Source organism: Candidatus Planktophila lacus (genome assembly GCF_002288325.1).
In the GTDB taxonomy this organism is placed as follows: Bacteria; Actinomycetota; Actinomycetes; order Nanopelagicales; family Nanopelagicaceae; genus Planktophila; species Planktophila lacus.
Map to the genome: position 1 here is coordinate 398170 of NZ_CP016780.1, position 461373 is coordinate 859542.

Genomic DNA, 461373 nt, shown 5'->3' on the forward strand with positions numbered 1-461373 from the left:
TGGTCGCGGTACAAATGGAGATTTCGCAGCGGTTGAAAAATTCGCTGACGAACTCGGCGCCGCAGTTGGTGCATCGCGTGCGGCAACTGATGCCGGTTGGTATCCACATTCACACCAAGTCGGACAGACCGGCAAGAGCGTTAGCCCACAGTTATATGTGGCTTGCGGAATTTCAGGTGCGATCCAACACCGCGCAGGTATGCAGACATCTAAGACGATCGTCGTCGTAAATAAAGATCCTGAAGCACCGCTCTTTGATATCGCAGATTTCGGCGTTATCGGCGATCTCTTCAACGTATTGCCGCAGGCTACGCAGGGCATCTCAGCGAAAAAGGGTTAATTACCGTCGTCAACTAGACTGCTCCAATGAGCGTCTACCTAGATCATGCGGCAACTACGCCGATGGCTGATGCTGCGATTGCAGCGATGACTAGCTCACTCTCCAAGATTGGCAACCCTTCGTCACTTCACACACAGGGGCGCGCGACTCGAAAAGATGTAGAAGATGCGCGCGAAGTGATAGCCAAGGCCGTTGGCGCGTTGCCTTCCGAAATTATCTTTACCGGTTCTGGAACCGAAGCAGATAACGCGGCAATAAAAGGTTTGTTCTGGAAATCTGGCAAGAAAGTAATTGTGATCAGCGCCGTTGAACACCACGCGGTTCTAGATCCGGCGCGCTGGTTGGTCGAACATGAGGGCGCAGAGCTAATTGAAATTCCCGTCACCAAGACAGGTCTCATTGATTTAGATTTCCTAAAAAAGTTAATCACAAAGCGCGGCAACGAGATCGCTTTGATTTCAGTTATGCACTCCAATAACGAGACTGGTGTAATTCAACCGGTTGGCGAAGTTGTAAAGATCGCCGGAGATATTCCAGTTCACACTGATGCGGTTCAATCATTTACCAAGACGCCACTTTCTTATAAAGATCTCGGCGTTATGTCGATGGCGCTGAGCGCACATAAAGTTGGTGGACCACTTGGCATCGGAGTCCTAGTGCTTCGGCGCGCCTTTGAAATTCCTGCGCTCTTGCATGGCGGGGGACAAGAGCGCGAAATTCGCAGCGGAACTTTAAATGCGCCATCGATCGTCGCCTTTGCCGCAGCTGTAGAAAGTTCAAATTACGATTCTGCGCGAGTAAGTGCCCTACGCGATCGATTTGAAAGTGGGCTACGCACGTCAGTGCCTGATGCTTATATAAATGGTGTGGATGCACCGCGCCTGCCTGGAATCACCAACGTCACCTTCCCCGGAACACAGAGCGATTCTCTTCTCTTGTTAATGGACTCTGAAAAAGTTTCTTGCTCAACAGGTGCTGCTTGCAGCGCAGGCGTGCACCGCCCCAGCCATGTATTACTTGCAATGGGCCACACCGAAATAACTGCACAATCATCACTACGTTTTTCTTGCGGCGCAACCTCAACCGAATCCGATATCGATTTCGCCTTATCCGTACTTCCCACCGTTATAAATCGCGGCAGAGCGGCGGCCTCCAAATGAAGATAATCGCAGCCATGAGCGGCGGCGTTGATTCTGCAGTTGCCGCAGCGCGCGCAGTTGAAGCCGGCCACGAAGTAATTGGTGTGCATTTAGCTTTAGCTTCAAATCCACAAAAATATCGTTCTGGTGCGCGCGGTTGTTGCACCATTGAAGATTCACACGATGCCCGTCGCGCTGCCGACAAGATCGGTATTCCTTTCTATATCTGGGATATGGCCGAAGAATTTCATCAAGGCGTTGTTGAAAACTTCCTCGCTGAATATGCGGCAGGTCGCACACCTAACCCATGTCTGCGTTGCAACGAGAAGATTAAATTTGCCGCAGTGCTTGATCGCGCAAAGGCGATGGGATTTGATGGCGTTGTTACTGGACACTATGCGCGCACCCAAGAAGGTCCGATGGGCCGAACCTTGCACCGCGCAATTGATCCGCTAAAAGATCAATCGTATGTTTTAGCAGTTTTAAACACCGAACAAATTAGCGGTGCGATCTTTCCATTAGGCGATACCGAAAAAGTTGATATACGTATTGAAGCCGAAGCCCGTGGGTTAGCAGTTGCCCAAAAACCTGATAGCCACGATATTTGTTTTGTTCCATCCGGTGATAACGCTGGTTGGCTGCGCGATCGTTTAGGAAGTGAAACAGGTCCGATCGTTGATCAATCGGGCACAAAGATCGGCGAACATAAAGGCGCTTACACATACACAATCGGCCAACGCAAAGGCTTGGGACTTAACGTTCCTACCGCCGATGGTTCACCGCGCTTTGTATTAAAGATCGAACCAGTTACAAATACTGTGGTTGTTGGATCTCGTGAAGAGCTAGCAGTTAGCCAGTTGCAAGGTGAGAAAACCATTTGGTGCGGTCCAGCCATTGATGAGAAACCACTTCGCGGTTTTGTTCAGGTTCGCGCCCATGGTGCACCACTTGATTGCACTTATTACTACGCAGATGACCGTTTGGTTGCAGATCTAGATAAGCCGCTACTTGGTATCGCCAATGGCCAAGCGATGGTTATTTACGATGGTGATCGTGTGGTGGGTTCAGCAACAATTTGCGAGAGCGCATGAGCAACCAAGCACGCCACCGCATTACCGAGTTAACAAATGAAATCCGCGATCACCAATTTAAATATTATGTTTTAGATGCTCCAGCAATTACCGATGCGCAATTTGATGCGCTGCTAAAAGAGTTAGGGGCGCTAGAAGCCAAACATCCTGAGCTCCTTGCGCCTGATTCACCATCACTAGGCGTTGGTGGGGGATTTGCAACGACTTTTGATCAACACGATCACATCGAAAAGATGATGAGCCTTGATAACGTCTTTGATACCCAAGAGCTCGCCGCATGGTTTGATCGCGTTGAAAAAGAGATCGGCGAAACTTCTTATCTCTGCGAGTTAAAGGTAGATGGCCTTGCGATCAACTTACTCTTTGAAGATGGCCAGCTAACCCGCGCACTAACTCGCGGCAATGGTGTTACTGGTGAAGATGTGACGCTTAACGTTAAAACTATTAAGGGTTTGCCACACGCGCTAAGCGGCAAGAAAGTGCCAACCCGTATTGAAGTCCGTGGCGAAGTCTTCTTCCCGCTGGCAGCCTTTCAAGAGTTAAATGATGGTTTAGAAGAATCCGGTAAGTCACTCTTTGCCAATCCTCGAAATGCGGCCGCTGGTTCACTTCGCCAGAAAGATCCACGCGTTAGCGCATCTCGCCCACTTAGCGTTGTTGTGCACGGAATCGGTGCACGTGAAGGACTTACCTTTACCGAACAATCTGCAGCCTATGAAACTTTAAAAGGCTTAGGGCTACCTACAAGTGAGCGCTTTAAAGTCTGTGGTTCGCGCACAGAAGTTGAGAAATTCATTGAGTATTACAACGAACATCGCCACGATGTTGAACACGAGATCGATGGAGTGGTTATCAAAGTAGATTCAATTGCAGAACAAGAAAAACTCGGCTTTACATCTCGCGCACCGAAATGGGCGATCGCCTATAAATATCCTCCTGAAGAAGTCACCACAAAGTTATTAGATATTAAGGTCAGCGTTGGTCGCACTGGCCGTGTAACACCTTTTGCATATATGGAACCTGTCAAAGTTGCTGGATCAACGGTTACCAATGCGACCTTGCATAACGCGCAAGAAATCGAACGCAAAGGTGTTTTGATTGGCGATGTTGTGATTATTCGTAAAGCCGGCGATGTCATTCCTGAAGTCCTCGGCCCAGTTCTTGATAAGCGCACCGGTAAAGAGCGCGCCTTCGTTATGCCAACGCAATGCCCTGATTGCGGTTCTGCGTTGCGTGCGATCACTGAAGGCGATGTTGATATTCGCTGCCCAAATACCCAGAGCTGCCCAGCGCAGTTACGTGAGCGCATTTACTACATCGGCTTACGTGCCGCGCTAGATATTGATGTGATGGGTTATGAAGCAGCAAACGCTTTGCTAACCGATGCGATCATCGTTGACGAATCAGATTTATTTGGCTTAACCACAGATAAGTTAATGCGCTCTGAATTCTTTACCAAGAAAGATGGCAGCGCGGGAAAGAATATTGAAAAGTTACTGGCCGCTCTGGAAGAGGCGAAGTCACGTCCACTTTGGAGGGTAATAGTTGCGCTCTCTATTCGCCACGTAGGACCAACGGCTGCGCAAGCGTTAGCAAATACCTTTGGCGATATGCACGCGATCGCTAAAGCAAATGCTCAAGAACTCGCCGATATTGATGGTGTTGGCGAAACAATTGCCCAGTCAATCATTGAATGGTTTGCTATTGATTGGCACCGCGAAATTATTAAGAAATGGGAGAAGGCCGGAGTATTCATGCAGGCGCAAGCAACCGCTGATCTTCCGCAAACTTTGGCAGGACTTACCTTTGTCGTAACTGGCGGGCTAGAGAAATTCACACGCGATTCGATCGCCGAAACAATTACCGCCCACGGCGGAAAACCTGCTAGTTCGGTCTCTAAGAAAACAGATTATGTCTTGGTCGGCACAGATCCTGGTTCCAAGTTGGCCAAGGCCCAAGAACTCGGCGTCACCATCATCGATGAGGCGCGCTTTTTAGAGTTACTAGACGGGCGGGGGTAGTCTGTACCCATGATCAACCAATCGGCTTTGACCAACCTAGCTTCTGAAACCGTACGCGAACTTCCTGCATCTCCAGTTGCTTTCGGCGTCGGCACATTTATCGTCTTTGTAGTCTTTCTCTATCTAGTACTTCGTCTAGATCAATAATTTTTCTCACTAGGGAAATTTCATTTGGCAAAGATCGCTATCTACGGCGGAACATTTGATCCTATTCATTTAGGTCACCTTCACGTAATTACCGAATTATTAACTCGCGAGATAGCAGATCGAATTCTTTTAGTTCCAGCAGGGCAGCCCCGCTTGCGAGATCAAAAACCCGTTGCTGCAGGTTCAGATCGTCGCGCAATGTGCCAGGCAGCGTTAAAGGATTTAGCTCCTGAAATTGCTAGCCGCGTAGAAGTAAATCCAATTGAAATTCTGCGCTCCGGCCCGAGTTACAGCATCGATACCGTCTTCGCTGTTGCCCAGACTTATCCGGGAGATCAAATACTTTTGATTTTAGGCACAGATGCCTTTAGCAAGATCGCAGATTGGCATCGCAGCAAAGAATTACAGGATATGGTCGACTTCATTGTTATCGATCGCCCAGACTTTCCAGGTTCGCCGAATCTGGATATCAATGCGCTCAACGTATCTGCAACTGCGGTACGCGCTGGTGAGATAGAAAGTGTTTCACCGCAGGTAGCCGCTTATATAAAGGAGCACAACCTCTATGCCAGCAAGTAAGAGCGTTACAGAGTTAACTCAAGTTGCAGCCCGCGCTGCCGCTGAAAAATTTGGCACGGAGATGATCGCTATCGATCTTTCAGATCAGATGGTTCTCTCAGAAGTATTTCTCATTATTACCGGTGCAAATATCCGCCAAGTCGATGCCATTGCAGATGAGGTTGAAGAAAAACTCCGTTTGATTGGTGAGAAGCCGGCCCGCCGTGAAGGCACCGACGAATGGGTGTTGCTTGATTATTCAGATCTAGTTGTGCATATCCAAAGTAGCGAACTACGCCGTTATTACATGCTCGATCGCCTCTGGAATGATTGCCCAACAATTGAACTCGATGTCGTAAAGGAAACTGTGGCAGATGGCAGGTAAGAACAATCGCATTCTTCTCTGGCGCCATGGCCAGACTGATTGGAACGTTGTAAACCGTTTTCAGGGACACTCTGATATCGAGTTAAATAGCGTTGGAATTTATCAAGCACAGCTTGCCGCACCGATTATCGCTGGCATGGAACCAACTGCAATTTTAAGTAGTGATCTATCACGTGCTCGCGTTACCGCATCAAAACTTGGCGAGATCGTAAATATGGAAGTACTAGTTGACGAACGTTTACGTGAAACCAACGGCGGACACTGGGAAGGTAAGACCGGTGCGGAAAACCGCGCTGCAGATCTGGAAAATTTTGTTCGTTGGATCGATGGCAACGATAACCCTGCTGGAACTATTGGTGAGAGTCGGAGCCAAGTTGCAGCTCGCGCAAGTGCAGCAATCGATGAGTTCTTAGGCGATAAAGAGAATCAATTAATTGTTGTTGCAACTCACGGTGGTACTGCGCGTTGCTTAATTGGCCATTATCTACATCTACCGATGGCGCATTGGGGAAAGATCGGCGGGCTTTCAAATGCGCGCTGGTCTATTTTGCAGACTAGCCCTAAGGGTTGGCACTTAGCCGAACATAACGCCGGCTCTATCTTGGAGCCAGTATTCGGTGAAGAATCTGGCGCTGATGTGCCAGATCACGTGCGCTAGAGTTACCCTCTCGTACAGCACGGGGATATGGCGCAGTTGGTAGCGCGCTTCCATGGCATGGAAGAGGTCAGGGGTTCGAATCCCCTTATCTCCACTCAAGTTATTTAAAATATTTAATTTAAATGAAAAGAATGGAAAGTAAATGTCTATCGTCACCACAATTCCACGTGGCTGGAGCGCTTCCGACATTGGTGATCTCACCGGGAAATCATTCTTAATCACAGGTGGCACCAGCGGTATCGGTAAAGAGACTGCGCTAGAACTTGCTCGCGCAGGTGCTCACGTAACAATCACTGCACGTGATGCCGCCAAAGGCGCTGCAGTTGTCGCTGAGATCGCTAAAGAACGCGTTGATTTCAAGCTACTTGATTTGGCCGATCTAGCATCGGTTAAGAAATTTGCTAAGGAATTTACTAAGCCAGTTGATGTGCTGATTCTTAACGCAGGCGTTATGGCTACGCCATTTTCGCTAACTAAAGATGGTTTTGAAATGCAGATGGGTACCAATCACTTAGGCCATTTCGCACTTACTGGTTTACTGCGTGAGAAAGTTAGCGAAAGAATCGTTGCCGTTTCTTCACAGATGCATCGCGCCGCCCGCATCTCCGGAATTACCTCAGATGAGCTACGCAATCGCTCTCGCGGAATCGGCGCCTATAACCCTTGGTCGGCATATGCCTTAAGCAAACTTGCTAACTTACTTTTCATCCATGAATTCGAACGTCGCAGCAATCGCAATGGCTGGAATATCGAAGCAGTGGCTGCTCACCCGGGTTATGCCGCAACCAATTTAATAAGCGGAGCATCTGTGCAAGATCGCGCTGGTGCACTTGCAAATGCGATATTTGCACAGAGCGCCGGACGTGGTGCGCTACCAACGCTCTGCGCCGCAACTTATCCGGGGCTATATGGCGCCTCATATATCGGGCCTGATGGATTTATGGAGATGCGTGGTAATCCAAAACTCACCCGCGCCGCGGCAATTGCATATGATCAACAAATAGCTGCGCAATTATGGAGCGTTAGCGAAGAACTGACTGGCGTTACTTGGGGCTAAAGCCCGATAAACTAAGTTAATGACCACTCCACGCGATGAACAAACGCATGCTGCGTATGACTTCGCCTATGTGCAAGAAAAGTGGCTTCCAGTTTGGGACAAGTTAGAACCATTTAAATCAGGTCGCGCAGGCGATCTGCGCCCTAAGAAATATGTCTTGGATATGTTTCCTTATCCCTCTGGTGATCTACATATGGGCCACGCTGAGGCATATGCACTTGGCGATGTAATCGCGCGTTACTGGATCCAAAAAGGTTTTAACGTCATGCACCCAATCGGTTGGGATGCCTTCGGTCTACCTGCTGAAAACGCTGCCATTAAGCGCAATGAAGATCCGCGCATCTGGACCTACGAAAACATTGCGACGCAGAAAGCATCGATGCGTCGCTATGCCTGTTCTTTCGACTGGGATCGCGTCTTTAACACTTGCGATCCTGAGTACTACAAATGGAACCAATGGTTATTTATCGAACTTCACAAGCGCGGTCTTGCTTACCGTAAAGATAGCGCCGTTAACTGGTGTCCAGGCTGTCAGACAGTTCTTGCCAACGAGCAAGTTGTTGCTGGCCTTTGCGAACGTTGCGATACTGCAGTAACTAAGAAGAAGTTGAACCAGTGGTACTTCAAGATCACCGATTACGCCGATCGTTTGCTCGATGATATGAAAAAACTCGAAGGTAAGTGGCCAGATAAAGTCCTTACGATGCAGCGCAACTGGATCGGTCGCTCACAAGGTGCCAACGTTAACTTCGTTATCGAAGGCCGCACAGAACCTGTAACGATTTACACAACCCGCCCAGATACTTTGTACGGCGCTACCTTTATGGTCGTTGCTGTTGACTCTGAGCTCGCGGCAGAACTTGCTAGCGGCACACCTGCCGAAAGTGAATTTAAAACGTATCTTGAATCCGTAAAGGCTGCCTCTGATATTGATCGCCTGGCAACAGATCGCCCAAAGAGCGGTGTCTTCTTGCAGCGTTATGCGATCAACCCAGTAAATGGTGAGAAGTTACCGATCTGGGTATCTGATTATGTTTTAGCTGATTACGGAACCGGTGCGATCATGGCCGTTCCAGCGCACGATCAACGCGACTTAGATTTTGCCCGTGCAATGAAACTTCCAGTGCGCGTTGTTGTACAAAGCGATGAAGAAGATCCAAGCGTTTCAGGCGTTGCCACAACTGGCGATGGCAAGATGATTAATTCAGGCTCTCTAAATGGACTTAACAAAACAGATGCAATATCTGCAATCAATAAGCAGTTAGAGGCAGATGGACTCGGAAAATCAGCGCGCAATTACCGTCTGCGCGATTGGCTGGTTTCGCGCCAGCGTTACTGGGGCACACCAATTCCAATCGTTCACTGCGAAAAGTGCGGCGAAGTTCCAGTTCCCGCAGATCAATTACCTTTAACGCTTCCTGATGCTAAAGGTCTTGATCTAAAGCCAAAGGGTCAATCACCACTTGCTGCGGCAACTGATTGGGTAAATACCTCTTGTCCAAAGTGTGGCGCAGCAGCGCTTCGCGATACCGACACCATGGATACCTTCGTTGATTCTTCTTGGTACTTCCTGCGTTATCCATCTTCAACTAACCATAACGAACCATTCTCACGCGCCGATATCGATACCTGGTTGCCAGTTGATCAATATGTTGGTGGCGTAACCCATGCAATCTTGCACCTGCTTTATTCACGTTTCTTCACAAAAGTTTTGCATGACATCGGAATGCTTGGCTTTACCGAACCATTTACCCGCCTGCTAAATCAAGGCATGGTTGTTATGGATGGTTCTGCGATGTCGAAATCACGTGGCAACTTGGTTCGTCTCTCTGATGAACTCGAAAACCATGGCGTCGATGCGATCCGTTTATCAATGGTCTTCTCAGGTCCGCCTGAAGATGATGTTGATTGGGCCGATGTTTCACCATCTGGTTCGGTTAAATTCTTAAGTCGCGCTTGGCGTTTATCGGGCGATGTCACATCAAAGCCGGGCGTTGACTTCGCATCTGGCGATATCGCACTTCGTAAAGCAACGCATAAAGCTTTGCACGATGCCGCATTCGCCGTTGAATCCTTCCGCTTTAACGTTGCCATCGCGCGCGTTATGGAGTTAGTAAATGCAACGCGTAAGGCGATTGATTCAGGTCCAGGAGCTGCAGATCCTGCAGTTCGTGAAGCAGTTGAAGCAATTGCGATCATGCTCTCACTTGTTGCTCCATTTACCGCTGAAGAAATGTGGGATCGCCTAGGCCATAAGCCAGCGATTGCAACTGCCGGATGGCCAGTTGTGGATGAAAAACTATTGGTTGCAGATGCTGTGGAAGCTGTTATTCAGATCAACGGCAAGATCAAAGAGCGCATCGAAGTTCCACCAACAATTACCGATGCCGAGATCGAAGCGTTAGCGCTAGCCCACCCAACAATTGCCGCTGAGTTAAATGGTGCAACGCCGAAGAAAGTTATCGCGCGCGCTCCAAAGATCGTAAATATCGTTCTTTAGATCGTTATTTAGCCACAACCTACTTATCTTCTTTTATCAACAAAGTTAAAGCCCTGCACAATCTGGGCCATGAATTCCATACTTGAAAACTTTCGCTCCTGGTGGAGCCATATCTCCTTCACCTCGCCCCAGAAACGCTCACTGCTCGCGCTTTCTGCAATTGTTGTTGCAACATCTGCCTTCTTTGTAGTCCGCGGCACTTCGCAAGAAATCGAAGTCGTTGCACCTGAATTAACTATGGTCGAAAGCGTTGCGCAGGTAACCGTTGATGTCGCAGGCGCTGTTACAAAACCCGGCGTTTACTCACTGCCAATTAATTCGCGAGTAATCGATGCGATAAAGGCGGCCGGAGATACCGTAAAGGGCGCTGATGTTTCAGATATAAATCTGGCACGGATTATTAAAGATGGCGAACAGGTTTACATATATCCACCGCAGAAAGGTGGCAGCGCTGCGCGCGTATCGCCACAGCGCGCCAAGGCGAAGGTAACCGGCCCAATCTCGCTAAATCGCGCCAGTGCAAAAGAGCTCGAGACACTTGATGGAATCGGCCCCGTACTTGCCGCGCGCATCGTTGCCTATCGAAAAATAAATGGCCCGTTCTTAACAGTTGAAGATCTGCTTAAGGTCTCTGGTATAGGGACTGCTAAATACGGACAATTTAAAGAGAAGTTACGCGTCTAATTGATTACCGCGCCCTAGCTTTGGGAGGCGCGGTTTGGGTTGGTGCACTTACGCAAAGTTGGATGGCGCCGTGGCGAATTTCTCTCGGCGCCATCTGCTTTGTTTTGCTGGCGCTTTCGCAGAAGAAGCGCCGGGTAATCGTTCTGGTAATTGCGCTGACTTTGGGTTCAGTGGTTATGTCGATGCGCCAGCAGAGTCTGGAATCGAGCGCGGTTGCCAATTACTTTCAAAGTACCGTTGAAGTAAAGGCGCTAATAACTACCGATCCGCAGCGCACCGCCAAGCGCGTCAGCGGACAGATCTTCCTGCCACCGAGCTTTAGCTTTCTAGCATCGCTACGGCAGATTGATAGTGGCAGCGAAAAATTCAATCTGCGAACTCCAGTGCGGATTATTACCTCCGATAAGAGCGTGGTTGGCTTGCTTCCAGGTCAGTGGATTTCTTTAAGCGCCAGTGTCTTAGAGAGTAAAGAGGCGCGCACTGGTGCGCTCTTGATTGCACGCGGTTCGGTTACAGCAACTACCGAAGCAAGTTCATGGGCAAAATCTTTAGCGGCGATCCGTTTAGGACTTCGCAACGCAAGTGGTTCAGGAGATGGCGCATCGCTTATCCCCGGAATGGTTCTGGGGGATACCTCACTGCAGAGCGATCAATTCAAGAGCGATATGCGTAGATCTGGGTTAACGCATCTAGTAGCAGTAAGTGGTGCCAACTTTGCGATCGTTTCGGCATTTGTCTTATGGTGCATGCAATTTCTCTTTCGCAGTATGCGCTTTCGCATTATTGCCACTGCGATCGCGCTTATTTGTTTTATCGCACTGGTTCGTCCTTCACCATCCGTTCTGCGTGCTGCAGCAATGGCTGCGGTATTACTTATCTCTTATGGAACCAGGCGCGGTGCTGATTCATTGCCGGCGTTGGGATTTGCGATCGCACTTGTTGTAGTTGGCGATCCCTGGCAGGCGCGCGAACCAGGTTTTGCACTCTCAGTTCTAGCAACTGCAGGGCTGCTGCTCTATGCCCCGCGGGTTACCAATTTCTTTGCACGAGGTGTTCCGAAGTTATTGGCGCAAGCTGCTGCACCACCGATTGCAGCGATGGTCTTCTGCGCACCTGTCATCGTTGCTTTGTCGGGCTTTCTATCTCCCGCATCCTTGTTTGCAAATCTCTTTGCCGCACCTGCCGTTGCACCGATAACTATCACCGGCTTTATCGCAGCGCTGATTTCACCACTCTTTCCGCAACTTTCTACCTTGCTAATTACCTGCGTTAAACCTTTAGCGATCTGGATCGCCTGGGTTGCTGATTGGGCCGCTGGTTATCGCGTCTTAACTCTGCAGAAAGGTTTGATTGGTTTTCTAGTTATTGCAGTAGTTATTGCCCTCTTTTTGCTAGCGCCAAAGCGGTTGGTAGTAACTGTTGTTGTATTAGTGCTGAGCCTTTCTTACATGCAACGTTTTCCAGCAGGGCAGTGGCAGGTTGCTAATTGCGATATCGGACAAGGCGATGGCGCCGCGATTAACTTAGGCAACCACCGCGCAATAGTGATTGATACCGGTCCCGACCCAGAGTTGATTGATCGTTGTTTAAAACAACTCGGTGTTCGCGAGATTCCGCTTTTGATAATTACCCATGGCCATGCAGATCACATCGCGGGTTGGCCAGGTGTAACCAAGGGGCGCAAGATTGGCCTGACTTGGTATCAAAATGTAAAGCGTGGTGCACGTGCGCAATTGCAAAGCACGCAAGGCCCAGTTGATATTGAAGTCTTATGGCCAGATTCTGGAAGTTACGATCCCAATAACTCAAGTATCGCGGTGCGAATTACAACTAAGGATTACACCTTATTTGCAGGTGGCGATATGGAGCCGTTATCGCAAAGCATGATCGCATCGACTACACGCGAAGTAGATATCTATAAAGTCTGCCATCACGGTTCGGCTTATCAAGATGAGATCTTTACCAAGGCGCTTTCGCCACAAGTTGCGATGATTAGCGTTGGCGCGGGAAATAGTTATGGCCATCCAGCGCCTGCCACCCTTGAACTATTGGAGGCGACAGGCGCTAAAGTACTGCGTACCGACAGAGATGGCGCGATCGCAATTAGCGCCCGTAACCATCGCCTTAAGGTGCGAACCAGCAGATCGAAGTTAACCTTTCTCCGTTGGGAATGATTTTCTAAAATAATTTAAGTAGATGAGGAGCTGCGATGAACGATTTCTATCTCATCCTTGGCTCTGAAGCGGCGCTGGCAGATCGCGCGCTCTCTAAAATTTCTGCACAGTTAAAAGAGGAAAAAGCGGAAGTAACCACTATCTCGGCCGCAGATGCGATTGTCGGAGATATCTCTGATGCACTTGCCCCATCACTATTTTCTGAACGTCGCGCGCTGATCATTAAAGATCTGCAAGATCTACCTGAAGAATCTCGTGATGAAATAACTCGCTATCTGCCAGAGCCAGATGCCACAACCACGGTGATCTTTATCCATAAAGGCGGCGTAAAAGGCAAGGCGCTACTTGATGCGATTAAGAAAGTTAAGCCCGAAATAATTGCCTGCGAGCCGCTAAAGAAAGATGCTGAAAAAGAGCAATTTGTTAAAGAGCTATTTCTAGATTCTGGCCGCAAGGCATCACCTGGCGCAGTTGCAGCCCTTGTCGGTGCACTCGGCGGAGATATGCGCGAACTACAACAAGCAGTTTCCCAGATCGCACTCGATGCACCTGCGGGAGTAATTGATGAAAAATACATCGATGAATTCCACCAAGGCCGCGTTGAGACAACTGGCTTTGATGTTGCTGATGCAACTATTGATGGCAACTTACCAACTGCGTTGATTTCATTGCGCAGCGCAATTGAAACTGGCACAGATCCAGTAATGGTGACATCGGCAATCGCATCCGCACTTCGCAGCCTGGCAAAAGTTTCTGGTTCTGCCACCGGTGCTAAATCTTTCGAACTTGCCGGACAACTCGGTATGGCGCCTTGGCAGATTGATAAAGCCCGTCGCCAATTGCAAGGTTGGACACCGCGCGCACTTTCCAAGGCGGTTCAAGCGATCGCTCTGGCAGATGCACAGGTAAAGGGAGCAGCGACAGATCCGATCTATGCCCTCGAAAAAGCCTTGGCCACGATTACCGCCGCCCGCGCTGCTAGATAACTCCCAGATAAGTCCTAAGTCAGGCGGGGATTTCAACTCAATTTGAGCCTGCGCCCCCTGCGCTGATAACCTACGCCTCTGCTGAGATTACCAAAAGGGTCATCCAAGCTTTAAACGTTCGGAGTAATACACGTGGCAAATATCAAGTCGCAGATCAAGCGCGTTAAGACCAATAACAAGGCGCAAGCTCGCAACAAGTCTGTCTCTTCATCTGTAAAGACCGCTGTTCGCAAATTCCGCGAAGCAGTCGTAAAGGGCGATGCAGCAACAACCACGACTGAACTCCGCGCCGCTTCAAAGGCTCTAGATGTTGCAGTAGCAAAGGGTGTTGTTCACCGTAACACTGCAGCAAATAAGAAGTCTTCAATGGCTAAGGCAGCTGCCAAAGCCGGCGCTCGTTAATTTTCTTTCCACCAGAATTAAAGCCCAAGTTAAGTTAGAGGTCGCATAAGTGCCTGCAATTCCAATTGCCAAGGCTCCGCAACCGGCAGCGACAAACCCCGCGCAGATACGTAACTTCTGCATCATCGCCCATATCGATCACGGCAAATCAACGCTGGCAGATCGCATGCTCGGCATCACCGAAGTTGTAGAAGCTCGCAATATGCGCGCGCAATATCTAGATCGCATGGATATCGAACGCGAACGCGGCATCACCATTAAATCGCAAGCGGTCCGTCTGCCATGGCGCAGCGGTATCGATGGCCAGGAATACATCCTCAATATGATCGATACTCCTGGGCACGTTGACTTTACCTACGAAGTTTCGCGCTCGCTCGCAGCATGCGAAGGCGCAGTGTTGCTCGTGGATTGCGCCCAAGGAATCGAAGCGCAGACTCTTGCCAACCTTTACTTGGCGATGGAGAACAACCTAACGATTATTCCTGTTCTAAATAAGATCGATCTCCCAAATGCGCAGCCCGAAAAGTTTGCGGCAGAACTTGCCCGCTTAATCGGTTGTCAACCAGAAGATTGCTTACGTGTATCTGGAAAAACTGGCGATGGCGTTGCCGACCTTCTAGATCAAATCGTTGCACAGATTCCCGCACCAGTTGGCGATGCCAACGCACCTGCGCGCGCACTTATCTTCGACTCTGTATATGACTCATATCGCGGTGTGGTTACCTATGTTCGCGTTATCGATGGACGCCTTAATCCACGCGAACAGATTCAAATGTTCTCAACTGGCGTTCGACATGAAGCACTTGAAGTCGGCGTTATCTCACCAGAGCCACTACCAAGTAAAGGTTTAGGCGTTGGCGAAGTAGGTTATTTAATTACCGGTGTAAAAGATGTTCGACAGTCACGTGTTGGTGACACTGTCACTAACTATCAAAACCCAACAAAGACCGCACTTGCTGGTTATAAAGATCCCAAGCCAATGGTCTTCTCTGGTCTCTTCCCACTAGATGGCGCAGATTTTCCTTTACTTCGCGATGCGCTAGATAAGTTGCAGTTAAACGACGCAGCCCTTGTTTATGAACCAGAGAGCTCTGCAGCACTTGGCTTTGGTTTCCGCTGCGGTTTCCTCGGTCTTTTGCATATGGAGATCGTGCGCGAGCGTCTAGAGCGCGAATCCGGAATCAGTTTGATTTCAACCGCCCCAAACGTGGTCTATCGCGTGATGCTAGAAGATGGCAAAGAATTTATCGTTACCAACCCGTCAGAATTTCCTGATGGCAAGATCAATTACGTCAAAGAACCGATCGTAAAGTGCACCATCCTTGCGCCATCTGAATACATCGGCACAATCATGGAGCTCTGCCAAGAACGTCGCGGCACGATGCAGGGGATGGATTACATCTCGGAAGATCGCGTGGAAATTCGCTACACCTTGCCACTTGCTGAAATTGTCTTCGATTTCTTCGATCAGCTAAAGAGCCGCACCAAGGGTTATGCCTCACTTGATTACGAAGAACTCGGTGACGAAGAAGGCAATCTCGTTAAGGTCGATATCTTGCTCCAGGGCGAGGCAGTAGATGCCTTTAGCGCAATCGTTCACCGCGATAAGGCTTACTCATATGGCGTAATGATGACCGGCAAACTTCGCGAACTTATTCCGCGCCAACAGTTCGAAGTTCCTATTCAAGCCGCTATTGGTTCACGCATCATCGCGCGCGAGAGCATCCGCGCGATCCGTAAAGATGTTCTTGCTAAGTGTTACGGTGGAGATATTTCTCGTAAGCGCAAACTTCTGGAAAAGCAGAAGGAAGGTAAGAAGCGCATGAAGATGGTGGGACGCGTTGAAGTTCCGCAAGAAGCCTTCGTTGCAGCCCTTGCCACAGATGCTGATATCGAAAAGATTAAAGCCGCGCGTAAGCAAGACTGATCGTGCTCTCATTCTACGTACATATCCCGTACTGCATTAAGCGCTGCGGATATTGCGACTTCAATACCTACACACCTTCTGAACTCCAAGATGGCGCAACCCTTGAGATCGTCTCTAACGATTACATCGACGCAGTTTTGCGTGAGCTAGAGAGCGCTCCTAAAGATCAAGTTCCGACAATCTTCTTTGGGGGAGGTACGCCTTCGCTATTGCCGGCCCATGATCTCGGTCGAGTAATCACCGCGATCAAGGCGCGCAATGGTTTAACTGCTGATTGCGAGATAACACTTGAGGCAAATCCAGATTCAGTAACGCAAGAGAAGTTATCTGCCTATCTCGCCGCAGGTTTTAATCGCATCTCATTCGGTATGCAATCTGCGCAACCTCATGTTCTAGCGGTGCTTGATCGCACCCACAATCCGGCAAATGTAAAGCGCGCAGTTGATATGGCACGAGCTGCTGGATTTGAAAGCATAAGCGTTGATCTAATTTACGGAACACCTGGTGAATCACTGGAAGATTGGCGCAGCACCGTAACGGAGGCGCTATCGCTGGATATCGATCACATCAGCGCTTACGCGCTAATCGTTGAGACCGGCACCAAACTTGCGGCGCAGATCAAACGCGGTGAGTTAACTATGCCAAATGATGATCTGATGGCTGATATGTATTTGCTAGTTGATCAGATGTGTAACGCTGCAGGTTTGAATTGGTATGAACTATCTAACTGGGCAAAGCCTGGCAAAGAGTGCCTGCACAATATTGCGTATTGGAAGAGCGCTAATTGGTGGGGTCTTGGGCCGGGAGCGCATTCACATGTTGATCGCAAACGATTCTGGAATGTAAAGCATCCAACTGCTTACAAACAGAAGTTATTTGCTGGCGAATCACCAATTGCAGATTCAGAGGATTTAACAGTTGAACAATTACGTGATGAATCAATTATGTTGGCGATTCGGATGCGTACTGGTTTGGCGCTCTCGCTATTGACAGATAGTGCAAAAGAAAATTTAGAAGCATATAAATCATCGGGCCATCTAGAGTTAATTGAAGGTGCCTTCCAATTAACAGCACAAGGGCGGTTAATCGCCGATCGTTTAGTCCGAGAGGCGCTGGGCTAAGCGCCTGTAGTACCTTTAGCCCATGACTACTAGCGCAACGATCATCCTGGCATTTCTCGCCGTCGTATTTGTTATCTCTGGCCTTTCTAAAGCTAGCGGCAACGATAAGGGCCTATCTGGCACCCGCGATGTAAATGTTAAAGATGGAATCGCGCGCGTTATTGGCTTCTTCGAAGCGCTATTGGCACTTGGCTTAATTCTTGGCCTCAAGTGGAATTGGATGGCTTACTTCCCACTCGTTGGACTTTGGTTTACCATGGCCGGTGCAATATTTGTTCACTTCAAGGCAAATAAGGCAAAGACTGCATTCCCTGCCTTCTTCCTCTTAACTTTAATTTCTATCGCGCTAGTTTTGATCTAGAGACTAATAAGAGAAAAGAACTATAGAAAAAGCTATGCAATCACAACGCCGACTCGAGATTTTGCGCGCCATCGTTGATGAGTACGTAGCTACCCAAGAACCGGTTGGCTCTAAGGCGATTGCCGATAAGACATCGCTCGGGCTCTCGCCAGCAACAATCCGCAACGAGATGGCAGTTCTGGAAGATGAAGGGCTAATCACTCATCCGCATACATCTGCCGGACGTATTCCAACTGATCTCGGTTATCGCGTCTTCGTAGATAAGTTAGCAACGGTGAAGCCGATGTCATCTGCCGAACGCCGTGCGATTGAAACTTTTTTAGATGAAGCAAATAACTTGGATCAATTGATGAAGAGATCAGCCAAGTTGTTGGCAGATCTAACCAAGCAGGTTGCAGTAATTACCTATCCCATAACTGGCGAAGGCTCTGGTAGCGAAAAGATGACAATTTCTGGAACCGCGAACTTGGCCCGTTCTGGAGAAGATTTAGGAACATCTTTATCACCAATCCTTGAAGCATTAGAAGAACAAGTTGTTCTACTGCGCTTACTTGGCGATGCCAATGACACCGTTAAGGTGCGCATCGGCGGCGAACAGAGTGAAAGTAATTTACGTCAAACATCCCTTGTCACAGTTGGTTATGGCGCAGCGGAGTCTCCAGTTGGAGCGCTCGGCATTCTTGGGCCAACGCGTATGGATTACGCAGGCTCGATGGCAGCAGTCTCTGCAGTGGCTCGTTATGTTGGGCGCTACATTACGGAAGGCCCACAATAAATGGCTGATCATTACCAAACACTTGGCGTTGATCGTGGGGCAAGTTCAGACGAAATTAAAAAGGCTTATCGCAAAATTGCGCGCGAACTGCATCCCGATGTAAATCCTGATCCTGCAGTACAAGATAAATTTAAAGAAGTAACTGCCGCCTATGAAGTTTTAAGTGATCCGCAGAAACGTCAGTCATATGACATGGGCGGTTCTGGTTTCGGTGGTGGATTTGGTGGCGGTGGATTTAGCGACATCATGGATGCCTTCTTCGGTGGCGGTGGAAACCGCGGACCACGTCCACGTATGCGCCAAGGACAAGATGCCTTAATCCGCGTTGAAGTTGATTTAAATGAAGCCTGCTTCGGAACTGAACGCGACATCTCGGTAGAAAGCGCAGTCGCCTGTACCAAGTGCAACGGACAGGGTTCTGCCGATGCTTCAGCACCTGCAATGTGTCAGGTCTGTAAAGGTCGCGGTGAAACTCAACAAGTTCAGCGTTCTTTCTTAGGACAAGTTATGACTTCGCGTCCATGTTCTGCGTGTCAGGGCTTTGGCAGCGTAATTCAAAATCCATGCCGTGAATGTGCTGGCGATGGCCGCGTACGCGCTCGTCAAAATATAAACGTCAAAATTCCCGCAGGTGTTGAAACCGGCAACCGTATTCAACTAGCCGGTCGTGGTGAAGTCGGAGCCGGTGGCGGACCTGCAGGAGATCTCTACGTTGAAATCGTTGAAGCAGAACACCCATTCTTAATTCGCGATGGCCACAACCTGCATTTAGCAATCGAAGTTTCATTTGCTGCAGCTTCTCTTGGTACCAAAGTTAAAGTTGAATGTTTAGATGGCGAGATCGAAGTAGAAGTTCGCGCCGGAACACAGAGCGGGGCAACGATCCCAGTTCGCGGCAAGGGTATGACCCGCCTGCGCGCTGCAACCCGTGGAGATTTAATTGTTCACGTTGAGGTGCAAACTCCACATAAGTTAAATCGCGAACAAGAAGAACTGCTCCGTAAATTTGCAGCAGCCCGTGGTGAAAAGCCTGGCGATGTAAAGATCAAGGGGCTTGAGCAAGGATTCTTTAGCAAATTTAGAGATGCCTTCGGTCGCTAATGCTTAGCCTCTTCTTCGTCGCCGATCTTCCTACGAAAGTGGGAAGTACTTACCAATTCGGGGGAGATGAAGCAGCGCACGCAATTCGCGTTCTTCGCACCCAAGTTGGAGATTCACTTGCTTTGTCCAGCGGACAAGGTGGTTGGTCGGTTGTAAAAGTTTTAACCGTTGGCAAGAAAGATATGACGGTGAAAGTCTTATCGACTGGTTATGAAGATAAGTTGTCTGTTGAACTACATGTCGCACAGGCGCTTACCAAGGGCGATCGCATCAAAGAATCTATCGAGTTAAATACTGCAGGCGGCGCCGATGTAATTCTGCTCTGGGCTGCGGCGCGTTCGATCGGTAAAGGCTCTCCCGATCTAATGCAGAAGTTAGCCACCACTGCGCGCGAAGCCAGTAAACAAACGCGTCGTAATCGAATTCCCTTTGTCATGGGCGTATTGGATGCCGCAAAGATTGCCGCCGAAATTCCAAATTATGATCTGGTAATTGTTTTGCACGAAGGCGCACAACGTAAATTTACTGAAGTGATTAAACCGGGTTCGAAGAAAGTTCTAGTCATCATTGGTCCAGAAGGTGGGCTAACCGATGAGGAAGTCGCGCTCTTTAGCAAAGCTGGTGCGCAAGTTGCACTACTAGGGCGCCCAATATTTCGTTCGGCTCATGCCGGAATGGCGGCGCTTTCTGGCTTAAACGCAGCTTTGAGAATTTGGTAAAGGTATAGTCGCGCTCATGGCACTTGATCCAAATTGCATCTTCTGCAAAATTATTGAGGGACAGATTCCAGCCGAGATTGTTTATCGCAGTGAGAACGTTGTTGCATTTAACGATTTGAATCCGCAGGCACCAACTCATGTGCTTTTGATTCCGACGGTGCATACTGAAAATGCGGCAGGTCTTGCCAAGATGTCACCAACGATTACCGCAGATCTTTTCACCGCAGCCGCCCATATCGCCGCCGAGCGCGAGCTAGATGGCTACCGCACCGTCTTTAATACCGGCGCAGATGCTGGGCAGACCGTCTTTCACGCTCATTTACATCTGCTGGGCGGGCGTGGGCTCGCTTGGCCACCCGGTTAAAAGTAGTATCAGCGATATATGGAACGCACTTTAATAACCGTCCCACCAGCGATTCCGATGGTCTCACTCATCGGAGCAAACGATGCCAACTTACGAGCGATCGAAGCGGCTTTCCCAAGCGTTAACATCACAGTTCGCAGTAACGAGATAACTCTGCGCGGACCACATATTGATTGCTTAGCAATTGAAAAGTTATTTGCTGAGATGTCCTTGGTTATTCGCTCTGGACAATCTCTAACAGTTGATGCAGTTGCACGCAGTATCGCAATGCTCGGCCAAGAACCTGCGGAAAGCCCTGCCGAAGTCTTATCTTTAAATATCGTCTCTAACCGCGGTCGCACCATCAGACCAAAGACGGCAAATCAGAAACACTATGTTGATGCGATCGAAGATAACACCATTACCTTTGGAATCGGCCCTGCCGGTACCGGTAAGACTTATCTAGCAATGGCGAAAGCGGTTGCCGCTTTGCAAGCGAAGAAGGTAAATCGAATAGTTCTAACGCGCCCAGCGGTTGAAGCCGGTGAGAGTTTAGGTTTTCTACCTGGCACTTTAAGCGAGAAGATCGATCCGTATCTGCGCCCGCTCTTTGATGCGCTGCACGACATGATCGATGTTGATTCGATTCCGCGCTTGATTCAGACCGGGGTTATCGAAGTAGCACCGCTGGCTTATATGCGTGGCCGTACCTTAAATGATTCATTTATTATCTTGGATGAAGCACAGAACACCACACCTGAGCAGATGAAGATGTTCTTAACGCGTTTAGGTTTTGGTTCCAAGATGGTCGTGACGGGCGATGTGACACAGATCGATCTTCCAAATGGAGCAAAGTCAGGGCTTCGCGTCATCACCGATATCTTGCAAGATATTGATGACATCGCATTTATGGAGTTAACTGCAGAAGATGTGGTTCGCCACCGCTTGATCGGCGATATCGTCAAGGCTTACGAGAAATTTGATGCGGCAAAGGCCGCACCTCGTAATATCCGAAACTCCTAATTTAAATCCACTAATGACTATAGAAATCACCAATAAATCTGGCGAACTCGTGCCCGCAGATCAAGTGCGTACCTTGCTTGGCCACAGTCTGGCGCAGTTAAAGCTAAACCCAGAATGCGAAGTTAACTTAGTTTTTGTAGATGAAAACGAGATGACCGAACTACACATTAAATGGATGGATGAACCAGGTCCTACCGATGTTCTCTCATTTCCCATGGATATGCCGGCAGCGGCAGGCGATGCGGTGACGCTCGGAGATATTGTGATTGCGCCAACTGTGGCAGCGCGCCAAGCAGCAACTGCCGGACACTCTGCCGAACACGAAATCTTTATCTTGGCCGCACACGGCTTGCTACATATCTTGGGATATGACCACGCCAACAAGGAAGATGAAAAAGTTATGTTCGCCCTACAAGAAGATCTAGTTAAGAACTGGCAGGCAAGTGCATGAATGCGGTAAATATCAGCGCCATCGTTGCTCTAATTGCATTTGCCGGCTTTCTTGCCGCATCTGAATCAGCGCTGACTTCAATCTCACGCGTCTTAATTGAAGAACTCGAAAGCAAGCGCGGGGGACACCTTCTAAAGAAGTACTCACAACATCCTTCGCGCTATCTCAATGTGTTGCTGCTTGTCCGCAAGATCTGCGAATTTTCTGCAGGCGCGCTTCTAGCAGTTGCGCTCTTGCGCGAATATTCATCTGCACAAGCGATGATCGCAACTGTTGTCATCATGGTTGTTCTCTCATATGTGGTCGTCGGCGTTGGTCCACGCACCTTGGGTCGCCAGCAACCACATAAATGGGCGCGCGCCGGAATATCTGTCGCTTACTTCTTGGCCTTTATCTTGGGTCCAGTGACAAACCTGCTTATTGCAATCGGTAACGCGATAACACCAGGTAAGGGTTTTCGTGGTGGTCCATTTACCAATGAAGCAGAACTTCGCGATCTAGTAGATCAAGCGCACGAGCGCGGTTTAGTGGAATCAGATGAACACGAGATGATCCACTCGGTATTTGAACTCGGCGACACCTTGGTACGCGAACTCATGGTTCACCGCACAGATATGGTCTGGATCGAAGGCGATAAGACTCTGCGCCAAGCGTTATCACTGGCACTCCGCAGCGGTTATTCACGCGTTCCTGTCGTCGGTGAAAACCTCGACAAGATTATCGGTATTGCCTACGTTAAAGATTTAGCAAAGCGCGCACTTGATCATCATGAAGCAGAGACAACTGAAAAAGTTGAGCAACATATGCGCCCTGCTGTATTCGTTCCTGAGATCAAGATCGCGGCTGAACTGCTAAAAGAGATGCAGCGCGATCAGATCCACTTAGCGATAGTTGTGGATGAGTACGGTGGAACTGCCGGAATCATCACGATTGAAGACATCATTGAAGAGATCGTCGGTGAGATTACTGACGAATTCGATGATGGCGAAGAAGCATTTACCTGGATTAATGAAAACAAGGCTCGCGCAAAAGCGACGCTGCATATTGAAGATCTTGCCGATGAGTTAAAGATCGAGATCGAGAAGGAAGATTTCGAAGATGTCGACACCATTGGTGGCTTGATGGCGCAGAAGCTCGGGCGCGTTCCAATCGCAGGAAGCACAATTTCTATGCTGGGTTGGTCGATTACATCAGAGCGTCCTGTTGGCCGCCGTCGTAAAATAAGTTCGGTAATCATTGAACGCATTAAAGATGGCGAGGTTGATGAACATGAGTAATGCTGATTCAGCTAACCTCTTTGAAAACCCAGAGGATCAAAAGTTAGCAACTCTTGCTACATCAACTTTGGCACGCTCTGGCGCAAAGCAAGCAGCCGCTCTGCGCGATTCAACAGGTCGCACCTATGTTGCAATAAATGTGGCATCACCTGAATTAACTCTCGATGCAGTTGAAGCGGTATTTGTTGTCGCCTTGGCATCACAGATTTCTGGAATTGAAGGCGTTGTCTATGCAGGTTTGCCCGATGCCAAAGTTGCGGTAATCAAGGAACACTCAGCGCAAGCAACGCTCTTTCATATCGATGCAAGTGGAAGTGTGACAAGGGCGTAAGATAGCCCAATGCGTATTGTTCGCTTCTCACCAGGTCCTGAATCAGGTTTAGGTACCGACCCGTTATTCGGCATCCTCGAAGATGACAATCAGATCAGCGTTATCTCAGGCGATCCGATCTATCACGGCGTTACCAAGACAGCGGCAAAGGTCGAGCTAACTAAGGTTCGCCTGCTTGCCCCAGTTATTCCGCGCAGCAAGATCGTTGCCGTCGGAAAGAACTACGCCGATCATGCAAAAGAGATGGGCTCAGAAGTTCCGAAAGAACCAATCATCTTCTTGAAACCAAATACTTCTGTCATCGGCCCCGGCGACACCATTGTCTGGCCCGCTATGGCGCCAACTATTGATTACGAAGCAGAGCTAGCAGTTGTTATCGGTCGCGTCTGTAAAGATGTGCCAAAAGAGCGCGTACATGAAGTTATTTATGGTTACACCTTGGCTAATGACATCACTTGTCGCGAGCTACAGAAGAGCGATGGCCAATGGGCGCGCGCTAAAGGCTTTGATACCTTCTGCCCAATCGGTCCTTGGATTGAAACTGATTTCGTACCGGGCACACAACGAATATTTTCGGAAGTAAATGGCGAGATTCGCCAAGATGCAACCCTAGATCAGATGATCTTTAGCGTCAGCGATATCGTGGTCTTTGTTTCACAGATCATGACTTTATTACCGGGCGATGTAATCATCACCGGAACCCCAGCAGGAATTGGACCGCTCATCGAACGTGGCAACGTCGTTGTCGGAATCGATGGACTTGGCCAACTAACAAATAAGGTGAGTGCAAAACCGTGAGTACTAATACAACTGCTAAAAAGGTAAAAGTACGTTTCGCACCTTCACCAACTGGCGACCTACACGTCGGAAATATCCGTACCGCCCTTTTTGATTGGGCTTACGCACGCCACACAGGTGGCACATTCTTATTCCGTATTGAAGATACCGATACAACTCGCGTTACCGATGAATACATCCAAGCAGCGATCGATACTCTGAAATGGCTCGGCTTGAATTGGGATGAGGGTCCAGAAGTAGGTGGCGAAAATGGTCCTTACTTACAATCGCAGCGTTTAGATATCTACGCACACTGGGCGCAGAAGTTTCTTGATCAGAAAGATGCTTACCACTGCTACTGCTCACCAGATGAGTTAGAGGCGGTACGCGAAGCACAACGCGCTGCAAATGTGGCACCTGGTTACAACGGCCACTGCCGCGAGCTAACTGCTGATCAAATCGCAGCGTATAAAGCGCAGGGACGTGAAGCAGTTGTCCGCATGCGCATGCCTGATGGAACAACGACATTTACCGACGAGATCCGTGGCGACGTTACCTTCGATCATAAATTCGTACCTGACTTCGTTCTAGTTCGCGCCGATGGTTCACCGCTCTACACGCTGGCTGTTGCCGTCGATGATGTTTTGATGAAGGTCACCCACGTACTGCGCGGAGAAGATCTACTTTCCTCAACGCCACGACAGATCCGCGTTTATCAGGCGATGGGCGTTGCTATTGAAGATTATCCAATCTTTGCTCACCTGCCATTCGTTATGGGCCAGGACAATGCCAAGCTGTCTAAGCGCAACGGTGAAGTTTCGATTGCTTGGTATCGCGAACAAGGTTATTTGCCAGAGGCGATCTGTAATTACTTAGCGCTACTTGGTTGGTCACCTGGAGATGATCGCGAAAATGTCACAATGGCCGAACTCTGCGAACTCTTTACCGTAGATAAGGTGCACTCTTCACCTGCCCGATTTGATATGAAGAAGTTGGAAGCGATCAACGGCGACAAGATCCGTGCCCTAACCCTTGATGAATTCCTTAAGTGGTCGCTGCCATTCTTAACTAAGGCAAATGTGATCACCGGAAGCGATTCTGAGATCGCACTTGTTAAGCAGGCGCTGCCGCTTATTCAAGAGCGCATCGTTAAGTTGGATGAAGTTCCTGCGATGTTGCGCTTCTTATTTGTTAAGGATTTCAAAGTTGAGGAAGCATCGCTTTCAAAGGTTACCGATAGCGCATCAAAGGACGTGTTAAAGCGTTCACTTGCTGAGCTAACACCGCTTACAACTTGGAACCACGAGAGCATCGAAGCCGCACTTCGCACATCACTTATTGAAGAGATGGGGCTTAAGCCACGCATTGCATTCGGTGCAGTTCGTATCGCAACAACCGGCAGCACCATTTCACCACCGCTCTTTGAGTCGATGGAGTTGCTCGGAAAAGATGCGTCGCTGGCTCGAATTTCAGCGGCGATAGCGCTTTAATTTTTGGGGTATTCTTACCCCTGTTGTAATGGGGTATGGGGTAATTGGCAGCCCTGCTGATTCTGGTTCAGTAAGTCTAGGTTCGAGTCCTGGTACCCCAGCGCAGTACCCAAGCACCACCGCAATAAAGAGCAGTAAAAATGTACTAGGGCCCCGTCGTCTAGCGGCCTAGGACTCTGGCTTCTCAAGTCAGCTACGAGGGTTCGAATCCCTTCGGGGCTACAAAAGCAACAGAGCGCCAACTGGAGTTAACCTTCAGGAGGCGCTTTGTTCATTTTTTGAAGTCTGTAATTCTTCTGCAAGCCTTTCACTCTACACGGGCCGTTCACAGGTTCTTCAATTCAGTTAACCTGTTTGTTAATAATCAAAAGATTAGATCTCCTCGTTGTAACCCACAACTAACTAAATTCTAACGAGGAGAATTAAAGTGAATATTTCAAAAGCTAAGCGTGGAATTGCTGTAATTTCAGCTACTGCGTTTCTAGCAATTTCAGCGGCGCCCGCCAATGCGGCTGCGCCGGTTTACATGGAGGCCGTTGCCACATCAGCAACACTCACTCCAATCACCTCAGCCGGCGACATGATCGGCACCTACCTAGTTCCAGGAATTCCTGACGGATTAGGTGTAATCAAGAACGGAAACTCACTTCGCATCATCACAAACCACGAATGGAGCGCAACTAACGCTGTTGCTGCAGGTCGCACAACTGCTGGTGGCCTCGTCTCAGGTTCATTCTTGAGCGATATGACCTATGACATCGCATCAAGTAAGGTGACCAAGGCTGTTGATCTATTTAAAGATGTCGTTTGGTATGACTACGCATCTGGCAAGTACGGACAGAACCCAGGCGCTCCTGCAAGTGCTGCGGTTAAAGATTCATATGGAACCCTAAATCACTCTTATCTACTTAATCGTTTCTGCTCAGGTTCTCTAGCTCCAGCAGGATCATTCTTTGACAAGACATCTGGCTTCGGCGTTAACGATGCAGTGTTTCTTGCCGGAGAAGAAGGCGGAGATGAATCTCGCGCATTCGCTACAAACTTAACAACTGGTCAACTAGTTCAGCTTCCAGCTCTTGGGTTGGCTGCTTGGGAAAACGTCATCCCTGCGCCAACTAAGGGTAAGACAACTGTGCTCATGACCAACGAAGATGGCGCTGCGACAGATAGCCAGCAATGGATGTACGTCGGAACAAAGACCAAGACTGGTGCCTGGTATGAAAAAGCGGGCTTTACAAATGGAAAGTCATACGTTCTAGCAGCGACTGCAGATGCAGTTGTAGCAAACGACAATGAAATCCGCACAAAGTACGGAAAGAACAAACCTTTCCCAATCACATTCGCTGAAGTGAACACGAAGGCAAATGGTAAGGATCAGAATATCGAAGCCAACGCTAAGGGTATTGAACTCTCACGCGTTGAAGATGGTCACTTTGATCCAAATAAGCCAAATGATTACTACTTCGTAACAACTGAATCAAATAAGGATCCAAAGGCAACTGCTGCTAACCCAGCAACTCCAACAGTTTCACGTGATGGTGGAGCCCTATGGCGCATACGCTTCAAGGATGTTTCAAAGCCACTAAGCGGCGCAACTCTAGAGATGTTGCTTGATGGTTCAGAAGATATCTACATGTCAAAGCCAGATAACATTGCAGTAGATTCACTTGGAAACGTCCTAATCCAAGAAGATCCAGGCAACAATGCACACGTTGCACGTATCGTTTCTTACCGCATTAGCGATGGCAAGCTAGCAACAATTGCTCAATTCGACTCAAAGTACTTCGATTCAACTCGCCCTAACTACATCACTCAAGATGAAGAATCATCGGGAATTATCGAGGTCAGCAATGAATTGCGTACTTCAAAGAACGATAAGGCTAGTTACTACATGTATGTAGCTCAGATCCACGCAACACCTGCAAAGGCTCGTCCAGATATGGCTGCAGATGATGCAACCCTGGCCAAGGCTGTTGAAGGTGGACAGTGGTACATCTTGAAGATTACGAACTGGACTGACGTCTATAAGTAATACTTTCTTGCGAGGGATAAGGAAAGAGGCCAGACGATCCTGGCCTCTTTTCTTTTGCTTACCAAGAGTTAGCGCCTAAGCCACCATCGAAGTCGTAAGTACTTCCGGTGGCCCAGGCATTTGCATCAGATAATAAAAATTCAGTAACTCCGACAACTTCACTAGCTGATGCATAACGTCCTAGCGGTGTTGCAGCCTTCCAAGCAGCAACGCCTTCTGGCCAGGCCTGATCAATTCCATCGCGACCGATTAAACCTAAACGCAGTCCAAGTACGCGCATCGGTGCATGTGCGCGAGATGCCGAACGCGTTAATACATCTAATGCCGCCTTACTTGCGCCATAAATTTCATGGCCCGCGCGGGGATTTAAGGCTTCAACTGATGAAATATTTAGAACTACCTTTACTCCAGATTTCGCTGCTTCATCGATAATCTCTTTTGGCGCATCAACGTTGATTCGCATCATAAGTTCTATTTCAGAGCGCGATGCGGCAGCCGGATCGAGGATCGCTTGGTTAGCCGCATTATTGATTACATAATCTAACTTTCCTGCACGCGCCAGCGCTTCTTGCACTAGTGAGATTCCAGATTTGGTAACAGAGAGATCCTCGGCAATGACATGTAAATTTGGACGGGCATGGATCTCGCCAGTATTTACTTGGGCGCAGACGGTGAAGCCAAGTTCTAGAAAGCGATCAACGTAGGAGCTCCCAATGAAGCCAGAGGCACCGGTTATTAGGATGCTGTTGCCAGCAAAGTTCATCGAAGTGGGTCCAGCGCTTTTACTCGATGATTTACCCGCTTAATCAAATCTGTTAGATCGATCTTGGTGCTGGTTCGGTTAGCAACTACTTGATCACCTGCAACCCAGACATCTGTAACATCGCCGCGGCCTGCTGCAAAGACCAAGAGCGCGTTGACATCATGCACTGGCGTTAAATGTGCGGCATGAAGATCAATGGCAATGAGATCTGCCTCTTTACCGATCTCGATACTTCCCACGCGGTCGGCTAGTCCTACCGCGTGCGCTGCTTCGATAGTTGCAGCGCGCACAATAGAAGTTAGATCAACATCGGCAGGGGATTGGCGCAGTGCAACCACGTGGGCTGCCATACGCATAACTGAGAACATATCTAAATCATTAGATGAAGAACAAGAATCAGTGCCAAGACCAACTTTGATGCCAGCTTTACGTAGGTCATTAAAGCGCGCAAGGCCTGAGCCAAGTTTTAAATTACTGCCCGGGCAATGGCCAACTGATGCGCCTTTACTTGCGGCAATCACCATATCGGAATCCGATAGATGCACGCCATGGCCGAAGATTGTTGGGACATCCAAGATGCCAGTATCGCGACAAACTTCGGTAGGAGTCTTGCCGTAACGCGTTGCCACATCGTCATTCTCGGCTTGAGTTTCCGAGACATGTAAGTGAATACGTGCGCCGAGCTCTTTAGCGATCGCAGCTACTTGCGTTAAGTTTTCAGGTGAATCTGTATAAGTTGAATGCGGCATTAAATATGTTGGAATATATGGTCCGCCGATTTCAGCAAGGACTGCCTTCCATTGATGCGCCCGTTCGATACGTTGCTCCCATTGCAGACCATCTAAGCCAGGGAAATCAAAGAAGATCGGTCCTGCGATATGGCGCAGGCCAACTCGCACCGCAGCGCGATGTGTGGAGGCAGGATTTAAATACATATCCATCGTGGTTGTTGTGCCTGATAACAAAGCTTCTAGCGCGCCGAGTTCGGTACCGAGTTCGCAGGTTGCCTCATCCATGATCGCACCTTCAGCGGCCCAGACGCGTTCTAGAAAACCTTGCAGGTTTACGCCCTCTGCCCAACCGCGCAATAGCGACATTCCTAAGTGGGTGTGGCTATTGATTAAACCTGGTGCGATCAACTTGCCCGACGCATCATAACTTTTAGTTGCAGCAGGTTTATCTGTACCGATATATGCAATCTTGCCGTCTTTGATACCGATCGAGATATTTTCTAAGATCTCATCGCTCCCGTTGGAAGTTACCGCATAGCGCGCATTGGTGATTAATAGATCCATATTATATTTTCAACTACGAAGCCAGGATTTTTATCGCACCATCAATGATCGTGATTACATTTCCGGCACAACCCTTGATGACTTCACCGACGCCTTCATGGCTAATCTCTTCCTTAGAAAGGCCTGCTGCCGGGTTGGCAACAGCTGCGATTGCGGCGTAACGAAGCCCTGCTTCACGTGCCAACGTAGCTTCAGGTACACCAGTCATTCCAACCACGGTTACACCCAACATGGCGCACATGCGGATTTCGGCCGGTGATTCAAAACGGGGACCGTTATAGACGGCGTAGATTCCACCTTCGTGCAATTTGATATCTGCTTTCTTCGCAGATTTTGCAAGCGCCTTTTGAATCTTCTTGTCATAGATATAGGTCATATCAATATGTTGAACGCCGCCTTCTTGGACACCATCAAAGAAGGTATCTGCGCGACCATGAGTGAAGTCGATGAAATCATCAACTAACTGCAATGCACCCGGCTTTAACTTCTTATCGACGCCGCCAACAACGTTTACGCCGATAACGAGCTCTGCGCCCCAGTTCTTTAGCGCTTGAATATTTGCGCGATAGTTAACTTGGCTAGGTGGCACGGTGTGGTTAACGCCATGGCGAGTTAAGAAAGCAACTTCTGCGCCATGCCATTTTCCAGTCGTGATAACTGCCTGGCCGTAAGTGGTATCGACAGTTGTAGGGGATTGGCCTTCGAGCGCTGGAAGGTTGTAGAAACCTGTGCCAGCGATGATTGCGATCTTCAATTTATTACTCCTTTAGACCGGCCATGAGACGGCCGATGTAGTTGCGATCTGCATCTTTGGAGTCAACGATCGCAACGATCTTTCCACCCGACATAACCGCGATGCGGTCTGAGAGGGAGAGAATTTCATCGAGTTCGGCAGATACCAAAAGTACGCCAGCGCCGTTATCGCGCGCTGAAATTAACTGGTTATGGATAAATTCGATTGAACCAACATCCACACCGCGAGTTGGTTGAGCGGCAACCAACACTGGAAGTTCTTGGCTTAGTTCGCGAGCAACAACAACTTTCTGCTTATTTCCACCAGAGAGTGAACTCGCTTGATTAAAGGCTGAAGGTGTGCGGATATCGAACTTCTCAACAAGTTGTTCGGCATTCTTAGCAACTTCGCCAAGGTTTCGAATCCAACCTTTAGCAAAAGGCGCTTGATCGAATTGGTTTAACACCAAGTTATCGGCGATCGAGTAATTAGCGACTAGACCATGCTTTTCACGATCTTCAGGTACATGTGAAATACCGGCTTCGTGTACTGAATGTGGGGCCATATCTCTAGAAGCAACGCCGCTGATTAGAACTTCGCCTGCCTCGCGATGGCGCATACCGCAAATTGCTTCGACTAATTCGCGCTGACCATTTCCTTCCACGCCTGCAACACCAAGAATCTCGCCTTTATGAAGTACGAGATCTACTCCCTTAACTGACAAGATCTTGCGATCATCGCGAACTTGTAGCCCTTTAACTTCTAGAACAACTGCGCCGCGCTTAGCCTCAGTGCGATTGACCTGCAGAACAACAGAGCGCCCCACCATCATCTGCGCCAAGCCTGCTTCGTCGGTCTCCTTAGGAGTTGTTGTTCCGACTAGCTTTCCACCGCGTAAGACGACTACGCGATCGGCTACAGCCATAACTTCGTGGAGTTTGTGGGTAATCAAGACCACGCCAACAGCTGATTTAGCGAGGTTACGAATAACACCTAATAGTTCATCAATCTCTTGTGGAGTTAGAACAGCAGTTGGCTCGTCGAGAATCAAAAGCTTTACATCTTTACGCAGCGCCTTAAGAATTTCCACGCGCTGCTGCATACCAACTGGCAGATCTTCGATTACGGCATCAGGATCTACTTCAAGGCCATAACGCTTTGATAGCGCGATGATTTCTGCGCGTGCTGCCTTCTGATTGATAAATAATCCGCGCTTTGGTTCATCTCCCAAGATCAAGTTTTCAGCAACGGTCATAACCGGTACCAACTGGAAGTGCTGGTGAACCATACCGACGCCACGTGAGATAACTCCTGCGGTATCGCCGAAGACGATTGGAGTGCCACCGATCTTGATCTCGCCAGAATCTGGCTTAATCAAACCGAATACTGCTTTTAGCAACGTTGATTTACCAGCACCATTTTCGCCAAGCAGTGCAACAACTTCGCCAGCGTTAACAGTTAGCGAAACATTGTCATTTGCAACAACTCCGGGATAGCGCTTGGTTACGCCAGTTACTTCAAGAAGAGCGCTCATGGTTACTGTCCCTTCTCATATGGTTGACCTTCTGCGGCAGGTGGTCGCACCTTGCCGGCAGAAATTGTTAAGACAACGATCGTTAAAACATATGGAAGTGCCGCGGTAAATTGTGAAGGAATATTTACAACCTGATCGATCATCAACTGGCTGGCGTAAGCCTGAGTCAGCCCGAAGAAGAGCGCTGCCGCAAGTGCACCGAGTGGATTCCAGCGACCGAAGATCATCAAAGCGAGTGCGGTAAAGCCCTTACCTGCGATAAAGCCGCGTTCAAATGAACCAACTAGTTCGAGTGCCAGGTATGCGCCAGCAAGTGCACCGATCGCACCTGCGATCGTGACATTTATATAGCGCAGGCGAGCTACTGAAACACCTGCAGTGTCAGCGCTAGATGGGTGTTCGCCAACTGCACGAGAGCGCAAGCCCCAAGGCGTGTGATAAATCCCGACATAGAGAATCAGAATTACCGCAAGACCTATGAAGGTAAGTGCGCCGTGGATAAAGAGAACTTGTCCAAAGAATGGAATCTTGGAGAGAAGTGGAATTTCAAATGATTGGAAGACCGAAGGAATTGTCTTTCCCTGAACGTAGAGAAATGAAGTCAGTCCAGTCGCCAAAATATTGATAATAGTTCCGGCGATAATCTGATCCATGCGCCAAGAAACTGCCATCAACGCCAAGATAAAGCCCATCAGCGCACCAACCATGAGAGCGGCGATGAGTCCGATCACGATGTTCTGGGTTAGATAAGAAACAAAGAAGGCGACGAATGCTGAGATAAGCATCGTTCCCTCAATACCAATATTTACGATACCGGTACGTTCGCACATGATTCCGACCATCGCTGCGAGTGCAAGGGGGAGTGCGAAAGCAGTACCTGTTGCGTAAACGGAAGTTGTTATATCTGCGTCACGAGAGTAGAAGAAAGCTGTTGCTGCAACTGCGAGCAAGATATAAATATTGCGCTTGGTGAGGTGTTTCATAATTAGTTACCCCATCCGCTAGTCATAGATTTATTTGAGCTGTTTTTAAAGAAACGGGTAATTAAAGGCGCTGTGACAAAGAGCAGAATCAGCGCCATCAAGAGATCAACAATTTCTGGGGCAACACCGGCATCAAATTGCATATTGGCAGCACCTGCCCGCATGCCACCAATCAAGATTGCGCCCGGAATAATTCCAATCGGATGAACGCGGCCCAGCAGTGCAATTGTGATTCCATCAAATCCCAAACCTAAGTTAAATGCTGGTGCGTAGCGGTAGGTGATACCCAAAGTTTCGATCGCTCCACCTAATCCAGCTATTGCACCAGATACGACCATCGCTGATACAACTGTGCGCTTTACCGAGATACCTGAATACCAAGCGGCATGGCGGTTGCGACCAACGGTTTCGATTCGGAAACCGCTGGTTGTGCGACCTAGAACCCACCAGATAAAGACGCCAAGGATTACTGCGATAAAGAATCCTGAAGGCAAGTTTCCAATGATCGGAAGCCTTGCACTTTCGGCGATCTCTGAAGTTCGCGTTAAGAATTGACCTGGTTCGCGCAATTTTCCTGATGCCAAATAATCGGCAATTGCCATCACAATACTGTTAAGCATGATCGTTGTGATAACTTCATGGACACCGCGGTAGGCCTTTAACAGCCCTGAAATTGCAGCAACAATTGATCCGAAGAATGCGCCGATTATCAACGCAACTGGAATGTGAATGTAGCCAGGAAGACCATCAAAGGTAACGCCGGCCCAAGCCGCAGCAAGTGAACCAGAGAGAAGTTGTCCTTGAGCGCCGATATTAAATAAGCCAGCGCGTAAACCAACTGCAACTGCGAGTCCGCTTAAGACAAGAGGAGTTGATTTGCCGAGAGTTGCTCCAATTCCTTCAATGGAGCCAAAGGCGGTTTTAAAGAGTGACTTGTAAGCAACAACTGGATCGAGTCCTTGCAACTTTATTAATATTCCGCCAATAAAGAGCGCAATAAAAACTGCAATTATTGGAATTAACCAAGAGCCAACATCAAACTTTTTATCTGTCTTTTCCAGATCGGTTTTTATGGATTTCGTCTCGCTCATAATTGGCTATCTTATTGGTTTTTTGTAATAAAGAAAGAGGAAGGAAACTTCTAAAGATGGCTGGAGAAATGAAAGAGCGGGTGTGCAAATGCACACCCGCTCTTTCAACTAACTCTCAGATTATTAATTAACCCTTGAAGCCAGTTGGGATTGAACCAGCAAGAACGCCAGTTGTTGTCTTCTTCAAACGTACCTTGACTGCTGCAGGAACTTTTGAATCCAAGTCGTGGTGTGGTGCGAGACCAACTTGACCTGTGTAGTTTCCGCCCTTGATTGTTCCGGCCTTAGCCTGACCAACAAGTGTTGCAACTCCAAGTACTAGCTTCTTCTCTGCAGAAGTTACGAGACATGACTTTGCTTCAGGAACTGTGTAGTACTGATCGATGTCAACACCGATGCAGAGCGCGCCAGCCTTTTGGGCTACCTTGCCGATAGCACCGTTACCAGTTGATCCACCTGCACCGAAGATAACGTCGTATCCCTGTGTAAGTAGCTGGTTAGCAGTTGTTGCGCCCCATGCTGGATCTGAGAAAGCGTTATCGCCAGCTGCGTGGTAAACAACAGTTGACTTGATCTTCTTGCTGCGCTGCTTTGCTGCGTATGCAATTCCGCCTTCGTATCCTTCACCGAACTTGCGAACAGGAAGTACTTCCTTCATACCGAATACTGCGCCGACCTTATTGGTCTTTGTTAGGTATCCAGCGAGGTAACCGGCCAAGAAGCCAGCCTTATCTTCGTCGAAGATCAAACCTGTGTAGTTAGTTTCTGTTGATGCGTTGAACTGATCAACACCGATGAACTTGATCTTTGGATAAAGCTTTGCAGCAGCTGCTGAAGCATCACCCATCAAGAAGCCGACAGTTACGATTGCGTTGTAACCCTTGTCAGCGAAAAGTTTGATGTTCTTTGCATAATCTTTTGAATCTGTAGTTTCGATGTACTTAGCGAAACCGCCGGCTTTCTTAGCGCCTGCTACAGCGCCTTCCCATGCTGCTTGGTTGAATGACTTGTCGTCAATCTTTCCAAGGTCAGTTACGAGACCAACGCAAAATTCGCCAGCCTTACCGCAATCTGCTTCTGTTGTTGCAGCATTTGCTGGAACAATGAAGCCAACTGTTGCAAGAGCGAGTGCAGCTGTAATGGCTGAAATTCTCTTAATCAAGTGGAGCTCCTTATATAGACGCGGTCGATTAGGGCAATCGACCTACAAAACGTTTGTGAGGTAAGAGTAACCGAGCCCAAGAAATGTGCTATTCACTCGCCGTTTTCTGCACGTTAATCTTTATTACGTTTTGATTAACTTAAACCTTCAACTTGAGGTTTAGGTCCTATGATTTACGCATGAGATCAAAGAGATTGGCAGCATTCGCAGTGCTAGCGCTCTTATTCTCGGGTTCGCCCACCGCTGAGGCTTTATCTAAAGGCTCTTTCTACCTAGAGCTAAAGACTGGTTGCTATAGCGCCAATAAAGCGCCAACTAAATCAAGCCGCTGGACCGATACAAATTACAAAACTCTTTATCCAACCGGTTGCACGGCACCACATCATTACGAAGTCTTTTACATCGGCAAGATAAAGGCGAAAGATTTAAATTCTGATGCGGCAAAGAAAGAGGCAGGAATCGCTTGCGACAATGCCGCGATTGCAACGCTTACTGGACAGAAAGAGTTGCCACCGACTTTAACTTACGGATATTTCTTTCCAGATCCAGGTGCCGAAGAGAAGAAGTACGGCAAGAAGATTTTGTGCTTCTTTAGAGTTGCCGACCCGAAGAACGACAAGTTAACGCTTTCGATCAAACGCACTTTTCGCGAAGTCAGTTACGTTTAACCAGACCAAAAATCCAAATAAAAGAAAACCTAGTCGCGTTCGCTCGCGCCCTTACCGAAGTATCTCTTCTGCGCCTTGCGCGCCTCTGAATAATGCGCGTATGCCTTCTGCGTACTTTCCAAAGTAGATACCGCAGGAATAGGAACTTCCCACCACGCTTCTCCACCCGGTGCATAAAGCAGTGGATCGCTATTGATATGGATCAGCGTTGCAGTTGGGTGCGCTTTAGCCAGCTTCATCGCTGCAGATAGATCTGCAATGGCGTTAGGAGTTTCAGCGATGCGAATTACATTCATTCCGAGGCTCTCGGCATTGGTTGCAAGATCAACTGGCAAGACGTCGCCGGTCTCATGGTTGTTGGCTTTCTTATCGCGGAAGCGGTACTTGGTACCAAAGCGCTGCGAACCAATATCTTCAGAGAGATGGCCGATAGATGCAAAGCCATGGTTCTGCACTAGAACAACAATAAATTTCAGGCCTTCTGCAACCGCGGTAACGAGTTCGGTATGCATCATTAAGTAAGAGCCATCGCCCATCATCACAACTGGTGTACGTGATGAATCAGCGCGAGCAACACCTAAACCTGCTGCGATTTCATATCCCATACATGAGAAGGCATATTCCATGTGATAACCAAGTGGATCACGTACCCGCCATAACTTATGGAGATCACCAGGAAGTGAACCTGCTGCGCCAACCAGAACATCGCGGGGATCTGTTGCTGCCTGCACCGCACCAATGATCTCGCTCTGGCTTGGCTTTGCTAACTTTTGATCAACGAAAGATGCATCAACAATGGCATTCCAGGTTGTCTTCTCTTCAGCAATCTTCTTGGCATATGCCGCATCTACCGCATATCCATTTAGCTCTTGTAAAAGTTCAGTTAACGCCTCGCGCGCATCGGCAACAACCGGAATTGCGCTGCCATGCTTAAAGGCATCGAAGGCGGTTACGTTGATATTGATAAATTTAACATCTGGGTTTTGGAAGACGGTGCGAGATGCGGTTGTGAAATCGCTATATCGAGTGCCGATACCAATTACTAGATCAGCATCCTTTGCTAAACGGTTTGAAGTAGTTGTACCTGTTGCACCAACAGAGCCGCACATCTGTGGGTGATCCCAGTTAAGCGAACCCATTCCGGCTTGTGATACACCAACTGGAATGCCAGTTGATTCAACAAACTTGGTTAGCGCTGCATGTGCATCAGAGTAGATAACTCCGCCACCGGCAACGATAAATGGACGCTTTGCGCTGCGGATCGCCTTTGCAGCAACTGCACTGACACCAGCATCTGGGCGTGGACGGCGGATATGCCATTCGCGATCTGCTAAGAATTCTTCGGGAACTTCAATCGTTTCGGCCTGCACATCTTCAGGAAGACAGATAGTTACTGCACCTGTTTCAGCAGGATCGGTCAACACACGCATTGCGCCAAGCAGCGAACTAAAGATTTGTTCTGGGCGATTGATGCGATCGAAGAATTTAGATAGCGGTTTAAATGCATCATTGACCGACATCGTTAAGTCATATGGTTGTTCTAACTGCTGCAGAACTGGATCAGAGACCCGGTTTGCAAAGGTATCTGCAGGAAAGAGCAACACTGGTAAACGATTTGTTGTTGCAACTGCGGCACCTGTGAGCATATTTGTTGCTCCTGGCCCAACTGATGATGCACAAGCAAAGGTAGAACGACGACGAGTCATACGTGCATATGCCGATGATTCGTGAACCATTGCTTGTTCATTACGCGCTTGGTGGTACGGCATTAAATCTGGATCAGTCGTTGATAACTGCTTTAGCGCTTGTCCGATACCTGCCACGTTGCCGTGTCCAAAGATTCCAAAGACGCCCTGAATAGTTCGCTCGCGATGTGTGCCATCAACTGTGTATTGATGTGCCAAGAATTCGACGATTGCTTGACCGACGCTCATCTTGCGAGTTGCCATTTGTAGCTCCCTTGACGTGTTTACTAATTAATTCTGGGGAAAGCCGAGGTTGATTCCACCATGGCTTGGATCTAACCAGCGGCTAGTGATCGCTTTGCCGCGAGTAAAGAAGTGCACGCCTTCTTCACCGTGCGCTTTGGTGTCACCAAATAACGATTGCTTCCAACCACCGAATGAGTAGTAAGCAACTGGTACAGGGATTGGAACGTTAATTCCGACCATGCCAACTTGAATCTCGTTCTGGAAGCGACGCGCTGCGCCACCATCATTTGTAAAGATCGCAGTTCCGTTGCCGAATGCACCGCTATTAATTAGCGCAACGCCTTCGTCGTATGTCTTTACGCGAACAACAGAAAGGACTGGTCCGAAGATTTCATCCTTATAAACACTTGAAGTAGTTGGTACCTGGTCGATCAGGGTTGGCCCAAGCCAGAAACCAGCAGCCTCGCCATCGGCCTTTACGCCGCGACCATCAACAACAACCTTTGCACCATCTTTAATTGCAATATCAATGTAGCCAGCAACCTTGTCACGGTGTTCTTTAGTAACAAGTGGACCCATATCGCATCCGCGGCGACCATCACCGGTGCGCAACTTGTCCATACGAGAAACGATCTTCTCGATCAAGGCATCTGCAACTGGCTCAACTGCAACGACAACTGAGATCGCCATGCAACGTTCTCCAGCTGAACCGAAGCCTGCGTTGATCGCTGAATCTGCAACTAGTTCGAGGTCAGCATCTGGCAAGACCAACATATGGTTCTTGGCGCCACCAAGTGATTGCACGCGCTTTCCAGCCTTGGCACATTCTTCGTAGATATAACGCGCAATTGGAGTTGAACCAACGAATGAAATTGATTCAACATCAGGGGAGTGCAACAAACCATCTACAGATTCTTTATCGCCATTCAAAACGTTAAATACGCCATCAGGCAGACCCGCCTCTTTCCAAAGCTTGGCGATCCAGATTGATGCAGTTGGATCTTTCTCAGATGGCTTCAATACAACTGTGTTTCCGGCAGCGATTGCGATTGGGTAGAACCACATCGGAACCATCGCTGGGAAGTTAAATGGAGAGATAATTCCAACAACGCCAAGTGCCTGACGAGTTGAGTAAACATCCACACCGGTTGAAACGTTTTCGGAGTAGTAACCCTTAATAAGTTGTGGCATTCCAACTGCAAACTCGACTACTTCTTGGCCACGGGTAATTTCACCGAGAGCATCAGATAAAACTTTTCCGTGCTCGCTCGTGATGATCTCGGCGAGCTCGCCCTTTTTAGCATTTAGAAGTTCGCGGAATTTAAAGACGATCTGTTGACGCGCTGCTAGTGAAGTCTTCGACCAACCAGGAAATGCTTTCTTCGCAGATGCGATAGCAGCGTTGATCTCTGCCGCATTTGCCAGCGCAACGCGCTTTGTCTCAACACCTAAAGCAGGGTCATAGACAGGAGCGGTGCGTCCTGATGTGCTTGGTACCTCTTTATTATCAATCCAGTGTCCAACAGTTGTAGTCATAGCCTCATCCTATGACGGCAACCCCAGATTTATAAACGGTCCGAATCTTGATACTGGCCACATCATGCGGTGCAATCGCCAGCGGGTTCTGCTCCAGAATCATCAAATCTGCCTGCATTCCGACGGCGATCTCGCCAAAGCGCTTTTCATTAAAGCCTTGGTAGGCAACGCCTGCGGTGTAGAAAGACAAACTCTCTTCAACCGTTATCGCCTCGTGCGCACTCCAACCTTCAGCCGGCCATTTATCTGGTGATTGGCGATGCGTTGGAACCGCTAGCGCCAATAAAGGAATGTAAGAGGTAACTGGCCAATCGCTGCCGTAACTCATTCGCGCACCGCTTTTAACCATCGACTTCAATTGATATTGACGATTGTTTCGTTCATCACCAATACGCGGTGCAATAAGTTCTTTATTCATCGGATCTAAGTAAGTCCACAACGGTTGGAAGTTTGCAATCACCCCAAGGGATGCAAAACGTGGCAGATCTGCTTCATCAATTAACTGCGCATGTGTAATGACGGGACGGCGATCCCACTTGGGATTTACCGCCACCATCTTTTCAATCGTATCGAGCGCCTGTCGAGCTGCCGCATCTCCAATGGCATGGATATGTAGTTGATAACCCTGCGAATCAAATAACACAGCGGCATCCAAGATTTCGTCATCGCTCCAGATCAATAAACCCTTCGATGTTGGATTATCTAGATATGGCTCAAGCAGCGCCGCGGTTCCGGCAGATAAAGCACCATCGCCAATAATCTTTATCGTCTTACATGCCAACTTCGACTTAGGTCCAAGTGCATTTACTTGTTCGCGAATCTGCCCAAAGTATTCGACGTTATCTCGCCATGAATCTGGCTGCGCCAACATGTATAAATCCATATTGATCTGTAACGCACCTGATTTATCGGCCGCTATATAAGCCTCTGCCATACCCGGTGTAACCCACGCATCAACTGATGCGGTGACACCACTTTCTAAGTAACGCTGCGAAGACCAAGCTATTGCTGCTACATCATCTTCTAGTGTGCGCTCTGGCGCGTGTTTCATAATCAAATCCATCGCAGATGGCTCGCGCAGTGTGCCGCGCGCTGATCCATCGGGGTTACGCGCAATGGTGCCACCATCAGGATCAACAGTTGCAGCGGTTATTCCGGCAATCTCAATCGCTTTGCTATTTACCCAAATCGTATGGTGATCAACAGCCTGCAAAACAACGGGGCGATCACTAACAACTTCATCTAACCAACTTGCTAAGAAATCTCCACCGCTAACTGAAGCAGCTTCATAAGCACCGCCCACAATCCACGGGGTATTCGGATTAGCCTCTGCAAATCTTTTAACTTCGGCAACGATTTCAGCAACAGTCTGTAGACCATTTACTAGCGGCCCTTGCGCTTCGCGTCCACCAAATAACGGATGTGCATGGCCATCCATAAATGCCGGTGCCATAAACTCACCTTTTAGATCAACAACGTTATCTCCGGGTTGAGCAGCGCCATTTATCTCAACGATCTTCTCGCCATCGATGCGCACAGAGTCGGCAACACATCCGATGCCACACCAGATAGTGCCGCCGCTAAAGAAAGTTGCCACTTGCGCTCCCTAGAAAGAATTGGCGCAAGTCTAGGGGTTACTTCTTTTTATATCCCGCCGGGCACTTAGGACTAACTGCCGTTACCTTCTTAGTGGTCTTTCCCTTTACGCAAGAGATTGTGATCTTCTTAGAGGCGACCGGCGCCACAACCTTCTCCTGAGAAAGCTTTACGTTGATAGTTGGCGCAGAGAATGTAAATCCCTTAGCAGAGAGATAGAGCCATCCGTTCTTCTCGTTAACGATAGTGGTGGCAACTTTCTTCTCACCTTCATCGGAGGTAATTGAAATCTCTGCCTTGATCGGAGCGCTTGAGAAACCATAGAGACAGCGCGCAATATCGCTACGCATCGACAAGTCGTAACTTCCGGAGGCGAGAGAGCCATTTGCTTCATAATGCGGTGAAGCAACTTTATAGGTGAGCGATTGCGATTCTTTATCAAATGTCGGAGGACCAGGTAGATAAGTAAGGGCATTGGTTGTTACAAGACCTGCAACGTTTCCTGTGTTATCTGAACATTTCTGAACATCACTGGAATTCTGGCCGTAATTCATTGCTTTAAAGGCCCAAGTTGTGTTTGTCGATGTTGCCTTATCTTTATATGCGGGGGCAAAGGCCGCAGCTAAATCAACCATTACAGCTGAAGAGGAACCGTCGTTGATGCGTGCTTCTCTTATTCCATCCCCGCTCTTTCCGAAGTATCTATCAGTAAAAACAATGTCTCGAACTTTCTGTGGAATCTCTGCATTAGGAACAGAGAAGTTCAACGTTGGAACACGTACTGGTTCGGCTTCGACTGAAATTTCCTGTCCAGTTTTCCAATTCTTAATCGTTACATCAGGCAGTGCCAAACGTCCGTGGTACCAACCAGATAACTTTGTTCCCATGCGCAGCGAAACACCAAAGCGATAGCCCGCTGGAAATTCACGAACGGCTTCACAGACATTTACATCAGTTCCGACACAACGCGAACCGTCTGGCAAATACCAATTTCCAGTATCGCCCCAGTTAACCCAAGAAGCACGAGCGGTGCCGTTATCACGCGGCTGAATCAATCTATATTGCCCAGGAATTTCTTCGACAGGCGATATTCCAGTCTTTAGCTCGCTAAGGAAAATCTTTCGTGCACTAATTGGCTCACCAGCTTTCTTCTCTGGTTGAGCAAGCATAAATTGAGATGATACAAAGTATGTATCTTTACCTGCGCTATTGATGACGCCAGGTATTTGCCACAGCGCACCTTGCCCTGTTCCATCCGGCAAATTGATCGCAACATTTTCTTTAAATGTAAATTTCCCGTAATCCAGTGGAACAGATTTAACTAATTTTCCAGGAATCTTTTTTCCGGCCGAGTCAACCGCCCAAACATCAGCGATACATGCAACGCTTGATGCATCGGTACAAACAGTGAGATTTACATATCCGATAATTCCAGCCGCATCAGTGCAAATCTTGTCCTCGAGATCATCGCAACGAAGCCAAGTTTCCTGCGAATCCAAGTTGCCTTTACCGAAGACAACATTTGGTGAGCGACCAAACTCCAACCCATCTTCGATTAGCAGTCCGAGTAGAGGAATATCTGGAGCGAACTTCATTCCGGCGTTAGCCGTATTGGCCTGAACCAACGAACCCAACAAAAGCGCAGCAACTAGAGCTGCTCCATATTTACGGACTGACTTCACGTAAAACCCCATTCGCAACTGACCGATACAGCCTACTTAGGCCTATATATCTGCCGTCAATTACCCCCGCGATTTATGCAGGGCTATTCCAGTTCCTTCGGCGCCTGCATCGTAAGCGGCGGGATCGCCGGCTTATCTTCCTCAAGCTCCTTCATATTCTTATCTATCTCTTTGATGACCCGATCGATGCCGTACTCGGCGGCGATCAGGGCGCAGGATAAGAAACGGTTAAATTCTCGGCCATCACGGGCGCCGAATAAAACCCCCGAAGTCTTCTGACGATTGCTGACATGAAAGATGTAATCAGTCTCATCGGCGGATGCGGCAGCACCGTTCCACTTTGAAAAAGCCCACTCTTTGGTATTAAACATTCCGTTAAACAAAACGCGCTGGGTTGTTAAAAGCACATCGCCGACTTCAGCATATTTCTGAATTGGATCACCGGAAACATATGTACCGCGCGTTGCACCAACGCGATAACGAATACCGGCAACCACCGGAATGCTTAGCCCTTGGCTAGAGCCTTGAAAACTTCCGGCGCCTCGACCTGCTTCGTGGAATTGACCTTGCGCAGTCCAGAGAACTATTTCGCCAGCCTTTTGAATCGTCTGATTAACAACAACATCTTCACCTTTAGCCGCCAATAGAAATGCATCGCGCGCCTTCTGAAAGATTTCAATATCGCTCTGCCAATCAGTTAACTCGGCATCGTAAACTTCCATCGCGCTTTTATATGCGCGCTTAGCTTTCCAATTAGCGATAAATCCCATGGCCTAATTCTGCCCAACTAGCGCCGGTTTGTCCGAACTTTCGTCAACTAACTTCCATTTAATTGCTAGACGGATAGCAAAGCCTTTCAACCACCGCGGAACCCAGATCTTGCGTGGCTTTGAAAAGTAGAGAATCAAGAGAGCGGGAAAGAGAGCCATTAAGAAATCTGAAAATGGCGATGTCAGCCCTTCCCAGAATGGATACGAAGTCGGCGGGTTATCAGCCAACTTTGGGGGAGTCTTATCAAAGACAACGCTCCAATCCATGAGCGCATGCACCAAGACCGCCACCCAAATACTGCGCGTTGCAATCATGATCGCGCACATCAAGAAACCAAAACAGAAGGCGCTCATCACATGCCAATAGGCCAACCATGGATCCCAATCGCTGCCCGTGTAGAGATTTAAATGCATCAACCCGAAGAAGAGCGATGAAACAAATATCGCCGCCTTATGGCTTCGCCTCTTTAACACGCCATATATAAAGCCACGAGCAACGATTTCTTCACCGAAACCTATAGAGAGCAAGAAGATAATCCCGGGCACCGCAACTTTCCACGGTTTCATCACGTTATCTTCATTAGAGATAACTGAAATCAAAATCGCAGCAGAGAGAGCCATGGCAAAGATTGAACCAGGTGAAATACGAGGCAATCCAAAGTATTCAAGCGTTGGCAAATTAAATCGCTTAATGAAAAAGAGAAATACCAAACCCATCACAACGAAAGCCGCGATATTGCTGGCGCTTCCAGACGGATCCATAAATGGAACGCGCACATATCGCAGCAACAAAATTGCAAAGAACGAGAACCCCGCTAAGGAGATCCCGATCTGTAATCGCTTCATACCCTCAAAGCTAGCGAGCCCCACTGACAAACGTGGTTCATATTTATCCACAACAAAGTAAAAAACCTAAGTCAGCAAACTTCTACTGACTTAGGTTCCGTCCTGCGTACCGCTGTAGCTCAATGGATAGAGCACCTATCTTACTAATGGGAGTGTAGGGGTTCGATTCCCCTCAGCGGTACGCACACCTAATGGCCACGCCGTAGTAAAGCGTGGCCATTAGTATTTTCTTACGCAGAGTAACTATTTACTTAGTATCCAAAGACCCAATACTTTTGGCTATGAAATTTCGCGCAGCCGCCTTGGCCTTAGCCCTTTGCGCATCAACCTTTGTCCAGCCCGCAAACGCTTCATATAACGGCGTTATCGACTATTCAAATCCGCGAATCGTTCCGATCTTCAGAAATGTAAATCAGGATTTCCCATCCTGGTCCGGTTACGCGTATTCATCAAGAATCATTTTCACAGCTGGACACAGCGAGGTAACAGTTAAAGAGAATGGCGAACGAATTGACCATTCTGCGATGCCTGCCTTTGTGGGATTACCAAACTCGAAAACTAGTAAAGATCTGAAGAAAGTGCCGGTGATTAAAAGATATCTCTCTACCACCATGCGTTTTGAAGGTGGAGCTATGGGCGATTTTGCAATCTATGTACTTGGCGAAGATATCGGTGACTTCAAGCCGGCAAAGCTAGGCACTTTAGAGATTCAAAAAGAATTGGAAGCGCAGAAAGCAGTGGTTGAAATAACTGGCTATGGAGAATATAGAGATCGCTGCAATGAGGGTGAAAAACTTCCATGTACCGATAAATTCCAACCTCCACAATCTCAAGAACCTCGTAAGTTAAAAGTTCAAGTGCGCCCATATGATGACTTTCTAACTCTCGTCGGTTATGAACGTCCGCAAGTAAAGGGAAGCCTGCTTACTTGGGGTGGCGGGAAAATCAGCCCTTGTGGTGGCGATTCAGGTGGATCTGTTACAACAACTTACAAGGGCGAAGAAATCTACCTATCTGTCACACCAAATGGTATGAACGGTTATGCATGTGGTGCAGCCGGTTATTACGATGGAAAAGGCGGAATTGGTTATGCATCACCGATTCAAGACCATCTTGATATTTTGAAGCAGGCAGAGGATTTTGTCGCTGCAGCACTTGCACAAGAAGCAATAGAAAGAGCGAAAGCAAAGCCCGCTCCAACACCTTCGCCATCGGCATCTCCGACTCCTGTAGCTAAACCAATCGCAGCGCCTAAGAAATCAACGATTACCTGCGTTAAAGGAAAGACTTCAAAGAAGGTCACTGCCGTTTCACCGAAGTGCCCATCTGGCTATAAGAAGAAGTAGAGTCCACACATGACAATTTCACTTCAGCGCGCACTCGAACATATGGCTTGGGCCAACCAAGAGATCTACAAGTTAATCGCCGAGCTACCCGATGAAGCACTCGATGCCTATGCCACAGACCCAGAATTTCCGATCCGCGAAATCCTGCGCCACATCGCATCATCATCCGGCAGTTACGCATCGCGCCTCGAAGAGACAGCCCCCGTCGTACTAGAGCAGCCAAAGAACATGGCCGAACTCCGCGAGCTCACAAAAATTCTTGCAGTAAATGATGCTCGCCTTTTGAAACTTGTTGATCTCGAAGATAAAACAATTGCAATAACTCGCGATGGCGAAACCACACATTGGTTACGCTCCACCATCATCACCCAAGCAGTGCACCACTCAATCGAACACCGCGCGCACGCCGTTTCTGCACTCGAAGCCCGCGGTTACAAAAAGGTAGACCTAGATGACTTCGACGTCTGGAGCTACGAACTCAGCCTGAGAATCGATTGAGAATCCTGTTTTAACGAGAATATTCAAGGTTCGGTTGGTACCGTTTACTTCATGTTCGCCTTCAAATCGCTAGCGGCCAAGTACAGCGGGGCAATGGCGCTATTTCTGGTGATCTTCTCTGCTGGGTTTGTTGTCGTGCATGCATGTCACTCAGAGCAGGCAACTCATGCCAGCGCAGCCGGTCATCATCAAGTTCTCGAACAATCCGGAGGCAACGCAATTGGCGGCAATTCACTCGTTGCAAATGTATGCACAGCTGCCTTCTTCGTAGTTCTCCTGGTAAGTCGCAAATATCTTCTCAAGAAAAGCAGCGGTGTCCTTCTTCGTGTAAAGAGCCAGATATTCCTTTTAGGCAGCGTTTTACAAAGGCCACCCAATATCAAATACGCGCTTTCACTTACTCAATTAGGAGTTATCCGAATCTAAACCTATCTCGTTAATTAGTCATCTATTTAACTAATGAGAAAAGGAATATTCATGTTTAAGAAAATTATTGTTGCACTCTTGTTTTTAGTCTCATTTTCACCCGCAAGCCCAGCAGTCGCAAGCTCCCACGGTAAGACGCTCAGCAATCTAAATAGCAATGACATCATGTTCGCTCAAATGATGATTCCCCATCACCAACAAGCTATAGAGATGTCGAAATATGCTCTGAAAAATAGTTCAAATAAAGAGATTAAAGTTCTCGCAACGGCTATCTCATCTGCTCAAGGTAAAGAAATAGCCCAGATGAAGTATTGGCTACGCGCCACTAAATCACCAGCGACTATGGGCCATCACATGGATATGAACGGCATGATCTCAGATAAACAAATGAAGGAGTTGAGCGCTTTAAAGGGATCTAAATTCGATAAAGCATTCTTGAGCGCAATGATCGAACATCACCAGGGAGCCCTGGAAATGGTGGAACTTTTAAATTCAACTAAGAACGCAGAAGCGAAAAAATTGGCAAAAGAAATAATCCGAGTGCAAAAAGCTGAGATTTCATCGATGAAGAAGCTATTGGCCACGTCCGCTTAAGGCGATTTCCCCATGGTGCGCATAATTCTCGTCTTTGCCTTATTTCTAACTTCTCTCATCGCTTCACCTTCTGCGGTAGCGGCGCCATCGGTTGCTTCTGCCCAGCGCGATGTGAACCGTCTTAGGACACTAGCTGCCGAAAAATTTGAAGCAGCCAATGAGGCAAATATTAGAATTAAGCAGCTTGAGAAAGAGAACTCTGCGCTGGTTGCCAAAGAGGCAGTTCTCAAGAAGAAGTTAAACGCATCGAGTGAAATTCTTGCACGAATTGCAATTGCAAATTTTCAAGGCCATGGCTTTGGTAAAACTGTTGATTTGATGTTTTCAGCAGATCCAACTCAGTATCTGTCAGATGCCTCTGTTTTGGAGATCATCACTCGTGGTTATTCCCAAGAGTTACAAGAATTTACTCGTAATAAACAGAAGGTAGAAGCGTCGCGATATGTAGTCTCAGATAAAACGGAACTCTTGAAGAGGGAAAAGTTGCGTTTAAATAGAGAGGTTGCATCCGCAAAGACTGCACTAGCAAAAGCAGAGAAAATCTTAAAGTCGTTAAAGAAAGAGGATAGAGAACGCCTGGCACGCGAAGAGGCTGAACGCGAAGATAAAATCCTCAACGACTCCAAGAAATACGCAGCAAGTTACGCCGGTGACAATTCGCGCGGTTCAATCGCCCTCAAGTATGCGCTAAAACAGATTGGCGATATCTATGTCTGGGCCGCGGCAGGTCCAACCCGTTGGGATTGCAGTGGTTTAACGATGCGAGCATATCAAACAGCGGGAGTTTCGCTGCCTCATTCATCGCGCATTCAAGTCAAATATGGAAAACCAATTTCATATAACGCTCTCAAACCAGGTGATTTGCTCTTCTTTGGTAAGCCAATTAGCCATGTTTCGCTCTATATGGGCGGCGGAAAGATGGTCCAGGCACCGCGTCCCGGTAAGCGCGTTGAAGTTGTGAAGTTAACTAAACGCTTTGGATCAAAGCCATTTGTTGGAGCAAGGCGGCTATGAAATTATCAAAGCGGTTTGCACTCCTTACCTTAATTGCGGCATTCACATTCTCAAGCACTGTCACCGCTCCAATTTCGGCAACTAACCATAAGCCGACCTTGGCGCAGATTGAAGCTGCAAAGAAAGCAGAACTAGCTAAGAAGAAAATTGCCGATGAAGCCTTTAAGAAGTTAGCCAAGGCGCGTGGAAACTTAAAGGCGCTCGTTCAATTAGCTAACGCCGCCGATGCAAAATACAAGCGCGCCAGGGCCGATCTCGCTGTCGCCGTAAATCAATCACAGCAGGCACAGGCATCTTATGAAGTAGCAGTTGCCGCCGTTGCCGGTACGCATCGCGAGATCGGTAAGTTGGCGATGAATGCCTATATTTCAGGCGGTGGCTTAACAGACCTCGAATCAATTCTGAGTTCTAACGGACCACAGGATGTAATAGATCGATTATCAACTTTAGATAATTTAGGTGAGGGAAATAAAACTGCGCTAAGACGATTTAAGGTCGCTGAAGATATAGCAGAGGCGGCGAAGATAAAGGCAGAAGTTGCCAAAGCAAATCAAGCTGCAGTGACCGTCCGTGTTGCCGCGGCAAAGAAAGAAGCAGATGATGCTCGTACCGAGCAACAGAAGGAAGTAGATAAATTACAAGCGGTCCAGGACAAATTACAGCGAGATCTAGCCTCTGCGAAAAAAGTTCGTATTACCCTGGAGCAGAAGCGCCAGTTGGCAATCCTAGAAGAAACCCGTGCCAATGAAGCGACCAAAACAAAGACCCAATCAAAAATCTGGAAAGGTGGAGGCCCAACTGGCGTCTCCCGGATCAGAACCACGGAAGAACAACGTTTAAAGGTAGTTGAATTTGCAAAGAAACAAGTTTTAGCTGGCAAGCCATATATATGGGGTAGTGAAGGACCAAACGCTTTCGATTGTTCTGGTCTGGTTTATGCCGCCTTTAAATCTGTTGGTCTCGGTTGGCCGATTTGGGATCGCCTAAACTCAAGCCTTTATTACACCTACACAAAACAGATTCCAATCGCAGAGATGCAACCTGGAGATCTAATTTTTTACTCATACAAGGGAACCCAGAGCACCATTCATCACATGAGCATTTATGCCGGCAACGGCATGATGTGGGAAGCGCGTTCGACTAAAACCGGCCTTCGTTATTCCAATATTTACAGCGTCGAAGGCATGATGCCTTACGCGGGAAGAGTGTAAATGCGACCAGTAAAAGTTATGGCAACGGTATTTGCGTTAGCGCTTACACAAATCTCACCATTGAGTGCCGCCACCTTTGATTCGGTCTCACATATCCACGGGATCAAAGCATTTAATAACACAATCTTGATGGGAACTCACGAAGGTTTATTTGAGTTCGTTGATCAAAACAAGATGCAACCAATCGGCAAAGATCCCTTCGACATTATGGGTTTGGATGCTAGAGGCACAACGCTATTCGCGAGCGGGCACCCAAGTGCAGTTTCAAAGTTACCTAACCCTCTGGGGCTACTAAGTTCTGGCGATGGAGGTAAGACTTGGAAGTCAGTGTCACTACTGGGAAAAGTTGACTTCCACTTCCTGGAAGTTTCTGGCTCCCAGATATATGGCGGTAACGCCACTGATGGTTCTCTGATGTATTCCAAGGACCTGGGAAAAAATTGGAAGCGACTTGGTGAAATGAAATTCACAGACATTGCTGTTTTATATGGCTCGCACGGTGGTGCCTTAGCAATTGATAACGGCAAGCTGTTTAAAACCAGTAACTCTTTCACTAATTCAACGCCGCTAACCTTCAAATCTAAAGTTGCCGCTGTGGAGAGCATCGGCAAGGATATTTACATCGCATCAAAGAATCAGATCTTTCGCTCAACCGATGCGGCCAAGAGCTGGAAAATCTTTAAAAGCTACAAATCCGAAGTTTCAGATATCTCGGTCTCTTCAAAAATATTGGCAGCAATAGTCGCCGGAGAGGTTTTGACCATTAAAGTAGGTACATGAACGCTATTTACTTCACCCAATTCAAGGGACCACTTGAAATCAAAGATATCTCGGTCCCAACTGCAACAAACGATGGCGTCGTTATAAAAGTTGAAGCAACTGGTTTATGTCGTAGCGATTGGCACGCTTGGATGGGCCACGACTCTGACATCGTCTTGCCACATGTCCCGGGCCACGAACTCGCGGGTGTTATCTCCGAAACCGGCAGCGCAGTTACCAAATTTAGAGTCGGCGATCGCGTAACCGTTCCCTTTGTCTGCGGCTGCGGCAAATGCCAATACTGCACACGCGGTGATGCCCAAGTCTGTCCAACCCAAACACAACCCGGCTTTACCGATTTCGGATCATTCGCCGAATACGTCGCAATAAATAACGCTGACTTCAACTTAGTAACGATTCCCGAAAACGTTTCCTTTGCAACCGCTGCAGCACTCGGATGCCGCTTTGCAACTTCCTATCGCGGCCTCATTAAACGTGCACACGTTAAAGCAGATGAGAAAGTTATTATCTACGGATGCGGCGGCGTTGGCCTAAGCGCAATCATGATCGCCAAAGCCCAAGGCGCACACGTTTACGCCGTCGACATCAACGATGCCGCACTTGAAATCGCACAATCACTTGGCGCCGAAACAATTAACTCCAGCAAAGTCGATCCCGTTGCCTTCATGCAAAACCTCGGGGGAGCAGATGTCGCAGTCGATGCACTAGGCAGCCAACAAACCGCCAGCGCATCCGTACTTTCACTTGCTCGTCGTGGTCGCCACTTACAACTCGGACTCTTACTCACAGCAAACGGTTTAACTGATATCCCAATGGCCCGCGTTATCGCTTGGGAGTTAGATCTTCTTGGTTCACACGGAATGGCCGCAAAGGATTACCCAGAAATGTTGGCGCTCGTTGCCAGCGGCAAGTTAAACCCGGCATCACTAATTACACGTGAAGTTGGCTTAGTTGAAGGCGCCAAAGCACTCGCTGAATTAGATTCCCAACCTTTCGGTGGCATCACAGTCATTACACCTGAGCTTTAGCAACTAATTCACTAAAGCTTTGCAAAGTAAAAGCCCGCGGATTTCTCCACGGGCTTTTCCTGTAACTCACACTCCTGCGACGTGGTTAAAAGATACAGCCGATTTCTCCACGAAGTTCTCTTAATTACTCTGCGTAACAACTATTCTTCTAATGTGATCGCAAAGACCAAGAACGGCTTCCCGCCAAAGATCTGCGCAACCTGCGGTCTGCCCTTTGAATGGCGCAAGAAATGGGCGCGCGATTGGGAGAACGTTAAATACTGTTCAGAGAAATGTAAGAACGGAAAGTAATTAAATAGTTCGGCCGCGATCAAGCGGCAACGACCAGTCAATCTTCACACCCAACGCCTCTGCCGCGTTCATCGCCCAACGTGGATTGCGCAACATCGCACGCGCCAAGAAAACCGCATCTGCTTCTTCAGTCTCAATAATGTATTGCGCTTGCTCTGGCTCGGTAATCAATCCAACTGCCGCAGTTGGAATTCCCGCCTCTTTACGGATCGCAGCCGCAAAGGGAACTTGAAAACCTGGCGTTGCCTTAATCGGTGCGTTATGAACTGCGCCCCCTGATGAAACATCGATCAGATCAACGCCAGCCACCTTTAACTTCGCCGCCAATTCAATCGAATCAATTAAGTTCCAACCTTCATCAACCCAATCAGTTGCCGAGATACGAACAAAGAGCGCCACCTGATCTCCAATCGCAGCGCGCACCGCAGCGGTTACCTCCATCAAGAAACGGATCCGATTCTCAAAGCTGCCACCGTATTCGTCGGTGCGATCATTTGAAACCGGTGAATAAAACTGGTGCAACAAATAACCATGCGCTGCATGTATTTCAATTACATCAAAGCCAACTGCCACAGCACGTCGTGCCGCATCAGCGAACTCATTTACCAACTGCGCAATCTCAGCAACCGTTAAAGCACGCGGCGCCGGATATCCCTCAAATGCTTTATCCGTTGATGAAACCGCTTGCCATCCACCTTCACCAATCTCAGCCATCCGCGTTGTATCCCACGGACGCATCGTCGATGCCTTGCGCCCAGCATGTGCCAACTGAATGCCCATCTTCACACCCTGCGAATGCGCAAAATCAACCATCGGTGCAAATGCCTGGGCATGCGCGTCATCTTCAATCGTTGGACAACCAATTGAGATTCGCCCTTCTGGAACAACACCAGTTGCCTCAACCATGATCAACCCCGGCGCACCCGTTGCAAACGCTCCCAAGTGCGCGCTATGCCACGCACCCACAAAACCATCGGTTGCGCTGTATTGGCACATAGGAGAGACCCAAACGCGATTCTGAAATGTAACCCCGCGCAGAGTAAATGGATCAAAGAGTGTATTCATATCTCGATCTTACTCTGAAATAAAATCACTTACCCAGTAAGATTTAAATAAGACCAATCAAACAAGGAGTAAAAATGGGCGCTTGCACATGCGGATATACAACCGATCCAGAGAAGAACTGCAACGGCACTCACAATGTAGTCAAGGCTGTTAAAGCCGACATCATCGCCAAGCTTGAGGCTGAAGGTTTTGCAGATGCCGCGGAGTCGCTGAAGGTTAAGTAAAGTTTTATTTCTCTTTGATTATTCTAGATTTCTCCCTTGGAACTAGCTATTTTTCATTACCTTGTAGTCATATCCAAGGGCATCTAAGTCTGAATCTTCAATCTTCCAAGGTGAGATGAAAATAACCTTTCCACCTTTTGCCGATGGTGGCTCGCTTCGATCTAGATCTATTTGGCTCACGACGATAAGCGCATTATTTGGATGCTCTTGGCGGTGAAGAAGAACTTCATTTCGGGTGAGTACAACTTTCTCACCTAACGACATCGTTCCCTTAACCTCGATGTAAAAATCGATGTCATTCAACTTTGCGGCGATGTCATAGGAACGATTTTTTCCGACATCTTTAATGTCCGTGAAACCCTTCTTTCCCAAATGCTTCATGGCTACTTCAACTGCGTGCTCTTCAATGACTTTCTTATGCGCTTGCGGTAAACGCGAGCGCCCTTGGCGTCGAGGTCCGGTTAGATCTCTTCCAGCGGCTTGTGCGATTGCTGCGACAGCTTCTTTATGCTCAGGACTTTCGGATCCGGGGATCGTGGCATCCGTTTCCTGCAAAAAATAAATCTTAGATAGCATCTCCAACAAGAACTCGATATCCGTGAAAATCTGTTCGTCAGAGGGAACGCTTTCTTTGCGATATTCAAATCCACATAAACTGGTCCGATCATAAGCTTCAGCAAGATTTCCTTTTGCCTCTAGATTTCGTGAGAACTTAAGTCTCGGATTCTTAACCTGATCAAGATTTAACTTTTCGCGGCCCCACGTCATTAGCGCGGCAGCAACCTCAGGTGCGAGAGCTTTTTGATATCTCCGCTCCATGGAATCACCATCGTAAGTCGTGCTGGCATGCCCAAGACTTAGGTAACAGTTAGATCCGGTGGCTGAGAACAAGAAAACGACGTACCAGCCTTTTGTGGCACTTGGACTGAGTTCTTTAGATGCTAGACGCACCCAAGGAATCTCTGCTTTATTTCCGTCGCCATCTTTACCTTGCACCCAGAGATCTTCGATAGCTATTTCGTACTTGGATTTGAAGCGATCTAAGTTTTCGCTCAGCGAAGAGGCAATCTCTTTGCGGATCAGGATTCCACGTCTTTGCATAGCCGGAGTGTTCTTTGAGGTGTATTGCCTTTGAAGCTCAAGAACTTCTCGAATCTGGGAACTGATCATGCTGGAAGGTTACTCAGGGTAACCGACATCTGCCAGATGCTTACGGAGAGTAGTTTTCGGCTATAGCCTTAACTCGTGCTGGCATATCTCGCTACGAAGAAGAAATTTCTGGAGGACGCCCACATCATTGAAGACCTTGTCAGGGATGCCGTAAAGCAGAATTTGGGCCTAGGTGTCGGGCAAAATGAATATTCATCCTGGCGAAACTCACTCGGTAACGGAATGTCTCACATTATTGCGAGTCCAGATATACCGGATGATGCAGGAATTGCTATTGAGTATCAAATAAATAAACTCAAAAACCGAATCGATTTCATAGTTTCTGGAAGGCAAGCGGACGGGTCCGAATCAATTGTAATAATTGAACTTAAGCAGTGGACAAGTATTGATTATTCCGAGCTGCCGGAACATGTAAACACCTTCGTAGGCCAGAAGAATCGAGATGTCGTTCATCCTTCTTATCAGGCACGAAGTTACGCAAGCTTGTTAGAAATGTACAACGAATATGTCTACGAGACGCCCGTTAGAATTACTTCGTGCGCATATTTACATAATTGTCCTGAGTTAGATGTTGTCAATGATTCTCGTTACGAAGAAGCGCTTCGAAATACCCCTGTTTTTATTAAAGGACAAAAGAAAGAAATAGTCGCACTAATTTCTGATCGAATTAAGAGTGGTGATGGAGTAGAACTACTTAAGAGAGTCGATGCCTCACCAACAAAACCTTCACTTCAGCTAGCTGATGCAGTAACAAATATGCTTCAAGGCAAAGAAGCATTCGTTCTCATTGATGAGCAAAAAACGGTCTTGGAAACGATTGTCAAGACTTCACTCCAGGGCTTGAAGGGGCCAAAGCAAGTCGTGATAGTTAAAGGTGGACCAGGGACAGGTAAGTCAGTTATTGCGATAAATTCACTTTCGAGACTTATGGGTCAGCGATTGATTGCTCGCTATGTAACGCCGAATGCCGCACCTAGAGCAGTTTTTGAAGTGAAGCTTAAGTCGGCTTTCAAAGGTGGAGAGATTAAAGAGCTTTTTAGCGGATCTGGAAATTTTACGGGAATAGAAGCAAATGACTTCGATGTACTGATTGTCGATGAAGCGCATCGACTAAAACTAAGAACCCAATATTCGAAGGGAGGCGATAATCAGATTCGCGAGGTTATTCAGGCCGCGAAAACTTCTGTTTTCTTCCTGGATGAAGCGCAGAAAGTAACCTGGAAGGACATAGGGGAGTCATTCGAGATCGAAAAATTCGCCAGGGCCATGGGGGCCGAGATTCATCATCTTGAGTTAAAGTCTCAGTTTCGATGTAACGGTTCCGATGGGTATTTAACCTGGCTTGATGAAAGCTTAGGGATTGCGGAGGACTCAGGTAACTCCTTCAACGATGCCAATTATGATTTTCAGGTTTTTGACGATCCATCGAAACTGTACGCTGAAATTCGAAAGCGAAATAAACTGAACAACAAATCGAGAATGTTGGCGGGTTACTGCTGGGACTGGATAAGTAAAAAAGATAAATTGAAATTTGATATTGAATTTCCCAAGTTTAATTTTCGAGCGAAGTGGAACTTGGAGTCTCGTGGAAGTGCGTGGATAATCGACCCCAATTCTATTGACGATATTGGCTGCATTCACACATCACAAGGTTTAGAACTTGAATATGTAGGTGTAATCATCGGCCCAGACTTTAAATTAATAGATGGTTGCTTAGCGACAGAACCCTCAGGTCGGGCAAGCACCGATGTTTCACTGCATGGATATAAAAAAGAGTTCAAGGAGAATCCCGAATTAGCCACCATCAAGGCAGACCAGATAATCCGAAATACATACAGAACTCTCATGACGCGAGGTATGAAGGGTTGCTATATTTACTGTACTGACGAGCAAGTAGCTAGTTATTTCCGAGATCGACTAGCAAGATAGGTTAGCTATGAACGAAATTAATCAACTAATGGCTGAAATTCGGGCTTTTGCTGATGCACGAAAATGGGAGGTTTTTCATACTCCCAAAAATCTGTCTATGGCAGTAGCAGGTGAAGCGGGTGAGCTGGTCGCAGAGTTCCAGTGGCTTACCGCAAGAGAGTCGGAACGCTCAGAGTTATCTGCTGAAAAACTGATCGATATCGAAATGGAAATCGCTGATGTGGCTATGTACTTGTTAAGACTGGCAGACGTTTTAAATATAGACCTCTCAGAAGCTGTCAGAAAGAAATTGGCAATTAACGAATCCCGTTTTTAGCTTATCAATCGAATAGCGGGGGAACTGTGGACGCTGATCTTGCACTTCGCAAGAGTCTCGGATTAACTCCATCAGATTCATTTGAGAGATATTCAGAATCTGAGATTATTGATTTGGTAATCAAGTTTGCGATTTGGCCATTGGAAGATTCTTTCCGACATGCGCCTTGGTTAGCTCGATACGCGGTTAGAAGGCAGCGACACAGAATTGATGAGAGAGCGCCAGGAGAAAAAAGAGATCTTTGGGGAATGCCAGATGAATCAGGCTATTTCGCTGACGATAATTCTCTGTTGAAAAGTACATTTATGAACCTACCGATTTTAGGGAAGAACAACCCCTACGGAAATTCCCGCATCTCTTCCGGATTAGTCTGCTGTCATATTTGGCCGAAGACGACTAGTGACCCACTTCTATTTTCATTTCTTCCAAATTTGGTTTGGATTCCAAAAAGCCTTTCAAGATTTACCGATGTATTTGGCGATAAGGCTACCCATAAAGTTCATTTCGTATTGCAAACACTTTCGCATTCTCGATATAGAGAATTGGAAGTTTTAACGGGGGAGGGGCAAGTAGGCGATGCATGGAGGCAACTCACTAACCCTTCAATAGATATTGATCGCGAGTTCCAATTCAATGAAATGATTTCAGAGCCATCTTTGTCTAAACGCGTTAGAACTAGGCATGACCGGCTGATAACCTTTTTGACTTCTGCGCTGGAAGATGGACCCGGATTACAGCGCAGATTCAGTAAGCGCTATCACTTAGGTTGGGGCCCGGGTATCGACAAAACTATCCCGTCGATAAATGAACTTGTGAGCAGGAGCAAGATTCTGGAACTAAAGAGAATCATCGAAGAGACATCTCCAAGACTTTAATTCTGATTTTGGTAATCAATTAACTGAATAAACCTAATTAAACCCGATGCTTCCCAACCTGCTTTAACTTCCGCAGCGCTTTCGGCGTGATCTTGCCACCGAAAGTTCCGCGCTTTGGTGCAGTGAGAAAGCCGATATCCATTGCAGTGCTCACGCATTCTCCGATGAATTCTTCGGGGAGGACGAGTTCGTAGGCGAGGTCGATAACGGGGATCTGTGAACCAGTGAGGACTACGCGGTTATAGAGCCAAGCGATTTCAAGGAGGTATTCCTCGCTATCGGAGTCGGGTGTAAGGGTGCGGGCGCGTTCGAGTGCGAAGTCCATGTGGGGAATCTATGGGTGGGGTGTGACATGGGGAGAGAAAGCGAAAACCCCGCCATTGCTGACGGGGTTTTCTGCTGTTGCTCAATAATGCATCTCTTTGACTCAGAGAACATAAGTTTAGCAGGCAAACAAAAAGTCCCACAGATGATTCTGCGGGACTTTTTTGCTGTGCTCTGGATAGAGCGCACGCCAATGACTAAGTGAGCAAAGGTTACCAAAGAAATTTCAAGTTTGATTGAAAAGTTATACACAGATGAGTGACCAAAAAATTACTCGTAACAGGAAAACATTTAAGTTCCGCATGTGTCTCGCTGTAGCTCAGCGGATAGAGCACGCCAATGACTAAGGCGTAGACGCGGGTTCGAATCCCGCCAGCGAGACCACTCCTTAGAAGCCCTGGGAATTAGTCACCTGGGGCTTCTTTGTTTTCCCATTAAGTTATGCGGAAAAGCGAAAACCCCGCCATTGCTGACGGGGTTTTTCGTTGTAGCTGCGGATAGAGCGCCTCTTGACGAAGGGAGTTTATTTTAACAAACATTTATCAGTGTGCGCCAGTACTCTTAGGGCATGTCATTTGTTATGTATTCAACTAGCTGGTGTGGTTACTGTAAGCGTTTGAAATCTCAATTAGGTGAACTCGGAGTTACATTTGAAGAGATCAACATTGAGGAAGTACCGGGCACGGCTGAGATCGTTGAGAAGGTAAATGGTGGCAATCGCACGGTGCCGACATTGGTGTTCGCAGATGGAAGTGCGATGACCAATCCTTCGGCCAAAGAAGTTGTTGCGAAGTTGGCTGCGCTTTAAAGGAAATTTGAGGAGCCGCGTGAAAAAGTTAATTGCCGCCCTGCTGGCTTTGAATTTGCTTGGCATGGCGCCAGCATCTGCGCATCAACCGGTGGATTTGTTAAATAGCGACACCACGCCAAGTGCTGGGCCTCTGTTGGTAGATGGCACAGTCTCGTTTGCGGTACGCGCATCATTTACTAAGGCTGGACAGAAGAAGGCATTTCGCGCCGCCTTAAAAGAAGGCGATCAGTTGGATGTTCAATACTTAATCATTGATAAGAAGCCAGAGAATAAACTGAAGAATTCTAAATTACCGCTACTGGTTATAACTTCGCCGTCGGGTAAGAAGACAACAATGAAATTCACCGAGCGAACTGAGTTCTTGGAAACTTATAGTCGCACTATGTATTTGTATTTATCGCGCATTAGCGAAGTCGCTGAACCTGGGATCTATAGCTTCATGATCACTGCGCGTACTAAATCTGCGATAACGCTCGGGGTTGGTGCGAGAGAAGTGCCTGGCGAAGTTCTGCGCGGGCAATGAGATTCGTCAAAGGTTTTGCACGGGTTACTCTAGGAATTGCTCTGGGGTATGCGGGGTTTACCCATTTAACTTCTAGCCGTTTGGAATTTCAGGCACAGGTTCCGAACTGGGTTCCATTTAGCGCTGACTTTGTGGTGCTGGCATCTGGAGTGGTGGAAATTGTCTTGGGTCTGGCGTTGGTCTTTTTAGTTAAGTACCAAGTGCAGGTGGGTTGGGTTGTTGCGGCTTTCTTTGTGGCGATCTTTCCGGGAAATATCTCGCAGTATGTAAACGGGATAGATGCATTTGGATTGGATACCGACCGGGCGCGGTTTGTGCGTTTGTTCTTTCAGCCGCTGCTTGTGGCGTGGGGGCTATGGGCAACTGGGGCGTGGCGAGCGGTTCGACGGGCGAGGTAAAGAACGCGGGTGTACCGTTTTCTATGGCAAAAAAAGAGATTGAATCTGAAGATAAAGTCTATGGAGAGAAATCTATCCTTCCACTGAAGTACGTGGACATGATGGAAGATATCTTTCACGCAGTTCTTGCACTCGCCTTGCTGGGTATCGGCATTGGCGCATTTTTCTTTAGCATCAAGCGCTTAATTGAGACTGCGCCCTTCTTTCCAAATGGAATGATCCAAGGCGTAAATGACATCTTGTTTATCGTCATCATTCTAGAAATTTTGCGCACTGTTATCTCGCGCTTTACCGATGGCGTTTACCAGCTCGATAAGTTTTTGATTATTGGTGTAATCGCTGCTGTGCGACATATCTTGACGGTGGGCGCATCGCTTACTTTGCAGACAGGCAAGAGCGATGTGGCATTTGAGCGCGCGATTTACGAGATGGGATTAAATGCCCTGATAGTTGTTGCTTTGGTATTTGCGATCTTCTTATCGAAGAGCGCGCATCGCCGAAAGTAGAACTACTCGAAATCTCCGCCGCGGCCGGTAAGGCGCTTCGGGTCTTTGCGCGGCCGATCAAAACGCGTTGCCAGAGCAATGACCGCTATCGCATTGATGGCAATTAAGACAAGACCGATCTTCATTAGGCGCCTAGTACTGCCCAGACAACGAGAGCGAAGATTGCGATATCAAATGCGATGATCGCAATTGCTGAAAGTGAAACAAGGCCGCGTGAATCTGCGATCTTTTCAGTCATTGCAGATGGCTTCTCTACTTTGCGAAGATCAACGATCAACGCTTCGCCTTCACGCACTGCTGCGTATTGGCTGATAGTCGCAAGGATTCCGGTAACGGCTGCAACGCCAAGGGCTAAGTACTTCGCGCCATCTGATGCGGTTTCAAAGGAACCGATTGCAGCAAGAGCGACAATTGCAATAAGAACTAGAGCTGGGGCAACTTGTGCCTGAATGATTTGAAGACGTAGGTGGTTCCACTGCTTGATAAGTGACTTTTCGTCCATGAGCGTTTCCTCTCCAAGAAACTCTGTTATCCGTTTGGATACCCTAAAGGTTAGGCGCACGGAAGGAGAAGTGCGACCTGAAAAATCCATGTGAATTTTGGTTCTAGCGCGCATAGCCCAGCACGCTGGTTTACCCTTTCGCTATGAAAATTTATGCGATCGCCACTGGCGCAACCGTTGCTCTGGCTCTAGTTGTTGCCCCATCTGCCTCTGCCGCTGCTAAAGAAGGTGCGGCATGCAAGAAGGCGGGACAGTCTTCGACAGTATCTGGTCGCAAATTTACTTGTGTGAAAAAGGGAAGTAAGTTGGTTTGGAATAAAGGTGTGGTGGTTAAGAGCGCACCAACTGCATCGGCAACTGCTGCTGCGAGTGCGGCACCTGCAGCACCGGCGATGAGTGCAACTCCAATGGCATCAAAATCTGCAGAGCCAAGTAAATCTGCAGCTCCAGCTTCAACGGGTTACACAATGGAGCGCGTCAAAGCTAACGGCACATCTTCTAGTTGTTGGACTGTCATTAATGGATATGTCTACGATTTAACGAAATGGATTGGTTCTCATCCAGGCGGATCAGGTGCGATTACATCTTTATGTGGCACAGATGGAACTTCAGAGTTTCTTGCTATGCACCGTGGACAAGGAAAGCCTGAAGCGCGCTTAAGTGGTTATGCGCTTGGCAAACTAGAAAAGTAAGTTACGAGCGAATAAAAGCGGCAACTTCAGAATTGCTCTTCATTTCGGCAAGTTCTTCAGGCGTTGGCAGAGTTGGGCGATCACGATCTACTTTGACCATACATAGGAAGCCAAGCACTTCGTTTTCAGCGGCGCGGAATTGGTGCCACGCCCATGATGGAACGTAGACCAAGTCATGAATTGCTAGAGGTAGAACTTCATCGCCAACTAAACAAGAGCCCTTACCTTTAATCGGAATCACTAGGTGGGTGTGCTCGTGCTTTTCGAGAGTGGTGTGGCCGCCGGCATCTACTTCGAAGTAGCGAACTTCCATACCTTCTTGATGTTCTTCACCAAATAAGACGCGGCGGGTTACATCTTTAAATGTGGCATCGCCATCTTCATCTTTGTAGACGAGCTCTTCAACGTTGCGCCAGCGATGAGGTTCATCTTGGGTAACGTGGAATTTGCTCGTGCTCATTCGGCGATTATAGCCGCGATACGGAATTGGTGTTTAATTGGTTTATGAGCGAACACAAGTGGGGCTTTAAAACTAAGGCTCTGCACGCTGGCACGCAGCCAGATCCACAAACTGGTGCGCGCGCACTTCCGATTTACCAATCATCAGCATTTGTCTTTGAAAATACCGAAGATGCCGGAAATTTATTTGCGCTACAGAAGTACGGCAATATCTATAGCCGAATTGGTAACCCAACAGTTTCAGCCTTTGAAGAAAAGATTGCAGCACTTGAAGGCGGCATCGGGGCCGTTGCAACATCTAGCGGACAAGCAGCGCAGTTCTTAACTTTCGCAGCTCTTGTCGGTACAGGCGATCACGTAGTTGCATCATCTGCTTTATATGGCGGCACGTTGACTCAGTTAGATGTCACCTTGCGCCGCTTCGGTGTGGATACAACTTTCGTAAAGTCGGATAAGGCTGAAGATTTTGCCGCGGCGATCACTGATAAAACCAAGTTTCTTTATGCCGAGATGGTGTCCAACCCAGCATCACAAGTTGGCGATATTGAAGCACTGGCAAAGGTGGCACACGATGCTGGCCTGCCTTTAGTTATCGATTCAACTGTTGCCACACCATATTTAGTGCGCCCAATCGAATTTGGTGCTGACATTGTTCTTCACTCAGCAACCAAGTTCTTAGGTGGACACGGCACAACACTGGGCGGTGTAATCGTTGAATCCGGCAAATTTAATTGGGGTAACGGCAAGTTCCCTATGATGACCGAGCCAGTTCCTTCATACGGTGGAGTCTCTTGGTGGGAGAACTTCGGTGAGTTTGGATTCTTAACCAAGGTTCGCGTTGAACAACTGCGCGATATCGGAGCATCGCTAAGTGCGATGTCAGCTTTCTTATTGGTGCAAGGCGTTGAAACGCTGCCACAACGTATGCGCGATCACGTCATCAATGCCAAAGCCGTCTCGGAATGGTTAGAAAGTGATTCACGTATTGCCTGGGTCAAGTACTCAGGACTTGCTAGCCATCCACATTATGCGCGCGCTAAGAAGTACATGCCAGAAGGTCCTGGTTCAGTATTTTCATTTGGCGTTAAGGCATCAGGTGATTTATCTGGACGCCAAACAGGTGAGAAATTTATTAACTCGGTGCAGTTAGCGAGCCACTTAGCCAATATCGGAGATGTGCGCACGCTAGTGATTCACCCAGCAAGCACCACGCACCGCCAGTTAACTGATGATCAGTTGATTGAGGCCGGAGTTCCACAAGACTTGGTTCGCATAAGCGTAGGCTTGGAAGATATTGAAGATATCTTGTGGGATCTAGATCAGGCTTTAACAACTGCAACAGGTAAGGCTCGCTAATGGCATTTACTGAACCAAACGCGATGGAGCGTTTGAAGTACATGCAGGATGCCAAGACCGTTGCGATCGTTGGAGCATCAGATAACCCATCGCGCGCTAGTTACTTTGTTGCAACTTATTTGTTGTCGGCTGCGCACTTTAAGTTGTTCTTTGTAAACCCAAAGCTCGATGAGATCTTAGGCCAGAAGGTTTATAAGTCACTTGCTGATATTCCAGAGCCAGTGGACATTGTCGATGTTTTCAGAAAGGCATCAGATATCCCAGGCGTGCTAGATGAGGCGATCGCAATTAAAGCTAAGACTTTCTGGATGCAGCTCGGAATTAGCGATGATGTATCTGCCGAACGAGGCGTGGCAGCAGGTTTAAATGTTGTTCAAGATAAGTGCATCAAGATCGAGCACGCGCGCTTTGCTGGCGGACTTAACCTGGCGGGTTTTAATACCGGGGTTATCTCTTCCAAACGCAATAAATCTATTTAGTTAAAGTTAATTTAAATAGTTCCTGCATCTAAACCTTTTAGAACTTCTTTGGCGCGCACCTTTAACTCAGGTAGATCAGATAAGCGATTAAGACCGAAGATCTGCTGGCTCATGCGGTGGTTCTTCTTAAAGGTTTCAGAGTGACGATCTAGGAAATCCCAATACAAAGTAGTAAATGGACAAGCGGTATCGCCGGTGCGCAATTTGGGGTTGTAGGCACAGCCTTTGCAGTAATTAGACATGCGCGAGATATAAGCACCGCCTGCTGCATATGGCTTGGTCATCATCGCACCGCCATCTGCGTGAACGCCCATACCGATAACGTTTGGAACCATTACCCACTCGGTGGCATCGATAAAGACTTCGCGCATCCAATCAAGAAACTCTTGTGGGTTGGTGCCGGTGATTAGGGCTAAATTACTTAAGACCATTAAGCGCGGGATGTGGTGCACCCAAGCGCGATCTTGAATATCTGTGACGATTGTTTTTACGCAGTTCATCTGGGTTTTAGCGGGATCGCTAAAGAGAGGCAGGAGTTTCTTTGTTGCGTTCAGTTGATTGTTTTCGCGGTATTCAGGGCCTAAATACCAATACATACCATTTACATATTCGCGCCAGCCAATTACTTGGCGAATAAAACCTTCGGCAGATTCGATCGGCACTTCGCCGGTGTTGAACTTCTTTACTGCGGCATCGATAACCTCGCTGGCGTGAAGAAGTCCGTTGTTTAGGTAAGGGCTAAGTAGTGAATGATGCAGCGCCCAGTTATCCAGAGCCATCGCATCTTCGTATGGTCCAAATGTTGCGAAGTGATTTTCGATAAAGTTCTTTAGCTGAGCAAGTGCGCCTTTGCGGGTTGTCGCCCAAGTGGTGGTGGGAGTGAAGCCCAGTTCTTTACCAACCTCAAGATCAATCGCATCAGGTTTATGTTCTAAATACTTGGGCCAGGTGTAGTTCTTTGGGGGAGGCAGGCGGTTCTCTTTATCGAAGTTCCAAGCGCCTCCAGTTGGTTTGCCGTTCTCAATCAAGATATTTAAACGTGCACGTTGGGCGCGATAGAAAGTCTCCATCAGGTAGCTCTTCTGCGAATCCGCCCAGATAAAGAAGTGCTTGCGGGTGGTTAGGAAAAAGTCGTTTTCGACAAATTCTGCGCCAAACTCTTTGAGCTGTTCCATCTGGCGATGAGATGACGGTTCAGCGCAGATTAACTTGTGGGTCTTATATTTCTTCTTAACCTTGGTTAATCCATCAGTAGTTGTTGGGGCTTTCTCGTATTCAACGGTGAAACCTTCATCGCGCAGTGATTGTGCAAAGTGGCGAGCGGAGGAGATAAGAAAGTGCAGGCGTTGTGGGTGCCAATTGCGCCCCGTTGTCATACGCGCGCTTTCGACCATCACAATTACATCTTGCTTAGGGTCAGCGCTCTTTAGTGCGCCAAATTTGCGGTGCAGGTGATCAAAAGGAATATAGATCAGCTGCGACATGCGTAAAGAGTAATTGGATCAGCGTTTTTACGCGCCTTTTAGCTACTTCTTTTTAAAGCCTGTTGGGCACTTAGGTGGTGCGCCGGTTACCTTCTTTGAGGTCTTGCCTTTCACGCAAGTGATCGTTGATTTCTTTGGCGCAACTGTCTTGGTTGCTTGCACAGGCTGCTTTACTGCTTGCTCTGGCCCCTTAAAGCTAATAGCCAATTGTGGAGATGAGTAAGTAAAGCCGTAGGCGCGCAGGTTGATCCAATCGTTCTTCGAATCATATTTAGCGCTAACGGTTGCTATTTTTGTAGTTCCATCTTGGTAAGAGATTTCCACTTTGGCATAACCTGCAGCAATTGCAGGATCGATGCCCCACCAGTCGCGGGCGCGGTTGCCTTTAATCTTCAGCTCCATCCAGCCCTGGATCTCGTTACCGTATTCATCGAAGTGAGCGTTGCCAACTTTTACGACGATCTGCTGGTTTACGCGATCAAAGCGGAAATCACTTAGACACCACCAACCATTTGTTCCGAGGATTACATCATCGGGGCGAGTCTCACCTGTCTTATTACCTGCATCGTAATAAATCATATTTACTGCGATATTTCTTTTCGTAGTTTTTGCTCTCAATAAATTCTGATCGCAGACTTGATCGCCCAGTTGTGCAGACGGACTATTTTCAGGAAGTCCCTTTACGGTGATTATGTCGCCAGCAACGCTTACCTCTGGATCGCGCACATTAGAGAGCACCCATTTGATTTTCTTGGCGAATCCGCTGCTCTTTAATTTAAATTCAAAATAGTAGCCTTCAGGAAGCGAACTTAAATCTTGATTGTATCCAGTCGTGTTGATCTGCAAACTAGCGCTCATAAGGTGGACATATGAATGGATCAAATCCGTGCCATCGCTATTTGTTATTCCTGTGGGCAATTTCCAATGCGAAATAGGAACCATTTGATCTTTTACATAAGCAGAGTTCTCAACAGGTTCGCCTTGAGGGGTATTTGTAATCAACCAATATTGCACAGACTCACTCGGTTTGAAATCCTTCGGAACCTGATAGGTGAGGGCGCCAGCATCTGTTCCATCTGATTTATAAATGTTGATTCCTGCAATGCAATCGTTGGTGATCTGCCATTCATCGCGACATGGAATCCATTGGCCATAACGGATATCGGTTAGGCCGGTCTGCTTCCACCACTTTGGTTCAGGCGGCATCGGAAAAGGATCGGCGGCGCTTGCTGGGGTTAACGTGGTGACAGTCAAAAGTAAGGCGATTGCGATGCGAAGCGCTGAACGAGTTTTCATGGCTACTTCACCGTTTCTTTTGCCGCTTTTTATGCGCCTAGTGCGGTTGTCGGCGCGCTGGATTAGAGTCTAAATCTAGGTAGTCCTATGCCCGCCTGCAATAGCAGTCGGCGAAAAGGAGGCGAAGATGTTCGAACTATTGGCTCTTACGGCGGTTATCTATCTCTTTATCAATCGCAAGAAGAAGGTGCGCAAGCCGCGGGGGATCGATGCCGAACTCCGCGAACTGGTTGAGAGCACTTATTACTCCGATGCGATGGCCGCTGAGATCAAGGGTTATCTGCTTTCAGTTGTCGGCGATGACCGCGATGGCGCCGAGAAATTTTCCGATGCACGAATTGCGCAGGCGCAATCTATTTTAGATAAGGCCGGGCCTTCCGCTTTTTACTGGATGACTGAAATCGCAACGCAATTAGCGGTTTTATCTGCCGCCAAGATCAATGGCATCGGAACGAATGTAGAAAGTGAGATTGGTGCTGGCCCGGTAACGCCAGAAAGCGTTGTTCGCATCGTCGTTCAAGGTTAAGAAAATTACAGAAAGTAGTTTTAATTATTTGATTAAATTATTTGATTGCACTTGCAGAGAAAGAATTTTGATATATATTTAGTGGACCGCGCCGGTTCGCCAGAACCGACACGGCCGCCAGATGCGAATTAAAGATTGCTGAGATCCGGCCCGTCGTTATTTCGACGGGCGCTTCGCATTTCCACGTATCTAAATACGAGGTCGGCTAAGGCAACGACAAGCGTCACCCAATCGGTAGCTCTCATTTCATTTGCACTCCTTTCTCCATTCTCAGCCTTTGCTGAGTGAACAAATGGGTCGCTGGCGGCGCGCATCTGCGTGGAGTTAAGGATTAAGGCGTGCGAAAGGTATTGGTAACAAGCCGCCAAGATTCAGATTTCTCCTTGGCTGTGGATATATCTCAATCAGCCGCTCGGATTAGTTAATTAATTGGCCGCTGATTAGAATGCGCAGATGAAGCCAGAATCGGCCGGAAGTAAATTTAAGAAGGCGCTGCAGGAAGAGAAGCCACTGCAGATTGTTGGTGCAATAAATGCAAATCATGCGTTGCTGGCAAAGCGGGCTGGATACCGCGCCATTTACTTATCTGGTGGTGGGGTCGCCGCAGGTTCACTGGGTGTTCCAGATCTTGGAATAACAACTTTAGAAGATGTCTTAACTGATGTTCGTCGAATAACTGGAGTTTGTGATCTGCCCCTGTTGGTTGATGCCGATACAGGTTTTGGGCCATCGGCTTTTAATATCGGTCGCACTGTAAAAGATTTAATCAAAGCAGGCGCAGCTGCAATGCACATTGAAGATCAGGTGCAGGCAAAGCGTTGTGGCCATCGCCCGAATAAAGAGATTGTTAGCAAGGGCGAAATGGTTGATCGCATTAAGGCAGCCGTTGATGCGCGCACGGATGCAGATTTTGGAATCATGGCGCGCACAGATTCGATTGCGATTGAAGGAATCGATGCTGCGATCGAAAGATCACTTGCGTACATTGAAGCCGGCGCTGACTTTGTTTTCCCTGAGGCGATCCGTGACTTGGAAAGTTATAAGAAGTTTGCTGCAGCTGTCGGCAAGCCGATCTTGGCTAACATCACCGAATTTGGTTTAACCCCGCTCTTTACGCGCGATGAACTCGGTGCCAATGGGGTTGGAATGATCTTGTATCCGTTGTCAGCTTTCCGCGCGATGAACAAGGCGGCCGAGAACGTTTATGAGGCGATTCGCCGTGATGGAACCCAAGCCGGTGTCATCGATTCGATGCAGACCCGCGAAGAGTTGTACGAGCGAATTAATTATTATGAATTCGAAAAAGCGCTAGATCAATTCCAGAGCGAAAAGGATAAGTAATGTCGGCAAATATCACCCGTGTAAATCAGGAGTTTGATAAAGAGATCGTAGATATCGTCGATTACGTCTTTGATTACGAGATTACCTCTGATCTAGCTTATGAAACCGCATGGTCATGTTTAATGGATACCTTGGGTTGCGGCCTGGAATCACTCGAATACGAAGCTTGCACCAAGTTGCTGGGACCACTTGTTCCAGAACTTCAGGTTAAAGATGGTGTGCGCGTTCCGGGCACCGCTTATCGCTTAGATCCAGTGCAGGGCGCATTTAATATCGGCGCGCTTATCCGTTGGTTAGATTTCAATGACACCTGGCTTGCCGCCGAATGGGGACACCCATCAGATAACTTAAGCTCGATCTTGTCTGTCGCTGACTGGATTTCGCAGCATCCGCAATATGGAACCGGCCAAAGGCTCACGATGCGCGATGTCATGACTGCAATGATCAAAGCCCACGAAATTCAGGGCTGTATCGCGCTAGAAAATTCATTTAACAAAGTCGGTCTAGATCACGTGATCTTGGTAAAGATCGCATCTACTGCAGTTGTTTCGCAGATGCTTGGTTTAACTCGCGAGCAAGCGCTTAACGCGGTTTCACTTGCATGGATCGATGGCCATTCACTTCGCACATATCGCCACTACCCAAATGCGGGATCACGTAAATCATGGGCGGCCGGCGATGCAACTTCGCGCGCAGTGCGCCTTGCACTTATGGCCAAGTTAGGTGAGATGGGTTATCCATCTGCACTAACTGCCAAGAGCTGGGGTTTCTACGACACCTTATTCCGCGGCAATCACTTTAAATTCCAACGTCCATACGGTTCATATGTAATGGAGAACGTGCTGTTTAAGATTTCCTACCCTGCAGAGTTCCACTCACAAACAGCGGTAGAAGCCGCCTTTACGCTGCATAAGCAGATGGTTGCTGCAGGAAAGACCAGCGATGACATCGCCAAGATCAGCATCCGCACCCACGAAGCATGTATCCGAATCATCGATAAGAAGGGGCCGCTTAATAACCCTGCAGATCGCGATCACTGTATCCAGTACATGGTTGCGGTGCCGTTGATCTTTGGTCGTTTAACTGCCCGTGACTACGAAGATGTAATCGCGGATGATCCACGAGTTGATGCGCTGCGCGCGAAGATGCACCTGCGCGAAGATGAAAGCTTTACTGCAGATTACTTTGACCCCGCAAAGCGTTCGATCGCTAATGCAATGACCATCGAATTTAACGATGGAACAGTGCTTGGTGAAGAAGTCGTCGAATATCCAGTAGGCCATGCTCGTCGTCGCGCTGAGGGAATTCCGTTGCTAGTTGAGAAATTCAAGATCAACTTAAACCGCATCTTCGACGCCAATCAACAGAAGAAGATCTTGGACCTTTGCTTAGATCGCAAAGCGCTGGAGGCCACTGAAGTTAAGGACTTCATGGCGATGTTGGTCAAGGAATAAACCTTTGAAGAAATTGCGCGGCCTGCTTAAAGCCTCACACTTTGGGCCGACGCTAATTGTCACGAGCATTTCTTGGTTCTTTGCCGCGCATTACTGGTGGGAAGGACCCGCCTATGTAATCGCTTTTGGTGTATTTACCGGTCAATTGGTTGTCGGCTGGAGCAATGATCTATATGACTATAAAGATGATTTGATGCATAACCGGCAGAACAAACCACTTGTATCTGAACTTATCTCGCAAAGCTATTTAAAGCGCTGGTTAACTTTCATGGTGCCGTTCTCATTTGTGGCAAATTTGCTTGGCCCGCTTGGGTTTAAAGGCGGCTTGGTTTATATGTTTGGAATATCAATGGGAGTTGCCTACAACTTCTACTTTAAATTCAATGTCTTCTCATGGTTTCCATACGCGCTGGCTTTTGCGGCGCTACCTTCATGTATTGCGATATCAAAAGATGTAACTCCACCAGTATGGATGTGGCTTGGGGGAGCGTTGCTGGGATCTGCTGCACACTTTATAAATGTAATTAAAGATATGGATCAGGATCGCGCAAGTGGCATTGGTGGTGCGCCACAGCGAATCGGTAAGCGCAACTCAATAGTGGTTGCAGGGCTGTTGATCGCCCTAGGGCTTTCAACGCTAGTTGTATTTAACTAATTTAAATTAAAGTAATTAACTAGCGAACGCTGCGCATAACAGCGGTGACTTTGCCCAAGATCTCGCAATTATCGCCATTGATTGGCTCGAATGCGGGGTTGGCAGGAAGTAACCAGATGTGGCCGTTCTTGCGCTGGAAAGTCTTAACAGTTGCTTCGCCATCGATCATCGCGGCAACGATCTCGCCATTGTTGCAATCCTTCTGTTCGCGAATAACAACGTAATCACCATCGCAGATTGCGGCATCGATCATTGATTCACCGACAACTTGCAACATGTAGAGGTTGCCCTTGCCGACCAAAGTTTCAGGGAGTGCAAAAGTTGATTCAACGTTCTGTTCTGCGGTGATTGGGCCACCGGCTGCGATACGACCAACGAGTGGAACCTGCTTGGTGGCTTCGACTTCGAGTTCGGATTTCTCGCCAGGCATTAATACTTCAAGTACTCCGCCGCGAGTTGGGTGGGCGGTGATAAAACCCTTTTCCTGCAAGATCTCGAGCTGGTATTTGACGGAGGCAGGGGATGAAAGGCCGGCGGCCTTAGCGATCACACGCATTGACGGTGGGTAACCCTCGTCGTCCATGCTCGCCTTGATGACCTGGAGGATCTTGAGCTGGCGGGCGGTTAGCTTCTCCTCGTCGGAGGTGAAGTCTGGGAGCTCGGTTACTTTGCTGGATGCGGGTTTCTTAGCCATGGGCTAATCGTCCCACGCCTAGGAAAAAAAATCAAACATATGTTCGAAAATAACTTGCCGATGTCGGTGGCATGGGGTTTAATTGGCCTTGTTCGAACAACTGTTCGAATACCTTCCCCAAGGTAGTACCAGCAGGAGAAAACCATGAGCACAGTTTCTTTAAACGCAACAAGCGCGCAAACCCTTATAAATCAAGGGTTTCAAGGCTATTCAACCAATCCGTCCGGCTTTCGTTTAAATCGCCGTGGTCGCCTAGCCCGTACGTTCGTGGTTCTCTCACTCGCTGTGGTCCTAGCCAGCGTCTTTGGCTTCCAGGCCGGGGCCGGCACAACCGACACCGTTGGCGCCCCAACATCTTTTATTGAGATCACCGCAGCCCCTGGGGATACCCTCTGGTCGCTGGCTACCCGTATGGCAGATGGCGGAGATGTTCGCGCGCTCGTAGATGAGATCGCTTCCGTTAACTCGCTGGCAACGGCTGAGCTCCAGGCAGGCCAGAAGGTACGCATCCCGCTCGATTAGTTTTGAATTAGTTTTAAGAGATAGCCCCGACACGCCCTAGCAATGGTTAATGCGTACTCATCAGGAAAACTCTCAAGATTTGCTTTATAGTTCCCACTATATGTAGGGGTCGAAACGAAGAAAACTTCCATAAGTAGTGTTTTTAGGGTAGTTTCAGCGGTTCGCCAATACATCTAAATTTGGGAATATCTAGTATTTCGAAGGGAGACACGCCGAGATGATTTGCCCGTTCTGCAGCCACGATGATTCTCGAGTTGTTGACTCTCGTCCGGTCGAAGATGGCACTCAGATCCGCCGTCGCCGTGAATGCCCACAATGTGGCGAGCGCTTCTCAACTCAGGAAGTCGCTCTTCTCAACATTATTAAACGATCTGGTGCAACCGAGCCATTTGCTCGCGAAAAAGTTTTGGTTGGCGTACGTAAAGCCTGCCAAGGTCGCCCAGTCGGCGAAGATGATCTAGTCCTGTTGGCCCAGCGCGTTGAGGAAACCCTTCGCCGCACTGGCAAAGCAGAAATCGAAGCTCAAGAAGTGGGCTTGGCAATCCTTGCGCCACTTCGCGAACTCGATGAGGTGGCTTACCTGCGATATGCCTCGGTATACCGTAACTTTGCCTCCCTTGAAGATTTCGAAGGCGAGATCGCGTTACTGCGAGCGGTGCCTTCGAGCGCTATTTCCCACAGCGCAAACTCAGCAAGTGCAAATTCCTCAGTAAATGCAACAAAAGAACAAAGCGACGCCCCATCGTTAAAAACGAATCAAACAACAACGAGCAATCGTTAAAAGAGAAGACGGGAAAATAAAAATGTCAGATACGGTCATCAACCGACCAATCAAGATCAAAGCTCATAACACCGTAAAGGGTAAGGGCTTAACGATCGAACGTATTTATACAAATGAGGGAATTCATCCATACGATGAAGTTAAGTGGGAGCGTCGCGATGTTGTCCAGGCTAACTGGAAGACAGGCGAGACAGTATTCGAACAACTCGGTGTTGAATTTCCAGATTTTTGGTCAGTAAACGCATCAACAATCGTTACTACCAAATACTTCCGCGGGGCAGTGGGAGCAGAAAATCGCGAGTGGTCTCTAAAGCAGGTCATCGATCGCGTAGTTCTTACATATACAAAGGCCGGAAAAGAATTCGGTTACTTTGCAACAGATAAAGATGCAGAGATCTTCGAGCACGAGCTAACACATATGCTCTTGCACCAGATCTTCTCCTTTAACTCACCAGTTTGGTTTAACGTCGGAACAGCAGCACCTCAGCAAGTAAGCGCATGCTTCATTTTGTCGGTTGATGACACGATGGATAGCATCCTTAACTGGTACCGCGAAGAAGGAATGATCTTCAAAGGTGGATCAGGTGCAGGACTTAACTTGTCACGTATCCGTTCATCAAAGGAACTTCTAAAGTCCGGTGGAACAGCCTCTGGCCCAGTTTCATTTATGCGTGGTGCAGATGCATCTGCAGGAACAATCAAATCTGGTGGCGCAACCCGTCGCGCAGCCAAGATGGTTGTTCTAGATGTTGATCACCCAGATATCGAAGAATTCATCGAAACCAAGGTCAATGAAGAAGACAAGATTCGTGCACTACGCGATGCTGGCTTTGATATGGATTTGGGAGGCAAAGACATAATCTCTGTGCAATATCAGAACGCGAATAACTCAGTCCGCCTTTCAGATAAGTTCATGCAAGCGGTTGAAAACGGAGAGCAGTTTGGTTTAACAGCTCGCTCAACTGGCGAAGTTATCGACACAGTTGATGCGCGCGAACTCTTCACAAAGATTGCACAAGCTGCATGGGCATGTGCTGATCCTGGAGTTCAATTTGATGACACCATCAATGATTGGCACACAACTCCAGAGTCAGGTCGCATCAACGCGTCAAACCCTTGCTCTGAGTACATGTCACTAGATAACTCATCATGTAACTTGGCTTCACTTAACTTGATGAAGTTCCTAAAGGATGATGGATCATTTGATGCCAAGACATTTGGACGCGCATCTGACTTGATCATCACTGCAATGGATATCTCAATCTGTTTCGCAGATTTCCCAACTGAAGCGATCGGCGACACAACTCGCGCCTTCCGTCAGCTCGGAATCGGATACGCAAACCTTGGCGCACTTCTTATGGCTTCAGGTCTTGCCTACGATTCAGAGGGTGGACGCGCTCTTGCTGGTGCAATCACTTCACTTCTAACCGGAACAACATATAAGCGCTCAGCAGAACTTGCTGGCATTGTTGGTCCATATGCAGGCTTTGCACAAAATGCTAAGCCTCATGCCCGCGTAATGCGCAAGCATGCAGCAGCATCATCTGCAGCTAAGCAGCTTTCAACTCTAGATATCGATGTCTGGACTGAAGCAAATAAGGCATGGGATGCATGTCTATCAACTGGCGACAAGAACGGCTGGCGTAACGCACAGATCTCTGTGCTTGCACCAACCGGAACAATCGGCTTGATGATGGATTGCGATACAACTGGTATCGAACCTGACTTCTCATTGGTTAAGTTCAAGAAGCTCGTCGGTGGCGGCTCAATGCAGATCGTTAACCAGACAGTTCCAGCTGCGCTACGTAAGCTCGGTTACAACGAAGAGACAATCGAAGCGATTGTTGAATTCATTGCAGCCAATGGCCACGTAATCGATGCTCCAGGGCTAAAGACAGAGCACTACGAAGTATTTGACTGTGCACTAGGTGCGCGTTCAATTGCTCCAATGGGCCACGTACGCATGATGGCTGCTTGCCAGCCGTTCCTTTCAGGTGCGATTTCAAAGACAGTTAACCTCCCAGAGGATGCAACTGTTGAAGAAGTTGAAGAAGTTCACCTTGAAGCATGGCGTATGGGCATCAAGGCACTTGCTGTCTACCGCGATAACTGCAAGGTCGGTCAGCCACTTTCAGATGGCAAGGCTAAGAAGAAAGATGCACCTGTTGAAGCAGAAGCACTTGCTACTCCAGTTCGCAAGCGTCTTCCAAAGTCACGCCCATCAACTACAACATCATTCTCTGTTGGCGGCGCCGAGGGTTACATGACCTCAGGTGCATACGCTGATGGTGCACTTGGTGAAGTATTCCTAAAGCTTGGCAAGCAGGGTTCAACTCTTGCCGGTGTAATGGATGCATTCTCAATCGCAGTTTCAATCGGACTCCAGTACGGCGTTCCACTAGAAACATTCGTTGAGAAGTTCACAAACTTGCGCTTCGAGCCAGCAGGTATGACAGATGATTCAGATATCCGCATGGCGCAATCCATGATGGATTACATCTTCCGTCGCCTGGCACTTGATTACTTACCATTCGATCAGCGTTCAGCGATGGGTCTGTTTACAGCCTCAGAGCGTGCACGCGCACTTGAAACAGGCGAGTACACACAAGATGCAGCACCTGCGAGTGCTGATACCCCAAAAGCGGCTGTAGCTGCGGCGGCTCCTGTGGCTGCTCCAGCACCAAAAGCAGTTGAGGTAAAGATCGAACCAGCACCACTTGATCGAGCAATCGGTTCATCATCTGATCTCCTTGAATCAATGGGAATCAAATCAGATGCACCGCTCTGTATGACATGTGGCGTAAAGATGCGTATGTCAGGTGCATGTTTCGTATGCGAAGGCTGCGGAAATACATCTGGTTGCAGCTAATTCTTTAAACCAACCCCGTTAAAAAGCCCCGCTGATTAATTTCAGCGGGGCTTTTTTATTAAACAGTTCAATTCGCTAGATTTCTTCAAATGCAAGGGCTTGGCAAAGATAAGATATGTACTTCGCAAGTTTAGGAGAAGTAATTGCCACAAGCCCTGCCCCGCAAGTTGGTGCATCGCTTGGTGACCCTAAATGCAATGAGCTCCTTCTTAATGGGCTCAATCGGATTTTCAATTCAACTAATTAAGCGCGACTTTGAGTTAACCCGCGTAGTAGCCAGTTGGCACAACATCGGCTGGGCGGCAGCCTTGGTATTTATCTCATTTATATTGCTCGGTCATGGCCATCGCCGGCCTGCCCACCAAACTATTCGCTTTGGTTGGGCGCTATTAATTCTTGGTTCACTTGTCTATTGCCTTAGCCCAAATATTTATTTCTCAGTACCTGCAGTGATCCTTACTGCAACTGGTTCGGTTATCGCAGGCAACACAACGACGGCAATCTTGGGCGCGCATTCAAAGACGGCGCTGAAGAATATGTTCCGATCAACCGGAGTCGGTTTGTTTGCGGCATCCGTTTCTCCAACGGTAATTGGCATTACGACGCAGGCAGATATTCCTTGGCGCGCAACAGTTGCAACAACTGCTGTGCTTATTGGGCTAGTTGCCTTAAAGATCGTTCCTGAATTAGAAGCTCGTCCAGAGCCAGACCATGCCGATAGCAAGATCATCTGGAATAACACGATGATCGCAATTCTTCTCTTTGCTTTTATGACGATAACAATGGAAGTTTCACTATCGGCTTGGGCGCTAGATCTTTTAACTGAGCGTGGATCAGAGGTTAAATCTGCGGTTCTATTTGCAACCATCGCACCTTATTTCGTGGCGCTAACTCGCATCTATCTTTCAACTAAGAATGAACATAACCTGTATCGCATCTGGCGATTCTCATTTGTGGCGATCGGATCAGGTGTATTGCTCGTTATCTTTGCATCATCACCAACGCTTACCTTGGCAGGTTTGATTATTGCCGCTGCAGGTATTGGGCCATGTGCATCTATTGCTATCGCAAACGCATCTTCGACCGCGCAGGGTTCAGATCGCGGTATCGCCGCCTTTGTGATTGGTATGGGCATTTCAAATGGCACATCACCATGGATCATGGGATTTGTCAGCGAGAACTTTGGATTTGCCGCAGCCTACGGAGTCATCTTGCTTGCACTAATTGCTGCAACTTATTTCTTTGCAACTATAAACAAGAAAAATTAACGAGGAAGGCGAAGTCCTTGCATTCCGCCATCTACGCCAAGTGCGGTGCCCGTTGTAGATGCTTGTGCAGGATTTGCCAGAAAGACAATCGCGCTAGCAACTTCTACAGGTGAAACAAGACGCCCGATTGGTTGGCGCGCTTGCAAGGCGGCATATTCCTGATCAGGGTTATCTGCCTTAGAAAGTAAGTTTTTAATCCAAGGGGTATCTGATGTTCCAGGGTTAACGCAGTTAACGCGAACACCGTGAGCAATTCCATCGGTTGCCATAGCAAGAGTAAGTGCGTAGATCGCACCCTTGCTGGCACCGTAAACCGCGCGATTTGGAACGCCAGCTGTTGCAACTAGCGAACAAGTGTTAACGATTGCGGCATGTGAACTGGCCTTTAGGTATGGCATCGCTGCAGCGCTCATGCGCCCTGTGCCAAAAACATTTACATTGAAAACTCGTAGCCATTCTTCTTCGGTGGCTTGCTCGACGGTGCCGATAGCGCCGATGCCAGCGTTGTTGATCAGAATATCTAGCGTCTTGCTCTGGCTGGCGAATTCAACAAATGCTTTCTTAACGCTATCGGGGTTGGCGATATCGCATTCAATAAATGTTGCTAGCTGACCCATATCACCAGAGCGAAGATCAAAGCCGAATACCTTCGCACCTTGCTCAGTTAACTTACGGGCAACTTCTAAACCGATACCAGAGCCTGCGCCTGTAACAATGGCGGTTAAGCCTGCGAAATCTTTACTCACTACTTTGCTCCCGCGTTATAGGCTTTAACGTGGTTGGTGATCTCACCGATACCTTCAATGCCCGTCTTAAGAACATCGCCAGCCTTTAGATAAATCGGTGGCTTAAAGCCCATGCCTACACCGAATGGCGTTCCGGTATTGATGATGTCACCTGGGCAGAGCTCCATAAATTGGCTGATGTACCAAACGATGTGGTTGATTCCGTATAACAAGTCATCGGTATTGGAATCTTGTTTCATCTCATCGTTTACTGAACACCATAAGCGCAGGTTATGAGCGTTAATTGAATCTGCTGAAACGATTACTGGGCCGACTGGATTAAATGTGGGGAATGACTTGCCCTTAACCCATTGACCGGCGCGCTCCATCTGCCAGTGGCGCTCTGAAACATCCTGCGAGATTGAGTAACCCAAGATGTGCTCTGCAGAATCTTCAGGAGAGTTTAGATAAAGCGCGGACTTGCCAATAACAATTGCGAGTTCAACTTCGTAATCTGTGGCCGCGCTATTTGGTGGAATAACAACATCATCATTTGGACCGGTAATCGAATCTGGAGCCTTCATAAAGATAACTGGCTCAGGTGGAGTATCGAACCCCGCCTCTTTGATATGCGCTAGGTAATTAAGACCTACGCAAATAATCTTGGTTGGCTTATTGATAACTGCGCCGTAGCGAAGACCGGCAAGCGGTGTGCGGGGAAGTGAATTCAGATCAGCGTTGGCAACGCGTAGATAACCACCGGCTTCTAAATTTTCGCGATCCCAGTCGCTGACAAGTGAATCAACATAGATTGCGTTATCACCATCGATAACTGCTGGGCGTTCTGATCCGCGTTCACCAATTCGTGCGATTTTCATTATTCCTCCAGGTCTTACACAACCTTATATGAGCAAGTAAGGCTTGGTCACGGGTGGTGTCACTGATTTTCGCTACTGTGGCCCAGTGAGGATTGAACTACAAATATGAGTGATCTATCGGCGAAAGTGCGTTCGGCCCTGGATGCCGCAGTCGCCGCCATTGGGGGATCACCACGTGAAGGCCAGATCGAAATGGCTGAAGCGGTGGCAAATGCGCTCACCGATCGCCACCATTTAATGGTGCAGGCCGGCACTGGTACCGGAAAATCACTGGCTTATTTAGTTCCAGCACTTGTCCATGGCCGCAAAGTTTTGATTGCAACGGCAACTCTTGCGCTGCAACGGCAGTTAGTGGAACGTGATTTACCTGCTGTTGTGCCAGCACTTGAAAAAGAGTTAGGCCGCGAGATTACTTATGGAATTTACAAAGGCGTCGGCAACTACGTTTGCTTACAGAAGATGAATACCGATGAACCAGATCCCGATGGCGAAGTTTTGCTGGAGGTAAGTTACTTAGAAAAAGATGCCAAACGTTTACATGCCTGGGCAAAGACTCCAGGCGTTTCAGGTGATCGCGATGATGCACCTGATGTCGATCGCAGAGTCTGGGCGGCAAATTCACTTTCTGGACGCGAATGCGTTGGCGCCGATGTCTGTAATTACGGGCCACAATGTTTTGCAGCACTCGCTAAAGCGAAGGCACAGACCGCAGATGTTGTAGTCACCAACCACACCTTGCTTGCGATCGAAATCGTTGATTCACATCCGATCTTGCCCGAACGCGATGCGGTGATCTTGGATGAAGCCCACGAGTTTATGGATCGCACTACGCAGGCAGTGACCGAAGAGCTCACATCTGCGCGCGTGATTCGCGCAGCCGCGATGGCGCGCAAACATATGCCGGGCAAGTTAGCTGATGCGCTCACCAAAGCGGCCGATAATTTCCACGATGCGATGGCAGATTACGGAGATCAGATCCGCGGTGACTTTGCCGCGCAAGGTCGGCTTGAAGAAATTCCATCTTCACTTGAAGCACCTATCCGTAAAGTTAAAGATGCGGCAGCTGCGATCGTGCAGATCATCAACGCCGATGACGACATTATCGATTCTGATGCGATTGCAGAGCGCGCCCGTGTAAAAGGTGCGGTCTCTGAGATCAATACAACTTGTGGCAAATTGTTAAAGATGGGCAATACCCACGTGCTCTGGTATGAACCAACCTTTTCAACACTGCATTTAGCACCGCTTTCTGTCTCTGAAGTTCTCCGTTCAAACCTATTAACCAAGACTCCAGTGATTGCGACATCTGCAACGCTCACCGTTGGCAATGGCTTTGATGCGATGGCGCGCAGTATTGGTTTCGTCGTTGGTTCAGATGCAGACACTGAAAGTGAAGATGGCGATATTGATCCGGCAAATGTGCAGATGCTCGATGTTGGCTCACCATTTGATTTCGCCAATCAAGGCGTTCTATATATGCCAAAGCATCTACCTGAACCAGGTCGCGATGGACCAAGTCCTGAAGTCTTAACTGAACTCGGCGAGTTAATTGATGCAGCGGGTGGACGCACCTTGGCGCTATTTAGTTCATGGCGCGGTGTTGAAGCAGCCGATGCCCATCTGCGCAGCGTTTTAAAAGAGTTACCGATCACCATAATTACTCAGAAACGTGGAGATGCAGTTGGTCCGCTCGTTGAACGTTTTGCGAAAGATGAAACATCAATTCTGCTCGGCACGATGTCGCTCTGGCAGGGCGTTGATGTTCCAGGTTCATCTTGCATCTTGGTTGCAATTGATCGAATTCCATTTCCGCGTCCTGATGAACCGGTTATGTCAGCTCGTGCATCGTTGGCAGATGCCGCAGGTGGCAGTGGCTTTATGCAAGTATCACTACCGCGCGCAGCGCTACTGCTGGCGCAAGGCACTGGCCGCTTAATTCGCAGCGTTGATGATCGCGGGGTAGTGGCCATTTTAGATTCGCGAATTGTGACCAAACGCTACGGAAGTGTCCTACTTAACTCAATGCCGCCGCTGTGGCGCACCAGCGATCGGGCTGTGGTCATTGATTCACTGCGCAGGCTTTCGCAAACCATGAAATAATTTTTTTATGCCCAAGATTTCCACGCAAGATCTAGCCTCGCATCGCGATTGGCGCCGTATTCAATTGATTTCAGCGGCTACTCAGATCGCACTTGAGGAAAGCTCTGCCAGCATTTCAATCGCCGCAGTTGCAGCGCGCGCTGGGCTATCGCGAACTTCGGTCTATGAATACTTTTCTAGCAGCCAAGATCTCGTTGCTGATCTGTTAATTGAAGAGCTAAAGAACTTTGGCGAACTCTTGCGCAGCGCAATCGAAGATGAAAGCGATCCAATCGCAGCGCTAACAATCTGGATTGAAACATCTCTTAACTACGTAGGCGATGGACGACATCTGCTTGCCAAGTCACTTCACGCCACAACTTTGCCGCGCGAGCGAAACGCTGAAATAGGCGCCGCCCACCGTCAGATGCTCGCGCCACTTAGCAAAACTTTTGCTGCCCTTGGCATCACAGATACCGCACGCGCCTTAGCGCAGTTGCAAGCGATTACAGATGTAGCAACCCGCCGCATCGAATCAGGTGCCGCAACGGCGCAAGATGAGATCGCAGTTACAACCGATTTCTATATCGCCGGAATTAAAGCTTTAGCTAACTCTAATTCTTAGATCTTGCTTAAGGGCTAGCCACATTCCTTCTTTAGCTGGCGCTGTAGCAACGATGGTGCAGACCCCTCGCTTTTGAGACTCGATTAGATTTAACTCAACGCGACAGTTCTTACTCAAACTCTTGTAAGTAATTACCTCACCGAAATTGCTTTCAGCAGGCATCGCCTTTGGTTTACCCTTTTTGAGTTCCTTGGTGGCGCGCTCTACTTTCTGGGTGCCAGGTTCGAGGATAAATGGATAGTTTGCAGAACTTGCTGCGAACTTATCGTTGCCGGCAGTTCGGTGAGCAAGTGCGCACTGTCCAGCGCCCTTGAGTGCAGTTAGCGTTCCATTTACGTATGAACATTCTGGAGTCAATGAAGTTAACGTCACTGGCAGACCAGATTGCGCAGTTGCAACAATCTTTGCGCTCTGGCGATAGGCAAGTGCCATCGGAACATTTCGGGTTAGCGGCTTGGTATTTAAAGTAACGGTTACTACATCAGCCGGTAGCAAAGGCGCGGCAGCACCTTCGCGGAAGGTAATTGGAAGGAATAAATCTTCGCTGGTATCTGCAGTTGCAGAACGATCTAGGCGGAAGAAGATTCCGCAAGATGTTTTGGTGCAGTCAACAGCTACGCCGCGCCCGGTAATAGTTGAGGCAACTTTAAATGCGATTGGCCCTGTTGCACTTACTGAACCAACTTCACCTTTAGTGCTGATCCAGAGCTGTAATTCATCGCTGCAGGTTGCAGGACGAGCACCAGCGACTGGGGCGATGCATTGCTGCATATACATTCCGCCCTTGGTCGTAAATTTTGTAAAGCCGCCATTGACGGTGGCACCTGCTGGATCAAGATTTGTTAGCGGGCCGCTCTGGAAGACAAACGTCTCCGCGCTGGCACTCGGCGCCGTGAAGACAGGTATAGCCAGTGCTAATACTGAGATTAAGGTGATCATTTTCTTCATTTCTATTTCCTTTTCTTAAATGTGACTGGAATAAAAAGATCGCGCGATCTATCCCCTTCACGTAGATGATCTGATCTAACTGTTAAAGCGCATTTACTTTTGCGGCAATCGATCTTGCCGATTTTTTCCGAGACTCCAACGTTCTTGGTAAATCTGCCACCGGCGCGGAAAGGTTCTGCCAGATTGGCTGCATAGGGTGGTGCATTTGATGAGATCCAGTAAGAAGCATCGCCGATTCCGGATTTGTTAACGCCACCGCCACACGGAGTCGGAGCAGCACCCGATTTTGGCATTACGCAGTACGCAAGGTAGATACCGACAGTTTCATCAAAACCTTTACCAGTGATGACAATCTGCGCCTGACCATTTTTATCAACCGTTATATCTCGCGCTTGTGCGCTAATTGATTCGCCGAACTGGCCCTTAACCAATTGCGGTTTCTGCGCAGCGTTGCTCGGTGCCACACTAAGTGAGATCAGAAGCAGCGCAGATACGGCTGTTGTGAGAAAAGCCTTTGTGCGCATGAGAAAACCTTACTTTTATCTCGTTACCGTCTTATCCGACAACCCACCTATATCTGTCAGGTAAAAGGCTGAGATGATTTAAGGGTGCTAAAGAATGGTCGATACCGGCATCTGTCAGTGGCTCTGGCCACAGCGCTTTCTTTAACCGCATGTAGTTCCGGTGAAGTTGCTGTGCAAGAGATTAAAAGCGCTGCCGCGATAAGTATCGAAGATGGCGGTACTTCTTCAGCAACGCGCGTAATCGCACTTGCAAACGGATCTGCAGAAATTTTGGTTTCTTTAGGCTTAAAGCCAATCCTTATTGGACGAGATATCGCCAGCACTGAAGAAGTACTTTTAGATATTCCAATCGTTACCTCTGGCCATCAAGTTGTTGCGGAAAATATTTTGAATTTGAACCCAGACTTGGTTCTGATCGACGATGCAACTGGACCGCTCGCTGCAATTAAGACCCTGCGCGAAAATGGAATCAAGATTGTTCAGGTGCGCCAGGCCTGGACGCTCTCGGATATAAATCTAAAGATTGCCGATATTGCAGGGGCTGTTGGAGCAATTCCATCGGGGGCTGCCTTGAGCGAGAAGATCAACCAGTCACTTTCTGAAGTTAAGAAAGCAGATCGAAAAGCACGAATCGCCTTTCTCTATCTCCGCGGCGGAAACTCGATCTATCTCCTTGGAGGGAAAGGTTCAGGAGCAGATTCGCTAATCACGGCGATAAATTCCGTTGATGCCGGCGCAGAGTTTTCGAAAGATCCCTTTACGCCAGTTAGCGCCGAAGTTCTGGCTGAGTTAAACCCAGATGTAATTTTAGTTATGAGCAAAGGTCTGGCATCGGTTGGGGGAGTTGCAGGTTTAAAGGCACTTCCTGGAGTTGCCCAGACAACTGCTGGAAAGAAGGGGCGCATCCTTGCCGTTGATGATTCTCTTTTACTCTCCTTTGGCCCCCGCACACCAGATCTGATTCTTCAGATGGCAGCTTCTGTAGATGAGTTGATGAAATGAAGTTACGTTTCTCGCTAATTGTTATCGCGCTAAATATTGCGGTGGTGGCATCTCTATTGCTCGGTGCAACGCAGGTAGAAAACATCTGGCGTTATCTATTTAACCCCGGCTTTGACAGCGCAAGTACCAACCATTTAATTCTCTGGCAGATTCGAATTCCACGCATTCTGGTTGCGCTCTTAATTGGCGCAGCACTTGGCTTAGCCGGTGCGATCGCACAATCTGCGGCAAATAACCCGTTGGCAGACCCTGCAATCTTAGGAACATCAGCAGGTGCAAGCCTGGGCGTTGTAATTGGCGTTCTCTTAAACCTTGCTGAAGTTGGTTCAGTGTCGGCAGTTCTCTTTGCAACTATTGGAGCGCTGATTGCAACGGCGCTCACTTTTACTTGGGCTCGCTCAGTAGGTGCCTTGATCATTATCGGAATCGGTACCTCGGCGCTCTTTTCCGCAGTTGTTGGGCTACTAATTACCGCCACAAATAATCCAGAGATCCGTTCGATCTCATTCTGGTCGCTCGGTTCATTAGCGTTAGCGACATCAGAGAGCCTTTTGATTCTTACGCCAGTATTTCTGGTCTGCTTCTTCTTCGCCTTTAAAATCGCTCCACAGTTAGATCTACTCTCACTCGGTGATATCTCAGTACGTCACTTAGGACTTTCTGCGAAAGCGATTCGCTTGAAAGCATTCTTGATAATCGGTTCATTGGTTGCAGTCAGCGTGAGTACCGTGGGCTCAATCTCCTTCTTGGCGCTGGCCGCCCCACATATTGCGCGCATTCTCTTTGGTGGAAAGAACCGAATATTGACGATCGCATCTTCGCTAATCGGTGCGCTGATCTTGCTGGTCGGTGACACGATCGCACGCAGCGTTCTTCCCCCATACGAACTACCTATCGGCCTGATTACATCTTTATTGGGTGCACCAATTCTTATCCTGCTAGTGCGAAAGGCGGCGCTGACATGGAAATAATTGAGATCAAAGATCTAACGCTGCAGCGCAATAACCGCGAACTCTTCACGGGGTTAAGCGCCACTATTGCTAAAGGCTCAATTAGCGCAATTATCGGCCCTAATGGTTGCGGCAAGAGTTCGCTGCTCTTGGCTATCACCGGTGACCTAAAGCCAATTAGCGGTTCTATCTTTATCGCGGAAAAGAATTTGCAAGAGTTAAGCGATCTCGAACAATCGCACCTGCGCAGTTTGGCGCTGCAAGAGCGCACCTTCTGGCTACCGATGACTGTTCGCGAAGTACTAGCCTTGGGGCAGAGCGATGAGGCCATGAATCAAATTGAGAAGATAGCGGCCGACTTGGGGCTTACCGAATTGTTGGGGAACTTAGTGACTACGCTTTCTGTCGGACAGGTGCAGCGTGTTGAAATCGCCCGCACCTTGTTGCGCGACTGCCCGATCTACCTTTTTGACGAACCATTTGCGGCACAGGATCTGGCAAGTAAAGAGAAGTTAATTGAAATCTTTAAGCAACAGCGCAGCGCAGGAAAGACCGTCATTCTGGTCGCACATAGTGAAGTTGAAAAACTATCTTGGTGTGATCAGATAATCCAACTGGGCTCTTAAATCGCGCCAAGATTTTGCAAAGCTGGGGTGTAGCGGCAAGCGAGTTACATCATCAAATAAAACCCAACGCACTTCATGTGATTCATCATTTAACTCGTGCGCCACAAGTTCGCTCGTTGCCTCAGCGATAACGGTGTCATAAGACCAGTTACCGTGGTTATCGTTATGGGTTTGGCGCGGGGTTAACTGCTGTGGATCAATACCGGTCTCTTCTACCGCTTCGCGAATTGCGCCATCAATAACGCTCTCGTGTGAATCACGCGCACCGCCTGGGATTCCCCAAGTGTCTCCGTTATGAACCCAGGGTGCGCGGTGCTGTAACAAGATTGCGCCATCGCGATAGATAAGTAAACCTGCTGCGCCATGCAAGCCCCAATGTTTAGAGCCGCAACTGCACTCGACCCAACCATCTCCATCGCGCGCAGCCATGTTCCTACCTTTCCATATGAGCCGTTAACTATCCACATGGAGTAGGTGCGGGGCGTTTTTTATCAGTTGCAAGATCTATCTTCCCGCAGATGAAGCTCCCATTAATTCTGATTACAGCGTTGGTAATTTCTCTACAAACTCTCACTTCGCACGCAGCAGATTGCGTCAAAGCCTGTGTTGATGTCTATACCCAAGATGGGCAATTGGTTATTGAAGCGAGAAAGGGAAGTGGCCCAAGTTCGGGCAAGGTGACCAAACCCAAAGTTGTTAAGCCAAAGGTTGTTGCTAAGCCTAAAGTTGTAGCCAAACCTAAGCCGGTTGTAAAGCCTAAAGTTGCTGCACCGGTTAAGAAAGCACCAGCGAAACCTGTAAAGAAACCAGTTAAAAAAGCGGCACCGAAAGTAGTCGCAGCAACTTCACTCAGTGATCGCTTAAGTAAATCACTTCCCACCGGCGGCATTTCATATCAGCCAAATTTCAAACCGCTAATTCACACTCCGGTCTATTTCTGGAATGACTTGCCATCGGTCTTCCGCACCCAAGTTAATTTAATTGGCGAAACCATCGATGTGGTTCTGCGCCCTTCATATTTGTGGTCCTTCGGTGATGGTTCATTTCTTGCGACAACCGATCCAGGTGGTCCATTTCCCGAAGGCAAGATCACACATATTTATTCACAGCCCGGCATTTATCCGGTGCTTTTAACAACAACTTGGAGCGGCAGTTTTTCTCACAATGCCGTAGAACGCGCCATTACTGGCCAGATCAAAAAAGTTTCAGCGCTGACCATCACCGTGGTGGCAGCTCCAACCCGCTTTATGAATTGAGAGAGATGACTACGCTTACATCACCACATGACCTACTTGCCGCAATTCCCTTTCTAATTGGTTACCACCCTGAAGATTCATTGGTTGTAGTTTCAATTAAAGATAACACCGTTGGAATGGCGATGCGGATTGATTATCCAGTTGATATTCCCGAAGGTGCTTACGACTTATTGGCTTCACATCTACAGCGAGATTTGGCAACTGGGGCGCTGTTAGTTGCTTATGTTCCAAGCGATCGCAGCGATGGGGAAGTTGTTCTTGCCGATACAAGGGCGGCGTTAACCCGAATTAGTATTGCTACTGATGAATCTCTGCTTATCCAAGGCGGGCGTTATCGCTCTGTTCTATGTCAGGATCAAGGTTGTTGCCCTGCTGAAGGAAACTTAATTCCCGAGATCGATGGTTCGCGTATTGCCGTTGAACATGTTGTTGCAGGTCGTGCGATGCCCTTTGCCAATCTGCAAGCACTCACCGATTCAATTTCATCGTTGCCGGTAGCAACCGAGGCTAAATGGTGCGAATTAGTGGACAGTTTTCTAATTCCCAAAGCTATGGATAACTTGCCGAAGTTACAACGCGATGGCGCAACTGCGGTAATTGATTTAGCAGGTGAATTTGCCAGTGGACGCATTGGCCAAGATCTCGAACTAACCGCGCGGGTTATCGGTCGGTTAAGCGATATCCAGGTGCGCGATTTTGCACTTGGCAGCCATGATGAAGAGAACGTTGATACCTACTTTCAGATGTGGCGCCACTTAATGCGGATCGCACCAAAGGGATATGTGGCACCGATTGCATCTCTGTGTGCCGCGCTGGCATATGAAAGCGGTGATGGCGCACTTGCCCACCGCGCGCTAGATCGCGCCCTCGAAGATGCCAATGGTTATTCCCTGGCGCTCTTATTGCGACGCGTCTTTACAGCAGGTTGGCCGCCGGCATCCTTTGCGGCGATGCGCAGAGAACTACATCCCAAAGTCTGCGCTGGAATTTTTGGTGAAGATCTACCGCCCGGATTCGGGCTTTAACAATTACTTTGTTGGAAAGAAGCTATCTAATTGAGCAAAGACTTTAGGGGATGCAGCAATTATCTTGCCGCCCAGGTGCAGTCCATTGTCAGCGATAAAGTCATTAACTCTTCCGCCTGCTTCAGAGACCAATAAAAGAGCAGCTAAGCAATCCCAAGAGTTGATGTGATATTCGATGTAACCAATGAGTGCGCCACTTGCCACATAACAAATACCAAGTGCTCCTGAACCATTTCGGTGGTACATGCCACCGTTTTCAAGCAGGCCTTTCATCATATGAATCAACTGCGCTGGGGAAGTGCGGTTGGAGTAACCAACGCTAACGATGCCATCGTTTAGAGTCTGGGCATCGCGCACTTGAATTCTCTTGCCGTTTAACGTTGCGCCTTTGCCTTTTTGGGCGATGAAGAATTCATTACCTGCAGGGCTATAAACCAAGCCGATTTCAATTTGAGATTGACTTACAAAGGCGATCGAAACACACCAACTAGTCATCCCCATCAAAAATGGCTGCGTGCCATCAATTGGATCAACTACCCAGATACCTTCTGCGCCTTCAATTCCAGTTGGCCCGGTTTCCTCACCAAAGAATGCATCATCTGGGAAACGTTCCTTGATAGCACTTTTGATCAAAACTTCAGTGTTGTAATCGGCTTCGCTAACAAAATCCTGCAGCCCTTTGCTCTTAACTTCTAGAGTTTCCAGCGATTTCCAATATGTCATGGCTAGATCACCGGCGCGAAGAATTAGCTCTTTGCCGAATTCAAAGCGCTGATCAATATCTACTTGCGAAAGGCTCATCTGGAGAGTCTAATACCCGTCTTTATTGCCATAACCAGGCAGCGCCGCGAACACCACTTGAATCTCCATGTTTTGAGCGAACAATTGGTGTGGCAAAGACTGGCGAAAATGTGTACTGACCAATTTTTCCTGGAAGATCGCGATACAACTCATCGATATTGCTCATTCCGCCACCCATGACAAAAACATCTGGATCCAATGTATTTACAACTACTGAAAGTCCGCGTCCAACGCGGTCAATCCAACTTTCATAATTTGCGATAGCAATTGTCTCTCCACCGCGTGCACGTTCCATAATCTCTGAAGGCTTTAGATCTGCGCCACCGCGCCTTTGATAATCTCTGGAGAAGCTATATCCCGAGATCCAAGTTTCCATACATCCCTTTTTGCCACAGTAACAATCTTCTCCAGGAAGTTCATCGGCGGTAGCAAATGGCAGCGGGTTATGTCCCCAATCACCAGCGCTGTTATTAGGGCCGTGATGTGCGCGCATATTTACCGCAACACCTGCTCCTGCACCGCTAGCGATAATTACTCCGAAGACAACTGCGTAACCTGCACCGGCTCCATCACGGGCTTCAGATGATGCAAAACAATCGGCGTCGTTTACAACGCGAAGTGGTCGTCCAATTACTTTGTTCAAATCTGCTTCAACGGGCTGGCCGTTTATCCAGGTTGAACTTCCGCCTTTACCTAAACGACTAATTGGTTCAAGAGATCCCGGAATTCCAATTCCGATTGAACCGCGCTGACCGGTCTTCTCCTCGATCTCCACGATTAATTCGGCAATCGTCCTTAAGCAAGCCTGATAGTCACCGCGCGGAGTATCGCGCCTGATGCGCATTAGTTCGGTGCCATCGGGTTCTAGGGCAACGATTTCAATCTTGGTTCCGCCCCAGTCAACCCCGATCAACATAGTTCTAGAGTAAGTCAGATAGAGAATGCGCGAAAGACCCACGTGGTTTTTTGGGTTAGAATTTGGACAGGTCACGAGTTCTAATCGATAGCCCCGGCTGATTAGACGGCAACCCTCCACCGCGGTGGGGTGCTCCGGGTGACGACCAGGTTTGCATCACACGATGTGAGCAAGTGCGTGAAGGAATTAAATGTCGAACTCGATTACTACAGCAGTTACAGGTGCATGGCTGGAAAGCCATGATCCCGGCGATCGCAAATTTGTAAAGATCGGCTTTCTCTTACTTGAAAGCGGCGAGACGCTGCCCGATATCACGATTGCTTATCAAACTTGGGGCACGTTAAGCGCTGCAAAAGATAATGCGATTTTAATTAACCATGCGATGACTGGTTGGTCTGATGTAACTAGTTGGTGGCCAAATATGGTCGGCCCAGGTCTTCCTTTTGATACCGATAAATATTTCATCGTCTGCCCTAATGTGATTGGCGGATGTCAGGGAAGTACAGGTCCATCGAGTATTGCTCCTGATGGCAAACGTTACGGCTCACGTTTTCCAGTTGTGACAGTGCGTGATATGGCCGCGGCCGAACTTTTATTTAGCGATGCCATCGGCATAAAGAAATATCGTTTGGCTGTAGGTCCATCCCTTGGCGGAATGCGCTCGCTGGAATGGGCGATTGAATATCCAGACCGCGTCGGTGCTATTTGCACGATCGGTTCATCAGCAGTTGCAACCGGCGATCAGATCGGCGGATTCTCAGTGCAGATCCGCGCAATCAAGAGCGATCCAAATTTCAACGGCGGCGATTATTACGAGCAAGCAAGGGGCCCAATCGAAGGCTTGGGTATCGCCCGACGCATCGCGCATCTGACTTATCGCACCGAATCTGAGATGGATGTGCGCTTTGGTGGCCAGATGCAGGGCGATGACACCGGGCGCTATGCCGTTGAGTCATACCTTGATCATCAGGCGGTTAAATTGGCCAAGCGCTTTGATGCCAATACCTATATCTCGCTAACTTCAGCGATGGCATCCCATGATGTGGGCCGCGATCGCGGGGGAGTCGTGGCTGCGCTGGAATCGATCAAGATTCCGGTCGTTGTGGTCTCAATTGATACCGATCGCCTATTCCCACCTCGACTTCAGGTTGAGATTGCCGAGCTCGTTCCTAAGGCGCAACCGCTAATTACTATCTCATCGGACTTCGGACACGATGGCTTTTTGGTCGAATCTGAGTCAGTTGGCGCCGCAATCGGCCAAGCGCTGAGTATAATATAGCCATCGCTTCGAGCAGTTCGAAACAAAGGTTTCGAAGATAGTTCGAAAAACCAAAGGACAATTGTGGCTGTATTTAGTGCGCTCAAAAACAAGGCAAAGTCAGCAAAGGCAGCGAAAAATGCTCCTGCCAAGAAAGCTGTTGCTAAGAAAGCACCTGCAAAAAAGGTAGCCGCCAAGAAGGCACCTGTTAAGAAAGCGTCAGCGAAGAAGGTCGCAGCGAAGCCTGTTAAGAAGGCCGTCGTTAAGCCAGTTAAGCCAGTAAAGGTTGCGCTGAAGAAAGATTTATCTGCCAAAGAAGTTCAACAACTTGTAAATTTGAAGAACGACGTCGCTCGCCACAAAGAGATCGTCGAAACACTTGCTGCCAGCGGTATCGATAACTATCGCAAAGCGGTTAAGAAAGAATTTTTGGCGCTCGCCCAAGAAGCGCGCCACCTTGATGAAGTTATTGCAACTGACTCTGAGAAAGCACGCAAAGCAGGACTCGGAACATCTGCGCGAATTCTCTCTAAAGCCCAACTCGCACTAATTGCGCCACCTCCAGCACCTGTTGCTCCAAAGAGCGAAGGTAAAGCCGGCAAGGCTGCGGTGGTTCTAGATGATGAAGGTAACGAAATCGTCGTTGAAGAAATTGAACTTGAAGATGTCGAAACTCTTATCGCTGAAGTCGCTGAAATCATCGACACAGAAGCAGAAGATAAATCTAATCAGCCACGCGTTGTAAACCTGGCTGAAGAAGCATCTGGAAACGAAGAAAATGCCTTCACCCTAAAGGCCTCTGAAGAAGATGATGCACCTGCGCAGACAGTTATGACTGCTGGTGCAACCGCTGACCCAGTAAAGGATTACCTAAAGCAGATCGGCCGCGTAGCACTCCTTAACGCTGAGCTCGAAGTAGAGCTAGCAACGCGTATTGAAGCCGGCCTCTTTGCCGAAGAGAAGATTAAAGAAGATAAGAAGATGGAGAAGAAGTTCAAGCGCGAACTTGAATGGATCGTTGAAGATGGCAAACGCGCTAAGAACCACTTGCTTGAAGCAAACCTTCGTCTCGTTGTATCTCTTGCAAAGCGTTACACCGGTCGCGGCATGTTGTTCCTTGATCTAATTCAAGAAGGAAACCTCGGCCTTATCCGCGCAGTTGAAAAGTTCGACTACACAAAGGGTTACAAGTTCTCTACCTATGCAACTTGGTGGATCCGTCAGGCGATTACTCGCGCGATGGCAGACCAGGCTCGCACAATCCGTATTCCAGTTCACATGGTTGAAGTCATCAACAAGTTGGCTCGCGTTCAGCGCCAGATGTTGCAAGACCTCGGCCGCGAACCGACTCCAGAAGAGCTCGCTAAAGAACTTGATATGACACCTGAAAAGGTTGTTGAAGTTCAGAAGTACGGCCGCGAACCAATCTCACTTCACACACCACTTGGTGAAGAAGGCGATTCTGAGTTCGGAGATCTCATTGAAGACTCTGAAGCGGTTAAGCCTGAAGAATCTGTAACTTTCACAATCTTGCAAGAACAGTTGATGCAGGTCTTAGGTGGCCTCACCAACCGTGAAGCAGATGTAATCAAGGCTCGTTACGGACTTACAGATGGTCAGCCAAAGACCCTTGATGAGATCGGCAAGGTTCACGGGGTTACTCGCGAACGTATCCGCCAGATCGAATCAAAGACGATGTCGAAGTTGCGCCACCCATCACGTTCGCAATCACTTCGCGATTATCTAGATTAAAACTAGATTAAAAAGAAATCGAGTTCTAACGTGGATAAGCCAAAGGTTTTCATAAACCCCAAAAGTGGTTCTATCCGCATAACCGGTGAAGTTGAAATGGTCGATGCTGATGGCAACGTTCTAGAGACTTTAGAAAATCCAAAGTTCTGCGGATGTGGCCAATCAAAAGAAAAACCCTTCTGCGACGGATCGCACAAGGGTCTTCTTAATAAAGATTAATTAATTCTTAGATTCAACCAAGCGCTCTGACTCGTCTTGGATTGCAACTGCCACAGCCTTTAGCTTTTCAGCGTATTCCTTGCCGTGGTGTGCACAGAACATTAGTTCGCCACCTGTTGCGAGGGTTGCTCGCACATATGCCTGAGCGCCGCAACGATCGCAACGATCAAGTGCATTAAGAGGTGTGGATTCGAGGATTACTTGCTCGGTCATCGCGCTCTCCGTTCATTTAGGTGGGAAGTGGTACTTCTTATGGAACATCAAACCATGTCTCTTTATTCCCCGCAGGAAATAAATGGAGGAATATTGTTACTTTTGCGTTGCAATTCACAGACTTTTCCGATTTTTCGCCCGAAAGAAGGAAATTACCAATATTTGAGACTATTACGGCGCGTTAACGCAAGATCCTTGCAACTACGCCGATAACCTTTGCCTCCGTGGCCGCCAAGAATTCTAAAGATGCTGGAGATCAACTCGATCTCACTGCTCTAGGCGACGCCGAAGATTCTTATACCGCCAAAGACCTGGCAGTCCTTGAAGGCCTTGATGCGGTTCGTAAACGTCCGGGTATGTATATCGGTTCAACCGATTCACGCGGGCTCATGCACTGTCTCTGGGAAATTATCGATAACTCAGTAGATGAATCACTTGCAGGTCATTGCAAGAAGATTGAAATTAATTTAGAAGCTGATGGATCTATCGAAGTCCATGATGATGGTCGCGGTATTCCAGTTGATAAAGAACCAAAGACTGGATTAACTGGAGTTGAAGTTGTACTTACAAAGTTGCACGCAGGCGGAAAGTTCGGTGGCGGTTCTTATGCTGCATCAGGTGGTCTGCACGGCGTTGGTGCATCAGTTGTAAACGCACTTGCCGAACGTCTTGATGCAGAAGTAGATCGCAATGGCAAAATTTACTGGATGTCATTTAAGCGCGGCGTTGCCGGCATCTTCGATGGCGAAGGTCCAAAGGCAGAGTTCACACCACAATCTGGACTTCGCACAATTGGAAAAGTTTCTGCAAAAGTTACAGGTACCCGTATTAAGTGGTGGGCAGATCGTCAGATCTTCTTAAAGGAAGCATCCCTTGATATCGAAGAAATTTACGCTCGCGCACGTCAGACCTCATTCTTAGTTCCAGGCTTAACGCTGATCGTCAATGACAATCGCACCAAAGCCGTAACAACTCAAACTTTCTACCACAAGGGCGGTATCTCCGAGTTCTGCGAATTCTTACAACCAGATCAACCAGTAGGCGAAGTAATCCGCATCTACGGCACCGGCCATTATCAAGAGACTGTTCCAGTCCTTGACGATAAAGGCCACATGGTTTCAACTGAAGTAGAACGCGATATGGAAGTAGATATTGCGATGAAGTGGGGCGATGGCTTTGATGCCACCGTTCACTCCTTCGTAAACATTATTTCGACGCCAAAGGGTGGAACCCACGTTCAAGGTTTCGAGCGAGCGATCACCAAAGCATTTAACGAATCCCTTCGCAGCACTGGCACTCTGAAGAAGAACGAAGCCGATGTAATTAAAGATGACATCATGGAAGGCCTTACCGCTGTCATCACAGTGCGTATGTCTGAACCACAGTTCGAAGGACAGACCAAGGAAGTTCTCGGCACAGCGGCTGCAACACGAATCGTCTCTGCAGTAGTTGCCGACAAGATGAAAGAGTTCTTCAACACAACTCGTCGTATCGATAAGGCCAACGGCCGTTTGATTCTCGAGAAAGTTGCTGCTGCATCACGTACTCGTATTTCTGCACGTACTCACAAGGACCTGCAACGTCGTAAGAACGCCCTCGAATCATCTGCGCTTCCAACCAAGCTCTCTGATTGCCGCTCTGAAGATGTAACTCGTACCGAACTTCTGATCGTAGAAGGTGACTCAGCACTTGGTACCACCAAGGCAGCGCGTAACTCTGAATTCCAAGCAATCCTGCCAATTCGCGGCAAGATCCTTAACGTACAAAAGGCATCGCTTTCACAAATGCTAGATAACTCCGAATGCGCATCAATCATTCAGGTAATCGGCGCCGGTTCCGGTAAATCATTTGAACTAGCCGATGCGCGCTACGGCCGCATCATCTTGATGTCCGATGCGGACGTTGATGGTGCGCATATTCGCTGCTTGCTCTTAACTCTTCTCTATCGCTACATGAAGCCGATGATCGATGACGGTCGCGTCTTTGCAGCGATTCCACCACTTCACCGCATCGAGCTAATGGGTAGCGGCGGCAAAAAGGGTGAGTACATCTACACATACTCAGATGATGAGATGAAGAAGGTCACCGCAGATTTGAAGAAGTCCGGCAAGAAGTGGAAAGAACCTATTCAGCGCTATAAAGGCCTTGGTGAAATGGATGCTGATCAGCTCCGTGAGACCACTATGGACCCAGATGCTCGCACCCTACGCCGCATAACAATTTCTGATGCAGCAGCGGCAGAGGCGATGTTCGAACTTCTCATGGGTAACGATGTAGCCCCACGTAAAGAATTTATCTCAACGGCTGAAATCGATCGCGATCGGATCGACGCTTAACTTATTTAGCTTTAATCAGGTTTTAATCAATAGAAACTAGATCGAAGTACTCGTCTTTCCAAATATCTTCATCGCCATCAGGCAGCAAGATCACGCGCTCTGGCTTAAGGGCCTGAACAGCGCCTTCGTCGTGAGAGACCATGATTACTGCGCCTTGATATTCACCAAGAGCGCCCAAGATCTCTTCACGTGAAGCGGGATCTAAGTTGTTTGTTGGCTCATCTAGCAAAAGAACGTTTGCGGCAGATACAACAAGAGTTGCGAGTGCTAAACGAGTTCTTTCGCCACCAGATAAGACCTTCACTGGCTTATGAACATCATCGCCAACGAATAAGAATGAACCAAGAACGTTACGGGCTTCTGGTTCGCGCAAGTCATCCTTGGAAGACATCATGTTTTCCAGAATTGTGCGATCAAAGTCGAGCATTTCATGTTCCTGGGCGTAGTAACCAAGTTTTAAGCCATGGCCATGTTCAACTTTTCCAGTATCGGATTCGAGTTGATTGGCAAGGATCTTTAGAAGAGTAGTTTTTCCAGCACCGTTAAGTCCCAAGATAACAACGCGTGAGCCCTTATCGATAACACAGGAAACGTCGGTAAAGATTTCAAGTGATCCGTAGTTCTTAGAGAGCTCTTCACCGGATAGGGGAGTCTTTCCGCAAGGTGCTGGTGTTGGGAAGCGAAGTTTGGCGACCTTATCCTTAACGCGAACGTCATCGAGTGAGGAACGAAGTTTCTCAGCGCGACGTAACATGCCTTGAGCGGCAGTTGCCTTAGAAGCCTTAGCGCGCATCTTCTCGCCCTGCTTCTGCAAGATTTCAGCTTTCTTTTCGGCGTTGGCACGCTCTTTCTTGCGGCGATGTTCATCTTGCTCGCGCTGCAAGAGGTATTGCTTCCAGCCCAAGTTATAAACATCGATCACGTTACGGTTGCCATCGATATAGAAGACCTTATTTACAACTTGTTCGATCAAGTTAACATCGTGAGAGATGATGACAAGTCCGCCTGAATAAGTGCTGAGGTAGTTGCGAAGCCAGATGATTGAGTCAGCATCTAAGTGGTTCGTTGGCTCATCCAGAAGCAGAGTTTCTGCGCCCGAGAACAAGATACGTGCAAGTTCGATACGACGGCGCTGACCACCAGATAGTGTGTCTAGTTGATTGCCAAAGACTGCTTCAGATACGCCAAGTGAAGTTGCGATCGCTTCTGCTTCAGATGTTGCGGCATAACCACCGGCTGCTTGGAACTCGGCATCGACGCGTGAGTAACGCTCCATCGCCTTTTCGAGTGCTTCACCTTCAGTTGTTGCCATCTCTTCTTCAACTTGGGTCATACGCGCTGCGATCTGATCTAATCCGCGCGCCGATAAAATTCTTTCAATAACAGTGCCTTGATCTTCGCCAGTGCGGGGATCTTGAGGCAGATAACCGATTTTGCCGGTGCGTTGTACTGCGCCACCTGCGGGGAGTGTTTCACCAGCAAGTACCTTGGCGAGCGTAGATTTTCCTGCGCCATTGCGACCAACGAATCCGATGCGATCTCCGTGGTTGATGCGAACATTTACTCCTGAGACCAGAAGTCGCGCACCTGCGCGTAGTTCAAGAGCACTTGTAGAGATCATTTGACGAAGTCTCCCACAGGGGAGAAGTTAAACGAAATTAAGCAGCGCCAATTCGTGTGCGACGCGGGGTAGCGAATGATTTTCCGACTGCAGTTAGCTCGGTTGCAACCTGCGCCTTGATATTTTCTTCAGATTTTAGAAGAGCGCTAAGCGCGGCGATAGTTGTTTTGAGTTCTTTCTGTTCAGTCTCAAGTTCGAGTTTGCTCATCTTGGTCAAACGACGAAGCGGCATGTCGAGGATATAAGTTGCTTGTTCATCATTTAACTTAAAGTCCTTGATCAACTTCTCTTTGGCAGCGGCTGCATCATCGCTACCGCGAATAATCTTGATTACCTTATCGATATCAATGATCGCCTTAAGCAGACCATCGACCATTGATAGGCGACCTTCGGCCTTGGCTTTGCGATATTCAGAGCGACGACGTACAACTTCGATGCGGTGATCGATAAAGACTTGTAGCAATTCCTTAAGTCCAAGAGTTTGTGGGCGACCCTTAACCAAGGCAACAGCGTTAATGGCGAAGGCATCTTCCATCGGAGTTAACTTATAGAGCTGTTCTAGAACTGCCTCTGGTTCAAAGCCGTTCTTTAGCTCGATAACTACGTTGGTTCCGGTCTGGCCATCAGTTAGATCGATGATGTCTGAAATACCTTGAATCTTCTTCGCCTTAGCAAGATCTGCAATACGTTCAACAACTTTTTCAGGGCCGATGTTAAATGGAAGTTCCTTAATGGTGATACCCATCTTGCGAGAGGTAACTTTGCTGATTTCAACAGATGCGCGAACCTTAAATGAACCCTTACCGGTGGCATATGCCTCGCGTACGCCTTCGGCGCCAACGAGTTCTCCGCCAGTTGGAAAGTCTGGCCCAGGGATGTGCTTCATCAACTGATTAAGCGTCGCCTTAGGGTTATCAATTAAGAACTTAGTTGCAGCGATAACTTCACCTAGGTTATGTGGCGCCATATTTGTCGCCATACCAACTGCGATACCTGAACCGCCATTTACCAAAAGGTTTGGATACGCGGCAGGAAGAACAAGTGGCTCAAGCAATTGGCCGTCGTAGTTTGGACCAAAATCAACGGTGTCTTCATCGGCTTCAGCAACCATCGCCATTGCAGCGTTGGCTAGACGAGCTTCGGTGTAACGCATCGCTGCAGGGCCAGAGTCGAGTGAACCAAAGTTTCCGTGGCCGTCGATTAGTGGAACCTGCATTGAAAAAGATTGCGCCATACGAACAAGTGCATCGTAAATCGCTGAGTCACCGTGTGGGTGCAACTTACCCATTACTTCACCGACAACACGTGCGCTCTTCACATGGCCGCGCTCTGGACGAAGACCCATATCGGCCATCTGGTGCAAGATGCGGCGGTGAACTGGCTTTAAACCATCGCGCGCATCAGGAAGTGCTCGTGAGTAAATAACTGAGTATGCATATTCAAGAAATGATTCTGACATTTCAGATGAAACATCGATATCTACAATCTTGCCGGGATATTCACCGGGCTTTGGACCAACGACCTTCTTCGCCTTGGTCGATGCTGCGGCTTTCTTTGCTGTTGCCATGCGCGCATTCTGCCAAGATAACTAGCTAAATCGCGGTACCTACACGCGGTCTGCCGCCGACGATTGCAACACAACCTGCCGCTAACTCTCCACCTGCCTGTAAAGCAGCGGTTAAATCGTGGTTCATCGAATATGAGGCGATAAATCCGGCGGCAAAACTATCTCCAGCCCCTGTTGTATCAACAACGGTAGCTGCAACTGCAGGAAGGCTAATGGAATCAAAACCGCGTGCTTTGGCGATAGCGCCAGCAGAGCCGCGTTTAATTACGACAACCTGCGAGAAATCAAGCAGGTAATCAAGAGCGCGTTCAATATCAACTGAGCCAGTTAAGTAAATCGATTCTTCTTCATTTAGGAATAAAACATCCATCATTGAAAACCAGTTATGTAACTCTTTATCTGCAACATCTTTCATCGCACCAACAGATGCGGGATCAAAATAAATCGGTAGCCCATCTGCCTTGATCTTCTCAATCATCGCTAAAACACCATCACGGGCTAAGGGATTGAGAAGCGCGTAACCAGAGATGTAAACAGCTTGAAATGAACCCAGATCAGGTAGGTCTGTCACGGTTAGTCGTGAATTTGCACCTTTATCCGGAAACATAGTGCGCTCACCTGATGAGTCAACAAGAACTACAACAACGCCGGACGTTTCACCTGGAATTATTAGATCTCCATGGTTTACGCCTAAGGCATCGAATTCTGCAACGATCGCAGCACCTGCTGGATCATCTCCAACGTGGCTAACGATTGTGCTCCGTGCATCGGTACGAGTTAGCCAAGCGGCGACATTTCCTGCGGCTCCACCACTGCTGGTGCTGATGCGGCTTGCGGTATCGCTACCGAAATTAATTTTTTGGGGAGAAACGTTTATGCGGGCGATGACATCGAGCATTACATCGCCGATACACAGAACGTTAATTGTCATTTAAATACCTAAGAGTTAGTGCTGCTGCTTAGCAACGGCGATATCAGCGGCAAGTGCTGAGTTCGATTTAATAATTTCGATATTTACTGAAAGCGATTCGCCTTCGCTGGCGGTGTGGAAATGCTCGAGAAGGAAAGGAGTTACCGCCTTGCCGACAATCCCCGCTTTACGTGCACCGGCTAGTCCGCTCTTCAAAATCGCATCATGGCGCTTGCGATCCATCTCGTGCTTTACCGGATTTGCGACAACCAACGCGCTCTTATTGGTCTTTAGCGCCTCACGTGAGTGAATGATTTGTGCGATCTCGGTAGCGCTTTCCACGCGATGTTCGATTGTAAAACCAGAATCAGTTAGGTAGAAACCTGGAAAGGCCGTTGTCTTATATCCAACTACGCCAATGGCTAGTGTTTCTAAACGCTCTAACGTTGCTGCCACATCGAGAATCGATTTAACACCAGCACATACAACAGTGATATCTAATTGTGAAAGCGCCGTAAGGTCGGCAGACTCATCAAAAGTTTCATTGGCATCGCGGTGAACTCCGCCCAAACCACCAGTTGCAAAGACTCGGATTCCAGCAAGTGCGGCTAAATGTGCTGTTGCAGCAACTGTTGTCGCTGCGCTCTTCTTGCTCGCCGAGATAATGGCCAAGTCGCGACTAGATGCCTTAGCGATGTCATCGCGATTAGCAATTGCCTTTAATTGGTCATCGGTTAAGCCAATATGAACAACTCCATCGATTACCGCAATAGTTGCTGGAACTGCGCCATGATCACGGACGATATCTTCGACTTCACGCGCTACCTCTAAATTTTGTGGGCGCGGCAGACCATGACTGATGATCGTTGATTCGAGTGCAACTATTGGTTTTCCTTCAGCCAGCGCTGCAGCAACTTCGGGCGATGGAGTAAAAGGCATACGGTGGCTCATAAGCCCAACCTTACCCGTGAGAAGATACCTCCGTGCATCTCTCGCAAATCACTCCTTCGCTCTTTGCCAGCCTAGGTTTAGCCGATGCCAGTGATCAAATAAATTGTGGTGCTAGCCCCAACGGCCGCGAACTTCTCTTTCTTGTAGATGGCTTAGGCGCAGATGCAGTTGAAAAGTTTTCTAGCTATATCCCAACACTTTCCGCGCTGATTCGCCACGGCGCTGTGCGCACTTCGTTTCCTTCAACGACGGCGACAAGCCTGGCAACGCTAACTACAGGTGTTAATCCCGGAACCCACGGAATGTTGGGTTACACCGTGCAAGTTCCACGCAGTGGTGGTCGCATTCTTAACTCACTTAAATGGGATGAACGCGTTGATCCAACAATTTGGCAACCTGTCCCGACTTTATTCGAGCGCGCAACGGCTGCAGATATCAACGTTACCCATGTTGCGGCAAAGCGTTATGAAGATACTGGTTTCACGCGCGCAGTCTTTCGCGGTGCAAATTACCGCGGCGCCAATATCCACGAAGATTTAGTTACCGAAACTGTTGAGGCGTTAAAGAAGACGCCATCATTTGTTTATCTCTATGTAAATGAACTAGATGTTGCTGGCCATAGCGATGGAGTAGGTTCAGAGAAATGGTTGGCTGCTCTTGTTGCAATCGATCAGCTAGTTGCGAACTTACTGAAAAAACTTCCACGTAAAACCAGGCTTTGGTTAACTGCCGATCACGGCATGATCAATGTCGGAGAAAAGATAGTTATTGGCCAAGACAATGACTTAGCCACTGATATCGCAACGATTGCCGGCGAGCCTCGTGCGCGCCACCTTTATTTGGCAGATGGCGCTCCGCTTAGCGCACATAAAGAAGTGGCATCGCGCTGGGAAGAATATTTGGGGGAGAAGGCCACTATTTATTTACGCGATCAAGCGATCGCAGCAGGGCTCTTTGGTAGCGATGTCTCACTTGATGCATCAGATCGCATGGGTGATGTAATCGCAATCGCACATGGCGAAATGATCTTGATCGAAGCCGAACGCGAAAAACAAGAAGGCGCAATGGTTGGCCACCATGGCGGAGCAACAGATATTGAAAGCTTTGTACCGCTGCTAACTCATGTAACGAGTTAGTTTTCGGGGGTTGGTTCCTCGGTAGTTTTACGGCCAAACATAATTTCATCCCATGAAGGAACTTTGGCGCGTGCAGTAATTCCATCTTGGCTATCGCCAGGTGCAGGGGTCTCGCGAATTGAAACCAATCGTGGTGTTTCACGGCTTACTTCTGCTTCAAATTCTTCATCTGTCGGATCGTTATCTGGAAGATCATCAAGGATGGAAGAGATGCTGCGCACTGGTGCGCTATCGATACGAATTGGTTCGCGTGGTTCTGTGCGTTCTTCAATACGTGAAGGATGTGATGGCTCAGCATAAACCAAACCAGGTTCGATACGGCGTACAGGTGCTGCTTCACCGGTCATCCACGCCGCGTTGTCATCGAGCGGAGTAATTGAACGGCGATGGGTATCAAATGAGAACTGTGCAGATCCAACGCCATCGCGGTTTGGATAGTGGAGTTCGATTGTCCAACTGCCATCTTCTAAACGCCAGGTGTTCCAATCGATCGCATCGATATCTACGCCGCGTGGTGCAAGTTTTGAAATAACGATGTCGAGAAATGTTGGCGCATCTTTAGCGGTCTCTTTACCATCGCGACGTGGAGTCAGACCATGTACTTGATCGATAATAAATAAACGCTCTTGCAGAATTGGACCAGAAAAACGTTCGACTTTATCTACTGAAATATTTCCATCGCGTGCAATTACTTCCATAGTTTCGCCTGCGCGCAGACGACGTTGAATCTCTTTAACGCTCATCACTTCGTTCTCGTCGCCAACTGGGACTGAAGTCAAACGTGGTTGGTTTACCGTGGCGCGCAAAGTGTCGCTGATTCGCAAAGTGTGTTCATTTCCATCGTTGTCGGTGAGCGCTAGATGCACCCCATCTGGGGTCTTGCCGGTTAGGCGTAGCTCACTCATGTGGGCGAGAATACCCGCAGCGGGTGAGAAAGTCGGGCAGGGTGAGCCCCTGGCTGAGCGGGGGGAAGTAGCCGATTTACGCTCGGCGCCCCTTCTATGGCAAGATACGCAGTCTGCGCGACACTTTTAGTTGCGCTTGTAAACGCTTAAAAATAGATGAGGACCTTACGATGAATATTCTTGATGCCGTTGATGCGAAGTCACTTCGCCATGACGTCCCACAATTTCGCGCTGGAGACGAGTTAAAGATCCACGTCCGCGTTATCGAAGGTAGCAAGAGCCGTATCCAGGTCTTCCAAGGAATCGTTATCCGTCGCCAAGGTGATGGCGTTCGCGAAACTTTCACAATTCGTAAGGTCTCTTACGGCGTTGGAGTAGAACGTACCTTCCCAGTACACACACCAGTTATTGAAAAGATCGAACTCGTAAAGAAGGGCGATGTACGTCGCGCCAAGCTTTACTACCTCCGCGATCTTCGCGGTAAGGCTGCCAAGATTCGCGAAAAGCGCGATGGCATCGAAGGTTACGGCGATGGAATCCTTTCAACTCCTGAGAAGGAAGTAATCGTTGAGGCGCCTGCTGCCGTGGTTGAAGAAGTAGTTGTTGAGGCTCCAGTGGCGGAAGCAGTGGTTGAAGCTCCAGTTGCTGAAGCAGCAGTTGAAGAAGTTGTGGTTGCGGAAGATGCACCAGCAGCTGAAGACAAGCCTGCTAACTAAGTAACTCTTCTCTAATGCCACGCAAGGGCTCGCTATTACGCGAGTTACCTATTCTGGTTGTTGTCGCGCTCGCAGTTTCGCTCGTCATCAAATCATTTCTAGTTCAGTTCTTCTATATCCCTTCTGGGTCGATGGAGAACACCCTTCAGATCAATGATCGCGTTGCGGTAAATAAAGTCCCTTTCATTAGCAAGTCAATCAATCGCGGAGATGTAGTTGTCTTTCGCGATCCAGATAACTGGCTACCTGAGCCATACAGCGCAGATGGAAATAAATACATAGCCAAGATTAAAGAAGGCTTTGTTGCCGTTGGCGTTCTACCAAATCCAGCAAAGCAATATCTGGTTAAGCGAGTAATTGGCGTTGCCGGCGATAAAGTCGAATGCTGTGCCAAGAATAAGAAATTAATGATCAACGGCGTTGAAATTGATGAGCCATATATCTTCGCGGGAAATACACCTAGCGATACTAAATTTAATGTCACCGTACCTGAAGGCAAGATCTGGGTAATGGGAGATCACCGTGGCGCCAGCGCTGATTCACGTTTCCATCAAGACGATATAAATCAAGGAATGGTGCCAACTTCTAAGGTAACCGGGCGCGTTATCGGAATTATCTGGCCAATTAAGAATTTTGGATTAGTTGGCTCTTACTCTTCGCTTAAGTAGCTAGTTGCTTTAAATGGTGAAGGTAATTGAATCGCTGCTAATTGAAGCAGGTATCACGCCACTTGCCGGAGTAGATGAAGCAGGACGCGGTGCATGCGCCGGACCCCTAGTAATTGCATCAGTAGTGCTCGCCGATCCCTTTGCACCAGAGTTAGCAAAAGTTCGTGATTCAAAAGATGTATCTGAATCAGAGCGAGAAAAGTTATTTGATCTCGTAACATCTACAGCGCTTTCTATTAGCGTGATAACTGTGCCAGCGGCCGAAGTTGATTCTCGCGGTGTGCACGCGGCAAACCTCGATGGCATGCGCCGTGCGGTGCAGGGCTTATCGGTCACACCTAACTACGTGCTTACAGATGGTTATGCCATTGAAGGTTTAGCGATTCCCAATGTGGCAGTTTGGAAAGGCGACCAAGTCGTTACATGCATTAGCGCTGCTTCAATTATCGCTAAAGTTACTCGTGACCGCATAATGCGCGAATTAGATACTGAATTCCCAAATTATGGCTTTGCCAAACATAAGGGCTATATCACCAAAGTCCACACCGAAGCGTTGCAAGAACACGGCCCGTGTATAGAACACCGCCGCTCTTTCGCAAATATTGCAGTGCTCCTTTAATTATTACCCACAAGCGCTTTCAGCTTTGGATTAACTGTCTGGACCTTTCTCTAACCTGCGCGCCATGGGCAAAGTAGGCGAGAAGAAGAACAATCAAAAGACTGGTGCATTTGGCGAACAAGTAACCGCTGATTACTTGATTGCACGTGGAGACGAGATTCTGGACCGCAATTGGCGAGTGCGCGAAGGCGAGATAGATCTGGTTTCGCTAAGTAGCGATGGCGTTTTTCACTTTATCGAAGTAAAGACTCGTTCATCACTTGCCTTTGGCCACCCCTTTGAGGCAATCAATCGCGATAAAGCCCATCGCATGCAACGTTTAGCACTTGCTTGGCTGGCTACCCATGGATGCTTAGGTTGCGAATACGCGATCGATGTTGTGGCTGTTCTTATTGCAGTCGATGGAACACATACCTTGGAATATCGAGGGGCGATCCTATGAGCCTTGGTCAAACGACTTGTGTTGCTCTGCATGGCCTCGACGGTGCGATTGTCACTGTTGAAGTAGATATCGCTGATGGCCTGCCGATGTATTCGCTACTTGGATTACCGGATGCGGCGCTTAACGAATCTCGCGATCGAGTACGTGCAGCGCTAATTAATTCAAATGAAGTCTGGCCCAACAAGAAAGTAACTGTCTCGCTATCGCCTGCTTGGTTACCAAAGAGCGGTTCGGGTTTTGATCTATCTATTGCGCTAGCGATTTTGATCGCTCATGGTGCGCTGCCGCAAGAACCACTCGAAGACGTTGTTATCTTGGGCGAGCTGGCACTTGATGGTCGTATCCGTTCGGTGCGCGGAGTACTGCCAGCGCTAATTGCGGCATATAAATCAGGGATCAAAAGGGCTCTTGTTTCGCCAGAAAATTATGGGGAAGCATCGCTCATGACACAGATGGAGATCTTAACTTTCCCAAACCTGGCACAAGTTCTACGTTTCTTGCGAACCGGAGAAATTACATCTGCGCCGCAACTTGATCTAGAACTTTCAGTAGAAGAAGTTCAACCTGATTTCTCCGATGTTGCAGGTCAAACACGTGCTCGATTTGCAGCAGAGGTAGCAGCAAGTGGGGGACACCATTTGCTCTTGATCGGTCCACCAGGTGCGGGTAAGACAATGATCGCAGCGCGGCTGCCAACTATCTTGCCCGCACTTGGTATTGATCAAGCACTTGAAGTAACAGCAGTTCATTCAATTGCGGGTTCTCTTGGAACTCGTTCGCCAATGTCTTTAGTTGCGCCAATAGTTTCGCCTCATCACAGCGCATCACGCGTTGCCATGGTTGGCGGTGGATCGCATGCGATAAAGCCAGGTGCTTGTTCGCTGGCACACCACGGAGTTCTCTTTATCGATGAAGCCCCCGAATGCGCAGTTGGAGTTTTAGATTCACTCCGCCAGCCGTTGGAATCCGGCACGATCACGATTGCACGTAGCGTTGGCAGCATTACCTTTCCCGCACAATTTCTCTTGGTGCTGGCTGCCAATCCTTGTCCATGCGGAAAGTTCTCCGGTAAAGGTCGGGCATGTATCTGTTCCTCACTTGCGGTGCGGCGCTATCTCGGAAAGCTATCTGGACCTTTGATGGACCGAATTGATATGCGCGTGCAAGTTGAACCAGTTAGCCGAACTGAAATGGCGCAGACCGAACTCGGTGAAAGTAGCGCAGTAATTCGCGATCGGGTAGTTGCCGCAAGAGCTACTGCAGAAGAGCGATTTGCGAACGAGAGTTGGAAGTTGAATTCGCAGATCCCATCTCGGGCACTGCGCACGACATATAAACCTGAACGCGCTGCCATGAATTTTCTCCACGACCAATTAGAGAAAGAGTTGCTCACTGCGCGCGGATTACACAAGATCATCCGCCTTTCGTGGACTCTGGCAGATCTTGCCGGCCACACAATTCCGAACCTTGCTGATGTGCAACGCGCTCACCAACTACGAGAGGGATCAGAGTTATGAGAGATACCCAGGCCCGGCTGGCACTCTTTGCCGCCATTGAAGGTGGACATGTTTTCTGGAGCCAAGAGATCGCAACTTATGGTTCTGATCATGTCTATAAGAAGTTAATAGAAGGAGGTTATGACGGAGTTAAATTCGGAAAGACGATAGACCGATTGCGCGCTCTTAAGGTAGACGAAATTGCCAAAAGCATTGAAAGCGCAGGTGCGATCTTCTTAACGCCAGAAATGGCGCAATGGCCCGAGCAATTAAATGAACTCGCTGCGCCACCAATCGGTTTAATTGTGAAAGGTGATATTGATGTATTGCAAGAACGAGGTCTCGCAATTGTCGGAACGCGCAATCCCACGCCTTATGGAATCCGTAATGCTGGAGATTTCGCTGCTGGCTTTGTAGATCGCGAATGGACGATTATCAGCGGTGGTGCATATGGGATTGATTCAGCAGCACATAAAGGTGCGCTTATTGCCGAAGGATCAACAGTTGCGGTGCTTGCTGCTGGAATAGATGTTGCATACCCGGCAGGAAATGCTCGGCTATTTGCTGAAATCTGCGAGAACGGTGCACTGGTCTCAGAAGTTATTCCTGGCGCCCATGCAATTCCGTCACGTTTTCTAACGCGCAATCGAATAATTGCCGCGCTTTCACAAGCAACCTTGGTAGTTGAAGCCGCCTTTCGTTCTGGCTCACTTCGAACCGCACGCGATGCCGCAGAGCTAATGCGTCCGGTAATGGCTATACCTGGGCCGATAAGTGCTCCAACATCTGAAGGCTGTCATCGCTTAATCGGCGAACGCGCCGCTGAGTTGGTTACATCTGTTGGAGATGCGATCGAGTTGATTTCTACCCTTTAAAAATTTGGTTTAGGCAATGCACGCGCTTAATGAGAGAATAAGCGCATGAGTGAATTCCGTTCGGGCTTTGTCGCAATTGTCGGCCGCCCTAACACCGGAAAATCAACTCTCATCAACGCACTTGTCGGTAGCAAGATCGCGATAACTTCACCGCATCCCAACACCACGCGCCATGCGATCCGTGGCATCGTAAACCAACCAACTTTTCAAGCAGTGCTGGTTGATACCCCAGGTATCCATAAGCCAAAGACTCTGCTCGGCCATCGCCTAAATGCAGTTGTCGGCGAGAGCATGGATTCAGTAGATATCGTTTTGATGTGCCTGCCAGCAGATGAAACTTCTGGGGGAGGAGATGTATTTCTTGCCCAAGAGATTGCTAAACACCCGCGCGCTAAGAAATTCGCACTAGTTACTAAGACAGATTTAATCTCTAAGGAGAAATTGGCCCTGCGTCTAGCCGGAATCAACGATCTCGCTAAGGGATTTACATGGGATGAGATCGTTCCGATCTCTGCAGCGATACATTCACAGATCGATTTATTAGCTGAGTTAATTGGTAAAAGCCTGCCGGTTGGCCCAGCCTTCTATCCCGAAGGAATGAAGAGCGATCAAGATCAGCAGCAGTTGATCTGCGAGTTAATTCGCGAAGCTGCCATGCGCGATGCCCGTGAAGAACTTCCACACTCGATTATGGTGACAATCGATGAGATGTCAGAGCGCGATGAAAAAGGCTCACGACCATTCTTTGATATTCACGCAACTATCCACGTGGAACGCGATTCACAGACCGGAATCATCTTGGGCCATAAAGGCGAGAGATTGAAAGATATTGGAATGCGTGCACGTGCAGATATCGAACGCGAACTTAACGCGCGAATCTTCTTAGGGCTACATGTAAAGGTATCTAAAGAATGGCAGCGCGATCCTAAGTTGCTGCAGCGTTTGGGATTTGGCGAAAACTAAGCGCTTGTTCTGCGGCTTGCTAAATATGAGCCGATCAAAACCAGAGGTAGTCCAACAATAATTCCAACGGTTAGCGGTTCATTTAAAATAATTACGCCAAGAACCACTGCAAAAGCGGTATTCATATAAGTAACCAGCGATGCGCGGGTAGGCCCGATCTCAGCCATCACTGTGAAGAAGACAGCAAATGCGATTCCGGTAGATAAGACTCCGAGTGCGATCAGCGAATAAATCGCCTCATTGCTTATTGCGTGATCTGGCCAGAAGAAGAGCGCTGGTGCATAAAAGACTGCAGTAATCACCATGGCGATACCGTTGATCGCAATGCCCGATCCATCAGGCATCTTGCGCGTAATGTAGATAACGGCAAAGGCGTAACCGATAGATGCGGCGATGACCATCAAGATTGATAGCGGATCAGATGAACCGGTGATGCTCTCAATACCGACAAGTAAGAAGACGCCGAGAAAACCGATAGCGATTCCGAACAAGCGCTTTGGTTGCCAGACAGATTTATCACCGTAGCGAGATGCAATTAGCGTCGAAAAGATAGGTACTGAGGAAACGAGCAAACCAGCTAGCCCAGATGAGATCTTCTGCTCTGCTGTTCCGATCAGAATCCACGGACCAACCATTTCAAAGAGGGCATAGACGGCTATGAAGCGCCAATGCTTAATCGCGGAAAAGAAAGTTTTGTCGTAGATCGCAATTGGAATCAGAACTAGCGCTCCGATAAATACACGACCGAAGACGACGATGGCGGGAGTGAATCCGTCTTGCGGATCAACTGCGACCTTAATAAATAAATACGGGATACCCCAAAGAAAGCCAGCCAAGATAAAGAGGATCAAATTACGGCGCGACATGAGTCGGGGTGCTCCAGTGCTAGAAAGTGTTTTTAATTAACGCAGCACGCTGCGATAGAGCGCAATAGTAGCCTGTGCAACGGCATCCCAGCCAAAGTGTGTTGTGGCGCGTTCGCGACCTGCGTTTCCATAACGCTTAAGTAGTTCTGGATCTGCCAATAAACGAGTAATCGCTTGCGATAAATCACGCTCAAATTTGGCGTGATCTTCGGTGTAATCAACTAATTCACCAGTTTTTTGATGATCGACAACTTCTGGAATGCCACCAACCCGCGATGCCAGAACCGCGGTTTGGCATCCCATCGCCTCTAAGTTAACGATTCCGAGTGGTTCATAAATTGAGGGACATAAGAAGAGTTCGGCTTGAGTTAATACAGCCGTTAACTCATCGTGCGGCAACATATCTTTGATCCACCAGATGTTGTTGCGAGTTTTCTGTAGTTCAGCAATTAGATCAGCAACTTCTGCGCCAATACCTGGTTCATCAGGGCTTCCGGCACAGAGCACCAAACCATATTCGGCAGGTACTGATTTCCAGGCGCGCAATAAATGGGCCAAACCTTTTTGTCTTGTTATGCGGCCAACAAATGTGGCGTAAGGACCAGTGATTCCATACTTTGCCAAAATAGATGGATCAGGATTTGGCGCAAACTTTGCAACGTCTACGCCATTGCGAATGGTGTGAACTTTACTTGGATCAACGCTTGGATAGGCGCTTAATACATCAGCGCGCATTCCATCGCTGACTGAGATAATTGCTGCCGCGCTTTCGTAAGCTGTCTTTTCCGCCCAAGAAGAAATCTGGTAACCACCACCGAGTTGTTCGGCTTTCCATGGGCGCAGGGGTTCAAGTGAATGCGCGCTAACAATGTGGGGGATTCCGTAAAGCAGTGATGCGGTATGTCCTGCCATATTTGCATACCAAGTGTGTGAATGTACGAGCTGCACGTTCTCAAGATTTGTTGCGATTGCCAGGTCTGTTGCGATCGCTTGAAGCGCAGGATTTGCAGTTGTGAAACCGCTGGGAACGTCATATCCAAAAGCGCCATCGCTGCGTTCTCCACCAAAGCAATGGACATCAACCTCAACACCGCTTATGGATCTAAGAGCCTGCGTCAATTGGAAGACATGGACACCGGCTCCGCCATAGACCTGAGGTGGCCATTCTTTGGTGACTATGCCGACTTTGAGATCGCTGTTCATACATCAGAGCCTAAACCAACTTGTCGCAATTTCTACTGTCGCGTTGGAAGTAACGCGAGTAGATTTAATCCATGAAGCGGAGAGAGCGACCACTAGGAATTGTCCTGGCAGGTGGCGAAGGCAAGCGTTTAATGCCGCTGACCGCAGATCGCGCTAAACCTGCAGTGCCATTCGGTGGCTCCTACCGATTAGTGGATTTTGTACTATCCAATTTAGTAAATGCCGAGATGCGCAAGATCGCTGTTCTGACTCAATACAAATCTCACTCTCTCGACCGCCACATAACAACTACTTGGCGCATGAGCACTTTGACTGGCAATTACATAACGCCAGTTCCTGCACAACAACGCCTTGGACCTCGTTGGTACACCGGCAGCGCAGATGCAATCTTGCAGAACTTCAATTTAATTCACGATGAAAATCCAAACCATGTTCTTGTCTTTGGTGCGGACCACGTCTATCGCATGGATCCAGACCAGATGTTTGAGGCGCATATCGAATCTGGTGCGGGTGTAACTATCGCCGCTATCCGTATGCCGCGCGCTGAAGCGCACGACTTTGGTGTAATTGAATTAGCTGACGATGGAATCTCAATTAAAGCATTCCACGAAAAGCCATCGGACCCACCTGCCATGCCAGGTCACCCTGATCTATGTTTAGTTTCAATGGGAAATTACATCTTCCGCCGCGATGTTATGGAAGAAGCGTTAATTCTGGATTCTGAAGATCTAGAAAGTCGCCATGATCTGGGCGGAAACATAATTCCGATGCTCACCGCCAATGGCAGTGCAAAGGTTTATGACTTTGCAAATAACGTAGTGCCGGGTGAAACTGAACGCGATAAAGGTTACTGGCGTGATGTGGGTTCAATCGATGCTTATTACGATGCTCATATGGATCTAGTCTCGATCCATCCAATTTTTAATCTCTACAACCGCGAATGGCCTCTGCTCACCAATCCACCATCACTTCCACCTGCAAAATTTAGCGAAGGTGGTATCGCTCAGGATTCAATCGTTGGTGCAGGTTCCATCATCGCTGGCGGCCATGTAAACCGCACTGTTATCTCTCATGATGTACATGTCGGAGCCGGCGCATTTGTAGATGGATCCGTGCTTATGCCATCGGTAAAGATCGGTGACAAGGCGGTTATCCGCAGTGCAATCTTGGATAAGAATGTAGTTGTTGAACCAGGTGCGCAGATCGGCGTTGATTTAGAGCGTGATCGTGCTCGATTTACCGTATCGGATGCCGGAATCGTAATTGTCGGTAAGGGCGTACGAGTTACCCCTTAGTTATTTTTTGGTTCGCTCTGCAATTTCTTGAGCTGCAAAATCAAGTGCCAGATGTGAAGAAGGCGTTGCTGCAACGTTTGCAAAGAAGCCGTGGATCATTCCCGGAAATTCCTTGTAGATAAATTCTGCGCCGTCGTTTTCTAACTTGGCACAGTAATTCTCAGAGTCACTTACCAATGGATCGTATTGCGCGGTGATCACTATTGATGGGGCAACTCCTGCAAGAGACTTTGCGCGTATCGGTGCCGCGTATGGATTGTTATCGTGTTGGTTTCCTTGTAGATACTGATCCCAGAACCATTGCATCGCTTGCGTTGTTAAGCCGTAATCCGTTGCCGCCTCGATATAGGACTTTGTTGTGAAATCGCGATCCAGGCAAGGATAAACAAGTAATTGATAAGTTAGCGCCACGTTTTCATCACGCGCCTTTAAGGCAACAGCGGCAGCGAGATTTCCGCCAGCGCTATCTCCGCCAACGCCAACGCGATTCGGATCAATACCAATCTCCTGGGCGTGCGCTTTAACCCAGAGAAGTCCTGCATAACAATCATCAAAGGGCGCCGGAAATGGATGCTCTGGCGCTTTCTGGTAATTAACGCTGATAATTACCGAACCACTTTGATTTGCTAAGCGGTGCAGCGCTGCATCATAGATATCTAGAAAATTTAATACCCAACCGCCGCCATGGAAGAAGACCATGGCAGGGGCGTTCTGATCTTGGTTTGGGCGATAGATCCGTATTGGCAGATCTGCAGTTGGGCCAGGAATAAAGCGATTTGTCACGGAGAGAATTGGTTCTGGAACGCCTGCAAATGCAACGCGGCCTTGCGTCATTTCGCGAATAACTGCAACAGGTGCTTCCCAAACCTGCGGTAGCCCTGCAGCTTTTTGCTCCGCTAATTGCTTAACAATCTCTGGGGCTAATGTCATGACTTTATTAACTCCAATTCTCAGTGCAATCGCGCAACGTGCGATATCGCTCAACTACATCTGGTGTTGCAGTCGCAGATACTTTTTCAATCTTTCCAAGATCCCAAATAGGTGCGCTATCTCCACCAAGTAAGGCCCAAGCTGCTTGGCGGGCTGCGCCATTTGCTACATATTCTCCCGCTGGCGGAACAAGGACTTCTCGACCGAATAACGCCGCCGCAATTTGCGAAACCGCAGGGTTTTTCGCAGCGCCGCCAATCAAGATAATCCGTTTTACATTTACGCCTAACTTCTCCAGCGCATCAACGGCATCAACTAAACCGCAGAGCATTCCTTCAACCATCGCGCGGGCGATATCTGCCGCATTTGAGTTATTTAGATTCATTCCGCCGAATACACCTGTTGCATGTGGTCGGTTAGGAGTTCGCTCACCTTCGAAGTAAGGAAGCAGTGAAAGTCCATTGGCACCTGGCTTGGCGGTCAAGGCAAGTGCTCCAACTTCATCATGTGTTTTTCCAAGGATGCGAGTTGCTGCATCCAAGATGCGTGCTGCATTTAAGGTGCAGACAAGTGGCAAGAAACGACCAGTTGCATCAGCAAAGCCGGCAACTTGGCCAGATGCATCATGGGTTGGTGTCTCAGAGACTGCAAAGGCGGTGCCACTCGTTCCGAGTGATACGACAACATCTCCGGCTTGGGCCTGAATACCAAGTGCAGCGGCTGCGTTATCGCCTGCGCCTGGTGCAATTGGAATTCCAGATGGAGTTGTTCCGCCAAATTGCGCTGGTGAAATTATCTTAGGTAGATGTATTTCGCGATCAGTGCGTAGCACCTTTGCCAAAATATCGCGGCGATATTGCGAAGTTGTTGGATCGAAGTAACCAGTGCCCGATGCTTCGCTGCGATCTGAGAAAAGTTTTCCGAAATCTAGAGCCTCACCTTTAGCGTGCTGTATTTGCCAAGATAACCAGTCGTGGGGGAGAGCAACGCCTGCAACCTTTGCCGCGTTATCTTTCTCAGAATCTGCCAGCCAACGTAATTTTGTGGCGGTAAATGATGCAACCAATACCGAACCAATTTGTTTGGCGGTTTCTGCATTGCCGCCGAGTTCTTTATTCAGCGCAGTTGCGGCATCTGCAGAGCGAGTGTCATTCCAAAGAAGTGCATCACGAATTACTTTGCCTTGCGCATCTAGTGCAACCATTCCATGTTGCTGTCCACCGATTGAGATTGCTTCCACGCCATCTAGGCCACCAGCTGCAGCAATAGCGGTATCTAAGGCGCTGACCCAGTGTTCAGGATTTACTTCAGTGCCATCAGGGTGAGTAGCGCGGCCTTCTCGGACTAACTCGCCGGTAACGCCATCGCGGATGACGACCTTGCAAGATTGAGTAGATGAATCCACGCCCGCGATGAGTTTTTGGTTAGCCATGGGTAGAGGTTAGACTGTGCCTGTCAACGTTGACCACTTATTCTCAAGTCTAAAATTCATTTTGGCTTAGATTTATAATTTTTTGAACTGGAGTTTTCATGCGTATTGGCGTCCTTACAGGTGGCGGAGATTGCCCTGGTCTTAATGCGGTTATCCGCGCAGTAGTTCGTAAAGGTGTAAAGGAATACGGCCACGAGTTTGTTGGCTTCCGTGATGGCTGGAAAGGCCCACTCGAGAACTACACAATGGAGCTCAACCTTGAGACAACCCGCGGCATCTTGCCTCGCGGCGGAACTATTCTCGGTTCATCTCGTACCAACCCATTTAAAATTGAAAATGGCGTAGAACGCATCAAGCAGAACCTCGCTGATCAAGGCATCGATGCACTTATCGCAATTGGTGGCGAAGATACTCTCGGCGTTGCCACAAAGTTAGATGCACTTGGCGTAAAGGTAATCGGCGTTCCAAAGACGATCGATAACGACCTTAACAACACCGATTACACATTTGGTTTCGACACATCTGTAAACATTGCAGTTGAAGCGATCGATCGCCTTCACACGACTGCTGAATCACATCACCGCGCACTTATCGTTGAAGTTATGGGCCGCCATGCTGGTTGGATCGCACTTCACTCAGGTATCGCAGGTGGAGCCGCTTGTATCTTGATCCCAGAAGTTAAATTCTCTGTAGATAAGGTCTGTGAATGGGTCGAGTCACGCTTTAAGAGCAGCTATGCACCAATCATCGTTATCGCTGAAGGTGCGATTCCTCAAGATGGCGACATGATCACTAAGGATTCAGAGCTCGATGCTTTCGGTCACGTAAAGCTTTCTGGAATTGGCGAATGGCTTGCTAAGCAGATCGAAACCAAGACCGGCAAAGAGGCACGTACATCTGTACTCGGCCACATCCAACGTGGTGGAACGCCAACTGCCTTTGACCGCGTTCTTGCTACACGTTTTGGTTTGCAGGCGATCACCGCTGCATCTGAAGGCGACTGGGGCAAGATGGTTGCACTTCACGGAACAGATATCGTCCGCGTTCCGCTTGCAACAGCGACTGAGAAGCTCAAAACTGTTCCAATCGAGCGTTACAAGGAGTCAGAGATCTTCTTCGGATAATTCTCACCCGAGAAACAATCTGAGCAAACTACTCTTTAACCATGATGAATTCACTAGATACCCTCTTCACCCCTGGACTCGTTGCGGCGCAACAACCGCAGTGGCCAGGTGGTGTTGATGGCGCTCCAGTGAAATCCGCAGTTGCCCAACTGAAATCTTTTCCACCGCTGGTTTTTGCCGGTGAGTGCGATGACCTAAAGGCGAAGATTGCTGAAGCAGCTGCAGGGCGCGCATTCTGGTTACAAGGCGGAGATTGCGCTGAGACATTTGCAGCCGCAACTGCAGATTCAATTCGCAATCGCATCAAGACTATTTTGCAGATGGCCGCTGTTTTGCAGTACTACTCAAGCCTGCCAGTTGTAAAAGTTGGTCGTATGGCGGGGCAGTTTGCAAAGCCGCGTTCAAATGATTTTGAAACCCGCGGAGATGTAACCCTTCCTGCCTACCGCGGAGATGCTGTCAACGATCTCGAGTTTAATGAAGCATCTCGTACGCCAGATCCAGATCGCATGGTTCGCGTTTACAACACATCTGCCGCAACTCTTAACTTAGTTCGCGCCTTTACCCAAGGCGGATTTGCAGATCTGCGCCAAGTTCACGAATGGAACAAGGGCTTTATCCGCGATTCATCTGTTGGCGATCGCTACGAACAAATGGCGCGCGAGATCGGTCGCGCACTTGACTTTATGAAATCAGCAGGCGTCGACCCTGATTCATTTAAATCTGTTGATTTCTACTCCAGCCACGAAGCGTTGATCATGGAGTACGAGAAGGCGTTGACGCGCATCGATTCACGCACTCAACTTCCTTACGATGTTTCAGCACACTTCTTATGGATCGGCGAACGCACGCGTCAACTAGATGGCGCACATATTGATTTTGCAGCCAAGGTACGCAACCCAATCGGTGTAAAGCTCGGACCTAAGTCAACGGTTGATGATGCACTTGCCTTGATCGATCGCCTTGATCCAAATCGCGAGCCAGGTCGACTCACATTCATTACTCGCATGGGCGCAGGAAAGATCCGCGAAGCACTCCCTGCGTTAGTTGATGGCGTTACGAAATCTGGCGCACAAGTACTTTGGGTCTGCGATCCAATGCACGGTAATACCTTTGAGGCAGCAACTGGTTACAAGACCCGTCGCTTTGATGATGTTATGGATGAAGTTAAGGGATTCTTTGAAGTTCATAAGAGCCTTGGCACACATCCAGGCGGAATCCATATCGAGCTAACTGGTGATGATGTCACTGAGTGCCTCGGTGGCGGTGAGCAGATCTCTGAAACTGATTTAGCTACCCGCTACGAAAGCGCCTGCGATCCACGCCTTAACCACTCGCAGTCCCTGGAACTTGCCTTTTTAGTTGCTGAAATGTTGCGCGATCGCTAATTTAGCGGACGTGGCACTTCAGATTTCGCAATACAAATCTCCTATCGGGGTTCTAAATCTAATTGCTGACGATCAAATTCTTCTTGGGCTAAACCTTTCTAATGTGAAGGCCCTTAAAGATGGCCTTTCGCAGGAAGATTACGAAAAGGGCTTCAAGGAAGTTTCAAAAATTCCTGTCATCACAGACTTATTAGGCGATTACTTTGCCGGCGACATAGATGCGATCAATGGAATATCAGTCCGCCAACCTGGTGCGCCATTTTCACAGGCAGCGTGGAAAGCGATGCGCAAAGTTAAGGGTGGCAAAGTTCTTTCTTACGCTGATTTAGCAGATAACGCTGGATCGCCAGCTGCGGTGCGTGCAGCGGGCTCTGCATGTGCCAAGAATGCAATTGCACTCGTTGTGCCATGTCATCGAATAGTAAAAACTGGGGGAGCCCTCGGAAATTACGCGTATGGGCTAAGTAAGAAAGAGTGGCTATTACGCCACGAGAACGCGCTTTAATATTTCAATTGCAGCAGCGCATTGCTCGTCGTCAAAATCTAAATGAGTAACCAAGCGCGCATAATTTGGACCTAGCGCGCTAATCCAAAGTCCTGCTTCACGGCAACGCGTTGCGAGTTCTGCCGCTGTATATGGAGCGTTTGCTAAATCAAGTCCAACGATATTTGTCTCAACTAAAGCCGGATCAACAAAGGATTTATCTATGGCAGCGATGGCAACTGCCAACTCTTTAGCGCGGCGATGATCTTCTGATAAGCGAGCAATATTGTTATCGAGTGCGTAATGCGCAGCACCTGCGAGCAAGCCAACCTGGCGCATCCCGGCCCCGTAACGCTTGCGCCAGATACGCGCCTTGGTCACACGCTCTTTGGTGCTGAGCATTACTGAACCAATTGGCGCACCTAAACCTTTAGATAGGCAGACGCTGATCGTGTCGAAGTATTTTCCATATTCGTTGAAAGCAACGCCACTTGCAACGTGGGCGTTCCAGATACGTGCGCCATCTAAGTGCAGGGCAACGCCAATTTCATCTGCGCCTTTACGAAGCGCTTTGATTTGATCAAGTGGTTGGACAGTTCCGCCGCCAAAGTTATGGGTATTTTCCACTGCAATCGCGGTTGTTGAAACTAAGTAAGGACCCGAATTTGGGCGGGCGATTTCTAGCGCATCTTCGGCAACTAAGAGACCGTTCTTGGCGGGCCAAGTGCGCGTTGTTATTCCGCTAAATACTGCAGCAGCACCCAGTTCGGCGCGAACGATATGAGAATTAGTTTCTGCGATTAACTCTTCGCCAGGGGCAACAAGCATGCGAATAGCCAGTTGGTTGGCTAGCGATCCAGTTGGTGTAAACACACCTGCTTCTTTCCCAAAGAGCGCCGCAACTCGTTCTTCGAGCGAGTTAACAGTTGGATCATCGCTATAAACATCATCGCCAACTTCAGCACTTGCCATCGCTTGGCGCATCGCCTGTGATGGGCGAGTTACGGTATCTGAGCGAAGATCAATTGGGTTGGCCATGGCCTAAGCCTCTCACGCCTCTTTCATAACGATCAAATACATCGCGATCACAACCAAGATTCCGCCAATTGATACTTGAAGTGAGAGAGATTCTCCACCAAATACAACAGCGAAGAGCGCAGCAAAGACAACTTCCATCGTCAAGATAACTGCCACCTTGGTAGAACTCATATGGGCTTGCGACCAAGTTTGTACGATGAAGGCAACTGCGGTGCAAACAACCGCGGTGAAAATTACTACGCCCCAAACTCCGGCATCTGGCGGGGTTTCATAACCTTGTCCAAGAGAAATTACGCCAGTTAGGATCGCGCAAATCGTGAGTTGAACAACGGTAAGTGCATAGGCATCTAAACCTAAACTCCATTTACTCAAAGTAACGATATGCGCGGCAAAAGCGATAGCGCTAATGAAGACGAGCGCCTCACCAACCCCGACTGACCAGCCTTGTAGTGAAAGCAACGCAAGGCCAATTGTCGCCAGCACAACACAGAACCAAGTAAAAGATCTAATTCTCTCCTTTAAAAACACCGCTGCAATTAGCGGTGTTAGAACAACGTAGAGTCCAGTAACAAAACCTGTAATCGCAGCCCCGGTGCGAGCAAGTCCAAGAGTTTGGAATATATAACCAGAGCCTAAGAAGAGACCGGCTAGTGAGCCTTTCAAAATCAATTCGCGATTTAACTTCTGCAAGACACTTGGGCGCAGAATTACCATCGCAAGAACTGCCACCACAAAGCGTGTTGCTAGAAAACTATTTACTGCTTGGCGCTCGATCGCTGGTTTCATCAGAACGAAGGCTGCGCCCCAAGATGCTGAGACCGCTAGTAGCGCCCAAGGCGCGAGCTTTAACTGGAGTTGATGGCGCGCGCTCATCCACGTAAACCTTTTAGAAGTTCAACCTCTTTACCGTGCTCTGGTTCCATGCCAGGCGTCTCCAAAATTAGGGGAGCGTTCTTAACCGCCGGGTGCTTTAGTAACTCTTTAAAGGGATCTACACCGATAAAACCATCGCCAATGTTTTGGTGGCGATCTTTAAGCGCACCGCAGACATCCATCGAATCATTGGCGTGGATTAATTGGATACGTTCTGCGCCAGCGACTTCAACAAGTAAATCCAAAGTCTCTTTCATGCCACCTTTTTTAGCGATGTCATGGCCTGCGGCAAAGACATGGCAGGTATCAAGACAGATGCCAACTTTTGGATGGTACTCGAGAGCCTTTAAGTAATATTCCAGATCCTCTAACCGCTTAACAAGTGATTGTCCTTGGCCGGCAGTTGGTTCTAGTAGCAACATTGGAGCATCAGCAGTTAGCGCGTTAAGGATCGGCATCATCCCTTTATGGATTTGCTTCCATGCTTTATCAACAAAATCTTCATTAACGGCTGAGCCGGTATGAACTACAACGCCATGTGCACCAATCTCTTTACCGCGCTTAAGCGAGAACTCGGTAGATGCAAGTGAATTTTTATAAGTGCCTTCAGTTGGGGAACCGAGGTTGATTAGAAATGGTGCGTGTACATAAACCTCAAGATCTAACGCTGCTGCCTTTTCACGAAAGAGTGCATCTGCTTCATGGTTGGTCTCTGGCATTGCCCAGCCGCGTGGATTAGAGGTAAATACCTGGATCGCTTCGGCGCCGATAGTTTCGGCATATGCGATAGAGCGCTTAGCCATTCCACCGGTAGTCGGAGTATGTGCACCGATACGCGGTGAGGTTTTTGGCATTTGCCTACCCTACTGTGATCGTAACCGTGCTGCCACGTTTAACCTTCGTGCCGACCTTCGGAGCGATATTTGTGACCGACTTGACCTTCTTGGCACCGATCTTCTTTACAACAACTTTAAGTTCGAGATCTGTAAGCGCTGCGCGCGCCTTTGCTTCAGTAAGTGAGAAGACATTAGGGATAAATACAAATTGTGATCCCTTAGAAATCGTCAAGGCGATTTTCTCGCCCTTAGGTAGCGGTGCTCCGCCTGATGGAACCTGGCTAATAACGGCACCTGCTAAAACGCTTTCGCTAAATTGATCAATTGTTTCGACATCAAATCCAGCTTCAGTTAATTCATTTAGCGCTTGGTCGGCGGACTTTCCAACATAGGAAACGACATCTAGAGTTTCTACGCCCTTACTTACCAAGATATCTACCGTTGCATCGCGCTTTACTTTCTCACCTTGCGCAGGGCTTGATGAGATAACAAATCCCTTAGGCGTTCTATCGTTAAAGACTTCCTTTAACTCGCCAACTTTTATTGGAGATTTAGCTAGAAGATTGACCGCTGCCTCTGGCGTAAGCCCAACTAGCATCGGAATTACATAACGCTCTGGGCCTTTGGAGATGATCGCCTTTACTTGTCCGCCAGCATCAACTTTGCCTCCACCTGCAGGATCAGATTCGATAATCTGGCCATCGCCGACTTCTTCATCAAAGCGTTTTTCAGAGATCACCAGCGTTAATCCGAGAGGAGATAGCGCGCTTAACGCTTGGTTCTCTGTCGCACCGACAATTGATGGCACAACAACACGTGAACCTGGACCGACGAGCGCATACCAACCGAAGATTCCTAGTGAAATTGCCAGACCGGCTGCGATAAAGCGATTACGACGAACTCGCTTACTTATCTTCTTACGCTTTTTAATCTGCGCCGTTGTTTCGCGCTTTGTCGGCTCTCCCTTTTCAGGTAATTCATTTGAGTCTTCACGATTTTTCTTTAGCGACACAGTCTTTTCCTTTTCGGCGCGCGCACGTTCACGGCGACTTGGTTTCTTCGATGCCGGGCGCATCGGAGCAATAGGGATATCTAGCTCCAAACTCATCTGTTTTTGATTTGGGTCAAGCGATTGTGCGATAGCGCTGAGCGCGGCATGGAATTCGCCGGCATCTTTGGGGCGGCCATCAGGATCTGAATTTGTAGCGCGCTGAATCAGTTGATCGAGTTCGGCAGGAATACCGGTTTTCTTTGTACTCATTAGCGGCACGCGTTCGTTAACGTGCATATATGCGATCTGTATTGGCTCATCACCTGCGAATGGTTTTTCGCCAGTAAAGATCTCAAATGCGGTAATTCCAGCGGAGTAAACATCGCTACGTGCATCTGCAATTCCGCGTTGAACTTGCTCGGGGGATAGGTATGAAACGCTGCCGAGTATGACGCTGGATTCGGCGGTCATCGTTGTGCCAAGCAGCGGCCCCTTCGCTAAACCAAAGTCAGCGATCTTGATACGTCCTTCTTTAGAGATCAAAATATTTTCAGGCTTTATATCGCGATGGACAATGCCAACTTTATGCGCTGCAGCAAGTGCGCTCAAGACAGGTAACAGAAATTGAATTCCGTTAGCTACCGAGAGTGAACCTTGCTCATTTAAATATTCGCGAAGGGTGTGGCCCTCGACCATCTCCATTACTAGAAAGACTGCAGGCGTACCGTTCTGATTCCACCCTTGATCTTGTACCGAAACAATGTTGGGATGAGATAACGCAGCTGATGCTTTGGCTTCGCGAATAAAGCGTTCTACAAATTGTTCATCCTGAGCAAGATGGGGGTGCATTATCTTTACCGCCACTTTGCGATCTAAGCGGGTATCAACTGCCTCATAAATTGTTGCCATTCCACCTGCCGCCATCTGGCGAAGGAGCTGATAGCGCCCATCAATTAGCTCGCCAGTTAGATCGGACATATCTGCAATTTTAGGTAGTGAGAATGAAATCTGCCTTTTCACGCGTTGAGTGTTGTAAGAAATATTCGGCTTGTGTTCCAAGCCACTTTTGCATCCGCTCATGCATCTGCGCGCCATCGCGATCTATTACACGTTTTAAGCCATCTGTGGGGTCAATCTCCATCCAAATTAGAGCTGCAAATCGATCTTGCAACTCTTTATCTCCGCAACCAACTCCCTCGAGAATTAGGAGATCGCTAACCGGCAGTTCTTCACTTTCACCGAAGGAAGAACTCTCCCAGTTATACCTTTGAATTTTGGCGGGAGATTTTGCTTCATGTTGGCTAACTAGGTATTGCAGAATCGTGGAAAGGTCTTTCGATAGAGCGTTATCCCAGCCGTCGTACAAGTCATCCATATGAATAACTTGTAAAGACATCTTGTTACTTAGGGCTAAGAAAATTTCATGAGCCAAGGTTGTTTTCCCCGCCCCAGCTGGCCCATCAATTGCAATGACGGGCCGCGACTTCTCCTTACAGAGATCGGCTAGCGCTGCGATGAGCTCCATACCATTTGCTCCATCCCATAGCCGCTAGCACTGTGAAAGTAATATAAAGCACTGAAGTAAAGAGTAAATCCTGTGATGCATAAAGTGCTACATATCCAGCATCTACGACCAACCAGATAATCCAACTTTCAAACTTTTCATAAACCATCAAAATCTGTGCTGAAAGTGAACCGAAGAATAGAATCGCATCAGCAAAGGTTGATGCCGCACCCCAGTATTTAAGTAGCGGTGCTAGAGCCAGGGTTGCCAAAATTATTGCAATTACAACATATGCGCGATGGCTGCTCTTCAATCTTCCAGGCTTTGCGCCACTTGGTTCCCATCCAAACCAACCTGCAATTGCAGCGATGATAAATACGATTTGAAGGGCGGCGCTGGCGTAGAGCTCCCATTGGAAGAAGAGAATTCCGTAGAGAACTGAACTTAGCGCCCACCAGGGCCAAGTAATTCGTTTACCGGTTATGCCAAGTGCAACTCCGATGAAAGAGGCCATTACCGCGATTAGTTCGAGATAAGACAGTTCGTATCCCCAAATAGTTAAAAATGTAGATGACATAGTTTTACCCTTTCCGCATCCGCATTACCGGACGGGTCAAGCGGTCGATCTGAATTTCAGATCCTCTCAGCCGTTTCAGCGGCTCCCGCGAGATTTACTTTAGCGCAAACGCGCTGCAACGGCGCTTATATAAGCCGCGAAAGCCACTCGCGCTCTGCGAGCTGTCGAAGTCTTGGCGCGCTTATTAAAGATGTCGTAACCAATTTTTTCTACTTCATCAACGATTCCACAGTACAACTCACTGGCTGCGCGGATACATGGCTGGCTGGTCTTATCTAGTAGCGCAATACCTGGTTCGGCAGCCTTCTGTAGTTGGCGAACGCGAGCGATCTGAAACTTAAGAGCGCTAATTATCTCCGGAGTTAACTTACGCGCTTCCAACATTTGACGAGTTACGCCGTGTTCGGCAAGTTCTTGTAGCGGCAAGTAAACGCGGCCGCGATCTAAATCCTCACCCACATCGCGAATAAAGTTAGCGAGCTGGAAGGCAACGCCCAGATTCTTTGCAGCCTCTAACGAGTTAACAGTATCCCCGCCCAAAATTGGAACCATCTGCAAACCGATTACCGCCGCTGATCCATAGACATATTCATATAGATCTTCAAAAGTTTGATATTCGGTAACGGTTAGATCCATCTCCATGGAATGCAAGAAATCTACGAAATGTTGGTGGGGGATATCAAAGCGTTGCACCGTATCGATTAACGCCCGGCCAACCAGATCCGAACTCTCACCGGTTTTTAAACCGCGCAATACATCAGAACTCCATGCGCGGAGTACTTCTGCTTTCTCTTGAGGAGTTAACGTTGAGGCTAAATCATCGACGATCTCATCGGCATAACGTGCAAAACCATAAAGCGCGTGAACAAATGGTCGCTTGCTCGCTGGTAACAAAAGAGTTGCTAGGTAATAAGTCTTGCCGTGCAGAGAGTTGAGACGTTTGCACTCGGAATAAGACTCCCGTAGTTGCGGGTCGGTAATCCCTGCAGCGCTTAACTCACTCACTTACTTAACCGGACCTACGATTCGCTCTGCCGCTAAGCGACCAGAAATCAAAACCATCGGAACGCCAACGCCTGGTTGTGTGCCAGAGCCAGCAAAGACAACATTTTCAAAACCAGCTGCGATATTGCGTGGTCGGAAAGGTCCGGTTTGGAAGAAGGTATGTGCGCTGGCAAATGGTGCGCCACGTTCCATGCCTTGTGCTTGCCAATCAAGTGGCGTGGTCATTACTTCGGTTTCAATTGAATCGCCAAAGCCGGTGTAACCGCGATCTTCAAGAGTCTTGATCATGTGATCACGATATGGACGCGCTTGAGTCTTCCAATCAATATCGGCATCCAAGTTTGGAGTCGGATAGAGAATGTAATAACTCTCTTTTCCAGCAGGTGCCAACGCGGCATCATCCTTAGTCGGAATAGTCACGAGTACCGAAGGATCTGACATCAAGGTCTTCTTCTTGATTAGCTCATCAAAGACGCCATCCCAAGATTTTCCGAAGTGAATATTGTGGTGAGCCACGTGGTCATACTTCTTAGAAGAACCAACTAGCAAAGTTGCACAAGATGGTGAGTACTTAAGGCGCTTAATATTTAGCGGAGTTTTGCCAAGTAGATCGCGCCAAACAACGGGTAGATCTGGGTTCATGACAACCACATCGCATTCGATGCGTTCGCCCTTATCGGTGATAACCGCTTTGGCGCGCCCGTTCTCTACTTCTAGGCGAGTGACCGTGGTGCTGTATTTGAAAGTTACACCGTGCTTCTCTGCAGCAGCAGCAAGTGCGCGAGGTACAGCATGCATTCCACCCTTAGGGAAGAAGACGCCATTTACTGAATCCATATAAGCAATAACTGCATAGATTGCTAGCGCCTGTTGTGGGCTAACGCCTGCATACATCGCCTGGAATGAGTAAACCTTTTGCAGGCGAGGATCTTTAAGAAATTGATTTACTTTTGGAGAAAGTTTTCTAAATCCACCGAGTGCGATCAAGCGCGCCAAGTTGGGGGTCAACAAATTAAATGGAGAATCGATATTGCGATCGATGAAATCGTTCATCTCGTACTTGTACAACTTGGTTACAAAATCTACGTAACGGCGATAGCCAAGGGCTTCTTCGGCGCTAACTGTGCGACGGATCTCTTCTTCCATCTCAGCGGTATTGGCATGGACATCGATCTGCGAACCATCGTGATAAAACGCGCGATAAAGCGGCTTAAGCGGTGAAAGCTCTAGCCAATCCTTCATATCTTCACCGACGCAGCTAAAGGCATCTTGAATTAGCGAAGGCATAGTTAAAACAGATGGACCGGTATCAAATGAGTAACCATCTTTTTCTAGTAAACCGTTGCGACCACCCGGAACAGATTCGCGTTCAACGACTGTTACTTTGCGGCCTGCGCCCGCTAAGCGAAGTGCAGCGCTTAACCCAGCAAGTCCTGCACCAACAACGACTACGTGATCGGTTGGTCCCTTTACCTTTGCTGGCATCTAATGGCTCCTACGAGTTGCGCTAGTTGCGAGTTCAACGAGTAACTCGCGGGCTGAAGGGACAATTTCATCAGAGTTTGCCGCAGTTAGCGCGTTGGAAAGTAGCCCCTCGATGAGATCTTCGACAACTTTAACTGCGCCGGTTGCGGTAATAAGGGCACGAATTTCTTCGATTTGATCGGCGGTTAGATCTTCGCGGCCTAAGGCGGCAGTGATCTTGGCGGCGCTTGCTTGGTCTGCGCGCTCTAGCGTCATCGCCATCAAAACGGTGCGTTTGCCCTCGCGAATGTCATCGCCGGCTGGTTTCCCGGTAACAGATGGATCGCCAAAGATTCCGAGCATGTCATCGCGCAATTGGAATGCCTCACCAAGTGGCAGACCGTATGCGCTCAGAATATTGGTTAAATCTTTTCGTTTCGCCTCATCGGTTATCGCAAGCGATGCGCCCAGATGCAATGGTCGTTCAATTGTGTATTTGCCTGATTTGTATCGGGCGATACGAAGTGAGCGATCAACGCTAGGGGAGCGTTCACCTGCTTCACGAACATCTAAATACTGACCGGCCATAAGTTCGATGCGCATCTCATCATGCACCTTTAGCGCCGATAAGAGCGCGCTGTTTTCAACGCCAGAGGTATGAAGTAAATGATCTGACCAAACTAAAGCTAAGTCACCAAGAAGTACTGCTGCTGCTTCACCAAATTGATCTGCCAAACCGCTCATCGCTTCTTGTTGATGCAAGTTCTCAAAGTGGCGATGTATCGCAGGTTTTCCGCGGCGAGTATCTGAACGATCCATTAAGTCATCATGGATAAGCGCACAGGCTTGCAATAGTTCGAGGCTGGTGAATGCGCGAATATCTGCAGCGGTTGCAACCTTGCCAGTTGCCGCAAAGCCGGCATATGCAAATAGCGGGCGCAGGCGCTTTCCACCTTCAAGCAAGAAAGATTCGAGGGCATCGCATACTGGGATTAACTCAGAGCCGATGCCACTTAAATATTCGCGCTGCAAGGTCAGATAAGAAGTTAGTTCGCTTTGAACCGTCTCGCGTACCGCTAAAAGCGTGCCACGTGCATCGTTAACCACGGCGCAACGGTACCCTGACCGCGTGGAGATGCGCATGAAGGAGATCGGCGAAGGCGTTACTTACTCCTTCGAGTTCTTTCCTCCGAAAGACCCAGAAGGAGAAGAACGCCTCTGGAGCGCTATGGGCGCGCTCGAACCGATTGCACCTGATTTCATCTCAGTTACTTATGGCGCAGGTGGCACAACCCGCGATCGCACAATTCGGATAACTTCCGAGATAACGCAGCGCACTCATATTCCAACGGTTGCGCACTTAACTTGCGTTGGTTCAACGCGAGATGAGCTAATCGAAATTTTGGCGCGCTATAAGCAAGCTGGAATCCATAACATTCTCGCGCTACGTGGAGATCCAACTGGGGGACCGCGTGCGCCTTGGACGCCAACACCTGGCGGTTTAAATCACGCCGACGAATTGGTAACCCTCGCTGCTGAAGTTGGTGGATTCACAATTGGCGTTGCCGCATTTCCCGATGGACATCCCGCATCAGGGCTAAATTTCGATGAAGATATTGAAGTGCTACTGCGTAAAGAAAAAGCCGGTGCATCTTTTGCAACAACACAGTTCTTCTTCGAAGTAGATAAATGGAGAGCGCTCGTCGATCGCTTATCAGCACGTGGCTCAAAACTGCCGATCATCGCAGGCATATTGCCGGTCACAAATGTTGCTCAGTTAAATCGTATGGCCGAGTTAAGCGGCACACCGATTCCACCGGCTATCGCTGCGCGTTTTGAAGCGCTGAAAGATTCACCCGATGATGTCCGTAAGTTAGGTGTAGAAATTGCTACCGGTCTCTGTGAAGATTTACTGGATGCAGGCGTGCCAGGTCTTCACTTCTACACAATGAATACTTCTTCGGCAACACGCGAAATATTTGAACAGATTAAAGATAAGAAACGCGGATGAACCAGACCGATTTTTTTGCTAGGTGGAGTGCGCTCCACGGTAGCGCTGAGATAAAGGGAATTGTTAAGGCTTGGCTCAAGATCTCATTCGCATCCGCTAAATTCGTTTCAGCACTGCGCTTAACTCCGAACTTACTCACGCTGCTAGGAATCGTTTTTGCGGTTGCGATGGCGGTTAATCCACTTTCGCTCTGGGCGATTCCGCTGCTTGTACTTTCGCTCTATGCCGATGGAATCGATGGCAGCGTTGCCATTTATCAGAACCGCGAGAGTCATTTCGGTGCGGTTCTGGATTCAGTTGCCGATCGCATCAGCGAAGCGCTCTGGTTCTACGTCGCTTACCGCATAGGTGCGCCAGTATGGATTGTTCTTCTAACTTATGTAACTGCATCAACGCAAGAATATGCGCGCGCACGATTAGGCGGTTTAGGTATCAGCGAAGTTGGTGTTGTAACGCCAGCAGAACGACCAGTACGCGCCAGTTTTATCTTTATCGCTCTAGTTGCCTATGCGCTCGGCCTTAATTTAGTAACTTTAGTTATGGCAGTTCTCGCCGCACTTCAACTATTTAGCTTCTACCTAGTGGGTCGTTGGGCCTACAACTGCTTGCGCAACAATTTCAGCGCTTAGCCCAACTAACGGTAAGCCTCCACCTGGATGAGCCGATCCACCAACGCAGTACAAACCCTTTAGTGGAGAACGATTCTTGGCGCGCAAAAATGCCGAACGCGCTCCGTTGCTGGAAGTGCCATAGATCGATCCACCTGGCGCCATCACTGTGCGCTCGAGATCTGCAGGTGTGCGAATTTCCAAAACTTCTAAGCGGTCTCTAACTGATATTCCGCGCGCTTCAATGGCATCAATAATCTTCATCGCATAGCGGTGGTTGGCATCTTTATCGTTCCAGTTAAAGCCATCGCTATCGCCATGGCGCGGTGCATTAACCAGCACAAACCAAGCTTCGTGCCCGGGGTATTTAACCATCGCATCGTCATTTGGCGCGCAGATATAAATCGTTGGATCTTCAACTGGCACTTTACGGCTGAAGATATCTTCAAACTCTTCATCATAATCTTTCGGAAACAAGACATTGTGATGCGATAAACCTGTTGGCTGATCAGTCGGACGAAGCCCAAGTAGAAGTGAGAATCCAGCAAGTGAAGGCTCAGCTTTGGCCAAGTTCTTACGGGTGCGCTTTAACTTAGAGACTTTGCCTGAAATCAATTTGCCATATACCAACGATGCATCAGCGTTAGCCACGATTACTTCGTAGTCAATTGATCGCCCATTGCCAAGTGAAAGGCCAGTTACAGATTTACCATTGTGGTTAATCGCAGTAATGGGAGAGTTGAATTCAAATTTAACTCCGCGATCTAGGCAACGCTGATAAACGGCATCGGCTAGCTTTCCAACCCCGCCTTTGATGTGCCAAGCCCCGAAGGCTTCTTCAACGAAGGCAATCGATGCCAGCACCGCAGGTGCAACGCGTGGATCAGATCCGCTATATGTTGCATAGCGATCCAAGATATTTCTTAGGTGAATATCTTTAATCTTTAGCCCGCGCAGAGTTTTCCAGGGCGCAATAATTCTTAAATCACGAAGCAGCGTTGGACGCTTTAAAAGAGATGCAATAGAACGTAGTTCAGATTCGATAAACGGTTCACGCGAGACATCCCACATCGCCTCAGCGGTGCGCATTACCCGATCCCACTCTTGGCCAGCTTCTGCGCCGAGCGATTCAGTGATTGCAGCCAGAGTCTCTTTGCGAGATAAGTTGGCAAACTTAACCGACTTACCATCGGCAAAACGGTAATCAAATGATGGATTAACAGGAACTAACTCCAGAACTCGACCCATGACATCGCCGGTGCGCTGAAAGAAATCGCGATAGACCGCAGGAAGAGTTAAAAGTGAAGGGCCGGTATCAAATGCATAATTTCCGATCCATTCAGTGCGGCACTTGCCACCGTGGCGATCAGATGCTTCATAGACAGTTACTTGGTGGCCAGCCTTTGCTAAACGCGCTGCAGTTGTCATTCCGCCCATGCCGGCACCGATTACAGCAACGGCAGGTTTTGTTGCACTTGCTTTGCTCACAGGGTGCGACCTTTCCACGTTACTGCGCCACGGGCGCGCCAACTGTAGACAATTAAATAGATCAAGATTGCACAAGAGAGCGGATGCAGAATCGAATCCAGTATCCGGCCGCGCGAACGCGCTGCGCTAAGTGCGCGAGTTATAACTACAAATTGATAGGCGAAGAAGCCCAGGGGATGGCCACCAAACCAAGCAATTACTGGAGCAATGCCAGTGATAAACAGAAATGCGATCGCAGCTGCGCTACCGCTCTGACTGCCGAATGCTTTCCAGAGAGATTTTCCATACCCAGCTTTGATTTCAGAGAAGTTTTTATACATGCGGGTCTGCGCCAGCGATGAACCATCTGCGACTCCACCAAATGCGCCTGATTTAATCAGCGCGCGAGCAAGTTCCATGTCGTCGAGAACTTCTGCAGCGATCGCAGTAAATCCATCGATTTGATCTAAGGCGCTTTTGCGCACCAGAAAGAATTGACCGTTGGCAACTGCTAAAGAAGTGCGCGTAGATTTCTCGGCAACGCGCAAAGGCACTGTGCTCATCCATGACCATTGCAGTAAAGGCTGAATCAATCGTTCTGAAAAAGTCTTAGCGATCTGACGTGGATACGGCGAGATAAATGAGCGATCGCCCAGCATTGCAATGGCTTGTGCAATAGCGGTTGACGTTAAACGAACATCTGCATCAAGAGTTACAACGATTTCACCCTTAGCCTGCAAATATCCCTGCTGCAACGCCCATGGTTTACCTAGCCAGCCATCTAGAAGTTCAGGGGCGTTGATAACTTTAATTTGAGCGCCACCATCTTTGGCTTCCTGCAACTTGTCTGCTGTGTCATCGGTGGATGAGTCGTTGATGAAGATGATCTCTGACTTATTCAAGAACTGTTGTGCCTGCAGGCTAAGTACTAGATCTGCGATGTTTTCCGCTTCATTCCGCACCGGAATCAAAATAGTTACAGATTCACTGCGTTCTGCAGCGGGTGCGGGGCGGCGGATCGTAAAGAAGTTTGCGACGGCTAGCCAAAGCAGGGCAACGGATGCAAAGAAAATTAAGTTAGTTAGCACGATTTATTCGATACAAGTTAAACTGTTAAGGGCGCCCGAGCCAGCGTGAGAAGAGATACGGCGCAAGGAAGGCGCCATAAACCGTTCCGAATAAGAATGCGATACCTGGGCGATCAAAGAAGAATAGATTTGAAACGATTCCACCAAACCATGTCCAGATTAAGAAGAAATCAACTGCCGTGTAACTCGCGCTCTGCTTGCGGCGATCGCGCGGTAGAACTAAGTGCAAAACTGCAATCAAAGCCATGCCAGATAACAACCATCCAAATGCATTAGAGAGTGGAATTTCAGGAGTGAAAGGAACATGTGAGCCAGTTACCTCCCAAGTCCAGCGACCACCGCTAACCATCTGCGGATCAAGGAATAAGTCATAGGCCATCATTCCGAAGCCACCGTAGAGAAACACCCAGTTCTTAGTCACTCGGCGCGCAACACATAAGACTGGATGCGCAATCATCGCCCAAGCAAATGGCACAACAAGTGGAACGCTAATTAATTGCGGACCAAGTGATGGATCATATGAATAGACGCCAAATGGCCAACCAGTAGAGACGCCAACTAATTCAATAAAGAAACCGAAAGTTAGCGCGATAGCTAAATATGTAAATGCATATCGTGCACCGTATGACAACAGCGCATGTAGCGCCATGGCGCCGGCGCCCCAATAAACAGTTGCAATAGTTACAACGCGAAGTGCTTCTCCATCAAGAAGTGGATAGGAAACTTGTAAAAGTAGGGCGATGCCGAGCACCAGATAGAGAAAGAGGCGGGAGCGATCTGAGATACCGCGGCGGTGACGCCTGCGGGGGTTGTAATGACGGATCGACATGGGCTAAGTCTGCCCTAGTAATCGCTCCCAGAAATACCTCTATTTATTAAGCGAACCGCGGATATCGCGCACAGAAAAGCGTGCAAAGAGTTCTTCGGCATACCAAGCATGGCGTTCAGTGGCTGCAATCGCTTCTTGGTGGGCGGCGCCCTTGTAAGCAAAGTTTCTTAAATCTGCGCCAGAGCGCCAATGTGAAAAAGTTCCTTGCAGACCTATCGGAGCTTCACCAATTCCGATGGTCTGCAATAAACCAGGAGATGAATGCAGACTCGAAGTTACTGGTGGAACGGCTTTCCAGAAACGCACATTTTGGGCCCATTTGATTCGAGCGCGTGTAATCGCAACAACTTCACCATCACCAGCGCTCTTTACGTAGTCAAAGGGATTTACCTTGGCCCATAAACCATGAGATGAAATTGGATCAACGAGATATCGAACCTCATCACTGCTATTTGCGCGCCAGCGCTTGACTAACTTTGAATTATCTAGCGCCACCAATTGAGATTCTTCAATAACAACTAGCGCGCCCCAGCGAGTTATATCGGCATCGCGGGGTGTAAATGATTCACCTTTTCCCGCACCAAGCATCTTGGCAAAACGCACGCCCTTCATTCTGCGAAGGCCGCCACGATCTAGCGCCATCCGCAGAAGTGCGAAACCTAATTTGCTCTGCTTTACCTTCCAGAAGTAAATAACTGTGACAAGTTCATTGTTCATCTATTAATACCTGCTACAGCAAATATCTCTGCGGCAACCTCCTGCGGGTGGTCCCACATCGGAGCATGGCCACATTCGGCAAATGTTTTCCATTGCGCGTGCGCTGGAGCCATCAATCGTTCTTGGCAGGTTGTCGCCGGCAGAGTTTTATCTGAATCTCCAAAGATAATCGTCACTGGAATCGAGGAATCTACCTTCGAATCAAAACGCTTGTTTAGCATTCCATCCCAAGCCGGAAAATAACCCGGGGAATTAGCCATCGCCAGAGTCGCATCTAAACAAAGCTCTGTAGAAAATTCGCGCCAACGCGGACTAACGGATTCAAAACCTAATTTCCGTGACCACTCGTACTTCAAAAATGTTGGCGCAAGCGGCGCAGAATTCTTCGCCAAATAACGAAGCGTTGAAGTGCCAGGATATCTCTGCACAAATGTTGCTAACCAGAATCCAGCAGGGGCGAGGGCAACAACGCTCTTAACCGTTTGCGGATGTGCGGCGGCCATTTCAAGTGCAATCCAGCCACCCCAAGAATTTCCAACAAGATCAAACTCGTTAACTTGAAATTCTCGCCCGACTTCCTTGACAACTAAATTTGCCAATGCATGCGGATCCATGGACAGAGTTTTATCCATCGGCGTCTTACCGTGACCAGGAAGATCGACGGTGATCACGTTATAGCGAGGTTGCAGCAATGGGATCAAAGGCTTCCAGGCTGTTGCTGCCGAGCCCATCCCATGAACAAGCACAATATGAGGCGCTGATTCGGCCTCAGATGGGAGGAGTTGCATAGAAAGGTTCATCTTAAATTCAGATATTACTCCGTGGCGCTGGTTATTACCTGTTCATCTATGGCCGATGATAGACATGTGAATTTGAGAAAAACCATCGCCGAGGCAGTTGGTACTGCGACTCTTTTGTTAGTCGTTATCGGCTCCGGCGTAATGGCGACCAATCTTTCAAAAGATGTTGGTGTGCAGCTAACAATTAACTCAGCGGCAACCGGATTGATTCTCTACATCTTAATAACCTTGCTTGGCCCAATTAGTGGCGCCCATTTCAACCCAGTTGTGACTGCAATCCAGTTGTTCAAGAAGAACATCACGGCATCTCTTGCCACCGCCTACCTGGCGGCTCAGTTGGTCGGTGCGGTAATTGGCGTTGCACTTGCTAACTTCATCTTCAACTTACCAATTATCGAAATTTCGCAGAAGGATCGAACCGGCGCTGAACTCTTCGTGAGCGAGATTCTGGCAACGGCTGGCCTAGTCTTCATTATCTTTACTGCGATCGTGCAAAAGAGCGAAGCGAAGATTCCAGTACTTGTAGGCGCTTACATATCAGCAGCTTATTTCTTCACTTCATCAACTAGTTTTGCAAACCCTGCAGTAACGGTAGCCAGAACACTGTCAGATACCTTCGCTGGTATCGCCCCAGGATCTGTACTTCCTTTTATTGCCGCACAAATTATCGGAGCTGCGCTTGGTCTGGTACTCAGTACATTTATAAATTCCCCAAATAAAACAGGAAACGAGAAGTAGATGAGCAAACCAACAGTTTTATTCGTATGCGTACACAACGCAGGTAGATCACAAATGGCTGCGGGCTTCATGCGTGAACTCGGGCAGGGACGCGTAGAAGTGCTCTCTGCCGGTTCTGCCCCTAAAGATTCGATTAACCCAGTTGCCGTTGCAGCGATGGCCGAAGTCGGAATTGATATCGCAAATAACACACCAAAGGTTTTAACCCCAGAGGCTGTACAAGAATCAGATGCGGTTATCACCATGGGGTGCGGCGATGTATGTCCGTTCTATCCTGGAAAGCGCTATGAGGATTGGGTACTTGAAGATCCTGCGGGACAGGGAATTGAGCCAGTTCGCGTGATTCGCGATGAGATCAAAGTTCGTGTAGAAAAATTGCTTGCGGAGTTACTTAACTAATCTCCAACAATCATTGGGGTGGCGCCTGTGCAAGTAATTAACTCGGCATAACTAGTTGGGTAGACAGCATGCGGATGTCCAGATGCTGCCCAAACGACCTCGTAGTCATTTAGCGCTTGATCAATCAGGATCTTCTCAGGTTGGCTAATCCAACCAAGTGGTGCAACTCCACCTACTGAATAACCAGAAACTTCTTTTACATAATTGGCATCGGCGCGGCCAAGTTCGGTGATACCTAAATTCTTCGCAACTAAATCAGTATCAACGCGGTGGCGACCACTGGTGATGATCAATAGGGGATTGCCTGAAGGAAGTTTGAAGATAAGAGAAGAGGCGATTTGCCCAACTTCAATTCCTAAACCATTGGCGGCATCGACTGCAGTTCGGGCGGTCTCAGCAAGAACAGTTACTTGTCCTTTAACGCCAAGGTCGGTGGCTGCTTGAATAAAGCGTTTTACCGCTGCCTTTTCGAGGATGCCTTCCATAGTTGCAGGATACCCTTGGCAAATGTCTATCGGAGCACTTGATCAAAACCACCGTGCGAAATTAGCGAGAAATTCTCTGCGGGTCTGCTTCCTCTTGCTCGGAATAGTTTCTATGGGTTGGGTTCCGCGCATTCCCGAGATTAAAGATCTAATCGGGCTTTCAAATGGAGCTTTTGGCTTTGTTCTTTTGGGAAGCACCTTTGGTTCGATTACTGGTGCGCAGCTTGCCGGAAGGTTGATGCATACCTTCGGATCGCAGAAAGTGATTTTCGTTGGAGTATTCATCATGCCTGCTGGGTTAGCGGGTATGGGCCTAGCAACTAATGCAGTGGCGCTTTTTTTAAGTTTGTACACCATGGGGTTTGGGTATGCCTTGATTGATATGTGTTACAACTTTCAGGCAACAGTTGTTGAAAATATTTTGGAACGACGATACATGTCCTCATTTCACGCAATGTGGAGCATGGGCGCGTTTGTGACAACTGTTCTTGGTGGCGCAATTACTCGCCATGTTTCACCGCGCACAAATTTGGTTGCCATTGCGATCGTCTCTCTGATCGCCTATCTCATCGCTGCTTACTATTTGCTTCCTTCATCGATTGATGGGCATAAGGGCGATGAAGAACATCAAGCAAAGATTCCGCTTTTCGGTAAATCTGTTATGCCGCTCTGGTTCTTGGGCGTCGGACTTCTCGCCAGCTTGGTCGGTGAAGGCGCGGCAAGTGACTGGGGCGCAATTTTATTGCGCGATGAAATGGGCTATGGCAAAGGTGTTTATGCATCAGCATTCGCATCCTTTGCTCTCGCCATGATTGTCAGCCGCTTCTTAGGCGATCGCGCACTCGATTATTTCGGTCCAGCGCGTTTAGTAAAACTTGGTGGATATTTCGGCGGAAGTATTTGGGGGATTGCGATGCTAATTGCGATTCCAATGTCGGATTCTTATCCAATTCCTGCGCTGATAATTGTGAATATCGGCTTCATCGCAGCAGGCCTTGGCATTGGTCCAATGTTTCCTGCATTTATCTTGGCGGCAAGTAAGACTCCAGGGATTGCGCCAGCTGTTGCAATATCGCGCGTTGGTGTAATTGGTATCGCAGGCTTCTTCTTCGGTCCAACGGTTACAGGTTTGATCGCCGAATATACAAATCTTTCAATTGGTATGGCTTATCCGGTTTTGATGTTGATTCTGGCGGGCTTCTTATCGAAGTCGATTAAGACAGGTAAGGCTTAAATCCAAGTTTGCAATAAAGTAAAGATTGCCAATACAACGAGTACGCCGGCAAAGAACTTCTTTGCTAATACATTGCTATGAGTTTGGTGATGAGAAGACCATAAGGCGATAACCATCGCACTAGCTGCCATCACGAGTGGAATCTTCCAATCAACTTCATCCCAGTGTGATTGATGGCCAATAAATGCAGTTATCGAGTTAAGAGCAATAACAGCTAGTGAAGTTCCAGTTGCAACCCGTGCCGGCGTTCCAAAGGCATGCATCAACACGGGAATGACTATGAAGCCACCACCGATTCCGAAAAGTCCGGTTATCGCGCCAATGCCCAAAGAGAGCAACACCAGGAAGCCAATCGACATCCTGCGTTCTTCTTGTTCTTCAGATTTTTTAAGCATTGAAAGCGCTGCAATAAACAATGTAATGCTAAATCCAGTTGTGATTACTTGATCGCTTAACTTGTGAGCCAAGATCGAAGCCGCGAGGTTGGTAACTAACCCAAGTGCCCAAATGACTACTGCTTCACGGTAGAGAATCTGCTTGGCGCGAATTTTTGGAATAGAGCCTGCTACAGCGGCAGCAAGAACTATTGCTAGCGCACCTGTGGTTGCAGGAATTGCGGTAAACCCAAATACATATAAAAGAATCGGAACCGAGAGCATTGCTCCACCGGCGCCTACAACGCCTAAAACTGCGCCTATAGCTCCACCAGAAATCAGCGCCAGCAAGATATCCATTTCTTAATAATCTCACCCAAAAGCAAAACGGCCCCCATCTCTGGGAGCCGTTTTGGATAAAGCTTTGTAACTTATTGAATTTACTTGTTGAAGAAAGAGATGTTTCCGATGTGTGGACCGAAAGCATCTGCTGAAATTGCACCGCTGTAGATAAGTGCGAAGATGATTAGTGATGCGCCAGCTAAAGCGAGATCCTTGTTGAAAGCGATCATTTCGTTCTGCTTTGCAGTTGCATCAGTCTCTTTCCAGTAGTTGTGGAAGATGACTGCGGCAAGCACCAAAGTGATTGCAAGCATTAGAGCGCCAAGGTCTACCCAGAAGCCGAGAGCGATGTAGATTCCACCGAGAAGGAAGAAAAGGCCACTTGCGATTACGCCGAGCTTTGCAGCAGGCAACTTCTTGTACTTGGCATAGCCAGTCATCATTTCAAGCTTGGCAAAGTGAGCGATTCCTGAGGTGATAAAGATGAAGGCGAAAAGAATTCGACCAATTACGAGTACTGCGTCCATGGTTCTCCTTATTTAGAAACTGATTAATAGCGGTTCTGACTCTGGTAATTGTAGGGGAGATAGTTGAACTTTCAACTATTTTAAGCGTGGCGACACACCTTTCTTGCCAATGTCAGGGCCTTGGGCTAGTTTTCGAACACATGTTCGAATTGTCCACAGGAGAGGTTTAGGCGTCCCAAAATGTCAGTCCCAGAGATATCACCAGCCCACGAAGTAGTTTCCGATGGAGCAGCTACCCCCATCGAATTCACCTTTCGCGGCAAACGTTTTCGCATCCATGCAGTTCTATCGCGTTGGTGTGAAGCAGGTGGTTGGTGGAACCGGGTTAGCGATGGCATCTATCGCCCCGATGATGGCGCTCGCGCTTTATGGACAGTTGAAGCCGCTCCTATCGGTGCACTTAACACCTTTCAATTAGAACGCGACGAGATAACAGGTTCGTGGATCGTTAAACAAGTATGAGTTCAGCATGAGTTTTATCCATCTACGTACATCAAGTGCCTTCTCGCTTAAATACGGGACAACGCAGCCGCAAGATCTAGTGCAACGCGCTGCCGAATTTGAATCACCGGCGCTCGCTCTCACCGATCGCGATGGTTTATCTGGCTCTATTCGTTTTGCCCGCGCCTGCCTGCAGTACGGAATCGCACCGATTATCGGAGTAAACCTAGCTATCGATTTATTAAACGACCCTAATAGTAAAAATCCAAGCGCAAAAGATCTGCCACGCGTAACAGTTCTGGCACATGGCGATGGGGGATGGCGGGCACTTGTTCGTTTTATGACTGGGTTATCCATGAACGCCGTTGATCGCAAGCCGGTTATTACTCTCGAACTACTGCAAAGTTTTAGCGAATACTCAACACAGTTACATTTGCTGCACGGCCCTGAATCACCTTTAAGCCAAGCGCTAGTCTTGCACCGCAGCGATATCGCCTACGAGTTATTTAATAAGACTCGCCCCTTCTTTGGCGATCAAGCAATTGACTGTGTTTCACATCTTGTTGCTGGCAAAGGCCCGTTTTCAACAACACATGCCGCGCGCTCTTTAATCTTTGCCCGCGATCACGATATCGATGCAGTTATCACCAATGCAGTGCGGATGCGCGATGCCGCAGATGGACCAGTTGCTGACATCCTCGATTGTGCGCGCCAATTAGTTCCGCTGCATCAACGCCACCTCGAAAGACGTAACGCCGAAGGTTATTTAAAATCTAACGAACAAATGGTTTCACTCGCCGCCGAAATTGCGCGCGCTGCAGGAGAACGAACACCGCGCGCGCTTTTAAATACAACGCGACAATGGGCCGAACGCGCGTTGTTATCGCCACAACGCGATCTTGGTTTAGGGGCGATCCATCTACCTGAACCCCATGTAGTCGGGGCAGATTCAGCAAATCAAATGCGCACTTTGCTGCGCAGCCGTTGCGAATCCGGAATCAATTGGCGCTACAACGATTCAACGCTTATTGCTAAAGCGCGCACTCGTTTAGATGATGAACTAGCAACAGTTGCAACTCTTGGTTACGAGTCATATTTCTTAACCGTTGCCGACATCACTGATATGGCTCGCCAAAATAATATCCGCGTTGCCGCTCGCGGCAGCGGCGCGGGTTCTCTGATCTGTCACTTACTTGGCATCTCTGGCGTAGACCCGATGCGCCATGGCCTTTTGATGGAACGCTTCTGCTCACCGCTGCGTCGCGCTCTTCCCGATATAGATATCGATGTTGAATCCGCACGACGTTTAGAAATTTACGACATGGTCTTTAAACGCTATGGCGACACTGATTGGCGCGCACCAGGTGCGCTATCGCGCTGTGCAACCGTTGCGATGGTCGACACCTACCGCGCCCGAAATGCGATCCGCGATACCGGCGCCGCACTTGGTATCTCACCGATGGAGATCGATCTCATTGCAAAATCTATGCCGCATATCCGCGCTCGAAATATCGAGGCAACTCTTAAATCACTTCCCGAGCTTCGCTCACTTAATTTATCGGCGCCCCTTACCGCGATGGCGATCTCACTTGCCCAGCGCCTTGATGGCTTGCCGCGCCATTTAGCGATGCACCCATGCGCCGTTGTTCTATCTGATGCGGGTCTGCTCGATCGCGCGCCAGTTCAATTTAACGCGGGTGGTTACCCGATGGTCGAATTTGATAAAGATGACGTTGAAGAAATCGGTTTGCTAAAACTCGACATCCTGGGTGTTCGGATGCAATCAACTATTGCCCATGCTGTTGCAGAAATAAAACGAGTTGATGAAGCCGAAATTGATATTGATGTCGTGCCGCTAGATGACACAGAAACTTACGAGTTAATCCAATCAACGCGCACCTTAGGTATCTTCCAAGTTGAAAGCCCAGGGCAGCGCGAACTAGTAGGAAAGTTAACTCCGAAAACTTTTAACGATCTCGTTATCGATATCTCACTCTTTCGCCCTGGCCCAGTAAAGAGCGACATGATCCGCCCCTTCTTAAGTGCGCGCCATGGCTTTACTTCGGCGCAGATAATCCACCCTGATCTATATGAGATCTTGGCTGAAACTGAAGGAGTGGTTGTATTTCACGAACAAGTGATCTCAATTATCGCCACTATGACCGGCATATCTATGGCTGCCGCGGATGAAAAACGGCGCGCTTTAGGTAGTAAAGAAGGCCAACAAGAAGTCTGCGATTGGTTCTTTCCTGCCGCAACCGCGCGCGGTTACGAGTTAACAACTATTACCGAGATCTGGGATGTCTTGCGCGCCTTTGCATCCTTTGGTTTCTGTAAAGCACACGCTGCAGCTTTCGCACTTCCCACTTATCAATCTGCATATTTAAAGACCCACTACCCAGCAGCATTTATCGCCGGTGTTCTCACTCACGATCCGGGCATGTACCCAAAGCGTTTGATGGTTGATGAAGCGCGTCAGTTAGGCGTTGGGCTGGCACCGCTTGATATCAATTTTTCCAATGAGAGTTATACGGTTGAGAAAAGTAACGATGGCGCTTACAGCGTACGCATCGCACTTTCTACAGTTGGTGGCATTAGCGCGGGGGAGATCACTTCGATAATCGCAGGGCGCCCCTATATCGATTTAGCAGATTTCTATCGCAGATCAGGTGCCTCACATCCAATTATCGAAACCTTAATCATGACTGGCGCTTTCGATCGAGTGCACTCGCTTAGCGATGGCGCCCTAAATCATCGCGATCTACTTCTGCATTTATCTGATCTAACTCGTTCACCTGCCTCAAATATCTCTGGTTCGCAGATGGTCTTTGGCTTTGCCCCACCTGCACTTGCCACCAGTGGATTACCTGCGATGGGCGCTTCCGAAAAAGTGCGTAACGAAGTCGAGCGCTTAGGGATGGATATCACCCACCATATGCTCGAGTTCTATGCGCCATTTCTAAATGCGATCGGCGCAGTTAAATCATCGGATCTACTAACACTTCGATCACAGAGCGATATCTTGGTTGCAGGAGTAAAGGTGGCGATGCAGACCCCACCAGTGCGCTCTGGGCGGCGCGTTATCTTCTTAACTCTCGATGATGGTTATGGTTGCACCGATTCAACATTCTTCTCTGATGCGCAAGAGGGTTTTGCTTCCACTCTCTACTCAACATCCTTATTGTTAGTCCGTGGCAAAACTAGACGCACCGGTGAACGTGGTATCTCGATCAACGCTAGTGGCGCTTGGGACCTACGCCAGGCTTATGAAAAGTGGTCGCGCAAATTAATCGAGAGAGCGATATGAGCCAAGAAAAGCCACAAGAGGCCACGATCTTGCATGTGGATATGGATGCCTTCTACGCATCTGTAGCCGAACTCGATCACCCAGAACTTCGCGGCAAGGCAGTTGTTGTTGGTGCGGGTGCACGTGGCGTTGTCCTATCTGCAAACTATGCAGCACGTAAATTCGGAATTCGCGCGGCAATGCCAGTGGGCCGGGCGCAACGTATGGCGCCTAATGCAATCTTTATCGCACCAGATCACCATCGATACTCTGAAATTTCTGAACGCGTAATGAAGATCTTCGAATCATTTACCCCGCTAGTTGAACCTATCTCACTCGATGAAGCTTTCTTAGATGTCACAGGTGCGCGCAAATTACTGGGCACAGGTCGCGAAATCGCAACAGAGATTCGCGCCAGAGTCGAGCGAGAAGAAGGCATCACCTGTTCAGTCGGTATTGCGCCTTCAAAATTTATTGCAAAGTTAGCCTCACAACATTGCAAACCAAATGGCATGCTCGAAATTACAACTGATCGCATCTTAACTTTTCTACATCCACTGCCAGTTGGCGCAATCTGGGGAGTCGGGCCAAAGACTGCTGAACAGCTGGAAAGACTTGGACTTCATACAGTTGCAGATATCGCAAACACGCCTCGCAGCACTTTGATTCGCGCACTTGGTGATGCAGCAGGTGCTTCACTTTATGAACTTGCGTGGGGCCGCGACTATCGAGATGTCACGCCTGAAGAACCAGATAAATCCATTTCGGCGGCCGAAACTTTTTCGACAGACCTAGATAATCCAATTGAGATCTTGCAAGAGTTTCTCCGAATGACCGAGAAGGCAACTGCGCGACTTCGCGAAAAAGGTTTATTTGCAAAGACAATTTCCATCAAGGTGCGCTTTGCAGATTTCTCAACGATCAATCGCTCAAAGACTCTGCCACTTGCAATCGATAGCACTCACGAGGTTTACGAAGTTGTTAAAGCCCTTTACTTGGCGTTAAAGATCGATCGGGCCCGACTTCGTTTAGTTGGAGTTTCACTTGAGAATTTGCAGGAAGATTCACCAGAACAATTGGTCTTAGGTGCGCGCGAGAAGGGTTGGCGCGATGCTGAAGGGGCCATTGATCGTGCAAAGGCGCGCTTTGGGAGGGGCAGTGTGCGGCCGGGGCGCCTAATTAAGGCTGAATCCGATGATGATGAGACCGACTAGCAAGACCTTTGAACTTGTTCTATTGTGGGCATATGGCACTTTCCGATCGCGAATTACGCTTGCTAGCCGAGATGGAGCAGGCTCTATCAGCTGATGACCCAGCACTCGTCTCTACGCTCTCAGGTACTCGCCGTCGCGGCCCAGGCGCTGCAATTGGTGTGGTCGCTCTCATCGTAGGAATCGCCACTCTCTTTGCCGGTCTAATCGCACAAGTCACCGCCGTCGGCGTCGTCGGCTTTATCTTCGCCCTCGTAGGCGTAATCGTCTTGGCTAATGCGATCTCGGCTGCAGCTAACGGCGCTCGCCAGAGTTCCTTTGCCAAGCGCCCACGCGGTAAAGGCTTTGGAAAGGGCTTCACCCAAGGCTTTGAAGATCGTTGGGATCAGCGCAATAACGGCTAACCGCCGCTAAATCAGACCTACCAAGCCCTCGCTCACGCGGGGGCTTTTTTGCTGTCCAAAATCGGGTGGGGAGGCGTGGGGAGGCGGTGGGGGATAGGTGGCGGAGGGTGGTTGAAAAAGGAGGAAAGTGGAGTAAAGTGGGGGATTAAGCGGGAATTGCCGCTTACAAGAGTCCTCGGGGAAGGGGGTTCGCGAAGATGTTTCTCGGTACCCACGAGCCACGCCTTGATGAAAAGGGCCGCTTAATCCTTCCCGCAAAATTCCGCGAAGAACTCTCTGCAGGTTTAGTAATCACAAAAGGACAAGAACGCTGTCTCTACGTTTTTCCATCTGCTGAATTTGCAACGATCACCGAAACACTGCGCCAGGCACCAGTTACATCAAAGAATGCGCGCGATTACATGCGCGTGATGTTTGCCGGCGCACACGATGAAATTCCTGATCGCCAAGGTCGCGTAACTATTCCTGCAGGACTTCGTACATATGCAGGACTTGAAAAAGAGTGCGTTGTTATCGGCGCAAATACGCGCGTTGAAATTTGGGATAACGCAGCTTGGAACTCTTATTTATCAGATCGTGAAAAGGGCTTTGCCGAGGTTTCAGAGGAGATTTTTCCGGGTCTCTTCTGAGAAAAATTAAAACAACTTAATAAAACAACTAAATAGCAAGTAAAAAACTAAATAGCGCTCTCATCTGTGGCCACCGCCGACCTAAAGCCGGCAGCGACACCCCTTCCCCGGTGTCGCTTTCGTTAGATCCGTCGGCCGGCGGTGACCAGAGATGAGAGATGAAGTTAAAGAAGTAATTGCGAGATAACTAGTTAAGAAAAGGGGGAGTGTATGAACGATGCAAGTACGCAACATATTTCAGTAATGCTTGATCGTTGCATTGAACTACTCTCTCCAACAACTCTGCTAAGCCAATCACCAGTTATCGTTGATTGCACACTTGGTTTGGGCGGTCACACCGAAGCCCTCCTTGAAAAGTTTCCAACCCTTACCGTTATCGGCATCGATCGCGATCCAATTGCTCTAGAGCGCGCATCTGCACGCCTTGCTCGCTTCGGAGATCGCTTCAAACCAAACCACGCAATCTTCGATCGCATCGGTGAAGTTGTTGCTAGCCATGGGTATAAAAGCGTTAATGGAATCCTCTTTGATCTTGGCGTTTCATCCATTCAATTAGATGAGGTAGATCGCGGATTTTCATATTCACAAGATGCACCACTTGATATGCGCATGGATCGTACTCGTGGCATTACTGCATCAGAGATCGTAAATACCTATGCTCCAGGTGCACTGGTAAAGATTCTGCGCACTTACGGTGAAGAAAAGTTTGCAACACGTATCGTTGAAAATATTGTTAAGGCCCGTGCGAAAGCACCTCTTAACTCAACCCAAGAACTTGCCACATTAGTTAAAGAGAGCATTCCTGCTGCAACCCGTCGTACCGGTGGTAATCCAGCGAAACGCACCTTCCAGGCCCTGCGAATTGAAGCCAATGACGAGCTCGGTGCAATCACGCGCGCGATACCCGTTGCCCTTGATCTCTTAATGGTTGGGGGACGCGTAGTCGTTCTCTCCTTCCAATCTTTAGAAGACCGCATCGTTAAAGAGATATTTGTTGAGCGTTCGACTTCAAAGACGCCACGCGATCTTCCAGTTGATCTCCCTGAATTTGCTGCGAAGTTTGCACTTGTTTCCAAATCAGGTGAAACACCTTCTGATCAAGAGTTAGCTAACAATCCGCGTTCGGCATCGGTTCGTTTACGTGCGATCGAAAGGTTGGCTGCTTAAATGGCACTTACCCAGACGATTGCAACTCGCACCCCACGCGCTCCACGCCAGAAGCTCTCTGAGAAGTCAGCGGAAGTCTTCTTAAAGTTAGTACCAAATGTTTCTGATGGCGCTCAAGCTACTCATCGCTTCTTTGCAACCTTCTTATCAGCAGTTGCCGGTATCGGTTTGCTGCTCTTGCTCGTTGTAAATATTTTGCTGGCACAAGATGCCTTCACGCTCTCAGAGTTAAAGGCTGAAGCCAAGATCGTTGCAGATCAACGTGAGGCGATTAACCGCCAGATTGATCTCGCATCATCGCCAGAAGCGCTAGCTAAGAAAGCAGCCGAGCTCGGAATGCGCCCATCTGAATCTCCCGTATTTCTAAACCTGGCACCTGTTGCAGACGCCGCGAATTCTAAATTAACTAATGAAACTACTAATGGAGATGTAGCCCGTGGGTAATTTAAATCTGGCCGCATCTCGCATCCGCATACTCATCGTCTTTATCTTGATCTTCTTCCTACTATTTGCGGCGCGCTTGATTCAAATCCAGGCGATCCAAGCCAGCGACTATCGCGCTAAAGCTGCCAATGAGATGGAGTCAACGCGTGCCATCCCAGCTGCGCGCGGTGAGATAACCGATATAAATGGCGTTGCCTTTGCACGCAGCGTCTCAGCGATAAATATCGTCGTTGACCAAACTTTGATTACCGATGCACCTGCCAGTGCGAATTTTGCTGCGCCAATCCTTGGAATGACAGTTGCGCAAGTACAGAGCGCGATATCTGGAACAAAGCGTTATTCGATGGTTGCTCGAAATGCGAAGCCTGCGATTTGGCGCACCTTAAGCGATTCCATCGATGCTCATAATGCAGCGCTATCGAAAGAGAATTTCGATAAGCGAATTCTAGGTTTCTTCGCCGAGCGCAACTACATCCGCGAGTATCCATCTGGCTCTCTTGTCTCCTCTCTTGTCGGTTTTGTTCGCCAAGATGGAATCGGTGCTACTGGACTTGAATCAAGTATGAACTCACTGATTTCCGGAACCGATGGACGTTATTCATATGCGCGTGGCTTAGGTGCCGAAATTCCTGGTTCACAGAATGAAATAGTTGCGGCAAAGAAGGGCACAACGGTTCGTTTAACTATCGACCGTGATGTGCAGTGGGTTGCAGCGCAAGCTATTCAAGAAGCGGTTTCCAAATCTCGTGCAACTAGCGGAACAGTAATTGTCATGGATCCAAAGACTGGCCATATTTTGGCGCATGCGACTGCTCCAACATTTGATCCAAATAACACTAAGACGGTTTCTCAATCACTGATGCGAAATCCATCGGTACAAGATGTTTATGAGCCTGGTTCAACTGGAAAGATTATGACTCTGGCTGCTGCGCTTGAAGAAGGGAAGATAACTCCAGAGACGGTTCTATCTGTTCCGTACTCAATCAAGCGCGGGGGAGATACCTTCCACGACCATGAGCGCCATCCAGTTCAGCATCTAACAACCTCTGGAATCTTGGCAGTTTCCTCAAATACTGGAACTATAAAAATTGGCGAAATGCTTTCAAACGAAAAGTTGCACAACTATTTAACTAAATTTGGAATCGGCGTATCAACGGGATCTGGTCTACCTGGTGAATCTAAAGGGTTATTCCGCCCTGTCAGCGATTGGTCTGGAACTACAGCGCCAACTGTTGCTTTTGGTCAGGGATACTCGGTTACAGCAATGCAGGCAACTAGCATCTTTGCAACTATCGCAAATGATGGTGTTCGCGTTTCTCCAACTGTTATTGCAGGCACTAGCGACACAACTGGGAAATTTACCGTTGCTGCAGATCGCACCAGTGAGAGAGTAGTTAGCGCAAAGACAGCACAACAGGTTCGCTTGATGATGGAATCAGTTGTTTCAGGACACGGAACCGCGCCAAGTGCGGCGATTCCCGGATATCGAGTGGCAGGTAAAACTGGAACTGCCGAACGTTACAACGTTGATTGTGGTTGCTACAGCGGATACACCGCATCATTTATTGGCTTTGCCCCTGCTGATGCTCCAAAGTATGTTGTTAGCGTGACTATTCAAGATCCAAAGGGCTCGTACTACGGAGGCTCACTCGGTGGTCCAGTATTTAAAAAGGTTATGACATTTGTATTGCAAGCAGAGCATGTTGCACCAACTGGAACAAAAGTTCTTCCAGTAGCGCTAACCCAAGCAGAGCTTCGCCAGAAAGAGCGTCGCGAAACTGCGGCGACCGCACAGGCGAGTTTAAAGAGCAGATAATGCGCCCATTTAGCCAGAGCACTTTAAAGTTATCGAAAGTCGCTGGTGCTGTCACTGCAACTTGTGAATTAAGCGAAGCGGAACTTTCTAAGATAGAAATTTCCGGCCTCACTCATAACGATTATCAAGTAGAACCCGGAGATCTCTTTATTGCGATTCCGGGTGCCAATCGCCATGGTGCAGAGTTTGCGATGAGCGCAGTAAGTAAAGGCGCGGTAGCGATTTTGACCGATAGCGCAGGAGCCGCTTACGTTAAGGGAACCCCTGTTCTAGTTGTGGAAGATCCGCGCCGCGTTGCGGGCAATATCGCTGCTCTGCTCTACAACGAGCCAATGCGCGATCTATCGAGTATCGGAATTACCGGTACAAATGGCAAGACGACTGTTTCTACTTTGATTTATCAAATATTCGAAGCAGCTGGTCGCGATTGTGGGCTAATCGGAACTATCGAAACCCGTATCGGAAAAGATGCCATCGAAAGTTCGCGGACAACACCTGAAGCCACGGATTTGCAAGCGCTCTCGGCGGTAATGCGCGAGCGACATATGCGACATCTAGTCATGGAAGTATCTAGCCATGCCATGGTCTTACATCGCATGCAAGGCGCACATTTTGCCTTTGTCGGTTTCACAAACTTGACTCAGGATCACTTAGATTTTCATGGAGATATCGAGAGTTACTTTGCAGCCAAAGCCAAGTTGTTTACCTACGAATTTGCAGATCAAGCCGTTATCAATATAGATAGCAAGTATGGCGCGCAGTTGGCGTCAACAACTGAACTTCCGGTTATCTCTCTATCTCGACTAAATCCACAAGCTACTTGGCACTTTACAGATATTGATACATCTGGAAAGCATGTTCACTTTAAAATCCGTGGCTCTGGCGGAATGCTTATTGAATCCTCAACAAAACTTCGCGGTGGCTATAACTTGGATAACCTTTTAATGGCTATCGCTATCGCAGTTGAATCTGGTGTGGATCCAATCGATATTGCAGCCGCTGTTCCGGCGCTATCAGGTGCAGCAGGTCGGCTAGAAGAGGTAAGCGTTGGTCAGAGTTATTCGGCCTTTGTTGACTATGCGCACACTCCTGATGCGGTCGCTAACGTGCTCGAATCAATTCGCGAATTTACATCTGGAAAAGTTATCGCCGTGCTCGGTTGCGGTGGGGATCGCGATTCCTCAAAGCGTCCCTTGATGGGGCAGGCACTTCTCAAGGGTTGCGATATTGCAGTGTTTACCAGTGATAACCCGCGATCTGAAGATCCAAGCCAGATTCTCAAAGAGATGGTTGGTAAGTTAAAAGTTTCTGAGCCAGCGAGAGTAATTGAAGATCGCAAGAGCGCGATTGAGTACGCCGTATCTTTGGCATCACAAGGAGACACAATTGCCATCTTGGGTAAGGGCCACGAACTCGGGCAAGAGATTGCTGGAATGAAATTAGATTTTGATGATCGAAAAGTTTTGGCACAGGCGATTGCAGGTTTGAAATGATTGAATTAAAGGCATCAGAGATCGCCAAGATCGTCGGCGGAGATTTAATCGGCGGTGATATCACCGTCACTGCAGCACCGGTCTTTAACTCCAATCAAGCTACTCAAGGATCAATCTTTCTCGCTCTCGTAGGTGAAAGAACTGATGGCCACAATTACATTTCAGATGCCTTTGCACACGGCAGTGTTCTCGCCTTTGTAACGAAAGAAGTTCCCGAACGCTGCATAGTCGTCAAAGATGTTCTTGCAGCGCTTAACTCACTTGCATCTTATGTTCGCCAGGCGCTACCTGAATTAAAGGTAATTGCGCTAACTGGTTCTCAAGGAAAGACAACAAGTAAAGATCTGCTCCGCCACATCTTGGAAACCGTCGCACCTACCGTGGCCCCGGCTGGAAACTTCAATAATGAACTAGGTGCACCGATCACTTTGTTGCAATGCGACGAGAAAACCAGATTCTGCATCCTAGAAATGGGAGCTCGTCATGTTGGCGATATCGCAAAGTTATGCCAGATGGCCACTCCAGATATTGGAGTTGTTCTCAGAGTCGGAACTGCACACGTTGGTGAATTTGGATCCGAAGAGTTAGTCGCCAAAGCTAAGTCAGAGATGATTTCATCACTAAGCGGCTCTGCGATAGCGGTTCTCGGTCAATACGATCAATACACGCCAGCAATGGCTTCCTTGCACAGCGGCGCAACGGTGACATTTGGTGAGACAACAAGTGCAGATGTTCGAGCCACAGATATTGAAATTCGCGAGGGCCGTCCGCATTTTGATCTAGTAACTCCGGCAGGTCGTGCATCAGTTGGCTTAAGAATTGTCGGAATTCATCAAGTATCGAACGCACTTGCTGCGGCAGCGATCGCAACCAACTTAAATATCTCGATTGATCTCATTGCCGGTGCGCTTTCCACCGCCGAGCTTCACAGCAAGTGGCGGATGGAGATCGCAGAGCTAAATGGACTAGTGCTGATTAATGATTCTTATAACGCAAGCCCTGAGTCGACCGAGGCAGCGCTACGCACTTTGGTGCTCTTTGCTCAAGAACGGGGCGGTCAATCCTGGGCTTTCTTGGGAAAGATGCATGAACTCGGCGCGTCATCACTTCATCACCATTCACGACTTGGCACCCTTGCTTCAGAGTTAGGAATTGACCATCTCGTCTGCGTGGGTTCTCCAGAGTATGCCGCGCAGATTACTGGTTCCAGCGCAATGACAGTTCACCTCCTTGACTCTAAAGAGTTGGCAGATGAGTTAGTTAGTCAGATGAGCCAGGGAGATGTTGTTCTGGTTAAAGCATCGCGCGCAGAGAAGTTTGAGGAAGTTGCAGAGTCAATCACTGAAAAGTGGAATAGCCGTGAAGTTGGGGGAGAGAATTAAATGAGAGAAATTCTGATCGCTGGTGCGATCGCCTTGTTCTTATCTCTCTTTGGAACGCCGGGTTTAATTCGCATACTTGCCCGCCGCGGTTATGGACAGATTATTCGAGATGATGGACCTTCTTCGCATCACACCAAGCGCGGAACGCCAACCATGGGCGGCATCATTATCATTTTCGCAACTGCAGTTGGTTATTTCATCGCCCACGCAATTTCGCGAAACACAGTTAGCACCTCAGCGCTCTTAGTTCTTGGTTTAATGGCAGGTCTGGGATTTGTTGGATTCTTAGATGATTGGCTAAAAGTTTCTCGCCAGAAATCACTTGGCTTAAATGCCAAGCAGAAAATATTCGGGCAGATAGTAGTTGCTGCAACTTTTGCTTACTTAGGTATCAACTTTCCAGATCGTGATGGGCTAACGCCAATCTCACAGAATTTATCAACCGTTCGCGATACCTCAATTACTTTAGGAACTACCTTGGTGATCATCTGGGTCGTCATAATGGTGACCGCTACCAGCAATGGTGTAAACCTCACCGACGGTTTAGATGGCTTAGCAACCGGTGCTGCTGTGATGACATTTATCGCATTCATTTTGATTGGCGTTTGGGAATTTGGTCAAAGTTGCGCGGTATCACCTGGCGCTAACTGCTATCTAGTTCGAGACCCGTTAGATATTGCTGTTCTATCTGCAGCGCTAGCCGGGGCATGTGCCGGATTTCTTTGGTGGAACGCCTCGCCAGCAAAGATCTTCATGGGCGATACCGGTTCGCTAGCACTGGGCGGCGCCCTTGCGGGAATCGCAACAACGCTGCGTATTGAGTTACTACTAATTCCACTAGGTGGCTTATTTGTAATCATTAGCGCTTCAGTGATTCTGCAAGTTGCCTACTTTAAAATCTCAGGTGGAAAGCGAATCTTCAAGATGGCGCCACTGCAACATCACTTCGAATTAATGGGCTGGGGTGAGGTAACAATTGTGCTTCGCTTCTGGATCATCGCTGGCCTTTGCGTCGCAGCTGGCTTAGGGCTCTTCTACGCGCAATGGGTTACGGCATAAGGCCGATAAGAAATGGCTATTAACTTATCGGGCGAGAGTTTTTTGATCCTTGGCGCTGGAGTAACTGGAATAGCAGTCGCCAGATCACTCAGCGCTAAAGGCGCATCAATTCTCTTCGCCGATGACCAGGTTGAAACTGTAGAAGGATTTAAAGTTTCTAAATCAGATCAGGTAAAAGTTGACGGCTTTTCTTTTGTTGTTATCTCACCAGGCTGGAAAGAGAGCCATCCGCTCATCGTTAAGGCGCAAGCCGCTGGCATACGTTTGGTAAATGAGATTGATCTGGCTTGGTCTTTTCGCGCAGAACTTGTTCCTGGTCAAAAGTGGATCGCTTTAACTGGAACCAATGGAAAGACAACAACTGTTGAAATGGCGGCGGCAATGCTGCGCGCAGGTGGGGTTGCAGCCATTGCTTGCGGAAATGTTGGTACGACGGTAATTGAAAGCGTAGAGAGCACTGAAAAGTACGAAGTACTAGTTCTCGAACTCTCATCGTTTCAATTGCACTGGTTAAGAGAAGCAAGTTTTGTGGCGGCAGCGATTTTAAATATTGCAGAGGATCATCTTGATTGGCATGGCACTTTCACCGAGTACGCGCGCGTTAAGGGCTCGATTCTAGATCGCGCATCGACGGGAGTCTTTAACTCTTCAGATTTGGAAGTCGTAAATCAAGCAGCGCACTGGCAAGGACGCAAAGTCTTTTTCTCACTCGACACACCTGCACCTGGTGAAATCGGCGTAGTTGAAGAGTTATTGGTAGATCGTGCATTTGTTAGCGATCCCCAGGAAGCGGCGATGCTTGCAGAGATAGTTGATGTAAAACCTACCGTTCCACACAACGTGGCAAATGCCTTGGCCGCCGCAGGGCTGGTTCGAGCCCTTGGCGTATCTCCAGAAGCAGTTCGCAGCGCTCTACAAAATTTCTCATTGGGAAGACACCGCATCGAAGAAGTCGCAAATACAAATGGGATTTCTTGGGTAAATGATTCAAAGGCTACAAATCCCCATGCCACAGTTGCATCTTTAAACTCAGCGCTATCGTCTATCTGGATCGCAGGTGGTTTGGCTAAGGGCGCCGAGATGCAAGAGCTAATCGCTAAGTGCAAATCAAGAATTAAAGTTGCAATTCTTATCGGTACCGACCGCGAGCTAATCGCCGATGAATTGCGTTCGCAAGCACCAGAAATTGAAATCGTTTACGTCGATGCGCCCAGCACATATCAGCGAGGCGGTAAAGATAATTCACTGATGGAGGCGGTCGTTAAAGCTGCCGCTGAACGCGCTAAGACCGGGGATCGGGTCTTACTCGCCCCAGCTTGCGCATCAATGGATCAATTCATCTCCTACTCCGATCGTGGAGATAGGTTTGCAGCAGCGGTAAAGAAAGTAGTCCAATGAGCGCCCCGGCCAAGTTCTTCGCAAAACCAGTTAACAATTTCTATATCTTGGCAGTCAGCTCACTCGCACTCTCGGTTATCGGTTTAGTGATGGTCTTTTCTGCATCTTCGATCCACTCACTGGATACAAGAGGTAACGCAGTTGCAATCGTTCTGCGTCAAGGCTTCTTCTTCGCGCTATCTATCCCGTTAGCAATCTACCTATCCCAAAGATCGCTAACCCAGTGGCGTTGGTTGGCAAGATTTGGCTTACTAATTTCAGTTGCAATTCTCGCCATCCTGCAGATCCCTGGAGTTGGAAAGACTGTTAACGGAAATACCAACTGGATCGCTCTTCCATTTGTCGATGTGCAGCCAAGTGAAATCTCAAAATTCCTCTTGATTCTCTGGGCGAGCTACTTATTGGCAAATCAAGAGAAGAACGGAAAGACTCGGATTAATGTCTTTGCTCTTATTACTCCGGGATTTATGGTTGTTATCTTCTTAATCTTGTTGGGTCGCGATCTTGGTACGGCATGCGTTGTTGCAGCAATACTCGGCGGATTACTTTTTGTTTCAGGCGTTGAACTTCGCTTGCTAGGTACATTGGTTGCAGCCGGAGCAGTTGTTCTGGCAGCGCTTATTGCAACCGCTGGCTATCGTGCCGCAAGATTTCTTGTTGTACTTGATCCATTCGCAGCAGAGCAGTATAAAAACGCAGGTTGGCAACCAGCACATAGTTTGCTCGGGCTAGCATCTGGTGGAATTTTTGGAGTTGGTCTAGGGGGTAGTCGCCAAAAGTGGGGCAACCTTGCCGAAGCACATACCGACTTTATCTTTGCAGTAATCGGTGAAGAACTCGGGCTACTCGGCACTCTTGCGGTTCTAGCCTTACTTGCAGCGCTGATCTTTTCAATCTTTAAAATCGCGCTTCGTTGCAAAGATCCAATGTCTCGTTATGTTGGCTCTGGAATCGGCTGTTGGATCGCAGTACAGACAGTTCTTAACATTGGTTCAGCAACTAGTGTGCTACCTGTTGTCGGTGTAACTCTTCCCTTTGTTTCCTATGGAGGCTCAGCGCTAACTTCTCTCTATATCGGACTCGGTTACATATTTGGCAGCGCGCTGCGCGATCCTGAAGTTTCCAATGAACTCCAGAAAGCGATAGAACGGCGTAGATTACGCACATCATGAAGATCGTTCTTGCAGGCGGTGGAACTGCTGGCCATGTCGAACCAGCCCTTGCCGTCGCCCGCACCTGGCGCGCAAATCACTCAGGCGATCAGATTGAATTCCTCGGAACTAAATCAGGGCTCGAAAATCAACTAGTCCCTGCAGCAGGATTTAACCTCTCACATATCTCGAAGGTAGTTATTCCCCGCAAAATCTCACTCTCACTCTTTGTCGCACCTACGACATTAACTCAGGCCTTTCTTGAAGCCCGCGCAGTGCTTAAAGGCGCCGATCTTTTAATCGGTTTCGGGGGATATGTTTCTGCACCGGCGTATTTAGCCGCTCGCTCCTTAAAGATTCCGATAGTCATACATGAAGCAAACGCGAAGCCAGGTTTAGCAAATCGCTTAGGCGCACTTTTCACAAACCATCTAGCGGTCGCTCAACCAGTTAAATCAGGAAAGTTGAGCAGGGCGCTAATTACTGGGCTGCCACTGCGTTCTGATGTGTCGAAAGCTCTTCAAGTTAGCGGCAGCGATTGGGCAGCAGCGCGGAGTAAAGCAAAGGCTGCTCTAGGAATGAGTGAAAAGGCACCAGTCATTGCAATCTTCTTTGGCTCCCAAGGCTCGGTAGCGCTCAATAAGGTAATCGCCGATTCTCTCCCTATCTTTGAAAAGAATGGTGCACAACTGCTCCACGCAGTTGGCAAATCAAATCAACTTCCCAAAGCTGCACCTAATTACAAACCTGTCTCATATCTCGAAGATATGGCCAGCACTTATCTAGCTGCAGATTTGATTATCGCGCGTAGCGGCGCCGTAACTTGCTCAGAAGTAAATGCGCTCGGAAAATATGCGCTCTTTATTCCACTGCCGATTGGAAATGGCGAACAGAAAGTAAATGCCCGTTTGGTGACCGAACAATCTCGTGGAGAAATCATCGATCAAAGCGAATTCACTTCGCAATGGATTGAAAAGCACCTAGATCGCTTACTTAAGAATTGCGAGATGGCTAGCCCGTCAGGCAACGCTTCTGATTTGCACGCCAGCGAAAAAATCGTGGCTCTTATGGAAGAAGCCTTGAAAGTGAAGGCGAAGTAATGGCAAACGATATTTCGAAATGGTCGGGCAAGCGCCTGCACTTCATCGGTATTGGTGGGGCAGGCATGAGCGGTTTAGCGCGCATTGCTCTCTCGCACGGGATTACAGTTACAGGCTCTGACGCCAAAGATTCAACGGTATTAAGCGCGCTGCAGGCACTTGGAGCGCAGGTTTCGCCAGAGCATAAAGCGAGCCAGGTAGATGGCGCTGACTACATTATTTTTTCAACAGCTATCGGTACAAGTAATGTTGAGTTGATTCGCGCCCAAGAGTTACAGATTCCTGTACTGACGCGTGCGCAGGCGCTAGCAACTTTAATGTCGCAAGATCGCAGCATCGCTGTCGCCGGAACTCATGGCAAGACGACTACTTCATCGATGTTGACTGTTGCGCTGCAATCATGTGGATTGGATCCTTCATTTGCGATCGGTGGCACGTTGACTTCATCAGGATCTAATGCTCATAAAGGAACGGGCGATCTCTTTGTCGCCGAAGCCGATGAATCTGATGGATCATTTATTGAATACCATCCCAATGCAGCGATCGTTACAAATATTGAGCACGATCACGTTGACTTTTTCGCAAAGCCTGAGGATGTAACCAACGCATTTAACTCTTTTGCTGCAACCATTAGTCAAGATGGAGTTCTGGTTTATTGCGCCGATGATGCGGGTTCTGCCGCTTTGGGCAGAGACCCCAAATTGCGCCCTGATCTAAAAGTTGTTTCCTATGGAACTACCGCAGGTAGCGACCTATATATCGATTCAATCAATCTATTGGCGATGGGATCAACGGCGAGAGCGCTTTGGAACGGCCGCTTAGTCGGGACTCTCTCGTTGCAAGTTCCTGGTTTACACAATGTTTTAAATGCAGGCGCAGCTTTAGCGATGGGCCTAGCCCTTGGCGCACCAGCTGCCGAACTACTTGCCGGATTAGCAAGTTTCCATGGCGCCGGGCGTCGCTTTGAGTTAAAGGGAACGGTTCATGGAATTCGCGTAATCGATGATTACGGACACCACCCCACTGAAATTACCGTGACGTTAGAAGCGGCAAAGCGCTATGCCGGTGATGGAAGAGTTCTTGCGATATTTCAACCGCACCGTTATTCGCGAACGCAAGCATTTATGAAGGAGTTCTCAACGGCGTTAGATATAGCCGATGAAGTAATTCTCCTTGAAATCTATGCTGCATCCGAGAAACCTATTACCGGTGTAAGCGCTGCGCAGATCGCATCCGCAATGGAACGCGGCCAATTTATTCCAAACTTTATCGAGGCATCTGACTGGGTTATCGAAAATGCAAAACCAGGAGATGTAATCCTGACCCTTGGTGCAGGAGACGTGAACTCACTGGCGCCAATTATCTGCGATGGGCTAGCGCGCCGATTTAACTCACCGGTCTAAAGATCTGAAAAAAATGAAGATAAGCCCCAAAACCGCGCGCATCGCAATCGTCGTCATTCTCATCTTTGGCGCAGGCTCTTACCTTCTAGGTTGGTCTCCACTACTTTCAGTCAGAAGTGTTGAAATAATTGGGGCGCCGACTAAAGAGAGTCAACTTGCAATCTCGCGCTCTTTAAATATCGCAGAAGGCGAAAAGTTAGCCAGAGTTGACCCCAGGTCACTCTCGAATCGTTTACGTTCATTTGATTGGATTGAAAGTTCGCAGGTCTCAAGAAATTGGATTAATGGAAGAGTTTCGATTTCGATTACAACACGAACTCCAATCGCTCTATATAGCCAACCAGGTAAACCTCAAGTAGTACTTGACTCTTCAGGAAATACCTTTGCCACTCCGGCAGATATTGAAGAAGGACTTCCGAAGGTAAGCGCCAAATCAGTTGATGGGGGGCTGGCGGCGATTAAAGTCTTTACATCGCTACCTGAAAGCTTCAGCAAAAATATCGATCGCATGAGCGCTGCCCGCAGCGATAACTTCTTAATTTACGGCAGATTTGAAGGACAGGATCTACGAATTATTTGGGGAGATGGCGAAGATACAGATCTGAAGGTTGAGGTAATCGAGGCGCTGTTAAAGCGAGAAGAGAATAAGAATTTACGGATGATTGATGTAAGTGCTCCACATGCTCCTATCGTGAAGTGATGTGAAGATTAAAATTTTTTTAAATATTTACTCGATGTCTTTTCTCTAAATTCGTTGAAAAATTCGTTGAAAAATCTTTGAGTCGGTCTTTGCTTTCGCCTGCTTAACGCCTTACGTTGCCCTTATTACAGAGAGTAGAAATGTAATTCTCAAGTAGAGGTTTACAGTTCTAAAGGGGGATATTGTGGCTGCACCACAGAATTATTTAGCTGTCATCAAAGTAGTTGGAATTGGTGGCGGTGGAGTCAATGCAATTAATCGCATGATTGATGTTGGATTAAAAGGCGTTGAGTTCATTGCAATTAATACCGATGCACAACATCTATTGATGAGCGATGCTGATGTGAAACTAGATATTGGTCGCGCATCAACTAAAGGTCTTGGCGCAGGCGCTGCTCCTGAAAAAGGTCGTCAAGCAGCGATCGATCACACAGAAGATATTGAAGAAATTTTACGTGGCGCAGATATGGTCTTCGTTACAGCAGGTGAAGGTGGCGGTACCGGTACAGGTGGAGCGCCAATCGTTGCAAAGATCGCACGCGATCTTGGTGCGCTAACAATCGGTGTTGTAACTCGTCCGTTCTCATTTGAAGGAAAGATTCGCTCTGCGCAAGCAGATGAAGGAATCGAACTACTCCGTGCAGAAGTAGATACCTTGATAGTTATTCCAAATGATCGCTTACTTGCAATTTCAGATCGCAACATAACTGCAGTCGATGCATTTAAGAGCGCTGATCAAGTTCTTCTCTCCGGCGTTCAAGGAATTACCGAAATCATTACACAACCAGGTCTTATCAACCTTGACTTTGCAGATGTTAAAACAGTTATGACCGATGCTGGTTCTGCTCTTATGGGAATCGGATCTGCGCGCGGTGAAAATCGCGCAACACGTGCCGCAGAACTGGCGATCTCAAGTCCACTACTAGAAGCATCAATTGACGGTGCAATGGGAGTTCTTCTCTCGGTAGCTGGTGGATCAGACCTTGGGCTTTTTGAGATCAACGAGGCTTGCGAACTAGTTCAAGCAGCTGCGCATCCCAATGCCCGCATAATCTTCGGTACAACTATTGATGACGCTCTAGGCGATGAAGTTCGCATTACTGTTATTGCTGCTGGCTTTGATGGCGGAGAGCCAAAGAAGGTTTCAGTTCCGGTAATTGATAAGGCGAGCCTTTCAGGAATCGCTAATCCAATTCCAAGTAACGATCCAATTTCTGTCGCCCTTGATCTCGATGGCAGCGCACCTCGTAAGCGCGTTACCTTTGAAGATCTCGTTGCTGAAGATGAGATCGACGTTCCCGACTTTATGAAGTAATTAGCTCCACTCCAAAGGCGAGTGAGCTAACTATGGGAACCTTCTTTACCGATCGCTTAGGTGGCAACAGTTCTGGTGAATTTGCATCCCTTAACTTGGGAGACCATGTTGGGGATACTCCGGAGGTAGTTACCAGCAATCGCGCTTTGATTGCCGCAAGATTTGGACCCACTCAATATATGAACCAAGTCCATGGCAATCGCGTTGCGATCATCGAAGAAGTAACTGACGAAATTCCAACTGCGGATGCGCTAGTTACGGGAATTCCGGGAGTAACTCTTGCGGTCATGGTTGCCGATTGCATTCCACTCTTACTTAAATCTAAGGAAGCCGTTGCGGCAGTTCATGTTGGTCGTAAAGGTTTACTAAATCGAGTGGCCGAAAAAGCGATAGATGTAATGCGCGAGATTTCCGATGCCCAGGTTACAGCGATTATCGGCCCCGCTATTTGTGGCAAATGCTATGAAGTCTCAAAAGAAATCTTTAGCGAAGTGGCTGCAAGCCATCCAGAGAGCGCTAGCCAAACCCCATCCGGAACTCCTTCTCTGGATCTAATCTCTGCCCTCATCTCAGATCTTCAAAAATTGGGGATAAAAGATATTGATAACCAAAGTCGTTGCACCTTAGAACACGGAGATCTCTACTCTTATAGGCGAGATGGAGCCACTGGGCGCCAAGCAGGGTTGGTCTGGCTATGACTGAACGCCGTGAATTTATAAGCAACTCACTACAAGATGTGAAGTCACGAATTGCTAGCGCCGCCCATTTGGCTGGTCGCGATCTTGCCGAGATAACTTTGATCGCTGTTACAAAAACCTATCCGGTATCTGATGTTCAAATTCTTCGCGATCTTGGCGAAGGAAATTTTGGTGAGAATCGAACCGAAGAAGGCGCAGTGAAATCCTTAGAGGTACCTGGGATTTGGCATTATCAAGGACAAGTGCAGAGTCGAAAATTACGTGAGATCGCTTCTTGGGCCAATGTGATTCATTCCTTAGATCAAATCAGTCATATCGAAAAGTTAAACCGCATCTGCGAAGAGCTAGATAAGAAAATTAGCGTCTTTATCCAACTCTCTCTAGATGGCGCACCCGATAGAGGGGGAGTAGTTGAGCAAGAACTGGCAGGCCTTGCCGATGTAGTTGCTACAAGTTCGGCGCTAGAACTCAAAGGGTTGATGTGCGTTCCCCCAGTTGAGTATGAACATCAACTCGCCTTCGCCGAGGTCGCGCAAATTCACCAACGTTTTATCAGCCGATTCCCAAGCGCAAAATCACTATCTGCTGGCATGAGTTCTGACTTTGAAATTGCCATCGCCCATGGCGCGACACATATTCGGATAGGTAGCCAAATCCTCGGTTCGCGGACCTATCACCCCTAACCTTTACCTATGTCTGCACTCAATAAAATGATGGGCTACCTCGGTTTGGTAGATACCGATGAAGAAGCTCAACAACAAGAAGCAACTCCAGTTCGCAACACTGAACGTCCAGCACGCGAGATCGCACGCCCATCTCGTGATCGCGCTGGCGTAACCGTCGTTGGTTCAACTGTGGCAGCTGCTCCAGCTCAAGAGTCGAATTACCACATCATCACTTTGCAACCACGTTCATACTCTGAAGCCCGCAAAATGGGCGAGCACTACCGCGAAGGTAATCCAGTCATCATCAATCTCGATGACATGGAAGAGAGCGAACGTAAACGTCTAGTCGACTTCGCAAGCGGACTTGTATTTGGTCTACACGGACGTATCGAACGCGTTAGCCATAAAGTCTTCCTTCTCTCACCTGCAAATGTAAATGTAAGCAGCGAAGATAAGACCGCTGCAGCACAGGCAAGTTTCTTTAACCAGAGTTGATTTAAGAACCTTCCCTCTCAGTTAATGATTACTTCACTCCTGCTCACGCTACTTGATCTCTTCAAGTATGCACTTTTCATTCGCTTAATTGTTGACTACGCCAGAATTTTTGCACCAAATTGGCGCCCTAAATCTTTCTTGATCGCCTTCTTCGAATTGATTTATTCAATAACCGATCCGCCAATGAAATTTGTTGGTCGCTTCGTGCCACCGCTGCGTTTAGGTGGAGTAGCAATTGATCTTTCATTTATCGTTCTCTTGATCGGCATTAGCCTGGCCAAGAGCATCATCATCGTCGTACTTTAGATCTAACTTTCTAAGCTTTTTTAAGTACTACTTCGATCCCAAGTTCGTTATCGCTAGTTGCAATCGTTTCATCGCGCTCGAACTCGAGAGCAAGTACTTCATCGCTGATATGCGCCTTTGCACTTGTAATTGCAGATAGAACTGATTGTTCTGCGTTCCAGCGAACTTTGATCCGGTCCGAGATCTCAAAGCCATCGCTCTTGCGACGTTCTTGGATAAAGCGGATTACTTCACGAACGTTTCCGGCCTCAATTAATTCAGGTGTTAGCGCTAGATCAAGGGCTACCGATTCGCCATCGTGGCTAGCAACCATCCAGCCAGATTTCGGCACTTCAGTCACAACGAGATCAGCTAAATCAATATCCCATGTGCCCACTTTGGCGCTGCCAGATTTACGAAGACCCTTAACAAGTTCTGTTGGATCGGTAGCAGCAATCGCCTTAGCAATATCTTGAACCTCTTTGCCAAACTTAGCGCCGAGTGATTTGAAGTTAGCCTTTACAGAGATTTCAACTAAATCTCCATCGGCATCGGCGATATCGGCTAGATCGATCACATTTAACTCATCTGCGATCTGTTCCTTCATATCTGTTGGCAGAGTTGACCAGCCATTTGCAGAAATCAGAGCGCGTTGCAGTGGCTGGCGAATCTTGATCGCCGATTCAGCGCGAGCAGAACGGCCCAATTCAACAACGCGTCGAGTCATCGCAACTTGCGCATTTAGTTCTAGGTTAATTCGGGAAGGATCGGCGATAGGGAAATCTGTTAGGTGCACAGAGGCGGCAACGGATGGATCTGCAACCTTTACCAACTCTTGCCAAACATGCTCGGTAATAAATGGAACCATCGGTGAAAGTAGTTGAGTCAGCGAGACTAGACATTCATGAAGTGTTGCCAAGGCAGCGGTGTCGCCATCCCAGAAACGACGACGCGAGCGTCGCACATACCAATTAGAAAGGTCATCGATAAATCTGGCTAGCGCCTTACCTGCGTTCTGTGAATCAAATTCTGAATATGACTTATCAACTTCTTGAACAAGTGCGTTTAGCTCGCTGATGATCCACTTATCCATCATCGAGCGATCCTTGAGCGCTGGTGATTGGCTTAGCTCAAATCCCGATGCTTCGGCATAGAGAGTATGGAATGAGATTGTGTTCCAGTAGGTAAGTAAGGTCTTGCGTACAACATCGCTAATTGCATCGTGGCCAACGCGGCGCGCAGACCAAGGAGATCCGGCGGCCAACATGTACCAACGCACTGCATCTGCGCCGTGTTGATCCATTAGCGAAATCGGCTCAAGGACATTGCCCAAGTGCTTACTCATCTTGCGACCATCTTTATCAAGGATGTGGCCGAGGCAGAGCACGCTCTTATATGAACTTTGATCAAAGACCAAGGTTCCAATTGTCATCAGCGTGTAGAACCAGCCGCGCGTTTGATCGATCGCTTCGCAGATAAAGTCGGCAGGATAAGCAGCTTTAAATTTTTCAACTGAACCAGGCTTATGTGGATAGCCCCACTGAGCAAATGGCATTGCGCCTGAGTCATACCAACAGTCGATAACTTCAGGTACGCGATTCATAACCTTGGAACATTGCGCACATGGAAAGGTAATGTCGTCAACAAATGGGCGATGTGGATCAAGGTTGGAAAGTTCTTGTCCAGCTAGTGCGCCGAGTTCAGCAAGTGAATCAACGCAGACTTCATGTTTATCTTCGCAACGCCAGATCGGTAGCGGCGTTCCCCAGAAACGATTTCGCGAAAGCGCCCAGTCAATGTTGTTATTGAGCCAATCACCGTAACGGCCAGTCTTAATTGTCTCGGGATGCCAATTGGTCTTGTTATTCTCGCGGATCAACTCATCTTTAATTGAGGTCGTGCGGATATACCAAGATGGTTGCGCGTAATAAATAAGTGCGGTGTGACAGCGCCAGCAGTGTGGATATGGGTGCTCAAATGGCTGGTGCTTATATAAAACACCGCATGATTTAAGTTCCTTAACCAAAGTCTTATCGGCTTCCTTAAAGAAGACCCCGCCAACTAGTGGAACATCGGCTAAGAACTTTCCATCGGGTGCGATTGGATTTACAACAGGAAGACCATAACCACGGCAAACCGCTAAATCGTCAGCGCCAAAGGCAGGGGATTGGTGAACTAAGCCAGTTCCATCTTCAGTTGTTACATATGTTGCCAGAACTATGAAATGCGAATCTGGAATCTCGATCAAATCTAGTGGGCGCTTGTAAGTAACGCGCTCGAGATCTCTACCCTTGATAACCTTTAAAACTTTAACTTCACCGGAGAGTGCGCTGAGAAGAGCCTCTGCAACAACTAGGACTTCGCGGTTTTCTTCAACCACAACTTCAGCGACGGCATAATCAACATCTGGGTGAACCGCAACAGCGGTATTTGAAACCAAGGTCCAAGGCGTTGTTGTCCAGACAAGCAGAGCCGCACCAAGATCTGCTAATTCACCAGATGTAACTGGAAAGCGAACATATACAGATGGATCGGTAACTGTTTCGTATCCCTGCGCTAACTCATGATCGGAGAGGCCGGTTCCACAACGCGGGCAATATGGTGCAACGCGGTGATCTTGAACTAGAAGACCTTTCTTCCATATCTCTTTTAAGCTCCACCAAACGCTTTCGACATATTCAGGAGCCATCGTCCAATAAGCCTGATCAAAATCAACCCAAAAACCCATCCGGTTGGTCATCGTTGTAAATGCATCAACATGGCGAGTTACTGATTCGCGGCACTTATCGTTAAAGGCGGCAATTCCGTATTTTTCAATATCGCCTTTTCCAGTAAAACCTAACTCTTTTTCGACAGCGATCTCAACTGGCAAGCCGTGGCAATCCCAACCTGCTTTGCGAGTTACATATTTGCCCTTCATCGTTTGATAACGCGGAAAGACATCTTTAAAGACGCGCGCTTCGATGTGGTGAGTTCCGGGCATTCCATTGGCTGTTGGTGGGCCTTCATAGAAGGTCCAAGGTTGCGCGCCTTCTCTAGCTTGCGTGCTCGCCTCGAAAATCGAATTGGTGCGCCAGAAATCTAGGATCGAACGCTCCATACCTGGGAGGTCGATCGCTGCGGGAATTGGGCGCATCTTTGGAGAATTCATAAGGAGGCGAGTCTAACGCCCGCCTTGCGCAGAACTGTTCAAGAATTTGCGCGGTCGATGAGTGGCAAAGTTGGTGGCGCGTGGAAAAGGGCATAAGGTGCGCGGCGTGCCAGCAAAAAAGAAGACCGTGAAGAAGCCGGTTAAGAAGGTAGCCAAGGCAAAGAAGGCGCCTGCTAAGAAAGCCGCGGCCAAGAAAACTCCTGCCAAGAAAGTTGCTAAGAAAGCGCCAGCAAAGAAAGTTGCTAAGAAAGTTGCTAAGAAAGTTGCTAAGAAAGTTGCTAAAAAAGCGCCAGCCAAGAAATCTGCCTTGAAGAAAGCGCCAGTTCGACCTTTCCCATCTAAGGCTGGAAAGACAACTCTTACCGTTGATGAAAAATCTCAAACAGTTAGCGTTGCAACAGTTGTTGCGCCAGTTGCTGCTCCAGTAATTGAAGAGCGCCGTCTAGTAATGCCCCCACCTCCACGCCCAGTCAAGAGTGGAAAGAAAGTTGCGCCGCTTAAACCAATCAAAGCAGCGCCAACTCCAGTAACTGCCAGCGATGGTGAAGCGCCATGGTCGGCTGCAGAGTTAAAGGCAGTTCGCACTGAAATCTCTGCTGATCTTGAACGCTTGCGTCGTGAACTTGTTCTTGTAGAAGCAGAGATGGATGAGTTGATTTCTGATTCTGGTGAAGGCGCTGGAGATGATCAGGCCGATTCAGGTACCAAAACTTTTGAACGTGAACACGAGATGTCTCTGGTAATCAACGCGCGCGATATGGTCTTACAAACAGAGCGCGCCCTTGATCGAATCGACAATAAAACTTATGGAAGTTGCGAAGAGTGCGGCAGCCCAATCGGCAAAGCACGCCTGCAAGTATTTCCACGCGCTACCCTCTGCATGATCTGTAAGCAGAAGGAAGAGCGGCGCTAAGGTGCGCCCAGCTTCACAACCCAATTCCGGCAAAGCAAAGTTTGGCTTGGTTAAACGCCTCTATCTAATCGCCTGGATAATCTGGCTAATCGATTTCGCTACCAAGACTTGGGCGATCGCTAATTTAGATTCCCGAGATCCCATTAAATTGATTGGATCATTCCTGCAGTTAACGCTGGTAAAAAACTCTGGAGCGGCATTTAGCTTTGCGACGGGTGCAACTTTTATTCTCTCAATATTTGCTTGTTGCGTCGTAGCCGCAATTGCTTACTACGCACCAAAGATCACCTCAAAGGGATGGGCGATTGTGATTGGTCTAGCCCTTGGCGGAATCGTAGGTAACTTAACTGATCGAATCTTCCGTGCGCCGGGCTTCTTCACCGGCCATGTGATCGACTGGATTGAGTTACCAAATTGGCCGGTATTTAACATCGCAGATAGCGCTATTGTGGTTGCAACAGTGATCGCAGTGGTCCTGTCAATTAAAAATATTTCTCCGATAGAGCCAGCAAATGTCGAGAAAAAAGATAGTTCCGAGGAGGCGTAAATGTCACGCGAAGCGCGCACATTAAGCGTTCCTGAAGGAGTTGCGGGCGAGCGAATCGACAGCGCCCTCACGCGAGTCCTTGGCCTTTCGCGCACCGCAATCGTAAAACTTCTCGAAGATGGCGACATCACAACTTCAGGGCGAGCGATGGCTAAGTCAGAGCGCGTAACGAGCGGACAAGTTATCGATGTCTTGATGCCAGAACCGCTAAATCAAGATCCAATTCCGCTGACTCCACTTGATGGGTTGCGCGTTGTTTACGATGATGAACATATTGTCGTAGTTGATAAACCGGTTGGTTGCGCCGCGCACCCAAGCCCAGGATGGATGGGGCCAACCGTTGTCGGCGCGCTTTTGGCAGCCGGTTACACAATTTCTACATCGGGTCCTTCCGAACGCGCTGGAATCGTTCATCGCTTAGATGTTGGCACGAGCGGTTTAATGATCGTTGCAAAAACTGATATTGCCTACACACGATTGAAGGAAGCATTCCGCAACCACGAAGTTGAAAAGACTTATCACGCGCTCGTGCAAGGTCATATGGATCCTGTTTCTGGAACCATCGATGCGCCTATCGATCGCCACCCAAAAGAAGATCATCGCTTTGCAGTTATTGCCGAGGGCAAAGAGAGCATCACCCACTACGAAGTTATCGAGTTTTATCGCTCCGTCTCACTCGTTAAAGTTGAGTTAGAGACCGGACGCACGCATCAAATCCGAGTTCACTTCTCGGCGCTAAATCATCCGCTAGTTGGCGATACAACTTATGGAGCAGATCCAGTCCTCGGAAAATCGTTAGCCATGTCACGTCCTTGGTTACACGCCCTTGAACTTCGCTTTAAACATCCCGTCTCATCCGAAGAACTGGTTCTCAACGCTCCCTATGCACCTGACCTTCAGGCTTGCTTGGCGTTGCTATCCGAAGCTGTTCTGCCGTAACGACTAATCTTGTGCAACTGTGACAACCGAAAACCCAACCCAGCCAAAAGCGAGTAAAGATTCTTTTGTGCACCTTCATGTGCATACTGAATATTCAATGCTCGATGGTGCCGCACGTATCGGCGATCTAGTAGAAGAAGTAGCCCGCCAAGAGATGCCGGCGATCGCAATGACTGATCACGGAAATGTTTTCGGCGCCTTTGATTTCTATAAACAAGCGGTCAAGGCGGGCGTTAAACCGATCATTGGTATCGAAGCCTACGTTGCTCCAGAATCGCGCTTTGATAAGAAGAAGGTGCAATGGGCCGATGGTGGAGAGGACGATGTTTCAGGCGGCGGTGCATATACGCATATGACCATCTTGGCCGAGAACAATCATGGACTCGCTAATTTATTTAAGCTCTCATCTCTTGCATCCCTTGAAGGTTATTACTACAAGCCGCGTATGGATCGTGAACTACTCTCTAAATATGCTGATGGTTTGATCGCAACTACTGGTTGCCCGGGTGGAGAAATCCAGACTCGCCTGCGTATGGGAAATTATAAAGAAGCGATGCGCGCGGCAAGTGATTACCGAGATATTTTTGGCGCACATAACTTCTTCCTTGAACTAATGGATCACGGCATTGATGTTGAAAGGCGCGTTAAGGAAGATCTCATCAAACTTGGCCGCGAACTTAAACTGCCGCTGCTTGCGACAAACGACCTGCACTACACCCGCCATGAAGATGCGCCTGCGCATGAAGCCCTGCTCTGCGTGCAATCTGGTTCAACTCTGGCAGATCCAAAGCGCTTTAAGTTTGATAACGATGAGTTCTACCTAAAGTCACCTGCGCAAATGCGTGAACTCTTTAAAGATCTGCCTGAAGCATGCGATAACACTCTGCTCATCGCCGAACGCTGCAACGTAAAACTCCGCGAAGGCGAAAATCTCATGCCCGCCTTTGCGGTGCCGCCAGGTGAAACAGAAGATTCTTGGTTACGTAAAGAGGCAGAGCGCGGGTTGGTTACACGTTTTGGAGATAAGGCAACAGATGCTCATCGCGTTCGTTTAAATTACGAATTAGATGTCATGGCCAATATGGGATTTCCGGGTTACTTCTTAGTTGTTGCAGATCTAGTGGCACATGCCAAGAAAGTTGGAATCCGTGTTGGTCCTGGTCGCGGCTCTGCTGCGGGTTCATTAGTTGCGTACTCACTCGGAATTACCGGCCTTGATCCAATCGAACACGGCTTACTTTTTGAGCGATTCTTAAATCCAGAACGTATCTCTATGCCTGATATCGATCTGGACTTTGATGAACGTCGGCGCAGCGAGATGATCCGTTATGCAACTGAGAAATACGGCGAAGATCGCGTAGCCCAGATCATCACCTACGGAACAATTAAATCTAAGCAATCAATTAAAGATGCCACACGCGTTTTAGGCTATCCATATGTAATTGGTGAGAAGTTAACGAAAGCGCTCCCACCTTCAGTGATGGGAAAAGATATTTCACTTGCTGGAGTATTTGATTCACAAGACTCACGCCATGGCGAAGCCGGCGAATTTCGCGAGCTCTACAACACCGATCCTGATTCAAAGAAGGTCGTTGATTTAGCGCGCGGACTCGAAGGACTCAAGCGCCAATGGGGCGTGCATGCCGCTGGCGTCATCCTTTCGCGTGAACCACTTCTTGATGTAATCCCAATTCATCGCCGCGAAGCCGATGGAGCAATCATTACCCAGTTCGATATGGGCGCCTGCGAATCAACGGGCTTGTTAAAGATGGATTTCTTGGGTCTTCGTAACTTATCCGTACTAGATGACGCGCTTTTAAATATTAAAGAGAATCAAGGAATAGATATAGTCCTTGAAGATCTACCACTGTCAGATCAAAAAACTTTCGAACTCTTATCGCGCGGTGACACACTTGGTGTATTTCAACTCGATGGTGGACCAATGCGCGCACTCCTTCGCAGCATGGCGCCAGATTCATTTGCCGACATATCTGCGGTTATCGCGCTCTACCGCCCTGGTCCTATGGGCGAAAATGCACACAATAACTATGCCGATCGTAAGAATGGTCGCAAACCAGTAGAACCAATTCATCCAGAGCTCTCTGAAGTTCTCCAAGAAATTTTGGGAGATACCTACGGTCTTATTGTTTATCAAGAACAAGTAATGGCGATCGCCCAGAAAGTTGCGGGGTTCTCACTTGGGCGCGCAGATCTTTTGCGTAAGGCGATGGGTAAGAAGAATAAGGAAATTCTGGATAAGGAGTACATACCTTTTGAAGCTGGTATGAAAGAAAATGGATTCTCAACCGCCGCCATCAAACGTTTATGGGATGTTCTTATTCCCTTTTCTGACTATGCATTTAACCGAGCACATAGCGCAGGTTATGGAGTTGTCTCGTTCTGGACCGGTTATTTAAAGGCGAATTATCCAACCGAATATATGGCGGCCCTGCTTACCAGTGTGCGTGATGATAAAGATAAGTCAGCGCTCTACTTATCCGAGTGCCGTCGTATGGGCATCAAGGTTCTTCCCCCCGATGTCAATGAATCAAATGCTGAATACACACCGCGTGGCAAAGATATTCGCTTTGGGCTTGCTGCAATCCGTAACGTTGGTGAAGGCGTGGTCGCTTCAATTAAATCTGCGCGTACAACAAAGGGAGCATTTACCTCATTCGGTGATTTCCTCGCCAAAGTAGATGCGCAAGTTTGCAATAAGAAAACAATTGAATCTTTAATCAAAGGTGGAGCATTCGATTCGCTAAACCATCCACGTAAAGCGTTGATGTCAGTTCACCTAGAGGCAATTGACTCAGTCATCGAAACCAAGCGCGCAGAAGCGATTGGACAGTTTGATCTCTTCGGAGGTGACTCGATGACGCAAGTTTCAGGTCTGGAAATTGAGATACCTACATTTGAATGGGATAAGGCAACGCTGCTGGTCTTTGAACGCGAAATGTTGGGCCTCTATGTTTCAGATCATCCTCTTCTTGGCGTTGAACATATCTTGCGTTCCAATACCGATATGTCTATTAGCGCGCTACAAAGTGATGAGAGCACGCCAGATGGCATGGTCACTTTAGGTGGCTTGATTACCGGCGTTCAACGCAAAGTCTCTCGCACAGGTTCATCGTGGGCGATTGTTAGCCTGGAAGATCTCGAAGGCGCTATCGAAGTTCTCTTCTTCTCGAATACTTACAATCAATATGCACTTACCTTGATTGAAGATCGCGTTGTAACAGTTCGAGGTCGATTCGAGCGTCGCGATGAAGTTTTGCGTTTTACTGCGCTTGAAATGAAGTCCCTCGATGTTTCGACTGGACCAGTTGGGCCGCTATTAATCTCTTTGCCAATTGCGCAGTGCACGCCACCAGTAGTCGATCGCATGAAGGAAATTCTGCGTTCGCATCCCGGCAAACGAGAAGTACATATGCAGATCGATGACCAAGGCGTACTAACAACTATGAAGATTGATGCACTCGTAACAGCATCGCCAAGTTTGAGCGCAGATTTGAAATCTATCTTGGGGCCAGACTGCTTAGTTCGAATGTGATTTTGCGCTTTATCGCCTAATTTTATTGGCAACGCCTCGAAGAGGTGGCAGCCGTTAGACTTGCCCCATGATTCGCTCGCTTGATCTACGGGGTAAAGCTCTCACCAAAGCGGGCTACCAGAAAGCTATTCCGCGAGCGAAGTTAGATATCGCTGCAGCGCTAGTTGCGATTGAACCAATTCTGCAGAAAGTTAAATCAGGTACTGAGGCAGACTTGCTCCAACTGGCCGAAGAATTTGATGGCGTTCGGCCACCTTCAATCCGCGTTCCACAATCTGCTTTAGATAAAGCACTTGCTGATTTAGATCCAAAGATTCGTGCGGCACTAGAACTATCAGCGGAGAGAATCCGTAAAGTTCACAACGATCAAACCCGCGGCGTAACTACTACGAAAGTTGTCGATGGGGGAGTCGTAACTGAACGTTGGATCCCAGTTGATCGCGTCGGGTTATATGTTCCAGGTGGTCGCGCCGTTTACCCAAGTAGCGTCTTAATGAATGTCATCCCAGCGCAGATTGCAAAAGTTTCCAGCATCGCTGTTGCATCACCACCACAGAAAGAGTTTGGCGGACTTCCGCATCCAACGATTCTTGCTGCTTGCGCACTCCTTGGTATCAATGAGGTTTACGCAGTCGGTGGAGCACAAGCAATCGCGCTCTTTGCCTATGGCATGGATGGCCTCTGCGAGAAATGTGATTTGGTCACTGGTCCAGGCAATATCTATGTCGCTGCCGCCAAGCGCGCGCTGCGTGGAGTAATTGGAATCGACTCAGAAGCCGGCCCAACTGAGATTGCTATCTTGGCCGATGAAAGTGCGCGCGCAGGTGAAGTTGCCGCAGATCTAATTAGCCAGGCCGAGCACGATCTAATTGCCGCCGCTGTTCTAGTGACGACATCTGAAAAATTAGCAGGCGATGTTGTTAAAGAGTTGGAAGTCAGAGTCGCCAAGACGAAGCACTCAGCCAGAATCCGTGAGGCACTTTCCGGTATTCAATCTGCAATCGTTATGGTCGATTCAATTGCGCAAGGGCTTGATGTCGTAAATGCCTATGCAGCAGAACACTTAGAGATCCAAACCCAGAACGCTGCGCAAGATGCGTTGAAAATTCGCAACGCTGGCGCAGTCTTCATCGGACGCTTCTCACCAGTGTCACTTGGCGATTATTCAGCAGGTTCAAATCACGTACTTCCAACAGGTGGATGCGCCTGCCACAGCAGTGGGCTATCTGTACAAACCTTCTTACGCGGGTTGCACTACATCGAATATTCAGAGGAAGCATTTATAGATATTTCACAGACTGTTATCACCCTTGCAAATTCAGAAGATTTGCCGGCACACGGTGAAGCGATGACCGCGCGTTTGGAAGATTTATGAGCGAGAAGAAATGGCCACTTTGGCTGCCACTTCGCGATGATTTAACTTCCCTTTCCCCGTATGGAGCGCCACAGGTTCCAGCTGAGGCAACGTTAAATACCAACGAGAATCCTTATGCACCATCTCCTGAACTCGCACAAGCGATCGCCGACCGCGTGCATAGGGTTGCTACAACTTTAAATCGCTATCCAGATCGTGATGCCACAGTTCTGCGCACGGCTCTCGGTAAATTTATAAACACTCTATCTGGAACAAATTTCACAGCAGATTCAATCTGGGCAGCCAATGGCAGTAACGAGATTATCCAATCTCTTTTCATGGCATTAGGTGATCGAGGCGCACTTGGATTTACACCTTCATATTCAATGCACCCGCTAATCGCCAAGGTAGTTGGCGTTACTTGGCAAGATGGAGGACGTCGCGCAGATTTCACGTTAGATACCGCCAAGGCGATAACGGAGATTTCGGGAAAGAAACCAGCCCTAACTTTCGTGACAACTCCAAATAATCCAACTGGCACCCTTTTAAAAATCGGCGAGATTGAGGAGCTAGCAAAGGCGACAGCACAAGTTAACGGTTTGCTAGTCGTTGATGAGGCTTATGCAGAATTTTCTAAGGAAATATCTGCCGTCACGCTAATTGAAAAGTATCCAAATGTGGTGGTGATCCGGACTATGAGTAAAGCATTCGCTTTCGCCGGAGCGCGCGTGGGTTATTTAGTGGCCAACCCCGATGTCGTGGATGCGATGTTTCTGGTGAGATTGCCTTACCACTTAAGCGCAATTACTCAGGCAGCTGCTGAAGTTGCACTTGAGTATCAAGGCGAACTTTTAGGAACTGTTGCGAGACTGATTGATTCACGTGGGAAAGTTATTGCTGAGCTGGAATCCATGGGCCTAACCGTTGCTCCAAGCAGCGCAAACTTCATCATCTTCTCAGGATTTAACTCAGAGCCAGCGCAGATCTGGCGCCAACTTCTCGATCGCGGTGTTCTGATTAGAGATGTGGGATTATTAGGGCACTTGCGTATGACCATTGGCAATGAGGCCGAGAATCAGAAATTTATTGGCGCCTTAAAAGAGATTTTGCAGAAGTAATTGAATACGAAGCTAATGGAGATAATCAGATGAGAACAGCCCGAGTAGAACGTAAAACTAAAGAGTCCCACGTAATTGTTGAGTTAAACCTCGATGGCGTCGGTGAGATCTCAGTAGATACTGGCGTCCCATTCTTTGATCACATGCTTTCTCAACTTGGAAAGCATTCTGGTTTCAATCTAACTGTAAAGACAACTGGTGATATTGATGTCGATTCACATCACACAGTTGAAGATACTTCACTGGCATTTGGACAAGCGCTGCGCGAGGCACTTGGCGATAAAATTGGTATCCGTCGCTTTGGTGATGCGATGGTTCCACTTGATGAAGTTCTGGTTCAGGCAGCAGTTGATCTTTCTGGTCGTCCATATCTAGTTCACCGCCAACCAGAAATCGTTGAGTTAATCGGAACTTTCGATACGACTCTTGGTAAGCACATATGGGAATCAATCGTTGCCGAAGCTCACATCGCACTGCATATTCGCGTTTTAGAAGGACGCAATGCCCACCACGTATTCGAAGCACAATTTAAAGCGGTTGCTCGCGCACTTCGCGATGCCGTTTCCCTTGATGGTGGAATCGCAGGAGTTCCTTCAACAAAAGGTTCTCTTTAATAGTGATCGCAATCCTTGATTACGGTTCCGGGAATTTAAGGTCGGCACAACGCGCTTTCGAACGCAGCGGTAAAGAAGTTGTAGTTACCTCCGATCGCGACATTGCGCTAAATGCACAAGGTCTAGTAGTCCCAGGAGTTGGCGCCTTCGCCGCATGTATGCGCGGTTTAGTTGCAGTTGGGGGAGATGCGATTGTTCGCGAACGCCTTGCTAAGCAACGTCCAACTTTAGGAATCTGTGTTGGAATGCAAATTCTCTTCAGAGATGGCGATGAACATACCAACGGGCCACTGCACCAAGGCGTCGGCATCTGGCAAGAGAGCATCACCAAGTTAGATGCGCCGATATTGCCGCACATGGGTTGGAATACCGTAGAAGTCTCATCAAACTCGAACTTGTTTAAAGGAATAGAAGATCAATCTTTCTACTTTGTTCACTCTTATGCGGCAAAGAAGAGCGTTGGTATTGCACAGGCGTGGAGCACGCACAATGAAAAGTTTTTGGCGGCGGTAGAAGACGGTGCTATTGCAGCGACGCAATTTCATCCTGAGAAATCTGGCGATGCCGGTCTTGCGCTGATTAAGAATTGGGTGGGGATGTTATGACGACAAACAATCACCAAAGAAATTATCTGGAACTTCTGCCCGCCGTAGATGTAAAGGATGGCAAAGCAGTACGCCTAGTTCAAGGCGAGCTCGCACAAGAGAGTATCTATGGAGCACCGCTTGAGGTTGCCCTCGAGTTTCAAGCAGCGGGAGCTGAATGGCTTCACCTAGTTGATCTAGATGCAGCATTTGGTCGCGGCGAAAATACATCTTTATTAGCCGAGGTCGTGGGTCGCCTGGATATAAAAGTTGAACTCTCTGGTGGCATTCGTGACGATGAATCTTTAAAGCGTGCCTTAGCCACAGGATGTACTCGCGTAAACCTTGGCACTGCAGCTCTGGAAAACCCCGAATGGACAGCGCGCGTGATTGCCGAACACGGAGATCGCATCGCTGTCGGTTTAGATGTTCGCGGACATGTATTAGCAGCGCGCGGTTGGACTAAAGAAGGTGGCGATCTCTTCGAAACGATCGAACGTCTGGAGCGCGATGGCTGCTCTCGTTACGTTGTCACCGATGTTACAAAAGATGGAACGCTCCAAGGACCTAACCTAGAACTACTTAAAGAGGTATGTGCTGCAACCAGGAAGCCGGTTGTTGCCAGCGGTGGAATCTCATCCCTTGCCGACATCACGGCACTTTCATCACTTCATGCAATTGGAGTTGAAGGTGCAATAGTTGGTAAGGCTCTTTATGCAGGTGCCTTCACTCTTGAAGAAGCTTTGGCGATCACTAAGGGCGCGAAGTAAATGGCGTTATCTATTCGGATCATTCCTTGCCTTGATGTGACTGATGGCCGAGTCGTAAAGGGAGTTAACTTCACCGATTTGGTTGATGCAGGCGATCCGGTTGAGATGGCATCTCTTTACAATCTAGAAGGCGCCGACGAGTTAACTTTTCTAGATATCTCTGCCAGCAGCAGTAACCGCGAAACAACTTTAGATGTAGTGCGCAAGACCGCTGAACAAGTCTTTATCCCGTTAACAGTTGGCGGCGGCATTCGCTCAGTTGATGATGTGGACCGTTTACTGCGCGCCGGTGCAGATAAAGTTTCAATCAATACATCTGCCATTGCGCGCCCTGAATTAATCGCAGAAATCGCCGATCGCTTCGGCTCTCAAGTTTTAACCATCTCTATTGATGCGCGCCGCGCGAGAACTGAATCAGGATTTGAAGTTACAACGCATGGTGGTCGAAAGAGCGCCGGGCTTGATGCTCTTGCATGGGTTGAAAAAGCTTGCGCACTTGGAGCAGGAGAGATCCTGCTCAACTCAATGGATGCCGATGGAACTCGCGCGGGCTATGACATCGGAATGATTACCGCCGTTCGCGCCATCTCTAAAGTTCCACTAATCGCCAGCGGTGGCGCAGGCGCGCTAGAAGATTTTGCCGCTGCCCTTGATGCCGGTGCAGATGCGCTACTTGCAGCGAGCGTCTTTCACTTTGGAATTCACCGCATAGGTGATGTAAAGCGCTATCTAAGCGCGCAGGGTTATTCCATTCGCAACAACGCAACTGCGTAAGGCAGAATAAGCACATGAGCGCTGCGATCCCACCAGATATAGCAGCGCGCCTAAAAGAGGGTATCGATTTAATTCCAGCGATCGCCCAAGATGCGCAAACCGGTGAAGTCTTAATGCTGGCTTATATGAACCGCGAATCTCTTGCACTAACTCTGGCGACAGGTAAGGCAACTTACTGGAGCCGCAGCCGCAGCGAACTCTGGGTAAAAGGTGCAACATCTGGCCACACTCAAGAGGTAGTTTCAATTTCACTTGATTGTGATGGCGATGCCTTGCTTCTGAAAGTTAACCAAGTTGGCGCGGCTTGCCACACGGGGGATAAGACTTGTTTTCATAATCCGCTCGAGATTAGCGCGGAGCGATGATGCAACTATCTGAATTTCGCGAATACGCCAAGAGCTACAACGTTATTCCCGTCTATCGCAAACTCCTTGCGGACGGTGAGACGCCGCTAGGTGTTTATCGCAAGATTGCAAAGAACGAAGCATCAACTTTTCTCTTGGAATCTGCCGAACACGGGGGAGCCTGGTCACGGTATTCATTTATCGGCGCTCATTCGCAAGCAACTTTAAGTGAGAAAGATGGCAGTTCAGTTTGGGTTGGCACAACGCCTGCTGGCGCACCAGTCGGAATAGATCCTCTCGAAGCGCTTCGCCTATCGGCTGCGCATCTCAAATCTCCAAAGATTGCCGGACTCCCACCTCTTACTGGTGGGCTAGTTGGCTATATGGGTTATGACGCAGTTCGCCGCTTAGAGAAATTGCCGAACCAAAGCGTAAAAGATATTCCGCTTCCAGAAATCGCCTTTATGTTAACTAGCGATCTTGCCGTGATGGATCACGCTGAAGGAACAATTACCTTGATCGCAAATGCCATCAACTGGGATGGCAGCAATGAGCGAATCGATGAAGCATTTCACGATGCCCAACTTCGTTTAGATCGTATGCAATCTGATCTACAAAGTTCGCTACCTGGTTACATCGATCAAATTCCAGACCGTCAGACTCCGCAATTTACGCAAAACATCTCTAGCGATGAATTCAAAAGTAAGGTGCTACAAGCCAAGGAGGAGATTGTTGCGGGTGAGGCTTTTCAAATAGTCCTATCGCAGCGCTTTGCTATGGAATGTAGCGCTGATGCTTTAGATGTTTACCGTGCGCTACGTCTTCATAACCCGAGCCCTTATATGTATCTCTTCCGCTTTACAGATGGGATTGAAGTAGTTGGATCAAGCCCAGAAGCTTTGGTTAAGGTGACCGGCAAAGAAGTAATGGTTCATCCAATCGCTGGAACTAGAAAACGTTCATCTTCTGCTGAGGAAGATCATCGTTTAGGCGAAGAGTTATTGGCAGATCCCAAAGAGCGTGCCGAACACTTGATGCTGGTTGATCTAGGTAGAAATGATTTAGGGCGCATCTCAAAGCCAGGAACCGTTGAAGTTATCGACTTCATGCATATCGAACGCTATTCACATGTTATGCATATCGTTTCAACAGTTATCGGTGAACTTGCAGAAACCTCTACGCCAGTTGACGCGCTCTTTGCCGTCTTTCCTGCTGGAACTTTATCTGGTGCGCCAAAGCCAAGAGCTATGGAGATCATTGAAGAACTCGAACCAACTCGACGCGGGCTCTATGGTGGCGCAATTGGTTATATTGATTTCACCGGCAATATCGATACTTGTATCGCAATACGTACCGCGCTGATTTATAACAAGATGGCATACGTTCAAGCAGGAGCCGGCGTAGTAGCAGATTCTGATCCTGAATCAGAAGATCTGGAATGTGCAAATAAAGCAGCCGCTGTTTTAGGCGCCATTAGCGCTGCAAATAAGATGAGGTCATCAAGTGTCTGAGTTTGTTCAAATAGCCATCTCAATTTTAATTGTTGCAGCGCTCACGATCTATATTTCTAAACGTTTTAGAATTTCCAAGCGTTACGAGCGCCAATCGCGGAGTACGCCACCCATGAATTCCTGGAGCGCGCTCGATCACGGAATAGATCCCAGCGAAGTTAAAGGCGAGACTGAGAAGCCATGACTGTTCTAGATTCAATTATTGAAGGCGTCCGTGAAGATTTAGCCAAACGTCGGAAATCGCTCAACCAAATTCATGAAGAGATGACACAGGCTGCTCCGGTTCGCGATGCTCACCTTGCCTTAACAGGGGATGAGATGAAAGTTATTGCGGAGGTAAAACGATCTTCGCCTAGTAAAGGGGCGCTATCTGCAATCGCTGATCCCGCCGCGTTGGCTGAGCGCTATCAAAGCGCAGGTGCAAGTGTGATTAGCGTTTTAACAGAAGAGCGCCGCTTTAAAGGATCGCTTGCTGATTTAGATGCAGTACGTACTCGCGTTGATCTTCCAGTTTTAAGAAAAGATTTCATGGTTGATGAGTATCAATTCTTCGAAGCGCGCGCTCATGGCGCAGATTTGGTTTTACTTATAGTTGCCGCGCTATCCAAGAGCCAACTTAAAGACTTTTTTGATATCGCAACTGAATTAAAGATGGCATCTCTCATTGAAGTTCACACAGCAGATGAGTTAGAGAGAGCGCTAGAAATCTCTCCTCGAATAGTCGGAGTGAATTCCCGAAATCTAAAGACCTTGGAAGTAGATCCCACAGCATTCTCTGATTTGATTCCGAGAATTCCTGCCGAGTTAATCCGCGTTGCAGAATCTGGAATTTCAACTCGCAGCGATGTTGAATTTGCGCAGAACTCAGGCGCAAAGGCGATCTTGGTAGGTGAAGCCCTGGTTACATCGGGGGATCCGGATTTGGCGATGCGGACCTTATTGGGTCGAGGGTAGGCTTAATCCCATGTCGACTACGCCGCAAGAAGATCTTGGATCCATATTGGGACACTTCGGTCCTTATGGCGGTCGCTTTGTACCTGAAGCGCTGATTGGCGCTCTCGAAGAGCTAGAAACGGCGCATCGCACTGCTCAAGAAGATCCCTCATTTGTCGCAGAGCTCGCAGAACTTCATCGCACGTACACAGGTCGTCCTAGCATCCTCACTGAAGCAAAACGTTTTGCCGAACATGCAGGTGGCGCGCGCATAATTTTGAAGCGTGAAGATTTAAACCACACTGGCAGCCATAAGATCAATAACGTTCTAGGACAAGCGCTACTTACAAAGCGCATGGGTAAGAAACGTATCATCGCCGAAACCGGTGCAGGTCAGCATGGCGTTGCATCTGCAACCGCTGCAGCCCTTTTTGGGTTGGAGTGCGTCGTCTACATGGGTGAAGAAGATACAAAACGCCAAGCGCTAAATGTTGCCCGTATGAAGTTACTTGGCGCAGAAGTTATTCCTGTTACAACTGGATCACGTACCTTAAAAGATGCCATCAATGAAGCGATGCGCGATTGGGTAACTAACGTTGAAACCACTCACTACATGCTGGGCACCGTTGCAGGTCCGCACCCCTTTCCAACTATGGTTAGAGATTTTCATAAGATCATTGGCGAAGAAACACGCGAACAAGTTTTAGCGCTCACCGGTCGTCTACCTGATGCGGTACTTGCCTGCGTCGGAGGCGGTTCGAATGCCATCGGAATTTTCCACCGCTTTATCTCCGATCCATCAGTACGTTTGATTGGGCTAGAAGCAGGTGGAGATGGCGTGGAAACCGGACGCCATGCAGCAACAATTACTGGTGGAACTCCAGGAGTTCTGCACGGAACTCGATCTTATGTTTTGCAAGATGCTAATGGTCAAACTGTTGAGTCACATTCAATTTCTGCTGGTCTTGATTATCCTGGTGTAGGTCCTGAGCATGCGTACTTGCATGACATTGGGCGCACTGAGTATCGCGCCATCACAGATGAACAAGCGATGCATGCCTTCGCACTTCTTTCGAAGACAGAAGGAATTATTCCGGCGATCGAAACTGCACATGCTCTAGCAGGTGCGCTCCAGGTTGGAAATGAACTAGGTAAAGATGCGATTATCGTTATCAACCTTTCTGGTCGCGGCGATAAAGATGTGCAGACTGCAGCGCAATATTTTGGAATTCCACTGGATTAATGACTGCACTCGATCAACTATTTGTAAAGGTTCGCGCTGAAAATCGCGCTGCGCTAATTGCCTATATCCCTGCAGGTTTTCCTTCTCAAGCTGGTTGTGCAAAAGTTATTCAAACCTTTATCGATGCCGGAGTTGACGCGATCGAGATTGGTTTTCCATATAGCGATCCGGTAATGGATGGTCCAACTATTCAGGCGGCGGCAGTTACCTCTTTAGAAAATGGAACAGGTGCTGCTGAAGTTATGTCTGCTCTCAAGGTTGCAACCGATGGTGGAGTAGCAGCAGTAGTTATGACTTACTGGAACCCGATTGAGCGCTATGGCGTTGAAGAATTTGCCGAAGCGATTGCAGCAAATGGTGGATCTGGCGTAGTTACTCCAGATTTAACAATTGAAGAGTCCGTCGCCTGGTTAGGCGCTACTAAGCAAAATTCGATTAATCCGATCTATGTAATTGCGCCAAGCACATCAGATGCTCGAATGCCTAAGGTAACTGCAGCTTGTGGTGGATTTGTTTATGCTGCAAGTTTGATGGGTGTAACTGGAGCACGTAATTCAGTTTCATCAGGTGCTGCAGATTTAGTCGCGCGCATTCGCACAACAACTGGACTACCAGTCGCCGTTGGCTTGGGTGTATCAACTCGCGAGCAAGCTAAAGGCGTTGCTGCTTACGCGGATGGAGTTATCGTCGGTTCCGCCTTTATTAAGGCTTTGCAAGATGCTCCAAATGAGGAAGCCGGATTGGCTGCAGTTAAAGAGTTAGCAACAGAGTTAGCGAAAGGCGTACGTGAGGGACGATGAGTAAATTCGAAAAGCTACAGCCCTGGATAGGACTTCTTTCGCGTCTGACCCTTGGTGGCGTTCTTTTTGTTGCCGGTTATCTTAAGGTCGACAAACTAGAGGTATCTCAAATGGCAGTTCGGTCATATGAATTACTTCCGATTCCGATAGCTAATTTTCTTGGCCAGACCCTGCCTTTCTTTGAAGTTGTCGTTGGCCTACTACTTATTCTTGGAGCAGCAACTAGAGCGGTCGCAGCGCTCGGTGGCTTTACAATGTTTATTTTTATCATCGCTATTGCTCAAGCGTGGGCACGCGGCTTAAACATTGATTGCGGCTGCTTCGGTGGCGGAGGCACAGTAGATCCTGGTCAGACACGCTACCTTCAGGAGATTCTCAGAGATGCTGGGCTAGTAGCCCTTGCCCTATTCTTAGTGCGATATCCGATAACCAAGTTTTCTATTGATAAAACACCTAAACAATCTAACGCAGGAGATACGGAATAAAGATGGCACAAGCGAAAAAATCAAACGGCGGAAAAGATAACTTCACACGTAACCTCGTAGTTGCAGTTGTGGTTGGAGTAGCTTTAATCATGCTGGTGCCAACAGTTCTCTCTAAGCAAGGCGATTCCACTGCTGCAATTCCTGCTACCGCCTCAGTAAATGATGGTTATGGGTTGGTCTTTAACAGCGAATTAACAGATGTTCCATTTATCGAAATTTACGAAGACTTCCAGTGTCCGGCTTGCGCACGCTTTGAAGCGATTAGCGGTCCTTACATCGAAGAGTTAATTGCTACAAAGAAGGCCAAGGTGGCATTCCACATGCTCTCCTTCCTAGGCGGTGAATCACAGATTGCAGCAAATGCAGCAGCATGTTCTGCAGATCAAGGAAAATTCCTAGAATTCCATAAAACTCTCTACGCTAACCAGCCTGCCGAAAATACAGGTGCTTGGACATCTCAGTATTTTGCAACTCTTGGAATCGGTCTAGGAATTTCTAGCAGCGATTACGACAAGTGCGTAACAGGCCAGGATTACATGGGTTGGGTTAAGAACGTTGCGGAAGAAGGATCGAAGCGAAATATCAACTCAACTCCAACGGTTTTGATCAACGGTAAGGAAATAGATCGCAACACTGCATATGGAAGCCTTGCTGACTTTATGCTTGCGGTTGAAAAAGCCTAACTAGATTCCGCATGAATCGCTCGATACCTACTCCCTCTATTTCGGAAGTATCAATCGGGCCTTTCACCGTTCATTTCTATGCGCTCTGCATAATTGCTGGAATTGCTATTGCAATTTGGCTAGGCAATAAGCGCCTTGCTTCTCGTGATGAATCGTTAAGAGGCGTTGTCTCTGAAGTCGCAGTGATCGCAGTGCCCTCCGGAATTATTGGTGGAAGGCTCTATCACGTAATAACAACACCAGAAGATTTCTTCGGTGCAGATGGCGAACTCCTTGCGATATTAAAGATTTGGCAGGGTGGGCTTGGAATTTGGGGCGCGATATCACTCGGTGCGCTGGGAGCGTTCTACTCTTATAGAAGACTAGCGCGCACAATGAGTTTGCCGAGTTTTGGAGTCTTTCTTGATGCAATTGCTCCAGGAATTCTCCTTGCTCAAGCGATTGGTCGATTTGGAAATTGGTTTAACGCCGAACTCTTTGGTCGCCCGCTAGATACTTGGTGGGGATTATCAATTCCATATAAATATCGACCAAGTGGATATGGCCTCGTTGAAACATTTCACCCAACATTTCTCTACGAAGCGATCTGGTGCACTTTGATCGCCTTCATATTGATGGGCGCATCGAAACACTGGTCTGCTGGTTGCACCTTCGCGGCATATGTATTTAGCTATTCGCTGGGCCGCTTCTTTATCGAATCTATCCGTATTGATCCAGCACATAACTTTGCCGGGCTTCGGATAAATCAATGGGTGAGCATGGGGCTAGTGATGGTTTCTGCGCTAGTTTTCCTCCGACTACGCGCCCGCGATAAGGCCTAAACCTTCGCAGTTTTTCCGCATTGATCCGATAGGCTGTAAATATGGCACTTGAAGATGTTTACCGTAGAAATCTACATCACCGCACTCATCGCGCAGGTTGGTTACGCGCTGCAGTTCTTGGTGCAAATGATGGTTTAGTTTCTACCGCATCGCTAATGATTGGTGTATCCGCAGCGAAAGCTGGCGGAGTAGACGCACAAGCGTTCTTGATTACTGCAGGCGCCGCAGGAATTGCTGCGGGAGCGATGTCGATGGCTGTTGGTGAATACGTTTCAGTTCGTTCACAAAATGATGTTGAAGAATCTGATCGTGTCTTGGAGATGCAACATCTAGCAATTGATCCTGAGTCAGAACTTATCGAACTGCAACATATCTATATCGAACGTGGGCTAACGCCAGAACTCGCAATGCAAGTTGCAAAGGCGATGCACGATCGCGATCCTTTAGAAGCACATCTGCGCGATGAGCTCGGACAGTTTCCTCACACTAAAGCCCGACCTGTCCAAGCAGCGATGGCATCTGCTGCAGCATTCACCGCTGGAGGATTAATCCCATTCGTTGGCGCCTTTGCTCCAACTCCAGGAAAAGCGGCAGCAACAATTGTCGCTTTCACCATTATTGGTTTAACTCTGACCGGAATCCTGAGCGCAAAGACGGCAGGCTCAAAGATCCTCGCTCCGACTCTTCGCGTGATCGTGGGCGGGTGTATCGGCATGGCAATTACCGCTGGAATCGGCCAGGCGCTCCATTTGAGCGGTATCTAAACTCACTCTCGCGCAGGCTAATTCGGGAGTGCCGAATACCGCCAACAGTTGCTACCCTTTTGCATCTACCACCGCTCGCGGTGGCTCTTTCGGGCCAAAGTTGTCCCACTCTTTCAACAATTAAGTGTGAGCAACAGGAGCGTGTAACTGATGGCTCTTCCATCTAATTACCCAACACAACAGGGTCTCTACGATCCCGCAAACGAGCATGATGCATGCGGCGTTGCAATGGTTGCTACTCTAAATAAAGTTGCTACACATGAGATTGTTGAAAAGGCGCTTACCGCTCTACGTAATTTAGAACACCGCGGCGCATCAGGTGCTGAACCAGATAGCGGTGATGGCGCAGGAATTTTGATTCGCGTTCCAGATGCTTTCTATCGCGCAGTTACCGACTTTAAACTTCCCGCTGAAGGCCACTACGCAACAGGTATTGCATTTGTTGCACAAGGTGCCGAAGTTCGATCAGAAATTGCGAAGATCGCAGCGGAGGAAGGCCTAACTGTTCTCGGTTGGCGCGATCTTCCAATCAATGCGAAATCACTTGGCAAGACTGCAGTTTCAGTTATGCCAAAGTTTGAACAGGTCTTTCTTGCCGGCAATAAAGACGAATCAGGAATTGCGTTAGATCGTCTCGCCTTCTGCCTTAGAAAACGCGCTGAACATTCACTCGATCTTTACTTCCCATCACTTTCTTCACAGACAATTGTTTACAAAGGAATGCTTACAACAGGACAGCTCGAAGAGTTCTTCCCGGATCTAAGCGATGTGCGCGTGGTATCTCCGCTTGCACTTGTTCACTCACGCTTTTCTACAAATACATTTCCTTCGTGGCCACTTGCCCATCCATACCGATTTATTGCTCACAACGGTGAGATCAATACCGTTAAGGGAAATCGCAACTGGATGCGCGCCCGCGAATCACTTCTTGCTAGCGAGTTAATTCCTGGAGACCTCAGCCGCCTCTTTCCTATCGTGGAAATGTCCGGCAGTGACTCTGCTTCCTTTGATGAAGTTCTAGAACTTCTCTACCTAGGTGGACGATCTTTGCCACATTCAGTTTTGATGATGATTCCGGAAGCGTGGGAAAATCACACAACGATGTCGCAGAAACGTCGCGACTTTTACGCCTTCCATGCATCTCTTATGGAGCCATGGGATGGTCCAGCATGTGTAACTTTCACAGATGGGCATCAAGTTGGTGCAGTTCTAGATCGTAACGGGCTACGTCCATCACGTTTCTGGGTTACCGATGATGGGCTAGTTGTTCTTGCATCTGAAGTCGGTGTTCTCGATTTCCCTGCTGAAAAGATTGTTCGTAAGGGTCGCTTGCAGCCAGGCAAGATGTTCCTAGTTGATATTGAAGCCGGGCGAATTATTGAAGATGATGAGATAAAAGATTCGTTGGCTGATGCTGCGCCATATGGTGAATGGTTACACGCCGGAATGATGAAGCTATCTGATCTTCCTTCTCGCGAACACATTATTTATCCGCATTCATCTGTTGTCCGTCGCCAACGCGCCTTCGGTTATACCGAAGAAGAATTGCGCATCTTGGTTACTCCAATGGCTAAGAACGGCATGGAAGCGCTCGGCTCAATGGGTACCGATACTCCAATCGCAGCGCTCTCTGAAAAACCACGTCTGCTCTTTGATTACTTCTCACAGCTCTTTGCACAAGTAACAAATCCTCCACTTGATGCAATCCGTGAAGAACTTGTCACAAGTCTGGGCGGATCAATTGGTCCAGAACATAATTTGCTTGATCCAGGTCCTTCATCTTGCCGTCAGATCTCGCTCGCCTTCCCAGTTATCGATAATGATGAACTTGCCAAGATCATCCACGTAAATGCTGATGGCGACCATCCAGGTTTATCTGCCTACGTTGTTCGCGGACTCTTTCCAGTATCCGGCGATGGAAATACTTTGCACACTCGTCTAGAAGAGATTAAGCGCGAAGTATCTGATGCAATTTCTGCAGGAGCGCGCATTATTGTTCTATCCGATCGCGATGGCGATGCCGAAGATGCGCCAATTCCTTCTCTTCTCTTAACTGCGGCAGTTCACCACCATTTAATTCGCGAAAAGACTCGCACCAAGGTTGGTTTAGTTGTTGAAGCAGGCGATGTTCGCGAAGTTCACCATGTGGCTCTTCTTATTGGTTACGGCGCAGCCGCAGTTAACCCGTATCTTGCGATGGAATCTGCTGAAGATTTAGTCCTGCAAGGCGTAATCACTGGCATTACTCCCGAAAAGGCTGTTCGCAACATTATTAAGAGTTTAGGAAAAGGCGTTCTCAAGGTTATGTCGAAGATGGGTATTTCGACGATCGCCTCTTACACCGGAGCGCAGGTATTCGAAGCGATCGGACTTTCTCAAGAAGTTGTCGATGAATACTTTGTTGGTACCACTTCACGTCTTGGTGGAATCAGCCTCGACACAATCGCTGAAGAAACTTTGGCGCGCCACCACATTGCATATCCACCTGGGGGAGCGATCCCAGGTTCAAAGCGCCTGCCAATCGGTGGCGAATACCAATGGCGTCGCGATGGCGAACCACATCTATTTAATCCAGAGACTGTCTTTGCGTTGCAGCACTCAACTCGTTCAAAGCGCTACGACATCTTCAAGCGTTACACCAGCAAGGTCGATGGCCAGAGTAAAGAGCTAATGACTCTACGCGGACTCTTTGCATTTAATGAGGGTGTTCGTCCGGCAATTTCTATCGATGAAGTTGAACCAATTTCTGAGATCGTCAAGCGCTTCTCAACAGGTGCGATGTCATGGGGCTCGGTCTCACAAGAAGTTCATGAAACTTTAGCAATTGCCATGAACCGACTCGGCGCCAAATCAAATACTGGCGAAGGCGGAGAAGATCCATCGCGCTTTACCCCAATGGAAAATGGCGATTCCAAGCGCAGTGCGATTAAGCAGGTTGCTAGCGGACGTTTCGGAGTAACAAGCAACTACCTTGTTAACGCCGATGATATTCAAATCAAAATTGCGCAAGGTGCAAAGCCCGGTGAAGGCGGACAGTTGCCCGGCAACAAGGTTTATCCATGGATTGCAAAGGTGCGTTACTCAACTCCAGGTGTTGGCTTGATTTCACCACCACCACATCACGATATTTACTCAATCGAAGATCTGGCACAACTGATCCACGATTTGAAGAATGCCAATAAGAATGCACGTATTCACGTCAAACTGGTTGCTGAAGTCGGTGTCGGCACCGTTGCTGCAGGAGTTAGCAAGGCGCATGCTGATGTTGTTCTGATCTCCGGTCATGATGGCGGAACTGGTGCATCACCACTTACTTCACTTAAACATGCTGGTGCTCCTTGGGAGTTAGGTCTTGCCGAAACGCAGCAGACGCTTCTGTTAAATGGTCTGCGCGATCGCATCGTTGTACAAGCAGATGGTCAGCTAAAGACGGGTCGCGATGTTGTTATCGCAGCGTTACTGGGCGCCGAAGAATACGGTTTTGCTACCGCGCCGCTAGTCGTTTCTGGTTGCGTAATGATGCGCGTCTGTCACTTGGATACCTGTCCAGTTGGTGTGGCAACACAAAATCCAGAGCTACGTAAGAAATTTACCGGCAAGCCAGAGTTTGTCGAAACTTTCTTCGAGTACATCGCGGAAGAAGTACGTGAAATTTTGGCCAGCCTTGGTTTCCGCACAATGCAAGAGGCGATCGGTCACGTTGAATATCTCGACACTCGCGATGCGGTAAATCACTGGAAAGCCAGCGGCCTGGATCTAGCACCACTACTAGTACGCCCAGATGTGGATTCACCTCTGCACCGCACAACAGTGCAAGATCATGGATTAGCTGCAGCGCTCGACAATAAGTTGATTGAACTCTCCGCCCCGGCACTCGATAAGGGTGAAAGCGTTCGTATCGACCTGCCAGTTCGAAATGTGAACCGAACAGTTGGCACGATGTTGGGTGCAGAAGTCACAAGACGTTACGGCGCTGACGGATTACCAATTGGCACGATCGATGTAACTCTGCATGGCTCTGCTGGACAGTCACTTGGAGCGTTCTTGCCTCGAGGAGTTGTTATTCGTATGTATGGCGATAGCAATGACTACGTAGGTAAAGGTATTTCTGGCGGTCGCGTAATAGTTCGTCCAGATGAAAGAGCGACCTTTGCATCTCATGAAAACGTAATCGCCGGAAACGTAATCGGTTATGGATCCACATCAGGCCAGATCTATATTCGTGGCTTGGTCGGTGAAAGATTCTGTGTTCGTAACTCAGGCGCAACTGCAGTCGTCGAAGGAATCGGAGATCACGGTTGCGAATACATGACTGGTGGCACCGTTGTTGTACTGGGTCGCACCGGACGTAATTTTGCAGCAGGTATGTCTGGCGGCCGCGCATTTGTTTTGGATCTAAATCCTGCACAAGTTAACGGCGAACTCGTCGACATCTTGGCGGTTCCAGAAGATCAGAAGGAGTCGCTAAAGGCTCTGGTCTCTGACTTCTTTACCGAGACTGGATCAGAAGTTGCTTCCGCGCTTCTTGCAGATTGGAACGCTGCGCTAAATCGCATCTCGTTGGTAATGCCACGCGACTACGCGCGCGTCTTAGCGGCCATTGAACGCGCTACAAAAGATGGCTTACCGGTTGATCAATATGTAATGGAGGTTGCAGCAAATGGCTGATCCAAAGGGATTTCTAACTACGCCGCGCGAGACTCCAAAGCGCCGTCCAGTTGATGTACGTATCAAAGATTGGCATGAGGTTTACGAACCACAGAGCATGGAGCACTTGCAGAAGCAGGCAGGTCGTTGCATGGATTGCGGCATTCCTTTCTGTCATCAAGGTTGCCCACTGGGAAATTTGATTCCCGAGTGGAATGACTTGATCTGGCGCGGCGATAAAGAAGAAGCTATCGATCGCCTTCACGCAACAAATAACTTCCCAGAATTCACAGGTCGCCTCTGCCCAGCACCTTGCGAGACTGCGTGCGTCGTTGGAATTAACGCTGATGCAGTAACAATCAAGCAGGTAGAACTGCGCACAATTGAAGAAGCCTTCGGTGCCGGAAATGTAAAGCCGCTCGCTCCAGAAAGATTGACTGGTAAGACTGTTGCAGTAATTGGTTCCGGCCCTGCTGGACTAGCTGCTGCACAACAGCTAACTCGTGCCGGACATACCGTTGCCGTTTATGAACGCGCCGACAAGATCGGTGGACTTCTTCGCTACGGAATTCCTGAATTTAAGATGGAGAAGAACATTCTGGATCGCCGTTTAACTCAGATGGAGAAGGAAGGAACTCGCTTCCGTCCTGGAGTAAACGTGGGAGTTGAGCTAACTGGAAGTGACCTGCGCAAGAAGTACGATGCAATAGTTCTTGCCGTTGGTGCAACCCAATGGCGCGATCTTCCGATTAAAGGTCGTGAAAATAAGGGCATCTATCAGGCGATGGAGTTCTTGCCTTGGGGCAATAAGCAAGCACTTGGTGAAGTTGTAAACCCTGATATCAACGTTGCAGGTAAGCATGTAGTAATTCTTGGTGGGGGAGATACGGGCGCAGATTGCTTGGGAACTTCAATCCGCCAAGGCGCAGCAAGCGTTACTCAACTTGAGATCATGCCTCGCCCAACTGAAGAACGCCCATCATCACAACCTTGGCCAACTTACCCAATGATCTACCGAGTTTCTTCTGCTCATGAAGAGTTGGATAACCGACTCTTTGCAGTTAGTACTGAAGAATTTATCGGTGATGGAAACGGCAACGTAAAGGCGATCAAACTCGTTGAGACAAAGTTTGAAAATGGAAAGTTTGAGCCAGTTCCAGGAACAGAGAAAGAAATACCTGCTGATTTTGTATTTCTTGCAATGGGCTTTACTGGTCCAGAAAAGTCAGCGCTACTAACTCAACTCAACGTTGAATTAGATGAGCGCGGAAACATTAAACGCGATGCCAACTTCCAGACCAGCGAAGAAGGAATTTTCGTTGCTGGAGATGCCGGTCGTGGTCAATCTCTAATTGTTTGGGCAATCGCTGAAGGGCGAAGCGCAGCAGCGGGAGTCGATACTTATTTAGAAGGCGAGAGCCAACTGCCTTCACCGATCGAACCGACTGATCGCTCCCTAATGGTTTAAGGCGAGGTGGTTTAAAGTCTCAGCGGTCTAAAGCCGCGGTGGCTTAAATCTCTTCCTCCAAACTGTCCAGTAGTTAAACGATTAGATAAGGTAGCCACATGCGTCGCGCGAAGATTGTCTGCACAATGGGTCCAGCCGTTGAATCACCCGAAAAAGTTCGTGAGTTGATTGCAGCCGGTATGAATATGGCTCGCCTCAATCTCTCTCATGGCGGCTATGAAGAACACCAGAGCCGACTTAATGAAGTCCGCGCAGCTGCGAAAGAGGCAGGAAAACCTGTTGCGATTCTCGTAGATCTACAAGGACCAAAGATTCGCTTAGCTCGCTTTAAGGCCGGCCCACATGATCTATCTCGCGGAGATATCTTCACAATTACTACTGATGAAGTAGAAGGCACTAAAGAGCGCGTCGGTACTACTTACAAAGGCCTACCTGGAGATTGCAAGCCAGGAGATCGCATTCTCATCGACGATGGAAAAGTTACCGTTGAAGTTACTGAGGTAAAAGGCAACGATGTTGTAACCAAAGTTATCGAGCCGGGCGCCGTTAGCAACAACAAAGGAATTAACTTGCCAGGCGTCGCCGTTTCAGTTCCAGCGCTCTCTGAAAAAGATAAAGAGGACCTTCGCTGGGGGCTAAATGCCGGCGCTGACTTCATTGCGCTTTCATTTGTGCGCAGCGCTGAAGATATTGTTGATGTTCATAAAATTATGGATGAAGTTGGTATCCGCGTTCCCGTAATTGCAAAGATTGAAAAGCCTCAGGCAGTTGCAAACTTGCAGGAGATTGTTAACGCCTTTGACGGCATCATGGTGGCTCGCGGTGACCTCGGTGTTGAACTCCCGATTGAAGAAGTTCCTCTTGTGCAAAAGCATTGCATCGAACTAGCGCGCGAAGCTGCTAAACCGGTAATCGTTGCAACCCAGATGCTTGATTCGATGATTACAAACTCTCGTCCAACTCGCGCGGAAGCAACAGACTGTGCAAATGCAGTTCTAGATGGCGCAGATGCCTTGATGCTCTCTGGCGAAACATCGGTTGGCGAATTCGCTATCGAAGCTGTTCAAACTATGGCTCGCATCATCAGCCATACTGAAGAAGGCGGCATGGATATGATCCGCCCGATGAAATCAGCGCCTAAGACAAAGGGCGGTGCGATCACCAAGGCTGCAACTGAAGTCGGCGCAATTGTTGGCGCTAAATATTTGGTTACCTTCACGCAATCCGGAGATTCTGCGCGCCGCACTGCGCGACTTCGTTCTCCAATTCCGATCTTGGCATTTACCCCTGAAGTTGGCACATATAACCGAATGGCGCTGGACTGGGGAGTAGAACCAGAGTTAACGCCGATGGTTAAGCACACCGATGAAATGGTTATGCAGGCCGATACCCTCTTGATCAAATCTAAGCGCTGCGTTGAAGGTGAACTAGTCGTGATCGTCGCTGGTTCACCTCCTGGAATTCCAGGATCAACGAACGCTATGCGCGTTCACCGCGTGGGCGATGCCGTGAGTGGCGCTGCTCCTGCATACCGTTAAGATTTGGCTTGTAACTTTCCTGTAAGGGAATTGCAAAGAGCCTCGGTACTCCAACGGTAGAGAGGGCAGTCTCAAACACTGCATAGTGTCGGTTCGAATCCGACTCGAGGCACATGACAACGACTAGTAGCGCGGAAAAGTCTCCAGTAAGAATTCTTGTAGCCGAGGATGAAGCGCTGATCCGTATGGACTTAGTCGAAATGTTGCGCGAAGCAGGTTATGAAGTTGTAGCAGAAGCTGCAGATGGTGCCCAGGCGATTGAACTCGCACAGTTACATAAACCAGATTTAGTAATTCTTGATGTGAAGATGCCGGTGCTGGATGGAATATCAGCAGCAGAAAAGATAATTGATATTGCACCAGTTCTTATGTTGACCGCATTTTCACAACGCGAACTCGTAGAACGTGCACGAGACGCCGGCGTTATGGCCTACGTTGTAAAACCATTTTCGATAGGTGACCTTGTGCCTGCAATCGAAATTGCAATTAGTAGACATATGCAGATGCGATCACTTGCCGATGAAGTTGCAGATCTTCACGAGCGACTTGAAACTCGTAAATTGATTGATCGCGCAAAGGGAATATTGATGCAGGCCTTGAACCTCTCTGAACCTGAGGCCTTTTCTTGGATCCAGCGCGCTGCGATGGATCGCCGGCTGACCATGAAAGAGGTCGCCGCAGCCGTTATCTCCCCAGATGCTGTACCTGGCCACTGAACTCTCAGGAAAGGCTCAAAAGTAACCAAACCTTTACATTGGCAGGCTTAACCCTGGGTTGATAGATCTTCCTCACCCCCTTTACACTTTCAGCCTCCCTGTCCCGGGACACATGCAAGAAAAAACAGGAAGGCAATACATGAACAAGAAGATCAAAGCTTCTGTCGCTATCGTTGCCGCAGCTGCGCTTTCACTAGGCGTATTTGCATCAACATCAGCATCAGCAGCAACAAAGACTTACACAATCGCATACCAGGGTCCACTTTCAGGTGGAGAAGCATCAACTGGTATCGATGAGCAGAACGCCGTTAAGTATGCCGCAAAGCTATTCATGGCAAAGAACAAGAACATCAAGATCAAGGTTCTTTCAGTTGATGACCAAGGAGATCCAGCTGTTGCATCAACAGTTGCTCCAGGCGTTGGCAATAACAAGAGCGTTCTTGGCGTTGTAGGACCTGCTTACTCAGGTGCAACAATTGCTTCACTTCCTTACTACAAGGCTGGATCACTAGTAATGATCTCTCCTTCAGCAACACGCGTATCAATTACAGATCCAGCATCACCTGACTTCGGTGGACCAGTTTTCCACCGCGTAGTTGGTAAGGATGACTTGCAGGGTCCAGCGTTGGCTAAGTACGCAACAAAGGGTGTAGCAAATGCAAAGGTATTCGTGTTCGATGACCAGTCTGCATACGGCGTGCCATTGGCAGGCTATGTAACTGGTGGTCTGAAGAAGGTTGCTGGAGCATCTGTTGTAGGAACTGACTCAGTTCCAAACACAACTACAGATTTCAGCCCAACAATTGCAAAGATCAAGACATCTGCAGCAAATGTTGTTATCTACACCGGCTACTACAGCCAAGCTGCTATTTTCGTAAAGCAGCTTCGTGACTCAGGTTCAACAGCGATCTTCGCTGGTGGCGATGGAGTCTTCAACCAGGAGTTCCCAAAGCTTGCGGGAGCATCTGCTGAAGGTTCACGCGTTACAGGTGTAGGCGGACTTGCAGGAATCAGCACAAAGCTTGAGGCTGATTTCAAGAAGCAAATGGGCGTTTCATCTGGTGTTTACTCAGTTGAATCATTCGATGCTGCAAATATCCTTCTTGAAGGAATCAAGGCTGGAAAGACAACTCGTGCAGCAATGCTCAAGTTCGTTAAGGCCTACAACGGTAAGAGCGTTTCAGGAAACACCATCAAGTTCGATAAGAACGGTGACGTTTCATACGGTCTCTTTGCTGGATTCACATCAAAGGATGGCGTTCTAGTTAACACAGGTATTATCAAGTAATTAGATAGACCTGATGCATTAAAGGTTGGTGGGTGCTTTTAATCTCTCGAAAGAGAGAGGCGAGGCACCCACCAATTGCATAATTTGAGAGCATAGAATGACCGAATTGAAGTTACTGAAGGAGATTCATGTTTGCGGTACTGATTGATCAGTTCTGGGCCCTAACGATTGCAGGGCTGGCGTTAGGTTTTATCTACGTTTTGATCTCGCTCGGATACACCATGGTTTACGGTGTCTTACGCATGATCAACTTCGCTAACTCAGAAATTTTTATGTGGGGAACTTTCGGCACAGTCATCACCTCGCGCGATATCTTTAAGTACACACAGGTCTCCGAACCTGCAACAGGGTTCAAACTCGCCCTTGTCCTATTGTCGAGTTTGCTCATGTCGATGCTCGTAGCAGGACTCACTGCAGTATTTGTTGAGTACGTGGCCTACCGTCGCTTGCGCATGAGAGGCACCAACCGTTTAGCGACTCTGATTTCAGCGATCGGAATTTCCATCGTCTTATCAGAGATCATGCGCCTACTTACCGACTCTCGTCCGGTTGGATCTCCACGAGTACTAGAGAAGACAATTCTCACTGAAGTTTGGGGCGCCAACATTCGCCTCGATACCGTTATCACAATCATCGCTGCAGCGATTATCTATATCATTCTTGAACGCTTCGTAAAGCTCTCTCGTATGGGTAAAGCGATTCGCGCAGTATCAATGAATGAAGACGCTGCAAAGCTAATGGGTGTAAATCTAAACCGCGTTATCACCGCCACCTTCTTGGTCGGTGGACTTGCAACAGGTGCGGCCAGCTTCTTCTACATAACAGTATTTGAATACACCAAGTTCAACATTGGTTTCACTATGGGCCTCGCCGCCTTTACCGCCGCAGTAATCGGTGGAATCGGAAATATCCGTGGCGCTTTCTACGGTGGGCTCGCGCTTGGACTTCTTGAAGTTTATGCCTCTGCAGTTCTTGGAACACAGTGGAAAGCGGTTACCGTCTTTATCGTTCTAGTTCTAGTCCTTCTCTTTAAGCCGAATGGTTTATTCGGTGAAGCCGTTCAGACAACGAGGGCATAACTCATGAAAATTAGAAACTATTGGAACCTCCGCGATTGGGGCGCAGGAATCTGGGAGCGCTCAGGCCGACCAGCCCGAGTACTAATCGCAGTTACAACAATTTTCTTAGTTGGGCTACTGCCATTTGCTGGAGCATCATTTCTAGCAACACCAATCGCAGCTTATGACGCGGTACTTGTCTATCCAGTTGCAGTCTTCGTTCTTATGGCGCTGGGCTTAAATATTGTTGTTGGTAAGTCCGGAATGCTCGATCTTGGTTACGTTGCCTTCTTCGCAATCGGTGCTTACACGATGGCGATTATGGGTACAACAACCGGTTTAAATACTTGGGAGATCATGCCTTTCGGTATCGCCTTTGCGATGCTCGCAGGCGTCATCCTTGGTCTACCAACACTTCGCTTACGTGGTGATTACCTCGCCATCGTTACCTTGGGCTTTGGTGAGATCGTTCGCCTTGTTCTTCTCAACTCTTCATGGAGCAAAGGTCCAAACGGAATTGCAAACGTTCCGATGCCACCTGATATCGGACCGCTTAAATTCAAATTAGATGATCAGAAAGTCTTCTTCTGGGTTGTTCTAATTATGATTCTGCTTACGATCTGGATGATCCGCCGCCTATCAGTTCGTCGTCCAGGCCGCGCTTGGGAAGCGATCCGCCAAGATGAAGATGCTGCAGAGTTGATGGGTGTACCAACTCTTAAGTACAAGATCTGGTCATTTACTCTCGGCGCTGCAATTGGTGGCGCCGCCGGCGTTCTCTACGCTTCAAAGAACCTCTTTATCGCACCTGAAATGTTTACCCTAAACGTTTCAATTCTTATCCTTGCCTGCGTGGTATTTGGTGGAATCGGAAATATCTGGGGCGTAATTATCGGTGCAACAATTCTTGGTTACCTCCCAGATCGCATCCGCTTTATCTCAGATGCTCGCCTCTTAGTCTTCGGCTTAGTTCTTGTTGTTGTTATGAACTTCCGCCCAGATGGCCTACTACCGCGAAAGAAACGCGAAAAAGCGATTGTTAAGAAAGGGGCGAATTAAAGATGGCTAAAGTTCTTTTAAATCTGGAAAACCTCACCATGAAGTTCGGTGGAGTTACAGCGCTTAATGAAGTAAATCTTGAGGTTCGCGAAGGTGAAATTCTCGCCCTGATCGGCCCTAACGGTGCGGGAAAGACAACTGTCTTTAACGTGATCACCGGCGTCTACCAAGCAACTTCTGGTTCAATTAATTTTGATGGCCAAAAGATCGGTGGCAAGAAGCGCTATCAGATCACCGGTCTTGGTATCGCTCGCACTTTCCAGAACATTCGCTTATTCGGAGATATGACAACGCTTGAAAATGTCATTACTGCAACCGATGTTCATAAGAAGAGCGGCCTAATTTCGGCTCTCTTTGGAACACCTCGTGCTCGTCGCGAAGAACGCGAGAACCGAGCTAAGGCGCACGAAATTCTTGAGTTCATCGGAATCGATGAATACTCAGATCGCTTAGCCCGTAACTTGCCTTACGGTGTTCAGCGTCGTCTTGAAATCGCTCGTGCTATGGGAACTTCACCCAAGTTATTGCTTCTTGATGAGCCTGCTGCAGGTTTTAACCCACAAGAAAAGGTTGAACTTGCGGCAACTATAAAGAAAGTTCGCGATGCTGGCTACACAGTTCTTTTGATCGAGCACGATATGTCGCTGATCATGGGAATTTCAGATCGCGTTGCTGTTCTTGATTTTGGAACCAAGATCGCTGATGGTTCACCAGCTGAAGTACAAAACGACCCTCGCGTTATTGAGGCTTACCTAGGAGTACCTGCAGATGCGTCTTGAAATTAAAGATCTACACGTTCACTACGGCAAGATTGAAGCGATCAAGGGCGTATCAATCGTTGTTAATGAAGGCGAAATTGTTACTCTCATCGGCGCTAACGGAGCCGGCAAGACAACAATGCTTAAGACAATTTCAGGTCTTCGTCCTGTCACAACTGGTCAGATCATTTTTGATGGTCAAGATATCTCTAACGTTCCTGCGCACAAGCGTGTGGATCTCGGTCTATCGCAAGCACCAGAAGGCCGCGGAATTTTCCCAGGTATGACAGTTTTGGAAAACCTAGAAATGGGTAAGTTCCATCGCCATAACCGTAAAAACGAGATGGCCGAAGATCTAGATAAGGTCTACACGCTCTTTCCACGTTTGAAAGAACGCGTCTCACAAGCCGGCGGAACTTTATCTGGTGGAGAACAACAGATGCTCGCAATTGGCCGTGCACTAATGGCTCGTCCAAAAGTACTTCTCCTCGATGAGCCTTCAATGGGTCTAGCACCTCAGATGATTGCAAATATCTTCCGCATCATCACCGAGATCAATAAGACCGGTGTAACAATTCTTCTCGTGGAACAGAATGCACAGCAAGCGTTGCAACGCGCACACCGCGCCTACATTCTTGAGACCGGAAACGTTGTTAAGGAAGCTAAGGCTTCAGATCTTCTTAACGATCCTGCTGTACGCGAAGCCTACCTCGGTACTGGCGCTCACTAATTATCTTTCAGCAAGGATCATGCAGGTAATACGTGCAGAACAAGTACGTTGACCCTGCTCGTTGGTAATCACAACTTCGTATACACACAAGGTTTTTCCTATTGATACCGCTGTGGCAACGCCAGTCACATATCCTGACATAGCCGATTTGTGATGAGTGGCGTTGATATCAACGCCAACAATTCTGCGGTTAGGTCCAGCATTTAATTGGGTCCCTATAGAACCTAGCGATTCAGCCAAAACGACATTTGCACCACCATGTAGCAAACCAATTGGTTGAGTATTTCCCTCAACAGGCATACGTCCAACTAAGCGCTCAGGGGATGCCTCAAGGATCTCAATCCCCATCTTCTTGTCGAGGGCGCCACTTCCGCGTTCGCGAATTAGTTCTAGATAGTTCGGGGTATTTTCTGGCTGCGTCATAGTTCGAAATAGTAACTTGTTAACGGGTACTTCTCTAGGATGACGCCATGGCCCAGAAGCGTTTATTACTTATCGATGGCCATTCAATGGCATATCGCGCCTTCTTCGCACTACCTGCCGAAAATTTCACAACCGCACAGGGCCAACATACAAATGCTATTTATGGCTTTGCGACGATGTTGATCTCACTACTTAAAGACGAGAAGCCAACTCATGTGGCAGTTGCCTTCGATGTATCTCGCAAGACTTTCCGCACCGATATCTTTCCTGATTACAAAGCCAATCGCGCAAAGACCCCTGATGAATTCCGCTCGCAGATGTCTTATCTAAACGATTTGGTTACAGGATTCGGAATAACCCAGTTTGCACTCGAAGGTTACGAAGCTGATGACATCATCGCCACTATTACTAAGCAGGCAGAACGTGAGGGTGCTGAAGTACTTATCTGTACCGGCGATCGGGACAGCTTTCAGCTAGTTACCGAGAAGACGACTGTTCTCTATCCGAAGCGCGGAGTCTCCGAAATGGCGCGCATGACTCCGGATGCGGTGCAAGAAAAATACGGCATGAGCCCTGACCAATATCCTGATTTTGCGGCGCTGCGCGGCGACCCGAGCGATAACTTGCCATCGATTCCAGGTGTTGGCGAAAAGACTGCCGCAAAGTGGATCGTTGAATATGGATCGCTTAAAGATTTGATTTCCAACGTGGACAAAGTCGGCGGAAAAGTCGGCCAATCACTGCGTGACAATATCGACGATGTAATCCGCAACCGCGAGTTGACTCAACTCGTACATGATGCACCGATCGAATACCAAGTTGATGCACTTGCTTGGGCTGGTGTTGTCGAAAGTGATCTCACGAAGTTATTTGAACAACTTGAGTTTCGAACCCTCAAAGATCGATTAAAGCCAATTCTTAATCCCGACTCAGTAGTCAAAGAGGTAAAGGGTCAGAGCAACAACGTTGAGTTCACACTCTTTGCCCCAATGATCGAAGGTGGAACCCTGTCACCGGAAGAGTTAAGTGAAAAGATTGCTCAGCACTCGGGAGATATCGCTCTATCTTTTGAGCTACTAGATGAGAAATTGCATCGTTACGCAGTTGCCTTTAATCCGAGCGATGTCTATTTGATTCATTCCGAACAGATGGGGGAGTGGGCACAGAACCCAAAAGTTTCTAAAATTGCCCATGACGCTAAATCCTTAGCGCGCGAGAATCTTCTGGATGGCGTTGTCTTTGATACTGCACTCGCTGCCTACTTGGTAAACCCAGGTGTGCGTGCACAAGAGTTATCCGATCTATTAGAGCGCTGGGGAGATGGCGCTCAAATTGATACATCTTCTCCAGAGCAATCACTGCTTACGGGTGCAGCCGCCCTCTTTAAATTACGTGGCTCACTTCTAACCGAGATGAAAGATCGCGGCGTACTTGCGCTCTTTACAGATCTAGAACTTCCTATCGCTCACCTGCTCGCAGTTATGGAGAACCGCGGCATCGCCGTTGATCGCAAAGAACTTGAAAAGTTAGCGACATTCTTTGAGGGAGAAGTCACACGCGAGACAAAGGCGGCGCACCTAGCCGCCGGCCATGAATTCAATGTGGCATCTCCAAAACAGCTACAAGTTGTTCTCTTCGATGAGCTAAACCTGCCAAAGACGAAGAAGATCAAGACTGGATTTACAACCGATGCCGAGGCGCTTAACTGGTTATTTGAAAAGACTAAACATCCACTCCTTGAATCACTTCTTAGAATTCGGGAAACCAAGAAGTTAGGCACAACGGTCGAAGGCCTTATTGCAGAAATAGGCAGCGATGGACGAATCCGCACCCATTTTGCGCAGACCGTTGCAGCAACGGGTCGTCTTTCATCTGTAGGACCAAACCTGCAGAACATCCCGGTTCGAACCGAAGAAGGTCGCAGTATCCGTAACGCATTTATCGCAGATAAAGGATTTAGCGGACTCTTAACTGCAGATTACAGCCAGATCGAAATGCGGATCATGGCTCATCTCTCAAATGATGCTGGATTACTTGCAGCATTTGAAACCGGTGAAGATCTACATGCCACCGTTGCTGGTCTTGTCTTCGGTGTGAAAGCAAATGAAGTTGATTCAGAGATGCGCCGTCAGATCAAAGCGATGTCTTACGGACTTGCCTATGGCTTGAGCTCTTATGGTCTTGCCGCGCAGTTAGATCTCTCACCACCTGCTGCACAGGATTTAATGGATCGATACTTCCAGCGTTTTGGTGGAATCCGCGATTACTTAAGTAGCGTTGTAGTACAAGCACGCAAAGTTGGATACACCGAAACCGTTATGGGGCGCAGACGCTACCTGCCAGATCTAATGCACGATAACCGCCAACGTCGTGAGATTGCAGAACGTATGGCGCTAAATGCTCCGATTCAGGGTTCGGCCGCCGACATCATCAAACAGGCAATGCTCAATGTAGAGCGCGCGTTGATTAGCGAAAACCTTAAATCACGTCTATTACTGCAGGTTCATGATGAGTTGATCCTTGAAGTTGTAGCGGGCGAAGAAGAAGTTCTAACTGATTTGGTCCGTCGTGAGATGGGTTCTGCCTTCCCACTTCGCGCACCGCTTGATGTAAGCGTCGGTATCGGTAAGAGCTGGAACGAAGCTGCACACTAAGGGGCTAAGTAGTAGTTGGTGAATTATCAGACATAGCTGCGAGATCTTCTTCATCTGTTGGTATGCGATCTGCCGCAGATAAACGTTTCTTTCCTAAATTAAGAATGATAAATCCGGTAACGATAGTGAAGCAGGTTATGGAGAGAGCAAATCGCGGTGAATAAGTCTCTGCGATCCAACCACCAGCCGCAGCACCAATTGACATCAGAGTTCCTTCAACAGTCCAGATCCAACCCATCATTCCAACTGCCGAACCCTTAGGGCGCACCGCCTCCATAACTTCCCAGTAAAAGACTTGGATCGTTCCGCCTACCAAACCTAGGAATGAAGCGGCAATAACCATCGACCAGCCTGGATAAGTAAAGACGATCGGTATGGAGATGAAGATCCAAATCAAGTAGGTAATTCGCATCGCCTTAAGTGCAGATACTTTCTTTGAGACAAGACCGCCAAGAAGTCCACCAAAGATATTTGCGATTCCCATCGCCGCTAAAATCCAAGCAGTTCTGTGGGGCACTTCTTCTAAAGTTGCGAAAGCTGGAACGGCTACATCGAAAGCGCCCCAACCGAAACCAATAAAACACCCCTCGATCATCAGCAATTGAATTGCCTTGTGGCGCCAGAGGGAGATGTGATTCTCTTCTTTCTTCTCTGGGATCCAATTACGAGAAACTTTGGTAATCGCTAAACCGCCGCCTCCTATCAACATAAAGATGGAAGCCACCACAAGCGGGCTTCCTGGACGTGATGAGAGAGCCAATGAAGTGGCAATAACCGGACCTAGAACACCTGCAGAACTCATTACCGATGTATCTACGGCATAAGCGGTGCGCAAGAAATCTTTTGGAACGACATCGCGCCACAACGGACGTACTGAGAGATTAATTGGAGGCGCGGTAATTCCCATAATGAAGGCGGCCAACAAAATACCATTTCGATTTTCCATAGTATTTAAAATCAACATCATTCCGGCGTAACCTGGAACAAAAATACGCAGTGGCCATTTCTGTCCATATTTATCCATCAACATGCCACGTAATCCAGCAGTTGCGGCGCCCGCGACAGAGTTAATTCCAATAGCAAATCCCGCAGCAGCAATCGAGCCGGTTGCATCTTCAGTCTTAAAGAAAATGGCGAGTGCAACCATGCCGTAGGCGACACGGGCCGGGAATGCTGAGAGAACTAAGACCCATACATTGGGAATGGCAAAGAGTTCTCTGTAGCGTTTCATTGGTTGCTAGTTTACGCCTGACTATTAGGCGGATTTGCCCTATTAACCGCTAAAACCGTACGCTTACGCCCGTTCACCAGAAAGGTTCTGGAGTCCTATTACTTTCTATCCCTACGGAGCAACTTGAGCACATCATCACCAGTCGTAGCAGTTAACGACATCGGATCAGCAGCAGATTTCCTTGCAGCAATCGAAGGCACAATCAGAAATTTCAATGACGGCGATTTGGTCGTCGGAACAGTAGTCCAAGTAGATCGCGAAGAAGTTCTTCTTGATATTGGTTATAAGACAGAAGGCGTAATTCCTTCACGCGAACTCTCAATCCGCCACGATGCAGATCCAAATGACATTGTTAAGGTCGGCGATCGCATTGAAGCGCTCGTTCTCCAAAAGGAAGATAAAGAAGGACGCACGATTCTCTCTAAGAAGCGCGCACAGTATGAGCGCGCCTGGGGCGAAATCGAAGGCAAGAAAGAACGCGACGAAGTTGTCGTCGGAACAGTTATTGAAGTTGTTAAGGGCGGCTTGATCGTTGATATCGGTCTACGCGGCTTCTTGCCAGCATCACTCGTTGAAATGCGTCGTGTACGCGATCTAACTCCTTACATCGGTAAGGAAGTTGAAGCTCGCATCATCGAACTCGATAAGAACCGTAACAACGTTGTTCTTTCACGTCGCGCATTCCTAGAGCAGACCCAATCAGAGTCACGCACTACATTCTTGAACCAGCTACAAAAGGGTCAAGTACGTACTGGCGTAATCTCATCAATCGTTAACTTCGGTGCATTCGTTGACCTTGGTGGCGTAGACGGTCTAGTTCACGTTTCAGAGCTTTCATGGAAGCACATCGATCACCCAGGTGAAGTTGTTGAAGTTGGCGATGAAGTAACCGTAGAAGTTCTCGAAGTTGATTTCGAGCGTGAGCGTGTTTCACTTTCTCTTAAGGCAACACAAGAAGATCCATGGCAAGCATTTGCTCGCACCCACACAATCAATCAGGTTGTTCCGGGCGTCGTGACAAAGCTTGTCCCATTCGGTGCATTCATTCGTGTTCACGAGGGCATTGAAGGACTTGTTCACATCTCAGAGTTGGCAGAACGCCACGTTGAGATCCCAGAGCAGGTTGTTGCTGTAGATGACGAACTATTTGTAAAGATCATCGATATCGATCTTGAGCGTCGTCGTATCTCACTATCTCTTAAGCAGGCTAATGAAGGTCATGAAGTTGAGATCGAAGCTTTTGATCCAACCCAATACGGAATGGCTGCTCGCTACGACGCAGCAGGTAACTTCATCTACCCAGAAGGTTTCGATCCTGATACTCAGGAGTGGAAGCCAGGCCATGACGCTCAACGCGAAGAGTGGGAACGTCAATACCAGGAAGCACAAACTCGCTTCCTTGCTCACAAGAAGCAGAAGGCAGAAGCAAAGGCAGCAGATGCCGCAGCTCCTGTTGCTGAAGAAGCAGCTGCTGAATAATAAGTAGATAATGAAAAAAGGCTCACCTTCGGGTGGGCCTTTTTTCATATCGAAATCTGAATGTGAAAGGTAGAGTCTGAACCATGTTGGTCGTTGCACTTACCGGTGGAATAGGCGCAGGCAAATCTCTTGTTGCCCAATACTTCTCAGAACTCGGCGCTCGTGTTGTAGATGCAGATCAACTATCACGGATAGCAATTGAACGTGGCTCTGAGGGATTTGATGAAGTCATCACCCGATTTGGCGAAGGCATTCTGCGCAACGGCGATATAGATCGCAAAGCGTTAGGTGAAATAATTTTTAAGGATAAGAGCGCTAAGGCAGATCTTGAAGCGATTATCCATCCGCGCGTTCGCGAACTGTTCTTTGAAGTTGTCAGCGATCTCGCTGCAGATGAAATTCTGATTTATGAGATCCCGCTACTAGTTGAAACCGGTGCCGCCAGTAACTTCGATCAGATCATTACAGTTGAAGCAGATCTTGAGATTCGTAAATCCAGACTATTAAAGCGCGGCATGTTCATCTCAGAGATTGAATCTCGCTTAGCTGTTCAGGCTTCACCATCTGAGCGTGAAGCGGTCTCTACCCACGTGATCGAAAATAGCGGCGATGAAGATCAACTGCTGCGCAAGGTGGAAAACCTCTGGGAGGAACTCCAGCGCCTTTCAAAGTAGGCTAGGAAAATGCGCCCGATCTCTGATCTTCAAAGAAAGGTTCACCCTTTCCAGGTAATCAGCGACTACGTACCTGCAGGAGATCAACCTCAGGCGATCGAAGAGATCGTTACGCGAATAAACGCGGGTGAAAAAGATGTAGTTCTACTAGGAGCAACAGGTACCGGCAAATCTGCAACTACAGCTTGGTTGATTGAGCGTTTACAGCGCCCAACTTTGGTTCTCGCTCCTAACAAGACCCTCGCCGCTCAGTTGGCAAATGAATTTAAAGAGCTACTACCCAATAACGCAGTTGAGTACTTTGTTTCTTACTACGACTATTACCAACCTGAAGCTTATGTTCCGCAGACCGATACCTTTATCGAAAAAGACTCCAGCGTTAACGATGAAGTCGAGCGCCTGCGACATTCGGCGACGAACTCGCTCCTAACTCGTCGTGATGTAATTGTTGTCGCAACTGTCTCTTGTATCTATGGCCTTGGAACGCCTCAGGAATACATCGACCGCATGATTCGCCTAAAGGTTGGCGATGAGATCGAGCGCAACCAACTTCTACGCAGATTCGTAGATGTGCAGTACTCACGTAACGATATGGCCTTTGAACGCGGCACCTTCCGCGTCCGCGGCGACACTATTGAAATCATTCCGATGTATGAAGAACTAGCCATCCGCATTGAGATGTTCGGTGATGAGATTGAAAAGATCATGACACTGCATCCACTTACCGGCGAGATCATTCGCGATGAGACCGAGATCTATATCTTCCCTGCCACGCACTATGCCGCAGGCCCAGAAACGATGAAGCGTGCGATGGGTGAGATCGAAGATGAACTTCAAATCCAACTAAATCTCTTTGAAAAGCAGGGAAAACTTCTAGAGGCGCAACGCCTGCGCATGCGTACGACATTTGATCTCGAGATGATGCAACAACTTGGATTCTGTTCCGGAATCGAAAACTACTCACGTCATCTCGATGGTCGTGAACCGGGAACCGCGCCTAACTGTCTGCTTGACTACTTCCCAGAAGATTTCTTAGTTGTTATCGATGAAAGCCACGTAACAGTGCCGCAGATTGGCGCAATGTACGAAGGCGATGCATCTCGTAAACGCACTTTGGTAGAACACGGCTTCCGACTTCCGAGCGCACTCGATAACCGTCCACTGCGTTGGCCCGAATTTCTAGAACGCGTTGGCCAAACTGTTTATCTATCTGCAACTCCCGGAAAGTACGAGATGGAGAAAGTTGGGGGAGATGTAGTTGAACAGGTAATCCGCCCAACCGGTTTGGTAGATCCAGCGATCATTATCAAACCAATTAAAGGTCAGATCGATGATCTTCTAAATGAGATCAATATCCGCGCGGCAAAGAATGAGCGAGTTCTTGTCACAACTCTGACCAAGAAAATGTCTGAAGATTTGACGGATTATCTGCAAGAGCGTGGCGTCCGCGTGCGTTATCTACACTCTGAAGTAGATACTTTGCGACGTGTAGAACTGCTGCGTGAACTTCGCTCTGGTGAATACGATGTTTTGATCGGTATCAACTTGCTCCGTGAAGGTCTTGATCTACCCGAAGTATCACTGGTTGCAATCTTGGATGCCGATAAAGAAGGCTTCTTGCGTTCAGCAACATCTCTTATTCAGACAATCGGACGTGCAGCACGTAACGTTTCGGGTGAAGTGCATATGTATGCCGATAACATTACAAAGTCGATGGCACAGGCAATTGATGAAACCAATCGTCGTCGCGCCAAGCAAGTGGCCTATAACCTGGAGCGCGGTGTTGATCCGCAGCCGCTTCGCAAAAAGATCGCTGACATCACCGACACAATCGCCCGTGAGAGCGATGACACCGATGAACTTATGGCAGCTCGTAAATCATCAGGTAAAGGAAAGGGAGCCACATCGGTTCTCGATATCGGCTTCAACGCCCGCACCGTTATTTCGCTACCGCGCCAGGAACTACTTGCCTTGATAGGCTCGCTCACCGAACAGATGCGTAGCGCAGCTGGTGACCTACAGTTCGAACTCGCAGCTCGCCTGCGCGATGAAATTAGAGAGCTCAAGAAGGAGCTCCGCGGAATGGATGAGGCGGGAATTTAAGTGAGCATCGATAAGTTAATTGTGCGCGGTGCCCGCGAGCACAATTTAAAAAATGTCTCTATCGAACTACCGCGCGAATCCTTAATCGTCTTCACCGGTCTATCCGGTTCTGGAAAATCAAGCCTGGCCTTCGACACGATTTTCGCTGAAGGTCAGCGTCGTTACGTTGAATCCCTTTCGGCGTACGCGCGTCAGTTCTTGGGTCAGATGGATAAACCTGATGTCGACTTCATTGAAGGTTTATCTCCTGCCGTTTCGATCGATCAGAAATCCACCAACCGAAATCCACGTTCGACAGTTGGAACAATCACTGAGGTTTACGACTATCTGCGACTGCTCTTTGCGCGTGCCGGACGACCACACTGTCCTAAGTGCGGCAAAGCGGTCTCGCGCCAAAGTCCTCAGCAGATTGTTGATCAAATTCTCACCATGCCAGCTACAACTAAATTCCAGGTTTTAGCGCCAGTCATCCGCGAACGTAAAGGTGAATTTGTTGATCTCTTTGCCGAACTTGTCACTCAAGGTTATTCACGTGCACGCGTCGATGGCGAGACTATCTCGCTCTCTGAACCACCAAAGTTAAAGAAACAAGAGAAGCACACCATTGAAGTTGTCGTAGATCGCTTGACCGCGAAGGCAGAATCAAAATCACGGCTTACCGATTCAATCGAAACAGCACTACGTCTAGCTTCCGGAATAGTGCTCCTGGATTTTGTAGATGCCAAAGGCGCTGAGAAAGAACGAACCTATAGCGAACATATGGCTTGCCACGACTGCAACCTCTCATTCGAAGAACTTGAACCGCGTTCTTTCTCATTTAACTCACCATTTGGCGCTTGCCCGGAATGTTCAGGTATCGGCACAAAGCTTGAAGTAGATGAAGATTTAATTATCCCAGATGACAATCTCTCAATTAATGATGGCGCTATCGCACCTTGGTCTAGCGGACATATCAACGAGTACTTCTTACGTTTACTTGAGGCGCTTTCTGAAGAGGTTAAATTCTCGCTAGATAACCCTTGGAAGAAGTTATCTGTTAAAGCCAAAGAAGCGATCCTCAACGGTTTTGAGTATGAAGTCCATGTTAAGTATAAGAATCGCTACGGCCGCGTCCGTAATTACTCCTCAGGATTTGAAGGAGTAATACCTTTCGTAAATCGTAAACATGACGAGACTGATAGCGATTATTCCCGATCAAAGTACGAGTCATATATGCGTGAGACGCCTTGTAATGTTTGTAAAGGCGCACGCTTAAAGCCGGAAGTCCTTGCTGTGACGGTGGGGGATAAGAGCATTGCCGAGATCTGTGAACTCTCCATCGCTGATTGCGCAGCCTTCTTAAAGAGTATTTCGCTCAACGCTCGCGAGGCACAGATCGCAGAGCGAGTGATGAAGGAAGTGCATGCTCGTTTGGGGTTCTTGCTCGATGTTGGACTTGATTACCTATCTCTGGCACGACCTGCTGCAACACTTTCTGGAGGCGAAGCGCAACGTATTCGTCTAGCAACTCAGATCGGCTCTGGCCTAGTTGGCGTGCTTTATGTATTAGATGAACCCAGTATCGGATTGCACCAACGCGATAACCGTCGCCTCATCGAGACTCTCACACGTCTGCGCGATCTCGGAAATACCTTGATCGTTGTAGAGCATGATGAAGAGACTATTCGCACCGCTGACTGGATCGTCGACATAGGTCCTGGCGCGGGCGAACATGGTGGCAAGGTTGTGGTGTCAGGATCGTATGAAGATCTAATTGCATCTAAAGAATCAATCACAGGTGCTTACTTATCGGGGCGCAAGTCGATTGCGATTCCAAGCAAACGTAGACCAATAGATCCAAAGCGTAAATTGGTTATTAAGGGTGCCAAGGAGAATAACCTCAAAGATGTTGAAGTAGATATCCCGCTTGGTCTCTTTGTCTCGGTTACAGGTGTAAGTGGTTCAGGTAAATCAACTCTAGTTAACGACATTCTCTACACAACTTTGGCCAACAAGTTAAATGGTGCTCAGTTGGTGCCAGGTCGCCACCGTACCGTTACTGGTATAGATCAGCTCGATAAAGTTGTACACGTTGACCAGTCACCAATCGGTCGCACTCCTCGTTCCAATCCCGCCACCTACACAGGCGTATTCGACAAGGTGCGTGCGCTATTTTCTGAGACAACTGAAGCCAAGGTGCGTGGTTACCAACAGGGTCGCTTCTCATTTAACGTAAAAGGTGGGCGCTGCGAGAACTGTTCGGGCGATGGCACTATAACCATCGAAATGAACTTCTTGCCAGATGTTTACGTTCCATGCGAGGTCTGTCATGGCGCACGATATAACCGTGAAACTTTGGAAGTTCATTACAAAGGCAAAACAATTGCCGAAGTTCTAGATATGCCGATCGAAATCGCGCACACATTCTTTGAATCCGTTCCAGCGATCGCCAGATACCTAAAGACACTTTGCGATGTCGGTCTAGGTTATGTTCGCTTGGGCCAGTCGGCGCCAACTCTTTCAGGTGGCGAAGCGCAACGCGTGAAGTTGGCTACCGAACTGCAACGCCGTTCAACTGGACGCACAATCTATGTTCTAGATGAACCAACAACTGGTCTGCACTTCGAAGATGTCAGTAAGTTACTTGGGGTGCTTAGTCGTTTGGTTGATTCCGGAAATACAGTCGTTGTGATTGAACACAACCTAGATGTAATTAAATGCTCTGACTGGGTAATCGATATGGGGCCAGAAGGTGGTTTCCGAGGCGGCATGGTTGTTGCTGAAGGAACACCTGAAGATGTTGCGAAAGTTAAAGCGAGTTACACAGGTAACTTCCTGGCCGAAATGCTCGCTACCAACCGCGCACCGGCTAAGAAAAAGGCTGCCGTTAAGTAAATGGCTGATCCAGCTAGTTACCGCCCAAAGGAGATCCCAGAAGATCCTGGGGTTTATCGCTTCTATAACGGCAAAGATAAAGTTATCTACGTTGGTAAGGCAAAGAATTTAAAGAATCGCTTAACAACTTACTTTGGTTCAAATTTGGCGCGCAAGACTCACCGGATGGTTAACGAAGCGGTCCGTGTTGATTGGACGATCGTTGCTACCGAACTCGAAGCACTTGCTCTGGAATTTTCTTGGATCAAGCAATATCAACCAACTTATAACGTGCAGTTCAAAGACGATAAGTCTTATCCATACCTTGCAATTTCCATGCAAGATGAATTTCCTCGAATCTTTATTACCCGCAAGGAGAAACGCCCCGGACTTAAATACTTCGGCCCTTACACAAATGCGTGGGCGCTCCGAAATACCTATGAAGTACTTCGCAAAGTCTTTCCAGTTCGATCTTGCTCTGAAGGAAACTTCGCGCGGGCCAAGCGGAGCAAACGGCAGTGCTTACTGGGGGATATCGGTAAATGCGCCGCACCTTGCGTCGGCTGGGTAACGCCTGAAGAACATCGCGAGATCGCAGTAAAGCTCGATGCCTTTATGGAGAAAGGCATGGAAGATATCTTGCCTAAGTTGCGCAGTGAGATGGATCTTGCATCTGAACGCGAAGAGTTTGAACGCGCAGCGCGTATCCGTGATCAGATCGAATCCTTCGAAAAAGCACAACGTTCCACCCAAGGCAATCTCTCAGATGATCTAGATGGAGATTTCATTTCAATACATGAAGAAGGCTTACATGCAGCCGGTTCAATCTTTATGGTGAGACGTGGATCAATCAAAGGCTCGCGTTCGTGGATTGTCGATCAAGAACGAGCACTTGAGGGTGATGAGCAAGTCGCCTCACTGTTCTTCTCTATTTACAGCCAGAGCGCACCAACTGATATTCCAAGCGAGATCTATCTAAATCGCGAGCCGATTGACCAAGAAGCGTTAGAAGCCTGGCTTACAAATCTTCGCGGAGCAAAAGTTTCAATAAAAGTTCCACAACGTGGCGAAAAGGTCGAGCTACTGCAGACTGTGGCACGCAATGCTCACTACGCCTTAATTCAATTCTTAAGTAAGCGTGCAACCGATGCCGCCGTTAGCGGCAAGGCGCTGCTGGAGATCGAGGAGCAGTTAGAGCTAAAGCGCACACCGCTTCGTATCGAGTGTTATGACATCTCAAATATCTCTGGCACATCAGTCGTGGCATCTATGGTCGTCTTTGAAGACGGTATGGCTAAGAAGAGCGAATACCGCCGCTTCATAATCGATACTAAGGAAGCAACCGATGACACTCGGGCCATGCACCAGGTCATTACTCGCCGCATGAAGCGTTTACTAAATGACCGTGCTGTAGATGAAAGCGATGTCGCCGCTATTGGAGGCAAGCTAAGTAAGTTTTCATATCCACCACAGTTAATAGTTGTAGATGGTGGAGCGCCGCAAGTTGCCGCTGCGCAACGCGCGCTCGATGAACTAGGTGTTACCGATGTTGCACTATGTGGGTTGGCGAAGCGCTTAGAAGAAGTCTGGCGTCCCGGTGAAAGCGATCCGTTGATTTTGCCGCGCACTAGTGAGGGAATGTATTTGCTACAACGCATCCGCGATGAAGCTCACCGCTTTGCTATTACCTTCCACCGTTCGCGGAGATCAAAGGTGATGTTGGAATCCATTTTGGATGAGATTCCACAGATGGGCCAGGCTCGTCGCGCTGCCTTGCTTGAACAATTTGGATCAGTTGCCGCACTGCGTAAAGCAACTCTGGCACAAATCGCGATGACACCTGGTATCGGAGAAAAGATCGCTGAAATCATCTTTGAGTATCTCCAGAAATCAGCGCACGGCTCGGTTGCGGAGATTGTTAATACTCAAACCGGCGAGATCACAACCGCTACGAAGTAGCCAAAGAGAGCGCCGCAAGGGAGAATAAAGCCATGTCAACGAAGGAACTCCTTGTTGTAACGGGAATGTCAGGTGCAGGTCGTTCAACCGTTGCCCACGCCTTAGAAGATCTCGGTTGGTATGTAGTTGATAACTTGCCACCTGCCTTGCTGCCTGAATTAGCTGTACAAACAAAGAGTTCAGATATCGCATCCCTAGCAGTTGTTGTAGATGTGCGTGGAGGTAAGTTCTTTGACGCGCTTAGCAACTCACTCCAAAAGTTAAAAGACTCGGGTATCTCTTATCGTTTACTCTTTCTAGACGCTACAGATCAATCTCTGGTGCAGCGCTTTGAATCAACACGTAGACCCCACCCTTTGCAAGCAAAAGACCGGATTGTTGATGGAATCGAACGCGAACGCACCAAGTTAGAGGAACTTCGTTCTGGTGCCGATGTCGTGATCGATACTTCTAATTTAAATGTGCACCAGTTAGAAAAACGGATCGGCGAAATCTTTTCAGCAGGAATGTTGGATGCGATCCGCATCAATGTGCTCTCCTTCGGATACAAATATGGAATTCCGGTCGACTCAGATTTAGTTTTAGATTGCCGCTTTATTCCAAATCCACATTGGATCCCGGAGCTGCGCCCGCTCACAGGTCTTACTAAAGAAGTTTCAAATAAAGTTTTGACCAGCGAGGGCGTATCGGAATTTGTAAAGAGTTATGTTGGAGTTATTCGCCAGATGATGCCGGGTTACCTTCGCGAAGGTAAGAAGTACGTGACCATCGCAATTGGTTGTACCGGTGGAAAACATCGCAGCGTGGCGATCTCTGAGGAAATAGCCAAACAACTCTCTTCAGAGAAATCAGAGATAGAAATTTCAGCACACGCGACACATCGTGATGTAGGTCGTGAATGAGTGGCAGTAAACCGCGAGTAGTTGCACTTGGGGGAGGCCATGGTCTGGCGGCAACTCTTTCCGCACTTCGCCAAATAACAAGTGATTTAACTGCGATTGTCACGGTGGCTGATAACGGTGGCTCAAGTGGTCGCTTGCGCGAAGAGTTTTCGATTTATCCTCCTGGTGATTTAAGAATGGCACTAGCGGCGCTCTGCGCAGATGATGAATGGGGCCGGAGTTGGGCTGAGATCATGCAATATAGATTTGAAAGTGATGGCGTACTTGATGGCCACGCCGTTGGAAATTTACTGCTTGCAGCGCTTTGGAATAAGGGTGAAGATCCAGTTGCAGGGCTAGATCGAGTTGGATCGCTATTGAAAGTTATCGGTCGTGTATTACCGATGTCTGTAGAACCACTTGATATTGAAGCAACTTTCACTAATTCAACAGGTCGCTTTATTGTTAAAGGGCAAGTAGAAGTTGCTACTGCTAAAGGCCGCCTAGAAAGTCTGCGCCTGCTCCCTAAAAATCCAACCGCCCGTCCAGAATCTCTTGCTGCAATTGATGCAGCAGATTGGATTGTTATGGGCCCAGGATCTTGGTTCTCCAGCGTTCTGCCACATCTGATGGTTCCCCAACAACGCGATGCGTTAGTTGCAGCGAAAGCGAAGAAGATTCTGATTCTTAACTTGGATTCAGCAACTGAAAATGGACCAGTCATAAATTCGGGGGAGTACGCCGGATATACCGCTACAGAACATATAGAGATATTGCACACCTATGCTCCCGATCTGCGCTTTGATTTAATCGTGGCAGATCAAAGCGTTGTCGCTGGATCGGATCAGCTACAGCGCCATCTTTCAAGTACAGGTGGAGAGTTATTGATAGCCGACCTGCGTGACCAACGCTCCTTGGTCCATCATGATCCAAAGAAATTAACTTCACTTTTCGCACACATAGCGGGCTAATCCCTGCTTGGATATGCCCATGGCAATGACCGCAGCAGTTAAAGACGAGCTAAGCCGTCTTTCAGTAACCAAACCTTGCTGCCGCAAAGCCGAAGTATCTTCACTTCTGCGTTTTGCTGGTGGCCTTCATATTGCAGCTGGCAAAGTTGTAATCGAAGTAGAACTCGATACTTCACAGAGCGCACGTCGCCTCAAGAAAGATATCGCCGATATCTACGGCCACGATAGCGATCTCGCAGTTCTCTCATCCAGTGGATTGCGCAAAGGTTCTCGTTATGTGGTGCGCGTTATTGAAGCCGGTGATGCACTAGCTCGCCAAACAGGTTTGATCGATAGCAACGGTCGCCCAGTTCGTGGTCTGCCACCACAAGTTGTCGCTGCCAATATCTGCGATGCCGAGGCTGCTTGGCGAGGTGCTTTTATTGCACACGGTTCCCTCACTGAACCCGGTCGTTCATCTTCACTTGAAATTACTTGTCCAGGTCCAGAAGCAGCGTTGGCGCTCGTTGGAGCAGCTCGTCGTTTAGGAATTACCGCAAAGGCGCGCGAAGTTCGCGGCGTCGATCGCGTTGTTATTCGCGATGGCGATGCCATTGGAGTTCTTCTTACTCGCCTTGGCGCACATGAAAGTGTTCTTGCCTGGGAAGAACGTCGCATGCGCCGCGAAGTTCGGGCAACCGCAAATCGTTTAGCAAACTTTGATGATGCCAATCTGCGTCGCTCAGCACGCGCTGCAGTTGCAGCAGCAGCTCGCGTGCAACGAGCTATGGAAATTCTCGGCCCACAAATCCCTGATCATCTAAAAGAGGCCGGCGAACTTCGCATCAGCCACGGACAGGCAAGTCTTGAAGAACTCGGATCGCTGGCCTCTCCACCAATGACCAAGGATGCGATCGCAGGACGTATCCGACGACTCCTCGCAATGGCCGATAAACGCGCCTCTGAACTCGGTATTCCAGATACTGAAGCGGGCTTATCGCCTGACTTGCTCAACTAGTCCTACGCAGAAGTAACTCCACGCGGCTGGTAAGGTTAGCCACGACCCCAATGATGTGGCAGTTTTATTGCCGTACACCCAATTGGCGTAACTTTTAATGAGTACCCAGCGGGTCCTGACACTTTCTAGAGCGAGGTTTTCACGTGATTAATGTTGGAATTAATGGATTTGGACGTATCGGTCGTAACTTCTTCCGCGCAGCACTAACCAACCCAAATATCAATATCGTAGGTATCAACGACCTAACCGATAACGCTACTTTGGCCCACCTCCTAAAGTACGACTCAATCTTGGGTCGCCTAGGACTTGAAGTAAGCCACACCGAAGACACAATCACCGTTGGCGGCAAGACAATCAAAGTTTTCGCAGATCGCGATCCAGCAAATCTTCCATGGGCTTCAGTTAAGGCAGATATCGTCATCGAATCTACCGGCCACTTCACAAAGGCAGCCGATGCTAAGAAGCACATCACCGCAGGTGCCAAGAAGGTAATCATCTCTGCACCAGCAACAGATGAAGACATCACAATCGTTATGGGCGTAAACCACGACAAGTACGACCCAGCAAACCACAACGTTATTTCAAATGCTTCATGTACAACCAACTGCCTTGCTCCAATGGCCAAGGTTTTGCAGGATAACTGGGGCATCGTTAAAGGCTTGATGACAACAATTCACGCCTACACAAACGATCAGGTAATCCTTGATTTCCCACATAAAGATCTTCGCCGCTCACGTGCAGCAGCGACAAATATGATCCCAACCTCAACGGGTGCAGCAAAGGCGATCTCTTTGGTCATGCCAGAGCTAAAGGGCAAGCTTGATGGTTACGCAATGCGCGTTCCAGTCCCAACAGGTTCAGCAACAGATCTAACAGTTGAACTTGCTAAGGAAGCAACTGCGGCAGAGATCAACGCTGCAATGAAGGCTGCTTCAACTGGGGCACTTAAGGGTTTCCTTACCTACACCGAAGATCCGATCGTCTCTTCAGATATCGTCACCGATCCTTCATCTTGTATCTTCGATTCTGGCCTAACCAAGGTAATCGGAAACCAAGTTAAGGTCGTCGGTTGGTATGACAACGAATGGGGTTACTCAAACCGCCTAGTTGATCTTGTCGGCCTCGTCGGCAAATCTATCTGACCATTACCTGTAATTAATGTCGCTTCAAAACTTTGATGTAGCCGGCAAGCGAGTATTCCTTCGCTGCGATCTCAATGTTCCGTTGAAAAACGGCGAGATCACAGATGATGGACGCATCCGCGCCTCGCTGCCGACTATCAAAACTCTCATCGCAAACGGTGCCAGCATCGTTATCGCAGCGCACCTCGGTCGCCCGAAAGGTGAGGCCAAACCAGAACTTTCACTAGCACCTGTTGCAAAGCGTTTATCTGAATTACTTGGCGCACCAGTGCAATTTGCTGGAGCTGTCACTGGAAGCGATGTAACTTCTAAGGCAGCAGCGCTCAAGGCAGGCGAGATCTTGTTGCTGGAAAATATTCGCTTCTCCGCTGCTGAAACTTCTAAGGATGAGGCTGAGCGCCAAGTTCTTGCCAAAGAGTTAGCAGCACTTGCTGATGCATACGTTGGCGATGGTTTCGGCGCGGTTCACCGCAAACATGCATCTGTTTTCGATCTTCCTAAGTTGTTGCCACACGTTGCTGGCACGCTTGTGGCCGCAGAAGTTGAAGTTCTCAAGAAGTTAACCCAAAACCCAGAACGTCCATATGGCGTTGTACTTGGGGGAGCAAAGGTTTCAGACAAGATTGGTGTTATCTCTAACTTGCTCGGCAAGGTAGATGTCATGGCGATCGGTGGCGGAATGGTCTTTACATTCTTGGCTGCACAAGGAAAAGAGATCGGAACATCTCTCGTTGAAACAGACCTCATTGAAACTGTTAAGGGTTTGATCAAGCAAGCTGCTGATTCTGGTGTGAAGTTGGTACTTCCAACAGATATCTTGGTAGCACCAGCCTTTGCATTTGATGCACCTGCAACTTTGGTTAGCGCCGATGCAATTCCCGCAGATCAGATGGGTCTCGATATTGGTCCAGATTCAGCGGCAGCCTTTGCTACAGCGATTCGTTCTTGTAAAACTCTTTTCTGGAACGGGCCGATGGGCGTATTCGAATTTCCAGCATTTGCTAGCGGTACCAAGGTTGTGGCACAGGCGCTTACTGAGGTTTCTGGCATCTCTGTAGTCGGTGGTGGAGACTCTGCCGCTGCGGTACGCGCTCTTGGTTTCGCAGATTCAGCCTTCGGATATATTTCTACCGGCGGTGGCGCATCGCTTGAATACCTAGAAGGCAAAGAACTTCCAGGTCTAACTGCTCTAGGTCTATAAGTAATTGGTCTGTAATTTTTCATCACAATCTAAGTTAGAAGGAGTAAAGAATGCGTAAGCCACTTATGGCAGGTAACTGGAAGATGAACCTCAATCACCTTGAGGCGATCGCGGTTGCACAGAAGCTTGTCTACTCACTCTCTGATAAAGATTATGACGCAGTTGATATCGCGATCATCCCCCCATTTACCGATATTCGTTCGATTCAAACAATGGTTGATGGTGACCGACTTCGCTTGCTATACGGTGCGCAAGATATATCACCAGAAAGCAGTGGAGCATTTACCGGAGATATTTCTGGATCAATGCTGGCAAAGCTCGGCTGCACCTTTGCCGTCATCGGCCACTCAGAGCGCCGCGCAATCCATCACGAAGATGACGCGCTTATCAACCGCAAGATCAAAGCAGCACTCGCAAACGAGCTAACTCCAATCTTCTGCGTAGGTGAAGAACTTTCCATCCGCGAATCTGGCGCACATGTATCTCACGTAATTCGCCAAGTCCGTGCCGGTCTTGAAGGATTTACTAAGCCAGAACTTAAGAAGATTGTTATCGCCTACGAACCAGTTTGGGCGATCGGCACCGGAAAGACTGCAACCCCTGAAGATGCGCAAGAAGTATGCGCTGCGATCCGAGAAGAGATTCAAAGTATCGGCTCACCCGAGATCGCCGCAAATATGCGCATCCTCTACGGCGGATCTGTTAAATCATCTAACGTTGTCGAAATCATGAAGCAGGTCGATGTCGATGGCGCCCTAATCGGGGGAGCGAGCCTGGATCCTGAGGAATTGGCCAAGATCGCCAAGTTCTACTCGGTGGAAGGCGCCTAATCTCGCACTTCGATCTAGTATCCTTACGCTCTATCTCCATCCACAACTTGAGGAGTTTTACACCGTGGCTCTAGCTCTATCTATCTTGCTTGTTATTACAAGCATCTTGATGATCCTGCTCGTTCTCCTTCACAAAGGAAAAGGTTCAGGCCTCTCCGATCTATTCGGCGGCGGAATGTCATCAAACTATGGCGGTTCATCTGTTGTAGAACGTAACCTCGATCGCATCACAATCGTTGTTGGCGGAATCTGGTTCGGCGGCGTTGTCGCACTCAGTCTTGTTTTGAAGGGTTAATCCATGGCAAGTGCAATTCGCGGAAGCCGTGTCGGCGCCGGCCCAATGGGCGAGGCTGAACGCGGAGATCAGATCGAGCGTGCCACAGTTTCATACTGGTGTGGCAATGGCCATGAAGTTCGCCCATCCTTCGCAGTAGAAGAGACTGTAGTAATTCCTGCCGAATGGGACTGCCCTAAATGCGGTCTTCCTGCCGGACGCGATCGCAACAATCCGCCAAAGGCAGTTGTAAATATTCCTTACAAGACGCATTTAGCTTACGTAAAAGAGCGTCGCACAGATGTTGAAGGCGCAAAGATTCTTGAAGAAGCGCTCCGTAAACTTCGTGGAGATGACGATTAAATAAAAGTAGTAAAAGTTTTTAGAGAGCTTTAGCGGCTCTCAAGATCTGGTCGATACCCGCGCTACGTTCTGTGCAATGCAGACGAAGCAGCGGGTATTTTCTTGTCGCAAGAGCGCGGTTATCACCGAGGGCTTGCGCCATGAGCAAAGTACGGAAATCAAAGGCGCGTCCTGGAACCGGATAGTTATTTACTGTCTCGCCAGTTATCTGTAAGAACGAACCATTCTGTTGTCCGCCCTTATGGAATTGTCCGGTGGAGTGCAAGAAACGCGGACCCCAACCAAAGCTAACTGGACGTCCAGATTTCTCGGAGAGAACCGCACGAAGTTCAGTCAACTTGCTATCTCCTGCGCGATCTAAATAAGCGGTGATCGCTATGTAACCGTCAGCGTCGGTATTCGCAATTAGATTCTTTAACGCTGCAACTAAGGTGTTTCCATCGCCGAAGATCTCAACGCCATCTTCGCTGTTGGCGGTGGTAATCACTGGAAGTGAGTTATTCCATTCCGCAAGTACCGCAGAAGTTGCTTCCTTTGCCTCGGTAACATTGGGTTGATTGAAGGGATCGATTTCGAGCGCTGCACCCAGTAGAGCAGTTACCCATTCCCAGAATAAGAAATGCTCACCAAGTTCTGCTTCGACTGTTAGATCTGCACCAGGTGCAAAGGCGACAGAGAATGCACCGCCCATGGCAGCTTCCTTGAAACCTTCTGTTGCAATCGGCAGGCGCCCTTGCTCTTCCTTGCCTGTTGATTCCGCGATTAACTGTTCGATCCAGTCAGAAAGTCCAGGAAACTTTGAACCGCTATCTGTGAAACCTAAGAATTGCTCGGCTTGAGTTAGTAGCAAATAAGCGACATCTAGAACTACTTCGGGATTGGTTTTCATGAGCTCACGACAATCACTTGCTTGATCAAGTAGAACAGATGCATCAACGCCCATCAACGTCGCAGGTGTTAAACCAAAGGCGGTGAGCGCGCTAAAGCGACCACCAACGTGAGGGTCAGCGTTGATAACTGTGAATCCGGCTTTACGGACATCTTGATCTAGCGGTGATCCAGGATCAGTTACAAAGACCATATGTTCAGTGGGATTCAACCCCGCATCACTTAAATACTTTTCGAAGAATGCGCGCTGCGAAGATGTTTCGATAGTAGATCCTGATTTTGAAGCAACCAGCACCAGCAACTTGCTCGCATCGCCTTGTAGCGCGCGGTGGAGATAATCTGGATCAGTCGAATCCAGGATAAAGACGCTCTTCTTATAAGTCTGTGCGATGACTTCTGGGGCAAGCGAAGAGCCACCCATTCCGCAGAGAACTAGATCTGTTTTATCGCGGAATTTAGCGGCGAGAGCATCTAGCGCCGGCAGTAAATCACGTGAACTCTGATCTAGATCAACCCAATTTAAACGGATCGCAGCTTCGGCACTTGCCGCCTGGCCCCAGGTATTTGCATCTTTAGCAGCGATACGAGGATGAGCCTTAACCAGTGTTTGATACTTCGCATCGTTGCGATCAACTTTGCTGAGAGATGGTCCGCTTAATTTGATCATCGTTCTTTATTTCAGAGCGCTCTGGATTTTTGCGGCAATTACATCTGGACCGAATCCAAATTCGGTAAAGAGCTTCCCAGCAGATGCCGAAGCCCCAAAGTGTTCTAGCGATATAGAGATGCCTGAATCACCGATGTAATCGCGCCAACCTTGAGCGATTCCGGCTTCGATACTTACGCGCAACTTGGCGGTTTTAGGAATCACTTGGCCTTGATATGCAGAATCGGTCTCTTTAAACCATTCCAGGCAAGGAGCGCTTACTACGCGAGTAGAAACTCCTTGACCCTCAAGAAGATCTTGCGTGGCAAGTGCGACACCGACTTCAGAACCAGTTGCGATAAGAACTATGTCTGCAGAAGCGGAAGCTTCCTTCAAAATGTAGGCGCCCTTTGCAACAAGTGCGACATCACCATGTGTCGAGCGATCAACAACCGGTAAGTTCTGGCGAGAGAGCAATAAGCCTGCAGGCTTACGGCGTTGCAAAATCACCTTCCACGCTTCGCGAACTTCGTTGGCATCGCCTGGGCGAACTACATCAAAGTTCGGAATCGCGCGGAGCGAAGCCAAATGTTCAACCGGTTGATGCGTTGGACCATCTTCGCCAAGACCAATTGAGTCGTGGCTCCAGATAAAGATAGATGCAATATCCATGATCGCTGCCAAGCGAACTGCTGGTCGCATGTAATCGCTAAAGACGGCAAAGGTTCCACCGAAACAACGCGATAAACCATGTAATGCAACGCCGTTAAGAATTGAACCCATCGCATGTTCGCGAATACCAAAGTGGATCATGCGACCGTATGGATTTGCATTCGCCATCGCACTGGATGCGGGGAGAAATGAACCAGCGCTGCTGATCACGGTGTTATTACTTCCCGCTAGATCTGCTGAACCGCCCCAAAATTCTGGAAGTACCTTTGCGATAGCGGCGATCACATCACCGGATGCTTTACGAGTTGCTACATCTTTTCCTGGTGCGAAGATCGGAAGATCTTTATCCCAACCCGCAGGAAGTCCTTTAGATACCAGGCGCTCAAGCAGTGCAGCACGATCGGGGTGAGCCGATTTCCAAGTTGCAAAATTCTTATCCCAATCAGCGCGTAACGCTGCGCCACGTTCTTTAATTTTGCGAACATGTGCGATCACATCTGCTGGTGCAGCAAAACTTTCTTCCGGATTTAACCCGAGAAGCACTTTTGTCGCGGCGATTTCTTCTGCCCCTAACGCTGAACCATGTGACTCGGCGGTGTTTCTAGCCTTAGGTGCGGGCCAAGCAATGACAGAGTTCATGCGAATCAAAGTTGGCTTTAGAGTTTCTTTCTCAGCGGCGATCATTGCCGCATCCAAAGCTAAAAAATCAACATCTCCATCAGATTTAGTCGCGACTTCAATTACGCTCCAACCATAAGCGCGATAACGAGCAGAGACATCTTCGGTAAAGGCAACATGGGTATCGCCTTCAATCGAGATGCGGTTGTCGTCGTAGATCATCTTCAAGTTGCCAAGTTGTTGTGTACCGGCAAGGGATGATGCTTCACCGCTTACACCTTCTTGTAAATCACCATCGGAACAGATAACCCAAATATTGTGATCGAAGATCGACTTTCCGGCAGGAGCATCTGGATCTAGTAAACCGCGCTCATAACGGGCAGCCATCGCCATTCCGACCGCAGTTGCTACACCTGCACCTAACGGTCCGGTCGTCATTTCAACGCCAGCGGTGTGACCGTATTCAGGGTGGCCCGGTGTAAGTGAGTTCCAAGTTCTAAATGATTTCAGATCATTTAACTCAACGCCGTAGCCGCTGAAGTAAAGTTGAATGTAAAGAGTGAGTGAAGAATGGCCGCAAGAAAGAACAAAGCGATCGCGCCCCAACCAATTTGGGTCAGCAGGATCATGGGTCAAATGGTTTTGAAATAGGTTGTAGGCAACTGGTGCAAGTGACATCGCGGTACCGGGATGTCCATGACCAGCCTTTTGAACTGAATCCATAGCGAGTGCACGGGCAATGACCACAGCGCGATCATCTAATTCAGTCCAGTTCTTCATAGCCATCCTTTATTTGTATTTTTCATCTACTGATTGACCTATTGAATTACCAAAGTCTTTGTAACGGTAATGCGGATTCGCCACGCTGCGATCCAAACTAGGGTTGCTCCAAGAAGATGAGCAGCTACAAGTATTTCAGGTATCCCAGTGAAGTATTGGATATAACCAATCGCGCCCTGGGCGAGGGCGATCGCTGTGAAAACACCAATTCTCCGAACTAGCTCTTTATCGCTTCGAACCAGAATGAAGAAAGCCGCGGTTAAACCAAGCAGCGCAATGACCGCATCGGCATGCAGCCACGCAACGACGCGAATATCGAATCCAAAACGTTGCGCTTTCTCATCTCCAGCATGTGGGCCAGAGCCAGTCACGATGGTGCCGAGAATAATGACCACGAAAGTTAATCCGATATGTAAGAGTGAGATTCGCTTTGTTAACTTATCTAGATCTGTGCGCGGGCGGGCTGAATACTCTCGTCTCGAGTAAAGCGATGCCGCGCCAGCGATCAAAATTATCGATAGCAAAAGATGGCCAGCCACTGGTAGCGGATGCAAATCAGTGAGAACAGTTATTCCCCCAAGTACGCCTTGACCGAGAATTCCAAGAAGTTGTCCGATAGCTAGCGAGCGCAGATCGCGACGACGTTTATTGAGAACATGAATCAGAATTGCTAATGAAACTGCAACGAGCGCAAAGGTTAATAAACGATTTCCAAACTCGATCCAAGCATGTAACTGACCTTCTGCTTGATGAGGAACCGGCGTATATGAACCAGGTGTGCATTCTGGCCAAGTTGGGCAGCCCAGGCCTGATCCCGTAATTCGCACTGCGCCACCGGTCAAGACCAATCCAGCTTGCAAAGTTAGTAGCGCGCCGTAGAGGAATCTGCGCAGCTTCATAGCCTTAGCCTAAGACCGCGCGAGGAAAGAGGCGGTCAAAGTCACGCCGTAGAAGTGGCGAGATGGCATGAATTAAGACACAATAGTGTTGTGAAAATCAAGGAACGTCCGAGCGCCATCGTGGGAGATGATCCGCGTACCCGCGATGCCGTCGCCCGCTCAATCCTTGAAAATGGACCATCTACCGCTGTTGCCTTGGGCGAGCGCTTAGGTCTTACGCCAGCTGGAATTCGCCGCCACTTAGACCTGCTTGTCGCAGATGGAATTCTCGAAGCGCGCGATCCACGAGTTGCACCATCGCGCGGGCGTGGTCGACCATCCAAAGTTTTCGTGATGACCGATAACGGGCGCGAGAAGTTCGAACATTCTTACGACGATCTAGCGGTAGCCGCTCTTAAATTTATGTCTGCACAATCTGGAGAACATCTCGTTAGCGCATTTGCGCAATCACGCGCCGATGACATGGTTCGCAAAGCCAGTTCTTCTATTTCAAAGAGCGATGACAAAGTCGCATCACTTGCTGAGTTCCTAACCGAACAAGGTTATGCCGCAAGCGTCGGTCCACGTGGGACAGGTGAAGAACTTTGTCAGCACCATTGCCCGATTGCACACGTCGCCGCAGAGTTTCCCCAGCTATGTGAAGCCGAGACAGAGGCGCTTTCAAATCTGCTCGGAACTCACGTACAACGTTTAGCCACGATCGCCCACGGCGATGGTGTTTGCACTACATATATACCTCAACTTGGTAAGCAAGTTATAAAGCAAGTTCCAAAGCAAGTTCCAAAGATAAACACTCAAGCAAAAGCCGGAAAGGCGCAAAAATGACAACAGCACATCCAGAGCTCGAAGGTCTTGGAAACTACGAATACGGTTGGTCAGATGGCAACGATGCTGGCGCAAACTCAAAACGTGGCATTAACGAAGATGTCGTTCGCGATATCTCTTCCAAGAAAGACGAACCACAATGGATGCTAGATCTACGCCTTAAGGGCTTGTCACTGTTTGAGAAGAAGCCGATGCCATCATGGGGATCAGACCTTTCTGGAATCTTCTTCGACACCATCAAATACTTCGTTCGCTCAACCGAGAAGCAGGCTGCAACTTGGGATGATCTTCCTGAAGAAATCAAAAACACTTACGATCGTTTAGGTATCCCAGAAGCAGAAAAGCAACGCTTGGTCTCTGGCGTTGCAGCGCAGTACGAATCAGAAGTTGTTTATCACTCAATCCGTGAAGATCTAGAAGCACAAGGCGTGATCTTCCTTGATACCGATAGCGGGCTAAAGCAGCACCCAGAACTCTTCAAAGAGTATTTCGGTTCAGTAATTCCAGTTGGCGACAATAAGTTTGCAGCACTGAACACTTCTGTATGGTCTGGTGGTTCATTCATCTACGTACCAAAGGGCGTACACGTCGAAATTCCATTGCAGGCATATTTCCGAATCAACACCGAAAACATGGGTCAGTTCGAGCGCACCTTGATCATTGCCGATGAAGATTCATATATCCACTATGTAGAAGGCTGCACAGCGCCAATCTACAAATCAGATTCACTTCACTCAGCAGTCGTAGAAATCATCGTAAAGAAGGGTGCACGCGTTCGTTACACCACGATTCAAAACTGGTCTAACAACGTTTACAACCTCGTAACCAAGCGGGCTACCTGCGCTGAAGGTGCAACGATGGAATGGGTCGATGGAAATATCGGCTCTAAGGTAACCATGAAGTACCCAGCAGTTATGTTGATGGGTCCTCATGCCAAGGGTGAAACACTCTCCCTTGCATTTGCGGGCGCCGGACAACATCAAGATTCTGGTGCAAAGATGGTGCACGCAGCTCCTTACACATCTTCATCCGTAATCTCTAAATCTGTTGCACGTGGCGGCGGTCGTACTTCCTACCGTGGTCTCGTACAGGTTCAAGAAGGCGCACATCACTCAAAGAGCACCGTAAAGTGCGATGCGCTCTTGGTTGACACAATTTCACGTTCTGACACATACCCATATGTCGATATCCGCGAAGACGATGTTTCAATGGGACACGAAGCAACAGTTTCTAAGATCAGTGATGATCAACTCTTCTACCTAATGTCACGTGGACTTACTGAAGATGAGGCTATGGCGATGATCGTTCGTGGCTTTATCGAACCAATTGCACGCGAACTTCCAATGGAGTATGCACTTGAGTTAAACCGACTAATTGAACTTCAGATGGAAGGTGCTGTCGGTTAATGACAACGCTCACCACTAACTACTTAACGCCTACTGGGCGAGAAGAGGCCTGGCGCTTTACTCCGTTAAAGCGTTTAGGTGGTCTTCATGATGGCACTGCAGTAATTGCAGATCGCCGATCGCTTTCGCTTAAGGGCGTGGCCGCAGAAGGCGTCAGCTTCGAAAGAATCTCACGCGAGTTAGCCGCTCCGTTAACTGAAAGCGATGACGCAATTGTTGGCCGTATCCGCGAAAACGCAGCAGATGTCGCCGTTCTAACCATCAAGGCAAACACAGAAGTTGCAGCGCCGATCTTCTTAAATCGCAGCTCTGGCGCTACAGATTCCGCTGAACTCTCTCGAGTTCAGATCCGAATCGAAAACCATGCCAAAGCAACTGTGATCATCGAGAACTCTGGTGATACGCACCTTGCAGAAGATATGGAAATCTCAGTCGCACCGGGCGCGAACTTAACGTTGGTGACTTTGCAAGAGTGGGATGGAAAGACAATTCACGCCGGCCGCCACCATGCAATCGTCGATCGCGATGCAACTTTTAAGTCAATCGTTGTAACCGTAGGTGGATCACTTGTTCGCTTACTTCCAACAGTTGATTTCATTGCACCTGGCGCATCCTGTGAGCTATTAGGCGTTTACTTTGCAACTTCCGGACAGTTCTTCGAACACCGTATGTTTGTCGATCACAAAGTCCCAAATGCCAAATCACGCGTTAACTACAAGGGCGCACTTGCAGGAGATGGAGCCCATACCGTCTGGATTGGTGATGTCTTTATCCGAGCTGCAGCCGAAGGCACAGATACTTACGAGCTAAACCGCAATCTCTTGCTCTCCGATGGAGCGCGCGCAGATTCAGTTCCTAACTTGGAGATTGAAACTGGGGAGATCGTAGGCGCAGGACATGCCAGTACAACTGGTCGCTTCGACGACGAACAACTCTTCTACTTGATGTCACGTGGCATTAATGCAGCAGATGCTCGTCGCTTAGTGGTTCGCGGTTTCTTCAATGAAATCGTCTCTGAGATTGGCGTGGAAGAGATTCAAGATCGTCTTATGGATCGTATCGATGGCGAACTTGCAAAGGCTGGTTCGTAGATGAGCGATCTAAAACTTAGCGAGTTAACTTCGGGTAAGCCGGTCAAGATCGAAAAAGATGGTCGCGCTATCTGCGTTGCTCGTGTTGGCGATGAAGTCTTCGCCGTAGATGACACTTGCTCGCACTCAGATGCTTCTCTATCAGAAGGTGACATTACAGATTTCAAGATCGAATGCTGGCTTCACGGCGCAGAGTTTGATCTTCGTACAGGCGAAGCGTTAACTCCGCCAGCAGTTGCAGCACTAAAGACTTATTCAGTAAGCGTTGACGGAGACTCCGTCACGGTAGATGCGTAGCGAGGATAATTGATGAGCACTCTAGAAATTCGTGGACTTAAAGTCTCTGTAGATACCGAGAACGGTGCTGTAGAAATTCTCAAAGGCGTAGACCTGACTATCAAATCCGGCGAAACCCACGCAATCATGGGCCCTAATGGCTCTGGAAAATCAACTCTTGCCTACTCAATTGCCGGACATCCCAAGTACACAATTACTAGCGGAACTGTCACGCTAGATGGCGTAGATGTTCTTGAGATGACTGTTGATGAGCGCGCCAAGGCTGGTCTGTTCCTTGCTATGCAATATCCAGTTGAGGTTCCGGGCGTATCTGTTTCTAACTTCCTACGCACCGCAGCAACTGCTCTTCGCGGTGAAGCGCCTAAGTTACGTACTTGGGTAGGCGAAGTTAAAAGCGCGATGGAAGCTTTGAGCATGGATCCATCATTTGCACAACGCAATGTCAACGAAGGTTTCTCTGGTGGTGAGAAGAAGCGCCACGAAATCATGCAGCTTGAACTACTCAAGCCAAAGATGGCGATTCTCGATGAGACTGATTCAGGCCTAGATGTTGATGCCCTTCGCATAGTCTCTGAAGGTGTAAATCGTGCAAAGACAAATAACAATCTTGGGGTTGTTCTGATCACTCACTACACCCGAATCCTGCGCTACATCAAGCCAGATTTCGTACACGTCTTCGCCAACGGCAAGATCGTTGAACAAGGTGGGCCAGAACTTGCAGATAAGCTCGAAGCCAATGGATATGCGGAGTACGTAACTGCGTAGTTTCGCAATTACTTATATACATGTCATTTGATGCAGTCGTAATCCGTGCGGATTTTCCGATCTTTGATCGCAAGATCCGCGATGGAAAGCGCCTGGTCTATCTAGATAGCGGTGCGACAAGCCAGAAGCCGAACATCGTTATCGATGCGGAAAGCGATTTCTATCGTTTACATAACGCTGCAGCTCATCGTGGCGCTCATCAATTGGCAGAGGAAGCGACTGACGGAATTGAATCTGCGCGTAAAGTTGTCGCTGATTTCTTGGGCGGCAAAGAAGATGAGATTGTCTTCACTAAAAGTTCTACAGAGGCGCTTAATCTATTGGCCTATGCGATCGGTTCTGCGCCAACCGGGAATAAGTTTCACCTAAAGGCTGGCGATGAGATAGTGGTTTCCGAGATGGAACATCACGCCAATTTGATTCCTTGGCAACAACTAGCAGCGCGCACAGGTGCGATTCTTAAATGGTTTGAGGTAACTCCTGAGGGGCGCTTAGATCTCTCAAATATCGATTCTATTATTACGACGAAGACCAAGATCGTTGCGCTAACTCACCAATCAAATGTTCTCGGAACTATTGTTCCATTGGATGATCTGGTAAAGCGCACCCACGATGTAGGCGCCGTTTGCATCCTTGATGCTTGTCAATCAGTGCCGCATATGCCAGTTAACGTGGCAGATCTAGATATCGATTTCTTAGCCTTCTCTGGCCATAAAGCAGTTGGACCAACTGGAGTTGGAGTTCTCTGGGGAAGAGCGAATTTACTCGAAGAACTTCCGCCATTCCTATTTGGCGGATCGATGATCGAGTCAGTGACTATGACTGAAGCAACTTGGGCACCAGCACCTCGTAAATTTGAACCAGGCGTTCCAAATATGGCGCAGATTGTTGGCTTTGGGGTCGCACTCAAGTACTTAACAAAGATCGGAATGGGTGCGATCCATAAACATGAAATCGAACTCACTAAATATGCGCTAGATGCAATGTCCGGTATTGATTCACTTCGTATTCTCGGCCCTCTAAATACGGATATGCGTGGGGGAGCGGTTTCCTTCACACTCGGTGAAATTCATCCGCATGACTTAGGACAATTTTTAGATGATGCGGGAATCGCAGTTCGCACGGGACATCACTGCGCCTGGCCACTAACTCGCAAGATGGGCGTTGCCGCTACAACCCGTGCAAGTTTCTATCTCTACAACACCACCGAAGATATCGATCAACTTTGTGAATCGATCCTTGCTGCGCAGAAATACTTCGGCTAATGCAACTCGATAACCTTTATCAGGAAGTGATCCTTGATCACTATAAGAACCCGCAGAACAAGAAGCTATCAGCGACTTACGACGCACAGGTTCACCACGTAAACCCTTCTTGTGGCGATGAAATTGATTTAAATGTAACGATCAAGAACGGCGAAGTATCCGCAATCACTTGGGATGGCGTTGGTTGTTCGATCTCTCAAGCCAGCGTCTCGGTTCTCACAGACCTGTTAATCGGTAAGAGCATTTCAGATGCTTACCGAATATTTGATGAGTTTGTCGCCCTAATGCAGAGTAAAGGTGCGGTGACTGGAGATGAAGATCTCCTGGAAGATGCAGTCGCCTTTGCTGGCGTTTCTAAATATCCCGCACGAATCAAATGTGCCCTGTTGGGCTGGATGGCATTTAAAGATGCCAGCGTTCAAGCCCAATCCAAGGGCTAGTAAGATCTAACCAGAGCAATCTACAAAACGGAGAAAATAATGGCTGCAACAGTTGATGATGTAACAGAGGCGATGAAGGATGTCGTCGATCCCGAGCTCGGAATCAATGTTGTTGATCTTGGCCTTATCTACGATGTAATGGTCGACGATAACAATATCGCCGTACTAAATATGACTCTGACATCTGCGGCTTGTCCATTGCAGGATGTAATCGAAGATCAAACTCGTCAAGCACTCGCACCTCATACTTCGGATGTAAAGATCAACTGGGTATGGATGCCACCTTGGGGTCCAGATAAGATTTCAGATGATGGGCGCGAACAACTACGTGCGCTTGGTTTTACCGTCTAACCTAAATTAGCGTTAGCGATCTAGCAATTTATTTGATCGGAAGCTCTTTATGTCAATGCATGCTGGCTGGATGGCGCTTCGCACGTTAAGTTCTGATCAATCTGTAAAAAACGCCAAGTTAAAGCCCGGCACGTTAAAGCGAATATTTGCCTATGCGATCCCATATAAATCGGTCTTTGCGCTCTTTCTAATCTGTTTAATTGCCGACGCAGTTCTAACCGTGGCCACCCCGCTTCTGCTTCGCGAACTTATCGATAACGGAGTAATTCCTAAAGATCGCTCAGTCGTCACAACTATGGCGGTAGCGGTTGCGCTCCTTGCTATCGCTAGCGCTCTGGTAAATATCGTTGTACGTTGGATTTCAGCAAAGATTGGCGAAGGTCTTATCTATGATCTTCGCTCTCAAGTCTTTCGCCATGTTCAAGAGCAGTCGATCGCATTCTTTACGCGCACTCAGACTGGTGCGTTAATTTCCCGAATTAACTCCGATGTTATTGGAGCCCAACGCGCATTTACATCCACATTCTCCGGAATCATCAGCAATGTTCTGACCCTGGTCTTGGTAGTTGGAACTATGTTGGCGCTTAGTTGGCAGATCACCGTAGCCTCGCTTCTCCTGCTGCCAATTTTCTTAGCTCCAACAAAGTGGATCGGTTCACGCCTGCAGGGTTACACCCGAGATTCATTTGAAGTAAATGCCCAAATGTCATCGACGATGACCGAACGTTTCAACGTATCTGGGGCGCTCTTGGTAAAGCTTTATGGTGATCTAAATCAGGAATCAAAAGAGTTTAAGACCAAAGCACGTAAAGTCGCCGATATCGGTATCTCAATGGCGATGCTCAACACCTTCTTCTTCATTGCGTTGATAAGTATCGCTGCTCTTGCCACTGCAATTGCTTATGGCATCGGCGGACATCTAGCGATTGATGGTTCGATAACTGTTGGAAGTTTGATTGCAATAACCACTTTGCTTGCCCGTCTTTACGGTCCACTGGTTGCTCTGGCCACAGTGCGCGTGGATGTTATGGGCGCACTTGTCTCTTTTGAGCGAGTCTTTGAAGTCCTTGATCTAGAACCTATGGTCAAAGAGATATCAGCACCGAAGAAGTTGGAAAGTAAGACGCCTGCAATTACTTTTAATGAAGTGCGCTTTACCTATCCGAAAGCGCAAGAGATCTCTCTTGCCTCCCTTGAAGCCGCTTTTCTACCTGAGGTAAAGGACTCTGAAGAGATTCTCAAAGGAATCTCATTTGAAGTAAAACCTGGAACGGTAACAGCGCTCGTTGGTCCGTCGGGTGCAGGAAAGACAACTATCAGCGCGCTACTTCCGAGACTTTACGATGTTACAGGTGGCTGTATTTCGATTGATGGTGAAGATATCCGTAACTTCACCCTTAATTCACTTCGCGGATCTATTGGTGTTGTTATGCAAGATTCACATCTTTTCCACGCAACAATTACCGAAAATCTAAGATATGCAAAGAGCGATGCCACACTCGATGAGATGAAGGTCGCTTGTGAAGCAGCGCAGATTTGGGATCTAGTCTCAACACTTCCAAACGGTTTGGAGACAATGGTTGGAGAACGCGGCCACCGTTTATCTGGCGGCGAAAAGCAACGTTTGGCAATTGCGCGGTTACTGTTGAAATCTCCAAGCATCGTAATTCTCGATGAAGCAACCGCTCACCTTGATTCTGAAAATGAAGAGTTAGTTCAAAAGGCGCTAGCGCAAGCGTTATATGGACGCACCAGTATTGTGATTGCGCATCGCTTGAGCACCGTCATGGGCGCAGATCAGATAATCGTTCTTGAAAATGGATCCATCGTCGAACGCGGAAAACATGAGGAGCTAGTGCTAACTGGTGGGCTCTATTCCGAGCTCTTTGCTCGTCAAGATTTGACCACGCCTAATTAAGATTCTGCCGTAGATAATTAGCCCGGCGAAGAAGATCCATTGCAGCGAGTAAGCAATATGTGGCCCATCGCTTAACTCAGGCACTTGCGCAGGCACAGCTGGAGTCAGTGATGGTTGGGAACCGCTCAGTAAATCTAAGTAGAAACCTTCGGATGTCGAATCTGATTGAGCATTTAACTTTGAGATCATTCCCGCGCCACTTGCAGGAAGTGCGAAGAAAGCGCCTTGTGGAAGTGATCTATCCAAACGAAACCGCGCAGTTAGAGAAACTGCACCGGTCGGGGCAGTAGAGACAACTGGTGCGGTAGCTGCATCCTTGCCAGCTTTTACCCATCCACGATCAACCCAGAAAGATCGGCCATCGCTTGCGGTAAATCTAGTTAGTACCTCATAGCCATAGACGCCTTCAAAGTATCGATTCTTAAGCAGAATTTGATTGGTTGAATCGAAGGAACCTTCTACTGTAACTGTGCGCCATTCGTACTTCACAAAATTATCTTTTATATCATTCAATTCGACTGGATTAAGAGTTAACTGCGCCTCAATACCTTGGTTACGATCTTGGCGATCTATACCGCGCTGAAACTGCCACTGACTAGCCCAAAGACATCCCAAGATTAGTAATAGCGCGAGAAGATGCTTTAGAAAAGTATTAGATTCCTTCTCTGAAGAGCGCTCACTAGACATGTATTGAGTCTAGCCAATCGATAATTCTAGAAAGATTATTTACTCTAGGGATTTCGCTTTATCTGAAACCAAGCCAGAGCCCGGCGCAAAAGACTCACGACCAGCATTTGCGATGACTACTGCAAAATATGGAAGCGTTACTGCGCCTAGGAGTGCAAACCAGCGATAAGGACTAGGCAGAATCACCGTCAGAATGAAGCAAAAGGTACGGATCATCATTGAATAGAAGTAGCGACGTTGACGCCCTGCTTGATCACGAGTCAGTGATGCAGGAGCGGCGGTGATGTCATAAACCGCAGGAGCCTTACTTGCTGACTTGCGTCTGATCGCCATGACCTAAGAGTAAGGCGCCTAACCGTGGCGCGCCCGCCGAAAACGGCAAGTTACGCGTAAGTAGCAGGGTAAGTTTTGTCATATGTCCGAGGAATCAAAAGCAATCGCTCTGGTCACCGGCGGAAATCGCGGTATTGGATTAGCGATCGCGCAATCACTTAAAGCAGATGGCCATCATGTAGTTGTTACCTATCGCAGCGGTAGCGCACCTACTGGATTTAGCGCAGTGCAGATGGATGTGACTTCCTCTGAAAGCGTTGATGCCGCCTTCGCTGAAATTGAATCGCAATGGGGTTTGCCTGAAATCATCGTGGCTAATGCCGGCATCACCAAAGATGGTCTAGTCATGCGAATGTCAGATGAAGATTTTGAGAGCGTTATCAACGCCAATTTAACTGGCGCCTTTCGCGTTGCAAGACGAGCGACCAAGGGTCTGCTTAAGTTAAAACGCGGACGACTTATATTTATTGGATCTGTTGTCGGGGGAGTCGGAGCTGCTGGCCAGGTTAACTACTCGGCAAGTAAATCGGGTCTACTCGGAATGGCTCGTTCTTTTGCTCGCGAACTTGGTTCCCGCGGTATTACCGCAAATGTGATCGCTCCAGGATTTGTCGAAACTGATATGACGGCAGCCCTCGATGAAAAACGCAGATCCGAAATCGCTGCTTCTGTGCCGCTCGGTCGTTTCTGCTCTGCAGATGAGATCGCAAAAGTAGTTAGCTTTGTGGCATCACCTGCAAGTGGTTACATCACGGGTGCTTTGATTCCAGTAGATGGCGGATTAGGAATGGGACATTAAATGGGAATTCTTCAAGGTAAAAATATTCTTGTAACTGGCGTATTAACAGATGGCTCGATCGCTTTCCATATTGCCAAGATTGCGCAGGAACAAGGCGCCAACGTACTGCTCTCTTCTTACGGTCGCGTAATGAGTTTGACTACTCGTATTTCAGGTCGCTTGCCACAACCAGCTCCAGTCATCGAACTCGATGTTACAAATCAAGAACATCTCGATGCTCTTTCCGGTCGAGTTAAAGAACATCTCCCACACCTTGATGGCGTTGTTCACTCAATTGGTTTTGCCCCCGAAGCAGCGCTCGGTGGAAATTTCCTAAACACTGCTTGGGAAGATGTAGCAACCGCAGTTCATGTTTCTGCATATTCGCTTAAATCTTTAACGATGGCTGCGCGCCCACTGTTTAACGGTGGGGGATCTGTTGTAGGCCTTGATTTCGATGCCACTGTTGCTTGGCCAAAGTACGACTGGATGGGCGTTGCAAAGGCAGCGCTTGAATCGACATCTCGTTACCTGGCCCGCGACTTAGGCGCAGAAAATATTCGTGTTAACTTGGTTGCAGCAGGTCCAATTCGCACCATGGCGGCAAAATCAATTCCGGGCTTTGATGAATTTGAAAAGGTCTGGAATGAACGCTCCCCACTGGAATGGGATGTAACCGATCCAGTGCCTGCCGCCCAGGCTGTTGTGGCCCTGTTATCTGACTGGTTCCCGAAGACAACGGGCGAAATCGTGCATGTAGACGGCGGTTTGCACGCGATGGGCGCTTAAAGGTAAAGTACGGCTCAGACCAGTGGCTTTGGCTACTGCAAGAGGAGCTCACCGCTCCCACCTTCTCGGCCCTAGAACTAGTACTAAATGTAACTAGAGGAGCTGGCTGGTTTGTCGAAAGTAAGCCGCCTTCCAGGCGCGTTTTTCTTTCCTTAGCGGTGCGCGATTTCTGCGGTAAACCCCGGCTACTAAAGTCAAAATCGACAGAACGAAGTTCAAAAGAGAACAGCGTTCAAAAGTAGTAACCAACTAAGGAGCACAAATCACAACTGAACCGCGCATCAATGACCGTATCCGCACACCTCAAATTCGTCTCATCGGCCACACCGGTGATCAAGTTGGAGTTGTAGATATTGAAGTAGCGCTACAGATGGCAGATGAAATTGGTTTAGATCTCGTAGAGATCGCGCCAGAGGCAAATCCACCTGTATGCAAAATCATGGACTTCGGCAAGTACAAGTACGAAATTGCCCAGAAGGCCCGTGAAGCTCGTCAGAACCAGACCCACATTGTGGTGAAGGAAGTGCGATTGACACCAAAGATTGAAAATCACGATTACGAAACTAAACGTAACGCAATCGTGAAATTCTTAAAGGGTGGCGACAAGGTAAAGATCACGATGAAGTTCCGCGGACGCGAACAAACTCGCCCCGAGCTTGGTTTCAAATTGCTACAACGTCTTGCAGAAGATGTTGCAGAAGTTGCTTTTGTTGAGTTCGCCCCTAAGCAAGAGGGTCGAAATATGACGATGGTGCTGGGGCCGACAAAGAAGAAGACTGAAGCGGTTGCAGAGCAGAAGGCAGCGCGCGCAGCCAAGGAAAAGGCAGCGCTCGAGGCGGCAGAAGAGAAGTAAAGAGTTTTTCTAGTTTCAAAAGTTTTTCAAGTTTTATAAGACGACGAAGTACAGGAGAAGATAAATGCCAAAGATGAAGACCCACAGTGGCGCGAAGAAGACTTTTCGCGTAACCGGTTCAGGAAAGATCATGCACGAGCGTGCAGGCAAGCGCCACCTTTTGGAGCGTAAGTCATCTCGCGTAACTCGTCGTTTGAGTACCGAACAAGCAGCAAAGCCAACCGTCGCAATGACAGCCAAGCGCATGCTTGGCCTTAAGTAAGGAGTGTGAATTAAATGAGAGTAAAACGTGGAGTTCACGCTGCTAAGAAGCGTCGCACAACCCTTGAACGCGCTAGCGGATACCGCGGTCAGCGTTCCCGTCTTTTCACAAAGGCGAAAGAGCAAGTCACTCACTCAATGGTTTACGCGTTTAACGACCGTAAAGATAAGAAGGGTGATTTCCGTCAGCTATGGATTCAGCGCATTAACGCTGCAGCCCGCGAAAACGGAATGACTTACAACCGTTTCATCCAAGGCCTAAAGGCTGCTGGCGTTGAAGTTGATCGTCGCGTTCTATCCGACATCGCAACAAACGATCCAGCAACATTTAAGACACTTGTTGATCTAGCTCGCAAGAACCTAGTCAGCGCCTAACTGTTTAAATGATTGAGAGCCTTCACTCGCCGCATATCGCGCGGGTGAAGGCTCTTATTTCATCCCGCGGCAATAAAGAGCGCGGAGAGCATGGAGAATTTATCGCCGAAGGCCTGCAATGCGCCCGCGAAGCGTTAGCAGCAGCGTCTGGTCCAAAGATTAAAACTCTCTTTTTAACTGAGAGTGGCCAATCGCGCATCGATACCGCCGGTTTGGATACATCAAGCGTCGAAACAATTTTGGTTAGCGAGCCGGTAATGGCTGCAATGTCCTCAACGATTACACCGCAAGGAATCCTTAGCGTCTGTGAAATCGGGCGTAATGAATTTTCTGATCTAAAGTTGAGCGGTAGTTCAAGATTTATTTATCTACATGAAATTCAAGATCCAGGAAATGCTGGAACAATTCTGCGCAGTGCCGACGCTATGGGTATTGATGCGGTGATCACATCCCCCGGAAGCGTCGATATGTATTCGCCAAAGGTAGTTCGCGCAACTGCGGGATCGCTCTGGCATATTCCGCTTTATTCGGGAATCACTCTTTCAACACTCTCCGAGAAATTCCCAACCATTACCAAGTTGGCGCTATCCGCGCAGGGAAAGACTTCGCTTTTAGAACTTGAAAAAGTTGGAGATTGTGTAGCGATATTCGGAAATGAAGCGCGCGGCATTGATACCTTGATTAGCGGCGATGTTATTGCAGTAAATATTCCAATGAAAGGCAACGCCGAGAGCCTAAATCTTTCCGCGGCAGCCTCAATTGTTATGTTCCATCTCGCCGCTCTTTAATCGCATCGAAGTTCAAATATCCCGCATCTTGGAAAGGTCACAGGATAAGATTTCGCTATGAGCCCCGCAGAAATCGAAAAATGGGTTAGCGATGCCGCCAAGGCTTTCGCCGCTGCGGGCGACCTCGATTCTTTAAAGAGCGCACGCCTTGCCCATCTTGGCGATAAGGCTCCGATCTCACTCGCTAGTCGCGGTTTAGGTTCACTCGCCCCAGAAGAAAAAGCTAGTGCGGGCAAATTAATCGGTGAGGCAAAGGCAGCGATCGCGGCTTCACTTGAAAAAGCAACCGAAAAGTTAGAGGCAGAGCGTGATTCGAAAGTTCTTCTCGAAGAGGTTGTAGATATAACTCTTCCGGTAAATCGCGCACATCGCGGAGGACTTCACCCAATTACGATCATTAAAAACGAGATCAGCGATTTCTTTATCGAACAGGGTTATTCCGTTGAAGAAGGGCCCGAACTTGAATCTGGATGGTTAAACTTTGATGCTTTAAATATTCCAGCAGATCATCCTGCGCGCACCATGCAAGATACTTTCTACATTGAACCAGTTGACTCTGGAATGGTCCTTCGCACCCAGACCTCACCAGTGCAGATTCGTTCCATGCTTGAACATCAACCTCCGATCTACATGATCTGCCCTGGTCGCACTTTCCGCGCCGACGAACTAGATGCCACACACAGTCCGGTATTCCACCAAGTCGAAGGTTTGGTAGTTGATAAGGGCATCACCATGGCTCACCTAAAGGGAACGCTCGATAATTTTGCCCAAGCGATGTTTGGACCCGATGTTACAACTCGCTTACGTCCATCCTTCTTCCCATTTACTGAGCCAAGTGCAGAAGTAGATATCTTCTTCAACGGTCGCTGGATCGAATGGGGCGGTTGCGGCATGGTAAATCCAAAAGTTCTCGCGACTTGTGGCATCGATACAGATGTATACAGCGGTTTTGCATTCGGCATGGGGCTTGAACGCACACTTATGGTTCGTCACAACGTCACCGATATGCACGACATAGTCGAAGGCGATCTTCGCTTTACGCGTCAGTTCGGAGTAGGACTCTAATATGCGCGCACCTCTATCTTGGATCCGTGAATTTGTAGATATTCCGGCAAAGATTTCTGCCGAAGAAATCTCTAATGGCCTGATCCGCGTTGGCTTTGAAGTCGAAGAGATCATTGAAGCGGGCGCTGATTTAACGGGTCCACTGACCTTTGCCAAAGTTTTAACTATTGAAGAGATAACCGAGTTTAAGAAGCCAATTCGTTATGTTGGAATCGATTGCGGAGAGAAGGAAACTCGCTATGTAATCTGCGGCGCCACTAACTTCGCGGTTGGCGACATAGTCGTTGCCGCTCTCCCTGGCGCAGTCTTGCCGGGAGATTTCAAAATCGGAGCGCGCGAGACTTACGGAAAAACTTCTAATGGCATGATCTGTTCTTCACGCGAGCTCGGTTTAGGTGATGATCACTCAGGAATCATGGTCTTTGCCGAAGGCGGAGTTGAGATCGGCGCAGATGCAATCGCAGTTCTCGAAATTAACGACACAATTTTTGATGTTGCCGTTAATCCGGATCGTGGTTACGCGCTAAGTATTCGCGGTATAGCTCGCGAGGTAGCTGGCTCACTTGGACTTAACTTTAAGGATCCAGTTGAGCCACTTCGTGCTTTGAAGTTTGAAGAGACTGGCAAAGGCGTTGCTGCAAAGATTGAAGATCCTGCAACAGCATCGGTCTTCTACCTCCGCACGCTTTCAAATTTCGATCCATCTGCAACCACTCCGATTTGGATGCGACGTCGCATCGAGAAGATGGGAATGCGTTCAATCTCGCTAGTTGTGGATGTAACTAACTATGTAATGCTTGAACTCGGTCAGCCGCTACATGCATTTGATAAGGCGAAGATCTCTGGTGGCCTAACCATCAAGCGCGCTGGTAAGGCACAACCATTTACAACTCTTGATGGTCAAGTTCGTCACCTCGATCCTGAAGATTTGATGGTCTGTGACGATAAGCAACCGTTGGCACTTGCAGGCACGATGGGCGGACAGTCTTCTGAGATATCCGAGAACACAACTGAAATTGCACTTGAAGCAGTTCGCTTCGATCCGGTGTTAATTGCTAAGAACTCTCGTCGCCATAAACTTTCCTCTGAAGCATCGCGTCGACTTGAGCGCAGCGTGGATCCATCGCTTGCTGAGTTCGCGTCAGCGCGCTTTGTTCAGCTCTTAACTGCGCATAGTTCTGCCAAACATGTCGCAACGGTTGTTGCTGGCGAACCAAAGTATGCGCCTGTTGTGAAACTCGATCCGACCTATATTTCAAAGATTCTGGGGCTTGAAATTGCACCTGCTGAAATCGCGCGCGTTCTGCGAGTAATTGGCTGCGATGTAGATGAAAAGTCATTCGCCGTTGATCCTCCATCTTGGCGCGCAGACTTGTTAACACCTTCAGATTTGGCTGAAGAAGTAGCCCGCATGATTGGTTACGACAAGATTCCATCAATCCTTCCACCACGTCCAAATCACGCCAGCCTTACGCCAACGCAGAAACGGCGCCGAGCTATCTCTGCAATGCTCGCTGCACGCGGTTTGGCAGAAGTTCAAACATTCCCATTTACCAATCAAGAGACCATCGATCAGATGGGATTCGTTGGAGAACGCGCTTCCACGTATCGCATCGCAAATCCAATGTCTGAAGAGTTCCCGCTCATGCGTGTTCACTTAGTACCAGGCCTTGTCGAAGTAGCGGCGCGAAACATCAGCCGAGGTGCAAAAGATTTTGCGATCTTTGAAATGGGTTCGATCTTCCGCAGCGCGCAGAGGCTGGTTCCAGCTGTTTCTCCGGTTATCGGAAGCCGTCCTGATGCCAAAACAATTGAGGCGATTTATGCCAGCGTTCCTCCACAAGCTTTTCACGTTGCTGGACTGCTTGTAGGAAAAGTTGAAAACGAAGACTGGCAAGGCAAAGCCCGTGCATATAACTGGCAGGATGCAATCGCTTATGCCCAAGATATCTTGCAACTTTGCAACCTTGAATGGACGATTAAACGTTCCGATTTTGCGCCGTGGCATCCTGGCCGCTGCGCCGAATTAATCGTTGATGGCAAGGCAGTTGCACATGCCGGTGAGATTCACCCACGTATTATTGCCAAGTACGGTTTGCCAGAACGAAGCGTTGCCTTTGCAGTTGGACTAAGTGCTTTGCCAGATTCTCAAATCGTTCGACCAACCAGAGTTGGCACTATGCCCGCGGCCGTTCAAGATGTCGCACTAATCGTCGATCAATCTGTCACAGCACTCGAAGTAGAAAGCGCTCTGCGCAGCGGTGCAGGGGATTTACTCGAGTCCATTGCACTCTTTGATCGCTACGACAAGATTGGTGACGGCAAAATCTCGCTGGCCTTCACGCTAACTTTCCGCGCACCTGATCGCACTCTTACAGGGGCTGAGGTTTCAGAAATGCGCGAAGCGGCGGTAGTTGCCGCCGAAAAGGCCACTGGCGCCGTTCTTCGTACAGCATAATCCGGGTTTTGATCTTGCATAAATATGCGCTAAATTGCATATTTATGCTATTCTCATTCTATGAAAATCGGAGTTATTGGAGCTAGCGGCTACGCCGGGGGAGAACTCCTGCGCTTGCTGGCTGGGCACCCTGAGTTTGAGGTTTCCTGCGTTACGGCTCATAGCAACGCTGGCGAAGAAATCACTTCGGTCCATCCGCAGTTAACTTCTTACGCCGGTCAAAGTTTTTCATCCTTCAAGGCGAGCGATTTTGAACGCTGCGAGCTTATTTTCCTAGCGCTCCCACATGGCGAAAGCGCAGCAGTTATCGCATCACTTAGTCCAAAGGCGAAGATTGTTGATCTTGGAGCTGACTATCGTTTAGAAGACGGTGCTAAGTGGGAAAAGTATTACGGTGGAACTCACGCTGGTACATGGACCTATGGCGCTCCAGAGCTTCCAGGAGCGCGTGCAAATATCGCAAAATCTTCTAAGGTCGCTAATCCTGGTTGTTACGCCACAGCGATTGCTTTAGGTACCGCACCTGCAGCAAAGATTGCAGATCTGAGCGATGTCGTAGTTGTTGCAGCATCCGGAACAACAGGTGCAGGGCGTAGCGCAAAGATTAATTTAATTGCTAGCGAAGTTATGGGAAGCCTCACTTCCTATAAATTTGGGGGAGTTCACCAGCACACTCCGGAAATCGAAGAAGCGCTCACACGTGCAACGGGGACTGCAGCAAAGATCTCGTTTACGCCGATTCTCGCGCCAATGCCACGTGGAATTCTCGCAACGATCACCATGAAACTTAACTCTGCAATCACGAATGAGGCAGCCCATAAGATTTATAACGATGCTTATAACGGCGAAGAATTCGTGAAGGTTTTGCCGCTTGGGCAAATGCCACAAACTTCTTCAGTTTTAGGAAGCAACTATGTTGCGATACAAGTTGCAGTCGATGAGCACACCAATCGTTTGGTTGTAAGCGTGGCAATCGATAACTTGGTTAAGGGTGCGGCTGGACAAGCGATACAGAACGCCAACATCATCTGCGGACTTCCTGAAAACCTTGGACTTACTGGCATGGGTCTTGGGGTATGAAACTGCCTAGCGGCTTTACCGCTGCTTCTTGCGCGGCAGGACTTAAGAGTTCGGGTGCTTTGGATTTGACGTTGATTTTAAATAACGGCCCAAAATTTGATGCGGCGGCGGTTTACACATCAAATCAAGTTGTGGCAGCTCCAGTTATTTGGAGCAAGCAAGTCACCAAAGAGAAGATAGTTCGCGCGGCAATTCTTAACTCAGGTGGTGCTAACGCGTGCACAGGGCCACAAGGCTTTGCTGACACACATAGAACAGCAGAACACGTTGGCGAAGTACTCGGTATTTCATCTGGCGAAGTAGTTGTCTGCTCGACTGGCTTGATTGGCGAGCTACTGGCGATGGAGAAGATTATTTCTGGCATAGATCAGATTTCCATAGCGCTCTCAACCGATTCGTTGCAAGATGTAGCTAGTGCAATTATGACAACCGATAGCGTTTCCAAGATTGCCAACTTTAAGAACGACCACTTCGAAATATCCGGAGTCGCCAAGGGAGCCGGAATGCTGGCGCCCGCTCTGGCGACCATGCTTTCGGTTGTGATGACAGATGCTCTTTTGCCAGATAACGCGCAAGAGATATTCCAGAGAGTCTGCGATCGCACCTACAATCGAATCGATTCTGATGGTTGCACATCAACTAACGACACTGTGTTGCTGATGGGTTCTGGCGCAAGTGGATTTGCGCCAAGCGAGCCTGAACTAGAGAGCGCGCTAATGGAGATCTGTGGTTCTTTGTCTCAACAACTAATCGCAGATGCCGAAGGGTCTACCAAGACCGTGGCGATCGAGATCAAGAACGCGGCTTCTGAAAGTGATGCTGTAGAAGTTGCTCGAGCCTGTGCCCGAAATAATTTGTTGAAATGTGCGATCTTCGGTGGAGATCCAAACTGGGGTCGAGTCCTGGCCGCTGTCGGAACTGCCCGAGCTCACTTAAATCCGCTGGATATAGATGTCACTCTTAACGGGGTGCAAGTCGCAAGATCTAGCGCACCGTTCGAGGATCGCAACAAAGTTTCATTCGAAAATCGTTTAGTTACGATTGAAGTGGATCTCAAGGTTGGTTCAAGTAACGCAACTGTTTTCACCAATGATCTTTCACATGACTATGTTCATGAGAACTCGGCCTACGCAACATGATCGTCGTTAAATTCGGTGGCCATGCCATGAAGGATGAGAATGGTGGTTTCGCAAAGGCAATAGCGTCAGCGCAAGAGAGCGGTGTGAAGCTAGTTGTGGTCCACGGTGGTGGCCCACAGATCGATGCGGCGCTCAAGGAAGAAGAGATAGCTTCGGAATTTATTGGCGGCTTCCGCGTGACCACCCCTGAAATCTTCGAAGTTGTAGAAAGAGTTTTGGTAAACGAAGTTGGTCCAGAAGTTGTCAATTCACTTCGCCGAGCCGGAGTTAACGCAGTCGCGCTCTCTGGCCGCACCAGTGAATGCTTGATCGCCGAACCGCTTCGCAAATTAGTTGACGGCTCACCAGTTGATTTGGGTTTGGTTGGAGTAATCACTGCAGTGAATCCACAGGCGATCAACAGCGCTCTAAAGGGCGGGCAAGTTCCAGTGATCTCACCGATCGCCACCGATGAAAACTTCAAAGGGGGACTTAACGTCAATGCCGATCTCGCAGCCGCTGCGATCGCAGGCGCGCTCAGTGCTGAAAGTTTGATCATCATGACCGATGTTGCCGGCATCTATCGCGCATGGCCTGATACTTCGTCTCTGATTTCAGCTATCTCTTATGCTGAACTAGATGCAATTAAATCAACATTTGCCGAAGGCATGGCACCAAAAGTTAAGGCATGCCTTGATGCGATAGATGGCGGAGCAAGTGCAGTAAGGATTATCGATGGAACGGATCCATCGGCCTTCGCTATGGCGTTAGGTAACTCTGGCGGAACGTTGGTGACTAAATGAGCCCAGTTAAGAAATCCACAGTGACTACTTGGAACGATGTAATGCAGTTGAATTACGGCGTTCCAGAAATCAATTTAGTCTCAGGAAAAGGCCTAGTAGTAACTGATTCAGAGAAGAAGAAGTATCTGGATTTCCTCGGTGGCATCGCCACAAATATTCTCGGTCACGCCCATCCTGCAATAGTTAAAGCGGTTTCAACACAAGTTGCAAAGCTTGGCCATGTAAGCAATTTCTATAGCCATCCATCAGGCCTAGCGCTTGCCAAGAAGTTGCAGGAGATGACCGGAGACAACACAGCAAGAGTCTTCTTCTGTAATTCAGGAGCAGAGGCTAATGAAGCTGCACTCAAACTTTCGCGGAAAACTGGAAAGACGCGAATTGTTGCAACAACTGGGGCATTCCACGGTCGCACCATGGGTGCGCTTTCATTAACTGGCCAAGAGAGCAAGCGCGCACCGTTTCGACCTTTGCTCAAAGATATTAAGCACGTGCCATTCGGTGATATTCCAGCGATGTACAAAGCGGTCTCCAAGAAAACGGCGATGGTCATTGTTGAGCCAATTCTCGGTGAGGCAGGGGTTGTAACTCCACCAGACGGATATTTAAAGCAGTTGCGGTCACTTTGTGATCAGCACGGCGTACTTCTAGTTTTCGATTGCGTACAGACCGGCATGGGGCGAACTGGTAATTGGTTTGGATATGAGCACGAGAACGTTCGCCCTGATGTAATCACTCTCGCAAAAGGTATTGGTGGCGGTCTTCCGCTCGGTGCGATGATCACTCTCGGCAGCAAGACTCCACAATTTGCTCCAGGTGAACATGGAACAACTTTCGGTGGAAATCCAATTGCAGCAGCGGCCGGGCTAGCTGCTATCTCTGTAATCGAGAAGAACCGATTAATGGCGCAAGCCAAGAGTTTTGAGAAACGCTTGAAAATAAAGATCTCAGCGATACGTGGCGTGCGCGAAGTTCGCGGTAGAGGTTTACTTATTGGAATCGCTCTAGATGGGGAGTATGCAAAAGAGTTAGCCGCTCAGTTAGCAAAAAACGGGTTCTTGGTAAATGCTCCAAATCTAGAAACTATACGAATTGCTCCGGCGTTAATTGTCACCAAGGCTCAGATCGATAAATTTATTGTGGCTTTCGCAAAGGCGATGAAAGAGGTAACTAATGGCTAAGGTGTTGAATTCAAGCTCGGTTTCTGCGCGCCGCGCGAAGGCGATTGCATTAATCAAGGCAGGTGTTGTTCATTCGCAATCTGATTTGGTTAAGTTACTGAAGAAGGCCGGGTTCGATGTCACGCAGGCAACTGCAAGTCGCGATCTAGAAGAGCTAGGCGCCGTTCGTTCGCGTAGCGAGTCTGGCGAATTGATCTATCAACTTGGAACAACCGCTGATGGCTCGATCGCGCGATCTATGCCACTTCCTTCGGACCTGATTCTCTCGGTCGAATCATCTGGCAACCTTGCCGTAGTTCGCACACCACCTGGTGGAGCCCAATTTTTAGCAAGTTCACTGGATAACTCAGGCCTTGAAAACATCATCGGCACTATCGCCGGTGACGACACGGTTTTAGTTGTATCGAAGAAGGCCACCGGTGGAGCCGATCTTGCGAAAGAATTGCTCAGCTTCGGCGCAGGCGCAAAACGCGGATCTGCAAAACGAAAGGCGAAGAAATAATGGCTCTCTGGGGTGGACGCTTCTCTGACGCACCAGCTGATGCGGTCTTTGCGCTTTCACGTAGCGTTGACTTCGATTGGCGGCTAGCGCCTTACGATCTGCGTTCATCGCTAGCGCATCTGCGAGTGCTTAAATCTTCAGGGCTTCTGAAAGAGGATGTTGCGAGCCAGATTGAAAGCGCTATTCGTGAATTAATCGATGAAGTTGCTATCGGTAAATTCGTTGCCATCGAAGACGATGAAGATGTTCATAGCGCGCTAGAACGTGGCTTAACCGAGAAGATCGGTGATGTCGGGGGAGCGCTGCGCGCAGGTAGATCACGCAATGATCAAGTAGCGACAGATCTAAAACTTTTCGCAATCGATCATATGATGGAAATTTCTCAGATGATCTTGGAACTTCAAAAGTCGCTTGCAGCAAAGGCCGCAGAGTATGGCGATGCGCCTGCGCCTGGGTTTACTCACATGCAGCACGCGCAACCAATTCTCTTTGGTCATGAGTTAGCAAAACATATCCACGCTTTTGCTCGCGACCTCGATCGAATTCAAGATTGGTTAAAGCGCACATCGGTAAGCCCACTTGGTTCGGGAGCTTTCGCTGGATCAGGGCTTGGCTTAAAGCCAGAAGTAACGGCGAAGGATCTAGGTTTTGCTTCATCTTCTGCTAATAGCATCGATGGCGTATCCGATCGCGATTTTGTTGCAGAAGCGCTCTTTATTATTTCAATGGTTGGAGTTCATTTATCTCGTATCGGAGAAGAGTGGTGCATCTGGGCAACATCTGAATTTGGATGGGCGAAGGTCGCCGATGCTTACTCAACTGGTTCATCGATCATGCCGCAGAAGAAGAATCCCGATATGGCAGAACTGGCACGAGGTAAATCCGGTCGCTTAATTGGAAACTTAACCGGAGTCCTGGCGATGCTTAAGGGACTTCCATTTGCTTACAACCGCGATCTTCAAGAAGATAAAGAACCACTATTTGATTCGATCGATACTTTGATCCTCGTTCTTCCTGCAGTTACCGGCATGGTTGCGACAACAACATTTGATCGAGCAAAGATGTTGGCTGCTGCACCACAAGGTTTCTCGCTTGCAACTGAGATTGCTGATTTCTTAGTACGCGCAAATGTTCCATTCGCATCAGCCCATGAAGCAGCGGGCAAATGCGTTGCACTTTGTGAGGCGAAGAAAGTTGAACTCCACGAGTTAAGCGATCAGGATTTTGTGGGGGTCCATCCGCAACTAACTCCTGAGATCCGCAAGGTTCTTACCGTCGAAGGCGCGATCGCATCGCGCACAACTGTCGGCGCAACGGGCGGCACTGCTTTGGCGGCGCAATTAGCATCAGCGAATTCCGACATAAAGGCTGCAGAAAAGAAATTATCCGACCAAATGAGTTCATTCTCAGCGATGATGGGGGAGTGAACCCGAAAATGGCAACTCAATCAAAGGCGCTAATCGACGATCTAAAGTGGCGCGGTCTCTTCTCGCAATCAACTGATGAAGCAGCCCTTATCCAAGCGCTATCAAAGCCGACCACTCTCTACATCGGTTTCGATCCCACCGCACCAAGTTTGCACGTCGGAAACCTCGTTGTTCTGCTGGCCCTGCGCCGCTTTCAACTAGCGGGCCATATTCCAATCGCCCTTGTCGGGGGAGCGACCGGTTTAATCGGTGATCCCAGCGGAAAGAACGAAGAACGCAGTCTCAACACAACTGATGTGGTTGCAGCTTGGGTAGAACGTATTCGAGTACAGGTCTCAAAGTACTTAGATTTCAACGCCAAAGATAACGCCGCAATTGTCGCCAATAACCTTGATTGGACATCACCACTTTCTGCTATCGAATTCCTGCGCGATGTAGGTAAGCACTTCAGCGTCAACCAAATGCTTGCTAAGGATTCAGTTTCATCACGCCTTGAGGCAGGTGGTATTTCATACACTGAATTTTCCTATCAAGTACTTCAATCATTTGATTTCCTTGAACTTTTCCGCCGCCACAACTGCACGCTCCAATTAGGTGGCTCTGATCAATGGGGAAATATCACTGCAGGTCTAGATCTAATTCGCCGCGTTGAATCTGGTAGCGCACATGCTTTAACAATCCCGCTGCTTGCTAAGGCTGATGGTTCTAAGTTTGGAAAAACTGCAGGGGGTGCAATCTGGCTAGATCCAGAGATGACTTCTCCTTATGCGTTCTTCCAATACTGGTTGAACACTGACGATAAAGATGTCATCAACTTCTTAAAGGTTTTCTCTTTCAAATCTCGCGAAGAGATAGAAGCGCTTGAAAAATCACACTCTGAAAACCCTGGCGCACGTGAGGCGCATCGCGCACTTGCTCGCGAACTAACTTCACTTGTTCATAGCGCCGAAATTTGCGATCGCGTAGAAGCAGCAGCGCGTGCGCTCTTCGGACAAGGTGAACTTTCAGAGCTAGATGAGGCAACTTTGACGGCTGCACTTGCAGAACTTCCGCGCACAACAGTTAAGAGCAGCGAACCGATTCCAACATGGGTAGATCTCCTTGTGGCAACTGGTGTCGTCGATTCAAAATCAGCGGCCCGCCGCATCGTCAAAGAGGGCGGGGCATATTTGAATAACGCCAAGATCTCTGGCGAAGACTTTGCCCCCTCAAAAAGCGACTTTTTATGCGGTAAATATGCAGTTTTACGTAAAGGAAAGCGCGATCTTGCAGCGGTAGAGCTGCTCTAAAAGCCACGCGGGCTACCGTTTTTACACGTTTTTACGCATAAATATGCAGATTTTTGCTATTTAGAGGCTATGACCAATCCCACTGGTAATCGGGCTAGGCCGATTTGACCCTCACGCTGCGCACGCCTATAGTTACGCTCCTTGCTGTGTGAACGGACGATTAGGCCGTACAGCATCTTCCTTATTTAGCGCCATTTAGGCCGGTTTGACCGTGCCTGCGTGGATGGACTAGATTTGGCAGTCTGCCCTGAAAATCGGCCAAAAGCCGAAAAGCAGTGCGCATCCGTACCTTGAGAACTCAACAGCGTGCCATAAGTCAATGCCAGAGAATGGTATTACTAGTCATTTAATTTTGACTGGGCCATTCTCTAAATAAATACTTCAATGAAGTATCTGTAAAACACTGTTTATTCAGTGTTTGCAATACTCGTTGATTTCCTTTGGTAAAGACAAAATAAACGACAGTTTGTTTGTCTCGTAAGCCATGAACAAAACTTTCTATGGAGAGTTTGATCCTGGCTCAGGACGAACGCTGGCGGCGTGCTTAACACATGCAAGTCGAGCGATGAGATCACTTCGGTGAAGGATTAGCGGCGAACGGGTGAGGAACACGTGAAGAATCTGCCTTCAACTCTGGGATAACTCCGGGAAACCGGGGCTAATACCGGATATGAGCCTTGATCGCATGATCGGGGCTGGAAAGTTTTTCGGTTGAAGATGACTTCGCGGCCTATCAGCTTGTTGGTGAGGTAATGGCTCACCAAGGCGACGACGGGTAGCCGGCCTGAGAGGGCGACCGGCCACACTGGGACTGAGACACGGCCCAGACTCCTACGGGAGGCAGCAGTGGGGAATATTGGGCAATGGACGAAAGTCTGACCCAGCGACGCCGCGTGCGGGATGAAGGCCTTCGGGTTGTAAACCGCTTTCAGCAGGGAATAAGCGCAAGTGAAGGTACCTGCAGAAGAAGCACCGGCTAACTATGTGCCAGCAGCCGCGGTAATACATAGGGTGCAAGCGTTGTCCGGAATTATTGGGCGTAAAGAGCTCGTAGGTGGTTTGTTACGTCGGTTGTGAAATTCAGGGGCTCAACCCCTGACTTGCAGCCGATACGGGCAAGCTAGAGTTTGGTAGGGGAGACTGGAATTCCTGGTGTAGCGGTGGAATGCGCAGATATCAGGAGGAACACCGATGGCGAAGGCAGGTCTCTGGGCCAATACTGACACTGAGGAGCGAAAGCGTGGGGAGCGAACAGGATTAGATACCCTGGTAGTCCACGCCGTAAACGGTGGGCGCTAGTTGTGCGAACCTTCCACGGTTTGTGCGACGCAGCTAACGCATTAAGCGCCCCGCCTGGGGAGTACGATCGCAAGATTAAAACTCAAAGGAATTGACGGGGCCCCGCACAAGCAGCGGAGCATGCGGCTTAATTCGACGCAACGCGAAGAACCTTACCAAGGCTTGACATATACAGGAATATGGCAGAGATGTCATAGCCGCAAGGTCTGTATACAGGTGGTGCATGGTTGTCGTCAGCTCGTGTCGTGAGATGTTGGGTTAAGTCCCGCAACGAGCGCAACCCTCGTTCTGTGTTGCCAGCATTTAGTTGGGGACTCACAGGAGACTGCCGGGGTTAACTCGGAGGAAGGTGGGGATGACGTCAAATCATCATGCCCCTTATGTCTTGGGCTGCACGCATGCTACAATGGCTGGTACAAACGGCTGCGATACCGCAAGGTGGAGCGAATCCGATAAAGCCAGTCTCAGTTCGGATTGGGGTCTGCAACTCGACCCCATGAAGTCGGAGTTGCTAGTAATCGTAGATCAGCAACGCTACGGTGAATACGTTCCCGGGGCTTGTACACACCGCCCGTCACATCACGAAAGTCGGTAACACCCAAAGTCAGTGGCCCAACCGCAAGGAGGGAGCTGCCAAAGGTGGGATCGGTGATTGGGATGAAGTCGTAACAAGGTAGCCGTACCGGAAGGTGCGGCTGGATCACCTCCTTTCTAAGGAGCATCTGAACTCAAAAATATTGAGAAATCAGGCTCATATGTGGAGCATTGACTTAGGTTTATCTAAGAATTCATACCAGTACAACCGGATTTGTTGTAAAACAAAAATGGAGTGGAAAATCCCTGAATATCGAATTTCAACTAGGCACGTTGTTGGGTCCTGAGGGGACGGCTAGCGCCAAACCTCTGGACTTAATAAGAAGAGATACTGGAACCAAATGTAAAAGTTTGGATTTTCAAGTCTCAACTCTTATTGAGTACCGCCCGTATTTTGAGAACTACACAGTGGACGCGAGCATCTTTGTGGAAAAATTATTAAGCGCACATGGTGGATGCCTTGGCATCAGAAGCCGATGAAGGACGTAGTAGGCTGCGATAAGCCTCGGGGAGCTGTCAAACGAGCTTTGATCCGAGGATTTCCGAATGGGGAAACCCAGCCAGAGTAATGTCTGGTTATTTCTGCCTGAATATATAGGGCAGATAAAGGGAACGTGGGGAAGTGAAACATCTCAGTACCCACAGGAAGAGAAAACAACCGTGATTCCGTTAGTAGTGGCGAGCGAAAACGGAAGAGGCTAAACCGATACTGTGCCAAGCCGGCAGGCGTTGCAGTATCGGGGTCGTGGGACCAGTTAGGTTGGACTGCCGTTCAACCAAAGAGTCAGAAACTAGTTAAGTAGATGAATGGCGTGGGAAAGCCAGTCATAGAGGGTGAGAACCCCGTAGTCGAAACTTAATTAACTCTTTATTGTCATCCCAAGTAATACCGAACTCGAGGAATTCGGTATGAATCTGGCGGGACCACCCGCTAAGCCTAAATACTCTCTGATGACCGATAGCGGACTAGTACCGTGAGGGAAAGGTGAAAAGAACCCCGTAAGGGGAGTGAAATAGAATCTGAAACCGTGTGCGTACAAGCCGTTGGAGCGACGTAAGTTGTGACAGCGTGCCTTTTGAAGAATGAGTCTACGAGTTAGTGTCGTGTTGCAAGGTTAACCCGTCGAGGGGAAGCCGTAGCGAAAGCGAGTCTGAATAGGGCGATTAAGTAGCACGATCTAGACCCGAAGCGAGGTGATCTACGCATGGCCAGGTTGAAGCGCGGGTAAGACCGCGTGGAGGACCGAACCCACTAATGTTGAAAAATTAGGGGATGAGCTGTGTGTAGGGGTGAAAGGCCAATCAAACTTCGTGATAGCTGGTTCTCTCCGAAATGCATTTAGGTGCAGCGTTGCGTGTTTCTTACCGGAGGTAGAGCTACTGGATGGTCGAGGGGTCCTACAAGATTACCAACATCAGCCAAACTCCGAATGCCGGTAAGTGAGAGCGCAGCAGTGAGACTGTGGGGGATAAGCTTCATGGTCGAGAGGGAAACAACCCAGAATAGCAACTAAGGTCCCAAAGCCTGTGCTAAGTGGAAAAGGATGTGAAGTCGCATAGACAACCAGGAGGTTGGCTTAGAAGCAGCCACCCTTAAAAGAGTGCGTAATAGCTCACTGGTCAAGTGATTTCGCGCCGACAATGTAACGGGGCTCAAGCACAGCACCGAAGTTCTATCATTCAAGCATTATCCCGGTCGTAAGATCCAGGAGCTTGGATGGGTAGGAGAGCGTTGTGTGACTGGTGAAGCGGCAGAGGAATCTAGCCGTGGAAGTCACACAAGTGAGAATGTAGACATGAGTAGCGAGAGAGGGGTGAGAAACCCCTCCGCCGAAAGACCAAGGGTTCCTGGGCCAGGCTAATCCGCCCAGGGTAAGTCGGGACCTAAGGCGAGGCCGTCAGGCGTAGTCGATGGACAACTGGTTGATATTCCAGTACCCGCTTTAAATCGCCCATAGCGAATGTACTAATGCTAAGACCCATAATCAGGCTGGCTTCGGTCAGACCTGAGGTTGCGTCGAACCGGTGTACTAGTAGCTAAGCAATGGTGTGACGCAGGAAGGTAGTTCATCCCGGGCGATGGTTGTCCCGGGGTAAGGTCGTAGGGCGTTACGTAGGCAAATCCGCGTAACACATGCCTGAGAGCTGATGCCGAGCCGTAAGGCGAAGTGAATGATCCTATGCTGCCAAGAAAAGCATCTAGCAAGATTTAAAGTAGCCCGTACCCGAAACCGACACAGGTGGTCAGGTAGAGAATACCAAGGCGATCGAGATAATTATGGATAAGGAACTCGGCAAAATGCCCCCGTAACTTCGGGAGAAGGGGGGCCCTTTGACGTGTAGGAGTTTTCCTCCGAAGCGTTGGAAGGCCGCAGAGACCAGGCTCAAGCGACTGTTTACCAAAAACACAGGTCCGTGCGAAGTAGCAATACGATGTATACGGACTGACGCCTGCCCGGTGCTGGAAGGTTAAGGGGACTGGTTAGCCGCAAGGCGAAGCTGAGAACTTAAGCCCCAGTAAACGGCGGTGGTAACTATAACCATCCTAAGGTAGCGAAATTCCTTGTCGGGTAAGTTCCGACCTGCACGAATGGCGTAACGACTTGAGCGCTGTCTCATCCGTAAACTCGGCGAAATTGCATTACGAGTAAAGATGCTCGTTACGCGCAGAAAGACGGAAAGACCCCGGGACCTTTACTATATCTTGATATTGGTGTTCGGAACGGTTTGTGTAGCATAGGTGGGAGACTTTGAAGCGGGCACGCCAGTGTTTGTGGAGTCATCGTTGAAATACCACTCTGATCGTTTTGAACTTCTAACCTCGGTCCGTAATCCGGATCAGGGACAGTGTCTGGTGGGTAGTTTGACTGGGGCGGTCGCCTCCTAAAAAGTAACGGAGGCGCTCAAAGGTTCCCTCAACCTGGTTGGCAATCAGGTGTCGAGTGTAAGTGCACAAGGGAGCTTAACTGTGAGACAGACATGTCGAGCAGGTGCGAAAGCAGGAACTAGTGATCCGGCGGTGGCTTGTGGAAGCGCCGTCGCTCAACGGATAAAAGGTACCCCGGGGATAACAGGCTGATCTTGCCCAAGAGTCCATATCGACGGCAAGGTTTGGCACCTCGATGTCGGCTCGTCTCATCCTGGGGCTGGAGTAGGTCCCAAGGGTTGGGCTGTTCGCCCATTAAAGAGGCACGCGAGCTGGGTTCAGAACGTCGTGAGACAGTTCGGTCCCTATCTTCTGTGCGCGTAAGAAACTTGAGAAGGGCTAACCCTAGTACGAGAGGACCGGGTTGGACGAACCTCTGGTGTGTCGGTTGTTCCGCCAGGAGCACCGCCGATTAGCTACGTTCGGAAGGGATAACCGCTGAAAGCATCTAAGCGGGAAGCTCGCTTCAAGATTAGGTTTCTCATTGGTTTACCAAGTAAGGCCCCCAGCTAGACTACTGGGTTGATAGGGTGGAAGTGGAAGAGCCGTAAGGCTTGGAGCTGACCACTACTAATAGGCCGAGGATTTAACTACAAAGTTGCTACGCGTCCACTGTGTGGTTCTCGAGATACGGTCGAGAACCACGAAATAGAGAGAGTTCTGACATCTATAAACGATGGCTTCAGAATTCGATCTAATTCAAAGGTTTTGTCGAAATCTCAATAGCGTTTCGGCGACCATAGCGAGAGGGAAACACCCGGTCCCATTCCGAACCCGGAAGTTAAGCCTCTCAGCGTCGATGGTACTGCAAGGGTGACCTTGTGGGAGAGTAGAACGTCGCCGGACTTCTTTTATAAAAAGGGGCACTTTCACGAGTGCCCCTTTTTTATTTGCGTTTGGTTTATTTGTCGACTGGTTTATTTCCCTAACGGTTTCATCGCTAGAATTATCTAAAATCTAAATAGAGGAGAACGAAATGGATGAGAGAAAACCACGCGCCAATTCTGGCCGTCCATCCAGCCGTCCCTCTTCCTCTGATCGTCCTTCTTCAAGTGGACGCCCATCGAGCCGACCAAGTTCAGATCGTCCAAGCTCAGGTCGCCCATCATCTTCTTCATCCTCAAGATCATCTGGTCCAAATCGCGAACGTCGCCGTGAAGATCTTCCGGCTCGTGGTGGTTCATCCGATCGTGGTGGTGCAACCCGTCAGGTATCGCAAGGGCGTGAAGCCAGTGATCCACGCGGGTTTCGTCCCAAACCTTTAGAACGTGATCAATCGAGACTGCGTCCAAGAATTTTCGAACCAGATATTCCAGAAGAAATTACTGGTGAAGAGTTAGAGAAGAGCGTTCGCGCAGAGTTGTTAAGTTTGTCTGCAGAGAATGCAAAAGTCGTTGCACGGCATTTAGTTTCGATAAATATTCACATGGATTCGGATCCAGAACTTGCACATAAACATGGAATTGCGGCTGCACATCATGCTGGTCGCCTAGCTGTTGTTCGCGAGAGCGCTGGTTATGCTGCATATCGCGCTGGTTATTACGAGATTGCGCTAAAGGAGCTTCGCGCTGCGCATCGAATTTCTGGTGATGTATCTATGTGGCCGGTAATGGCAGATTGCGAAAGAGGTCTAGGAAGGCCGCTAAAAGCCCTGAATTTGGCTGGTTCTGACGAGGTAAAGCGTCTTGCGAAACCAGAAGAAATTGAAATGCGCATTGTTGCATCAGGTGCGCGTCGCGATCTCGGCGAGTTAGATGCTGCTGTTATCACACTGACATGTAAAGAGTTGAAGACCGAGAACGAAGAGTGGGCAGTTCGCCTTCGCTATGCATATGCCGATGCCCTTGAGGTTGCCGGTCGTAAGGCAGAGGCTCGCGAATGGTTTAAGAAGTGTGCAGATATTGATCATGATGAATTCACTGACGCCTTGATGCGCGCCCAGTAATTCACTTATCCACACCGAACCTCAAACAACTCCTTTTTTGTCACAGCCTTAGTTCACTATCTCCTCCTTACGCAATCGCGTACTTTTTAGACTAGGAGTAAGAGATGGTTAAGAAAGTTGTTGAAGAAGTTATCGATCACTCGCTAAATGATTTGCTATTGCGGGGGAGAGTCTCGGCCGAGGCGACAACGAAGGAATTGCCCAGCGGTGACAAGGTTGTTGAGTTCCGTTTGATTGTTACTCGCACAGAACGCGAAGGCGTTGACACTTTAGATATCGCAGCCTGGAGCGCTAAGTCACGTAAAACAGCGTTAACGCTTAAGGCGGATCAGTGGGTAGAGATTTCTGGCAGCATCCATCGCCGCTTCTGGCAGTCCCCGGGTGGGTTGGCATCTCGTTGGCAGGTCGAAGCGACAGAGATCTCTCGTCTTTAAGGCGTAAAAGGCCTACTTCTGGCTTATTGGATAGGCTAGAGACATGGCTAAATCCTCGAACGATCTCTTCTCAACGCTTCGTACTTACATCTCAAAGGTAACGGAAGGAGAGAAATCTCCTGCAGAAGTTGCTGCTGCTCTAAATGGTTGGGCGCGCGAGAGCGCTGATGCCCTTAAATCAAAGATCCATGAAGAAGTTGAAGCGAGCGTTGCCAAGATGGGATTTGTAAAACGTGATGAGTTCGATCGTTTAGCGGCACAGGTTTCTGCGATGAAGAGCGGAGCCTCAACAAAGAAGGCCTCAACAAAGAAGACCGCACCCAAGAAACCAGTAGCTAAAAAATCTGCTGCGAAGAAGAGCGCTCCAAAGAAGAAGGCGGTTAAAAAGTAATGTCGAATGAATTCAACACTTCAGAAGATTCCGCTCCTTCACTAGTAGAAGAAGTGAAGATCGAACTCAGCGAGATCGATACTGCCGATCTAACAGAACACGCTGCTCGTTTTGCTGCGCTCCATGGCAAGTTGCAAGAAGCGCTTAACTCAATCGACGGCCTCTAAAGGCTTAATCGAAGTACTTAAAGAAAGTAAATGAGATGAAGACTCGCTTAGATGCTGAACTAGTTCGTCGCGAACTAGCTCGCTCACGCGAGCATGCAGCCGATCTAATCGAATCTCGTTCGGTATTAGTTGGAGGAATCCCAGCAACAAAGCCGGCAACACAGGTAGATGCCGAAACTTCGATAACAATTCAAGGTGACCGTGATGATTTTGTTTCTCGTGGCGGACATAAATTAGCGGGTGCTTTAGAAGTTTTTAAGGACGTTGTTGTTGAAGGAAAAAATTGTCTCGATGCGGGTGCGTCCACTGGTGGTTTCACCGATGTACTTCTACGCCAAGGTGCAAAGTTGGTCGTTGCAGTCGATGTTGGTTATGGGCAACTTGCTTGGGAACTTCGCCAAGATCCTCGCGTGAAGATCCTGGATCGCACAAATATCCGCCATTTAACGGGGGATATGGTGGGTGAAGAAATCGATTTGGTCGTTGCAGATCTCTCCTTTATCTCACTCTCTTTAGTTCTTCCTGCACTCGCTGCAGTCTCAAAGCCCAGCGCTGATTTCGTCTTGATGGTTAAGCCACAATTTGAAGTTGGCCGCGAGAAGTTGGGTGCAGGCGGAGTTGTACGCGATCCAGCGCTTCGTAAATCAGCTGTTCTCGATGTCGCCGAATCTGCTTATGACGTTGGACTCGGCACTATGGGAATCGCGGCATCACCACTTCCTGGCCCTGCCGGAAACGTTGAATACTTCTTATGGCTTCGTCGCGGAGCACCAGCAATAGATGAAGCCTCTGTCGATCAAGCGATAGCGATGGGACCGGCCTAATGTCACGTCATGCCATATTTGTTGTTAACGCATCCCGCGCAGAAGCAGTGGCTGCAACAAAAGAGATCTCACAAATCCTTCTTAAAGATGGCTTCACACTTTCAACTCCATCAGAAATTTCGATCCTTGGAATTTCTCAACATCCAGCTGAAGATCTTCCAAAGGCTGAAGTTGTTCTAGTTCTCGGGGGAGATGGCACGATCCTTCGTGGTTCTGAAATCGCGCGCCGCCAAGATATTCCAATTCTTGGCATCAACCTTGGCCATGTTGGATTTATGGCAGAAGTTGAAAAACCTGCGCTCTCTGAGATTGCAGCAAGCGTTATCGCCAAAGATTATGTAACTGAAAACCGCATGGTTTTAAAGTATTCGGTAGAGCGAGCCGGAAAAGTTGTAGATACAGGTTGGGCGCTTAACGAAGTTACCGTCGAACGCAACGGAACAACGATGGTTGAACTCTTTGTGCAGATCGATGGACGCCCGCTCTCTCGCTGGGGCTGCGATGGACTCATCTGCTCAACGCCAACTGGTTCAACTGCATATGCATTTAGCGCAGGCGGTCCAGTTCTTTGGCCCGAAATCGATGCGCTCGTACTTCTACCAATTTCAGCGCACGCCCTCTTTTCTCGTCCAATGGTTGTTTCACCAAAATCTGAAATTATCGTAGATATCGAATCCAGCGATGCGCTTCTATCATCGGATTCGCTACGTAAATTTCCTCTCCAATTGTCGGATCGCATCTTGATTACTCGTGATTCATCGGTGATCAAGCTTTCACATATCAAACCAACGCTCTTTACTGATCGATTGGTGGCTAAATTTAAACTTCCCATTGAAGGTTGGCGCGGTGAGTGATCGTTCTCATCTAGAGGAAATCTCAATTCGCTCGATCGGCGTTATCGATCAATCTTCACTTGAATTAAGCCCCGGTTTAAATGTTTTAACTGGCGAAACTGGCGCTGGAAAGACAATGATTCTCACCGCTCTTCAATTAGTTCTTGGCGGAAAGAGCGATAGCTCGTTAGTACGTCACGGTAGTGAACGGTTATTGGCCTCAGCGCGGTTCTCCGTTAATAAGACAATCGCCGAAATCGCAATCGAGTCCGGCGCCGATGTTGAAGATGGAACCCTGATTTTAACTCGTACTGTAAATGCCGATGGAAAAAGCAAGGCAGTTGCTGGTGGTGCAAACGTTCCAGCAGCAACGCTTTCCTCACTTGCCGATCATTTAGTTGAGATTCATGGACAAGCGGCGAATCATCAAATTGTTAAGCCAGCAAGACAGCGTGAACTACTTGATCGATTTATTGGTAGCGATCTTTCCAAGGCACTTCAGCGCTATCAGTTAACTTTCAACGAATATAACGATCTAAAGGCGCGCATTAAAGCGATGCGCGAGAGCGTTAGTAAGCGCGATTCTCAGATAGCAGAGTTGCAGGAATTCTCATCAGCCTGGGTAAAGCTCAAAGCGGTACGTGGTGAAGTAGCCTCAACGAACGATCAAATTTCTCGTCTTTCTAGCGTTGAGGATCTGAGAGTTGCAACAGATGGCGCAAGCCAAGCCATAGCAAATGAAGAAGAAGGTTCGCTAACTTCACTGGGTGCAGCACGTCGTTTCCTAGATGTCGCGAAAGGTAAAGATGGAAAGTTGGATGAGATTGCATCTCGTATCGCAGAAGGCTTCTTCCTAATTGATGATGCAGCACGTGACCTATCTTCTTATCTCGCATCACTTGAAGCAGACCCCGGGCAACTCGACACATTGCAGGCTCGTAAAGCTGAACTTGCAGCCTTCCTAAAGAAGTGGGGCTCTTCAGCCGATCCCGACGAAGATTTAGTTCAACTAGCGGCTAAGGCAAAGAACGCAAAGATTGAGATCGAGGATCTAACGGGTGGCGATGAACGTATCGCGGAGTTAGATAAGGAACTTGGCGATATCAAGAAGAAACTCTTGTCGGCGGCAGAGAAGTTGACCCAAGTTCGCGCTGCGGGGGCAAGCAAACTTTCGCAAGCAGTCTCCGAAGAAATTCATCAACTTTCGATGCCGCACACTCAATATTCAGTTTCTGTTAACTCACCAGATTACAAAGGCGCACTCAGGGAATCTGATTTCACGCTACTTGGTTGTGATGAAGTTTCAATGCAGATCCAAGGCCATAAAGATGGTCCGCTAATTGCACTGGGCAAGGGCGCAAGCGGCGGCGAAATGTCACGCATTATGTTGGCCCTAGAAGTTGTCCTTGCTGCAACACATCCGGTTGGTACTTATATCTTCGATGAAGTCGATGCAGGCGTTGGCGGTAAAGCGGCGATCGAAGTCGGTCGCAGACTCGCTGCTCTTGCACAACACACACAAGTTATCGTTGTCACACATCTGCCACAGGTTGCAGCTTGGGCCGATAGCCACTTCGTTGTTAAGAAGAGTAGCGATGGAACTGTAACCGCCTCAGATGTTCAGGCTTTAGATGCCGCATCCCGCGTTGAAGAGATAGCAAGAATGCTCGCAGGTCTTGAAGAGTCGACAAGTGCGCGCGAACACGCCGCCGAGCTACTGGCGATGCGGGGCCAAGCCCGAAAGTAGTGATAAGTTTGTCTTCCATGGGCCAAGCGCATGTGACTAAACATATTTTCGTAACCGGTGGAGTAGCTTCAAGTCTCGGTAAAGGGCTCACCGCCTCAAGTCTTGGCAGGCTATTAGTTGCCCGTGGTATTCGCGTAACCATGGAGAAGCTTGATCCATACCTAAACGTCGACCCCGGCACCATGAACCCATTTCAGCACGGTGAAGTTTTCGTTACCGATGATGGCGCTGAAACAGATCTCGATATTGGCCACTACGAACGTTTTCTAGATCGCAACTTGCAGGGCTCAGCGAATGTAACAACAGGTCAGATTTACTCCCGCGTTATTGCGCGCGAGCGACGTGGTGAATACCTAGGTGAGACGGTTCAAGTAATTCCCCATATCACCAATGAGATTAAAGAACGTATGCACGCCATGTCATCTCCTGATGTAGATGTTGTTATCACTGAAATCGGCGGAACAGTAGGAGATATCGAATCCCAGCCATTCTTAGAAGCAGCACGTCAAATGCGTCAAGAAGTTGGACGCGATAACGTCTTCTACTTACATATCTCACTTGTGCCTTATATCGGTCCATCAGGTGAGTTAAAGACGAAACCAACTCAACACTCAGTTGCTGCACTACGCAGTATCGGTATCGCACCCGATGCAGTGGTACTTCGCTCTGATCGTGAAATTCCAATCGGCATAAAGAAGAAGATTTCACTTATGTGTGACGTTGATGTAGAAGCGGTCGTCGCGGCGGTAGATGCACCATCTATCTATGACATTCCAAAGGTGCTCTTCTCTGAAGGGCTGGATGCTTACGTTGTACGTCGTTTATCTCTAGGTGGACATGAAGTTCAATGGGGCGAATGGGATGACTTACTTGAAAAAGTTCATCATCCAAAGCATCAAGTAAAAGTTGCTCTCGTTGGAAAATACATCGATCTACCTGATGCTTATCTCTCTGTTTCCGAAGCGCTGCGCGCTGGTGGTTTTGCGAATAATGCAAAGGTTTCAATAATTTGGATACCTAGCGATGACTGTGAAACACCAGAAGGTGCGAAGAAGGCCCTTGGCGAAGTAGATGCGATCTGCGTTCCTGGAGGTTTCGGTGTACGTGGAATCGAAGGCAAGTTAGGCGCGCTTAAATTTGCTCGCGAAAACAAGATTCCAACTCTCGGACTCTGCTTAGGTTTGCAGTGCATGGTCATCGAAGCAGCGCGCAATTTAGCTGGAATTAAAGATGCTAACTCTGCAGAATTTTCTCCAGAATCTGGCACACATGTCATAGCAACTATGGATGACCAGAAAGAGATAGTTTCTGGTCAAGCAGATATGGGTGGCACGATGCGCCTTGGTCTCTACACCGCAACGTTAAAGCCAGGTTCGATCGTGGCTAAGACTTATGGCACAGAAGAGATCTCCGAACGCCATCGCCATCGTTATGAAGTGAATAATCAATACCGAGATCAGATTTCAAGTGCTGGCCTTACTTTCTCAGGAATGTATAAGGAACGCGACCTCGTGGAGTTTGTAGAACTTCCTTCTGAGGTACATCCTTACTACGTGGGAACTCAAGCCCACCCTGAGTTGCGTTCTAGACCTACGCGTCCTCATCCGCTATTTATTGGTCTAATTGCGGCAGCGATTAAATCGAGAGGCTAAAAATGTTAGTTGGCGTTCCTAAAGAGATTAAAGTTCACGAATCTAGGGTCGCGCTAACGCCCGAGGGTGTCTTTGAATTTACTCGTAGCGGCCATGAAGTAGTTGTTGAAAAAGGCGCAGGAGTTGGATCTTCAATTAGTGATGCAGATTTTGTTGCAGCAGGAGCGCGTATCGAAGCAGATGTTGAGAAAGTATGGCGAGAAGCAGATTTAATTCTGAAGGTAAAAGAGCCGATAGAGGTTGAATATCCAAGGCTTCGCTCAGGTCAGATCCTCTTTACCTACTTGCATTTAGCGGCAAGCAAACCTTGCACCGATGCGTTATTGAAGAGCGGCACTACGGCTATCGCCTATGAAACTGTGGAAGTTAATGGAACTTTGCCATTGCTCGCTCCGATGAGCGAAGTAGCTGGTCGTCTATCTGTGCAAGTTGGCGCGTACGCCTTACAGAAACCTAATGGTGGTCGTGGCGTTCTATTAGGCGGTGTTCCCGGAGTCGCCCCCGGAAAAGTTGTTGTAATTGGTGGGGGAGTAGCAGGGTTAAATGCTGCAGTTATTGCGATGGGAATGGGAGCAGATGTAACAGTTCTCGATCGTTCGCTGCCGCGGCTCGCCTATATCGATTCGCTCTATAACGGACGAATTAAGACGCTTGCTTCAACTCTGCATGCGATTGATCGTGAGATCAAGAACGCTGATCTAGTTGTAGGTGCAGTACTGGTACATGGCGCTAAAGCTCCGAAGCTTGTCACTAATGCCCAGGTCGCGCAGATGAAGCCAGGGTCGGTATTGGTAGATATTGCTATCGATCAAGGCGGTTGTTTCGAAGATTCCAAACCAACTACCCATGCCGAACCAACATTTAATGTTCATGGTTCGGTCTTCTATTGCGTGGCAAATATGCCAGGTGCGGTTCCGGTTGCTTCAACCTATGCACTGACAAATGCGACGCTGCCTTACGCCCTAGCCATTGCAAATAAGGGATGGGAGCGAGCAATTGAGGAAGACCCGGCTCTCGATCGTGGGCTAAACGTTCATGCCGGAAAGATTCGCTATAACGCAGTTGCGCTGGCGCACGGTTATGAAGTTTGAAAACGCGCTCCAATCTTTTGTTGATCATTTAACTATTGAACGCGGTTTATCAAGCAACTCTATATCTGCCTATAAACGAGACCTTGCCAAATTTTCTGAGTATCTAGTTTTTGAAAAGTTAGATTTTGAGCGTTTGAGTGAAGATGAAATTATCAGTTTCGAGGTTTGGCTTAAAGGTTTAGGAATGGCAGTTACTAGTATCAACCGCAACATCTCGGCGTTAAAGAGTTTCTACAAATATCTAGCGCAAGAGTTTTCAACAAATAATCCAGTTAGCGCTGTAGCGAGTTCGAAAGTACCACGCCGTCTACCGAAGGCGCTGACGATTAAAGAGATTACTTCACTTATTGATTCCACAAAGCGTGAAGGTGATCCTATTTCGCTCCGTGATCATGCGATCATCGAACTTCTCTATGGCACGGGGGCGCGCGTGAGTGAGATTGTCGGAATCGACATCAACGATTTTGCGCAGAGTGATATCGAAGGCAATCCCATAACGACTCTGAAGTTGAGAGGTAAGGGATCAAAAGAGCGGATTGTGCCCCTTGGAAGTTTCGCAAAGAGCGCTCTCGATGAGTATTTAGTTCGAATTAGACCGAACCTGCTGACTAAAAGTAAATCAGCAAGGGTTGAGACCGCACTATTCTTAAATCAACGGGGGAGCCGCCTCTCGCGACAGAGCGCATGGCAGATGATTTCGGATGCCGCAGATTCAACTGGCTTATCCGGCAAAGTTTCTCCGCACGTCTTTAGACATTCCTATGCCACGCATTTGCTAGACGGTGGTGCTGATATTCGCGTGGTTCAAGAGTTGTTGGGGCATGCTTCAGTGACCACAACTCAGATCTATACCCTGATTACGATAGATAAAGTGCGCGAAGCCTATGCAACCGCGCACCCGCGGGCTAATTAAATTCCGCGGAGTCTACGAGCAAGAATCGATTGATCGCCTTTAGCTTCAAGATCAGCAACGATTACTGCGATTGATTCACGAACAATTCGACCGCGATCTACGGCAAGTCCTAGATCTCCACGCAGAGTAAGTCGTGCTTGATCGAGATCAAACAACTCATCTGGAGATAAGTAAACGGTGATCTTCTCATCGTGTTTTTCGCGACCCGAAGGAGAGCGATCAACTGTTGTAACGCGACGACGTGGCGTTGAGCGAACTCCCTTCTTTGTCTTCGGAGCTGTTGCTGCAACACCAATTGGCTTGCTGACTTCTTGGGCTTCTTCAACAACTTGGCGAACTGCGCTAAGTGCGGGCGTATTCGCGCGGAAGAGTTCATCTGCTCCAGGCAAGCTTGCTCTACGTGTCATCGTGCGCCTCCTCGGGCAATTAGTTCACGGGCTAATCTGCGATAAGAAGCAGCGCCCCCTGATGATGATGCATAACTAGTAATTGGTTCACCGGCGACAGTTGTTTCTGAGAAACGAATAGTTTTAGCGATAATTGTTTCAAAGACATCATCTGGATACTTTTCCAAGATCGCAGTCAATACCTCGCGGTTGTGAAGTGTCTTCTTCTCGTACATCGTCGCAAGGATTCCAATGAGATTTAGATCAGGGTTTAGGAAGCTCTTAACTTTCTCGATGTTTCCCTTGAGTTCAATAAATCCGTGAAGTGCAAAATATTCACATTGCAGAGGAACGATAACTTCATCGGATGCAACAAGTGCGTTGATCGTTAGCTGTCCCATTGTTGGTTGGCAGTCGATCAAGACAACGTCGTAACGATCCTTTAGGCGACCAAGTGCGCGCTTTAAATACTGTTGTCCGCCAATTTCAGCGCCAAGAGTTGTTTCAGCGGTACCGAGGTCGCGGTTAGCAGGAAGGAAATCTAGATTTGCAACAGATGATTTAAGGACGATCTCATCGATATTCGCATCCGGTGTCATCAAGGCGTAATAGACAGTGTTCTCAAGTGGTAGCGCGTGCGCATTTACTCCAAGGCCTAGCGATAATCCGCCTTGTGGGTCGAAGTCAACGAGCAGTACGCGACGACCAAGTTCTGCAATGGCTGCACCGAGATTGATAGTTGTAGTTGTCTTACCTACGCCGCCCTTTTGATTAAAGATCGAGATGATCTTCGCTGGCTGGCCCTCAACTGGGGCTGGCGGAACGCGGAAGTTTTTCGGTTCGCGCCCGAGAAGAGTGGCGGTAGTTGCCACATCATCATCAAATGTCGATTTAGCGTTCAAGCGAGAAACCTCTTTCTGTTGGCGCGACTCTACGCTCCATGCGCAGATTTGAGCAAGTAAAGAAGTAAGGTTCGCAGGTGGATATCGAGATAAGCCCTGCAGATTTAAGCGCAGCGGATATGAGCGGGGGCTCTGACGTATCGATCGAGAGTTCTCCCTTTAACGTCCACCTAGATAACTTTGATGGCCCCTTTGATCTCCTGCTCCAGCTCATCTCGCGCCACAAGATGGATATCACCGAGGTCTCGCTGAGCATCGTTACCGATGAATTCATCTCCTTTATCCGAGCTCTTGAGGCCTCTGGTGAAGGCTGGCGCTTAGACCAAGCCACCGAGTTCTTGGTTATCGCTGCGACCTTGCTCGATCTAAAGGCAGCCCGCCTCTTGCCTAGCGGTGAAATCGAAGATGAAGAAGACCTAGCCTTGCTCGAAGCCCGCGACATCCTCTTTGCCCGTTTGCTCCAATATCGCGCCTTTAAGGAGATCGCAGCGACCTTTGCCGCGCGCATTGAAGCCGCCGATAAGTCATTTGCCCGCGTTGTAGCCCTGGATCCCGCCCTTTCCGCGCTTCTGCCTGAGGTCCTGATCGGGGTAGGCGCACCGCGCTTTGCCGCCATTGCTGAGCGCGTACTTACCCCTAAAACCCCACCTGTCGTTGCTGTAGAACACCTCCACACCAGCCTGGTGAGCGTGACTGAGGAGTCAAAGCGGGTAGTTGAGGCCCTTCGCAAGTCCCGCACACTAAGTTTCCGAAACCTCTGCTCTGATGCGGACTCAACCCTGGTCGTCGTTGCCCGGTTCCTAGCCCTGCTCGATCTTTATCGCCAGGGTGCGCTCCGTTTTGAGCAGGTAATTGCCCTCGGTGAGCTCCAGATCAGCTGGACCGGCTCAGATGAGGGCGAGGTCGCTGCTTCAGATGAGTTCGATATCCCAGTCACCCTGCTTGATGACGGAGCCAGCGATGAACCAGAGGACGAAACCCCAGATTTAAGCGTAGTAAATGAGACAGAAGGTGGAGAAAATGTCTAATCCCGAACTCGAGCGTTCCATCGAGGCGATCCTGATGGTCGTAGATGAGCCGGTTACCGAGCTAACCCTGGCCTCAGTTCTAGAACGTACCGTCGACGAGGTAGTCGAGGCGCTTGAACACCTAACCGGTTCATACGAGGGCCGTGGCTTCTCCCTGAAGGCGATCAACGGAGGATGGCGTTTTTACAGCCACCCAGAATGCTCGGCTGTGGTGGAGAAATTTGTTCTAGATGGCCAGCAGAACCGCCTTACTCAGGCAGCGCTCGAAACCCTTGCTGTCATCGCCTACCGCCAGCCGGTCTCGCGTGCCCGCGTATCGGCGATCCGCGGCGTAAACGTTGAAGCAGTGATGAAGACCTTAGTTACCCGAGGGCTGGTCGAGGAGGCAGGGCTAGAGCCTGAGACCGGGGCGATCTTGTATAAGACCACCAGCTACTTCTTAGAGAGACTCGGACTTAACTCACTTGGCGATCTGCCAGCGCTGGCTCCATACCTGCCGGATCTCGATCGCCTTGATGAGATCTTGGAATCACTCACCGACTAAGCCGCTTTTACGCTCAGTCTGGCCCCTACTTTGACCCTTACGCCTGCTTTGGCGTAGACTCACGTCTCAACTTCCCCTTGATGGATTAGCAATCGAGGACCATCAGTGTGGGGGAGCGCCCCTAATGACTGTCGAGAATGGATAGCCAAATGGCCGAAATGCGCCTAAATAAAATTATCGCCGACGCTGGAATTACGAGCCGTCGCGGAGCCGATGAGTTAATCATGGATGGTCGAGTAAGCGTGGATGGATTCGTCTGTCGTGAGCTGGGCGCCAGGTTTGACCCACAAATGGTGAAAGTCATGGTAGATGGTGAGACAATTACACGCTCAATAACTAAGTCTTATCTTGTACTTCATAAACCTAAAGGCGTTCTGTCAACGATGTTTGACCCGGAAGGTCGCCCCTCATTAGCAGACTTTATTGACCTTAGAAAAGAGCGCCTTTTCCACGTGGGACGCCTTGATAAGGATTCTGAAGGGCTAATCCTGCTGACCAATGACGGGGATTTAACCTTTAGAGCCACCCACCCGTCTTTTGGGCTGGAAAAGACCTACATTATTGAATTTGATGGAAAGCTCCCGGTTGGGGCTGAGAAGACCCTTTTGAAGGGGATCGAGCTTGAGGATGGAATTGGCCGAGTTCTCTCATTTAAACAGTTGAGTCCCCAGTGGCTAGAGGTCACAATCCACGAAGGCAGATACCACATCATCCGCCGGCTAATGGAGGCAGTCGATGTCACCGTACTTAGATTGATCCGTACGAACTTCGGCCCCATCTCATTGGGAGATACCCCTGAAGGAAGATGGCGAGATCTAAATGCAGGTGAATTAGCAAACCTACAAAAGGCTTTAGACTTATAACGTTTTATCTATACAGGGTATATAAGCCCATAAACCTATTTATCGATATGAATTACGGAAGTCGATTTTTTACCTATTTATCGATATTTATAGCCGAAATTGAGCATAAATTGTGTCGTTTTTAACTATTTATCGATATTCATGAAATTTCGGTTGTGGAGCGGTTCTCAGGAAGGCCTTAACTAGGTGCTTATCGATATCGTAAAAGCGTTTACTAGATATATCGATAAAACGCGATATATATAATGACCAGTTCAACTTTCTGCGGGTACTATTGGCCAATGTCTACGGTTAGAGCGATACGCGGGGCGGTTCAGGCGCAGGCCAATACCGCCGAGGCGATAGACGCTGCCACCAAAGAGCTGTTGGCTGAGATGCTTCGGGCCAACGCAATTACCGCCGTTGACTTCATCTCGGTGATCTTTACCGTCAGCCCGGATCTAAATGCAGCATTTCCAGCGAGCTCTGCTCGTGAGCTTGGATTTACTGATGTTCCGCTCATCTGTTCTGTAGAAATCGGAGTTCCCGGCTCGCTCGAACGCACTATTCGCATTATGGCTCACGTTGAAAGTGACCTAAAAAAGTCAGAAATCAACCATATCTACCTAGGCGGAGCAAAGGTTTTACGCCGAGATATAGCTCAGTAGGCGCGCAGATGATGGCGATAAATGAAGGCAAAGGGTTTGGCTCAATCCGGATAATCGGTTCTGGCCTTATCGGAACATCGATCGGCTTGGCTCTTGCTTCCCGCGGAGTCCAAGTAGAGATGCTCGACCTTGATCAAAAGGCCCAGAAATTAGCCCAAGATCTGATCGCCTCAGAGATATCAGGAGCGCCAGAGGTAATCCTCTTCGCAATCCCTGCCAGCGCACTCGCAGAGACCTTTGAAGGAGAATTTGCACTCAACCCAGGATCTAAATTTATAGATATTGCTAGTGTGAAAACTAAACCTCAGGTTGAAGTATCAAGAATTAACGGCGCGGCAAAGCGCTTTCTCGCCACACACCCCATGGCTGGCCGGGAAGTCGGGGGAGCCGCCAGCGCCCGAGCAGATTTATTCGAAGGTCGTAGCTGGATTTACTGCCCAACTTTTGCTGATGGAATCCAAGTTGAGACAGATGTTCTCGAGGCCGGCCTCTGGTTGATCAACTCACTAGGAGCAAAGCCGGTATCGATGTCTGCCGCCCACCATGATTCGGCAGTGGCATTGGTTTCCCATCTGCCGCAGGTCGTCTCCTCACTTTTGGCCGCGCAACTCAAGGGGGCAAAGTCAGAGGACTTGGATCTTGCAGGCGCCGGCCTTCGCGACACAACGCGTATCGCCGCTTCGGATCCAGAGCTATGGCAAGAAATTATCTCCAGCAACGCCCAAGAGATTTTGCCGCTATTAATAAATCTACAAAACGATCTTGGTTCACTTATTAATTCGCTAGATGATCCTGCGAAGGTTGGTTCATTTATCGCCGCGGGCAATGAGGGGCGATCGAAGATCCCTGGCAAGCATGGTGGAAAGGCTCGCGAGTACACGCAGTTGCCGGTGGTTATTGAAGATAAGCCAGGACAACTCGCTGCGTTATTTGATGAATGTGCAAAAGCTTCAGTCAACATTGAAGATTTAACAATCGAACACTCACCTGGTCAGTTCACGGGCTTAATAACTCTTGCTCTATCGGCTAGCGATGCTGCCATCTTACAGAAACATCTCGAAGAGTCGGGTTGGAACGTTCACGCTCCAAGATAGACTAGTTGTTGGTAACTATCACTAAGAATTTTCAAAGCAGTACACCGCGCAGGGCAATGATGGGATGTAAGTAGAAATGATCGTTGTAGCCATCGATGGACCAAGCGGTGCGGGAAAGTCCAGCACATCAAAACTTGTTGCACAACGAGCAGGTTGGAATTATTTAGATACTGGCGCTTTGTACCGTGCAGTCGCATGGTTGGCACTCAGAGAAAAAATTAGCTCTTCTGATGAAATCCTCTCCGCTCTTGCCGACAACACAATTCACTTCATCGCAGATCCTAAAGATCCCAAAGTTTTTGTTGGAGATGTTGATGTATCTACAGAGATTAGAAGTGAAAAAGTCACTGAAAGCGTTAGCGCAATTAGCGCAATTCCAGAAATTCGCGCCGCACTTCTAACTTTACAACGCAGATTGATAAATAGCGCGGAGCGCGGAATCGTTGTTGAAGGCCGTGATATAGGTACGGTTGTTGCACCAGATGCACCGTTGAAGATTTATCTACAAGCAGATATCGCGGCTCGCGCCGCAAGACGTTCTAGCGAAATAGCAGCGCCAGTGGCGAGCGTTTCAGAATCTCTAAACCAACGCGATGAAATCGATTCGAATCGCGCAGTATCTCCTTTAGCTAAAGCATCTGATGCAGTTTTAATTGACTCTACAGAACTGGATTTAGAAGAGACGGTAGAACGCGTCTGGGAGTTATTGAAAGAGCGTTCCCTGCTCGGTCTTCCAATCGTTGCAATTTTAGGTCGACCTAACGTTGGTAAATCAACTTTGATTAACCGTTTCATTGGACGTCGCGAAGCGATTGTTGAAGATACTCCTGGTGTGACACGTGATCGTGTTCAGTATGAATGCGAATGGGGCGGACGTCGTTTCATAATTATGGATACCGGTGGTTGGGAATCAAAGCCGGATGGAATTTCTGTGCAAGTTAGCGCATCTGCAGAACTTGCAATGCAAGAGGCGGATGTTCTCGCCTTCGTAGTTGATGCCCATGTGGGCGCACTAGATGAAGATGACATTTTGGTTCAGGAGCTTCGCAAAGTTAAGAAACCGATGGTTCTTATCGCAAATAAAGTTGATAGCGATGTAGATGAGGCGGATGCACACGCGCTCTGGAACCTTGGTCTTGGTGAACCTCGATTTGTATCTGCACTTCATGGTCGTGGCAGCGGAGATTTACTTGATTACATCGTGCGCGAGATGCCAGAAGTTGGTGGCGCACAAACTCAAGATGGTTATCGCAAAATTGCACTCATCGGTCGACCAAATGTTGGTAAATCAAGTTTGCTAAATGCGCTTGCGGGCGAGAATCGTTCAATCGTTGATGATGTCGCCGGAACAACTCGCGACCCAGTAGATGAATTGATTGAATTCGGGGGATCGATCTGGCGGTTTATCGACACTGCGGGCTTGCGTAAACGCGCGAATCAAGCCAGCGGAACTGACTATTACGCAACCCTTCGCACTCAGAGCGCACTGGAACGTTGTGAATGTGCGGTAGTTGTTCTAGATGCTTCGCTACCAATTTCTGAGCAGGATCTACGCGTCATCACCATGGTCGAAGAGGCCGGCAAAGCGATGGTGATCGTGATGAATAAATGGGATCTCGTCGATGAAGATCGCCGCGATCAATTAGATAAAGAGATCGACCGCCACCTTGATCAGGTCGAATGGGCCCAGCGAGTAAATGTTGCCGCCAAGACTGGTTGGCACCGTGATCGTTTAGCTCCAGCTCTTCGCACCGCGATCGATAGCTGGGAACGCCGCGTTCCAACCGCCAAACTCAACTCGTTCTTGGGCGCCCTCATCGGTGCGACCCCACCTCCAGTTCGTGGCGGCAAGCAACCAAAGATTTACTACGCAACACAGGCCGGTATCGCACCCCCTAAGTTCGTTATCTTCTCCAGCGGTTGGATCGAGCCTTCTTATCGTCGCTTTATTGAACGTCGTTTGCGCGAAGAGTTCGGCTTCCCAGGCACGCCAGTTATGGTCGCGATTCGAGTAAAAGAGCGCGATTAATGACGATAATGAAGAAGATGTCGCTAGTCACCGTTCCTAATGCGCTCACCTTTCTGCGCGCCCTCGGGATTCCGCTCTTTATCTACTTGGCACTGGCCCTGGAAGCAGATGGCTGGGCGATTCTGACTTTGGCGGTCGGGGGAGCAACCGATTATTTCGACGGCAAAATCGCTCGTGCTTGGGGCCAGGAATCACGCTTTGGCGAATTAGCAGACCCGGCTATTGATCGTCTATATATCGTTGCAACTCTCATTGTTCTCTACCTGCGCGAGGCAATTCCGTTGTGGGTGATCGTTGTTCTAGTTGTACGTGACTTGGTCCTCGCAATCGCAACGCTGGCGCTGACAGTAAAGTCTCTACCTCCGCTTAAGGTTACCTATCTCGGAAAAGCGGCGACCTTCAATCTTCTATATGCATTTCCATTTCTGTTACTCGCGCTAAATTCGAATTGGTATGGAACTCTCGCCTATATCTTCGGTTGGAGCTTTGCGATCTGGGGGATTGCGCTCTACCTTTTCACCGGGGTTACTTACCTCGGCGCTGCGGTTACATCCCTGCGCAAATCGCGATAGTTTTCGCTCATTAATTAACATTAATTAAGAGGAGTTCTAGTGTCATCTATTCCAGATAACTTGCAATACACAAAAGAGCACGAGTGGGTTTTAGCATCGGGAAATACATTCCGTATGGGAATTACTGATTACGCTCAAGGTGCACTTGGTGACATCGTCTACGTGCAGTTGCCGAAGGTTGGCGAAACTGTGGTTGCAGATAAAGTTTGCGGTGAAGTTGAATCAACTAAGAGCGTCTCTGAAATCTTCGCTCCAGTTTCAGGAAAGATCGTCGCGATCAACGAAGCGCTCAACAGCGCACCAGAAACAATCAACTCAGATCCTTATGGCGCAGGTTGGCTCGCAGAAATTGAAGTCGCGGCGCCTCCAGTCGGCTTACTCTCTGCCGACGATTACCGTCAAATTACCGCGTAGAAATCAGGCAATCCCCAAGCTTTTTTCCGCTTGATTTTTTCCTTTTCTCACCCTAAGTTCAGCCTCAGGTTGAAGTTGAACCTCGAGGAAAGCTAGGCGAAGGGAGAGTGGCATGGCTAAACCAGATACAAATGGCGAACTCACCAGCACCCTCCACCTCGGGCTTCGTTCGGTAGTAGATGGTTCCCCGGAGAGCGCACTTAACGCCCTTCTCTCATCTGCCAGCGAGACTGATCGCTTAGCAATCACCGCAGTCATCGAAGGCCCAGCAGACCGAGCGATGGTCGTAATCCATCGCGGTCCTTCAAAGGGCGCGAGATTTCTGATTGATAGCAGTGAGGTCGCGATAGGGCGTTCAGTTGAATCACCTATCTTTTTAGATGATGTAACTGTTTCAAGAAAGCATGCAGTTATCGTTAAAGAAGAGAAGACATTTAGCATTAAAGATCAAGGAAGCCTCAACGGAACATATCTAAACAATCAGTCGGTTCTTAACTCACCCTTAACTACAGGTGATGAGATTCAGATCGGTAAGTTTCATATGCTCTTCGTGGCATCAAGCAAGAGCAAGTAATAGTCAAGTAATAAGAAAGTAAAAAAAGCTTTAAAGAGAATTTATCAACCGCTTAACTAGCAGTAGGGGAGAACAACGTGAGCGTTCCAGCACGCGCGTATTTGAGTATCGGGGAAGTTTTAACAAAGCTCCGTGGAGATTTTCCGGATATAACGATCTCTAAGATCCGTTTCCTTGAATCAGAAGGCTTGATCGAACCCCAGAGAACACCTTCGGGATACCGCAAATTCACCGCCGCTGACCTTGATCGCCTTCGCTACGTGCTGCTTTTACAGCGTGATCAATACCTTCCGCTGCGCGTTATTAAAGAGAATTTAGAAGCCCTCGATCGTGGTTTAGATCCTGCTCCTGCTGGAGGAGTCGCGTCCCCTCGTCCAACTCTTACAACCGTAGATAACGCCGCATCACCTGAATCATTTGGTGCAACATCCGATCTACGTCTATCTCGCGAAGAGCTGCTTAAGGCGAGTGGCCTAGTTGATGACCAATTAGTTGAACTCGAGTCCTACGGTTTCATCGCGCTGCGCGGTCGTCATTACGATGCTGATGCTCTAGCTGTTGCTAAAGCAGTCGCCGAGATGGCTGGTTTCGGAATCGAAGCGCGCCATCTTCGTTCCTTTAAATCTGCCGCAGATCGCGAAATCGGTCTGATCGAACAAGTGATCACTCCGATTAACCGTCAGAAGTCTGCCGACTCAAAGGCGCGCGCTGAAGAAGTTCAGAAGCAGATCGCCTCACTTTCAATTCGTTTACATGCCGGGCTAGTTCGCGCCGGTCTTAATCGCCCTCGCCAGTAATTGACCCGGCCAGAAGTTAACGGGGCAGGTAAGGCGATCTGATGTTGGTAAATATGGAAGTCGTCGGCGTTCGCATTGAGATGCCCTCAAACCAGCCGATAGTTTTATTGAAAGAGATCGAAGGCTCACGTTTCTTGCCGATCTGGGTAGGAGCTGTTGAAGCAACTGCGATCGCTTTTGCTCAGCAAGGAATGGCGGCGCAACGACCGCTGACCCACGATCTGATCTCCAACCTCCTGGAGGTCGCAGATCTAACAATGACCGCGGTACACATCACCGAATTAAAGGATGGGATCTTCTACGCCGAGATTCAGATCCGCGATAGCCAATCTGCCTTGCTAAAGGTTTCGGCTAGACCATCTGATGCCATTGCGATCGCACTTCGCACCAAGAGCAATATCTTGGCCGATTCAGATCTTCTTGATCTGGTTGGCATCGATATCCCAGAACGCCTCTTGGAAGTCGAGGGCGTGGAAGATATAACTGGAGCCAAGGAAGGCGCGGCGACCGACCTAGATTTAGAGCGTTTCCGTGAATTCCTCGACCAGATCAACCCGGAGGACTTTGCAGGGTAGGGGCCAGAAGTCTCACCCTCTACTTGAGGTTTGCCTCGTGTCGGTCGTTGTTTACAGCTCTCTTCGCTCGTAGCCTTAGCCCAGAAGAGAAACCCATCCAAGCTTCCCCGAGCAGAATCGAGAACGACGTGACCTCCCCAGTTACGCACGATGGCCAGAATGAAATCGGATACCGCGGTGCAACAGCATGTTCAGCCGCTGGAATTTCGTATCGCCAATTAGATTATTGGGCACGTACCGGTTTGCTTGAACCAAGTGTTCGCACTGCAAGTGGTTCTGGAACAGCGCGACTATATGGTTTCCGCGACATTCTCGTTTTAAAGATCGTTAAGCGTTTATTGGATGCAGGAGTTTCTTTACAAAATATTCGCACCGCCGTAAATCATTTGCGCAGTCGCGGAGTTACTGAGTTAGAAAGTATTACCTTGATGAGCGATGGCGCTTCAATCTATGAATGCGCTAGTCCAGATGAAATCATCGACTTGCTGCAAGGCGGTCAAGGCGTTTTTGGTATCGCAGTGGGTAAGGTTTGGCATGAGGTTGAGGGTTCATTGGCAACGCTGCAAGGCGAGTTCAATGGCGAGATCGTTACAGCAGGTGGTGAAAGTAACGACGAGCTCTCATTACGTCGAAAGGCGAAAGGCGCCTAAAAGACATATTCTTCCCCAATATGTTCCCATCTAGATAGTTGGAAACTTAATCGGGGGAGTTGCTTTGACTTTAGAACATGGCGCATTTGTTGATCGCCACATAGGTCCAACGCACGCAAATGAAGTTGCGATGCTTGAGCAACTTGGTTTTAAATCACTCGATACATTCATTTCTGCTGTCGTGCCTTCTGCAATTGCGATGAAAGAACCGCTGGAGAAGCATCTGCCTAGTGCGGTTACTGAAGTCGAAGCGATCGAATTACTCCGCGAAATGGCTTCCGAGAACCATGTCTTTACTTCACTTATCGGCACCGGTTATTACGGAACAGTTACACCAGCGGTGATTAAGAGAAACGTTTTAGAGAATCCCGCCTGGTATACGGCTTACACACCGTACCAACCTGAAATCTCTCAAGGCCGCTTAGAAGCGCTCTTTGCTTTTCAAACCGTGGTCTGCGATCTCACCGGTTTAACTATTGCTAACGCATCAATGCTCGACGAAGGTACTGCCGCAGCCGAGGCTATGACGCTGGCCCGCCGCAATTTCAAGGGCTCGGACGATGCGGTATTTGTAGTCGATTCATCACTTCACCCACAGAGCAAAGCCGTTGTCATTACTCGCGCTAAGCCACTGGGTATCAAAGTTGTTGAAGTAGATATCAAGTCCGCTGCTGATATTTCTGGCATCGAATACTTCGGTGTTCTTGTTCAGTACCCAAACACTTTTGGCGAGATTTACGATTATTCTGATTTAGCGGAAACAATTCATAGCAAAGATGCTTACTTAATCGCAGCAACGGATCTCTTGGCTCTTACACTTTTAAAGGCGCCAGGGGAGTGGGGCGCAGATGTCGCGATCGGTAGCGCACAACGCTTCGGTGTCCCTATGGGATTCGGCGGACCACATGCTGGTTTCATGTCAGTGCGGACAGGTTTAGAACGTTCACTGCCCGGTCGCTTAATCGGCCAGAGCGTCGATGTTCATGGAAATCCCGCATTTCGTTTAGCGTTGCAGACTCGCGAACAACATATCCGCCGCGATAAAGCCACTAGCAATATTTGTACCGCTCAAGTACTGCTTGCGAATATGAGCGCCTTCTACGCAATGTGGCACGGCCCAGTTGGCCTCAAGAAGATCGCCAACCGCGTTCACGGTCTTACACATATATTCGCAACTGCACTTACTTCAAAGGGCGTCAAGATTGCTAATGAAAGCTACTTTGATACTTTAACAATAAACGTTGATTACACCGATAAATTTATGAAGAGCGCCGAAGAGTTAAAAATCAATCTGCGTAAGATTTCGCAGACCCAAATCGGTATCTCATTCGATGAAACAACCACGGTTGATCTCTTAAACCAATTAGCAAAGATCTTTGGTATCTCAATCGATCTATCAGTGCAGGGGAGTGGTTTACCTTCTTTCGCGCAAAGAGAGAGTTCGTATCTGGCACATCCAGTCTTTAACACCTATCACTCCGAAACTTCAATGATGCGTTACCTACGCATGCTCTCAGATCGCGACCTAGCGCTAGATCGCACGATGATTCCGCTTGGTTCTTGCACGATGAAGTTAAATGCGGCTACTGAAATGGAAGCTGTAACTTGGCCTGAATTCTCGGCGCTGCACCCATTCTCACCCGCCAACCAGAGCGCAGGATCTCGCCGAATGATTAAAGAGCTCTCTGACTGGTTAGTTGCCATCACTGGCTACGACGCAGTTTCCCTGCAACCAAATGCGGGAAGCCAAGGAGAATTTGCTGGGTTGCTCGCAATCCGCAATTACCATGATTCACGCGGTGATAACCACCGCACTATTTGCTTGATTCCATCGAGCGCGCACGGCACAAATGCCGCAAGTGCGGTGATGGCCGGGATGCAGGTTGTCGTTGTCTCTTGTGATGAGCTTGGAAACGTTTCAGTTGCAGATATCAAAGAGAAGATCGCCGAACACGGCGCCAATCTCGCAGCGCTAATGGTTACCTATCCATCAACACATGGCGTATTTGAATCTGCGATCGGTGAAATCTGCGAGTTGGTACATGCAGCAGGCGGTCAGGTCTACGTTGATGGTGCAAATTTGAATGCGTTAGTTGGTCTTGCGCAACCTGGAAAGTTTGGCGCAGATGTTTCGCACTTAAATCTCCATAAAACATTCTGTATTCCGCATGGCGGTGGGGGACCGGGAGTAGGTCCAGTAATCGCACGTGCGCACTTAGCGCCATTCTTGCCAAACCATCCGCTGGATGAAACAGCAGGACCTGCAACAGGACCTGGTCCGATTTCGGCTGCGCCATTTGGTTCAGCAAGTATCTTGCCGATTTCTTGGAGTTACATACGAATGATGGGGGGAGCAGGGCTAACGCATGCAACTCAAGTGGCGATCTTGTCTGCTAATTACATGGCGAAGAAGTTAGCGCCGTACTATCCAATTTTGTATACAGGTGAAGGCGGGTTAATCGCCCACGAGTGCATCTTGGATCTCCGTGAGATCACCAAAGTCAGCGGTGTAACGGTTGATGACATCGCAAAGCGTTTGATGGATTTTGGTTTCCACGCACCAACGATGAGCTTCCCAGTTCCAGGCACTTTAATGATTGAGCCAACTGAATCCGAGGATGTTCGGGAGATGGATCGCTTTATCAACGCCATGGTTGAGATCCACCGCGAGATCTCTGAGATAACTGTTGGGGCTATTGCGGTTGAAGATTCAGCGCTACGCCACGCACCTCATACATCAGGCGCCGTCGTTAATAGCCAATGGGATCGTCGTTATTCACGCGAAATGGGAGCCTTTCCAGCGCCTGCTAGCGGTCTTATAAGCGGTGAACTGATCGGAACTGCCGGTAAGTATTGGCCGAGCGTTGGCCGTATCGATGGCGCTTATGGAGATCGAAATCTGGTCTGCTCATGTGCACCGATCGAGTCTTACGCCTAATTAACGCCTAGGCCTTGCGGGGCAGGGTTGATTTAGTATTACTTAACATAATGTAACTTATCGGCGTTAGGTCTGAGTATGCGTGAAATACCCCAACGGGTCGTCTGTAGCAACGCCTCGATAACTATCGCCTGCGACATCTTGGAAACGCCATTTATTCGCTCTACAAAGGTGATTGGAACTTCGATTTCGTTTGCACCAGCAAGATGGGCAGCAAGTCCCATCTCAATTTGATAGCAATAACCAGTTGCCTGCATATCGCTAAGTTTTAAAGCTTTGAGTAGATCAACGCTGTAAACCCGGAAACCACCAGTTAAGTCATTTAACGGGATTCCAAGGGCCAATTTGGCATATGCAGTGCCCGCTCGCGATAGATACTGGCGTCGCTTAGGCCAATTAACTACCGATCCGCCAGGTATCCATCTAGTTCCCAGAACAATCAATTTTCCAGGTTCGATCGCTGCAATCATCTTCTCTAAATCGACAACTCGGTGTGATCCATCGGCATCCATAGTTACTACATGGGTGTAACTCGAATCAGCGAGAACTTGTACAAATCCCGCCCGATAAGCAGCACCCAATCCGCCTTTACCGGGCCTGCGAAGTATCGACACCCAAGGTAGATGTAAATTATCGACAATGTTGGCAGTTCCATCTGGTGAATTATCATCGATGACAATGACATCAAAATTACTTCTTTTATTTGCACGAAATTCGGTTAACTTATCAAGTAGCTCAACGATAGAAACAGCCTCGTTGTAAGTCGGAATCAGAAGAGCAATCTTAATTGTCATCGATAAACCCTCTTGCGAATTCCGATAGCGAAGATAAGCGATGCAAAGACAACAAGAAGGGGAGCCACTCCCCCTAGACGATCAGCCAACGTTTGATGGTTTGAAATCTTTAGATCTCCAGAGATCGAAGTTGAGATGTTTTCTGGTGTCTGAGATACCACGGCACCATTATTATCGATAAAGGCAGAGATGCCAACGGTAGAAACGCTGAGAATATCGCGAGAATGCTCAACTGCGCGAATTCTTGTGATCGCTAGTTGCTGGGCGCTTTCGGCGGTATTTGCAAAGGTCGCGCTATTTGTTTGAACAATAATTGCACCAGACTGATTCGCGCTCTCGCGAACCAAACCATCGTTGATAATTTCATAGCAAATGATCGGTGCTACTTGATATCCACCAATTTCATGCGATACAAAGCCCTGACCAGGCTTGAAATCGTTTACCGACTTTGCATATGGAGACACAATTTCAGCGATTCGGCGCAGAGGCATGTACTCACCGAAAGGCGTTAAGTAGCGCTTAATGTATGTCGATTCGACTTCTCCCATTGCGTCATACATGACAGAAGCATTCGCCGGCGCTCCTTGCTCTGTAAGAACCACGCCTGCAATCAGCGGCATATCTATCTCTTTAACCACCGTTTTAATGTCTGCGAGAACTTCGGGATAGTTTCGCGGATCAATATCAATGGCATTTTCTGGCCAAATAACTGCATCGTACTTCTGCTTCACAAGTTGGCGCGTGGTGTCGCGATGCAGGTAGAAGACCGCCTTAGCACGCGAGTTGAACTCAAGACCAACTGAAGGAGTATTTCCCTGAATCGCTATTAGAGAAATCTTCTCCGTCGTAGTTGGATTATTCGGTAAGAAGGCAACGATTAGGAAACCAACTGCGACTAGAACGAGTGTGCGAACTTTAAGGCGGTTCAGCGCCAACGCAGAAAGCAAAGTCGCGAAGCTAAGTAGCAGTACTCCCCCAATCGAAACTAATGGAAGGAGCGGTGATTCAACTTGGCTAAAGGCTATTCTGGTCCAGGCAAATCCACCAAATGGAAAGCGCGCCCGCAACTCTTCACAGATCAAAAAGGTAAGGAGAACCCAACGAAGCGAACTTGTTTTGCGGTAGATCCATCCAACTGGAAGATAGAAAGCGGCTTGTAGCGAAGTTAATAAGAGCCAAGGCAGCGCTCCAACATACTTACTACTCCAATGCAGAACTATGCCGTTAAGAATCGCACCGAAGATAAATGAGGCTCGGACTGGTCTTCTACTTTTCGAAAGCCCTCTAAAGAAAAGCGCGTAACCAACGAGCGCGAGATACCAAATACCTATCGGTTCAAATGCTGCACTTACAAGAAGCGCAGAAAATAAGAAGATCACCATTTGAGTGCAGTGATCAACCGATCAACGCTTGCGCCAAGTCCGTAGCGTTCCTTGATCTCATAAATCTTTGAAAGATCAGCTGGTTTCTGCGGCATCGAGATATCAATTTTCGGAAGGGCGACATCTCTTGCGCAGTTGACCAAAGTAGGTGCGATCTTTAAATAATCTGCGCCTTCAATTATCTTCTTAGCAAGGGCTGGCTTTAGCGATGGGTGCGCATCGCGAGCTCCTTGCTGGGCTTCATCGACGTCTGCAAAGTTATTTGCAATCAGCGCTGCGCCTTTCTCACCAATCCCCTTAACGCCAGGCAGTCCGTCTGAAGGATCGCCTCTAAACATTGCAAATAAGGCGTAACGATCACCGGGAATGGCATATTTACGTGCAATCCACGCTTTATCGACTAGGTCGTGCTGAGATAAACCCTTTGCTAGATAAACAACCTTTACATCACGTTTGTCATCGACTAACTGAAAGAGATCTCGATCTCCAGTAACAATTCGAGTTGGGCCAGGTTCTTTAACCGCAAAGGTAGCCATAACATCATCGGCCTCATAGTCATCTACACCGACCATCGGAATTCCAAATTCATCAAGAAGATCTAGCAAGATCGGAATCTGTGGTGTCAATAAATCTGGTTCTTCTTCGCCTTCGCCATCTTCCTCAAGGCGGTTAGCTTTGTATTCAGGGAAAATATCTACTCGCCATGACGGGCGCCAATCTCCTTCGATGCAGGCGACGATGCGATTTGGTGAGTACATGCCAATTAGGCGTGCTGTCATGTCAAGGTAACCGCGTATCGCATTTACTGGGGTGCCATCGGGTGCCAACAAGGTATCGGGCATTCCGTAGTAAGCGCGATACCAAAGTGAAGCGCTATCAAGGAGCATCAAAGTCATAGGTCATCCACCATATATGAAACTACGCCGCGATCTAAACGCTTGATCGCTTCACGACAAACTGGACGTAACTTCTCGCTGGCACCAGCGATCTGCATTAATAAATCCATCAACTGCTTGGCCGAGCGAACGAAATCTCCGACCGACATATCCGAGCCCTTGAGAACGTTTGTAAGAGAGTTACCCTGCGCCCAACGATAAGAAATATAGGCAAAACCGAAGTCGGGTTCTTTCTGGGTGTTAACATCAAACTCGTTCTCGATATCTTCAAGTTTGGCCCATAGTTTGGTGATCTCAACTAGTGCGTTAGAGACGTTTTGGTGAGGCATCTTTGGCGCATACTCATCGCGCGATCTTGATTGAAAGATCATGCACGAGACAACAGATAAAAGTTCCGGAGCAGATAACTCATCGAGAATTCCATTACGAATAGTTTCGGTTAACAGAAGATCTGATTCGGCGTAAATCTTGGCGAGAATCTTGCCTTGAGGAAGTGGCTTCTCCCCCTCGATATATCCAAGATGGGTCAATACATCACAGATGCGATCAAAGGTCTTAGCGATGACATGGGTACGGTTTTCAACTCTTCCACGCAAGCCTTCGGATTCGCGGTGCAGGCGCTCTGCACGCTCAGCAAAGCGAGCATGTGTTTCACGATCGTTACATGAATGGCAGGGATGTGAACGCGTACTGCGGCGCAGACCATCTATCTCATTCTCCATATGTTGGCGCTGGCGATTGTCAAAAGTCTTTCGGCCATCGCGTTTAGATAACAGCTTCTCTAACTCTTTTATATCACTTCGTAATCTGGCATAGCTTGCAAAGTCACCTAAGTGGCACTCGGCACTAGCCATTAACTCAAGTCGCGCACTCTCATTCTTCTTAATTTGCTTGACCAAACCAACTACAGCGCGGTCTGCTTGGAACTGTGCAAACGAAGATTCCAAACTTCCGTGGGCTCGCTCTCGACCAAAACGTGCGATTAGATTTATCGCCATGTTGTAGGTCGGAGTAAATGAAGAACGCAGTGGATATGTTCTAGTTGATGCCAAACTGGCCGCCATCGCCGAATCCACAGTTGGAGACCACTGCACAACGGCATTTCCTTCAATATCGATGCCGCGTCTGCCGGCACGACCAGTTAATTGCGTGTACTCCCCTGGTGTAATCGGAACGTGCGCTTCACCATTCCACTTACTCAACTTTTCGAGTACTACGGTTCGCGCCGGCATATTGATACCTAGCGCAAGGGTTTCGGTGGCAAATACTGCTTTAACTAAGCCGCGTTGAAAGAGATCTTCGATCGCGTTTTTAAAGGATGGAAGTAAACCGGCGTGATGAGCGGCGATGCCACGTTCGAGAGCGGTAATCCATTCACGATACCCAAGGACTTCAAGATCTTCTTCCGGCAAATTAGCGGTGTAACGTTCGGCAGTTTTGAGAATTTCGGCGCGTTCTTCAGTATTAGTTAGCTTAATCCCAGCGGCTAAACACTGTTTTACCGCCGCATCACATCCCATCCGAGAGAAGATAAATGTGATCGCGGGTAACAAGTTTTCGCGTTGAAGTTTCTCAATAATCTCTGGCCGGGATAAACGTGATTCGGATGCCCCCCATTGCTCACGGCGGTGGCGCGGAATCTTTACCTTACGCATAGCTTCGCGCTCAGCGGCAAGGATTTCTGGGTTCACTTTGCCAGGGCTTGAGAACAAGTCGATTAGAGATGAGTTGATCAAAATATGTTGATACAACGGGATCGGTCGATGCTCGCTCAAGATCACATGGGTTTCACCACGTACTTCACCGAGCCATTCTCCGAACTCTTCAGCGTTAGAAACCGTTGCAGATAGCGAGATGACCTGTACTGACTCCATCAAGTGAATCAAGACTTCTTCCCAAACCGCACCACGGAACTTATCCGCCAGGTAATGAACCTCATCCATAACAACCGAACCTAAATTGGTGAGCGTTGAAGAGCCGGCATAGAGCATGTTGCGCAGAACTTCTGTGGTCATAACCAAGATATCTGCTTCAGAATTGATATTGGTATCACCGGTTAGCAAGCCAACACGATCTTCACCGAATCGATCTACGAACTCCTGAAACTTCTGATTCGATAACGCTTTGATCGGTGTTGTGTAGAAACACTTCTTGCCATTTCGTAGCGCTAAAAACGCGGCGAATTCTCCGACTACCGTCTTGCCGGCACCAGTTGGAGCAGCAACTAAAACTCCATGTCCACTTTCTACCGCGTGACAAGCCTGGATCTGGAAGTCATCAAATGGGAACTTGGATTCGGCTAGAAATTCTTCGGTTACAGCATGCTTGCTTCGACTCTTTGCAGCGGCGAATTTTTCAGCAGGCGTACTCACGGGGTCCACGATAGTCCAGCACCTGCCATACATTCAGCACGAACTGGCAAACCTCCAATTCGCTCACCATCGGCATATGCAACCGCAGTAGATGAGATAGAGACACGAGCGCTGCGATAAATGCGCACTTGAGGATGCCCGATATGCGCACCCTTAAATACCTTGGGAAAGACCTTGATAAATTCTGGCTTGCTCACTGGATGCAAGATCATGACATCAAATAACCCATCGGTCATTGATGCATCGGGACAGACCTGCATTCCTCCCCCGTAGCACTTACCGTTGGCAACGGCGATCAGCATCGCCTCGACTTGAAGTGATTGGGTATCTAATTCGATTGTGTATGAAATCGGTGCAAATCTTGTCAACTCCATCGCAATAGCCAAGTTGTACTTCATTGGCCCTTTCGGCCATCTCATTGTGTTGGCTCGCTCGTTTACCACCGAATCAAAACCGGTTGAAAGTATTGCTCCAAACCATTCCGAATCAACCATTCCTAAATCAATAGGAGTCGGTTGATTGGTTGTAACAAAATCTAACTGCTGAGTTATCGAGTCTAGGTTCCAACCCATGGCTCGAACTAAATCATTTCCTGTACCTGCCGGAATCACTGAAAACGGAATCTTTCTTGGGGCAACCAATTGGATTACGAGATGCGCTAGACCGTCACCACCAACTGCAATTACACCATGGCAGTTTTGACCTTCTGGAAGATCAAGAAAATTCGCTAAATTCTCCTTTAACTTAAGCGCTGACGTTGCCGTGATGATCGTGTATTCAAGACCATGTTTTGCGAAGTAACCAGCAACTTCTCTACCGAGTGCGGCGCCCTTTCCTCCCCCAGAAACAGGGTTGATGACGATCGCCCACACGATTTAAACCTGAGGAATTTCTTTTTTTGCTCGTCGCTTGTCATTCCACAGCGCGAATACACCTGAAAGCAAGTACAGAATAATGAGTGGAATTGCCAGAAGAATCATCGACAGCGGATCAGCACTTGGTGAGAACCCTGCAACAAAGAGCACAATGCAGAAGACCCAAATTCTCCACGGCCTTAAAATCGCTACGCCGCTCAAGAAGCCAATCAAGTTAAAGGTAACTAGAAAAACAGGAAGCTCAAAAGCTAAGCCAAAGACCAGAATCGTTCGCATGACAAAATCTAGGTAATCATCAAATTTAACAAGGTTATTTAGTGCATCTGGGGTGAATCCAAAGAGCACCTTGATCGCCAGCGGGAGAATTGCGTAACCGAGGAAAGTTCCGGCCGCGAAGAATGGAGTGGCAGCGATGAAGAAGAAGACTGAGTTTCGCTTTTCTTTACGGTGAAGTGCTGGCGCAATAAATGCCCATAGTTGATATAACCAATATGGCGCCGCAATGATTAGACCCGTTAGTAAGGCGACTTTTATCTGAAGATTTAGCGGACCAAGTACGCCACTGATGTAGAGCGAACCGCAGGTATCAGAGCCAGTTCTCTGAGCTAGCTCCAGATCACAGACTGGCTGCGCTAACTTTGCAATGATTTCGTTGTAGAAGAACCAACCAATTAAGGCGGCTAACAAGATTGCTGAAACCGAGCGAACTATCCGCTTTCGAAACTCGCGTAAATGTTCCAATAAGGGCATGCGAGCCGATTTTGCACCAGCCATCATGAGCGTTGGACGCGGGCCTAATTACTTACTGAATTACTTAGTTGATGAATCGTCGTCGTTCTTCTTTTCATCCCCATCGTTCTTCATCTCGCTCTTGAAGATGCGAAGTGATTGACCTAGAGAGCGCGCTGAATCAGGCAGGCGCTTGGCACCAAAGAGAACGATAAAGACTAGAAGGACAAGAAGGAGATGACTTGGTTGCGCTAAATTCATAGGTACAAGATATCCTATTAGCGGCAGTATGCGCAGGTACGCCTAGGACGAGAAGCGATCGTTCTTATAAAGCTCCAAGGTAGCCTGCGCCTTTGCGCCTACTGATTTGGCCAGTTCTGCTGGATCTGTGATCTCGGTATTGGCCAACGTGCTCATAAAGTTTCGCACCAACCAATCTTGGCTAAATGAGGTCACTTCAACCGTGATCCCCTTACCTAGACTCAAGGCCGACGAAGTCGCCATATCGGTCTCTAAACGAAACCTCTCAAAGGTGGTTCGTAAACGAGAGTTAATTCTGCATTTAGCGCGAAAAATTTCTTCGCTGCTGTTCTGAGATTGAGAAACAAAGTCGCTGGCATCTAGAAGTTTTGCCTGTTTCACATTATCTAAACGGAAGGTGCGAAATCCTGACGCTGTACTGCAGTAGGCCAGCAACACTTCTATTCCTTTATCTTCACCCAATTCGAGTGGGGTAACAACTCTGGTTGAAATCTGATCCCTAATCAGCGAGTGATATTCAATCTCTAGATTTTTGCGTTCCTTAAGCGCTCGTAAAATAACTGCGCGATGTGCACTATCGACAGTTGGAGTTACCTGTGCGATATCGCCAATCAGCGACTTGATCTTCATTTGAAGTGAGGTAATCGCAAGCACAAGATCCTCACGATCTTTTGAGAGCGACTCTTTGAGAAAATCTAAACCAATTGCAATTACAACAAGCTCTTCCTTAGTCAACAGACGTACCTTTTGAAGAATCTCGGCGTTACGAATTGAAACGTAACCAGATTCAAATGAGAGATCGATTAACTCAAGTGGCGTATATCCCGGAAGACCACACATCCAGAGCGTATTGAGATCATCCAGCAACTCTTCAGAAGTAATTGCAAACTCTTTGGCAAGATCCTTAATCGAGATCCCTTGATGGGTAGTGATAAAAGGAACTAGATCGAGCAGCCGAGCGGTCTTGGCTATAGGTGAGGTGGCTTGTTTAACCATAGCGTTTCACCCCAAGTTCCAGCCTCTTCACAACTTCTTCTCGAACGCTCTTTGGTTCTAAGACGATTGCATCATCTCCATACCAAAGGACTTCTTCAATAAATCTCTCTTGATCGCGAAAATTCACTTCAACTTGATCCCAACCAGCGATAGCGCTTTGTGTGGAAGAAGTTTTGGAGCGAGAACGAAGCGCAATCGCTCTTCCAACTCTTAGATAGATCACTGCAGTACGAACTTCATCGCCGCTCTTGCTCAGGCTAGATAGATCAAACTCTTTATCTACCTCGAAAGATCCGGGCTTGCCTTCAGACGCGATATCTCCGGAAATGCGATCTAAACGGAAACTTCTAATACCTAACTTCTCGAGATCGAGTCCGTATAGATACCAATGACCGTAGCGAGATGTAACTGCATACGGTGCGATCTTACGATCCTGTTCCGCTAACTCTTCGCTTAAGTATTTAAAAGAGATTTTCTGTCTAGATGTGATCGCACTGATTGCAACTTGCAAGTTCTTATCGCGAACATTCGCATGCGGTGCAAGATCCGGAATCGACTCAATATCTGATTCGATACCAATCGCATGTAACTTTCTGAGGGCGGTTAGCGCTGAGCCGTCTAGCGCTGCCCCGCGCCATGCTTCAGCTGCGAGAGAAAGCAGTGAGATCTCCTGGCTACTAACTTCACCTAATTGAAATTGATAGCTATCCGGCTTGATTCGATAGCCCGCCTCATCTTCAAAGAGTGGGTCGAAAGAACCTACTTCGATCTCAATTCCGAGGTTACGTAGATCATCTTTGTCGCGCTCGAACATCCGCTCTTTACTTTCCGCGGTTCCTTCATATCCATCTACAGTTCGAAAGATTTCAGATTTCGTTATATATCTCTTCGTGGCCAATAGTGCGATAGTTAAGTTAACTAAACGCTCAGTCTTCCGCGACACCGTAAGAGCCCTTCGCGGGACGACGACGTCGTGCAAGAACTTCAACACCGGGCGCCATGCGGCGAGAGAAGATCAAGAAACCAGTGTGGCCGATCATTCTCTGTTGCGGACGAACTGCCAAACCTTCATGGTGCCAACCACGAACCATGCTTTCGAAACTTTCCGGCTCGGTGAAATGTCCATCATCCTTAAGCGCTTCAGCGGTTGCAGATAGCTGAGTTGTTGTTGCAACGTAGGCCATAAAGACTCCCCCAGGTCGCAAAACTTTCGCGGCCATTTCAACACATTCCCAAGGGGCGAGCATGTCTAGGATCACGCGATCAAACTCGTGGTCAAATTCTTGCTCCTGCACTGAACCGATCGCAAGAGACCAGTTTGCGGGACGTCCTCCAAAGTAATTTTCAATGTTAGTTGTTGCATTAGCTGCAAATTCATCGCGACGTTCCACTGAGTGCACAGAGCCTGTTGGACCAACCGCGCGTAAGAGCGAGAGCGTTAAAGCGCCGCTTCCCACTCCGGCTTCAAGTACTCGAGCGCCCGGAAAAATATCTGCGAAGCCAACAATTAGCGCAGCATCTTTTGGATAAACAATTGTCGCTCCACGAGGCATAGATAGAACGTAATCTGTTAGCAATGGAATAAATGCAGTGAACTTTAACCCCGCACTAGTGCTAACAACTGAACCTTCGGGAAGACCAATCAAATCGTCATGAACGATCCACCCTTTATGGGTGTGCCACTCTTTACCAGGAGTGATCGTGATGCTGTAAATCTTTCCCTTTTGATCGGTGAGCTGAACTCGATCGCCAGCGACAAAACGTCCACGATTGGCGCCTAGATCGGCGTTATTCTCATTAAGGCTAGACACGGGAGCATCTTAGGCGCAAAGAGCGTACGAACGGGTATCTTCCTTCATTATGAGCCAATTGAGACTTTCGCCTAGCCGCATCAGCGACTTTAATAATTGTCCACAGCTCTACAAATATCGCACGATCGACCTATTGCCTGAACCACCGAGCATCGACGCCGAACGTGGAACGCTGATTCATACTGTTCTGGAAGATCTCTTTGAAATCCCGGCATCGGATCGAACAATCTCACACGCTGCACAAATGTTGCCGGAGAAGTGGCAGGCGCAGATTGAAGAAAAGCCTGCAATAAAAGAGTTGGTTCTAGATTCTGGAGCTTGGTTTAAGCGAGCCGAAGAGTTACTTGGAAATTACTTCACCTTAGAAAACCCAACGCTCTTTGAGCCAACTTATCGAGAGCTGCATCTCGAGATGGATCTATCCCCCGAACTTTATCTACATGGATACGTCGATCGTTTAGATGTTGCACCAACCGGTGAGGTTCGCATCGTTGACTACAAAACCGGAAAATCGCCGAAACCTGGCTGGGAAGATAAGGCTTTCTTCCAACTTCGAGTTTACGCGCTTCTGTATTGGAAGAACCACGGCGTGATTCCAAAGCTTTTGCAACTGATCTACATGGGCGATACTCGATTGATAAAGAGCACACCCACTGAAAAGGATCTAATTAAGACCGAACAGATACTCTTTGATGTTGCTGCAGATATCTTGCGCGCGATTGAACGAAATGAATTCAGGCCGCGCCCAACAAAGCTATGTGATTGGTGCTTCTTTAAGGCTATCTGCCCAGCTCACGTTGGTTAACTTCTGACCATTTCTCTAGATCTAGAATCGTTATATCTTCAAAAGAAGAAATCACCTTGAGCCGAGGCTGTTCTTCGACTTCTACATAGTGAGGAACGGCAACTACAAAAGCGCCGCTTGCGACCGCTGCGGTTATGCCAGTTGGCGAATCTTCAAAGATAAGTGATTGTTCGATGTCGACACCTAGAAGTTTGGCCGCATGTAGATAAGGATCAGGAAAAGGTTTGGTTCGCTCGATATCGCCAGCGCCTACCGTTATATCAAAATACTTCTCGTTCAGGCCACGCAATACGCCATCCACGATAGGCCGCGGACTTGCAGAAACTAGCCCTTGCTTAGTTCGCGACTCATGAATGGCTTTTGATATTGCTAGCGCGCCCGGCATTAGCGGAACTTTTCTCGAGAGACGATCGGTCATCTCTGCGATGATCATGCTTTCTAATTCGGTTGGTGATTTATGCCCCTCTAGACAATTAGACATGTATTCAGCGACGCGACGTAGTGGTCCGCCAAGACAGTGCAATTGATCTTCCGGCTTCCAGTCGTAACCGTTCTCACGCATCATCTGCGTTTCGGCTTCATGCCACTGTGGCTCGGAATCTAGAAAGAGTCCGTCCATATCAAAGAAGATTGCTTGGAAACTCAATTTGCGTTGAAGTATTTCGCCTCAGGATGATGCACGATAATTGCTGATGTACTTTGTTCGGGATGCAACTGGAATTCTTCAGATAGCTCGACACCAATACGTCCTGGCTCTAACAGCTCACACAGCTCGACTTGTTGTTCAATGTTTGGACAGGCTGGATAGCCAAATGAGTATCTCGATCCGCGATAGCCCTGATCGAGAATCCCTTGTAGATCAGGGGCATCGTCGCCGCGAACATGGAACTCTTCACGAACTCGGGCATGCCAATGCTCGGCTAGCGCCTCTGTTAACTGAACTGATAAACCATGAAGCTCTAGATATTCGCGGTAATTATTCGCGGCAAATAACTCATTCGCCGCTTTACTAATCTCACTTCCCATCGTCACAACATGGAAAGCGACGACATCGGTTTTACCTGAATCTTTAGCGGCGAAGAAATCGCTCAAGCAGAGTCTGCGATCGCGTGACTGACGTGGGAACGAGAAACGTGTGCGCTCTTTACCCTTATCTGGGCCTTCGTGATGCAAGATAACTAGATCATTGCCATCGCTGACGCAAGGGAAGTAACCGTAGACAACTGCAGCATTAAGCCAACCCTTAGATTGAACCTGATTTAGAAGCGCGCGAAGACGAGGACGCCCTTCATTTTCAACCATCGTTTCGTACTCGCCGCGTGCACCTTTTAAGCCCCATTGACCAACGAACAAGGCACGTTCATCAAGCATTTCAACATAATCCGCTAACGGAACGCCCTTAATGATTCGGGAACCAAAGAATGGAGCCGCTGGTATATCGATATCGATCGCAACATCACTTCTCTTGGTATCGATTACTAAAGCTTCATCTTTCTTGGGGCGCAGTGGAACCTTGCGTTCTCTAAGTGCAGGCAACGCTGCTCCTGGAACTCCGCGCTTTACCGCCATAATCGAATCCATCAGACGAAGTCCTTCAAATGCATCACGTGCATAACGAACTTCTCCAGGAAACATTCCAGCCAAGTCTTGTTCGACGAAGGCACGAGTCAACGCTGCTCCCCCAAGTACAACTGGCCATTTTTCCGCAAGCCCGCGATTAGTTAACTCTTCAAGATTCTCTTTCATGATCACCGTTGATTTAACAAGCAACCCGCTCATACCAATAGCATCAACGTTTGATTCTTGTGCAGCATCAATAATCTGATTAATTGTCTGCTTAATTCCAATATTCACAACGGTGTACCCATTGTTGCTCAAGATGATATCTACCAAGTTCTTACCGATATCGTGAACATCGCCCTTAACCGTGGCCAGCAGCATTGTGCCGCGACCTTCGTCATCGGTCTTCTCCATATGCGGCTCAAGATAAGCAACTGCCGTCTTCATAACTTCGGCGCTCTGAAGTACGAAAGGAAGTTGCATCTCGCCTTTACCGAAGAGTTCACCCACGACCTTCATGCCCTCAAGAAGATAGTCATTAATAATTGTCAGTGGCTTGATGCCTTCGGCCATCGCAGTATCAAGATCATCGCTGAGGCCGACTTTTTCACCATCAATGATGCGGCGTTGTAGTCGTTCAGTAAGCGGCAAAGCGGCTAGTTCCGAGGCTCGTACATTTCGTGATGCGGCTAGTTCAACGCCTTCAAAGAGTTGTAAGAATTCGGTTAGCGGATCATAGATACAGGTCTCACCGTCGTACTTGCGGCGGTCATAAACTAAATCGAGAGCAACTTCCTTATGGCGTTCTTCAATGCGCGCAAGAGGTGTGATCTTTGAAGGATGCACGATTGCTGAATCAAGTCCGGCTGCCACGCATTCGTGCAAGAAAACAGAGTTAAGAACAACACGAGCCGCTGGGTTTAAACCGAATGAGACGTTGGAAACGCCTAGAGTTGTTTGAACATCTGGATATTCGGCTTTAAGTGAGCGAATAGCCTCGATTGTCTCAATTCCGTCACGACGGGTTTCTTCTTGGCCGGTTGCGATAGGAAAAGTAAGGGCGTCGATCAAGATATCGCCGGTCTTCATCTGCCAGTTATTTGTGAGATCTTCAATAAGTCGACGCGCAACTCGTAACTTCCATTCGGCGGTACGAGCTTGACCTTCTTCATCGATAGTGAGTGCAACTACTGCAGCACCATGTTCTCTGACCAAAGGCATGATTCGCGCAAAGCGAGATGTGGGACCGTCACCATCTTCGTAATTAACGGAGTTAATTACGCAACGACCGCCAAGTGCTTCAAGTCCGGCTTTGAGAACATTAGGTTCGGTCGAATCAAGCACAATTGGCAGAGTTGATGCAGTTGCAAAGCGAGATGCAATCTCGTACATATCTTTTGCGCCATCACGACCGACATAGTCGACTGAAAGATCGAGCATATGAGCACCGTCGCGGATCTGATCGCGTGCGATTTCCACGCACTTCTCCCAATCTTCAGCTACCAGTGCATCACGAAATGCTCGCGAACCATTGGCGTTGGTCTTCTCTCCAATAGCCATATAAGTATTGTCTTGGCGGAATGGAACATATTGATAGAGCGATGATGCACCCGGATCGAGCGCTGCACCACGGTTTTTAAATGGCTTGCTCGACATCTTCTCCACAACTGCGGCCAGATGCTCAGGGGTTGTTCCGCAGCATCCACCAATCAAACCAATGCCGTAATCCCCGACAAATGTTTCAAGCGCATCCGCTAACTCTTTCGGTCCAAGCGGATACTCCGCGCCCTTTGCTCCAAGAATTGGCAGGCCAGCGTTGGGCATTACCGAGATCGCACAGTTAGCGAACTTTGATAGGTAACGTAGATGCTCAGACATTTCGGCAGGACCTGTCGCGCAGTTAAGCCCGATTAGGTCAATCTCTAGAGGTTCAAGTGCATTTAAAGCCGCGCCGATTTCGGAGCCCAGCAACATGGTTCCAGTTGTTTCAACTGTTACTTGGGCAATTAAAACGACGTCGAAATCGACTTCCTCGATCGCTTGGCGGCAACCATTAACTGCTGCTTTTGCCTGTAATAAATCTTGCGTTGTTTCGACTAAGAGCGCATCTGACTTTGCATCAAGCAGACCCTTTGCCGCTGTGTAGTACGCATCTTTCAATTTTTGATAAGTAGTATGTCCGAGCGAAGGTAGCTTCGTTCCGGGACCGAGTGAGCCAAGAACAAAGCGCGGTTTCTCTTTTGTGCTCGCAGCATCTGCCGCCTCGCGCGCGATCTTGGCTCCAGCGAAAGCAAGTTCGTAAATTCGATCTTCAATTCCGTACTCGGCTAAATTCGCCCAGTTCGCGCCAAAGGTATTGGTCTCAATTGCATCAACGCCGACCGCCAAATACTTATCGTGTACTCCGCGCACAATATCTGGTCGGGAGACGTTAAGAATTTCGTTGCAACCTTCGTGGCCTTGGAAATCCTCGAGCGTTGGATCGGCCTCTTGCAACATAGTGCCCATCGCGCCATCGGCGATTACCGTGCGCGATGCCAGGGCTTGGCGGAGTAATCCCGCGGGTCTCTGGCGATTAGGGCTCGTCACTTGGCAGAGGTTACCGTAAGGTGCTCAATGTGGAGATTCATAAGATACCTGCGCTGCGCTCACCAATCATGGTTATCGCATTCTCTGGTTGGAACGATGCTGCAGAAGCCGCAACTGGCGCTGTATCTCACCTCTTAGGTATCTGGAGTGAAATTGCAGATGTAGATAATCCAAAGGCAACAGATCTGATTCCAGAGCTAATCGCCGATGTTGATTCTGAAGATTATTACGATTTCCAAGTAAATCGCCCAATGATTGAGATCGATGGTTCGCATGTCAGATCTCTCATCTGGCCAGGAACCCAAGTCTTTGGTCTCTCCACACCTCAATTTGCCAACGATTTCGTAATCGTTCGCGGCGTTGAGCCATCGATGAAATGGCGCACATTTACGCATCAATTATTAGATCTCGCCGATGACTTAGAAGTATCAACCATCATTACCTTGGGTTCAATGCTCGCTGATGCTCCACACAGTCGTCCTATAACTGTTACGGGATCTGGTGCGCACCCCGACATAGCAAAGCGATTAGGGATTGAAGTCAGTCGTTATGAAGGTCCAACCGGAATTCTCGGTGTCATACAAGATGCATGTCTGCGACGTGGAATCGATGCGATTTCACTCTGGGCTGCCGTTCCTCACTATGCGAGTAGCTCACCATCTCCGAAGGCAACTCTCGCATTGATAAACGCTTTAGAGGATTTTCTAGAGATCGAATTCCCATTGGGTGAGTTAAATGATCACGCCCAAGAATGGGAGAAGGAAGTTGATGAGTTAACGCAGGAAGATAGTGAGATCGGAGACTACGTTAAAGCGCTGGAAGAGAGTAAAGATAGTGCCGCCTTCTCCGATGTATCCGGCGATGAGATTGCCCGTGAACTTGAGAAATTCTTAAGAAGACAAGAAGGAAGTTAGAAAGCGATACCGAGCAAGGTATCGATTGCGCGTGATAGTTCGCCTGGGCTTCCCCCAACTTGTCCCGCGTAAGTGGCTTCAAGCCATCCGCGCAAAGCTTTGATTGCTTTAGGCGTATCTAGATCATCTGCAAGGGCCGCAATAATTTCGGTGATAGTTGAATCAGTTGGTGCAACTTCCATGCGCGAGAGTGCGATGCGCATCTCGTTAAGGAGTTGTTCTGCTTCAACTAGATCACTATTGGTCCACATATGATCGTTGCGGTAGTGATGGCTTAACAAAGCCAAGCGAATCGCCATCGCATCGCGACCTTCTTTGAGCAAATTAGAGACCAGAACGAGGTTTCCCTTTGATTTACTCATCTTGTCGCCATCAAGTCCGATCATTCCTGCGTGAACATAATGCGTTGCAAACTCACGTCCGTTAATCATCTTTGATTGTGCCGCGGACATTTCGTGATGCGGAAAAATTAAATCACTTCCGCCACCTTGGATATCTATCGAGGTGGAATCGCCATCTGCGATATCTAAATAATTGAGCGCAATGGCGCAGCATTCAATATGCCAACCGGGACGACCGGCACCGAACTCAGAGTTCCAACCTGGTTCATTGGGACGTTGTGCGAGCCATAGAAGAGCATCAAGTGGATCTTTCTTGCCATGCTTTAACGGATCTCCCCCACGTTGTGCGAATATATCAAGCATTTCAATTTGAGATAAATTAGAACGGCGTCCAAAGTCTGAATCACTTCTAACTTCAAAGTAGAGATCTTGTTCGACGTTATAGACCGTGCCTTTTTCTTGAAGCGCTTTAATCGCATCTATAACTTGCGGAATCGCCTCAACTGCCCCAATGTAATGAGCAGGTGGGATCACATGTAAAGCGACCATATCTGACTTAAAAAGTTCGATCTGTGAATGAGCAAGATCTTCCCAGTCAATGCCATCGCGCGCTGCTCGTTCCAGAAGTGGATCATCGATATCGGTAATGTTCTCAACGAAATTTACTTGAGCTCCAGTTGCCCGTAAGTATCTATTTACTAGGTCGAAAGCCAGATAAGTATTGGCATGGCCCAGGTGAGTTGCATCGTAAGGAGTAATTCCACAAACATAGATTCGGTAGATGCTCTTTCGAGCAAGAGGTTTTACCGAATTAGTTGCCGTGTCATGAAGTGAGAGATCTGCCAAGGAAAAGCGCGCATCAAGCGGCGGAATATAGAGATCTGACCAGGCCTTCATGCGCTCATCCTAGAACGGTGGCCACGGAACCGCTGGCCAATCTGGGTTGGGTTCCGGAAAACACTTCTGTGAAAGGGCTCTTTCGATTCGATCTACAGTCGCGTTTAACTCTTCCTCTTCAATGAGTCCAAGTACAACATCTCGTTTCTCAGTTGCAATCAACATCTTTGCTAACTGCAATATCTCCAGTTCATCGCTTGAGAATGGCTGCTTCGCCCACTGCCAAAGAACTGTTCGCAACTTATCTTCCTCATGAAAGGTAACTCCATGATCGCAGCCATAGACCGCGCCTTCTGGCGTAGGAATCAAATGTCCGATTTTTCGATCTGTGTTGTTTGTTATCAAATCTAGAAGCGCGATCTTGCGAAGTTCGGCATTATCTTCTTTAAAGAACTCCATCAGATCAACGCTCTCATCAATATCTATCCAGAGTTGAACCATTCCAGTTCCGTAAGGACCATCACGTAGAACTGTCGGTGGCACAAGATGTAAACCTAACCAATGGCTTACTAAAAAAGTCAGGTATTCACGATTAGCTAAGGTGCCATCGGGGAAATCCCAAAGCGGACGTTCGCCTGCAATTGGTTTGTAGATACAAATTAAAGTTCTTTCCTTAACTTCACATGAGGCGTACAAAGTTGCATTAGATGCATCAACTAGCCGTCCAGTAACTGATAGATCTCCGTGGCTCAGATCTCTCAGATACTCTTCAATTTCCTGTGCGCTCAAACCGCTCATCTTCGGTATCCATTAGCGCGCGGACAGAGATGACCACTTGGATCAATAGGACCACCGCAGAATGGGCAAGGTGCGCGACCCGCGCCAACAACAGCGATCGCACGTTTTGCAAAACTTTCCGCATAACCCAATGGAATTAAGACGCGCAAGATATCTTGGCTATCCGATAACTCCATCAACAACTCTTCATCCTCAGGAGATTGGCTATCGGCGATCGCTTGGAGATCAATCTCAATCATCTTGCGATCTGAAAGATAGGCAAGGCCTATAACTCCGACGCGAAACTCTTCATCTATTGGCGTCTCTAAAGGTTGATCATCTCGTTCAACGCGTTCAAATACAGTTAAAGGTTCCGAAGATCTCACTTCTCGTAAAATCTGTTGAGTTCGCTCGGCTAGCGCTGCAACCTGGGCCTTCTCTAGCGAAACCGAAATCAATCGAGAACCGCTCCGTGCTTGAAGAAAGAAGGTGCGCTCCCCCGGAACGCCGACGGTTCCTGCTACAAAACGATCGGCGGGATCGAAGAGAAAGATCTGTCCGCTCATCCTTTGCCTTTACGCCCAGATCCCCCACCAAGCAGCGCAGTAACACCCTTCTTCTTGGAAACTTCTTTCTTTAGGAAGGCCGAGATTGGAGCGGTGGTGCTGTTCAAAGTTAGAACGCGATAATCAACGCCGTTGAAATCAAGAACCGTTAACGATGCAGGATCGATGACAATTTTCTGGAAGTGATCTAAATGTGTACCCAAGACGCTGGCCACGATTGATTTGATGACATCACCATGACTTACGAGAAGCTTTGCACCTTTACCTGGCGTATTTGCTGCGCTATTTAACGCGCGCATGGCCCGAGCTTGAACATCTAATAACCCTTCACCACCCGGAAAATACATCGCGCTCGGAGTATTTTGCACAACCTTCCAGGCCTTGTCCCTTGAAAGAATTGCGAGCTTTCGCCCTGTCCATTTACCGTAGTCCACTTCAACGAGATCGCTTTCGACTTCAACGATCGGCTCGGCTTCACGGTTCTTCGATAATTGCGCCAATAAAGGTTCGATAGTTTGAGCACAACGTTCCATGGGACTAACTCTGATCAGCGAAAAATTAATCTCTTTCAATCGCTTTGCAATATCTTGCGCTTCTTTACGACCGCGGTCTGAGAGATCTACACCTGGCGCTCTTCCGGCAAGAATCGCTTTGGCATTGGCCGATGAATGTGCATGGCGTAACAAAACTATCCGTGTCATGTTAGAAGGTTATCCGCAAAATTCATTTGCGTCTTGCTAGGGTGGCCGCCATGGAACTTCGTCGTGCGGGAAGATCAGGGCTCTCCCTTTCTCGCCTTGCCCTAGGCACAATGACCTGGGGACGCGACACCGATACCCATGAAGCTGCCGATCAAGCACGCGCTTTTATCGAAGCCGGCGGAAACTATTTTGACTCAGCCAGTCACTACGGCGATGGAGATTCAGAACGGGTAATCGGCGGCCTGATCGGGACGCTATTCAAACGAGAAGATGTTGTCATCTCAACCAAAGCGGGATCTTCCTATATTGATGGCGCACTAGTCACAGATAACTCTCGTACCTCATTGATGAGTTCGCTGGATAAATCACTTACTCGTTTGGGAACAAACTATGTTGATATCTGGATGATCCAGAGTTGGGATACGGCAGCGCAATTAGAGGATGCGCTGTCGGCTCTTGATTGGGCATATACCTCTGGTCGCGCCAGATATGTAGGAATTTCAAACTTCAACGGTTGGCAGAGCGCACGAGCTATCTCGTTACAGGAAGCCAATAGCAGCAAGGCTCCTATTGCAGTTATGCAGAATGAATTTTCACTTCTAAATCGAAGAGTGGAAGAAGATTCGTTGCAATGCTCTCGCAATCTGGAAACCGGATTTATCGCATGGTCTCCGCTAGGTCGCGGTGTTCTAACCGGTAAATATCGCAATGGAATTCCTGCCGATTCTCGCGCTGCTACTCCGCACTTCGCGCCCTTTATTGAACCTTACTTAAATGATCGTTCACGTCGCATAGTTGAGGCTGTCTCTGTTGCTGCTCAAGGTCTCGGCTATTCACCACTAGAGGTGGCCTTAGCTTGGGTACGTGATTTTCCCGGCGTAACCAGTTCAGTTGTCGGCGCACGTACCGCCGCGCAGTTGCAAGGCATCTTGGCTAGCGAAGAGATTGAACTTCCTGAAGTTGTACGTAACGCGTTAAACGAAGTTTCAGCAACTCTCTAAAAAGTCGTTAAGTACTCGTACTCCAAAGCGCAGACCATCAATTGGAACTCGTTCATCTACTCCATGAAATAGCGACATAAAGTCGAGATCTGCTGGCAGGCGCAGTGGAGAAAAACCGTAACCAACAATTCCAATTTCAGAGAGCGCTTTATTATCTGTTCCACCGCTCATCAGATAAGGAACTGGAATTCCCTCTGGGTCGTGGGCAAGAATTGCAGCCTTCATCGCATCAACCAGCGGCGCATCAAAATCGACTTCTAAGGCGATGTCGTGTGAAACAGTTTCAATCAAGATATCTGGACCGACGATCGCTCGGACAGTTTCGTTTAACTCGTCCTCATAACCAGGTAAGAAGCGACCATCAATAACCGCACTTGCAGTTCCTGGAATTACATTTGCCTTATAGCCTGCTTCCAACATCGTTGGATTTGCAGTGTTCTGCAACGTTGCTCCAATCATTCGCGCAGTTGAACCAATCTCCTTCAAAAGTGGCCGTAGATCCTTCTCGTCATAGGCTTTTCCAGTCACGCGAGCAACTTCTTTAAACAAATCTTTTACCGTCTTGGTGTAACGCTGTGGCCACTCGTAGCGACCAATTTTGGCGACTGCTTCAGTTAGCGCCGTTAACGCATTTTCATCGTTCATCATCGAGCCATGGCCGGCGCGACCTTGGGCGGTTAACTTCATCCAATGAATACCCTTTTGTGCTGCTTCAATAAAGTAGAGACGCTTGCCATCGGCAACGGTTACGGAGAAACCACCAACTTCTGAAATCGCTTCTGAACAACCAGCGAATACTTCTGGATGGTTTGCCGTCATCCAACGAGAACCAAAGGTCATTCCTGCTTCTTCATCCGCGAAGAAGGCGAGAACAATGTCGCGTTCTGGAACATAACCGCGCTGCGCCCAATCTCGCACGATGGCCAAGATCATTGCATCCACATTCTTCATATCAACTGCGCCACGACCCCAGATACATCCATCTTTAATCTCGCCGGCGAAAGGTTCGACTGACCATTCAGCAGCGTTTGCTGGAACGACATCGATGTGTCCATGAACTACTAAGCCTGGTTTATCTGGATTACTTCCTTTTATACGAGCAATCACATTGCAACGTTTTGGCGCAGATTCATAAATTCTTGCTTCAATTCCAACTTCAGCGAGTGAGGCCACAATGTAGTTAGCAACCGCTTCTTCGTCTCCGCGCCCTTCGCCAAAGTTCACACTGGGAATTCGGATTAAATCTTGGCAGATACGAATTGCTTCATCTTCAAAATTTCTTATCTCGCTCATGCCGTCATTCTCCCCCACAATCGCTCGAAAAAGGACCTGCTTTTGCGTGGTTGCTTCAGCGTTGCTATCGTTTGCAGCGCACTGGTCCGGGTGGCGGAATTGGCAGACGCGCTAGCTTGAGGTGTTAGTGCCCGCAAGGGCTTGAGGGTTCAACTCCCTTCCCGGACACGTTTAATGTGGTGGAATTGGATCGTTATGAAGTTAGCAGACGCCCTCTCCCTGATCAGAGATATTCCAGATTACCCAAAACCTGGCATCCTCTTTAAAGATATAACACCGCTACTGGCCGATCCAACTGCTTACTCAACTGTAATCAAAGCCTTCGCGTCTCAGATCGACGACGTAGATGTAATTGCTGGCATTGAAGCTCGTGGATTTATCTTTGCTGCAGCGATTGCCTTAGAGAAGAACGCTGGTTTCGTGCCCTTTAGAAAAAGTGGAAAACTCCCTTTCGAAACTATCGGCGCGAAATACGGTCTGGAATATGGCGAAGATGAGATAGAAGTTCATATCGATGCATTTGCCAATGGAAAAACGGTAGTGATTATTGACGACGTCCTCGCAACAGGCGGAACGATCGCTGCCGCGCTCGAACTCGCTGAACGCACTGGGGCGGTCGTCAAATCCGTTCAGGTTCTCTTTGAAATTTCTGGACTCGGTGGCCGGGAGTTAATCGCCAAGCGTTTTCCCAAGATCGAGATTAAATCGTTGGTAACTTCTTGAGTTCTAAAGTTCGCATCCACCAGATCCAAGCGCTGCGTGCCGTCGCTGCGACGTTGGTTGTTCTCTTCCATGCCAAGTTAGCACCCGGTGGGTTCATTGGCGTAGATATCTTCTATGTGATCTCTGGATATCTAATAACTGGCATCATCGTTAAAGAGATAACGCTGAGTGGCGCCTTTAACTACCGAAACTTCTTTTTGCGGCGAGCCAAGCGGTTACTGCCTGCCTCAATAAGCGTTCTGATACTTACCGCATTCGGGGCCTGGCTTTTTCTTCCACCAACTATTCGATCATCTCTGGGTCAGGATATCTTCGCCGCTTCCATCTATATTTCCAATTACCTTTTTGCTTGGTGGCAGAACGATTATCAGAATCTAAACGCGACGCCATCGCCAGTAATTCACTACTGGTCGCTCGCCGTAGAGGAGCAGTTCTATCTTCTCTGGCCACTGATAATTTTCACACTCTGGAAGATTGGTCGCCAACGCTTAGTCTTTCGCGGCGTTCTCGGTATCACCATCCTCTCTTTTCTATTCTCGCTCTTCCTAACTAACGCAGCACCGATCTGGGCTTTCTACAGTCTTCCAACTCGCGCTTGGGAACTCGGCGTTGGTGCTCTACTACTCTTCATACCGAAAGAGCTTCTTGAAAAGAAATCTGTTTCTCGAACGCTGATTGTTTGGTTATCTGCACTAACACTTCCGTACGGCGTAATTCGATTCAGTGACAACACGCCGTTCCCAGGTACTGCAGCTCTGTATCCGGTTTTGGCTACTGCGCTACTGATTGCATTCATACATTCGTGGCCGCCAATACTCAATGATTTTTCACGCCTGCGCTTTGTTCAATGGTTAGGTGAAATCTCCTATCCTTTCTATCTCTGGCACTGGCCTCTACTAGTAATTCCAAGTACCCGCTTCGGTCGCCCCTTAACTTTGCTTGAAAGATTTCTCTTAATTGCCCTAACCGCTCTGGCCGCTGATTTAACTCATAGATTTATTGAAAAACCGTTCTCCCGAAGGAAGTTATCAAATCGCCAGACTACGAAGTTCGCATTAGCGGCAACTCTCTCCGGCGTTATGGTGGCAAGTGCAATATTGCTCACCACAAAAGATGACATCTCTCTACCGAATGGTCGCTCTGTATCAATAGCGGCAGTGATGCAGAAGCCTAAGATCTATGACGATGGATGTCATGCAAATTATGGCAACAAAAACTCTCCAGAATGTCTCTACGGAGACGTTAATTCGAAGCGGAAGATAGTTCTCTACGGGGATTCACATGCAGCGCAATGGTTTCCGGCCCTGGAAAAAATCGCAATCGATGAGGGATTTGCGCTAATCAGTCTTACCAAATCCGCCTGTCCTGCCGTTGAAGTCGATCGTGTTAATTCAGGTGCCTTTAAAAACTCCGACTGTAACGCTTGGCGAGATAACTCGATACAGCGAATCAAGCAGTTAAAGCCTGAAGCGGTGATCATGAGTGGATTCCAGCACTTCGCCTACCCAACGCGTTACTCATCGCGTGATGCTTGGTGGTTGGAAGGACAGCGTTCTCTCTATGCCAAGGTTTTAAATAGCTCTCCAAATTTAATTTACATCTCCGATACGCCAAAGCCGCAGCGCGATATCCCTAGTTGCTTAGCAACGGCAAAGGCCGACGAATGCGACGCTAATGAGAAATCAGATCCTCGCGTCGCAGGTGGATTTATCGCGCTAGACCCAACTCCGTGGCTATGTACAGATTCCTGCCCGGCTATTGTCAATGGGATAGTCGCATATCGTGACGCCTCGCACATCAGCGTTGATATGAGCGCCGCACTTTCCAACAATTTACGCGATTTCTTAAGGAGCAATGGCGTTATATGAAGTTACTATCGCCAATTTCCTTAATTAGATGCAAAGATGCACCCCGTGGCTGAACTTATTTATTACTGCGGAACGATGGATAGTGGTAAATCCACGCTTGCACTGCAGACCGCCCACAATCATAAGAGCCGCGGACGTTCGGGTTTAATTTTCACAAGTAAAGATCGCGCCGGTTCTGGAGTTATCTCATCTCGTCTTGGATTACAGAGCGCAGCAATCGAAGTTGATCCAGGATTAGATCTCCACAAGTTAGTTGTGGAACGCCTGTCTGTTGGAGATCGCATTGATTACATAATCTGCGATGAGGCCCAGTTCTATCAGGCAGAACAAATTGAACAACTCGCCAAGATAGTTGATGGTTTGGGGATTGATGTCTTCGCCTTCGGAATCTTGGCAGATTTTCGCACCAAACTTTTCCCAGGTTCCGCACGATTGGTAGAACTTGCTGATCGAGTAAATACGCTTCAAGTTGAGGCTCTTTGCTGGTGTGGTTCAAGAGCAACTCACAATGCCAGAACTCTCGGCGGAGTAATGGTTACCGAAGGTGAACAAGTCGTTGTCGGAGATGTTGCACCAGGTGCGGAAGTCGCCTACGAAGTCTTGTGTCGACGCCACCACATGCGTCGCGTTACTGCGCGTGCATCTCGAGCAGGACATACTTCTCCATTACCTTTACCATTTACAGAGAACGAATAAAGAGCGCTAACTAGTCAATCAATCAGGGAGAGAAAAATGAAAGTACGTGGATACGCTGCAATGACCGCTAAGGCCCCGCTTGCTCCTTGGGAGTTTGAGCGTCGCGATCTTGGCGCACACGATGTCGCCTTAGATATTAAGTACTCAGGCATCTGTCATTCAGATATTCATCAAGCTCGCGAAGAATGGGGTCCTGCCATATTTCCTATGGTTCCCGGCCATGAGATCGCGGGTGTCGTGACAAGTATTGGCTCTGCAGTATCAAAATTTAAAGTTGGAGATCTAATCGGCGTTGGCGTATTCGTTGACTCATGTCGCGTATGCGAGCCTTGCAAAAACGGAACGCAGCAATACTGCATCGAAGGAATGACTGGTACTTATAACCAATTAGAACGTGATGGAAAGACTCCTGCAATGGGAGGCTATGCAAATGTAATGGTCATTAATGAAGATTACGCCGTCACTATTCCTGCAAATCTTTCTCTAGATGGTGTGGCTCCCCTGCTCTGTGCTGGAATTACTTTGTATTCGCCAATTAAGCATTGGAAAGCCGGCCCTGGCAAGAAAGTTGCGGTGATGGGTCTGGGCGGTCTCGGCCATATGGGAGTCAAGTTTGCAGCTGCGATGGGAGCTGAAGTAACTGTCTTTTCGCATTCTCCTTCGAAGGAAGCAGATGCAAAGGCGATGGGCGCACATCACTTTGTTTCAACAAAGTCTGAAGGTTTCCACACTAAGTACAGCAAACACTTTGACCTAATCTTGAATACAGTCAGCGCTGAACTAGATATCAATATCTATCTCTCAATGCTCGGTGTCGACGGAACCCTCGTGGTTATTGGACTTCCTGGAAAGCCGTACTCGGTTGAAGCCGGTTCATTACTACCTGCACGTCGTTCGCTCTCTGGATCAATGATCGGTGGTATCCCTGAGATGCAAGAGATGCTTGATTTCTGTGGAAAACATAACATTGTCAGCGACGTTGAAGTTATTCAGGCTGATTACATCAACGAAGCTTACGAACGCACCGTTGCCAGCGATGTTAAGTATCGCTTCGTAATTGACGCAACTTCCTTCTAGCTAAACTTCTAAAGGAAGTTATTGAGCACAAGAACAAAGATAGGTGCGATAAAAAGCGCTGGTAACAAATTACCAACGGCGATATCTTTAATCTTGAGTAGTCGCAGACCGATGCATACCAACATCACTCCGCCTGTGACTGTCATCGCATCAACCTGATATCCCTCAAGGATGCTTCCCAGTCCTAGCCCAATAACTGTCCAAACTCCCTGGTAGATACCGACCGGAATCGCCGAGACCGCTACTCCCCAACCAAGGCTTGCCGCGAAAGCAATAGCGGCGAAAAAGTCGAGACTCGATTTGAGAAGAAGTTGATCAATACCGGTAGACATTCCATCGCTAATGGAACCGAGTATCGCAAGCGGTCCTATCGCAAATAGCAGCGCTGCTGAAACGAATCCTTCAATAAAGGTGCTCTCTTTGTGGGCACCGAATTTAACCCGCAGCGTTTCGCCCAATCCTTCGAGTCGAGACTCGAGAGAGAGCGCTGAACCTATTCCGCCGCCGATTAATAACGATCCTAAAATTGCCAAGAGCGTCCAACCCTTTGGAATCGAGTTAATGTAGCGATCACTCCACATTGGAGCTAACGCACTAACCGCGCCAAGAATTGTGATGAGCCCAAGTACTTCTGTAATCAACAGCCTTGTGCGAGCAAGCATGCGAGTGCCTACAAGAACACCGATTGCTGCTCCCCCGATAATTGTGGTGATATTAATTAAGGTACCGAGGCCGACGAACATTCGATAAGGATACGGCCTATAAACACGTTTACTTGCGTTAAACTCTCGAAATGAGTTTTATGAGTAAGTTTTCGGCATTCCTAAAACCCCACAAGACAGTGCCAATCACACCTTGGCGTGCGAATTCTCGTTGGGATCTCTCATTTTCTCGCGTTGCTATTCTTTTCTTTGGGCTTGCAATTTTTGGTTTAGGTGATGCGCTAGTAGTTCAATCAAATCTCGGCAACGCACCTTGGACCGTATTTGCACAAGGCCTTAGCTTGAAATCTGGTCTTTCACTTGGCTGGGCTACCTTCGTTACTGGATGCTTTGTTCTACTTATCTGGATTCCACTTCGCGAACGACCAGGTTTTGGAACGCTAGCTAATATCGTGATTATTTCTGCTGCTATCGAATTCGGCGTTTCAGTATTTCCATTGCAGGAAACGTTAGTCGGTGGGCTTGCCTCCGCTCTAATCGGTATTGCCCTAGTTGGTCTAGGTTCTGCTCTCTATATAACTTGCGGGCTTGGACCCGGACCGCGCGATGGCGCGATGACAGGTATTCATCAACGTACCGGCGTTCGCGTTGGAAGAGTTCGCATGGGAATTGAAGTAACCGTACTCATTGTGGGTGCTCTCCTTGGCGGCAAACTAGGGCTGGGCACCGCCCTATTTGCCCTCTTAATCGGCCAATCTGTCGCTATTTCTTTCGGCATAGTCGCGCGTCTAACCTCAAAGTAACCGCACACTTAGGTTTAAATCCTCTTATCCCTCGGTCTGTGAGCCGTCATTTCACACGGGGTCGCAAACACCCCCGTTAACAAAATTAGAAAGGTTCGTCATGCTCGATAGCTATTTCAAAATATCGGAACGTGGCTCAACTGTAGCTCGGGAAGTACGTGGCGGCATCGTCACCTTCTTCACAATGGCATACATAGTCGCTCTCAATCCACTAATCATCGGTCTTGCAAAAGATGCTGATGGAAAATATATCGGCGGTGGAGATGCTCCTAATCTCGCTCTAGTTGCCGCGATGACTGCGCTAATGGCCGGTGTATTAACAATCCTGATGGGCGTAGTTGGAAACTATCCACTTGCACTCGCAACAGGTCTTGGCCTTAATACCTTCGTTGCAGTTGGTATCGCATCGAAAATGACATGGGCAGATGCTATGGGCCTTGTTGTCATCGAAGGAATTATCATCACCATCTTGGTTCTTACCGGCTTTAGAACCGCGGTCTTTAGAGCAGTTCCTGCGCAATTGAAGATCGCAATCTCAGTAGGTATTGGTTTATTCATTGCGCTCATAGGCCTTGTTGATGCTGGATTCGTTCGACGCACAGGCGCAGGTCCGGTTCCAGTAACTCTAGGTGATGGTGGAACTCTCGTTGGCTGGCCAGTAATCATCTTCGCACTTGGACTCTTCCTAACTATCGCTCTAATGGTCAAGAAGGTAAAGGGTGCGATCCTTATCGGAATAATCGTGGCAACAATCGCAGCGGTTATCGTCGAGACAACTCTAAAAATTGGACCGCTATTTAATGGTGCCACCGGTGAAGTAAATCCAAAGGGATGGAACTTAAACGTTCCTGCAGTACCTGAAAAGATAGCCGCAACACCAGATTTCAGCCTCTTTGGAGATTTCAATCTTCTTGGCTCATTCGACCGCCTTCCTTTGGTCACAGTCATTCTCTTGATCTTCACCTTGTTGCTCTCAGACTTCTTCGACACTGTCGGAACAGTTACAGCGATCGGACATGAGTCTGGGCTGATCGATAAAGATGGAAACGTTCCAAATAACGATCGTATTCTTCTTGTCGACTCACTAGCTGCAGTTGCAGGTGGCGCTGGAAGTATCTCTTCCAATACCAGCTACATTGAATCTGCATCTGGCGTTGGAGAAGGTGCGCGAACTGGTCTTGCATCTGTTGTAACAGGGGCCTGCTTCCTGCTTACAACATTCCTGGCTCCACTAGTTGCGATTATTCCTTACGAGGCTGCAACTCCTGCACTCATCATCGTTGGCTTCTTGATGATGACTCAGATCAAAGCTATTGACTGGGAAGATTACGGAATCGCAATTCCAGCGTTTCTCACAATCATCTTGATGCCATTTACCTACAACATCTCAGTTGGTATCGGCGCTGGCTTCGTTACTCACGTAGTAATCCGCTACATCCAAGGCCGTCGCAAGGAAGTACATCCACTACTTCTCTTGGTCTCTGGCCTCTTTATGATCTACTTCTTATCTTCACCAATCAATACCTGGGTTGGATAAGCAAGTAATTAGTAAGTAGAAAGCCCCCGGTTGTTGTTAACCGGGGGCTTTCTACTTTAAATGGACCAGTCGATGGGTTGGCGCCCCTTGCCAACCAATACTTGATTAGCCCTACTAAATGGTTTTGAACCGAAGAAACCGCGGTAGGCCGATAGCGGACTGGGATGAACGCTAATAATGCAATCTGATTTAGGAAAAAGATCTTTGACCTCTTGCGCGTTAGCGCCCCACAGAATTGCAACGACACCTTGCTGGGCGAGAACTGATACAACCTGATCCGTAAAAACTCTCCAACCTAGATCTTTATGTGAATTGCTTTCGCCTTCCGCACATGTGAGGCTTCGATTTAAAAGAATAACTCCCCGTTTGCACCAAGGAGATAGATCTCCAGAAGTTGGATGAGACACACCTAAGTCATCAACCAACTCCCGATAAATATTCTTTAGTGAAGCGGGCAACTTTCCGTCATTTCGCGCCGTTGAGAAAGCAAGGCCCATCGCATCAACCGCGCTTGGGTAAGGATCTTGACCAAGAATTAAAACTCTTGCCTGTGCCGGATCAAAACTTAAGGACTTCATAACATCTTTATGTGCCGGCAGATAGGCGTCTGCCTGAAGTTTACTTTCAATCTCATCTAGGAGATCCAGTGCGCCCTTAAGCAGTTCGCGCCAGCCGGCATGTAACTGATCCTTAAAACTAGTCATCTACTTCTAGCGAAAAAGCGTGAACCATCTGTTGTTACATCAATTGCGATACCGAAGACTGCGCTCATATGTTCCGAGGTGATTACTTCCGCGATCGGACCAGATATAGCAATCACGCCATCTTTGATAATCAGCGCATGCGTTGTTCCGGCTGGAATCTCTTCAATGTGATGAGTAACTATGATGCTAGATGGCGCTAACGGATCTAATGAGAACTCTGAGAAGCGGCGTAACAGATCCTCGCGACCCCCGAGATCAAGACCGGCAGTAGGTTCGTCTAGAAGGAGAAGCTCGGGATCGGCCATAAGTGCACGAGCGATCTGAACTCGCTTCTTCTCGCCATCACTTAAGGTGTAGTAGCGACGATCAGCAAACTCGCGAACTCCAAAGGTCGTTAACAGCGCCACCGCTCGTGACTCATCCCAGAGATCATAAACTTCATTCCATCTGCCAATCACTGCATAGGCGGCAGTTAGAACAACATCGCGAACGAATTCATCATCTGGAATATCTTCAGCAAGAAGTGAAGCACAGATTCCGATTCGGGTTCGGAGTTCTGAGAGATCTACCTTCCCCATTTGTTTATCGAGAATTGAAACCGTTCCTGACGTTGGAAATATTCGCGTAGCCAGAATATTGAGAAGTGTCGATTTACCTGCGCCATTTGGTCCGAGAATGACCCAGCGTTCACCGCTTTGGATTCGGAAATCTATCGGTCCGAGAATACGTTTAGCGCCGCGGGTAACGCTGACACCTTGCATAGCAAGGACAACTTGGCTCGGTGCGGCGTTCATAGATGAAAAAGATAGCGGTAAAGGTGATGAATCACTTGCAATTGCGCCATGCGCTGATGTGATTCACGATAATCTTCTCCATTATGGAGTCAAAAAACGGTGTTTCTGAGCAACAGTTCACCGGCCTTATCTTGGTCTCCGGCGTTGATAGCCCTGGAATAACCGAAGCGCTCTTCGAAGCGCTCTCTCCATTCGCCGTAACAATTCTCGATATTCAGCAAGTCGTCATTCGTGGTCGATTGATTTTGACGGTTTTAATCTCGCTTTCACCCGCGCATGCAAAATCTATTGAGGAAGACCTTGAAGAGTGCGCCACTAAGTTGGGCGTAGATATCGCAACCGCATTTGAAAGTAGCGACCAGAAGACAATTGCGCCTAAGAAATCTCTTCTTCATGTAGTTGTACTTTCTCAATCACTAAAGCCTGCTGCGATAAATGCCATCGCCGCAGTGATTTCTGAAGACGGCGGAAATATTGAACGAATCAACCGCACCGCGAGTTATCCCGTTACCGCTATTGAGTTGACGGTATCTGGCGCCGATTTAGCAACGCTGCGAAGCGCGCTTGCAACAACTGGTAGCGAACTCGGAGTTGATATCGCAGTCTCCCCCGGTGGTCTCATGCGTTTTGCTACCAAGTTGGTAGTAATGGATGTTGATTCAACGCTTATTCAACAAGAAGTAATTGAGCTTCTTGGTGCTAAGGCGGGCGTGCAGAGCGAGATCGCAAAAATCACCGAGTCGGCTATGAGAGGTGAACTCGACTTTGAGGCGAGCCTTCGTGCGCGTGTTGCCTTATTGAAAGGTCTTCCTGCCAGCGTTCTAGAGGATGTTCAATCTGAAATAACTCTGACTCCAGGTGCGCGCACACTGGTTAGAACTCTGAAGAAACTCGGTCACCATATCGCGCTAGTCTCAGGTGGTTTTGAACCCGTAATTGCTCCTTTGGCTACGGAGTTGGGGATTGACCATATGCGTGCAAATAATCTTGAGATTGCAGACGGGAAGTTAACCGGAGAACTTGTTGGGCCAGTTATTGATCGCGCAGGCAAAGCTACCGCTCTGCGTGATTTCGCTGCAGAACATAGCGTTGATTTAGATCAAACAATTGCAATCGGAGACGGAGCAAATGATCTAGATATGATCGCTATTGCAGGTATGGGAATTGCATTTAATGCTAAACCTGCCGTTAAGGCCGCTGCCGACAGTTCCGTGTCAGCCCCATATCTAGACTCTGTTCTCTATCTAATGGGAATCTCTCGCGAAGAGGTTGAAGAGGCTTAATTTAAAGTCGGCAGGCGTGAATATCTGTTACCAAGATTCCACGTGCGCCCAGGGACCAGAGTTCATCCATCAGACGATTTGTATCTTTGCGAAGCACCATCGCTCGTACCGCTACCCAATCCTCTTTCTGCAAAGGTGAGATTGTTGGAGATTCAAGCCCTGGTGTAATAGCACACGCTTTATCAACGCTTACCTTCGGAATGTCATAGTCAAGTAGAACGTACTCGCGAGCTGTTACCACGCCCTGTAAACGGCGCTGTAGAACTTCTAGTCCGGCTGGCACAGCTGCACCGCCGCGAGTGATTAATACTGCTTCACTAACCAAGATCGCATCGCCGAATATTGCAAGACCCGCTTGGCGAAGTGTGTTGCCCGTACTAACAACATCAGCGATTACATCGGCAACGCCTAGACGCACGCTGCTTTCAACTGCGCCATCTAAGCGCACTACCTCGGCCTTGATCGATTTCTGAGCAAGGTAGTTTTGGACTAGCCCCGGGTATGCAGTAGCAATTCTCTTGCCGTTGAGATCTGAGATGGATAGTTTCTGCGCTGCAGGACCTGCGAATCTAAATGTTGATCCACCAAAACCCAACGCCAGAACTTCGGTCGCAGCCGCCCCGGAATCGATGAGTAAATCACGTCCGGTAACGCCGGCTTCAAGTTCGCCAGATCCAACATATAAGGCGATATCTCGCGGACGTAGGTAATAAAACTCGACGTTATTCTCGGTATCAACCAGAACTAGATCACGGGAATCGCTTCTCTGGCGATAGCCCGCCTCTTTGAGAATCTCGATAGACGAATCAGCGAGTGAGCCCTTATTTGGAATTGCAATCTTTAACATTTACTACCAATCTCTAGAGGAACTTGTAGATATCTGCTGGTTGCAAACCGCGCGCTAACATCAAAACTTGTAAATGGTAGATAAGTTGGCTGATCTCCTCGGCCAGAGCTTCATCGCTCTCGTGCTCTGCAGCAAGCCAGACTTCGCCCGCCTCTTCGAGAATCTTCTTTCCGATTGAGTGAACTCCCGCATCGATCGCAGCAACTGTTCCTGAACCTGGTTCGCGGCTCGCCAATTTCGCAGTGAGTTCATCAAATAATTGATCAAAAGATTTCATTGTCAGAGTTTACTAGACGGCGCTTGCGCGATGACGGAGCATTTCAACCATGACCGAAGGTTCAGGAGAGTTAAAGACCGCAGATCCGGCGACAAAGGTATCTGCGCCCGCCTCACGTGCGATAGCGATGGTATCGATCGAGATACCACCATCGACTTGCAGCCAGATTGGTCGATCTCCTATCGATTTACGGGTTAGGCGCACCTTCTCCATCATCTCTGACATGAACTTCTGGCCACCAAATCCAGGCTCTACCGTCATGATCAAAAACATATCTACTAGATCAGAGAATTCTAAATAGTTTTCAATTGGAGTTCCGGGTTTCACTGCAAGGCCAGCCCTTGCACCATGTGATCTGATACCTCGCAAAGTCTTATTGATATCCAGCGCTGCTTCAGCATGGATTGTGACGCTTCCCGAACCAGCAATTGCATACTCAATCGCTAAGGTGTCAACGTCCTCAACCATTAAGTGAGCATCAATGAGGGTAGGTGACGCAGAGATAATCGCTTGCGCCTCTACCAAGTTCCAAGTTTGATTTGGTACAAAACGATTATCCATAATGTCGAGATGGATTAGATCCGAAACTTCAGCAATCTTGGCAATCTCGTTCACGATATTTTCGCGATCAGCGCTGAGAATACTTGGCGTTATTCGAATATGTTGATCGCTCATAGAAATACCTTATTTGCCTTTCTTACGAAATGCCGCCATAAACATGGAGTCGCTCTGATGTCTGTGGGTCCATAAGGAAAGCGACTTACCGCGCATCGCGCCGTTTAGTCCATCTGGAAGAAACGGCGACAAATCAATCTGTTCCAACTCAGGATGGGCTTTCAAAATATCAGCAACCGCGACAGTGGTTTCGGCGAAGTGCGGAGAGCAGGTTGCGTAGGCAAAGAGTCCACCATCTGCCAACACTGATACTGCGCTATCGGATAACTCACGTTGTAGCGCTGTTAGTGCACGTAGATCAGTAACGGTTCTTCGCCAACGAACTTCGGGGCGACGGCGTAGTGCGCCAAGCCCAGTGCAAGGAACGTCGGCAAGAATGGCATCGAAGAATTCACCGTGTGAAGCGACTTCGCGCCCATCGCCTACCCAAACTCTCGCGCTTCCAACTACTTGTCTAACTAACTCTGCTCTCGGCTGACTTACTTCGTTAGCTGTAAATTCCTTTTCGTGCTCTTGTGCGATTGCCGAAAGTAGTGCGGCTTTTCCACCAGGGCCGGCACATAAATCCAACCAGCGTTGTGATGAGGCCGCAGCGTTGGAAAAGATTTGCGCAACAAGTTGCGAGCCTTCATCCTGCACGCCAGCTCTACGGCGTCTCACTGGCTCCAAAGTATTCGGAATTCCATCGAATTTGATTCCGTATTGCGAATACTCAGTAGGAACTCCGCCGAGATCAACCAACTCTTCTTGCGATGAACGCCCCGGCCACCAAACTAAAGTTGGCGATGCCGGAATATTGTTGGCAATTAACGCAGATTCAACTTCAGAGAAATCCTTTAATAGGTCAAAGTAGGCCGAAACTATCCATTCTGGGTGCGAATGGATAATCGCTAAACGTTCGACATCATCCTTGATCTGATTTACCGGCTCCATCCACTGATCTAACGTTTGCGCGCTCATCTTGCGCAGCATCGCATTAACGAAGGAAGCCTTCGACTCCCCCAAAACTTTACGCGCGAGTTCTACTGTCTCAGAAACTGCTGCGTGAGTGGCGACTCGCATCTCAAAGAGTTGATGTGCGCCAAGACGGATTACATCTACGATGCCGTTGTCTACTTCGTTCCAAGGTCTATCTGAAATCTGCGCGGCGATGTAATCATGGCGACCTTGCATGCGCAGAGTTCCGTAGAGAAGCTCTGTCGCAAAGCCTTTATCTCGCTGCTCAAATTTAGAATCAGTTAGCGCACTTGGTAGCAATAAATTTGAATATCCTCCGCGCTGGTTAACTTCTTGCAAGATATCAAAGACCAATAAGCGAATAGGGTCCGGTTTAGGCGAATTAAAGGTATTACGGCGAGCCGGCGTCGCCTTATCGCTCATATAAATCGCTCGTGTTGCTCGATGCGGGCGCCGTTAATCCAAGAAATAGCATCCATGCTCGCCTTACCTGCCGGTTTCACTGAGAGGATCTTTAGCGAACCTTCAGCAGTAGTTACAAACAACTCTCTACCTTCCATGGAGATTTCACCTGGCAGGCCTGCCTTCATTTCGCCTGCCCTAGCGGATTCAATTTTGATCGCTTCATCTCGAAAAGTTGTCCATGCTCCAGGTGCCGGATAGAAAGCACGAATTTTTCGCTCGATATTGAATGATGCATCTTGCCAATTGATACGGGCTTCATCCTTCGATAACTTGTCGGCGCGTGATGCACCATCTACAGATTGGATAACAGGAAGCTCGGTGGCTTCAATAGCGCTGATCGCATCTAATACGACTGGCGCTCCGACTACCGCAAGATCTTGCAAAAGAGATTCAGTAGTTGCTTGGTGCGGCATTGCTATCTCTTTTTGGCGATAGATCGGACCGGTATCCATTCCCTTATCGAGTTTGAATACAGTGACCCCAGTGATTTGATCACCGGCTTCAATAGCGCGTTGCACTGGTGCTGCTCCTCGCCACTTTGGCAGAAGAGAGAAATGGAGATTAATAAATCCATGCTTAGGTAAATTCAGAATCTCTTCTTTTATGATCACGCCGAAACCAATAGTGATCACCAGATCTATATCTGACACTGCTAGCTTGAGGTCTTCCTGGTCGACTGGTTTTCGAACGCTGATTCCACGATCTTTTGCCCATATCGCAACTGGTGATTCCTTTAGCGAAAGCCCACGACCTGCTGGCCTGTCAGGCTGTGTGATCACTGAGACAAGATCGTGTTCGCTCTTTAAGAGAGCTTCAAGGGTGGGTAGAGCGACTTCTGGTGTTGCGGCAACTGCGATCTGCACTAAATGCTCTTCCCAAACATGTTGTGCGGTGAAGTTTTAATGACTGGGTTATTCCCGACGTCTAAAGCGGTGCCGAACCATTCTGATTCGCGGATCTCTTTCATCGCCAATTTACGATCTTGAGCAGAAAGGCGATCGATAAAGACGATTCCATCTAAATGATCGGTTTCGTGCTGAAGTGCGCGAGCCAATAACTCTGTTCCTTCAACAGTAATTGGTTCGCCGTACATATTAAATCCCTTAGCAACTGCGCGATAGGCACGCGGTGTCTCATAACTCAACGCCGGGAAAGAGAGACAACCTTCTTCGCCATCTTGCAGTTCTGCGCTTAAATCTAAAGTTGGATTGATCAGATGGCCAATCGCTTCATCTACATCCCATACAAATACGCGAAGCGGTACACCTATTTGTGGCGCTGCTAGACCTGCACCCGGTGCTTCCAGCATGGTGTCCGTTAAATCTTCAACCAGAGTTCGTAGTTCTTTATCAAAGTCGATAACCGCAGCTGCCGGAGTGGTCAGCACTGGATCGCCAAAGAGGCGGATCGGTTGAATGGACATGTGCGAAGTCTATCTCAGCGCAGTAGTGAAAGAACTTATTAGCGCCTAGCAAGCTTTGTTAAGAGAGTGAATATGGGTCGATTCGCACTTGTATCGCCTCTTTCTTGGCGATAGTGCGATGTTTTACAAACTCACCTACAAAATGTGTTAGATCGGCGAAGTCAAATTCCGACGCCGTCAAAATAATTCTCGCCTTATCTCCGCCTCGCATCGATGGCCCTAAAACTTTTGTTGACGCAGGTATGCGCGAGTCAAGAAGAGCCTTCTTAAATCCTTCTGCGACCGTGCTCGCCTCAGAGGTAGCTAAATCGACAGTCAAAGATCGCCTAAATGGTGGAAGATCTAAAGATTCAAGATCGGCAAGTTCACGTTTATACATATGCGCTGGATTCCAACTAGCCAGAGCAGCATTTATTGGGTGGCTACTATCGATCGCAACCAGGACCGGCGCTCCAATTTTTACCTGTCCCGCCGCCTCAAAGAAAGCTTCGCGAGATCGTTCCTGACCTCGCAGGTCAGAGTACGAAAAGAAAGAACCTCCTTCAAGTAGCACCGCTGCCGAATATCCACCTTCACATCTTGGCGCCATTCCTTGCGTTGCGATCACTAGTGAACTCTTGCCCGTAACATTTTTTACTGGGGTATCGGCATCCGAATTTATTACGGGGAAACCTGGAAAAGCTCTTCCGATTTCTTCACCATGACGGATCGCTCCCCTGCCAAGCAAAACCAACTTGTCCTCGTTACACCATTTGCATTTCCATGTCGAGAAAGTCGTTGAACAATGTACGCAAGCAGGCGGAGCGCTCTGGTTCGAGCGCGAGAGTTTTCCACCACAAGAACAGATCGCTAAATTGCGACACTTCTTGCACATTAAAGCGCTGGCATAACCCTTCTTCGGAACTAAGAAAAGTACTGACCCCGTCTTTAAAGCACTTCGGATGGGAGAAAAGATTCGCTCTGGAAGTAGCTCTGAACCGCTCTGCGGGAATGTAGAAATTTGTAGACGGGCCTGCTTGCTTAAGAAATTAATTGCGCCGGATTCGATAGATCGCGCCATCTCCAGCGATGGTGAATAGCCAACAAAGTAAAGGTTTAACTTCTCCTCACCTTGACGCAGTAGCGCTATATCTCGCACATTCCAGCCTGGATGACGTGGTTCATAATGGCTCTGTGAATTTTCACGATAAACAATCAGCGTAGTTAAATCAGGCGGAGTCAAAAAGATCGCACTACGGGTACCGATAATAATCTGGCCCGATTTGTTAATCGAAGTGAGGTAATTTGAATAGCGCTGAGTACGAGAGAGCGACGATGAGAGAATAAGAGCGCCTGGGATTTCTAGTTTGAGAAGTTCCAACTCACGATCTTCTGGAACGATAATCAGAACGGAACCTTTCTCTTTAGCTTTCTGAGCGAATTCACTTAAGCGCTTTAAGGGATCTTCATGCGGCGCTAGATGTAGATAGGTAACTTCCCCTTTTCCTTTGTTCGCCGAATCTTTCGCCGTCGAACTTCTGGTTTCAGTGGCAAAGGTTTTATCAACGCTAGCCACCCGCGCCGGTATGGCGCTTCTAATTACATCGAATGGATTGCAGATCCAACGCTTAGAGATTGCTGAAATCAGAGTTATCAAAGTTGGGTTTGCAACTACCTCCTCTGAAATTACAGATGAGATGAACTTTAGATTGGTGATATCGCTCTTATCAGATCGCTCCAGCACTAGCGCTTCAACATCGCGACCAGCAAATGGAACACCGACGCGAATTCCAGGCTTTACCGATTGTGACAGCCGTTCGGGAACCAAGTAGTCGTAAGTGCCATCTAAATGGCTTACTGAAGTATCAACCCAAACTCGTACGTAGGCATCGCGCAGTGCTTGTGCGCTATCGACTCGCTTTGCTTCTTCTCGCTTTAAGCGAAGTGGACGCGCCGTAGCCACGGCGTTACTTCTCTTTAGTTAACAGCAGCGCGTAGCGCATCGACTCGCGAAGTTGATTCCCATGTGAAGTTAGGGAGTTCGCGACCAAAGTGGCCGTACGCAGCAGTTTGTGAATAGATTGGACGAAGCAGATTTAGATCGCGAATAATCGCAGCAGGACGTAGATCAAAGACCGTTGTTACAGCATCTTGAATCTTCTGAACAGGAACAGTCTCAGTTCCAAAAGTTTCAACAAAGACGCCAACTGGTTGTGCTTTACCAATTGCGTAGGCAACCTGTACTTCGCAGCGACGTGCCAGTCCTGCGGCAACGACGTTCTTTGCTACCCAACGCATTGCATATGCAGCGGAACGGTCAACCTTCGAAGGATCTTTGCCGGAGAACGCCCCTCCGCCATGGCGAGCCATTCCACCATAAGTATCAACGATGATCTTGCGCCCAGTTAGTCCTGCATCTCCCATTGGACCGCCGATTACGAAACGTCCCGTTGGGTTGATCAAAGTGCGCATTTCTTTACGTGGCAGATCAATCTTAGAAAGCACAGGTTCAATAACGTGTTCAATAATTTCAGGGGTTAACTTCTTTGCAACATCTACCTCTTCAGCATGCTGACTTGAGATAACAACTGTGTCTAGGGCAACCGCTTTATCGCCATCGTATTCAATGGTTACTTGGGTCTTCCCATCAGGGCGTAGATATCCCAGAGCACCTGATTTGCGAACCTTGGAAAGTTGTTGTGCAAGTTCGTGAGCCAACCAAATTGGAAGCGGCATCAACTCTTTAGTGTCATCACAGGCATAACCGAACATCAAACCCTGATCTCCAGCGCCTTGCAGATCTAAAGGATCGGCAGAAGATGCGACGCGATTTTCGTAAGCGTCATCTACGCCCTGGGCGATATCTTGCGATTGCTGACCAATGGAAATAGAGACACCACAACTGTTGCCATCAAAACCCTTAACTGAAGAGTCGTATCCAATGCCAATTACAGTGTCGCGAACGATGCCCATGACATCTGCATATCCGTTAGTTGTTACTTCACCAGCAACATGTACTTGACCTGTAGTGATAAGAGTTTCTACCGCAACGCGACTTGAAGGATCTTGAGAGAGAAGTGAATCTAAGATTGCATCCGAGATTTGATCGGCGATCTTATCTGGATGGCCTTCCGTGACAGATTCGGAGGTAAATAGACGCTTTGACATGGGCTTAACCTAACTGAATAAGGGCTTGGTCGAGGAGAAGTTCGGCCAGCGAGTCCTTGCTTGAAGTTGGTACTTCAATTTGAGCGCCATTGCTCGTTAAAACAATTCCTTGAGTCTCAGTAGCGCCGAATATGGCGCCTTCTGAAACATCGTTGAGATAGAGAATATTAGCGCCTTTAGCCACTAACTTTGCTTTAGCGATCTCAATATTCAGCGATGTCTCTGCGGCAAAGGCAACAACTATCTGTTTATCCCTTAGGCGAGCGATTGATTTCAGTAGATCTGGATTCTCTGATAACTCGATCTGTTGCAGATCGCCCTTCTTTATCTTGCCTTCGGAATACTGCGAAGGTCTAGCATCTGCAACCGCGGCGCTCATGACCAATACATCTGTCTTTGGAAATTCTTCTTCCAAAAATTGGTGCATTTCAATAGCGGTTTCAACAGGTATAACTCGCACACCCTGCAGAGTTCGAGACTCTTCTTCAGTTAACTGTGAATTAGCCATAATCAAAGTAACTTCAGCGCCACGATTAAGCGCAGCGTTAGCAACTGCCGCGCCTTGTCGGCCACTGGAACGGTTTCCGATATAGCGAACCGGATCGATCGACTCACGAGTTCCACCAGCGGTAACCAGAACTTTGCGACCTAAGTAATCCTTCTTTGCGCCGATTGCTTCTTCAAATTTTTCAATGATTGCTGCTGTTTCCGGAAATCTACCCGGACCGATGTCATCGCCAGTAAGTCGACCTACCTCAGGCTCCATAACTTTAAATCCGCGCGATCTAAGGGTTGCTACATTTGCGACAGTGGCGGGATCTAGCCACATCTGCGGATGCATGGCGGGCACGACCAGAATTGGTACATCGATTGCGAGTATTAGATTTGTTAATAGATCGTCCGCTCGACCAGCTGCGATGCGCGCGATGAGGTCAGCGGTAGCTGGAGCGATGATTGCGCAATCCGCATCTTTGGCAAGTGAGATATGGCGAACTTCATCAACGCGTTCCCAAACCTGCGTAGTGACCGGTCTGCCAGAGAGCGCTTCCCAGGTAGCTGCACCAACGAAGTTAAGGCTTGATGGAGTTGGAACAACAGTTACGAGATAGCCGCGATCCTGCAGACGACGAAGGAGATCGCAAGATTTATAGGCAGCGATGCCTCCGCCAACTCCGAGAATTACTTCTCGAGCGCGCGCCATGACTTAAACCTAATTAAAGGTTAATTAAGCAGTTGGCTCGAGGTTTTCGATGGTCAAGAGACCTTCGTTGATTTCGCGTAGCGCGATTGAGAGAGGCTTCTCGTGAACGTGGGTCTCAACTAGCGGACCAACATATTCAAGTAAGCCTTCTCCGAGTTGTGAATAGTAAGCGTTGATCTGACGTGCACGCTTTGCCGCATATAGAACGAGGCTGTACTTAGAACCGCTCTTCTCGAGAAGTTCGTCGATTGGTGGATTAGTGATGCCGTCCATTTTGAGCCTCCAGTAATAATTGCTAACTGCTTCTAAAAGTAATTTGTTCGGAAAACTGTTAAATAACAGAAGCCCTAGCGTTGAGTCACCAATGATATCAGGTGAGCGACGACCTCTTCTACTCGCTCATTTACCAAGGAAATATCGAAAAAACCAGCCTGGGCTAGCTCTTCTTGCGCCAACTCTAAACGCGCCGCCCGTCGCTCTGGTGAATCAGTACCGCGTCCTTCTAACCGTGAAACTAACTCTTCCCATGATGGCGGCTCGAGAAATACAAGTACCGCTTCAGGGGCACGTTCTTTAACTTGCTTGGCGCCAGCAATTTCAATTTCAAGAAGAACGCTCTTTCCATCGCGGAGTGCATCTTCAACCGGCTTGCGAGGAGTTCCGTAACGAGCGCCCGCAAAGTTTGCCCATTCTAAGAAGAGCGCACTTTTAACTGCGTTATCAAATTCTTCATCGGTGTAGAAGAAGTAGTCCACGCCATCTACTTCGTTGTGGCGAGCAGTTCTTGTAGTTGCGGAGATGCTAACCCAGAATTCTCCGGACTCTCGTAAAACCTTTGCGACAGTGCTCTTTCCGACTCCCCCAGGCCCAGAGAGAACCAGAAGTTTGCCGCGTTGTGCAGCTGCTACACGATCAGGAAATTCTTTCAATAAGTTCTCGCGCTGTGAAACTCCCAATCCTTGAATTCTTCTAGTTGGGGAAATATTCAACTTCTCTAGTATTGCTAGAGCGCGAACCTTGCCAACACCTGCGAAAGATTCGAGAAGTTCGGCTACACGCATCTTGGCGATCGCTTCATCATTTACTGCAAGGGTCAGAATTGCAGAGAGAGAAAGTTCGCCTGCCTTTACTCGCGCTTTGATCGCCGCTCTCACCTGACGAGCCGCAGTCGATTTGGCCAGCGCCGCTGATCTCTGTGCGGGAGTTAACTGTGGAGGCGTTGGCATATGTGAAAGTCTAGTTACTGAGAATTTCACTAGCAATCGCCGCGGCTTTACCGCGCAACGCCTGTGGACCTTGGCTCCAGGCTGAAGTTATTGGACGACCAATCACAACATAATTTGCACCTTGCGCAATAGCATCTGCCGGAGTCATTGTTCGCTTCTGATCGTCTGAGCCAACTTCGGTAAGTGGACGCACCCCAGGCGTAATAATTATTGGCTCTGTGCCCACTGCACTGCGAATCGCTGCTGTCTCAAGCGGTGAACAAACCAAAGACTTTGCTCCAGCTGACACTGCCATCTTTGCTAAGGCGACCGCGCTTTCTAAGGCCGGACTTGCAAAACCTACTTCGAAAAGATCTTCTTCAGATAGAGAAGTCAAAATGGTTACTGCGGTAACGCTAACCTGCGGAACTGCAGCCGCTGCAGCTTTAACCATCTCGCGTCCACCGCTTGCATGGACCGTTAAAAACTTAGGCGATAAGTGAGCGATCGCCTTCGCTGCCCCTGCAACAGTGTGAGGAATATCGTGCAATTTGAGATCGAGAAAGATCTCGGCGCCAGTCTCTTCGATAATTCGCGCAACCCCAGAACTACCGAAGTTTAGATAGAACTCGAGCCCCAACTTATAGACCGATACCGATTCCTTAGTGTTATCGATCCACGCTAGAGCAGTATCGAAATCAGAGGTATCAACCGCCAGAATTATCGGGGCTTTCATGGCACATCCGTTCTGTGTGCGTACCCGATGGCAGATTTCAAAGATTTAAAACCCTTATCTATCAAAATCTGTTGCAACTGGTTTTGAATATCAATAAGCGCATGTGGATTTCCAAAACTTGCTGTTCCTACGGAAACTCCAGATGCACCAGCAAGGATTAGTTCAAAGGCATCGCGCCCGGTTGTTACGCCACCCATTCCTAGAATTGGAACGTTCGGCAGCGCTTGATGTACCTGATAAATAGCGCGGACCGCCACTGGACGAATCGCTGGACCAGATAGACCGCCTGTTTTTCCACCGAGGTGCGGACGCATGGAGTCAACGTTGATAACCATTCCAAGAACGGTGTTGATCAAAGCAAGTGCATCCGCTCCGGATTCAATAACTCCTGCTGCAATCGATGGAAGGTCAGTTACATCTGGAGATAGCTTTGCGATGATCGGAAGGTCTCCCCCAATAATTCTGCGCACACCGTCGATAACGCGGCGTGAAGCTTCCGGATCGCAGGCAAAGACTAAACCGCGATTTTCAACATTTGGACAAGAGATATTTACTTCCAAAGCGCTGATCCCTGCAACTGAGCGAACCTTGCGCGCCAAGGTTGCATACTCTTCAATTGTTTCTCCCGCGATCGAAACAATCACTCGCGCCTTTTCTTCAACGAGCCATGGAACGTCATTGGCAAGAAAAGCATCAATTCCTGGACCTTGTAAACCGATTGAGTTAAGCATTCCTGAAGGAGTCTCGGCCATACGCGGCGTTGGTCGCCCGTGACGCGGTTTATTCATGACCGACTTCGTTACGACCGCACCGATCTGGTTTAGTGGAAAGAACTGGGCCAATTCTTTACCTGAACTGGCACAACCACTCGCGGTAAAAATAGGCGACGCGAAATAAGCATTTCCAAGAGTTGTCGAAAAGTCGAAGTTTTCTCCATTAATTAAGGTCATTCCTGCACCTGCGGAGTCTGTCCAACCAAGTGCCATTGCACGTCAGCGCCATCCATTACCGGACCATCAATACAAGAACGCAACATGGAAACTTGTCCATCGCTGCCCTTTACCGGCAAGACACAGGTCATGCAAATACCAATGCCACAAGCCATCGCTTCTTCAACCGCGCACTGATGAACAACATCGGTTCCTTCGGTGAGTTTAGATATGGCAGATAGCATTCCCATAGGGCCACATGAATAAATGACGTCAACGCTGCCAGCCTTTATCAAATCAACGATTGGCTCGGTAACTCTTCCCGTCTGACCCATGGTTCCATCTTCGGTATAAATCTTTAGCGAGTTAACCGAACGCTTGCCCTCCATCGGTGCGTAAATCTTTCCTCCGGTAGATGCACCTAGCAACATATCCACCTTGCAGCCACGAGATTTCAAAACTTCTGCAAGCCCGAAGAGCGGCGCTGACCCATAACCACCGCCAACTAGGAGCGCGTTGACAGGAGATGTAGGAATGCCGAAGGCGGTTCCAAGTGGCGCGACAATATCTATTTCAGAACCTTCTGGTTGGGAACATAACCATTGAGAACCGCTACCGTGAGGAGCTGCAATTAACTCCATCGTTCCACCAAATGAAGTGCTTTCTGCAACGCGTGAAATTGCGAATGCGCGACGAAGAATCATTCGTGAACTGTCTCCGCCAACCTTGATCGCTACAAAGTTTCCCGGTTTACAAACTTTTACTAGGTCGCCAACACCGAGGAGTATCTGATGGTATTGACCGACGCGTTTATTTGATAGCACTGTTGCGAATGCGTGTGTCGCACCACGATTTATAGACGTCATTATTTCTTTAACCACTCTTGGATCGGCAATACCGATAATTCACCGCGTTGCAACGCCTTAATTCCCTCGACAGCGGCGCTAAATCCTGCCGTTGTTGTGATGCATGGAATAGATCTTTGAACTGCTGCCGTGCGTATCGCCCAACCGTCGGCTCTCGTTCCGCGACCAACTGGCGTATTGATAACAAGATCAATCTCACCGCTATTGAGTAGTTCAACAATAGTTTTTTCACCAAGTGGACCTGTTCCTTCAGAATTCTTACGAACCTTCTGGGCGAGAATGTTATTAACCGCAAAGAAATCGGCGGTGCCGCCAGTTGCAATCAGCTTGAAACCCAGTTGCAGAAGAGCGCGCGCCGGAGCAAGACCTGCTTCCTTATCTTTATCCGCGAGTGAAACGAATACCGAACCTGTTTTTGGTAGAGGGCCAAATGCTGAGATTTGACTCTTGGCATAACTCTCGCCAAATGTCTCAGCTATTCCCATAACTTCGCCGGTAGAGCGCATCTCTGGCCCGAGAACTGCATCAACTCCCCGACCATCAGTACGACGGAATCGGTTCCATGGAAGTACCGCTTCTTTAACAGATATTCCCTTGGCAACTCCATCTCCACTTGCTGGAAGCAGACCTTCGCTTCGCAGCTCTGAAATCTTTGTGCCCATCGAAATACGCGCCGCCGCCTTCGCTAACGCAACGCCGGTTGCTTTACTGACAAAAGGAACTGTGCGCGATGCGCGCGGATTGGCTTCGAGTACATAGAGAATCTCATCAGCCATAGCGAATTGAATATTAATTAAGCCGAGTACGCCAACACCTTGTGCGATCTTTATCGTTGCTTCGCGAATTGCCTTCTGCTGCGAAGGGGTAATGGTCATCGCAGGTAAAACACAAGCGCTATCTCCCGAGTGAATACCCGCTTCCTCAATGTGTTCCATGATGCCACCTAGGAAGAGTTCTTCACCGTCAAAGAGGGCGTCAACATCTAATTCAATAGCGCTATCTAGGAACCGGTCTACCAAGACAGGGTGATCTGGAGTTATATCGGTAGCCCTTGAGATGAAGCCCGCCAGCGCTGCATCGTCGTAAACAATCTCCATACCGCGGCCACCTAGAACAAATGAAGGGCGCACAAGAACTGGATAACCGATACGTGTAGCGATGGATTGAGCCTCTTGTTGAGAAGCAGCCATTCCAAATTCTGGAGCAAGCAGTGATTGTTCTGCAAGAACTTGACCAAATGCGCCGCGTTCTTCTGCCAAGTTGATCGCCTCTGGTGATGTTCCAAGAATAGTTACGCCTGCCGCTTTTAAACCTGCCGCTAGCCCAAGAGGAGTCTGCCCGCCTAATTGAGTAATCACGCCAAGGACAGGACCGGCCAGCGTTTCAGCATGAACAACCTCTAAAACATCTTCCAAAGTTAGAGGTTCAAAGTACAGGCGATCTGATGTGTCGTAATCAGTCGAAACTGTCTCTGGATTGCAGTTGATCATTACAGTTTCAAAGCCCGCTTCACGTAATGTAAATGATGCGTGTACGCATGAATAATCGAATTCAATTCCTTGGCCAATTCGGTTGGGCCCGCTACCTAAGATGATTACCGCTGGTTTGGTGCGTGGTCGAACTTCGGTCTCTTCTTCATAACTTGAATAGTGATACGGGGTAAAAGCTTCAAACTCAGCAGCACAAGTGTCAACAGTCTTGTAAACCGGTCTGACGCCTAAGTGGTAACGAGCCTTGCGAATATCTTCATCTGTCACGCCACGCAGCGCCGCGATTTGGAGATCGGAGAAGCCCATCTCTTTAGCGCTACGTAAGAACTCTTCGCTAATTTCGCCAGGCTGTGCGATCTCACGTGCTCGTTCATTAATCAGTTGTAGTTGATGTAAGAACCAGCAATCAATCTTGGTCGCAGCAAATACATCCTCCATTTTAGCGCCCGCCCAAAGCGCGAGCTGCACTTGCTGAAGACGGTATTCGGTTGGAATAACCATCGCCCTTAGCAGATGTGGAAGATCGATCTTAGAAATATCACTCGGGAATGTGAAGATCGCTTCTTTACGTTCTAGGGATCGTAAGGCTTTCATTAAAGCTTCTGGGAAAGAGCGACCAATGGCCATCGCTTCGCCAACGCTCTTCATCGTCGTAGTTAGTCGCGGGTCGGCATCCGCAAATTTTTCAAAAGCAAAACGAGGAGCTTTAACGACTATGTAATCAAGGGTTGGCTCAAAAGAAGCCGGCGTAACTTGGGTTATGTCATTTTTAATTTCATCGAGGGTGTAACCAATCGCCAATTTAGTTGCGATCTTGGCGATAGGAAAACCTGTTGCCTTAGATGCAAGAGCGCTTGACCTTGAAACGCGTGGGTTCATCTCAATCACAATAATGCGACCGTTATCTGGATTAACCGCGAATTGGATATTGCAACCACCAGTTGCGACGCCAACTTCGCGAATAATATCTATCGAAAGATTACGCAGTTTTTGAAACTCGACATCTGTCAGAGTTAGTGCTGGAGCCACAGTTATCGAATCACCAGTGTGAACGCCCATCGGGTCGATATTCTCGATGCTACAGACGATAACCACGTTATCTGACTTATCGCGCATTACTTCGAGTTCGTACTCTTTCCAGCCAAGGATTGATTCTTCAAGGAGAACTTCAGTGGTTGGGCTATGGCGAAGACCAGCGCCTGCAATCTGCCGCAAACTTTCCTCTTCGAATGCGATTCCAGATCCGAGTCCACCCATCGTAAAAGAAGGACGTACAACAACCGGATAATTGAGAATTGCAGCGCCTGCAATTACCTCTTCCATCGTGTGACAGATGATCGACTTAGCCGACTCTCCCCCAATTTTCTCAACGATAGTGCGGAAGATTTCACGATTTTCACCGCGTTCAATCGCATCGACATCGGCGCCGATTAACTGTGCACCGTAACGTTGCAGCGTCCCGGCCTTATGAAGACCGATTGCTGCATTAAGAGCTGTTTGTCCGCCGAGCGTTGCAAGAACAGCGTCAGGGCGTTCTTTAGCAATAATGCGTTCGATAAATTCTGGGGTGATTGGTTCGATATACGTCGCATCGGCAAACTCAGGATCGGTCATGATCGTTGCCGGATTCGAGTTAACTAGGACAACGCGGATACCTTCGGCGCGCAGCACGCGACAAGCTTGAGTTCCTGAATAATCAAATTCGCAGGCCTGTCCAATAACAATTGGTCCGGAACCAATTACTAGTACGCTCTTGATTGAGGTATCGCGCGGCATTAGATCGCCACCTTTGCTCGTGGATAGCGCAGCATTAACTCAATGAAGCGATCAAATAAGTAAGCAGCATCATGCGGGCCAGCTGCTGCTTCAGGGTGATACTGAACGCTAAATGCACCGCGTTCTAGTAGTTGCAAACCCTCAACGACTCCATCATTAAGGCCGAGGTGTGTTACTTCGCCGGCGCCAAATACGGTATTGAAGGTTCCCTCTGTCGGAGCTTTAATTGCGAATCCATGGTTATGCGCAGTGATTTCGACCTTTCCGGTTCGCTTATCAATTACCGGTTGATTGATACCGCGGTGACCAAATTGCAATTTATACGTTTCAAAACCAAGTGCGCGGCCGAGAATTTGATGGCCAAAACAAATTCCAAAGATCGGTATCTGCTCCAGCAAAATATCTCTAACTAGATCAACTGCATCGTTCATTGTTGAGGGATCACCTGGACCATTGGATAAGAAAACACCGTCCGGTGAGATAGCCATGATCTGCTCAAGGGTTGAGTTGTAAGGCATGACATGGACTTCTACCCCACGTTGGGCAAGGGCGCGCGGGGTTGCTCCCTTAATTCCGAGATCAAGTGCTGCAACGGTAAATTTCTTTTCACCAATTGCGGGGACGATGTAGGTCTCTTTGGTGGAGACATCCTCGCTCAAGTAAGCACCGCTCATCTGAGAAGTCTTACGAACTTCGACAACCATCTCTTCTTTACTCAACTCTTCACCGGAGAAAATTCCAACTCGCATCGCACCGCGATCCCGTAAATGGCGGGTTAAAGCGCGTGTATCAATCCCCTGAATTCCTACAATATTCTGATCGATTAACTCTGCTTCCAGAACTTTCTCACTGCGCCAGTTGCTAGTTAAAGTAGATGGATTCCTTACAACGAAACCAGCTACCCAAATCTTCTTTGATTCATTATCGGTTGAGTTAACGCCAGTATTTCCAATATGAGGTGATGTCATCACCACAACCTGTCGGTGGTAACTAGGATCGGTAAGAGTCTCTTGGTAACCGGTCATTCCAGTTTGAAAAACTGCTTCACCGAAAGTTCTTCCTGGTGCGGCCCAAGATTTACCTTCAAAGATCCGTCCATCATCTAAAACCAGGTAGGCCTTACTCATCTAGAGCTACCTCCCTGCGCTTCTGAATTTGAACCGTTGCTATGTATCGATGTTAGTTGTCCAGCCAAATAGGTCGGAATACCTCGGAAGAAAGTTCCCTGAATTACTCCAGAGAGTTCCATTCCATGGAAGGGAGTATTGCGACTTCGAGAGGCAACTAGGTCGCGATCCACGCGGTAAGTCTGGGTCGGGTTAATCACAGTCAGATGTGCGAGTGCGCCAACCTCTATCTTGCCACCATGGTTTTCATAACCTGCGATGCGAGAAGGAGCGCGGCTCATACGATCTGCCACGCCCTCCCAATTTAAGAGGCCGGTTTGAACCATTGTTTGGTTAACGATCGAGAGCGCGCTCTCCAAGCCCAGCATTCCAAATGCAGCTTCTTGCCACTCGCACTCTTTCGCTTCTGCTGGATGTGGTGCGTGATCAGTTGCGACGATATCGATAGTGCCATCTGCTAAACCTTCACGAAGCGCTTCTACATCTCGTTGGGTACGTAGCGGTGGGTTAACTTTAAAAATCGGATCATAACTATTTGCATAGTCATCGGTCAGAAGTAAGTGATGAGGCGTAACTTCTGCGGTCACATTGATTCCGCGGGCTTTTGCCCATCGAATAATGTCGACGCCACCAGCAGTTGTTAGGTGGCAGATATGTAGCCTTGATTGGACATGATCTGCAAGTAAGACATCTCTGGCAATAATCGCTTCTTCGGCAACTGCTGGCCACCCCTTCAAACCTAAGCGAGAAGAGTTAACTCCTTCATTCATCTGCGAACCGATTGTTAGCGCTGGCTCTTGCGCATGTTGGGCGATCACGCCATTAAATTTCTTTACATACTCCAGAGCCCGGCGCATAACTAATGGATCATGAACACAATTACCGTCATCGCTAAATACTCGAACTCGCGCATTTGAGTCCGCCATGGCGCCGATCTCAGAGAGCGTTTGTCCATTTAAGCCTTGCGTGACAGCGCCAATTGGAAAAACATCGACAAAGCCAGCGCTCTGGCCAAGTGCATAAACCTGTTCCACGACTCCTGCAGTATCAGCAACTGGTGAGGTATTGGCCATCGCAGATATCGCAACGAAACCACCTTTTGCCGCTGCCATCGAACCAGATAAAACTGTTTCAGCATCTTCCTTACCTGGTTCTCGCAAATGTGTATGAAGGTCAACTAAACCAGGAAGCACTACCGAACCCTTGAAGTCAATAACTTGGTCAGCAGATTGCTTAGGAAGAGATTTTCCAACTGCGGTGATAACTCCATCTGCAATCTGAATGTCACTAGTTGTTCCATCTGGAAGAGTTAACCCTGAAAGGAGATAGTTTGAATTCGATGCGCTCACTACAAAGCACCTACCTCTCTGTTAATTCCGATAATTTCACCTTCAGGAGCACCAGCTAACAGCATATATAAAATCGCCATTCTCACGCTGACACCGTTGGATACCTGCTCAACAATCACAGACCGAGCACCATCTGCAGCATCTGCGGTGATTTCTAAGCCACGATTCATCGGACCTGGGTGCATAACCAGAGTTGTTGGTTTAAGACTCTTAACGCGATCACCATTTAGACCAAAGTATCTTGAATACTCGCGGGCATTAGGAAAGAACATTTCAGACATACGTTCGAGTTGAATGCGAAGCATCATAACCGCATCCGCGCCAACCAGCGCTGCATCAAAGTCATAGGAAATCTTGCATGGCCAACTTTCAACACCTACTGGTAGCAAAGTAGGTGGCGCTACCAACGTTACATCCGCACCAAGTTTGGCAAGTAGTAAAACATTAGAACGTGCAACTCGTGAATGCAGAACATCTCCAACGATCACCACTTTTATGCCGGTGAGATCCTCACCTGATTTCGCTAAATGTTTGCGGATGGTGAAAGCATCTAGCAGAGCCTGGCTTGGATGCTCGTGGGTTCCATCTCCTGCATTTATCACCGCACCAGACATCCATTTTGAATCTGCTAAACGTTGCGCAGCACCCGATGCGCCATGACGGATGATGACAGCATCTGCGCCCATCGCCTGCAGCGTCTGCGCCGTGTCCTTTAACGATTCACCCTTACTGATACTCGAACCCTTGGCCGAGAAGTTGATTACATCGGCAGATAGCCTCTTTGCTGCAGCTTCAAATGAGATTCGAGTTCTAGTGGAATCTTCGGCGAAAAGATTTACGATTGTTCTTCCGCGAAGAGTAGGAAGTTTCTTCATCGGTCCATCACTCACTCGAGCCAACTCTTGGGCCGTATCCAAAATTGCAATCGACTCAGACTTACTCAAATCATTTATAGAAAGTAGGTGCTTCACTTCGCGCCACCTTCAATCAAGACCTCATCAGCGCCATCGAGTTCGGTTAGATGAACTACAACGCTCTGATCTATAGATGTTGGCAGGTTCTTGCCCACGAAATCTGCACGGATCGGAAGTTCGCGATGGCCACGATCTACTAAAACTGCCAACTGCACGCTCTTTGGGCGTCCGATTTCACCGAGAGCATCGAGTGCAGCTCGAATCGTTCTGCCAGAGAAGAGAACATCATCGATGAGAACAACGTTTCGTCCTTCGACGCCTAGCGGCGGAATCAAGGTTGGCATTAAGGCGCGCGGCGGTCTCATCCGAAGATCGTCTCGATGCAAGGTGATATCTAAAGTTCCGACTTGAACTGGAACGCTCTCGATCGCTTCAATAATGTCGGCGATCCTCTTAGCTAAATGTGCACCGCGCGTTGGAATTCCAAGAAGTGTGATTGATTCAGAACCTGAGTTGCGTTCTAGGATTTCATGGGAGATGCGGGTTAGCGCGCGCGTTATATCTGGCGCAGGCAGGGCAAGGCTCATCGTAAATCTCCTTCCCCGCCTCGCAGGACGGGTCGTTAAAGGATGTTGGCTGATGTTACACCGAAATTCAATAACCCTGTGGACAGCCACGAAGGCCAAACTCATGGGTGATCTACCTTTGCGCGCATGAGCCAGATAACCTCCGCCACAGCATTCACTCAGCCTACGACCACGACCATCAGCGCACGCATCCGCGCGCAGCGGAAAGCGCGATCTCTGACGCTACAAGATATCGAAAGACTTTCAAATGGGAGGATCAAAGCTGTTGTGATGGGTTCTTACGAGCGAGGATCACGGGCCATTTCTTTGGCGCGCACGATTGAGATTGCGAACCTATTCGCTATCCCTCTTTCTGAATTAATTGAAGAATCGAAAAATCCCGAGCGAGGAAGCGATCGCCAGTTGATCTTTGACCTTAGAAAATTGCGTGAGATCTCTTTAGCGGTGAAGGAAAATGAGATCAGCAAGATTAACGCTTTCGTTAGCGCTATCTGCGCCAGGCGTCGCGATTGGAATGGAGAAATATTAACGCTACGTTCCGGCGATTTAGACACGCTCACGCTCGTACTTTCGGCGCCTCGCGCAGCAGTTCAAGAACTCTTAGAGCGCTTCCATCTAATTATTAAAGCGCCTAGAAACTAAAGGGCGAGGCCATCTTTAAGAGAGGCGATACGACCCAAAACTCCATGGATATATCCGGCAGATTCATCGGTAGAAAGTTCCTTAGCTAGCGAAAGCGCTTCATCTATTGCAATCGCATCATCTAAATTCGGTAACCAGAGAATTTCAAAGAGAGCAAGGCGCATAATGTTTCGATCTACCGCTGGCAAGCGATCCATATCCCAACCTTGCGCGTAGGTAGCAATTAACTCATCTATCTTTCGGCGGTGCTCAGCAACGCCAGTAATTATCTCGCGGGTGTATTCACGAATCGGACGGGCATCTGGGCCTTCCTCGGTAACATCTCGAGATGCCAAAATATCAAGCGGCAGAGTTCCGCGGATATCTGCCTCAAAGAGAATATCCAGACTCTGTTTACGCGCTTTACTGCGGGCTGACACTAGTTAGCGCGACCTTGGTATGACCCATCGCGAGTATCTACCAATACCTTCTCATCCTGCTTAATGAAAAGTGGGACCTGAATCTCGATTCCAGTTTCAACCGTTGCAGGCTTTGTTCCACCCGAAGAGCGATCGCCCTGTAGACCTGGCTCAGTGTAGGTAACGGTAAGTACAACCGATGCTGGGAGTTCGATGTAGAGCGGGTTGTTCTCATTGATAGCAACTATCGCTTCAGTATTCTCGAGCATGTAATTAGCAGCATCTCCGACGATTGCAGCTGAGATATTCATCTGATCGAAAGTCTTGTTATCCATAAAGACGAAATCTTCGCCCTCTTTGTAAAGGAAGTTCATCTCGCGCTTTTCAAGAATAGCAACTTCGACTTTGACGCCAGCATTAAAGGTCTTATCGACAACCTTGCCGGTCAGAACTTGCTTTAACTTTGTACGAACAAAAGCTGGACCTTTGCCTGGCTTCACATGCTGAAACTCAACGACCGTCCATAGCTGGCCTTCAATATCTAAAGTCATACCATTTTTGAGATCATTTGTTGTTGCCACAAGAAACTCCAGTTCACGTCCGTTGACGTATAAATTTCAACCATCAGCGAACCAAAGAGCCTTTGATCTAGTGCGGTTGGCCTTCGATCCTCGAAGGCGAATAGTTAAGTTTACCTGAACTTTTAGGCTAGCAACGCCTTCAGCGCGATCAGTGCAAGTACATATGAGTTCGGACCAAATCCCCCGATGGTTCCGTTGGCTACTCCTGAAATTACTGAAGTATGACGGAATTCCTCGCGAGCCAATGGATTTGAGAGGTGAACTTCAATCACTGGAGATTTCACCAATTCAACCGCGTCGCGTATTGCATATGAATAATGTGTATAGGCCGCTGGATTGATTATGACCGGCAACTCCTTATCTGCCGCCTCGTGTAACCAGCCAATAATTGTGGCTTCATCATCACTTTGGCGTACTTCCGCTTTAAAACCTTGCGACTGTGCAGCGTTTTCTATGTGGGCGATCAACTGAGGGTAAGTCATATCGCCATAGATTGCAGAATCTCTGATATCTAAACGCGCAAGATTTGGGCCGTTGATTACCAATACGTTCATGAACTCACCTTTTCGTATGCGGCGTAAAGCGTTTTAGGATCAGGGTTTTCTAGCCTGTCTGTCTTACCGATCTCGCTAATAGTAACGAATCGCAGGCTATTTCCGCGGGACTTTTTATCAACTGCCATATGAGCCAGCAACTTAGGCCAACTTTCGCGCTTGTATTTAATCGGTAAATCTAAATCTTGCAATATCTGCAAATGGTCTGATGCTAACTCTTTACCGATTAACCCTAAATCCAATTGGAGATTAGCCATGAAGGCCAACCCAATTGAAACACACTCGCCGTGGCGCAAGGTAAATCCGCAATCAAGTTCAACTGCGTGGCCTAAGGTGTGGCCATAATTCAACGCCTCACGTGCAAAGCTCTCTTTAAAGTCCTGCGATACAACCTCGCCCTTAACCTTTACTGAGCGTTCTACTAACTCCTTTACGAGCGATAGATCTTTTCGGATCTCGGAGGTTTTCTTTCCTCGCAAGAGATCCAAGATTTTCCCGTCAGCGATAAAACCACATTTAACTACCTCTGCTAAGCCCGCTGCGAAATCACGATCGGAGAGAGTGATAAACCAATCAAGATCAATAATCACCTTGATCGGACTGTGAAATGCTCCAATTAAATTCTTTCCGTAATCGCTATTGATCGCAGTTTTGCCACCGATTGCAGCATCAACTGCTCCAGCAACTGTCGTCGGAATTGCGATCCAATCAAGGCCACGCAGCCAACTGGCCGCGGCAAAACCTGCAAAGTCGGTAACTGCTCCCCCGCCAATTCCAACAATTAAATCACTTCGTGTAAATCCGGCCGCACCGAGCCAATCCCAAATCTTGAGCAAGGTGATGGATGATTTACCAGCTTCGCCATCAGGTATTGCAAAGGTAAAAATCTCTACGCTGCCCAGATCTAAGCCCTGAACTCTCGAAGTTAACGATTCTGAAACTATAAGTGCAACACGAGATCGACCTTGCACGCTCTCGGACAACGAGCTTCTCCAAGATTGGGAAATTAGAACGCTGTAATCGCGTTCAGATCTCACCATTATCTCGCTCATTACTTAACTCCATCCGTTGCCGTTTTAACGCTCTTCTTGCCCGTGATGATCTCGTCGACGATTTCTCTAGGAGTTAGGTTATCTACTAGGACTACTTGGGTAGCTAAAGAAAGATAAGTTGGACGGCGTTTCTCCATTAACTCTTGCCATGCCGCTCGCGGATTGCTGAGCAGTAACGGACGATCACGATTAAATCCCACGCGAGGGGCAGCTGCTGATAACGAGATATCTAGATAAACAACGTTAGCACCAGATTCTTTGATCGCCTTCTGCGCAATCTCAGATAAAGGTGCACCACCGCCCAGAGAAAGCACTCCAGAGAGTTGAGCTATCTCGCGCGCCACAATTCGTGCTTCAACTTCACGGAACCAAGGCTCGCCTTTATCAATAAAGATCTGCGAAATGGAAGTACCCACTTCAGATTCAATCAAAGCATCAGTGTCAGATAACTTGAAACTAAGGGCCTTTGATAGCGCTCTACCAATTGTGCTCTTTCCTGAACCCGGCGGGCCGATGAGGATGTAGTTCTGCTTTCTAGAATCGCTCATATCGCCTACTTAAAACGTAGGTTGCTCATATAGTTTTCGAAGTTGCGACGGGTTTCACTTACATTATCGCCGCCAAATTTTTCGAGGACCGCCTCTGCCAGAACAAGCGCTGCCATCGCTTCTGCAACGACTCCCGCAGCAGGAACAGCACAAACATCTGATCGTTGATTAATAGCTTTTGCAGCCTCACCAGTCTTAACATCGATGGTGTCCAACGCCTTTGGCACAGTTGAAATCGGTTTCATTGCAACGCTAACGCGAAGGATCTCACCATTAGACATACCGCCTTCGGTACCACCGGCGCGATCGGTGCGTCGCTTTATTAATCCATCTGAACCGCGCTCAATTTCATCATGGGCAACTGAACCTCGACGAGTAGCCGTTTGGAAACCATCACCGATTTCCACACCTTTGATTGCTTGAATTCCCATCATGGCTCCAGCCAAGCGTGCATCTAAGCGGCGATCCCAATGAACATGTGAACCAAGACCGGGCGGCAAGTTGTAAGCAAGAACTTCACAAACGCCACCAAGTGTGTCTCCATCCGAGTGTGCAGCTTCAATCTCCGCGATCATTTTGACGCTAGTTGCAGGATCTGCACATCTGACTTGATCTTGATCAATTCTCGCCATATCTGTTTTCTCTGGAAGTTTTGTACCGTCAGGAATTCTTACCGAACCGATAGAGACAACGTGGCTCAATATTGTGACTCCGACGCTCTGTTCCAGAAATGCTCGAGCAACTGCACCAAGTGCAACCCGAGCTGCAGTTTCGCGCGCGCTGGCACGTTCGAGAATTGGTCGCGCGTCATCTAAGTCGTACTTCTGCATTCCAACTAAATCTGCATGTCCTGGACGTGGTCTAGTCAGCGGTGCGTTTCGAGCCAAGTCTTTGATTTCCTCATCAGGAATCGGATCAGCCGACATAACCTTTTCCCATTTTGGCCATTCTGAGTTTCCAACCTGAATTGAAATTGGACCACCTTGTGTTAAGCCAAGACGGATTCCACCAAGGATCGAAATTTTATCGGCCTCGAAATTCTGTCTAGCACCGCGACCAAAACCTAAACGACGTCTAGCTAAATGAAAATCAATATCTTTAGATGAAATCTCAACACTTGCCGGAATGCCCTCAATAATCGCCGAGAGGGCCGGGCCATGAGATTCACCTGCTGTTAACCAACGCACTCGCATATTGTGTCAGATAAGCGCGTCATCTCGCGCACCATATAAAAGCGGCGCAGATTGCTGGCGCCAACGCTATTGGATCGGCTAACGATCTCCTTGAAATGAGATGTCCAATCAGAAGTAACACCCCTCCCAAGATAAAGCCCTCGATGAAATCACTCCATCTCGATATTTCCAAAGGCAGAAAGAATAGAGCGAGCAGGGCCGCTAACTTCACATCGCCAGCGCCCAAACCAAAGAACATCGCAATAAAACCAATTGAGAAAATGGCTAGTGAACTAGCGAGATGAATCTGCCCCTTAGTTACCAATGTGGTTGCAGCAAAAATCGAAGCGGTGAAGATCAGAGTTCGATTTCTAACCTTATGGGTAGTGATATCGACGATCGAGATATAGAGCGATGAGATGAGAAGGAGTGCAAACACAGCGCGACGCTAATGGCTATATAACCCGAATTTACATCTTTCGCAGAATCTGTGAATTACTTCGATGCGTTGGTTAGCGCCAGTCTAAGCTCGCTATCGATAATCTTTTGTCCAAATGGATAAACAGCGTTGATCTGGTCGATACCCTGATAGAGAAGTAGCTCTAGACCGCTGATCACCTTTCCCCCACCATCAGACCAACGTCGTGCAATCAGAGTCGGCCAAGGTTTATAGAGAACATCGAAGAGCAGGCCTTCGACCTTAGAAGGAATATTATCGGCAACTAAATCCGCCGCACCTGAAGGAGTTGTGTTTACTACTAGATCGAAATTGCGAAGATCAATTTGATCATCCCAAGCAATAAACTCCGGCGCTAATTTTCTAAAGCAAGCCGCTATTCCAACATTTCGCCTAACGCTTCTTCCCATAATTGCGACGCTGTCTGCGATCTCATCGAGGGCTCCCGCAACTGCTCGAGCGGTTCCACCGGCTCCTAATATCAAAACCGAATTGAAATGATCGTATCCAGCATTGGCAAGTGCTTTAACAAATCCTGAGCCGTCTGTACTGGTCGCACTCCAACCCGAACCATTTCGAATCAGCGTATTTACCGATTGAATCTGCAGCGCAAGTGCGTCAACTTCAATTTCCGAACTTTCGGCGATAACCAATACTTCTTCCTTTAAAGGCATAGTCAGCGAGAGGTAGTCATAGTTTGCGCCTTGGCTTTTTAGAAAATCAGCCAAGCCGCCACTTGCTACTTCAATGGCTTCATAGCTTCCTGCGATACCAAGCAAATCGAAGGCTTTGGTATGCAATACGGGCGAGAGAGAGTGCGCAATTGGAAAGCCAAGTACGGCAGCTTTTAAACTCTTATCTGACATGTCCTAATCACTCCTTACTCTCAAATTGCCCAGCTCGTAAATTTTTCTTATACTCAACTTTCCATAAGCCAAACTCTTCAAATGATGAGGTAAATCTAGTGTCATTTGGTGCAACGGTGATGAAGTAAATCCAGTCCCCCGGTTCAGGATTTACGGCAGCCAACAAGGCTTGCTTACCCGGGTTTCCTATCGGACCAGGAGGAAGGCCATATTTTCTATAGGTGTTATATGGCGAATTCAACAAAGTCGATTTAGTGCTCAAGAAGATATTGCCCCGCAACTTCTGCACATAATGAATTGTTGAATCCATCTGCAGAGGCATTCCCTTCTCTAAGCGATTTCGAATAACTCGCGATACTTTTGTGAAATCGGCCAGACCGCCTTCAGCCTGAATAATCGAAGCGATTGTTAAAAGTTCTTGCGCGTTGAATTTTCCTGGAGCTTCTGAAATCCCAGCGCTCTTCATTTCAGTCTGAGCCCGCTCGACCATAGTTGCAATTGCAACGGATGCAGTCGTTCCCTTGGCAAATGAGTACTGCGCAGGAAAGAGAAGTCCTTCAAGTGATTTGAACCCCGCCGGCAACTTCAATTGAGCGAGGGCTTCTTTTATCTCAGAACGTGAGTATCCAGCTTTAACCATATCTTCAAAGACTTCAGAGTTCCATTCACCTTCAACGATATTGATTAGCCCCGCGATTCGCTTGCTTTCTAGAAGTTGCTCGAGGGCATCCTTTGCGCAAAGTTCGGGCGAGATCATGTGTAAACCTGGTGCAATTTTGGCGGCACGAGCATCTCCAACTGCCACACCGAAGAAAGCCCTTGATGATTTAACGACGCCTTTCTCAAAAAGTTGAGCCGCAATATCAGATCCAGTCGCACCTGCGCCGATCTCTATCGCAATATCTGCCTCCGTTATCACTTTTGTTACGGCTGTTCCGTCGGAGCAAGCGAAATCAGTAGCCGCTGACGTCTTGCGAAGTTCGTGAACTCCCCCAGTAAAGACGCATACAAATGCGAGAGCTAGAGCAACGCGAATAAGCGCTTTTCTATCTTTTTTCAAGTGCCAACCCTTGTTCAAGAATCGCAACTGCGGCAGCACAATCAATCAGGGTCTTTGCGTTTTTGGCATCGATTCCGGCATCTCGTAACTGTCGACTTGCAGAAACGGTAGATAAACGCTCATCAACCATTGATATCTCAATGTCGAACTTGGCGCTCAGGCTTTCGGCAAACTTCAAAGCTTTCTCCGCTGAAAGTGAATCAGCGCCGCTAAGTTGCTTCGGCTCTCCCACATAAAACTTAACTGGCTCATATTCTTGAACAAGTTCGTTGATTTTGACTAACAAATTGGGGTCTTTACTCTGTAGAACTTCTAACGGCGTCGCCAATAAACCATCAGGATCACAGATTGCTACACCGATACGGACATCGCCATAATCAAATGCGATCCTCCGGCCTAGCCTTGCCATTACTTCCCGCTTATTGCGAGTTCAATCGCTTGCAGCGCTTTATCAATCGCAGAAACATCAGTTCCGCCACCTTGTGCGAAATCATCTTTGCCGCCGCCGCCACCGCCCAGAACGGTTGAACCGATCTTGACCAGTGCACCTGCTTTTACTCCACGTGCCCGAGCGGCATCGCTTGCAGCAACGACTAGAACGGGTTTTCCATCAACGACACTTACTAAGGCTACGACGCTATCGGATTCACGATTGCGAAGTTCAAGTGCAATCTTGCGAAGATCATCAACCGCTATGCCATCTGGAATCCGATTAGCAATCAACGTTGCGCCACCAATCTTCTTTGCACCCGCAGCGAACTTTGAAATATCAGCCATTGCCGCAGCGGATCTAACCTGCGCTAGCTCTTTCTCGATCTCTTTAAACTTAGCCAGAAGTTCTGAAATTCGTTCCGGAAGTTCCTCTGCACGCGAGCCTTTGATCAGCGATGTTAACGAATTGAGCAAGATATGTTCGCGCGCTAGAAAGCGATAAGCATCCACGCCAACTAGGGCTTCGACGCGACGTACACCAGCACCGATTGAGGATTCACTTAACAGCTTTACAACACCTAATTGCCCAGAGCGCTGAACATGTGTTCCTCCGCAGAGTTCGCGGGCCCAATCTCCAACGGAAACTACTCGAACGCGATCTCCATATTTTTCACCGAAGAGCGCCATCGCGCCTAACTTCTTCGCTTCATCTTGCGACATTACTTCCGCGCTTACTTCAAGGTTATCCAATAGAAGCGTATTTACGCGCGCTTCAACATCATTTAGTACGCCTTCAGAGACCGCACCTGTTGAAGGGAAGTCGAAACGAAAACGTCCTGGTGAGTTCTCCGATCCTGCTTGAGTTGCAGTCTCCCCTAATATTTCACGGAATGCTTTATGGACCATATGAGTTGCAGTGTGTGCGCGAGAGATTCCATCTCGACGCTCTTGATCGATTGTCGCTAGACCCTTATCCCCTACTCCAACTTCACCCGATATAACTCGACCGCGATGAACAGATAATCCGGTAACAGGTGCTTGCACATCTTCAATTTCAATAACTGCGCCATTACTTAAGACAATACGTCCACCATCGGCTAACTGTCCACCGCCTTCAGCGTAGAAGGGGGTGCGATCTAGAACTATCTCGACATCGCTTCCCGATTGCGCAGATGTTACGGATATGCCGTCAACCAAAATTCCACTGACTTGAGATTCAGTCTCGGTCTTTGTATAACCGAGGAATTCTGATGCGCCCTTACTGTCGGCGATCTTCTTGTACTCACTCAGATCAGTGTGGCCGCTCTTCTTCGCCTTAGCGTCGGCCTTAGCGCGATCACGTTGTTCTTTCATTAGGCGTGTGAAACCAGCCTCATCAACTTCTAAGCCTTCTTCGCGCGCCATTTCAAGAGTGAGATCAAAAGGGAATCCATAAGTGTCGTGCAATTTAAAGACTTCTTCGCCAGGCAGTACCGATTTCTTAAACTTCTTTAGTTCAGTTGAAGCCATATCAAAGATCTGGGTTCCGCTCTTTAGCGTCTGCAGGAATGACTCTTCCTCTGAGACTGAAACCGACAAGATTCGTTTCTTATCTGTAACTAGCTCTGGATACTGCGGCCCCATTGCGCCGATGGCTGCAACGGTGAGCTCAGACATGATCGGATCATTGGTACCCAACAAGCGCATATTTCTAATTGTGCGACGCATCATGCGACGCAGGACATAGCCACGACCTTCATTGCCAGGAGTTACTCCATCGCCAATCAACATCGCAGATGTTCGAGCATGGTCAGCAATAACACGAAGTGCAACATCAGATTTCTCAGATGAGCCGTATTTGACACCCGTTAGCTCCATCGCTTTATTCAAAATCTGCATGGTCGTGTCAATTTCGTAGATATTTTCTACGCCTTGCAATAGCGCAGCTGTGCGTTCTAGCCCAAGGCCCGTATCAATGCTCTTTGCAGGAAGCTCGCCCAAAATTGGATAACTATCTTTACCGCCACCGGCTCCGCGTTCATTCTGCATGAAAACAAGGTTCCAAATTTCTAAGTAACGATTTTCATCCGCGATTGGGCCGCCATCTTTTCCGTAGGCAGGACCGCGGTCGAAGTAAATCTCTGAACATGGTCCGCAAGGCCCTGGAACTCCCATCGACCAGAAGTTATCTGCCATATCGCGGCGTTGAATTCGCTCTTTAGGTATGCCGATCTTTTTATGCCAGATATCGGCAGCTTCATCATCGGTTAGATAAACGGTTACCCACAATTTATCTTCAGGAAAACCATAACCACCATCTGAAATCGGCCGGGTTAAAAGATCCCAAGCAAGGGCGATCGCACCCTCTTTGAAATAATCACCAAATGAGAAGTTTCCACACATCTGGAAAAAAGATGCATGGCGAGTTGTCTTTCCAACTTCATCGATATCTAGAGTACGTACACATTTTTGGACCGAGGTTGCACGCTTAAAGGGAGGAGTTACCTCGCCGAGAAAATAGGGCTTAAATGGAACCATTCCTGCATTTACAAGTAAGAGATTTGGATCATCGGCAATTAAAGATGCTGATGGAACAACGGTGTGAGTTAAACCTTCGCGGTTACCGCTTTCAAAAAAGCGCAGCCAGCGTGAACGTATCTCGGCGGATTCCACGTTTGGAGATCACTCAGCCTTCTTCTTCTTTTTAGAGCGAGATTTACTCATTCCGGCCGCGCTAATTAGCGCGCCAGCGACTTTAACCGCAGGACCACTCTTATCCATGAATCCTGTCGTTGCATCAGCAACTTTTGTAGTTACATCTTCTACGTTCTTAGTTATGCGCGCAAAGCTTTCAAGGGGGCTATTTACTAGTTCTACAGTGCGAGTTGACTCGTGAATTAACGGTGCAGTCTCATCTGTAAGAACTTTAAGTGAGGCTCTTGCCTCATCTACGAGGCGGCCGATGCGGATTACTGCGTAAGAAATTGCTATGGCGATAACAAGTAGTGAGCATGCCGCAATAATCGTTGCTACTCCGCCTGGACCGGTAACCATTTCCATCCTCACTTAATTTGCACTAATAATCGGCTTAATATCGTTAGCCTACCTGAGATAGCCCTTACTTCTGGCTATCTACCTTTGTAACTCCATCAATTCCACTCTCTTTACGCTGTGCTGGAGTAATTGGCGTTGGCGCCCCAGTAAGCGGATCTCCCCCGCTTGCCGTCTTTGGAAAGGCGATAACTTCACGGATTGAGTCGCTTCCGGTTAGTAGTGCGCAAACGCGATCTAAGCCAAGTGCGATTCCGCCATGTGGTGGTGGACCGTAATTAAATGCTTCAAGTAAGAAACCAAATTTGCTCATCGCTTCTTCATCGCTTAACCCAATGACAGAGAAGACATCTTTTTGAATCTGGCGATCATGGATACGAATCGATCCGCCACCGAGTTCGGTTCCGTTAAGAACTATGTCATATGCATATGCCAAAGCGTTGGCAGGATCAGATGCGAATGTTTTTGCAAACTCTGGCTTTGGACCAGTGAATGGGTGGTGCACTGCAGTCCATCCACCATTATCCGTTGGTTCGAACATTGGAGCATCCACTACCCATAGGAATTCCCATGCGCCTTCAGAGATTAAATTACAGCGCTTGCCGATTTCTAGACGAACTGCGCCGAGAAGTGAAAGGGATGCTGAACGCTCACCAGCGGCGAAGAAGATTGCATCGCCTGACTTCGCGCCAGCAGCTGCAACAATTCCGGCAGTCTCTTTCTCAGAAATATTCTTTGAGACGGGGCCACCTAGAGTTCCATCTTCATTTACAAGGATGTATGCAAGGCCTTTTGCACCGCGCGCCTTTGCCCAATCCTGCCAAGCATCGAGTTCGCGACGTGGTGATGATGCGCCACCTGGCATCACGACGCTACCAACGTATGGCGCTTGGAAGACACGGAACTCGGTATCTTTAAAGAATTCAGTCTGCTCGACTAACTGCAGGCCAAAACGAAGGTCTGGTTTATCTGAACCATAGTTCTGCATTGCATCGGCATAAGTCATATGGCGAATCGGAGTTGGAATATCGTAACCAACCGCTTCTTTCCAGATCTTAACCAAGAGCTTTTCAGCAACTGCCAAGATATCTGCTTGATCAATAAAAGACATCTCTATATCTAATTGCGTAAATTCTGGCTGGCGATCAGCACGGAAATCTTCATCGCGGAAACAGCGCGCAATTTGGTAATAACGTTCCATGCCGGCAACCATCAAGAGTTGCTTAAACAACTGTGGAGATTGAGGGAGTGCATACCAACTTCCGGGTTGCAGACGAACCGGAACTAAGAAGTCGCGTGCACCTTCTGGAGTGCTACGAGTCAAGTAAGGAGTTTCAATCTCTAGAAAATCGAGATCTTCCATAACACGACGAATTGTTGAAGTTACCTTTGAGCGTAGGCGCATATTTGCGGCCGGCTTTTCGCGACGCAGATCTAAGTAGCGGTACTTAAGGCGAACTTCTTCAGAAATTTCAGAATCATTTCCGCTATCAACTGGAAAGGGAAGCGCGGCGCTCTCACTAAGAACGACTATGTCATCGCCCATGACTTCAATTGCTCCGGTTGGGTTTGAAGTATTGGCATTGCCATCAGGGCGCAGAACAACTTCGCCCTTTATCTGCAGACACCATTCGGCGCGAAGAGATCCAGCTAGAGCTTCGTCGCGAATGACTACCTGAACTGAACCTGTGGCATCACGTAAGTCGATAAAGGCAACGCCACCGTGATCGCGGCGGCGCGCAACCCAACCTGCCAGGCTTACCGTCTGACCAGCATCGCTTGCGCGCAGAGCGCCAGCATCGTGAGTACGTAACATTTAAAAAGCCGCCTTTAATATTTGTAAAACGTTGGTCAGAGATCCCCGAGAAGAACGCTCTGTAATTGGTCAATCTTAACCGATCTCGTGCTGCCATCGCTCATGCGTTTGAGTTCAACGCTCCCTGAGGCTACTTCGCTATCACCAAGAACGATTACATAGCGAGATCCACTTTTATCGGCAGCCTTCATCGCACCCTTTAGGGCGCGATCACCAAAGGCGATCTCCGTGCGAATCCCCGCTTCACGCAATTTCGCTGCAATAGATAAGGATGCGCTCTTTTGATTATCGCCCAAAGGAATGATGAATAGATCTGATGAGAATTGATTTTCAACTAAAACGCCTTCTGCTTGTGCTGCAAGAAGTGCTCGATCCACGCCCAGACCAAAACCGATTCCAGAAAGTGCTTGACCGCCAAGAATCTCCATCAGGCCGTCGTAACGTCCACCGCCACCAATTCCTGATTGCGCCCCAAGTCCTTCATGAATGAACTCAAAAGTAGTGCCGGTGTAATAATCCAATCCGCGGACCATTCGGGGATTTACTACATATGAAATACCAAGTGAATCTAGATAACTCTTTACCTGCTTAAAGTTCTCCGCAGAGTCAGCCGAGAGATAGTCAAGCAAGAGAGGTGCCTTTGCCATCGCCTCTTTCATCTCTGGTCGTTTATCGTCAAATAAACGAAGTGGATTTATCGCAGCGCGAGTCGCGGTTGCTTCATCCAGATCCAACTTCGATATAAATTGCAGTAAATCAACGCGATGAGCAGCGCGAGATTGGGCATCTCCAAGTGAAGTGATATCTAAGCGGTAATTCTTTAAACCTAAAGATTTAAATCCTTGATCTGCGATGGCAATCACTTCAGCATCTATCGCTGGATCATCTAGACCAATCGCTTCAATTCCAACTTGATAGAACTGGCGATAGCGCCCTGCTTGTGGGCGTTCGGCGCGGAAGAATGCTCCGGAGTACCAGACCTTTACGGGAAGTTGCCCGCGATCTAAACCCTTTTCGATTACTGCACGCATAACACCAGCAGTGCCTTCGGGGCGCAAAGTTATAGAACGCCCACCGCGATCTTCGAAGGTGTACATCTCCTTCGATACAACATCAGTTGACTCGCCTACTCCACGAGAAAATAGTGAAGTGTCTTCAAATACCGGGAGCTCCATTAGTTGATATCCAGCTAACTTGGCGGGAGCGATCAGAGATTCACGGACCCATTCAAAGGCAGCCGAAAGTGGGGGTGCGTATTCGCTTACCCCTTTTGGCGCTTGAATCTTTTCGTACTTCATGCCTGTAATTCTTTCAGATATGGATTATTTTTTCGCTCGAATTTAATTGTTGTCTCTGGACCGTGTCCTGGCAACACTCGCAAGCCATCATTCAAGGGAAGTACTCTTGTTTTTAGGGTCTTTTGCATCGCTTCATGCGATCCTGAAGGCAAATCAGTGCGTCCGATCGACCCTGCAAATAGAACATCTCCAGTAATCAACAACTCGTCATTGATTGTAAACATAGTGCTCCCCCGCGTATGGCCCGGAGCATGAATCGCGGTGATCTTCATATCTAATAGATCGATCTCATCGCCATGTCGTAAGTTTTTAACTTCATTTGGTTCTTCAAACTTCATGGCATCAAGCGTTTGAATAAATTCAGCGCCATGTGCACCTTGTGGTTTTAGAAGTAAATCTCGATCTTCGGTGTGAATATAAGAGGAAATTCCATATCCATCGGCAAGTGGCTTTACTGAGAATGTGTGATCAAGATGGCCGTGGGTGATTAAAGCTGCAACTGGTTTCAAACCATGTTCAGAAATGAGAGCCTCAATCTCATCTGAAATATCTGGCATACCTGGATCGACGATGATGCACTCTTGGCCAGGTCCTGCAGCGATCACCCAACAGTTTGTGGCAAACATAGGGGCTACAAAAGAGGTAACTAACATCGCCTCACCCCCTAATTTTCGCGCGCAAATAGGCGCAAACTTTCCCCAATAAGTAAGACAGGGTACCTTTTATCTCCGCAAGACCTCATCTGCACACTCAAACAACGAAGGCGAAATCGCCGACGCGCTGAAAGGGAACACTATGACCGAGCAAATCAATCCAGGATCAATCAACATCACACCAGCCAATGCAAGTGCAGCATCTGCGCTAATTGGAGATCCATCAAAGTTCGGTCGAGTCGCAGAAGATGGCACGGTTTATGTTCGTACTCCAGAAGGCGAAAAGGCCGTTGGTTCATATCCCGGAAAAACTGCTGAAGAAGCGTTGCAATATTTTGTAAGAAAATTTGAAGCTCTAGCATCCGAGGTCGCGCTGACCGCAGCCCGCATCACAAGCGGCGCCATGGTTCCAGATGATGCGTATGAAGCAGTCAAGAAGTTACGTCAGCAAGTCCGCGAGTTAAATGGTGTTGGCGATCTCGCAGCACTCGCTGCCTCAGTTGATCAGATTGAGCCACTAATCGAAGGTCACCGCGAAGCATATGAAGCCAAGAAGGTTGCAGAAGCTGCGGTAAAAGCTGCGCGTCGCGAACAAGTAATGGTTGAGAAAGAGAAGATAGTTTCTGAAGCTGAATCGCTAGCGCTCTCTGAAAATTGGAAGGTAACCGGAGATCGCTTAAAAACACTGCTCGAAGAGTGGAAGTCAGCTCCTCGGCTAGATAAGAAAGTAGATGGAGAACTTTGGAAGCGTTTTTCTGCATCACGCAATAAGTTTGATAAGCGTCGTAGAACTCATTTTGCAACTCTAGAAGAGACAACGGCAAAGGTATCTGCGGCTAAGAAAGCACTTGTTGAGCAGGCTTCTAAACTTGCTACATCAACGGATTGGGTTGCCACCGCGCGCGCTTTCAAAACTCTGATGGATCAGTGGAAGGCTGCCGGTCGCGGTAAGCCAAGTGAAGATGCCAAGCTTTGGGCTAAGTTCAAAGCGTCACAAGATCATTTCTTCACCGCAAAGAACGCTGATCTTGAAAAGCGCGAAGTTTCAATGGTTGCAAACCTAGCCAAGCGCGAAGAGTTGATAGTTCAGATTGAGGCGCTAGTGCCATTTACTGATGTAAAAGCCGCGAAGAACTCGTTCCGCGAACTTTCTCGCTCTTGGGAGAAGATCGGCATTACTCATCGTGACAAGCGAGCAGCAATGGATGCGCGAGTAGCTAAAGTCGAAGAAGCGATAAAAAGTGCTGAGGCTGAGATCTGGCGTAAGACAGATCCAGCTGCAAAGGCTCGTGCTGCCGATGTGGTTAAGCAGCTGTCTGATTCAATCGCTAACTACGAGAAGATTGCGGCGAAATCAACCTCTGCCGGAAATGCGAAGAAGGCACAAGAAGCCCTTGATTCAGCTGCTGCTCGTAAGGTCTGGTTGGCCGAGGCTGAAAAGTCTCTCGCTGAATTTAACTAAACTTTACTTTCTTAAAACTATCGAGTTAGTTGCGATAGACGTCGTAGACGCCTTCAACGGCGCGTACTGCAGCTAAGACTGAGTCGAGATGCGTCGCATCTGCCATTTCAAAGGTGAACTTGCTGATCGCGGTTCGATCCTTTGAGGTATTCACTGCAGCGCTTAAAATATTTACATGCTGTTCAGATAGCGCTCTCGTTACATCTGCCAACAAACGTGATCGATCTAGCGCCTCTACTTGGATATTTACTAGGAATACGCTTCCGGCTCCATCGAGCCAGCGCACCTTTGCAATTCGTTCGCCTTGATTTAACTGCAAGTCAGCAGCGTTGATGCAATCATCGCGATGGACTGAGATGCCACTTCCTTTGGTGATAAATCCGATAATTCCATCTCCAGGAACTGGCGTACAGCAGCGGGCTAGCTTCACTAGCACATCGCCCACGCCTTCAACTTCGATTGCGCTACTTGAACGTCTAATTGAGTGGGATCCGGTTGGAATAACATCGATAGTTGGTTCAGGGTGCGAATCTTCCACGCCTAGCGAAACAACTAATTTTTCAATAATGGAAGCTGCAGAAACATGCCCATCTCCTACAGCGCTATAGAGCGCAGAGATATCGGGATAGCGCAGTTCGTGTGCCAGCTCCAGTAAAGAATGTCCTGCAAAGATTTTCTGAAGTGGTAGTCCTGCTTTACGCATTTGACGCGCAATAGATTCGCGCCCAGCATCAATCGCTTCCTCGCGACGCTCTTTGCTGAAGTGCGCTTTGATCTTCGATCTGGCTCGAGGAGATTTAACAAAGTTAAGCCAATCGCGTGATGGCCCTGCGTTTTCGCTCTTATTGGTAACTATCTCGATCACATCACCATTAACTAAGCGGGTATCAAGTGGAACTAAGCGACCATTTACTTTTGCGCCAGCGCATTTGCTACCGACATCTGTATGCACTGAGTATGCGAAGTCGACAGGTGTAGATCCACCAGGAAGAGCAATCACGCTCCCCTTTGGAGTAAATACGAAGACTTCGGGACTGCCTAAATCAAAACGGAGCGCTTCGAGGAATTCTGAAGGATCCTCAGTCTCTTTCTGCCACTCGTGCAACTGGCGTAGCCAAAGCATCTCTGGTGAGGAGTTCTTTGACTCATTGCCTTGCTTGTACTTCCAATGCGCTGCGATACCGAACTCAGCACGGGAATGCATCTCAAAAGTTCTAATCTGGATTTCTATCGCCTTGCCGTTTGGCCCAATCACCGTTGTATGCAATGACTGGTATAGATTGAATTTTGGCATTGCGATGTAATCTTTAAATCGTCCTGGCACAGGCGACCAGCGAGCGTGAATCGAACCAAGAACTGCGTAGCAATCCTTGACGTCATTTACCAAGACGCGAATACCGACTAAGTCATAGATATCGTTGAAATCGCGTCCTCGCACCACCATCTTCTGATAGACGCTGAAATAATGTTTTTTGCGCCCTGTAACTGTCGCAGTGATCGCATCTCGATCTAGATCACTTTGCACCGCATCAATTACCTCTTGTGACAGCGCATCGCGGGAAGGCGAACGCTCGGCAACTAACCGGGAAATCTCTTCAAACTTCTTAGGTTCCAGAACCTCGAAGGAGAGGTCTTCCAGCTCCCATTTAATTGCATTCATACCTAAGCGGTGCGCTAGAGGGGCATAAATATCTAAAGTTTCACGTGCTTTTCGCTCAGCGCTCTCAGTGCTAACAAACTTCCAAGTGCGCGCATTATGTAATCGATCTGCAAGTTTTATCACCAGAACTCGAATGTCGCGCGACATGGCAACGACCATCTTGCGAACCGTCTCAGCCTCAGCGGTCGGACCGTAAGTTAATTTATCTAACTTGGTGACTCCATCAACTAAGTTAGCAATCTCGTCGCCGAAATCAGAACGTAATTGAGTGAGCGAATAAGGCGTATCTTCAACGGTGTCGTGCAGAAGGGAGGCGATTATTGTTGTGTCATTTAAACCAAGTTCAGCCAGAATCTGCGAAACCGCGACGGGATGAGTTATGTACTCTTCACCGGATTTACGCATTTGCCCTACATGGGCCTGCTTTGCGATTTCAAAAGCGCGCTCAACTTCAGAGAGCCGACTTGTTGGGTGGCTCTCTTTAAGTGTTGCTAATAGTGGTGCAACTAGAGCGTTCAAAGGCTGCGCCTTACTTGCGACCCTTGCGCTTTGGTTGATTGCGAGGTCCGCGACCAACACTTGGGCGTATCGCTGCTCTCTCACTATTTGCACTCACTGATGCTGAGACTGGCTCTGCTCCCCCGCGCGAGGCAACTCGCTTTGCAAGTGCTTGCATCGCTGGTTCCTTCTCGCGAAGTGATGCCAGGAATGGTGGAGCGATAAAGATTGAAGAGTAAGTACCAACTGCAAGCCCGATAAACAAAGCAAGGGATAGATCCTTGAGAGTTCCGGCGCCAAGTAAGCCAGCACCTACAAAGAGGATCGCACCAACTGGAAGAAGTGCAATCAAAGAAGTGTTAGCAGAACGCACGATTGTCTGATTAACTGCCAAGTTTGCCGCTTGTGAATATGTAACTTTGCCCACTGCAGCAACAGATTTGGTGTTCTCGCGAACCTTATCGAATACAACAACGGTGTCATACAGCGAATAACCAAGGATCGTTAAGAATCCGATCACAGTTGCGGGGGTAACATCGAACCCGACGAGTGCATAGATTCCAACTGTAATAAAGACGTCATGCACAACGGCCACGATCGCAGAAACTGCCATCTTGGGTTCAAAGATCATCGTCAAGAAGATCATAATTACGATTAAGAATGCGATAAGTCCGTAGAGCGCCTTCTTAGTAATTTCCTTACCCCATGAAGGTCCGATCAACTGAGTGTCGATTGATTCAAGCGGTACGTTAAAGGCGATAGTCAAAGCTTTTTCAACTGCCGCTGACTGTGCCGCAGAAAGCGCACCAGTCTGAACCTTTACTTTGTCATCACCGATCTTCTGAACAATGATTTCTCCAGGAATATCAACATCTGCAACAGCAGCGCGCGCTTGTTCAACTGTCGTGCCCGCCTTATTTACTGTGTAAGAAGAACCACCCTTAAATTCGATTCCAAGGTGAAGACCTTGAATCAAGAGGGCACCTATTGATAGCAAGATGAAAATTGCTGAGATTGAGTACCAACGACGGCGATTACCAACGATGTTAAATGAAGTTTCGCCAGAGTAAAGACGACCGCCAAGACCTGAGAGTTTTACCATGGCTTATGCCTCCAATGTTGAAACAGACTGGGTAGAAACAGTTTTGGTTGAATCAGTTGTGATCGATGCAGTTCTATAATTCTTCATACCGATGCTCTTAGGCGATAGCCCCGAAAGCGGATGACCGGAAGAGAAGAATTTAACTCCGGCCAAGATGCTCACCATTGGCTTGGTGAAGAAGAAGACGATAATTAAATCGACAAGTGTTGTGAGACCTAGAGTGAAAGCAAAGCCACGTACGCCACCAACTGCGAAGAAGTAGAGCAAAGCAGCAGCAATCAGAGAAACAGCATCTGCAACCAAAATCGTGTGACGCGCCTTAGCCCAACCACTTTCAACCGCCGAGCGGATTGAACGGCCTTCACGCGCTTCATCGCGGATGCGTTCGAAGAAGACGATAAATGAGTCTGCGGTAACACCGATCGCCACAATGGCACCAGCGATACCTGCCAAGGTGAGAGTAAATCCAATCGTTTCACCGAGTACTAGGAAGAGCAGGTAAACAATTGCAGCTGCTAGCGCAAGTGAACCAACTACTACGAGACCGAGTCCGCGATAGTAAAGAAGTGAATAGATAAGAACTAAACCAAGTCCCAACGCGCCAGCCAAAAGGCCAGCGCTTAACTGGTCAGCGCCCAGGGTTGGTGATACTTGCTGCACCTCACCGCGGTCGAATGCCAACGGCAAAGCTCCGTATTTAAGAACATTTGCAAGATCTTGCGCTTCAACTTGTGAGAAAGACCCAGTGATCTGAGCATTTCCTGATGGAATCGCTTCATTAATTCTTGGTGCAGAAACAACTAAACCATCGAGAACAATCGCAACTTGATTGAGCGGTGATTGCAGCGAAGTTACGCGGTTAGTTAGTGCGCCAAATGCCTTTGTGCCATCGCCATTGAAGGTTAGAGAAACAAACCAAGCAAGGCCTTGTGATGGGTCATATCCAGCCTCGGCGGAAGAGACTTGAGTTCCGAGAACTTCAGCTGGAGCGAGAATGTACTTTGCACCGCCATCGCGAGAACAAGAAACAATTGTGTCGGCCGGACTATCAGCGCCAGTACCTTCACGACTAGCAGGATCGGTGCAATCAAGTGCGGCGTACTTCGCATTGAGATCAGCGTTAACGCCGGCTGCAGGTGTTGCAGCAGTTGAAGTGTCAGCAGGATTTGATATGCCAGAACCTTCTGCTAGTACCTGACGAAAACGAAGCTCTGCAGTTTGGCCAACAAGATCCACAACGCGACGTCCGCTATCTCCTGGAACAGAGATAACGATCTGTCGATTGGTTCCGCTTCCTTGAGCAGTTACTTCACTTTCTGCTACACCAATTGAGTCAACGCGCTGGCGAATAATTGAGACTGCTTGATCTATCGCCTCAGAAGTTACCTTGTTGGAGTCATTTGACGCTCGGGGTTGCAGCGTCACGCTGGTTCCGCCTCGAAGATCGAGACCTAGCTTGACCGAAGAAACACCTTGGATAAAGGTGGTTGCAAGTAGACCGAAGATAATGAGCGCCAGAATCAAAAGGGCGCGGCCAGAGCGGGCAGGGCTCTTCACAGTTTTATTTGGTGTGGACATAAGAGCAGAGTCTATGCGTTGGGCGCGGGCGTGTCGAAAAGGGTTGCGATCCCAGCAGGAGGGGTTCGCCCTAAATGGCGCCACCCGAGTTCGGTGGCGATACGACCCCGCGGAGTGCGGGCCATAAAACCATTTCTTACCAAGAATGGCTCAGCCACGGCTTCGACCGTTTCCGTCTCTTCACCCACTGCAATCGCCAGCGTTGAAAGACCAACCGGTCCCCCATTAAATCGCTCGATAAGTGCGGTCAGCACTGAACGATCTAGTCGATCCAAACCTTTCTCATCTACTTCATACATTTCAAGCGCGGCCATCGCATCTGAGTGAGTGAGGGCATTTGCAGCTTTAGCGCTGGCTCCACCACTTGTGCGAACTTGGGCATAGTCGCGGACGCGACGCAATAAACGATTGGCGATACGTGGTGTGCCGCGAGACCTGCCAGCAACTTCAAGTACCGCCTCTTCTTCAATTGTCAGTTGCAGTAAAGCAGCGCTGCGACGAATTACTTCAGCGAGTTCAGTGGACTCATAGAAATCAAGATGTGCAGTAAAGCCGAAGCGATCCCTTAGCGGACTAGGAAGTAATCCTGCGCGTGTAGTTGCCCCAACTAATGTAAAGCGCGGCAGTTGTAATGGAATCGCAGTTGCTCCCGGTCCTTTACCTACGACAACATCAACGCGGAAATCCTCCATTGCAAGGTAGAGAAGTTCTTCAGCAGGTCTTGGCAAACGGTGAATCTCATCCAAGAAGAGAATCTCTCCTTCAACTAGTGAAGATAAAATCGCCGCTAAATCTCCAGCGTGAGTGATCGCAGGACCGCTAGTTATACGAATCGGTGTTTGCATTTCGCTAGCTAAAATCAAAGCAAGAGTTGTCTTTCCGAGTCCGGGTGGACCGCTAAGCAGGATGTGATCGGCGGCCGAGCCGCGTGAACGTGCTGCTGATAACAAGACATCAATCTGATCTCGAACGCGATGCTGCCCAATGAAATCATCGAGAGTCTTTGGACGTAGCGCGTGTTCGGCAGCTGAGTCATCCTGACTAAATTCTGGCGCTACTAAACGATCATCGCTCATATCGTTAGCCACTTTAACGTCCACCCTGCGAAAGTGCGCGCTTTAAGAGATCGGAGAGTTCAAGAGTTTGCGCATCGACGCCATCTTCAGAAAGCCGCGCTACTACTTGTGAAATTGCCGCATCTGAATCTTTAGCGCTAAATCCGAGCGAGACAAGTGCGCTAGTTAATTGTTCACGCCAAACTGGTTGATGGCGATCACTCTTCGAGGAGGTTCCAAAATCAGTTAACTTGCCCTTTAACTCAAGGATTAAACGCTGTGCACCCTTGCGGCCAATTCCAGGAACCTTTTCAATAGCAGAGATATCTTCTTGGGCTACAGCAACGGCTAACTGCGATGGTGATAGCGCCGAAACAATGGAGAGCGCAACCTTTGGACCAATTCCACTAACTGTCTGAACTAATTCGAAAAGCGCGCGATCTCCGTCCTCAAGAAATCCATAAAGCGTTAGCGCATCTTCGCGGACAACCAACGTTGTAAACAGCTGCGCTTGCACGCCAATATTAAGTTGGGCAGAAGTCTTTTGAGTAACCGCAAGGGATAAGCCGACTCCACCGACTTCAACTATTACCTTATCTAGCGAAATAGAGCGGACAACGCCGTTAACAAGTGAAATCATTTGCGCACCAACTTGGCTAGCCGTGATTTTTCAGCAGCAAGTGCGGCTTCAATTTTGCTGTTTCCACCACCGCGCCAAATATGGCAGATCGCAAGTGCCAAGGCATCGGTGCTATCAACTGGTTTAGGAATCTCGGTCAAGGAAAGCAACCTTTTAACCATCTCGGCGACTTGTACCTTATTAGCTCGACCTGAACCAGTTACGGCAGCCTTGACTTCACTCGGTGTGTGCATGACAACTGGAATACCTGCTCTTGCAGCTACTAGTAGTGCAATACCCGCAGCTTGTCCGGTGCCCATCACGGTACGAACATTGTGCTGCGAAAAAACTCTTTCAACTGCGATCCGATCTGGTTGATATTTGCTTACCCAATTAGTGATCTCTTCTTCGAGCTGCAAGAGACGCTGTTCTAGCGGGTTATCGCTGGGAGTCTTGATCACTCCCACGCTAATCAACTTAAGTTGTGATCCGGGTAGGCCTTCAATAACGCCTATGCCGCAGCGCGTAAGGCCCGGGTCGATACCCAAAACTCTCAGCGTTGCTTGGCTCATAACTTCAAAGCCTATGTCCGAGTCCGCAAAGAGCTAGGAAAGGCTCGCCATAACCTCGTCGGAGACATCGAAGTTGCTGTAAACATTCTGCACATCATCCAACTCTTCAATGGCATCAATTAGTTCGAAGACCTTGGTGGCGCCTTCTGCATCCAAGGGAATGGACATCGATGGCAAGAATGATGAATCGGCGGATTCGTAATCAAGGCCTGAGTTCTGCAACGCTGTGCGAACTGCAACCAGATCGCTAGCCTCACAGACAACCTCAAAAGATTCACCTAAATCGTTTACTTCTTCGGCTCCGGCTTCAAGCACAGATTCGAGAATTTTCTCTTCTGTTACCGACTCCGCCTTAGCAATGATGATTACACCTTTGCGATTAAAGAGATAGGAAACTGATCCAGGATCTGCCATCGAACCACCGTTGCGAGTTACGGCTACGCGAACTTCTGAAGCTGCGCGATTTCGGTTATCTGATAAACATTCAATCATGATCGCAACGCCATTTGGTCCGTAACCTTCGTACATAATTGTCTGCCAGTCAGATCCGCCGGATTCGAGTCCAGCGCCACGCTTTACCGCTCTTTCGATGTTATCGGCGGGCATCGAGTTTTTCTTTGCCTTTGCGATCGCATCAAAGAGAGTTGGATTGCCATCAACATCTGGCCCACCATTACGTGATGCAACTTCAATAGCCTTAATGAGTTTTGCAAAGTTCTTTGCACGGCGGCTATCGATTACCGCTTTCTTATGCTTTGTCGTTGCCCATTTGGAATGGCCTGACATGGCGTGACCTCAAACTTTCACTCTCGTTGAGCGGTATCTAAACCGCGTAATTCACTTCGCTTACTTTATCGCGCCTGTACAGACTTGATCAAAGAAGTAGCGATGTACGCGTAAATCTCCAGTTAACTCGGGATGGAATGAGGTTGCCAAGAGCCTTCCTTGTCGAACAGCTACCGCGTGCGATCCCTTCGCAGTTTTCACTGTTGCTAGGACCTCAACCGTTGCGCCGACTTCTTCTACCCAAGGCGCACGAATGAAGACTGCGTGCAGATTGACGCCTTGAAAATCAAGATCGCTTTCAAAGGAATCAACTTGGCGACCAAAGGCATTTCTTCGCACGGTCATATCAATGCCACCGAAAGTTTCTTGCCCATCCGATCCATCGATAATTCGATCAGCTAAAAGAATCATTCCAGCGCATGATCCATAGACCGGCATACCTGATTTGATTCGATCTCTTATCGGTTGCATCAAGTTAAAGGTACTTGCAAGATGTGCAATCGTTGTTGATTCTCCCCCAGGAAGAATGAGCGCATCTACTTCAGCAAGCTCTTCTGGGCGACGGACCGTTAGCGCAGCATGGCCAGCGCTCTTTGCTGCAACTAGGTGCTCGCGAAAATCACCTTGAAGAGCAAGAACGCCAATCTTCATTTTCTAATTAACTACCAGCCGCGTTCAGCTAAGCGGTGTGGTGCAGGAAGATCAGCAACATTGATTCCAACCATCGCTTCACCAAGACCACGTGAGGCATCGGCAATTACTTTTGCATCCTCGAAGAATGTGGTTGCTTTAACGCAAGCAGCTGCGCGAGTTGCAGGATCGCCTGACTTGAAGATTCCTGAGCCAATGAATACGCCGTCAGCGCCCATCTGCATCATTAAAGCCGCATCGGCAGGAGTTGCGATACCACCAGCAGTAAATAGGACGACAGGAAGTTTTCCGGTCTCAGCTACTTCTTTAACAAGTGCGTAAGGAGCTTGTAACTCTTTTGCGGCAACATAGAGTTCATCTTCGCGCATGGAAGATAGGCGACGGATTTCTGCCCCGATCTTGCGCATATGCATCATGGCGTTGGAAACATCTCCAGTACCTGCCTCGCCCTTTGAGCGAATCATTGCGGCGCCTTCATTAATCCGACGGAGCGCTTCACCTAAGTTTGTTGCTCCGCACACGAAAGGAACTTTGAAATCCCACTTATCAATATGGTTTTCAAAATCTGCTGGAGTTAAAACTTCTGATTCGTCGATGTAATCAACGCCTAGAGATTCGAGAATGCGAGCTTCGACGAAGTGACCGATACGAGCCTTAGCCATTACAGGAATTGTTACCGCCGCTTTAATTTTTTCGATCATGTCTGGATCTGACATGCGAGCGACGCCGCCTTGGGCGCGAATATCAGCAGGTACGCGTTCGAGAGCCATAACGGCACATGCACCTGCATCTTGAGCGATCTTGGCCTGCTCAACGTTGACGACATCCATGATGACGCCGCCCTTAAGCATTTCTGCCATACCGCGCTTAACGCGAGCTGTTCCGACTGCCTCTGACATCGCTAACTCCCTAAGAAATATCTAATTAAATAGTTAAGGGCTTAATACTACTTTGCTGCAGCAGATGGCGCATCTGCGGGGATTTTCGATGGAATAGGCGTAAATACTGGTTCCTTATCGGTTAACGCGATCCAAATTTGCCCCGGTGCGAAGGGGATCGTTTCTCCAGAAGTGGTTTTCCAAGCAGTTCCTGATTCAGGCGTTGGACGATCCCATAGCGCGGAAATGTATTTACCGTCGCGAAGAATGTAGCCACTACCTGACCCGACCGTTGCGGTGAATGGAGTAACGCCTCCGAACTTATCTCCATATTCAGATGGAGTAATTGAAACGATCTGAATTACGAAGGTACTCGCAGCTAAATGAACGCCACTGGCTGAAATGTTTGGAACACCTTTGTGTGAGAGCAGCCAGCGCTTCTTCAAATTTGACCAGACCGCATCGTATGAATTTGCCGGCCAAGAAACTTTAGCTGAGGCGATTGCCGTTCCAGTATCGAAGGATTCTGCAAAATTCCATCCAACGTTCTTCGAAATTGCAACAGGAAGTTGCTGTTCCTTAACTTTTTGCATCAAAGTTTGCGCCTGCAGCATCATCGCCGTCGGTGCGCTACGAAGCGGATCATTTGTATAGATTTCGCGTGACTGGCGCTGTGCTCCTAAGTTCTCCAGGTTTGCTGCACCAATTACTGGTAATAATTTTTTCTGTGCGCCACTGTAAGCAAATGCCACACGACCAAACTGCTCAAGTATTTCTATATCCGAGATACGCGCACTTCTTACAGGTCCTATTACCGTCGGGATAGTTGAGGAGAAGACGGCAGCCAGTCTGGTGAGTCCACCTTCTACTTGCTCTATATAAACCACATCAGCATCTTCGAGCCCCGCTTGTGGATGCGCCGGCGGAGTGTCATCGATCTTTACCACCAGAATTGGTCCATCGCTTCCGATGCGACCACTCAATGAGTTAACCGGCTCAGGATCCTTGAAGACGTTTTCAATTTCACCTAATTTCGAGAACTGATCAGGCGAGAAAAAGCCCAAGCCAACAACAAAGATGGATGTAACTCCAATTGTCGAGATAGCAAACTTTTTAAAGAACATCGGCTTCGAACTCGTAGGTCACGGGAAGTGGTGCCCGTCCAGCTAAACGAAAAATCCTGAAGACAGGCTTACGTCGCACCATTTGCGTGCGATTGACAGCATCAACATGTAGAGCGATTGCGACACGAATCTTGTCGGTTAACTCACTTAACTCTCTTAACAAATCCTTTTCTATTGAGCCACTTACCAAATGCCCATCATGCAACAAAAGACCCAGCGCACCAGATAGTCCGCTTTCAGCCTGCGAACGTGCGCGCATTTGCGCATCTCGCGCTTGGTGCGCAGCAGCAGTTAAGAGAAGTGAAGAAGCAGGATCAGCGATCTCGCTCTTGGCAATTTCCAAAGCAACCGCAGCGCGACGTTGTAGAAGGCCATCAAGATTTGCCCAACTGGTTTCAACGCGATTATGAAGACGATCTAACCTCGTTGCCGAATACGAGAGATACCAAATCGCAAAGATTATGATGAAGGCAATAAGAAAATACTTTTCCATTTAACTTCCTTCTCTTCCTAGGAAGCGATTCCAGGCACGATTTTCTGAAGAAAGAGTTACCCCAGAACTTCCCACAAGAGCCATTTCGTAGATCGAATAAATATCTTCTGCGACGACATCCCAATCAAAGCGTTGTGCATATTCTTTACCTCGCTTGGCAAGTGCTCTGCGTTTGTCGCCATCGCGCAGCAGATCTATTGCAACGCGCGCCAGATCCTGGGGATCTTCTGACTTAAAGAGCGCACCATATTCTCCATGGCCAAGAAGTGAATCAAAAGCTGGGATATCGCTGGCAAGTACCGCCGCTCCCCCAGCTAACGCCTCAGCCAGAATTATTCCGAAGGATTCTCCTCCAGTATTTGGCGCTACATAAATAGCAACAGATGATAGAAAATCCGCTTTCTCTTTCTCAGAGATTCTGCCAAGGAATTCGAAGCGGCTTCGTAATTGAGGATCGATGCTTTCTATTACCTCTTTACTCTCTCCAGGCCCTGCTACTAATACTCTTACATCAGGCGCAAAACGCGCGATTATTGGCAGCGCTTCAAGTAGTACAGGCAAACCTTTGCGCGGCTCTTCATAGCGGCCAATAAATCCAATTGTGTTACCGCTCCATTTCTCAACCACTTCGCCGTCGCGATATCGATCAGCATAAATACCGTTTGGAATCACAACCGCGTCAGTTTCTAGGTGCTCTGTCAGAGTGGAACGAGCGGCTTCACTTACTGCGATTCGCGCCGTTAACTTTTCAATAACCGGCTCAAGGATTGGTCCGATTGCAAAGATCGCCTTCTGACGTTTTGCGGCGGCATGAAATGTTCCCACCATCGGGCCTTCTGCAGCCCAACAGGCCAATAATGAAATCGATGGAATCGCTGGCTCGTGCAGATGTAAGAGATCAAACTTGCCATTGGTTATCCATTGGCGCACTCTGGCAAATGCGATTGGTCCAAAGAGCAGGCGCGCCACGGCTCCGTTATATGGAATGGCTATAGGTTTTCCCGCACTTGTTACATATTCAGGAGCCTTCTCTTCATCAACAACTGGTGCTAAAACGGATACGTAATGGCCTTTTGCAATCAGATACTCGGCAAGATCGCGAACATGGCTCTGTACGCCACCCGGTGTATCCCAACCGTATGGACAAACTAATCCGATCCGTAATTTTTTCTGGTTCATGCGCTTCGCTCCTGGAAATCTCCATCAATCCAGATTCGCTGCAACATATGCCAATCTTGTGGTGATGATGCGATTCCTCTTGCAAAGAGGTCAGCGCAACGCTGAACTACTTGAGAAACTCTTTCTTCTTCACTTCCCGTTGTTGGGATTTCAACTGAAGTGAAAACGATGTGAATTCCAGTAGGTGTGTAAGAAACATATGCGGTTATTAGTGGGATGCCAGTCCTGATTGCAAGTAGTGCTGGGCCGGCGGGCATGCGTGCAGGATGTCCAAAGAATGAAACATCTACGCCGCTCTTAGAAAGATCGCGATCGGCAACAAGGGCGATCAACCGACCTTCACGCGCCCTTTGCAGAAGGGTGACGATTGATCTTGAATCAAGTGAAAGAACTTCCATCCCGATATTCTGGCGATACTCCAAGAATTTATTGAAGAGCGCTTCCGGCTTTAAACGTTCTGCAACAGTAACAAGTGGGAATCCCATTCCGCAGAAGTAAGAGCCTGCATGATCCCAGTTTCCTGCGTGAGGAAGGGAAACAACTACACCAGTTCCGTTCGTCATCGGCGTGGTTAGTAAATCTTCACCGTCAACAGTGACTGTTGCAGCAATTCGCTCACGTGACCAATCTGGCGATCTAAATGTGTCACACCAATAACGCATGTAAGAACTCATGGCGCTGCGCATCAGCTCGTCCATCTCAGATGAAGAGTAAGTGGGGCAAACTCGTGACAGGTTAGAGCGCAGTCTTTTCACGCTTGTTCCATTTCGCAAAAGTGCGTACTGACCGATTTTTTCAAAAGTTTTATATGCGAATTTTTCTGGTAAGGCACGGACGATGCGCCAACCAGCGAAGTACCCACCTGCCACTGCGAAATCAAAATTCATTGCGTTACAGCGCTGCCTTCACAATCAAAATTCGTTGGATAACGGTAACCACGGCGAGAACTAGAAGAAGCCAGATGCCGATCGCTAGCGCGAATGGAACTCCAAGTCCTTCCAGTCCAATTGCTGTGAGGGAAATTATCAAACGCTCGGTTCGTTCTGCGATTCCGCCAGAACAAGAGATTTGCATGCTCTCGGCCTTGGCTCTGATGTATGGAACTAGTGAGCCAAAAACTAGCGCACCAATCACAACAGAAGTTAATGAGTCATCGGCATCCACTAAGTAAAGAGTTAAACCAACCAAGATAGCCGAATCTGTAAGTCGATCGATTGTTGAATCTAAAAATCCACCCCATGCGCTGGCGCCTTTATGGGAGATTCGCGCCATTGCACCATCAAAAAGATCGCTCAGTGCAAAGAAAGAGATAACAAGCGTTCCGATAAAGAAGTCGCCCTTGGGATAGAAATAGAGCGCGGAGGTAACCAGGCCAATTGCCCCAATGAAGGTCACTGCATTTGGAGTTAAACCAATGGCAAGGGCACCGCGAGCAATCGGATTGATAGCGCGGGTGACTGCGGGTTTTATAGAGGCGCTTAACATCAGGTCCATCGTAGGCTCACCCACGGATTTTCACCTATTCTGACGCCTGTGAGTTCAATTAGAGATAGCGCTAATCCGCGTATCCATATATATGGCCACGTCTCCTCTCAACCAAAAGCGCTAGCCGAACTCTTCGGTGCGGTTCATTCCAATGAACCAATAGCCGAGAGCGAACTAGCAATCTTTGCAATTAATCCCGCTGCCGGAATTGATCAAGAAACGATTGATCTTTGGACCACTCTCTCTGACTTCCAGTTACCACGTTTAGTTGTTGTAAATGAATTAGAGGGAAGCGATTCAGATTTCGACGATGCGGTATTACTTGCTAATCGAGTCTTCGATCCTCTAGTAACCCCGTACTTAGTTCTCCATGACGATGCAGGAAATCCATCTGCACTGATTGATCTTGAGACGCTCGAAATAATTGATTATTCGCAAAGCCCCATTTCACGTAGAGATAGCGATGCGGAACATAAAGAGCTAGTTGCAGATTTCAGAAGTGAATATTTAGAAGCGGTAGAAGATGCGGGAGAAAGCGCGTTTGAGGCAGGTTTACTCTTTCCAGCAATTCCAGTTGTGATCAGCAAAGGAATCGGTCTGGATATTGTGAACGCTTTTATAGCAAGAGCGGTAAGAAGTTAACTACCAAGCTTGTGCGAGTTCGTCGCGGGTTTGAGATAGAAGAACTGGCAGCACCTTGGTCTGTCCGATGATCGGCATGAAGTTAACATCGCCAGACCAGCGCGGAACAATATGTTGGTGGATATGTTCTGCAACTCCGGCACCTGATATCGCGCCTTGATTCATACCAAGATTAAACCCGGCTGGCGCCGAAACCTTACGTAGAGTTTTCATCCCATGCGCACTTAGCTCGAATATTTCGTTACGTTCGTCCTGATTGAGCTCGGTTAAATCGGCGACATGGCGATATGCGCAGATTAGTAAGTGACCAGCGTTATACGGGTAGAGATTCATAACAACGTAAGCGTTTGTTCCGCGAGCAACAACTAGGCCTTCTTCATCGCTCATCTTCGGAATTTCGCAGAAGGGGCAAGTAACTTCATTTCCAGCAAGCGGGCGGTTCTCGCCCTTTAAATACTCCATACGATGCGGCGCCCAAAGTCGTTCCCAACGATCGGGCATTCCTGCCCCGCCTGGAATTACTTGGTCGCCTTCGCGCATTACTTAAACCTGTTTACGTTCTGCAATAGCGGTGCGAATTTCGGCAATGGCATCTGCAACAGCGATTGAGTTCTTCTGTTCACCGTTGCGATAGCGAATCGAAACTTTGCCGGCTTGTTGATCTTCTTCGCCTGCGATCAACATATAAGGAACTTTCTGCATCTGCGCATTGCGAATCTTCTTCTGCATCCGGTCATCGGAGGCATCTAAATCGATTCGGATACCCGCTGCTTTAAACTCTTTCACAACCGAAGCAAGGTAATCCGCAAAAGCTTCAGCAACTGGGATGGCGGTTACTTGAACTGGCGCCAACCATGGCGGGAATGCTCCTGAGTAGTGCTCAGTAAGCACACCAAAGAAACGTTCGATAGAACCAAATAGTGCGCGGTGAATCATCACTGGTCGTTGACGGGTTCCGTCAGTTGCGGAGTATTCGAGTTCAAAGCGCTGTGGCAACTGAAAATCAACTTGGATCGTCGACATCTGCCAAGTACGTCCAATTGCATCTTTTGCTTGAACTGAAATCTTTGGCCCATAAAACGCTGCGCCACCTTCGTCGAGAACGAGTTCTAGATTTTGGGCTACCGCCGCTTTACGTAACGCTTCGGTTGCTTCGGCCCAGTCGCTATCTTCTCCCACCGATTTTTCAGGGTTACGAGTAGAGAGTTCGAGATAGAAATCTTCTAAGCCGTAATCACGTAACAAATTAAGTACAAAGGTTAAGAGCGAATCTAGCTCTCCCACCATCTGTTCTTTTGTGCAGTAAATGTGGGCATCATCTTGAGTAAAGCCGCGGGCACGAGTGAGTCCGTGGATTACACCTGATTTCTCGTAGCGATAGACAGTTCCGAACTCAAAGAGACGAAGCGGGAGCTCGCGATAGGAACGTCCGCGTGATGCAAAAATCAAATTGTGGAAAGGGCAGTTCATCGGCTTCATGTAGTACTGCTGTCCAGCACGCTTGATAGTTCCGTCAGCGTGTAGCTCTTCATCCATCACCATCGGTGGATACATACCTTCTGAGTACCACTGTAAGTGGCCAGACTTTTCAAAGAGCGCAGACTTGGTTAGATGTGGTGAGTAAACGAATTCGTAACCTTCATCTTCATGGCGCTTGCGTGAATAATCTTCCATAGCGCGACGGACAATGCCGCCTTTGGGATGAAAGACGGCAAGACCTGATCCAATTTCCTCCGGAAACGAGAATAGATCGAGTTCAGTACCAAGGCGGCGATGATCGCGCTTTTCCGCCTCTGCCAAAAGTTCTAAGTAAGCAGCTAACTCTTCTGGCGATGGCCAAGCAGTTCCGTAGATTCGTTGCAGCATTGGATTCTTCTCAGAACCGCGCCAATATGCGGCAGCGCTACGCATCAATTTAAATGCTGGAATATGTTTCGTTGAAGGTAGATGCGGACCACGACAAAGATCAGACCAAACGGGTTGTCCATCGCGACCTAAATTGTCATAGATGGTGAGCTCTGCTCCCCCAACCTCAACGCTGGCTTCTTCTCCTGCTCCAGATTTAATTCCAATTAACTCGCATTTATATGGCTCGTTCGCCAACTCTTTAAGAGCATCTGCTTCGTTTGTAACGCGGCGGCGAAAACGTTGGCCTTCTTTTACGATCTTGCGCATCGCGCTTTCAATCTTCTCTAAATCTTCTGGATTAAACGGACGCTCTGGGTCGAAGTCGTAATAAAAACCATCTGTGATCGGTGGACCGATTCCGAGGCGAGTCTGCGAAAAGACTTGCTGAACCGCTTGCGCCATTACGTGAGCAGTTGAGTGGCGCAGAACCAATAAACCTTCTGGAGAGGAAATTGAAACTCCCTCGACAACATCACCGTCTTTGAGATCAGTCCATAGATCTTTGAGTTCGCCATTTATCTTGCAGACGACGATCTCTTTGCTTTCGGCGAAGAGATGGGTTGGGCGTTGGTCATCTGCAACGCTTACGGCGCGACCATCTACGGTGATCGAGAGCTGGGACATGTTCCTAGCCTACCGAATGAGAATGCGTCTGGGCGCGAATTTCCTCTAGGAATGATCGACATTGCCCATCAACGACGAGATCACGATTATCGATTGATGTAACGGCTAGACCAATCTTTAGACTTGAAATAACAATTGCAGAATCCACGCGTTCTATGTCGCGACGCGTCAAAGATTGGACAGTAACACCACATCTTTCGATGGTTATGGCGCGTTGCACTCCAGGTAAAACGCCTGCACTTAGCGGGGTCGTAACCCACTGCCCATCAATTAGGAAGAGAAAATTGGAGACCGCACCTTCGGTTATCTCACCCGATTCATTGACGCAGATGATCTCGTCAAAGCCGTCTCGCTGCGCTAAATGCAGCAAACCGGTTCGGTGGCTATATGGAAAGGTTTTAAATGCGATTGGGTCAACCAATCTGCTTTCATCTATGACCTTCAATTTTGCAGGTAGTAGAATTTCTTCATAACTTTGATGTACAGCGACAAACCAATCTTTTGAGAACAGTAATCTCAACCGGCCGAGCTGGTGAGGTTCTACAGTAAGCAGCGCTGCGATTGCATCTCTGATCTGATCCTCGCCAGGTAACTTAATTTCGAAATTTCTGGCAGCGGTTGCTGCTCGGCGCATATGGCGCGCTAATTCGAAAACTTCACCATTTTCAGTTCTGATGGTTTCGAAAACACCGTTCCCGACAGGCCAACCATCGGAGTCAAGATCGATTACTTGAGAATCACAGATTTGATCGTTAAGCCAGATCTTCATTTGATAGATCCTCCTGCAATCGAAATCAGATGTTGCGCCTTTAACTCAGTCTCTTCCCATTCCAAAATCGGATCGCTTCCGTAGGTAATTCCAGCGCCGGTTCCAAATTTAAGTAACCCATCGTTTTCTTGCCAGAAGATGCGAATAGCAACTGACAGCTCAGCGCGATCGCCTTCTACCCAACCCAGAACACCACAGTAAGGACCACGTTTAATCTCTTCATTTTCTGCAATTACAGATAGCGCCGAACTCTTTGGCGCTCCACTTATGGAACCGGCGGGAAGTAACGCCTCAAAAATTGCCGACCAAGAGATATCTTTCCGAAGTTCACCAACGACGTCGGAGACCAAGTGGCGAAGACCAGGATGTTCTTCGCTACGAAGAAGCTGTGAGACATCCACTGAACCAGGCTCACAGATACGCCCGAAATCATTGCGCATCAAATCAACGATCATCACGTTTTCGGATTGATCCTTATTGCCAAATCCTTGTTTGCCCAAAGTTTGAGTGCCTTTTATTGGTGAAGTCTTCACCGAAGAACCATTACGTGACAGAAAGAGTTCGGGTGATGCCGATGCAATTTTAAACTGCGGAATAGAGAGATATGCGGCATGTGGTGCGGGGTTCTCGCTTAGTAATTTGCCAAAGAGCGAAGCGAGTTCTTCTCGATCTGATGCAACCTGCAACTGTCGACAAGCGTTGACTTGATACACCCAACCATCGGATATCGAGCTTCTAATATTTTCTACATACTTGCCGTACTGGACTTTGCTAAGAGATGAGATCCAATCGCCTTCCAAGGGCTTCCAATGCGAACCGCTAAATGGGAAATCTGCTTCAAAGTTAGATCTAAACCTTGCAAGAGTAACTTCCCCTTCAAAAGAGATCGCCACCGCCCAAAAGTTTCCATCATCGAGTCGCGAAAGATCGTTCGTTACTTCTACAAGAGATCTGGCATACCTTCGACCCATCCAGAATGAGTCATCGCGCAGATCCATAGCCCTAACGCTACGGTGAAAGCGCTCACTTTGGCGGATAGCCCCTTGCTGCGCTAGATTTGCCCCCGCACGAAATGCGGACGTAGCGCAGCTGGTAGCGCGGAACCTTGCCAAGGTTCAGGTCGCGGGTTCGAACCCCGTCGTCCGCTCGGATTATCCGCCGCTTTGGAATTAATTTTTCAGGTGGCGGTTTTTCTATAGTAGTAAGTTCCAAGAAATAAAGAATGGTCGGATGGCCGAGAGGCGAGGCAAGGGACTGCAAATCCCTCTACACGGGTTCAAATCCCGTTCCGACCTCCAATAAGACAAAGTTCTACTGGAGAAGAAGATGAGCGAAGATCAATCACAACGTCCGTGGGGACGTTATGAAATCTTGGCTGAAAGCGCCGCTCATAAAGTAAAAACCATCTGGGTAAATCCAGGTAAACGTCTTTCATATCAACGCCATGAAAAGCGCGCAGAGCATTGGTTCATCGTTCAAGGTCAAGCGAAGATAACTCTCAATGGAGATATCTTCGAAATGTCCACCGGTGATTCACTAGATATTGAAATCGGTGATCTTCACAGAATTGAAAATATTGGATCAGACGATGTCATCTTTATCGAAGTACAGACAGGTACTTACTTTGGCGAGGATGACATTGAGCGTATCGAAGACGATTTCGGCCGCTAAATAGCCTCGGCTATACTTTCCAGCACAACTTAATAGATACCGAAATTTTAGACCCGGACGATTGGCTCAGCGGTAGAGCACCACATTGACATTGTGGGGGTCACTGGTTCGATCCCAGTATCGTCCACGCAAAGCAGTGAAGTTGTGTATTTGATTGAAGGAGTGGCTTAAATGGAGAAGGAGCCTCGTACGGGATTTATGGGTGAATGGGATCGCCTATCTTCGAATATGAAGATCGTCGCGGTAATTCTTCTAATCATCCCTATCTTTTTATACCCACCATCGGTATTTCTCTACATGGGCTATGCCGTGTATCTGAATGTGCGGGATAAGCGAAAGAAGTAAGAGTGGCTCCAAAAGACCCATCGCGAGAAGCGCATTTTCCATCGATCGAGAAGAAGTATGGCGAACCGATGAGGTACTGGTTTGCGGTTATGAAGAAGTTAGACGGTAAAAAATACCCAGAGCAGATAGCGCACCTGCGCGAGAACTATGGTTTCTCTCAAGTACATGCAAATGCACTCGTAATGTTCTCAAGAGGATCCGTATCATCTAGAAGGCACGAAACACCTGCTGATTATTTCAAAACTATCAAGCCTGATCAGGCTAAGACGATGAAGAAGATATTTAAGGCTATTCAAAGCAAGTTTCCCCAGCTAGAACTGGTGATGGCCTGGAACCAACCGATGCTTAAGAATGGTGATGAGTATATTTTCGGCGCATCTGCTGCAACCAACCACATCAATATCGCGCCTTGGAACCAAGAAGTTCTTAAGGAGTTCACGCCGTACTTCGCTGAGTATCGAATCACTAAGAAAACCATCGCGCTACCTAACGATTGGCCTGTAGACGAGAAAGTTCTGCAGAAGATGATCAAGGCGAGCATTAAGAAATAACTTCTATTTATGCCACTTCGCGTGAGAGGATCTGCGCATGACTAGAGCCAAACTTGAATCCTTTGCGAAAGAAAAACTCACCTTCGGAGCCTCTCCCCTGCAACGCCTTGATCGGTTAACCGAACACCTCGGCGGCAAAGTAGAAATCTGGGCAAAGCGCGAAGATGTGAATTCAGGTCTGGCTTATGGCGGAAATAAGACGCGCAAGCTCGAGTACTTGGCGGCCGAAGCACTGGCAACAGGTTGCGACACTCTCGTTTCAATAGGTGGAATTCAGTCCAACCACACTCGCCAAGTAGCCGCGGTTGCCGCTCACCTGGGATTGAAATGTGTTCTAGTTCAAGAGCATTGGGTTGATTGGGAAGAAGTTAACTACGAGAAGACTGGCAATATTTTATTGAGCCGCATTATGGGCGCAGAAGTTCGTTTAGATCCAGCAGGCTTCGATATCGGCTTCAGAAAATCTTGGGAAGAAGCGATCGCAGATGTAATTGCGCGAGGCGGAAAGCCCTACGCAATTCCAGCCGGCGCTTCTGATCACCCGCTTGGCGGACATGGTTTTGCAGGTTGGGCTTTTGAAGTTGAAGATCAAGAAAAAGACCTCGGATTCAAATTCGACAATGTAATTGTTTGCTCAGTTACCGGATCAACTCAAGGCGGAATGATCGCTGGTTTTGCTCACTCTAATCGCGCCGAAAGCGTTATTGGTATTGATGCATCAGCAACAGTTGAGAAAACTTGGGATCAGATCAAACGTATTGCATCTCGCACAGCAGCGGCGATTGATTTAGGGCGCGAACTAAAGGACTCAGAGATCGTTCTACTAGATCGTTGGCATGATGGAATCTATGGAGTTGCTGGCCCACGCACAATCGAAGCGATTCGTTTAGCCGGAAGCCTGGAAGGCATGATTACCGATCCGGTCTATGAAGGTAAATCGATGGCGGCGATGATTGATTTGGTCCGCGAAGGTTTCTTCAAGGAAGGTTCACGAGTTCTCTATGCGCACCTAGGTGGGCAGCCAGCGATTAATGGATATACCGGAGCCTTTTAAATTATTTAGTAAATGTAGGCTTCAAGATTCCGAGATCGAGAACTCTTTCAATTAACGCCATTGCTTGCACAAGTAGATCTTCTTGATTGGCTCTGGCAACAACGCCAACTGCCACCGGCAGCCCGTCAACTAAGCCCATGGGAAGTGCTCCGATTGGAGTGCCTGCAATCGCTGGCGCCATTGAGATCCACGATGCAGAACCGTAATCATCTCCCCCACCTAGATTGCTCTTCCATGCAGGTGCATAAGTTTGGCCGATCAAAATATCGAACTTTTCAAATGCTGGCGTTAAAACTTTATTAACCGCCCAATCCAAATTTTCGCTTCGCAACTTCTGGTAATCGCTATTTCGGCCACCTAGTTTCAGTGCCATGTCAAAGTATTCCTGACCGAAGTGCTGCAGCTCGGCACCCTTATTTGCGAGATTGAAATCAACAACATCTTGCAAAGTCTTTACGCGCGCGTCCTGACGCGTTGCTAGATATCTCGCTAAATCTTCATTTAGTTCGTGCATCAAAACCTTGAACTCTGACTCGCCCTCTTGATCACTTGGGGGTGGTAGTGAGATTTCGACAATCTTTACTTGTTTGCTTAGTTTGCTCACGAGTTCTTGGAAGAGTTGATTGGTGCCAGGGTTCTCCGTTACCCATTCTTTAACAACTCCGATACGAATCTCAGAACTACCGCTGGCTGCCGATTGATATCCGGCTTTGCCCGTTAGAACTTCTAACAAGAGCGCCGCCTGTGCGACGCTCTGCGCCATTGGCCCTGGTGTGTCTTGGCTGGCGCTAATCGGAATCATTGCATCGCGTGGAATTGAACCAACGGTTGGCTTAATGCCGACGCAACCATTTAAGGATGCCGGACAAACAATTGAGCCATCGGTTTCGCTACCAACAGCCATCGAAACAATTCCGGCACCTACTGCAGCGCCCGAACCAGAAGATGAACCGCCTGCACTGTGCGCGTGTTTCCAAGGATTTGCGGTTAGTCCACCAACTGCAGACCAACCACTCGTTGATTTTCCAGAACGAATATTTGCCCACTCAGAAAGATTTGTTGAACCGATAATGGTTGCACCAGCAGCACGCAAACGCTTGGCAATCGTTGAATCACGAACTACCGGAGTATCTGCAAGAGCCAGCGAACCTGCAGTTGCAGGTAGCCCTAACGCCTCAATATTGTCCTTAATCAGAATAGGCACACCAGCCAAAGGGCCGTCAATTTCATTAAAAGTTAGATCCTCGTTGACCGCCAAGACGGAGTTGAGTTGATAACCAGAAGCGTCAATCTCAGCAATTTTGCTTAAAGATCTCTCGTAACTATCTTTACTCGCCATCTAATATCAATTCGCGGCGTGAGTTTCGATGAAAATTCTGGAGTTTTCGTAGATGATCTCGGCATCGTAATCAATGGTCGCAACGTGATAACTATTGGTTAGCTCAATCCTCTGCTTAATTTTGGAACCTACACCCTTCATGATTATTTCGGTATTTGAAACTGGCAAGGTGTGATCGTCAACGCTATGGAATAGCTGCATTGGCGCGGTGACCTTCGGCAATAGCGGTCTTGTCACCCGAAGCATCTTCAATAACTCATAAACGCCAACAGTCGGGTTGGCGTCGTAGCCCCACTCGGTTACGCCAGGGCGCTTAATATCATCACCAACCGATTTAAGTAATTTCTTCACTCTGGAAACTGCAAATGCCATCTCAGGGCTAACAAATCGAAGATGGGACATTGGATTAACCAAAACAATTCCGCTGAGCTTTTGAGAATGTCGGGAAGCAACATTTAAGGTAACTGCCCCGCCCATTGATAGCCCACAAATAAAAATCTTGGAGCAGGTTTTCTGCAATTCCGATAATTCAGCTTCTACTTTGGCTGGCCACTGTTCCCACTTAACTGCATTCAAATCTTCTGGTTTGGTTCCGTGGCCTGGCAATAGCGGAACTCTGACGGTAAAACCTTTCTGATTTAAATACTCTGCCCAAGGTCGCATTGATGAAGGCGATCCAGTAAATCCGTGCACCAGAAGAACGCCAATATCTTTATTCTTTCCGTTGCCAACTGCCGACCAATCGTTAAGCAAACCGGCGGGCGCTCCAATAACTGCCATTTCTAAAGCGTAGCGAGAACTCACTGTCAGGGCTATGGATTAGCCTTACATTCATGTCGGCACATGCACTCTCTCTTGCAGAAACCACATTTGTAGTTCTCGACCTCGAAACCTCAGGTGCGGCCCCGTCTACCGGCGCTGCTATTACCGAGATCGGCGCACTAAAAGTTCGAGGCGGCGAGATCATTGGTGAGTTCCAAAGCTTTGTTAATCCGGGCCACTCGCTTCCCGATTTCATCACGGCGCTTACTGGCATAACCGATTCAATGCTCTTTGATGCCCCAACAATTTCCGAGATTCTTCCTACTTTCTTTGAGTTTCTCGGCTCTCATCACGAAACGGTTCTTGTCGCCCATAATGCTCCATTCGATATTGGCTTTCTAAAAGCGGCAGCGATTGAAACGGAAAGTGCGTGGCCTGAATTTATTGTTGTAGATACGGTGAGAATCGCCAGGTCTGCCTTAGGACGGGATGAGGTGCAAGATTGCAAATTATCAACCTTGGCCGAATTTTTCGGGGCATCGATCGAACCTAACCATCGCGCCTTAGATGATGCCCGGGCTACCGTTGATGTCATGCACGGAATCTTTGAACGCCTCGGAACCTTTGGAGTATCAACGCTCGGAGAGCTAACAACCTTCAAACGTAAACGTGAACGTAAAGCCCTAGATTAATTAGCGGCTAATTTATTGCTCAGCAGAACCCATTCGCCAAGCAAAGAATTTGCCTTTCCAGAGTCAACGCTCTCTGTCGCCTTCTTTAGTGACTTACTCAAACGTTCATGAATTGAGAGCTCGAACTCACCATCAAAAGCAGCGATCGCAGCGGCAGCGTTGAGTAATACTGCATCTCTAGGCGCTCCGCGTTCCCCAGCAAAGATCGCTTTGGTGATGCGAGCATTTTCTTGCGCATCTCCCCCAACTAGAGCCGAAATCGGCGCGTTAGCTAATGCAAAGTCCTTAGCGTCGATGCGATCACTGGAGATTTCGCCATTACCGATTGTTAGAACTGAAGTTGTCGTGGCCAAAGTGATTTCATCCAAACCATCATCTCCGCGGAATACGAAACCTTCTACGCCACGTTCAGCAAGCACTTGGGCCATCACTAAATGCATTCGATCATTGGCAACGCCTATTGCTGCGGCTTTTGGCTTGGCTGGGTTGGCAAGAGGGCCAAGGATGTTAAAGACCGTTGCAGTTGCTAACTCTTTACGAGCTGGCGCTGCAAAGCGCATCGCTGGATGAAAAATTGGTGCAAAGCAGAAACCGATTCCGAGCTCGGCAACTGTTTGAGCAACTTTTGCGCCATCCAGATTGATTGCAACACCGAGGGCCTCTAAAAGATCTCCAGCACCGGATTTCGAAGACGCGGCACGATTGCCATGCTTCACAACACGCGATCCTGCCGCTGCAGCAATGATCGCTGCGGTAGTTGAAATATTGATCGTGTGGGCACCGTCGCCACCAGTGCCGACAGTATCTACTGCGCGTTCGTTTATGGTTATTGGTGCGCAAAATTGATACATCTGAGCAACAAGCGCTCCGACTTCTTCGGGAGTCTCGCCTTTGTTTTTTAGCGCAATTAAGAAACTTTTTAAAACTTCTTTATCAGCACGATCTTCCAATACTTCACGCATGACCGCTTGCGCCTCTAGAGGTAGGAGATCGAGACCGTTTTCTAATTTGGCGATAACGCCGGCCCAATCAAGTGAGCTCATTTAAAAATCGCTTTCGTTAATTAGTTAAGCGGTGGCAACTGCGCTAGTGCGCATCAAGTTTGCAACGGTATTTGCCAAGGTAAATGGGTCGATAGGATGGATAACGCTAGCTTCGGCGCGCGACCATGCAGCAAGCCAGGCATCTTCTCGTCTGCCAGTGATCAAAAGAACTGGCGGACAGTTAAAAACCTCATCCTTTAATTGGCGGGCAATTCCCATACCGCCCTCAGGTACCGCCTCCCCATCTAAAATAAATAGATCAGCACGGAGATTTCCGGAAACGCTCTTGCGATCAATGTATGAGCGAAGCGCCGGCCCAGTAGCGAATTCCTCAATCTGATGCTCTGGTAGATCGGCGGCAACTTTCTTTCCCAAAGCGGCAACAATCGACTGGCGCACCGCCGAATCATCGGAATAGATAACGATGATCGGCTTGCTTGGAGAATTCATGGGGTAAGTCTAATCAAAGCGGCGAGAATTCCCAGCCAGTTTTAGGGTGGAAATGCGTGACCCGTTTCACCAAAAAGTGGGCCATTTTAAGTGTCAGAACCAAGCCTAGAACTAGGTAGGTGAGCCTACTTTCAGGGATACTTGCCCCATGACCAGCACATCAACTGCGACCCATCACAACATCAATCGCCCCAATATGGTGGCGGTCGGAACGATCGTATGGCTCTCAAGTGAGTTGATGTTTTTTGCCGCGCTCTTTGCAATGTATTTCACTACGCGCGCAGTCCAAGGCCCAGAGATCTGGCTTGAATCAACGGAAGTTTTGAATATTCCTTTTGCTGCATTTAACACAACAGTTTTGGTTCTCTCATCTGTAACCTGCCAATTCGGAGTATTTGCCGCTGAACGATTCCAAGCAAAGCGCACAGGCTCACTTCTAAATGTTAAATCTTGGGGCATGCGCGAATGGTTCTCTCTAACCTTCCTCATGGGCGCATTCTTTATCGCGGGCCAAGTTTATGAATATGCCAGCCTTACTCACGAAGGTTTAGCGCTTTCAACTAACGCCTACACATCTGTCTTTTACCTAGCAACCGGCTTCCACGGATTACACGTGACCGGCGGGTTGATTGCATTTCTGATTGTCATGGTCCGCGTCGCAAAGGCGCGACGTTTCACTCACAACCAAGCTACAACGGCGATCGTTGCCTCTTACTACTGGCACTTCGTTGATGTTGTTTGGATTGCACTCTTCGCAGCGATTTATTTAATTAAGTAATTTCACTATCGGAAGAAATGGAAAATAACTTGAAGCGTCTCTCACGTTTTCGCAGGCACCGCGCAGTAGCCCCGCTTCTCTTGGTGCTTGCACTCCTTTCGATAGGAACCACTTTCTCTGTAGCCGGGGCTTCTACGAGTACTCCGATCACTGCCGCTGAAAGAAGCGCTTTGATTGAAGAAGGTAAGGAGATATTCCTTAAAGGCTGCTCTTCATGCCACGGCTTAAATGCTGAAGGTGCAACTATCGCGCCTTCACTAATCGGCGTAGGTGCCGCTTCAGTTGATTTCCAAGTTGCTACAGGACGTATGCCTATGGCTGATATGAGCCAGCAAGCGATGCGTAAGGCACCTGTCTACAACGAACGCGAAGTTGAAGCGCTGGCTGCCTATGTTGCATCTCTTGCTCCAGGACCTGAAATTCCTGGTGAGGAACACTTGAATTACGAACGCGATGGATCTCTTGCAGAAGGTGGAGAGTTATTCCGCACAAACTGCGCGATGTGCCACAACTTCGCCGGACAAGGTGGAGCGTTAACTCGTGGAAAGTACGCGCCAACAGTTATGGGAGTTACTTCACGCCATATCTATGAAGCGATGATTACTGGTCCTCAATCAATGCCGGTCTTCTCTGATAAAACAATTACCCCTGAAGAAAAACTCTCAATCATTAAGTGGATTAAAGCCGTTGAAGTTGAACCACAGTTGGGTGGCGCATCACTTGGACGCGTTGGTCCAGTAACTGAAGGTTTATTAGTTTGGACTCTTGGACTCGGACTGCTAATTGGTGTTGCAGTCTGGCTAGCGATGAAGGCGAGATAGGTAAATATGTCGAATGAAATCGAAGCGATAAAAGATCCAGGGCTACCAGCACACGTTCTCCGTCGTGCCGACACCGATCCGAAGGCAGCTAAGAAGGCTGAGCGCCAAGTTGCGATTCTCTTTTTACTCTCCGCAGCCGGAACAGTTCTCTTAATCGCCTCTTATATCTTCATTCCCCAAGATGTCTTTATCTTCTTCCCAGTTCTTGGTAGCACTAACGCACACCAACTCTTTCTTGGTCTCGGAATGGCTGCATCTCTCTTCTTTATTGGAATGGGTGCGATTCACTGGGCAAAGACTTTAATGCCGGATGAAGAAGTAGTTATTCAGCGCCATGAATTTCGTTCACCAGATGAAGATCGTGAAGAATTTGTAAAGGCTGCAAAGGCTGGCGCCGAAGCGGCAGGTCTTGGTCGTCGCTCACTTATTAAACGCTCCCTCGGTCTTTCGTTAGGCCTAGTAGGACTCTCTCCGCTAATTCTTCTTCGTGACTTGGGCCCGCTTCCAGGTGATTCACTTACCAAGACATCTTGGAAAAAGGGAACTCGTCTGGTTACAGATCCAGGTGATCGACCAATTCGTCCAGAAGATCTCGAAGTTGGCGCAGTTGCTCAGACACTTCCAGCAATAGCCGCTGGTGAACATCGCAAACTTTCCGATATTGCTAAAGATGCCGTTTTGTTGATTCGCCTTCGACCACAAGAGTTCAACTTAGATGCTGAAAGACTCTCTTGGACACATGAAGGCATCATCGCCTTCTCAAAGATTTGCTCACATATGGGATGCGCCGTGGCCTTGTACGAACAGCAAACAAAGCACCTGCTCTGCCCTTGCCACCAGTCAACATTTGATGTGACACGCGCTGCCAAGGTGATCTTCGGACCAGCTGCTCGCCCACTGCCTCAACTCGCGATAACAGTAGATTCCGAGGGATACTTGGTCGCACAGAATCCATTTAACGAACCGGTCGGACCTAGCTTCTGGGAGCGCTCATCATGACAGCACGTGAAAGAATCGCAGGCAGCGTAGCAAATTACGTTGATGAAAGAACTGGCGCTGCCAAATGGATGAAGAAGAATTTAACAAAGGTGTTCCCTGATCACTGGTCATTCCTTCTCGGTGAAATTGCACTTTACTCATTTATCATCTTGCTCCTCTCTGGAACTTACCTAACTTTCTGGTTTGATCCATCGCAGCGCGAAGTTATCTATGACGGTGCTTATGAACCTCTTCAAGGTATTGAGATGTCGGCTGCATACGCATCAACTCTTGATATCTCATTCGAAGTTCGTGGCGGACTTTTGATGCGCCAGATTCACCACTGGGCAGCCCTAATTTTTATGGCAGCGATTGTTGTTCACTTAATGCGCGTTTACTTCACTGGCGCATTCCGCAAGCCACGCGAGTTCAACTGGATTATCGGAGTTGGTCTATTAACTCTTGGAATCGTTGAAGGCTTCTTGGGCTACTCACTTCCAGATGACCTACTTTCTGGAACAGGTATCCGTATTGCTGAAGCAATTATTCAAGCCTTGCCAGTCGTTGGTTCTTATCTAGCGTTCTTCGCATTCGGAGGAGCATTCCCTGGAGAAGCATTTATCCCACGTATCTACACAGTTCACGTTCTGCTTCTACCAGGAGCGTTCTTAGCGCTGATCACAGTTCACTTAATGTTGGTCTGGTACCAGAAGCACACTCAATACCCTGGTCCTGGTCGCACTGAAAAGAATGTTGTCGGTTATCCACTTCTTCCTGTCTACATGGCTAAGGCCGGCGGCTTCTTCTTTATCGTCTTCGGAGTAACTGCATTTCTCGGCGCAGTCGCATCCATTAACCCAATCTGGTTATACGGCCCATACACGCCTGCACAGGTTTCTGCAGGATCCCAGCCCGATTGGTATATGGGTTGGCTCGATGGGTTAGTTCGTATGGCTCCGCCACTTGAGAGTTACATATTTGGTTACACAATCTCTTGGAACATCTTGATTCCAGGATTGATTGTTCCGGGCATCCTATTTACCGGAATGGCGCTCTATCCATTTATCGAAAGTTGGATAACTGGAGATAAACGCGAACACCATCTCCTTGATCGTCCGCGCAATGCGCCAAACCGCACAGCGCTCGGAGCGATGTCTCTGACATTTATGCTTGTTGCACTTATCAACGGTGGTAACGACATTATCGCCATAACCTTTGATCTAACGATTAATCAGATCATGTGGTTCTCGCGAATCGGTATCTTTGTACTTCCACCGCTTGCCTTTGTAATTACCAAACGCATCTGCCTTTCATTGCAGCGTGCTGACCGCGAGCTAGTACTCCATGGCCGTGAGACCGGTCGCTTGGTGATGATGCCGCATGGTGAATTTGTTGAAGTTCACGAGCCGATCTCACCTGAAAAGGCTTGGCTGTTAACTCAGCACGAACAGATTCCTGCGCTAGCTCTTGAAGAGCACGATGCCAGCGGAGTACGTCGTCCAAAGGCGCTGAAGAATAAGTTACGCGCGCGTATGAGCAAAGCTCATGCCGTATCGATTCCGAAGGTAACCGCTGAAGATCTAAAGCAGATCGAGAACCACTAATTAAAGTAGTTTCTAGTTTAATTAGTTTCGCAGATCGCCTTTAATCGCACCAAGCTCTTAGCAATCCACTTTGGGTTGTGGGCCATCGCACCCGTTATCTTGAGCCATCGCTTGGCATAGAACGGTATATCGCGAGCATCAAAAGTTTCGATTACGCGCGTTTTGCCATTTGCTAACTCCTCTAGCTGATAACTCCAGGTCCACTTCATCAAGTGGCACCATGAGATCTTGCGACCTTCTTCAAAAGCGACAACGGTATTGGTGATGCGATATGGCAACCTGATCTTCATCGCCATTCCGAACTTCGCACCGAGATGAAGTCGAACCGGCGCCGAGATACTCCCCTGCACCGTGCCAGATCCATCGAAGAGCTGGTGGCAACGTGGGTCTGCAATCAAGTCAAAGATTTGTTGCGCTGGTGCGCTAATTTCAATTTGTGCTGAGGTAGCGAGGTCGGAGCCGGTATTTAGAATTTCGGCGCGCACTTTTTCCATACTGAGATTTTGAGATTAGATATTTAGTGTGCAGCGTTGTCAGGTAAAGGTTTCTCATACTCAGTCACGAAACCGATAATGCTGATAACTAGCGCACCGAGCGCGATAAGTGTTAACCACCAACCAATAAGAAGTGAGAGACCTAAAGCCATCGCGCTTGCCGCAACCGGCAGCGGCCACCATGAATGAGGGCTATAAAAACCAAGTTCGCCCGCGCCTTCTGCAATCTCTGCAGTAGGGCGATCTTCAGGTAATAGTCGGCCAATTCGTTTCTGGGTAAACCAAACATAGAAACCGACCATGCCTGCCAAGCATGCAGCGAGGATCATTCCTGTAATGCCAACTGCCTCGCCACCTACATAGTAGTAAACGATCGCCATAAAGACATAGAAAACGCTTAGACCACCGAAGAGCTGCCAATTAGTTTTCATATGTAATTAGTGGCCTTCCGTTTTAACATGTGGGTGGTGAAGATCAAATGCTGGGCGCTCAGAGCGAATACGTGGCATCGTCAAGAAGTTATGGCGTGGTGGTGGGCAAGATGTCGCCCACTCAAGGGATGAGCCATAGCCCCAAGGATCATCACAGTTAACTAGTGGTGACTTGCGGGTAATCCAGACGTTTACAAAGAACGGAATCATTGAGAGCGCAAGGAGCGCAGATCCGATCGTTGAAATCATATTCATCCCGGTGAAGCCATCAGTTGCTAAGTAATCAGAGTAGCGTCGTGGGAAGCCCTTAATTCCAAGCCAGTGTTGAATTAAGAAAGTTGTATGGAAGCCGAAGAAGAGCGTCCAGAAGTGGATCTTTCCAAGGCGTTCATTGAGCATGCGACCAGTCATCTTTGGCCACCAGAAGTAGAAACCGGCGAACATTGCAAAGACCACAGTTCCGAAGAGAACGTAATGGAAGTGAGCTACAACGAAGTACGAGGCCGATACTGCAAAGTCCATTGGAGGCGAAGCTAAGATGATTCCGGTGATTCCGCCAAATAAGAAGGTGACAAGGAATCCCATAACCCAGAGCATTGGAGTCTCGAAGGTTACGTGGCCACGCCACATGGTGCCGATCCAGTTAAAGAATTTAACGCCAGTTGGAACACCAATCAAAAATGTCATGAATGAGAAGAACGGTAGAAGTACCTGGCCGCTGGCGAACATGTGGTGGGCCCATACTGCAACCGAAAGCGCTGAGATTGCGATTGTTGCTGCGATCAAACCTTTATAACCAAAGATTGGCTTGCGGCTAAAGACTGGCAAAATTTCAGTTGCAATTCCGAAGAATGGCAGCGCCAAGATATATACCTCAGGGTGGCCAAAGAACCAGAACAAGTGTTGCCACAGCATCGCACCACCGTTGGCCGGATCAAAGATATGTGTACCAAAGAGGCGATCAGACTCCAGCGCCAATAACGCAGCAGCTAACGGAGGGAAGGCAAGCAATACCAAGATAGAAGTTAAGAGAACGTTCCAAGAAAAGATCGACATACGAAACATCGTCATACCTGGAGCGCGCATTGTGAAGATCGTTGTAATGAAGTTAACGCCGCCCAGGATTGTTCCAAGACCTGAAACAGCCAAACCGATTACCCAAAGGTCTCCACCGATTCCTGGTGAATATGTTGAGTTAGCAAGAGGTGCGTAAGCAGTCCATCCAAATGATGCTGCTCCACCGGGAGTCAAGAATCCTGCAACCGCAGTAATGCTTCCAAACATAAATAACCAGAAGGAGAGCATGTTAAGGCGAGGGAAAGCCACATCTGCGGCACCAATTTGCAATGGCATGATCACGTTGGCGAAACCAACGAACAATGGAGTTGCAAACATAAGCAACATAATCGTTCCGTGCATCGTAAAGATCTGGTTGTACTGCTCGTTGCTCAAGAACTGCATACCTGGGCGAGTTAGCTCAGCGCGCAGGAATAGGGCAAGAAGACCGCCTACTAAGAACCAACCAAAGGTGGCCATTAAATACATATAGCCGATCGTCTTGTGATCAGTCGACGTAATCCACTTTACAAAGTTTTTACCCTTGCTCGATGGTTGCGCACCTACTGGATTAATCGTTGGACGTTCTGCATAAGTGGTCATGCTGCGCTCGCCTTCAGAGTTTCGAGATAAGCCTTATATTCGGCAACAGTTACGACCTTTACCGTAAAGAGCATCTGTGAGTGATTACGTCCGCAGAGAATGTTGCATCGACCTGGATAGGTGCCCAATTTATTTGCGGTGAATTCAAGGCTATTTGTTACGCCCGGCAGGTTTTGTATCTGAATCATAAAGGCAGGAATCCAGAAACCATGTACAACATCGTTGGATTCAATTGTGTAGCGAACCTTTTCGCCGATCGGAACTACCAAAGTTGGAGGCTGCGCTGGAGTTCCAGTAACAACTGCCTTTGGTCCTGCCTCTGGATAACTAAACTGCCATGACCATTGGAATCCATTAACGGTGATCTCATGTGCGTAGGTTGATGTCTTCTCAACAATTTTCTCTTGTTTGACTGCGGTGTAATAGAAGAGAACTGCAACGATGATAAATGGAATTATCGTGTAAGCAATTTCTACAGGAATGTTGTATTGGGTCTGCTTTGGGAATTCACCTTTACTGGCTTTAGCGCGATGGAAAATAGCTGGCCAAATAATCAGTACAAATGTAATTACACCGACTACGCCGCCAGCAATCCATGCTCCCTGCCATAGTGAAAGTGATATGTCATTAACGCTTGAAAGACCTTCTTCATATCCAAGGCCAGAGACTTTGGAGCACCCGCTAAGAAGAAGTGGCAGAAGTGTTAGCGGAGCGGCTAGACGAACCAGAGAACGCGAGCGTTTATGGGCAGACATGAGGTTAAGGATAGTCGGCTAATTCGGAGTTAGTCGCATTGGCTAGTAGCGTTCGCTAGGTGGTACGAGTCACAGGAAACTTTCAATCAGAGACAGCACTCAATTCCCTTGCTGCCCAAGCCTTTCTCGCTGCCTTAGATAGCGGATGGGCCGACCCAAAGAAGATTGGCCAATCACCTAGTCGCGCGGCAAACCTGAGAGCCAACGCCCTTGAATCACTCGCCACAAATTTGGGAATAAAGGCCGATCAAATTGAGATCACGGGCGAAGTTGGACTTGGCTATCTACTTTCTCTGGGTGGCTTCTTAGAACCAAAACGAAAGCTCTACTACGGAGCCGGTGACAGATCAGGTGTAATCGCAACTGCAAGATCGCATCAAGGCGACTCAGAAATTATTCCGCTATCCCCAAATGGAACTTTGAATCTCTCTGAAATCGAGTTGTTGCCCAACTCTGTTCTTTCATTTCAATTAGCAAATGGTGAAACTGGCGCCATAAACAAAGTTCCCGAGCACTTGCCAAAAGATATTTTGATTGCAATCGATGCCACTGCCTCTGGAAATCGTGAACCGCTTCCCGAAAAGTGGAGTAGCGCGGTCTTTGATTCAAGAGCTTGGGAGGGGCCTGCTGGTCTTGCAGTTGTTGCCATCGCAGATGCCGCTAACTGGAAGAATCCGCTCCCCCACATATCTGCAGTCCGCAGGACCTACGGAACATACTCGTTGCCGCTATTGATTGCTAGCGCTGTAGCGCTCGAGAATTTCAAACCTGGCGATAAAAATATAAGGAATATGAGCGCAAAGATACGCTCCGATATCTCGCGAGAGATTCCAGGATTAAAAATTGCAGGAGATTTAGATAATTCAATGGCGCACTTAACATCCTTAGTTATTCCGGGCTGTAATGGAGAAGAGATTCTTCGGGGCTTAAGCGCCCGTGGCCTATCAGTTGATTCGGGCTCGGCATGTACTGCAATGAATCTGCAACCTAGCCATGTTTTGGCCGCTATGGGGCTACCAACTGATGGAAATATTCGAATTACCCTGCATGCAGAAACTACTGCAGAAGAAGTTGAATTACTGATTAACGCTTTGGTAGATGAGGTTCGATCTCAGCAGCAGCGCTAGCGCCGTATGCGGCTTTAAAGCGCGCTAAAAATTCGGCTGATGTAAAGCGATACTCCTGTGTTCCGGTTGTTTCAATTACATAGGTAGCAATCATCGATCCTAGTTGTGCACATCTTTCGTGATTTAGACCCCAGGCCAATCCGGCAACAAATCCAGATCTAAATGAGTCCCCAACGCCGGTCGGGTCGGTCTTAGATTTCTCTTTCGGACAGGTAACTTTAATTGTTTCACCAGTTAGCGATTCAACTCTTGCACCTTCCGAGCCAAGAGTTACAACCCGAAACTTTACTTGCTCGAGAATTTCGCGATCGCTCCATCCGGTTTTTTGAATCGCTAGCGCTAGTTCGTACTCATTTAAAAATAGGTAAGTAGCACCTGTTATGAGTTGCTTAATCTCTTCGCCACTCATGCGCGCCATCTGCTGCGAAGGGTCTGCCGCTATTGCAATTCCCTCTTGGCGGGCTACCTCAGAATGGCGAAGCATCGCTTCTGGGTCATCCGGTGAAATAACTATGAGATCTAACTTTCCGGTCTTTTCCATGATTGGTGACAGTTCGATATTGCGCGCTTCTGACATTGCACCAGGAAAGAAAGATGCGATCTGATTTAACTCGGTATCTGTCGTCACCATGAAGTGAGCCGTGTGAAGAGTTTTAGAGACTAAAACATGCGACGTATCGACGCCGTGACGCACCAACCAAGCGTCATAATCTGGCCAATCGATTCCAACTGCGGCGATCAAAATTGGATTAAGGCCGAGTGAACCCATACCGAATGCGATATTTGCTGCGCATCCCCCACGGCGAACTTCCAGGCCATCTACGAGAAATGAGAGGGAAACTTTTTCAAGTGATCCGGCAACGAGTGAGTCGGTGAACTTTCCAGAGAAAGTCATCAGGTGATCTAGACCAACCGAACCGGCAACGCCAATCTTCATGCAGCCACCATCGCAGTTAACAACAAGTTGAAAGTGTCTTTAGTTGAAAGAATCGCCGCAGGCGCAAGATCCGCCAGCGTTTGGATTATCGATTGTGAAGCCCTGCTTCTCAATCGTGTCAACGAAATCAATTGAGGCGCCCATTAAATATGGATCGCTCATCTTGTCTACAACAACTTTTACAGTTCCGAATTGATGTGAGATATCGCCTTCTTGATCGCGATCATCGAAGTAGAGCTGGTAGCGCAAGCCCGAACAACCACCTGGCTGCACTGCAACGCGGAGATAGAGATCATCGCGACCTTCTTGAGCAAGGAGCGCTGCAACCTTGGCTGCGGCAACTTCTGTCAAGACGATAGGGCCAGTCGATGCTGGCGCCTCTGTTGTTGAGTTCGATGTCTCTGTAGTCATGGGTAAAGACTACCTGCCACTTACTGTCGATGCGACAGCAAGGCTATAAATGCGCGAGAATGTGTCCATGTCCACACCTGCTCGTTCAACATCTCTGACTGACCTGCTGCTTCTCGGGCAAGGCCGAGATCTGGCATCTGAGCGAGGCGTCTCCTGTACCGGCGAACTGCCAGAGGCGAGTGATCCTGATTTAATCTCCAGAGCAAGGGCTGCTCGCGCCGCACTTGGCGATCGCGCCCTTGTTTTGGGCCATCACTATCAGCGAGATGAAGTAATTGAATTTGCAGATGTAACTGGAGATTCATTTAAGTTGGCGCAAGCTGCGGCAGCACAATCGAGCGCCGAGTACATAATCTTCTGCGGCGTTCACTTCATGGCCGAAAGCGCTGACATTCTGACTTCAAATAAACAGAAGGTAATTCTTCCTGACCTTGCCGCCGGTTGTTCAATGGCTGATATGGCAACAGCAAATCAAGTTACACAGTGCTGGAAAGATCTCGAAGAAGTTGGCGTTGCCGATAAAACTATTCCAGTTACATATATGAATTCGTCCGCAGCAATTAAGAGTTTTACCGGCGAACATGGCGGAACTATCTGCACATCATCGAATGCTAAAAAGAGTATGGAATGGGCGCTTTCTAAGGGCGAGAAGATTCTCTTTCTCCCAGACCAGCATCTCGGTAGAAATACTGCAGTTCTTTCGCTAGGCCTAACTCTGGATGATTGTGTCCTCTGGAATCCATGGAAACCAATGGGCGGGTTAACCACTGAAGAAATTCGTGGAGCCAAGGTAATTTTATGGCGCGGACATTGTTCTGTTCACGGTCGATTCACTTTGGAATCTGTGAACGAAGTGAGAAAACAACTGCCAGGGGTGAAGGTTTTAGTTCATCCAGAGTGCCAACATGAAGTTGTTGCCGCCGCTGATGTCGTAGGCAGTACCGAGATGATCATCAAAACTGTCGAGCAATCCCCTGCAGGGAGCGCTTGGGCTATTGGCACCGAGCTAAATTTGGTTTCACGCCTTGCCAAAGCCCACCATGATAAGAAAATTGTCTTTCTAGATAAGACCGTTTGCTATTGCTCAACGATGAATCGAATTGATCTTCCACATCTGGTTTGGGCGATGGAATCGTTAGTTGATGGCCACGTTGTAAACCAGATTAGCGTTGCCCCAGAAGTTGCCAAGTACTCCAAACTCGCACTTGAACAGATGCTCGCCCTATAGTTTGCCCATGACTTCTACTCCAGAAAATAGCCAGAAAAAAGGTCGTCCGACTCCAAAGCGAAAAGAAGCGCAAGCGGCGACGAAAGTTTCCTCACTAGCGCCAGCATCAACCAAGGCAGAGAAGAAGCGCTCTAAAGATCAAGCACGCGCGGCTCGTCTCTTGCAGCGTCAGGCTTATTTACGCGGCGATGAGAATGCGCTCCCAATGCGTGATCGCGGACCAGAAAAGAAATTTGTTAGAAATTACATCGATGCCCGTCGTTCGATTGGTGAATATTTCCTTCCAATCATCGGCTTTGTGTTAATTCTTTCGCTCATCCCGCTAAGTGTTTTTGCTGTGGCTGGAATCGTGATTATGTATAGCGTTCTTCTCTTCTCAATCATCGATGGATTCTTCTTATCTCGCAAAATTAAAGCCGAAGTCACCAAGCGCTTCCCAGATAAAAGCACCAAGGGACTTGGGCTTTATGGATGGCTACGTTCTACACAGATGCGACGTATGCGCGCACCTAAGCCACAAGTAAAAGCTGGAGATAAGGTTTAACTCAAGCCCTAGGATTTGGGCTTTTAGTCTCTTTTGGATCAGTCGTCGGAATATTGCCGAGCGCCTTATCAATAGCGTGCATAGCATCGGCAGATAACTTCACTCCTGATGCCTTTACATTCTCTTTAACCTGAGCTGGCTTGGTTGCTCCCATAATTGCGCTTGAAACATTTGAGTTCTGCAGAACCCAAGCGATTGATAGTTGACCCATCGTTAAATCTAGGTCACGGGCTATCGGGGCTAAATTCTGAACTGCGCTAAGTACATCATCGCGCATCCAGCGCGAGATCATATCTGCGCCGGATTTCTTATCTGTTGCTCGAGAACCCACTGGCGGTTTCTTACCTGGAAGATATTTTCCGGTTAGAACGCCTTGCGCCATAGGTGACCAAACAATCTGTCCGATTCCTTCGCGCTTACTAAGTGGAACAACTTCGGTTTCGATAACGCGCCAAAGTGCAGAGTATTGCGGTTGGCTAGATACAAATCGGTTGTAACCCTTGGCATCTTGAATGCGCAGCGCATCTGCGATCTGCTTAGCGTTCCATTCAGAGAAACCTATGTAATGAACTTTTCCAGCACGAATCAGATCGTCGAATGCACTTAGAGATTCTTCAAGCGGGGTTTCATAATCAAAGCGGTGCATCTGGTAAAGATCGATGTGATCTGTATTGAGGCGCTTTAGCGATGCGTTACAGGATTCAATAATGTGTTTGCGCGAAAGCCCGCGATCGTTTTTGCCAGAACCAGTTGGCCAATAGACCTTGGTAAATAGCTCGTAGGACTCGCGCTTGATTCCCTTGAGCGCGCGCCCTAATACTGATTCAGCTTTAGTTGCTGCATAAACATCTGCCGTATCGAATGTTGTTATGCCAAGGTCGTAGGCGGTGCGCACGCACTTAACTGCGGCATCGGCTTCAACCTGTGAACCGTGGGTAATCCAATTTCCATAGGAAATCTCTGAGACATACATTCCTGAACTGCCGAGGCGACGATATTCCATGGGCGAAACCATACCCCCACTCTTATATGGCTTGGCCTCAAATAGCGTGGTGAATTGCTATCGCGGGGAACCTATGGTTTTCTTCGCAGGTACCTACAACTAAATAGCAATACTTTCTCTTGAGGGGAAGTCGGTGAAAATCCGACGCTGACCCGCAACCGTAAGAGTTCATTGGAAATTAAAAAACCATTAGAACTTAAGTCGGATTACCTCACTGGAAAGCGTAATTGACCAACACCCGCCGAGGTTTGCGGGGCGTAGTCTCAAGAAAAGTTAATTAAATACTTTTATTGCGCTACCCCTGTGAGGCTCTGATTTTCTAGAGAGGCTCCACAGTAACAATGTTAAATTCAAATTTCTTCAAGAAAAAATCATCCCTTGGGTTCACCCCCGTAATCGGACTCGTTCTACTTCTTTCACAAATCATCCCTTTAACTCCGGCAAGTGCTGCAGATAAAGGCTGGCGTTACTGGGGTTATTACCAAGCAGCTCCAGGAGCCACAAAATGGACCGCAGCGATGACGGGTCCAACAGTCGATATCGAAGATGGCGCCGTTGAAGGCTGGTCATTTGTTTTTAGCAGTGATGACATCCCATCAACTCCCCCGTCAGTCAAACCAAACTTTGCGTCGATCTGCGGAAAAACAAAGGCTGATAAAGATACAAAGCGGATCGCCCTGGTGATTGATTTCGGTTCCAAGGCCTACGCGCCAAAAGGCGAGAAGGTAAAGAAGCCAATATCGATGTGTGTTCGTACCGCAAAGACTTCGCAAGGAATCGATGTTCTCGGAATGGCCGTCAAGGTGCGCGCCGCAAAGAGCGGACTCATCTGCGGTCTAAATGGTTACCCAGCAAAAGAGTGCGGTTCTGAAATAGCAACGCCTGCTTCACTTAAGAAGTAAGAGAAGCGCTTAACTGTTATGAAATCGCTGCACCCGCTTACTTGGTGGCTTTGGAGTATCGCTTTAATTGTCACGGTCATTCGTGCCGATAGCGCTCTCTATGCCGCCTTGGTTTTAGCGGGTGCGGCGCTCATAGTTTGGCGCTGGGCCGGAAACTTTCCTTGGTCGAAGAGTTTCTGGTTCTCACTTCGACTCGGAATCTTCATTCTGATTGTCAGAGCAGTTACAGGTGTATTAATCGGTGTGCCAATTCCCGGAACCAGAATATTTGAACTACCAATTCTTCCTCTGCCCGATTGGATGGCAGGGATCCGCATCGGTGGCGTAATTACCCAAGAAAGACTTACCTCCTCCCTGCATGAAGGTTTGATCATTGTTGCTGTTATCGCACTCTTTGGAGCGGCGGTATCACTGACTAGTCCTCATAAAATGTTACGAGTACTTCCCATAATAGTTTATGAATTTGGCGTAGCAATCGTTATAGCCACTTCATCGCTTCCACAACTCGTCGCTAGTTACTCGCGAATTAAACGAGCACGAATCCTGAGGGGTGATGAGAAACCTAAATTTAAATCAATTGCCTTGCCGTTACTGGAAGAAGCGCTTGCTAAATCTCTCGATCTTGCAGCAGCGATGGATTCGCGCGGGTATGGCATAAGTAGAGTTCGTTCCCGATATCGCCCAATTAAATGGCGCTCAGCGGATACCGCGATTTTCTCTAGCGGCATCGTTCTTCTGGGACTTGTTTGGTCGGTGACTTCATGATCAAGTTTTCTAATGTCTCACTCGTTTATCCGACATCCACACAAACAATTTTAGAAGGACTCTCTTTCTCGATTGAGGAAGGAGAAATGGTTCTGGTAATTGGTTCAACCGGAACAGGAAAATCTTCACTCTTGCGTCTAATCAACGGTTTGGTTCCGCATCACACCGGTGGAATTTTGGCAGGTGATGTAACAGTTGACGGAATTTCTACACAACTTGTGCGACCAGGTGAGCTGGCTCATCTAATCGGAATTGTGGGACAGAACCCAAGTAGCGGCTTTGTAACCGATACCGTTGAAGAAGAACTTGTCTTTAGTATGGAGTCGTTAAATGTGGCTCCTGATGTGATGCGCAAACGCGTTGAGGAGATTCTTGATCTATTGGCCCTGGCGCCACTACGTAACCGAGCGATTTCAACTCTCAGCGGTGGCGAACAACAACGTTTAGCGATCGGCAGCGCGCTCGTAATGCATCCGAAGATTTTGGTTTTGGATGAACCAACCAGCGCGCTTGACCCGATCGCCGCCGAAGAAGTTCTCTCAATCATTCATCGCTTAGTTCACGACCTCAGCCTGACAGTTGTGATTGCAGAACATCGCTTAGAACGAGTAATTGGCTTTGCTGATCGAATCATTCATATCGCAGGAGATGGTCAAGCCCAGATTGATCTTCCAGAGAACATCCTAAAAAATTCAGATATCGCTCCCCCAATCGTTCATTTATCCCGCGCACTTAAATTGGATCAGCTCGGGCTTAGCGTTCGTGATGTACGACGAATGACCGAAGATGTCAGGCGCGACGGAAGAGACAATCCAACACTAAGTAAGGAAACGACTCCCAAAGCTATCTCGGTTAAGGGGGCTTCGATTTCTTACGGTTCACATCTTGCTTTAAAGACTGTTGATGCACTTGTAATGGAAGGCGAGATAGTTGCCTTGATGGGCAGAAATGGCGCCGGTAAAAGTTCGCTGCTGCAATCGATTGTCGGTGTCAAAGAGTTAGATCGAGGTGAGATATCGGTTTTCGCGCATCCCCCAATGAGTCTGAAGGGCGCACTTCGCCGCGCAACAGTTGGGTATATCCCACAAGAACCTAGCGATCTCTTATACGCACAAAGTGTTGCGCAAGAGTGCGCACAAGCCGATAAAGATAATGGCATAGCCAGCGGTTCAACCTTTGCTCTACTTCAAGAACTCGTTCCTTCTGTTTCGCCCGCAACCCATCCGCGTGATTTATCAGAAGGACAACGTCTTGCCCTCGCCTTATCCGTGGTTCTCTCAGCACAGCCGCGCGCGCTAATCCTGGACGAGCCAACGCGCGGGTTGGATTATCAATCTAAATCGCTACTTATTGAGATTCTTAAAGGCTTTGCGGAACAACCTGGAAGAGCTGTTGTTATCGCAACTCACGATGTAGAACTAGTGGCCGAACTAGCCGATCGAGTTATCTTCTTATCTGAAGGAGAAGTTGTTGCAGATGGACCAACGTTAGATATTTTGTTGGCATCACCTGCCTTTGCTCCACAGGTCGCAAAAGTGATGGCTCCAAGGAGATGGCTAACGGTTAACGATGTAATGCGTTCGCTAGATCAAGAAGTTGATCAGCAATGAAGTATTTAACAAGTGACGTATATCGTTTCAGCGGCAAATCTAAAGTCGCTCTCTTTTTGGTTTCGACCACGGTCTTTGCCGGCTTTACCTGGCCCTTCTATGTACATTCGCAGAGCTCTGCGCAGTTTGCGCAATACTTTTTCTGGGCGGCCGTTCCCGCTTCAATCTTTCTACTAATCGCGCAACTGAGTGATTCTGGGTTAGATGCTAAATCTGTTGCGCTACTTGGAACTCTCGCGGCACTTCTTGCTGCGCTTCGACCTCTAGGGGCTGGCGCTGTTGGTCTTGAGCCTATGTGGTTTCTACTAATTCTAGCCGCCCGAGTCTTTGGTTCGGCATTTGGTTTTCTGTTGGGCGTGCTCGGAATGTTGGCATCGGCTCTTCTAACTGGTGGATTTGGTCCTTGGTTGGCCTATCAACTCTTTGCAGCGGGCTTGGTCGGTTTATTTGCAGGTTCATTCCCGGCAAGAATCAAAGGTCGTGCTGAAATTCTCTTGCTGATCTTTATAGCAATTTTCGCTTCACTAATCTTCGGCTTATTGATGGACCTTCAATTCTGGCCGTGGGCGTTAGGTGGAGATACCCAACTCTCTTACCTGCCAGGGGCACCAATCTGGGAGAACTTAAATAGATTTATTACATTTCACTTTCTATCTTCAATGGCGTGGGATATTCCTAGGGCTGTATTGACATCAACGCTAATTGTTATAACTGCGCCCGCTGTTCTATCTGCGTTGCGTAGAACAAAAACCAAGGCTGCTTTCTTAACGCCTGTCGAGTTCAGCGCACGTTTGAAGTAACTAACGGCAACTTAGAAATTACCGAAACGCTATCTCTTCCACGAACATCAACGATTAACTCATCGCCCACTTTGTATTCGGGGTTGACCAAAGCCAAGGCGATACCCTTTTTTAAGGTTGGCGAGAAAGTTCCGCTCGTTATCTCGCCAACAAATTCGCCGCTTGAATTCTTAATCTTCATACCAGCGCGTGGAATACCGCGATCTTGGCTGACGAGTGCGCGAAGTTTGGTGTGCGCTTTGGCTTCGCGCTGTTCAGTAAGCGCTTTAGCGCCACTGAAAGTCGGCTTATCCCAACCAATGGCCCAAGTCGCTGAGGCTTGAACCGGTGTTATTTGAAGAGTTAATTCATGTCCGTGAAGTGGGTATCCCATTTCGGTACGCAAGGTATCGCGCGCACCTAAACCACAGACTAATCCGTCGAATGGCTTGATCGCTTCGACGAGGGATTCCCAAACCGCTCCAGCATCGCTCCAACTTGGGAGAATTTCATACCCATGTTCGCCGGTGTAACCAGTGCGACATAAAATTGCGGGACGACCAGAAATTTGAACATGCTCAAAGGCCATGTAATCCATCGCAGGATTTAAGCCAAGGGATTCAATAACCGATTTGGATTTTGGACCTTGCACCGCGATTACTGCAAACTCTTCGTGGAGATTTGTAATCGTGACCCCAGATGGAACAACATCTATGAGGGCAGCGACCACATCTGATGTATTTGAGGCGTTAGGGATTAGAAATAAATCAGTTGGACTATTTCTATAAACAATCAGATCATCAATTACTCCACCCGCGGAGTTGCAGTGAAGGGTGTATTGGGCTTGTCCATCGGTAATTCGATTTAAATCATTGGTAAAGACAGAGTTGAGAAATTCCAGCGCCCCATCGCCAATCACGCTGACTTTGCCGAGGTGAGACACATCAAATATCCCAACTCGCTCCCGAACCGCGGTGTGTTCGGCGATTACGCCCGATGCTGGGTACTCAATAGGCATCAACCAACCGCCGAAATCGGCCATCTTTGCGTTAAGTGCAAGATGTTTTTCGGCAAGTGGTGAATTTTTCATGTAGACAACTTACACTTACCCGAGCATGGCCACCAGATAAGAACCATCATTTAGTAGCGAGTCACCACGGCGCAGATAACTTCTTAAGGAGCTTTAAATGACAACGATCCACCTCTCTGATGGAATCATCAAAGATGAGATTCTGGTAGTTGGGCTATCCCATAAGAAGACCAAATCATCGCTAACAATTGAAAGTGGCGATATCGCACTTGATACAAAGAAAATTTTGGCGACCTTGGCCGATATGGGGGCAACTGGCAAGGCCGATGAAGTAATTAAAATCCCTGGTACAAGTACGCGTCTATTAATCTTCACTGGACTAGGCGAACATAAAGCCACGTTCGATGATGAAACCCTGCGCCGCGCAGCGGGTGCAGCCGCGCGAGCTCTGGCCGGAAATTCCAGCGCCACCTTTGCACTTCCAGCTAAGAGAGCAAATGCAGTCGGCGCTATTGCAGAGGGCGCGCTATTGGGCGCATATGTATTTAATAAATTTAGAGTTGATTCACTAAGCGATCGCCGCCCCAGTCTTAAGTCGGTAACGGTCCACTCAGCCCTTGCCCAAGATCCAAAGGCAAAGGCAGCGGTTAAACGCGCAGCGATTCTTGGTGATTACACAGCAATAGTTCGCGATCTAATCAACACTCCCCCAAGTCACTTAACTCCAGACTCGTTCTGTAAGACTTTTACTGAGATCGTTAAGAAAGTCGGCGGTGCTGGTGCCGGCCTGAAAGTTTCGATCATGACGGATTCACAGTTGAAGGCAAAGGGATATGGCGGAATTACCGCCGTCGGACAAGGTTCTGCAAATCCGCAACGACTACTTCAAATTTCATATCGCCCGGTTAAAGCTAAGTCGCGCAAGACCTACGCCTACGTTGGTAAGGGAATTACCTTCGATACTGGTGGCTTAGCTCTCAAGCCTGCTGCCGGAATGGAAGCAATGAAATCCGATATGTCAGGGGCTGCCGCTGTCTGTGCAGCAACTATCGCAATCGCACTTCTTAAACTTCCTGTCGCAATTGATTGTTATGCACCTCTTGCTGAAAATATGGTCAGCGATAACGCAACTCGCCCAAGTGACATCATCACTATGTATGGCGGAAAAACAATTGAGGTCCTAAACCCAGATGCAGAAGGACGTTTGGTTCTTGGTGATGCGCTGGTGAAGGCGCAGGAGAATAAAGATCTTGATGGCATCGTCGATGTTGCAACTCTTACCGGTGCTCAAGTTGTTGCACTCGGTACCCGCACAAGCGCAATCATGACCAATAACCAAGAATTTAGTGAGCACTTCTTTGCAATAACAAAAGAGGTTGGTGAAGCTTTCTGGCCGATGCCACTTCCTGTCGAACTTCGCGCATCCCTTGATTCACCTGTTGCTGACATGGCAAATATCGGTGAACGAATGGGCGGAATGATGGTTGCGGGCCTCTTCCTAAAGGAGTTCATTGCACCCGAGTTACCTTGGTTACATCTCGATATTGCAGGTCCGGCCTATAACGAAGGCGATCCTTATGGCTACACGCCAGTTGGCGGCACTGGAGTTGCTCTGCGCTCATTGGTGGCCCTTGCTGAATCTGCCGCCATTTCGTAATCGGGCGCTAAAACTGGCAAGATAGGTCTTAATCCAGGCGCTTCGTGGCCCTCGGTGATGAAGGAGTCAGCAGACGTGTCTAACTTTGATCTCGTAGTTTTAGGTGGCGGCAGTGGCGGTTACGCAGCTGCACTACGCGGCGCACAACTCGGACTATCCGTAGCGCTAATCGAGGCAGATAAATTAGGCGGCACTTGTCTTCACCGCGGATGCATCCCAACTAAGGCCCTGCTCCATGCCGGTGAGATTGCAGACGGCGCACGCGATGCGAGCCACTTCGGCGTAAATGCAACTTTTAACTCGATAGATATGACTGGCGTGAACGCCTATAAAGATGGCGTCATAACTAAGTTACATAAAGGCCTGCAAGGTCTAGTTAAGTCTCGCAACATCACCTTTATCGAAGGCCACGGAAAACTGGTCGCTAAAGACACCATCGAAGTAAACGGTGCTCGATATACCGGAAAAAATATTCTCCTTGCAACAGGTTCATATGCACGCACTCTGCCTGGTTTAGATATAGATGGAAAGAAAGTCATCACATCTGATCAGGCGATGAAGATGGAATATGTGCCAAAGAGCGTAATTGTTCTGGGTGGCGGAGTTATCGGATGTGAGTTTGCATCAGTCTGGAAATCATTCGGTGCAGAAGTAACAATTATTGAAGGCTTGCCACATCTTGTGGCTCTCGAAGATGAGTCATCAAGCAAGCAGCTAGAGCGCGCCTACCGCAAGCGTGGAATCAATTTCGAACTCGGCGTTCGCTTCAAATCTCATACAGTGACGGCTGACGGCGTAACTATCACGCTGGAAGATGGAAAGACTTTTACCGCGGAAGTCCTCTTGGTCGCTGTTGGCCGCGGTCCGGTTTCGGCCAACCTGGGTTATGAAGAACAAGGCATCGCCATGGATCGTGGATACGTTTTGGTTGATAACAAATGCCGTACCAATGTGCCAGGTATTTGGGCAGTTGGAGATTTAATTCCAACTCTGCAGCTCGCTCATGTTGGTTTCGGTGAAGGCATTTTGGTTGCTGAAGAAATCGCAGGACTTAACCCACGCCCAATTAACTATGACGGTGTTCCGCGCGTTACGTACTCAGAACCAGAAGTTGCCTCAGTTGGTCTAACAACTGCGCAAGCAAAAGAGCGCGGTTACGATGTTGTTGAACTTAATTACGACCTAGCCGGAAACGGTAAGGCGCAGATTCTGCGCACTGCGGGTTCGATAAAGTTAGTCTCGCAAAAAGGTGGACCAGTTCTAGGAATTCACATGGTCGGTTCACGTGTCGGTGAACTACTTGCCGAAGCGCAATTAATCTTTAACTGGGAAGCATCAGCAGATGATGTTGCTCCATTGATTCACGCCCACCCAACGCTTTCTGAAGCAATGGGTGAAGCGCATATGGCACTTGCCGGCAAACCACTTCACGCTCACGGATAGAGAATAGGAAAACGCAATGACTTTCTCAGTAACTATGCCAGCACTTGGCGAAAGTGTCAGCGAAGGTACAGTCACACGTTGGCTTAAATCCGAAGGCGATCATGTCGCAATGGATGAACCACTCCTTGAAGTATCAACCGACAAAGTCGATACCGAAATTCCTTCACCAGTTGCCGGTATCTTGCAGAAAATAGTTGTTGCAATCGATCAGACAGTTCCAGTTGGAGCAGAGCTTGCAATCATCGCCGATGGCGCTGCGCCTGCTTCGACTCCTGCACCCGCAGCGCCCGTTGCTGCTGCACCAGTAACTCCGCCTCCTGCAGCGCCAGTTGTTGCTGCGCCAGTTACTCCCCCTCCTGCAGCGCCAGTTGCTGCTGCGCCTGCAACATCTGCCGGAACCATTATTACTATGCCAGCACTTGGCGAGAGCGTTAGCGAAGGAACTGTTACGCGCTGGTTAAAGGGCGTCGGAGATTCAGTCGCAATTGATGAAGCTCTTCTCGAAGTTTCAACTGACAAAGTTGATACCGAAATTCCTTCACCTGTTGCCGGAACAATTCTCTCAATCGATGTTCCTGTTGATTCAACTGTTCCAGTTGGAGCGCGTCTGGCAGTTATTGGCGGTTCAGGAGCTTCTGCACCTGTTGCACCTGCTGCAACTCCCCCTGCTGCACCAGTTGTTGCACCAGTTGCTGCACCAGTTGCTGCACCAGTTATTTCTGCTCCAGCGCCAGTAGCACCACCAGCGCCCGCACCTGTTGCTGCAAGCGCACCTGTTTCACAACCTGCTGATGCTTATGTAACTCCAATCGTTCGTAAGTTAGCGAATGATCTCGGAGTAAATCTGGCAAGCGTTAAGGGCACTGGTATCGGTGGCCGAATTCGTAAGGAAGATGTTGAGGCGGCTGCACCAAAGAGCGCAGCTCCCGTTCCAACAACAACAGCGGCGCCTGCACAACGTTCTGCTGCCGCACCAGTTGTTGCAACATCTCCACTTCGCGGAACTACCGTCACTATGTCACGTCTGCGTAAAGTCATTGCAGCGCGCATGGTCGAATCACTTCAAGTAAGTGCGCAGCTAACAACGGTCATCGAAGTAGATGTCACCAAGATTGCTCGTCTACGCGATCGCTCAAAGGCGACGTTCGAAGCGCGTGAAGGTGTGAAACTCTCATTCCTTCCTTTCTTTGCCGTTGCAGTTTGCGAAGCGCTCAAGCAGCACCCAGTACTTAACTCATCAGTTGAAGGCGACCAGATCATTTATCACGGCGCAGAACATCTCGGCGTTGCCGTTGATACTGAACGTGGATTGTTGGTTCCAGTTATCCATAACGCAGGTGACCTAAATATGGGTGGTATCGCACGCAAGATTTCTGATCTCGCAGCACGCACCCGCGACAACAAGGTCACACCTGATGAACTCGGTGGCGGAACTTTTACGCTAACAAATACCGGAAGCCGCGGTGCGCTCTTTGATACTCCGATCATCAATCAGCCACAGGTTGCAATCCTTGGTCTCGGAGCAGTTGTTAAGCGTCCAATGGTCGTGAAGGGTGAAGATGGCGGCGAAACAATTGCAATTCGTTCCATGGTCTACCTTGGACTTTCCTACGATCATCGCGTTGTCGATGGCGCAGATGCTGCTCGTTTCCTAGTCACTCTCAAAGAGCGACTTGAAGGCGGCGCTTTCGAATCAGATCTAGGTCTCTAAACTTCTATGTCAGTTCCACAACGTATCGCCATAACTGGCGCATCCGGTCTTATCGGAAGCGCGCTAGTCGGGCATCTGAAATCTGAAGGCCATACTGTTCAGCGCCTGGTTCGTCGCGCAACTGTTGCACCTGATGAGATTCAGTGGGATCCCAAGACAGGTTATGTAGATATCGAAGCGCTACGTGGCGTGGATGCCGTTATTCACTTAGCTGGCGTTGGAGTTGGCGATAAGCGTTGGACCAAACGATATAAATCAGAGATTCTAAATTCACGCTTACTCGGAACAACTGCGATCGCTAACGCAGTTGTTGAAGTAAAGCCACAGGTCTTTATCTCAGCAAGTGCAATTGGTTGGTATGGAGATTCTGGAAATCGCGCTGTTGTTGAAAGCGATTTTGTAGGTAACGACTTCTTAGCTGCAGTTTGCCGCGAATGGGAAGGTGCTGCCGACCTCGCCGGAGACGTACGCACTGTAAAGCTGCGCACTGGTTTAGTTCTTGATCCAACTGGTGGCGCGCTCGGTCGCATGTTGCCACTCTTTAGATTCGGACTTGGCGGAAAACTCGGTTCCGGTAAGCAATGGTGGTCTTGGATAACTCTCCACGACGTAGTCCGTGCGATTATCTTTGCGCTCGAACACCCAATTGCAGGACCGGTAAACCTAACAACTCCCAACCCTGTTACCAACCAAGAATTTACCGCTGCCCTTGCCCGCGCAATGAATCGACCTGCGCTCTTTCCGGCACCGGCAATTGCGCTAAAGATCGCACTCGGTGGTTTTTCAAGCGAAGTTCTGGGTTCTAAGAAAGTTATGCCTAACGCTCTAAGCGATGCAGGATTTGTTTGGGATTACCCGCACATTACCAACGCCTTAACGGCGTTGATCGATCAATAACTGCTCTGCCGCTTTTCTGCCCGAAAGCAAAGCACCGTTCTGCGAAGGCGATTCTAGATAATCTCCCGCACAAGAAATATTCTTTTCAATCTTCACTGCTTGGCGCTTTATAAATCCTGGCTCAAATAAAGGCAGCGCCGAGTTAATTTCATATTTAGCTAAGAATCTCCACTCTTCTGTCGATGCTCCCCACATCTGAGTTAGGTGGCGACGGACTTCAGATTCAGATGAATGTCTGATAGTTGTTGAAGAGATTAAGTGTTGACCGCTTGGTGCATAGGCGCGCGACAGGTTCGAGATAACAATTGAGTTAACAACCGGTCCGCGCGCTTGGCTATCAACGATTAACTCAGCGTTATCTGTTGGGGAAACTGAAGTTGAGTGGTACCAAGTTGTAGAGCTGGCTAAACGGCCAATTTCCTGAGCCCCTAACAGCTGTCCAGCAGTAGTTAGGTCGGTTGCAAGTATTACTCCAGTGGCATTGATTCTTCCTTTGTTGGTAAGAACGCCTTTGCTATTAATCTCTTCGACCTGGGTGTTGAAACGTAAATCTTTGATCTGCTTGGCCATGCGCGAAGCAAACTCCCCCACACCCTTTGACGGAATACCTGACTTTCCATTTATAAATGAGGCAATAACTTCTCGGCCGATAACTGCGCTAACTTGTGAAGGTTCGGCAAGGAAAACGCCCTGCAGAAAGGGTTTTAGAACTTTTCGGTAGAGATCAGCTGTTCCTGTGCGAAGCAGGTGTTCTTCTACGCTCTCATTCTCATTGGGGGCAGAAGTTAAATACCGAAGAAAACTTGCCTTCGCAAAAATACCGCCCGTCTTGCTTGAGAATATTGAGAAAAGGGATGAGCGCGGATCTCCTAGCCTTGTGATTCCATCAGCGCTTGTTACCCCAACCGTGCGCGGAGCAACTTTAAAATCTACGCCCTCAAGATAATTGCCGTTCTTTATCTCGGAGTAATTTGCATTTATCAACTGGAAGCCGCGATCTAAAATAAATCCATCGATCTGATCACTGGCAACCCGACCACCCGCACGATCGGATGCCTCAATTACAACAACATCTGCACCGTTTTTCTGCAAGGTAATAGCTGCGCTCATTCCAGCTAAGCCCGCACCCACAACCAGATACATAACGGGGTTATCGCAGAATTATCAGGTGCACTAGTTATTTGTTCTGTAGCTTTGAAGGCCACCAGATTTTTGGTCCGATCTCGTGAACCAACGCTGGAACCAGAATTGAACGAACGATGATGGTATCTAGCAGAACACCAAATGCGACTGCGAATCCCAACTGGGCTAGAGGCACCAGCGGCAATAGACCGAGTACGGCAAAGGTCGCAGCTAAGACAATTCCTGCAGATGTAATTACCGCTCCTGTGACCGTAACCCCCTTAGTCACGCCAGCGCGAGTGCCAATCTTGGCGCTCTCTTCTCGCACGCGAGTCATCAGGAAGATGTTGTAGTCAATACCAAGTGCAACTAAGAAGATAAATGCAAACAATGGGAATGAGTTATCTCCTCCTGCAAATCCAAAGACATGGTTAAAGACCAGCGCACAAACGCCCAGGGTTGCGAAGTAACTAAGTACAACTGTTCCGAGCAGCACCACTGCACTCACAATGCTTCGGAGTAAGACTCCAAGTATCAGAGTGATGACAAGCAAAATAATTGGAATAATTGTTCTGTTATCTCGATTATTCGCTGTACGTACATCGAAGTAGACAGCACTTGTTCCGCCTACGAGTGATGTTGAATCCGCAGCGTGTGCGAGTTCGCGAATCTTTGGAATGTCATTTCCGGCCTCCACGCTATCCGGAGCCTTATCCAAGGTCACATTCAATATGGCCCGCCCATTTACGATTTTGACCTCAGGGGTGGGTCCGCCTTCTAACGCCATTCCATCAAACATCGGAACAACTTCAGTTACTCCCGGTGCGTTTTTAACGGCTGCAGTTACTGCGCCAATTTTATCGGCAGCGACAACTATCTGAGTTGGGTCGCCTTGCCCACCAGGGAAGTGCTTCTCCAGTAAACGCTGACCAACAACAGATTCAGGCTTACCGGTAAATGTGTCAACTGTACCGATTCCGTCTGCTTTCAAAGTTGTCGATGCGCTAGCGAAAGCCAGTAATACAACGCCAGTAATAATCCATGCCTTACGAGGATTGCCCGCGATTGAATTAGAAATTTTTGACCAAGAGCCACTCATGACATGGTCATCGCCATCGTTCTTCGGAACTCGTGGCCAGAAGATCCAGCGACCAAAGATAAGAAGGAGCGCAGGAAGAAGAGTAAGAATCGTAAACATCGATACAACGATCCCGATTGCACCAATGGGTCCTAGACCAGCTGTGTTGGTTAACTGGCTAAAGAGCAGAACTAAAAGTGAGATAGCGACGGTAGAACCAGAAGCCAAGATTGGCTCCCAAACACCTTTATAAGCAGCGCGCATCGCATCAAAGCGGTTCTCAAATAAATGTAACTCTTCGCGATATCGAGCGATTAAGAGAAGCGCGTAATCTGTTGCTGCGCCAATAACTAGTACCGAAAGGATTCCTTGGGATTGTCCATCAACGTCGATGATGTCGTTCTTAGCTAGAAGGTAGACAATTCCACCCGCGGTAGAGAGTGCAAAAAGCGCTGAAAGTAAAGGAATTATCCAAAGAATTGGTGAGCGATAAACAACGATCAAGATTACTGCAACTACGCCGAGCGTGGTTAGCAATAACTTAGAATCGATATCACCAAAGGCGCCAAAGAGATCGCCGAGCAATCCTGCGGGACCCGTTACGTAAGGTTCAAATCCATTTGCCTTAGCTATTGGTTCGAGATCCTCGCGCAAAGCCTCGACCACCGCTGGAAGAACCGGCTCATCATTTGGAAGAAGTTTCGAAATCGCGTTCCCATCAAGTGGAATGTTTGCAAGTAACGCTTCTCCATCTTGCGAAGGAAAGACCGAGATACCGGAGCCAGGAGCAAGGAATTCAGAGATCTTTGCGGAGGTTCCTGCCAAAGTTAGGTTTCCAACTTGTAGTACTCGCTCATTAATCGCTGCAAATGTTGCTGGCGTGGAGCTACCTTCAAAGAGAACTAGTGCTGGGAAGTTAAATGAATCCTGAGAGGAAAATAGCTTTATCTGATCAGCAGCCAAAGTTGCTTCAGCGCCCTTAGGCAAGAATGAGGAGTTGTTGTTCTCCTGAACTGAAGTCAACTTTCCAAATAGCGGTCCAAAGATGCCAGTTATGACAAACCAGAGGATTACAACCAACATCGCCCAAGCAAAGGGCTTACGGTTCTTTTGGACGTTCTGCATTTGGAAGTTTTGTGACACGTTGAGATGGCCTTTCGGTGCGTGGATCGAGCTGATTTCGCTAGGTGCATAGCCTACCTTTAGGCTGTGCATGTGGCTCTACAAGAAGCACCTAGCACGCCAGTGATCGAAATCTCGCGCGCTGGATTAGTGGAGTATGAGCAAGCACTCGCAAGGCAGCGCCAGTTTCATCAAGAGGTTGTTGCTGGCACGCGTCCCAACTCGCTTATTTTGTTGGAGCATCCTTCTGTCTTTACTGCCGGAAAAAGAACTCAGGACTTTGAACGACCTACCGATGGCACACCAGTGATTGATGTGGATCGCGGCGGGCGAATAACTTGGCACGGACCAGGGCAACTCGTCGGTTACCCAATTGTTAAATTGCTTAAGCCAACCGAACTTGTCGGTTTTGTTAGAACGCTCGAATCCGCGCTGATCGAAATCTGTTCACATTTTGGGATCGAATCGCAAAGAGTTGAAGGTCGCTCAGGAGTATGGGTCTGTGATGACAAGGGAGAGCGAAAAATTTCGGCGATTGGAATTCGCGTCGCCTCCGGGGTCACAATGCATGGTTTTGCGTTAAATGTGAGCCCTGACCTAACTGCCTTTGAACAGATCGTGCCCTGCGGAATAGATGATGCTGCTGTGACCTCTATGGCGCGCGAACTTGGGCGTGAAATTAGCATTCCTGAGGTGGCTTCGATCGTTGAGAAAGCGATAACCGCTGCACTCGGTAAGGTAAGCGCATGAGCATCGCTCCAGATGGACGTAAGTTACTTCGCATTGAGGCTCGCAATACCGAGACCCCAATCGAAAGAAAACCAGAGTGGATCAAGACTCGTGCAAACATGGGTCCCGAATACACCAGACTTCGTTCGCTAGTTAAAAGTGAAGGTCTCCACACAGTCTGCCAAGAAGCGGCCTGTCCTAATATTTTTGAATGTTGGGAAGATAAAGAAGCAACATTTTTGATAGGTGGTGATCGTTGCACTCGTCGCTGCGATTTCTGCAATATCGATACCGGTAAGCCTCTTCCAATTGATCGCGAAGAGCCACGCAAGGTTGCCGAATCGGTTAAGAGCATGGGACTTAAATACGCAACTATTACTGGAGTAACTCGCGATGATCTTCCAGATGAAGGTGCTTGGTTATATGCCGAAACTATCCGTCAGGTACACGAGTTAAACCCTGGTTGCGGCGTTGAAATGTTGGCGCCAGATTTTCATGCCAAGCCAGAGCTGCTAAATCAGATTTTTGAAACGAAGCCAGAAGTATTTGCTCATAATTTGGAGACGGTCCCCCGCATTTTCAAGCGAATCCGTCCCGCATTTACCTACGAGAAATCACTACACGTGATCAATCTGGCCCGCGAATATGGTTTGATCACCAAATCGAATCTAATTCTAGGACTCGGTGAAACCCGCGAAGAGATTTCTCAAGCTTTGGTTGATTTACAAGATGCGGGCTGTGACTTGATTACCATCACTCAATACCTTCGTCCTACAAATAAACATCATCCTGTTGAGCGTTGGGTAAAGCCTGAAGAGTTTGTTGAGCTCGCTGCTGAAGCAAAAGAAGTTGGCTTCCTTGGAGTTATGAGTGGCCCACTTGTTCGCTCGAGCTATCGCGCAGGCAAGTTGTATAAGCAAGCCCAAGAGGCTCGCGTGGCTCAAGGTTCAAACCTTGGCTGAAGTCGTTTATCCACCTGTAATCGTTGCGCTAAAAACTTTTTGGAAGTATCTCGGCCTGCAATTTACCTTTACTGGTGAAGCGCACATCCCACGCAAAGGTGGCGCAATTCTTGCAATGAACCACATTGGTTATTTGGATTTTGCGCTAATTGGTACCGCAGCACTGCCTGCCAACCGACTTGTACGCTTTATGGCAAAGAAGGAAATCTTCGATAATAAGTTAGCCGGACCGCTTATGCGCGGCATGCACCATATAAATGTTGATCGCAATAACGGTTCGGCATCATTCGTCGCAGCGCTCAGAGCGTTACGTAGCGGTGAGATCGTCGGCATATTTCCAGAAGGAACTATCTCGAAAAGTTTTGAGATCAAAGATTTGAAATCAGGCGCAGTCCGCTTAGCAATGGGTTCTAACGTGCCAGTTATCCCAGCAGTTATTTGGGGCTCGCAAAGAATTTGGACTAAGGGCGTAAAGCGAGATCTCCGTCGCAAAAACGTTCCAATCTATGTAACTTTCGGTGAGCCACTTCACTTTGAAAAAGGTAGCGATGTCGAAGCTGGTGAAAAAATCCTTCGGGAAAAGTTGATCGCTTTACTGCATGAAGTCCAGGAAAGTTACCCAGATAGCCATATCGGCCAACGCTGGGCGCCGCTGCGTCTTGGTGGTACGGCACCTGCTCCCCTAAACTAACGATCATGTTTAAGAAGAAGGCGAAAGAGCCAAAAGTTAAAAAGGTCCGTTTCAAAACTTTCCGCGATGCTTACTCCGTTACCAAGAGCGTTAAACCTTGGATCGGTGCTGGAATATTCGGTGTCTTTGCAATCACTTGGTCTATCGGTATCTCAACAGGGTTAGTTGTTGGTCATCCGATCTACCTTGGCTTTGTATCGCTGCCCGTCGCGGCTCTTGCGGCGATGTTCTTCTTCACGCGCATTGCAGCTTCTGCCGCATACGTTTCGATTGAGGGACAGATCGGTGCCGGAGCAAGCGTTTTGATGGCGATTCGTAAAGGTTGGGTTACCACGCCAGCCGTTGCAGTTACTAAGAATCAAGATATGGTCCATCGCAGTATTGGACGTGCCGGAATTGTTATCACTGGTGAAGGCACCCAAGCGGTGCGGATGATGTTGCAAGATGAGCGAAAGAGATCTGAGCGATTTGCGCCAGGCGTTCCTGTTACTGAAGTTTATGTCGGTGATGGCCCTGGCCAAGTTCCACTTCGTAAATTACAGAAGCACCTGACAAAGTTGCCTAAGAAATTATCTGCTCACCAGATGCGTGAAGTTCGTGCGCGCTTTAAGGCCGTCGGCGGAATGTCGATACCAATTCCAAAGGGGCCAATGCCAAAGGGCGTTCGTATTCCTAAAAGGTAGGTTTTCTTAAATCTAGAAGTTTTGTACCGCTAATTCTTTCATGCAGCCCGCGACCATTTTCATCATAAGTAATTGCTGTTACTACTAAGCAGAGCAGCACTGTGCGGATAAATGATTGGCGTAGCGACGGATTAGCACCGCTCTGAAAATTGACTACCTTGACCCGAATCGCGCGATGGCCGGCGGTCGCTCCCCCAAGGGCGGTAAGTAAAAAGGTTTCGATGAAAAAGACGGCCAGAGTCCACGTTGTGTCACCGATAAGCCCGAAGGCGATTGCGTAACACATCAGCCAATCGATGGTCAGGCCCAAAAGGCGGCGGCCGAGGCTGATCTGATGTTTCATGGCGTGAGCCTACCGAGTGTGTGGCTAGCTTTCAGGAAGGTTTTACATGGCTGTAACACGCCAGTTATGTCAAAAGGTCCTTTAAGTCTTAGGGTTTACCCAGATCGGTCGCCCTCAAAGGTGAGGCCCCGAGTACACCTGGCAGATATCAATTCGGCCTTAGACTCGAAAAATTCGATTACATGAGGAGTTCGATTAATGTTTAAAAATGCAGCAGAAGTTTTTGCTTACATCAAGAAAGAAGATGTAAAGCTCGTCGATGTTCGCTTTACCGATCTACCCGGTATTCAGCATCACTTCAACGTTCCAGTTGAATCATTCGATGAAGCAGTTTTCACTGATGGCCTAATGTTCGATGGTTCATCAATCCGCGGATTCCAGTCAATCCACGAATCAGATATGAAGTTGCTGCCAATTCCATCTTCAGCATTTATCGATCCATTCCGCTTGGAAAAGACACTAGTCATTCTCTTCTCTGTCCATAACCCATCTGATAACTCTCCTTACTCACGCGATCCTCGTGGAGTTGTTGCAAAGGCTGTTGATTATTTGAAGTCAACTGGAATTGCAGATCAGGCTTTCTTCGCACCTGAAGCTGAGTTCTACGTTTTCGATGCAGTGCGCTTTAGTACTGGAATCAATGAGTCTTTCCATCACATCGATTCTTATGAAGGTGCTTGGAATACCGGCATCGTCGCAGACCCAGATGGAACTCCAAACCGTGGATACCGCACACGCGTTAAGGGTGGATATTTCCCAGTTTCACCAACTGATCAATTCCCAGATCTTCGCGATGAGATGGTTATGGAACTTGGTCGCGCTGGCTTGCTCGTTGAGCGCTCACACCACGAAGTTGGTACCGCAGGACAGATGGAAATTAACTACCGCTTTACCGACATCCTCAGCGCCGGCGATGAATTGATGAAGTTTAAGTACATCATTCGAAACGTTGCCTGGGAAGGTGGCAAGACTGCAACCTTTATGCCAAAGCCACTCTTCGGAGATAACGGTTCAGGTATGCACGTTCACCAATCACTTTGGAAAGATGGCAAGCCACTCTTCTTCGAAGCAGGAACATACGGAGATCTCTCCGATATGGCTCGTTGGTATATCGGCGGGCTCTTGAAGCACGCTCCATCACTTCTTGCATTCACCAACCCAACTGTTAACTCATACCGTCGTTTGGTTCCAGGTTACGAAGCGCCGGTAAACCTCGTTTACTCAGCGCGTAACCGTTCTGCATGTATCCGTATTCCAATTACAGGTTCATCACCAAAGGCAAAGCGCATTGAGTTCCGTTGCCCAGATCCATCATCAAATCCATACCTAGCATTCGCCGCAATGTTGATGGCCGGTATCGATGGAATCGTTAACAAGATCGAGCCACCTGCTCCAGTTGATAAGGATCTCTACGAACTCGAAGGTGCAGAAGCTGCAGCAATTCCTCAGGTTCCAGGTTCCCTTGATGCTGTTCTAGATAGCCTCGAAAAGGATCACGAATTCCTTACAAAGGGTGGAGTCTTCTCAGAAGACTTGATCTCAACATGGATCGAATGGAAGCGTAAGAACGAAGTTGATTACGTTCGCTTGCGTCCACATCCAGCAGAGTTTGAACTCTACTTCGATATTTAAGTTGGAGTAAGTCTAGTTTTAACTAGCAACAGCCCCGTCGAATCTTCGGCGGGGCTTTTGCTTTACCTTGTACTCTTTACAACATGATCTTGGATCTCTTAATTGCAATCTTCTTCCTCTTTGTAGGAATCGAGATAACTGCGACGCTTACTCATCCAAAGCAAGTGCTTCTGCCCGCTATCGCAGCGCTTGGCGGAATGGTTATACCTGCATCGATATTCCTTATACTAAATCCTGGATCACAAGCGTGGGCAACTGCCATGCCTACTGATCTGGCTCTGGCTCTTGGCGTGTTCGCACTTTTAGGAAAGAGTGCCAACCCTGCAGTTCGGATATTTCTCTTAACGCTGGCGGTTGCCGATGATCTGTTCTCACTTATCGTGCTCGCTATTTTCTATGGAGATCAACTGGACATGGCGCACGGTGCATCGACTTTGGGGGCAGCAGCCCTAGGCGCTAGCCTCGCAATAATTCCGAAATTTCCAGTTAAGCAAGTTGTCGCAATTCTCTCGCCACTTTGTACATTCTTTGTAATCCCCGTTTATGTCATCGCTAAATTAAGCCAAGGAATCTCAATGGATTCCATTACCTCTGAGACCGCGATTTCATTAACAATTGCACGCGTAATCGGCAAGATACTCGGCATAACCCTTTTCGCATGGTTAGCCATTACGCTAAATATCGTTCGGCTTCCTAGCGCTTTGAAATTATCTGAAATAGCTGGAGTTGGAGCATTGGCTGGCATGGGTTTAACCGTCGCACTTGTCATCTCTGAAGTTGCCGTTGAAAGCAAAGAAATTCAAGGCGATGTCAAGACAGGATTAATTATCTCAGCGTTAATCTCTGGAATGGTTGGTTATATATGGCTCAAAAAGCCTCTTGCGCTTTAATTTCTTTTCTCGCTAGTAGGTAATGGCCACCACCACCTATCGCAAGCGCAAGAAGCACGCCCACATTAGCAAAAGCCCAACTACCTTCTTTGCCGCCGATGATAAAGAGCAAGTAACCCTGCCAAGAAAGCCAGCTAGCAAAGGTATTAGTTACGAAACCCCAACCAATAAATGTTCCTATTGCCATGATTGAAAGCGACCTCTTATTCCAAGAGCCGTAGCGGCCACATTCGCTGTAAAGATCTTCCTCCGAATATGCGTGTTTACGAAGAAGCACATCAGTTACAAAGATCGCTGACCAAGTAGCGATTGGAACACCTAAGGTGATTAAAAAACCTTGGAATGGGTAGAAGAAATTATCGGCAATCCAAACAATATAGATCGTGCCAAATAGCATCACCGCACCGTCAATTATCGCTGCGATATGTCTCTTAACCGGAAGACCAATCGAGATAAGAGTTAGCCCCGATGAGTAAAGGTCGAGAATTGCTCCGCCTACCAATCCCAGGATGGCGATCAAGGCAAAGATAGCTAAATACCAAGTAGGAAGAATTGTGGTTAGCGCACCGATGGGATCCATGGCAATTGCCTCATTTAGCTTTGGATCACTGCCGGAAAGTGCGGCGCCATAAATCACCAGAATAATTGGAACGATAGATGCGCCAAGAACTGTCCAGCCTACGACAGATTTACTAGAAGTCGTTCTTGGTAAATATCTGGAGTAATCGGCTGCTGCATTAACCCAGCCCAGACCTATGCCAGTTATGCCAAAAATTAGTGCGCCGATAAATGCTTGGATGTTGCCTGAAGGAAGCGCTGAGACGCTCTCCCAGTTAACTTGATCAAGCGTCAGAGCAATATAAATCAGCGTTGCAAACACAGTTACGAGAGTTAAATACTTCTGCAAGCGCATGATTACTTTATGGCCGAGTACTCCCCCATAAATAGTTAGTGAAACAGCGAGGGCAAATCCAATCACCATTGCTAGATCATGATTAATATGCCCAATTCGGATAAAGATTGTTCCGGTGGCAAGAGTTGCAAGAGAGACTAAAACCGTTTCCCAACCAACAAAGATTAGGTAGGACAAGAGACCGGGAACGATATTTCCTTTTACTCCGAAGACAGCGCGAGAAAGCACCATCGTTGGCGCACTCGATTTCTTTCCTGCGATTGAACTAAGCCCCACTAAAAGGAATGAAAGGACTGTGCCAAGTACCGCGGCCAGCGTTGCTTGCCAGAAGGAGATGCCAAATCCCAGGAAGAAGGAGCCGTAGGAAAGCGCTAATAAAGAGACGTTCGCCCCACACCACGGCCAGAAGAGAGAGGACGCCTTGCCCGCACGTTCATTCTCGGCGATGACATTTGTTCCATTAAGTTCTAGTTGCATCTTTTCCTTCATCTTTTTTGGTGCAAGTCTAGGGCTTACTTCTCTTTACGTTGGTAAGAAGAGAATTCGCCAATTAGCGAAAATCCAACCTTTTCGTATGCGCGCTTGGCGCTAAAGTTTCCAGCGAAGACTCCTAAGCCAACATGTGCAATACCTCTGCTATTTGCAGTTGAGAGCATTCGCGAGACAAGTGTCTGGGCCAAACCTTTGGAACGATAATCCGAATGTGTTGCAATAGATGCAAACATCACTTCTCCAGTTCGCCATTTGACCAGGGCGCCAGTTGCTACCAGTTGATCATCTTTGCGAATCGCTCCCCAAAAGAGAACTTCTTCATTTCCTGGCCAAACCGAAGAGTTTGGAGCATGCACTTCAAGTAGCGCCTTTACCTCTTCATTGTTCGTCGCTTCGTCGGCACCTTCAAAAATCGCGAATGTATAAGTATCTATTGAGTAGAAATCCCAATCTGCGCGATGGGTAAAGCTATCTAAATTGACTTCAATTCCGCGTGATGTCGCTACGCGGTCGCATGCCAGAATTTTTGGATTTCTGCCAAGCGCCATTGCGAAGATAGATCCATCTTCATCCTTTACGGAAAAACTTAGATTTTCAGGATCTACAATTGCCTCAATAAATTTGTGCTCTGGTGAATACGTAGTAAAGGTCTCAAAGAATTTAGGCCTACCTTCCAGAAGTTCAAGTACTTGACGATGGTCTTTAATCGAGGAAGAAGTCAAGAAGAAAATCCGTTGTTCCAGGAACGACCGAGTACTTTTCAAGATCTGTTACTCCGACAGATGCTAGAACTTCGTCATCTACGAAGAAGTTTCCGGTGCAATCTTTCGATTCGCGATTGAGAATTGCATAGGCCGCATCAGCCAAAATCTCTGGCGTTCTGCAAGCGGCGGTATCAATTCCAGGAATCATCTGCAAAGCCGCGGTATCAATCGCTGTGCGTGGCCATAAGGCATTTACGGCAATTCCTGTTTTGCGAAACTCTTCAGACATTCCAAGCACGCACATCGACATGCCGTACTTCGCCATTGTGTATGCCACGTGGTGCTGAAACCACTTCGCCTTCATAGAAAGCGGCGGAGAGAGCGTGAGAATGTGAGGATTGCGTCCGGCCTTTGCGGATTCACGAAGATGCGGAATTGCAGCCTGAGAAGTCAAGAATGTACCTCGCACATTTACGTCAAACATCAAATCAAAACGCTTGGCTGGTGTTGCCTCTGTTGGCGTTAAATTGATGGCGCTTGCGTTATTGATCAAAATATCTATGCCACCGAACTCTTGCGCTGCCTGATTTACAGCAGCTGCAATTTGCTCTTCATCTCTTAAATCGCATTGGATTGGCAGCGCTACTCCGCCAGCATCGCGAATCTCTTGAGCAGCTGAGTGAATAGTTCCGGGCAGCTTTGGATTGGGTTCGGAAGTCTTCGCGGCAATTGCAACTGATGCTCCGTCACGAGCTGCGCGTAGGGCTATTGCCAGACCGATACCTCTCGAACCTCCAGTAATAAAGATTCGCTTTCCTGAAAGATCTCCTGAGATGGTCATCATTTACCCTTCTTAGCCATAAAGTTCATAAACGCTTCCATCGCTTCTTCGGATTGAAGGGCGAGTGAGAAGAGTTCAAATTCTGCTTTCATAACCGCGGCAACGGCATCGTGCTTGCTCGCCTTCAAAAGCGCCTTGGTGTTGATCATCGCTTGTGGTGGTTGCTCTGAGATATGAGTTGCGATTTCCAGGGCTTCACGCAAAGGATCTGATGCAATTGATGCAACTAGACCCATCTCTTTCGCGCTATCGGCTCCAAAACTTTCTCCGGTCATAAAAATCTTCGCAGCTCTCTGATATCCAACTAAAAGAGGAAAGAGATAACTTGAGCCCGCTTCTGGAACTAATCCGAGTGATGCAAATGGCATGGAAAACTTGGCACTTGGTCCTGCCACTACAACATCGCAATGCAACAACATCGTTGTTCCAACTCCGACGGCATTTCCCTTTACTGCGGCGATTAGCGGTTTTGGAAACTCGAGTAGCGAACCAAGAAAACGAGCAACGTCACTGTCTTCATTAGTTGGTGGATTAGCTAAAAAATCTGCAATGTCATTCCCTGCGGTGAAATGATCGCCCTCAGAAGTGATGATCAATGCGCGAACTCCAAAGTCGCCGGCCGCCTCATTTAGCCCATTTGCAAGGCCCGCATACATCTCACGTGTGAGCGCATTCATTTTTTCGGGGCGGTTAAAGGAGAGGATCTGTATCGATCCCTCACGCCGGCTGGTGATTTGATCCATGCCCGAATACTACTCGCCAGTAAAACTAAGACTCACCAAGGTTTAAGTCGCCTGAACCTCATAAGTGAGTCGTACCCTTAAGCATTCCCTGAAACTTCCCCAGCAAAGAGGGCCCACGCTCGGTGGACCTTCCTTAAGCGCCATTACCGTCTGCGGTAATCGGAAAGGAAGACAATGTCGTTACTTTCATGGAAGCTCCACGGAGACGGAAAGAGTGTATCTGCTGGAGGAGTCGTATCAACAGATGAAAGACTTACTTGGCCTCGCACAATCGGAGTCGGTCTACAACATATCGCTGCGATGTTTGGTGCAACGTTTCTAGTTCCGATTATTACTGGCTTCTCCCCTACAACAACTCTATTCTTTTCAGGAATTGGAACCATCCTCTTCCTAATAATCACCAAAAATAGAGTTCCAAGTTATCTAGGTTCATCCTTCGCATTTCTAGGGCCAATCGCAGCCGCAATGACAGCAGCTGGAACTGGTGGCGGAATGGCAGCAGCACTTGGCGGAATCGTCTTTACCGGCGTTGTTCTAGCCTTGGTTGGTCTTGCAGTTCGCGCAGCGGGAATCGGGTGGATTAACTGGCTACTTCCACCAGTTGTAACTGGAACGATCGTTATGTTGATCGGTTTCAACTTGGCAGGTGCTGCAAAAGGTAACTTCACCAAGGAACCACTAATTGCGATCATTACGCTTGCGAGCATCGGTGTAATCGGTGCATTCTCAAAAGGCTTTATGAGCCGCATCAGTATCTTCTTGGGACTTGTTGTTGGTTACGTTGTCGCGCTAGCCATGGGCGATGTCGATACAAAGGGAATCTCAGCAGCTGCTTGGTTCGATACCCCAACATTTACAACGCCAACATTTAGCACCAACATCATGATCCTCTTCTTACCTGTCGTTCTTGTTTTGATCGCAGAGAACGTCGGCCATGTTAAAGCCGTCGCTGCGATGACCGGAAAAGATCTAGATGATCAAATGGGCAATGCGTTGATGGCAGATGGACTTGCAACTACTGTTGCTGGTTTCGGTGGTGGCTCTGGAACAACTACTTATGCAGAAAATATTGGAGTAATGGCGGCAACTCGCGTTTACTCAACTGCTGCATATTGGATCGCTGGCATTGGAGCAATCTTGCTATCGCTATCACCAAAATTTGGCGCAGTGCTTAGCGCTACTCCAGCTGGCGCCCTTGGTGGCGTATCAACAGCGCTCTTCGGAATGATCGGCATCTTGGGTGCGAGAATCTGGATCGAGAGCAAAGTTGATTTCTCTAACTCAACCAACTTACTGATTGCAGCATCTGCTCTAATCATGGGTATTGCTGACTATTCATGGACCCAAGGCGATTACACCTTCACAGGTATCGTCAACGGAACACTGGTTGCTGTAATCGGTTATCGAGTGCTCCATGCAATTTCGAAAGCTCGGGGCAATTAACCAGTAAGTAATTAACTACCGAATAGGCGGGCCAAGAAATTGGTCCGCCTATTTCTTTCCCACATCATTTAATATTTGGTTAGAATTCTGAAATGGTTATCCCATCGCGCTTGATTGAATACATCATCGCCGCGATGATAATTATTCTGGCGCCCGGTCCTAGCGTCTTGTTTGTAATTGCCCGCGCCATTGCCTGGGGAAGAAAAGTCGCAGTCTTTACAGTTGCCGGCAATGTAACCGGCGCATTCTTTTTATCTTCGCTTGTTGCTTTCGGTTTAGGTCCAATCCTTTCAAGGTCTGACCTTGCTTACTCCGCAGTGCAATGGGGTGGCGGTGGATATCTGGTCTTCCTAGGAATAACCGCAATTAGGGCGCGCAAGATTGCCGCTGCTGATATGAAGAGCCAAGGAAGCGTCGTTCCAACCTTCTGGCGTTCTGTGCGTGATGGTTTCTGGGTTGGTGCGCTAAATCCTAAAGGTTTAGTTTTCTATGCCGCAGTCCTGCCTCAGTTTGTAGATATCGATCGCGGAAATGTAACTGGACAATTACTCTTTCTCGGCGCGCTCTTTTCGATTTTAGCTTTTATCTCAGATGGAACATGGGGGCTCTTGGCGGGAACAGCGCGGGCATGGCTGGCAAGTGATGAGAAACGGTTAGAACTTTTAAGATTTATTGGTGGTTGTGTGATGATTATCTTGGGTCTATTGGTGATCGCGTCAGCCCTTCGTGATTTAATCAATACATGAGTTCATCAACTAATGCCAAGATAGTTAAACCCGAAAAACCCGCGCGCGACACTATTGCGCCATCGGATCTAACCTTTGGGCTTTCTACTTGCAAGCGTTGCCTTTGGATTAAGTACTGGTTTAAAGTCACGATGCCTGGCCAATTTCCTTTAGTTAAACCTCTCTCATCTGCGCAAGAAGAACATTTCCGCCGCGCATCGATGCCTGATCTTGATCCATCACTTGCGCCGGGCGTTGTTAAGCAATGGGGGCAATGGGTTAAGAGCGCACCTATTGAGATCAATGGTGAGGCAACCCGTTGGCGGATTCTTGGAATTTACGACCTGCTCGCACACTATGACGATGGCAGTGTAGGAATCATCGACTGCAAGGTCTCGGATTCAGATCGCGATAACGCGCAGTTCTATGCGCCGCAGCTTGAGGCTTACGCCTACGCGCTCGAAAATCCTGAAAAGGGTAAACCCTTCCCCGTTTCATCAATGGGTCTGCTGGTCTGGAAGTTAGCCGGAGTTACACCGACAGCAGATGGCGCTCATGGCTTTGGCGTAACCCAGCATTATCTCCATGTCACGCGTGATCAAGCGCAATTTAAATCTTTGATCGCCGATTTGATAAACGTTATCGAGGGCGAACTACCTGATGCAGGGGTGGATTGCGATACCTGCAACTACTTAACTAAGCGCTTATCTTTAGAGAGTTAACTAACCCTCTTCGTCTTCGGTACTTTTCTTCGCCTTCGTTGCATATGTATCGACATACTCTTGTCCTGATAAGGCTTGGATAGTCTCCATGATTTGATCAGTGACATCACGCAGGTGCTGTAAATCCGTGGAATCGCCTTCAAAGTACATTGGCTCGCCGAAGATCATTTCAACGCGCATCACCTTTGGAACAACAGTTCCGGTTGGCTGAATCTTTTCGGTATTAAACATCGCTACTGGAATAATTGGAGCACCTGATTCGATTGCAAGACGTGCAATACCTGTTCGACCTTTATAGAGCCTGCCATCTGGTGAGCGCGTACCTTCAGGGTAGATACCCAGACACTTACCTTCAGCTAAAACTTTCAAACCGGTAATCAGCGCTGCTTCACTGCGACGACCACCAGAGCGATCAACCGGAACTTGACCGAGGGCGATAAAAGTTAACTTCTTTAGTAATCCCTTTGGGCCAGGTGATGTGAAGTATTCACTCTTTGCCAAAAAAGTGACCTTGCGCGGAACAACCAACGGCATGAATATGGAGTCACTAAAAGATAGGTGGTTAGAGGCGATGATCACCGGGCCAGAACCTGGAACGTGGCGCAGCCCCTTTACCTTCGGGCGAAAGAGCACCATTAAAAATGGCGTTAAGAATGCGCGCAGAATGCCGTAAGGCAGGTTGTTCATGGCGTTAATTTACCGCTTAACCAACCCATAACCAACCTAATGTGCGAATATGAACCATGGAGCGCAAGAGATGAGCGGAAAAGATCCTGGACATGGCGAGCCAGATGACGCCCATGAACGCGAGTTGATCGATTTGGAATTTCAATCAATGGTTGAAGGTCTATCACTCGATGAATCTTCTCCAACAACGTATTTAGATGAACTAGATAAATTTGAAGATCAGAATCGTTTTCAACCACCAGCACCACCAAAAGTTGGTTTAGGTGAAACTTTTAAGCGCGCTATAAATTCAATTAAGAAATGGAAGAACGGCCCAACCTTTCGCGACGACGATGGTGCCGCACTTTAAATTCTAGACAAATCAGCAACGCCAACTAATCCCGCGTTATTACCCAGTTCTGCTGGAACGATTTCGGGGTAAGGATGCTTTCCGGAGAATGGAATTAGGCTAAGTGCAGCTTTGCGCGTTGGTGACAAGAAAAGCTCACCGGCATCGATAACTCCCCCACCTAAAACGATGCAAGATGGATCGATCACCGCACAAAGCGATGCGATACCTGCTCCTAAGTAACTCGCCATCGTATTAAATGCAGCCAGAGCAACTGGATCTTCAGCGCGCGCTGCTTCAGTAATGTGATGGCCTTTAAGCCCTTCAAGGGTTCCATCACCACGAGCCAGTAAATTTCTTGCAAGGTCAGGGCTGGCGTTGATCGCTTCTCGTGCATGTCGCATCAGTGCCGAACCTGATGCATATTGTTCAAGGCAGCCACGAATTCCGCACCCGCAGAGATGTCCATCCGGCACAACGCGAATGTGTCCTAATTCAGCGCCTATTCCGAAAGCTCCTCTAAAGACAGAGCCATCAAGAATCAAGCCTCCACCGACTCCTGTGCCTAAAGTGAGCATCATTAAATCTTTACGACCGCGTCCTGCTCCAAATTTAAATTCACCCCACGCGGCAGAGTTTGCATCATTTTCTAAGACAATTCGATTGCCAATAATCTGCTTTAGTTCCTGAACTAGATTTACGCCGTTCCAACCAGCGATATTTGGAGTAGCCAGAATCGTTTGACGATCAGATGAGATAAATCCAGCCGCTGAAACACCGATCGATTCAACTGGGTATTCCTTTGATAATTCGTTTGCGACGTCGGCGATAGTTTGGGTTAACGCCTTACCACCTTCGCGCGGAGTATCACGGCGCGCAGTTGCCAGAATTTCTCCTGTTTGAGAGACAACCCCACCAAGGACCTTTGTGCCACCGACATCTATGCCGATGGTATTTGAATTATCTTTACTCATTAAGGTTCTTAAGGGCCCTTGATCTCGGTGAAGAAATCAGCCTTCTATATGTTCTTTGAGTTGCTTAAGTGCTGACTCGATTGTTGACTTCTCTTGCTTTGTAATCATCATCGCTGGAATAGGCATCGATAAACCAACCGAAAGTTCATAAGTAACCGAGGTCGTATCGGAGTCGAGGCTCTTGAGTAAATATGCGCCATCCATCTTCGTTAAAATATTGGCATCTTCTAGTGAGAAGGTGACCTTACTTGGCGCTTCTGCCCATTCGAAGTTTAGAGTCACAACATCTTTTACCGCGCCGGCATCAACCGACAGGGTGGCCTTGGTAGCGCGCCCTTGGCCATCGCTCTCCAAAACATCTACCTTCTTAAAGGCGCCTGACCATTGTGGGTAATCAGCAATTGCAAAAAGGGTGGCTGCTACCTGATCAAGTGGGGCATCGATGGAGATCGTTGAACTGCTCATATCGCTCATGGCTGTAGGTTACCTGAGAACGCTGTTAAAAAAGTACTTCGCAGCCTCTCCCCATTTTTCAAGGTGGGCGCTAGCGTTAGCGCCATGAACGAGATCACAATCCCAGCACTTGTCCCTGCGGCATCGACCGGAAACCTAACTAACTTAATTGCAGAACGCGCTTGGTTTGAACCCAACCGCACAATGCTTTCACGTCCCTTAGGAGATGGATGGCAGAAGGTTTCTGCAAAAGAGTTAGAGGAAGAAGTCCGCGCAACTGCGAAGGGTTTAATCGCCGCCGGAATTCAAATCGGTGATCGCGTCGCAATTATGGCGCGCACACGTTACGAATGGACGATTCTTGATTTTGCAATTTGGTTCGCAGGTGGATGCGTTGTTCCTATCTATGAAACATCTTCAGCCGAGCAAGTAGATTGGATTCTTTCCGATTCTGGCGCTGTTGGATTAATCGTAGAAACTCCAACTCACCGCGAGCTAGTTAACACAGTTCTTCCTTCTCACACCAAACATATTTGGACTATGACCGAGGATGTTCTATCGGTTCTTGCCGCAGCTGGCGCTCACATTGGTGATGATGAGATCGATCGCCGCCGCAACGCCTTGCTTCCAGATACTCTCGCAACTCTTATCTACACATCTGGAACAACTGGTAAGCCAAAGGGCGTACAACTAACGCACGGCAACTTCTTATCTGAGTGCGGAAATGTTGTTGAAGGCGCTAGCAATCTCTTCTTAAAGCCAGGTGGATCAACCCTTCTCTTCTTGCCGGTTGCCCACGTATTCGGTCGCATGGTTCAGATCGGTGCGATTCGCGCTGGCCTTCACTTAGCGCATTGCAGTGATCCAGTTGGCCGATTGCAACCAGATCTCGCATCATTTAAGCCAACCTTCGTTCTTGCTGTGCCTCGCATCTTCGAAAAGGTTTACAACGGAGCAGAAGCAAAGGCTGATGCAGCGGGTAAAGGAAAAATCTTCCGTAAAGCTGCAGATGTCGCAATTGCTTATAGCGAGGCAATGGATAAGCGTAGCTTCAATCCGCTCCTCACTCTCAAGCATGCACTTTTCGACAAGTTGGTATTTTCAAAGATTCGCGCCGCCCTTGGTGGAAATGTAGAAGCAGCGATTTCAGGAGGTGCACCACTTGGAAGTCGTCTCGGACACTTCTATCGCGGCGCTGGTGTAACAATCTACGAAGGTTATGGACTAACTGAGACAACTGCAGGCGCAACTTTGAATATGACTGGTGCAATTAAAGTTGGGTCTGTTGGAAAACCTATTCCAGGAACTTCCGTCAAGATCGCCGATGACGGAGAAGTTCTAATCAGAGGACCAATCGTTATGCGCGGCTATTGGCAGAACGATGCCGCTAATGCAGAAGTCTTCACCGAAGATCGCTGGTTTAAATCAGGTGACCTCGGAAAGATCGATGAAGATGGCTTCCTTTCAATTGTTGGACGTAAGAAAGAGCTAATTGTTACTGCGGGTGGAAAGAACGTTGCGCCAGCAGTGCTGGAAGATCGTCTGCGCGCCCATTCACTCGTAAGTCAATGCGTTGTAGTCGGTGATAACCAACCATTTATCGCAGCGCTAGTGACCATCGATCAGGAGGCGCTTAAAGGTTGGATTGCTGCCAATAAGAAAGATGGGGCAACTATCGCAACGCTGACCCAAGATCCTGATCTCATCGCAGTTATTCAGACAGCCGTCGATGAAGCAAATAAAGCGGTAAGTAAAGCCGAATCAATTCGCAAATTCACGATCCTTCCTACAGATTTCACAATCGCAGGCGGTCAATTGACGGCAAAGCTTTCAATTAAGCGACATGTGGTTGCACAGGAGTTTGCTAAGGAGATTTCTGAGCTCTTCGCTAAGTGAGCGATCCAGCACGACTTGAACTAGCGCGTGATCTTCACGATGGCATAGCGCAAGATCTGGTTGCTCTCGGCTACGAGTTAGATTTGCTCTTAGGGGCCACAGAATCAACCGTTGAATCGCGCCGAGAAATTCGCGGACTGCGCTTTAAAGTTGATGGTCTAATCTCGAAGGTTAGGCACGAAATGTACGCGCTACGCGATCCCAAAGTAGTTACTTTCCAGGATGCGCTCAGCCAGTTGATCCACGAAATTTGTGGTGATCTGCAGGTAACCGCTTCCATTAGCCACTTCTCTATTCCAAATTCCTACCAAACTGAATTAAAGGCGATCGCAACAGAGTTACTTCGCAATGCAAAGTTTCACTCTAGGGCTAGCCATATTGAAGTCCTTTTGAGAGGAGTTGAAAATCGCACCTACTTAGAGGTTAGCGATAATGGAGTTGGAGGTGCGCAGGTGAATACCTCAGGTTTAGGACGTTTAGGTTTAGTAGGAGTTAAAGAGCGCGTTGAACAACTTCACGGACAGTTAGAGATTATCTCTACTGAGAACGGAACCCGCATAAAAGTAGTTCTGTGAATGATGCAGTAGCACCACCACGAATATTGGTAGTTGATGATCATTCAGCTGTTCGTGCCGGCTTGGCCCGCGCCATTGAAGAAGCGCAGATGGTCTGTTGCGCTACGGCCGCAAGTAAATCTGAAGCGATGGCGCAGTTAGCGCATACCAATCCAGATGCGATGGTTGTCGATTTGAACCTACCCGATGGCAGCGGCTTGGATCTGATTCGTTGGGCTCGTAAGAATTCAAAGGAAATCGCAATCGTGATGCTCACTATGAGCGATAGCGAAAGTGATCTAATTGCCGCAATGAGCGCTGGCGCAAGCGGATTTGTTAAGAAAAGCGCTCCGCTGGCAGAGTTGATCTCCGTCCTAAAGAGAGCGCTACTTGCACCTAACTCATTTACCGCATCCGACATAGTTTCCGCGCTCAAGACAACATCTGCTGCAAAGTTGTTAACCCAACGAGAAGTCGAAGTTCTACGAGCAATTGCAGGTGTTGGAGATATTCGTGAACTGGCAAAGCGGCTGTATATATCTGAATCAACTTTTAAGACGCATCTAACTTCAATTTATCGAAAACTTGAGGTCTCAAATAGACTTGCTGCAATAAGAGTTGGAATTGAATCAGGAATTATTTAAATAAAGAGTTAAATTCCTTTGCCCAAATCTCCCAGCTCCACTTTTCGATAATCCAACTGCGTCCGGCCGCTCCCATCGCCTTCGCTCTAATTGGATCATCAAACAATTTGATTAGCGCTGTAGAGACTTCCGTCGGTGAAGTTCCATCAACGCTAAATCCAGTAACACTTTCATCAACGGCATCAGGTGCTCCCCCAGAACGTCCCGCGATCACTGGCAAGGCGCAGGAACTTGCCTCTAAATAAACAATTCCAAGACCCTCTACTTCAAGGCCGGCAAGCCGTGATCTAGAAGGCATTGCAAAGATATCTCCGACACAGATATAGCGGGGAAGATCTTTATATTGGATGCGTCCTATAAATGTCACCGCTCCCGAAAGTTCTAGTTTCTCAACCATTCTTGTAAGGTCTTTTCGGTATGGGCCTTCACCAACCATCAAGATATGCGCTGTCGGATGTTTTTCTAAGATAGCGGGCAGTGATTGAATCAAAATATCCTGGCCTTTACGATGCACAAGTCGGCCTACGCTGACAATAACTTTCTTATCAGCGAGACCCAAATCTCTTCGCAATCGCTCGGAAGTTGAATCTGGAGCAAAGTGATCAGTATCGATACCGGGTGCAATCTTGATAAGCCTTGACTTGGCTTTTGGCGAAAGCGCTTTCGCAATTTCACTCTTTGTAAAATCACCAAGATAGGTCAGATGATCAACGTTATTGCCGATAAAAGATATCGCTAAAGAAAATGGCCACAACTTTGCCCACCAGACTTCATGTCCATGGGTTAGCGCGACGATATTCATAACGCCTTTTTCGCGCAAAGTGCGCGCCATGACTCCAAGAGGAGCCGCTGCTCCGAAAAATACCTGTTTGATCGAATCACGCGCAATGACTTTCTTGACGTTTCGAATTACTCGTGGAGACGGAAGCAATATCTTGGAACGATCGCGAATTACCTCAACGCCAAAATCTCGCATCCATCCTTGATCATAAGAAGCTGTATCACCCTGCGCGGAGGTATAGACAATAATTGAACCTTTGGGTGCTCGTTCTATCAAACCCATAACGAAGGTTTCGATGCCGCCGGCGCGGGGACCAAAGTCATTGGTGATGCAGAGAATTTTCCCTAAATTAAGTTCAGGCATTTACTTAGGTAGTTAGAGTCTGCGTGCGCCGACGAATGGTTTTCTTCCCAAGCTAGATGCGCTTGCCACTTTCACGCGCGAACCAGATCGTGGTGCATGCACCATCTTTCCGCCACCTAAATAGATTCCAACGTGCGAAATTGGTCTTCCGAAGAATACAAGATCGCCTGGGGCAAGATTTGAACGCTTAACCGATTTTCCATAGTTAAATTGTGCGCGCGATGAGTGTGGCAGTGAGACGCCTGCGGTTTGGAATGCGCGCATGGTCAGCCCTGAACAATCCCAATAGGTCATGCCATCGGCGCCGAAAACATATTTGTCACCGATCTGCTTCAGAGCAAATTGCAGAGCTTTTCCAGCACGTCCTGAAACTGCCCCGGCTTTTTTGGCGGCGGCAAGTGAGGATGCTTGATCGGCATCTTCCTCTTCTTGAGCAAGCCGGGCTAAACGTTCGCGATCTTCCTTCTTTAACTTCGCCAAGAGCGATTCAGCTTCTGCCAACTTCGCAGTTGCTCGTGCACTTTGCGCTGTTAACTTTTTCTGAGTTGCTTTAACCAGTGCAAGCTTGTCGCTAACTGTCAGCGAAGTTGCGGTAAGGCGTTGTTTGGCTGCTTGAAACTTTCGAAGTTCTACCGATTTCTTACGGGTAATTGCTTCTAGCGATCCTGCTGCTGAAAGGTAGAGCGCCGGATCTGATGAGAAGAGTAGTTCTAGGCTCTGGCTTAAGCCGCCAGTTTTAAATTGCTCAACAGCGATCGCGTTTAGAGATTTCGAGAGAGCGTCAACGCTCTGACTTTGTACCGCCGCCTTCGCCTGAATGCCCTGGAGCTGACCATTTAGCGAAGCTAATTTAACTTTTGCTTCTTGAGCGCCTTCGGCGGCAGTTGTGGCTTCTTCCTCGAGTTGGCGAACGCGCGCCTGAACCTGCGCCAAAGTTTGGGCAGCGTCAGCGCTGGGCGCGGTAAGCAACGGGGAAACCAGCGAGATAATCGCGCTGATTAGAGCCGCCACAGAGCGCTTTGAGGTAAACATAGGGTTAAAGGCTAACGGTGCCTTATGAAGCAACTCAAACCGAAATAAGCGTGGCTGCCTGTGAATTTATTCTTATCTACGCTCGCCCAGCGGAGTTAAAGCGCAGTGGGCGGACTATTCCACGGGATGAGAGCAGATCAATCGCCTCAGCCGTTGTATCAGGAATTTCGCAGATTTCGGTGCGTTGATCTTTCTTGGGAGTTGAGAGGAGAAAAGTCAGTACGCAATCGTTGCAACCGATATCGCGAACTGCACATGAGTCACAGGTAATTATCATGAAGGAAACGTTACGTCTTCGCACTGACATCTACTTTGCCGCCAGATAGCCTTTCGACCATGGCCGTCTTCGCAACTCTGGTTACCGGAAGCGATGGCTCAACGACAAAAGGTGGCTCATCGCGCGCGATCACCAGCGGGGCCGATCGCACCGAATTTCTGACGCGCCGGCGCACCGCAGATTTCATCTTAATCGGAGGCAAAACCGCTCGAAGCGAGCCCTATCACCGCACACCCGTTCCAGTCGTGATCGCCTCTCGTTCAATGGTCAACGCCCTTGCCGATAACCGAAATGCCCATTGGTGGAATAGCTCACCACGTGCGGCGCTAGATCGCGGCATAAAGAAGTTTGGCAGCAACGTTTTGGTGGAAGGAGGCGCTAGCTTCATATTCGAACTAATTAGCAATCGCGCGTTAGATGGAATTTATCTCAGCATTACACCTGAGACTGGTGGCGAAGCCAAAATTAATTTCCAAGAACTTTTAGCAAAATTTTCTGATCTTTCAGAACGCGAAGTTGATGGCACGAAATTCTTTGAGGCGCGTGGCTTAAAGGCCTAGAAGGCTGAAATTATGGCAACGCCTGCGACCGCGGCTGCAATTCCGATGTACTGAACTTTATGAAGTCGTTCATGTAAGAACTGGAATGCAAGCAACGCGGTAAAGATCGGATAGAGCGCGCCAAGAACCATTGCCAGAGTTAAGTTGCCCTTTGTCGTTGCAACTCCCAAAAGTAAATTTGCTAAGAAATCTGCAACACCGATAAAGATCAAAATCGGGCTCTGTTTAAAGTTCAAGCCGCCTAAAGTTTTATATCTTGCAAAGATTCCTAATGAAACGAATAACGTTGTTAAGCGCATCATCACCATCGTCATAAGAGCGCTGCCCTGCGAACCAATCGCCATAAAAGTAAGTGCAGTACCGAAACCACCTGCTGCACCAAGTGCAAGAAATAGCGGCTTCAGCGGAAGTCCTTGAGAAATTTCTGGTCCACTCGCTAAGAAAGCGCCGACGATTGCAAGTGCAGCGCCAATACTTAGAATTAAAGAAAGGCGATCTCCTTTTACAAAGAAGGCATAGCCGACAGGAATCAAGGCGCTTAAACCGCTGATTGGAGAGACAACTCCCATGCGGCCAGTAGAAAGTCCCGCATATAAACAAATTAACCCTAGATATCCAAGAACTCCGGCAAGTGCTCCGGGGAAGAAATAACCATCAGGACCAAGTGCAGCTGCAGAATAATCTCCAGTAACAATTACCAAACCAATTCCAAAAATTAATCCAATTGCTTGGGTTACTCCGAGCACTGCGATCGCGGGATGGCTCTTACTTAACTTGCCACCTTGATAATCCGCAGTTCCCCAAAGAGCGCTTGAGAGAAGGGCTAAAAAAGTTGCCATGGGCATAAGGGTACACACGCAAAAAGAGAGTAAGCGCCCTGCCTCCCACTTAAATGCAGGTCCTATCTTTAGAATTAACCAGTGGATTTAAACCAATTTAATCGCATGATCGAGCATCTGCGCACCGCTACACCGCGCGCTGAGATCATCTTGGAAGAAGTCCCAGCACCTCAAAAATTAGCTACTTACTCTTTTGCATTTACCGCAGATGTTTCAAATGGTTTGCTCGGTGATGATGAAGATGAAGTCGCATCTGGTCGCTTTGTTTTGCTACATGAACCCGGTGGACAAGAGACCTGGGAAGGTGAATTTCGCTGCGTTACATTTTTAAGCGCAGATGTAGATGAGGCGATGCAGGATGATCCGCTTCTGCCTGAAGTTGGCTGGTCTTGGCTCCTAGATTCTCTCTCGGCAGCCGGTTGCGAATTCAACGCCCCAAGCGGGACTGTCACGAGAGTTTCCAGCGCATCATTTGGAAAACTTTCACCACGCAATGACCAATCTGAAATCGAAATCCGCGCATCATGGAGTCCAATTATCAAAGAGAGTGCCGAGATGATTAAACATATCGATGCCTGGTGCAATCTCCTTGGCGAAGTCGCCGGACTTCCACCCATCGTCGAAGGCGTAGCGCCAATTTCTGCAGCACGACGTCGCGTATAAAACTTATTTATGAGCGAAGATAAATCAACTACCGTAGAAGAAGTCCCGGCAGCGCCAACCTCAGTTCCGCTCTTAGCTCCCGCTAATGGAATCCCACCGGTAGTTGATACGGATCAGAAATTTGCAGCCGCTCTTGCTCAACTAACTTCAGGACGTGGCCCTTTTGCAGTCGATGCCGAACGAGCCTCCGGATATAAATACAGCGCCCGCGCTTATCTAATTCAGATTAAGCGTGAAGGCGGCGGGCTTCACTTGATCGATCCGATTCCATTCGGACCAAACCATAAGTATTTTCAAGAGCTAAATACCCTTTTGCAGAGCGATGAAGTAATTCTGCACGCAAGTACACAAGATCTTCCATGTTTGCGTGAACTTGGAATTAACCCAAAGCAACTCTTTGATACCGAGCTAGGTGGACGTATTGCTGGCTTGCCGCGAGTAGGACTCGGTCCACTACTTGAATCACTTATGGAAGTCTCACTCGCCAAAGAACATTCGGCAGTTGATTGGTCACAGCGCCCCTTGCCGCAAGATTGGCTAAATTACGCCGCCCTTGATGTGGAGCTTTTGATTGAACTTCGCAATCAGATGTATAAAATTTTGGAAAAATCTAAGAAGTTAAAGTGGGCTGAAGAAGAGTTTCAATCGATTATTGATGCACCTGCTCCCCCACCACGTGTTGATCCTTGGCGTCGCACATCGGGAATGCATAAGATTAAAAAGCGCGATCAACTTGCAATCGTGCGAGCGCTCTGGACAATCCGTGCCGAAATCGCTCAAGAAGTAGATATCGCACAAGGGCGTTTGTTATCAGATGCCGCAATCGTTGAGATTGCAACGAAAGCTGTTGAAAAACCAATCAAGACGAAGAAAGATTTAGAGAAGGTTCTGCGCCCTATTGGTCTGCGAGCGCGTTGGTTTGAAAATACCGCCACCTGGATTAACGCCGTCACCGATGCCCTTGCCTTGCCCGATAGCCAATGGCCACCGGTGCGCACCGATAGCGACTCGCTGCCTCCGCTAAAGATCTGGCGCGAGCGCTTTCCTGAGAGATATGCCCCGCTTACCCATGCCAAGGCCAATATTCAATTAAAGGCCAATGAGCTGGTTATCCCCTTTGAGAACTTGATTACCCCTGAATATGTCCGCCGGATCTGCTGGAACTCCCCTAAATCAGGCGTAGCAGCCGCCTTAGCCGATCTCGGCGCCCGTCAATGGCAGATCGAGATAGTTGCTCCGATCTTGGAATCTGCCCTTTTAGAGACCGAACCTCTGGCGGTCGCTGAGAGTGAGCCTGAATCCGAGGCGCAGGCTCCAGAGCAGGTGTGAGGAATTACGCAACACTTAAGTTGCGTAAATACGGGGGTCGTTCTAGATTTAGCCCATGCTCAGCACATTCATCATCGCCCTACGCGAAGGCCTAGAAGCCGCCTTAATCGTTGGGATTCTCGTTGCCTACATCGTTCGCACAGATCGTCGCCATTTTCTTAAGCCGCTCTGGACAGGTGTTGCAGCCGCTCTAGCCGCAACCTTTGCACTCGGCGCATTTCTCTCTTTCACCTCAGCTGAATTATCCGATCGCGGAGAAGAGCTATTTGCTGGCATCACATCTTTCATCGCCGTAGGACTTGTTACATGGATGGTCTTCTGGATGAAGCGCACAGCGCGCACACTTCGCAACGAGCTTCATGGAAAAGTAGATACTGCACTTACCGGAGGCCCAATAAGCCTTGCTTTAGTGGCTTTTTTCGCTGTTGCCCGCGAAGGTCTAGAGACCGCGTTATTTGTTTACACTAATTTTCAAACAGTCGGCGCTGCATCGACTGCAACAGTTGGTTTAGTTCTTGGACTTACCTTGGCAGTTGTTCTTGGATATTTGATCTACAACCGTTCTGTAAAATTAGATCTCTCAAAATTCTTCACCGTTACTGGAGTTGCACTAGTCATCGTCGCAGCCGGCGTCTTGTCATACGGCATCCATGAATTCCAAGAACTTGGTTGGATCCCAGGCGTTGATGACTTCCTCTGGGATGTAACTCCTTGGATCGCCAAGGAATCAATCTTGGCCTCGCTCCTAAGCGGCACCGTAGGCTTTGATACAACAACCTCCTTTATTCAATTTATCGCTTGGTCTGCCTATCTAGTAGCAGTTTTGGTCCCATACCTTTCGAAGGGTAAGGGCCAGCAGAGCGCGCCTGCTGCCGAGAAGGTAAAGGCTTAACCTTTACCCTGTTCCACTTTTGGCTACTGACCAGTAACCTTTCTCTATAAGCCCGCGCTCGCCCTTTTCAAGGCGAGAGCAGTTGGGCGCTTAAGAGAAAGCAGTCGTAAATGTCTCGCACCGTTGTCCTAGTTGATGCCGTTCGCACCCCATTTGGAAAAGCCGGAAGCATGTACTCCGGAACGCGCGCTGATGATTTGATGGTGCGCGCAATGCGCGGCCTACTTGAGCGAAATCCTAAAGTTTCTCCAGATGCGATTGAAGATGTCGCTATCGCAGCGGCAACGCAAACCGGCGATCAAGGTATGAACTTAGGTCGCAGCGCATCTCTTTTAGCAGGATTACCAGTCACTGTTCCAGGTTATTCAGTCGATCGTTGGTGTGCAGGTGCAATGACTTCGATGACAACCTTGGCCGGTGCAATTGCTATTGGATCAATCGATATTGCAATCGCTGGCGGCGTTGAACATATGGGAAATCATCCAATCGGTGATGGACTTGATCCCAATCCACGTTTTCTTGCAGAGCGCATCGTTGAACAAGATGCGCTCGCCATGGGTGCAACTGCTGAACGTTTACATGATCGCTTTCCACAATTAACGAAAGAGCGCGCAGATCGCTACGCGTACAACTCACAGATGAAAACTGCAGCTGCATATGCTGCTGGAAAGATTCAGCGCGATTTGATTCCAACTGCCGCACGCATTCCTGAGATGGGTTGGGGTATTGCAACAGTTGATGAACCACCACGCCCAACGACAACTATGGAAGGCTTAGCAACGCTCAAAACTCCATTCCGCGCAGCCGGCCGCGTAACCCCAGGAAACTCATCAGGTTTAAATGATGGCGCAACTGCTGCGCTGCTTGCTAGCGAAGATAAAGCGAAAGAACTTGGGTTAACGATAAAAGCAAAGCTAGTTTCCTATGCATTTGCTGGAGTAGAACCAGAGGTAATGGGATTTGGACCGGTTCCTTCGACTATAAAAGCTCTTGCCAAAGCGGGTTTAAAGATTGAAGATATCGGCGCATTTGAAGTTAACGAAGCATTTGCGGTGCAGGTAATTGCATTTCTTGATCACTTTGGAATTGCCGATGATGACCCTCGCGTTAATCCTTATGGCGGTGCGATTGCAGTAGGCCATCCATTGGCTTCTTCCGGAATCCGTTTAGCGCTCAACCTGGCGCGCGCCTTTGAAGAGCACCCAGAAGTGCGTTATGGACTTACAACAATGTGTATTGGACTTGGCATGGGCGGCACCGTTATCTGGGAGAACCCACACTTTTCAGGAGGATCAAAGTAATGACTACCGAAATCAAATTACCTGAAGGAGCGCCAGAAGAAGTTGTTACCAACGCGCTTGTCCGCGATGTTGATCTAACTCCATTTGGTTTTACAGGCTCGCTAGCTTTGATTACCTTAGATAACGGACTTGATCACACACGTCCCAATACCTTCGGTGCTCAGTCACTTATCGCCTTGGATGCTGCGATCACCGATGCAATAGGCCGCTCACCTGCTGCAATTGGCATTATCGGAAAGCCCTTTATCTTTGCTGCAGGTGCCGATCTTTCAGCGCTCTCATTTCTTTCAGAGCGCTCACAATCACTTGCTATCGGAAAACTTGGCCACGATGTATTTCGCCGCCTTGATGAATGCGGAGTTCCTACCTTTGCATTTATCAATGGCCTAGCACTTGGTGGCGGGCTGGAAGTTGGTCTGCATTGCAACTACCGAACTCTCGCATCAACTGCATTTACTGGGCTGCCTGAAGTTTTCTTGGGGCTTGTCCCGGGTTGGGGTGGAGCGACAATTCTGCCGAAGCTAATCGGACCAGAGCGCGCTATTCAAGTCATCATGCTTAACGCTTTGAATAACAACACCATGATGAAGGCTAAAGATGCACTATCACTTGGAGTTGTGGATGCAGTTTACGAACCTGCTGATTTCCTAGAGCGCTCTGTCTCATTTGCAGCAAAAGTCTTAAGTGGTGCAACAAAGGTAGAACGTAAAGATTATTCACAAGATCCGGCATGGGATGCCGCGCTTGCCACAGGTAAGGCTGCAGCTCTTAAGAAATATGGCGGAGCTGAGATCGCATCTCCTATGCGCGCACTTGAACTAATTGCTGCGGCTCGCACCAATACTCGCGGTGCTGGATTTGATGCTGAAGATCAAGCACTTGCTGATCTAACAATGTCTGATCCACTTCGCGCATCTCTATATGCATTTAACTTGATCCAGAAGAAGCGCAAGAAAGTTGAAGGCGCACCTAAGCCAGCGCTCGGCCGCAAGGTAACCAAGGTCGGTGTTGTTGGTGCTGGACTCATGGCATCACAACTTGCTCTGCTCTTGCTTCGCAACCTTAAATGCCCAGTTGTTATGACCGATATTGATCAAGAACGAGCCGATAAGGGCGTTGCTTGGGTTAAGAACGAACTCGCGAAGTTGGTAGAAAAGAAGCGCATGAGCGAAGAGTCTGCGCGTCGCCTTTCACTTCTAGTAAGCGGTTCTGCAGATCAGAGTTCTTTTGCTGGTTGTGACTTCATTATTGAAGCAATCTTTGAGGAACTATCTCTTAAACAAGAGTTATTTAAGAAGCTCGAAACCATCGTCTCCCCCGAATGTGTATTGGCAACCAATACCTCATCGCTCTCGGTCGAACGCATGAGCGAAGGGTTAAAGAACCCAGAGCGGGTAATTGGCTTCCACTTCTTTAATCCGGTTGCTGTGATGCCACTTCTCGAAGTTGCACGAACCTCAAAGACAGATGATGCAACAACTGCAACTGCAGTCAGCGTTGGTAAAGAGCTAAAGAAGACGATGATCATCTGTAAGGATGCACCGGGCTTTGTCGTCAATCGCTTGCTAACTCGCTTCATGGGCGAAGTAACGGATGCGGTAGATGAAGGAACCTCACCAGAAGTTGCAGACAATGCAATGCGCAGCATCGGTTTCCCAATGTCGCCATTTGAACTTCTCGACTTAGTTGGCCCAGGCGTTGCCTTGCATGTCTCTGAAACCTTGCACGAGAATTTAGGCCCGCGCTATCGCATCTCACCAACTATGCAAGCGATGGTCGATGCCAAAGTTCGCAACTTCTACATCAAGGGCGCAGATGGAAAATTCACCGCTAACCCTGAAGCAGTTGCGTTGATTAAGCAAGGCGATAAGCCATCAACTGCAGAGCAAGTTCGCGATCGTGCGCTAAATGCTTTAGCAACTGAAGCACGCATGATGCTAGATGAAGGCGTTGTCTCATCCGCTGCTGAGATTGATCTCTGCATGTTGATGGGTTCAGGTTGGCCGATGCACCTGGGCGGAATCTTGCCTTATCTAGATCGCGAAGGAATCAGCGAAGCGGTTTGCGGTCAGCGCTTTCATGCACCGGGTATTGCATCTCTGCCATAGTCGAATCTGACAAGTTCGAAGTCGAGTGGGAACTGTTCCACTCGACAATACTTCTTGCGATGCTCTGCGCGGTAATTCCGAGATCGTTCATGATCTCAGAGCGCTTGGAATGCTCAATGAATTCCAGTGGAATACCAATTGAGTGAATTGGCGTTGCTAGACCTGATGCGCGGAACATTTCGGAGATCGAACTTGCAATACCGCCATGCTTAATTCCATCTTCTAGAACAACTACGCTCTTATATCGCTGGGCAATTGTGACAAGTGAGATCGGAAGTGGCTTAACCCAGCGCGGATCGATAACCGTTACGCCAACGCCTTCTCGATAAGCCATTGATGCAGCTTCTACTGCGATCGCTGCCATCGCGCCGATGCTCACCAAAAGTACATCTGCACTCTCTCCGCGATATAGAACATCGATGCCATCGCGTCTTTCAAATGCTGGAATATCTTCTTGAACCGCTCCCTTTGGAAAGCGCAGCATCGATGGTGCATCTGAGATAGCAACTGCTTCGCGCAAAATTTCACGCAGTCGTGCGCCATCACGTGGAGCTCCCACATGCATATTTGGAACAATTCCAGTTAACGCTAAATCCCAAATGCCATGGTGAGAAGGGCCGTCATCTCCGGTAACTCCAGAGCGATCCAAAACAAAGGTGACGCCAGCCTTGTGTAGCGCCACATCCAAGAGCAACTGATCAAATGCACGATTTAAGAATGTTGAATAAAGTGCGACAACTGGATGCAGACCAGCAAATGCCATTCCTGCTGCGCTAGTGACGGCATGTTGTTCTGCAATGCCAACATCGATTGTGCGCTCAGGAAATGCTTTCTCGAATTTGTCTAAACCTGTTGGTCCAAGCATCGCTGCCGTTATCGCGACGATATCGCTGCGTTCGTGGCCAATCGCAACTAACTCTTCGGAAAATACTTTGGTCCAGCTGGTACCGCTCTTCGCTAAAGGCGCACCAGTTTCTGGATCAACGATTCCAACTGCGTGAAATTTTTCGGCTTCATCTGCAACTGCAGGTTGATGACCACGTCCTTTTTCGGTAATTGCATGAACAAGAACTGGCGCGCCAAATTCTTTAGCCTTCGCTAAAGCCTTTTCAAGGGCTGCGATATCGTGGCCGTCGATTGGACCCATGTACTTCAGGCCAAGATCTTCAAACATTCCTTGCGGGGCGACAATATCCTTTATGCCCTTCTTCATACCGTGCAAAGTTTCATAAATCGGAGTACCGACAACGGGGGTCTTATGTAGAAATTCTTTACCCCAGTCAAGGAATCTTTCATAACCGCGGGTCACGCGCAGAGTTGAAAGGTAAGTAGCAAGCCCACCAATAGTTGGCGAGTAAGAGCGTTCGTTATCGTTTACGACGATTACTAAATTTCGCTCTTCTGTAGCGGCAATATTGTTGAGCGCCTCCCAAGACATGCCGCCCGTTAGCGCGCCATCGCCAACCACAACAACTACATGGCGATCGCTTTGCCCAGTACGTGAAAATCCATAGGAAATTCCATCGCCCCAGGAAAGTGCAGTTGAGGCATGAGAGTTTTCGATTACATCGTGTTCGCTCTCGCCGCGATTTGGGTAACCAGCAATTCCACCTCGCTGGCGCAGACCATCGAAACTATCTGCCCGGCCGGTAATTATTTTATGAACGTAAGATTGATGCCCGGTATCAAAGAGCACTACATCGCGCGGTGAATCAAAGGTTCGATGTATCGCCAGAGTTAGCTCAACAACGCCTAAGTTAGGGCCAAGATGGCCGCCGGTCTTAGAGACTTTTTCGATAAGGAACCGGCGAATCTCTTCGCTTAACTTATCTATCTGTGCGCGATCCAACGCCTTAATATCAGCGGGACCTTTAAGAGACTCGAGCACGTGCTTAGTCTAGTTAAGGCCCTGCAGTTACGCGATTTCTACGTGATATTTAGGCGAGAAGGGACCTTAAGACGTACTGCATGATCCCCCCGTGGCGATAATAATCACCCTCACCCGGCGTATCGATGCGAACCTTTGCGGTAAATGTCTTATCCCCTGCGGTAACAGTTACCTCTTTCGGAATACCTCCGCCATTTAGCGCAGTGATTCCAGAGATCGCAAATTTTTCATCGCCCTTAAGTCCAAGGCTCTGTGCAGTATCACCATTAGTAAATTGCAATGGAAGAACTCCCATTCCAATCAGATTTGATCGGTGAATACGCTCAAAGCTTTCAGCGATTACTGCGCGAACTCCAAGGAGTGCAGTTCCCTTTGCAGCCCAGTCGCGAGATGAACCTGATCCGTACTCTTTTCCAGCCAAGATAACTAGACCAACGCCGGCTGCTTGGTAAGCAACTGATGCATCGTAAATTGTTGACTGTGCACCGTTATCAAGGAAGTTTCGGGTAAAGCCACCTTCTACGCCATCTAGCAACATATTCTTTAAGCGAATATTTGCAAAGGTGCCGCGAATCATTACTTCGTGGTTGCCGCGGCGTGATCCATATGAGTTGAAATCTGCGCGCGCGACGCCATGTGCTTCAAGGTATTTGCCTGCAGGCGAATCAGCCTTGATATTTCCAGCCGGTGAGATGTGATCTGTTGTTACAGAATCTCCAAGGATTGCTAGAACTCGCGCTCCAGAGATATCGGTAACTGGCTTTGGTTGCGCCGGCATTCCATCAAAGTATGGAGGTTTGCGTACATAGGTTGATTGCACATCCCATTCGAATGTCTTGCCAGTTGGCGTATCAAGTGATTTCCAACGGTGATCGCCATCAAAGACAGTCGCATAATCTTTCTTAAACATCTCGGATGAGATAGAAGAATCAATTACATCTTGAATCTCTTTCGCGCTTGGCCAGATATCTGCCAAGAGAACTTCCTTGCCATCCTTATCGGTGCCAAGTGAATCCTTTTCAAAGTCGTGATTCATAGTGCCTGCTAGCGCATAGGCAACTACTAGCGGAGGTGAAGCTAGGTAATTCATCTTCACATCAGGGCTAATGCGGCCTTCAAAGTTACGGTTGCCAGATAGCACTGCTGTTACAGCAAGATCATGTTCGTTAACAGATTTGCTAATTTCTAGTGGAAGCGGACCAGAGTTTCCGATACAAGTTACGCAGCCATAGCCAACAAGGTGGAAACCAAGTGCTTGCATATATTGAGTTAGGCCAGCGCGATCGTAGTAATCGGTAACAACTTTTGATCCTGGTGCCAAGGTTGTTTTGACCCATGGCTTAGAAGTTAGGCCGCGTTCTACCGCTTTCTTTGCAAGTAGCGCAGCGCCGATCATTACTGAAGGATTTGAGGTATTTGTACATGAGGTAATTGATGCAATTACGACGTCACCATTTTTGATGGTGGTCTCTTTTGCGCCAATCTTTACTGGGTAAGCCTCTTTGCCGGTTTTATCTGTGAAATAAGTTGGCAAGATTTTATCGAAAGCCGACTTTGAGTCGCTTAATGAGATGCGATCTTGCGGACGCTTTGGTCCAGAAATTGATGGAACAACTGTTGAAAGATCTAGTTCAACATGTTCGGAATAACGAGGGCTCACTGATGGGTCATGCCACATGCCTTGCGCTTTTGCATATTGTTCAACCAGAGCGAGTTGATCTTCGCTTCGTCCGGTAAGACGCAGGTAGCGAAGAGTTTCATCATCAATTGGGAAGATGGCACAAGTTGAACCATATTCTGGGCTCATATTTCCAATTGTGGTGCGGTTAGCCATTGGCACAGAGACAACGCCTGGTCCATAGAATTCAACGAACTTTCCAACGACGCCATGCTTACGCAATATCTCAGTAATTGTTAGCGCCATATCTGTGGCAGTTGTGCCAACAGGAAGTGAACCACTTAACTTGAATCCAACTACGCGAGGAATCAACATTGAAACTGGTTGTCCAAGCAGAGCTGCTTCGGCCTCGATACCGCCGACTCCCCAGCCAAGTACGCCGAGTCCGTTAACCATTGTTGTGTGTGAGTCCGTACCAACGACAGTATCTGGATAGGCGCGGAGCACTCCATTTACAGTGCGAGTCATGATTACTCTCGCTAGGTATTCAATGTTTACCTGGTGAACAATTCCGGTTCCAGGTGGAACAACTTTAAATTCATCAAAGGCGCCTTGGCCCCAGCGCAAGAAGCGGTAACGCTCGCGGTTGCGCTCATATTCAATATCTGTGTTCTGCTCGAAAGAATCTTCTGTACCGAATACATCGGCGATAACAGAGTGGTCGATAACAAGTTCAGCAGGTGCCAGTGGATTTACCTTCGCTGGGTCTCCCCCAAGATCAACAATTGCTTCGCGCATGGTTGCTAGATCTACTACGCAAGGGACTCCGGTGAAATCTTGCATGACAACGCGGGCCGGCGTGAATTGAATTTCAGTATCTGGCTCAACTGATGGATCCCATTGTGCAAGAGCTTTGATGTGGTCAGCGGTGATATTTGCGCCATCTTCGGTGCGAAGTAAATTCTCAAGTAAGACTTTAAGCGAGAACGGCAAGCTAGCAGCGCCCTCGATCTTAGAGATATCAAAGATTTCAAAATCTTTGCCACCAACATTTAGATTCTTCTTGGCACCTAATGAATTTTTGCTCATCGCTTATCCCTCACTGATTTATCTTGACGTCAAGATACCTTAACTCGCTTAAAAAGTGCAACAGATTCGATGTGTTGCGTCATCGGAAAGAGATCAAAGGCGCGAATATCGGCCAGCGTATAGCCCGAACTTTCTAAGTAAGCGCTATCCCGGGCAAGGGCTGCAGGATCGCAAGCCACATAAACGATTGCACGTGGCTTTAAAGAAACCATTGATTGAACGACGTTCTTGCCCGCTCCTTCGCGAGGTGGATCAAGAATAATTACATCGGCTTTCGAAAACCGCGGCAGAATCTTTTCGACATCGCCGGTATGGATTCCGACATTGGTGCGCTCGGCAAAATTTCTAAGCGCATCCCCAGTTGCGGATTTACTGCCTTCGACCAGATCGATTCTGCCGCTCTCGCCAACTAATTCGATAACTTGAGATGTAAAGAGCCCAACTCCCCCATAAAGATCCAAAACTTGATCGCCAATCTTGAGCTCGGCATATTTCAAAACGGCTTCGCAGAGAACAGCGGGCGCGCTTTTATGGCTCTGCCAGAAAGAGCGTTGCGATACTTCTAGTGGCGCGCCATTTACCTCATAAGTTGCAATATCTGGTCCTTCAGATGTTCGAACTGGGGTTTCATCTCGTGTATATCCCGTTGCAATGGTGCGCTCACCAGTGGATGAAATTGAAACTTCGACTTGCAAATCGCCCTTCCATTTACGATTGCTTAACTCTTGATACTTCAGTTCAGGTTGCAGAATTCGGCAATCGGAGACCGGAACAACTTTATTGCTACGCGCCTGTCGAAATCCGAGAGCACCGTCACGCGTTGTTACCGCGGTAAAGCGGGTGCGATAGCCAAGCGCTCCGCCTACTTCTTCAACCAGCACAGTTACTTCTTTCTTGGCGATACGTGCAAATTGTTCTGTGATTACTTCACTCTTTAGCTGGCGTTGTCGATCCAATGAAATATGTTGAAAGTCGCATCCCCCACACCCAGTGCGATGTGCAAATTGGCAAGGAGCGCTAACGCGATCACTGGATGCACTCACAACTTTCACGACATCGGCGCGATTAAATGAAGATCCGGTGCTGGTTATCTCAATTTCAACTTCTTCACCAGGTATCGCATGGCGAACAAAGATCACAGCGCCAAGGTGGCGCGCTATGAAATGGCCGCCGTGGGCGATCTTCTCGATGGTGACGACAAAGCGTTGACCTACAGTTAGGTCCACCTTTCGTTCTGCTTTTTCCATTCGAGGATCACCTATCGCCATGCACCCAAGCCTAGAGGTGGTAAGTTAAACCTCGTGCACGTCGTGATTATGGGATGCGGTCGAGTTGGTTCCTCTTTGGCGAGCGAACTCGAAGCTGCTGGCCATTCAGTTGCAATTATTGATCAATCTCGTGAAGCTTTCCGTCGCCTGGGACCAGACTTTAAAGGTCGTACAGTCGCTGGCGTTGGCTTTGATCGCGATACCTTGCTTGAAGCCGGTATTGAAACTGCCGATGCATTTGCCGCTGTAAGCAATGGTGATAACTCAAATATTTTGGCAGCCCGTGTTGCCCGCGAAACTTATGGCGTCGCAAATGTTGTTGCACGTATCTACGATCCAGGACGCGCTGAGATTTATCAGCGCTTAGGCATTCCAACTGTTGCAACTGTTATCTGGGCAACTGATCAGATCTTGCGTCGCCTAGTGCCAGAAGGTTCACTTTCTGAATGGCGCGATGCCAGCGGAACAATTCAACTCTGCGAGATGCATCCCCACAAAGATTGGTTCGGTCGTCCAATCGCTGAAATTGAATTAGCGATCGAAGCCCGCGTCGCGTTTTTAACTCGACTTGCTGAAGGCTTGATCCCTGATGAGCACACTGTTTTGCAAGAAGGCGATCTAATGCACGTAACAGTTCGCGCCGAAAACACCGCTGCAGTAGAAGCAATACTGGCGCGCTCACCTGAGGATCATTCATGAGAATTGCTATAGCAGGAGCTGGAAATGTCGGTCGTGCAATTGCACGCGAACTTCTAGATAACGGACACCAAGTACTTCTAATCGACCGCGATCCAAAAGCGCTGAAGATGGAATCTGTTCCAGATGCTGAATGGTTGATGGCCGATGCCTGCGAAATTACCTCACTCGATAAAGCGGTGTTAAATAATTGCCAGGTTTTAGTTGCAGCAACCGGTGATGACAAAGTTAATTTAGTAGCCTCGTTATTGGCCAAGACCGAATATGGCGTTCCTCGCGTTGTCGCACGTATTAATCATCCAAAGAATGAGTGGCTCTTTGATTCATCTTGGGGAGTAGATGTTGCAGTATCAACTCCACGAATTATCTCAGCGCTAGTTGAAGAAGCGGTAAGCGTAGGAGATGTCGTTCGACTCTTCTCTTTCCGCAAGGGTCAGGCCAACTTGGTTGAGCTAACACTTCCTGATACATCAATGTGCATTGGCAAAACCGTTGAAGAAATTACCCTTCCCGACGATGCATCTCTTGCCGCAATCGTGCGCGATGGTCGTGTGATTACTCCGACTCCAACTGATGTCTTTAGCGCTGGCGATGAGCTTCTCTTTGTCGCATCAGCAACTGCTGAAAGTTTGATCAAATCCTGCTTTATCGAACAGTAACTTTACTTTTCGCTAACTTTCGTTGTTGGAACGGTTTTTAAGATCATCCAAGAACCATAAGCAGTCGCCAGAAATAGCGGATATCCCATAGCTAGGTTTACTGTTCCGAGTAAATTCACATTTCCACTTCGATAAATCGGGTACTGCACGGCGATGCGCGCAAAGAACATCCCAACCCAGAGCCAACTAGCCCGCTTATATGCGCGAGCTCGTGCTGGATCTTTACGCCATTGTAAGTTTTCTCCCAGAATTGGCCCAAGCAATAAACCAAGGATCGGCCATCCCGTCAAGTTGGCAATCAAGTAAACGCTGCCATATCCAAGGTTGGTGAGTAACTTTGGGATATAGAGATCGCTGGCATTTCCGGTGCGGTTGGCAAACCAAGCGCAGATTAACGAGCCAATCAACCCAGAGACTGCATGTTGAATAGTCTCGCGCATGGCTAGGCGAATTATCGTTAAGAGCGCCGACACTGCAACGGATGCAAAAAGTGCGCTTTGAAGTTCATCTGTAACGTTGAAAACAACTAGGAAAATAACTGAAGGAATACCAGAATCAATTAAGCCTTTCTTGCCACCAAAAGCTGCAAGAACTTTCGCCTTATCCTCGTGATGTTCCGGATTACTCATGTGCGACCCGTTGATCCAAAGCCATCAGCGCCGCGACCAGAACCTGGCAGGCTTTCTACTTCTAGGAAATCTGCACGTTCTACCTTTTGAATAACTAGTTGCGCGATGCGATCTCCGCGTTTGAATGAAACGCTCTCGTTAGGATCGTGATTGATCAAAATAACTTGTAACTCTCCGCGATAACCAGCATCAACTGTGCCAGGAGCGTTGACCATGGTGACGCCATGTTTAATTGCAAGCCCAGAACGCGGATGAACTAACGCAACGTAACCATCGGGAAGGGCGATCGAAATTCCAGTTGGAACAAGCGCGCGCTCCCCCGGTGCAAGAACAACATCAATACGCGAGACTATGTCTGCGCCAGCATCTCCACCTTTTGCGTAACGCGGCAGTGGCAGATCTGGATCTAGCCTTGTTACTAATACTTGAACGCCCATTATGGATTTATCTCAAATTCCGGATCTACAAAGGCGAGGATCTCAGGGGTCTTGGCGATATGTTCTAGATACTCTTTCGGAGCGTTCTCTAAAAAGTGCGACATTGGAACAATTACAAAGAGCGCTGCCGCTTTTACCGCGATTTCACCATCTGGGCCACCAAGGCGACCTTCTGCAGCGGTGTAAACCTTACGATTTACCTGTCCAGTAATTCTTGCTGTTATATGCAAAGTGGTTCCCATTGGAACCGGCTTTAAAAAATCTGTTTCTAAACGCGCGGTGACCGCCGGTGAGCGAATCAACCACATCAACTTTCCGAGCGCTTCATCAAATGCCAGCGATAACAGCCCGCCGTGCGCTAACCCTGGAGCGCCTTGGTGATTTTCGGTAACCATAAACTCAGCAGTTAAATCTGCACCAGCTCCTGCGTGTGCAACCAAATGTAAACCAGTTGGATGTAGTTCACCGCAACCGAAGCAATGTCCAAAGTGAGATGGAATCTTGGTCCCAATCTCGGGCGCCTTCGGATGGCGCTCTGGGATAACCGCACCTTCTGGAGCAGTAGTGCTAGCGATTCGACTCATAGCCTCACTTTACTTCATAGTCTTAACTTCATCTACGTTCCAAGATAAGAAAGGAGCTTAAAAGACTAAGATAAAGGTGTGATCTTCCGCGAAGTTCTAAGGCCGCCTATTTGGGTGCTGGCCTTTATATATTTTCTCTTTCTTTCCATAGTTCTCTCTGTATGGGCAGCGCTAGATAATCGAGCGACGTTGGTCACTTTTGTAATCTCAACACTCGCGCTGATCTGGATCGCGTTTTCTATGACTTCAGAAATAACTTTTGACGGAAAAGTTCTAAAGATTGATAAAGCAAATATTGAAGTTAATTACCTTGGAAAAGCCACAGTTCTAGATAAAACTGCGATGAGATTACTTCGTACCCGTGATGCTGATCCTGCTGCCTATCTGGCAATCAAATTTTGGGAGCCACGTGGGTTGCGAATCGATCTAAACGATTCAAGAGATAGGACGCCATATTGGCTAGTAACGAGCAAACGCGGCGAAGAGATCGCCGCGCTGCTTAATCGTTAAACCGATTACTGAATTACTTTAATTAATTGCACTCTTTACAGACTGCCTTGGCGCCTTCACCCTTAGCCAGTTGAGTTATATGGTGCACCAAGAAGCATCGTGAACAAGTAAATTCATCGACCTGCTTTGGCACGACGCGCACTGCTAGTTCTTCACCAGATAGATCTGCGCCAGGAAGTTCTAGATTCTCTGCCGCCTCTGCTTCATCGACATCAATCTGACCGGATTGAGCATCGACGCGCTTAGCTTTGAGTTCTTCTAGCGACTCCTCGTGGAGTTCCTCATCCGTCTTTCGGGGGGTGTCGTAATCTGTTGCCACTGCTCTCACCTCACTTCCATATATTCAAAACAACTCGCATCTATTGCTCGTTGCGTACGGGCGCATACTCGCGCACTTACCTGTGATTACCCATTACAACCATCGGCGTGTCGCAGATATTCCCCGTATAAATAAGTAAGACCAGACATTAATAGGGCTTTTCCACCGCTTCTATCGCTTTTTACCTTGGCGATATACGCGCTGCTTCTATCGCTTTTTACCTTGGCGATATACGCGCTGCTTCTATCGCTTTAGCCAGTGATGCCCCCACGCGCGCATGAATAGCCGTGCCGCTCTCCACGTATTCCTCAGAGAGAATTTCACCAGTCTCATGAATCTCGTTTACCAAATCACCGCGGTTGTATGGAATTATCGAATTTATTTCGATATTCGGCTGCGGTAGCGACTTCTCGATTGCATGTACTAAACCTTCAATTCCAAATCCGGTTCGCGCAGAGAATGCATAACTGTTCTTCTCTTTACGTAATATCTCCATAACCACTTCAGGGTTAGCTGAATCAACTTTATTAATGGCGATTATTTCCGGGATATCTCCCCCGCCAATATCGGTTATAACTTCGCGGACGGCGCGGATCTGTTCAAAAGGATCTGGATGCGAACCATCGACAACGTGAACTATTAAATCTGCTCCAGATACTTCCTCCAGTGTTGATTTAAAGGCATCAACTAGTTGGTGTGGAAGGTGGCGAACAAAACCCACTGTGTCAGAGAGTGTGTAAGTGCGGCCATCTGCGGTGTGTGACTTACGCACCGTTGGATCAAGGGTTGCAAATAAAGCATTTTCGACAAGCACACCTGCATTGGTTAGCCGGTTAAGAAGAGATGATTTTCCTGCGTTGGTATAACCGGCGATAGCTACAGATGGAATATTGAAACGTTTACGTTCTTGCCGCTTTGTATCTCGAGATACCTTCATCTCCGCTATCTCACGGCGCAATTTGGCCATCTTGTCGCGAATACGACGTCGATCTGTTTCGATCTTAGTTTCACCTGGACCGCGGCCACCAATACCTGCACCACCTGCGGCGCGGCCACCAACTTGGCGGGAAAGTGAATCACCCCAACCACGTAGACGAGGAAGTAAGTAGGCGATCTGCGCGAGCTCTACCTGCGCCTTACCTTCTTTACTCTTGGCGTGCTGGGCGAAGATATCGAGAATAAGGGCTGTGCGATCTACAACTTTCACCTTTAACTTATCTTCAAGTTGTCGCAGTTGTGATGGAGAGAGTTCACCGTCGCAAATAACTGTGTCGGCACCACTTGATGCAACTATCTGGCGAAGTTCAATTACCTTTCCAGAACCGATATATGTTGCGGGATCTGGTTTATCTCTTCTCTGGATCAAGCCATCTAGAACTTCCGAACCAGCCGTTTCGGCGAGTGCTTTCAACTCGGCGAGTGAATTCTCGGCCATCTCGGCGCTGCCTTCTGTCCATACGCCGACAAGAACAACACGTTCTAGTTGTAACTGGCGATACTCGGCATCAGAAATATCTTGTAGTTCAGTAGAAAATCCCTTTACGCGGCGGAGCGCGTGACGATCGCTTAGCTCTTGTTGCGGATCAGGATCGTATTCACTTTCGTCGGCATCAAAATCTGCCGCTACCCGCGCACTTTCGCGAAGTAGCTCTTCAAATAAATCGTTATTGCGTGGTTGGTCGTTACTCATGCATCCTGCAAGTAATCGGTTATATCAATATCTTTTATCAAGACTGCTGGGCCAATAAGAGTGGCATTGGCGTGAGGATCGATATCTACTACCAATCTTCCTCCCGGAGGGAAAATTACCCAACGCGCTGGCAGAGAAGTATTTGTGTGAAGCGTTGCAGCAAGTGCGACTGCGCAAGTCCCGGTTCCGCATGAACGAGTCTCACCACTACCCCGTTCGTGCACGCGCATCTTGATCTCTTTATTTGCAGTGATTTCAACGAATTCAACGTTAACGCCTTCTGGGTATATATCTCGTGGGCGCACTACTGGCGCATCTTTGAGCGATCCCACATCTTCAATCTTTTCGACAAAAACCACTGCATGAGGATTGCCTACGCTGATGTGATACCCGTTCCAGATCTTTCCCTCAACGGAGGCAGTAACCGCTTCTCCCTCATCCATAACTTTGCCCATATTTACAGAAATATCATCTTTTGCTGGAACCCGTAGATGCTTTACACCATCTCGAGTATTGATCGCAAAAATTCCTTCAGGTTGATGGCCGCGCTCAACTAAGTATCTAGCCATTACGCGGATGCCGTTGCCACACATTTCAGCCAGTGATCCGTCGGCATTTCGGTAATCCATAAACCATTTACCGTCGCGCTTACCAATTTTTATCAGGCCATCTGCGCCGATTCCAGTTTCACGGTTACACATCGCAGCCGTCTGTGAAGTAGTTATTGATATCTCTTCTTCAGGATCAAAGACCACAAGAAAATCATTCTCGGTGCCATGGCCATAGGTGGCGATAATTGGAGTATTCATTACGTTGTTGAGTTTATCTTCTGCAGAACCGTTTCCAAACGCGGTTGGATCGGTGAAATCCATTTAATTCGCGCATCGCGGGAGAACCAAGTCTCTTGGCGGCGGGCATATTGCCTTGTGGCGCGTTTGGTCTCTTCCATCGCCTGATCCTCACTAATCTCACCTGCGCGCATGGAGATTACTTGCGCATAACCCAGTGCGCGCCTTGCGGTGGTTGCCTTGGTGATTCCTTCGGTGATTAGCGAATCAACTTCGGCTACCAAGCCTCTGCCCCACATTAAATCAACGCGCGCATCGATGCGTTCGGTTAGCTTCTCGCGATCCATAACGAGGCCAAATTGCAGCGCATCTGGATACTTGGATGAGTCTTCGCGAGGAAGATTGGCGGTAAATGGTTGTCCCGTAATCTCAATTACCTCCAGAGCTCGAATTACGCGGCGCACATTTTGGATATCGATCGCCGCAGCTGCTGCGGGATCCAGAAGTTGTAGTCGTTCAAAAAGTCGGGCTACTCCGAATTCTTCGGCCTCTTGATTTAAACGCTCTCGAACTTCTGGATTGGTATCTGGGAAATTCAACTCATCCAAAATCGCCTTTATGTAGAGGCCCGTTCCACCAACGATTACAGCATGGTTATTGCGCGCGTGAATCTCGGTGATCTTCTTTCGCGCTTGTTCTTGATACCAGGCAACCGTTGCATCTTCGGTAACGTCCAAGACATCTAGTAGATGATGCTCGATGCCGCCTCGTTCTTCCAGAGTTAACTTCGCGGTTCCTATATCCATGCCCCGATAGAGTTGCATCGAATCGGCATTGAGTATCTCTGCACCAATCTCTTTAGCAAGAGCTACCGCAAGATCGCTCTTACCGGTGGCGGTAGCCCCACAAATCACTATCGTCTTCATAGTTGAGTTATTCAGCGGCACTTGGCTTGCGAAGAGTCGGAGTGCCTAGCGAAGTTGCAGTTGGTCCTTGCTTTGTGCGCGCTTCGTGGACATCTCCCCCACGAGTTTTGATATGTGCCAACTCTTTTGCGATCAGATAATGCGCAGAAGCATCTGTAATTTCTAGGTCTACAAAATCTCCGGGGCGCGCTTGGCTCTTGGCATCAAAGTGCACTAAGCGGAAATCTTCCGTCTTTCCAGTAAGCCTCGCCTGCGCTTGGTCGCGTCGACCTTCGACTTCTGAGACCAAGGCGCGATGTGTTTGCCCAATAGATCTCTTATTTACGCCGAGAGAAATCTTCTGTTGATGTTCATGTAAACGCGTATAGCGCTCACCAACAACCGCTTCCGGTACTTGATTTGGCATTACACCAGCTGGGGTTCCGGGACGGATTGAATACTTGTATGTGTACGCCGCGGAAAATTGCGCTTGCGTAGTTAGGTCAAGAGTTGCTTGGAAATCGTATTCTGTCTCGCCTGGAAAACCTACGATGATGTCGGTCGTGATCATGGCGTGTGGCATAGCGCTACGAACTCGATCCAAAATGCCAAGGTAACGGCTTGATCGATAAGAACGGCGCATCTCCTGCAAAATTCGATCAGAGCCCGACTGCAACGGCATATGTAGATGGGGCATCACATTTGGCGTAGTTGCCATAACTTCAATGACATCATCGGTGAAATCGCGTGGGTGAGGTGACATGAAACGAACTCGCTCTAGCCCGTCAATTTCTCCACATTTACGAAGCAGCGACGCGAATGCTCCGCGATCGCCAAATTCAACACCATAGGCGTTTACATTCTGACCCAACAAGGTAATTTCAATTACGCCTTGATCGACCAAAGCTCGGACTTCTTTCAAGATATCCGCTTCAGGGCGATCCTTTTCGATCCCACGAAGAGTTGGGACTATGCAGAAGGTGCAGGTGTTATTGCAGCCAACCGAAACTGAAACCCACGAAGTAAAAGCCGAGAATCTGCGCGCCGGTAACGTCGATGGGAAATGTTCTAACGCTTCTTTAATCTCAATCTGGGACTCTTCTTCGATGCGCGCGCGTTCGAGCAAAACTGGCAATGAGCCAACGTTATGAGTTCCAAATACGACATCCACATAGGGAGCCTTCTTCAAGATAATAGATTGATCTTTTTGGGCCAGGCACCCACCGACTGCGATCTGCATATTTGGATTGAGCTTTTTAATTGGCGCCAGAAAACTTAGATTTCCGTAGAGTTTGTTATCGGCGTTCTCACGCACGGCGCAGGTATTGAAAACGACGATATCTGCTTGTTCTCCCTCAATAACAGGCAAGTAACCAGCCTCATCCAATAACCCCGCAATTCGTTCAGAGTCATGAACGTTCATCTGACAGCCGTATGTTTCGACTGTATAGGTGCGGGCCATGAGGAGAAGGGTATCGCTGTGAGTTAGAGAGGTAATACCTCAAAGCTCAGATCCTTGCGATTAACGACCAAGATTGAATGGTTGGTTAGACGAGTCCAGTGATCTTTACCCCAACCGGTCGATGCCACCTTGATGACGCCATCTTCAACGCTATAGCGAAGTTCATAATGGCTATCTACAGTCCATTCAGTCGAATCAGCCTCATTGAATTCACAGACCGCAATAAAGGTGTCGGGGGTCATGAGCATTGAGTTGATACTCGTGAAGTCACAATTGGCAGAAATGGTCTTTACCGCTTTGCGAAGACCTTCAATCAAACCAAGTTCATCGATACAGCTCAAGATAGTGAAGAAATAGCGCTCACTGTCCGTAGTGGAAGTGAACTTATCTAAATAGCGCGGGTCAACAAATTTCTGCACTGAATCAATCGATTTGATGGTTCCGTTATGCATAAAGGAATAGTCGCCGTAGATAAATGGGTGGTTATTGGAAAGATCTACCGTTAAACCTTTAGATGCTAAACGCAGGTGCAATAGCGCACCATCTGACTTCAAATTCGTAGAAGATTCTGCGAACTTCTCACTCTCTGCTGCGAGAGTTAAGTCGCGAACCAGTTCGGTCTTACGTGTATCGGTTGAGCAAGCCGAGATTCCCCAGCCATGTTTATGCTCTTTGGATAGTTCTACAAAGTTTTCAAATCCTTCGCCAACAACATCTGCAAAGGTACGTTCTTCAGTCGCAACATATCCAAGTAATCTACACATGGGGCAAATCTACCTTGAATTAAAAGATAAAGATTACTTTTGGATACGGATTGGGTTTTGGCCGCGCGCGATCAAGCGTTCAAAGTGGACTTCGCGCTTATCGTTGAAGGTGGCAGCTTCTTTTCCAGATTTCTCCATGAAGGCGACGAGTTCATCGCGAGCTACTAGGCCATCACCAGACAAATCATTTCGTTCAAAGACGTTCCAGGCGCGAAGCACTGGAGATACAACATCGTCTAGGTGTTGCTGCAGATCATAAATTCCAGCAAGGGCGATCTGTACCGCCTTGCGACCAAAGCCTGGCATGTTTGCACCAGGCATATCAAAGTTAGTTACAACATCTGCGATGGCGCGCATCGAAGCATTGGGTTCCATATCCAGTGCTGCCGAAAGGGTGTTGCGGTAGAACAGCATATGGAGATTCTCATCTAGAGCAACACGTTGCATCATTCCCTCAGCGATTGGATCATCGGAAATTTTTCCGGTATTACGGTGCGAAATACGCGTTGCTAATTCTTGGAATGAAACGTAGGCAATCGTGTGCAACATATCGTTTTCATACGGTGTCTGATAACCAAGTGACATATGAGCCATACGTAGATCTTCAAGTTCGTACGGATCTACTCCACGAGTTGCCATTAAATAATCACGAATAACGATCGAGTGGCGCGCTTCTTCAGCGGTCCATCGTTCAATCCAATTGCCCCAAGCGCCATCGCGACCCATAGAAATTGCGATTTCAGTGTGATAGCTCGGCAAGTTATCTTCAGTTAAAAGATTGAGTACGAGTGAATCTTGCGCCACTGGAGTTAGGCGTGAATCTTTTGCTTCCCAAGCATCGCCATTTAGCGGGCCTGCGTAATCGCGACCTTCAGACCATGGGACATACTCGTGCGGATACCAATTTTTTTGAACAGATAAATGGCGCTCGAGTTCAACGGCAACCACTGGTTCGAGATCGCGAATAAGGCGAGATTGGATCTTTTCTGACTCTTCGCTCATAGGTGAACGCTAAAGCAAAACTGCGGTTACTGACTAGTTAGAAATTCTTTTTCGCGCGCTCAATGGCCTGTAATTCGCGCCACTTAGCGATCTCAGCGTGATTTCCACTCAATAAGATCTCCGGCACCGCTATGCCACGCCATTCTTGAGGTTTCGTGAAATTTGGATACTCCAAATAACCTTCAGAATTATGTGACTCTTCAGCCAGCGATTCAGGATTTCCAAGTACGCCCGGAATCAAACGGGTAATCGCTTCAATCATTACAAGAGATGCAACTTCTCCCCCGCCAAGAACATAGTCACCGATTGAGACTTCATGAACTCGAACATTTTTTGCTGCATATTCAGATGACTCGTAATGTTGACGTACTCGATCATCAATTCCCTCGTAACGCCCACAAGCGAAGATCAGATGTTTTGAATTAGCAAAGCTCTGCGCCATTTCCTGGTTAAAGCGCTTGCCCGCTGGGGTCAAGATAATCAAATCTGTATCAGCAACCATCAAGGGATCTAATACTCGCCCCCAAATTTCAGGAAGCATCACCATTCCGGCGCCGCCACCGTATGGGGTGTCATCAACTGTGTTGTGATTATCTTGCGTTGCCGCGCGAAGATCATGAACTTGTATATCTACCAAGCCCTTGCTCTGTGCTTTCCCAAGCAGCGAAAGTTGAGCCGGCGCAAAGTATTCAGCAAAGATTGTTACCGCATCAATCTTCATTTACTGACTCCTGCTTCGTAATCCTCGGGAGGAATAACGGTCATTCGCTTTGCTTTCACATCAACTACTGGAACTAGTTGATGTACGAAAGGAATTAGCACTTCTCCGGCTTCAGTCTTAATGCTCAGCACATCTTGCCCAGGCAGGTTTAAGACTTCAGTTACTTCCCCAAATAAATCGCCATCAACTAGGTATGCCTGACAGCCGATTAGCTGCAGCACGTGATAATCATCTTCATCAAGACCTGGCGCATCGATATCTACGTCGGCATAGAGAAGTTGATCCCGATATTTCTCGATGGCATTGCGATCTTCCACTCCATCGAAGCCAAGCAACAGGATTCCGTTGTGTACACGTGCAGAAGCCACGGTTAAATTTCCGTGGCTTTCTGTCTCAAGTATTGCCCCGATGGCAAAACGTTCTGCTGCATCATCGGTACGTACTTCAATTGTGGCCTCGCCCAAGATTCCGTGGGCGCGACCGATGCGACCTATATTCAGGCGCATCAGATAAAAGCTTTCGCTTTAACGAGCCTCATCGGTATCGATTAGGTCAACGCGTACAGTGCGACCAGCAATAGCGCTTACAACTGTACGAAGCGCTTTTGCAGTGCGACCATTACGACCAATTACCTTGCCGATATCTTCAGGATTAACACGAACTTCTAGAGTCGTGCCGCGACGATGAGTCTTTTCCTTCACGATGACATCTTCAGGATTATCAACGATTCCTTTAACGAGGTGCTCGAGAGCTTCGTCCATCATTGTTATTCAGCGGCCTCTTCAGTTGCTGGTGCTTCTGCCACTACATCTGTAGTCGCAGCCTCAGCTGGAACCTCTGCCACCACATCGGTCGCAGTTTGTTCGGACACTACTGCTACCTCTTCGGTCGCAGTTGGTTCGGACACAACTTCTTCGATTACAGGAGCAGGGTTAGCCTTTGCAGCTAACTTCTCTTGCGCCTTCTTCTTCATTGTTGTTGCGCCTTCTTTAGGCTCATCCATTGCTTGCTTAACAGCTGCTTCGTAAGCGATGCTCTTAGCTGGCTTTGGTGTTGCAAACTTAAGCGTTCCTTCGGTGCCAGGTAGGCCCTTGAACTTCTGCCAATCGCCGGTGACCTTAAAGATCGCCTCTACAGCGGCAGTTGGTTGTGCGCCGACTCCGAGCCAGTACTGCGCGCGCTCTGAGTTAACTTCCATGATTGATGGCTCTTGTCCTGGAACGTAACGACCAATTTCTTCAATTGAAAGTCCGTTACGTGCTTTACGTGAATCTGTTACGACGATGCGGAAAAATGGTGTGCGGATCTTTCCCATGCGCATTAAGCGAATTTTTGTAGACAAAGAAGTAGTGCTCCTAAAAAGTGTGTCGCCTCAAATAACTATGCAGCGGGGTGCGCATGTATTCGATACAACTGTGGATATGGATGTTGTGGGGGTAGAGGGCCCCTCAACAGGAGGCTAATCTTGCCATCTACGCGTGTAGAAGCGAAATCCGAGCGTGGTGAGAGCAGGGCTTTAGCCCCTCTCCTCCAAGGCGCGTTTGGCGGGATTACCAGATTTGGACTTCTTCTTAGCTGGCTGCTGGCTGACCTTCTGAACAGGTACGGGCGCCCCTAGTGGCATACCCATGCCGGCAGGCAATCCTTTACCGCTGCGCATCTGTTTCATCATCTTCTGTGCTGCTGCGAATTTATCAACTAAAGAATTTACATCTTGAACTTTTCGACCGGCGCCCAATGCAATTCGTGCACGACGTGAGCCATTTAGAACTTTTGGATCACGGCGCTCGATTGGCGTCATTGATTGAACAATTGATTTAGTGCGGACGATTTCAGATTCATCAAAATTCTCGATCTGTTTCTTCATCCCTGCAGCGCCCGGCAACATTCCAAGCAATTTCGACATCGAGCCCATCTTCGACATCGCCTCTAACTGCTCAAGAAAATCTTCAAGCGTGAAGTCATCACCACGCGCAAATTTTTCTTCTAGACGTGCGGAACTTTCACCATCAAAGGCTTTCTTGGCCTGTTCTGCCAAAGTTGCGACATCGCCAAGACCCAAGATTCGTGAAGCCATGCGATCGGGATAGAAGATATCGAAATCTGAAAGCTTTTCACCGTTCGATGAAAACATGATTGGTTTACCGGTTAATTGGGTGATTGATAGCGCAGCGCCACCTCGAGCATCACCATCGAGCTTGGTAAGTACCACGCCATCAAAACCAACGCCATCCTGAAACGCTTGCGCGGTGCGGACAGCATCCTGACCGATCATCGCATCAACAACGAAGAGGATCTCATCTGGCGAAATTGCATCACGGATAGCGATCGCCTCGCGCATCAAATCTTCATCTACACCTAGGCGACCTGCGGTATCGACGATAACCATGTTGTACAACTTTGACTTTGCAAAAGCGATTCCTTGCTCTGCAACCTTTACTGGATTGCCAACACCGTTGCCAGGTTCAGGTGCAAAGACTGGAACGCCAACGCTTTCTCCAACAACCTGTAATTGGTTAACAGCATTAGGGCGTTGTAGATCTGATGCGACAAGTAGAGGAGTGTTGCCTTGTTCGGCATAGAACTTGGCGAGTTTTCCAGCCAAAGTCGTTTTACCTGCTCCTTGCAATCCAGCCAACATGATTACCGTCGGAGCGGTCTTCGCAAATCGAACTCGGCGCGCGGATCCGCCAAGGATCTCTACTAGTTCGGCGTTAACGATCTCAAAGATTGCTTGTGCTTGATTTGTGCCTGATTGCAGATTTGGGAGCGCTTCCAGCGACTTGCTGCGAATTTTCTCGATAAAGCTATCTACAACAGGTAGAGCAACATCTGACTCGAGAAGTGCGGTACGAACTTCAGCGCAAGTGTTTTCGATATCTGAAGGAGAAATTTTTCCTCGGGAACGCAGCGAGGAGAAAGCGTTCGAGAATTTGGTGGAAAGGTTGTCAAACATAAGGTGGCAATAGTACTTGAAAGGTTAATTAAGCAAGAGCGCTAGATAGGCGATTGGCTAGTTCTTGGGCGCGCTCAGGAGAGAGCGCTCCCCCACCAATTTCAGTTACATAAAGGGTATCTATCGCTTCCGCCCCCAAAGTTGTAACGATTGCGGAGCGAATATCAACTTGTGATTTGGTGATTACATCGCCGATTCCGAATAAAAGTGCGGGACGATCATGGCTGCGAACCTCAATAATCGTTGCATCAGTTGCCGAATCCATAAAGGTCTCAACGATCGGAAGCGGAACTGGAATTGATGGAATATTTGAGTAATCTGCAACGCGGCGTTTAATTCTCTCTGTTAAATCAGAGGCATCCGCTAAAGCTTCGGCAATTGCGGCTTTTATCGCACCCTCATCGACCGATGGGGCGAATTGGTTAGGCGTAACTATCCACTTCATAATTGCGCTCTTACCGATCGTTTGCGTACGCGCTGAACGTACATCGAATCTAGCCAAGTTTAAAACACCTGCAACGATAGAGAGAAGTCCCGTTTTATCTGGAGCGATAATTTCGATTGCAAAATCAGGATCGCGAGCTTCGATTTTAACTTGAAGTTCGCCGCTATCTGCTAAAACTCTCTGCTCGCTTGTGAATTCTGGTTGTCTCGCTATCGTGTTATCTGTTAAGGCCGAAGTCACCCGACTTACAAGTTCGCTTAACAAACTCTCTTTCCAATCACTCCATGCCGCCCGCCCTGTTGCCTGTCCATCGGCGATACTAAGAGCATGCAAGAGTTCCAGAGTCTGCAAATCCGGAATCACAGAAGTCACGCTGGCGATAGTCGCGGGGTCATCTAAATCTCGTCGCGTAGCGGTGGCGCTCAATAGCAGGTGATGTTTTACCAATAGTTTCAAAGTTGCAATATCGTTTTCATCGAATCCAATACGGCGCGCAAGCGGTTCAATTAACTTTTCCCCGCGATCGCTGTGATCTTCTTGCGTTCCTTTACCAATATCGTGGAAGAGTGCAGCAAAGAGAAGTAAATCTGGGCGGTGCACATTTCTAGTAAGCGCAGCTGCAAATACCGCGGTCTCAACCATGTGTCTATCAACAGTATGGCGATGCAGTGCGTTGCGCTGCGGCAAGGAACGTACTGCGCGCCATTCAGGCAACCAATCGAAGAGAATCTCCTCTTGATCAAGTCCCTCCCAGATGCGCACCATAGGCGCACCTGCACCGATTAGCGTAATTAAATTCTCACGTGCTGATCTGGGCCAAGGGTTAGGTAACTTAGAAATACCCGATTTCGATGCTTGTGCCAGAGCTTGCAAAGACGTTGGTGAAACCGGAAGCCCTGCTTGCGCTGCGATTGCGGCTGCACGTAAACCAATTACCGGATCTTTATGAAAATCAAATCCCTCGTCAATAAAGACTTCTTGATGGGCAATTGATATCCCTTGCGCAATATGTGTGGTGCGCGTTTTCTTTAAGAAGCGTCCAAGTCCATCTTTACCGCGATGATCGAAGCGATGCCAAGTTGATTCGAGAAGATAGTCAACCGATCTAGCGGCCTGTGCGATATCGCTCATTAGCGCATCCGCATCGGCGTATTTCAATAGTTCGGCAACTTTATCTTGCTCTTGAAAAAGTAACCGATCCTTATCTCTGCTGGTAACGGTATGTAAAGCTTCACGTGCATTGTTTAAAACGGATTCTGCAGTGCTGATGTGCTCAAGAGAGATAGATACCGCACCGGAACGAGCGATTGCTCGCAGTGCGTTGATATCTCTTAAACCCCCGCGCGCCTCTTTTAAATCAGGTTCAAGGAGATAAGCGAGATCACCGGCGCGAAGATGGCGATCGGCAAGTGAGCGGCGTAGTTCGGGCAGCCTTTCACGCGAATTACCGCGCCAATCATCTATTGCATCGTGTTGCACCGCCGCCACTAAATCTGGATCACCACAAATTAATCGAATATCAAGTAGCCCTAGAGCAACTTTTAAATCACTGGAGGCGCTCTCTCGGGTTTCGGATCTGGTTCTAACAGAATGATCGACTTTAAAAGATTTATCCCAGAGCGGGTAGAGAATTTTATTTACTATCTCTGCGAGAGATTTCACTTCAATTCTCCCGTTATGTAGAAAGAGAATATCTAGATCTGATCCTGGAGATAGCTCACCGCGGCCGTAACCACCGACCGCGGCGAGTGCTACCCCACTAACTGCATCTGGTACTTGGCTAAATAGCGAGGTCAGGAAGCGATCGCTCTCGTTCGATCGCTCCCGTCGCTCACGTGTACCCATGCACCTATCTTACTTACCTGCTTTATACCCTAGATCGCATCCGTTCCGCGTTCACCGGTTCTGACGCGCACGATTGAATCAACTGGCGTTGTCCAAACTTTTCCATCGCCGATTGATCCTGTTGATGCCGCTTTCACGATGACATCGACAATTGCTGCTGCATCTGCATCATCAACTAGTACTTCAAGGCGAACCTTGGGTACAAGGTCTACGGTGTATTCGGCGCCACGATAAACCTCAGTGTGACCACGCTGGCGACCGAAACCACTGGCTTCAGAGACTGTCATTCCGGTTACGCCCGCCGCTTGCAGAGCATCTTTGACTTCATCTAACTTAAATGGTTTCAAGATAGCCGTAATTAACTTCATAGCAATGAACCTCCTCGTGATGAACTTGTCATTTCATATGCAGTTTCTGCGTGTTCATTTAGATCAATGCCTTCTACTTCTGCATCTTTCTTTACGCGGAAACCAATTGTCTTTTCAATTGCGTAACCGATGATCAGTGTGGCAATGAATGAGTATGCGAAAACAAGTCCGACACCCAGCGCCTGCTTTCCAAGTAGCGCTGTTCCGCCACCATAGAAGATTCCATCGAGGCTGAGGCTGTTGACCGCTGATGAGCCAAATAGGCCGATTGCAAGTGATCCCCAGATTCCACCGATTAAGTGAACTGCTACTACATCAAGTGAATCATCGAAGCCAAGCTTGTATTTGATTCCGACAGAGAGCGCACAAATCGCTCCTGCAAGCAGACCAATTACTACTGCGGCCCATGGAGCCACGAATGCACAAGCTGGCGTGATTGCAACTAGCCCTGCAACCGCACCTGATGCTGCACCAAGTGAGGTTGCATGTCCATTACGAATTTTCTCTACGAGTAACCAACCCAGAACCGCAGCAGCAGCTGCAACTTGAGTATTGATTAGAGCCAGTGCTGCAGTTCCATTTGCAGCCAGTGATGAGCCGGCGTTAAATCCAAACCAGCCGAACCAGAGAAGACCTGCGCCGAGCATCACCAATGGTAATGAGTGTGGACGCATTGATTCTTTGCGCCAACCAACTCTCTTTCCAATTACGATCGCTAGAGCTAACCCTGCAGCGCCGGCGTTGATATGCACTGCCGTTCCACCTGCAAAGTCTTGAACGCCTCTGCTGGCTAAATAACCGGCACCGGTAATTGTGTCTCCGACTTTATTTCCGAATGCAAATACCCAGTGCGCAACTGGGAAGTAAACCAATGTGGACCAGATAGCGACAAAGATCGCCCAAGCGGTGAACTTTGTGCGGTCTGCAATTGCACCCGAGATCAGCGCAGGGGTAATGATTGCGAACATCAATTGGAATGCTGCAAAGACAAGAACTGGAATTGGATAAACTCCACCGTTATTTGTGAAGTCATTAACAACTCCACCTAATCCGGATAAGGAAATATTTCCATACCAAGCTGAATTTGCCTTATATCCAAATGCCAATTCAAATCCGTAGATAACCCAAATCACGCTAACGATTCCGATGGTCACCATCGACATCATCATCATATTTAAAACGCTCTTGGTGCGAACCATGCCGCCGTAGAAGAAAGCTAAACCTGGCGTCATAAGTAGAACGAGAGCGGTACTTGCTAATACCCAGGCGGTATCGCCTGAATTAAGAACAATCTCTTCCATTATTCGTTTCCTATTCCTAGAGTTTTAACAAAAATGAACAAACCCTCGCCGTTGAGATGGGGGTAAAGATGCTCTCGGCGAGTTACGTAGGCTCGTTTTCTAGGTTAAGACGGGGTCACAAAATCGGGAAATTTGTTACATCTGTGTTACGCCAAGTGCGGGATAGGAAGGCTATTCGCCGATTAAGCCTGAGATGTAGCGCTCTGAGTCGAAGGCAGCGAAATCTGACTCGCCTTCACCTGTGCCTACGAATTTGATCGGGATATCGAGAGCGTTTTCAATTGCTAGGGCTACTCCCCCTCGGGCGCTGCCATCTAACTTTGTGACAATCAAGCCAGTTACATCAACGGCTTCGGTAAAAATCTTCGCTTGGGTAATTCCATTTTGGCCTGTCGTTGCATCAATTACTAATAGAACTTCAGAAACCGGTAAGGATTTTTCGATTACGCGTTTTACCTTACCTAACTCGGCCATCAAATCGTTCTTATTGTGAAGTCGCCCAGCGGTATCAATTAGCAAGTAGCTAACTTGTTGTTCGTTTGCACGAACTGCGGCATCAAAAACGACCGATGCGGGCTCGGCTCCATCTTTGCCAGCGATAACTTCAACGCCGATACGCGCTCCCCATGTCTGCAACTGTTCTACTGCAGCAGCGCGAAAGGTGTCGGCTGCAGCAAGAATTACTGAGGAGCCAGAGCCTTGTAGCGAAGCGGCCAACTTCGCAACTGAAGTTGTTTTGCCGGTGCCATTTACTCCAACAACGATTAGCGCTGAGGTGGAGGCTGCCTTACTTAAGGTGCGGGATTTACTTGAGAGCTTCGAATTTAATATCTGAGTCAGAGAAGCGAGTGCATCATCGCCCTTGATTGATTTAGCATCTTTGATAATTGAGGATGTAAGTGATGGGCCAAGATCTGCAGCAAGAAGTTCTGCTTCAAGTTCTTGCCAATCAAGTGGATCAGCTGTCGAAACGCCTTTTATCTTTGAGATGAATTTACTGAAAATACCCATTGCCTAAATACCCATTGCCTAAATACCCATTGCCTAAAGAACCTTAAGCGGTGTCAGATTCGCGCAGGCGCTGTGAAATAACCTCAGTTACGCCATCGCCGCGCATGGTTACGCCATAGAGCGCATCTGCGATCTCCATAGTGCGCTTCTGGTGAGTAATGATGATCAACTGTGAACTTTCACGAAGTTCTTCGAGCACAACTAATAATCGGCCCAAGTTAACGTCATCGAGGGCGGCCTCAACTTCATCGAGCACGTAGAAAGGACTTGGTCGTGCTTTAAAGATCGCTACCAACATAGCAACCGCTGTCAGAGACTTTTCACCGCCTGAAAGTAGCGAGAGGCGCTTGATGCGCTTTCCTGGTGGACGCGCTTCCACATCAACGCCAGTGTTGAGAAGATCATCAGGATTTGTAAGTATCAAACGACCATCGCCACCTGGGAATAAGCGGGCGAAGATATCTTCAAAGTGTTTAGCGGTTTCTTCGTACGCTTCCATGAAGATCTGTTGCACACGATCATCAACTTCCTTGATGATATCCAGCAGATCTTTCTTGGTGCGCTTTAGATCTTCTAACTGTTCGGCCAAGAACTTAAGGCGCTCTTCAAGCGCGTTGTACTCTTCCAAAGCTAATGGGTTGATCTTGCCGAGAAGAGTGAGTGAACGTTCAGTGGCAGCGAGGCGCTTCTCCTGTTGATCACGGCGATACGGGATTAACTCAGTAGCGACGATCTCACCGGTCTCAGTTTCGATAAATGTTGGTACATCGTTCTGAGGTCCGTACTCATTTACAAGAGTTGTCGTATCAACTCCAAGTTCTTCTACTGCTTTGGACTCAAGTTGTTCGATACGCATGCGCTGTTCTGCACGAGCGATCTCATCTTTATGAACCGAAGAAGTTAGCTGTTCGAGTTCAGAAGCTAGTTCACGACCGCGAGATCGCACCGTAAGCGTTTCGCCTTCGCGATCGGATCGTGATGCTTCGAGACGGGCGCGCTCTGTTGCAGCCTTTGCGATAGAACGTTCAATATGGATTAGCGCTTCGTATGCGGCTTCTGCAATTGCAGAAGAGATCAGCGCACCGCGTGCACGTGCACCGCGGCGCGATACTGCCCGCTCGGATGCTTCACGTTCGGCGTTAGCGGAATCTTCGAGGGCCTTGGCACGTGCACCAATTGAATCAACGCGCTCTTCGCTGGTGCGAACGGCAAGACGTGCTTCTACTTCTGCAGTTCGCGCAAGTGAGACTTCATTTCGTAAGTTTTCGGCGGCGCTGTGGTCTGGTTCGCCAATTTCTCCACGTTGTTGCAATTGTGCAGAAGCGATGGAAAGTTCGTTCTCATCGCGACCTTTAGCAGCATTGGCTTCAGCGATTGCAGAATTTAAGCGCTCAACTTCGGCAGATGCCGATTTCATATTCTGGCCAGCTACGGCTAGTTGTTCAGTAAAAGCAGAAATTCGAGCATCTGATTCATTTAACTTAGATAGCACGATATCAAATGTATTTTGCTTGCTTTCTACATCGCCTTGCGCTGTTGAGATCTCAAATTTAATGCGATCGCAGTTATGCGTAATGGTCTCAAGCTTGGCCTGTAACTCTTGGACCAGTGCGTTGATCTCAATTAGCGAAGTAGATGATGCTGAACCACCGCGCGCACGCTTTGCGGTGATTACATCGCCATCACGCGTTACAACTGTGACGCTTGGGTGGGAACGAATGATGCCTTCGGCCTCACGTGCACTTTCTGCAACGACCGTATTTGAGATAAGTGAAGCGAGGAGCTCGGAGATCTCCGTAGAACGAACATGGGAAGTCAGCGCTGTAAGACCAGCCGGAACAGATGTAGCGCTGTGTGATCCAGGTTGGTAGACAAGTACATCTGCTTGGCCCAAGTTTTCAGAGCGCATAGTTGTAAGTGCGCTAATTGCAGAGTTTAAATCGCGAACCACAATCGCATCTGAGAGAGTTCCCAGCGCTGCGGCAGTTGCAGATTCCCATCCAGAATCTATTTGAACAAGGGATGCAATGCTTCCGAGAATTGTTAATCCGCGAGAATCGCGAACTAACGCTGCCCCACCATCGCGTGACTGCGAGGTTAACAACATCGCCTCTAACTTGGATTCGATGGCATTTCGCTCGCGATCAGCCGCGCGTTCTGCGTCAATTAAATTGCCAAGTTCAGTTTTAGCGCTCTCTAAAGATCGCTTAGCGACTTCAAATTCCGAGTCGAGCCCAAGTTCTCCGGCATCTGCACCAGCAATATCCATCTCGAGAGTTGAGTACTGGCGCTGTGCGCTCTCGGCACGTGATTGCGCTTCATCGCGGGCTTTTACTAAACGTGCAATTTCTTCAGCGATCGCTTCTAATCGTGCAGCCAGCGATTTAATGTGGCCTTCTTGGCGCGCTGTACCTTCACGTTGATCAGCGATAGCGCGCATCGCCGCGGCGATTTTATCTTCCTCAACTTTTAAAGATTGTTCTGCGCTGGAAAGTTTGGAAGTTGTTGCCTGCAAATGCGCTTGTGCTGTTTGAACTTCGCTGCGTAATTGCGCTTCTTGCTGGCGCAGTGCCAGCGCTTCTTGATCGAGGGCTTCAGGGTCACGACCTGCGCTACGCGCTTCTTCTGCTTCTTCAGCTAAGAAGCGTGAGCGCTCTTGCGCAAGTGACTGAGTTCCGCGGAATTTTTCACGGAGTGCGCTGAGTGCATAGAAATTTTCCTGCGCTGCGATTAGAAGTGGGCTTTCAAAAGCGGCTTGTGCATCGAGTGATTCTTCGCGTGATCTGACTTTGTCTAACTCATCTTCAACAAGTGAACGTCGCTCTCGAAGCGCAGTTTCGTCAGCTACTTCAGCATCGAGAGTTTTGGAAAGCGAGATGAAATCATCGGCGAGCAAACGCAACTTGGCATCACGCAGATCTGCCTGAATTGTTGCCGCCTTCTTGGCAACTTCTGCCTGCTTGCCGAGTGGTCGCAGTTGGCGACGGAGTTCGACTGTTAGGTCTTGAACGCGAGCTAAGTTCGCTTGCATCGAATCTAACTTACGAAGGGCTTTCTCTTTACGTTTGCGATGCTTTAAAACGCCCGCTGCTTCTTCAATAAAGCCACGGCGTTCTTCGGGGGTAGCCATCAAAATTGCATCTAGTTGGCCTTGGCCAACGATGACGTGCATTTCGCGACCAATACCTGAATCGCTTAGTAATTCTTGAATATCTAATAAGCGTGATGCTTCACCATTTATTTGGTACTCGCTCTGGCCATTACGAAAGAGAATGCGGGAAATTGTTACTTCGGTGTAATCAATTGGTAGCGCGCCATCGGTGTTATCGATTGTTAGCGAAACTTCTGCGCGTCCAAGTGGTGCACGCCCGCTTGTTCCAGCGAAGATGACATCTTCCATCTTGCCGCCGCGAAGTGACTTCGCGCCTTGCTCGCCCATAACCCAGGTAAGGGCATCTACAACGTTTGATTTTCCAGAGCCGTTAGGGCCGACGACGCAGGTGATGCCCGGTTCCAGGCGAAGCGTCGTTGCCGACGCGAAGGATTTAAATCCTTTAAGCGTCATACTCTTTAAATACACGGCGTAAACCTACCGTTTAGGTGGCGTCTTTATGTACGTGACGCGAGTGAAGTACTACTTGAGGGTTGCGAGAATTTCGTAGGCAGAGCGCGCCGCTGATTGCTCTGCTTCGCGTTTGCTCTTACCGATACCTTGCGCAACTGCTTCACCAGAGACCATCGCGACAGCGGTGAAACTCTTATCGTGGTCAGGTCCTTCTTCAGTTACTAAATATTCGAGGGTGCCTTTTCCAAGTGATGAAACTAATTCTTGGAGCGCAGTCTTGCCATCGAGCCCAGCGCCCTTTGCCATGGCGCTTTCGAGAGTTTCATTGATTAGTGTGCGAACAACGGTGGTAGTTGTTGCAAATCCACACTCGAGATAAATGGCGCCGATTAAGGCTTCTAGCGCATCGGCGAGGAGTGAGTTCTTGTCGCGCCCGCCGGTGACTTCTTCACCTTTTCCGAGGCGAATATATTTTCCAAGTTCAAGTGTGCGCGCAATATCTGCGAGCGCGCGCATATTTACAATTCCAGATCTCAGCGGAGATAAACGTGATTCATCGAGATCTGGATAGCGAAGATAAAGCTCTTCAGTAACAATTAAACCCAGTACTGAATCACCTAAAAATTCTAAACGTTCATTTGTTTCTTTAGCACCTGACTCATATGCAAATGAGCGGTGGGTAAAAGCTAACTCGAGCAATTCGGGCTTTAACGAGATCCCGAGTTGCGCAGTTAAGGAAGAGAACAGATCAGACCTCGAGAACCTGGCGGCGGTTATATGTTCCGCAGGTTGGGCATGCTGTGTGTGTGAGCTTTGGCTGCTGGCACTGTGGGCATGCTGCAAGCGATGCTGCAGTTGTCTTCCACATTGAGCGGCGTGAGCGTGTCTTCGAACGAGACATCTTTCGCTTTGGAACTGGCACGGTAATCGTCCTTAATCTCTTTTAAACCTATTGGTAAAAATTGGCTTAACTCGGTTAGGAGGTAAGTATCCCTTATTCATCCGATTTCTTAAAATCCAGTCCAGCCAGGCCTGCCCAGCGAGCGTCAATCGCCTCGTGTTTGTGGTCTTCTGGCAGATCTGCCCACTTCTGACCGCAATCTGGGCAGAGTCCTAGGCAATCTTCGGAGCAGAGCGGGTTGATTGGAAGATCTAATACAACGGCATCTCGAATAGGGGGCTCGAGATCCATCACATTGCCATCCATCCAAAGTTCGTCATCTTCTTCCAGATCTACGTCGTCATCAGATGCGCGCTTGGACTTCTTACCCTTCTTGCCAGAATCTTTACTTGGCTCGTAGCGATAGAGCTCTTGAATCTTTCGTTCAACGGTAATTTCAACTGGATCAAGGCAACGAATGCACTCGCCCTTTGCGATCGCGTATAGATCAGCGCTTAACAAGACTCCCTCAGTAACGGATTCCAGGCGCAGATCTACTTCAATAACATCACCGGCTGGCACGCTCACCAATGGCACGCCAATCGGCTCCAAAATTTCTAGATCTAACTGATACTCCTTCATCTCCCCCGCTCTACGTGGGAGTTCATGGGTATTGAATTCAAAGACTTGTGAAGCCTTAGATGAAGGTTGCGACATGGGTATTTTCTCTTCTTGATATCTTCTTGGCTATATAACTAAGTGCTAATTACTTGTCGTCAGCTAATTGAGATAAAACATCTTTATCGTTTGCGCCATCTAGGCGGTCTCGGCCACGGGCTACCGCATCAAGAGTCTTATTGAGGATCACTTCTAGAGTGGCAAGGCGACCATCAATGTAGCTTTCTACTTCAGCGCGCTCATCGGCGGCAAGTGCACGAGCGTCATCGAGGATACGTTGCGCTTCATCGCGAGCAGCCTGAACGATCGCAGTTTGTTCGATCATGCGGGCAACATCTTCGCGTGCTGTAGCGATCATCTGTTCAGCCGATGCTCTACCCTCCTCGACTAAATTATCGCGCTGGGCCAAAATTGCTTCGGCTGCAGATAAATCTTGTGGAAGTGCAATTCTTGCGCCATCTAAGATTTCTAAAATTTCGCCACGATGTACAACGCAGGAAGCTGAAAGTGGAACTCCGCGAGCCTCTTCGATCAGAGTAATGGCGGTGCTGAGTTTTTCGATCGAGTCCATTTTTACTTCCCTGCTACTCGTGCTTTAAGTGCATCATTTACGACGCCTGGAACCATAGAGGATACATCTCCACCGAAATGAGCGAGCTCTTTAACGATAGAAGAGGAGAGAAATGAGTGTGTTGGAGCAGTTGCCATAAACATAGTTTCGACGCCGGAGCCCTGGAGATTTACCTGAGCCATCTGAAGCTCGTAATCAAAGTCGGTAACCGCGCGCAAACCCTTTACGATCGCCTGAATTGAATTTTCCTTACAGTAATCAACGAGCAAGCCATGCCAAGAATCAACCTTGACGTTCTTAAATTTAGAAGTTGTTTTACGAGCCATCTCCATGCGCTCTTCTACTGTAAAGAGCGAAGCCTTCGTGCGATTTTCCAAGACTGCCACAATAACTTCATCAAACTGGCTGCTGGCGCGCTCGATGATGTCGAGATGACCAAAGGTGATTGGATCAAATGATCCTGGGCAAACGGCGCGCTTCATGGAGTAAACGCTAGCAACGATCAGCGTGGTTATCCATTTTCAGGCTCAAAGTTCCGCTGGAACCCCATAGAAAATCGTCGCTTGGCCATAATTTTTTTCGCGCAGAGCCTGATATCCATCTGGCCAAGATATTTCCTTGACTCTGGAATTTCTCTCAACTGCAATTAAAGCTTGCGGATGAAGAAAACCACCCTCACGAAGTTGAATGAGATTTTCAATAACATCAATATCTTCTACATCATATGGTGGATCAATATAAATGAAGTGGTACGGAACTGTTGCGCGATCCTGCAAAAAACGGTTAACACTCATTCCAAAGAGATGGAAGCTACCCGGACACTGCGCGCTCTTGATGCTTTCGAAGTTTGCGGTAATTGACTTTTGCGCTTGTTCATCTTTCTCAACTGCATGAACAATCTCGGCACCTCGGGAAAGTGATTCAAGCGCGATTGCACCCGTGCCAGCATATAAATCCAAAATATGAAGCCCCGCAAAGTCACCAAATTCAGATGCCAAGGTAGAAAAGAGCGCTTCACGGGCGCGATCAGAAGTTGGTCGGGTGGCACTTGCCACGGCGGCAATGTTTCGCCCCTTAGCAAGTCCTGCGATGATGCGCATTTATCTATCCCTAACCTTTATCTATATATGAAGACGTTTGTTCTTTCTTTAACATCTCTAATTCGTGTTTGAGCAAAGGATAGCCGTTTAGAGAGCTGTCGCTTTCTAATAATTCTGCAGCCACATTGCGCGCTTCCTCAATTAGCCCTTCATCGCGCAAGACACGCAATAAGCGAAGATGCGACCGAGCGCCAGATTGTGTTGCACCGAGTACATCGCCTTCACGTCTTTGTTCAAGATCAATACGAGAGAGTTCGAAGCCATCTTGGGTCTTAGATACTGCTTCCAATCGCTCACGTGCTGGTGTTTCGATTGGCGCGCCAGATACAAGTAGGCACAAACCAGGTGAAGTACCGCGACCAACGCGGCCACGTAACTGATGAAGCTGAGATACGCCAAAGCGATCTGCATCCATAATCACCATGACTGTTGCATTTGGAACATCCACGCCGACTTCAATAACTGTCGTTGAAACTAGTACATCTATCTCGCCTGCAGAAAAAGCCTGCATCGTTGCATCTTTTAACTCTGTGGTTAATCGTCCATGCAATGGCGCAATTCGTAGCCCCTTGAGCGCTCCCCCATGTAACTTCGGGGCCAGTTCTTCGACGGACGCGATATCTGGAGTTTGTTCTCCGTATAGAAAATCTAGATCGGCATCTTCAGAACTTCCGGCAGCGATGCGCGGTGCAACGATGTAAGCCTGATGCCCCTGTGAAACTTCTTCACGAATTCGCTCCCAGGCGCGATCTAGGAAAGTTGGTTTCTCCAAAGTTGGTACTACGTGCGTTGTAATTGGCTGGCGACCTAACGGAAGTTCGCGAAGTGTCGAAATATCTAGATCACCAAAGACTGTCATCGCAACTGTTCTTGGTATTGGAGTTGCAGTCATAACCAATAGGTGTGGCGGATTAACTGCTTTTGCCTTCAGCGCATCACGTTGCTCAACACCAAAACGATGTTGCTCATCCACAACAATTAAGCCAAGGTCGTTAAAAACTACGCTCTCACTAAGCAGTGCATGCGTACCAATAACAATTCCGGCCTGGCCGGTTGCGGCAAGAGCAAGTGCCTCTTTACGTGATGCCGCGTTCTGCGAACCAGTTAACAAAGTAATTTGCGTAGCGTTTTCAACGCCTCCCAGCATCCCTCCTTGGGCTAACGGTCCGAGCAATTTTTCAATAGTTCGCAGATGCTGCGCCGCTAAAACTTCTGTTGGAGCAAGTAACGCTGCTTGTCCCCCACTATCGACTACTGCCAACATGGCACGAAGTGCGACAACAGTTTTACCTGAACCGACCTCACCTTGTAGCAAACGATGCATCGGAATATCTGCTGCTAAATCACTTTCAATCTCACGCGAAACTTCAACTTGGCCAGGAGTTAACTTCCACGGAAGCGATTTATCGAAAGCTTCTAATATTCCACCGGATTTAACTGGTCGGGCGACAGTCTTGAGTGCTCGTAGTTCGGCTCTGCGTTCGAGTAAAAGTAGTTGCAGTAAGAAAGCCTCATCAAAGGTTAAGCGCGCCTTCGAGAGTTCTGCGCTATCTAGATCAACTGGGTTATGTATCTGAGCCAGGGCTTGCTGTGCCGATGGATACTTAAATCTCTCAAGAATTTGTGGCGGGATGAAATCTGGAACTTCATCCAAAAAATCAATGGCTAGCTTTATGCATTGCGCAATTTTCCAGGAAGGAAGTTTTGAGCTGGCTGGATATACCGGCAGAAATTTTCCGGCAAAGTCTGCAACGGCGGAATCAACATCGCTGCCATCAGGGACCATTTCGTAATCTGGATGTGCCAATTGGCGTTTGCCGTTAAAGACTCCGACTTTTCCCGCAAACAAACCTTGTCTACCTACGCGCAACTCTTTCTCGCGCCAGGCTTGATTGAAAAAAGTTAGCGACATTTTGGCGCTGCCATCGGTGACGATAACTTCAAGGATGCTGCCCTTGCGCCCCTGCAATTTGCGGCTACTCGAAGAGTGAATCTCTGCCAATACCGTTACTTCATCGCCTTCGTTAAGTTCAGCGATATCGCTTAGCTCGCCACGTACTAAGTAGCGACGTGGATAGTGGTGTAATAAATCAGAGACCGTGCGATAACCAAAAACAGTATCCAAAACCTTCGCGGTGCGATCGCCCACGACATCAACCAACTTGGTTGTGAGCCTGCCGTCTGCGATCGCCATAGGAGCCATTCTCGCGTGGATTTCTCGGAATTAGCGTGAAGTTGGCCTTCTTGCTACCCTTACGCCCTGTTCATTAAGTTAAAGATCTATAAGGAGTAACGCTGTGGCATCAACATGCGATATCTGTGGCAAAGGGCCCAGCTTTGGAAATAACGTTTCACACTCTCAGGTAAAGACTCGTCGTCGCTGGAATCCAAATATCCAACGCATCAAGACACTTGTCGGTGGAACAGCTAAGCGCCAGAACGTTTGTACTTCCTGCCTTAAGGCCGGAAAAGTTTCTCGCTAACGCTTCCTAGATCTAATTAAGACCGCTTTTTAAATCCAGTTGGGCACTTTGGCTTTACGCCAGTGACCTTTCTTAACTGGTTTCCTTTAATACAAGAAATTGACGTCACCTTTGGCGTTGGCGTTGGCTTAGGCGACGCTGTAGTTCGAACTGTTCCCGCGGCCGACATATTGCTTGCAGCCCCGGCAGATGAAGCCATTAAGTCAAAACTAGGATTTAGCGAGATATCTAGCATCGGATCTGGGAATTCAAAGCCGAAGACCTGAATGATGATTCGACCATTCTTAACAGCTACAGTCTTAGTCGCTGCGGTAGATCCGCCTTCGCTTGTGCGAACTGAAATAGTCAGAGCAGAGGCTGCATCTTCTGCGCGCTTAAGTCCCCAAAGCGCTAGCGCATCGGCAGATGAAATCGTTGCATAGTAAAAACCAGTGTTAACTGACTTACCGTCCGGAGCTAGGCGCGGAGCAGATGCTTTGTAACTCAAAGACTTCTTCTCAGCGTTCCACACTGGAGTTGACAGTTTGCAGAGTCCGTTAGATCCAACATAGATCTTGCCGCTGCCACCCTCAAATGAGAACCCGAGTGGATCATTGGATGGAACCAAAATTGATTGGAATTGAGTAACGAGCGCTGATGAAACACCAGCATCACCTGAACAATCTTTTGAGCTCTTAGCCTGAGGAACCTTTACTGGATAACCAGCAATCTCAAAGACCGCCGCCTGAACATCAACTGTTGCTTCAGTTGCAATGCCATAGGTAACGCCTAGCTTGAAGTCGGAGATTCGCATCTTTACCGAAATCAGCGCATCGCTATTTAAATTAACTGGCGTTGTCGCACTTGTTGTTAGCGCTGCCAGTGTGACGTTATTTCCTGGTGAATAAGTTGGTTTGGCATCGAGCATGATCCATGGAACAAATTCATTTGCAGCTTGTGCTTCTATGTATAGCCCGTCGTAATTTTCATTTGTAAATGCGCCATCTGCGCTCCATCGCCCTGGCAGAGCTTTGCCGGATGCAACACCATTTGTATTTCCTGCAGCAGCACCTTGAGTACCGCTAGCAACCCAAGTAAGTGCAATAGCTTTGCCACCAGTAGGTGTAATGCTTACTGAATCAATGCAGTATGCGCCGCCACCTGCAGAACAAGGTAAGAACGCACCCTTGGGAAGTGTGACACTGGCATTTGCAGAAGTAACTCCAACCAGAATTGCTGAGATAGAAAGTGCTACAGTGGCCAAAGTTGCTACAAATGATGATCTTTTCATCTCATAAAATTATCGCCTTGCGAAAAGGTAGGCAATAGCACCGCGCCCGTTTTTATGTGTTTAAAAAAATAAAAAATATGGAAATCACTGCATAAAAACCCAAGGGTCTTTTTAGAAATGTTGCCAAGCGTTCGCTGCCACGCCTGCGGGAACGTTTGCAAGGCCCGCGCCCTGGGTAACTTCTCCAATTAAAAGCCCTGGCAGATCTGTGCCGGTTGCCAGAAGGGTGTGATCCTCTCCCCCAGCAAAAATCCAACTCCAAATATCAATATCCATTCGCTGGGCAAGATTTTCAAGCTCCATGAATTCAGCGCTTGCTTGGATTTTAGTTAGGTCAAAGTTAAAGCAAACCTTTGAAGCCTCAGCCATCTGTGCTGCTTGAATAACCAACGCATCGCTGACATCGCAGAGCGCATTTGCCTTTGAGGAATCAAATCCATAATCAATAGTTGGAGACTTAAACTCGCTAAGTGCTTTTTGAGCAGGCTCCATATCTTCTTTTGATCCAGAACTCACAATCGCCAAACCGGCCGCCGACCACCCCGTAAGTGATGATAAATAAATGCCATCTCCTGGTTTTGCTCCACTACGAGTTATCGCTTTGTTAGTAGAACCAATCGCAGTCATTGAGAGAACTACTTGATCAGCGCGAGAGATATCTCCACCAACCACATGGGCTCCCGCAAGATCTGCTTCATATTTAATCCCACGCGCAAGATCAGAAATCCATTCCATAGTTTCGGAACCTGTAAGAGCAACAGCGACAAGCAGGTAATCGGGCTTAGCTGACATCGCTAAAACATCTGCGGTATTTGCCGCCGTAACCTTTCGCCCAATTTCAAAAGCGCTCGACCAGTCGGTTCGGAAATGTACTCCGGAAATGGCCATGTCGGTTGTTACAACTTGGGCTTTGGCGCCAGATACAACCGCTGCATCATCGCCAATCCCAAGAGAAATTCGTGGATCGGTTGATGCAAAAATCTCCTTTAGGCGCGCGATTACCTGCGCTTCGTTGAAGCCGCCATCACCAATCGCCATAGCGCCAAGACTAGAACATGGGGTACCTTTGCGCTTACCTTCAACGGCGAAGTTCTCACGAGAAAGGCAGACCACTATGTCAGTTCAGGCATACATCTTGATTCAAACCGAAGTTGGCAAAGCATCTAGCGTTGCAAAATCTGTCTCTGCTATCGCCGGCGTTACATTGGCTGAAGGAGTTACAGGTCCTTACGATGTAATCATGCGCGCAGAGTCTCCATCAATGGAGGAATTTGGTCGCGCAATTTTGTCTAAGGTGCAGGCTGTTCCGGGTATTACACGCACCCTGACTTGCCCTGTTACTTACTAATTACCCAAGACACCGTTACTGCGCGTAAGCGCTGATACCAGTAAATGGGAAATAACTTCTGTGTACTCCACGCCAGTTGCTGCCCACATCTTTGGAAATACTGATGTTGCGGTAAAGCCTGGCATCGTGTTTAACTCATTGATGATGACTTCATTGTTATCAGTTAAGAAGAAGTCCACACGGGCTAAGCCACTGCAGCCAAGTGCGATAAAGGCATCTACCGCTTTGGCGCGGATCTGATCGCTGATCTTCTGATCAATTGCCGCCGGAAGTTCGATGGTTGTGGCTGAATCTAGATACTTAGCTTCAAAGTTGTAAAAATCGTACTTCGGATCGATTTTTATCTGCCCAACCAGTGATGCTTTAGCAACGCCATCAATTTCAAGGACTGCGCACTCGATCTCTTTGCCACGAATTTCTTGCTCAACCATCGCCTTTGGGTCAAAGGTATGTGCCTCTTCAAGAGCAGCACCAAATTCAGCAGCAGATTTAACTTTTGTTGTTCCACGACTTGATCCACCACGTGCCGGCTTTACAAATACTGGATAGCCAAGTTGGTCTGCCTGTTTTTGAACCGCTGATTTATCTTTTGCCCAATCAGATGCGCGAGCGACAAAGCCTGCAGCAACTTTAATTCCGGCGGCCGCAAAGATTGGCTTTGCAAATGATTTATCCATAGCAACTGCTGAGGCAAGAACTCCAGAGCCAACGTATGCAATATCGGCAATCTCAAGAAGTCCTTGAACCGTTCCATCTTCACCGTACGGACCGTGCAGTAACGGAAAGACGATATCAATCTTTAAGTTGACGCCAGCGCTAATAAAACCTGATGCATCTAATGAAACGGGGTTTCCGGTTTCTGGGACAACAGGGAGAACGCCGTTTTGAATGGTTAGAGATGTTTTGTCATCAAGTAAGAACCATTTGCCGTTCTTGCTGATGCCGATCAAAACAGGTTCAAATTTGCTGCGATCAATTGCGGAGAGCACTCCCCCTGCGGAAATACATGAGATTTCGTGTTCGCTGGAGCGACCACCACAGATAATTGCTACGCGCTTAGTCATCGGATGAAGTTCTCAGCTTTAGTGGTTATCTCCATCAGGCGTTGCAGCGCCTGCGCTGGCGTAAGTGAGCCATTAACAATGTCAGCAACTGATTCGATAACTGGGACTTCGACACCAACGCGATGGGCAATTTCTACGATCGCGCTCGATGAAGCAACGCCTTCTACCGTCTTAGCTCCTTGCGCAACCGCTTGTTCCATGGAACCAGTCTTACCTAAGAGTTCGCCAAATGTGCGGTTACGAGAAAGTGGAGAGCCACAAGTTGCAACCAAGTCGCCCATTCCAGCAAGGCCTGCCGCACTTAGCGGATCAGCCCCGTGCGCAGCACATAACCGGGCTACTTCATTAAGGCCGCGAGTAATCAGCATCGCTTGGGTATTTTCGCCAAAGCCCATGCCGATAGAGATTCCAACGGCTAAGGCAATTACATTTTTGATTGCGCCCGCTAATTCGCAACCTAACAAATCAACTGATGTGTAAACGCGGTAGTAAGGAGTGCGAAATAGTGCGCGAACTTCTTCAGAGGTAGCTTGCGTAGTTGCTGCAGCCACCGCCCCGGCGGGTTGGCGCAGCACTAGTTCGTCAGCCAAATTCGGTCCTGTAATCATGGCAATCTTGTGTGGGCCGAGAATTTCAACAATTACCTCAGACATACGGAGTTGGGTGCTGATTTCAATTCCTTTTAATGTACTGACCACCAAGCAACCTTTCGAGAAGCGTGGTTTCCACTCCTTTAAAGTTGCGCGCAATTGCGAAGATGGAATCGCTAAAACATAACTTTGGCTAAAGGCGAAGGCTTCATCTAAATCTGAGGTGGCTTTCAGCTCTACAGGCAATGTGTGATGCGCCAAATACTTAGCGTTGGTATGCGAGGAATTAATCTCATCTACAACTTCTTGGTTTCGCCCCCAGAGCAGAACTTCATTTCCAGCATCGCAAAGCACTTGCGCCATGGTTGAACCCCACGCACCTGCTCCAAATACCGTTACCTTGCTCATTACTTCTCTGCCACCTTTTTGCGCTTCTTCTTAAAATTACCCGTACGAGGTAAATCAGAAGTATGCGGATCAAAGATTACTTCAGGTCGCTTCTCGCCACGAATTTCCTCTAGCAAAGTTGTAATTTCCCGCATGACCTTCGCGGTTGCCTCGATCAGCGCTTGCTGATCATCTTCTTTGCCGTACCACTGGGATAGGTCAACCGGTTTTCCCGCTTTCAAGGTGATCTGGGTACGTGGGAATAATTTAATTTTCTTCGAATATGTTGGCATCAAAATTTGCGCACCCCATTGTGCAACTGGAATAACGGGAGTGCGAGTGCTGATTGCTAGTCGCGCTAATCCAGTCTTTGCAACCATCGGCCAATGATCGGCATCGCGAGAGAGCGTTCCCTCTGGATAAACACCAAGTAAATGTCCCGACTCCAAAAGTCGTTTCGCGTGATCAACAGCTTTGCCTGCGTTAGGTGTTTCACGTTCAACGGGAACCTGGCCAGCTGCAAGCAGAATGCGGCCGATGATTGGAACTTTAAATACGCCAACCTTGCCTAGGAAACGTGGGGCTCGACCATTCTTATAAAGAAAGTGGGCAAAATTTAAAACATCAAAATATGAGAGATGGTTATTCGCAACTATTACCGCGCCAGTCTTTGGAATATTTTCTGCGCCGATCCATGTGCGCTTGGTGATCAAGTTAATAATTGGAATCAATATCGATGAGCAAATTTTAAAGGTGATATTTGTACCGAGAGGGTTACCGGTAGGTGGCGCGTATGAAACGCGCATCTTGGCCATATCTAAATCTTAGTGGGCAAAGAAAAACTGGGGCCAGCAAGCGCTGACCCCAGTTCTATGAAGTTTTTGAAGATAGGTTAGGAAGCGAGAATTAACGCTTCTTAGCAGCCTTCTTAACAACCTTCTTAGCTGCTGGCTTACGCTTAGCAACTTTCTTAACAGCCTTCTTCGCTGCTGGCTTCTTCTTTGCAACCTTCTTGACTGCTGCCTTCTTAGCCACTGGCTTTGCAACAGGCTTTGGTTCTGGCTTTGGAGCCGGTCCTAGCTTGCGCTCACCTGAGATGACATCCTTCAAACCCTTTGCAGGCAAGAAGCGCGCCTTCTTTGAAGCTTTGATCTTGATTGTCTCGCCTGTGAATGGGTTACGACCCATACGTGCCTTGCGATCAACCTTCTTGAACTTACCGAAATCATTGATCATTACATCTTCACCCTTTGACATGGTGCGTGTAATTGTGTCGAAAACGATTTCTACAGCGTGTGCTGCTTCCTTCTTGCTGTCGTTGAAGTGTGGGGCCAACGCGGCAATGAACTGGGCCTTATTCATCTAAATCCCCTTAGATTTAAGCGTAAATTAAGCGTTCGCTTAACTTGTGGCTAAAACTTAAACCTTTTAATAGGGTGATAGCGATATTAACGCGGGCGTGTCGCAATTTAATATTTTAGAAAAATCGCACTTTTTACGCGTAAAAAACTCTCATTTACAAGTTGAGGGTTGAACAGAAAACGCTCACCCCATCAACGAAGTGAGCGTTTTACGCTGGTTTTTACGCTCAAAAAAGCGCAGAAACATTTTTCTTTTACCTTTAAATGCGTATTGGCAGTGTTTTTGGCTTGTAAGCAGGACGCTTTGCTTCGAAAGAATCAATCGCATCGGTGTGCTTTAACGTCAAACCAATGTCATCTAGACCTTCCATCAAGCGCCAGCGGGTGTAGTCATCGAGTTCGAAGGCAACAGTTGTTGAGCCGTATGAAACTGTGCGTGTTTCTAGATCTACAGTAATTGAAGTAGTTGGATCGCTCTCAATAGTTGTCCAGATCGCCTCCACCGCCTCCTGCGGAAGGATCACGGTAAGCAGTCCGCCCTTAAGTGAGTTTCCACGGAAGATATCAGCGAAGCGGCTTGAGATGACCACTTTGAAACCGTAGTTCTGAAGCGCCCAGACCGCATGCTCACGTGATGAACCGGTGCCGAATTCAGGACCAGCAACCAAGATGGTTCCGCTCTTGTATTGCACTTGGTTTAGTACAAACTCTGGGTCATTGCGCCAAGCGGCAAAGAGCCCATCTTCAAAGCCGCTGCGAGTAACTCGCTTTAGGTAAACGGCAGGAATGATCTGATCGGTATCAACATTGCTACGGCGTAGCGGAATACCTGTGCCTGTGTGTTTAACGAACTTCTCCATGGCCATATCCCTTCCTACAAATCTGCCGGTGATGAGAGCGTGCCGCGAATTGCGGTAGCTGCTGCAACAAGTGGGCTAACTAAGTGCGTACGTCCGCCCTTACCTTGGCGGCCTTCAAAGTTTCTATTGGAAGTTGAAGCAGAACGCTCTCCCACAGCTAGTTGATCTGGGTTCATGCCCAAACACATTGAACAACCGGCGTTACGCCATTCGGCACCGAAATCAAGGAAGACTTTATCTAAGCCCTCTTTCATCGCTTGCTGGCGAACGCGCTCTGAACCAGGCACAACTAACATGCGAAGTTTTGGTGCAATCTTCTTGCCTTCAATTACTGATGCAGCTGCACGTAGATCTTCGATGCGACCATTGGTGCAAGAGCCCAAGAAAACAGTGTCAATCGCTATCTTTTTTAGTGGCGTTCCTGCTGTAAGACCCATGTATTCAAGTGCGCGTTCAGCAGCTCCACGTTCTTCAGAGTCTTTAATATCTGCAGGATTTGGAACTGATGCATTTAGTGGCAAGCCCTGTCCTGGATTAGTTCCCCACGTTACAAATGGCTCCAGTATGTTGCCATCGAGTGTGATCTCAACATCAAACTTAGCATCGCTATCTGTAAATAGCGTCTCCCAATACTTCTGCGCAGATTCAAAATCTTCTGGCGCATGTGGCTTGCCCTTAATGTAATCAAAGGTCTTCTGATCTGGTGCGATCAAACCAGCGCGCGCACCAGCTTCGATAGACATGTTACAAACGGTCATACGGCCTTCCATCGAAAGTTCGCGAATTGCGGAGCCGCGGTATTCGATGATGTAGCCCTGTCCCCCGCCAGTACCGATCTGAGCAATGATCGCCAAGATAATATCTTTTGCGGTTACGCCGGTCTTTAGAGTTCCTTCAACATTAATCGCCATTGTCTTTGGACGGTTTGATGGCAGAGTCTGTGTAGCTAGTACATGTTCAACTTCTGAAGTTCCGATACCAAAGGCAATCGCGCCGAATG

The 461373-nt window shown here is 48.4% G+C and carries 454 protein-coding genes, 10 tRNA genes, 3 rRNA genes, 1 pseudogene and 2 riboswitches (2 of these 470 cut by a window edge); of the genes and pseudogenes, 266 read left to right on the forward strand and 202 right to left on the reverse strand.

The genetic code is table 11. The features are described 5' to 3' along the window. The 31 genes from A1sIIB106_RS02000 to A1sIIB106_RS02145 form a co-directional block, all read left to right on the forward strand. On the forward strand, positions 1-340 hold the final stretch of the coding sequence (locus A1sIIB106_RS02000) for an electron transfer flavoprotein subunit alpha/FixB family protein (RefSeq protein WP_095677197.1). Its footprint begins 614 nt before the window's first position; 340 of the gene's 954 nt are visible here — the last part of the coding sequence; the start codon falls outside the window, past its left edge; its stop codon occupies positions 338-340. A 26-nt stretch (positions 341-366) separates the two neighbouring features. Then, positions 367-1500 (forward strand): cysteine desulfurase family protein, encoded by a 1134-nt coding sequence (locus A1sIIB106_RS02005; RefSeq protein WP_095677198.1) that lies wholly within the window; start codon positions 367-369, stop codon positions 1498-1500. After that, positions 1497-2570 (forward strand): tRNA 2-thiouridine(34) synthase MnmA, encoded by a 1074-nt coding sequence (gene mnmA / locus A1sIIB106_RS02010; RefSeq protein WP_095677199.1) that lies wholly within the window; start codon positions 1497-1499, stop codon positions 2568-2570. The genes A1sIIB106_RS02005 and mnmA overlap by 4 nt, the downstream gene beginning before the upstream one ends. Then, positions 2567-4591: an NAD-dependent DNA ligase LigA gene (ligA, locus tag A1sIIB106_RS02015; RefSeq protein ID WP_095677200.1), complete on the forward strand. Its 2025-nt coding sequence runs from the start codon at positions 2567-2569 to the stop codon at positions 4589-4591. Before mnmA ends, ligA begins: the two co-directional genes overlap by 4 nt. Before the next feature lie 9 nt (positions 4592-4600). Then, positions 4601-4738 carry a hypothetical protein gene (locus A1sIIB106_RS07135; protein WP_190276908.1) on the forward strand — a complete coding sequence of 46 codons (138 nt, stop codon included), beginning with the start codon at positions 4601-4603 and terminating at the stop codon, positions 4736-4738. Between the two features lie 24 nt (positions 4739-4762). Beyond that, positions 4763-5317, forward strand: a complete 555-nt coding sequence (nadD, locus tag A1sIIB106_RS02020; protein ID WP_095677201.1) for a nicotinate (nicotinamide) nucleotide adenylyltransferase — start codon at positions 4763-4765, stop codon at positions 5315-5317. Continuing rightward, on the forward strand, positions 5304-5681 hold the full coding sequence (gene rsfS / locus A1sIIB106_RS02025) for a ribosome silencing factor (RefSeq protein WP_095670849.1): 378 nt from the start codon (positions 5304-5306) through the stop codon (positions 5679-5681). The genes nadD and rsfS overlap by 14 nt, the downstream gene beginning before the upstream one ends. Continuing rightward, complete coding sequence (locus A1sIIB106_RS02030; protein ID WP_095677202.1) at positions 5671-6339, forward strand: histidine phosphatase family protein; 669 nt, start codon at positions 5671-5673, stop codon at positions 6337-6339. Before rsfS ends, A1sIIB106_RS02030 begins: the two co-directional genes overlap by 11 nt. 21 nt (positions 6340-6360) lie before the next feature. Next, positions 6361-6433: transfer RNA gene (locus A1sIIB106_RS02035), tRNA-Ala, on the forward strand. Between the two features lie 48 nt (positions 6434-6481). After that, complete coding sequence (locus A1sIIB106_RS02040) at positions 6482-7396, forward strand: oxidoreductase (RefSeq protein WP_095677203.1); 915 nt, start codon at positions 6482-6484, stop codon at positions 7394-7396. A gap of 19 nt (positions 7397-7415) precedes the next feature. Further along, positions 7416-9896, forward strand: coding sequence for a leucine--tRNA ligase (gene leuS, locus A1sIIB106_RS02045; RefSeq protein WP_095677204.1), 2481 nt, complete (start codon positions 7416-7418; stop codon positions 9894-9896). A 69-nt stretch (positions 9897-9965) separates the two neighbouring features. Next, positions 9966-10580, forward strand: coding sequence for a ComEA family DNA-binding protein (locus A1sIIB106_RS02050; RefSeq protein ID WP_095677205.1), 615 nt, complete (start codon positions 9966-9968; stop codon positions 10578-10580). Between the two features lie 62 nt (positions 10581-10642). Beyond that, positions 10643-12754 carry a ComEC/Rec2 family competence protein gene (locus A1sIIB106_RS02055; RefSeq protein WP_095677842.1) on the forward strand — a complete coding sequence of 704 codons (2112 nt, stop codon included), beginning with the start codon at positions 10643-10645 and terminating at the stop codon, positions 12752-12754. Positions 12755-12789: 35 nt separating this feature from the next. After that, positions 12790-13740 (forward strand): DNA polymerase III subunit delta, encoded by a 951-nt coding sequence (gene holA / locus A1sIIB106_RS02060; RefSeq protein WP_095670855.1) that lies wholly within the window; start codon positions 12790-12792, stop codon positions 13738-13740. Positions 13741-13872: 132 nt separating this feature from the next. After that, positions 13873-14142, forward strand: a complete 270-nt coding sequence (gene rpsT, locus A1sIIB106_RS02065; RefSeq protein ID WP_095670856.1) for a 30S ribosomal protein S20 — start codon at positions 13873-13875, stop codon at positions 14140-14142. Positions 14143-14191: 49 nt separating this feature from the next. Beyond that, on the forward strand, positions 14192-16069 hold the full coding sequence (lepA, locus tag A1sIIB106_RS02070) for a translation elongation factor 4 (RefSeq protein ID WP_095670857.1): 1878 nt from the start codon (positions 14192-14194) through the stop codon (positions 16067-16069). Beyond that, complete coding sequence (gene hemW, locus A1sIIB106_RS02075; RefSeq protein ID WP_095677206.1) at positions 16069-17190, forward strand: radical SAM family heme chaperone HemW; 1122 nt, start codon at positions 16069-16071, stop codon at positions 17188-17190. The genes lepA and hemW overlap by 1 nt, the downstream gene beginning before the upstream one ends. 22 nt (positions 17191-17212) lie before the next feature. Then, positions 17213-17551 carry a DoxX family protein gene (locus A1sIIB106_RS02080; protein WP_095677207.1) on the forward strand — a complete coding sequence of 113 codons (339 nt, stop codon included), beginning with the start codon at positions 17213-17215 and terminating at the stop codon, positions 17549-17551. Positions 17552-17585: 34 nt separating this feature from the next. Then, the gene (locus A1sIIB106_RS02085) at positions 17586-18326 is read left to right on the forward strand and encodes an HrcA family transcriptional regulator (RefSeq protein WP_095677208.1); all 741 of its coding nucleotides are present in this window, start codon (positions 17586-17588) and stop codon (positions 18324-18326) included. After that, the gene (dnaJ, locus tag A1sIIB106_RS02090; RefSeq protein ID WP_095677209.1) at positions 18327-19427 is read left to right on the forward strand and encodes a molecular chaperone DnaJ; all 1101 of its coding nucleotides are present in this window, start codon (positions 18327-18329) and stop codon (positions 19425-19427) included. It begins immediately after the preceding gene. After that, positions 19427-20146, forward strand: coding sequence for an RsmE family RNA methyltransferase (locus A1sIIB106_RS02095; RefSeq protein ID WP_095677210.1), 720 nt, complete (start codon positions 19427-19429; stop codon positions 20144-20146). The genes dnaJ and A1sIIB106_RS02095 overlap by 1 nt, the downstream gene beginning before the upstream one ends. Before the next feature lie 16 nt (positions 20147-20162). After that, positions 20163-20510, forward strand: coding sequence for a histidine triad nucleotide-binding protein (locus A1sIIB106_RS02100; protein ID WP_095677211.1), 348 nt, complete (start codon positions 20163-20165; stop codon positions 20508-20510). Between the two features lie 18 nt (positions 20511-20528). Continuing rightward, positions 20529-21512 (forward strand): PhoH family protein, encoded by a 984-nt coding sequence (locus A1sIIB106_RS02105; protein WP_095677212.1) that lies wholly within the window; start codon positions 20529-20531, stop codon positions 21510-21512. A 13-nt stretch (positions 21513-21525) separates the two neighbouring features. Continuing rightward, positions 21526-21963 (forward strand): rRNA maturation RNase YbeY, encoded by a 438-nt coding sequence (gene ybeY, locus A1sIIB106_RS02110; RefSeq protein ID WP_095677213.1) that lies wholly within the window; start codon positions 21526-21528, stop codon positions 21961-21963. After that, the gene (locus A1sIIB106_RS02115; protein ID WP_095677214.1) at positions 21960-23240 is read left to right on the forward strand and encodes a hemolysin family protein; all 1281 of its coding nucleotides are present in this window, start codon (positions 21960-21962) and stop codon (positions 23238-23240) included. The genes ybeY and A1sIIB106_RS02115 overlap by 4 nt, the downstream gene beginning before the upstream one ends. After that, the gene (locus A1sIIB106_RS02120) at positions 23233-23571 is read left to right on the forward strand and encodes a cytidine deaminase (RefSeq protein WP_095677215.1); all 339 of its coding nucleotides are present in this window, start codon (positions 23233-23235) and stop codon (positions 23569-23571) included. Before A1sIIB106_RS02115 ends, A1sIIB106_RS02120 begins: the two co-directional genes overlap by 8 nt. A gap of 9 nt (positions 23572-23580) precedes the next feature. Further along, complete coding sequence (locus A1sIIB106_RS02125; RefSeq protein WP_095677216.1) at positions 23581-24369, forward strand: fumarylacetoacetate hydrolase family protein; 789 nt, start codon at positions 23581-23583, stop codon at positions 24367-24369. Continuing rightward, the gene (gene gltX / locus A1sIIB106_RS02130) at positions 24366-25838 is read left to right on the forward strand and encodes a glutamate--tRNA ligase (protein ID WP_095677217.1); all 1473 of its coding nucleotides are present in this window, start codon (positions 24366-24368) and stop codon (positions 25836-25838) included. Before A1sIIB106_RS02125 ends, gltX begins: the two co-directional genes overlap by 4 nt. Before the next feature lie 29 nt (positions 25839-25867). Continuing rightward, a tRNA-Gln gene (locus A1sIIB106_RS02135) sits at positions 25868-25939 on the forward strand. Between the two features lie 48 nt (positions 25940-25987). Further along, positions 25988-26060: transfer RNA gene (locus A1sIIB106_RS02140), tRNA-Glu, on the forward strand. Between the two features lie 205 nt (positions 26061-26265). Next, entirely contained in the window at positions 26266-27870 is a 1605-nt protein-coding gene (locus A1sIIB106_RS02145; RefSeq protein ID WP_095677218.1) for an alkaline phosphatase PhoX, read from the forward strand. A gap of 58 nt (positions 27871-27928) precedes the next feature. Here the strand turns inward: A1sIIB106_RS02145 and A1sIIB106_RS02150 are convergent, their stop codons facing one another. From A1sIIB106_RS02150 to A1sIIB106_RS02180, 7 genes are all read right to left on the reverse strand, one after another. After that, positions 27929-28633 (reverse strand): SDR family NAD(P)-dependent oxidoreductase, encoded by a 705-nt coding sequence (locus A1sIIB106_RS02150; protein WP_095677219.1) that lies wholly within the window; start codon positions 28631-28633, stop codon positions 27929-27931. Further along, the gene (locus tag A1sIIB106_RS02155) at positions 28630-29928 is read right to left on the reverse strand and encodes an amidohydrolase family protein (RefSeq protein WP_095677220.1); all 1299 of its coding nucleotides are present in this window, start codon (positions 29926-29928) and stop codon (positions 28630-28632) included. The genes A1sIIB106_RS02150 and A1sIIB106_RS02155 overlap by 4 nt, the downstream gene beginning before the upstream one ends. A gap of 13 nt (positions 29929-29941) precedes the next feature. Beyond that, the gene (locus A1sIIB106_RS02160) at positions 29942-30682 is read right to left on the reverse strand and encodes an S-methyl-5'-thioinosine phosphorylase (protein ID WP_095677221.1); all 741 of its coding nucleotides are present in this window, start codon (positions 30680-30682) and stop codon (positions 29942-29944) included. Positions 30683-30686: 4 nt separating this feature from the next. Further along, positions 30687-32195: an ABC transporter ATP-binding protein gene (locus A1sIIB106_RS02165; protein ID WP_095677222.1), complete on the reverse strand. Its 1509-nt coding sequence runs from the start codon at positions 32193-32195 to the stop codon at positions 30687-30689. A gap of 2 nt (positions 32196-32197) precedes the next feature. Beyond that, the gene (locus A1sIIB106_RS02170) at positions 32198-33178 is read right to left on the reverse strand and encodes an ABC transporter permease (protein WP_095677223.1); all 981 of its coding nucleotides are present in this window, start codon (positions 33176-33178) and stop codon (positions 32198-32200) included. Positions 33179-33180: 2 nt separating this feature from the next. Continuing rightward, the gene (locus A1sIIB106_RS02175) at positions 33181-34269 is read right to left on the reverse strand and encodes an ABC transporter permease (protein ID WP_095677224.1); all 1089 of its coding nucleotides are present in this window, start codon (positions 34267-34269) and stop codon (positions 33181-33183) included. A 127-nt stretch (positions 34270-34396) separates the two neighbouring features. Then, positions 34397-35431, reverse strand: a complete 1035-nt coding sequence (locus A1sIIB106_RS02180) for a BMP family ABC transporter substrate-binding protein (RefSeq protein ID WP_095677225.1) — start codon at positions 35429-35431, stop codon at positions 34397-34399. Between the two features lie 179 nt (positions 35432-35610). On the opposite strand from A1sIIB106_RS02180, the gene A1sIIB106_RS02185 reads away from it, so the two are divergent. Beyond that, positions 35611-36099: a hypothetical protein gene (locus tag A1sIIB106_RS02185; RefSeq protein WP_095677226.1), complete on the forward strand. Its 489-nt coding sequence runs from the start codon at positions 35611-35613 to the stop codon at positions 36097-36099. A gap of 29 nt (positions 36100-36128) precedes the next feature. Here the strand turns inward: A1sIIB106_RS02185 and iolD are convergent, their stop codons facing one another. The 6 genes from iolD to A1sIIB106_RS02215 form a co-directional block, all read right to left on the reverse strand. After that, entirely contained in the window at positions 36129-38048 is a 1920-nt protein-coding gene (gene iolD, locus A1sIIB106_RS02190; protein ID WP_223299507.1) for a 3D-(3,5/4)-trihydroxycyclohexane-1,2-dione acylhydrolase (decyclizing), read from the reverse strand. Between the two features lie 27 nt (positions 38049-38075). After that, on the reverse strand, positions 38076-39566 hold the full coding sequence (locus A1sIIB106_RS02195) for a CoA-acylating methylmalonate-semialdehyde dehydrogenase (protein WP_095677227.1): 1491 nt from the start codon (positions 39564-39566) through the stop codon (positions 38076-38078). Between the two features lie 4 nt (positions 39567-39570). Then, positions 39571-41163 carry an amidohydrolase gene (locus A1sIIB106_RS02200; RefSeq protein WP_223299508.1) on the reverse strand — a complete coding sequence of 531 codons (1593 nt, stop codon included), beginning with the start codon at positions 41161-41163 and terminating at the stop codon, positions 39571-39573. Positions 41164-41200: 37 nt separating this feature from the next. Beyond that, positions 41201-42844 (reverse strand): hypothetical protein, encoded by a 1644-nt coding sequence (locus A1sIIB106_RS02205; protein WP_095677228.1) that lies wholly within the window; start codon positions 42842-42844, stop codon positions 41201-41203. Between the two features lie 83 nt (positions 42845-42927). Beyond that, on the reverse strand, positions 42928-43614 hold the full coding sequence (locus A1sIIB106_RS02210) for a hypothetical protein (protein WP_095677229.1): 687 nt from the start codon (positions 43612-43614) through the stop codon (positions 42928-42930). Between the two features lie 3 nt (positions 43615-43617). Next, the gene (locus A1sIIB106_RS02215; RefSeq protein WP_095677230.1) at positions 43618-44460 is read right to left on the reverse strand and encodes a CPBP family intramembrane glutamic endopeptidase; all 843 of its coding nucleotides are present in this window, start codon (positions 44458-44460) and stop codon (positions 43618-43620) included. A gap of 108 nt (positions 44461-44568) precedes the next feature. Between A1sIIB106_RS02215 and A1sIIB106_RS02220 the strand changes: the two genes are divergently transcribed. The 10 genes from A1sIIB106_RS02220 (at position 44569) to A1sIIB106_RS02265 (ending at position 51648) form a co-directional block, all read left to right on the forward strand. Continuing rightward, positions 44569-44641 (forward strand) — tRNA-Val (locus A1sIIB106_RS02220). Between the two features lie 100 nt (positions 44642-44741). Further along, entirely contained in the window at positions 44742-45806 is a 1065-nt protein-coding gene (locus tag A1sIIB106_RS02225; RefSeq protein WP_095677231.1) for a hypothetical protein, read from the forward strand. A 9-nt stretch (positions 45807-45815) separates the two neighbouring features. Beyond that, the gene (locus tag A1sIIB106_RS02230) at positions 45816-46304 is read left to right on the forward strand and encodes a DinB family protein (RefSeq protein ID WP_095677232.1); all 489 of its coding nucleotides are present in this window, start codon (positions 45816-45818) and stop codon (positions 46302-46304) included. A gap of 51 nt (positions 46305-46355) precedes the next feature. Beyond that, positions 46356-46730 carry a hypothetical protein gene (locus A1sIIB106_RS02235; RefSeq protein WP_095677233.1) on the forward strand — a complete coding sequence of 125 codons (375 nt, stop codon included), beginning with the start codon at positions 46356-46358 and terminating at the stop codon, positions 46728-46730. Positions 46731-46781: 51 nt separating this feature from the next. Continuing rightward, on the forward strand, positions 46782-47324 hold the full coding sequence (locus tag A1sIIB106_RS02240) for a DUF305 domain-containing protein (protein WP_095677234.1): 543 nt from the start codon (positions 46782-46784) through the stop codon (positions 47322-47324). 12 nt (positions 47325-47336) lie between these two features. Then, entirely contained in the window at positions 47337-48338 is a 1002-nt protein-coding gene (locus A1sIIB106_RS02245) for a C40 family peptidase (protein WP_095677235.1), read from the forward strand. Next, the gene (locus A1sIIB106_RS02250) at positions 48335-49549 is read left to right on the forward strand and encodes a C40 family peptidase (RefSeq protein ID WP_095677236.1); all 1215 of its coding nucleotides are present in this window, start codon (positions 48335-48337) and stop codon (positions 49547-49549) included. The genes A1sIIB106_RS02245 and A1sIIB106_RS02250 overlap by 4 nt, the downstream gene beginning before the upstream one ends. Then, positions 49550-50329: a WD40/YVTN/BNR-like repeat-containing protein gene (locus A1sIIB106_RS02255; protein WP_095677237.1), complete on the forward strand. Its 780-nt coding sequence runs from the start codon at positions 49550-49552 to the stop codon at positions 50327-50329. Next, positions 50326-51357: a zinc-dependent alcohol dehydrogenase family protein gene (locus tag A1sIIB106_RS02260; protein WP_095677238.1), complete on the forward strand. Its 1032-nt coding sequence runs from the start codon at positions 50326-50328 to the stop codon at positions 51355-51357. Before A1sIIB106_RS02255 ends, A1sIIB106_RS02260 begins: the two co-directional genes overlap by 4 nt. A gap of 153 nt (positions 51358-51510) precedes the next feature. Continuing rightward, positions 51511-51648: a DUF2256 domain-containing protein gene (locus A1sIIB106_RS02265; protein ID WP_190277198.1), complete on the forward strand. Its 138-nt coding sequence runs from the start codon at positions 51511-51513 to the stop codon at positions 51646-51648. Here the strand turns inward: A1sIIB106_RS02265 and A1sIIB106_RS02270 are convergent, their stop codons facing one another. Beyond that, a complete protein-coding gene (locus A1sIIB106_RS02270) occupies positions 51649-52713 on the reverse strand; it encodes an NADH:flavin oxidoreductase/NADH oxidase (RefSeq protein WP_095677239.1) in 1065 nt (354 codons plus the stop codon). Positions 52714-52787: 74 nt separating this feature from the next. Here A1sIIB106_RS02270 and A1sIIB106_RS07140 point away from each other — a divergent pair, with 74 nt between their 5' ends. Next, positions 52788-52937 (forward strand): hypothetical protein, encoded by a 150-nt coding sequence (locus A1sIIB106_RS07140; protein ID WP_190276910.1) that lies wholly within the window; start codon positions 52788-52790, stop codon positions 52935-52937. Positions 52938-52979: 42 nt separating this feature from the next. On the opposite strand, the gene A1sIIB106_RS02275 is transcribed toward A1sIIB106_RS07140, so the two are convergent. After that, positions 52980-54107 (reverse strand): MrcB family domain-containing protein, encoded by a 1128-nt coding sequence (locus A1sIIB106_RS02275; protein WP_095670895.1) that lies wholly within the window; start codon positions 54105-54107, stop codon positions 52980-52982. A 75-nt stretch (positions 54108-54182) separates the two neighbouring features. Between A1sIIB106_RS02275 and A1sIIB106_RS02280 the strand changes: the two genes are divergently transcribed. The 3 genes from A1sIIB106_RS02280 to A1sIIB106_RS02290 are packed head-to-tail and all read left to right on the forward strand — an operon-like array spanning position 54183 to position 57227. Next, complete coding sequence (locus A1sIIB106_RS02280; RefSeq protein ID WP_095670896.1) at positions 54183-56036, forward strand: DUF2075 domain-containing protein; 1854 nt, start codon at positions 54183-54185, stop codon at positions 56034-56036. Positions 56037-56043: 7 nt separating this feature from the next. Next, the gene (locus A1sIIB106_RS02285; protein WP_095670897.1) at positions 56044-56352 is read left to right on the forward strand and encodes a nucleotide pyrophosphohydrolase; all 309 of its coding nucleotides are present in this window, start codon (positions 56044-56046) and stop codon (positions 56350-56352) included. Positions 56353-56378: 26 nt separating this feature from the next. Next, positions 56379-57227 carry a hypothetical protein gene (locus tag A1sIIB106_RS02290; protein ID WP_095670898.1) on the forward strand — a complete coding sequence of 283 codons (849 nt, stop codon included), beginning with the start codon at positions 56379-56381 and terminating at the stop codon, positions 57225-57227. A gap of 37 nt (positions 57228-57264) precedes the next feature. Here A1sIIB106_RS02290 and A1sIIB106_RS02295 read toward each other — a convergent pair whose 3' ends face one another. Then, complete coding sequence (locus A1sIIB106_RS02295; RefSeq protein ID WP_095670899.1) at positions 57265-57552, reverse strand: hypothetical protein; 288 nt, start codon at positions 57550-57552, stop codon at positions 57265-57267. Positions 57553-57859: 307 nt separating this feature from the next. Between A1sIIB106_RS02295 and A1sIIB106_RS02305 the strand changes: the two genes are divergently transcribed. The 5 genes from A1sIIB106_RS02305 (at position 57860) to A1sIIB106_RS02325 (ending at position 59789) form a co-directional block, all read left to right on the forward strand. Then, positions 57860-57935 (forward strand) — tRNA-OTHER (locus A1sIIB106_RS02305). A gap of 184 nt (positions 57936-58119) precedes the next feature. Beyond that, the gene (locus tag A1sIIB106_RS02310) at positions 58120-58359 is read left to right on the forward strand and encodes a mycoredoxin (protein WP_095670901.1); all 240 of its coding nucleotides are present in this window, start codon (positions 58120-58122) and stop codon (positions 58357-58359) included. 19 nt (positions 58360-58378) lie between these two features. Beyond that, positions 58379-58885, forward strand: coding sequence for a hypothetical protein (locus A1sIIB106_RS02315; protein ID WP_095670902.1), 507 nt, complete (start codon positions 58379-58381; stop codon positions 58883-58885). After that, a complete protein-coding gene (locus A1sIIB106_RS02320; protein WP_095677240.1) occupies positions 58882-59283 on the forward strand; it encodes a DoxX family protein in 402 nt (133 codons plus the stop codon). Before A1sIIB106_RS02315 ends, A1sIIB106_RS02320 begins: the two co-directional genes overlap by 4 nt. A 23-nt stretch (positions 59284-59306) precedes the next feature. Further along, positions 59307-59789 (forward strand): phosphate-starvation-inducible PsiE family protein, encoded by a 483-nt coding sequence (locus A1sIIB106_RS02325; RefSeq protein ID WP_095670904.1) that lies wholly within the window; start codon positions 59307-59309, stop codon positions 59787-59789. Positions 59790-59791: 2 nt separating this feature from the next. Here A1sIIB106_RS02325 and A1sIIB106_RS07215 read toward each other — a convergent pair whose 3' ends face one another. Both A1sIIB106_RS07215 and A1sIIB106_RS02330 read right to left on the reverse strand, forming a co-directional pair. Beyond that, positions 59792-59914, reverse strand: a complete 123-nt coding sequence (locus A1sIIB106_RS07215) for a hypothetical protein (RefSeq protein ID WP_257789641.1) — start codon at positions 59912-59914, stop codon at positions 59792-59794. Continuing rightward, positions 59914-60291: a hypothetical protein gene (locus A1sIIB106_RS02330; RefSeq protein WP_095677241.1), complete on the reverse strand. Its 378-nt coding sequence runs from the start codon at positions 60289-60291 to the stop codon at positions 59914-59916. The genes A1sIIB106_RS07215 and A1sIIB106_RS02330 overlap by 1 nt, the downstream gene beginning before the upstream one ends. A 143-nt stretch (positions 60292-60434) precedes the next feature. Here A1sIIB106_RS02330 and A1sIIB106_RS07170 point away from each other — a divergent pair, with 143 nt between their 5' ends. Then, positions 60435-60983, forward strand: a complete 549-nt coding sequence (locus A1sIIB106_RS07170) for a cytochrome b5 domain-containing protein (RefSeq protein ID WP_223299509.1) — start codon at positions 60435-60437, stop codon at positions 60981-60983. A 1-nt stretch (position 60984) separates the two neighbouring features. Here the strand turns inward: A1sIIB106_RS07170 and A1sIIB106_RS02340 are convergent, their stop codons facing one another. Then, complete coding sequence (locus A1sIIB106_RS02340) at positions 60985-61443, reverse strand: cupin domain-containing protein (RefSeq protein WP_095677242.1); 459 nt, start codon at positions 61441-61443, stop codon at positions 60985-60987. 44 nt (positions 61444-61487) lie between these two features. Here A1sIIB106_RS02340 and A1sIIB106_RS02345 point away from each other — a divergent pair, with 44 nt between their 5' ends. Together A1sIIB106_RS02345 and A1sIIB106_RS02350 are read left to right on the forward strand one after the other, a co-directional pair. Next, a complete protein-coding gene (locus A1sIIB106_RS02345; RefSeq protein ID WP_095677243.1) occupies positions 61488-62798 on the forward strand; it encodes an O-acetylhomoserine aminocarboxypropyltransferase/cysteine synthase family protein in 1311 nt (436 codons plus the stop codon). Then, on the forward strand, positions 62798-63277 hold the full coding sequence (locus A1sIIB106_RS02350; RefSeq protein WP_095677244.1) for a CoA-binding protein: 480 nt from the start codon (positions 62798-62800) through the stop codon (positions 63275-63277). The genes A1sIIB106_RS02345 and A1sIIB106_RS02350 overlap by 1 nt, the downstream gene beginning before the upstream one ends. Positions 63278-63288: 11 nt before the next feature. Here A1sIIB106_RS02350 and A1sIIB106_RS02355 read toward each other — a convergent pair whose 3' ends face one another. Together A1sIIB106_RS02355 and A1sIIB106_RS02360 are read right to left on the reverse strand one after the other, a co-directional pair. Further along, entirely contained in the window at positions 63289-64761 is a 1473-nt protein-coding gene (locus A1sIIB106_RS02355; RefSeq protein WP_095677245.1) for a cryptochrome/photolyase family protein, read from the reverse strand. A 42-nt stretch (positions 64762-64803) separates the two neighbouring features. Continuing rightward, positions 64804-66057 (reverse strand): hypothetical protein, encoded by a 1254-nt coding sequence (locus tag A1sIIB106_RS02360; protein WP_095677246.1) that lies wholly within the window; start codon positions 66055-66057, stop codon positions 64804-64806. Between the two features lie 127 nt (positions 66058-66184). Here A1sIIB106_RS02360 and A1sIIB106_RS02365 point away from each other — a divergent pair, with 127 nt between their 5' ends. From A1sIIB106_RS02365 to A1sIIB106_RS02385, 4 genes are all read left to right on the forward strand, one after another. After that, entirely contained in the window at positions 66185-66583 is a 399-nt protein-coding gene (locus A1sIIB106_RS02365) for a hypothetical protein (RefSeq protein WP_095677247.1), read from the forward strand. Positions 66584-67036: 453 nt separating this feature from the next. After that, complete coding sequence (prpB, locus tag A1sIIB106_RS02375; protein ID WP_095677248.1) at positions 67037-67924, forward strand: methylisocitrate lyase; 888 nt, start codon at positions 67037-67039, stop codon at positions 67922-67924. After that, complete coding sequence (locus A1sIIB106_RS02380) at positions 67924-69378, forward strand: bifunctional 2-methylcitrate dehydratase/aconitate hydratase (protein ID WP_095677249.1); 1455 nt, start codon at positions 67924-67926, stop codon at positions 69376-69378. The genes prpB and A1sIIB106_RS02380 overlap by 1 nt, the downstream gene beginning before the upstream one ends. 4 nt (positions 69379-69382) lie before the next feature. Continuing rightward, positions 69383-70033, forward strand: a complete 651-nt coding sequence (locus tag A1sIIB106_RS02385; protein ID WP_095677250.1) for a UbiA family prenyltransferase — start codon at positions 69383-69385, stop codon at positions 70031-70033. Positions 70034-70052: 19 nt separating this feature from the next. On the opposite strand, the gene lexA is transcribed toward A1sIIB106_RS02385, so the two are convergent. Beyond that, positions 70053-70727, reverse strand: a complete 675-nt coding sequence (lexA, locus tag A1sIIB106_RS02390) for a transcriptional repressor LexA (RefSeq protein ID WP_095670917.1) — start codon at positions 70725-70727, stop codon at positions 70053-70055. A 267-nt stretch (positions 70728-70994) separates the two neighbouring features. Here lexA and A1sIIB106_RS02395 point away from each other — a divergent pair, with 267 nt between their 5' ends. The 4 genes from A1sIIB106_RS02395 (at position 70995) to A1sIIB106_RS02410 (ending at position 76167) form a co-directional block, all read left to right on the forward strand. After that, positions 70995-71249 carry a LysM peptidoglycan-binding domain-containing protein gene (locus tag A1sIIB106_RS02395; RefSeq protein WP_190277200.1) on the forward strand — a complete coding sequence of 85 codons (255 nt, stop codon included), beginning with the start codon at positions 70995-70997 and terminating at the stop codon, positions 71247-71249. A gap of 217 nt (positions 71250-71466) precedes the next feature. After that, entirely contained in the window at positions 71467-72030 is a 564-nt protein-coding gene (gene nrdR, locus A1sIIB106_RS02400; RefSeq protein ID WP_095677251.1) for a transcriptional regulator NrdR, read from the forward strand. 22 nt (positions 72031-72052) lie between these two features. Next, positions 72053-74899, forward strand: a complete 2847-nt coding sequence (locus A1sIIB106_RS02405; RefSeq protein ID WP_095677252.1) for a vitamin B12-dependent ribonucleotide reductase — start codon at positions 72053-72055, stop codon at positions 74897-74899. A 197-nt stretch (positions 74900-75096) separates the two neighbouring features. After that, complete coding sequence (locus A1sIIB106_RS02410; protein ID WP_125932385.1) at positions 75097-76167, forward strand: MFS transporter; 1071 nt, start codon at positions 75097-75099, stop codon at positions 76165-76167. Here A1sIIB106_RS02410 and A1sIIB106_RS02415 read toward each other — a convergent pair. Together A1sIIB106_RS02415 and A1sIIB106_RS02420 are read right to left on the reverse strand one after the other, a co-directional pair. Beyond that, positions 76164-76913, reverse strand: a complete 750-nt coding sequence (locus A1sIIB106_RS02415; RefSeq protein ID WP_095670922.1) for an SDR family NAD(P)-dependent oxidoreductase — start codon at positions 76911-76913, stop codon at positions 76164-76166. The genes A1sIIB106_RS02410 and A1sIIB106_RS02415 overlap by 4 nt on opposite strands. Continuing rightward, positions 76913-77770, reverse strand: coding sequence for a fumarylacetoacetate hydrolase family protein (locus tag A1sIIB106_RS02420; RefSeq protein ID WP_095670923.1), 858 nt, complete (start codon positions 77768-77770; stop codon positions 76913-76915). Before A1sIIB106_RS02420 ends, A1sIIB106_RS02415 begins: the two co-directional genes overlap by 1 nt. A gap of 105 nt (positions 77771-77875) precedes the next feature. On the opposite strand from A1sIIB106_RS02420, the gene A1sIIB106_RS02425 reads away from it, so the two are divergent. Beyond that, positions 77876-79870, forward strand: a complete 1995-nt coding sequence (locus tag A1sIIB106_RS02425; protein ID WP_095670924.1) for an ATP-dependent DNA helicase — start codon at positions 77876-77878, stop codon at positions 79868-79870. Positions 79871-79877: 7 nt separating this feature from the next. Continuing rightward, positions 79878-80474: a TetR/AcrR family transcriptional regulator gene (locus A1sIIB106_RS02430; RefSeq protein WP_095670925.1), complete on the forward strand. Its 597-nt coding sequence runs from the start codon at positions 79878-79880 to the stop codon at positions 80472-80474. Here the strand turns inward: A1sIIB106_RS02430 and A1sIIB106_RS02435 are convergent. Both A1sIIB106_RS02435 and A1sIIB106_RS02440 read right to left on the reverse strand, forming a co-directional pair. Further along, positions 80454-81422, reverse strand: a complete 969-nt coding sequence (locus A1sIIB106_RS02435) for a hypothetical protein (RefSeq protein WP_095670926.1) — start codon at positions 81420-81422, stop codon at positions 80454-80456. The genes A1sIIB106_RS02430 and A1sIIB106_RS02435 overlap by 21 nt on opposite strands. A 2-nt stretch (positions 81423-81424) precedes the next feature. Further along, on the reverse strand, positions 81425-81946 hold the full coding sequence (locus A1sIIB106_RS02440; RefSeq protein ID WP_095670927.1) for a hypothetical protein: 522 nt from the start codon (positions 81944-81946) through the stop codon (positions 81425-81427). A gap of 117 nt (positions 81947-82063) precedes the next feature. Here A1sIIB106_RS02440 and A1sIIB106_RS02445 point away from each other — a divergent pair, with 117 nt between their 5' ends. Genes A1sIIB106_RS02445 through A1sIIB106_RS02455 form a run of 3 tightly spaced genes read left to right on the forward strand, consistent with a single transcriptional unit; the run spans position 82064 to position 84524 of the window. Continuing rightward, positions 82064-82948 (forward strand): heme/hemin ABC transporter substrate-binding protein, encoded by an 885-nt coding sequence (locus A1sIIB106_RS02445; protein ID WP_190276911.1) that lies wholly within the window; start codon positions 82064-82066, stop codon positions 82946-82948. After that, entirely contained in the window at positions 82945-83919 is a 975-nt protein-coding gene (locus A1sIIB106_RS02450; RefSeq protein WP_095670929.1) for a FecCD family ABC transporter permease, read from the forward strand. Before A1sIIB106_RS02445 ends, A1sIIB106_RS02450 begins: the two co-directional genes overlap by 4 nt. Continuing rightward, positions 83910-84524 (forward strand): ABC transporter ATP-binding protein, encoded by a 615-nt coding sequence (locus A1sIIB106_RS02455; protein ID WP_095670930.1) that lies wholly within the window; start codon positions 83910-83912, stop codon positions 84522-84524. Before A1sIIB106_RS02450 ends, A1sIIB106_RS02455 begins: the two co-directional genes overlap by 10 nt. On the opposite strand, the gene A1sIIB106_RS02460 is transcribed toward A1sIIB106_RS02455, so the two are convergent. Next, a complete protein-coding gene (locus A1sIIB106_RS02460; RefSeq protein WP_095670931.1) occupies positions 84486-84953 on the reverse strand; it encodes an NUDIX hydrolase in 468 nt (155 codons plus the stop codon). The genes A1sIIB106_RS02455 and A1sIIB106_RS02460 overlap by 39 nt on opposite strands. A gap of 89 nt (positions 84954-85042) precedes the next feature. Between A1sIIB106_RS02460 and A1sIIB106_RS02465 the strand changes: the two genes are divergently transcribed. Both A1sIIB106_RS02465 and A1sIIB106_RS02470 read left to right on the forward strand, forming a co-directional pair. Beyond that, a complete protein-coding gene (locus A1sIIB106_RS02465; RefSeq protein WP_095670932.1) occupies positions 85043-85780 on the forward strand; it encodes a PKD domain-containing protein in 738 nt (245 codons plus the stop codon). A gap of 5 nt (positions 85781-85785) precedes the next feature. Next, positions 85786-86805, forward strand: a complete 1020-nt coding sequence (locus A1sIIB106_RS02470; RefSeq protein WP_095670933.1) for a DUF4192 domain-containing protein — start codon at positions 85786-85788, stop codon at positions 86803-86805. A gap of 3 nt (positions 86806-86808) precedes the next feature. Here A1sIIB106_RS02470 and A1sIIB106_RS02475 read toward each other — a convergent pair whose 3' ends face one another. Then, positions 86809-87606 carry an inositol monophosphatase family protein gene (locus A1sIIB106_RS02475; RefSeq protein WP_095670934.1) on the reverse strand — a complete coding sequence of 266 codons (798 nt, stop codon included), beginning with the start codon at positions 87604-87606 and terminating at the stop codon, positions 86809-86811. Between the two features lie 22 nt (positions 87607-87628). Beyond that, positions 87629-88522 carry an ROK family protein gene (locus A1sIIB106_RS02480; protein ID WP_095670935.1) on the reverse strand — a complete coding sequence of 298 codons (894 nt, stop codon included), beginning with the start codon at positions 88520-88522 and terminating at the stop codon, positions 87629-87631. 69 nt (positions 88523-88591) lie between these two features. Continuing rightward, positions 88592-88704, forward strand: a riboswitch (SAM riboswitch). Positions 88705-88712: 8 nt separating this feature from the next. Between A1sIIB106_RS02480 and metX the strand changes: the two genes are divergently transcribed. The 3 genes from metX to A1sIIB106_RS02495 all read left to right on the forward strand — a co-directional run bounded on the left by metX (position 88713) and on the right by A1sIIB106_RS02495 (position 91751). Beyond that, on the forward strand, positions 88713-89801 hold the full coding sequence (gene metX, locus A1sIIB106_RS02485; RefSeq protein WP_095670936.1) for a homoserine O-acetyltransferase MetX: 1089 nt from the start codon (positions 88713-88715) through the stop codon (positions 89799-89801). A 63-nt stretch (positions 89802-89864) separates the two neighbouring features. After that, entirely contained in the window at positions 89865-91532 is a 1668-nt protein-coding gene (locus A1sIIB106_RS02490) for an RNA polymerase sigma factor (protein WP_095670937.1), read from the forward strand. A gap of 30 nt (positions 91533-91562) precedes the next feature. Next, positions 91563-91751, forward strand: a complete 189-nt coding sequence (locus A1sIIB106_RS02495) for a CDGSH iron-sulfur domain-containing protein (protein ID WP_095677254.1) — start codon at positions 91563-91565, stop codon at positions 91749-91751. Here the strand turns inward: A1sIIB106_RS02495 and A1sIIB106_RS02500 are convergent, their stop codons facing one another. Further along, complete coding sequence (locus A1sIIB106_RS02500; RefSeq protein WP_095527495.1) at positions 91752-91964, reverse strand: DUF7455 domain-containing protein; 213 nt, start codon at positions 91962-91964, stop codon at positions 91752-91754. Positions 91965-92188: 224 nt separating this feature from the next. On the opposite strand from A1sIIB106_RS02500, the gene A1sIIB106_RS02505 reads away from it, so the two are divergent. Further along, entirely contained in the window at positions 92189-94300 is a 2112-nt protein-coding gene (locus A1sIIB106_RS02505) for a DNA gyrase/topoisomerase IV subunit B (protein ID WP_190277202.1), read from the forward strand. 22 nt (positions 94301-94322) lie between these two features. Here A1sIIB106_RS02505 and abc-f read toward each other — a convergent pair whose 3' ends face one another. From abc-f to A1sIIB106_RS02525, 4 genes and pseudogenes are all read right to left on the reverse strand, one after another. Then, positions 94323-95921: a ribosomal protection-like ABC-F family protein gene (gene abc-f, locus A1sIIB106_RS02510; RefSeq protein WP_095670940.1), complete on the reverse strand. Its 1599-nt coding sequence runs from the start codon at positions 95919-95921 to the stop codon at positions 94323-94325. Positions 95922-95976: 55 nt separating this feature from the next. Then, positions 95977-97488 (reverse strand): annotated as a pseudogene (locus A1sIIB106_RS02515) (DNA gyrase/topoisomerase IV subunit A); the annotation flags it as partial. 25 nt (positions 97489-97513) lie between these two features. After that, positions 97514-98419 (reverse strand): carbohydrate kinase family protein, encoded by a 906-nt coding sequence (locus A1sIIB106_RS02520; RefSeq protein WP_095670942.1) that lies wholly within the window; start codon positions 98417-98419, stop codon positions 97514-97516. A gap of 15 nt (positions 98420-98434) precedes the next feature. After that, on the reverse strand, positions 98435-99349 hold the full coding sequence (locus A1sIIB106_RS02525; protein ID WP_223299417.1) for a pseudouridine-5'-phosphate glycosidase: 915 nt from the start codon (positions 99347-99349) through the stop codon (positions 98435-98437). 32 nt (positions 99350-99381) lie between these two features. Between A1sIIB106_RS02525 and A1sIIB106_RS02530 the strand changes: the two genes are divergently transcribed. Further along, positions 99382-100485, forward strand: a complete 1104-nt coding sequence (locus A1sIIB106_RS02530; RefSeq protein ID WP_095670944.1) for an alkaline phosphatase family protein — start codon at positions 99382-99384, stop codon at positions 100483-100485. On the opposite strand, the gene sepH is transcribed toward A1sIIB106_RS02530, so the two are convergent. Then, a complete protein-coding gene (gene sepH / locus A1sIIB106_RS02535) occupies positions 100482-101390 on the reverse strand; it encodes a septation protein SepH (RefSeq protein WP_095670945.1) in 909 nt (302 codons plus the stop codon). The two genes, A1sIIB106_RS02530 and sepH, sit on opposite strands and share 4 nt — an antisense overlap. Positions 101391-101560: 170 nt before the next feature. Here sepH and rplS point away from each other — a divergent pair, with 170 nt between their 5' ends. The 7 genes from rplS to era all read left to right on the forward strand — a co-directional run bounded on the left by rplS (position 101561) and on the right by era (position 107169). After that, a complete protein-coding gene (gene rplS / locus A1sIIB106_RS07235; protein WP_095677256.1) occupies positions 101561-102106 on the forward strand; it encodes a 50S ribosomal protein L19 in 546 nt (181 codons plus the stop codon). Positions 102107-102120: 14 nt separating this feature from the next. Next, positions 102121-102774: a signal peptidase I gene (gene lepB / locus A1sIIB106_RS02545; protein WP_095677257.1), complete on the forward strand. Its 654-nt coding sequence runs from the start codon at positions 102121-102123 to the stop codon at positions 102772-102774. A gap of 13 nt (positions 102775-102787) precedes the next feature. Next, positions 102788-103393 carry a ribonuclease HII gene (locus A1sIIB106_RS02550; RefSeq protein ID WP_095677258.1) on the forward strand — a complete coding sequence of 202 codons (606 nt, stop codon included), beginning with the start codon at positions 102788-102790 and terminating at the stop codon, positions 103391-103393. Positions 103394-103457: 64 nt separating this feature from the next. Next, on the forward strand, positions 103458-103835 hold the full coding sequence (locus A1sIIB106_RS02555; protein ID WP_095677259.1) for a YraN family protein: 378 nt from the start codon (positions 103458-103460) through the stop codon (positions 103833-103835). Then, positions 103832-105352: a YifB family Mg chelatase-like AAA ATPase gene (locus tag A1sIIB106_RS02560; RefSeq protein WP_095677260.1), complete on the forward strand. Its 1521-nt coding sequence runs from the start codon at positions 103832-103834 to the stop codon at positions 105350-105352. Before A1sIIB106_RS02555 ends, A1sIIB106_RS02560 begins: the two co-directional genes overlap by 4 nt. Beyond that, positions 105349-106206: a DNA-processing protein DprA gene (gene dprA, locus A1sIIB106_RS02565; RefSeq protein WP_095677261.1), complete on the forward strand. Its 858-nt coding sequence runs from the start codon at positions 105349-105351 to the stop codon at positions 106204-106206. The genes A1sIIB106_RS02560 and dprA overlap by 4 nt, the downstream gene beginning before the upstream one ends. Before the next feature lie 45 nt (positions 106207-106251). Beyond that, on the forward strand, positions 106252-107169 hold the full coding sequence (era, locus tag A1sIIB106_RS02570) for a GTPase Era (RefSeq protein WP_095677262.1): 918 nt from the start codon (positions 106252-106254) through the stop codon (positions 107167-107169). Here the strand turns inward: era and A1sIIB106_RS02575 are convergent. Further along, positions 107166-108035: a DMT family transporter gene (locus A1sIIB106_RS02575; RefSeq protein WP_095677263.1), complete on the reverse strand. Its 870-nt coding sequence runs from the start codon at positions 108033-108035 to the stop codon at positions 107166-107168. The two genes, era and A1sIIB106_RS02575, sit on opposite strands and share 4 nt — an antisense overlap. A gap of 36 nt (positions 108036-108071) precedes the next feature. Further along, positions 108072-109238 (reverse strand): glycogen synthase, encoded by a 1167-nt coding sequence (gene glgA / locus A1sIIB106_RS02580; protein ID WP_095677264.1) that lies wholly within the window; start codon positions 109236-109238, stop codon positions 108072-108074. A gap of 71 nt (positions 109239-109309) precedes the next feature. On the opposite strand from glgA, the gene glgC reads away from it, so the two are divergent. Further along, positions 109310-110533, forward strand: coding sequence for a glucose-1-phosphate adenylyltransferase (glgC, locus tag A1sIIB106_RS02585; RefSeq protein WP_095677265.1), 1224 nt, complete (start codon positions 109310-109312; stop codon positions 110531-110533). On the opposite strand, the gene A1sIIB106_RS02590 is transcribed toward glgC, so the two are convergent. Beyond that, complete coding sequence (locus A1sIIB106_RS02590) at positions 110534-111463, reverse strand: alpha/beta hydrolase (protein ID WP_095677266.1); 930 nt, start codon at positions 111461-111463, stop codon at positions 110534-110536. A 7-nt stretch (positions 111464-111470) separates the two neighbouring features. Continuing rightward, on the reverse strand, positions 111471-112895 hold the full coding sequence (xylB, locus tag A1sIIB106_RS02595; protein WP_095677267.1) for a xylulokinase: 1425 nt from the start codon (positions 112893-112895) through the stop codon (positions 111471-111473). Between the two features lie 98 nt (positions 112896-112993). Between xylB and A1sIIB106_RS02600 the strand changes: the two genes are divergently transcribed. Genes A1sIIB106_RS02600 through A1sIIB106_RS02610 form a run of 3 tightly spaced genes read left to right on the forward strand, consistent with a single transcriptional unit; the run spans position 112994 to position 115912 of the window. Further along, positions 112994-114019, forward strand: a complete 1026-nt coding sequence (locus A1sIIB106_RS02600) for a 6-phosphofructokinase (RefSeq protein WP_095670957.1) — start codon at positions 112994-112996, stop codon at positions 114017-114019. Positions 114020-114060: 41 nt separating this feature from the next. After that, on the forward strand, positions 114061-115407 hold the full coding sequence (locus A1sIIB106_RS02605; protein WP_223299419.1) for a class II 3-deoxy-7-phosphoheptulonate synthase: 1347 nt from the start codon (positions 114061-114063) through the stop codon (positions 115405-115407). 10 nt (positions 115408-115417) lie between these two features. Beyond that, positions 115418-115912, forward strand: a complete 495-nt coding sequence (locus tag A1sIIB106_RS02610) for a methylated-DNA--[protein]-cysteine S-methyltransferase (RefSeq protein WP_223299420.1) — start codon at positions 115418-115420, stop codon at positions 115910-115912. On the opposite strand, the gene A1sIIB106_RS02615 is transcribed toward A1sIIB106_RS02610, so the two are convergent. From A1sIIB106_RS02615 to A1sIIB106_RS02655, 9 genes are all read right to left on the reverse strand, one after another. Continuing rightward, a complete protein-coding gene (locus A1sIIB106_RS02615; protein WP_095670959.1) occupies positions 115889-116929 on the reverse strand; it encodes a threonine aldolase family protein in 1041 nt (346 codons plus the stop codon). The two genes, A1sIIB106_RS02610 and A1sIIB106_RS02615, sit on opposite strands and share 24 nt — an antisense overlap. A 12-nt stretch (positions 116930-116941) precedes the next feature. Further along, positions 116942-117802: a DMT family transporter gene (locus A1sIIB106_RS02620; protein WP_095677268.1), complete on the reverse strand. Its 861-nt coding sequence runs from the start codon at positions 117800-117802 to the stop codon at positions 116942-116944. Next, positions 117799-118656: a deoxyribonuclease IV gene (locus A1sIIB106_RS02625; protein WP_095677269.1), complete on the reverse strand. Its 858-nt coding sequence runs from the start codon at positions 118654-118656 to the stop codon at positions 117799-117801. Before A1sIIB106_RS02625 ends, A1sIIB106_RS02620 begins: the two co-directional genes overlap by 4 nt. A gap of 4 nt (positions 118657-118660) precedes the next feature. After that, positions 118661-120649, reverse strand: coding sequence for a Stk1 family PASTA domain-containing Ser/Thr kinase (gene pknB, locus A1sIIB106_RS02630; RefSeq protein WP_223299421.1), 1989 nt, complete (start codon positions 120647-120649; stop codon positions 118661-118663). Further along, the gene (locus A1sIIB106_RS02635) at positions 120618-121154 is read right to left on the reverse strand and encodes a uridine kinase family protein (RefSeq protein WP_095670963.1); all 537 of its coding nucleotides are present in this window, start codon (positions 121152-121154) and stop codon (positions 120618-120620) included. Before A1sIIB106_RS02635 ends, pknB begins: the two co-directional genes overlap by 32 nt. Continuing rightward, entirely contained in the window at positions 121120-121710 is a 591-nt protein-coding gene (pnuC, locus tag A1sIIB106_RS02640) for a nicotinamide riboside transporter PnuC (protein ID WP_095670964.1), read from the reverse strand. The genes A1sIIB106_RS02635 and pnuC overlap by 35 nt, the downstream gene beginning before the upstream one ends. 99 nt (positions 121711-121809) lie before the next feature. Continuing rightward, positions 121810-122715 carry a phytoene/squalene synthase family protein gene (locus A1sIIB106_RS02645; protein ID WP_095677270.1) on the reverse strand — a complete coding sequence of 302 codons (906 nt, stop codon included), beginning with the start codon at positions 122713-122715 and terminating at the stop codon, positions 121810-121812. Next, on the reverse strand, positions 122716-124200 hold the full coding sequence (gene crtI, locus A1sIIB106_RS02650; RefSeq protein WP_095670966.1) for a phytoene desaturase family protein: 1485 nt from the start codon (positions 124198-124200) through the stop codon (positions 122716-122718). It abuts the gene before it with no gap. Beyond that, positions 124201-125286: a polyprenyl synthetase family protein gene (locus A1sIIB106_RS02655; protein ID WP_223299510.1), complete on the reverse strand. Its 1086-nt coding sequence runs from the start codon at positions 125284-125286 to the stop codon at positions 124201-124203. 34 nt (positions 125287-125320) lie between these two features. Between A1sIIB106_RS02655 and metF the strand changes: the two genes are divergently transcribed. Beyond that, complete coding sequence (metF, locus tag A1sIIB106_RS02660) at positions 125321-126190, forward strand: methylenetetrahydrofolate reductase [NAD(P)H] (protein ID WP_095677272.1); 870 nt, start codon at positions 125321-125323, stop codon at positions 126188-126190. Then, positions 126187-126819 (forward strand): CDP-alcohol phosphatidyltransferase family protein, encoded by a 633-nt coding sequence (locus tag A1sIIB106_RS02665; RefSeq protein ID WP_095677273.1) that lies wholly within the window; start codon positions 126187-126189, stop codon positions 126817-126819. The genes metF and A1sIIB106_RS02665 overlap by 4 nt, the downstream gene beginning before the upstream one ends. Here the strand turns inward: A1sIIB106_RS02665 and A1sIIB106_RS02670 are convergent. From A1sIIB106_RS02670 to A1sIIB106_RS02690, 5 genes are read right to left on the reverse strand one after another with little or no spacing between them, the layout of a single operon-like run. Next, the gene (locus A1sIIB106_RS02670; RefSeq protein WP_223299511.1) at positions 126769-128286 is read right to left on the reverse strand and encodes a phytoene desaturase family protein; all 1518 of its coding nucleotides are present in this window, start codon (positions 128284-128286) and stop codon (positions 126769-126771) included. The genes A1sIIB106_RS02665 and A1sIIB106_RS02670 overlap by 51 nt on opposite strands. Continuing rightward, positions 128283-129353: a glycosyltransferase family 2 protein gene (locus tag A1sIIB106_RS02675; RefSeq protein ID WP_223299512.1), complete on the reverse strand. Its 1071-nt coding sequence runs from the start codon at positions 129351-129353 to the stop codon at positions 128283-128285. The genes A1sIIB106_RS02670 and A1sIIB106_RS02675 overlap by 4 nt, the downstream gene beginning before the upstream one ends. 25 nt (positions 129354-129378) lie before the next feature. Then, positions 129379-130182 carry a carotenoid biosynthesis protein gene (locus A1sIIB106_RS02680; protein ID WP_095677274.1) on the reverse strand — a complete coding sequence of 268 codons (804 nt, stop codon included), beginning with the start codon at positions 130180-130182 and terminating at the stop codon, positions 129379-129381. A gap of 39 nt (positions 130183-130221) precedes the next feature. Beyond that, entirely contained in the window at positions 130222-130899 is a 678-nt protein-coding gene (locus A1sIIB106_RS02685; protein WP_095670971.1) for a spheroidene monooxygenase, read from the reverse strand. Next, the gene (locus tag A1sIIB106_RS02690) at positions 130896-131687 is read right to left on the reverse strand and encodes an alpha/beta fold hydrolase (RefSeq protein WP_223299425.1); all 792 of its coding nucleotides are present in this window, start codon (positions 131685-131687) and stop codon (positions 130896-130898) included. The genes A1sIIB106_RS02685 and A1sIIB106_RS02690 overlap by 4 nt, the downstream gene beginning before the upstream one ends. 60 nt (positions 131688-131747) lie before the next feature. On the opposite strand from A1sIIB106_RS02690, the gene A1sIIB106_RS02695 reads away from it, so the two are divergent. Continuing rightward, positions 131748-132437, forward strand: a complete 690-nt coding sequence (locus tag A1sIIB106_RS02695; protein WP_095670973.1) for an aquaporin — start codon at positions 131748-131750, stop codon at positions 132435-132437. Further along, on the forward strand, positions 132438-132836 hold the full coding sequence (locus tag A1sIIB106_RS02700; protein WP_095670974.1) for an arsenate reductase ArsC: 399 nt from the start codon (positions 132438-132440) through the stop codon (positions 132834-132836). Here A1sIIB106_RS02700 and A1sIIB106_RS02705 read toward each other — a convergent pair. Next, entirely contained in the window at positions 132833-133321 is a 489-nt protein-coding gene (locus A1sIIB106_RS02705; protein WP_095670975.1) for a YbaK/EbsC family protein, read from the reverse strand. The two genes, A1sIIB106_RS02700 and A1sIIB106_RS02705, sit on opposite strands and share 4 nt — an antisense overlap. 22 nt (positions 133322-133343) lie before the next feature. Between A1sIIB106_RS02705 and A1sIIB106_RS02710 the strand changes: the two genes are divergently transcribed. After that, positions 133344-134555, forward strand: coding sequence for an MFS transporter (locus A1sIIB106_RS02710; protein ID WP_190277204.1), 1212 nt, complete (start codon positions 133344-133346; stop codon positions 134553-134555). Here the strand turns inward: A1sIIB106_RS02710 and A1sIIB106_RS02715 are convergent. Next, a complete protein-coding gene (locus tag A1sIIB106_RS02715) occupies positions 134552-135289 on the reverse strand; it encodes a sulfite exporter TauE/SafE family protein (protein WP_095677276.1) in 738 nt (245 codons plus the stop codon). The two genes, A1sIIB106_RS02710 and A1sIIB106_RS02715, sit on opposite strands and share 4 nt — an antisense overlap. 80 nt (positions 135290-135369) lie before the next feature. After that, positions 135370-135798, reverse strand: a complete 429-nt coding sequence (locus A1sIIB106_RS02720; protein WP_095677277.1) for a DoxX family protein — start codon at positions 135796-135798, stop codon at positions 135370-135372. Positions 135799-135978: 180 nt separating this feature from the next. Here A1sIIB106_RS02720 and A1sIIB106_RS02725 point away from each other — a divergent pair, with 180 nt between their 5' ends. The 21 genes from A1sIIB106_RS02725 to A1sIIB106_RS02825 all read left to right on the forward strand — a co-directional run bounded on the left by A1sIIB106_RS02725 (position 135979) and on the right by A1sIIB106_RS02825 (position 158361). Beyond that, positions 135979-136260, forward strand: coding sequence for a DUF6504 family protein (locus A1sIIB106_RS02725; RefSeq protein WP_095670979.1), 282 nt, complete (start codon positions 135979-135981; stop codon positions 136258-136260). A 7-nt stretch (positions 136261-136267) separates the two neighbouring features. Continuing rightward, a complete protein-coding gene (locus A1sIIB106_RS02730; protein ID WP_095677278.1) occupies positions 136268-139546 on the forward strand; it encodes a DNA polymerase III subunit alpha in 3279 nt (1092 codons plus the stop codon). Continuing rightward, positions 139543-140739, forward strand: a complete 1197-nt coding sequence (dinB, locus tag A1sIIB106_RS02735; protein WP_095677279.1) for a DNA polymerase IV — start codon at positions 139543-139545, stop codon at positions 140737-140739. The genes A1sIIB106_RS02730 and dinB overlap by 4 nt, the downstream gene beginning before the upstream one ends. 32 nt (positions 140740-140771) lie before the next feature. Then, on the forward strand, positions 140772-141140 hold the full coding sequence (locus A1sIIB106_RS02740; protein ID WP_095677280.1) for a DUF3040 domain-containing protein: 369 nt from the start codon (positions 140772-140774) through the stop codon (positions 141138-141140). A 197-nt stretch (positions 141141-141337) separates the two neighbouring features. Continuing rightward, on the forward strand, positions 141338-141769 hold the full coding sequence (gene mraZ, locus A1sIIB106_RS02745) for a division/cell wall cluster transcriptional repressor MraZ (protein ID WP_095677281.1): 432 nt from the start codon (positions 141338-141340) through the stop codon (positions 141767-141769). A gap of 210 nt (positions 141770-141979) precedes the next feature. Further along, positions 141980-142936 carry a 16S rRNA (cytosine(1402)-N(4))-methyltransferase RsmH gene (gene rsmH / locus A1sIIB106_RS02750; RefSeq protein ID WP_095677282.1) on the forward strand — a complete coding sequence of 319 codons (957 nt, stop codon included), beginning with the start codon at positions 141980-141982 and terminating at the stop codon, positions 142934-142936. Then, on the forward strand, positions 142937-143380 hold the full coding sequence (gene ftsL, locus A1sIIB106_RS02755; RefSeq protein ID WP_190277206.1) for a cell division protein FtsL: 444 nt from the start codon (positions 142937-142939) through the stop codon (positions 143378-143380). Then, on the forward strand, positions 143373-145196 hold the full coding sequence (locus tag A1sIIB106_RS02760; RefSeq protein WP_095677283.1) for a peptidoglycan D,D-transpeptidase FtsI family protein: 1824 nt from the start codon (positions 143373-143375) through the stop codon (positions 145194-145196). The genes ftsL and A1sIIB106_RS02760 overlap by 8 nt, the downstream gene beginning before the upstream one ends. Beyond that, positions 145196-146689: a UDP-N-acetylmuramoyl-L-alanyl-D-glutamate--2,6-diaminopimelate ligase gene (locus A1sIIB106_RS02765; RefSeq protein ID WP_095677284.1), complete on the forward strand. Its 1494-nt coding sequence runs from the start codon at positions 145196-145198 to the stop codon at positions 146687-146689. The genes A1sIIB106_RS02760 and A1sIIB106_RS02765 overlap by 1 nt, the downstream gene beginning before the upstream one ends. After that, a complete protein-coding gene (locus tag A1sIIB106_RS02770) occupies positions 146686-148071 on the forward strand; it encodes a UDP-N-acetylmuramoyl-tripeptide--D-alanyl-D-alanine ligase (RefSeq protein ID WP_095677285.1) in 1386 nt (461 codons plus the stop codon). Before A1sIIB106_RS02765 ends, A1sIIB106_RS02770 begins: the two co-directional genes overlap by 4 nt. Continuing rightward, a complete protein-coding gene (gene mraY / locus A1sIIB106_RS02775; protein WP_095677286.1) occupies positions 148072-149130 on the forward strand; it encodes a phospho-N-acetylmuramoyl-pentapeptide-transferase in 1059 nt (352 codons plus the stop codon). A gap of 12 nt (positions 149131-149142) precedes the next feature. After that, positions 149143-150528 carry a UDP-N-acetylmuramoyl-L-alanine--D-glutamate ligase gene (gene murD / locus A1sIIB106_RS02780; RefSeq protein ID WP_095677287.1) on the forward strand — a complete coding sequence of 462 codons (1386 nt, stop codon included), beginning with the start codon at positions 149143-149145 and terminating at the stop codon, positions 150526-150528. Beyond that, positions 150525-151700: a peptidoglycan glycosyltransferase FtsW gene (locus A1sIIB106_RS02785; protein WP_095677288.1), complete on the forward strand. Its 1176-nt coding sequence runs from the start codon at positions 150525-150527 to the stop codon at positions 151698-151700. The genes murD and A1sIIB106_RS02785 overlap by 4 nt, the downstream gene beginning before the upstream one ends. Then, positions 151697-152779, forward strand: coding sequence for a UDP-N-acetylglucosamine--N-acetylmuramyl-(pentapeptide) pyrophosphoryl-undecaprenol N-acetylglucosamine transferase (locus A1sIIB106_RS02790; protein ID WP_223299513.1), 1083 nt, complete (start codon positions 151697-151699; stop codon positions 152777-152779). Before A1sIIB106_RS02785 ends, A1sIIB106_RS02790 begins: the two co-directional genes overlap by 4 nt. After that, on the forward strand, positions 152779-154182 hold the full coding sequence (gene murC, locus A1sIIB106_RS02795) for a UDP-N-acetylmuramate--L-alanine ligase (RefSeq protein ID WP_095677290.1): 1404 nt from the start codon (positions 152779-152781) through the stop codon (positions 154180-154182). The genes A1sIIB106_RS02790 and murC overlap by 1 nt, the downstream gene beginning before the upstream one ends. Positions 154183-154195: 13 nt before the next feature. After that, positions 154196-154882 carry a cell division protein FtsQ/DivIB gene (locus A1sIIB106_RS02800; protein WP_095677291.1) on the forward strand — a complete coding sequence of 229 codons (687 nt, stop codon included), beginning with the start codon at positions 154196-154198 and terminating at the stop codon, positions 154880-154882. A gap of 184 nt (positions 154883-155066) precedes the next feature. Next, the gene (ftsZ, locus tag A1sIIB106_RS02805; protein ID WP_095670996.1) at positions 155067-156197 is read left to right on the forward strand and encodes a cell division protein FtsZ; all 1131 of its coding nucleotides are present in this window, start codon (positions 155067-155069) and stop codon (positions 156195-156197) included. A gap of 32 nt (positions 156198-156229) precedes the next feature. After that, positions 156230-156895 carry a peptidoglycan editing factor PgeF gene (gene pgeF / locus A1sIIB106_RS02810; protein ID WP_095677292.1) on the forward strand — a complete coding sequence of 222 codons (666 nt, stop codon included), beginning with the start codon at positions 156230-156232 and terminating at the stop codon, positions 156893-156895. Then, complete coding sequence (locus tag A1sIIB106_RS02815) at positions 156892-157578, forward strand: YggS family pyridoxal phosphate-dependent enzyme (RefSeq protein ID WP_095677293.1); 687 nt, start codon at positions 156892-156894, stop codon at positions 157576-157578. The genes pgeF and A1sIIB106_RS02815 overlap by 4 nt, the downstream gene beginning before the upstream one ends. 9 nt (positions 157579-157587) lie before the next feature. Then, a complete protein-coding gene (locus A1sIIB106_RS02820) occupies positions 157588-158055 on the forward strand; it encodes a cell division protein SepF (RefSeq protein ID WP_095677294.1) in 468 nt (155 codons plus the stop codon). Between the two features lie 24 nt (positions 158056-158079). Then, positions 158080-158361, forward strand: coding sequence for a YggT family protein (locus A1sIIB106_RS02825; protein WP_095671000.1), 282 nt, complete (start codon positions 158080-158082; stop codon positions 158359-158361). 10 nt (positions 158362-158371) lie between these two features. Here A1sIIB106_RS02825 and ileS read toward each other — a convergent pair whose 3' ends face one another. Beyond that, the gene (ileS, locus tag A1sIIB106_RS02830; protein WP_095677295.1) at positions 158372-161491 is read right to left on the reverse strand and encodes an isoleucine--tRNA ligase; all 3120 of its coding nucleotides are present in this window, start codon (positions 161489-161491) and stop codon (positions 158372-158374) included. Positions 161492-161597: 106 nt separating this feature from the next. Here ileS and A1sIIB106_RS02835 point away from each other — a divergent pair, with 106 nt between their 5' ends. The 30 genes from A1sIIB106_RS02835 (at position 161598) to A1sIIB106_RS02980 (ending at position 193503) form a co-directional block, all read left to right on the forward strand. Beyond that, positions 161598-162404 (forward strand): TraR/DksA family transcriptional regulator, encoded by an 807-nt coding sequence (locus A1sIIB106_RS02835; protein ID WP_223299514.1) that lies wholly within the window; start codon positions 161598-161600, stop codon positions 162402-162404. 1 nt (position 162405) lies between these two features. Next, positions 162406-162951: a signal peptidase II gene (locus tag A1sIIB106_RS02840; RefSeq protein WP_223299515.1), complete on the forward strand. Its 546-nt coding sequence runs from the start codon at positions 162406-162408 to the stop codon at positions 162949-162951. Next, a complete protein-coding gene (locus tag A1sIIB106_RS02845; RefSeq protein ID WP_095677297.1) occupies positions 162952-163890 on the forward strand; it encodes an RluA family pseudouridine synthase in 939 nt (312 codons plus the stop codon). Positions 163891-163909: 19 nt separating this feature from the next. Further along, positions 163910-167443 (forward strand): DNA polymerase III subunit alpha, encoded by a 3534-nt coding sequence (gene dnaE / locus A1sIIB106_RS02850; RefSeq protein WP_095677298.1) that lies wholly within the window; start codon positions 163910-163912, stop codon positions 167441-167443. Between the two features lie 67 nt (positions 167444-167510). Then, positions 167511-168818, forward strand: a complete 1308-nt coding sequence (gene hisD, locus A1sIIB106_RS02855; protein WP_095677299.1) for a histidinol dehydrogenase — start codon at positions 167511-167513, stop codon at positions 168816-168818. Further along, complete coding sequence (locus A1sIIB106_RS02860) at positions 168815-169915, forward strand: histidinol-phosphate transaminase (RefSeq protein WP_095677300.1); 1101 nt, start codon at positions 168815-168817, stop codon at positions 169913-169915. The genes hisD and A1sIIB106_RS02860 overlap by 4 nt, the downstream gene beginning before the upstream one ends. A 29-nt stretch (positions 169916-169944) precedes the next feature. Next, entirely contained in the window at positions 169945-170529 is a 585-nt protein-coding gene (gene hisB, locus A1sIIB106_RS02865) for an imidazoleglycerol-phosphate dehydratase HisB (protein ID WP_095671008.1), read from the forward strand. A 2-nt stretch (positions 170530-170531) separates the two neighbouring features. Further along, positions 170532-171134: an imidazole glycerol phosphate synthase subunit HisH gene (hisH, locus tag A1sIIB106_RS02870; protein ID WP_095677301.1), complete on the forward strand. Its 603-nt coding sequence runs from the start codon at positions 170532-170534 to the stop codon at positions 171132-171134. Further along, positions 171131-171883, forward strand: coding sequence for a bifunctional 1-(5-phosphoribosyl)-5-((5-phosphoribosylamino)methylideneamino)imidazole-4-carboxamide isomerase/phosphoribosylanthranilate isomerase PriA (priA, locus tag A1sIIB106_RS02875; RefSeq protein WP_095677302.1), 753 nt, complete (start codon positions 171131-171133; stop codon positions 171881-171883). The genes hisH and priA overlap by 4 nt, the downstream gene beginning before the upstream one ends. Next, on the forward strand, positions 171884-172657 hold the full coding sequence (gene hisF, locus A1sIIB106_RS02880) for an imidazole glycerol phosphate synthase subunit HisF (RefSeq protein ID WP_095677303.1): 774 nt from the start codon (positions 171884-171886) through the stop codon (positions 172655-172657). Between the two features lie 14 nt (positions 172658-172671). Further along, complete coding sequence (gene hisI, locus A1sIIB106_RS02885; protein WP_095677304.1) at positions 172672-173022, forward strand: phosphoribosyl-AMP cyclohydrolase; 351 nt, start codon at positions 172672-172674, stop codon at positions 173020-173022. Next, complete coding sequence (locus A1sIIB106_RS02890; RefSeq protein WP_095677850.1) at positions 173022-174512, forward strand: anthranilate synthase component I; 1491 nt, start codon at positions 173022-173024, stop codon at positions 174510-174512. The genes hisI and A1sIIB106_RS02890 overlap by 1 nt, the downstream gene beginning before the upstream one ends. Then, positions 174505-174696 carry a hypothetical protein gene (locus A1sIIB106_RS02895; RefSeq protein WP_095677305.1) on the forward strand — a complete coding sequence of 64 codons (192 nt, stop codon included), beginning with the start codon at positions 174505-174507 and terminating at the stop codon, positions 174694-174696. Before A1sIIB106_RS02890 ends, A1sIIB106_RS02895 begins: the two co-directional genes overlap by 8 nt. Next, positions 174693-175466: an indole-3-glycerol phosphate synthase TrpC gene (gene trpC, locus A1sIIB106_RS02900; RefSeq protein WP_095677306.1), complete on the forward strand. Its 774-nt coding sequence runs from the start codon at positions 174693-174695 to the stop codon at positions 175464-175466. Before A1sIIB106_RS02895 ends, trpC begins: the two co-directional genes overlap by 4 nt. A 10-nt stretch (positions 175467-175476) precedes the next feature. Then, a complete protein-coding gene (gene trpB, locus A1sIIB106_RS02905) occupies positions 175477-176688 on the forward strand; it encodes a tryptophan synthase subunit beta (RefSeq protein WP_095677307.1) in 1212 nt (403 codons plus the stop codon). Beyond that, positions 176688-177488, forward strand: a complete 801-nt coding sequence (trpA, locus tag A1sIIB106_RS02910; protein ID WP_095671017.1) for a tryptophan synthase subunit alpha — start codon at positions 176688-176690, stop codon at positions 177486-177488. Before trpB ends, trpA begins: the two co-directional genes overlap by 1 nt. After that, a complete protein-coding gene (locus A1sIIB106_RS02915; RefSeq protein WP_095671018.1) occupies positions 177485-177973 on the forward strand; it encodes a DoxX family protein in 489 nt (162 codons plus the stop codon). The genes trpA and A1sIIB106_RS02915 overlap by 4 nt, the downstream gene beginning before the upstream one ends. A 2-nt stretch (positions 177974-177975) precedes the next feature. Continuing rightward, positions 177976-178656 carry a DsbA family protein gene (locus A1sIIB106_RS02920; protein ID WP_095671019.1) on the forward strand — a complete coding sequence of 227 codons (681 nt, stop codon included), beginning with the start codon at positions 177976-177978 and terminating at the stop codon, positions 178654-178656. A gap of 11 nt (positions 178657-178667) precedes the next feature. Continuing rightward, a complete protein-coding gene (gene lgt, locus A1sIIB106_RS02925) occupies positions 178668-179477 on the forward strand; it encodes a prolipoprotein diacylglyceryl transferase (protein ID WP_095671020.1) in 810 nt (269 codons plus the stop codon). 41 nt (positions 179478-179518) lie between these two features. Further along, complete coding sequence (locus A1sIIB106_RS02930; protein ID WP_095671021.1) at positions 179519-180241, forward strand: VIT1/CCC1 transporter family protein; 723 nt, start codon at positions 179519-179521, stop codon at positions 180239-180241. 150 nt (positions 180242-180391) lie between these two features. Next, positions 180392-184909: a glutamate synthase large subunit gene (gene gltB, locus A1sIIB106_RS02935; protein ID WP_095671022.1), complete on the forward strand. Its 4518-nt coding sequence runs from the start codon at positions 180392-180394 to the stop codon at positions 184907-184909. Continuing rightward, positions 184902-186356 carry a glutamate synthase subunit beta gene (locus A1sIIB106_RS02940; protein ID WP_095671023.1) on the forward strand — a complete coding sequence of 485 codons (1455 nt, stop codon included), beginning with the start codon at positions 184902-184904 and terminating at the stop codon, positions 186354-186356. The genes gltB and A1sIIB106_RS02940 overlap by 8 nt, the downstream gene beginning before the upstream one ends. Positions 186357-186454: 98 nt before the next feature. Next, positions 186455-187894 (forward strand): pyruvate kinase, encoded by a 1440-nt coding sequence (gene pyk, locus A1sIIB106_RS02945; RefSeq protein WP_095671024.1) that lies wholly within the window; start codon positions 186455-186457, stop codon positions 187892-187894. A 39-nt stretch (positions 187895-187933) separates the two neighbouring features. Further along, positions 187934-188006 (forward strand) — tRNA-Leu (locus tag A1sIIB106_RS02950). A gap of 1 nt (position 188007) precedes the next feature. Beyond that, the gene (locus A1sIIB106_RS02955) at positions 188008-188610 is read left to right on the forward strand and encodes an ANTAR domain-containing response regulator (RefSeq protein WP_095671025.1); all 603 of its coding nucleotides are present in this window, start codon (positions 188008-188010) and stop codon (positions 188608-188610) included. Positions 188611-188749: 139 nt separating this feature from the next. Next, positions 188750-189898: a branched-chain amino acid ABC transporter substrate-binding protein gene (locus A1sIIB106_RS02960; protein ID WP_095671026.1), complete on the forward strand. Its 1149-nt coding sequence runs from the start codon at positions 188750-188752 to the stop codon at positions 189896-189898. Between the two features lie 128 nt (positions 189899-190026). Then, positions 190027-190977 carry a branched-chain amino acid ABC transporter permease gene (locus A1sIIB106_RS02965; protein WP_095671027.1) on the forward strand — a complete coding sequence of 317 codons (951 nt, stop codon included), beginning with the start codon at positions 190027-190029 and terminating at the stop codon, positions 190975-190977. A gap of 3 nt (positions 190978-190980) precedes the next feature. Beyond that, positions 190981-192015 (forward strand): branched-chain amino acid ABC transporter permease, encoded by a 1035-nt coding sequence (locus tag A1sIIB106_RS02970; protein WP_095671028.1) that lies wholly within the window; start codon positions 190981-190983, stop codon positions 192013-192015. Between the two features lie 2 nt (positions 192016-192017). After that, a complete protein-coding gene (locus A1sIIB106_RS02975; RefSeq protein ID WP_095671029.1) occupies positions 192018-192794 on the forward strand; it encodes an ABC transporter ATP-binding protein in 777 nt (258 codons plus the stop codon). Further along, positions 192784-193503 (forward strand): ABC transporter ATP-binding protein, encoded by a 720-nt coding sequence (locus tag A1sIIB106_RS02980; protein ID WP_095671030.1) that lies wholly within the window; start codon positions 192784-192786, stop codon positions 193501-193503. Before A1sIIB106_RS02975 ends, A1sIIB106_RS02980 begins: the two co-directional genes overlap by 11 nt. On the opposite strand, the gene A1sIIB106_RS02985 is transcribed toward A1sIIB106_RS02980, so the two are convergent. Beyond that, positions 193504-193926, reverse strand: coding sequence for a PaaI family thioesterase (locus tag A1sIIB106_RS02985; protein WP_095671031.1), 423 nt, complete (start codon positions 193924-193926; stop codon positions 193504-193506). Between the two features lie 47 nt (positions 193927-193973). Here A1sIIB106_RS02985 and polA point away from each other — a divergent pair, with 47 nt between their 5' ends. Then, positions 193974-196580, forward strand: a complete 2607-nt coding sequence (gene polA / locus A1sIIB106_RS02990) for a DNA polymerase I (RefSeq protein WP_095671032.1) — start codon at positions 193974-193976, stop codon at positions 196578-196580. Between the two features lie 4 nt (positions 196581-196584). On the opposite strand, the gene A1sIIB106_RS02995 is transcribed toward polA, so the two are convergent. Further along, a complete protein-coding gene (locus tag A1sIIB106_RS02995) occupies positions 196585-197811 on the reverse strand; it encodes an MFS transporter (protein WP_095677308.1) in 1227 nt (408 codons plus the stop codon). A 123-nt stretch (positions 197812-197934) separates the two neighbouring features. Between A1sIIB106_RS02995 and rpsA the strand changes: the two genes are divergently transcribed. From rpsA to A1sIIB106_RS03060, 13 genes are all read left to right on the forward strand, one after another. Continuing rightward, on the forward strand, positions 197935-199290 hold the full coding sequence (gene rpsA / locus A1sIIB106_RS03000) for a 30S ribosomal protein S1 (RefSeq protein ID WP_095671034.1): 1356 nt from the start codon (positions 197935-197937) through the stop codon (positions 199288-199290). Between the two features lie 83 nt (positions 199291-199373). Next, on the forward strand, positions 199374-199964 hold the full coding sequence (gene coaE / locus A1sIIB106_RS03005; RefSeq protein WP_095671035.1) for a dephospho-CoA kinase: 591 nt from the start codon (positions 199374-199376) through the stop codon (positions 199962-199964). Between the two features lie 9 nt (positions 199965-199973). Continuing rightward, positions 199974-202067 (forward strand): excinuclease ABC subunit UvrB, encoded by a 2094-nt coding sequence (gene uvrB, locus A1sIIB106_RS03010; protein WP_095671036.1) that lies wholly within the window; start codon positions 199974-199976, stop codon positions 202065-202067. Next, the gene (gene uvrA, locus A1sIIB106_RS03015; RefSeq protein ID WP_095671037.1) at positions 202068-204941 is read left to right on the forward strand and encodes an excinuclease ABC subunit UvrA; all 2874 of its coding nucleotides are present in this window, start codon (positions 202068-202070) and stop codon (positions 204939-204941) included. Beyond that, a complete protein-coding gene (gene uvrC / locus A1sIIB106_RS03020) occupies positions 204942-206879 on the forward strand; it encodes an excinuclease ABC subunit UvrC (protein WP_095671038.1) in 1938 nt (645 codons plus the stop codon). Between the two features lie 32 nt (positions 206880-206911). Continuing rightward, the gene (rapZ, locus tag A1sIIB106_RS03025) at positions 206912-207781 is read left to right on the forward strand and encodes an RNase adapter RapZ (protein ID WP_095671039.1); all 870 of its coding nucleotides are present in this window, start codon (positions 206912-206914) and stop codon (positions 207779-207781) included. Further along, a complete protein-coding gene (locus A1sIIB106_RS03030; RefSeq protein WP_095671040.1) occupies positions 207778-208731 on the forward strand; it encodes a gluconeogenesis factor YvcK family protein in 954 nt (317 codons plus the stop codon). The genes rapZ and A1sIIB106_RS03030 overlap by 4 nt, the downstream gene beginning before the upstream one ends. A 19-nt stretch (positions 208732-208750) precedes the next feature. After that, positions 208751-209728 carry a DNA-binding protein WhiA gene (gene whiA, locus A1sIIB106_RS03035; protein WP_095671041.1) on the forward strand — a complete coding sequence of 326 codons (978 nt, stop codon included), beginning with the start codon at positions 208751-208753 and terminating at the stop codon, positions 209726-209728. Positions 209729-209871: 143 nt separating this feature from the next. Beyond that, positions 209872-210870, forward strand: a complete 999-nt coding sequence (gap, locus tag A1sIIB106_RS03040) for a type I glyceraldehyde-3-phosphate dehydrogenase (RefSeq protein ID WP_095671042.1) — start codon at positions 209872-209874, stop codon at positions 210868-210870. Between the two features lie 16 nt (positions 210871-210886). Continuing rightward, positions 210887-212071: a phosphoglycerate kinase gene (locus A1sIIB106_RS03045; protein WP_095671043.1), complete on the forward strand. Its 1185-nt coding sequence runs from the start codon at positions 210887-210889 to the stop codon at positions 212069-212071. 50 nt (positions 212072-212121) lie between these two features. Beyond that, positions 212122-212901 carry a triose-phosphate isomerase gene (gene tpiA, locus A1sIIB106_RS03050; RefSeq protein ID WP_095671044.1) on the forward strand — a complete coding sequence of 260 codons (780 nt, stop codon included), beginning with the start codon at positions 212122-212124 and terminating at the stop codon, positions 212899-212901. Between the two features lie 64 nt (positions 212902-212965). Continuing rightward, a complete protein-coding gene (secG, locus tag A1sIIB106_RS03055) occupies positions 212966-213196 on the forward strand; it encodes a preprotein translocase subunit SecG (protein WP_095671045.1) in 231 nt (76 codons plus the stop codon). Between the two features lie 3 nt (positions 213197-213199). After that, positions 213200-213538, forward strand: a complete 339-nt coding sequence (locus A1sIIB106_RS03060; RefSeq protein ID WP_095671046.1) for an RNA polymerase-binding protein RbpA — start codon at positions 213200-213202, stop codon at positions 213536-213538. A 19-nt stretch (positions 213539-213557) separates the two neighbouring features. Here the strand turns inward: A1sIIB106_RS03060 and A1sIIB106_RS03065 are convergent, their stop codons facing one another. The 3 genes from A1sIIB106_RS03065 to A1sIIB106_RS03075 are packed head-to-tail and all read right to left on the reverse strand — an operon-like array spanning position 213558 to position 218041. Further along, positions 213558-215093, reverse strand: a complete 1536-nt coding sequence (locus tag A1sIIB106_RS03065; RefSeq protein ID WP_095677309.1) for a hypothetical protein — start codon at positions 215091-215093, stop codon at positions 213558-213560. A 6-nt stretch (positions 215094-215099) separates the two neighbouring features. After that, positions 215100-217148: a transketolase gene (gene tkt, locus A1sIIB106_RS03070; protein ID WP_095677310.1), complete on the reverse strand. Its 2049-nt coding sequence runs from the start codon at positions 217146-217148 to the stop codon at positions 215100-215102. Between the two features lie 32 nt (positions 217149-217180). Beyond that, positions 217181-218041, reverse strand: a complete 861-nt coding sequence (locus A1sIIB106_RS03075; RefSeq protein WP_095671049.1) for a COX15/CtaA family protein — start codon at positions 218039-218041, stop codon at positions 217181-217183. Between the two features lie 90 nt (positions 218042-218131). On the opposite strand from A1sIIB106_RS03075, the gene A1sIIB106_RS03080 reads away from it, so the two are divergent. Genes A1sIIB106_RS03080 through A1sIIB106_RS03120 form a run of 9 tightly spaced genes read left to right on the forward strand, consistent with a single transcriptional unit; the run spans position 218132 to position 226399 of the window. Continuing rightward, positions 218132-218866: a helix-turn-helix transcriptional regulator gene (locus A1sIIB106_RS03080; RefSeq protein ID WP_223299428.1), complete on the forward strand. Its 735-nt coding sequence runs from the start codon at positions 218132-218134 to the stop codon at positions 218864-218866. Then, positions 218863-220272: a Fe-S cluster assembly protein SufB gene (sufB, locus tag A1sIIB106_RS03085; RefSeq protein ID WP_095671050.1), complete on the forward strand. Its 1410-nt coding sequence runs from the start codon at positions 218863-218865 to the stop codon at positions 220270-220272. The genes A1sIIB106_RS03080 and sufB overlap by 4 nt, the downstream gene beginning before the upstream one ends. Further along, positions 220272-221363 (forward strand): Fe-S cluster assembly protein SufD, encoded by a 1092-nt coding sequence (gene sufD, locus A1sIIB106_RS03090; protein ID WP_095671051.1) that lies wholly within the window; start codon positions 220272-220274, stop codon positions 221361-221363. The genes sufB and sufD overlap by 1 nt, the downstream gene beginning before the upstream one ends. Beyond that, the gene (locus A1sIIB106_RS03095; protein WP_095671052.1) at positions 221364-221660 is read left to right on the forward strand and encodes a non-heme iron oxygenase ferredoxin subunit; all 297 of its coding nucleotides are present in this window, start codon (positions 221364-221366) and stop codon (positions 221658-221660) included. It begins immediately after the preceding gene. 12 nt (positions 221661-221672) lie between these two features. Continuing rightward, positions 221673-222425: a Fe-S cluster assembly ATPase SufC gene (sufC, locus tag A1sIIB106_RS03100; protein WP_095671053.1), complete on the forward strand. Its 753-nt coding sequence runs from the start codon at positions 221673-221675 to the stop codon at positions 222423-222425. A 20-nt stretch (positions 222426-222445) separates the two neighbouring features. Further along, entirely contained in the window at positions 222446-223690 is a 1245-nt protein-coding gene (locus A1sIIB106_RS03105) for a cysteine desulfurase (protein ID WP_095671054.1), read from the forward strand. Continuing rightward, a complete protein-coding gene (sufU, locus tag A1sIIB106_RS03110; RefSeq protein ID WP_095671055.1) occupies positions 223690-224130 on the forward strand; it encodes a Fe-S cluster assembly sulfur transfer protein SufU in 441 nt (146 codons plus the stop codon). Before A1sIIB106_RS03105 ends, sufU begins: the two co-directional genes overlap by 1 nt. Positions 224131-224169: 39 nt before the next feature. Next, positions 224170-224481 (forward strand): metal-sulfur cluster assembly factor, encoded by a 312-nt coding sequence (locus A1sIIB106_RS03115; RefSeq protein WP_095671056.1) that lies wholly within the window; start codon positions 224170-224172, stop codon positions 224479-224481. Positions 224482-224530: 49 nt separating this feature from the next. Next, positions 224531-226399 carry an ABC transporter ATP-binding protein gene (locus tag A1sIIB106_RS03120; RefSeq protein WP_095671057.1) on the forward strand — a complete coding sequence of 623 codons (1869 nt, stop codon included), beginning with the start codon at positions 224531-224533 and terminating at the stop codon, positions 226397-226399. On the opposite strand, the gene A1sIIB106_RS03125 is transcribed toward A1sIIB106_RS03120, so the two are convergent. Both A1sIIB106_RS03125 and A1sIIB106_RS03130 read right to left on the reverse strand, forming a co-directional pair. After that, positions 226340-227086: an SURF1 family protein gene (locus A1sIIB106_RS03125; RefSeq protein ID WP_095671058.1), complete on the reverse strand. Its 747-nt coding sequence runs from the start codon at positions 227084-227086 to the stop codon at positions 226340-226342. The two genes, A1sIIB106_RS03120 and A1sIIB106_RS03125, sit on opposite strands and share 60 nt — an antisense overlap. 39 nt (positions 227087-227125) lie before the next feature. After that, on the reverse strand, positions 227126-227419 hold the full coding sequence (locus A1sIIB106_RS03130; RefSeq protein WP_095671059.1) for a DUF3099 domain-containing protein: 294 nt from the start codon (positions 227417-227419) through the stop codon (positions 227126-227128). A gap of 82 nt (positions 227420-227501) precedes the next feature. Here A1sIIB106_RS03130 and fabG point away from each other — a divergent pair, with 82 nt between their 5' ends. The 28 genes from fabG (at position 227502) to A1sIIB106_RS03265 (ending at position 256999) form a co-directional block, all read left to right on the forward strand. Further along, on the forward strand, positions 227502-228218 hold the full coding sequence (gene fabG, locus A1sIIB106_RS03135; RefSeq protein ID WP_095671060.1) for a 3-oxoacyl-ACP reductase FabG: 717 nt from the start codon (positions 227502-227504) through the stop codon (positions 228216-228218). Beyond that, positions 228219-228986 carry an enoyl-ACP reductase FabI gene (gene fabI, locus A1sIIB106_RS03140; RefSeq protein WP_095671061.1) on the forward strand — a complete coding sequence of 256 codons (768 nt, stop codon included), beginning with the start codon at positions 228219-228221 and terminating at the stop codon, positions 228984-228986. A gap of 262 nt (positions 228987-229248) precedes the next feature. Next, entirely contained in the window at positions 229249-229839 is a 591-nt protein-coding gene (gene infC / locus A1sIIB106_RS03145; protein ID WP_095671062.1) for a translation initiation factor IF-3, read from the forward strand. A gap of 64 nt (positions 229840-229903) precedes the next feature. Further along, entirely contained in the window at positions 229904-230101 is a 198-nt protein-coding gene (gene rpmI, locus A1sIIB106_RS03150; protein ID WP_095671063.1) for a 50S ribosomal protein L35, read from the forward strand. 14 nt (positions 230102-230115) lie between these two features. Continuing rightward, positions 230116-230475 (forward strand): 50S ribosomal protein L20, encoded by a 360-nt coding sequence (gene rplT, locus A1sIIB106_RS03155; protein ID WP_095671064.1) that lies wholly within the window; start codon positions 230116-230118, stop codon positions 230473-230475. A gap of 8 nt (positions 230476-230483) precedes the next feature. Beyond that, the gene (locus A1sIIB106_RS03160) at positions 230484-231263 is read left to right on the forward strand and encodes a TrmH family RNA methyltransferase (RefSeq protein ID WP_095671065.1); all 780 of its coding nucleotides are present in this window, start codon (positions 230484-230486) and stop codon (positions 231261-231263) included. A gap of 57 nt (positions 231264-231320) precedes the next feature. Next, positions 231321-232328 (forward strand): phenylalanine--tRNA ligase subunit alpha, encoded by a 1008-nt coding sequence (gene pheS / locus A1sIIB106_RS03165; RefSeq protein ID WP_095671066.1) that lies wholly within the window; start codon positions 231321-231323, stop codon positions 232326-232328. A 1-nt stretch (position 232329) separates the two neighbouring features. Continuing rightward, entirely contained in the window at positions 232330-234786 is a 2457-nt protein-coding gene (gene pheT, locus A1sIIB106_RS03170; RefSeq protein WP_095677311.1) for a phenylalanine--tRNA ligase subunit beta, read from the forward strand. Positions 234787-234846: 60 nt separating this feature from the next. Further along, complete coding sequence (gene argC, locus A1sIIB106_RS03175; RefSeq protein ID WP_095671068.1) at positions 234847-235866, forward strand: N-acetyl-gamma-glutamyl-phosphate reductase; 1020 nt, start codon at positions 234847-234849, stop codon at positions 235864-235866. Further along, the gene (gene argJ / locus A1sIIB106_RS03180; protein WP_095677312.1) at positions 235863-237005 is read left to right on the forward strand and encodes a bifunctional glutamate N-acetyltransferase/amino-acid acetyltransferase ArgJ; all 1143 of its coding nucleotides are present in this window, start codon (positions 235863-235865) and stop codon (positions 237003-237005) included. Before argC ends, argJ begins: the two co-directional genes overlap by 4 nt. Next, positions 237002-237787 (forward strand): acetylglutamate kinase, encoded by a 786-nt coding sequence (gene argB / locus A1sIIB106_RS03185; protein WP_095671070.1) that lies wholly within the window; start codon positions 237002-237004, stop codon positions 237785-237787. The genes argJ and argB overlap by 4 nt, the downstream gene beginning before the upstream one ends. After that, positions 237784-238965, forward strand: a complete 1182-nt coding sequence (locus tag A1sIIB106_RS03190; protein ID WP_095671071.1) for an acetylornithine transaminase — start codon at positions 237784-237786, stop codon at positions 238963-238965. Before argB ends, A1sIIB106_RS03190 begins: the two co-directional genes overlap by 4 nt. Further along, positions 238958-239467, forward strand: a complete 510-nt coding sequence (gene argR, locus A1sIIB106_RS03195; RefSeq protein WP_095671072.1) for an arginine repressor — start codon at positions 238958-238960, stop codon at positions 239465-239467. Before A1sIIB106_RS03190 ends, argR begins: the two co-directional genes overlap by 8 nt. Then, a complete protein-coding gene (argH, locus tag A1sIIB106_RS03200; protein ID WP_095671073.1) occupies positions 239467-240894 on the forward strand; it encodes an argininosuccinate lyase in 1428 nt (475 codons plus the stop codon). Before argR ends, argH begins: the two co-directional genes overlap by 1 nt. Before the next feature lie 8 nt (positions 240895-240902). Beyond that, entirely contained in the window at positions 240903-242183 is a 1281-nt protein-coding gene (tyrS, locus tag A1sIIB106_RS03205) for a tyrosine--tRNA ligase (RefSeq protein WP_095671074.1), read from the forward strand. Between the two features lie 497 nt (positions 242184-242680). Then, positions 242681-244193 (forward strand): 16S ribosomal RNA (locus A1sIIB106_RS03210). A 311-nt stretch (positions 244194-244504) separates the two neighbouring features. After that, positions 244505-247596, forward strand: a 23S ribosomal RNA gene (locus A1sIIB106_RS03215). 135 nt (positions 247597-247731) lie between these two features. After that, positions 247732-247848, forward strand: a 5S ribosomal RNA gene (rrf, locus tag A1sIIB106_RS03220). The 16S, 23S and 5S rRNA genes sit together here, the layout of an rRNA operon. Before the next feature lie 130 nt (positions 247849-247978). Further along, a complete protein-coding gene (locus tag A1sIIB106_RS03225; protein WP_223299517.1) occupies positions 247979-248947 on the forward strand; it encodes a tetratricopeptide repeat protein in 969 nt (322 codons plus the stop codon). Between the two features lie 104 nt (positions 248948-249051). Further along, positions 249052-249381, forward strand: coding sequence for a single-stranded DNA-binding protein (locus tag A1sIIB106_RS03230; RefSeq protein ID WP_095677313.1), 330 nt, complete (start codon positions 249052-249054; stop codon positions 249379-249381). 43 nt (positions 249382-249424) lie between these two features. Continuing rightward, positions 249425-249772: a hypothetical protein gene (locus A1sIIB106_RS03235; RefSeq protein WP_095677314.1), complete on the forward strand. Its 348-nt coding sequence runs from the start codon at positions 249425-249427 to the stop codon at positions 249770-249772. Continuing rightward, on the forward strand, positions 249772-249939 hold the full coding sequence (locus A1sIIB106_RS07145) for a hypothetical protein (RefSeq protein WP_190277208.1): 168 nt from the start codon (positions 249772-249774) through the stop codon (positions 249937-249939). The genes A1sIIB106_RS03235 and A1sIIB106_RS07145 overlap by 1 nt, the downstream gene beginning before the upstream one ends. Before the next feature lie 35 nt (positions 249940-249974). After that, positions 249975-250763 (forward strand): TlyA family RNA methyltransferase, encoded by a 789-nt coding sequence (locus tag A1sIIB106_RS03240; RefSeq protein ID WP_095677315.1) that lies wholly within the window; start codon positions 249975-249977, stop codon positions 250761-250763. Then, positions 250763-251617 carry an NAD kinase gene (locus tag A1sIIB106_RS03245; RefSeq protein WP_095677316.1) on the forward strand — a complete coding sequence of 285 codons (855 nt, stop codon included), beginning with the start codon at positions 250763-250765 and terminating at the stop codon, positions 251615-251617. Before A1sIIB106_RS03240 ends, A1sIIB106_RS03245 begins: the two co-directional genes overlap by 1 nt. After that, complete coding sequence (gene recN, locus A1sIIB106_RS03250) at positions 251610-253343, forward strand: DNA repair protein RecN (protein WP_095677317.1); 1734 nt, start codon at positions 251610-251612, stop codon at positions 253341-253343. The genes A1sIIB106_RS03245 and recN overlap by 8 nt, the downstream gene beginning before the upstream one ends. A gap of 17 nt (positions 253344-253360) precedes the next feature. Continuing rightward, complete coding sequence (locus A1sIIB106_RS03255; protein ID WP_095677318.1) at positions 253361-254995, forward strand: CTP synthase; 1635 nt, start codon at positions 253361-253363, stop codon at positions 254993-254995. A gap of 2 nt (positions 254996-254997) precedes the next feature. Continuing rightward, complete coding sequence (gene ald, locus A1sIIB106_RS03260) at positions 254998-256086, forward strand: alanine dehydrogenase (RefSeq protein ID WP_095677319.1); 1089 nt, start codon at positions 254998-255000, stop codon at positions 256084-256086. Then, positions 256076-256999 carry a site-specific tyrosine recombinase XerD gene (locus A1sIIB106_RS03265; protein ID WP_095677320.1) on the forward strand — a complete coding sequence of 308 codons (924 nt, stop codon included), beginning with the start codon at positions 256076-256078 and terminating at the stop codon, positions 256997-256999. The genes ald and A1sIIB106_RS03265 overlap by 11 nt, the downstream gene beginning before the upstream one ends. Here A1sIIB106_RS03265 and A1sIIB106_RS03270 read toward each other — a convergent pair. Both A1sIIB106_RS03270 and A1sIIB106_RS03275 read right to left on the reverse strand, forming a co-directional pair. Further along, positions 256996-257406, reverse strand: coding sequence for a hypothetical protein (locus A1sIIB106_RS03270; protein ID WP_095677321.1), 411 nt, complete (start codon positions 257404-257406; stop codon positions 256996-256998). The two genes, A1sIIB106_RS03265 and A1sIIB106_RS03270, sit on opposite strands and share 4 nt — an antisense overlap. Continuing rightward, positions 257403-258287, reverse strand: coding sequence for a ParA family protein (locus tag A1sIIB106_RS03275; protein ID WP_095677322.1), 885 nt, complete (start codon positions 258285-258287; stop codon positions 257403-257405). The genes A1sIIB106_RS03270 and A1sIIB106_RS03275 overlap by 4 nt, the downstream gene beginning before the upstream one ends. 119 nt (positions 258288-258406) lie before the next feature. On the opposite strand from A1sIIB106_RS03275, the gene A1sIIB106_RS03280 reads away from it, so the two are divergent. The 13 genes from A1sIIB106_RS03280 to gcvP all read left to right on the forward strand — a co-directional run bounded on the left by A1sIIB106_RS03280 (position 258407) and on the right by gcvP (position 271012). Continuing rightward, complete coding sequence (locus A1sIIB106_RS03280; RefSeq protein WP_095677851.1) at positions 258407-259315, forward strand: segregation and condensation protein A; 909 nt, start codon at positions 258407-258409, stop codon at positions 259313-259315. Further along, entirely contained in the window at positions 259308-259859 is a 552-nt protein-coding gene (scpB, locus tag A1sIIB106_RS03285; protein WP_095671085.1) for an SMC-Scp complex subunit ScpB, read from the forward strand. The genes A1sIIB106_RS03280 and scpB overlap by 8 nt, the downstream gene beginning before the upstream one ends. Positions 259860-260008: 149 nt before the next feature. Further along, a complete protein-coding gene (locus tag A1sIIB106_RS03290; protein ID WP_095677323.1) occupies positions 260009-260722 on the forward strand; it encodes a pseudouridine synthase in 714 nt (237 codons plus the stop codon). Between the two features lie 281 nt (positions 260723-261003). Further along, the gene (gene aroH / locus A1sIIB106_RS03295) at positions 261004-261369 is read left to right on the forward strand and encodes a chorismate mutase (protein ID WP_095677852.1); all 366 of its coding nucleotides are present in this window, start codon (positions 261004-261006) and stop codon (positions 261367-261369) included. 8 nt (positions 261370-261377) lie between these two features. Further along, the gene (locus A1sIIB106_RS03300) at positions 261378-262463 is read left to right on the forward strand and encodes a prephenate dehydrogenase (protein WP_223299519.1); all 1086 of its coding nucleotides are present in this window, start codon (positions 261378-261380) and stop codon (positions 262461-262463) included. Positions 262464-262539: 76 nt separating this feature from the next. Then, positions 262540-264492 carry a ribosome biogenesis GTPase Der gene (gene der / locus A1sIIB106_RS03305; protein ID WP_095677324.1) on the forward strand — a complete coding sequence of 651 codons (1953 nt, stop codon included), beginning with the start codon at positions 262540-262542 and terminating at the stop codon, positions 264490-264492. After that, positions 264492-265064, forward strand: coding sequence for a CDP-alcohol phosphatidyltransferase family protein (locus A1sIIB106_RS03310; RefSeq protein ID WP_223299520.1), 573 nt, complete (start codon positions 264492-264494; stop codon positions 265062-265064). The genes der and A1sIIB106_RS03310 overlap by 1 nt, the downstream gene beginning before the upstream one ends. A 39-nt stretch (positions 265065-265103) precedes the next feature. Beyond that, positions 265104-265478, forward strand: coding sequence for a glycine cleavage system protein GcvH (gene gcvH, locus A1sIIB106_RS03315; RefSeq protein WP_095677325.1), 375 nt, complete (start codon positions 265104-265106; stop codon positions 265476-265478). A 112-nt stretch (positions 265479-265590) separates the two neighbouring features. Beyond that, complete coding sequence (locus A1sIIB106_RS03320; RefSeq protein ID WP_095677326.1) at positions 265591-266052, forward strand: FHA domain-containing protein; 462 nt, start codon at positions 265591-265593, stop codon at positions 266050-266052. 77 nt (positions 266053-266129) lie between these two features. Next, positions 266130-266849 (forward strand): transcriptional regulator FtsR, encoded by a 720-nt coding sequence (ftsR, locus tag A1sIIB106_RS03325; protein ID WP_095677327.1) that lies wholly within the window; start codon positions 266130-266132, stop codon positions 266847-266849. A gap of 44 nt (positions 266850-266893) precedes the next feature. Then, positions 266894-267424 carry a bifunctional nuclease family protein gene (locus tag A1sIIB106_RS03330; protein WP_095677855.1) on the forward strand — a complete coding sequence of 177 codons (531 nt, stop codon included), beginning with the start codon at positions 266894-266896 and terminating at the stop codon, positions 267422-267424. A gap of 128 nt (positions 267425-267552) precedes the next feature. Continuing rightward, positions 267553-268074 (forward strand): MerR family transcriptional regulator, encoded by a 522-nt coding sequence (locus tag A1sIIB106_RS03335; protein ID WP_095677328.1) that lies wholly within the window; start codon positions 267553-267555, stop codon positions 268072-268074. Between the two features lie 130 nt (positions 268075-268204). Next, positions 268205-271012: an aminomethyl-transferring glycine dehydrogenase gene (gcvP, locus tag A1sIIB106_RS03340; RefSeq protein ID WP_420021960.1), complete on the forward strand. Its 2808-nt coding sequence runs from the start codon at positions 268205-268207 to the stop codon at positions 271010-271012. A 38-nt stretch (positions 271013-271050) separates the two neighbouring features. On the opposite strand, the gene A1sIIB106_RS03345 is transcribed toward gcvP, so the two are convergent. The 10 genes from A1sIIB106_RS03345 to A1sIIB106_RS03390 are packed head-to-tail and all read right to left on the reverse strand — an operon-like array spanning position 271051 to position 281128. Next, positions 271051-271806, reverse strand: a complete 756-nt coding sequence (locus A1sIIB106_RS03345; RefSeq protein WP_095677330.1) for a polyprenol monophosphomannose synthase — start codon at positions 271804-271806, stop codon at positions 271051-271053. Next, on the reverse strand, positions 271803-273188 hold the full coding sequence (lnt, locus tag A1sIIB106_RS03350; protein ID WP_095677331.1) for an apolipoprotein N-acyltransferase: 1386 nt from the start codon (positions 273186-273188) through the stop codon (positions 271803-271805). Before lnt ends, A1sIIB106_RS03345 begins: the two co-directional genes overlap by 4 nt. Continuing rightward, positions 273182-274084 carry a 5'-3' exonuclease gene (locus A1sIIB106_RS03355; protein ID WP_095677332.1) on the reverse strand — a complete coding sequence of 301 codons (903 nt, stop codon included), beginning with the start codon at positions 274082-274084 and terminating at the stop codon, positions 273182-273184. Before A1sIIB106_RS03355 ends, lnt begins: the two co-directional genes overlap by 7 nt. After that, positions 274081-276489: a DEAD/DEAH box helicase gene (locus A1sIIB106_RS03360; RefSeq protein ID WP_095677333.1), complete on the reverse strand. Its 2409-nt coding sequence runs from the start codon at positions 276487-276489 to the stop codon at positions 274081-274083. Before A1sIIB106_RS03360 ends, A1sIIB106_RS03355 begins: the two co-directional genes overlap by 4 nt. Continuing rightward, positions 276453-277328 (reverse strand): diacylglycerol/lipid kinase family protein, encoded by an 876-nt coding sequence (locus A1sIIB106_RS03365; protein ID WP_095677334.1) that lies wholly within the window; start codon positions 277326-277328, stop codon positions 276453-276455. The genes A1sIIB106_RS03360 and A1sIIB106_RS03365 overlap by 37 nt, the downstream gene beginning before the upstream one ends. Before the next feature lie 3 nt (positions 277329-277331). Then, complete coding sequence (gene tatC / locus A1sIIB106_RS03370) at positions 277332-278108, reverse strand: twin-arginine translocase subunit TatC (RefSeq protein ID WP_223299523.1); 777 nt, start codon at positions 278106-278108, stop codon at positions 277332-277334. Between the two features lie 33 nt (positions 278109-278141). Then, positions 278142-278321, reverse strand: a complete 180-nt coding sequence (tatA, locus tag A1sIIB106_RS03375; RefSeq protein WP_095671812.1) for a Sec-independent protein translocase subunit TatA — start codon at positions 278319-278321, stop codon at positions 278142-278144. A 42-nt stretch (positions 278322-278363) separates the two neighbouring features. Continuing rightward, positions 278364-279317 (reverse strand): helix-turn-helix transcriptional regulator, encoded by a 954-nt coding sequence (locus A1sIIB106_RS03380; protein WP_095677335.1) that lies wholly within the window; start codon positions 279315-279317, stop codon positions 278364-278366. After that, positions 279310-280260, reverse strand: a complete 951-nt coding sequence (locus tag A1sIIB106_RS03385; protein ID WP_095677336.1) for a helix-turn-helix transcriptional regulator — start codon at positions 280258-280260, stop codon at positions 279310-279312. The genes A1sIIB106_RS03380 and A1sIIB106_RS03385 overlap by 8 nt, the downstream gene beginning before the upstream one ends. After that, positions 280244-281128, reverse strand: a complete 885-nt coding sequence (locus A1sIIB106_RS03390; protein WP_095677337.1) for a tRNA (adenine-N1)-methyltransferase — start codon at positions 281126-281128, stop codon at positions 280244-280246. Before A1sIIB106_RS03390 ends, A1sIIB106_RS03385 begins: the two co-directional genes overlap by 17 nt. Positions 281129-281177: 49 nt before the next feature. Here A1sIIB106_RS03390 and A1sIIB106_RS03395 point away from each other — a divergent pair, with 49 nt between their 5' ends. Beyond that, positions 281178-281933, forward strand: a complete 756-nt coding sequence (locus tag A1sIIB106_RS03395) for a RecB family exonuclease (protein WP_095677338.1) — start codon at positions 281178-281180, stop codon at positions 281931-281933. Here A1sIIB106_RS03395 and A1sIIB106_RS03400 read toward each other — a convergent pair. Both A1sIIB106_RS03400 and metH read right to left on the reverse strand, forming a co-directional pair. Continuing rightward, positions 281908-282579, reverse strand: a complete 672-nt coding sequence (locus A1sIIB106_RS03400) for an HAD family hydrolase (RefSeq protein WP_095677339.1) — start codon at positions 282577-282579, stop codon at positions 281908-281910. The two genes, A1sIIB106_RS03395 and A1sIIB106_RS03400, sit on opposite strands and share 26 nt — an antisense overlap. Further along, on the reverse strand, positions 282576-286082 hold the full coding sequence (gene metH / locus A1sIIB106_RS03405; RefSeq protein WP_095677340.1) for a methionine synthase: 3507 nt from the start codon (positions 286080-286082) through the stop codon (positions 282576-282578). The genes A1sIIB106_RS03400 and metH overlap by 4 nt, the downstream gene beginning before the upstream one ends. A gap of 29 nt (positions 286083-286111) precedes the next feature. Between metH and A1sIIB106_RS03410 the strand changes: the two genes are divergently transcribed. Further along, entirely contained in the window at positions 286112-286996 is an 885-nt protein-coding gene (locus A1sIIB106_RS03410) for a PAC2 family protein (protein WP_095677341.1), read from the forward strand. Here the strand turns inward: A1sIIB106_RS03410 and mshC are convergent. The 4 genes from mshC to A1sIIB106_RS03430 are packed head-to-tail and all read right to left on the reverse strand — an operon-like array spanning position 286993 to position 290218. Continuing rightward, positions 286993-288234: a cysteine--1-D-myo-inosityl 2-amino-2-deoxy-alpha-D-glucopyranoside ligase gene (mshC, locus tag A1sIIB106_RS03415; RefSeq protein ID WP_095677342.1), complete on the reverse strand. Its 1242-nt coding sequence runs from the start codon at positions 288232-288234 to the stop codon at positions 286993-286995. The two genes, A1sIIB106_RS03410 and mshC, sit on opposite strands and share 4 nt — an antisense overlap. 9 nt (positions 288235-288243) lie before the next feature. Continuing rightward, positions 288244-288972: an SCO1664 family protein gene (locus A1sIIB106_RS03420; RefSeq protein ID WP_190277209.1), complete on the reverse strand. Its 729-nt coding sequence runs from the start codon at positions 288970-288972 to the stop codon at positions 288244-288246. Beyond that, positions 288969-289517 carry a DUF3090 family protein gene (locus A1sIIB106_RS03425; RefSeq protein WP_095677343.1) on the reverse strand — a complete coding sequence of 183 codons (549 nt, stop codon included), beginning with the start codon at positions 289515-289517 and terminating at the stop codon, positions 288969-288971. Before A1sIIB106_RS03425 ends, A1sIIB106_RS03420 begins: the two co-directional genes overlap by 4 nt. Then, positions 289514-290218, reverse strand: a complete 705-nt coding sequence (locus tag A1sIIB106_RS03430) for an MSMEG_4193 family putative phosphomutase (protein ID WP_095677344.1) — start codon at positions 290216-290218, stop codon at positions 289514-289516. The genes A1sIIB106_RS03425 and A1sIIB106_RS03430 overlap by 4 nt, the downstream gene beginning before the upstream one ends. Positions 290219-290268: 50 nt before the next feature. Between A1sIIB106_RS03430 and A1sIIB106_RS03435 the strand changes: the two genes are divergently transcribed. Continuing rightward, entirely contained in the window at positions 290269-291219 is a 951-nt protein-coding gene (locus tag A1sIIB106_RS03435; RefSeq protein ID WP_095677345.1) for an aldo/keto reductase, read from the forward strand. Here A1sIIB106_RS03435 and A1sIIB106_RS03440 read toward each other — a convergent pair. After that, positions 291205-292512 (reverse strand): M20/M25/M40 family metallo-hydrolase, encoded by a 1308-nt coding sequence (locus tag A1sIIB106_RS03440; RefSeq protein ID WP_095677346.1) that lies wholly within the window; start codon positions 292510-292512, stop codon positions 291205-291207. The genes A1sIIB106_RS03435 and A1sIIB106_RS03440 overlap by 15 nt on opposite strands. An 84-nt stretch (positions 292513-292596) precedes the next feature. Here A1sIIB106_RS03440 and A1sIIB106_RS03445 point away from each other — a divergent pair. From A1sIIB106_RS03445 to A1sIIB106_RS03465, 5 genes are all read left to right on the forward strand, one after another. Beyond that, positions 292597-292680 (forward strand) — tRNA-Leu (locus A1sIIB106_RS03445). Positions 292681-292707: 27 nt separating this feature from the next. Further along, entirely contained in the window at positions 292708-293235 is a 528-nt protein-coding gene (locus A1sIIB106_RS03450; RefSeq protein WP_095677858.1) for an adenine phosphoribosyltransferase, read from the forward strand. Continuing rightward, positions 293232-295103, forward strand: coding sequence for an acyltransferase family protein (locus A1sIIB106_RS03455; protein ID WP_095677347.1), 1872 nt, complete (start codon positions 293232-293234; stop codon positions 295101-295103). The genes A1sIIB106_RS03450 and A1sIIB106_RS03455 overlap by 4 nt, the downstream gene beginning before the upstream one ends. Positions 295104-295148: 45 nt before the next feature. After that, positions 295149-295799, forward strand: a complete 651-nt coding sequence (locus tag A1sIIB106_RS03460) for a thymidine kinase (protein WP_095677348.1) — start codon at positions 295149-295151, stop codon at positions 295797-295799. Between the two features lie 36 nt (positions 295800-295835). Further along, positions 295836-296876, forward strand: coding sequence for an NAD(P)-dependent alcohol dehydrogenase (locus tag A1sIIB106_RS03465; RefSeq protein ID WP_095677349.1), 1041 nt, complete (start codon positions 295836-295838; stop codon positions 296874-296876). An 8-nt stretch (positions 296877-296884) separates the two neighbouring features. On the opposite strand, the gene A1sIIB106_RS03470 is transcribed toward A1sIIB106_RS03465, so the two are convergent. Beyond that, positions 296885-297619, reverse strand: a complete 735-nt coding sequence (locus A1sIIB106_RS03470; protein ID WP_095677350.1) for a DUF554 domain-containing protein — start codon at positions 297617-297619, stop codon at positions 296885-296887. 50 nt (positions 297620-297669) lie between these two features. Between A1sIIB106_RS03470 and yczE the strand changes: the two genes are divergently transcribed. Together yczE and A1sIIB106_RS03480 are read left to right on the forward strand one after the other, a co-directional pair. Then, the gene (gene yczE, locus A1sIIB106_RS03475) at positions 297670-298341 is read left to right on the forward strand and encodes a membrane protein YczE (protein WP_095677351.1); all 672 of its coding nucleotides are present in this window, start codon (positions 297670-297672) and stop codon (positions 298339-298341) included. Between the two features lie 100 nt (positions 298342-298441). After that, positions 298442-299878, forward strand: a complete 1437-nt coding sequence (locus A1sIIB106_RS03480; protein WP_095677352.1) for an NCS2 family permease — start codon at positions 298442-298444, stop codon at positions 299876-299878. Positions 299879-299934: 56 nt separating this feature from the next. Here the strand turns inward: A1sIIB106_RS03480 and A1sIIB106_RS03485 are convergent, their stop codons facing one another. Both A1sIIB106_RS03485 and A1sIIB106_RS03490 read right to left on the reverse strand, forming a co-directional pair. Next, the gene (locus A1sIIB106_RS03485) at positions 299935-300582 is read right to left on the reverse strand and encodes a uracil-DNA glycosylase (protein ID WP_095677353.1); all 648 of its coding nucleotides are present in this window, start codon (positions 300580-300582) and stop codon (positions 299935-299937) included. Continuing rightward, positions 300579-301376 carry an ABC transporter ATP-binding protein gene (locus A1sIIB106_RS03490; RefSeq protein ID WP_095677354.1) on the reverse strand — a complete coding sequence of 266 codons (798 nt, stop codon included), beginning with the start codon at positions 301374-301376 and terminating at the stop codon, positions 300579-300581. The genes A1sIIB106_RS03485 and A1sIIB106_RS03490 overlap by 4 nt, the downstream gene beginning before the upstream one ends. Before the next feature lie 83 nt (positions 301377-301459). On the opposite strand from A1sIIB106_RS03490, the gene serB reads away from it, so the two are divergent. Then, positions 301460-302659, forward strand: coding sequence for a phosphoserine phosphatase SerB (gene serB, locus A1sIIB106_RS03495; RefSeq protein ID WP_095677355.1), 1200 nt, complete (start codon positions 301460-301462; stop codon positions 302657-302659). 1 nt (position 302660) lies between these two features. Here serB and hisG read toward each other — a convergent pair whose 3' ends face one another. The 19 genes from hisG to pyrR form a co-directional block, all read right to left on the reverse strand. After that, positions 302661-303506, reverse strand: a complete 846-nt coding sequence (gene hisG / locus A1sIIB106_RS03500; RefSeq protein ID WP_095677356.1) for an ATP phosphoribosyltransferase — start codon at positions 303504-303506, stop codon at positions 302661-302663. Between the two features lie 13 nt (positions 303507-303519). Then, positions 303520-303783, reverse strand: coding sequence for a phosphoribosyl-ATP diphosphatase (locus A1sIIB106_RS03505; RefSeq protein WP_095677357.1), 264 nt, complete (start codon positions 303781-303783; stop codon positions 303520-303522). Positions 303784-303795: 12 nt separating this feature from the next. Then, positions 303796-304458, reverse strand: coding sequence for a ribulose-phosphate 3-epimerase (gene rpe / locus A1sIIB106_RS03510; protein WP_095677358.1), 663 nt, complete (start codon positions 304456-304458; stop codon positions 303796-303798). A gap of 9 nt (positions 304459-304467) precedes the next feature. Next, a complete protein-coding gene (locus A1sIIB106_RS03515; protein WP_095677359.1) occupies positions 304468-305838 on the reverse strand; it encodes an RsmB/NOP family class I SAM-dependent RNA methyltransferase in 1371 nt (456 codons plus the stop codon). Further along, complete coding sequence (fmt, locus tag A1sIIB106_RS03520; protein WP_095677360.1) at positions 305835-306743, reverse strand: methionyl-tRNA formyltransferase; 909 nt, start codon at positions 306741-306743, stop codon at positions 305835-305837. The genes A1sIIB106_RS03515 and fmt overlap by 4 nt, the downstream gene beginning before the upstream one ends. Then, positions 306743-307303 (reverse strand): peptide deformylase, encoded by a 561-nt coding sequence (def, locus tag A1sIIB106_RS03525; RefSeq protein WP_095677361.1) that lies wholly within the window; start codon positions 307301-307303, stop codon positions 306743-306745. Before def ends, fmt begins: the two co-directional genes overlap by 1 nt. 58 nt (positions 307304-307361) lie before the next feature. Then, positions 307362-309245, reverse strand: coding sequence for a primosomal protein N' family DNA-binding protein (locus tag A1sIIB106_RS03530; protein ID WP_095677362.1), 1884 nt, complete (start codon positions 309243-309245; stop codon positions 307362-307364). A gap of 14 nt (positions 309246-309259) precedes the next feature. Beyond that, entirely contained in the window at positions 309260-310450 is a 1191-nt protein-coding gene (metK, locus tag A1sIIB106_RS03535; protein ID WP_095677363.1) for a methionine adenosyltransferase, read from the reverse strand. A 4-nt stretch (positions 310451-310454) separates the two neighbouring features. Next, positions 310455-311651 carry a bifunctional phosphopantothenoylcysteine decarboxylase/phosphopantothenate--cysteine ligase CoaBC gene (gene coaBC / locus A1sIIB106_RS03540; protein ID WP_095677364.1) on the reverse strand — a complete coding sequence of 399 codons (1197 nt, stop codon included), beginning with the start codon at positions 311649-311651 and terminating at the stop codon, positions 310455-310457. A 24-nt stretch (positions 311652-311675) separates the two neighbouring features. Next, positions 311676-311924 (reverse strand): DNA-directed RNA polymerase subunit omega, encoded by a 249-nt coding sequence (rpoZ, locus tag A1sIIB106_RS03545; protein ID WP_095671129.1) that lies wholly within the window; start codon positions 311922-311924, stop codon positions 311676-311678. Between the two features lie 74 nt (positions 311925-311998). Beyond that, a complete protein-coding gene (gene gmk / locus A1sIIB106_RS03550) occupies positions 311999-312877 on the reverse strand; it encodes a guanylate kinase (RefSeq protein WP_095671815.1) in 879 nt (292 codons plus the stop codon). A 10-nt stretch (positions 312878-312887) separates the two neighbouring features. Beyond that, complete coding sequence (gene pyrF / locus A1sIIB106_RS03555; RefSeq protein WP_095677365.1) at positions 312888-313592, reverse strand: orotidine-5'-phosphate decarboxylase; 705 nt, start codon at positions 313590-313592, stop codon at positions 312888-312890. Continuing rightward, positions 313589-314542 (reverse strand): dihydroorotate dehydrogenase, encoded by a 954-nt coding sequence (locus A1sIIB106_RS03560; protein ID WP_095677859.1) that lies wholly within the window; start codon positions 314540-314542, stop codon positions 313589-313591. The genes pyrF and A1sIIB106_RS03560 overlap by 4 nt, the downstream gene beginning before the upstream one ends. Beyond that, positions 314539-315387: a dihydroorotate dehydrogenase electron transfer subunit gene (locus A1sIIB106_RS03565; RefSeq protein WP_095677366.1), complete on the reverse strand. Its 849-nt coding sequence runs from the start codon at positions 315385-315387 to the stop codon at positions 314539-314541. The genes A1sIIB106_RS03560 and A1sIIB106_RS03565 overlap by 4 nt, the downstream gene beginning before the upstream one ends. Continuing rightward, a complete protein-coding gene (gene carB, locus A1sIIB106_RS03570) occupies positions 315387-318653 on the reverse strand; it encodes a carbamoyl-phosphate synthase large subunit (protein WP_095677367.1) in 3267 nt (1088 codons plus the stop codon). Before carB ends, A1sIIB106_RS03565 begins: the two co-directional genes overlap by 1 nt. Further along, positions 318653-319780, reverse strand: coding sequence for a glutamine-hydrolyzing carbamoyl-phosphate synthase small subunit (carA, locus tag A1sIIB106_RS03575; RefSeq protein ID WP_095677368.1), 1128 nt, complete (start codon positions 319778-319780; stop codon positions 318653-318655). The genes carB and carA overlap by 1 nt, the downstream gene beginning before the upstream one ends. Then, positions 319777-321129: a dihydroorotase gene (locus tag A1sIIB106_RS03580; protein ID WP_095677369.1), complete on the reverse strand. Its 1353-nt coding sequence runs from the start codon at positions 321127-321129 to the stop codon at positions 319777-319779. The genes carA and A1sIIB106_RS03580 overlap by 4 nt, the downstream gene beginning before the upstream one ends. After that, complete coding sequence (locus A1sIIB106_RS03585) at positions 321129-322100, reverse strand: aspartate carbamoyltransferase catalytic subunit (protein ID WP_095677370.1); 972 nt, start codon at positions 322098-322100, stop codon at positions 321129-321131. Before A1sIIB106_RS03585 ends, A1sIIB106_RS03580 begins: the two co-directional genes overlap by 1 nt. Continuing rightward, positions 322097-322630, reverse strand: a complete 534-nt coding sequence (gene pyrR / locus A1sIIB106_RS03590; protein WP_095677371.1) for a bifunctional pyr operon transcriptional regulator/uracil phosphoribosyltransferase PyrR — start codon at positions 322628-322630, stop codon at positions 322097-322099. The genes A1sIIB106_RS03585 and pyrR overlap by 4 nt, the downstream gene beginning before the upstream one ends. A 126-nt stretch (positions 322631-322756) precedes the next feature. Between pyrR and A1sIIB106_RS03595 the strand changes: the two genes are divergently transcribed. Next, entirely contained in the window at positions 322757-323272 is a 516-nt protein-coding gene (locus tag A1sIIB106_RS03595; RefSeq protein ID WP_125932739.1) for a hypothetical protein, read from the forward strand. Here the strand turns inward: A1sIIB106_RS03595 and nusB are convergent. From nusB to A1sIIB106_RS03670, 15 genes are all read right to left on the reverse strand, one after another. Beyond that, positions 323269-323691, reverse strand: coding sequence for a transcription antitermination factor NusB (nusB, locus tag A1sIIB106_RS03600; protein ID WP_095677373.1), 423 nt, complete (start codon positions 323689-323691; stop codon positions 323269-323271). The genes A1sIIB106_RS03595 and nusB overlap by 4 nt on opposite strands. Further along, a complete protein-coding gene (gene efp, locus A1sIIB106_RS03605; protein ID WP_095677374.1) occupies positions 323691-324251 on the reverse strand; it encodes an elongation factor P in 561 nt (186 codons plus the stop codon). Before efp ends, nusB begins: the two co-directional genes overlap by 1 nt. Positions 324252-324373: 122 nt before the next feature. Continuing rightward, positions 324374-324805: a type II 3-dehydroquinate dehydratase gene (gene aroQ, locus A1sIIB106_RS03610; protein WP_095677375.1), complete on the reverse strand. Its 432-nt coding sequence runs from the start codon at positions 324803-324805 to the stop codon at positions 324374-324376. Next, entirely contained in the window at positions 324802-325857 is a 1056-nt protein-coding gene (aroB, locus tag A1sIIB106_RS03615) for a 3-dehydroquinate synthase (protein ID WP_095677376.1), read from the reverse strand. Before aroB ends, aroQ begins: the two co-directional genes overlap by 4 nt. Continuing rightward, positions 325857-326405, reverse strand: coding sequence for a shikimate kinase (locus tag A1sIIB106_RS03620; RefSeq protein WP_095677377.1), 549 nt, complete (start codon positions 326403-326405; stop codon positions 325857-325859). The genes aroB and A1sIIB106_RS03620 overlap by 1 nt, the downstream gene beginning before the upstream one ends. Positions 326406-326410: 5 nt before the next feature. Next, positions 326411-327592, reverse strand: a complete 1182-nt coding sequence (gene aroC, locus A1sIIB106_RS03625; protein ID WP_223299461.1) for a chorismate synthase — start codon at positions 327590-327592, stop codon at positions 326411-326413. A gap of 25 nt (positions 327593-327617) precedes the next feature. Then, positions 327618-328016, reverse strand: a complete 399-nt coding sequence (locus A1sIIB106_RS03630) for a prepilin peptidase (protein ID WP_095677379.1) — start codon at positions 328014-328016, stop codon at positions 327618-327620. A gap of 56 nt (positions 328017-328072) precedes the next feature. Continuing rightward, positions 328073-328900, reverse strand: coding sequence for a shikimate dehydrogenase family protein (locus A1sIIB106_RS03635; protein ID WP_095677380.1), 828 nt, complete (start codon positions 328898-328900; stop codon positions 328073-328075). 7 nt (positions 328901-328907) lie between these two features. Next, complete coding sequence (gene mltG / locus A1sIIB106_RS03640) at positions 328908-329960, reverse strand: endolytic transglycosylase MltG (protein WP_095677381.1); 1053 nt, start codon at positions 329958-329960, stop codon at positions 328908-328910. After that, positions 329947-330369: a Holliday junction resolvase RuvX gene (ruvX, locus tag A1sIIB106_RS03645; protein ID WP_095677382.1), complete on the reverse strand. Its 423-nt coding sequence runs from the start codon at positions 330367-330369 to the stop codon at positions 329947-329949. Before ruvX ends, mltG begins: the two co-directional genes overlap by 14 nt. Further along, complete coding sequence (alaS, locus tag A1sIIB106_RS03650) at positions 330369-333044, reverse strand: alanine--tRNA ligase (RefSeq protein WP_095677383.1); 2676 nt, start codon at positions 333042-333044, stop codon at positions 330369-330371. The genes ruvX and alaS overlap by 1 nt, the downstream gene beginning before the upstream one ends. 9 nt (positions 333045-333053) lie before the next feature. Next, the gene (locus A1sIIB106_RS03655; protein ID WP_095677860.1) at positions 333054-333425 is read right to left on the reverse strand and encodes a DUF948 domain-containing protein; all 372 of its coding nucleotides are present in this window, start codon (positions 333423-333425) and stop codon (positions 333054-333056) included. A 64-nt stretch (positions 333426-333489) separates the two neighbouring features. Then, complete coding sequence (gene aspS, locus A1sIIB106_RS03660) at positions 333490-335238, reverse strand: aspartate--tRNA ligase (protein ID WP_095677384.1); 1749 nt, start codon at positions 335236-335238, stop codon at positions 333490-333492. A 35-nt stretch (positions 335239-335273) separates the two neighbouring features. Continuing rightward, positions 335274-336536: a histidine--tRNA ligase gene (gene hisS / locus A1sIIB106_RS03665; RefSeq protein ID WP_095677385.1), complete on the reverse strand. Its 1263-nt coding sequence runs from the start codon at positions 336534-336536 to the stop codon at positions 335274-335276. Continuing rightward, the gene (locus A1sIIB106_RS03670) at positions 336533-337189 is read right to left on the reverse strand and encodes an MBL fold metallo-hydrolase (protein ID WP_095677386.1); all 657 of its coding nucleotides are present in this window, start codon (positions 337187-337189) and stop codon (positions 336533-336535) included. The genes hisS and A1sIIB106_RS03670 overlap by 4 nt, the downstream gene beginning before the upstream one ends. A gap of 142 nt (positions 337190-337331) precedes the next feature. Here A1sIIB106_RS03670 and A1sIIB106_RS03675 point away from each other — a divergent pair, with 142 nt between their 5' ends. After that, positions 337332-338651: a DUF349 domain-containing protein gene (locus tag A1sIIB106_RS03675; RefSeq protein WP_095677387.1), complete on the forward strand. Its 1320-nt coding sequence runs from the start codon at positions 337332-337334 to the stop codon at positions 338649-338651. Positions 338652-338676: 25 nt separating this feature from the next. Here the strand turns inward: A1sIIB106_RS03675 and A1sIIB106_RS03680 are convergent, their stop codons facing one another. From A1sIIB106_RS03680 to pgsA, 14 genes are read right to left on the reverse strand one after another with little or no spacing between them, the layout of a single operon-like run. Next, on the reverse strand, positions 338677-340830 hold the full coding sequence (locus tag A1sIIB106_RS03680) for a RelA/SpoT family protein (RefSeq protein WP_095677388.1): 2154 nt from the start codon (positions 340828-340830) through the stop codon (positions 338677-338679). Between the two features lie 10 nt (positions 340831-340840). Then, on the reverse strand, positions 340841-341911 hold the full coding sequence (gene secF, locus A1sIIB106_RS03685) for a protein translocase subunit SecF (RefSeq protein ID WP_095677389.1): 1071 nt from the start codon (positions 341909-341911) through the stop codon (positions 340841-340843). Between the two features lie 3 nt (positions 341912-341914). Further along, positions 341915-343489 carry a protein translocase subunit SecD gene (gene secD, locus A1sIIB106_RS03690; protein WP_095677390.1) on the reverse strand — a complete coding sequence of 525 codons (1575 nt, stop codon included), beginning with the start codon at positions 343487-343489 and terminating at the stop codon, positions 341915-341917. An 11-nt stretch (positions 343490-343500) separates the two neighbouring features. Continuing rightward, positions 343501-344565, reverse strand: coding sequence for a Holliday junction branch migration DNA helicase RuvB (gene ruvB, locus A1sIIB106_RS03695; protein ID WP_095677861.1), 1065 nt, complete (start codon positions 344563-344565; stop codon positions 343501-343503). A 13-nt stretch (positions 344566-344578) separates the two neighbouring features. Continuing rightward, positions 344579-345184, reverse strand: a complete 606-nt coding sequence (gene ruvA, locus A1sIIB106_RS03700; RefSeq protein ID WP_095677391.1) for a Holliday junction branch migration protein RuvA — start codon at positions 345182-345184, stop codon at positions 344579-344581. Beyond that, the gene (gene ruvC / locus A1sIIB106_RS03705) at positions 345181-345735 is read right to left on the reverse strand and encodes a crossover junction endodeoxyribonuclease RuvC (RefSeq protein WP_223299463.1); all 555 of its coding nucleotides are present in this window, start codon (positions 345733-345735) and stop codon (positions 345181-345183) included. Before ruvC ends, ruvA begins: the two co-directional genes overlap by 4 nt. 33 nt (positions 345736-345768) lie before the next feature. Further along, a complete protein-coding gene (locus A1sIIB106_RS03710; protein WP_095671157.1) occupies positions 345769-346521 on the reverse strand; it encodes a YebC/PmpR family DNA-binding transcriptional regulator in 753 nt (250 codons plus the stop codon). A gap of 60 nt (positions 346522-346581) precedes the next feature. Continuing rightward, positions 346582-347172, reverse strand: coding sequence for a pyridoxal 5'-phosphate synthase glutaminase subunit PdxT (pdxT, locus tag A1sIIB106_RS03715; RefSeq protein ID WP_095677392.1), 591 nt, complete (start codon positions 347170-347172; stop codon positions 346582-346584). An 11-nt stretch (positions 347173-347183) separates the two neighbouring features. Further along, positions 347184-348071 (reverse strand): pyridoxal 5'-phosphate synthase lyase subunit PdxS, encoded by an 888-nt coding sequence (pdxS, locus tag A1sIIB106_RS03720; RefSeq protein WP_095677393.1) that lies wholly within the window; start codon positions 348069-348071, stop codon positions 347184-347186. Between the two features lie 47 nt (positions 348072-348118). Next, positions 348119-349174, reverse strand: a complete 1056-nt coding sequence (locus A1sIIB106_RS03725; protein ID WP_095677394.1) for a DUF3048 domain-containing protein — start codon at positions 349172-349174, stop codon at positions 348119-348121. Next, the gene (locus A1sIIB106_RS03730) at positions 349164-349667 is read right to left on the reverse strand and encodes a hypothetical protein (protein ID WP_095677395.1); all 504 of its coding nucleotides are present in this window, start codon (positions 349665-349667) and stop codon (positions 349164-349166) included. Before A1sIIB106_RS03730 ends, A1sIIB106_RS03725 begins: the two co-directional genes overlap by 11 nt. Continuing rightward, positions 349668-350846, reverse strand: coding sequence for a glycosyltransferase family 4 protein (locus A1sIIB106_RS03735; protein ID WP_095677396.1), 1179 nt, complete (start codon positions 350844-350846; stop codon positions 349668-349670). Further along, positions 350843-351733 (reverse strand): phosphatidylinositol mannoside acyltransferase, encoded by an 891-nt coding sequence (locus A1sIIB106_RS03740; protein ID WP_095677397.1) that lies wholly within the window; start codon positions 351731-351733, stop codon positions 350843-350845. Before A1sIIB106_RS03740 ends, A1sIIB106_RS03735 begins: the two co-directional genes overlap by 4 nt. Before the next feature lie 4 nt (positions 351734-351737). Then, a complete protein-coding gene (pgsA, locus tag A1sIIB106_RS03745; protein WP_095677863.1) occupies positions 351738-352331 on the reverse strand; it encodes a phosphatidylinositol phosphate synthase in 594 nt (197 codons plus the stop codon). Between the two features lie 48 nt (positions 352332-352379). On the opposite strand from pgsA, the gene A1sIIB106_RS03750 reads away from it, so the two are divergent. Beyond that, complete coding sequence (locus A1sIIB106_RS03750; protein WP_095677398.1) at positions 352380-352973, forward strand: hypothetical protein; 594 nt, start codon at positions 352380-352382, stop codon at positions 352971-352973. Here A1sIIB106_RS03750 and A1sIIB106_RS03755 read toward each other — a convergent pair whose 3' ends face one another. Genes A1sIIB106_RS03755 through A1sIIB106_RS03770 form a run of 4 tightly spaced genes read right to left on the reverse strand, consistent with a single transcriptional unit; the run spans position 352974 to position 357272 of the window. Next, complete coding sequence (locus A1sIIB106_RS03755; RefSeq protein ID WP_095677399.1) at positions 352974-353513, reverse strand: HIT family protein; 540 nt, start codon at positions 353511-353513, stop codon at positions 352974-352976. A 3-nt stretch (positions 353514-353516) separates the two neighbouring features. Further along, a complete protein-coding gene (gene thrS / locus A1sIIB106_RS03760; RefSeq protein WP_095677400.1) occupies positions 353517-355505 on the reverse strand; it encodes a threonine--tRNA ligase in 1989 nt (662 codons plus the stop codon). Positions 355506-355509: 4 nt separating this feature from the next. Next, on the reverse strand, positions 355510-356274 hold the full coding sequence (locus A1sIIB106_RS03765; RefSeq protein WP_095677401.1) for an aminotransferase class IV: 765 nt from the start codon (positions 356272-356274) through the stop codon (positions 355510-355512). After that, complete coding sequence (locus tag A1sIIB106_RS03770) at positions 356271-357272, reverse strand: chorismate-binding protein (protein WP_223299464.1); 1002 nt, start codon at positions 357270-357272, stop codon at positions 356271-356273. Before A1sIIB106_RS03770 ends, A1sIIB106_RS03765 begins: the two co-directional genes overlap by 4 nt. Positions 357273-357348: 76 nt before the next feature. Here A1sIIB106_RS03770 and A1sIIB106_RS03775 point away from each other — a divergent pair. The 7 genes from A1sIIB106_RS03775 (at position 357349) to A1sIIB106_RS03800 (ending at position 359895) form a co-directional block, all read left to right on the forward strand. Then, a tRNA-Gly gene (locus A1sIIB106_RS03775) sits at positions 357349-357421 on the forward strand. A gap of 77 nt (positions 357422-357498) precedes the next feature. Further along, positions 357499-357572 (forward strand) — tRNA-Cys (locus A1sIIB106_RS03780). Positions 357573-357600: 28 nt separating this feature from the next. Further along, the gene (locus tag A1sIIB106_RS03785) at positions 357601-357945 is read left to right on the forward strand and encodes a phosphomannose isomerase type II C-terminal cupin domain (RefSeq protein WP_095677402.1); all 345 of its coding nucleotides are present in this window, start codon (positions 357601-357603) and stop codon (positions 357943-357945) included. A 55-nt stretch (positions 357946-358000) separates the two neighbouring features. Further along, positions 358001-358072 (forward strand) — tRNA-Val (locus tag A1sIIB106_RS03790). Between the two features lie 44 nt (positions 358073-358116). Further along, on the forward strand, positions 358117-358290 hold the full coding sequence (locus tag A1sIIB106_RS07150) for a hypothetical protein (RefSeq protein WP_190277162.1): 174 nt from the start codon (positions 358117-358119) through the stop codon (positions 358288-358290). A gap of 2 nt (positions 358291-358292) precedes the next feature. Beyond that, positions 358293-358841 (forward strand): DUF4287 domain-containing protein, encoded by a 549-nt coding sequence (locus tag A1sIIB106_RS03795; protein ID WP_223299465.1) that lies wholly within the window; start codon positions 358293-358295, stop codon positions 358839-358841. Between the two features lie 37 nt (positions 358842-358878). After that, positions 358879-359895 carry a 1-aminocyclopropane-1-carboxylate deaminase gene (locus tag A1sIIB106_RS03800; protein ID WP_095677403.1) on the forward strand — a complete coding sequence of 339 codons (1017 nt, stop codon included), beginning with the start codon at positions 358879-358881 and terminating at the stop codon, positions 359893-359895. Between the two features lies 1 nt (position 359896). Here A1sIIB106_RS03800 and A1sIIB106_RS03805 read toward each other — a convergent pair whose 3' ends face one another. Both A1sIIB106_RS03805 and A1sIIB106_RS03810 read right to left on the reverse strand, forming a co-directional pair. Beyond that, on the reverse strand, positions 359897-361234 hold the full coding sequence (locus A1sIIB106_RS03805) for an amidase family protein (RefSeq protein ID WP_095677404.1): 1338 nt from the start codon (positions 361232-361234) through the stop codon (positions 359897-359899). Positions 361235-361240: 6 nt separating this feature from the next. Continuing rightward, on the reverse strand, positions 361241-362014 hold the full coding sequence (locus A1sIIB106_RS03810) for an alpha/beta hydrolase (protein ID WP_095677405.1): 774 nt from the start codon (positions 362012-362014) through the stop codon (positions 361241-361243). 53 nt (positions 362015-362067) lie between these two features. Between A1sIIB106_RS03810 and A1sIIB106_RS03815 the strand changes: the two genes are divergently transcribed. After that, a complete protein-coding gene (locus tag A1sIIB106_RS03815) occupies positions 362068-362688 on the forward strand; it encodes an exonuclease domain-containing protein (protein ID WP_095677406.1) in 621 nt (206 codons plus the stop codon). Here the strand turns inward: A1sIIB106_RS03815 and trpD are convergent. Together trpD and A1sIIB106_RS03825 are read right to left on the reverse strand one after the other, a co-directional pair. Then, positions 362685-363731, reverse strand: coding sequence for an anthranilate phosphoribosyltransferase (trpD, locus tag A1sIIB106_RS03820; protein ID WP_095677407.1), 1047 nt, complete (start codon positions 363729-363731; stop codon positions 362685-362687). The two genes, A1sIIB106_RS03815 and trpD, sit on opposite strands and share 4 nt — an antisense overlap. 24 nt (positions 363732-363755) lie before the next feature. Next, complete coding sequence (locus A1sIIB106_RS03825; RefSeq protein ID WP_095677408.1) at positions 363756-364181, reverse strand: response regulator transcription factor; 426 nt, start codon at positions 364179-364181, stop codon at positions 363756-363758. Between the two features lie 148 nt (positions 364182-364329). Here A1sIIB106_RS03825 and ctaE point away from each other — a divergent pair, with 148 nt between their 5' ends. Genes ctaE through qcrB form a run of 4 tightly spaced genes read left to right on the forward strand, consistent with a single transcriptional unit; the run spans position 364330 to position 368362 of the window. Continuing rightward, positions 364330-364959 carry an aa3-type cytochrome oxidase subunit III gene (ctaE, locus tag A1sIIB106_RS03830; RefSeq protein ID WP_095677409.1) on the forward strand — a complete coding sequence of 210 codons (630 nt, stop codon included), beginning with the start codon at positions 364330-364332 and terminating at the stop codon, positions 364957-364959. 29 nt (positions 364960-364988) lie between these two features. Further along, positions 364989-365780 (forward strand): cytochrome bc1 complex diheme cytochrome c subunit, encoded by a 792-nt coding sequence (gene qcrC, locus A1sIIB106_RS03835; RefSeq protein WP_095677866.1) that lies wholly within the window; start codon positions 364989-364991, stop codon positions 365778-365780. Positions 365781-365786: 6 nt separating this feature from the next. After that, positions 365787-366779, forward strand: a complete 993-nt coding sequence (gene qcrA / locus A1sIIB106_RS03840; protein ID WP_095677410.1) for a cytochrome bc1 complex Rieske iron-sulfur subunit — start codon at positions 365787-365789, stop codon at positions 366777-366779. After that, positions 366776-368362 (forward strand): cytochrome bc1 complex cytochrome b subunit, encoded by a 1587-nt coding sequence (gene qcrB / locus A1sIIB106_RS03845; protein ID WP_095677411.1) that lies wholly within the window; start codon positions 366776-366778, stop codon positions 368360-368362. The genes qcrA and qcrB overlap by 4 nt, the downstream gene beginning before the upstream one ends. Positions 368363-368379: 17 nt before the next feature. Here the strand turns inward: qcrB and A1sIIB106_RS03850 are convergent, their stop codons facing one another. The 4 genes from A1sIIB106_RS03850 to ctaC are packed head-to-tail and all read right to left on the reverse strand — an operon-like array spanning position 368380 to position 371701. Beyond that, positions 368380-368847 carry an SRPBCC family protein gene (locus A1sIIB106_RS03850; RefSeq protein ID WP_223299466.1) on the reverse strand — a complete coding sequence of 156 codons (468 nt, stop codon included), beginning with the start codon at positions 368845-368847 and terminating at the stop codon, positions 368380-368382. Positions 368848-368879: 32 nt separating this feature from the next. Further along, positions 368880-369287 carry a cytochrome c oxidase subunit 4 gene (locus tag A1sIIB106_RS03855; protein WP_095677413.1) on the reverse strand — a complete coding sequence of 136 codons (408 nt, stop codon included), beginning with the start codon at positions 369285-369287 and terminating at the stop codon, positions 368880-368882. A gap of 6 nt (positions 369288-369293) precedes the next feature. Continuing rightward, positions 369294-370946, reverse strand: coding sequence for an aa3-type cytochrome oxidase subunit I (gene ctaD, locus A1sIIB106_RS03860; RefSeq protein WP_095677414.1), 1653 nt, complete (start codon positions 370944-370946; stop codon positions 369294-369296). Continuing rightward, positions 370943-371701 (reverse strand): aa3-type cytochrome oxidase subunit II, encoded by a 759-nt coding sequence (ctaC, locus tag A1sIIB106_RS03865; RefSeq protein WP_095677415.1) that lies wholly within the window; start codon positions 371699-371701, stop codon positions 370943-370945. Before ctaC ends, ctaD begins: the two co-directional genes overlap by 4 nt. Before the next feature lie 59 nt (positions 371702-371760). On the opposite strand from ctaC, the gene A1sIIB106_RS03870 reads away from it, so the two are divergent. After that, a complete protein-coding gene (locus tag A1sIIB106_RS03870) occupies positions 371761-372828 on the forward strand; it encodes an aminotransferase class V-fold PLP-dependent enzyme (protein ID WP_095677416.1) in 1068 nt (355 codons plus the stop codon). Here A1sIIB106_RS03870 and A1sIIB106_RS03875 read toward each other — a convergent pair. Beyond that, positions 372785-373723, reverse strand: a complete 939-nt coding sequence (locus A1sIIB106_RS03875) for a carbohydrate kinase family protein (protein WP_420021961.1) — start codon at positions 373721-373723, stop codon at positions 372785-372787. The genes A1sIIB106_RS03870 and A1sIIB106_RS03875 overlap by 44 nt on opposite strands. 81 nt (positions 373724-373804) lie before the next feature. Next, positions 373805-374176: a HesB/IscA family protein gene (locus tag A1sIIB106_RS03880; RefSeq protein WP_095671186.1), complete on the reverse strand. Its 372-nt coding sequence runs from the start codon at positions 374174-374176 to the stop codon at positions 373805-373807. Between the two features lie 67 nt (positions 374177-374243). On the opposite strand from A1sIIB106_RS03880, the gene nadA reads away from it, so the two are divergent. Together nadA and A1sIIB106_RS03890 are read left to right on the forward strand one after the other, a co-directional pair. Next, positions 374244-375404, forward strand: coding sequence for a quinolinate synthase NadA (gene nadA, locus A1sIIB106_RS03885; RefSeq protein WP_095677418.1), 1161 nt, complete (start codon positions 374244-374246; stop codon positions 375402-375404). A 7-nt stretch (positions 375405-375411) separates the two neighbouring features. Continuing rightward, positions 375412-375948: a DUF3043 domain-containing protein gene (locus A1sIIB106_RS03890; RefSeq protein ID WP_095671188.1), complete on the forward strand. Its 537-nt coding sequence runs from the start codon at positions 375412-375414 to the stop codon at positions 375946-375948. 1 nt (position 375949) lies between these two features. On the opposite strand, the gene A1sIIB106_RS03895 is transcribed toward A1sIIB106_RS03890, so the two are convergent. Beyond that, positions 375950-376951 carry an aldo/keto reductase family protein gene (locus A1sIIB106_RS03895; protein ID WP_095677419.1) on the reverse strand — a complete coding sequence of 334 codons (1002 nt, stop codon included), beginning with the start codon at positions 376949-376951 and terminating at the stop codon, positions 375950-375952. A 98-nt stretch (positions 376952-377049) separates the two neighbouring features. Then, positions 377050-377217, forward strand: a riboswitch (adenosylcobalamin (AdoCbl) riboswitch). 75 nt (positions 377218-377292) lie between these two features. Between A1sIIB106_RS03895 and A1sIIB106_RS03900 the strand changes: the two genes are divergently transcribed. Genes A1sIIB106_RS03900 through A1sIIB106_RS03915 form a run of 4 tightly spaced genes read left to right on the forward strand, consistent with a single transcriptional unit; the run spans position 377293 to position 381028 of the window. Beyond that, positions 377293-377853 (forward strand): SCO2322 family protein, encoded by a 561-nt coding sequence (locus A1sIIB106_RS03900; protein WP_095677420.1) that lies wholly within the window; start codon positions 377293-377295, stop codon positions 377851-377853. Between the two features lie 18 nt (positions 377854-377871). After that, complete coding sequence (locus A1sIIB106_RS03905) at positions 377872-378618, forward strand: energy-coupling factor transporter transmembrane component T family protein (RefSeq protein ID WP_095677421.1); 747 nt, start codon at positions 377872-377874, stop codon at positions 378616-378618. Beyond that, positions 378615-380228, forward strand: a complete 1614-nt coding sequence (locus A1sIIB106_RS03910; protein WP_095677422.1) for an ABC transporter ATP-binding protein — start codon at positions 378615-378617, stop codon at positions 380226-380228. The genes A1sIIB106_RS03905 and A1sIIB106_RS03910 overlap by 4 nt, the downstream gene beginning before the upstream one ends. Continuing rightward, complete coding sequence (locus A1sIIB106_RS03915; protein WP_095677423.1) at positions 380225-381028, forward strand: ECF transporter S component; 804 nt, start codon at positions 380225-380227, stop codon at positions 381026-381028. The genes A1sIIB106_RS03910 and A1sIIB106_RS03915 overlap by 4 nt, the downstream gene beginning before the upstream one ends. Here A1sIIB106_RS03915 and gcvT read toward each other — a convergent pair. Continuing rightward, a complete protein-coding gene (gene gcvT, locus A1sIIB106_RS03920) occupies positions 381009-382097 on the reverse strand; it encodes a glycine cleavage system aminomethyltransferase GcvT (protein ID WP_095677424.1) in 1089 nt (362 codons plus the stop codon). The two genes, A1sIIB106_RS03915 and gcvT, sit on opposite strands and share 20 nt — an antisense overlap. 97 nt (positions 382098-382194) lie before the next feature. Here gcvT and A1sIIB106_RS03925 point away from each other — a divergent pair, with 97 nt between their 5' ends. From A1sIIB106_RS03925 to A1sIIB106_RS03940, 4 genes are all read left to right on the forward strand, one after another. After that, positions 382195-383694, forward strand: coding sequence for a leucyl aminopeptidase (locus A1sIIB106_RS03925; RefSeq protein WP_095677425.1), 1500 nt, complete (start codon positions 382195-382197; stop codon positions 383692-383694). 75 nt (positions 383695-383769) lie between these two features. Further along, positions 383770-385137, forward strand: a complete 1368-nt coding sequence (lpdA, locus tag A1sIIB106_RS03930; protein ID WP_095677426.1) for a dihydrolipoyl dehydrogenase — start codon at positions 383770-383772, stop codon at positions 385135-385137. A gap of 16 nt (positions 385138-385153) precedes the next feature. Then, positions 385154-386848, forward strand: a complete 1695-nt coding sequence (gene sucB, locus A1sIIB106_RS03935; protein ID WP_095677427.1) for a 2-oxoglutarate dehydrogenase, E2 component, dihydrolipoamide succinyltransferase — start codon at positions 385154-385156, stop codon at positions 386846-386848. 6 nt (positions 386849-386854) lie between these two features. Continuing rightward, positions 386855-387745 carry a TIGR01777 family oxidoreductase gene (locus A1sIIB106_RS03940; RefSeq protein ID WP_095671197.1) on the forward strand — a complete coding sequence of 297 codons (891 nt, stop codon included), beginning with the start codon at positions 386855-386857 and terminating at the stop codon, positions 387743-387745. Here A1sIIB106_RS03940 and A1sIIB106_RS03945 read toward each other — a convergent pair. Together A1sIIB106_RS03945 and A1sIIB106_RS03950 are read right to left on the reverse strand one after the other, a co-directional pair. Next, complete coding sequence (locus A1sIIB106_RS03945) at positions 387722-388888, reverse strand: protoporphyrinogen/coproporphyrinogen oxidase (protein WP_095671198.1); 1167 nt, start codon at positions 388886-388888, stop codon at positions 387722-387724. The two genes, A1sIIB106_RS03940 and A1sIIB106_RS03945, sit on opposite strands and share 24 nt — an antisense overlap. 34 nt (positions 388889-388922) lie before the next feature. Continuing rightward, entirely contained in the window at positions 388923-391070 is a 2148-nt protein-coding gene (locus A1sIIB106_RS03950) for an MMPL family transporter (protein ID WP_223299350.1), read from the reverse strand. Positions 391071-391160: 90 nt separating this feature from the next. On the opposite strand from A1sIIB106_RS03950, the gene lipB reads away from it, so the two are divergent. From lipB to A1sIIB106_RS03970, 4 genes are read left to right on the forward strand one after another with little or no spacing between them, the layout of a single operon-like run. Beyond that, entirely contained in the window at positions 391161-391817 is a 657-nt protein-coding gene (gene lipB / locus A1sIIB106_RS03955; RefSeq protein ID WP_190276863.1) for a lipoyl(octanoyl) transferase LipB, read from the forward strand. Beyond that, positions 391814-392758: a lipoyl synthase gene (gene lipA, locus A1sIIB106_RS03960; RefSeq protein ID WP_095671199.1), complete on the forward strand. Its 945-nt coding sequence runs from the start codon at positions 391814-391816 to the stop codon at positions 392756-392758. The genes lipB and lipA overlap by 4 nt, the downstream gene beginning before the upstream one ends. Beyond that, positions 392751-393449 carry a lysophospholipid acyltransferase family protein gene (locus A1sIIB106_RS03965; RefSeq protein ID WP_095677428.1) on the forward strand — a complete coding sequence of 233 codons (699 nt, stop codon included), beginning with the start codon at positions 392751-392753 and terminating at the stop codon, positions 393447-393449. Before lipA ends, A1sIIB106_RS03965 begins: the two co-directional genes overlap by 8 nt. 5 nt (positions 393450-393454) lie before the next feature. After that, the gene (locus A1sIIB106_RS03970; RefSeq protein ID WP_095671201.1) at positions 393455-394132 is read left to right on the forward strand and encodes a DUF4191 domain-containing protein; all 678 of its coding nucleotides are present in this window, start codon (positions 393455-393457) and stop codon (positions 394130-394132) included. Here the strand turns inward: A1sIIB106_RS03970 and A1sIIB106_RS03975 are convergent. Continuing rightward, entirely contained in the window at positions 394122-394475 is a 354-nt protein-coding gene (locus tag A1sIIB106_RS03975; protein WP_095677429.1) for an RDD family protein, read from the reverse strand. The genes A1sIIB106_RS03970 and A1sIIB106_RS03975 overlap by 11 nt on opposite strands. A gap of 198 nt (positions 394476-394673) precedes the next feature. Between A1sIIB106_RS03975 and glnA the strand changes: the two genes are divergently transcribed. Together glnA and A1sIIB106_RS03985 are read left to right on the forward strand one after the other, a co-directional pair. Next, positions 394674-396107 carry a type I glutamate--ammonia ligase gene (glnA, locus tag A1sIIB106_RS03980; protein WP_095677430.1) on the forward strand — a complete coding sequence of 478 codons (1434 nt, stop codon included), beginning with the start codon at positions 394674-394676 and terminating at the stop codon, positions 396105-396107. A 41-nt stretch (positions 396108-396148) separates the two neighbouring features. Next, positions 396149-396997 (forward strand): Na+/H+ antiporter NhaA, encoded by an 849-nt coding sequence (locus tag A1sIIB106_RS03985; RefSeq protein WP_223299526.1) that lies wholly within the window; start codon positions 396149-396151, stop codon positions 396995-396997. Here A1sIIB106_RS03985 and A1sIIB106_RS03990 read toward each other — a convergent pair. The 4 genes from A1sIIB106_RS03990 to A1sIIB106_RS04005 are packed head-to-tail and all read right to left on the reverse strand — an operon-like array spanning position 396975 to position 400690. Continuing rightward, on the reverse strand, positions 396975-398399 hold the full coding sequence (locus tag A1sIIB106_RS03990) for a purine-cytosine permease family protein (protein WP_223299467.1): 1425 nt from the start codon (positions 398397-398399) through the stop codon (positions 396975-396977). The two genes, A1sIIB106_RS03985 and A1sIIB106_RS03990, sit on opposite strands and share 23 nt — an antisense overlap. Positions 398400-398422: 23 nt before the next feature. After that, on the reverse strand, positions 398423-399124 hold the full coding sequence (locus A1sIIB106_RS03995) for a GNAT family N-acetyltransferase (protein ID WP_095677432.1): 702 nt from the start codon (positions 399122-399124) through the stop codon (positions 398423-398425). After that, positions 399105-399947 (reverse strand): SDR family oxidoreductase, encoded by an 843-nt coding sequence (locus tag A1sIIB106_RS04000; RefSeq protein WP_095677433.1) that lies wholly within the window; start codon positions 399945-399947, stop codon positions 399105-399107. Before A1sIIB106_RS04000 ends, A1sIIB106_RS03995 begins: the two co-directional genes overlap by 20 nt. Further along, complete coding sequence (locus tag A1sIIB106_RS04005; protein ID WP_095677434.1) at positions 399947-400690, reverse strand: enoyl-CoA hydratase-related protein; 744 nt, start codon at positions 400688-400690, stop codon at positions 399947-399949. Before A1sIIB106_RS04005 ends, A1sIIB106_RS04000 begins: the two co-directional genes overlap by 1 nt. A 174-nt stretch (positions 400691-400864) precedes the next feature. Here A1sIIB106_RS04005 and A1sIIB106_RS04010 point away from each other — a divergent pair, with 174 nt between their 5' ends. The 3 genes from A1sIIB106_RS04010 to A1sIIB106_RS04020 all read left to right on the forward strand — a co-directional run bounded on the left by A1sIIB106_RS04010 (position 400865) and on the right by A1sIIB106_RS04020 (position 403580). After that, positions 400865-402133, forward strand: coding sequence for a uracil-xanthine permease family protein (locus A1sIIB106_RS04010; protein WP_095677435.1), 1269 nt, complete (start codon positions 400865-400867; stop codon positions 402131-402133). A gap of 92 nt (positions 402134-402225) precedes the next feature. Further along, the gene (locus A1sIIB106_RS04015; RefSeq protein ID WP_095677436.1) at positions 402226-402879 is read left to right on the forward strand and encodes a LysE family translocator; all 654 of its coding nucleotides are present in this window, start codon (positions 402226-402228) and stop codon (positions 402877-402879) included. Further along, on the forward strand, positions 402876-403580 hold the full coding sequence (locus tag A1sIIB106_RS04020; protein WP_095677437.1) for a PD-(D/E)XK nuclease family protein: 705 nt from the start codon (positions 402876-402878) through the stop codon (positions 403578-403580). Before A1sIIB106_RS04015 ends, A1sIIB106_RS04020 begins: the two co-directional genes overlap by 4 nt. Here the strand turns inward: A1sIIB106_RS04020 and A1sIIB106_RS04025 are convergent, their stop codons facing one another. Next, positions 403581-404216, reverse strand: a complete 636-nt coding sequence (locus A1sIIB106_RS04025) for a lysophospholipid acyltransferase family protein (protein ID WP_095677868.1) — start codon at positions 404214-404216, stop codon at positions 403581-403583. Positions 404217-404316: 100 nt separating this feature from the next. Between A1sIIB106_RS04025 and A1sIIB106_RS04030 the strand changes: the two genes are divergently transcribed. Then, on the forward strand, positions 404317-404616 hold the full coding sequence (locus tag A1sIIB106_RS04030) for a hypothetical protein (RefSeq protein ID WP_125932388.1): 300 nt from the start codon (positions 404317-404319) through the stop codon (positions 404614-404616). Here the strand turns inward: A1sIIB106_RS04030 and A1sIIB106_RS04035 are convergent. Together A1sIIB106_RS04035 and A1sIIB106_RS04040 are read right to left on the reverse strand one after the other, a co-directional pair. Then, a complete protein-coding gene (locus tag A1sIIB106_RS04035; protein ID WP_095677438.1) occupies positions 404613-405569 on the reverse strand; it encodes an ROK family glucokinase in 957 nt (318 codons plus the stop codon). The genes A1sIIB106_RS04030 and A1sIIB106_RS04035 overlap by 4 nt on opposite strands. A gap of 36 nt (positions 405570-405605) precedes the next feature. Continuing rightward, positions 405606-406043 carry an SRPBCC family protein gene (locus A1sIIB106_RS04040; RefSeq protein ID WP_095671214.1) on the reverse strand — a complete coding sequence of 146 codons (438 nt, stop codon included), beginning with the start codon at positions 406041-406043 and terminating at the stop codon, positions 405606-405608. 84 nt (positions 406044-406127) lie between these two features. On the opposite strand from A1sIIB106_RS04040, the gene A1sIIB106_RS04045 reads away from it, so the two are divergent. The 3 genes from A1sIIB106_RS04045 to A1sIIB106_RS04055 are packed head-to-tail and all read left to right on the forward strand — an operon-like array spanning position 406128 to position 409116. Next, positions 406128-407918 (forward strand): AMP-dependent synthetase/ligase, encoded by a 1791-nt coding sequence (locus A1sIIB106_RS04045; RefSeq protein WP_095677439.1) that lies wholly within the window; start codon positions 406128-406130, stop codon positions 407916-407918. Continuing rightward, positions 407915-408493, forward strand: a complete 579-nt coding sequence (locus A1sIIB106_RS04050) for a sensor histidine kinase (protein ID WP_095677440.1) — start codon at positions 407915-407917, stop codon at positions 408491-408493. The genes A1sIIB106_RS04045 and A1sIIB106_RS04050 overlap by 4 nt, the downstream gene beginning before the upstream one ends. After that, positions 408490-409116 (forward strand): response regulator, encoded by a 627-nt coding sequence (locus A1sIIB106_RS04055; RefSeq protein WP_095677441.1) that lies wholly within the window; start codon positions 408490-408492, stop codon positions 409114-409116. Before A1sIIB106_RS04050 ends, A1sIIB106_RS04055 begins: the two co-directional genes overlap by 4 nt. Here A1sIIB106_RS04055 and A1sIIB106_RS04060 read toward each other — a convergent pair. The 3 genes from A1sIIB106_RS04060 to A1sIIB106_RS04070 form a co-directional block, all read right to left on the reverse strand. Further along, positions 409109-410260: a glycosyltransferase family 4 protein gene (locus A1sIIB106_RS04060; RefSeq protein ID WP_095677442.1), complete on the reverse strand. Its 1152-nt coding sequence runs from the start codon at positions 410258-410260 to the stop codon at positions 409109-409111. The two genes, A1sIIB106_RS04055 and A1sIIB106_RS04060, sit on opposite strands and share 8 nt — an antisense overlap. Positions 410261-410272: 12 nt before the next feature. Continuing rightward, positions 410273-411292, reverse strand: a complete 1020-nt coding sequence (locus A1sIIB106_RS04065) for a C40 family peptidase (protein ID WP_095677443.1) — start codon at positions 411290-411292, stop codon at positions 410273-410275. Between the two features lie 76 nt (positions 411293-411368). Beyond that, the gene (locus A1sIIB106_RS04070) at positions 411369-411569 is read right to left on the reverse strand and encodes a hypothetical protein (RefSeq protein ID WP_125932743.1); all 201 of its coding nucleotides are present in this window, start codon (positions 411567-411569) and stop codon (positions 411369-411371) included. 59 nt (positions 411570-411628) lie between these two features. On the opposite strand from A1sIIB106_RS04070, the gene A1sIIB106_RS04075 reads away from it, so the two are divergent. Next, positions 411629-412129, forward strand: coding sequence for a dihydrofolate reductase family protein (locus A1sIIB106_RS04075; protein WP_095677445.1), 501 nt, complete (start codon positions 411629-411631; stop codon positions 412127-412129). Here A1sIIB106_RS04075 and A1sIIB106_RS04080 read toward each other — a convergent pair. Beyond that, a complete protein-coding gene (locus A1sIIB106_RS04080) occupies positions 412126-412968 on the reverse strand; it encodes a DMT family transporter (protein ID WP_095677446.1) in 843 nt (280 codons plus the stop codon). The genes A1sIIB106_RS04075 and A1sIIB106_RS04080 overlap by 4 nt on opposite strands. Before the next feature lie 81 nt (positions 412969-413049). Here A1sIIB106_RS04080 and A1sIIB106_RS04085 point away from each other — a divergent pair, with 81 nt between their 5' ends. The 5 genes from A1sIIB106_RS04085 to A1sIIB106_RS04105 all read left to right on the forward strand — a co-directional run bounded on the left by A1sIIB106_RS04085 (position 413050) and on the right by A1sIIB106_RS04105 (position 419261). Further along, positions 413050-413631 (forward strand): DUF3000 domain-containing protein, encoded by a 582-nt coding sequence (locus tag A1sIIB106_RS04085; protein ID WP_223299469.1) that lies wholly within the window; start codon positions 413050-413052, stop codon positions 413629-413631. Positions 413632-413640: 9 nt separating this feature from the next. Continuing rightward, positions 413641-414960 (forward strand): HRDC domain-containing protein, encoded by a 1320-nt coding sequence (locus tag A1sIIB106_RS04090; protein ID WP_095677447.1) that lies wholly within the window; start codon positions 413641-413643, stop codon positions 414958-414960. Positions 414961-415015: 55 nt separating this feature from the next. Beyond that, complete coding sequence (efeU, locus tag A1sIIB106_RS04095; protein WP_095677448.1) at positions 415016-415852, forward strand: iron uptake transporter permease EfeU; 837 nt, start codon at positions 415016-415018, stop codon at positions 415850-415852. Between the two features lie 110 nt (positions 415853-415962). Continuing rightward, positions 415963-417153 carry a thiolase family protein gene (locus A1sIIB106_RS04100; RefSeq protein WP_095671224.1) on the forward strand — a complete coding sequence of 397 codons (1191 nt, stop codon included), beginning with the start codon at positions 415963-415965 and terminating at the stop codon, positions 417151-417153. Then, positions 417153-419261, forward strand: a complete 2109-nt coding sequence (locus tag A1sIIB106_RS04105; RefSeq protein WP_095677449.1) for a 3-hydroxyacyl-CoA dehydrogenase NAD-binding domain-containing protein — start codon at positions 417153-417155, stop codon at positions 419259-419261. Before A1sIIB106_RS04100 ends, A1sIIB106_RS04105 begins: the two co-directional genes overlap by 1 nt. On the opposite strand, the gene dxs is transcribed toward A1sIIB106_RS04105, so the two are convergent. From dxs to A1sIIB106_RS04120, 3 genes are read right to left on the reverse strand one after another with little or no spacing between them, the layout of a single operon-like run. Continuing rightward, positions 419203-421149 (reverse strand): 1-deoxy-D-xylulose-5-phosphate synthase, encoded by a 1947-nt coding sequence (gene dxs, locus A1sIIB106_RS04110; protein WP_095677450.1) that lies wholly within the window; start codon positions 421147-421149, stop codon positions 419203-419205. The genes A1sIIB106_RS04105 and dxs overlap by 59 nt on opposite strands. A gap of 49 nt (positions 421150-421198) precedes the next feature. Beyond that, entirely contained in the window at positions 421199-423856 is a 2658-nt protein-coding gene (gene acnA / locus A1sIIB106_RS04115; RefSeq protein ID WP_095677451.1) for an aconitate hydratase AcnA, read from the reverse strand. A 29-nt stretch (positions 423857-423885) separates the two neighbouring features. After that, positions 423886-425103, reverse strand: a complete 1218-nt coding sequence (locus tag A1sIIB106_RS04120; RefSeq protein ID WP_095677452.1) for a class I SAM-dependent RNA methyltransferase — start codon at positions 425101-425103, stop codon at positions 423886-423888. A gap of 54 nt (positions 425104-425157) precedes the next feature. On the opposite strand from A1sIIB106_RS04120, the gene A1sIIB106_RS04125 reads away from it, so the two are divergent. Both A1sIIB106_RS04125 and A1sIIB106_RS04130 read left to right on the forward strand, forming a co-directional pair. Beyond that, positions 425158-425823 carry a potassium channel family protein gene (locus A1sIIB106_RS04125; protein ID WP_095671228.1) on the forward strand — a complete coding sequence of 222 codons (666 nt, stop codon included), beginning with the start codon at positions 425158-425160 and terminating at the stop codon, positions 425821-425823. Next, entirely contained in the window at positions 425820-426479 is a 660-nt protein-coding gene (locus tag A1sIIB106_RS04130; RefSeq protein WP_095671229.1) for a potassium channel family protein, read from the forward strand. Before A1sIIB106_RS04125 ends, A1sIIB106_RS04130 begins: the two co-directional genes overlap by 4 nt. A 2-nt stretch (positions 426480-426481) precedes the next feature. On the opposite strand, the gene A1sIIB106_RS04135 is transcribed toward A1sIIB106_RS04130, so the two are convergent. Genes A1sIIB106_RS04135 through A1sIIB106_RS04145 form a run of 3 tightly spaced genes read right to left on the reverse strand, consistent with a single transcriptional unit; the run spans position 426482 to position 428129 of the window. Further along, a complete protein-coding gene (locus A1sIIB106_RS04135; protein ID WP_095677453.1) occupies positions 426482-427108 on the reverse strand; it encodes a DUF3159 domain-containing protein in 627 nt (208 codons plus the stop codon). Further along, positions 427105-427545, reverse strand: coding sequence for a dUTP diphosphatase (gene dut / locus A1sIIB106_RS04140; RefSeq protein WP_095677454.1), 441 nt, complete (start codon positions 427543-427545; stop codon positions 427105-427107). Before dut ends, A1sIIB106_RS04135 begins: the two co-directional genes overlap by 4 nt. Next, on the reverse strand, positions 427545-428129 hold the full coding sequence (locus A1sIIB106_RS04145) for a PaaI family thioesterase (protein WP_095677455.1): 585 nt from the start codon (positions 428127-428129) through the stop codon (positions 427545-427547). The genes dut and A1sIIB106_RS04145 overlap by 1 nt, the downstream gene beginning before the upstream one ends. 78 nt (positions 428130-428207) lie before the next feature. Here A1sIIB106_RS04145 and A1sIIB106_RS04150 point away from each other — a divergent pair, with 78 nt between their 5' ends. Further along, positions 428208-428639 (forward strand): DUF3093 domain-containing protein, encoded by a 432-nt coding sequence (locus A1sIIB106_RS04150; RefSeq protein ID WP_095677456.1) that lies wholly within the window; start codon positions 428208-428210, stop codon positions 428637-428639. 22 nt (positions 428640-428661) lie between these two features. On the opposite strand, the gene A1sIIB106_RS04155 is transcribed toward A1sIIB106_RS04150, so the two are convergent. The 24 genes from A1sIIB106_RS04155 to recG all read right to left on the reverse strand — a co-directional run bounded on the left by A1sIIB106_RS04155 (position 428662) and on the right by recG (position 453204). Beyond that, positions 428662-428958: a DUF4193 domain-containing protein gene (locus A1sIIB106_RS04155; RefSeq protein WP_029168537.1), complete on the reverse strand. Its 297-nt coding sequence runs from the start codon at positions 428956-428958 to the stop codon at positions 428662-428664. 217 nt (positions 428959-429175) lie between these two features. Continuing rightward, positions 429176-430648: a GTPase HflX gene (gene hflX / locus A1sIIB106_RS04160; RefSeq protein WP_095677457.1), complete on the reverse strand. Its 1473-nt coding sequence runs from the start codon at positions 430646-430648 to the stop codon at positions 429176-429178. Next, positions 430645-431457 carry a diaminopimelate epimerase gene (gene dapF / locus A1sIIB106_RS04165; protein WP_095677870.1) on the reverse strand — a complete coding sequence of 271 codons (813 nt, stop codon included), beginning with the start codon at positions 431455-431457 and terminating at the stop codon, positions 430645-430647. Before dapF ends, hflX begins: the two co-directional genes overlap by 4 nt. After that, entirely contained in the window at positions 431457-432362 is a 906-nt protein-coding gene (gene miaA, locus A1sIIB106_RS04170; protein WP_095677458.1) for a tRNA (adenosine(37)-N6)-dimethylallyltransferase MiaA, read from the reverse strand. Before miaA ends, dapF begins: the two co-directional genes overlap by 1 nt. A 7-nt stretch (positions 432363-432369) precedes the next feature. Then, on the reverse strand, positions 432370-433803 hold the full coding sequence (miaB, locus tag A1sIIB106_RS04175) for a tRNA (N6-isopentenyl adenosine(37)-C2)-methylthiotransferase MiaB (protein ID WP_095677459.1): 1434 nt from the start codon (positions 433801-433803) through the stop codon (positions 432370-432372). 23 nt (positions 433804-433826) lie between these two features. Further along, a complete protein-coding gene (locus tag A1sIIB106_RS04180) occupies positions 433827-434567 on the reverse strand; it encodes a class II glutamine amidotransferase (protein WP_095677460.1) in 741 nt (246 codons plus the stop codon). Between the two features lie 33 nt (positions 434568-434600). After that, positions 434601-435569: an acyl-ACP desaturase gene (locus A1sIIB106_RS04185; RefSeq protein ID WP_095677461.1), complete on the reverse strand. Its 969-nt coding sequence runs from the start codon at positions 435567-435569 to the stop codon at positions 434601-434603. Between the two features lie 37 nt (positions 435570-435606). Continuing rightward, positions 435607-436290 carry a tRNA (guanosine(37)-N1)-methyltransferase TrmD gene (gene trmD, locus A1sIIB106_RS04190; RefSeq protein WP_095677462.1) on the reverse strand — a complete coding sequence of 228 codons (684 nt, stop codon included), beginning with the start codon at positions 436288-436290 and terminating at the stop codon, positions 435607-435609. After that, positions 436287-436796, reverse strand: coding sequence for a ribosome maturation factor RimM (gene rimM, locus A1sIIB106_RS04195; protein ID WP_095677463.1), 510 nt, complete (start codon positions 436794-436796; stop codon positions 436287-436289). Before rimM ends, trmD begins: the two co-directional genes overlap by 4 nt. An 18-nt stretch (positions 436797-436814) precedes the next feature. Further along, positions 436815-437054 carry an RNA-binding protein gene (locus A1sIIB106_RS04200; RefSeq protein WP_095527184.1) on the reverse strand — a complete coding sequence of 80 codons (240 nt, stop codon included), beginning with the start codon at positions 437052-437054 and terminating at the stop codon, positions 436815-436817. A 2-nt stretch (positions 437055-437056) separates the two neighbouring features. After that, positions 437057-437632, reverse strand: coding sequence for a 30S ribosomal protein S16 (gene rpsP / locus A1sIIB106_RS04205; RefSeq protein ID WP_095677464.1), 576 nt, complete (start codon positions 437630-437632; stop codon positions 437057-437059). Between the two features lie 174 nt (positions 437633-437806). After that, positions 437807-439246: a signal recognition particle protein gene (gene ffh, locus A1sIIB106_RS04210; RefSeq protein ID WP_095677465.1), complete on the reverse strand. Its 1440-nt coding sequence runs from the start codon at positions 439244-439246 to the stop codon at positions 437807-437809. A 28-nt stretch (positions 439247-439274) separates the two neighbouring features. Next, the gene (locus A1sIIB106_RS04215) at positions 439275-441536 is read right to left on the reverse strand and encodes a [protein-PII] uridylyltransferase (protein ID WP_095677466.1); all 2262 of its coding nucleotides are present in this window, start codon (positions 441534-441536) and stop codon (positions 439275-439277) included. Between the two features lie 29 nt (positions 441537-441565). Continuing rightward, a complete protein-coding gene (locus A1sIIB106_RS04220) occupies positions 441566-441904 on the reverse strand; it encodes a P-II family nitrogen regulator (protein WP_095671244.1) in 339 nt (112 codons plus the stop codon). Beyond that, the gene (locus A1sIIB106_RS04225) at positions 441901-443205 is read right to left on the reverse strand and encodes an ammonium transporter (RefSeq protein ID WP_095677467.1); all 1305 of its coding nucleotides are present in this window, start codon (positions 443203-443205) and stop codon (positions 441901-441903) included. Before A1sIIB106_RS04225 ends, A1sIIB106_RS04220 begins: the two co-directional genes overlap by 4 nt. A gap of 171 nt (positions 443206-443376) precedes the next feature. Beyond that, complete coding sequence (ftsY, locus tag A1sIIB106_RS04230) at positions 443377-444216, reverse strand: signal recognition particle-docking protein FtsY (RefSeq protein WP_095677468.1); 840 nt, start codon at positions 444214-444216, stop codon at positions 443377-443379. Between the two features lie 43 nt (positions 444217-444259). Beyond that, positions 444260-447781 (reverse strand): chromosome segregation protein SMC, encoded by a 3522-nt coding sequence (gene smc, locus A1sIIB106_RS04235; RefSeq protein WP_095677469.1) that lies wholly within the window; start codon positions 447779-447781, stop codon positions 444260-444262. A 69-nt stretch (positions 447782-447850) separates the two neighbouring features. Next, entirely contained in the window at positions 447851-448480 is a 630-nt protein-coding gene (gene rnc, locus A1sIIB106_RS04240) for a ribonuclease III (protein ID WP_236858075.1), read from the reverse strand. A gap of 49 nt (positions 448481-448529) precedes the next feature. After that, the gene (gene rpmF, locus A1sIIB106_RS04245; RefSeq protein ID WP_095671248.1) at positions 448530-448703 is read right to left on the reverse strand and encodes a 50S ribosomal protein L32; all 174 of its coding nucleotides are present in this window, start codon (positions 448701-448703) and stop codon (positions 448530-448532) included. Positions 448704-448775: 72 nt separating this feature from the next. Continuing rightward, complete coding sequence (locus A1sIIB106_RS04250; RefSeq protein WP_095677470.1) at positions 448776-449378, reverse strand: YceD family protein; 603 nt, start codon at positions 449376-449378, stop codon at positions 448776-448778. A gap of 49 nt (positions 449379-449427) precedes the next feature. Beyond that, positions 449428-449910 carry an ATP synthase subunit B family protein gene (locus tag A1sIIB106_RS04255; RefSeq protein ID WP_095677471.1) on the reverse strand — a complete coding sequence of 161 codons (483 nt, stop codon included), beginning with the start codon at positions 449908-449910 and terminating at the stop codon, positions 449428-449430. Between the two features lie 2 nt (positions 449911-449912). Continuing rightward, positions 449913-450392 carry a pantetheine-phosphate adenylyltransferase gene (gene coaD, locus A1sIIB106_RS04260; RefSeq protein WP_095677472.1) on the reverse strand — a complete coding sequence of 160 codons (480 nt, stop codon included), beginning with the start codon at positions 450390-450392 and terminating at the stop codon, positions 449913-449915. Positions 450393-450437: 45 nt separating this feature from the next. Beyond that, positions 450438-451010, reverse strand: a complete 573-nt coding sequence (rsmD, locus tag A1sIIB106_RS04265) for a 16S rRNA (guanine(966)-N(2))-methyltransferase RsmD (protein WP_125932740.1) — start codon at positions 451008-451010, stop codon at positions 450438-450440. A gap of 10 nt (positions 451011-451020) precedes the next feature. Then, positions 451021-453204 (reverse strand): ATP-dependent DNA helicase RecG, encoded by a 2184-nt coding sequence (gene recG, locus A1sIIB106_RS04270; protein ID WP_095677473.1) that lies wholly within the window; start codon positions 453202-453204, stop codon positions 451021-451023. 103 nt (positions 453205-453307) lie between these two features. On the opposite strand from recG, the gene rpmB reads away from it, so the two are divergent. Next, positions 453308-453493 carry a 50S ribosomal protein L28 gene (gene rpmB / locus A1sIIB106_RS04275; protein ID WP_095671252.1) on the forward strand — a complete coding sequence of 62 codons (186 nt, stop codon included), beginning with the start codon at positions 453308-453310 and terminating at the stop codon, positions 453491-453493. A 16-nt stretch (positions 453494-453509) separates the two neighbouring features. On the opposite strand, the gene A1sIIB106_RS04280 is transcribed toward rpmB, so the two are convergent. Both A1sIIB106_RS04280 and thiL read right to left on the reverse strand, forming a co-directional pair. Then, positions 453510-454763: a hypothetical protein gene (locus tag A1sIIB106_RS04280; RefSeq protein WP_095677474.1), complete on the reverse strand. Its 1254-nt coding sequence runs from the start codon at positions 454761-454763 to the stop codon at positions 453510-453512. Between the two features lie 111 nt (positions 454764-454874). Further along, positions 454875-455801, reverse strand: coding sequence for a thiamine-phosphate kinase (thiL, locus tag A1sIIB106_RS04285; RefSeq protein WP_095677872.1), 927 nt, complete (start codon positions 455799-455801; stop codon positions 454875-454877). A gap of 76 nt (positions 455802-455877) precedes the next feature. Here thiL and A1sIIB106_RS04290 point away from each other — a divergent pair, with 76 nt between their 5' ends. Then, positions 455878-456111: an Lrp/AsnC family transcriptional regulator gene (locus A1sIIB106_RS04290; RefSeq protein WP_095671254.1), complete on the forward strand. Its 234-nt coding sequence runs from the start codon at positions 455878-455880 to the stop codon at positions 456109-456111. Here A1sIIB106_RS04290 and A1sIIB106_RS04295 read toward each other — a convergent pair. From A1sIIB106_RS04295 to leuC, 6 genes are all read right to left on the reverse strand, one after another. Next, positions 456108-457175, reverse strand: a complete 1068-nt coding sequence (locus A1sIIB106_RS04295; protein ID WP_095677475.1) for a D-alanine--D-alanine ligase family protein — start codon at positions 457173-457175, stop codon at positions 456108-456110. The two genes, A1sIIB106_RS04290 and A1sIIB106_RS04295, sit on opposite strands and share 4 nt — an antisense overlap. Then, positions 457172-458173: an NAD(P)H-dependent glycerol-3-phosphate dehydrogenase gene (locus A1sIIB106_RS04300; protein ID WP_095677476.1), complete on the reverse strand. Its 1002-nt coding sequence runs from the start codon at positions 458171-458173 to the stop codon at positions 457172-457174. Before A1sIIB106_RS04300 ends, A1sIIB106_RS04295 begins: the two co-directional genes overlap by 4 nt. Next, positions 458173-458967, reverse strand: coding sequence for a lysophospholipid acyltransferase family protein (locus A1sIIB106_RS04305; protein ID WP_095677477.1), 795 nt, complete (start codon positions 458965-458967; stop codon positions 458173-458175). The genes A1sIIB106_RS04300 and A1sIIB106_RS04305 overlap by 1 nt, the downstream gene beginning before the upstream one ends. 91 nt (positions 458968-459058) lie before the next feature. Further along, positions 459059-459514 carry an HU family DNA-binding protein gene (locus A1sIIB106_RS07210; protein WP_095677478.1) on the reverse strand — a complete coding sequence of 152 codons (456 nt, stop codon included), beginning with the start codon at positions 459512-459514 and terminating at the stop codon, positions 459059-459061. 259 nt (positions 459515-459773) lie between these two features. After that, positions 459774-460373, reverse strand: a complete 600-nt coding sequence (leuD, locus tag A1sIIB106_RS04315; RefSeq protein ID WP_095677479.1) for a 3-isopropylmalate dehydratase small subunit — start codon at positions 460371-460373, stop codon at positions 459774-459776. A 14-nt stretch (positions 460374-460387) separates the two neighbouring features. Then, positions 460388-461373: the 3' portion of a 3-isopropylmalate dehydratase large subunit gene (gene leuC, locus A1sIIB106_RS04320; protein ID WP_095677480.1), read on the reverse strand. Its footprint extends 406 nt past the window's final position; only the last 986 of its 1392 coding nucleotides appear in the window; its start codon lies beyond the right edge, outside the window; its stop codon occupies positions 460388-460390.

Excerpts from the sequence above, each read along its gene's own strand:
- A1sIIB106_RS03125 (WP_095671058.1), bottom strand. The coding sequence starts at position 227,086 with ATGTCTAGTGAGCGCTCTTCAGAGAAGGAATCTAATACTTTTCTAAAG.
- A1sIIB106_RS03975 (WP_095677429.1), bottom strand. The coding sequence starts at position 394,475 with ATGAAACATCAGATCAGCCTCGGCCGCCGCCTTTTGGGCCTGACCATC.
- pyrR (WP_095677371.1), bottom strand. The coding sequence starts at position 322,630 with ATGAGCCTTGCCCTGCCTGCGCCAGATATAACGCGCGCGCTAACCCGC.
- A1sIIB106_RS02725 (WP_095670979.1), top strand. The coding sequence starts at position 135,979 with ATGTCAGTCCCAGAGATATCACCAGCCCACGAAGTAGTTTCCGATGGA.
- A1sIIB106_RS04080 (WP_095677446.1), bottom strand. The coding sequence starts at position 412,968 with ATGGCAACTTTTTTAGCCCTTCTCTCAAGCGCTCTTTGGGGAACTGCG.
- A1sIIB106_RS03945 (WP_095671198.1), bottom strand. The coding sequence starts at position 388,888 with ATGTATCTGGTTGTGGGTGCGGGCTTAGCTGGAATGAGCGCAGCTATT.
- A1sIIB106_RS04040 (WP_095671214.1), bottom strand. The coding sequence starts at position 406,043 with ATGAGCGATATGAGCAGTTCAACGATCTCCATCGATGCCCCACTTGAT.
- A1sIIB106_RS03950 (WP_223299350.1), bottom strand. The coding sequence starts at position 391,070 with ATGCAGAACGTCCAAAAGAACCGTAAGCCCTTTGCTTGGGCGATGTTG.
- A1sIIB106_RS02425 (WP_095670924.1), top strand. The coding sequence starts at position 77,876 with ATGAGTGATCTATCGGCGAAAGTGCGTTCGGCCCTGGATGCCGCAGTC.
- lgt (WP_095671020.1), top strand. The coding sequence starts at position 178,668 with ATGAATCGCTCGATACCTACTCCCTCTATTTCGGAAGTATCAATCGGG.
- A1sIIB106_RS03430 (WP_095677344.1), bottom strand. The coding sequence starts at position 290,218 with ATGACACGGATAGTTTTGTTACGCCATGCACATTCATCGGCCAATGCC.
- A1sIIB106_RS02980 (WP_095671030.1), top strand. The coding sequence starts at position 192,784 with ATGCGTCTTGAAATTAAAGATCTACACGTTCACTACGGCAAGATTGAA.
- A1sIIB106_RS02525 (WP_223299417.1), bottom strand. The coding sequence starts at position 99,349 with ATGAGCCACCGTATGCCTTTTACTCCATCGCCCGAAGTTGCTGCAGCG.
- A1sIIB106_RS04255 (WP_095677471.1), bottom strand. The coding sequence starts at position 449,910 with ATGGACTCGATCGAAAAACTCAGCACCGCCATTACTCTGATCGAAGAG.
- A1sIIB106_RS02710 (WP_190277204.1), top strand. The coding sequence starts at position 133,344 with ATGTCTATCGGAGCACTTGATCAAAACCACCGTGCGAAATTAGCGAGA.
- A1sIIB106_RS04185 (WP_095677461.1), bottom strand. The coding sequence starts at position 435,569 with ATGAGCGAAGAGTCAGAAAAGATCCAATCTCGCCTTATTCGCGATCTC.
- A1sIIB106_RS04060 (WP_095677442.1), bottom strand. The coding sequence starts at position 410,260 with ATGCCTGAACTTAATTTAGGGAAAATTCTCTGCATCACCAATGACTTT.
- scpB (WP_095671085.1), top strand. The coding sequence starts at position 259,308 with ATGTCTAATCCCGAACTCGAGCGTTCCATCGAGGCGATCCTGATGGTC.
- A1sIIB106_RS03725 (WP_095677394.1), bottom strand. The coding sequence starts at position 349,174 with ATGTTCTTTAAAAAGTTTGCTATCTCGACAATTGGAGTTACATCCATC.
- A1sIIB106_RS02450 (WP_095670929.1), top strand. The coding sequence starts at position 82,945 with ATGAAGTTACGTTTCTCGCTAATTGTTATCGCGCTAAATATTGCGGTG.
- thrS (WP_095677400.1), bottom strand. The coding sequence starts at position 355,505 with ATGTCCCAGCTCTCGATCACCGTAGATGGTCGCGCCGTAAGCGTTGCA.
- ruvX (WP_095677382.1), bottom strand. The coding sequence starts at position 330,369 with ATGGCAAGGCTAGGCCGGAGGATCGCATTTGATTATGGCGATGTCCGT.
- A1sIIB106_RS03280 (WP_095677851.1), top strand. The coding sequence starts at position 258,407 with ATGAGCGGGGGCTCTGACGTATCGATCGAGAGTTCTCCCTTTAACGTC.
- A1sIIB106_RS02690 (WP_223299425.1), bottom strand. The coding sequence starts at position 131,687 with ATGCAACTCCTCCCATCTGAGGCCGAATCAGCGCCTCATATTGTGCTT.
- rsmD (WP_125932740.1), bottom strand. The coding sequence starts at position 451,010 with ATGCGCATCATCGCAGGACTTGCTAAGGGGCGAAACATTGCCGCCGTG.
- ctaD (WP_095677414.1), bottom strand. The coding sequence starts at position 370,946 with ATGACCACTTATGCAGAACGTCCAACGATTAATCCAGTAGGTGCGCAA.
- A1sIIB106_RS03160 (WP_095671065.1), top strand. The coding sequence starts at position 230,484 with ATGATTGAGAGCCTTCACTCGCCGCATATCGCGCGGGTGAAGGCTCTT.
- A1sIIB106_RS03490 (WP_095677354.1), bottom strand. The coding sequence starts at position 301,376 with ATGAACGCCGCACCGAGCCAAGTTGTCCTTGCTATGCAAGGTGTCAGC.
- ftsY (WP_095677468.1), bottom strand. The coding sequence starts at position 444,216 with ATGGGTATTTTCAGTAAATTCATCTCAAAGATAAAAGGCGTTTCGACA.
- A1sIIB106_RS02235 (WP_095677233.1), top strand. The coding sequence starts at position 46,356 with ATGTTCGCCTTCAAATCGCTAGCGGCCAAGTACAGCGGGGCAATGGCG.
- tatC (WP_223299523.1), bottom strand. The coding sequence starts at position 278,108 with ATGATGGCTGGTGCAAAATCGGCTCGCATGCCCTTATTGGAACATTTA.
- pdxS (WP_095677393.1), bottom strand. The coding sequence starts at position 348,071 with ATGTCAGAGGCAGTCGGAACAGCTCGCGTTAAGCGCGGTATGGCAGAA.
- A1sIIB106_RS02615 (WP_095670959.1), bottom strand. The coding sequence starts at position 116,929 with ATGGCCAACCCAATTGATCTTCGCTCAGATACCGTAACTCGCCCATCA.
- A1sIIB106_RS03470 (WP_095677350.1), bottom strand. The coding sequence starts at position 297,619 with ATGTTCGTCGGCCTCGGTACCTTAATTAATATCACCACAATTATCGGG.
- A1sIIB106_RS02465 (WP_095670932.1), top strand. The coding sequence starts at position 85,043 with ATGAAGCTCCCATTAATTCTGATTACAGCGTTGGTAATTTCTCTACAA.
- A1sIIB106_RS07210 (WP_095677478.1), bottom strand. The coding sequence starts at position 459,514 with ATGAATAAGGCCCAGTTCATTGCCGCGTTGGCCCCACACTTCAACGAC.
- A1sIIB106_RS04290 (WP_095671254.1), top strand. The coding sequence starts at position 455,878 with ATGTCAGTTCAGGCATACATCTTGATTCAAACCGAAGTTGGCAAAGCA.
- A1sIIB106_RS03240 (WP_095677315.1), top strand. The coding sequence starts at position 249,975 with ATGAAGACTCGCTTAGATGCTGAACTAGTTCGTCGCGAACTAGCTCGC.
- A1sIIB106_RS02250 (WP_095677236.1), top strand. The coding sequence starts at position 48,335 with ATGAAATTATCAAAGCGGTTTGCACTCCTTACCTTAATTGCGGCATTC.
- rimM (WP_095677463.1), bottom strand. The coding sequence starts at position 436,796 with ATGCGCCTGAATATAGGTCGCATCGGTCGCGCCCACGGAATCTTGGGC.
- A1sIIB106_RS02085 (WP_095677208.1), top strand. The coding sequence starts at position 17,586 with ATGCAATCACAACGCCGACTCGAGATTTTGCGCGCCATCGTTGATGAG.
- A1sIIB106_RS03825 (WP_095677408.1), bottom strand. The coding sequence starts at position 364,181 with ATGAATTCTCCAAGCAAGCCGATCATCGTTATCTATTCCGATGATTCG.
- sufD (WP_095671051.1), top strand. The coding sequence starts at position 220,272 with ATGACAACGCTCACCACTAACTACTTAACGCCTACTGGGCGAGAAGAG.
- A1sIIB106_RS02455 (WP_095670930.1), top strand. The coding sequence starts at position 83,910 with ATGGAAATAATTGAGATCAAAGATCTAACGCTGCAGCGCAATAACCGC.
- A1sIIB106_RS03505 (WP_095677357.1), bottom strand. The coding sequence starts at position 303,783 with ATGAAATCTTTTGATCAATTATTTGATGAACTCACTGCGAAATTGGCG.
- A1sIIB106_RS02915 (WP_095671018.1), top strand. The coding sequence starts at position 177,485 with ATGAGTAAATTCGAAAAGCTACAGCCCTGGATAGGACTTCTTTCGCGT.
- A1sIIB106_RS03115 (WP_095671056.1), top strand. The coding sequence starts at position 224,170 with ATGGCTGCAACAGTTGATGATGTAACAGAGGCGATGAAGGATGTCGTC.
- pheT (WP_095677311.1), top strand. The coding sequence starts at position 232,330 with ATGCGCGCACCTCTATCTTGGATCCGTGAATTTGTAGATATTCCGGCA.
- A1sIIB106_RS03635 (WP_095677380.1), bottom strand. The coding sequence starts at position 328,900 with ATGTCAGATAAGAGTTTAAAAGCTGCCGTACTTGGCTTTCCAATTGCG.
- A1sIIB106_RS03740 (WP_095677397.1), bottom strand. The coding sequence starts at position 351,733 with ATGAATTTTGATTTCGCAGTGGCAGGTGGGTACTTCGCTGGTTGGCGC.
- whiA (WP_095671041.1), top strand. The coding sequence starts at position 208,751 with ATGGCAATGACCGCAGCAGTTAAAGACGAGCTAAGCCGTCTTTCAGTA.
- argR (WP_095671072.1), top strand. The coding sequence starts at position 238,958 with ATGGCTAAGGTGTTGAATTCAAGCTCGGTTTCTGCGCGCCGCGCGAAG.
- lipA (WP_095671199.1), top strand. The coding sequence starts at position 391,814 with ATGAGCATCGCTCCAGATGGACGTAAGTTACTTCGCATTGAGGCTCGC.
- A1sIIB106_RS02365 (WP_095677247.1), top strand. The coding sequence starts at position 66,185 with ATGTTCGAACTATTGGCTCTTACGGCGGTTATCTATCTCTTTATCAAT.
- A1sIIB106_RS03855 (WP_095677413.1), bottom strand. The coding sequence starts at position 369,287 with ATGAAAACTAATTGGCAGCTCTTCGGTGGTCTAAGCGTTTTCTATGTC.
- glnA (WP_095677430.1), top strand. The coding sequence starts at position 394,674 with ATGTTTAAAAATGCAGCAGAAGTTTTTGCTTACATCAAGAAAGAAGAT.
- A1sIIB106_RS03425 (WP_095677343.1), bottom strand. The coding sequence starts at position 289,517 with ATGAGCGGACAGATCTTTCTCTTCGATCCCGCCGATCGTTTTGTAGCA.
- trpD (WP_095677407.1), bottom strand. The coding sequence starts at position 363,731 with ATGAGCTCACTTGATTGGGCCGGCGTTATCGCCAAATTAGAAAACGGT.
- A1sIIB106_RS07135 (WP_190276908.1), top strand. The coding sequence starts at position 4,601 with ATGATCAACCAATCGGCTTTGACCAACCTAGCTTCTGAAACCGTACGC.
- A1sIIB106_RS02405 (WP_095677252.1), top strand. The coding sequence starts at position 72,053 with ATGTCAGATACGGTCATCAACCGACCAATCAAGATCAAAGCTCATAAC.
- A1sIIB106_RS04135 (WP_095677453.1), bottom strand. The coding sequence starts at position 427,108 with ATGAGTAATCCGGAACATCACGAGGATAAGGCGAAAGTTCTTGCAGCT.
- trpC (WP_095677306.1), top strand. The coding sequence starts at position 174,693 with ATGACTGTTCTAGATTCAATTATTGAAGGCGTCCGTGAAGATTTAGCC.
- A1sIIB106_RS03120 (WP_095671057.1), top strand. The coding sequence starts at position 224,531 with ATGTCAATGCATGCTGGCTGGATGGCGCTTCGCACGTTAAGTTCTGAT.
- A1sIIB106_RS02150 (WP_095677219.1), bottom strand. The coding sequence starts at position 28,633 with ATGAACTTTGCTGGCAACAGCATCCTAATAACCGGTGCCTCTGGCTTC.
- A1sIIB106_RS03355 (WP_095677332.1), bottom strand. The coding sequence starts at position 274,084 with ATGACTTTGATGCTCCTTGATAGCGCTTCACTTTGGTATCGCGCTTAC.
- A1sIIB106_RS03320 (WP_095677326.1), top strand. The coding sequence starts at position 265,591 with ATGGCTAAACCAGATACAAATGGCGAACTCACCAGCACCCTCCACCTC.
- ruvA (WP_095677391.1), bottom strand. The coding sequence starts at position 345,184 with ATGATTTCACTTGTTAACGGCGTTGTCCGCTCTATTTCGCTAGATAAG.
- aroQ (WP_095677375.1), bottom strand. The coding sequence starts at position 324,805 with ATGAACGTATTGGTAATCAACGGCCCAAATCTTGCGCGTTTAGATATC.
- tyrS (WP_095671074.1), top strand. The coding sequence starts at position 240,903 with ATGGCAACTCAATCAAAGGCGCTAATCGACGATCTAAAGTGGCGCGGT.
- A1sIIB106_RS02555 (WP_095677259.1), top strand. The coding sequence starts at position 103,458 with ATGGGCAAAGTAGGCGAGAAGAAGAACAATCAAAAGACTGGTGCATTT.
- efeU (WP_095677448.1), top strand. The coding sequence starts at position 415,016 with ATGCTCAGCACATTCATCATCGCCCTACGCGAAGGCCTAGAAGCCGCC.
- A1sIIB106_RS03360 (WP_095677333.1), bottom strand. The coding sequence starts at position 276,489 with ATGTATGGCAGGTGCTGGACTATCGTGGACCCCGTGAGTACGCCTGCT.
- A1sIIB106_RS03560 (WP_095677859.1), bottom strand. The coding sequence starts at position 314,542 with ATGACCTTAATTAATGGAGAAAACTTCGACTTTTCGACAACTCTTGGA.
- A1sIIB106_RS03810 (WP_095677405.1), bottom strand. The coding sequence starts at position 362,014 with ATGGCAGTTATTGGAGCGCCCGCCGGTTTGCTTAACGATTGGTCGGCA.
- qcrA (WP_095677410.1), top strand. The coding sequence starts at position 365,787 with ATGTCGAATGAAATCGAAGCGATAAAAGATCCAGGGCTACCAGCACAC.
- era (WP_095677262.1), top strand. The coding sequence starts at position 106,252 with ATGAGTGAATTCCGTTCGGGCTTTGTCGCAATTGTCGGCCGCCCTAAC.
- A1sIIB106_RS02055 (WP_095677842.1), top strand. The coding sequence starts at position 10,643 with ATGGCGCCGTGGCGAATTTCTCTCGGCGCCATCTGCTTTGTTTTGCTG.
- A1sIIB106_RS02480 (WP_095670935.1), bottom strand. The coding sequence starts at position 88,522 with ATGTTGATCGGGGTTGACTGGGGCGGAACCAAGATTGAAATCGTTGCC.
- rapZ (WP_095671039.1), top strand. The coding sequence starts at position 206,912 with ATGTCAACGAAGGAACTCCTTGTTGTAACGGGAATGTCAGGTGCAGGT.
- A1sIIB106_RS02825 (WP_095671000.1), top strand. The coding sequence starts at position 158,080 with ATGATTACTTCACTCCTGCTCACGCTACTTGATCTCTTCAAGTATGCA.
- aroB (WP_095677376.1), bottom strand. The coding sequence starts at position 325,857 with ATGAGCGAGATAATGGTGAGATCTGAACGCGATTACAGCGTTCTAATT.
- A1sIIB106_RS04035 (WP_095677438.1), bottom strand. The coding sequence starts at position 405,569 with ATGAGTAAAGATAATTCAAATACCATCGGCATAGATGTCGGTGGCACA.
- mraY (WP_095677286.1), top strand. The coding sequence starts at position 148,072 with ATGAGAGAAATTCTGATCGCTGGTGCGATCGCCTTGTTCTTATCTCTC.
- metF (WP_095677272.1), top strand. The coding sequence starts at position 125,321 with ATGAAGGAGATCGGCGAAGGCGTTACTTACTCCTTCGAGTTCTTTCCT.
- A1sIIB106_RS02320 (WP_095677240.1), top strand. The coding sequence starts at position 58,882 with ATGAGATTCGTCAAAGGTTTTGCACGGGTTACTCTAGGAATTGCTCTG.
- A1sIIB106_RS03075 (WP_095671049.1), bottom strand. The coding sequence starts at position 218,041 with ATGAAGCTGCGCAGATTCCTCTACGGCGCGCTACTAACTTTGCAAGCT.
- mraZ (WP_095677281.1), top strand. The coding sequence starts at position 141,338 with ATGTTTCTCGGTACCCACGAGCCACGCCTTGATGAAAAGGGCCGCTTA.
- A1sIIB106_RS02680 (WP_095677274.1), bottom strand. The coding sequence starts at position 130,182 with ATGTCGATCCGTCATTACAACCCCCGCAGGCGTCACCGCCGCGGTATC.
- A1sIIB106_RS02955 (WP_095671025.1), top strand. The coding sequence starts at position 188,008 with ATGACAACGACTAGTAGCGCGGAAAAGTCTCCAGTAAGAATTCTTGTA.
- A1sIIB106_RS02295 (WP_095670899.1), bottom strand. The coding sequence starts at position 57,552 with ATGGACTTCGCACTCGAACGCGCCCGCACCCTTACACCCGACTCCGAT.
- A1sIIB106_RS03730 (WP_095677395.1), bottom strand. The coding sequence starts at position 349,667 with ATGGAAAAGTATTTTCTTATTGCCTTCATCATAATCTTTGCGATTTGG.
- A1sIIB106_RS03480 (WP_095677352.1), top strand. The coding sequence starts at position 298,442 with ATGCTCGATAGCTATTTCAAAATATCGGAACGTGGCTCAACTGTAGCT.
- rplT (WP_095671064.1), top strand. The coding sequence starts at position 230,116 with ATGAGAGTAAAACGTGGAGTTCACGCTGCTAAGAAGCGTCGCACAACC.
- A1sIIB106_RS03770 (WP_223299464.1), bottom strand. The coding sequence starts at position 357,272 with ATGGATCTGCGCGATGACTCATTCTGGATGGGTCGAAGGTATGCCAGA.
- A1sIIB106_RS03420 (WP_190277209.1), bottom strand. The coding sequence starts at position 288,972 with ATGAGCGGTTTGAGCGCACAGGAAATTGAAGAGTATCTGAGAGATCTG.
- A1sIIB106_RS04220 (WP_095671244.1), bottom strand. The coding sequence starts at position 441,904 with ATGAAGTTAATTACGGCTATCTTGAAACCATTTAAGTTAGATGAAGTC.
- rpmI (WP_095671063.1), top strand. The coding sequence starts at position 229,904 with ATGCCAAAGATGAAGACCCACAGTGGCGCGAAGAAGACTTTTCGCGTA.
- A1sIIB106_RS03435 (WP_095677345.1), top strand. The coding sequence starts at position 290,269 with ATGGAACTTCGTCGTGCGGGAAGATCAGGGCTCTCCCTTTCTCGCCTT.
- hisS (WP_095677385.1), bottom strand. The coding sequence starts at position 336,536 with ATGAAGTACGAAAAGATTCAAGCGCCAAAAGGGGTAAGCGAATACGCA.
- A1sIIB106_RS02210 (WP_095677229.1), bottom strand. The coding sequence starts at position 43,614 with ATGGGATTTATCGCTAATTGGAAAGCTAAGCGCGCATATAAAAGCGCG.
- A1sIIB106_RS03515 (WP_095677359.1), bottom strand. The coding sequence starts at position 305,838 with ATGAGCGATAAGGCGACGCCGGCTCGCCGTAATACCTTTAATTCGCCT.
- aspS (WP_095677384.1), bottom strand. The coding sequence starts at position 335,238 with ATGTTACGTACTCACGATGCTGGCGCTCTGCGCGCAAGCGATGCTGGT.
- A1sIIB106_RS02430 (WP_095670925.1), top strand. The coding sequence starts at position 79,878 with ATGCCCAAGATTTCCACGCAAGATCTAGCCTCGCATCGCGATTGGCGC.
- ligA (WP_095677200.1), top strand. The coding sequence starts at position 2,567 with ATGAGCAACCAAGCACGCCACCGCATTACCGAGTTAACAAATGAAATC.
- A1sIIB106_RS03800 (WP_095677403.1), top strand. The coding sequence starts at position 358,879 with ATGACTAGAGCCAAACTTGAATCCTTTGCGAAAGAAAAACTCACCTTC.
- A1sIIB106_RS02040 (WP_095677203.1), top strand. The coding sequence starts at position 6,482 with ATGTCTATCGTCACCACAATTCCACGTGGCTGGAGCGCTTCCGACATT.
- crtI (WP_095670966.1), bottom strand. The coding sequence starts at position 124,200 with ATGCCAGCAAAGGTAAAGGGACCAACCGATCACGTAGTCGTTGTTGGT.
- A1sIIB106_RS02560 (WP_095677260.1), top strand. The coding sequence starts at position 103,832 with ATGAGCCTTGGTCAAACGACTTGTGTTGCTCTGCATGGCCTCGACGGT.
- A1sIIB106_RS07150 (WP_190277162.1), top strand. The coding sequence starts at position 358,117 with ATGGAGAAGGAGCCTCGTACGGGATTTATGGGTGAATGGGATCGCCTA.
- A1sIIB106_RS02270 (WP_095677239.1), bottom strand. The coding sequence starts at position 52,713 with ATGAATACACTCTTTGATCCATTTACTCTGCGCGGGGTTACATTTCAG.
- A1sIIB106_RS02155 (WP_095677220.1), bottom strand. The coding sequence starts at position 29,928 with ATGGATCTATTAATCACCAATGCGCGCTATGCGGTAACTTCCAACGGG.
- A1sIIB106_RS02440 (WP_095670927.1), bottom strand. The coding sequence starts at position 81,946 with ATGCGCACAAAGGCTTTTCTCACAACAGCCGTATCTGCGCTGCTTCTG.
- A1sIIB106_RS04025 (WP_095677868.1), bottom strand. The coding sequence starts at position 404,216 with ATGGTGCTCTTTCGCCCGAAGGTAAAGGGGCTGCGCCACGTTCCAGGT.
- glgC (WP_095677265.1), top strand. The coding sequence starts at position 109,310 with ATGAAGCGGAGAGAGCGACCACTAGGAATTGTCCTGGCAGGTGGCGAA.
- serB (WP_095677355.1), top strand. The coding sequence starts at position 301,460 with ATGGAGTCAAAAAACGGTGTTTCTGAGCAACAGTTCACCGGCCTTATC.
- pyrF (WP_095677365.1), bottom strand. The coding sequence starts at position 313,592 with ATGAAAGCCCCGATAATTCTGGCGGTTGATACCTCTGATTTCGATACT.
- A1sIIB106_RS02350 (WP_095677244.1), top strand. The coding sequence starts at position 62,798 with ATGGCATTTACTGAACCAAACGCGATGGAGCGTTTGAAGTACATGCAG.
- A1sIIB106_RS02100 (WP_095677211.1), top strand. The coding sequence starts at position 20,163 with ATGGCACTTGATCCAAATTGCATCTTCTGCAAAATTATTGAGGGACAG.
- A1sIIB106_RS04105 (WP_095677449.1), top strand. The coding sequence starts at position 417,153 with ATGACTACCGAAATCAAATTACCTGAAGGAGCGCCAGAAGAAGTTGTT.
- A1sIIB106_RS02410 (WP_125932385.1), top strand. The coding sequence starts at position 75,097 with ATGAGCTCCTTCTTAATGGGCTCAATCGGATTTTCAATTCAACTAATT.
- sepH (WP_095670945.1), bottom strand. The coding sequence starts at position 101,390 with ATGAGTGAGCTACGCCTAACCGGCAAGACCCCAGATGGGGTGCATCTA.
- A1sIIB106_RS03395 (WP_095677338.1), top strand. The coding sequence starts at position 281,178 with ATGAGCCAATTGAGACTTTCGCCTAGCCGCATCAGCGACTTTAATAAT.
- secD (WP_095677390.1), bottom strand. The coding sequence starts at position 343,489 with ATGTCCACACCAAATAAAACTGTGAAGAGCCCTGCCCGCTCTGGCCGC.
- A1sIIB106_RS03905 (WP_095677421.1), top strand. The coding sequence starts at position 377,872 with ATGAAATCGCTGCACCCGCTTACTTGGTGGCTTTGGAGTATCGCTTTA.
- A1sIIB106_RS02470 (WP_095670933.1), top strand. The coding sequence starts at position 85,786 with ATGACTACGCTTACATCACCACATGACCTACTTGCCGCAATTCCCTTT.
- dut (WP_095677454.1), bottom strand. The coding sequence starts at position 427,545 with ATGGGCGTTCAAGTATTAGTAACAAGGCTAGATCCAGATCTGCCACTG.
- lnt (WP_095677331.1), bottom strand. The coding sequence starts at position 273,188 with ATGGTGATCTTCTTATTTTCTGCGCTTCTTGTAAGTGCAGCATTTGAA.
- aroH (WP_095677852.1), top strand. The coding sequence starts at position 261,004 with ATGTCTACGGTTAGAGCGATACGCGGGGCGGTTCAGGCGCAGGCCAAT.
- A1sIIB106_RS07215 (WP_257789641.1), bottom strand. The coding sequence starts at position 59,914 with ATGAAGATCGGTCTTGTCTTAATTGCCATCAATGCGATAGCGGTCATT.
- A1sIIB106_RS03765 (WP_095677401.1), bottom strand. The coding sequence starts at position 356,274 with ATGAAGATCTGGCTTAACGATCAAATCTGTGATTCTCAAGTAATCGAT.
- pgsA (WP_095677863.1), bottom strand. The coding sequence starts at position 352,331 with ATGTTAAGCGCCTCTATAAAACCCGCAGTCACCCGCGCTATCAATCCG.
- A1sIIB106_RS03255 (WP_095677318.1), top strand. The coding sequence starts at position 253,361 with ATGGGCCAAGCGCATGTGACTAAACATATTTTCGTAACCGGTGGAGTA.
- hflX (WP_095677457.1), bottom strand. The coding sequence starts at position 430,648 with ATGAGTAACGACCAACCACGCAATAACGATTTATTTGAAGAGCTACTT.
- tatA (WP_095671812.1), bottom strand. The coding sequence starts at position 278,321 with ATGAATTTAGCGCAACCAAGTCATCTCCTTCTTGTCCTTCTAGTCTTT.
- A1sIIB106_RS02720 (WP_095677277.1), bottom strand. The coding sequence starts at position 135,798 with ATGGACGCAGTACTCGTAATTGGTCGAATTCTTTTCGCCTTCATCTTT.
- A1sIIB106_RS03890 (WP_095671188.1), top strand. The coding sequence starts at position 375,412 with ATGACTTCTACTCCAGAAAATAGCCAGAAAAAAGGTCGTCCGACTCCA.
- metK (WP_095677363.1), bottom strand. The coding sequence starts at position 310,450 with ATGTCAAAGCGTCTATTTACCTCCGAATCTGTCACGGAAGGCCATCCA.
- abc-f (WP_095670940.1), bottom strand. The coding sequence starts at position 95,921 with ATGATCTCTACAAGTGCTCTTGAACTACGCGCAGGTGCGCGACTTCTG.
- sufU (WP_095671055.1), top strand. The coding sequence starts at position 223,690 with ATGCAACTCGATAACCTTTATCAGGAAGTGATCCTTGATCACTATAAG.
- A1sIIB106_RS04280 (WP_095677474.1), bottom strand. The coding sequence starts at position 454,763 with ATGAAAAGATCATCATTTGTAGCAACTTTGGCCACTGTAGCACTTTCT.
- dapF (WP_095677870.1), bottom strand. The coding sequence starts at position 431,457 with ATGAATACTCCAATTATCGCCACCTATGGCCATGGCACCGAGAATGAT.
- A1sIIB106_RS07145 (WP_190277208.1), top strand. The coding sequence starts at position 249,772 with ATGTCGAATGAATTCAACACTTCAGAAGATTCCGCTCCTTCACTAGTA.
- sufC (WP_095671053.1), top strand. The coding sequence starts at position 221,673 with ATGAGCACTCTAGAAATTCGTGGACTTAAAGTCTCTGTAGATACCGAG.
- rplS (WP_095677256.1), top strand. The coding sequence starts at position 101,561 with ATGAATATTCTTGATGCCGTTGATGCGAAGTCACTTCGCCATGACGTC.
- recG (WP_095677473.1), bottom strand. The coding sequence starts at position 453,204 with ATGGCGATCGCAGACGGCAGGCTCACAACCAAGTTGGTTGATGTCGTG.
- A1sIIB106_RS02260 (WP_095677238.1), top strand. The coding sequence starts at position 50,326 with ATGAACGCTATTTACTTCACCCAATTCAAGGGACCACTTGAAATCAAA.
- A1sIIB106_RS03655 (WP_095677860.1), bottom strand. The coding sequence starts at position 333,425 with ATGGTTACCGGTCCAGGCGGAGTAGCAACGATTATTGCGGCATGCTCA.
- dprA (WP_095677261.1), top strand. The coding sequence starts at position 105,349 with ATGAGAGATACCCAGGCCCGGCTGGCACTCTTTGCCGCCATTGAAGGT.
- A1sIIB106_RS03895 (WP_095677419.1), bottom strand. The coding sequence starts at position 376,951 with ATGGAATATCGTCGCCTCGGCAGTTCAGGAATGTATGTCTCAGAGATT.
- ruvC (WP_223299463.1), bottom strand. The coding sequence starts at position 345,735 with ATGAGCCAAGCAACGCTGAGAGTTTTGGGTATCGACCCGGGCCTTACG.
- A1sIIB106_RS03440 (WP_095677346.1), bottom strand. The coding sequence starts at position 292,512 with ATGAGCGAGATAAGAAATTTTGAAGATGAAGCAATTCGTATCTGCCAA.
- A1sIIB106_RS02500 (WP_095527495.1), bottom strand. The coding sequence starts at position 91,964 with ATGACCGAGCAAGTAATCCTCGAATCCACACCTCTTAATGCACTTGAT.
- A1sIIB106_RS03095 (WP_095671052.1), top strand. The coding sequence starts at position 221,364 with ATGAGCGATCTAAAACTTAGCGAGTTAACTTCGGGTAAGCCGGTCAAG.
- A1sIIB106_RS02815 (WP_095677293.1), top strand. The coding sequence starts at position 156,892 with ATGACTGAACGCCGTGAATTTATAAGCAACTCACTACAAGATGTGAAG.
- pdxT (WP_095677392.1), bottom strand. The coding sequence starts at position 347,172 with ATGAAGATTGGCGTTCTTGCTCTTCAAGGTGATTTTCGCGAGCACCTA.
- argH (WP_095671073.1), top strand. The coding sequence starts at position 239,467 with ATGGCTCTCTGGGGTGGACGCTTCTCTGACGCACCAGCTGATGCGGTC.
- rsmH (WP_095677282.1), top strand. The coding sequence starts at position 141,980 with ATGAACGATGCAAGTACGCAACATATTTCAGTAATGCTTGATCGTTGC.
- A1sIIB106_RS02330 (WP_095677241.1), bottom strand. The coding sequence starts at position 60,291 with ATGGACGAAAAGTCACTTATCAAGCAGTGGAACCACCTACGTCTTCAA.
- coaBC (WP_095677364.1), bottom strand. The coding sequence starts at position 311,651 with ATGGCGCGCGCTCGAGAAGTAATTCTCGGAGTTGGCGGAGGCATCGCT.
- A1sIIB106_RS02435 (WP_095670926.1), bottom strand. The coding sequence starts at position 81,422 with ATGAAGAAAATGATCACCTTAATCTCAGTATTAGCACTGGCTATACCT.
- A1sIIB106_RS02790 (WP_223299513.1), top strand. The coding sequence starts at position 151,697 with ATGAAGATCGTTCTTGCAGGCGGTGGAACTGCTGGCCATGTCGAACCA.
- A1sIIB106_RS03875 (WP_420021961.1), bottom strand. The coding sequence starts at position 373,723 with ATGACTTTCTCTGGAAAGTTCACCGACTCACTCGTTGCCGGATCACTT.
- A1sIIB106_RS02475 (WP_095670934.1), bottom strand. The coding sequence starts at position 87,606 with ATGAGCCTTTCGCAAGTAGATATTGATCAGCGCTTTGAATTCGGCAAA.
- A1sIIB106_RS03245 (WP_095677316.1), top strand. The coding sequence starts at position 250,763 with ATGTCACGTCATGCCATATTTGTTGTTAACGCATCCCGCGCAGAAGCA.
- ftsL (WP_190277206.1), top strand. The coding sequence starts at position 142,937 with ATGGCACTTACCCAGACGATTGCAACTCGCACCCCACGCGCTCCACGC.
- hisB (WP_095671008.1), top strand. The coding sequence starts at position 169,945 with ATGAGAACAGCCCGAGTAGAACGTAAAACTAAAGAGTCCCACGTAATT.
- qcrB (WP_095677411.1), top strand. The coding sequence starts at position 366,776 with ATGACAGCACGTGAAAGAATCGCAGGCAGCGTAGCAAATTACGTTGAT.
- A1sIIB106_RS03230 (WP_095677313.1), top strand. The coding sequence starts at position 249,052 with ATGGTTAAGAAAGTTGTTGAAGAAGTTATCGATCACTCGCTAAATGAT.
- A1sIIB106_RS03380 (WP_095677335.1), bottom strand. The coding sequence starts at position 279,317 with ATGGTTAAACAAGCCACCTCACCTATAGCCAAGACCGCTCGGCTGCTC.
- A1sIIB106_RS02715 (WP_095677276.1), bottom strand. The coding sequence starts at position 135,289 with ATGGATATCTTGCTGGCGCTGATTTCTGGTGGAGCTATAGGCGCAGTT.
- A1sIIB106_RS03595 (WP_125932739.1), top strand. The coding sequence starts at position 322,757 with ATGAGCCAGATAACCTCCGCCACAGCATTCACTCAGCCTACGACCACG.
- A1sIIB106_RS02730 (WP_095677278.1), top strand. The coding sequence starts at position 136,268 with ATGAGTTTTATCCATCTACGTACATCAAGTGCCTTCTCGCTTAAATAC.
- fabI (WP_095671061.1), top strand. The coding sequence starts at position 228,219 with ATGGGAATTCTTCAAGGTAAAAATATTCTTGTAACTGGCGTATTAACA.
- A1sIIB106_RS02700 (WP_095670974.1), top strand. The coding sequence starts at position 132,438 with ATGAGCAAACCAACAGTTTTATTCGTATGCGTACACAACGCAGGTAGA.
- pheS (WP_095671066.1), top strand. The coding sequence starts at position 231,321 with ATGAGCCCCGCAGAAATCGAAAAATGGGTTAGCGATGCCGCCAAGGCT.
- A1sIIB106_RS04000 (WP_095677433.1), bottom strand. The coding sequence starts at position 399,947 with ATGACCATCTCAGGAGATCTTTCAGGAAAGCGAATCTTTATTACTGGA.
- A1sIIB106_RS03130 (WP_095671059.1), bottom strand. The coding sequence starts at position 227,419 with ATGGCGATCAGACGCAAGTCAGCAAGTAAGGCTCCTGCGGTTTATGAC.
- nrdR (WP_095677251.1), top strand. The coding sequence starts at position 71,467 with ATGATTTGCCCGTTCTGCAGCCACGATGATTCTCGAGTTGTTGACTCT.
- A1sIIB106_RS03065 (WP_095677309.1), bottom strand. The coding sequence starts at position 215,093 with ATGATCAAATTAAGCGGACCATCTCTCAGCAAAGTTGATCGCAACGAT.
- coaE (WP_095671035.1), top strand. The coding sequence starts at position 199,374 with ATGTTGGTCGTTGCACTTACCGGTGGAATAGGCGCAGGCAAATCTCTT.
- A1sIIB106_RS02230 (WP_095677232.1), top strand. The coding sequence starts at position 45,816 with ATGACAATTTCACTTCAGCGCGCACTCGAACATATGGCTTGGGCCAAC.
- A1sIIB106_RS02770 (WP_095677285.1), top strand. The coding sequence starts at position 146,686 with ATGATTGAATTAAAGGCATCAGAGATCGCCAAGATCGTCGGCGGAGAT.
- A1sIIB106_RS03485 (WP_095677353.1), bottom strand. The coding sequence starts at position 300,582 with ATGACTAGTTTTAAGGATCAGTTACATGCCGGCTGGCGCGAACTGCTT.
- A1sIIB106_RS03045 (WP_095671043.1), top strand. The coding sequence starts at position 210,887 with ATGTCGCTTCAAAACTTTGATGTAGCCGGCAAGCGAGTATTCCTTCGC.
- A1sIIB106_RS02625 (WP_095677269.1), bottom strand. The coding sequence starts at position 118,656 with ATGCCAAAAACCTCACCGCGTATCGGTGCACATACTCCGACTACCGGT.
- A1sIIB106_RS02995 (WP_095677308.1), bottom strand. The coding sequence starts at position 197,811 with ATGAAACGCTACAGAGAACTCTTTGCCATTCCCAATGTATGGGTCTTA.
- fabG (WP_095671060.1), top strand. The coding sequence starts at position 227,502 with ATGTCCGAGGAATCAAAAGCAATCGCTCTGGTCACCGGCGGAAATCGC.
- trmD (WP_095677462.1), bottom strand. The coding sequence starts at position 436,290 with ATGAAGATTGATGCGGTAACAATCTTTGCTGAATACTTTGCGCCGGCT.
- def (WP_095677361.1), bottom strand. The coding sequence starts at position 307,303 with ATGTCCATTCAACCGATCCGCCTCTTTGGCGATCCAGTGCTGACCACT.
- sufB (WP_095671050.1), top strand. The coding sequence starts at position 218,863 with ATGACAACAGCACATCCAGAGCTCGAAGGTCTTGGAAACTACGAATAC.
- ybeY (WP_095677213.1), top strand. The coding sequence starts at position 21,526 with ATGACTATAGAAATCACCAATAAATCTGGCGAACTCGTGCCCGCAGAT.
- A1sIIB106_RS02050 (WP_095677205.1), top strand. The coding sequence starts at position 9,966 with ATGAATTCCATACTTGAAAACTTTCGCTCCTGGTGGAGCCATATCTCC.
- A1sIIB106_RS03670 (WP_095677386.1), bottom strand. The coding sequence starts at position 337,189 with ATGTTAGTTACCTCTTTTGTAGCCCCTATGTTTGCCACAAACTGTTGG.
- A1sIIB106_RS02550 (WP_095677258.1), top strand. The coding sequence starts at position 102,788 with ATGGTGAAGGTAATTGAATCGCTGCTAATTGAAGCAGGTATCACGCCA.
- A1sIIB106_RS02095 (WP_095677210.1), top strand. The coding sequence starts at position 19,427 with ATGCTTAGCCTCTTCTTCGTCGCCGATCTTCCTACGAAAGTGGGAAGT.
- ileS (WP_095677295.1), bottom strand. The coding sequence starts at position 161,491 with ATGAATTCTCCAAAGATGCGCCCAATTCCCGCAGCGATCGACCTCCCA.
- gcvT (WP_095677424.1), bottom strand. The coding sequence starts at position 382,097 with ATGAAAAATTCACCACTTGCCGAAAAACATCTTGCACTTAACGCAAAG.
- A1sIIB106_RS02195 (WP_095677227.1), bottom strand. The coding sequence starts at position 39,566 with ATGACTACAACTGTTGGACACTGGATTGATAATAAAGAGGTACCAAGC.
- A1sIIB106_RS03300 (WP_223299519.1), top strand. The coding sequence starts at position 261,378 with ATGATGGCGATAAATGAAGGCAAAGGGTTTGGCTCAATCCGGATAATC.
- A1sIIB106_RS02355 (WP_095677245.1), bottom strand. The coding sequence starts at position 64,761 with ATGTCGCAGCTGATCTATATTCCTTTTGATCACCTGCACCGCAAATTT.
- murD (WP_095677287.1), top strand. The coding sequence starts at position 149,143 with ATGGCTATTAACTTATCGGGCGAGAGTTTTTTGATCCTTGGCGCTGGA.
- ffh (WP_095677465.1), bottom strand. The coding sequence starts at position 439,246 with ATGTTTGACAACCTTTCCACCAAATTCTCGAACGCTTTCTCCTCGCTG.
- A1sIIB106_RS04075 (WP_095677445.1), top strand. The coding sequence starts at position 411,629 with ATGGCCGTCTTCGCAACTCTGGTTACCGGAAGCGATGGCTCAACGACA.
- A1sIIB106_RS02115 (WP_095677214.1), top strand. The coding sequence starts at position 21,960 with ATGAATGCGGTAAATATCAGCGCCATCGTTGCTCTAATTGCATTTGCC.
- pgeF (WP_095677292.1), top strand. The coding sequence starts at position 156,230 with ATGGGAACCTTCTTTACCGATCGCTTAGGTGGCAACAGTTCTGGTGAA.
- A1sIIB106_RS04215 (WP_095677466.1), bottom strand. The coding sequence starts at position 441,536 with ATGGGTACACGTGAGCGACGGGAGCGATCGAACGAGAGCGATCGCTTC.
- A1sIIB106_RS04070 (WP_125932743.1), bottom strand. The coding sequence starts at position 411,569 with ATGATAATTACCTGTGACTCATGTGCAGTTCGCGATATCGGTTGCAAC.
- A1sIIB106_RS02460 (WP_095670931.1), bottom strand. The coding sequence starts at position 84,953 with ATGGCTGCGCGCGATGGAGATGGTTGGGTCGAGTGCAGTTGCGGCTCT.
- A1sIIB106_RS03970 (WP_095671201.1), top strand. The coding sequence starts at position 393,455 with ATGTTTAAGAAGAAGGCGAAAGAGCCAAAAGTTAAAAAGGTCCGTTTC.
- leuD (WP_095677479.1), bottom strand. The coding sequence starts at position 460,373 with ATGGAGAAGTTCGTTAAACACACAGGCACAGGTATTCCGCTACGCCGT.
- A1sIIB106_RS03265 (WP_095677320.1), top strand. The coding sequence starts at position 256,076 with ATGAAGTTTGAAAACGCGCTCCAATCTTTTGTTGATCATTTAACTATT.
- A1sIIB106_RS02975 (WP_095671029.1), top strand. The coding sequence starts at position 192,018 with ATGGCTAAAGTTCTTTTAAATCTGGAAAACCTCACCATGAAGTTCGGT.
- A1sIIB106_RS03450 (WP_095677858.1), top strand. The coding sequence starts at position 292,708 with ATGAAGTTAGCAGACGCCCTCTCCCTGATCAGAGATATTCCAGATTAC.
- secF (WP_095677389.1), bottom strand. The coding sequence starts at position 341,911 with ATGGTAAAACTCTCAGGTCTTGGCGGTCGTCTTTACTCTGGCGAAACT.
- A1sIIB106_RS03465 (WP_095677349.1), top strand. The coding sequence starts at position 295,836 with ATGAAAGTACGTGGATACGCTGCAATGACCGCTAAGGCCCCGCTTGCT.
- A1sIIB106_RS02820 (WP_095677294.1), top strand. The coding sequence starts at position 157,588 with ATGTCTGCACTCAATAAAATGATGGGCTACCTCGGTTTGGTAGATACC.
- miaA (WP_095677458.1), bottom strand. The coding sequence starts at position 432,362 with ATGAAGACGATAGTGATTTGTGGGGCTACCGCCACCGGTAAGAGCGAT.
- A1sIIB106_RS03190 (WP_095671071.1), top strand. The coding sequence starts at position 237,784 with ATGAGCCCAGTTAAGAAATCCACAGTGACTACTTGGAACGATGTAATG.
- A1sIIB106_RS02245 (WP_095677235.1), top strand. The coding sequence starts at position 47,337 with ATGGTGCGCATAATTCTCGTCTTTGCCTTATTTCTAACTTCTCTCATC.
- A1sIIB106_RS07170 (WP_223299509.1), top strand. The coding sequence starts at position 60,435 with ATGAAAATTTATGCGATCGCCACTGGCGCAACCGTTGCTCTGGCTCTA.
- carA (WP_095677368.1), bottom strand. The coding sequence starts at position 319,780 with ATGAGTAAGGCCTACCTGGTTTTAGATGATGGACGGATCTTTGAAGGT.
- uvrC (WP_095671038.1), top strand. The coding sequence starts at position 204,942 with ATGGCTGATCCAGCTAGTTACCGCCCAAAGGAGATCCCAGAAGATCCT.
- A1sIIB106_RS04180 (WP_095677460.1), bottom strand. The coding sequence starts at position 434,567 with ATGTGTAGATTACTTGGATATGTTGCGACTGAAGAACGTACCTTTGCA.
- A1sIIB106_RS03915 (WP_095677423.1), top strand. The coding sequence starts at position 380,225 with ATGAAGTATTTAACAAGTGACGTATATCGTTTCAGCGGCAAATCTAAA.
- tkt (WP_095677310.1), bottom strand. The coding sequence starts at position 217,148 with ATGGCTATGAAGAACTGGACTGAATTAGATGATCGCGCTGTGGTCATT.
- leuS (WP_095677204.1), top strand. The coding sequence starts at position 7,416 with ATGACCACTCCACGCGATGAACAAACGCATGCTGCGTATGACTTCGCC.
- hisD (WP_095677299.1), top strand. The coding sequence starts at position 167,511 with ATGATTCGCTCGCTTGATCTACGGGGTAAAGCTCTCACCAAAGCGGGC.
- argC (WP_095671068.1), top strand. The coding sequence starts at position 234,847 with ATGAAAATCGGAGTTATTGGAGCTAGCGGCTACGCCGGGGGAGAACTC.
- A1sIIB106_RS04300 (WP_095677476.1), bottom strand. The coding sequence starts at position 458,173 with ATGAGCAAGGTAACGGTATTTGGAGCAGGTGCGTGGGGTTCAACCATG.
- prpB (WP_095677248.1), top strand. The coding sequence starts at position 67,037 with ATGAAGCCAGAATCGGCCGGAAGTAAATTTAAGAAGGCGCTGCAGGAA.
- glgA (WP_095677264.1), bottom strand. The coding sequence starts at position 109,238 with ATGAACAGCGATCTCAAAGTCGGCATAGTCACCAAAGAATGGCCACCT.
- A1sIIB106_RS02965 (WP_095671027.1), top strand. The coding sequence starts at position 190,027 with ATGTTTGCGGTACTGATTGATCAGTTCTGGGCCCTAACGATTGCAGGG.
- polA (WP_095671032.1), top strand. The coding sequence starts at position 193,974 with ATGGCCCAGAAGCGTTTATTACTTATCGATGGCCATTCAATGGCATAT.
- coaD (WP_095677472.1), bottom strand. The coding sequence starts at position 450,392 with ATGAAGCGCGCCGTTTGCCCAGGATCATTTGATCCAATCACCTTTGGT.
- trpB (WP_095677307.1), top strand. The coding sequence starts at position 175,477 with ATGTCGACTACGCCGCAAGAAGATCTTGGATCCATATTGGGACACTTC.
- A1sIIB106_RS04005 (WP_095677434.1), bottom strand. The coding sequence starts at position 400,690 with ATGGATCAAATCACCAGCCGGCGTGAGGGATCGATACAGATCCTCTCC.
- hisG (WP_095677356.1), bottom strand. The coding sequence starts at position 303,506 with ATGTTAAAGATTGCAATTCCAAATAAGGGCTCACTCGCTGATTCGTCT.
- A1sIIB106_RS03270 (WP_095677321.1), bottom strand. The coding sequence starts at position 257,406 with ATGACACGTAGAGCAAGCTTGCCTGGAGCAGATGAACTCTTCCGCGCG.
- der (WP_095677324.1), top strand. The coding sequence starts at position 262,540 with ATGATCGTTGTAGCCATCGATGGACCAAGCGGTGCGGGAAAGTCCAGC.
- A1sIIB106_RS04305 (WP_095677477.1), bottom strand. The coding sequence starts at position 458,967 with ATGGCCAAGATGCGCGTTTCATACGCGCCACCTACCGGTAACCCTCTC.
- A1sIIB106_RS03030 (WP_095671040.1), top strand. The coding sequence starts at position 207,778 with ATGAGTGGCAGTAAACCGCGAGTAGTTGCACTTGGGGGAGGCCATGGT.
- A1sIIB106_RS03735 (WP_095677396.1), bottom strand. The coding sequence starts at position 350,846 with ATGAACCAGAAAAAATTACGGATCGGATTAGTTTGTCCATACGGTTGG.
- A1sIIB106_RS02340 (WP_095677242.1), bottom strand. The coding sequence starts at position 61,443 with ATGAGCACGAGCAAATTCCACGTTACCCAAGATGAACCTCATCGCTGG.
- A1sIIB106_RS03290 (WP_095677323.1), top strand. The coding sequence starts at position 260,009 with ATGGCCGAAATGCGCCTAAATAAAATTATCGCCGACGCTGGAATTACG.
- A1sIIB106_RS02800 (WP_095677291.1), top strand. The coding sequence starts at position 154,196 with ATGAAGATAAGCCCCAAAACCGCGCGCATCGCAATCGTCGTCATTCTC.
- A1sIIB106_RS07140 (WP_190276910.1), top strand. The coding sequence starts at position 52,788 with ATGGGCGCTTGCACATGCGGATATACAACCGATCCAGAGAAGAACTGC.
- A1sIIB106_RS02665 (WP_095677273.1), top strand. The coding sequence starts at position 126,187 with ATGAACCAGACCGATTTTTTTGCTAGGTGGAGTGCGCTCCACGGTAGC.
- A1sIIB106_RS02845 (WP_095677297.1), top strand. The coding sequence starts at position 162,952 with ATGTCACGCGAAGCGCGCACATTAAGCGTTCCTGAAGGAGTTGCGGGC.
- A1sIIB106_RS04045 (WP_095677439.1), top strand. The coding sequence starts at position 406,128 with ATGAACGAGATCACAATCCCAGCACTTGTCCCTGCGGCATCGACCGGA.
- ctaC (WP_095677415.1), bottom strand. The coding sequence starts at position 371,701 with ATGTCTGCCCATAAACGCTCGCGTTCTCTGGTTCGTCTAGCCGCTCCG.
- gcvP (WP_420021960.1), top strand. The coding sequence starts at position 268,205 with ATGCTTGAGCAACTTGGTTTTAAATCACTCGATACATTCATTTCTGCT.
- A1sIIB106_RS02175 (WP_095677224.1), bottom strand. The coding sequence starts at position 34,269 with ATGAGCGAGACGAAATCCATAAAAACCGATCTGGAAAAGACAGATAAA.
- A1sIIB106_RS02325 (WP_095670904.1), top strand. The coding sequence starts at position 59,307 with ATGGCAAAAAAAGAGATTGAATCTGAAGATAAAGTCTATGGAGAGAAA.
- A1sIIB106_RS02285 (WP_095670897.1), top strand. The coding sequence starts at position 56,044 with ATGAACGAAATTAATCAACTAATGGCTGAAATTCGGGCTTTTGCTGAT.
- hisI (WP_095677304.1), top strand. The coding sequence starts at position 172,672 with ATGAGCGCTGCGATCCCACCAGATATAGCAGCGCGCCTAAAAGAGGGT.
- A1sIIB106_RS02860 (WP_095677300.1), top strand. The coding sequence starts at position 168,815 with ATGAGCGAGAAGAAATGGCCACTTTGGCTGCCACTTCGCGATGATTTA.
- A1sIIB106_RS02785 (WP_095677288.1), top strand. The coding sequence starts at position 150,525 with ATGAGCGCCCCGGCCAAGTTCTTCGCAAAACCAGTTAACAATTTCTAT.
- A1sIIB106_RS02240 (WP_095677234.1), top strand. The coding sequence starts at position 46,782 with ATGTTTAAGAAAATTATTGTTGCACTCTTGTTTTTAGTCTCATTTTCA.
- gmk (WP_095671815.1), bottom strand. The coding sequence starts at position 312,877 with ATGCCAACGCCTCCACAGTTAACTCCCGCACAGAGATCAGCGGCGCTG.
- A1sIIB106_RS03910 (WP_095677422.1), top strand. The coding sequence starts at position 378,615 with ATGATCAAGTTTTCTAATGTCTCACTCGTTTATCCGACATCCACACAA.
- A1sIIB106_RS02125 (WP_095677216.1), top strand. The coding sequence starts at position 23,581 with ATGCGTATTGTTCGCTTCTCACCAGGTCCTGAATCAGGTTTAGGTACC.
- A1sIIB106_RS02960 (WP_095671026.1), top strand. The coding sequence starts at position 188,750 with ATGAACAAGAAGATCAAAGCTTCTGTCGCTATCGTTGCCGCAGCTGCG.
- A1sIIB106_RS02105 (WP_095677212.1), top strand. The coding sequence starts at position 20,529 with ATGGAACGCACTTTAATAACCGTCCCACCAGCGATTCCGATGGTCTCA.
- A1sIIB106_RS04200 (WP_095527184.1), bottom strand. The coding sequence starts at position 437,054 with ATGATGGACGAAGCTCTCGAGCACCTCGTTAAAGGAATCGTTGATAAT.
- ctaE (WP_095677409.1), top strand. The coding sequence starts at position 364,330 with ATGACCAGCACATCAACTGCGACCCATCACAACATCAATCGCCCCAAT.
- rpe (WP_095677358.1), bottom strand. The coding sequence starts at position 304,458 with ATGAGCGATCAACATATTCGAATAACGCCAAGTATTCTCAGCGCTGAT.
- A1sIIB106_RS04090 (WP_095677447.1), top strand. The coding sequence starts at position 413,641 with ATGAGCGAAGATAAATCAACTACCGTAGAAGAAGTCCCGGCAGCGCCA.
- carB (WP_095677367.1), bottom strand. The coding sequence starts at position 318,653 with ATGCCGCGCGATACCTCAATCAAGAGCGTACTAGTAATTGGTTCCGGA.
- A1sIIB106_RS02420 (WP_095670923.1), bottom strand. The coding sequence starts at position 77,770 with ATGAAAATCGCACGAATTGGTGAACGCGGATCAGAACGCCCAGCAGTT.
- A1sIIB106_RS02970 (WP_095671028.1), top strand. The coding sequence starts at position 190,981 with ATGAAAATTAGAAACTATTGGAACCTCCGCGATTGGGGCGCAGGAATC.
- dinB (WP_095677279.1), top strand. The coding sequence starts at position 139,543 with ATGAGCCAAGAAAAGCCACAAGAGGCCACGATCTTGCATGTGGATATG.
- A1sIIB106_RS02705 (WP_095670975.1), bottom strand. The coding sequence starts at position 133,321 with ATGGAAGGCATCCTCGAAAAGGCAGCGGTAAAACGCTTTATTCAAGCA.
- A1sIIB106_RS02360 (WP_095677246.1), bottom strand. The coding sequence starts at position 66,057 with ATGAAAACTCGTTCAGCGCTTCGCATCGCAATCGCCTTACTTTTGACT.
- A1sIIB106_RS02605 (WP_223299419.1), top strand. The coding sequence starts at position 114,061 with ATGATGAATTCACTAGATACCCTCTTCACCCCTGGACTCGTTGCGGCG.
- nadA (WP_095677418.1), top strand. The coding sequence starts at position 374,244 with ATGTCCACACCTGCTCGTTCAACATCTCTGACTGACCTGCTGCTTCTC.
- A1sIIB106_RS02255 (WP_095677237.1), top strand. The coding sequence starts at position 49,550 with ATGCGACCAGTAAAAGTTATGGCAACGGTATTTGCGTTAGCGCTTACA.
- A1sIIB106_RS03805 (WP_095677404.1), bottom strand. The coding sequence starts at position 361,234 with ATGGCGAGTAAAGATAGTTACGAGAGATCTTTAAGCAAAATTGCTGAG.
- A1sIIB106_RS03925 (WP_095677425.1), top strand. The coding sequence starts at position 382,195 with ATGACAACGATCCACCTCTCTGATGGAATCATCAAAGATGAGATTCTG.
- A1sIIB106_RS02765 (WP_095677284.1), top strand. The coding sequence starts at position 145,196 with ATGCGCCCATTTAGCCAGAGCACTTTAAAGTTATCGAAAGTCGCTGGT.
- A1sIIB106_RS04145 (WP_095677455.1), bottom strand. The coding sequence starts at position 428,129 with ATGAGTCGAATCGCTAGCACTACTGCTCCAGAAGGTGCGGTTATCCCA.
- A1sIIB106_RS02590 (WP_095677266.1), bottom strand. The coding sequence starts at position 111,463 with ATGACATTAGCCCCAGAGATTGTTAAGCAATTAGCGGAGCAAAAAGCT.
- lepB (WP_095677257.1), top strand. The coding sequence starts at position 102,121 with ATGCCACGCAAGGGCTCGCTATTACGCGAGTTACCTATTCTGGTTGTT.
- A1sIIB106_RS03620 (WP_095677377.1), bottom strand. The coding sequence starts at position 326,405 with ATGAGCGATTCTAGAAAGCAGAACTACATCCTCATCGGCCCGCCGGGT.
- ald (WP_095677319.1), top strand. The coding sequence starts at position 254,998 with ATGTTAGTTGGCGTTCCTAAAGAGATTAAAGTTCACGAATCTAGGGTC.
- sucB (WP_095677427.1), top strand. The coding sequence starts at position 385,154 with ATGACTTTCTCAGTAACTATGCCAGCACTTGGCGAAAGTGTCAGCGAA.
- trpA (WP_095671017.1), top strand. The coding sequence starts at position 176,688 with ATGACTGCACTCGATCAACTATTTGTAAAGGTTCGCGCTGAAAATCGC.
- A1sIIB106_RS02520 (WP_095670942.1), bottom strand. The coding sequence starts at position 98,419 with ATGACAATTAACGTTCTGTGTATCGGCGATGTAATGCTCGATGTCATC.
- holA (WP_095670855.1), top strand. The coding sequence starts at position 12,790 with ATGAACGATTTCTATCTCATCCTTGGCTCTGAAGCGGCGCTGGCAGAT.
- A1sIIB106_RS02620 (WP_095677268.1), bottom strand. The coding sequence starts at position 117,802 with ATGAGCGCGCGCCATCAACTCCAGTTAAAGCTCGCGCCTTGGGCGCTA.
- pnuC (WP_095670964.1), bottom strand. The coding sequence starts at position 121,710 with ATGTCATCTACATTTTTAACTATTTGGGGATACGAACTGTCTTATCTC.
- A1sIIB106_RS02930 (WP_095671021.1), top strand. The coding sequence starts at position 179,519 with ATGGCACTTGAAGATGTTTACCGTAGAAATCTACATCACCGCACTCAT.
- priA (WP_095677302.1), top strand. The coding sequence starts at position 171,131 with ATGACGACAAACAATCACCAAAGAAATTATCTGGAACTTCTGCCCGCC.
- miaB (WP_095677459.1), bottom strand. The coding sequence starts at position 433,803 with ATGGCCCGCACCTATACAGTCGAAACATACGGCTGTCAGATGAACGTT.
- A1sIIB106_RS04120 (WP_095677452.1), bottom strand. The coding sequence starts at position 425,103 with ATGGAAAAAGCAGAACGAAAGGTGGACCTAACTGTAGGTCAACGCTTT.
- A1sIIB106_RS02890 (WP_095677850.1), top strand. The coding sequence starts at position 173,022 with ATGCAACTATCTGAATTTCGCGAATACGCCAAGAGCTACAACGTTATT.
- A1sIIB106_RS03755 (WP_095677399.1), bottom strand. The coding sequence starts at position 353,513 with ATGCGCGAAGGCGACCAAGTAATTCCAGGCGGGGCAGGAATGCCCGAT.
- A1sIIB106_RS02985 (WP_095671031.1), bottom strand. The coding sequence starts at position 193,926 with ATGACGCAGCCAGAAAATACCCCGAACTATCTAGAACTAATTCGCGAA.
- A1sIIB106_RS02030 (WP_095677202.1), top strand. The coding sequence starts at position 5,671 with ATGGCAGGTAAGAACAATCGCATTCTTCTCTGGCGCCATGGCCAGACT.
- lexA (WP_095670917.1), bottom strand. The coding sequence starts at position 70,727 with ATGGCTAAGAAACCCGCATCCAGCAAAGTAACCGAGCTCCCAGACTTC.
- A1sIIB106_RS02575 (WP_095677263.1), bottom strand. The coding sequence starts at position 108,035 with ATGTCGCGCCGTAATTTGATCCTCTTTATCTTGGCTGGCTTTCTTTGG.
- A1sIIB106_RS02120 (WP_095677215.1), top strand. The coding sequence starts at position 23,233 with ATGAGTAATGCTGATTCAGCTAACCTCTTTGAAAACCCAGAGGATCAA.
- A1sIIB106_RS03310 (WP_223299520.1), top strand. The coding sequence starts at position 264,492 with ATGACGATAATGAAGAAGATGTCGCTAGTCACCGTTCCTAATGCGCTC.
- A1sIIB106_RS02345 (WP_095677243.1), top strand. The coding sequence starts at position 61,488 with ATGAGCGAACACAAGTGGGGCTTTAAAACTAAGGCTCTGCACGCTGGC.
- A1sIIB106_RS04065 (WP_095677443.1), bottom strand. The coding sequence starts at position 411,292 with ATGTTTACCTCAAAGCGCTCTGTGGCGGCTCTAATCAGCGCGATTATC.
- gltB (WP_095671022.1), top strand. The coding sequence starts at position 180,392 with ATGGCTCTTCCATCTAATTACCCAACACAACAGGGTCTCTACGATCCC.
- A1sIIB106_RS04250 (WP_095677470.1), bottom strand. The coding sequence starts at position 449,378 with ATGTCGCAACCTTCATCTAAGGCTTCACAAGTCTTTGAATTCAATACC.
- A1sIIB106_RS04010 (WP_095677435.1), top strand. The coding sequence starts at position 400,865 with ATGTCGTTACTTTCATGGAAGCTCCACGGAGACGGAAAGAGTGTATCT.
- mnmA (WP_095677199.1), top strand. The coding sequence starts at position 1,497 with ATGAAGATAATCGCAGCCATGAGCGGCGGCGTTGATTCTGCAGTTGCC.
- A1sIIB106_RS04020 (WP_095677437.1), top strand. The coding sequence starts at position 402,876 with ATGAGTTCATCAACTAATGCCAAGATAGTTAAACCCGAAAAACCCGCG.
- A1sIIB106_RS03225 (WP_223299517.1), top strand. The coding sequence starts at position 247,979 with ATGGATGAGAGAAAACCACGCGCCAATTCTGGCCGTCCATCCAGCCGT.
- A1sIIB106_RS02225 (WP_095677231.1), top strand. The coding sequence starts at position 44,742 with ATGAAATTTCGCGCAGCCGCCTTGGCCTTAGCCCTTTGCGCATCAACC.
- A1sIIB106_RS03565 (WP_095677366.1), bottom strand. The coding sequence starts at position 315,387 with ATGACGTCTATAAATCGTGGTGCGACACACGCATTCGCAACAGTGCTA.
- A1sIIB106_RS04030 (WP_125932388.1), top strand. The coding sequence starts at position 404,317 with ATGAACCATGGAGCGCAAGAGATGAGCGGAAAAGATCCTGGACATGGC.
- iolD (WP_223299507.1), bottom strand. The coding sequence starts at position 38,048 with ATGGCAACTCGCAAGATGAGCGTCGGTCAAGCAATCGTCGAATTCTTG.
- xylB (WP_095677267.1), bottom strand. The coding sequence starts at position 112,895 with ATGGCTAACCAAAAACTCATCGCGGGCGTGGATTCATCTACTCAATCT.
- argB (WP_095671070.1), top strand. The coding sequence starts at position 237,002 with ATGATCGTCGTTAAATTCGGTGGCCATGCCATGAAGGATGAGAATGGT.
- A1sIIB106_RS02310 (WP_095670901.1), top strand. The coding sequence starts at position 58,120 with ATGTCATTTGTTATGTATTCAACTAGCTGGTGTGGTTACTGTAAGCGT.
- A1sIIB106_RS02740 (WP_095677280.1), top strand. The coding sequence starts at position 140,772 with ATGGCACTTTCCGATCGCGAATTACGCTTGCTAGCCGAGATGGAGCAG.
- A1sIIB106_RS04100 (WP_095671224.1), top strand. The coding sequence starts at position 415,963 with ATGTCTCGCACCGTTGTCCTAGTTGATGCCGTTCGCACCCCATTTGGA.
- ruvB (WP_095677861.1), bottom strand. The coding sequence starts at position 344,565 with ATGAGCGATGATCGTTTAGTAGCGCCAGAATTTAGTCAGGATGACTCA.
- A1sIIB106_RS03060 (WP_095671046.1), top strand. The coding sequence starts at position 213,200 with ATGGCAAGTGCAATTCGCGGAAGCCGTGTCGGCGCCGGCCCAATGGGC.
- A1sIIB106_RS03675 (WP_095677387.1), top strand. The coding sequence starts at position 337,332 with ATGACCGAGCAAATCAATCCAGGATCAATCAACATCACACCAGCCAAT.
- A1sIIB106_RS02080 (WP_095677207.1), top strand. The coding sequence starts at position 17,213 with ATGACTACTAGCGCAACGATCATCCTGGCATTTCTCGCCGTCGTATTT.
- A1sIIB106_RS03235 (WP_095677314.1), top strand. The coding sequence starts at position 249,425 with ATGGCTAAATCCTCGAACGATCTCTTCTCAACGCTTCGTACTTACATC.
- uvrB (WP_095671036.1), top strand. The coding sequence starts at position 199,974 with ATGCGCCCGATCTCTGATCTTCAAAGAAAGGTTCACCCTTTCCAGGTA.
- pyk (WP_095671024.1), top strand. The coding sequence starts at position 186,455 with ATGCGTCGCGCGAAGATTGTCTGCACAATGGGTCCAGCCGTTGAATCA.
- A1sIIB106_RS02685 (WP_095670971.1), bottom strand. The coding sequence starts at position 130,899 with ATGAACAATGAACTTGTCACAGTTATTTACTTCTGGAAGGTAAAGCAG.
- A1sIIB106_RS02920 (WP_095671019.1), top strand. The coding sequence starts at position 177,976 with ATGGCACAAGCGAAAAAATCAAACGGCGGAAAAGATAACTTCACACGT.
- smc (WP_095677469.1), bottom strand. The coding sequence starts at position 447,781 with ATGACGCTTAAAGGATTTAAATCCTTCGCGTCGGCAACGACGCTTCGC.
- yczE (WP_095677351.1), top strand. The coding sequence starts at position 297,670 with ATGAGTTTTATGAGTAAGTTTTCGGCATTCCTAAAACCCCACAAGACA.
- A1sIIB106_RS02380 (WP_095677249.1), top strand. The coding sequence starts at position 67,924 with ATGTCGGCAAATATCACCCGTGTAAATCAGGAGTTTGATAAAGAGATC.
- A1sIIB106_RS03105 (WP_095671054.1), top strand. The coding sequence starts at position 222,446 with ATGTCATTTGATGCAGTCGTAATCCGTGCGGATTTTCCGATCTTTGAT.
- mshC (WP_095677342.1), bottom strand. The coding sequence starts at position 288,234 with ATGAAGGCCTGGTCAGATCTCTATATTCCGCCGCTTGATGCGCGCTTT.
- A1sIIB106_RS03710 (WP_095671157.1), bottom strand. The coding sequence starts at position 346,521 with ATGTCAGGCCATTCCAAATGGGCAACGACAAAGCATAAGAAAGCGGTA.
- A1sIIB106_RS03990 (WP_223299467.1), bottom strand. The coding sequence starts at position 398,399 with ATGAAGGAAAAGATGCAACTAGAACTTAATGGAACAAATGTCATCGCC.
- tpiA (WP_095671044.1), top strand. The coding sequence starts at position 212,122 with ATGCGTAAGCCACTTATGGCAGGTAACTGGAAGATGAACCTCAATCAC.
- hisF (WP_095677303.1), top strand. The coding sequence starts at position 171,884 with ATGGCGTTATCTATTCGGATCATTCCTTGCCTTGATGTGACTGATGGC.
- A1sIIB106_RS03815 (WP_095677406.1), top strand. The coding sequence starts at position 362,068 with ATGTCGGCACATGCACTCTCTCTTGCAGAAACCACATTTGTAGTTCTC.
- thiL (WP_095677872.1), bottom strand. The coding sequence starts at position 455,801 with ATGGCGATTGGTGATGGCGGCTTCAACGAAGCGCAGGTAATCGCGCGC.
- A1sIIB106_RS03345 (WP_095677330.1), bottom strand. The coding sequence starts at position 271,806 with ATGACAATTAAGATTGCTCTTCTGATTCCGACTTACAACGAGGCTGTT.
- A1sIIB106_RS03785 (WP_095677402.1), top strand. The coding sequence starts at position 357,601 with ATGAGCGAAGATCAATCACAACGTCCGTGGGGACGTTATGAAATCTTG.
- rsfS (WP_095670849.1), top strand. The coding sequence starts at position 5,304 with ATGCCAGCAAGTAAGAGCGTTACAGAGTTAACTCAAGTTGCAGCCCGC.
- murC (WP_095677290.1), top strand. The coding sequence starts at position 152,779 with ATGGCAAACGATATTTCGAAATGGTCGGGCAAGCGCCTGCACTTCATC.
- A1sIIB106_RS03940 (WP_095671197.1), top strand. The coding sequence starts at position 386,855 with ATGTCAGTTCCACAACGTATCGCCATAACTGGCGCATCCGGTCTTATC.
- A1sIIB106_RS02165 (WP_095677222.1), bottom strand. The coding sequence starts at position 32,195 with ATGAGCGCTCTTCTTGAAGTAACTGGCGTAACCAAGCGCTATCCCGGA.
- A1sIIB106_RS02005 (WP_095677198.1), top strand. The coding sequence starts at position 367 with ATGAGCGTCTACCTAGATCATGCGGCAACTACGCCGATGGCTGATGCT.
- A1sIIB106_RS04295 (WP_095677475.1), bottom strand. The coding sequence starts at position 457,175 with ATGACTAAGCGCGTAGCAATTATCTGTGGTGGTCGCTCCAGCGAACAC.
- A1sIIB106_RS03900 (WP_095677420.1), top strand. The coding sequence starts at position 377,293 with ATGTTAAATTCAAATTTCTTCAAGAAAAAATCATCCCTTGGGTTCACC.
- metX (WP_095670936.1), top strand. The coding sequence starts at position 88,713 with ATGTCGAACTCGATTACTACAGCAGTTACAGGTGCATGGCTGGAAAGC.
- A1sIIB106_RS02695 (WP_095670973.1), top strand. The coding sequence starts at position 131,748 with ATGGCCGATGATAGACATGTGAATTTGAGAAAAACCATCGCCGAGGCA.
- rpoZ (WP_095671129.1), bottom strand. The coding sequence starts at position 311,924 with ATGGACGGCATCACTAATCCACCAATCGACGAACTTCTCGAGAAGAGC.
- A1sIIB106_RS02170 (WP_095677223.1), bottom strand. The coding sequence starts at position 33,178 with ATGAAACACCTCACCAAGCGCAATATTTATATCTTGCTCGCAGTTGCA.
- acnA (WP_095677451.1), bottom strand. The coding sequence starts at position 423,856 with ATGAGCAAAAATTCATTAGGTGCCAAGAAGAATCTAAATGTTGGTGGC.
- A1sIIB106_RS04225 (WP_095677467.1), bottom strand. The coding sequence starts at position 443,205 with ATGGAAGAGATTGTTCTTAATTCAGGCGATACCGCCTGGGTATTAGCA.
- A1sIIB106_RS02215 (WP_095677230.1), bottom strand. The coding sequence starts at position 44,460 with ATGAAGCGATTACAGATCGGGATCTCCTTAGCGGGGTTCTCGTTCTTT.
- A1sIIB106_RS02600 (WP_095670957.1), top strand. The coding sequence starts at position 112,994 with ATGCGTATTGGCGTCCTTACAGGTGGCGGAGATTGCCCTGGTCTTAAT.
- A1sIIB106_RS02635 (WP_095670963.1), bottom strand. The coding sequence starts at position 121,154 with ATGGAGCTCATCGCAGCGCTAGCCGATCTCTGTAAGGAGAAGTCGCGG.
- A1sIIB106_RS04130 (WP_095671229.1), top strand. The coding sequence starts at position 425,820 with ATGAGAATTGCTATAGCAGGAGCTGGAAATGTCGGTCGTGCAATTGCA.
- argJ (WP_095677312.1), top strand. The coding sequence starts at position 235,863 with ATGAAACTGCCTAGCGGCTTTACCGCTGCTTCTTGCGCGGCAGGACTT.
- A1sIIB106_RS04015 (WP_095677436.1), top strand. The coding sequence starts at position 402,226 with ATGGTTATCCCATCGCGCTTGATTGAATACATCATCGCCGCGATGATA.
- A1sIIB106_RS02275 (WP_095670895.1), bottom strand. The coding sequence starts at position 54,107 with ATGATCAGTTCCCAGATTCGAGAAGTTCTTGAGCTTCAAAGGCAATAC.
- dnaJ (WP_095677209.1), top strand. The coding sequence starts at position 18,327 with ATGGCTGATCATTACCAAACACTTGGCGTTGATCGTGGGGCAAGTTCA.
- A1sIIB106_RS02185 (WP_095677226.1), top strand. The coding sequence starts at position 35,611 with ATGAGATCAAAGAGATTGGCAGCATTCGCAGTGCTAGCGCTCTTATTC.
- A1sIIB106_RS02940 (WP_095671023.1), top strand. The coding sequence starts at position 184,902 with ATGGCTGATCCAAAGGGATTTCTAACTACGCCGCGCGAGACTCCAAAG.
- A1sIIB106_RS03880 (WP_095671186.1), bottom strand. The coding sequence starts at position 374,176 with ATGACTACAGAGACATCGAACTCAACAACAGAGGCGCCAGCATCGACT.